This window comes from Polynucleobacter sp. JS-Mosq-20-D10 (genome assembly GCF_018687755.1).
Taxonomy (GTDB): domain Bacteria; phylum Pseudomonadota; class Gammaproteobacteria; order Burkholderiales; family Burkholderiaceae; genus Polynucleobacter.
This window is the reverse complement of record NZ_CP061305.1, coordinates 1638311-2089501: the sequence shown is the minus strand read 5'-3', so window position 1 is coordinate 2089501 and position 451191 is coordinate 1638311. Positions and strand designations below refer to the sequence as shown.

The 451191-nt window shown below is 45.5% G+C and carries 453 protein-coding genes, 4 tRNA genes, 1 other RNA gene, 3 pseudogenes and 2 riboswitches (1 of these 463 running past the window's edge); of the genes and pseudogenes, 269 read left to right on the top strand and 192 right to left on the bottom strand.

The window, feature by feature from the left end; genetic code table 11:
* Window positions 1–222 precede the first annotated feature (222 nt).
* The 7 genes and pseudogenes from rpmH to mnmC form a co-directional block, all read left to right on the top strand.
* Window positions 223–357 (top strand): 50S ribosomal protein L34, encoded by a 135-nt coding sequence (gene rpmH, locus FD967_RS10750; protein WP_011903922.1) that lies wholly within the window; start codon window positions 223–225, stop codon window positions 355–357.
* An 8-nt stretch (window positions 358–365) separates the two neighbouring features.
* Entirely contained in the window at window positions 366–683 is a 318-nt protein-coding gene (locus tag FD967_RS10745) for a ribonuclease P protein component (RefSeq protein WP_215326079.1), read from the top strand.
* Between the two features lies 1 nt (window position 684).
* Window positions 685–921: a membrane protein insertion efficiency factor YidD gene (gene yidD / locus FD967_RS10740; protein WP_215326078.1), complete on the top strand. Its 237-nt coding sequence runs from the start codon at window positions 685–687 to the stop codon at window positions 919–921.
* A 10-nt stretch (window positions 922–931) separates the two neighbouring features.
* Window positions 932–2638, top strand: coding sequence for a membrane protein insertase YidC (yidC, locus tag FD967_RS10735; protein WP_215326077.1), 1707 nt, complete (start codon window positions 932–934; stop codon window positions 2636–2638).
* 40 nt (window positions 2639–2678) lie between these two features.
* Window positions 2679–4058, top strand: coding sequence for a tRNA uridine-5-carboxymethylaminomethyl(34) synthesis GTPase MnmE (gene mnmE / locus FD967_RS10730; RefSeq protein WP_215327274.1), 1380 nt, complete (start codon window positions 2679–2681; stop codon window positions 4056–4058).
* 90 nt (window positions 4059–4148) lie between these two features.
* Window positions 4149–5996 (top strand): phosphoenolpyruvate carboxykinase (GTP), encoded by a 1848-nt coding sequence (locus FD967_RS10725; RefSeq protein ID WP_215326076.1) that lies wholly within the window; start codon window positions 4149–4151, stop codon window positions 5994–5996.
* Between the two features lie 47 nt (window positions 5997–6043).
* A pseudogene (gene mnmC / locus FD967_RS10795) lies at window positions 6044–7135 on the top strand (FAD-dependent 5-carboxymethylaminomethyl-2-thiouridine(34) oxidoreductase MnmC); the annotation flags it as partial.
* Here the strand turns inward: mnmC and FD967_RS10720 are convergent.
* Both FD967_RS10720 and dprA read right to left on the bottom strand, forming a co-directional pair.
* On the bottom strand, window positions 7105–9783 hold the full coding sequence (locus tag FD967_RS10720; RefSeq protein WP_371819299.1) for a DNA topoisomerase III: 2679 nt from the start codon (window positions 9781–9783) through the stop codon (window positions 7105–7107). The pseudogene mnmC and the gene FD967_RS10720 sit on opposite strands and share 31 nt — an antisense overlap.
* A gap of 198 nt (window positions 9784–9981) precedes the next feature.
* The gene (gene dprA / locus FD967_RS10715; RefSeq protein ID WP_215326075.1) at window positions 9982–10680 is read right to left on the bottom strand and encodes a DNA-processing protein DprA; all 699 of its coding nucleotides are present in this window, start codon (window positions 10678–10680) and stop codon (window positions 9982–9984) included.
* A 71-nt stretch (window positions 10681–10751) separates the two neighbouring features.
* On the opposite strand from dprA, the gene def reads away from it, so the two are divergent.
* From def to FD967_RS10675, 8 genes are all read left to right on the top strand, one after another.
* Window positions 10752–11267 (top strand): peptide deformylase, encoded by a 516-nt coding sequence (gene def / locus FD967_RS10710; RefSeq protein ID WP_215326074.1) that lies wholly within the window; start codon window positions 10752–10754, stop codon window positions 11265–11267.
* A 7-nt stretch (window positions 11268–11274) separates the two neighbouring features.
* Entirely contained in the window at window positions 11275–12270 is a 996-nt protein-coding gene (gene fmt / locus FD967_RS10705) for a methionyl-tRNA formyltransferase (RefSeq protein ID WP_215326073.1), read from the top strand.
* Window position 12271: 1 nt separating this feature from the next.
* Window positions 12272–13585, top strand: coding sequence for a 16S rRNA (cytosine(967)-C(5))-methyltransferase RsmB (rsmB, locus tag FD967_RS10700; RefSeq protein ID WP_215326072.1), 1314 nt, complete (start codon window positions 12272–12274; stop codon window positions 13583–13585).
* Entirely contained in the window at window positions 13582–14163 is a 582-nt protein-coding gene (locus FD967_RS10695) for a DUF4390 domain-containing protein (RefSeq protein WP_215326071.1), read from the top strand. Before rsmB ends, FD967_RS10695 begins: the two co-directional genes overlap by 4 nt.
* Entirely contained in the window at window positions 14160–16454 is a 2295-nt protein-coding gene (locus tag FD967_RS10690; protein ID WP_215326069.1) for an ATP-binding protein, read from the top strand. The genes FD967_RS10695 and FD967_RS10690 overlap by 4 nt, the downstream gene beginning before the upstream one ends.
* A 2-nt stretch (window positions 16455–16456) precedes the next feature.
* Complete coding sequence (locus tag FD967_RS10685) at window positions 16457–17137, top strand: response regulator (protein ID WP_215326067.1); 681 nt, start codon at window positions 16457–16459, stop codon at window positions 17135–17137.
* Window positions 17138–17244: 107 nt separating this feature from the next.
* On the top strand, window positions 17245–19449 hold the full coding sequence (locus tag FD967_RS10680; protein WP_215326065.1) for an OsmC domain/YcaO domain-containing protein: 2205 nt from the start codon (window positions 17245–17247) through the stop codon (window positions 19447–19449).
* Between the two features lie 111 nt (window positions 19450–19560).
* Window positions 19561–19636 (top strand) — tRNA-Phe (locus tag FD967_RS10675).
* Window positions 19637–19839: 203 nt separating this feature from the next.
* Here FD967_RS10675 and FD967_RS10670 read toward each other — a convergent pair.
* Window positions 19840–20412, bottom strand: a complete 573-nt coding sequence (locus FD967_RS10670; protein WP_251369043.1) for a hypothetical protein — start codon at window positions 20410–20412, stop codon at window positions 19840–19842.
* 69 nt (window positions 20413–20481) lie between these two features.
* Here FD967_RS10670 and FD967_RS10665 point away from each other — a divergent pair, with 69 nt between their 5' ends.
* Complete coding sequence (locus FD967_RS10665; RefSeq protein WP_215326063.1) at window positions 20482–20835, top strand: helix-turn-helix domain-containing protein; 354 nt, start codon at window positions 20482–20484, stop codon at window positions 20833–20835.
* Between the two features lie 236 nt (window positions 20836–21071).
* On the opposite strand, the gene FD967_RS10660 is transcribed toward FD967_RS10665, so the two are convergent.
* Window positions 21072–21845, bottom strand: coding sequence for a TonB C-terminal domain-containing protein (locus FD967_RS10660; protein ID WP_215326061.1), 774 nt, complete (start codon window positions 21843–21845; stop codon window positions 21072–21074).
* Window positions 21846–22114: 269 nt separating this feature from the next.
* Between FD967_RS10660 and FD967_RS10655 the strand changes: the two are divergent.
* From FD967_RS10655 to FD967_RS10635, 5 genes and pseudogenes are all read left to right on the top strand, one after another.
* Window positions 22115–22603: pseudogene (locus tag FD967_RS10655) on the top strand (class I SAM-dependent methyltransferase); the annotation flags it as partial.
* A gap of 599 nt (window positions 22604–23202) precedes the next feature.
* Window positions 23203–24378: an efflux RND transporter periplasmic adaptor subunit gene (locus FD967_RS10650; protein ID WP_251369042.1), complete on the top strand. Its 1176-nt coding sequence runs from the start codon at window positions 23203–23205 to the stop codon at window positions 24376–24378.
* Entirely contained in the window at window positions 24375–25565 is a 1191-nt protein-coding gene (locus tag FD967_RS10645; RefSeq protein WP_215326060.1) for an ABC transporter permease, read from the top strand. Before FD967_RS10650 ends, FD967_RS10645 begins: the two co-directional genes overlap by 4 nt.
* A 1-nt stretch (window position 25566) precedes the next feature.
* Window positions 25567–26259 carry an ABC transporter ATP-binding protein gene (locus tag FD967_RS10640; protein WP_215326059.1) on the top strand — a complete coding sequence of 231 codons (693 nt, stop codon included), beginning with the start codon at window positions 25567–25569 and terminating at the stop codon, window positions 26257–26259.
* A gap of 485 nt (window positions 26260–26744) precedes the next feature.
* Complete coding sequence (locus FD967_RS10635) at window positions 26745–28049, top strand: phage integrase SAM-like domain-containing protein (protein WP_215326058.1); 1305 nt, start codon at window positions 26745–26747, stop codon at window positions 28047–28049.
* Between the two features lie 165 nt (window positions 28050–28214).
* On the opposite strand, the gene FD967_RS10630 is transcribed toward FD967_RS10635, so the two are convergent.
* Window positions 28215–28571 carry a hypothetical protein gene (locus FD967_RS10630; RefSeq protein WP_215326057.1) on the bottom strand — a complete coding sequence of 119 codons (357 nt, stop codon included), beginning with the start codon at window positions 28569–28571 and terminating at the stop codon, window positions 28215–28217.
* 389 nt (window positions 28572–28960) lie between these two features.
* A complete protein-coding gene (locus tag FD967_RS10625) occupies window positions 28961–29404 on the bottom strand; it encodes a DUF6641 family protein (protein ID WP_215326056.1) in 444 nt (147 codons plus the stop codon).
* A gap of 151 nt (window positions 29405–29555) precedes the next feature.
* Here FD967_RS10625 and FD967_RS10620 point away from each other — a divergent pair, with 151 nt between their 5' ends.
* The 5 genes from FD967_RS10620 to FD967_RS10600 all read left to right on the top strand — a co-directional run bounded on the left by FD967_RS10620 (window position 29556) and on the right by FD967_RS10600 (window position 33050).
* The gene (locus tag FD967_RS10620) at window positions 29556–30077 is read left to right on the top strand and encodes a hypothetical protein (protein WP_215326055.1); all 522 of its coding nucleotides are present in this window, start codon (window positions 29556–29558) and stop codon (window positions 30075–30077) included.
* Window positions 30078–30240: 163 nt separating this feature from the next.
* Entirely contained in the window at window positions 30241–30624 is a 384-nt protein-coding gene (locus FD967_RS10615) for a hypothetical protein (RefSeq protein WP_215326054.1), read from the top strand.
* A 13-nt stretch (window positions 30625–30637) separates the two neighbouring features.
* Window positions 30638–31324, top strand: a complete 687-nt coding sequence (locus FD967_RS10610; protein WP_215326052.1) for a rhomboid family intramembrane serine protease — start codon at window positions 30638–30640, stop codon at window positions 31322–31324.
* Window positions 31321–32169 (top strand): hypothetical protein, encoded by an 849-nt coding sequence (locus tag FD967_RS10605; protein WP_215326050.1) that lies wholly within the window; start codon window positions 31321–31323, stop codon window positions 32167–32169. Before FD967_RS10610 ends, FD967_RS10605 begins: the two co-directional genes overlap by 4 nt.
* A gap of 305 nt (window positions 32170–32474) precedes the next feature.
* Entirely contained in the window at window positions 32475–33050 is a 576-nt protein-coding gene (locus tag FD967_RS10600) for a site-specific integrase (protein ID WP_215326048.1), read from the top strand.
* Here the strand turns inward: FD967_RS10600 and FD967_RS10595 are convergent, their stop codons facing one another.
* Window positions 33051–33656, bottom strand: a complete 606-nt coding sequence (locus FD967_RS10595) for a hypothetical protein (RefSeq protein WP_215326046.1) — start codon at window positions 33654–33656, stop codon at window positions 33051–33053. It lies immediately after the preceding gene.
* Between the two features lie 137 nt (window positions 33657–33793).
* Here FD967_RS10595 and FD967_RS10590 point away from each other — a divergent pair, with 137 nt between their 5' ends.
* The 3 genes from FD967_RS10590 to FD967_RS10580 all read left to right on the top strand — a co-directional run bounded on the left by FD967_RS10590 (window position 33794) and on the right by FD967_RS10580 (window position 35475).
* Window positions 33794–34543: a hypothetical protein gene (locus tag FD967_RS10590; RefSeq protein ID WP_215326044.1), complete on the top strand. Its 750-nt coding sequence runs from the start codon at window positions 33794–33796 to the stop codon at window positions 34541–34543.
* Window positions 34544–34555: 12 nt separating this feature from the next.
* Window positions 34556–34891, top strand: coding sequence for a hypothetical protein (locus FD967_RS10585; protein WP_215326042.1), 336 nt, complete (start codon window positions 34556–34558; stop codon window positions 34889–34891).
* Window positions 34892–35298: 407 nt separating this feature from the next.
* Window positions 35299–35475, top strand: coding sequence for a hypothetical protein (locus FD967_RS10580; protein ID WP_215326040.1), 177 nt, complete (start codon window positions 35299–35301; stop codon window positions 35473–35475).
* Here FD967_RS10580 and FD967_RS10575 read toward each other — a convergent pair.
* Window positions 35472–35873, bottom strand: coding sequence for a hypothetical protein (locus FD967_RS10575; protein WP_215326037.1), 402 nt, complete (start codon window positions 35871–35873; stop codon window positions 35472–35474). The genes FD967_RS10580 and FD967_RS10575 overlap by 4 nt on opposite strands.
* Window positions 35874–36603: 730 nt before the next feature.
* Between FD967_RS10575 and FD967_RS10570 the strand changes: the two genes are divergently transcribed.
* Window positions 36604–37518: a formylglycine-generating enzyme family protein gene (locus tag FD967_RS10570; protein ID WP_251369041.1), complete on the top strand. Its 915-nt coding sequence runs from the start codon at window positions 36604–36606 to the stop codon at window positions 37516–37518.
* A 90-nt stretch (window positions 37519–37608) separates the two neighbouring features.
* The gene (locus tag FD967_RS10565; protein WP_215326035.1) at window positions 37609–37884 is read left to right on the top strand and encodes a hypothetical protein; all 276 of its coding nucleotides are present in this window, start codon (window positions 37609–37611) and stop codon (window positions 37882–37884) included.
* Between the two features lie 210 nt (window positions 37885–38094).
* Here FD967_RS10565 and FD967_RS10560 read toward each other — a convergent pair whose 3' ends face one another.
* Window positions 38095–38421: a hypothetical protein gene (locus tag FD967_RS10560; protein ID WP_215313000.1), complete on the bottom strand. Its 327-nt coding sequence runs from the start codon at window positions 38419–38421 to the stop codon at window positions 38095–38097.
* Window positions 38422–39003: 582 nt separating this feature from the next.
* Here FD967_RS10560 and FD967_RS10555 point away from each other — a divergent pair.
* Window positions 39004–40131: a hypothetical protein gene (locus FD967_RS10555; RefSeq protein WP_215326034.1), complete on the top strand. Its 1128-nt coding sequence runs from the start codon at window positions 39004–39006 to the stop codon at window positions 40129–40131.
* Window positions 40132–40990: 859 nt separating this feature from the next.
* Here FD967_RS10555 and FD967_RS10550 read toward each other — a convergent pair.
* From FD967_RS10550 to FD967_RS10515, 8 genes are all read right to left on the bottom strand, one after another.
* Complete coding sequence (locus FD967_RS10550) at window positions 40991–41668, bottom strand: hypothetical protein (RefSeq protein ID WP_215326033.1); 678 nt, start codon at window positions 41666–41668, stop codon at window positions 40991–40993.
* Complete coding sequence (locus tag FD967_RS10545) at window positions 41665–42024, bottom strand: helix-turn-helix transcriptional regulator (protein ID WP_215326032.1); 360 nt, start codon at window positions 42022–42024, stop codon at window positions 41665–41667. The genes FD967_RS10550 and FD967_RS10545 overlap by 4 nt, the downstream gene beginning before the upstream one ends.
* A gap of 84 nt (window positions 42025–42108) precedes the next feature.
* Window positions 42109–42206: riboswitch (SAM-I-IV-variant riboswitch) on the bottom strand.
* A 61-nt stretch (window positions 42207–42267) separates the two neighbouring features.
* A complete protein-coding gene (locus FD967_RS10540; RefSeq protein WP_215326031.1) occupies window positions 42268–43236 on the bottom strand; it encodes a YafY family protein in 969 nt (322 codons plus the stop codon).
* A gap of 65 nt (window positions 43237–43301) precedes the next feature.
* The gene (locus FD967_RS10535) at window positions 43302–43832 is read right to left on the bottom strand and encodes a surface-adhesin E family protein (RefSeq protein ID WP_215326030.1); all 531 of its coding nucleotides are present in this window, start codon (window positions 43830–43832) and stop codon (window positions 43302–43304) included.
* A 2-nt stretch (window positions 43833–43834) separates the two neighbouring features.
* Complete coding sequence (locus tag FD967_RS10530; protein WP_215326029.1) at window positions 43835–44080, bottom strand: hypothetical protein; 246 nt, start codon at window positions 44078–44080, stop codon at window positions 43835–43837.
* Window positions 44081–44093: 13 nt separating this feature from the next.
* Entirely contained in the window at window positions 44094–44666 is a 573-nt protein-coding gene (locus FD967_RS10525; protein WP_215326027.1) for a hypothetical protein, read from the bottom strand.
* Window positions 44667–44669: 3 nt separating this feature from the next.
* Window positions 44670–45014 (bottom strand): hypothetical protein, encoded by a 345-nt coding sequence (locus FD967_RS10520; RefSeq protein WP_215326025.1) that lies wholly within the window; start codon window positions 45012–45014, stop codon window positions 44670–44672.
* A 29-nt stretch (window positions 45015–45043) separates the two neighbouring features.
* The gene (locus FD967_RS10515; RefSeq protein ID WP_215326023.1) at window positions 45044–45346 is read right to left on the bottom strand and encodes a hypothetical protein; all 303 of its coding nucleotides are present in this window, start codon (window positions 45344–45346) and stop codon (window positions 45044–45046) included.
* Window positions 45347–45522: 176 nt separating this feature from the next.
* On the opposite strand from FD967_RS10515, the gene FD967_RS10510 reads away from it, so the two are divergent.
* From FD967_RS10510 to FD967_RS10485, 6 genes are all read left to right on the top strand, one after another.
* Window positions 45523–46797: a tyrosine-type recombinase/integrase gene (locus tag FD967_RS10510; RefSeq protein WP_215326021.1), complete on the top strand. Its 1275-nt coding sequence runs from the start codon at window positions 45523–45525 to the stop codon at window positions 46795–46797.
* A gap of 73 nt (window positions 46798–46870) precedes the next feature.
* Window positions 46871–47905 carry a DNA methyltransferase gene (locus tag FD967_RS10505; protein ID WP_215326020.1) on the top strand — a complete coding sequence of 345 codons (1035 nt, stop codon included), beginning with the start codon at window positions 46871–46873 and terminating at the stop codon, window positions 47903–47905.
* Window positions 47893–48741: a site-specific DNA-methyltransferase gene (locus tag FD967_RS10500; RefSeq protein WP_215326019.1), complete on the top strand. Its 849-nt coding sequence runs from the start codon at window positions 47893–47895 to the stop codon at window positions 48739–48741. Before FD967_RS10505 ends, FD967_RS10500 begins: the two co-directional genes overlap by 13 nt.
* Window positions 48722–49222 (top strand): hypothetical protein, encoded by a 501-nt coding sequence (locus tag FD967_RS10495; RefSeq protein ID WP_215326018.1) that lies wholly within the window; start codon window positions 48722–48724, stop codon window positions 49220–49222. The genes FD967_RS10500 and FD967_RS10495 overlap by 20 nt, the downstream gene beginning before the upstream one ends.
* Entirely contained in the window at window positions 49188–50360 is a 1173-nt protein-coding gene (locus FD967_RS10490) for a hypothetical protein (protein WP_215326017.1), read from the top strand. Before FD967_RS10495 ends, FD967_RS10490 begins: the two co-directional genes overlap by 35 nt.
* A 50-nt stretch (window positions 50361–50410) precedes the next feature.
* Window positions 50411–51352, top strand: a complete 942-nt coding sequence (locus FD967_RS10485; protein ID WP_215326016.1) for a hypothetical protein — start codon at window positions 50411–50413, stop codon at window positions 51350–51352.
* 263 nt (window positions 51353–51615) lie between these two features.
* Here the strand turns inward: FD967_RS10485 and FD967_RS10480 are convergent, their stop codons facing one another.
* Together FD967_RS10480 and FD967_RS10475 are read right to left on the bottom strand one after the other, a co-directional pair.
* Window positions 51616–52284: an AAA family ATPase gene (locus tag FD967_RS10480; RefSeq protein WP_215326015.1), complete on the bottom strand. Its 669-nt coding sequence runs from the start codon at window positions 52282–52284 to the stop codon at window positions 51616–51618.
* A 60-nt stretch (window positions 52285–52344) separates the two neighbouring features.
* Window positions 52345–53136 (bottom strand): hypothetical protein, encoded by a 792-nt coding sequence (locus tag FD967_RS10475; protein ID WP_215326014.1) that lies wholly within the window; start codon window positions 53134–53136, stop codon window positions 52345–52347.
* 126 nt (window positions 53137–53262) lie between these two features.
* On the opposite strand from FD967_RS10475, the gene FD967_RS10470 reads away from it, so the two are divergent.
* Window positions 53263–54012, top strand: a complete 750-nt coding sequence (locus FD967_RS10470) for a hypothetical protein (protein WP_215326012.1) — start codon at window positions 53263–53265, stop codon at window positions 54010–54012.
* 51 nt (window positions 54013–54063) lie between these two features.
* Window positions 54064–54402 (top strand): hypothetical protein, encoded by a 339-nt coding sequence (locus tag FD967_RS10465; RefSeq protein ID WP_215326011.1) that lies wholly within the window; start codon window positions 54064–54066, stop codon window positions 54400–54402.
* Here FD967_RS10465 and FD967_RS10460 read toward each other — a convergent pair whose 3' ends face one another.
* Window positions 54403–54969 (bottom strand): site-specific integrase, encoded by a 567-nt coding sequence (locus FD967_RS10460; RefSeq protein ID WP_215326010.1) that lies wholly within the window; start codon window positions 54967–54969, stop codon window positions 54403–54405.
* A 364-nt stretch (window positions 54970–55333) separates the two neighbouring features.
* On the opposite strand from FD967_RS10460, the gene FD967_RS10455 reads away from it, so the two are divergent.
* The 7 genes from FD967_RS10455 (at window position 55334) to FD967_RS10425 (ending at window position 60813) form a co-directional block, all read left to right on the top strand.
* Window positions 55334–55753 carry a hypothetical protein gene (locus FD967_RS10455; protein ID WP_215326009.1) on the top strand — a complete coding sequence of 140 codons (420 nt, stop codon included), beginning with the start codon at window positions 55334–55336 and terminating at the stop codon, window positions 55751–55753.
* Window positions 55754–56372: 619 nt separating this feature from the next.
* Window positions 56373–56810, top strand: coding sequence for a DUF6641 family protein (locus FD967_RS10450; RefSeq protein WP_215326008.1), 438 nt, complete (start codon window positions 56373–56375; stop codon window positions 56808–56810).
* 269 nt (window positions 56811–57079) lie between these two features.
* Window positions 57080–57544: a hypothetical protein gene (locus FD967_RS10445; protein ID WP_215326007.1), complete on the top strand. Its 465-nt coding sequence runs from the start codon at window positions 57080–57082 to the stop codon at window positions 57542–57544.
* Window positions 57545–57907: 363 nt separating this feature from the next.
* Complete coding sequence (locus tag FD967_RS10440) at window positions 57908–58591, top strand: glutathione S-transferase family protein (protein ID WP_215326006.1); 684 nt, start codon at window positions 57908–57910, stop codon at window positions 58589–58591.
* A gap of 19 nt (window positions 58592–58610) precedes the next feature.
* Window positions 58611–59000 carry a tautomerase family protein gene (locus FD967_RS10435; protein WP_215326005.1) on the top strand — a complete coding sequence of 130 codons (390 nt, stop codon included), beginning with the start codon at window positions 58611–58613 and terminating at the stop codon, window positions 58998–59000.
* A 146-nt stretch (window positions 59001–59146) separates the two neighbouring features.
* Window positions 59147–59545: a BLUF domain-containing protein gene (locus FD967_RS10430; protein WP_215326004.1), complete on the top strand. Its 399-nt coding sequence runs from the start codon at window positions 59147–59149 to the stop codon at window positions 59543–59545.
* Window positions 59546–59706: 161 nt separating this feature from the next.
* The gene (locus FD967_RS10425; RefSeq protein ID WP_215326002.1) at window positions 59707–60813 is read left to right on the top strand and encodes a patatin-like phospholipase family protein; all 1107 of its coding nucleotides are present in this window, start codon (window positions 59707–59709) and stop codon (window positions 60811–60813) included.
* Window positions 60814–60883: 70 nt separating this feature from the next.
* Here the strand turns inward: FD967_RS10425 and FD967_RS10420 are convergent, their stop codons facing one another.
* Window positions 60884–61366: a hypothetical protein gene (locus tag FD967_RS10420; protein WP_215326000.1), complete on the bottom strand. Its 483-nt coding sequence runs from the start codon at window positions 61364–61366 to the stop codon at window positions 60884–60886.
* A 284-nt stretch (window positions 61367–61650) separates the two neighbouring features.
* Between FD967_RS10420 and FD967_RS10415 the strand changes: the two genes are divergently transcribed.
* The 16 genes from FD967_RS10415 to FD967_RS10340 all read left to right on the top strand — a co-directional run bounded on the left by FD967_RS10415 (window position 61651) and on the right by FD967_RS10340 (window position 74575).
* Window positions 61651–63072, top strand: a complete 1422-nt coding sequence (locus FD967_RS10415; protein WP_215325998.1) for a sensor histidine kinase — start codon at window positions 61651–61653, stop codon at window positions 63070–63072.
* 107 nt (window positions 63073–63179) lie between these two features.
* Complete coding sequence (locus FD967_RS10410; RefSeq protein ID WP_215325996.1) at window positions 63180–63497, top strand: helix-turn-helix transcriptional regulator; 318 nt, start codon at window positions 63180–63182, stop codon at window positions 63495–63497.
* A gap of 441 nt (window positions 63498–63938) precedes the next feature.
* Complete coding sequence (locus FD967_RS10405) at window positions 63939–65810, top strand: acyltransferase family protein (RefSeq protein WP_215325995.1); 1872 nt, start codon at window positions 63939–63941, stop codon at window positions 65808–65810.
* 151 nt (window positions 65811–65961) lie between these two features.
* Window positions 65962–66114, top strand: a complete 153-nt coding sequence (locus FD967_RS10400; protein ID WP_215325994.1) for a hypothetical protein — start codon at window positions 65962–65964, stop codon at window positions 66112–66114.
* A gap of 96 nt (window positions 66115–66210) precedes the next feature.
* Window positions 66211–66801, top strand: coding sequence for a hypothetical protein (locus FD967_RS10395; RefSeq protein ID WP_215325993.1), 591 nt, complete (start codon window positions 66211–66213; stop codon window positions 66799–66801).
* Between the two features lie 182 nt (window positions 66802–66983).
* The gene (locus FD967_RS10390; RefSeq protein ID WP_215325992.1) at window positions 66984–68009 is read left to right on the top strand and encodes a fumarylacetoacetate hydrolase family protein; all 1026 of its coding nucleotides are present in this window, start codon (window positions 66984–66986) and stop codon (window positions 68007–68009) included.
* A 221-nt stretch (window positions 68010–68230) separates the two neighbouring features.
* Complete coding sequence (locus FD967_RS10385; protein ID WP_215325991.1) at window positions 68231–68668, top strand: CBS domain-containing protein; 438 nt, start codon at window positions 68231–68233, stop codon at window positions 68666–68668.
* A 169-nt stretch (window positions 68669–68837) separates the two neighbouring features.
* On the top strand, window positions 68838–69233 hold the full coding sequence (locus tag FD967_RS10380) for a hypothetical protein (protein WP_215325990.1): 396 nt from the start codon (window positions 68838–68840) through the stop codon (window positions 69231–69233).
* 209 nt (window positions 69234–69442) lie between these two features.
* Window positions 69443–69967 carry a superoxide dismutase family protein gene (locus FD967_RS10375; RefSeq protein ID WP_215325989.1) on the top strand — a complete coding sequence of 175 codons (525 nt, stop codon included), beginning with the start codon at window positions 69443–69445 and terminating at the stop codon, window positions 69965–69967.
* A 160-nt stretch (window positions 69968–70127) separates the two neighbouring features.
* Window positions 70128–70811: a haloacid dehalogenase type II gene (locus FD967_RS10370; RefSeq protein WP_215325988.1), complete on the top strand. Its 684-nt coding sequence runs from the start codon at window positions 70128–70130 to the stop codon at window positions 70809–70811.
* A gap of 104 nt (window positions 70812–70915) precedes the next feature.
* Entirely contained in the window at window positions 70916–71431 is a 516-nt protein-coding gene (locus FD967_RS10365) for a DUF1003 domain-containing protein (protein WP_215325987.1), read from the top strand.
* Window positions 71432–71459: 28 nt separating this feature from the next.
* Window positions 71460–72026 (top strand): SRPBCC family protein, encoded by a 567-nt coding sequence (locus FD967_RS10360; RefSeq protein ID WP_215325986.1) that lies wholly within the window; start codon window positions 71460–71462, stop codon window positions 72024–72026.
* A 30-nt stretch (window positions 72027–72056) separates the two neighbouring features.
* Window positions 72057–72617 carry a peroxiredoxin gene (locus tag FD967_RS10355; RefSeq protein WP_215325985.1) on the top strand — a complete coding sequence of 187 codons (561 nt, stop codon included), beginning with the start codon at window positions 72057–72059 and terminating at the stop codon, window positions 72615–72617.
* A gap of 167 nt (window positions 72618–72784) precedes the next feature.
* A complete protein-coding gene (locus FD967_RS10350) occupies window positions 72785–73342 on the top strand; it encodes a phasin family protein (RefSeq protein ID WP_215325984.1) in 558 nt (185 codons plus the stop codon).
* Between the two features lie 167 nt (window positions 73343–73509).
* Complete coding sequence (locus tag FD967_RS10345) at window positions 73510–74262, top strand: transporter substrate-binding domain-containing protein (RefSeq protein ID WP_215325982.1); 753 nt, start codon at window positions 73510–73512, stop codon at window positions 74260–74262.
* A 73-nt stretch (window positions 74263–74335) separates the two neighbouring features.
* Window positions 74336–74575, top strand: coding sequence for a hypothetical protein (locus tag FD967_RS10340; RefSeq protein ID WP_215325980.1), 240 nt, complete (start codon window positions 74336–74338; stop codon window positions 74573–74575).
* A gap of 45 nt (window positions 74576–74620) precedes the next feature.
* Here the strand turns inward: FD967_RS10340 and FD967_RS10335 are convergent, their stop codons facing one another.
* The 4 genes from FD967_RS10335 to FD967_RS10320 are packed head-to-tail and all read right to left on the bottom strand — an operon-like array spanning window position 74621 to window position 76445.
* Complete coding sequence (locus tag FD967_RS10335; RefSeq protein WP_215325979.1) at window positions 74621–75268, bottom strand: histidine phosphatase family protein; 648 nt, start codon at window positions 75266–75268, stop codon at window positions 74621–74623.
* 19 nt (window positions 75269–75287) lie between these two features.
* Window positions 75288–75683 (bottom strand): GNAT family N-acetyltransferase, encoded by a 396-nt coding sequence (locus FD967_RS10330; RefSeq protein WP_215325978.1) that lies wholly within the window; start codon window positions 75681–75683, stop codon window positions 75288–75290.
* Complete coding sequence (locus FD967_RS10325; protein ID WP_251369040.1) at window positions 75680–76186, bottom strand: MOSC domain-containing protein; 507 nt, start codon at window positions 76184–76186, stop codon at window positions 75680–75682. The genes FD967_RS10330 and FD967_RS10325 overlap by 4 nt, the downstream gene beginning before the upstream one ends.
* Window positions 76187–76238: 52 nt before the next feature.
* Window positions 76239–76445, bottom strand: a complete 207-nt coding sequence (locus FD967_RS10320) for a hypothetical protein (RefSeq protein ID WP_215325977.1) — start codon at window positions 76443–76445, stop codon at window positions 76239–76241.
* 177 nt (window positions 76446–76622) lie between these two features.
* Here FD967_RS10320 and FD967_RS10315 point away from each other — a divergent pair, with 177 nt between their 5' ends.
* Entirely contained in the window at window positions 76623–76850 is a 228-nt protein-coding gene (locus tag FD967_RS10315; protein ID WP_215325976.1) for a DUF2798 domain-containing protein, read from the top strand.
* Window positions 76851–76885: 35 nt separating this feature from the next.
* On the top strand, window positions 76886–77134 hold the full coding sequence (locus FD967_RS10310; protein ID WP_215325975.1) for a hypothetical protein: 249 nt from the start codon (window positions 76886–76888) through the stop codon (window positions 77132–77134).
* Window positions 77135–77136: 2 nt separating this feature from the next.
* On the opposite strand, the gene FD967_RS10305 is transcribed toward FD967_RS10310, so the two are convergent.
* The 4 genes from FD967_RS10305 to can form a co-directional block, all read right to left on the bottom strand.
* On the bottom strand, window positions 77137–78765 hold the full coding sequence (locus FD967_RS10305; protein WP_215327269.1) for a peptide chain release factor 3: 1629 nt from the start codon (window positions 78763–78765) through the stop codon (window positions 77137–77139).
* A gap of 51 nt (window positions 78766–78816) precedes the next feature.
* Window positions 78817–79554 (bottom strand): pseudouridine synthase, encoded by a 738-nt coding sequence (locus tag FD967_RS10300; protein ID WP_215325974.1) that lies wholly within the window; start codon window positions 79552–79554, stop codon window positions 78817–78819.
* Window positions 79555–79634: 80 nt separating this feature from the next.
* Window positions 79635–80522 (bottom strand): lipid A biosynthesis acyltransferase, encoded by an 888-nt coding sequence (locus FD967_RS10295; RefSeq protein ID WP_215325973.1) that lies wholly within the window; start codon window positions 80520–80522, stop codon window positions 79635–79637.
* 8 nt (window positions 80523–80530) lie between these two features.
* Window positions 80531–81196, bottom strand: a complete 666-nt coding sequence (gene can, locus FD967_RS10290) for a carbonate dehydratase (RefSeq protein ID WP_215325972.1) — start codon at window positions 81194–81196, stop codon at window positions 80531–80533.
* 25 nt (window positions 81197–81221) lie between these two features.
* On the opposite strand from can, the gene FD967_RS10285 reads away from it, so the two are divergent.
* Window positions 81222–81515, top strand: coding sequence for a DUF167 domain-containing protein (locus FD967_RS10285; protein ID WP_215325971.1), 294 nt, complete (start codon window positions 81222–81224; stop codon window positions 81513–81515).
* Window positions 81516–81518: 3 nt separating this feature from the next.
* On the opposite strand, the gene FD967_RS10280 is transcribed toward FD967_RS10285, so the two are convergent.
* Window positions 81519–82421, bottom strand: coding sequence for an aspartyl/asparaginyl beta-hydroxylase domain-containing protein (locus FD967_RS10280; protein WP_215325970.1), 903 nt, complete (start codon window positions 82419–82421; stop codon window positions 81519–81521).
* 161 nt (window positions 82422–82582) lie between these two features.
* Between FD967_RS10280 and FD967_RS10275 the strand changes: the two genes are divergently transcribed.
* Complete coding sequence (locus tag FD967_RS10275; protein ID WP_215325969.1) at window positions 82583–82948, top strand: hypothetical protein; 366 nt, start codon at window positions 82583–82585, stop codon at window positions 82946–82948.
* A gap of 95 nt (window positions 82949–83043) precedes the next feature.
* A complete protein-coding gene (locus tag FD967_RS10270) occupies window positions 83044–83346 on the top strand; it encodes an HU family DNA-binding protein (protein ID WP_256442663.1) in 303 nt (100 codons plus the stop codon).
* Between the two features lie 92 nt (window positions 83347–83438).
* Here the strand turns inward: FD967_RS10270 and rodA are convergent, their stop codons facing one another.
* From rodA to FD967_RS10245, 5 genes are read right to left on the bottom strand one after another with little or no spacing between them, the layout of a single operon-like run.
* On the bottom strand, window positions 83439–84590 hold the full coding sequence (rodA, locus tag FD967_RS10265; RefSeq protein ID WP_215325968.1) for a rod shape-determining protein RodA: 1152 nt from the start codon (window positions 84588–84590) through the stop codon (window positions 83439–83441).
* The gene (mrdA, locus tag FD967_RS10260; protein WP_215325967.1) at window positions 84572–86479 is read right to left on the bottom strand and encodes a penicillin-binding protein 2; all 1908 of its coding nucleotides are present in this window, start codon (window positions 86477–86479) and stop codon (window positions 84572–84574) included. Before mrdA ends, rodA begins: the two co-directional genes overlap by 19 nt.
* An 8-nt stretch (window positions 86480–86487) precedes the next feature.
* A complete protein-coding gene (gene mreD, locus FD967_RS10255; protein ID WP_215325966.1) occupies window positions 86488–87012 on the bottom strand; it encodes a rod shape-determining protein MreD in 525 nt (174 codons plus the stop codon).
* Window positions 87009–87938: a rod shape-determining protein MreC gene (gene mreC, locus FD967_RS10250; RefSeq protein ID WP_215325965.1), complete on the bottom strand. Its 930-nt coding sequence runs from the start codon at window positions 87936–87938 to the stop codon at window positions 87009–87011. Before mreC ends, mreD begins: the two co-directional genes overlap by 4 nt.
* Before the next feature lie 24 nt (window positions 87939–87962).
* Window positions 87963–89006, bottom strand: a complete 1044-nt coding sequence (locus tag FD967_RS10245; RefSeq protein WP_046330974.1) for a rod shape-determining protein — start codon at window positions 89004–89006, stop codon at window positions 87963–87965.
* Window positions 89007–89068: 62 nt separating this feature from the next.
* Between FD967_RS10245 and gatC the strand changes: the two genes are divergently transcribed.
* The 12 genes from gatC to FD967_RS10185 all read left to right on the top strand — a co-directional run bounded on the left by gatC (window position 89069) and on the right by FD967_RS10185 (window position 100398).
* Complete coding sequence (gatC, locus tag FD967_RS10240) at window positions 89069–89362, top strand: Asp-tRNA(Asn)/Glu-tRNA(Gln) amidotransferase subunit GatC (RefSeq protein WP_215325963.1); 294 nt, start codon at window positions 89069–89071, stop codon at window positions 89360–89362.
* The gene (gene gatA / locus FD967_RS10235) at window positions 89359–90876 is read left to right on the top strand and encodes an Asp-tRNA(Asn)/Glu-tRNA(Gln) amidotransferase subunit GatA (RefSeq protein WP_215325961.1); all 1518 of its coding nucleotides are present in this window, start codon (window positions 89359–89361) and stop codon (window positions 90874–90876) included. Before gatC ends, gatA begins: the two co-directional genes overlap by 4 nt.
* A complete protein-coding gene (gatB, locus tag FD967_RS10230) occupies window positions 90873–92345 on the top strand; it encodes an Asp-tRNA(Asn)/Glu-tRNA(Gln) amidotransferase subunit GatB (RefSeq protein WP_215325960.1) in 1473 nt (490 codons plus the stop codon). The genes gatA and gatB overlap by 4 nt, the downstream gene beginning before the upstream one ends.
* Before the next feature lie 36 nt (window positions 92346–92381).
* Window positions 92382–93056 (top strand): DUF484 family protein, encoded by a 675-nt coding sequence (locus FD967_RS10225; RefSeq protein ID WP_215325959.1) that lies wholly within the window; start codon window positions 92382–92384, stop codon window positions 93054–93056.
* Entirely contained in the window at window positions 93037–94038 is a 1002-nt protein-coding gene (locus FD967_RS10220) for a tyrosine recombinase XerC (RefSeq protein ID WP_215325958.1), read from the top strand. The genes FD967_RS10225 and FD967_RS10220 overlap by 20 nt, the downstream gene beginning before the upstream one ends.
* Before the next feature lie 66 nt (window positions 94039–94104).
* On the top strand, window positions 94105–95145 hold the full coding sequence (locus tag FD967_RS10215) for a GTP-binding protein (protein WP_215325957.1): 1041 nt from the start codon (window positions 94105–94107) through the stop codon (window positions 95143–95145).
* A 225-nt stretch (window positions 95146–95370) separates the two neighbouring features.
* Window positions 95371–95748, top strand: a complete 378-nt coding sequence (dksA, locus tag FD967_RS10210; protein ID WP_046331310.1) for an RNA polymerase-binding protein DksA — start codon at window positions 95371–95373, stop codon at window positions 95746–95748.
* Between the two features lie 27 nt (window positions 95749–95775).
* Entirely contained in the window at window positions 95776–96678 is a 903-nt protein-coding gene (gene argB, locus FD967_RS10205; RefSeq protein WP_215325956.1) for an acetylglutamate kinase, read from the top strand.
* A gap of 22 nt (window positions 96679–96700) precedes the next feature.
* A complete protein-coding gene (slmA, locus tag FD967_RS10200; protein ID WP_215325955.1) occupies window positions 96701–97357 on the top strand; it encodes a nucleoid occlusion factor SlmA in 657 nt (218 codons plus the stop codon).
* On the top strand, window positions 97354–98493 hold the full coding sequence (locus tag FD967_RS10195) for a homoserine O-acetyltransferase (RefSeq protein WP_215325954.1): 1140 nt from the start codon (window positions 97354–97356) through the stop codon (window positions 98491–98493). The genes slmA and FD967_RS10195 overlap by 4 nt, the downstream gene beginning before the upstream one ends.
* Window positions 98490–99071 (top strand): methionine biosynthesis protein MetW, encoded by a 582-nt coding sequence (metW, locus tag FD967_RS10190; protein ID WP_215325953.1) that lies wholly within the window; start codon window positions 98490–98492, stop codon window positions 99069–99071. The genes FD967_RS10195 and metW overlap by 4 nt, the downstream gene beginning before the upstream one ends.
* Window positions 99064–100398, top strand: a complete 1335-nt coding sequence (locus FD967_RS10185) for an MFS transporter (RefSeq protein ID WP_305848863.1) — start codon at window positions 99064–99066, stop codon at window positions 100396–100398. The genes metW and FD967_RS10185 overlap by 8 nt, the downstream gene beginning before the upstream one ends.
* Here the strand turns inward: FD967_RS10185 and FD967_RS10180 are convergent.
* Window positions 100391–101173, bottom strand: coding sequence for an exodeoxyribonuclease III (locus FD967_RS10180; RefSeq protein ID WP_215325950.1), 783 nt, complete (start codon window positions 101171–101173; stop codon window positions 100391–100393). The genes FD967_RS10185 and FD967_RS10180 overlap by 8 nt on opposite strands.
* Window positions 101174–101181: 8 nt before the next feature.
* On the opposite strand from FD967_RS10180, the gene pyrE reads away from it, so the two are divergent.
* The gene (gene pyrE, locus FD967_RS10175) at window positions 101182–101850 is read left to right on the top strand and encodes an orotate phosphoribosyltransferase (RefSeq protein WP_215325949.1); all 669 of its coding nucleotides are present in this window, start codon (window positions 101182–101184) and stop codon (window positions 101848–101850) included.
* Window positions 101851–101886: 36 nt separating this feature from the next.
* Here the strand turns inward: pyrE and dapF are convergent, their stop codons facing one another.
* Genes dapF through FD967_RS10160 form a run of 3 tightly spaced genes read right to left on the bottom strand, consistent with a single transcriptional unit; the run spans window position 101887 to window position 104585 of the window.
* Window positions 101887–102741 (bottom strand): diaminopimelate epimerase, encoded by an 855-nt coding sequence (dapF, locus tag FD967_RS10170; RefSeq protein ID WP_215327268.1) that lies wholly within the window; start codon window positions 102739–102741, stop codon window positions 101887–101889.
* 59 nt (window positions 102742–102800) lie between these two features.
* Window positions 102801–103700 carry a lipid A biosynthesis acyltransferase gene (locus tag FD967_RS10165; protein WP_215325948.1) on the bottom strand — a complete coding sequence of 300 codons (900 nt, stop codon included), beginning with the start codon at window positions 103698–103700 and terminating at the stop codon, window positions 102801–102803.
* A gap of 24 nt (window positions 103701–103724) precedes the next feature.
* Window positions 103725–104585 (bottom strand): lysophospholipid acyltransferase family protein, encoded by an 861-nt coding sequence (locus FD967_RS10160; RefSeq protein ID WP_215325947.1) that lies wholly within the window; start codon window positions 104583–104585, stop codon window positions 103725–103727.
* A 203-nt stretch (window positions 104586–104788) separates the two neighbouring features.
* Between FD967_RS10160 and metK the strand changes: the two genes are divergently transcribed.
* The 3 genes from metK (at window position 104789) to metF (ending at window position 108539) form a co-directional block, all read left to right on the top strand.
* Entirely contained in the window at window positions 104789–105955 is a 1167-nt protein-coding gene (metK, locus tag FD967_RS10155; RefSeq protein ID WP_046330959.1) for a methionine adenosyltransferase, read from the top strand.
* A 79-nt stretch (window positions 105956–106034) separates the two neighbouring features.
* A riboswitch (S-adenosyl-L-homocysteine riboswitch) is annotated at window positions 106035–106146 on the top strand.
* A gap of 61 nt (window positions 106147–106207) precedes the next feature.
* On the top strand, window positions 106208–107653 hold the full coding sequence (ahcY, locus tag FD967_RS10150) for an adenosylhomocysteinase (RefSeq protein WP_215325946.1): 1446 nt from the start codon (window positions 106208–106210) through the stop codon (window positions 107651–107653).
* Between the two features lie 55 nt (window positions 107654–107708).
* Window positions 107709–108539 (top strand): methylenetetrahydrofolate reductase [NAD(P)H], encoded by an 831-nt coding sequence (metF, locus tag FD967_RS10145; protein ID WP_215325945.1) that lies wholly within the window; start codon window positions 107709–107711, stop codon window positions 108537–108539.
* On the opposite strand, the gene FD967_RS10140 is transcribed toward metF, so the two are convergent.
* Window positions 108529–109152 carry a 5-formyltetrahydrofolate cyclo-ligase gene (locus FD967_RS10140; RefSeq protein WP_251369039.1) on the bottom strand — a complete coding sequence of 208 codons (624 nt, stop codon included), beginning with the start codon at window positions 109150–109152 and terminating at the stop codon, window positions 108529–108531. The two genes, metF and FD967_RS10140, sit on opposite strands and share 11 nt — an antisense overlap.
* A gap of 97 nt (window positions 109153–109249) precedes the next feature.
* Between FD967_RS10140 and FD967_RS10135 the strand changes: the two genes are divergently transcribed.
* The 3 genes from FD967_RS10135 to FD967_RS10125 are packed head-to-tail and all read left to right on the top strand — an operon-like array spanning window position 109250 to window position 113233.
* On the top strand, window positions 109250–111166 hold the full coding sequence (locus FD967_RS10135; protein WP_215327266.1) for a lytic transglycosylase domain-containing protein: 1917 nt from the start codon (window positions 109250–109252) through the stop codon (window positions 111164–111166).
* A 23-nt stretch (window positions 111167–111189) separates the two neighbouring features.
* Window positions 111190–112098: a complex I NDUFA9 subunit family protein gene (locus tag FD967_RS10130; RefSeq protein WP_215325943.1), complete on the top strand. Its 909-nt coding sequence runs from the start codon at window positions 111190–111192 to the stop codon at window positions 112096–112098.
* A gap of 4 nt (window positions 112099–112102) precedes the next feature.
* Window positions 112103–113233 carry a polynucleotide adenylyltransferase gene (locus FD967_RS10125; RefSeq protein ID WP_215325942.1) on the top strand — a complete coding sequence of 377 codons (1131 nt, stop codon included), beginning with the start codon at window positions 112103–112105 and terminating at the stop codon, window positions 113231–113233.
* Between the two features lie 5 nt (window positions 113234–113238).
* On the opposite strand, the gene FD967_RS10120 is transcribed toward FD967_RS10125, so the two are convergent.
* Window positions 113239–114366 carry a class I SAM-dependent methyltransferase gene (locus FD967_RS10120; protein WP_251369037.1) on the bottom strand — a complete coding sequence of 376 codons (1128 nt, stop codon included), beginning with the start codon at window positions 114364–114366 and terminating at the stop codon, window positions 113239–113241.
* A gap of 90 nt (window positions 114367–114456) precedes the next feature.
* Here FD967_RS10120 and FD967_RS10115 point away from each other — a divergent pair, with 90 nt between their 5' ends.
* The 12 genes from FD967_RS10115 (at window position 114457) to FD967_RS10060 (ending at window position 129144) form a co-directional block, all read left to right on the top strand.
* The gene (locus tag FD967_RS10115; protein ID WP_215325939.1) at window positions 114457–115272 is read left to right on the top strand and encodes an SDR family oxidoreductase; all 816 of its coding nucleotides are present in this window, start codon (window positions 114457–114459) and stop codon (window positions 115270–115272) included.
* Between the two features lie 55 nt (window positions 115273–115327).
* Window positions 115328–115723 carry a dihydroneopterin aldolase gene (locus tag FD967_RS10110; protein ID WP_215325938.1) on the top strand — a complete coding sequence of 132 codons (396 nt, stop codon included), beginning with the start codon at window positions 115328–115330 and terminating at the stop codon, window positions 115721–115723.
* A 28-nt stretch (window positions 115724–115751) separates the two neighbouring features.
* Entirely contained in the window at window positions 115752–116660 is a 909-nt protein-coding gene (gene ttcA / locus FD967_RS10105) for a tRNA 2-thiocytidine(32) synthetase TtcA (RefSeq protein ID WP_215325936.1), read from the top strand.
* On the top strand, window positions 116657–118117 hold the full coding sequence (gene glmU, locus FD967_RS10100) for a bifunctional UDP-N-acetylglucosamine diphosphorylase/glucosamine-1-phosphate N-acetyltransferase GlmU (protein WP_215325934.1): 1461 nt from the start codon (window positions 116657–116659) through the stop codon (window positions 118115–118117). Before ttcA ends, glmU begins: the two co-directional genes overlap by 4 nt.
* Window positions 118117–119949, top strand: coding sequence for a glutamine--fructose-6-phosphate transaminase (isomerizing) (gene glmS / locus FD967_RS10095; protein WP_215325932.1), 1833 nt, complete (start codon window positions 118117–118119; stop codon window positions 119947–119949). The genes glmU and glmS overlap by 1 nt, the downstream gene beginning before the upstream one ends.
* A gap of 173 nt (window positions 119950–120122) precedes the next feature.
* Window positions 120123–121106 (top strand): HD-GYP domain-containing protein, encoded by a 984-nt coding sequence (locus FD967_RS10090; RefSeq protein ID WP_215325931.1) that lies wholly within the window; start codon window positions 120123–120125, stop codon window positions 121104–121106.
* 82 nt (window positions 121107–121188) lie between these two features.
* Window positions 121189–121605 (top strand): MarR family winged helix-turn-helix transcriptional regulator, encoded by a 417-nt coding sequence (locus FD967_RS10085; RefSeq protein ID WP_215325930.1) that lies wholly within the window; start codon window positions 121189–121191, stop codon window positions 121603–121605.
* Window positions 121606–121659: 54 nt separating this feature from the next.
* Window positions 121660–122217 carry a flavodoxin family protein gene (locus FD967_RS10080; RefSeq protein ID WP_215325929.1) on the top strand — a complete coding sequence of 186 codons (558 nt, stop codon included), beginning with the start codon at window positions 121660–121662 and terminating at the stop codon, window positions 122215–122217.
* Window positions 122218–122247: 30 nt separating this feature from the next.
* On the top strand, window positions 122248–123111 hold the full coding sequence (locus FD967_RS10075; protein ID WP_215325928.1) for a pirin family protein: 864 nt from the start codon (window positions 122248–122250) through the stop codon (window positions 123109–123111).
* A 145-nt stretch (window positions 123112–123256) separates the two neighbouring features.
* Window positions 123257–124792 carry an efflux transporter outer membrane subunit gene (locus tag FD967_RS10070; protein WP_215325927.1) on the top strand — a complete coding sequence of 512 codons (1536 nt, stop codon included), beginning with the start codon at window positions 123257–123259 and terminating at the stop codon, window positions 124790–124792.
* 169 nt (window positions 124793–124961) lie between these two features.
* Window positions 124962–126101, top strand: coding sequence for an efflux RND transporter periplasmic adaptor subunit (locus FD967_RS10065; protein WP_215327265.1), 1140 nt, complete (start codon window positions 124962–124964; stop codon window positions 126099–126101).
* Between the two features lie 7 nt (window positions 126102–126108).
* Window positions 126109–129144 (top strand): efflux RND transporter permease subunit, encoded by a 3036-nt coding sequence (locus FD967_RS10060; protein WP_215325926.1) that lies wholly within the window; start codon window positions 126109–126111, stop codon window positions 129142–129144.
* A 94-nt stretch (window positions 129145–129238) separates the two neighbouring features.
* On the opposite strand, the gene FD967_RS10055 is transcribed toward FD967_RS10060, so the two are convergent.
* Genes FD967_RS10055 through FD967_RS10045 form a run of 3 tightly spaced genes read right to left on the bottom strand, consistent with a single transcriptional unit; the run spans window position 129239 to window position 130718 of the window.
* Window positions 129239–129901, bottom strand: a complete 663-nt coding sequence (locus FD967_RS10055; RefSeq protein ID WP_215325924.1) for a glutathione S-transferase family protein — start codon at window positions 129899–129901, stop codon at window positions 129239–129241.
* Window positions 129902–129923: 22 nt separating this feature from the next.
* Window positions 129924–130412, bottom strand: coding sequence for a flavin reductase family protein (locus FD967_RS10050; RefSeq protein ID WP_215325922.1), 489 nt, complete (start codon window positions 130410–130412; stop codon window positions 129924–129926).
* 21 nt (window positions 130413–130433) lie between these two features.
* The gene (locus FD967_RS10045; RefSeq protein WP_215325920.1) at window positions 130434–130718 is read right to left on the bottom strand and encodes a hypothetical protein; all 285 of its coding nucleotides are present in this window, start codon (window positions 130716–130718) and stop codon (window positions 130434–130436) included.
* 87 nt (window positions 130719–130805) lie between these two features.
* On the opposite strand from FD967_RS10045, the gene FD967_RS10040 reads away from it, so the two are divergent.
* On the top strand, window positions 130806–131789 hold the full coding sequence (locus tag FD967_RS10040) for an MDR family oxidoreductase (RefSeq protein ID WP_215308566.1): 984 nt from the start codon (window positions 130806–130808) through the stop codon (window positions 131787–131789).
* A gap of 21 nt (window positions 131790–131810) precedes the next feature.
* Here FD967_RS10040 and FD967_RS10035 read toward each other — a convergent pair whose 3' ends face one another.
* Complete coding sequence (locus tag FD967_RS10035) at window positions 131811–131987, bottom strand: DUF1289 domain-containing protein (protein ID WP_215325918.1); 177 nt, start codon at window positions 131985–131987, stop codon at window positions 131811–131813.
* Between the two features lie 22 nt (window positions 131988–132009).
* Here FD967_RS10035 and FD967_RS10030 point away from each other — a divergent pair, with 22 nt between their 5' ends.
* A complete protein-coding gene (locus tag FD967_RS10030; protein ID WP_215325916.1) occupies window positions 132010–133095 on the top strand; it encodes an MBL fold metallo-hydrolase in 1086 nt (361 codons plus the stop codon).
* On the opposite strand, the gene FD967_RS10025 is transcribed toward FD967_RS10030, so the two are convergent.
* A complete protein-coding gene (locus FD967_RS10025; protein ID WP_215325914.1) occupies window positions 133007–133459 on the bottom strand; it encodes a PhaM family polyhydroxyalkanoate granule multifunctional regulatory protein in 453 nt (150 codons plus the stop codon). The two genes, FD967_RS10030 and FD967_RS10025, sit on opposite strands and share 89 nt — an antisense overlap.
* A gap of 78 nt (window positions 133460–133537) precedes the next feature.
* Between FD967_RS10025 and FD967_RS10020 the strand changes: the two genes are divergently transcribed.
* Together FD967_RS10020 and metH are read left to right on the top strand one after the other, a co-directional pair.
* Window positions 133538–134602 carry a homocysteine S-methyltransferase family protein gene (locus FD967_RS10020; protein WP_215325913.1) on the top strand — a complete coding sequence of 355 codons (1065 nt, stop codon included), beginning with the start codon at window positions 133538–133540 and terminating at the stop codon, window positions 134600–134602.
* Complete coding sequence (metH, locus tag FD967_RS10015; RefSeq protein WP_215325911.1) at window positions 134599–137346, top strand: methionine synthase; 2748 nt, start codon at window positions 134599–134601, stop codon at window positions 137344–137346. Before FD967_RS10020 ends, metH begins: the two co-directional genes overlap by 4 nt.
* Before the next feature lie 31 nt (window positions 137347–137377).
* Here the strand turns inward: metH and FD967_RS10010 are convergent, their stop codons facing one another.
* Complete coding sequence (locus tag FD967_RS10010; protein ID WP_215325910.1) at window positions 137378–137695, bottom strand: DUF1840 domain-containing protein; 318 nt, start codon at window positions 137693–137695, stop codon at window positions 137378–137380.
* Window positions 137696–137730: 35 nt separating this feature from the next.
* Between FD967_RS10010 and argS the strand changes: the two genes are divergently transcribed.
* From argS to FD967_RS09995, 3 genes are read left to right on the top strand one after another with little or no spacing between them, the layout of a single operon-like run.
* Window positions 137731–139458: an arginine--tRNA ligase gene (gene argS / locus FD967_RS10005; protein WP_215325909.1), complete on the top strand. Its 1728-nt coding sequence runs from the start codon at window positions 137731–137733 to the stop codon at window positions 139456–139458.
* Between the two features lie 51 nt (window positions 139459–139509).
* Window positions 139510–140124, top strand: coding sequence for an SPOR domain-containing protein (locus tag FD967_RS10000; RefSeq protein WP_215325908.1), 615 nt, complete (start codon window positions 139510–139512; stop codon window positions 140122–140124).
* Window positions 140121–140783 (top strand): thiol:disulfide interchange protein DsbA/DsbL, encoded by a 663-nt coding sequence (locus FD967_RS09995; RefSeq protein WP_215325907.1) that lies wholly within the window; start codon window positions 140121–140123, stop codon window positions 140781–140783. The genes FD967_RS10000 and FD967_RS09995 overlap by 4 nt, the downstream gene beginning before the upstream one ends.
* A 9-nt stretch (window positions 140784–140792) precedes the next feature.
* Here the strand turns inward: FD967_RS09995 and FD967_RS09990 are convergent, their stop codons facing one another.
* From FD967_RS09990 to FD967_RS09970, 5 genes are read right to left on the bottom strand one after another with little or no spacing between them, the layout of a single operon-like run.
* Window positions 140793–141569, bottom strand: coding sequence for an SDR family oxidoreductase (locus tag FD967_RS09990; protein ID WP_215325906.1), 777 nt, complete (start codon window positions 141567–141569; stop codon window positions 140793–140795).
* A complete protein-coding gene (locus tag FD967_RS09985; protein ID WP_215325905.1) occupies window positions 141566–142861 on the bottom strand; it encodes a cyclopropane-fatty-acyl-phospholipid synthase family protein in 1296 nt (431 codons plus the stop codon). Before FD967_RS09985 ends, FD967_RS09990 begins: the two co-directional genes overlap by 4 nt.
* A complete protein-coding gene (locus FD967_RS09980) occupies window positions 142858–143643 on the bottom strand; it encodes a DUF1365 domain-containing protein (RefSeq protein ID WP_215325904.1) in 786 nt (261 codons plus the stop codon). Before FD967_RS09980 ends, FD967_RS09985 begins: the two co-directional genes overlap by 4 nt.
* Window positions 143644–145032: an NAD(P)/FAD-dependent oxidoreductase gene (locus FD967_RS09975; protein WP_215325902.1), complete on the bottom strand. Its 1389-nt coding sequence runs from the start codon at window positions 145030–145032 to the stop codon at window positions 143644–143646.
* On the bottom strand, window positions 145032–145550 hold the full coding sequence (locus FD967_RS09970) for a glutathione peroxidase (protein ID WP_251369036.1): 519 nt from the start codon (window positions 145548–145550) through the stop codon (window positions 145032–145034). The genes FD967_RS09975 and FD967_RS09970 overlap by 1 nt, the downstream gene beginning before the upstream one ends.
* Window positions 145551–145694: 144 nt before the next feature.
* Between FD967_RS09970 and rfaE2 the strand changes: the two genes are divergently transcribed.
* On the top strand, window positions 145695–146186 hold the full coding sequence (gene rfaE2, locus FD967_RS09965; protein WP_215325900.1) for a D-glycero-beta-D-manno-heptose 1-phosphate adenylyltransferase: 492 nt from the start codon (window positions 145695–145697) through the stop codon (window positions 146184–146186).
* Between the two features lies 1 nt (window position 146187).
* Here the strand turns inward: rfaE2 and FD967_RS09960 are convergent, their stop codons facing one another.
* Together FD967_RS09960 and FD967_RS09955 are read right to left on the bottom strand one after the other, a co-directional pair.
* Window positions 146188–147021 carry a type III pantothenate kinase gene (locus tag FD967_RS09960; protein ID WP_215325899.1) on the bottom strand — a complete coding sequence of 278 codons (834 nt, stop codon included), beginning with the start codon at window positions 147019–147021 and terminating at the stop codon, window positions 146188–146190.
* Complete coding sequence (locus FD967_RS09955; RefSeq protein ID WP_215325898.1) at window positions 147018–147818, bottom strand: biotin--[acetyl-CoA-carboxylase] ligase; 801 nt, start codon at window positions 147816–147818, stop codon at window positions 147018–147020. The genes FD967_RS09960 and FD967_RS09955 overlap by 4 nt, the downstream gene beginning before the upstream one ends.
* Window positions 147819–147864: 46 nt before the next feature.
* Here FD967_RS09955 and FD967_RS09950 point away from each other — a divergent pair, with 46 nt between their 5' ends.
* From FD967_RS09950 to FD967_RS09920, 7 genes are read left to right on the top strand one after another with little or no spacing between them, the layout of a single operon-like run.
* Window positions 147865–148959, top strand: coding sequence for a VanZ family protein (locus tag FD967_RS09950; protein ID WP_215325897.1), 1095 nt, complete (start codon window positions 147865–147867; stop codon window positions 148957–148959).
* 12 nt (window positions 148960–148971) lie between these two features.
* On the top strand, window positions 148972–149280 hold the full coding sequence (locus tag FD967_RS09945; RefSeq protein WP_215325896.1) for a ferredoxin: 309 nt from the start codon (window positions 148972–148974) through the stop codon (window positions 149278–149280).
* Window positions 149281–149302: 22 nt separating this feature from the next.
* A complete protein-coding gene (locus FD967_RS09940) occupies window positions 149303–150016 on the top strand; it encodes an alpha/beta hydrolase (protein WP_215325895.1) in 714 nt (237 codons plus the stop codon).
* 35 nt (window positions 150017–150051) lie between these two features.
* Window positions 150052–150321 (top strand): YbeD family protein, encoded by a 270-nt coding sequence (locus FD967_RS09935; protein WP_215305480.1) that lies wholly within the window; start codon window positions 150052–150054, stop codon window positions 150319–150321.
* A gap of 9 nt (window positions 150322–150330) precedes the next feature.
* On the top strand, window positions 150331–150975 hold the full coding sequence (gene lipB, locus FD967_RS09930; RefSeq protein WP_215325893.1) for a lipoyl(octanoyl) transferase LipB: 645 nt from the start codon (window positions 150331–150333) through the stop codon (window positions 150973–150975).
* The gene (gene lipA, locus FD967_RS09925; RefSeq protein ID WP_251369035.1) at window positions 150972–151988 is read left to right on the top strand and encodes a lipoyl synthase; all 1017 of its coding nucleotides are present in this window, start codon (window positions 150972–150974) and stop codon (window positions 151986–151988) included. Before lipB ends, lipA begins: the two co-directional genes overlap by 4 nt.
* Before the next feature lie 4 nt (window positions 151989–151992).
* Window positions 151993–152568, top strand: a complete 576-nt coding sequence (locus FD967_RS09920; protein WP_215325891.1) for a hypothetical protein — start codon at window positions 151993–151995, stop codon at window positions 152566–152568.
* Window positions 152569–152593: 25 nt separating this feature from the next.
* Here the strand turns inward: FD967_RS09920 and FD967_RS09915 are convergent, their stop codons facing one another.
* Window positions 152594–152848, bottom strand: coding sequence for an accessory factor UbiK family protein (locus FD967_RS09915; protein WP_215325890.1), 255 nt, complete (start codon window positions 152846–152848; stop codon window positions 152594–152596).
* Window positions 152849–153107: 259 nt separating this feature from the next.
* Between FD967_RS09915 and FD967_RS09910 the strand changes: the two genes are divergently transcribed.
* The 8 genes from FD967_RS09910 (at window position 153108) to ptsP (ending at window position 160663) form a co-directional block, all read left to right on the top strand.
* Entirely contained in the window at window positions 153108–153989 is an 882-nt protein-coding gene (locus FD967_RS09910) for a TorF family putative porin (protein WP_215325889.1), read from the top strand.
* A 25-nt stretch (window positions 153990–154014) separates the two neighbouring features.
* Window positions 154015–154353: a P-II family nitrogen regulator gene (locus FD967_RS09905; protein WP_011903792.1), complete on the top strand. Its 339-nt coding sequence runs from the start codon at window positions 154015–154017 to the stop codon at window positions 154351–154353.
* A 13-nt stretch (window positions 154354–154366) separates the two neighbouring features.
* Window positions 154367–155830, top strand: a complete 1464-nt coding sequence (locus tag FD967_RS09900) for an ammonium transporter (protein WP_215325888.1) — start codon at window positions 154367–154369, stop codon at window positions 155828–155830.
* 106 nt (window positions 155831–155936) lie between these two features.
* Window positions 155937–157235, top strand: coding sequence for a glutamate--cysteine ligase (gshA, locus tag FD967_RS09895; RefSeq protein ID WP_215325887.1), 1299 nt, complete (start codon window positions 155937–155939; stop codon window positions 157233–157235).
* A 17-nt stretch (window positions 157236–157252) separates the two neighbouring features.
* Window positions 157253–158194: a glutathione synthase gene (gene gshB, locus FD967_RS09890; protein WP_215325886.1), complete on the top strand. Its 942-nt coding sequence runs from the start codon at window positions 157253–157255 to the stop codon at window positions 158192–158194.
* A gap of 2 nt (window positions 158195–158196) precedes the next feature.
* On the top strand, window positions 158197–158631 hold the full coding sequence (locus FD967_RS09885) for a PTS sugar transporter subunit IIA (RefSeq protein ID WP_215325885.1): 435 nt from the start codon (window positions 158197–158199) through the stop codon (window positions 158629–158631).
* 8 nt (window positions 158632–158639) lie between these two features.
* Entirely contained in the window at window positions 158640–158909 is a 270-nt protein-coding gene (locus tag FD967_RS09880) for an HPr family phosphocarrier protein (protein WP_215325884.1), read from the top strand.
* Window positions 158910–158911: 2 nt separating this feature from the next.
* Window positions 158912–160663 carry a phosphoenolpyruvate--protein phosphotransferase gene (gene ptsP, locus FD967_RS09875; protein WP_215325883.1) on the top strand — a complete coding sequence of 584 codons (1752 nt, stop codon included), beginning with the start codon at window positions 158912–158914 and terminating at the stop codon, window positions 160661–160663.
* 4 nt (window positions 160664–160667) lie between these two features.
* Here ptsP and FD967_RS09870 read toward each other — a convergent pair whose 3' ends face one another.
* The 3 genes from FD967_RS09870 to gpmA are packed head-to-tail and all read right to left on the bottom strand — an operon-like array spanning window position 160668 to window position 163577.
* Window positions 160668–161420 (bottom strand): molybdopterin-synthase adenylyltransferase MoeB, encoded by a 753-nt coding sequence (locus FD967_RS09870; protein WP_215325882.1) that lies wholly within the window; start codon window positions 161418–161420, stop codon window positions 160668–160670.
* A 19-nt stretch (window positions 161421–161439) separates the two neighbouring features.
* Window positions 161440–162873 (bottom strand): S41 family peptidase, encoded by a 1434-nt coding sequence (locus tag FD967_RS09865; protein ID WP_215325881.1) that lies wholly within the window; start codon window positions 162871–162873, stop codon window positions 161440–161442.
* 14 nt (window positions 162874–162887) lie between these two features.
* Window positions 162888–163577, bottom strand: a complete 690-nt coding sequence (gene gpmA / locus FD967_RS09860; RefSeq protein WP_215325880.1) for a 2,3-diphosphoglycerate-dependent phosphoglycerate mutase — start codon at window positions 163575–163577, stop codon at window positions 162888–162890.
* Between the two features lie 22 nt (window positions 163578–163599).
* Here gpmA and FD967_RS09855 point away from each other — a divergent pair, with 22 nt between their 5' ends.
* From FD967_RS09855 to FD967_RS09840, 4 genes are read left to right on the top strand one after another with little or no spacing between them, the layout of a single operon-like run.
* A complete protein-coding gene (locus FD967_RS09855; protein WP_215325879.1) occupies window positions 163600–164013 on the top strand; it encodes a rhodanese-like domain-containing protein in 414 nt (137 codons plus the stop codon).
* A gap of 17 nt (window positions 164014–164030) precedes the next feature.
* A complete protein-coding gene (gene grxC / locus FD967_RS09850; RefSeq protein WP_215308532.1) occupies window positions 164031–164285 on the top strand; it encodes a glutaredoxin 3 in 255 nt (84 codons plus the stop codon).
* Between the two features lie 21 nt (window positions 164286–164306).
* A complete protein-coding gene (secB, locus tag FD967_RS09845) occupies window positions 164307–164828 on the top strand; it encodes a protein-export chaperone SecB (RefSeq protein ID WP_215325878.1) in 522 nt (173 codons plus the stop codon).
* 24 nt (window positions 164829–164852) lie between these two features.
* Window positions 164853–165875 (top strand): NAD(P)H-dependent glycerol-3-phosphate dehydrogenase, encoded by a 1023-nt coding sequence (locus FD967_RS09840; RefSeq protein WP_215325877.1) that lies wholly within the window; start codon window positions 164853–164855, stop codon window positions 165873–165875.
* Window positions 165876–165880: 5 nt separating this feature from the next.
* Here FD967_RS09840 and trmL read toward each other — a convergent pair whose 3' ends face one another.
* Together trmL and FD967_RS09830 are read right to left on the bottom strand one after the other, a co-directional pair.
* Window positions 165881–166351, bottom strand: a complete 471-nt coding sequence (trmL, locus tag FD967_RS09835) for a tRNA (uridine(34)/cytosine(34)/5-carboxymethylaminomethyluridine(34)-2'-O)-methyltransferase TrmL (protein ID WP_215325875.1) — start codon at window positions 166349–166351, stop codon at window positions 165881–165883.
* A 15-nt stretch (window positions 166352–166366) separates the two neighbouring features.
* The gene (locus FD967_RS09830) at window positions 166367–167014 is read right to left on the bottom strand and encodes a ComF family protein (protein ID WP_251369034.1); all 648 of its coding nucleotides are present in this window, start codon (window positions 167012–167014) and stop codon (window positions 166367–166369) included.
* Window positions 167015–167142: 128 nt separating this feature from the next.
* On the opposite strand from FD967_RS09830, the gene FD967_RS09825 reads away from it, so the two are divergent.
* From FD967_RS09825 to FD967_RS09795, 7 genes are all read left to right on the top strand, one after another.
* Window positions 167143–167946, top strand: a complete 804-nt coding sequence (locus FD967_RS09825; protein WP_251369033.1) for a class I SAM-dependent methyltransferase — start codon at window positions 167143–167145, stop codon at window positions 167944–167946.
* Between the two features lie 179 nt (window positions 167947–168125).
* The gene (gene coxB, locus FD967_RS09820) at window positions 168126–169283 is read left to right on the top strand and encodes a cytochrome c oxidase subunit II (RefSeq protein ID WP_215325872.1); all 1158 of its coding nucleotides are present in this window, start codon (window positions 168126–168128) and stop codon (window positions 169281–169283) included.
* A 44-nt stretch (window positions 169284–169327) separates the two neighbouring features.
* A complete protein-coding gene (gene ctaD / locus FD967_RS09815) occupies window positions 169328–170947 on the top strand; it encodes a cytochrome c oxidase subunit I (protein WP_215325871.1) in 1620 nt (539 codons plus the stop codon).
* Window positions 170931–171062: a cytochrome oxidase small assembly protein gene (locus FD967_RS09810; protein WP_215325870.1), complete on the top strand. Its 132-nt coding sequence runs from the start codon at window positions 170931–170933 to the stop codon at window positions 171060–171062. The genes ctaD and FD967_RS09810 overlap by 17 nt, the downstream gene beginning before the upstream one ends.
* Window positions 171063–171078: 16 nt before the next feature.
* Window positions 171079–171672: a cytochrome c oxidase assembly protein gene (locus FD967_RS09805; protein ID WP_215325869.1), complete on the top strand. Its 594-nt coding sequence runs from the start codon at window positions 171079–171081 to the stop codon at window positions 171670–171672.
* Window positions 171669–171863 (top strand): DUF2970 domain-containing protein, encoded by a 195-nt coding sequence (locus FD967_RS09800; protein WP_215325868.1) that lies wholly within the window; start codon window positions 171669–171671, stop codon window positions 171861–171863. The genes FD967_RS09805 and FD967_RS09800 overlap by 4 nt, the downstream gene beginning before the upstream one ends.
* 29 nt (window positions 171864–171892) lie before the next feature.
* Window positions 171893–172747 carry a cytochrome c oxidase subunit 3 gene (locus tag FD967_RS09795; RefSeq protein WP_215325867.1) on the top strand — a complete coding sequence of 285 codons (855 nt, stop codon included), beginning with the start codon at window positions 171893–171895 and terminating at the stop codon, window positions 172745–172747.
* Between the two features lie 64 nt (window positions 172748–172811).
* On the opposite strand, the gene FD967_RS09790 is transcribed toward FD967_RS09795, so the two are convergent.
* Entirely contained in the window at window positions 172812–173024 is a 213-nt protein-coding gene (locus tag FD967_RS09790) for a twin transmembrane helix small protein (RefSeq protein ID WP_215308522.1), read from the bottom strand.
* Between the two features lie 14 nt (window positions 173025–173038).
* Between FD967_RS09790 and FD967_RS09785 the strand changes: the two genes are divergently transcribed.
* The 5 genes from FD967_RS09785 to FD967_RS09765 are packed head-to-tail and all read left to right on the top strand — an operon-like array spanning window position 173039 to window position 177107.
* Entirely contained in the window at window positions 173039–173821 is a 783-nt protein-coding gene (locus FD967_RS09785; RefSeq protein WP_251369032.1) for an SURF1 family protein, read from the top strand.
* Complete coding sequence (locus FD967_RS09780; protein WP_215325866.1) at window positions 173818–174477, top strand: hypothetical protein; 660 nt, start codon at window positions 173818–173820, stop codon at window positions 174475–174477. The genes FD967_RS09785 and FD967_RS09780 overlap by 4 nt, the downstream gene beginning before the upstream one ends.
* Window positions 174474–175604: a heme A synthase gene (locus tag FD967_RS09775; protein WP_215325865.1), complete on the top strand. Its 1131-nt coding sequence runs from the start codon at window positions 174474–174476 to the stop codon at window positions 175602–175604. Before FD967_RS09780 ends, FD967_RS09775 begins: the two co-directional genes overlap by 4 nt.
* The gene (cyoE, locus tag FD967_RS09770; RefSeq protein WP_215325864.1) at window positions 175601–176494 is read left to right on the top strand and encodes a heme o synthase; all 894 of its coding nucleotides are present in this window, start codon (window positions 175601–175603) and stop codon (window positions 176492–176494) included. The genes FD967_RS09775 and cyoE overlap by 4 nt, the downstream gene beginning before the upstream one ends.
* Before the next feature lie 49 nt (window positions 176495–176543).
* A complete protein-coding gene (locus FD967_RS09765) occupies window positions 176544–177107 on the top strand; it encodes an SCO family protein (RefSeq protein WP_371819323.1) in 564 nt (187 codons plus the stop codon).
* 21 nt (window positions 177108–177128) lie between these two features.
* Here FD967_RS09765 and rpoH read toward each other — a convergent pair whose 3' ends face one another.
* Both rpoH and ftsY read right to left on the bottom strand, forming a co-directional pair.
* Window positions 177129–178070, bottom strand: a complete 942-nt coding sequence (gene rpoH, locus FD967_RS09760) for an RNA polymerase sigma factor RpoH (RefSeq protein ID WP_215325862.1) — start codon at window positions 178068–178070, stop codon at window positions 177129–177131.
* Window positions 178071–178160: 90 nt separating this feature from the next.
* Window positions 178161–179051: a signal recognition particle-docking protein FtsY gene (gene ftsY / locus FD967_RS09755; RefSeq protein ID WP_215325861.1), complete on the bottom strand. Its 891-nt coding sequence runs from the start codon at window positions 179049–179051 to the stop codon at window positions 178161–178163.
* A 62-nt stretch (window positions 179052–179113) separates the two neighbouring features.
* Here ftsY and FD967_RS09750 point away from each other — a divergent pair, with 62 nt between their 5' ends.
* Genes FD967_RS09750 through FD967_RS09730 form a run of 5 tightly spaced genes read left to right on the top strand, consistent with a single transcriptional unit; the run spans window position 179114 to window position 183269 of the window.
* Window positions 179114–180499 carry a pitrilysin family protein gene (locus FD967_RS09750; RefSeq protein WP_215325859.1) on the top strand — a complete coding sequence of 462 codons (1386 nt, stop codon included), beginning with the start codon at window positions 179114–179116 and terminating at the stop codon, window positions 180497–180499.
* Window positions 180489–181832 carry a pitrilysin family protein gene (locus FD967_RS09745; protein WP_215327261.1) on the top strand — a complete coding sequence of 448 codons (1344 nt, stop codon included), beginning with the start codon at window positions 180489–180491 and terminating at the stop codon, window positions 181830–181832. The genes FD967_RS09750 and FD967_RS09745 overlap by 11 nt, the downstream gene beginning before the upstream one ends.
* A 19-nt stretch (window positions 181833–181851) precedes the next feature.
* Window positions 181852–182454, top strand: coding sequence for a 16S rRNA (guanine(966)-N(2))-methyltransferase RsmD (gene rsmD / locus FD967_RS09740; protein WP_215325857.1), 603 nt, complete (start codon window positions 181852–181854; stop codon window positions 182452–182454).
* Window positions 182455–182490: 36 nt separating this feature from the next.
* On the top strand, window positions 182491–182985 hold the full coding sequence (gene coaD / locus FD967_RS09735) for a pantetheine-phosphate adenylyltransferase (RefSeq protein ID WP_215325856.1): 495 nt from the start codon (window positions 182491–182493) through the stop codon (window positions 182983–182985).
* A 17-nt stretch (window positions 182986–183002) separates the two neighbouring features.
* Window positions 183003–183269: a YfhL family 4Fe-4S dicluster ferredoxin gene (locus tag FD967_RS09730; protein ID WP_215325855.1), complete on the top strand. Its 267-nt coding sequence runs from the start codon at window positions 183003–183005 to the stop codon at window positions 183267–183269.
* Between the two features lie 14 nt (window positions 183270–183283).
* Here FD967_RS09730 and pth read toward each other — a convergent pair whose 3' ends face one another.
* The 6 genes from pth to FD967_RS09700 all read right to left on the bottom strand — a co-directional run bounded on the left by pth (window position 183284) and on the right by FD967_RS09700 (window position 188229).
* Window positions 183284–183880 (bottom strand): aminoacyl-tRNA hydrolase, encoded by a 597-nt coding sequence (gene pth / locus FD967_RS09725; protein ID WP_215325854.1) that lies wholly within the window; start codon window positions 183878–183880, stop codon window positions 183284–183286.
* Between the two features lie 90 nt (window positions 183881–183970).
* Entirely contained in the window at window positions 183971–184609 is a 639-nt protein-coding gene (locus FD967_RS09720; protein WP_215325853.1) for a 50S ribosomal protein L25/general stress protein Ctc, read from the bottom strand.
* Window positions 184610–184746: 137 nt separating this feature from the next.
* Window positions 184747–185703 carry a ribose-phosphate pyrophosphokinase gene (locus tag FD967_RS09715; RefSeq protein WP_215327260.1) on the bottom strand — a complete coding sequence of 319 codons (957 nt, stop codon included), beginning with the start codon at window positions 185701–185703 and terminating at the stop codon, window positions 184747–184749.
* 73 nt (window positions 185704–185776) lie between these two features.
* Window positions 185777–185853 (bottom strand) — tRNA-Gln (locus FD967_RS09710).
* Window positions 185854–185858: 5 nt separating this feature from the next.
* On the bottom strand, window positions 185859–186731 hold the full coding sequence (gene ispE, locus FD967_RS09705; RefSeq protein ID WP_215325852.1) for a 4-(cytidine 5'-diphospho)-2-C-methyl-D-erythritol kinase: 873 nt from the start codon (window positions 186729–186731) through the stop codon (window positions 185859–185861).
* 10 nt (window positions 186732–186741) lie between these two features.
* Window positions 186742–188229 (bottom strand): lipoprotein insertase outer membrane protein LolB, encoded by a 1488-nt coding sequence (locus tag FD967_RS09700; RefSeq protein WP_215325851.1) that lies wholly within the window; start codon window positions 188227–188229, stop codon window positions 186742–186744.
* A gap of 35 nt (window positions 188230–188264) precedes the next feature.
* On the opposite strand from FD967_RS09700, the gene mutM reads away from it, so the two are divergent.
* Both mutM and mutY read left to right on the top strand, forming a co-directional pair.
* Complete coding sequence (gene mutM / locus FD967_RS09695) at window positions 188265–189101, top strand: bifunctional DNA-formamidopyrimidine glycosylase/DNA-(apurinic or apyrimidinic site) lyase (protein ID WP_215325850.1); 837 nt, start codon at window positions 188265–188267, stop codon at window positions 189099–189101.
* Window positions 189086–190243 carry an A/G-specific adenine glycosylase gene (gene mutY, locus FD967_RS09690; protein ID WP_215325849.1) on the top strand — a complete coding sequence of 386 codons (1158 nt, stop codon included), beginning with the start codon at window positions 189086–189088 and terminating at the stop codon, window positions 190241–190243. The genes mutM and mutY overlap by 16 nt, the downstream gene beginning before the upstream one ends.
* Here mutY and rapZ read toward each other — a convergent pair.
* The 9 genes from rapZ to FD967_RS09645 all read right to left on the bottom strand — a co-directional run bounded on the left by rapZ (window position 190188) and on the right by FD967_RS09645 (window position 196644).
* On the bottom strand, window positions 190188–191078 hold the full coding sequence (gene rapZ / locus FD967_RS09685; RefSeq protein WP_215325848.1) for an RNase adapter RapZ: 891 nt from the start codon (window positions 191076–191078) through the stop codon (window positions 190188–190190). The genes mutY and rapZ overlap by 56 nt on opposite strands.
* A gap of 1 nt (window position 191079) precedes the next feature.
* The gene (hprK, locus tag FD967_RS09680) at window positions 191080–192069 is read right to left on the bottom strand and encodes an HPr(Ser) kinase/phosphatase (protein WP_215325847.1); all 990 of its coding nucleotides are present in this window, start codon (window positions 192067–192069) and stop codon (window positions 191080–191082) included.
* The gene (locus tag FD967_RS09675) at window positions 192066–192524 is read right to left on the bottom strand and encodes a PTS sugar transporter subunit IIA (RefSeq protein ID WP_215325846.1); all 459 of its coding nucleotides are present in this window, start codon (window positions 192522–192524) and stop codon (window positions 192066–192068) included. The genes hprK and FD967_RS09675 overlap by 4 nt, the downstream gene beginning before the upstream one ends.
* Before the next feature lie 33 nt (window positions 192525–192557).
* Entirely contained in the window at window positions 192558–192881 is a 324-nt protein-coding gene (gene hpf / locus FD967_RS09670) for a ribosome hibernation-promoting factor, HPF/YfiA family (RefSeq protein WP_215325845.1), read from the bottom strand.
* Between the two features lie 192 nt (window positions 192882–193073).
* Complete coding sequence (gene lptB / locus FD967_RS09665) at window positions 193074–193841, bottom strand: LPS export ABC transporter ATP-binding protein (protein ID WP_215325844.1); 768 nt, start codon at window positions 193839–193841, stop codon at window positions 193074–193076.
* A complete protein-coding gene (gene lptA, locus FD967_RS09660; protein WP_215325843.1) occupies window positions 193838–194389 on the bottom strand; it encodes a lipopolysaccharide transport periplasmic protein LptA in 552 nt (183 codons plus the stop codon). Before lptA ends, lptB begins: the two co-directional genes overlap by 4 nt.
* Window positions 194386–195030: an LPS export ABC transporter periplasmic protein LptC gene (lptC, locus tag FD967_RS09655; RefSeq protein ID WP_215325842.1), complete on the bottom strand. Its 645-nt coding sequence runs from the start codon at window positions 195028–195030 to the stop codon at window positions 194386–194388. The genes lptA and lptC overlap by 4 nt, the downstream gene beginning before the upstream one ends.
* A 12-nt stretch (window positions 195031–195042) precedes the next feature.
* Window positions 195043–195615 (bottom strand): HAD family hydrolase, encoded by a 573-nt coding sequence (locus FD967_RS09650; protein ID WP_215325841.1) that lies wholly within the window; start codon window positions 195613–195615, stop codon window positions 195043–195045.
* A 36-nt stretch (window positions 195616–195651) separates the two neighbouring features.
* Window positions 195652–196644 (bottom strand): SIS domain-containing protein, encoded by a 993-nt coding sequence (locus FD967_RS09645; protein WP_215325839.1) that lies wholly within the window; start codon window positions 196642–196644, stop codon window positions 195652–195654.
* 11 nt (window positions 196645–196655) lie between these two features.
* Between FD967_RS09645 and FD967_RS09640 the strand changes: the two genes are divergently transcribed.
* Window positions 196656–198638 (top strand): monovalent cation:proton antiporter family protein, encoded by a 1983-nt coding sequence (locus FD967_RS09640; protein ID WP_215325837.1) that lies wholly within the window; start codon window positions 196656–196658, stop codon window positions 198636–198638.
* 24 nt (window positions 198639–198662) lie between these two features.
* On the opposite strand, the gene uvrA is transcribed toward FD967_RS09640, so the two are convergent.
* On the bottom strand, window positions 198663–201551 hold the full coding sequence (gene uvrA / locus FD967_RS09635) for an excinuclease ABC subunit UvrA (RefSeq protein ID WP_215325835.1): 2889 nt from the start codon (window positions 201549–201551) through the stop codon (window positions 198663–198665).
* A gap of 37 nt (window positions 201552–201588) precedes the next feature.
* On the opposite strand from uvrA, the gene FD967_RS09630 reads away from it, so the two are divergent.
* Both FD967_RS09630 and ssb read left to right on the top strand, forming a co-directional pair.
* Window positions 201589–202773, top strand: a complete 1185-nt coding sequence (locus tag FD967_RS09630) for an MFS transporter (RefSeq protein ID WP_215325834.1) — start codon at window positions 201589–201591, stop codon at window positions 202771–202773.
* A gap of 82 nt (window positions 202774–202855) precedes the next feature.
* Window positions 202856–203311 (top strand): single-stranded DNA-binding protein, encoded by a 456-nt coding sequence (gene ssb / locus FD967_RS09625; RefSeq protein WP_046330869.1) that lies wholly within the window; start codon window positions 202856–202858, stop codon window positions 203309–203311.
* Window positions 203312–203384: 73 nt separating this feature from the next.
* Here ssb and queF read toward each other — a convergent pair whose 3' ends face one another.
* Genes queF through ilvA form a run of 3 tightly spaced genes read right to left on the bottom strand, consistent with a single transcriptional unit; the run spans window position 203385 to window position 206654 of the window.
* Window positions 203385–204212 (bottom strand): NADPH-dependent 7-cyano-7-deazaguanine reductase QueF, encoded by an 828-nt coding sequence (queF, locus tag FD967_RS09620; RefSeq protein ID WP_215325833.1) that lies wholly within the window; start codon window positions 204210–204212, stop codon window positions 203385–203387.
* The gene (locus FD967_RS09615; protein ID WP_215325832.1) at window positions 204212–205120 is read right to left on the bottom strand and encodes a 5'-nucleotidase; all 909 of its coding nucleotides are present in this window, start codon (window positions 205118–205120) and stop codon (window positions 204212–204214) included. The genes queF and FD967_RS09615 overlap by 1 nt, the downstream gene beginning before the upstream one ends.
* A 13-nt stretch (window positions 205121–205133) precedes the next feature.
* Window positions 205134–206654: a threonine ammonia-lyase, biosynthetic gene (gene ilvA, locus FD967_RS09610; protein ID WP_215325831.1), complete on the bottom strand. Its 1521-nt coding sequence runs from the start codon at window positions 206652–206654 to the stop codon at window positions 205134–205136.
* 135 nt (window positions 206655–206789) lie between these two features.
* On the opposite strand from ilvA, the gene FD967_RS09605 reads away from it, so the two are divergent.
* From FD967_RS09605 to rnpB, 13 genes are all read left to right on the top strand, one after another.
* Entirely contained in the window at window positions 206790–210629 is a 3840-nt protein-coding gene (locus FD967_RS09605; RefSeq protein WP_215325830.1) for an FAD/FMN-binding oxidoreductase, read from the top strand.
* Window positions 210629–211018, top strand: coding sequence for a gamma-butyrobetaine hydroxylase-like domain-containing protein (locus FD967_RS09600; protein WP_215325829.1), 390 nt, complete (start codon window positions 210629–210631; stop codon window positions 211016–211018). Before FD967_RS09605 ends, FD967_RS09600 begins: the two co-directional genes overlap by 1 nt.
* A 28-nt stretch (window positions 211019–211046) precedes the next feature.
* Entirely contained in the window at window positions 211047–211790 is a 744-nt protein-coding gene (ubiE, locus tag FD967_RS09595; RefSeq protein ID WP_215325828.1) for a bifunctional demethylmenaquinone methyltransferase/2-methoxy-6-polyprenyl-1,4-benzoquinol methylase UbiE, read from the top strand.
* Window positions 211791–211846: 56 nt separating this feature from the next.
* Window positions 211847–212758, top strand: coding sequence for a Tim44 domain-containing protein (locus FD967_RS09590; protein ID WP_215325826.1), 912 nt, complete (start codon window positions 211847–211849; stop codon window positions 212756–212758).
* Between the two features lie 52 nt (window positions 212759–212810).
* A complete protein-coding gene (locus FD967_RS09585; protein ID WP_215325824.1) occupies window positions 212811–213428 on the top strand; it encodes an SCP2 domain-containing protein in 618 nt (205 codons plus the stop codon).
* Between the two features lie 6 nt (window positions 213429–213434).
* On the top strand, window positions 213435–215021 hold the full coding sequence (gene ubiB / locus FD967_RS09580; protein WP_215325822.1) for a ubiquinone biosynthesis regulatory protein kinase UbiB: 1587 nt from the start codon (window positions 213435–213437) through the stop codon (window positions 215019–215021).
* A 64-nt stretch (window positions 215022–215085) separates the two neighbouring features.
* Complete coding sequence (locus FD967_RS09575; RefSeq protein WP_215325821.1) at window positions 215086–215739, top strand: DUF502 domain-containing protein; 654 nt, start codon at window positions 215086–215088, stop codon at window positions 215737–215739.
* 16 nt (window positions 215740–215755) lie between these two features.
* A complete protein-coding gene (aspS, locus tag FD967_RS09570; protein WP_215325820.1) occupies window positions 215756–217555 on the top strand; it encodes an aspartate--tRNA ligase in 1800 nt (599 codons plus the stop codon).
* Window positions 217556–217577: 22 nt separating this feature from the next.
* Window positions 217578–218036: a dihydroneopterin triphosphate diphosphatase gene (gene nudB / locus FD967_RS09565; protein WP_371819292.1), complete on the top strand. Its 459-nt coding sequence runs from the start codon at window positions 217578–217580 to the stop codon at window positions 218034–218036.
* 9 nt (window positions 218037–218045) lie between these two features.
* On the top strand, window positions 218046–219869 hold the full coding sequence (locus tag FD967_RS09560; RefSeq protein ID WP_215325819.1) for an ABC transporter ATP-binding protein/permease: 1824 nt from the start codon (window positions 218046–218048) through the stop codon (window positions 219867–219869).
* A gap of 9 nt (window positions 219870–219878) precedes the next feature.
* Window positions 219879–221195 (top strand): glycerate kinase, encoded by a 1317-nt coding sequence (locus tag FD967_RS09555; RefSeq protein ID WP_215325818.1) that lies wholly within the window; start codon window positions 219879–219881, stop codon window positions 221193–221195.
* Between the two features lie 2 nt (window positions 221196–221197).
* A complete protein-coding gene (gene pyrC, locus FD967_RS09550; RefSeq protein WP_215325817.1) occupies window positions 221198–222256 on the top strand; it encodes a dihydroorotase in 1059 nt (352 codons plus the stop codon).
* 66 nt (window positions 222257–222322) lie between these two features.
* Window positions 222323–222629: RNase P RNA component class A (gene rnpB / locus FD967_RS09545), an RNA gene on the top strand.
* 11 nt (window positions 222630–222640) lie between these two features.
* Here rnpB and FD967_RS09540 read toward each other — a convergent pair.
* The gene (locus FD967_RS09540) at window positions 222641–223066 is read right to left on the bottom strand and encodes an OsmC family protein (protein ID WP_215325816.1); all 426 of its coding nucleotides are present in this window, start codon (window positions 223064–223066) and stop codon (window positions 222641–222643) included.
* A gap of 415 nt (window positions 223067–223481) precedes the next feature.
* Between FD967_RS09540 and rplM the strand changes: the two genes are divergently transcribed.
* The 4 genes from rplM (at window position 223482) to erpA (ending at window position 225962) form a co-directional block, all read left to right on the top strand.
* Complete coding sequence (gene rplM, locus FD967_RS09535; protein ID WP_015422034.1) at window positions 223482–223910, top strand: 50S ribosomal protein L13; 429 nt, start codon at window positions 223482–223484, stop codon at window positions 223908–223910.
* 9 nt (window positions 223911–223919) lie between these two features.
* Window positions 223920–224321, top strand: coding sequence for a 30S ribosomal protein S9 (gene rpsI / locus FD967_RS09530; RefSeq protein WP_215325815.1), 402 nt, complete (start codon window positions 223920–223922; stop codon window positions 224319–224321).
* Window positions 224322–224433: 112 nt separating this feature from the next.
* Window positions 224434–225492, top strand: a complete 1059-nt coding sequence (argC, locus tag FD967_RS09525; protein ID WP_215325814.1) for an N-acetyl-gamma-glutamyl-phosphate reductase — start codon at window positions 224434–224436, stop codon at window positions 225490–225492.
* 83 nt (window positions 225493–225575) lie between these two features.
* Window positions 225576–225962 carry an iron-sulfur cluster insertion protein ErpA gene (gene erpA, locus FD967_RS09520; protein ID WP_012358423.1) on the top strand — a complete coding sequence of 129 codons (387 nt, stop codon included), beginning with the start codon at window positions 225576–225578 and terminating at the stop codon, window positions 225960–225962.
* A 16-nt stretch (window positions 225963–225978) separates the two neighbouring features.
* Here the strand turns inward: erpA and FD967_RS09515 are convergent, their stop codons facing one another.
* Window positions 225979–227109 (bottom strand): anhydro-N-acetylmuramic acid kinase, encoded by a 1131-nt coding sequence (locus FD967_RS09515; protein WP_215325812.1) that lies wholly within the window; start codon window positions 227107–227109, stop codon window positions 225979–225981.
* 89 nt (window positions 227110–227198) lie between these two features.
* Here FD967_RS09515 and tyrS point away from each other — a divergent pair, with 89 nt between their 5' ends.
* Entirely contained in the window at window positions 227199–228431 is a 1233-nt protein-coding gene (tyrS, locus tag FD967_RS09510; RefSeq protein WP_215325810.1) for a tyrosine--tRNA ligase, read from the top strand.
* A gap of 14 nt (window positions 228432–228445) precedes the next feature.
* Here the strand turns inward: tyrS and ruvB are convergent, their stop codons facing one another.
* The 10 genes from ruvB to FD967_RS09460 form a co-directional block, all read right to left on the bottom strand.
* Entirely contained in the window at window positions 228446–229513 is a 1068-nt protein-coding gene (gene ruvB, locus FD967_RS09505) for a Holliday junction branch migration DNA helicase RuvB (protein ID WP_215325808.1), read from the bottom strand.
* A 31-nt stretch (window positions 229514–229544) separates the two neighbouring features.
* The gene (gene ruvA, locus FD967_RS09500; RefSeq protein ID WP_215325806.1) at window positions 229545–230129 is read right to left on the bottom strand and encodes a Holliday junction branch migration protein RuvA; all 585 of its coding nucleotides are present in this window, start codon (window positions 230127–230129) and stop codon (window positions 229545–229547) included.
* 26 nt (window positions 230130–230155) lie between these two features.
* Entirely contained in the window at window positions 230156–230677 is a 522-nt protein-coding gene (ruvC, locus tag FD967_RS09495) for a crossover junction endodeoxyribonuclease RuvC (RefSeq protein WP_215325804.1), read from the bottom strand.
* 35 nt (window positions 230678–230712) lie between these two features.
* The gene (purH, locus tag FD967_RS09490; protein WP_215325803.1) at window positions 230713–232293 is read right to left on the bottom strand and encodes a bifunctional phosphoribosylaminoimidazolecarboxamide formyltransferase/IMP cyclohydrolase; all 1581 of its coding nucleotides are present in this window, start codon (window positions 232291–232293) and stop codon (window positions 230713–230715) included.
* A gap of 47 nt (window positions 232294–232340) precedes the next feature.
* Window positions 232341–232580, bottom strand: a complete 240-nt coding sequence (locus tag FD967_RS09485; protein WP_215325802.1) for a helix-turn-helix domain-containing protein — start codon at window positions 232578–232580, stop codon at window positions 232341–232343.
* 26 nt (window positions 232581–232606) lie between these two features.
* Entirely contained in the window at window positions 232607–233623 is a 1017-nt protein-coding gene (dusB, locus tag FD967_RS09480; RefSeq protein WP_215325801.1) for a tRNA dihydrouridine synthase DusB, read from the bottom strand.
* Between the two features lie 150 nt (window positions 233624–233773).
* Window positions 233774–234931 (bottom strand): FAD-dependent monooxygenase, encoded by a 1158-nt coding sequence (locus FD967_RS09475; protein WP_215325800.1) that lies wholly within the window; start codon window positions 234929–234931, stop codon window positions 233774–233776.
* Between the two features lie 31 nt (window positions 234932–234962).
* Window positions 234963–236333, bottom strand: coding sequence for an aminopeptidase P N-terminal domain-containing protein (locus FD967_RS09470; protein WP_371819291.1), 1371 nt, complete (start codon window positions 236331–236333; stop codon window positions 234963–234965).
* Window positions 236326–237042, bottom strand: a complete 717-nt coding sequence (murU, locus tag FD967_RS09465) for an N-acetylmuramate alpha-1-phosphate uridylyltransferase MurU (protein WP_215325798.1) — start codon at window positions 237040–237042, stop codon at window positions 236326–236328. The genes FD967_RS09470 and murU overlap by 8 nt, the downstream gene beginning before the upstream one ends.
* 12 nt (window positions 237043–237054) lie before the next feature.
* Window positions 237055–238056, bottom strand: a complete 1002-nt coding sequence (locus tag FD967_RS09460) for an aminoglycoside phosphotransferase family protein (RefSeq protein WP_215325796.1) — start codon at window positions 238054–238056, stop codon at window positions 237055–237057.
* 33 nt (window positions 238057–238089) lie between these two features.
* Between FD967_RS09460 and FD967_RS09455 the strand changes: the two genes are divergently transcribed.
* The 4 genes from FD967_RS09455 to rsmA are packed head-to-tail and all read left to right on the top strand — an operon-like array spanning window position 238090 to window position 243848.
* A complete protein-coding gene (locus FD967_RS09455) occupies window positions 238090–240624 on the top strand; it encodes an LPS-assembly protein LptD (RefSeq protein ID WP_215325794.1) in 2535 nt (844 codons plus the stop codon).
* Window positions 240624–242069, top strand: a complete 1446-nt coding sequence (locus FD967_RS09450) for a peptidylprolyl isomerase (RefSeq protein WP_251369031.1) — start codon at window positions 240624–240626, stop codon at window positions 242067–242069. The genes FD967_RS09455 and FD967_RS09450 overlap by 1 nt, the downstream gene beginning before the upstream one ends.
* On the top strand, window positions 242044–243072 hold the full coding sequence (gene pdxA / locus FD967_RS09445) for a 4-hydroxythreonine-4-phosphate dehydrogenase PdxA (RefSeq protein ID WP_215325789.1): 1029 nt from the start codon (window positions 242044–242046) through the stop codon (window positions 243070–243072). The genes FD967_RS09450 and pdxA overlap by 26 nt, the downstream gene beginning before the upstream one ends.
* Window positions 243069–243848 (top strand): 16S rRNA (adenine(1518)-N(6)/adenine(1519)-N(6))-dimethyltransferase RsmA, encoded by a 780-nt coding sequence (rsmA, locus tag FD967_RS09440; RefSeq protein ID WP_215325787.1) that lies wholly within the window; start codon window positions 243069–243071, stop codon window positions 243846–243848. Before pdxA ends, rsmA begins: the two co-directional genes overlap by 4 nt.
* Window positions 243849–243858: 10 nt before the next feature.
* Here rsmA and FD967_RS09435 read toward each other — a convergent pair whose 3' ends face one another.
* From FD967_RS09435 to FD967_RS09395, 9 genes are read right to left on the bottom strand one after another with little or no spacing between them, the layout of a single operon-like run.
* Window positions 243859–244593, bottom strand: a complete 735-nt coding sequence (locus FD967_RS09435; protein WP_215325786.1) for a 1-acyl-sn-glycerol-3-phosphate acyltransferase — start codon at window positions 244591–244593, stop codon at window positions 243859–243861.
* A gap of 7 nt (window positions 244594–244600) precedes the next feature.
* Entirely contained in the window at window positions 244601–245173 is a 573-nt protein-coding gene (gene gmhB, locus FD967_RS09430) for a D-glycero-beta-D-manno-heptose 1,7-bisphosphate 7-phosphatase (RefSeq protein WP_215325785.1), read from the bottom strand.
* The gene (gene glyS, locus FD967_RS09425) at window positions 245170–247308 is read right to left on the bottom strand and encodes a glycine--tRNA ligase subunit beta (RefSeq protein WP_215325784.1); all 2139 of its coding nucleotides are present in this window, start codon (window positions 247306–247308) and stop codon (window positions 245170–245172) included. The genes gmhB and glyS overlap by 4 nt, the downstream gene beginning before the upstream one ends.
* Window positions 247309–247324: 16 nt before the next feature.
* Window positions 247325–248209, bottom strand: a complete 885-nt coding sequence (glyQ, locus tag FD967_RS09420) for a glycine--tRNA ligase subunit alpha (protein ID WP_215325783.1) — start codon at window positions 248207–248209, stop codon at window positions 247325–247327.
* A gap of 60 nt (window positions 248210–248269) precedes the next feature.
* Entirely contained in the window at window positions 248270–249793 is a 1524-nt protein-coding gene (gene lnt, locus FD967_RS09415; protein WP_251369030.1) for an apolipoprotein N-acyltransferase, read from the bottom strand.
* Window positions 249794–249801: 8 nt separating this feature from the next.
* Complete coding sequence (locus FD967_RS09410; RefSeq protein ID WP_215325782.1) at window positions 249802–250641, bottom strand: HlyC/CorC family transporter; 840 nt, start codon at window positions 250639–250641, stop codon at window positions 249802–249804.
* Between the two features lie 56 nt (window positions 250642–250697).
* Entirely contained in the window at window positions 250698–251204 is a 507-nt protein-coding gene (gene ybeY, locus FD967_RS09405; RefSeq protein ID WP_251369029.1) for an rRNA maturation RNase YbeY, read from the bottom strand.
* Window positions 251176–252534, bottom strand: a complete 1359-nt coding sequence (gene miaB, locus FD967_RS09400) for a tRNA (N6-isopentenyl adenosine(37)-C2)-methylthiotransferase MiaB (protein ID WP_215325780.1) — start codon at window positions 252532–252534, stop codon at window positions 251176–251178. Before miaB ends, ybeY begins: the two co-directional genes overlap by 29 nt.
* 57 nt (window positions 252535–252591) lie before the next feature.
* Window positions 252592–253854 carry a putative Na+/H+ antiporter gene (locus tag FD967_RS09395; RefSeq protein ID WP_215325778.1) on the bottom strand — a complete coding sequence of 421 codons (1263 nt, stop codon included), beginning with the start codon at window positions 253852–253854 and terminating at the stop codon, window positions 252592–252594.
* Window positions 253855–253935: 81 nt separating this feature from the next.
* Between FD967_RS09395 and FD967_RS09390 the strand changes: the two genes are divergently transcribed.
* Both FD967_RS09390 and htpG read left to right on the top strand, forming a co-directional pair.
* Window positions 253936–254346: a rhodanese-like domain-containing protein gene (locus FD967_RS09390; RefSeq protein ID WP_215325777.1), complete on the top strand. Its 411-nt coding sequence runs from the start codon at window positions 253936–253938 to the stop codon at window positions 254344–254346.
* Between the two features lie 90 nt (window positions 254347–254436).
* Window positions 254437–256338 carry a molecular chaperone HtpG gene (gene htpG, locus FD967_RS09385; RefSeq protein ID WP_215325776.1) on the top strand — a complete coding sequence of 634 codons (1902 nt, stop codon included), beginning with the start codon at window positions 254437–254439 and terminating at the stop codon, window positions 256336–256338.
* 101 nt (window positions 256339–256439) lie between these two features.
* On the opposite strand, the gene FD967_RS09380 is transcribed toward htpG, so the two are convergent.
* Window positions 256440–256727 carry a glycine zipper domain-containing protein gene (locus FD967_RS09380; protein ID WP_015422003.1) on the bottom strand — a complete coding sequence of 96 codons (288 nt, stop codon included), beginning with the start codon at window positions 256725–256727 and terminating at the stop codon, window positions 256440–256442.
* A gap of 55 nt (window positions 256728–256782) precedes the next feature.
* Window positions 256783–257145, bottom strand: a complete 363-nt coding sequence (locus FD967_RS09375) for a Rap1a/Tai family immunity protein (protein ID WP_215325775.1) — start codon at window positions 257143–257145, stop codon at window positions 256783–256785.
* Between the two features lie 139 nt (window positions 257146–257284).
* On the opposite strand from FD967_RS09375, the gene FD967_RS09370 reads away from it, so the two are divergent.
* Both FD967_RS09370 and FD967_RS09365 read left to right on the top strand, forming a co-directional pair.
* Window positions 257285–258487, top strand: a complete 1203-nt coding sequence (locus FD967_RS09370) for an ammonium transporter (protein WP_215325774.1) — start codon at window positions 257285–257287, stop codon at window positions 258485–258487.
* 35 nt (window positions 258488–258522) lie between these two features.
* Window positions 258523–259050 carry a gamma carbonic anhydrase family protein gene (locus FD967_RS09365; RefSeq protein ID WP_215325773.1) on the top strand — a complete coding sequence of 176 codons (528 nt, stop codon included), beginning with the start codon at window positions 258523–258525 and terminating at the stop codon, window positions 259048–259050.
* Window positions 259051–259104: 54 nt separating this feature from the next.
* On the opposite strand, the gene FD967_RS09360 is transcribed toward FD967_RS09365, so the two are convergent.
* Window positions 259105–259866 (bottom strand): SDR family oxidoreductase, encoded by a 762-nt coding sequence (locus tag FD967_RS09360; protein ID WP_215325772.1) that lies wholly within the window; start codon window positions 259864–259866, stop codon window positions 259105–259107.
* A 49-nt stretch (window positions 259867–259915) separates the two neighbouring features.
* A complete protein-coding gene (locus FD967_RS09355) occupies window positions 259916–260380 on the bottom strand; it encodes an Lrp/AsnC family transcriptional regulator (protein WP_215325771.1) in 465 nt (154 codons plus the stop codon).
* A gap of 207 nt (window positions 260381–260587) precedes the next feature.
* Here FD967_RS09355 and FD967_RS09350 point away from each other — a divergent pair.
* The 3 genes and pseudogenes from FD967_RS09350 to FD967_RS09340 all read left to right on the top strand — a co-directional run.
* A pseudogene (locus tag FD967_RS09350) lies at window positions 260588–261490 on the top strand (2-oxo acid dehydrogenase subunit E2); the annotation flags it as partial.
* 34 nt (window positions 261491–261524) lie between these two features.
* Entirely contained in the window at window positions 261525–264164 is a 2640-nt protein-coding gene (mdeB, locus tag FD967_RS09345; RefSeq protein WP_215325770.1) for an alpha-ketoglutarate dehydrogenase, read from the top strand.
* Between the two features lie 66 nt (window positions 264165–264230).
* Window positions 264231–265568, top strand: coding sequence for an NAD(P)H-dependent oxidoreductase (locus tag FD967_RS09340; RefSeq protein ID WP_215325768.1), 1338 nt, complete (start codon window positions 264231–264233; stop codon window positions 265566–265568).
* Window positions 265569–265571: 3 nt separating this feature from the next.
* Here FD967_RS09340 and FD967_RS09335 read toward each other — a convergent pair whose 3' ends face one another.
* Together FD967_RS09335 and FD967_RS09330 are read right to left on the bottom strand one after the other, a co-directional pair.
* On the bottom strand, window positions 265572–266423 hold the full coding sequence (locus FD967_RS09335) for a DMT family transporter (protein WP_215325767.1): 852 nt from the start codon (window positions 266421–266423) through the stop codon (window positions 265572–265574).
* Window positions 266420–267316: a LysR substrate-binding domain-containing protein gene (locus FD967_RS09330; RefSeq protein ID WP_251369027.1), complete on the bottom strand. Its 897-nt coding sequence runs from the start codon at window positions 267314–267316 to the stop codon at window positions 266420–266422. The genes FD967_RS09335 and FD967_RS09330 overlap by 4 nt, the downstream gene beginning before the upstream one ends.
* Window positions 267317–267463: 147 nt before the next feature.
* Here FD967_RS09330 and FD967_RS09325 point away from each other — a divergent pair, with 147 nt between their 5' ends.
* The 4 genes from FD967_RS09325 to FD967_RS09310 all read left to right on the top strand — a co-directional run bounded on the left by FD967_RS09325 (window position 267464) and on the right by FD967_RS09310 (window position 271192).
* Window positions 267464–268303: a class II aldolase/adducin family protein gene (locus FD967_RS09325; RefSeq protein ID WP_215325765.1), complete on the top strand. Its 840-nt coding sequence runs from the start codon at window positions 267464–267466 to the stop codon at window positions 268301–268303.
* 46 nt (window positions 268304–268349) lie between these two features.
* Window positions 268350–269906 carry a Rieske 2Fe-2S domain-containing protein gene (locus tag FD967_RS09320; protein ID WP_215325764.1) on the top strand — a complete coding sequence of 519 codons (1557 nt, stop codon included), beginning with the start codon at window positions 268350–268352 and terminating at the stop codon, window positions 269904–269906.
* A 64-nt stretch (window positions 269907–269970) separates the two neighbouring features.
* The gene (locus FD967_RS09315; protein ID WP_251369026.1) at window positions 269971–270258 is read left to right on the top strand and encodes a 2Fe-2S iron-sulfur cluster-binding protein; all 288 of its coding nucleotides are present in this window, start codon (window positions 269971–269973) and stop codon (window positions 270256–270258) included.
* A complete protein-coding gene (locus FD967_RS09310) occupies window positions 270248–271192 on the top strand; it encodes a ketopantoate reductase family protein (protein ID WP_215325763.1) in 945 nt (314 codons plus the stop codon). Before FD967_RS09315 ends, FD967_RS09310 begins: the two co-directional genes overlap by 11 nt.
* Here FD967_RS09310 and maiA read toward each other — a convergent pair.
* A complete protein-coding gene (gene maiA, locus FD967_RS09305; protein WP_215325762.1) occupies window positions 271185–271853 on the bottom strand; it encodes a maleylacetoacetate isomerase in 669 nt (222 codons plus the stop codon). The two genes, FD967_RS09310 and maiA, sit on opposite strands and share 8 nt — an antisense overlap.
* 81 nt (window positions 271854–271934) lie before the next feature.
* On the opposite strand from maiA, the gene FD967_RS09300 reads away from it, so the two are divergent.
* Window positions 271935–272564 carry a trimeric intracellular cation channel family protein gene (locus FD967_RS09300; RefSeq protein WP_215325760.1) on the top strand — a complete coding sequence of 210 codons (630 nt, stop codon included), beginning with the start codon at window positions 271935–271937 and terminating at the stop codon, window positions 272562–272564.
* On the opposite strand, the gene FD967_RS09295 is transcribed toward FD967_RS09300, so the two are convergent.
* Genes FD967_RS09295 through FD967_RS09280 form a run of 4 tightly spaced genes read right to left on the bottom strand, consistent with a single transcriptional unit; the run spans window position 272551 to window position 277277 of the window.
* Window positions 272551–274149, bottom strand: a complete 1599-nt coding sequence (locus FD967_RS09295; protein WP_215325758.1) for a gamma-glutamyltransferase family protein — start codon at window positions 274147–274149, stop codon at window positions 272551–272553. The two genes, FD967_RS09300 and FD967_RS09295, sit on opposite strands and share 14 nt — an antisense overlap.
* Before the next feature lie 37 nt (window positions 274150–274186).
* Window positions 274187–275632 carry a TRAP transporter large permease subunit gene (locus tag FD967_RS09290; RefSeq protein WP_215325757.1) on the bottom strand — a complete coding sequence of 482 codons (1446 nt, stop codon included), beginning with the start codon at window positions 275630–275632 and terminating at the stop codon, window positions 274187–274189.
* The gene (locus tag FD967_RS09285) at window positions 275629–276171 is read right to left on the bottom strand and encodes a TRAP transporter small permease subunit (RefSeq protein ID WP_215308440.1); all 543 of its coding nucleotides are present in this window, start codon (window positions 276169–276171) and stop codon (window positions 275629–275631) included. Before FD967_RS09285 ends, FD967_RS09290 begins: the two co-directional genes overlap by 4 nt.
* A 20-nt stretch (window positions 276172–276191) precedes the next feature.
* Window positions 276192–277277, bottom strand: a complete 1086-nt coding sequence (locus tag FD967_RS09280) for a TRAP transporter substrate-binding protein (RefSeq protein WP_215325756.1) — start codon at window positions 277275–277277, stop codon at window positions 276192–276194.
* 304 nt (window positions 277278–277581) lie between these two features.
* Here FD967_RS09280 and FD967_RS09275 point away from each other — a divergent pair, with 304 nt between their 5' ends.
* A complete protein-coding gene (locus tag FD967_RS09275) occupies window positions 277582–279252 on the top strand; it encodes an MFS transporter (protein ID WP_215325755.1) in 1671 nt (556 codons plus the stop codon).
* 79 nt (window positions 279253–279331) lie between these two features.
* On the opposite strand, the gene FD967_RS09270 is transcribed toward FD967_RS09275, so the two are convergent.
* On the bottom strand, window positions 279332–279943 hold the full coding sequence (locus tag FD967_RS09270; RefSeq protein ID WP_215325754.1) for an MOSC domain-containing protein: 612 nt from the start codon (window positions 279941–279943) through the stop codon (window positions 279332–279334).
* A 42-nt stretch (window positions 279944–279985) separates the two neighbouring features.
* On the opposite strand from FD967_RS09270, the gene FD967_RS09265 reads away from it, so the two are divergent.
* From FD967_RS09265 to FD967_RS09215, 11 genes are all read left to right on the top strand, one after another.
* Window positions 279986–280396, top strand: coding sequence for a hypothetical protein (locus FD967_RS09265; protein ID WP_215325753.1), 411 nt, complete (start codon window positions 279986–279988; stop codon window positions 280394–280396).
* Between the two features lie 177 nt (window positions 280397–280573).
* Window positions 280574–281308 carry a fumarylacetoacetate hydrolase family protein gene (locus FD967_RS09260; protein ID WP_251369134.1) on the top strand — a complete coding sequence of 245 codons (735 nt, stop codon included), beginning with the start codon at window positions 280574–280576 and terminating at the stop codon, window positions 281306–281308.
* Window positions 281309–281378: 70 nt separating this feature from the next.
* A tRNA-Met gene (locus FD967_RS09255) sits at window positions 281379–281455 on the top strand.
* A 65-nt stretch (window positions 281456–281520) separates the two neighbouring features.
* The gene (locus tag FD967_RS09250; RefSeq protein WP_215325751.1) at window positions 281521–282054 is read left to right on the top strand and encodes a DUF2878 domain-containing protein; all 534 of its coding nucleotides are present in this window, start codon (window positions 281521–281523) and stop codon (window positions 282052–282054) included.
* Window positions 282055–282171: 117 nt separating this feature from the next.
* A complete protein-coding gene (gene recA / locus FD967_RS09245) occupies window positions 282172–283260 on the top strand; it encodes a recombinase RecA (RefSeq protein ID WP_215325750.1) in 1089 nt (362 codons plus the stop codon).
* A gap of 7 nt (window positions 283261–283267) precedes the next feature.
* The gene (locus FD967_RS09240; protein ID WP_215325748.1) at window positions 283268–283804 is read left to right on the top strand and encodes a regulatory protein RecX; all 537 of its coding nucleotides are present in this window, start codon (window positions 283268–283270) and stop codon (window positions 283802–283804) included.
* Between the two features lie 189 nt (window positions 283805–283993).
* On the top strand, window positions 283994–285163 hold the full coding sequence (gene sucC / locus FD967_RS09235) for an ADP-forming succinate--CoA ligase subunit beta (protein WP_215325747.1): 1170 nt from the start codon (window positions 283994–283996) through the stop codon (window positions 285161–285163).
* A gap of 14 nt (window positions 285164–285177) precedes the next feature.
* Window positions 285178–286071, top strand: a complete 894-nt coding sequence (sucD, locus tag FD967_RS09230) for a succinate--CoA ligase subunit alpha (RefSeq protein ID WP_215325746.1) — start codon at window positions 285178–285180, stop codon at window positions 286069–286071.
* An 82-nt stretch (window positions 286072–286153) separates the two neighbouring features.
* A complete protein-coding gene (locus FD967_RS09225) occupies window positions 286154–286861 on the top strand; it encodes a TerC family protein (RefSeq protein ID WP_215325745.1) in 708 nt (235 codons plus the stop codon).
* Between the two features lie 122 nt (window positions 286862–286983).
* Entirely contained in the window at window positions 286984–287481 is a 498-nt protein-coding gene (locus FD967_RS09220; protein WP_215325744.1) for a pilin, read from the top strand.
* A gap of 341 nt (window positions 287482–287822) precedes the next feature.
* On the top strand, window positions 287823–290135 hold the full coding sequence (locus FD967_RS09215) for a tetratricopeptide repeat protein (protein WP_215325743.1): 2313 nt from the start codon (window positions 287823–287825) through the stop codon (window positions 290133–290135).
* A gap of 153 nt (window positions 290136–290288) precedes the next feature.
* Here FD967_RS09215 and moaC read toward each other — a convergent pair whose 3' ends face one another.
* The gene (moaC, locus tag FD967_RS09210; protein ID WP_215325742.1) at window positions 290289–290765 is read right to left on the bottom strand and encodes a cyclic pyranopterin monophosphate synthase MoaC; all 477 of its coding nucleotides are present in this window, start codon (window positions 290763–290765) and stop codon (window positions 290289–290291) included.
* 71 nt (window positions 290766–290836) lie between these two features.
* Between moaC and FD967_RS09205 the strand changes: the two genes are divergently transcribed.
* On the top strand, window positions 290837–292507 hold the full coding sequence (locus tag FD967_RS09205) for a M48 family metalloprotease (RefSeq protein WP_251369025.1): 1671 nt from the start codon (window positions 290837–290839) through the stop codon (window positions 292505–292507).
* Here FD967_RS09205 and FD967_RS09200 read toward each other — a convergent pair whose 3' ends face one another.
* From FD967_RS09200 to FD967_RS09180, 5 genes are read right to left on the bottom strand one after another with little or no spacing between them, the layout of a single operon-like run.
* Complete coding sequence (locus tag FD967_RS09200) at window positions 292508–293122, bottom strand: DUF2946 family protein (protein ID WP_215325739.1); 615 nt, start codon at window positions 293120–293122, stop codon at window positions 292508–292510.
* A 28-nt stretch (window positions 293123–293150) separates the two neighbouring features.
* On the bottom strand, window positions 293151–293585 hold the full coding sequence (locus FD967_RS09195) for a nuclear transport factor 2 family protein (RefSeq protein ID WP_215325737.1): 435 nt from the start codon (window positions 293583–293585) through the stop codon (window positions 293151–293153).
* 35 nt (window positions 293586–293620) lie between these two features.
* Entirely contained in the window at window positions 293621–294658 is a 1038-nt protein-coding gene (gene waaF / locus FD967_RS09190) for a lipopolysaccharide heptosyltransferase II (protein WP_215325735.1), read from the bottom strand.
* 45 nt (window positions 294659–294703) lie between these two features.
* Window positions 294704–294895 carry a zinc-finger domain-containing protein gene (locus tag FD967_RS09185; RefSeq protein WP_215325733.1) on the bottom strand — a complete coding sequence of 64 codons (192 nt, stop codon included), beginning with the start codon at window positions 294893–294895 and terminating at the stop codon, window positions 294704–294706.
* A gap of 14 nt (window positions 294896–294909) precedes the next feature.
* Window positions 294910–295833 (bottom strand): branched-chain amino acid transaminase, encoded by a 924-nt coding sequence (locus tag FD967_RS09180; protein ID WP_215325731.1) that lies wholly within the window; start codon window positions 295831–295833, stop codon window positions 294910–294912.
* Window positions 295834–296044: 211 nt separating this feature from the next.
* Here FD967_RS09180 and FD967_RS09175 point away from each other — a divergent pair, with 211 nt between their 5' ends.
* From FD967_RS09175 to FD967_RS09145, 7 genes are all read left to right on the top strand, one after another.
* A complete protein-coding gene (locus tag FD967_RS09175) occupies window positions 296045–297256 on the top strand; it encodes a phosphoglycerate kinase (protein WP_215325729.1) in 1212 nt (403 codons plus the stop codon).
* Between the two features lie 2 nt (window positions 297257–297258).
* A complete protein-coding gene (gene pyk, locus FD967_RS09170) occupies window positions 297259–298695 on the top strand; it encodes a pyruvate kinase (RefSeq protein ID WP_215325728.1) in 1437 nt (478 codons plus the stop codon).
* Between the two features lie 62 nt (window positions 298696–298757).
* Entirely contained in the window at window positions 298758–299822 is a 1065-nt protein-coding gene (gene fba / locus FD967_RS09165; protein ID WP_215325727.1) for a class II fructose-bisphosphate aldolase, read from the top strand.
* 7 nt (window positions 299823–299829) lie between these two features.
* The gene (locus FD967_RS09160) at window positions 299830–300726 is read left to right on the top strand and encodes a phosphoribosylaminoimidazolesuccinocarboxamide synthase (RefSeq protein WP_215325726.1); all 897 of its coding nucleotides are present in this window, start codon (window positions 299830–299832) and stop codon (window positions 300724–300726) included.
* 81 nt (window positions 300727–300807) lie between these two features.
* On the top strand, window positions 300808–301302 hold the full coding sequence (purE, locus tag FD967_RS09155; RefSeq protein ID WP_215325725.1) for a 5-(carboxyamino)imidazole ribonucleotide mutase: 495 nt from the start codon (window positions 300808–300810) through the stop codon (window positions 301300–301302).
* 4 nt (window positions 301303–301306) lie between these two features.
* A complete protein-coding gene (locus tag FD967_RS09150; protein WP_215325724.1) occupies window positions 301307–302491 on the top strand; it encodes a 5-(carboxyamino)imidazole ribonucleotide synthase in 1185 nt (394 codons plus the stop codon).
* A 2-nt stretch (window positions 302492–302493) separates the two neighbouring features.
* Entirely contained in the window at window positions 302494–303588 is a 1095-nt protein-coding gene (locus tag FD967_RS09145; RefSeq protein WP_215325723.1) for an L-threonylcarbamoyladenylate synthase, read from the top strand.
* On the opposite strand, the gene dacB is transcribed toward FD967_RS09145, so the two are convergent.
* Genes dacB through FD967_RS09125 form a run of 4 tightly spaced genes read right to left on the bottom strand, consistent with a single transcriptional unit; the run spans window position 303534 to window position 309013 of the window.
* Window positions 303534–305090 (bottom strand): D-alanyl-D-alanine carboxypeptidase/D-alanyl-D-alanine-endopeptidase, encoded by a 1557-nt coding sequence (gene dacB / locus FD967_RS09140; protein WP_215325722.1) that lies wholly within the window; start codon window positions 305088–305090, stop codon window positions 303534–303536. The two genes, FD967_RS09145 and dacB, sit on opposite strands and share 55 nt — an antisense overlap.
* 38 nt (window positions 305091–305128) lie before the next feature.
* On the bottom strand, window positions 305129–307555 hold the full coding sequence (locus FD967_RS09135) for a response regulator (RefSeq protein ID WP_215325721.1): 2427 nt from the start codon (window positions 307553–307555) through the stop codon (window positions 305129–305131).
* A gap of 7 nt (window positions 307556–307562) precedes the next feature.
* Complete coding sequence (locus FD967_RS09130) at window positions 307563–308186, bottom strand: response regulator transcription factor (RefSeq protein ID WP_215325720.1); 624 nt, start codon at window positions 308184–308186, stop codon at window positions 307563–307565.
* The gene (locus tag FD967_RS09125) at window positions 308186–309013 is read right to left on the bottom strand and encodes a diguanylate phosphodiesterase (RefSeq protein WP_215325719.1); all 828 of its coding nucleotides are present in this window, start codon (window positions 309011–309013) and stop codon (window positions 308186–308188) included. The genes FD967_RS09130 and FD967_RS09125 overlap by 1 nt, the downstream gene beginning before the upstream one ends.
* Before the next feature lie 318 nt (window positions 309014–309331).
* Between FD967_RS09125 and FD967_RS09120 the strand changes: the two genes are divergently transcribed.
* Complete coding sequence (locus FD967_RS09120) at window positions 309332–309622, top strand: co-chaperone GroES (RefSeq protein ID WP_015421939.1); 291 nt, start codon at window positions 309332–309334, stop codon at window positions 309620–309622.
* A 26-nt stretch (window positions 309623–309648) separates the two neighbouring features.
* Window positions 309649–311301, top strand: a complete 1653-nt coding sequence (gene groL, locus FD967_RS09115) for a chaperonin GroEL (RefSeq protein WP_215325718.1) — start codon at window positions 309649–309651, stop codon at window positions 311299–311301.
* Between the two features lie 154 nt (window positions 311302–311455).
* Here the strand turns inward: groL and FD967_RS09110 are convergent, their stop codons facing one another.
* The 3 genes from FD967_RS09110 to FD967_RS09100 are packed head-to-tail and all read right to left on the bottom strand — an operon-like array spanning window position 311456 to window position 314351.
* Window positions 311456–312823, bottom strand: coding sequence for an NAD(P)(+) transhydrogenase (Re/Si-specific) subunit beta (locus FD967_RS09110; protein ID WP_215325717.1), 1368 nt, complete (start codon window positions 312821–312823; stop codon window positions 311456–311458).
* A gap of 34 nt (window positions 312824–312857) precedes the next feature.
* Window positions 312858–313196 (bottom strand): proton-translocating transhydrogenase family protein, encoded by a 339-nt coding sequence (locus tag FD967_RS09105; RefSeq protein WP_215325715.1) that lies wholly within the window; start codon window positions 313194–313196, stop codon window positions 312858–312860.
* A 24-nt stretch (window positions 313197–313220) separates the two neighbouring features.
* On the bottom strand, window positions 313221–314351 hold the full coding sequence (locus tag FD967_RS09100; RefSeq protein WP_215325713.1) for a Re/Si-specific NAD(P)(+) transhydrogenase subunit alpha: 1131 nt from the start codon (window positions 314349–314351) through the stop codon (window positions 313221–313223).
* 174 nt (window positions 314352–314525) lie between these two features.
* Between FD967_RS09100 and mnmA the strand changes: the two genes are divergently transcribed.
* Window positions 314526–315641 carry a tRNA 2-thiouridine(34) synthase MnmA gene (mnmA, locus tag FD967_RS09095; RefSeq protein WP_215327252.1) on the top strand — a complete coding sequence of 372 codons (1116 nt, stop codon included), beginning with the start codon at window positions 314526–314528 and terminating at the stop codon, window positions 315639–315641.
* 26 nt (window positions 315642–315667) lie between these two features.
* On the opposite strand, the gene FD967_RS09090 is transcribed toward mnmA, so the two are convergent.
* Window positions 315668–316282 (bottom strand): glutathione S-transferase N-terminal domain-containing protein, encoded by a 615-nt coding sequence (locus FD967_RS09090; RefSeq protein ID WP_215325711.1) that lies wholly within the window; start codon window positions 316280–316282, stop codon window positions 315668–315670.
* Window positions 316283–316375: 93 nt separating this feature from the next.
* On the opposite strand from FD967_RS09090, the gene purB reads away from it, so the two are divergent.
* Together purB and FD967_RS09080 are read left to right on the top strand one after the other, a co-directional pair.
* Window positions 316376–317755 carry an adenylosuccinate lyase gene (gene purB, locus FD967_RS09085; protein WP_215325709.1) on the top strand — a complete coding sequence of 460 codons (1380 nt, stop codon included), beginning with the start codon at window positions 316376–316378 and terminating at the stop codon, window positions 317753–317755.
* 35 nt (window positions 317756–317790) lie between these two features.
* Window positions 317791–319122 (top strand): 3-deoxy-D-manno-octulosonic acid transferase, encoded by a 1332-nt coding sequence (locus FD967_RS09080; protein ID WP_371819322.1) that lies wholly within the window; start codon window positions 317791–317793, stop codon window positions 319120–319122.
* Window positions 319123–319136: 14 nt separating this feature from the next.
* On the opposite strand, the gene secF is transcribed toward FD967_RS09080, so the two are convergent.
* From secF to queA, 5 genes are all read right to left on the bottom strand, one after another.
* Window positions 319137–320111 (bottom strand): protein translocase subunit SecF, encoded by a 975-nt coding sequence (secF, locus tag FD967_RS09075; protein ID WP_215325708.1) that lies wholly within the window; start codon window positions 320109–320111, stop codon window positions 319137–319139.
* Window positions 320112–320114: 3 nt separating this feature from the next.
* Window positions 320115–321974, bottom strand: coding sequence for a protein translocase subunit SecD (secD, locus tag FD967_RS09070; protein ID WP_215325707.1), 1860 nt, complete (start codon window positions 321972–321974; stop codon window positions 320115–320117).
* Between the two features lie 25 nt (window positions 321975–321999).
* On the bottom strand, window positions 322000–322326 hold the full coding sequence (gene yajC / locus FD967_RS09065; protein ID WP_215325706.1) for a preprotein translocase subunit YajC: 327 nt from the start codon (window positions 322324–322326) through the stop codon (window positions 322000–322002).
* A 134-nt stretch (window positions 322327–322460) separates the two neighbouring features.
* Window positions 322461–323618: a tRNA guanosine(34) transglycosylase Tgt gene (tgt, locus tag FD967_RS09060; protein ID WP_215325705.1), complete on the bottom strand. Its 1158-nt coding sequence runs from the start codon at window positions 323616–323618 to the stop codon at window positions 322461–322463.
* 8 nt (window positions 323619–323626) lie between these two features.
* The gene (gene queA, locus FD967_RS09055) at window positions 323627–324661 is read right to left on the bottom strand and encodes a tRNA preQ1(34) S-adenosylmethionine ribosyltransferase-isomerase QueA (protein ID WP_215325704.1); all 1035 of its coding nucleotides are present in this window, start codon (window positions 324659–324661) and stop codon (window positions 323627–323629) included.
* 30 nt (window positions 324662–324691) lie between these two features.
* Here queA and recG point away from each other — a divergent pair, with 30 nt between their 5' ends.
* Together recG and ubiA are read left to right on the top strand one after the other, a co-directional pair.
* On the top strand, window positions 324692–326779 hold the full coding sequence (gene recG, locus FD967_RS09050; protein WP_215325703.1) for an ATP-dependent DNA helicase RecG: 2088 nt from the start codon (window positions 324692–324694) through the stop codon (window positions 326777–326779).
* Between the two features lie 48 nt (window positions 326780–326827).
* A complete protein-coding gene (gene ubiA, locus FD967_RS09045) occupies window positions 326828–327679 on the top strand; it encodes a 4-hydroxybenzoate octaprenyltransferase (protein ID WP_215325702.1) in 852 nt (283 codons plus the stop codon).
* Here ubiA and proC read toward each other — a convergent pair.
* Genes proC through FD967_RS09020 form a run of 5 tightly spaced genes read right to left on the bottom strand, consistent with a single transcriptional unit; the run spans window position 327662 to window position 333198 of the window.
* Complete coding sequence (proC, locus tag FD967_RS09040) at window positions 327662–328525, bottom strand: pyrroline-5-carboxylate reductase (RefSeq protein ID WP_215325700.1); 864 nt, start codon at window positions 328523–328525, stop codon at window positions 327662–327664. The genes ubiA and proC overlap by 18 nt on opposite strands.
* Complete coding sequence (locus tag FD967_RS09035) at window positions 328522–329247, bottom strand: YggS family pyridoxal phosphate-dependent enzyme (RefSeq protein ID WP_215325698.1); 726 nt, start codon at window positions 329245–329247, stop codon at window positions 328522–328524. The genes proC and FD967_RS09035 overlap by 4 nt, the downstream gene beginning before the upstream one ends.
* Window positions 329244–330524, bottom strand: a complete 1281-nt coding sequence (gene glcF, locus FD967_RS09030) for a glycolate oxidase subunit GlcF (protein ID WP_215325696.1) — start codon at window positions 330522–330524, stop codon at window positions 329244–329246. Before glcF ends, FD967_RS09035 begins: the two co-directional genes overlap by 4 nt.
* 20 nt (window positions 330525–330544) lie before the next feature.
* Window positions 330545–331693, bottom strand: coding sequence for a glycolate oxidase subunit GlcE (gene glcE, locus FD967_RS09025; protein ID WP_215325694.1), 1149 nt, complete (start codon window positions 331691–331693; stop codon window positions 330545–330547).
* Window positions 331693–333198, bottom strand: coding sequence for an FAD-linked oxidase C-terminal domain-containing protein (locus FD967_RS09020; RefSeq protein WP_215327250.1), 1506 nt, complete (start codon window positions 333196–333198; stop codon window positions 331693–331695). Before FD967_RS09020 ends, glcE begins: the two co-directional genes overlap by 1 nt.
* Window positions 333199–333225: 27 nt before the next feature.
* Here FD967_RS09020 and FD967_RS09015 point away from each other — a divergent pair, with 27 nt between their 5' ends.
* The gene (locus FD967_RS09015; RefSeq protein WP_215325692.1) at window positions 333226–333795 is read left to right on the top strand and encodes a cob(I)yrinic acid a,c-diamide adenosyltransferase; all 570 of its coding nucleotides are present in this window, start codon (window positions 333226–333228) and stop codon (window positions 333793–333795) included.
* Window positions 333796–333847: 52 nt separating this feature from the next.
* On the opposite strand, the gene FD967_RS09010 is transcribed toward FD967_RS09015, so the two are convergent.
* Genes FD967_RS09010 through FD967_RS08995 form a run of 4 tightly spaced genes read right to left on the bottom strand, consistent with a single transcriptional unit; the run spans window position 333848 to window position 341513 of the window.
* Window positions 333848–334972, bottom strand: a complete 1125-nt coding sequence (locus FD967_RS09010; protein ID WP_215325691.1) for a 3-deoxy-7-phosphoheptulonate synthase — start codon at window positions 334970–334972, stop codon at window positions 333848–333850.
* Between the two features lie 19 nt (window positions 334973–334991).
* Window positions 334992–336482 carry a metalloprotease TldD gene (gene tldD / locus FD967_RS09005; RefSeq protein WP_251369024.1) on the bottom strand — a complete coding sequence of 497 codons (1491 nt, stop codon included), beginning with the start codon at window positions 336480–336482 and terminating at the stop codon, window positions 334992–334994.
* Window positions 336483–336505: 23 nt separating this feature from the next.
* The gene (locus FD967_RS09000; RefSeq protein ID WP_215325690.1) at window positions 336506–337339 is read right to left on the bottom strand and encodes a carbon-nitrogen hydrolase family protein; all 834 of its coding nucleotides are present in this window, start codon (window positions 337337–337339) and stop codon (window positions 336506–336508) included.
* A gap of 4 nt (window positions 337340–337343) precedes the next feature.
* Complete coding sequence (locus tag FD967_RS08995) at window positions 337344–341513, bottom strand: YhdP family protein (RefSeq protein ID WP_251369023.1); 4170 nt, start codon at window positions 341511–341513, stop codon at window positions 337344–337346.
* 79 nt (window positions 341514–341592) lie between these two features.
* Here FD967_RS08995 and glnE point away from each other — a divergent pair, with 79 nt between their 5' ends.
* A complete protein-coding gene (gene glnE / locus FD967_RS08990; RefSeq protein WP_215325689.1) occupies window positions 341593–344412 on the top strand; it encodes a bifunctional [glutamate--ammonia ligase]-adenylyl-L-tyrosine phosphorylase/[glutamate--ammonia-ligase] adenylyltransferase in 2820 nt (939 codons plus the stop codon).
* Window positions 344413–344414: 2 nt separating this feature from the next.
* On the opposite strand, the gene recN is transcribed toward glnE, so the two are convergent.
* Window positions 344415–346085: a DNA repair protein RecN gene (gene recN, locus FD967_RS08985; protein ID WP_215325688.1), complete on the bottom strand. Its 1671-nt coding sequence runs from the start codon at window positions 346083–346085 to the stop codon at window positions 344415–344417.
* Between the two features lie 26 nt (window positions 346086–346111).
* A complete protein-coding gene (locus tag FD967_RS08980; protein WP_215325687.1) occupies window positions 346112–347017 on the bottom strand; it encodes an NAD kinase in 906 nt (301 codons plus the stop codon).
* A 37-nt stretch (window positions 347018–347054) separates the two neighbouring features.
* Between FD967_RS08980 and hrcA the strand changes: the two genes are divergently transcribed.
* The 5 genes from hrcA to dnaJ all read left to right on the top strand — a co-directional run bounded on the left by hrcA (window position 347055) and on the right by dnaJ (window position 353194).
* Window positions 347055–348077, top strand: coding sequence for a heat-inducible transcriptional repressor HrcA (gene hrcA, locus FD967_RS08975; RefSeq protein WP_215325686.1), 1023 nt, complete (start codon window positions 347055–347057; stop codon window positions 348075–348077).
* 45 nt (window positions 348078–348122) lie between these two features.
* Complete coding sequence (hemH, locus tag FD967_RS08970) at window positions 348123–349217, top strand: ferrochelatase (RefSeq protein WP_215325685.1); 1095 nt, start codon at window positions 348123–348125, stop codon at window positions 349215–349217.
* Between the two features lie 82 nt (window positions 349218–349299).
* Entirely contained in the window at window positions 349300–349860 is a 561-nt protein-coding gene (gene grpE, locus FD967_RS08965) for a nucleotide exchange factor GrpE (RefSeq protein ID WP_215325684.1), read from the top strand.
* A gap of 172 nt (window positions 349861–350032) precedes the next feature.
* Window positions 350033–351964, top strand: a complete 1932-nt coding sequence (gene dnaK, locus FD967_RS08960; RefSeq protein ID WP_215325683.1) for a molecular chaperone DnaK — start codon at window positions 350033–350035, stop codon at window positions 351962–351964.
* 99 nt (window positions 351965–352063) lie between these two features.
* Complete coding sequence (dnaJ, locus tag FD967_RS08955) at window positions 352064–353194, top strand: molecular chaperone DnaJ (RefSeq protein ID WP_215325682.1); 1131 nt, start codon at window positions 352064–352066, stop codon at window positions 353192–353194.
* 14 nt (window positions 353195–353208) lie between these two features.
* Here the strand turns inward: dnaJ and panB are convergent, their stop codons facing one another.
* The 6 genes from panB to FD967_RS08925 all read right to left on the bottom strand — a co-directional run bounded on the left by panB (window position 353209) and on the right by FD967_RS08925 (window position 358485).
* Window positions 353209–354024 (bottom strand): 3-methyl-2-oxobutanoate hydroxymethyltransferase, encoded by an 816-nt coding sequence (gene panB, locus FD967_RS08950; protein ID WP_215325681.1) that lies wholly within the window; start codon window positions 354022–354024, stop codon window positions 353209–353211.
* A gap of 17 nt (window positions 354025–354041) precedes the next feature.
* The gene (gene folK, locus FD967_RS08945) at window positions 354042–354569 is read right to left on the bottom strand and encodes a 2-amino-4-hydroxy-6-hydroxymethyldihydropteridine diphosphokinase (protein WP_215325680.1); all 528 of its coding nucleotides are present in this window, start codon (window positions 354567–354569) and stop codon (window positions 354042–354044) included.
* Between the two features lie 71 nt (window positions 354570–354640).
* Window positions 354641–356041, bottom strand: a complete 1401-nt coding sequence (pcnB, locus tag FD967_RS08940) for a polynucleotide adenylyltransferase PcnB (RefSeq protein WP_215325679.1) — start codon at window positions 356039–356041, stop codon at window positions 354641–354643.
* The gene (locus tag FD967_RS08935; protein ID WP_215325678.1) at window positions 356038–356718 is read right to left on the bottom strand and encodes an HAD family phosphatase; all 681 of its coding nucleotides are present in this window, start codon (window positions 356716–356718) and stop codon (window positions 356038–356040) included. Before FD967_RS08935 ends, pcnB begins: the two co-directional genes overlap by 4 nt.
* Before the next feature lie 6 nt (window positions 356719–356724).
* Window positions 356725–357483, bottom strand: a complete 759-nt coding sequence (hda, locus tag FD967_RS08930) for a DnaA regulatory inactivator Hda (protein WP_215325677.1) — start codon at window positions 357481–357483, stop codon at window positions 356725–356727.
* A 12-nt stretch (window positions 357484–357495) separates the two neighbouring features.
* On the bottom strand, window positions 357496–358485 hold the full coding sequence (locus tag FD967_RS08925; protein ID WP_215325676.1) for an AI-2E family transporter: 990 nt from the start codon (window positions 358483–358485) through the stop codon (window positions 357496–357498).
* Between the two features lie 73 nt (window positions 358486–358558).
* Between FD967_RS08925 and purM the strand changes: the two genes are divergently transcribed.
* Window positions 358559–359611 carry a phosphoribosylformylglycinamidine cyclo-ligase gene (gene purM / locus FD967_RS08920; protein WP_215325675.1) on the top strand — a complete coding sequence of 351 codons (1053 nt, stop codon included), beginning with the start codon at window positions 358559–358561 and terminating at the stop codon, window positions 359609–359611.
* A gap of 14 nt (window positions 359612–359625) precedes the next feature.
* Here purM and miaA read toward each other — a convergent pair whose 3' ends face one another.
* Window positions 359626–360630: a tRNA (adenosine(37)-N6)-dimethylallyltransferase MiaA gene (gene miaA, locus FD967_RS08915; protein WP_215325674.1), complete on the bottom strand. Its 1005-nt coding sequence runs from the start codon at window positions 360628–360630 to the stop codon at window positions 359626–359628.
* Between the two features lie 82 nt (window positions 360631–360712).
* Between miaA and FD967_RS08910 the strand changes: the two genes are divergently transcribed.
* On the top strand, window positions 360713–361357 hold the full coding sequence (locus tag FD967_RS08910; RefSeq protein ID WP_215327247.1) for a DedA family protein: 645 nt from the start codon (window positions 360713–360715) through the stop codon (window positions 361355–361357).
* A 19-nt stretch (window positions 361358–361376) separates the two neighbouring features.
* Here the strand turns inward: FD967_RS08910 and FD967_RS08905 are convergent, their stop codons facing one another.
* Both FD967_RS08905 and murJ read right to left on the bottom strand, forming a co-directional pair.
* On the bottom strand, window positions 361377–362219 hold the full coding sequence (locus tag FD967_RS08905; RefSeq protein ID WP_215325673.1) for a SirB1 family protein: 843 nt from the start codon (window positions 362217–362219) through the stop codon (window positions 361377–361379).
* 5 nt (window positions 362220–362224) lie between these two features.
* The gene (gene murJ / locus FD967_RS08900; RefSeq protein WP_215325672.1) at window positions 362225–363778 is read right to left on the bottom strand and encodes a murein biosynthesis integral membrane protein MurJ; all 1554 of its coding nucleotides are present in this window, start codon (window positions 363776–363778) and stop codon (window positions 362225–362227) included.
* Between the two features lie 153 nt (window positions 363779–363931).
* On the opposite strand from murJ, the gene rpsT reads away from it, so the two are divergent.
* On the top strand, window positions 363932–364198 hold the full coding sequence (gene rpsT, locus FD967_RS08895) for a 30S ribosomal protein S20 (RefSeq protein WP_046330744.1): 267 nt from the start codon (window positions 363932–363934) through the stop codon (window positions 364196–364198).
* A 75-nt stretch (window positions 364199–364273) separates the two neighbouring features.
* On the opposite strand, the gene FD967_RS08890 is transcribed toward rpsT, so the two are convergent.
* Complete coding sequence (locus FD967_RS08890; protein ID WP_215325671.1) at window positions 364274–364588, bottom strand: DUF3579 domain-containing protein; 315 nt, start codon at window positions 364586–364588, stop codon at window positions 364274–364276.
* 152 nt (window positions 364589–364740) lie between these two features.
* Between FD967_RS08890 and argF the strand changes: the two genes are divergently transcribed.
* Genes argF through FD967_RS08875 form a run of 3 tightly spaced genes read left to right on the top strand, consistent with a single transcriptional unit; the run spans window position 364741 to window position 367327 of the window.
* The gene (argF, locus tag FD967_RS08885) at window positions 364741–365688 is read left to right on the top strand and encodes an ornithine carbamoyltransferase (RefSeq protein WP_215325670.1); all 948 of its coding nucleotides are present in this window, start codon (window positions 364741–364743) and stop codon (window positions 365686–365688) included.
* 58 nt (window positions 365689–365746) lie between these two features.
* Window positions 365747–366976, top strand: coding sequence for an argininosuccinate synthase (locus FD967_RS08880; RefSeq protein ID WP_215308361.1), 1230 nt, complete (start codon window positions 365747–365749; stop codon window positions 366974–366976).
* Between the two features lie 45 nt (window positions 366977–367021).
* A complete protein-coding gene (locus FD967_RS08875) occupies window positions 367022–367327 on the top strand; it encodes a pyrimidine/purine nucleoside phosphorylase (protein WP_215325668.1) in 306 nt (101 codons plus the stop codon).
* 94 nt (window positions 367328–367421) lie between these two features.
* Here the strand turns inward: FD967_RS08875 and FD967_RS08870 are convergent, their stop codons facing one another.
* Both FD967_RS08870 and FD967_RS08865 read right to left on the bottom strand, forming a co-directional pair.
* A complete protein-coding gene (locus FD967_RS08870) occupies window positions 367422–367877 on the bottom strand; it encodes a DUF192 domain-containing protein (RefSeq protein ID WP_251369022.1) in 456 nt (151 codons plus the stop codon).
* 121 nt (window positions 367878–367998) lie between these two features.
* The gene (locus FD967_RS08865; RefSeq protein ID WP_011903586.1) at window positions 367999–368202 is read right to left on the bottom strand and encodes a cold-shock protein; all 204 of its coding nucleotides are present in this window, start codon (window positions 368200–368202) and stop codon (window positions 367999–368001) included.
* Window positions 368203–368478: 276 nt separating this feature from the next.
* On the opposite strand from FD967_RS08865, the gene clpS reads away from it, so the two are divergent.
* Both clpS and clpA read left to right on the top strand, forming a co-directional pair.
* Entirely contained in the window at window positions 368479–368835 is a 357-nt protein-coding gene (gene clpS, locus FD967_RS08860; protein ID WP_046331280.1) for an ATP-dependent Clp protease adapter ClpS, read from the top strand.
* A complete protein-coding gene (clpA, locus tag FD967_RS08855; protein ID WP_215325667.1) occupies window positions 368832–371138 on the top strand; it encodes an ATP-dependent Clp protease ATP-binding subunit ClpA in 2307 nt (768 codons plus the stop codon). Before clpS ends, clpA begins: the two co-directional genes overlap by 4 nt.
* A gap of 87 nt (window positions 371139–371225) precedes the next feature.
* Here the strand turns inward: clpA and FD967_RS08850 are convergent, their stop codons facing one another.
* The 7 genes from FD967_RS08850 to FD967_RS08820 form a co-directional block, all read right to left on the bottom strand.
* Complete coding sequence (locus tag FD967_RS08850) at window positions 371226–371528, bottom strand: HigA family addiction module antitoxin (RefSeq protein ID WP_371819289.1); 303 nt, start codon at window positions 371526–371528, stop codon at window positions 371226–371228.
* A 9-nt stretch (window positions 371529–371537) separates the two neighbouring features.
* Complete coding sequence (locus FD967_RS08845; protein WP_215325665.1) at window positions 371538–371819, bottom strand: type II toxin-antitoxin system RelE/ParE family toxin; 282 nt, start codon at window positions 371817–371819, stop codon at window positions 371538–371540.
* A gap of 141 nt (window positions 371820–371960) precedes the next feature.
* Window positions 371961–372410, bottom strand: a complete 450-nt coding sequence (gene dut / locus FD967_RS08840) for a dUTP diphosphatase (RefSeq protein ID WP_215325664.1) — start codon at window positions 372408–372410, stop codon at window positions 371961–371963.
* A 51-nt stretch (window positions 372411–372461) separates the two neighbouring features.
* On the bottom strand, window positions 372462–373673 hold the full coding sequence (gene coaBC, locus FD967_RS08835) for a bifunctional phosphopantothenoylcysteine decarboxylase/phosphopantothenate--cysteine ligase CoaBC (RefSeq protein WP_215325663.1): 1212 nt from the start codon (window positions 373671–373673) through the stop codon (window positions 372462–372464).
* 9 nt (window positions 373674–373682) lie between these two features.
* Window positions 373683–374177, bottom strand: a complete 495-nt coding sequence (gene lspA / locus FD967_RS08830; RefSeq protein ID WP_215325662.1) for a signal peptidase II — start codon at window positions 374175–374177, stop codon at window positions 373683–373685.
* Window positions 374178–374207: 30 nt separating this feature from the next.
* Window positions 374208–377069, bottom strand: coding sequence for an isoleucine--tRNA ligase (gene ileS / locus FD967_RS08825; RefSeq protein ID WP_215325661.1), 2862 nt, complete (start codon window positions 377067–377069; stop codon window positions 374208–374210).
* On the bottom strand, window positions 377062–378012 hold the full coding sequence (locus FD967_RS08820) for a bifunctional riboflavin kinase/FAD synthetase (RefSeq protein WP_215325660.1): 951 nt from the start codon (window positions 378010–378012) through the stop codon (window positions 377062–377064). The genes ileS and FD967_RS08820 overlap by 8 nt, the downstream gene beginning before the upstream one ends.
* 51 nt (window positions 378013–378063) lie before the next feature.
* Between FD967_RS08820 and purN the strand changes: the two genes are divergently transcribed.
* From purN to FD967_RS08805, 3 genes are read left to right on the top strand one after another with little or no spacing between them, the layout of a single operon-like run.
* Complete coding sequence (purN, locus tag FD967_RS08815) at window positions 378064–378693, top strand: phosphoribosylglycinamide formyltransferase (protein WP_215325659.1); 630 nt, start codon at window positions 378064–378066, stop codon at window positions 378691–378693.
* A complete protein-coding gene (locus FD967_RS08810; protein ID WP_215325658.1) occupies window positions 378690–380279 on the top strand; it encodes an RsmB/NOP family class I SAM-dependent RNA methyltransferase in 1590 nt (529 codons plus the stop codon). The genes purN and FD967_RS08810 overlap by 4 nt, the downstream gene beginning before the upstream one ends.
* Window positions 380280–380306: 27 nt before the next feature.
* On the top strand, window positions 380307–381500 hold the full coding sequence (locus FD967_RS08805) for an acyl-CoA desaturase (RefSeq protein ID WP_215325657.1): 1194 nt from the start codon (window positions 380307–380309) through the stop codon (window positions 381498–381500).
* A gap of 77 nt (window positions 381501–381577) precedes the next feature.
* Here the strand turns inward: FD967_RS08805 and rpmG are convergent, their stop codons facing one another.
* From rpmG to radC, 3 genes are all read right to left on the bottom strand, one after another.
* Entirely contained in the window at window positions 381578–381745 is a 168-nt protein-coding gene (gene rpmG / locus FD967_RS08800) for a 50S ribosomal protein L33 (protein WP_015421876.1), read from the bottom strand.
* A gap of 11 nt (window positions 381746–381756) precedes the next feature.
* Window positions 381757–381990 carry a 50S ribosomal protein L28 gene (gene rpmB / locus FD967_RS08795; RefSeq protein ID WP_011903570.1) on the bottom strand — a complete coding sequence of 78 codons (234 nt, stop codon included), beginning with the start codon at window positions 381988–381990 and terminating at the stop codon, window positions 381757–381759.
* A 144-nt stretch (window positions 381991–382134) separates the two neighbouring features.
* Window positions 382135–382800: a DNA repair protein RadC gene (gene radC, locus FD967_RS08790; protein ID WP_251369021.1), complete on the bottom strand. Its 666-nt coding sequence runs from the start codon at window positions 382798–382800 to the stop codon at window positions 382135–382137.
* A 60-nt stretch (window positions 382801–382860) separates the two neighbouring features.
* On the opposite strand from radC, the gene FD967_RS08785 reads away from it, so the two are divergent.
* The gene (locus FD967_RS08785; protein WP_215325656.1) at window positions 382861–383307 is read left to right on the top strand and encodes a peptidylprolyl isomerase; all 447 of its coding nucleotides are present in this window, start codon (window positions 382861–382863) and stop codon (window positions 383305–383307) included.
* 3 nt (window positions 383308–383310) lie between these two features.
* A complete protein-coding gene (gene ispH, locus FD967_RS08780) occupies window positions 383311–384276 on the top strand; it encodes a 4-hydroxy-3-methylbut-2-enyl diphosphate reductase (protein WP_215325655.1) in 966 nt (321 codons plus the stop codon).
* Between the two features lie 85 nt (window positions 384277–384361).
* Here the strand turns inward: ispH and FD967_RS08775 are convergent, their stop codons facing one another.
* Both FD967_RS08775 and FD967_RS08770 read right to left on the bottom strand, forming a co-directional pair.
* Window positions 384362–385555: an acetylornithine transaminase gene (locus FD967_RS08775; RefSeq protein ID WP_215325654.1), complete on the bottom strand. Its 1194-nt coding sequence runs from the start codon at window positions 385553–385555 to the stop codon at window positions 384362–384364.
* Between the two features lie 51 nt (window positions 385556–385606).
* Complete coding sequence (locus FD967_RS08770; protein ID WP_215325652.1) at window positions 385607–386647, bottom strand: CDP-6-deoxy-delta-3,4-glucoseen reductase; 1041 nt, start codon at window positions 386645–386647, stop codon at window positions 385607–385609.
* Window positions 386648–386683: 36 nt separating this feature from the next.
* On the opposite strand from FD967_RS08770, the gene FD967_RS08765 reads away from it, so the two are divergent.
* Window positions 386684–387571 carry an SDR family oxidoreductase gene (locus tag FD967_RS08765; protein ID WP_215325650.1) on the top strand — a complete coding sequence of 296 codons (888 nt, stop codon included), beginning with the start codon at window positions 386684–386686 and terminating at the stop codon, window positions 387569–387571.
* Here FD967_RS08765 and FD967_RS08760 read toward each other — a convergent pair.
* The 3 genes from FD967_RS08760 to FD967_RS08750 all read right to left on the bottom strand — a co-directional run bounded on the left by FD967_RS08760 (window position 387552) and on the right by FD967_RS08750 (window position 391391).
* Window positions 387552–389324, bottom strand: a complete 1773-nt coding sequence (locus tag FD967_RS08760) for a glutamine--tRNA ligase/YqeY domain fusion protein (protein WP_215325648.1) — start codon at window positions 389322–389324, stop codon at window positions 387552–387554. The genes FD967_RS08765 and FD967_RS08760 overlap by 20 nt on opposite strands.
* An 84-nt stretch (window positions 389325–389408) precedes the next feature.
* The gene (locus FD967_RS08755; protein WP_215325647.1) at window positions 389409–390911 is read right to left on the bottom strand and encodes a tripartite tricarboxylate transporter permease; all 1503 of its coding nucleotides are present in this window, start codon (window positions 390909–390911) and stop codon (window positions 389409–389411) included.
* An 18-nt stretch (window positions 390912–390929) separates the two neighbouring features.
* Window positions 390930–391391, bottom strand: coding sequence for a tripartite tricarboxylate transporter TctB family protein (locus tag FD967_RS08750; RefSeq protein ID WP_215325646.1), 462 nt, complete (start codon window positions 391389–391391; stop codon window positions 390930–390932).
* A 123-nt stretch (window positions 391392–391514) separates the two neighbouring features.
* Here FD967_RS08750 and alaS point away from each other — a divergent pair, with 123 nt between their 5' ends.
* Both alaS and FD967_RS08740 read left to right on the top strand, forming a co-directional pair.
* Window positions 391515–394139 (top strand): alanine--tRNA ligase, encoded by a 2625-nt coding sequence (gene alaS, locus FD967_RS08745; protein WP_215325645.1) that lies wholly within the window; start codon window positions 391515–391517, stop codon window positions 394137–394139.
* A gap of 8 nt (window positions 394140–394147) precedes the next feature.
* Window positions 394148–394375: a sulfurtransferase TusA family protein gene (locus FD967_RS08740; RefSeq protein WP_215310385.1), complete on the top strand. Its 228-nt coding sequence runs from the start codon at window positions 394148–394150 to the stop codon at window positions 394373–394375.
* An 83-nt stretch (window positions 394376–394458) separates the two neighbouring features.
* Here the strand turns inward: FD967_RS08740 and galU are convergent, their stop codons facing one another.
* Together galU and FD967_RS08730 are read right to left on the bottom strand one after the other, a co-directional pair.
* Entirely contained in the window at window positions 394459–395349 is an 891-nt protein-coding gene (gene galU / locus FD967_RS08735) for a UTP--glucose-1-phosphate uridylyltransferase GalU (protein ID WP_215325644.1), read from the bottom strand.
* 13 nt (window positions 395350–395362) lie between these two features.
* A complete protein-coding gene (locus FD967_RS08730) occupies window positions 395363–398263 on the bottom strand; it encodes a valine--tRNA ligase (protein WP_215325643.1) in 2901 nt (966 codons plus the stop codon).
* 24 nt (window positions 398264–398287) lie between these two features.
* Between FD967_RS08730 and FD967_RS08725 the strand changes: the two genes are divergently transcribed.
* Complete coding sequence (locus FD967_RS08725; protein WP_215325642.1) at window positions 398288–400675, top strand: UvrD-helicase domain-containing protein; 2388 nt, start codon at window positions 398288–398290, stop codon at window positions 400673–400675.
* Here the strand turns inward: FD967_RS08725 and FD967_RS08720 are convergent.
* From FD967_RS08720 to FD967_RS08710, 3 genes are read right to left on the bottom strand one after another with little or no spacing between them, the layout of a single operon-like run.
* Window positions 400672–401454: a BPSS1780 family membrane protein gene (locus FD967_RS08720; protein WP_215325640.1), complete on the bottom strand. Its 783-nt coding sequence runs from the start codon at window positions 401452–401454 to the stop codon at window positions 400672–400674. The two genes, FD967_RS08725 and FD967_RS08720, sit on opposite strands and share 4 nt — an antisense overlap.
* Window positions 401451–402428, bottom strand: a complete 978-nt coding sequence (locus tag FD967_RS08715; protein ID WP_215325638.1) for a homoserine kinase — start codon at window positions 402426–402428, stop codon at window positions 401451–401453. The genes FD967_RS08720 and FD967_RS08715 overlap by 4 nt, the downstream gene beginning before the upstream one ends.
* Window positions 402429–402437: 9 nt before the next feature.
* A complete protein-coding gene (locus tag FD967_RS08710) occupies window positions 402438–402809 on the bottom strand; it encodes a hypothetical protein (protein WP_251369020.1) in 372 nt (123 codons plus the stop codon).
* 117 nt (window positions 402810–402926) lie between these two features.
* On the opposite strand from FD967_RS08710, the gene polA reads away from it, so the two are divergent.
* Genes polA through FD967_RS08695 form a run of 3 tightly spaced genes read left to right on the top strand, consistent with a single transcriptional unit; the run spans window position 402927 to window position 407444 of the window.
* Entirely contained in the window at window positions 402927–405752 is a 2826-nt protein-coding gene (gene polA / locus FD967_RS08705; protein ID WP_215325636.1) for a DNA polymerase I, read from the top strand.
* Window positions 405753–405768: 16 nt separating this feature from the next.
* The gene (locus FD967_RS08700; RefSeq protein WP_215325634.1) at window positions 405769–406665 is read left to right on the top strand and encodes a dienelactone hydrolase family protein; all 897 of its coding nucleotides are present in this window, start codon (window positions 405769–405771) and stop codon (window positions 406663–406665) included.
* Between the two features lie 5 nt (window positions 406666–406670).
* Complete coding sequence (locus tag FD967_RS08695; protein ID WP_215325633.1) at window positions 406671–407444, top strand: ZIP family metal transporter; 774 nt, start codon at window positions 406671–406673, stop codon at window positions 407442–407444.
* On the opposite strand, the gene FD967_RS08690 is transcribed toward FD967_RS08695, so the two are convergent.
* A complete protein-coding gene (locus FD967_RS08690; protein WP_215325631.1) occupies window positions 407441–408271 on the bottom strand; it encodes a sulfurtransferase in 831 nt (276 codons plus the stop codon). The genes FD967_RS08695 and FD967_RS08690 overlap by 4 nt on opposite strands.
* 38 nt (window positions 408272–408309) lie before the next feature.
* Entirely contained in the window at window positions 408310–409416 is a 1107-nt protein-coding gene (locus FD967_RS08685; protein WP_215325630.1) for an aromatic ring-hydroxylating dioxygenase subunit alpha, read from the bottom strand.
* Window positions 409417–409578: 162 nt separating this feature from the next.
* On the opposite strand from FD967_RS08685, the gene xseB reads away from it, so the two are divergent.
* From xseB to folE2, 4 genes are read left to right on the top strand one after another with little or no spacing between them, the layout of a single operon-like run.
* Window positions 409579–409812: an exodeoxyribonuclease VII small subunit gene (gene xseB, locus FD967_RS08680; RefSeq protein ID WP_046330712.1), complete on the top strand. Its 234-nt coding sequence runs from the start codon at window positions 409579–409581 to the stop codon at window positions 409810–409812.
* 22 nt (window positions 409813–409834) lie between these two features.
* On the top strand, window positions 409835–410737 hold the full coding sequence (locus FD967_RS08675) for a polyprenyl synthetase family protein (protein ID WP_215325629.1): 903 nt from the start codon (window positions 409835–409837) through the stop codon (window positions 410735–410737).
* Between the two features lie 16 nt (window positions 410738–410753).
* Window positions 410754–412658: a 1-deoxy-D-xylulose-5-phosphate synthase gene (gene dxs / locus FD967_RS08670; protein ID WP_215325628.1), complete on the top strand. Its 1905-nt coding sequence runs from the start codon at window positions 410754–410756 to the stop codon at window positions 412656–412658.
* A 25-nt stretch (window positions 412659–412683) separates the two neighbouring features.
* Window positions 412684–413511: a GTP cyclohydrolase FolE2 gene (folE2, locus tag FD967_RS08665; RefSeq protein ID WP_215325627.1), complete on the top strand. Its 828-nt coding sequence runs from the start codon at window positions 412684–412686 to the stop codon at window positions 413509–413511.
* Window positions 413512–413527: 16 nt separating this feature from the next.
* On the opposite strand, the gene tsaD is transcribed toward folE2, so the two are convergent.
* Complete coding sequence (gene tsaD, locus FD967_RS08660; RefSeq protein ID WP_215325626.1) at window positions 413528–414601, bottom strand: tRNA (adenosine(37)-N6)-threonylcarbamoyltransferase complex transferase subunit TsaD; 1074 nt, start codon at window positions 414599–414601, stop codon at window positions 413528–413530.
* Between the two features lie 78 nt (window positions 414602–414679).
* Between tsaD and rpsU the strand changes: the two genes are divergently transcribed.
* The 5 genes from rpsU (at window position 414680) to FD967_RS08635 (ending at window position 420556) form a co-directional block, all read left to right on the top strand.
* Window positions 414680–414892, top strand: a complete 213-nt coding sequence (rpsU, locus tag FD967_RS08655) for a 30S ribosomal protein S21 (protein ID WP_011903537.1) — start codon at window positions 414680–414682, stop codon at window positions 414890–414892.
* 119 nt (window positions 414893–415011) lie between these two features.
* Window positions 415012–415458 (top strand): GatB/YqeY domain-containing protein, encoded by a 447-nt coding sequence (locus tag FD967_RS08650; protein WP_215325625.1) that lies wholly within the window; start codon window positions 415012–415014, stop codon window positions 415456–415458.
* A 29-nt stretch (window positions 415459–415487) separates the two neighbouring features.
* Window positions 415488–417437, top strand: a complete 1950-nt coding sequence (gene dnaG, locus FD967_RS08645) for a DNA primase (RefSeq protein ID WP_215325623.1) — start codon at window positions 415488–415490, stop codon at window positions 417435–417437.
* A gap of 224 nt (window positions 417438–417661) precedes the next feature.
* Window positions 417662–420241, top strand: a complete 2580-nt coding sequence (gene rpoD, locus FD967_RS08640; RefSeq protein WP_215325622.1) for an RNA polymerase sigma factor RpoD — start codon at window positions 417662–417664, stop codon at window positions 420239–420241.
* A 238-nt stretch (window positions 420242–420479) separates the two neighbouring features.
* Window positions 420480–420556 (top strand) — tRNA-Ile (locus FD967_RS08635).
* A 152-nt stretch (window positions 420557–420708) separates the two neighbouring features.
* Here FD967_RS08635 and FD967_RS08630 read toward each other — a convergent pair.
* On the bottom strand, window positions 420709–421992 hold the full coding sequence (locus FD967_RS08630) for an integrase (RefSeq protein WP_215325621.1): 1284 nt from the start codon (window positions 421990–421992) through the stop codon (window positions 420709–420711).
* A gap of 187 nt (window positions 421993–422179) precedes the next feature.
* Between FD967_RS08630 and FD967_RS08625 the strand changes: the two genes are divergently transcribed.
* On the top strand, window positions 422180–423184 hold the full coding sequence (locus FD967_RS08625; protein ID WP_251369019.1) for a Fic family protein: 1005 nt from the start codon (window positions 422180–422182) through the stop codon (window positions 423182–423184).
* Between the two features lie 460 nt (window positions 423185–423644).
* On the opposite strand, the gene FD967_RS08620 is transcribed toward FD967_RS08625, so the two are convergent.
* The 4 genes from FD967_RS08620 to FD967_RS08605 form a co-directional block, all read right to left on the bottom strand.
* Window positions 423645–423989: a hypothetical protein gene (locus FD967_RS08620; RefSeq protein WP_215325620.1), complete on the bottom strand. Its 345-nt coding sequence runs from the start codon at window positions 423987–423989 to the stop codon at window positions 423645–423647.
* A 202-nt stretch (window positions 423990–424191) separates the two neighbouring features.
* The gene (locus FD967_RS08615) at window positions 424192–424896 is read right to left on the bottom strand and encodes an outer membrane protein (protein ID WP_215325619.1); all 705 of its coding nucleotides are present in this window, start codon (window positions 424894–424896) and stop codon (window positions 424192–424194) included.
* 21 nt (window positions 424897–424917) lie between these two features.
* Window positions 424918–426642 carry a hybrid sensor histidine kinase/response regulator gene (locus FD967_RS08610; RefSeq protein WP_215325618.1) on the bottom strand — a complete coding sequence of 575 codons (1725 nt, stop codon included), beginning with the start codon at window positions 426640–426642 and terminating at the stop codon, window positions 424918–424920.
* A 36-nt stretch (window positions 426643–426678) separates the two neighbouring features.
* Window positions 426679–427269 carry a response regulator transcription factor gene (locus tag FD967_RS08605; protein ID WP_215325617.1) on the bottom strand — a complete coding sequence of 197 codons (591 nt, stop codon included), beginning with the start codon at window positions 427267–427269 and terminating at the stop codon, window positions 426679–426681.
* Between the two features lie 386 nt (window positions 427270–427655).
* Here FD967_RS08605 and FD967_RS10830 point away from each other — a divergent pair, with 386 nt between their 5' ends.
* From FD967_RS10830 to FD967_RS08590, 3 genes are all read left to right on the top strand, one after another.
* Window positions 427656–427970, top strand: a complete 315-nt coding sequence (locus FD967_RS10830) for an ArsR/SmtB family transcription factor (protein ID WP_371819288.1) — start codon at window positions 427656–427658, stop codon at window positions 427968–427970.
* 388 nt (window positions 427971–428358) lie between these two features.
* The gene (gene oxlT, locus FD967_RS08595; RefSeq protein WP_215325614.1) at window positions 428359–429618 is read left to right on the top strand and encodes an oxalate/formate MFS antiporter; all 1260 of its coding nucleotides are present in this window, start codon (window positions 428359–428361) and stop codon (window positions 429616–429618) included.
* Window positions 429619–429784: 166 nt separating this feature from the next.
* The gene (locus FD967_RS08590) at window positions 429785–430828 is read left to right on the top strand and encodes an alpha/beta hydrolase (RefSeq protein ID WP_215325612.1); all 1044 of its coding nucleotides are present in this window, start codon (window positions 429785–429787) and stop codon (window positions 430826–430828) included.
* A 133-nt stretch (window positions 430829–430961) separates the two neighbouring features.
* On the opposite strand, the gene FD967_RS08585 is transcribed toward FD967_RS08590, so the two are convergent.
* From FD967_RS08585 to FD967_RS08575, 3 genes are all read right to left on the bottom strand, one after another.
* Window positions 430962–431594, bottom strand: a complete 633-nt coding sequence (locus tag FD967_RS08585; protein ID WP_215325610.1) for a bifunctional 2-polyprenyl-6-hydroxyphenol methylase/3-demethylubiquinol 3-O-methyltransferase UbiG — start codon at window positions 431592–431594, stop codon at window positions 430962–430964.
* 94 nt (window positions 431595–431688) lie between these two features.
* Entirely contained in the window at window positions 431689–432255 is a 567-nt protein-coding gene (locus FD967_RS08580) for a YceI family protein (protein WP_215325609.1), read from the bottom strand.
* 207 nt (window positions 432256–432462) lie between these two features.
* On the bottom strand, window positions 432463–433119 hold the full coding sequence (locus tag FD967_RS08575; RefSeq protein ID WP_215325608.1) for a DsbA family oxidoreductase: 657 nt from the start codon (window positions 433117–433119) through the stop codon (window positions 432463–432465).
* A gap of 242 nt (window positions 433120–433361) precedes the next feature.
* Between FD967_RS08575 and FD967_RS08570 the strand changes: the two genes are divergently transcribed.
* The 13 genes from FD967_RS08570 (at window position 433362) to FD967_RS08510 (ending at window position 444685) form a co-directional block, all read left to right on the top strand.
* Window positions 433362–434339, top strand: coding sequence for a DUF6282 family protein (locus FD967_RS08570; RefSeq protein WP_215325607.1), 978 nt, complete (start codon window positions 433362–433364; stop codon window positions 434337–434339).
* Window positions 434340–434495: 156 nt separating this feature from the next.
* Window positions 434496–435395 carry an alpha/beta fold hydrolase gene (locus FD967_RS08565; RefSeq protein WP_215325606.1) on the top strand — a complete coding sequence of 300 codons (900 nt, stop codon included), beginning with the start codon at window positions 434496–434498 and terminating at the stop codon, window positions 435393–435395.
* Window positions 435395–436816 (top strand): 3-isopropylmalate dehydratase large subunit, encoded by a 1422-nt coding sequence (gene leuC / locus FD967_RS08560; RefSeq protein ID WP_215325605.1) that lies wholly within the window; start codon window positions 435395–435397, stop codon window positions 436814–436816. Before FD967_RS08565 ends, leuC begins: the two co-directional genes overlap by 1 nt.
* Entirely contained in the window at window positions 436809–437450 is a 642-nt protein-coding gene (gene leuD, locus FD967_RS08555) for a 3-isopropylmalate dehydratase small subunit (RefSeq protein WP_215325604.1), read from the top strand. The genes leuC and leuD overlap by 8 nt, the downstream gene beginning before the upstream one ends.
* A 68-nt stretch (window positions 437451–437518) precedes the next feature.
* A complete protein-coding gene (locus tag FD967_RS08550) occupies window positions 437519–438172 on the top strand; it encodes a cupin domain-containing protein (RefSeq protein WP_215325603.1) in 654 nt (217 codons plus the stop codon).
* A gap of 183 nt (window positions 438173–438355) precedes the next feature.
* Window positions 438356–439567, top strand: a complete 1212-nt coding sequence (locus tag FD967_RS08545; protein ID WP_251369018.1) for an alpha/beta fold hydrolase — start codon at window positions 438356–438358, stop codon at window positions 439565–439567.
* A 59-nt stretch (window positions 439568–439626) separates the two neighbouring features.
* Window positions 439627–440820: a CaiB/BaiF CoA-transferase family protein gene (locus FD967_RS08540; RefSeq protein ID WP_215325600.1), complete on the top strand. Its 1194-nt coding sequence runs from the start codon at window positions 439627–439629 to the stop codon at window positions 440818–440820.
* Between the two features lie 29 nt (window positions 440821–440849).
* Window positions 440850–441776 carry a hydroxymethylglutaryl-CoA lyase gene (locus FD967_RS08535; RefSeq protein WP_215325598.1) on the top strand — a complete coding sequence of 309 codons (927 nt, stop codon included), beginning with the start codon at window positions 440850–440852 and terminating at the stop codon, window positions 441774–441776.
* A 30-nt stretch (window positions 441777–441806) separates the two neighbouring features.
* Window positions 441807–442793: a tripartite tricarboxylate transporter substrate binding protein gene (locus FD967_RS08530; RefSeq protein WP_215325596.1), complete on the top strand. Its 987-nt coding sequence runs from the start codon at window positions 441807–441809 to the stop codon at window positions 442791–442793.
* 14 nt (window positions 442794–442807) lie between these two features.
* On the top strand, window positions 442808–443092 hold the full coding sequence (locus tag FD967_RS08525; RefSeq protein ID WP_215325594.1) for a cupin: 285 nt from the start codon (window positions 442808–442810) through the stop codon (window positions 443090–443092).
* Window positions 443093–443470: 378 nt separating this feature from the next.
* The gene (locus tag FD967_RS08520; RefSeq protein ID WP_215325592.1) at window positions 443471–443737 is read left to right on the top strand and encodes a DUF1488 family protein; all 267 of its coding nucleotides are present in this window, start codon (window positions 443471–443473) and stop codon (window positions 443735–443737) included.
* Between the two features lie 49 nt (window positions 443738–443786).
* A complete protein-coding gene (locus FD967_RS08515) occupies window positions 443787–444191 on the top strand; it encodes a translational machinery protein (RefSeq protein ID WP_215325591.1) in 405 nt (134 codons plus the stop codon).
* 83 nt (window positions 444192–444274) lie between these two features.
* Window positions 444275–444685, top strand: coding sequence for a potassium channel family protein (locus tag FD967_RS08510; RefSeq protein ID WP_215325590.1), 411 nt, complete (start codon window positions 444275–444277; stop codon window positions 444683–444685).
* A gap of 20 nt (window positions 444686–444705) precedes the next feature.
* Here FD967_RS08510 and FD967_RS08505 read toward each other — a convergent pair whose 3' ends face one another.
* Window positions 444706–445608: a histone deacetylase gene (locus FD967_RS08505; RefSeq protein ID WP_251369016.1), complete on the bottom strand. Its 903-nt coding sequence runs from the start codon at window positions 445606–445608 to the stop codon at window positions 444706–444708.
* 55 nt (window positions 445609–445663) lie between these two features.
* Here FD967_RS08505 and FD967_RS08500 point away from each other — a divergent pair, with 55 nt between their 5' ends.
* Window positions 445664–445849 carry a DUF2256 domain-containing protein gene (locus FD967_RS08500; protein ID WP_215325589.1) on the top strand — a complete coding sequence of 62 codons (186 nt, stop codon included), beginning with the start codon at window positions 445664–445666 and terminating at the stop codon, window positions 445847–445849.
* Window positions 445850–447100 carry a DASH family cryptochrome gene (locus FD967_RS08495; RefSeq protein WP_215325588.1) on the top strand — a complete coding sequence of 417 codons (1251 nt, stop codon included), beginning with the start codon at window positions 445850–445852 and terminating at the stop codon, window positions 447098–447100.
* Here FD967_RS08495 and FD967_RS08490 read toward each other — a convergent pair.
* From FD967_RS08490 to FD967_RS08480, 3 genes are read right to left on the bottom strand one after another with little or no spacing between them, the layout of a single operon-like run.
* On the bottom strand, window positions 447082–447462 hold the full coding sequence (locus tag FD967_RS08490; RefSeq protein WP_215325587.1) for a DUF2237 family protein: 381 nt from the start codon (window positions 447460–447462) through the stop codon (window positions 447082–447084). The two genes, FD967_RS08495 and FD967_RS08490, sit on opposite strands and share 19 nt — an antisense overlap.
* Before the next feature lie 34 nt (window positions 447463–447496).
* A complete protein-coding gene (locus tag FD967_RS08485) occupies window positions 447497–448075 on the bottom strand; it encodes a histidine phosphatase family protein (RefSeq protein ID WP_215325586.1) in 579 nt (192 codons plus the stop codon).
* A gap of 13 nt (window positions 448076–448088) precedes the next feature.
* Window positions 448089–448784: an SDR family NAD(P)-dependent oxidoreductase gene (locus tag FD967_RS08480; protein ID WP_215325585.1), complete on the bottom strand. Its 696-nt coding sequence runs from the start codon at window positions 448782–448784 to the stop codon at window positions 448089–448091.
* Between the two features lie 59 nt (window positions 448785–448843).
* On the opposite strand from FD967_RS08480, the gene FD967_RS08475 reads away from it, so the two are divergent.
* The 5 genes in view from FD967_RS08475 to FD967_RS08455 are tightly spaced (at most 50 nt apart) and all read left to right on the top strand, a layout consistent with a single transcriptional unit that may run on beyond the window.
* Window positions 448844–449113 carry a TIGR03643 family protein gene (locus FD967_RS08475; protein ID WP_215325583.1) on the top strand — a complete coding sequence of 90 codons (270 nt, stop codon included), beginning with the start codon at window positions 448844–448846 and terminating at the stop codon, window positions 449111–449113.
* Window positions 449114–449118: 5 nt separating this feature from the next.
* A complete protein-coding gene (locus tag FD967_RS08470) occupies window positions 449119–449505 on the top strand; it encodes a thiol-disulfide oxidoreductase DCC family protein (protein WP_215325582.1) in 387 nt (128 codons plus the stop codon).
* 4 nt (window positions 449506–449509) lie between these two features.
* Window positions 449510–450058, top strand: a complete 549-nt coding sequence (locus FD967_RS08465) for a chalcone isomerase family protein (protein ID WP_215325581.1) — start codon at window positions 449510–449512, stop codon at window positions 450056–450058.
* Window positions 450059–450613 carry a DUF3833 domain-containing protein gene (locus FD967_RS08460; RefSeq protein WP_215325580.1) on the top strand — a complete coding sequence of 185 codons (555 nt, stop codon included), beginning with the start codon at window positions 450059–450061 and terminating at the stop codon, window positions 450611–450613. It abuts the gene before it with no gap.
* Window positions 450614–450663: 50 nt separating this feature from the next.
* Window positions 450664–451191 carry the beginning of a cryptochrome/photolyase family protein gene (locus tag FD967_RS08455; protein ID WP_215325579.1) on the top strand. The gene runs 999 nt beyond the window's last position, so 528 of the gene's 1527 nt are visible here — the first part of the coding sequence; its start codon is at window positions 450664–450666; the stop codon falls past the right edge of the window.

Genomic DNA, 451191 nt, shown 5'->3' with positions numbered 1-451191 from the left:
ATTTTTGGAGGATTCATTGTAGCGATCCCATAAAGTTATCCACAAGCTGAAAAAACGTGGAAAACCTGTGGATAACTTGTGAATAACACAAAAACCCCCATATAAATTAATGGTTTACTAAAATAACACCAAATAAATAGAGAAAAATACCTATATATTCTTCTTCAGCGGTTGACCTTTTGCCGAGCAACAAGGAAAATACTGGGTTTTGCAGGATGAATCATGAAAAGAACATACCAACCCTCAGTAACACGTCGTAAACGCACTCACGGATTCCGTATTCGTATGAAAACCAAGAGTGGACGCGCGGTATTAAATGCCCGCCGTGCTAAAGGTCGCAAACGCCTCGCCGTTTAATTTAGCAGTTGAATAGCGCCAGGATTTCTGAGTTACTAAAAACACGCCCCAAGACAAGCTTGTGTTGGGGTTTGTATTTGGCATCTCTGAATCAGGGCGCAAAACCAGATTTAGGTATTGCCGTAGCCAAAAAACTAGCTAAGCGTGCGGTAGATCGCAACCAATTGAAACGCATGATCCGTGAGTTGGTTAGAAGCGCTCAAGCAACAGGCCTAAACAGCGACGTTGTAGTGAAGCTAAAAAAACCAATTGGTCGCGAAACGCGCGGCAGACTCCGATGTAAAGAAAAAGAGGGTCTGCGAGCCCAAATAGTAGGGCTAATTTAAAGTGCGTCTAGTTAACAGGCTAGGAATTAAGGTTGTGAGACTTTATCAAATAGCTCTCAGCCCCTTTGTTGGCATGCACTGTAAATTTATTCCCTCATGCTCACAATATGCCTGCGACTGCTTTACAAGTTACGGATTTTTAAAAAGCTTTAGGCTGATAGTGTGGCGTATTTTGCGTTGCAATCCATGGTCACAAGGCGGACACGACCCTGCGGTAAAACCAACATCTCATCATTAAGTGAATCCAAATGGACTTTAAAAAAACAATTCTTTGGGCTGTCTTCTCCATGTCTGGCCTGTTGTTGTACAACAACTGGCAGGTTCATGAGGGCAAGCCATCGATGTTTGGTGGGCCTATAGCAACCACTCCAGCGCCTGCTGATAAGCCTGCAACCTCAAGTAGGGCTGATGTTCCAACCCAATTGTCGAGCGCACCAGCTATTGCAATACCACCGGTTATTAATGGTGACGCAATGGCGGGCGCGGAAAAGTTCACACTACAGAATGATGTTCTTGTGTTGAAAATTAGCTCAAGTGGCGCAAATGTCGTAGATGCAAGGTTACTAAAATCTTTCACGCCAGAAAACAAACCTGTTGAGTTGTTCCAGTACACACCTACACACAAATACTTTGCGCGCTCCGGTTTGATTTCTTTAAATAGTGACCTTCCAAATCACACCAGCACCTTTAAGTTGGTTCAGTCTGGAAAAGATGAATTAGGTCGCCCATTTATTGTTTTGGTTAGTGAGCGCAATGGCGTTAAGCTTGAAAAAACCTTCATCCTTAACCCAGGAAGCTATGTTGTGGATGTTGGGCATCGCATTACCCAGGCTGGCAACAGCCCCAACCCGCTTGTTCTTTATACCGAGATTGTTCGCGATGCTTCACAAGAGCAAAAAATTGGCCCCTTTGATGGCGCCTTTTCAGCAAGCACATTTACTGGGCCAGCAGCATACACAGACAAAGAAAAGTTTAATAAGCTCGAGTTCACAGCAATAGATAAAAATAAAATCACTATCCCCACCCAGGTAGCTGCCGGTGAGCCAGCATGGATCGCAATGGTTCAGCACTATTTTGCAAGCGCATGGATTCCGGGTGATAAGGCAGTACGCGACATTTACGCTAACAAAATTGACAACAATCTGTACCGAATTGGTATGCAAACCCCGCTAGGGGTGGTCCCTGCGGGCTCTACCGTTGTAGAAAAAGCCAAACTATTTGTCGGTCCGCAAGAAGAGCGGGTGCTAGAAACAATTGCCCCCGGGTTCGAGTTGCTGAAAGACTATGGCTACTTAACTATTTTGGCGAAACCCATTTTCTGGCTTTTGGACAACATTCACTCTTATGTTGGTAACTGGGGATGGTCAATTATCCTATTGACCATCTTAATCAAGTTGGTGTTCTTCCCACTTTCAGCCGCAAGCTATAAATCGATGGCACGCATGAAAGAGGTGCAGCCCCGCCTGATTGCAATGAAAGAGCAGTTCAAGGGCGAGCCACAAAAAATGAATCAAGCCATGATGGAGATGTATCGCAAAGAAAAGATCAATCCCTTGGGCGGCTGTTTGCCAGTGGTGATTCAGATCCCAGTATTTATCGCCTTGTACTGGGTGTTATTGTCATCTGTTGAGTTGCGTGGCGCCCCTTGGATTTTGTGGGTTCATGATCTCTCGTTGCCAGACACATCCATTAGTGATTTGATTGGTTTGAGTTCAATTCCAATTGGAATTTTGCCAATCATCATGGCAGCCTCTATGTTTGTGCAAACCAAACTTAACCCAACACCACCAGATCCGATTCAGGCGAAGGTGATGATGTATATGCCTTTAGTATTCTCAGTCATGTTCTTCTTCTTCCCTGCGGGCTTGGTTTTGTATTGGGTGGTGAACAACCTGCTGTCGATTGCTCAGCAATGGCAGATCAATCAAATGTTCGGAAAGAAGCTGGTTAAATAAATTTTTAGCTACTGAAAATAGATAAGGAGTGCCCGCAATGATGACGAGAAAGCTGCCCATCATTGCGCTTGCCACCGCGCCGGGCAAAGCTGGTGTTGGCGTCATTCGTATTAGCGGGTCCCAGCTCTTGCCTATGGCTACAGCTTTATTTAATAGGGCGCTTACACCCCGACAAGCTAACTTACTCACTCTTCGAGACGCTCAAGGTGAATCGATCGACCAACTCCTTGCTATTTACTTTGCAGCACCCGCCTCTTTTACGGGTGAAGATGTTTTGGAGCTGCAATGCCATGGTGGACCGCAGCTTTTAGAGTTGGTCATGAAGCGATGTCTTGAGCTGGGAAAAGATCAAGGCTTAGTAATTGCTGAGCCTGGCGAATTTTCTTTACGAGCCTACCTGAACAACAAAATCGATTTAGCTCAAGCCGAGGCGATTGCAGATTTAATTGATGCTCAAAGTGCAGCAGCGGTACGCGGCGCAGCGCGCTCCCTGCAAGGAGCCTTCTCAAATGATATCAACAGCCTGATTGAAGAGATCACCCAGCTGCGCATTTTGGTGGAGTCCACCCTGGACTTTCCCGAGGAAGAGATTGAGTTCTTAGAGAACGCCCAAGCCCGGGAACGCCTAAGCGCCGTAATGCAAAAGCTATACGCGCTAAGGGAGGGGGCCAAACAAGGCAAGATTTTGCGCGACGGCATCCAGCTAGTTTTAGCTGGTGCGCCCAACGTTGGAAAAAGCTCCCTACTAAATCGCCTCGCTGGTGAGGAGGTCGCTATTGTTACGCCTATCGCCGGAACTACAAGAGATCGTGTCAAGGAGAGCATTACCATCGGCGGCGTCCCTATGCACATCATTGATACCGCAGGCTTACGCGAGACTAGCGATCTAGTTGAGGCAAAGGGCATCGAAAGATCATGGGAGGCAATCGGTGCAGCGGACCTAGTTATTTTTTTGCAAGACACAAGCTCTTCAGAAACAACTACTACCAACGAAATTTTGGAGCTAAAAGCCCAAATATTGAAAGCACTCCCTCCAAGGTGCCCCGTGTTGGAGGTCAACAATAAATCGGATTTGTTGGTCAACCCCACTCCTGATCAAGATGAAAGGCAACCCTTGTTTATTTCAGCCAAGACCGGCCAAGGCATTGAGGCCTTAAAACAGAAAATCCTAGAGCTGGCAGGCTGGGGCGGCTCTCAAGAGGGTTTGATTGTGGCGCGTAGGCGGCACTTAGACTGTTTAGATAGGGCCGCTACCCACCTAGATCAATCTCAACAATTTGCCGCTAATGGCAATATATCGCTGGAGTTATTTGCAGAAGAGCTCCGTTTGGCCCAAGACCAGCTCGGACAAATTACCGGGAAACTGCTCCCAGACGATCTTTTGGGCAAGATATTTGGCCAATTTTGTATTGGTAAATAAATGATTCGCACTTGGTGGGCTCACCCATAAAAAAGATGCCCAAAATGTTAAAATAATGCGATCAAAAATATTACATTTCATAGGATTCACATGACCACCAACACCAGTACCCCTGAGTACGTAAAAAACCATAAACTGATTCAATGGGTTGCAGACGTAGCTGCTTTAACCAAGCCAGACAAGATTCGCTGGTGTGATGGCTCCCAGACTGAATATGATGAATTTTGTGAATTGTTAGTAAGCGCAGGCGTGTTCAAGCGCCTCAACCCTGCTAAGCGCAAAAATGCTTTCTTAGCCCTGTCAGACCCTGATGACGTAGCTCGCGTGGAAGACCGCACTTTTATCTGCTCAGCAAATAAAGAGGATGCAGGCCCAACCAATAACTGGGTGGAGCCAAGTGAAATGCGCGCCACGCTTCAGCCGTTGTTTGATGGTTGCATGCGCGGCAGAACAATGTATGTAGTGCCATTTTCTATGGGCCCAATTGGCTCTCCAATTGCGCATATCGGTGTTGAGCTTTCTGATAGCCCATATGTTGCTATCAATATGCGCTTAATGACCCGTATGGGTAAGGCGGTCATTGATCAGCTTGGCGCCACTGGTGAATTTGTTCCTTGTATTCACACTGTTGGCAAGCCATTGGCCGCCGGCGAAAAAGACGCTGCTTGGCCTAACAATAAAACCAAGTACATCGTGCACTATCCCGAAACTCGCGAAATTTGGTCATTCGGATCTGGTTATGGTGGTAACGCTTTGTTGGGTAAAAAATGTTTCGCATTACGTATCGCATCTAACATGGGTCGTGACCAAGGCTGGTTGGCTGAGCACATGTTGATTTTGGGTGTGACATCCCCCGAGGGCAAGAAATATCACATTGCTGCAGCATTCCCATCGGCCTGTGGAAAAACCAATTTCTCCATGATGATTCCTCCAAAGGGATTTGAGGGGTGGAAGGTCACTACGGTCGGTGACGACATTGCTTGGATTAAGCCACGCAAAGACGCCGTTACAGGCAAGACACGTTTGTTTGCGATCAACCCAGAGTCTGGCTACTTCGGCGTTGCCCCAGGAACAAATCGTCAAACCAATCCAAATTGTCTCGATTCATTAAACCAAGACGTGATCTTCACTAACGTCGGCTTAACTGATGATGGTGATGTTTGGTGGGAAGGCTTGACTGATACACCTCCAGCACACTTAATTGATTGGCAAGGTAAAGACTGGACTCCTGCGGATGGTGCGGCTGGCCGTAAAGCTGCGCATCCAAACTCACGCTTTACTGTAGCCGCCACAAATAACCCAGCGGTTGATCCCAACTGGGATAACCCAGAAGGTGTAGCAATTGATGCGTTCTTGTTTGGCGGTCGTCGCTCAAACACAGTGCCATTAGTGAGCGAAGCGCGTGACTGGGTCGAGGGTGTTTATATGGCCGCCACAATGGGCTCTGAAACTACTGCTGCGATTACTGGCCAAGTAGGTGTTGTCCGTCGCGATCCATTTGCAATGATTGCATTTGCTGGTTACAACATGAGCGACTACTTTCAACATTGGTTAAATATCGGCAGCAAGCTTGCTGCTGAAGGCGCTGTATTGCCAAAGATCTATTGCGTAAACTGGTTTCGTAAAGATGAAAATGGCAAATTTATCTGGCCTGGTTTTGGCGAAAACATGCGCGTACTTTCTTGGATCTTGGGCCGTGCTGAAGGTACAGCCAAAGGTAAAGAAACCGTATTTGGTATTTGCCCAGAGCATGCTGACCTACATTGGAATGGCCTCGATTACTCGGTAGACAAGTTTGAAAAAGCCATTACTGTTGCTGTAGACGACTGGAAAAATGAGCTCGAACTTCATTCAGAGTTATTTGCGCATTTAGGCGAGCGCTTGCCAAAAGAGTTAATCGAAGCGCGCAGCAAAATCGAGAAGCGCTTAAACGCCTAGGTCGCCCCTAGAAATTTAAGAAGTCCTTTTAGCAATATCATTATTTAATGACCTTATCCCAACACCATGACATCGTGGTGATTGGGGCGGGCATAGCAGGTGCGAGCATTGCCAGTGAGTTACTTGAGCGCGGCCAAGCAGTTTGCATTCTTGACTCTGCCTCCCGTCCTGCATCAGCATGTTCAAGTCACGCATACGCCATTGCACATCCCCATGTTGGACGAGGCGCCTCCCGCTTACTACGCTTAACTCGCATTGCATTTTTGATGGCCGAGATTCGCTGGGGCCAGACTTGGAATCAGCATGGCATTTTTCAGCCAAACAAGAGAGATAAAGCTTTCAGTCGTGATGATGTCGCCACCTACCTGAAATCACTTGATCTCGATGAGGACATGGCTCAAGCACTTGATGCGGCTGAGGCATTGCAAATCTGCGGGATTAATCAAGATGGCATTTGGCTTCCACGGGGTGCGTCACTAAACTTATCTAAGGCAACACAGGATGCGCTAAAGACCCATCCAAAACTGACGTGCTGCTGGAATACTTCTGTAGCTCGATTAGAGAAAGTCAATGTGGGCTGGAAATTATTGGATCACCAGGACGAGCTAATCATGACCGCCGGCAAAGTCATTATTGCAGCAGCACTAGAAACCAAAAGCTTGGTTGCAAGCATCGATGTTCGACTCCCCTTGAGGCCAGTGCGCGGACAGCTGAGCATATTTTCTGTTGATATGACAAGCTCTTGGGCACCACAACTGCCGAGCACTGCCATAACGGGCGACGGCTATTGTTTGCCAGCCAAGAAATTACCCGATGGAAAATATCAATGGATAGTGGGATCTAGTTTTGATGAGGGCGAATCTGACCCTCAAGAATGGGACTCAAGCGATCACTTTAATCGCGAGCAGGCAAAAGGGTTATTGAATTACCCAGAGGGCGATACTGAGCAACTTCAAAAGGCGGGAAGCTTTGTGGGCATTCGTTGTGTTGCGGGCGATCGCTTACCGATCATTGGTGCACTGAGTCAGCGCCCAGGGATATTTTTAGCAACAGCCCTGGGGTCTAGAGGCGCCCTTTGGTCGGCTTTAGCGGCTAAGCTGATTACAGCTCAAGTGCTCGAAGACGACTTCGCTTTGCTGGCCCGCTTAGGTTTTGCTACAGACTTGGTGGCAGCGCTTGCACCTGCTCGCTTCTTTGCCGGAGCTTTAGCCGCAGCCCCCGCTTTGGGCGTTTTAGCTTCAAACTCAAAACCAATTTTGCCATCCGGACCCAAGGCAAGATAAGCTTTAAAGCCACGACCAGTCCGGTTAGATTTGAAGTTAGTTAGCAAATCGGTTTTGCCTTCAGTAAGCAATTTTTGAACTTGCTCAGCAGAAATTTCTTGTTGCAAAACGACCTTACCGGTTTTGAAATCACATGACTTATCTGGACCGGTGTTCCTTTCACATAAGTAGCGCATGCCATCTTCGTATACAGCACCAGAACACTTTGGACATACGCCTAAAGCTTGTCTACCGGTAAAGTCGATGGCTTCAGATTCATCCTCTTGAGTATTACCAAAATCAAACTCAAGCTTAAAGCCTGCGTTTGGATAATCAGCATCATCTTCAGGGATTTCACTTAACTTAATAATTGCTGCAAATGGCCTGCCCATCTTGCTACGGAACCCTTGCAGTGGACCAATCGTTTTTTCACGAAGCAGCTCTTCTACCTCGGGATACTCAAATGCACGCCCACCCGGAGTTTTGCTAATCGTAAATCCACACTTCTCGCATGCAAAGCGGCGATAGTTTTCTTTAACGGCGCCTTTGCAGTGAGGACACGGCGTAGACATAGTCGCATAATCGCCGGGAATAGTATCGCTGTCATACTCTTTAGCGCGCTTGACGATGCGCTGCGTCATCTGCGCAATTTCTTGCATGAAGGTATCGCGATTCATCTCACCACGCTCAATCAGGGAGAGTTTATTTTCCCAGCTACCTGTGAGATCGGGCCTTGTTAACTCTTCAACATCTAAGCCGCGCAAAAGTGTCATTAATTGGAATGCTTTGGCGGTAGGTATTAGCTCTCGTGCTTCGCGCACCATATATTTCTCTGCTAGCAGACCTTCAATAATAGCGGCACGGGTTGCGGGTGTGCCCAAGCCTTTTTCAGCCATCGCCTCACGCATATCATCATCATCTACCCACTTACCAGCACTTTCCATTGCTGATAACAAAGTTGCTTCGGTATAGCGCGCGGGCGGTTTTGTTTTTAATGGGATCGCTGCAATAGATTCATTTTGGACGGTTTCGCCTTCTTGCACCGCTACCAACTCATCATCCGCTTGATTGGATCTGCCGTATACCGTTAGCCAACCCGGTGTGACTAGTACGCGACCCTCGGTTTTAAAGTGATGTCCCGATACTTCGGTGATGCGAGTAGTGACGCGGAATTCGGCTGCTGGATAAAATACCGCCAAGAAGCGACGGACAACCAAGTCATACAGTTTTTGTTCCGGCTCACTGAGACTCTTTGGAGACTCTAGGGTCGGAATGATCGCAAAGTGATCGGATATTTTCGAGTTATCAAAAATACGTTTGTTCGGTTTAATCCAACCATATCCTGCCTTGGCTTTTGGATCTTTGGGATCACCTTGTAAGATTTGCTTGGCGAAGGAGCGATATTCCTGTGAGTTCTCAGCCAGATTTTCCATCGTCTGCTTAACAGTATCCAGATAATCTTCTGGCAGGGCCTTAGCATCAGTACGTGGATAGGTCAGCACTTTATGGCGCTCGTAAAGTGCTTGGGCCAGGCCCAAAGTATTTTTAGCAGAAAAGCCAAAGCGTGCATTTGCTTCACGTTGTAGGCTCGTTAAATCAAACAGCTGAGGCGCTAATTGAGTTGCTGGTTTAGCCTCTTCTTTGACACTCGCTTTTTTATTGCGACACGCAGCCACAATGCTTTGTGCGGCAGCTTCACTCCAAAGGCGATTCTCACGAGCATCTGGAGCTACAGCATCTTTCTTAAACTTAGGATCAAACCAGCGCCCTTCATATACGCCCGCTGCAGCAATAAATTCCGCCTTTACTTCCCAATAGTCTTTGGAGATAAACTTCCGAATAAGTTCTTCACGCTCAACCACGATTGATAGTGTTGGCGTCTGTACCCGACCAACTGTCGTCAGAAAGAATCCACCACTCTTGCTGTTAAACGCGGTCATCGCCCGCGTTCCGTTGATGCCAACTAGCCAATCCGCTTCAGAGCGGCAGCGTGCCGCATCTGCGAGAGGTTGCATATCGGTATCGCTGCGCAGGGAGGCAAAGCCATCGCGAATTGCTGCCGGCGTCATGGATTGCAGCCAGAGTCGTTTTATGGCTTGCGGCGCTTTTGCATGCTGTGCGATTAAGCGGAAGATCAACTCACCTTCTCGACCCGCGTCACATGCATTAATCAGTTCATTAATGTCTTTGCGCTTGATAAGTTTTTGCAAGACCTTTAGCCGCGATTCAGTTTTAGCAATCGGGCGTAAGTCAAAATAGGGCGGCACAACTGGTAGATTTGCAAATGACCATTTACCGCGTTTGACATCAAATTCTTCAGGTGCGGCAATTTCCAATAGATGGCCAACTGCAGAGGAGATAACAAAGTCATCGTTCTCGAAATAGTCCTCATATTTAGTGAAGCCACCCAAGGCCTTGGCAATGTCATTCGCAACGGAAGGCTTCTCCGCAATGATCAGGGTCTTAGGGTGATCAACGGCTGAAGTCTTAGGGCTATTTTTTTTGGTAGATGCTTTAGTTGCCACGCGTTTTGCCTAAATTTGAGCTTGAAATGATGGTTTTAATGGGTGAAAACGGGTGACCAATTTAAACCAGATCCTGGCCATACCATTTCCATGCCCCTTTTTTATTATTAACCGATAAATTGACAAAAGTCCAAAAACCTCATTTTTAGGGGTTTGCTAAGATCTCATTAAAGACCTTATTTTTCTAAAAATAGCGCTTTAAATGCCTTTAAATAAGGTTTTTGACCATTTTGGCAATTCCTCGAGAATGTCTTGTGGGGATTGAACTAGCTTGGCGCCTTGCTGAAGTAATTGATGGCAGCCCTTAGAGAGTGGGTTGTGTATTGACCCGGGAATCGCAAAAATCTCACGACCGAGTTCACAGCCCAGCCTAGCCGTAATGAGCGAGCCAGAACGCTCGGCCGCCTCAATCACGAGTATTCCAAGGGATAAGGCCGCAATGATGCGGTTCCTGCGTGGGAAGTGCCAAGCCTTTGGCCCCAGCCCTGGAGCTAGCTCAGACACCAAGAGCCCACTATTAGCGATGGCTTGCGCTAAGTCGAGATGCTCTTGCGGATACACGATATCTAGTCCGCTACCGCATACCGCTATGGTTCGATACCCCTGATTTGACCTAAGCGTGCCTCGGTGAGCAGCCCCGTCAACACCCCGAGCCAGCCCGGAAATAATGAGATAACCCTCCGCAGATAGGGCTTGCGCGAAACTGTAAGCATTTCTGATTCCTTCTGGACTAGCGGCACGTGACCCCACGATAGCAATCATAGGTACATTTAATAGGCGAATATCCCCATATATATAGAGTGCATTGGGCGGGTCGGATAAATCTAAGAGGCGAACCGGGTAGTCGGGGGTATTTCGATGAATTTGGATGATGTTTGGATTTTTGGGTGTGCGCATATGGCAATTTTGAGCATAGGGCTGCAAAGAACTATCGGGACAGCCTGATTACTCTGTTGGATAATTCCGATATGGCTTTATTAACCGTCCTTTGTTATCCAGACCCACGCCTACATAAGGTTGCCAAACCCGTAGCGCTGGTGGATGCACGCATCAAAAAAATTGTGGCCGATATGGCCGAGACAATGTACGAGGCTCCCGGAGTTGGCTTAGCTGCAACCCAGGTGGACATTCATGAGCGCATTGTGGTGATTGATATTTCTGACAATCAAGATCAATTGATGGTTTTCATTAATCCAGAATTGGTTTGGACAAGCCCAGAAAAAAAATCTTGGCGCGAAGGTTGCCTCTCAGTACCCGAATATTTTGATGAAGTAGATCGCCCAGCAGTCATCCGAGTCAAGGCGCTCGACATCAACGGCAAAGAATTTGAAGTAGAGGCAGATGGCTTGCTATCAGTTTGTCTGCAGCATGAGATGGATCACTTGCAAGGTAAGGTATTTGTTGAGTACCTCTCTATGTTGAAGCGCAATCGTATTTCTCTCAAAATGAAAAAGCGCGCAAAAGAATTAGTAGGCGAGCGCTAAGCGCCCAATGAAAATTGTTTTTGCTGGCACCCCGGAGTTTGCTGCACAAGCAATGCGTGCAATAGAAAATTCTGGCCATCAAATTGTGCTGGTGCTAACCCAGCCAGATCGTCGTTCAGGTCGCGGCATGCATCTTCAAGCAAGTCCTGTAAAAGTATTTGCACAAGAGAAAAATATTCCGGTGCTGCAACCTGAAACGCTCAAGCAGAACCATTCAGACTTGCATAAAAAAATAGCAGCGCAAGAGGCCTTTCAATATTTATCTAGCATTGATTTTGATGCAATGGTAGTCGTTGCATACGGATTAATGCTTCCGCAAGCCATTCTTGATCTCGCTGCTCAGGATGGGAGGCATGGTTGCTTTAATATTCACGCCTCCCTGCTACCAAGGTGGCGCGGTGCAGCGCCGATACAGCGTGCCATAGAAAACGGTGACACCGATACAGGTGTGAGCATTATGCAAATGGATGCTGGCCTCGATACTGGCGACACTGTTCTAGTAGGCGATCTAAAAATTACACCTCAAGAAACTAGCGCATCACTGCATGACCGTTTAGCGGCCTTAGGTGCCGAGTTGATGGTCAAGACTCTCAATGATTTAAATGAAGGCATCGCCATCACAAGAACTCCACAAGCTATAGGGGGAGTTACTTATGCAGAAAAAATATTAAAGAGTGAGGCAGAAGTTGATTGGCATTTAAGTGCTGCAGTGATCGATCGACGTATTCGAGCATTCAATCCATTTCCTGGATCCACCAGTAGTTTGGATGGTGAGCAAATGAAGTTTTGGAATTCTTGTTTGCCTAGTAAGGCGCAAATATACCAAGATACTGTCCCGGGACAGGTCTTAGATTTTAGTGGAGATGGTGTGTATGTTCAATGTGGAGATGGTGTGATTGAAATCTTAGAAATGCAAAAGCCTGGCGGAAAAAAGATTGGTGCCAGCGCTTGTTTACAGAGCTATCGTAGGCAGGAAAAAATAATGCAGTTCAAGAAAGATTAATTTGACCGATCAAAAAACACCTCGCAGTCTTCCACTATCGGAGGCAATCACCATTTCTGCGCAAGCAATTGGTGAGGTGATGGTTGGTCGATCGCTCACCGAAGTGTTAGATCAACTAGACGCCCATGAGCGACCTATTGTTCAAAGCTTCACTTTTGATGCCTTGCGTAAGTGGGTGAGATCACATCAATTCATTCAACAATTTATTCCAAAGACGCCCCCTCCAGAGGTAGAGTACTTGTTAAGTGTTGCGATTGCTTTATTTTTGCAGGGCGGATCTGCTGGCAAGGGTTATGCAGCGCATACAATCGTTGACCAAGCTGTAAAAGCTTGCAGTGAATATGAGCCCACGATGTATGCCAAGGGCCTGGTAAATGCAGTGCTTCGTAAGGTGAGCCTTGCGGTGCAGGCTGAGAACGAAAAGCCTTATCCGCCAGATCCCATTCCCATGTTTTTCCCGCCCTGGTGGCGAGCTAGCCTGAAGCGAAACTATTCAAAGGCTTGGCAAGCCATGCTGATTCAGCAGGCTCAACGAGCGCCCTTGATTTTGCGGGTGAATGTTCAACAACATACGCGCAAAGAATATCAAGAACTATTGCATCAAGCTGGTATCGCAGCTGAACCAATTGAAAGTGTTGCCGGAGTCACATTGGATTCTGCTTTGTTATTACATGAGGCGGTGCCAGTTTCAGACTTACCAGACTTTTATAGTGGCGCAGTTTCTGTTCAAGATGCGGGGGCACAAATTGCGGCTGTATTGCTGGATCCAAAACCGGGTGAGCGCATATTGGATGCCTGTGCTGCGCCTGGCGGAAAAACTGCTCACTTACTAGAGTTGGCGCAGTGCGAGATGACTGCCTTGGAGCTGGATGGTGAGCGCCTTGGAAAAATTGGTGGTAATTTAGACCGTTTACGCCTGCAGTCTGATGTCGTTCGCGTGGTGCGCGGTGATGCCTCAAAGGCAGCATGGTGGGATGGCAAGTTATTTGACAAAATTCTTTTGGATGCGCCTTGCTCAGCATCGGGCATCGTTGCAAGGCATCCTGACATTCCGTTTTTGCGGCGTGAGGCTGATATTAAGGCCTTGCAACTTAGGCAGCGTGCTATTTTGGAGCAAGCCTGGAAGATCCTGAAGATCGGCGGCACACTTTTGTATGTGACTTGCTCCGTGTTCCCAGAGGAGGGCGAAGAGCAGGCGACATGGTTTACTGCAGAACATACTGATGCATTACGATTGAGCGCACCTGGGCAAATTTTGCCTGCTGAGTTAAATGATGGTTTTTACTATGCTTTGTTTAAGAAAAATGGGCCATGAGCCAAGGCATTAAAAAATTCACCCTTGGTGTTTTCATAGCCCTGAGTCTATTTTCAGGCGCTGCAAGTGCTGAGGGAATCAAGCTCAAAACTGCTGATTTGGAGCAGGTGGATAACGATTGGCTTCTGAATGCCACATTTAAGATTGAGTTAACGCCAAGCTTAGAAGATGCTGTTCAAAAAGGTATTGTTTTATATTTTCAAGCTGAGTTTGATTTAACGCGTTCGCGTTGGTACTGGTTTGATGAAAAGCCTGCGCTTGCTCAACGATCAACCCGGCTTTCTTATCAGCCAATGACTCAGCAATACCGCATTGCTTCTGAAGGCTTTACCTTTTCTGCAAACACGATGTTTGAGGCTTTGCAGGCCGTGGGAAGCATTGGGGGCTGGAGGGTAATTGATCGCGGCCAGATTGATTCAAGCAAGTCTTACACTGCAGCGTTAAGAATGAGCTTAGATTTAGGTAAGTTACCTAAGCCATTCCAGGTAAATGCACTCAACAATCGCGATTGGAATGTCACAAGTGATTGGGTGCGCTTTCCGTTTTCACCAAATGGCCCTAACTTTATTAAGCGATGAAGATATCTTTGGACTTCATTGGGTCAAATGCGTTTGAGAAAGACGCCTGGAAAAGGCGTGCGTTGCCCACCGCAATGATGTTGATTGGCGCCTTTGCGCTTTTATTGCTAGCACTCTTATCAACCGCAACATCCAATACTGAGTTTTTTGATAACTACTTTATTTGGCTTTATGCAGCCAATGTGGTGATTGGAATTTCTCTGACCTTAGTCATTTTGACCTTGGTGATTGTGATTGCGGTCCGTTGGCGTAAAGGGCGTTTTGGAACACGCCTAGTGGCAAAGTTGGCAATGATTTTTGCCTTAGTTGGTGTTGTTCCAGGATTAATTTTGTACGGAGTTTCTCTACAGTTCGTATCCCGCAGTATTGAAACCTGGTTCGATGTTCAAGTAGAGTCCGCACTGGATGCGGGCCTTGAATTAGGGCGCGTTACTTTGCGGGTTGCTCAAGAAGAAATTCTGGCCGAGGGAAATTTTATTGCTGAGCAAATAGTCGCAGTGCCCTCGGGTACCAGTTCAGAGCAGGTTGCCGCCATAGTGCTGAAAGCCCGCAACCAATTTGGCATTCAAGAGGTTAGCCTATTTAATATTGGGCGTAGCCTGATATTGACGAGCGAGTCACGACCTAACAAATATTTTCCTGCACCTGGCCCTGACGTAATTGCAGACGCTTTTAGAAAGAAGGGCGCCACCTTTATAGATCAAATTGAAGTGGATGGTGGTCAACGCGGTTATCGAGTAAGGGCGATTGTGCCGATTGTTCGTAAAAAGCAGGCGCCCGGTAAAGATGTAGACGATAAATACTTTTTACAGTTAGTGCGATTCATTCCTGGACCATTAGCCAAGAATATTGTTGCGGTTGAGTCTGCCTATGGTGACTATCAAGAGAAGTCATTGGGCCGGACTGGTTTACGAAAAATGTTTGTGGGTACGCTGACCTTAACCTTGTTCTTTGCCTTATTTGTTGCTGTTACTTTGGCTTTAATTCTGGGTCGTCAGCTGGCCCGGCCCCTACTGATGCTTTTAAAGGGAACGCAGGCTGTTGCCCAAGGCGATTTATCACCTAAGCCCGAGTTAGATACGGGTGACGAGTTAGGAATGTTGACGCGTCAATTTAATGTGATGACCCGTCAGCTTGCTGACACTAGAACCTCCCTACAAGAATCTAAATCATTTTTGGAAACAGTATTGGGCAATTTAACTGCCGGAGTTTGTATCTTCGATAAAAACTTCAATATGGTTTCTAGTAATGCCGGCGCTGATCGCATCTTTGGGCAAGATTTAACGCAAATGGATGGGCGCCCTTTGAGTGATAGCCCTAGTCTTATCGAGTTTGATCAAGCCATTAAAGAGGGTTTTGCCACTATGAAGCTGGCTGTTGGCGTAGAGAGCGGTCAAACAGCAAAAGATAAAAATACGTCAGCGCCAGTATGGCAAAAACAGATTCAGCTGCATAGTACAAACGAGTTTGAAAATGAGCCTGGCGTTACTTTGTTTATTCGTGGAACTGAATTGACGGCAGATTTGCGCATGGTGGTGTTTGATGACATCACTGACGTAGTGAGTGCGCAGCGCTCCATTGCTTGGAGTGAGGTGGCTAGACGTCTAGCCCATGAGATTAAGAACCCACTCACCCCTATACAGCTCTCAGCAGAGAGGCTACAGCATAAGTTGGCTGGCAAGTTGAGTCCTGAGCAAGAAGAGATGATGAATCGCAGTACGGAAACCATCATTGGTCAGGTACAGGCCATGAAGCAAATGGTGAATGACTTCAGAGACTTTGCTAAGACGCCAAGTCCGCAACTGAGGCCTGTTTCGATCAATACTTTGACTCAAGAGATCCTGGGTTTGTATGAGGGCAGCCCCATAAAGACCCAGCTTGATCCATGCTGTCCAAATATTATGGGCGACCCTACGCAACTCAGGCAGATTATTCATAATCTTTTGCAAAATGCGCAAGATGCTACTCTTGAGGGTGTTCATCAATCTGATCCGGTTGAAGTAAAAACAGAGTTAGTACCTTACGGCGAACTGAATGGTGTGCCACAAAATGCGGTGCGTTTAACAATAAGTGATAGTGGTTCAGGTTTTCCAGCTAAGATATTGGCAAGAGCCTTTGAGCCCTATGTAACAACGAAGAGTAAGGGCACCGGATTGGGATTGGCAGTGGTGAAGAAAATCGTAGATGATCACGGCGCCAAAATCGAAGTCCGGAACCGCATGCAGGCGGATCAGGTGATCGGTGCGCAAGTATCAATTTTGTTTATGAATCTGGCAAAAGAGGCAGCATAAGAATGGCAAGTATTTTGGTGGTCGACGATGAGATGGGAATTCGTGAGCTTCTCAATGAGATTCTGACGGATGAGGGCCATACTGTGTATGCCGCTGAGAGTGCTATGCAGGCTCGTACAATTCGCGAACAAATGCGTCCAGATCTTGTCTTGCTTGACATTTGGATGCCAGATGTTGACGGCATTAGTTTATTAAAAGAGTGGTCTAAGACTGGCCAGCTCACAATGCCTGTGGTGATGATGTCAGGACATGCCACGATAGATACAGCCGTTGAAGCTACGCGTATAGGCGCACTTAATTTCTTAGAAAAGCCCATTGCACTCCAAAAGTTACTCAAGACGGTTAGTAAGGCCCTAGAAAGTTCACCTAAGCATGTTGAGCTCGCCGAAGAAAAAATGTCAGTGGCGACCTCATCAAGCCCAAGCCCAAAAGCGGTGGCTATTGAACAGGCTTCTCAAGTTCAGAGCGGTGAGTACATCAGCGGGATTGCAAAAACCTATTTTGATTTGCCGCTTCGTGAAGCTAGAGACTTATTCGAAAAAGCGTACTTCGAGCATCAAATGATCATCATGGGTGGCAGCATGACCAAAATTTCTGAATACACTGGCCTCGAGCGAACCCACCTATACCGCAAGCTAAAAGCTTTAGGAATCGATACTTCGCGCAATAAGACTGAACAATAGGGCGTCTTCCCATCGCTCGCCGTGAATGATTTAGAGGTTGTTGATAGAGCACACAGCATCACCGTTGCGACGGATAATAGCGCTCATATCATTTCGGAATCACTCCCATGGAAATAAAGGTTAATTTTCTCGATAAGCTGCGCCTTGAAGCCAAGTTCGATGACTTCACGGTGATTGCTGATCAGCCTATCCGCTACAAGGGCGACGGCTCAGCTCCGGGACCTTTTGATTATTTCTTGGCTTCGTCAGCCTTATGTGCTGCCTATTTTGTGAAGTTGTATTGTGATACGCGCAATATCTCAACTGAAAATATTCGCCTTTCTCAAAATAATATCGTCGACCCAGAAAACCGCTACCAGCAGATTTTCAAAATTCAGGTTGAATTACCGGAAGATATTTCTGCCAACGATCGCCAGGGTATTTTGCGCTCCATCGAGCGCTGCACAGTGAAGAAAGTGGTGCAAGCAGGCCCAGAGTTTGTTATTGAAGAAGTGAAAAACTTAGATGCAGATGCTCAAACTTTATTGACTTTAAAGCCAGATTCCAATTTGAGCACTTACATTGCTGGAAAAGATTTGCCGCTAGAGCAAACTATTGCCAATATGTCTGGCGTTTTGGCCAATCTAGGAATTAAGATTGAAATCGCTTCGTGGCGCAATTTAATTCCGAATGTCTGGTCTTTGCATATTCGCGATGCACACTCACCAATGTGCTTTACCAATGGCAAAGGCTCTACGAAAGAAAGCGCTCTTGCTTCAGCCTTGGGTGAGTATATCGAGCGACTGAGTAACAACCATTTTTACGCGGGCGCTTACTGGGGTGAAGAGATTGCCAATGGCGCTTTTGTTCACTACCCGAATGAGCGCTGGTTTAAGCCGGGCCCTAAAGATGCCCTGCCCAAAGAAATACTTGATGCGTATTGCCTCAATATTTTTAACGCTGATGGCGAGTTACGTGGGTCACATTTAATTGACACCAATTCTGGTAATAGCGAGCGGGGGATTTGTTCCTTGCCGTATGCGCGCCAGTCCGATGGCAAGACGGTGTATTTTCCTTCGAACCTGATTGAAAACCTTTATGTCAGTAATGGTATGAGCGCTGGTAATACGCTGGCTGAAGCTCAGGTGCAATGCTTATCTGAAATATTTGAGCGAGCAGTTAAACGTGAAATTCTTGAGGGTGAAATTGCTTTGCCGGATGTTCCGCAGGAGGTGCTCGTAAAGTATCCCAGCATTTTGGCCGGAATACAGAGTCTTGAAGAGCAGGGCTTTCCGGTGCTGGTAAAGGACGCTTCACTGGGCGGTGTATATCCAGTCATGTGCGTTACCTTGATGAACCCAAGAACGGGTGGAGTATTTGCTTCATTCGGTGCGCATCCAAGTTTAGAGGTGGCGTTGGAGCGGAGTTTGACTGAGCTGCTTCAGGGGCGCAGCCTAGAGGGTCTCAATGATTTACCCCCACCCACTTTTTCAAGTGAAGCAGTTACTGAGCCAAATAATTTTGTTGAGCACTTTATTGATTCGAGTGGCATCGTCTCTTGGCGTTTCTTTGGGGCAAGATCGGATTACGATTTTGTTGAGTGGGACTTTTCTGGCAAAGGTGAAAACTCGAATGATGAAGAGCTTGCCACCTTGTTCGGCATTCTTAAATCCATTGGCAAAGAAGCTTACGTTGCGGTGTATGACCAGTTAGGGGCAATGGCATGTCGAATCTTGGTGCCGGGCTATTCTGAGGTTTATCCAATTGAAGATTTAGTTTGGGACAATACCAATAAAGCATTGCTATTTCGCGCCGATATTTTGAATGTATCCAATTTAGATGATGCAAGCTTGGGCACACTGCTTGAGCGCTTAGAAAATAATGAACTAGACGAGTACGGCGATATCGCCACGCTGATCGGTATCGAGTTTGACGAAAATACGCCTTGGGGTCAGCTAACAGTGTTGGAGTTGAAGCTACTCATTCATCTTGCTTTGAAGCAATTTGATGAGGCCCATGAGCTTGTTGGTGCTTTCCTTCAATACAACGACAATACAATCGAGCGTAAATTGTTTTATCAGGCCTTAAATGCAGTGTTAGAGACGGTACTAGATGACGACTTAGAGCTTGATAACTACATAATTAACTTTCGCCGGATGTTTGGTAACGAGAGAATGGATGCTGTAGTGGGGTCCGTAGATGGAACTGTCCGCTTCTATGGTTTGACCCCTACAAGCATGAAGCTCGAGGGCCTCGATAGACATCACCGCTTGATTAATAGCTATAGAAAATTGCATGCTGCCAGAGCTAAATTGACGGGCACGACCAGTTAGGCCTTGAGACAAGAGCCTCTAGCTACGGAATATCGGTATTTATCCAAGGCCTAAGAAGAATTGACCCGATTTTCAGACGGGAACGCACTTTCATTTATAATTCCCACTCTTGGCCTGGTAGCTCAGTCGGTAGAGCAGAGGATTGAAAATCCTTGTGTCGGTGGTTCGATTCCGCCCCGGGCCACCAAGATTCAAAAAGAGAGCTTCTAGCTCTCTTTTTTCATTTCTACCCTAGCTATTTGCGTCTAAGTTAAGTAATGGTGTGCTCACCTTAGCTCCAGCATCCTTTGTCAGTGTTTAGAGCTTTTAATCTAGTGGTGGGGATTGAGAATCCTGTTTGACCGTTCTTGCTATAGATCCTCATGTCATCAAATGTCCTTTAAAAAGACATTACTCAATTAAGTTATCTCTTCCCAGCCTACCTTTAACAAGATCAATCCCGTATTTAATGACCGCCACAAATAGTATTGATCCTGCCAAGTCCCCACAGAACATGGCAATAAAATGATTCCAGCCTCCAGAATCTAAGCCTCTACTTACAAACCAAAGTTGATGTAGACCTGAACTTAGCAATGAATAAGCAATGATGATTATTAATAGATGCTTCATTGAAATATTGCTCAGGTCAGCTTGAACTTTTAAATTGTGAATAACAAAATGCCTACCTAGTAGTGGGGCTACCCCACAGATGATGGCTATTCCTAGTGTTGATGTGAGATCTAGCTCATAAAAACCAATGTAATTAATTAAGAGCGAGGCAATTGCTAATCCAATAGCGCCAGAGTAATCCAATATCAGCGTGAGAAAGATTCGCAAGCCCGCAGGTAGAAAAATCCAATTTACCCCTTTGGCCGCTTCAAGGGGTGCCGTGATAGCTTGATTGAAATAAAAGAACGCCATATATAAAGTGGCGCTCAGAATGATTTCAAAGAAAAATTGGCTAGAAGCCCTATAGCTAAGCATTTAACAATTATAAATTCATTAATGCTCGGAATACTGGTGTTTACCCTGCGGGGGGGTAAAATGATAATGATGAAACTTATAAAAACTTCCAGTTACATTCGATTTTTACAGTTCTTAGATAGCCTAGATCGGATAAATCCAGGTAAGAAGCTAGATAGCACTGAAGAGCAGATTCTGAACTATGTCAGCCTTGGATATGCTCAAGGACAGGAATTATTGGTGGGTGATTTAATTCATCTAGACCATCTTGGCTCTCAAGCTACATTACATGGTCGCCTAAAGAATCTCGTTGCGATGGGCTATGTTCAGTTGATTGAAGATAAAAATGACGCTCGAAAGAAAGCGGTGATGCCAACTGTTAAGGCTAGAAAATACTACGATACGCTCTCTACTTGTTTAGAAAAAGCATTCAAGAATAGTTAGCCTGGATAGGCATCCTCTGCCCTGGTCGATTCCGCCCCGGGCCACCAAGAATCTCAATAGCCCACTTGTTGGGCTATTTTCTTTTGGGGCTTGGCGGGGTTAGCCACCATTAGTCTCGGATATCTCCATCATGAGCCATCCTTTAAAAGGACAAATCAATTAGACATCCCTGTGTCAGTAGATGTCGTTTAAAACGACATTACACATATATACGCATATGCGTATATATAGAAATCTTACTTTCTTTGATTAAGTTTTCCCGAGCTCCATATGTCAAATTGCCGTTGCGCTTCAGCAGTGATGCCATCAATAGAGTCTTGGGGTAATTGCTTAAGGCATTCAGCTAACGCTTCGGGGCTGGGTTTTTCAGCAGGCTTGCTCTTCTTAATTTCTTGCGGCGATTTGCCATCCCAAGCAAATGGATTGCCAAACGCTGGTGTATCGGGCAGGCAATCATCTCTATAGACTGGCGCATCATTGGAGGCAAATGGCGTAAATGAAATCGTTCTTTCAAAGATGAGTGACTTACCTGTTGGTGTGGGTGGCAGAGCTGGCATAGAAGTGATGGCTTTTCTAGCAAGTTGCTCTGCCTTATCGGATGTTTTCCAAAGTGTTTCCACTTTAGCGACAGTTCCATTTGGGGCAATTTCAATTCTAAATCTCACATGGCCTTGATCAGGACCCTCCACAGCAGTCCCCATCATGCTTCGCACTTGCTGACCAAAAGTGTGACGATAGCCTTTACTATTTTTAAGTGTGTACTTTGCGGCAAACGCCCACTCCTCTGCTGTTGGGGCTGATGGCGCCACCAATGATGCTGGTTGTTTATCGCTATTTTGACTGGTGCTTAAGTCACTATTGGTTTTAGCAATAGGTTCCTCAAGCTGAACCTCAATGATCTCTGGATTTTTATCTTTGGGTTTTAAGTAGGTGAAGCCTTCATAGCTTGCCCACAGCAGAAATAGCCCTAGGTGGAGGGAAATGGAGAGCCAAATAGCCGCGGAGCGCATAGGCTGATATTTTTTTGTCAATTCGGAGAGGCTCTATTGCTGATGCGTTGTGATGACTTGGAATGCTTAGATAATGTCATGAATAGTATTTCTACTGCTTAAAAGGGCATAGAATAAAAGAAATAACGATGTAAGAGGTAATGATGGACAACAAACAGCACTGGGATACGGTATACGGCAGCAAAGCGCCAGACGCAGTTAGTTGGTATGCGCCACACCTAGAAACCTCTTTAAATCTAATTCATTAAGCCAGTACAAATAAGGGCGCTGCCGTTATTGATATTGGTGGCGGCGAATCTACGCTGGTGGATGACCTTTTGTCTGAGGGTTATGAGGACATCAGTGTTTTGGATATTTCTCAAAAAGCAATTGATGTAGCTAGGGATCGTATTGGCAAGCAGGCTGATAAGGTTCACTGGTATTGCGCTGACATTACACAGGCAACATTACCTCAAGGCTATTTTGATATTTGGCACGATAGAGCAGTCTTTCATTTTCTAACTGAAGAAGCACAACGAGCAAGATATGTAGAACAAGTGATGCGCTCAGTTAGGCATGGTGGCTATGTGGTTATGTCCACCTTTGGACCCGAGGGTCCAAAAAAGTGTAGCGGCTTAGATGTGGTTCGCTATGACTCAGAAAATCTTCATGGACAGTTCGGTAAGACATTCAATCTCATTGATAGCTCAACAGAACTTCACCACACCCCAATGGGCACTACACAGCAGTTCCTATATTGCTTTTGTAGGATGGAATAGAGTCAGACATCCTCGGGTGGTTTTTTCATTTGGACTGGAAGGGTAGACGCCATTAGTCTCAGATATCTCCATCATGAACTGTCCTTTAAAAGGACAAATCAATCCACATATTTGGGTCGGTTGATGTCGTTTTAAACGACATTACTAGTTATCTTTTGATCTATATCAACTTACAGCGTCATAGTTATTTAAATACTATTGCTTGGCAATTTAATGAGTCCATACTGAAAGGATTGCTTTAGATCATCTTCGACGGCATGATTAAAAACTATTTGGATGTTTGTCACGATGGAGCCATCTTTCATGTTTCAACTGAAGAAGCAAAGCGAGTGAAATATTTAGAGCAAGCGGTTCGTTAGGAAACAGAAAAGTTTCATGGGCAGTTCGGCAAGAGTTTCAAGCTAATTGATAGCTCGACAGTAATTCATAAAACCCCCATGGGAACAATTCAGAAGTCCATCTATTGTTTTTTTTGGATGGAATTAGGCTTCCTAACTTAGGCTTTGCTCCTTTCGACCCCTATTGCTCGAAATCTCACCCTTCTAATCTTTGTAGGAGCATTATCAAAAAGATGTACCAATTACCTAATAGCGTCATTAATGGGCCGCCAATTAAATATGACCCAGATCATTAAATTGAAGGCAATCCTAAATTCTTTTCTAGAAAAATTTCATCACCTAGATATCAGTCGCCGTCAATTAATTATTGGCTCGGCTCTTGCACTTTTATTTGGCTTATTTGTTTATGTTGTTTTAACTTCAGGCCCCTTATCTCCTACCAAAGTAACTACTATCAAAATTAGCAGCCAAGCGCTCACACCCACATTATTTGGAGTGGGTACTGTCGAGGCAAGACGATCTTATTTAATGGGGCCAGTCATTGCTGGCCGAGTTTTTAAAGTGCATGTAGATGTTGGTCACTCTGTTAAAGAGGGGCAATTACTTGCGGAGATGGATTCGATCGATTTGAATGAGCGTATGGTTGCAGTGCAGGCGCAGGTGAACGATGCAAAAGCACGCATGGTACTGGCCTCAGAAACTGCAAGACGCTACGTAGAGTTAGGAAAAAAGAATTTCATTAGCCCAATTGTTGTTGAGGGAAAAATTCAAGAGCTCGACTCAGCCAAAGCAGTTGTTCAAAAGACTAATGCAGATTTGGCAGGACTAAAGCAACAAGAGTTGAATCTGAAATTAAAAGCTCCAATAGATGGCATGATTACATCAAGGGATGCGGAGCCAGGCTCTACAGTCATTGCTGGGCAGGCTGTTTTAAAAATGATTGATCCAACCAGCTTGTGGATTAAGACGCGATTTGATCAAGGTAAATCAATGGGGCTGTCTTTAGGATTAAATGCAAATATCATTTTACGATCGAATCCACATCATCCAATCTCAGGGAAGGTAGTACGTGTTGAGATGCTCAGTGATAGTGTTGCGGAAGAGCGTATTGCCCAAATCGAAATGACTAATACTCCAAAATCTATTTCTATTGGAGAGATGGCAGAGGTAACCTTGCAATTGGCCCCAAGTGAGTCAACTCTAAGTTTGCCCAATGTCAGTATCAAGCAAAAAGGGAGCGCTACTGGCGTATGGTTATTGCAGAATGGCAAACCTCACTTTGCACCCGTGCAGATTGGGCAGATAGGTTTAAATGGAAATATAGCCATTCTGAGTGGCTTAAAGAGTGGTGACGAAGTCATTCTATATAGCGATACTGAAATCAAAGAAGGTGTCCGCATCAAGGTAGTCGATTCTTTAGTTAAAAAATTGCCATGATTAGTTTGGCAGGGCGTGACATTGCTAACTCTTGGAGTAAATTTGCGCTTACGGGTTTAGGCCTTGGACTACTCATTGGCGTTACCCTAACAATGGCGGGAGTCTATCGAGGCATGGTAGATGATGCCATGGCCCTACTTAACAATAGCGGAGCAGATCTTTGGGTTGTCCAAAAAGATACGCAAGGCCCCTATGCTGAGTCATCAAGCATTCGTGATGACTATGTAAGGGGGGTCTTGGGAATGCCCGGAGTAGCTCGAGCCGCTAACATCACTTATCTCACGATGCAGGTACGCAAAGGAGAAGGCGAGATAAGGGCGATGGTGGTTGGCATTGAAGCCCAACAAATCGGAGAGCCTACTTATTTACTTGCTGGTCGGCAAATTACCCAATCACACTATGAGGCTTTGGCTGATATTAAGACAGGCTTTCAGATAAATGATTTGATTCAAATTAAACGTCATCAGTATCGCGTGGTTGGAATAACTCGGCGTATGGTCTCTTCAGGCGGCGACCCAATGGTGTTTATACCCATTAAAGATGCTCAAGAAGCACAGTTCTTAAAAGATAACGACGCGATTCTTAATGATCGAGCAAGAAATGTTGCCAATCCCAGTCTCAATCGCCCGATCCCTGGATTATTGGATGCCATAACAGCGGCCCAGTCCACCAATCACAATGTCAACGCTATCCTGGTTCGGATCGAAGAGGGATTAAATCCAGAAGAGGTAGCTAAACCGATACGTCGCTGGAAGCATCTTGAGGTGTATACAAGGGCGCAGATGGAGGAAATATTGGTAGCTAAATTGATCGCAAATTCAGCCAAACAAATCGGAATGTTCCTAGTCATCTTAGCGGTGGTCAGCGCCGCAATTGTTGCCTTCATTATTTACACTATGACCTTGGGAAAAATAAGAGAGATTGCTGTATTGAAATTAATTGGCACGCAAAACAGCACAATTGCCAGCATGATTTTGCAACAAGCACTTGGATTGGGGCTAATTGGTTTTATTGTAGGAAAAACCTCAGCTACTTTCTGGGCCCCCTTATTCCCCAAATACGTTTTACTAGTGCCGGGAGACGCAATCATTGGATTCATTTTAGTGATGGTCATTTGTGCATTGGCTAGTACTTTAGCGATTAGAGCTGCTTTACTGGTAGATCCCGCCGAAGCGATTGGCGGTTGAGATGAGCTCTTTTAGTATTCAGTTAGAGGGGCTACGCAAAACGTATGGGCAAGGTGAAACGGCGGTTGATGCTCTTAAGAATGTCAATATGCAAATAGCGCCCGGTGAAGTAGTAGGTCTCATAGGCCCCTCTGGATCTGGAAAAAGTACCCTGCTGAAATGCTTGGGGGCTGTCATAGAGCCTACGGCAGGTCGCATGACTTTGGGCGGCGAAGTGATCTATGAGAATGGCTGGAAGATTAAAGATCTTAGAGCTCTTAGAAGAGACAAAATTGGCTTTATTTTTCAAGCCCCTTATTTAATTCCATTTTTAAACGTTACTGACAACGTCGCGCTATTACCCATGCTTGCAGGCGTGCCGAATACTCAGGCTAGAGCGCGAGCTAAAGAGTTGCTAGAGGCTCTAGGTGTTGTGCATCGGGCTAATGCTAGCCCATCTGAATTATCTGGTGGTGAGCAACAGCGTGTTTCAATTGCAAGAGCATTGGCAAATAGACCCCCAGTGATTTTGGCTGACGAACCTACTGCGCCTTTAGATAGCGAGAGAGCTCTAGGAGTGATGGGGATCTTAAATCAAATGGCCAGTCAATATCAGACTGCGATTATTGTGGTTACCCATGATGAAAAAATCATCCCTTTGTTTAAACGCATTTATGCTATTCGTGATGGACAAACCATTGAAGAGTCTAGATAGGGATGGAATATCAATCTGATTATTGGGCAAGCGGCTGGCTATAAAAGTGAAAAGGTACATAAAGTGATGGGTATACATTTCCATCGATAATTAAAGACTTCACCTGAAATGTCGTTTTAAACGACATTACGAGTAACTATGGTGGTTGACTGGAAGGGTATGGATTCACAAGTTCTGCGCACTAAGAAATTGCCCCTCGTAAGATTCTGATTTCATTGCTAAATTTGACCGGCACAAGGACGCACAATTTTTAGATAAGTCGAGACTGGTGACTTAAGCCCTTGAAATCAAAGCGAAAGCGGTCTATCGGAGGATATTTGAAAATCCTTGTGTCGGTGGTTCGATTCCGCCCCGGGCCACCAAGAATACAGGGCAGCAGCCCGAAAATGTGTTACAAAAGTCTATAACACATTCTTTACACAGTTTTGAAATGGGTATACGCTGATAAACATTACATTCAATGTTTATCAGCTTTGCAGAGCAATATGCCCAAAAAACTAACAATTCCGCGTACATACAATGCAGTTAAATTTGTTGAAGTTAACGAAAACTTAATACATCTGCGTGATGGCGAAGTTGTCTTGTATAGACGCGAAAATAGCGGCAAGTGGCAAGCTCGTTTTAAGTTAGGTGACAACAGATGGCACCGAATAAGCACTAAAGAAAAAAATACAGACTATGCAAGTAAAGTAGCCACAGAAGCTTATGACAGAGCTAGATTTTTAGCTGATGAAGACGTAGTGATTACAAGCAAGAAATTTGGTGCAGTAGCTAAAGCTGTGGCGGAAAAATTTCAAACCGAATTAGACGGCGGCGGTGGGAAAAGTGTTTATCACACGTACGTCACTGTAATAAACAAGTACTTAATTCCATTTTTCAAGAACTACAACGTTAATAGCATTACATATGAAGCTTTGGCTGAATTTGATAAATGGCGTGAGACGGAGATGGGTAAAAAGCCACGTGCAAGCACCATAACTAATCACAATACAACTTTAAACAGAGTTTTAGACTATGCAGTGGATATGGGCTATATGAGTAAAGTCCACTTGCCTAAACTCCAAAACGATGGCGCTAAGAGCGAAGCACGCCCAGCGTTTACCAAAACAGAATACAAAAGTCTTACTAGTTTTATGACTAGGTGGTGTAAAAACGGACATACACAGCGCACAAGAGATATGAGAGAGTTATTGCGGGACTATGTATTAATACTTGCAAATACGGGAATGCGACACGGCACAGAAGCATTGGGTTTGAAATGGAAGAACATACAGTGGATAACAACTGATGGCGAAAGATACTTGCAATTTACAGTTGATGGTAAAACTGGAAAAAGAAACTTAATAGCAAGACACAACACACAAGACTATTTAGAGCGAATACAGCTAAGAGATAAAGATTTGGCTAAGTTAAGTTTTGATGGCTTACTAAAGAAGCGTGTTGATGAATATGTATTTAGGCTAAGAGACGGAAGCACTACAGAGCATTTGAATGGAACATTTAGGCATCTAATGCGAGATAGTGGAATTAATAAAAATAGTGCAGATGGAAAGAATAAGACTTTATATAGTTTGCGACATACATATGCCCATTTAGCAATACTTGAAGAAAATATTGACGTTTACAAACTGTCCAAGCAAATGGGAACAAGCGTAGGAATGATTGAGAAATACTACGGACATGTAACGCCCGCGCATGTAGCGAATAGATTAGCGGGAAGACGTATGGGCAAAAGAAAAACTAATACAAACACAGAGACTGCAACTGATAAGAAGCAAAAAGCAAAGTAACCATTACAGCTATGTCTGTCAGTCATATCGTCAATTAGATATTTGTAGCTATAGAAAAGTAATCAAACCGCGCTAGCGACTCGTAACCGCACTTTTGACGATGGGGGGGTGAGTAAAAATCACCACCAATAAAGTTTAAGTAGTGCATGCTAATTTTTTACGCGACTAAAATTTTGGAGTTGCAGAACCCATTTCTGTATCACGTTTTGGATTAATGCTATTTGGTGATTGTGATTTTGTAATAGCAGTATGTAATTGATTGACAAGTTGGTTCTGTTGCAGTTGTTGGTGTTTAGCTTGTTGTTGGGGTGTAAGTGTTGGCTTTGGTAATGGTTTGGGTTTTGGTGGAGTGGGTATGCGTATAGCTTGCTTAGGTGCTTTAGGTTTAGTGGTGCGTGGTTTAGTAGCTAGCTGACGAGACTGTATGTCTGCTTGCTGTTTGACGGCACTCCATGTGTTATCTATTATTAAACGCAGTAATTCAAGCTGTTCTTGTGCATTGGCAATTTCATTAATTCTCATATAAGTCTCCTATTCTTATATTTATTAAAATTACTGTTAATCTGTTAACACTATAACTTTTACTAATAAACAGCTATGACAATCAAATCAATATTTGAATCAATCATTAATTTTGATTTATCCAAATTATTCTATTTAATAATTGGGTTGGTGTTGGTGGGTGTGGCGATACACTACTACCGCATTTTGTTTACAAAATACATCACAACTTTTACAAAAGTCAGTACATCCGAAAAGATTAAATATTTAATTCAAGCTGCAGCACTGATATGTCTTATTCCAACATTACTTATTTTTTTCATACAAATATATGAACAAGTATTCAATAGTCATTAGCGCGGCATTTTATTCAAAATAGTGCTAGCACTATAAGCACTAGCACTGCTGTTTCATTTTGCAAAACGACTACGGATTGCAGTACTCATCTCTGCAATAGCTTCATCTAGTTCACCATCAAGTACGGCAGCTTTTAGTGCAATTAGGGTTTTAATTAACTCATCATTGTTTGCACATTCAATAGCATTTGCACCACGCTTATTAAGTGGAAGTGTTTTTGCGCCATACTTAACTGCAAGATTGATTTTTCCACTCTCACCAATCCAAAACCATTCTTTTACTCTTTTCACAGTTTCAATAGTTTTGCGTTCACCACTCAACTTATCTGTAAAAGTACGCATTTTTTTAGGTGCATAAGTTTGGTTGTTTTTACGTGCTTCAACTAGTGCTAATTGCTGATGCAATCCATTTACTAGCTTATGACGACGCTGCACTATTGGGTTAAGCGTTAAATTACGTTTGCTAGCTACAAGTTTCAAATTGGTTAAAACAGTCATTTTTCACTCCATTTCAGTTAAACAGAGTTACAAGTTATTTTCAGTTTGCTAATTGGACAAGCAAAATAGACTATTTTGTTGTTTGTAAGTACCTGATTTATAAGGAAAAATAAAAAAATAATTGGTTTTATTTGGTTTGCTAAATACTAGTATGAAATTAGCACAAATAAGACAACGTACTGCTTACAACCCACACGCTATTGCTACGCAAAAAGCAGCAACACGTACGTGGTTAGCTAGCAAAGCTACTGAATATCCAATAGCACTGACTTTGACGCTAAAGCAGACAATTACGCAACATACGCAAAACGGCACTTATAAACGTGCAATTACACGTGCTGACTGTGACGTAATAGCTAAGCACTTTATTAACAAGCTAAATGTACAAGTTTATGGAAATGCAGCAAAACGCAGTAATAAGTCACTCAAATACATAGTGGTTGTAGAAGATGGGTTTGGCACTAAAAATCTGCATTTGCACTTAGCTATTGGTGCAATACCAAAACACGTCAAATTTAATCAAATAGATGCATTGGTAAAAGAAGCTAAAACACGGGTTGAAGAAATTGATGTACAGCACAAAGTAGATGTAGCTAACAGTGGGTGGTTTGAATACATTACAAAAGAAGTAAGCAAGCACAATACAGACAATGTGTTGTGGCAGTTAGCTTAAACAGCATTACTGACTTAATTTGTCTCTTGCTGCTAGCAATTAAAGCTGAATGAAGCTTTAATTAGCGAAGCTTTAACTAAAACAATCAAACTTAAATCATGTAGTACTAGAATATAGAAGATTAGAAGTAATTAGCACTGTATTTAGGAAGTAATTAGAACAGTTGATTCTGACAAAAAAAGATTGGATGCTAATGCTCGATTTTATTAAATTCTTATTTGAAGATATTGGTGAGAACTGGCGCAAATACTTAAGACAAATAAGAAATTATTTAATTGCGTTTGTAATTAATTATTTAATTGTTTATTTTGTTGCAACAGAACAGCCAGGCTTTTGTTTCTTACTTGCAATGGTGATGACACAAGCATGGGGAAGTGTGTCATTAAGCGTACAAGAAGTATTGAAAACATTGCTACCTATACACCAGAGTTTGGATGACAGTATTAATGGGTTGCACTCAAGTATGACGACACATGAAGAGCAAATAGAAGAATTAGAAAAAAGAATACGTGAGCTAGAAGATAAAATTGATGATATGCAGCGATAGAAAGTGCTGAGAAATGTTTTTCATCTACTCGGACAACTTAAAGCATGGAAAGATTATGCTTGGTGTGTTGACGCTAATCATTCTTCAAGCGTTCTTCTACTTATATGGCATAGCTGTAGATAGAACAAACATAAGTGAAGATGTTGTGTTTGAATTTGTACCCATGCTGTTTAGCTTAAAACCATTTGTTTATTCATATACGCTTGTTACTGCAACATTCTTGCATTTAAATTTAATGCATTTATTTGGGAATTTAATGTTCTTCTTAGCGTTTGCAAGAACATTAGAGAGATTATTTGGTACGTTGATTTTTATGTCTGCATATATTTTTATAGGCGCATTGGCATTTATAGGTTCATGGTTATTAAATCCCGATTCAGTCATACCAATTGTTGGCAGCTCGGGTGCCATCTCGTTTCTGATGGGGGTGTACTTTGTCATATTTCCACACTCTAAGTTAAGACTAATTTTTACGATTCCACCATTTTTTAAGCGATTTTGGGTTCCAGCGTATGTATATCTTGTGTTTTGGATACTTTTGCAACTGTATGATATTTTTACTAGTACGGAAGCGTCTAGTGGTGTTGCATATGCTACTCACGCATTAGGGTTCTTGATTGGCATGACTTGTGGAATGACATGGAAAGAACTTGGAAGCGATACTGAAAGTAAAATAGAAAAATTGAGAGAGAGCACATGAGCACAACAAAAAGTAGCTTGCATATAGCAGTAATTGGATTTGCATTAGTAACATCGTTCCTAACTGCTCTTGCTAACTTGGTTGTTGAAAACATGTTTGGCATAAACATTTTCTCTATCGGCTTCTGGGTAATTCTTCCAGCGGGCGCACTAATCATCGGAGCGGCTGGTGCTAGTGGTGGATTACTAGCTTGTAGATATTTTCATGTAAAGCCAAATAAATTGGATGCATTGGCACTAATTGCTATAGCTGCTTTAACAATGTGGCTTATTTATTACTTGGGTTTTATAACAATGGTTTTAGATGACGGAAGAAAAGTAGCCGACTATGTAAGTTTTTCAGATTATGTAGATGTAGTCACAACAAAATCGCACATGCGTGTTGGACGCGGCGCTGGTACTGATACTGGCGAAATGGGTAACTTTGGTTACTTTAAGCTAGCAATTGAATTTGTCGGAGTCTTGCTAGGCGGCTTTGTAGTATTTGCAACATTAAAGAGTATGGCAATGTGTAATGTATGCAATGTTTACTATAAAAAAATTGCATCAAAAGAATCCGCACTAATGAATGCAATACAAGCTGATAGTGTTTTGGGCGATTTAAAGTCTGGTGATATTGACAGATATAAAACAGCTTTAGCAGCAACTTACTCTGATTTTTCAAAAGACGAGAATAAAATTAAGTTCAAATTCACTTTAATGCGCTGCCCAAAATGTAAAGACGAGTTTATTAAAGAAGAGTGTTATGCAGTTGGTAGCAATGGAAATGCTAAAGAATTAAGCGATTTTGGGGGGCGCACTAACTTGCCAAAAGATTCGGCTTTTGAACTTGAATTTAAAAAGTAACCCACCAAATCAAAGCTGTAAGCACTTAAAACGCCCCACGTAGTATCAACATAGCTTAAAACGCTAAAGCAGCTTGTAGAAGCTGTATGCAAGTCCGAGCAAAAACTACACGTGTAGCATGAACTGAAGCTAAATATAAATGTAAGAAAAATAAGAAAACATTACATTTATTGGCGGAGATGACGTAACCACTTGTTTTTTGGGTGGTTTTTTATATGAGTACACAGCAACCAAAAACGGTAGGAATTACAGACAAAAGAAATTACGCTTGTATTACACAAAACATTACTTTTACGGAGAATGCAATGAGTAAACAAGCAAAAACACTAAACACAGCAGAGTTACGCAGAGTTTTAGATTATGTAGCTACACGCAAACACAGCTTACGCAATAGGGCTATGTTGTTAACTACGCACTACGCGGGACTTAGAGTTGGTGAAGTAGCAGCTTTACGCTACAGCGACGTAGTAGAAGCAAATGGTGATATACGCACAGAAGTACATTTAGCTGCACATCAAACAAAAAACAAACATGCACGTACTGTTTTTCTAAATGAGAAATTGCGTAAAGAATTACAACAATACGTGAACGTAGTTAAACCTATCAACACAAATGTAAAGCTGTTTTACAGTCAAAAACAAGCTAGTGATGGGTTTACTGCAAATACTCTTACCCAATTCTTTCACTATTTGTATAAGCGTGTGGGTTTAGATGGTGCTAGTAGTCATAGTGGTAGACGTACGTTTATTACTAACTTAGCTGCACGTGGAGTTGGTGTGCGTGTACTAATGAGTCTAGCTGGACATAGAAACATTAGTACAACGCAAGCCTATATAGATGTTAATGACGATATGAAGCGTAAAGCCGTTGAGTTAATTTAATTAAGCTGCAATTGGCAATGGTTCAAAAATTGGAATATCAAATTCGATACACTTTTGATAGCTAACTTCTTTTAGCTTTTCAATTACATCTCTTTCTTTACTGCTTAAATTAGATAGAGATGTGTTGGAGAGAATTGTTTTCCAACCACCATCCACATGTTCTTCTAAACTAAAGTTTTCCAATAAAACATCTGCTTCTGCAATCCAAAAAGCACGTACATCGTCACCAACTTTATTTGCAACACTTTCCATACATATCCAATCAGCTTGTTCACGTATTACTACACGTTCATCGCTGTACCACCATTTTTTAAACCTAGTCTCAGTGCTGTCAAAACCAAATCTATAAAAGCTACCAAAAATGGCACCAATCTTGTCTAAATCAACATGTACGTGCTTCTGCAGTACGTGAAGCATTAATTGTGTTTCAGTAAACATTGATAAAAGTGGTAACGCAGTTTTGGGGTATTGCAGCTTTTCTGTAAACCATACGTTGTCTGTGAACTTAGGTGCTCTATTCAATGTGCGTTTCATTTCAGTAGCTATAAAGCCGTCATTAAAAATACTGTCTAATCTATTGCATTTTGTGTAGTGATAAATTTTCATTGTGCCATCTCCAATTTAGTTAAAAAATTAAAATTAGTTAAGTAAATCAATCACTTAACATGTATCCATTTTAAATTGTTTACCCTAAAAACAACACATTCACTGTTATAACGTTATTAAAGTGTTAGTATTTTTATATGACAAATACAGATAAAAATAATGGTTTGGTGGGTTTTTCAACACGCAGCTATCCACGTTTTGGAAGAAGCAAATATGACAATGAAAATCCACCAACAACAGTTGTCAAATCTCCATACTTTTGGTGGTACAAGTTTTTGCAGCTAAACAGTGATTATCAGCAAACTATTAAAGCAAATGGAAGTGGGAAGCTAGCAGACATATATGCAGACTTAGGCGACTTAAGTGCGGTTGACTTTAAGAGTTGGTGGAATGAAAAGAAGTATTACTTTGCAGAGCCACAAGCAAAGTACAGAATGCTTATAGCTAATAGTGCAGCTGATTTAGCACCATTTAATAGTAATGAAGTAATTAATCTAGTAGTACCGTTAATGTGGACACAACGTAGCTTAAAAAAGAAGTTTTCATCATTAGTGCTTAAACAAGTAGAGAAAAGTAAGCGTGGAGTAAGCGTAGAAGCTAGTAAAGCAAAATACAGAATTAGTGGCAAGTGGAATATAGATGCATTGCAGAATGCTTACAAAGTCTATGTCATACGTAATACGCTTGTAGATGGAAAAAAACTAGCATTTGCAGACGTAGCAATAAAAGCTAGTTTGGACATTGCAAAAGACTTAGAATTAGGCAAGAAAACGAACTTTACTAGTGACGCTAGAAAAGTGGCAACAATCGTTGCTATGAGACATTACAAACGTGCAGAAGAGTTTATTAAAAATGCGCCTACTCGAAGTTTTCCGTATGCACTTTAAATTGGGGGATGTATGAACTTAGAAATATATAAAACAAAAGAAGCTATACGTTATCTGCGTAATTGGAGTATTTTTGGTTTTCTAATTTCTTTTTTGGGTGTCACGTCGCCATATACTGGGGAAGCTGATATTAATTGGAGTTACTTTCCACAATCATTAGTAACTAGTTTGCTTTACAGCACAGCATGTTTTGTAGTTTTTATGTATTTGGTAGAGAGAGCCAAAGCAAAACAAGAAGAAGAAAGTAAAGTTGTAAATGAAGTACTTATAAAAGCATTTATTAGTACATTGATTGTGAAAGTTGCTATGTTTGCACTGACTTTTTTAGTGGGTATGGTGAGTAGTTGAGAAATAAAATACCACCAAAGCCATATAGAATATAGGTTTACAACATAACACAGTCTGTCGCACATAACACAAAAAAGACATTTGAAACATATAGAATATACGTCTTACGCTACCAAATGTCTTGAAAATCCTTGTGTCGGTGGTTCGATTCCGCCCCGGGCCACCAAGAATTCTCCCAACATTAGAGTTGGTCCATAGAATCTCTAGTGTTAGCCGCGGTCTGGCACCATTTCCCAAGGTCTTCCAGCGTTCACCTTGACTCGGAATGTCGTTTAAAACGACAAACCAATTTGACATCCTTGCGGTGGTCATGGGTCGATTTAAGTGACGCTTATTGATGTAGGTCAAGAACATGGCCAAAGACATAAACTAACCTTAACTATGTATTTTTTAGAAGAAACATCAATATGAGCGCATTAAAAGACGCTATCGAGAAATTAAGAGAGACTGGGTCTATTGGACTGGAAGACTTTAGAAATCTCAAGATGAAAGATGTTGAACACCTCACTGAAGAAATCAAACAGTGGTGTCTTTATGGAAATGGCAAACCCGAGAAGTTGGGTAAGAAACATAAAGAGCATTAATAGAGCAATATAAAAATAAATCCAATCAATAGTGCTAGAAGTATTCCAATGGCAACGATGCGAGTGAACTCACCAATTTTGATCCATGCAGTTACTGGTTGTCTTGCGTTATAGACATTACTGGCGAGCTCCCTTTGTTTGGTCCGATCTTGATAATCCTGTAACCAAGCATCATCTGCTCCAGCTAAAAATACGAGGCAATCATCTGTCTGGTAGTTAACAGATTCTTTGTATTTTATTAAGGTTAACTGTGGAAGGCCGCGTAAGAGTAATAACTTATTTTCCTTTACCCAGCCTTCGCACAATTTATTAGCGGCATCAGCCCTTTCACTATGGGTTTGATTTTCTGACTCTAGCTCTGTCAGAAGTTTTTTATTTGATGCTTGGCTTTCTTTCATAGTAAGCCCTTAAGACTCATTGTCTTAACTAGACTAATGATCTTTTAAGCATTGGGTACATATTTAAGACCCTACTGACTAAAGTGCCACTATCTTAATGTCGTTTAAAACGACATTTTTTATTAGAGTCGAGGGTAAAACCTAGCTATGTTTGATATTAGTAAGGCCTAAATTGGCTTGTCATAGCAAAAGCCAATTCAAGATAGCTATCCTTTGGAGGAGACACTAATTACCTTCGGGTGGTTTTTATTTAATCTGGCGAGTAAAGCACCGTAAATTAAAAGGTTACTTAATAAGACTCAAAGCGAAAATACTTTCTAGATACATAAGCCTCGCGATACCCGCAGTAAGCTTCTAATAAGATTTGAAAAATATTTGGTGTTGATTTCATCATTGCCCCAGTTATGTGATTTGCCACTCGACGATTCTGATGAATGAATATGTCACCCAGAAGAAGTTTTTATGACAATAAGGTAGTAAGCGAATACTTTCTTTTTGGGGTTTGGCAGGATTGAGCGTCATTAGTCTCGGATATCCCCATATTGAATCGTCCTTTTAAAGGACAGTTATGAACGAGGGGATTTGTCATCCCCGTGCCAGTCAAGTGTCGATTTAAGCGATATTCATTATGATTGAGACTTACACCTAGATGCATTTAAACTTAGTTATAGCTAAATTGATTTGTCATATAAAAAGCCGATTCAAGATAGTTATCGGTTGGAGAAGAAGTGTGAAACAAAATCATATTGGAATGAGCTTTGCTTATATTCCTGCCGGAAGTTTCTTAATGGGCAGTAATGAAACAGAAAATTCATTAAGAGAAGATTTTCCTCAATATGAGTTAGCCCGGCTCTCTGAATTTCATGATGAAAGCCCACCGCACAAGGTGATTATTACTAAGCCATTTTGGATGGGACAGCATCCCGTCACCATTAAGCAGTTTGAATTATTTTTAACTCACTCTGGATACATACCTGAATCAATCCGAGATGGGACTGGTGGATATGGATTTAAACCACTGGATACTCACTTAAAGACTACGGATGATGAAGTTTTTGAAGGTCGAAATACCCAGTATGCGTGGGATAAAACAGGTTTTACTCAAGCAGACGATTTTCCAGTGGTGAACATTACTTGGCATGATGCTAATGCTATGGCTAAGTGGTTAAGTGAGAAAGAGGGAAAAAAGTATCGATTACCTACCGAGGCCGAGTGGGAATATGCCTGCCGAGGTGGTACGAATAGTAGGTACTTTACCGGTGACGATCCAACTACGTTGATTTCACATGCCAAGCTATTCGACTTAGATACCGTAAAGATTTGGCCGCAGTGGCAAAAATACGCTCTTGAATATCATAGTCACTACGAATTTTCGGCTCCCGTTGGCAGTTTTCTTCCTAACCCATTTGCTCTATATGACATGATCGGGAACGTATGGGAGTGGTGTTCTGATTGGTATGCTGAAAATTACTATCAGTATTCACCTACGATTGATCCACAGGGGCCTAACGAAGGTGAAGCAAAAGTCAGGCGTGGCGGTTCATGGCATACATGGCCCTTGTACTGTCGGTCTTCTTTTAGAAATGTGAATACGCCCGAGTCTCGTTATATCTTGGCAGGCATGAGGTTGGTATTAGAAGATTAAGAATGAGAAAGGCGATTTAGGTCTTTTTATGACAGAATTGCCAAATAGTAGTATTCCTAAAATAAAGTCAACGCTCTAGTCTAGGACTATATGAAACTTTTTATTCTTGCCATGATCATGATAGGTTCATCGTTAGCTATAGCTGATGACAAAATTTCTGATGATGAGATTAAAACAGTTTTAATTCAACAGTCGATTCAAGCCTATGGCGGCGAGTGTCCTTGTCCGTACAGTAAGTCACCCAAAGGTGGGCAATGTGGGCTTAATAGCGCCTATTCCAAAATAGATCGATTTGCTACTCTTTGCTACCCATCAAATGTTACTCAAAAGATGATAAAAGAGTATCGAGATAAAAATGGACTATAAAAGTCAGTCCTTACAGTGGAATAAGGGGCCATAAGTAAGTGTCGATTTAATCGACGCTGACTAGAGTCAGATATCCTGATGCCCTGGTCGATTCCGCCCCGGGCCACCAAACTCAAATAATGCCCTGCTCCGTGCGGGGCATTTTCTTTTGGTCGGGCGGATGAGGTTCCGTTGATTAGTATGACGTTGCTATGTGGTATTGCTTAAGGGCTATTTCTGAAAAATAGCTACTAAAGTCTTTAAACGTTGTAGAGCTAGAGGGGTTGGCAGAACATTTTTCATTCTGTTATCAACCGGATCGATCCTAACTTGAATCAGACCTAGTTTAGCCAGAACTTTTGTAACAGCATGAAGCGTTGCCTGAGATCCAACTGTTTTTAATAAAATAATCTCTTGGATGTGGCAGACCTTATGGGAAAGATGTTTTTCACATATATAGTCCAGGATGAATGCTTGCCTATCGTTTATGCGATAGTTTTTATTGGTTGACCTTGCTTTATCGATGTTAGATAAATATTTGAGCATGATTGTTACCATAGCCTCTTTTTTCTAGAATAGATATCTTTATTATCACCAATGATTAAGGGCACTAAAAATCAACTTTTGTGGGCTCAATTCTTTGAATCAGGCATCCTCGGCCCTGGTTCGACTCCGCCCCGGGCCACCAAGAAACACTGGTACGTACCGGACACATGGTTTACATCCGGTACCGACCACATGGTTTACAGTTGCCGTTCACATCCCCCCATCATGAACTGTCCTTTAAAAGGACGCTTTATTTATTGGGGATTTGTCATCCCTGTGTCGGTCCTGCGTCTATTTAAGCGACTGTCATCTAGGGCCGGTGCTTGCGATGTCGTTTTAAACGACAAATATTTCAAGTGTTTACCCTTTCTCTACTCCATCACCAACTGTAATCAGTTAGTATGATTCCAACAGACCTCTGAGCTGACTTGGCATTCTGCCAAACCTACCGCCCTAGATTTCGAACATAGTTCAATTCTTGGGGTGTCAGTGAATTCCACCATCATTAATGGCATCAAAGCAATTTGTAGCTCAATTTCAATAACAATATTGATTGGGGGTTGCACTACTCCCGTCACTCCAGACTTTACAGAGATGTCGGCACGCTACGCCGTCATTTTGGAGCAGTACCAATTAAATAGCATCCTGATTAATATCATCCGCGCATCCAATGAGCGCCCGTTAAGTTTTCTAGATATTCCCAGCATCAATGGATCTGGAAATGTAAGTTTTAATACAGGATTAGGTCCATCAATGAATGGATTCATTGGAGGGCTTGCAGGCGGCCCTCTTGGCATAAGCTCATTTAGCCCGAGTCTCAACCCATCTTTTGGTAATAGTTTTAACTTTTCCCAGTCCTCACTTGATAATGCCACTTTTCTGCAAGGATTTTTATCTCAAATCCCTATTGGAACTGCCAAGTTTTTTATTTCCGATAATATCCCGAGAGAGGTAATGTTTAGTCTAGTAGTTGCTTCAATTGAAATTAAGCAAGCTGATGGTAAATCTACTCGGTATATAAACAATCCGCTTTTACCAGAATATCCCGCCTTCCAAGCCGAGCTTTATAAGTTGCTAAGTTACGGCTTGACTGTTGATCAGGTCAAAGAGGGGCCAAAGAAAAATAGTTCTCCTGCATTAGGTAGAACAGCAAACTATTCACAACCTAACATGCCATCGCCTTATCAAAGTCCAGGTGGGTATGGTGGATCATCCGGTGCTTATGGTGCAATGTACGGCCAAATGCAACTGCAACCTCAATTTAAGATTTGCGTTGATGAGAACAAATTTGCCAACTTTGTTAAAGAAGAATTTAGCTCTGACATTTTTTGCAAAGCAAGTCTAAACGCCCCTAAAAATAAGAGCTCTAAATCTGAACTAATCTTAACCATTCGATCACCCAATACAGTCTTCGAATATCTTGGACAGGTAGTATCCGCCCAGAATCAAGAAAACCCCTTCATTGTTACATTGCCTCCATCAGCAACTACTCAAGCTCGAAAAATCGGCCAAGAAAATCAATATGCCTTATTGATTGTCAGAAAAAATGACTCAAGTAATAAAAATTTTGCAAGAGTAAAAAATATTGATGACGATGTTCATAGTATTCCAGCAAACGATAACGGCTATTCGCCAATGGTCTTGAAGATTATTTCGCAATTATTAAGCCTTAATAAAGTCCCTGGCAGTATCCCAGCATCACCAGGAATTCTCTTGCGTTAATGTCCAGCATGCTTTTTGCCAGACAGTATGACTTCACTCTGAAGTACAGCCTCCAAAGAGAGGGAGATTAAGTTTGTTCTTATCACCAACGGATATTTAAATAATTAAAAGGAACTGCCATGTTATTTCTTAGAGTATCGGTTTTTACTTTCTTCACACTTCTTGCATTTCAGACAAATGCTCAGCCATATCGAATGATTCCTGGCAATTGGTCTAATTCATGTCAAGCATCAGCTATGGAGGGGACAACTATGGTAGCGTCTTGTCAGAATGGGCGAGGCCAATGGGTAGCGGCAAGACTTACAAATGCCACCCAATGTACGAATATCTCTGCACAAAACGGTCAATTGGTTTGCTCCGGGGGGCCGCCTCCTTCAGTAGGAACGTCAGGAGCGGGCGTATACAACACAGGCTTAACTGGGCGTGCTTTAGAAAGATTTAACTATTGCATGAATTCTGGAATGGAAAATGGGCGGGGCTATGGAAACCCAACTGTACTTTGTGAGCAATGGGCTCAGTAACATTCCAAGGTAAATCCAAAAGCTCGATTTGAGTACAACGAAATTAAAAAGAGCTTGGATCAGGCATCCTCGGCCCTGGTTCGATTCCGCCCCGGGCCACCAAGATTCAAAAAGAGAGCTTCTAGCTCTCTTTTTTCATTTCTACCCTAGCTATTTGCGTCTAAGTTAAGCAATGGTGCCACCACCTTAGTTCCAGCGCCTTATGTCATTGCCCAGAGCTTCTAATCTAGTGGTGGGGATTGAGAATCCTGTTTGACCGTTTCAACTATAGGGGTGGCATTGCTCGGGGTACCCTTTTCATGTAATGTCCTTTTAAAGGACACTTCATTACCAGCACTTCATTTATCTAAAAAAACTATTAGGTGAGCCAACCCCCATAAAGCAATAAGTCCAAGTAGAGTTTTTATTAAAACCCGATTAGCCTTATCTATCCAATATGCTCTAGTACGCTCTTTCTTTTTCGAGATTTGCTCCTCAAGTTCTTTTGGCGTTGTTCTAGACTTATATTTCCCATAATGCTGAGCTGTATAGAATCTATCCCAAAAATCAACCTCTTCCTGAAGTTCACGATTATTTAGAGTGGTAAGGTGATTGAAATACTCGGGAGTAATTACGGGTGATATGTCATGAGCATTTATCCAATTCCACATCTCCTTTTCTGTCTTAATTACTCCTTTATCTAGATCATCATCGTATGGACTGAAATCAATCAATACCTTTTTACATCCTAAAATATTGAATGGAATCCAATGCTTACCAACGGGCAGTTTCCCAGTTTTAAATTGGTATTGAACTTTATATTCATCAATCGCCTTAATCTTAGGCCTTGATAGGTCTGTACTTCCTGGAAACCTGGCTAATAGAGAACCAAAAGCCTCTCTAACCTGCTGAGAAGGCTCTCGTTTGTTATCCTCAATTTCGATATAGATATCTAGAGGGATATTGAGAACTTCAGCGATCTTCTCTTGGGTTTGACGGATTCGTTTTCGGTAAAACGCAAATTCATTTGTTTTCATGATCTCTTGCCCTCACAGTGGATGAGGGACTTAGGCGCGAGAAGTATTGATAACTCTCTTTCAATGGGATTCCTTCCATTGATGATGCCCTCTCTAATTTTTTTCCTTCCAGAATGTGCTACAAAGTTTTTAATCCCGTTGTTGACTGATGGATAAGGGTGAGCCTTTACATATTGGTCTGCGGCAATATAGGCAAGTTCACAAGCTAATGTTGCTAGGCGGGTCTGCTTTGTAATTGGATGCTTACCAAGCTCCCAGCCCAATACGGCATCTTTTGAAACCCCTAAGAGCTCAGCGGAAGCCTCTGTAGTTAGTCCTAGTCTAAAGCGCCATTCTCTAAATTCATAGATAGTCATACTTCCTCCTTTTAGCTAATTTGACGAATGTCTGGCTTAGCAAGTTGAGTTAAATCGCCAATAAAAAAACCCACCAATGGGTGGGTTAGTCGCTTTGATTGCTCACTGGGAGCCTCATCTTTTTAGCACCTTACTGCGTTAGCAGGTTGCTGTGGCGACTAAGCCATCTCTTGATGTATTAATAGGTTAAATCATAAAGTAAAAATAATCAACCTTTGAATAAAGCATCTAGTTACCAGACGTTTAATAGTTACTTAATGCTTTTAAAAGTTCGTCTTGAACCCGCTTACGTAAACTTGCTGGCGCCAAAACCTCAACCCCTGCCCCATGTTTCAATATATCCATTACCAATTCTGGATCTTGGTTGTAATCAAACTCTAGAAGGTAGTTGCCTTCTTTGTCGAAAGTGCCAACCTGTTGGCCATGCCAAGTCTCGGCACTTACCCATCTAGCCTTTTCAGGCGAGAACTTTAACTTGCAACGTTGAATAGCTTTGCCTGAGAAAATTCCATAGCTTTCTGCAAAGTGTTCGTGTAATTGTTTTTCTGAAATTTCATCTGCCTTTATATTAGTAATGATTACCTTGCCAATACAGTCCACGGCAAAGCTACGCAAATCATTCCGTAGGTGACAGTAGGCATCTAGATACCAGTTATCTCTATAAAAGATTAATCGTTGTGGAGATATTTCACGCTCAGTGGTTTCATCTTTGCCGCGTGCATAGTAGGTAATGTGAAGCCTTTTGCGAGTTAGGAGAGCATTACCAACTTCTTCAAAACTTTCGATAGAACTTTTACGTGACGACATTCCAAATACTTTTAGTCTCTTACGCAGTTCTTTTGCTGGAGTGTTACTTTGCCCAAGAATGCCATCAATGATTGAGGTAAGTGGAGCAATGTGTGGTTCAATCAACCCCCCTTTATCTAAGCCTGATAGAAGATGTTGCATTAGTACAAGGGCGGTTACTTCTTTTTCCGAGAACCATAATCCTGGTAGTTCAATCTTTTCTCCCGAATTAGGTTTATCAAAGCGATAACCACCTTCGGAACGATCAAAGATGATTGAGGCATTCATCCTGTCTCTTAGATACTCTAAATCACGCTTAAAGGTGGCCTTAGAGATTTCAAGCTCTTCTAGGAAGTCTTGAATGGGCACGCATTTGCGGGCCTGAATCATATATTTGATGCGATGGAGGCGCTCTAGGTCACTCATTGCTCATTTCCTGAAATAAACACAGTTTCTATAACTATAGGTGATTACTAGCTCGTTATGTATTTTTAAATGCTATTCATAAAGCTACTTTTAATATACTGAGGATCGGTAGATAAATTAGATAATTCGCAGACTTTACGAATTTTGCTAAAACCAATTGATCGAGCATTAACGCGGATGGGGGTAGAGACTGGTTCAATAGGCTCGTCAATTAAAGATCCTTTAGTAAACTGCTCGCTCAATCGATACATCTTAGTGACGGTAACTGTTTGATTGAAGCAGTCGATAGTTTCATAAGAGACTTGGGATTTATAACTGATACTTTTGTCGCTATCGTCGTCTAACTGAGGCTTAAAGTAATTTCTCATCGTTACTATATCTACTGTCGAATCTAAATTCCTCGCCATTTTTTTAGGCTCAATATATTCAGAAAAGTTATCGGAGTAGGCTACTTTTTGCCACGCACCAGAAAACAGACTGGGCTTTTTAACATAGACCAAATCAGGATCTGACGGATCGATACATTGGATCACCAAATATGCTGTGAAAGGTGTTGCTAGGATTATGGCTAAGGTGATGTAAAGACTTTTCTTCATAGTTAGCCTCTATTGATCACTTCGCCGAGCAACCTGCGTGACTGACCGCGCTCTTCTCGTATCAATGCGATACAGCGATTGTTCACTACGTTGCTAATTAGCTCTTCATCGTTTTCACATAAAAAAACTTCTTTTTGGCAGTCCAAACAAAAGCGAACTTTACCCTCCGTATCTGTTTGCGTCATGGCATCCCAGTTCGCTTTACAGCGAAAGGCAAAGGTACAGTTTCTAATAGTTATGTTCTTCATAATTTCTCGTCATTTATGAGATTTCTAACCAGCCATGCTTGCAGGATTTACATTGGCGATTAGGTAGGATCTTCGGTAACTTTGGAGAGTCGAGCTCCAGTTGCATGTGTGGCTTATGACTTAAGACAATAATTTGTCTTTTTCCACACTTGGGACAGTACATAAGATCTTCTTTTATCTTGGCCTTCTCGCTTAGAAAAAGAGCTTCGGTGCTCATTTCCCCAATCCAGTCAGGGACTGGCGCCCATTGACAGGCAATAGTTAAGGATTCGATTTTTAATTTGTTACCAAGAAAAGAAATGGTGACCGTTTTGCCTGAGGGCTTACCTTTAAGAAAGGTAAGCACCATACCAAAGTCAGTGCTGACATAGCCCCGCCAGTTTGCCTTTTCAACTACGCACCTTGTTTGTACACCATGACTACTAAAGACAGCTTCCCCAAATAAAAAGGAAATATAAAAATCATCCTCAATAACTTTTTTAGCAATACCAATACGAGTTGTTTTCCTGCGTCTAGGGGCAACAGGTTTTAGTCTGATTAATGCCGCCAAGAATTCGCTTGTATCAATTACTAAAGATCCAGACATGGTTTAGTGAACAGCCTCTTCAGCAGGTTTTTCACCTTCAAATAACTTATGAACTAAATATTCTTTCTTACTTGTCGCCAGCGTTAAATAGCTATCAAAATGATCAGGCTTGTTATCTCTATTCTCGCCATTTAGAAAACACATGCTGTAAGCTAAGTTATCAGCCTCATCACCATGCACTATGTAAGTTTCAGATTCGTTGTGATCAACTATTCTTAATCCCCGAATAAATTCAGGCTTATCTTTATCTGCCCAGTTGATATCTAGCCTATCAACATCAAACCTCTTACTACGGTAGACATTCCAAATGCTGAAACGATAGCCTTCTATGTAGGTGTAGTCACGCATGAGATTCCTTTCTTAGACAGTCAAAAAATTTACTTTTTTGATGGGGTATAGCCAATTCGGTTACCACTGTTATCAAAGTAGTTTGTTACGCCACTTGGCGCCTTAACTTCATACCCAATCCGATTGCCTGTATTGTCATAAACGCCATTAGTTGAGCTGGCGTTGTAAGGGCTGTTATCCATGTTGTAAGGGCTATTACGCATGTTGTAAGGCGAGTTATCCATGTTGTATGGACTGTTTTGCATGTTGTATGGGCTATTGTCAAAATTGGTCACCTGAGCCCAAATGGGGTGTGAAATGACTATCAACAGCGAAAGAACAATGGATTTCATGACTACCCCTCAAATTTGTTGGGAATAGTAAGCTTAATGACTGCAAAGCTCATTAAATGAGCCTGTTATATAAATCTGCAAAATGTTTTTTGAAGCGACATTACAAGGCTAGGTTGTCCAAATAAAACTCAGAATTTAATATAGCTATATGAAAAAAGAATTTCAGCCTTAGGATCGTGACTAAGGTAATCAAAGTAACCGAAAGTCACCTAGAAGTAATCTCCTCACCACTCCAAGAATCCCAGCTCACAGCCCTAAGCCATCTCAAATACGTAGAGCCTACAGAGCTTTATTTACGTGACGGCGACGTAGTTCTCTTTCGTAGGCCTAGTAGCCCTCTCTGGCAATGTCGTTTTAAACGACATGACAACACATGGGATAGAGTCTCAACCAAGCAAGCTTCAATTGAGCATGCTGTCCGAGTTGCCTGTGATTTATATGATGAGGCCAGATTTCGCCAAAGACTGGGGCTTGCACAAAAGTCACCCACGTTTGCAGAAATAGCGCACACCACGCTTTATGAAATGCGGCGTGATTTGGGTGAGGGTATAGGCAAGAGTGTTTATCTAAGCTACATCACCTGTATTGAGAAATACTTCTTGCCTTATTTCATGGATAAGCGACTTGAGGAAATTACTTATACAGATGTTCACGAGTTTGAGATTTGGCGTAATAGGCAGATGCGGCTAGTACCCAAATCCAGTACTTTAATGAACTTTGCCAGTGCATGGGCAAAGCTACAGCAGACGGCAGTTAATAAAGGTTGGATTAGTGAGCGTGTGGCAATACCTAAATTAACTACTCGAGGGCATAAAGGCAAAACCCGCCCTGCCTTTAGTCGCGAAGAGATTACTAAGTTATTTGACTATATGGAGAGATGGGCTAAAGAAGGTCGCCTTGAGATAGAGCGTGAGATTCGCCCATTAGTGCGTGATTACGTAGAGATGCTGTTACTAACCGGTATGCGGCATGGCACTGAAGCGCTCAATATCTGCTGGAACAATATTGAATGGCATACCAATGATGGCAAGAAGTATTTGCGCATATGGGTAGATGGCAAAACTGGAGGGCGTTGGCTCATAGCCAAGCATAGGGCTGTTGATGTCCTCAAGAGATTACATAGTCGCCAAAAGGCGGTATATGACATTCCATTCGATAGGCTGTTTGAAACACGTACGCCACAGAGGATATTTGTGATGGCAGATGGGCATCAACCTTTACGCATAGATGGCACATTCAAGAAGCTCATGAGAGATAGTGGACTAGCGATGAGTCAAGATGGGCAGATGCGTACCTTGTATTCACTACGTCATACCTATGCTACTTTAGAGTTATTAGAAAATAAGACTGATATTCATACGCTGGCAAAACAAATGGGCAATAGTGCGGCCATGATTGAGCGGCACTATTCAAAGCTAACTCCTACTATGGCGGCTGAGCAATTGGCCTAAAACTCACAATGTCGTTTTAAACGACATGAAGATCGAGGCCATATAATGAAACAGTAAAAAAATAGAAATAAAAATGTTCAAATTTGAGACCTTAACTTCAGTTAATAACCCTAAGTCAGTCCATGGGATGTATCCGTATAGAGGAAAAATTTCCTCTATAGATGCTCAAAAGATTGTGGGGCAATTTGATAAGAATTCAATCTTATTGGACCCTTTCTGTGGATCTGGCACCATACTCTACGAAGGCGCAAAACTTGGAATGGATGTTGTTGGGTTCGATATGAATCCAGTTGCTGTAACAATTGCAGAGGGTAAGCTTAATATTCCCCACCAAAAAGAAGAGATGCTCTCAGTTGCAAATACATTTATTGATAAAGCAAAGAAAATTGAGGGTAAGAAAAAGCTCTCCACTCAAGCCCAATTTTATTTTCATGAAAAGAGTGGGGACCAAATCGCAGCCATAGCAAGCTTTTATGGTGATATGCCCGCGTATTTAAAGTCTTGCTTTATGGGGGCTGTTTGCTTGACGGCTAGGGGTTGCAATCACTACATGTGGACATCAAGCTCTGTTGGAAAAAATATTGAACCTAAGAAATTTATTGATTTTTATGAATGCTTTCTTAACAAGCTGAAGAAGCATTTTTATCCTCTAGAGAAGAATAATTCAAAGATCTACTATTCAGATGCTAGACAAGTTTCAAAGATATTGCCAAAGAATTCGGTAGACTATATTTTTACCAGCCCACCATATTTTGATTGCCTAGATTACACGGCTTACTATGCAAAAATTATTTACGATATTTTTGATGTAAAACGAGATTCCATTCGGGACTCTTTGATACAAAAATTTAATACTTATGAAAAAAGCATGAAAGAAGTATTAGACGATTTGTATCTGGTGTGCAAGCCAGGCGCAAAAATAATTTTTGTGGTGGGGGATAAAAAAATTCACGGAAAAGTTATAAATGGAGGGGAATTTTTTAATAAGCTAACTCCCTTTAAGTTGCTTGAGGTTGTAGAAAGAACCTATACAAATTCAACATCTCAAGTATTTGATGAAATTAATAAAACAGCCAGAAAAGAGCAGATCATCGTATGGCAAAAGTAAAAACAAAAGATACTAGCTTTCAGATTGGTGACGCACAAATTTATATTAAGTCGTCACAAGATATGTCTGATATTAAAGACGGCTCAGTCAATCTTGTAATAACTAGCCCGCCATATTGGACACTGAAAGACTATGACAATGATGCCCAAATTGGAACTGGTAGCACTTCATACGAAGCCTATATTGAAGAATTAAATAAGGTTTGGAAAGAGTGCATAAGAGTATTGGCTCCAGATGGAAAGCTCTGCATAAACATCATGCCATTCTTGTTGACGGGTAAGGCCGCAAGATTTGATCGTCGAGAGACAAGATTGGTATTGGATGACATCAGCAGGTTTATGTTTGAAACAAACGAGATGTATCAGTTTGGCTTGTTCATATGGGATAAGAGAAAAATCGTAAGATTTAGTTCATTTGGCAGTTATCCATATCCACCAAATATCTTTACTACGTACCCTTATGAGTGGATTACAGTTTTTTCTAAAAAAGGGAAAAGAGAGCCAGTCCCAAAAGAGATTAAGGAAAAATCAAAGCTGACTACAAAAGAGTGGCAAGACTGGGCAATCAATTCTATCTGGGAAATGCAGCCAGCTAAGGCAAAGTCTGAGGAGCATCCAGCCCCTTTCCCAGATGAGTTACCAAAACGCTTGATTAAGTTATATAGTTTTTGGGGGGATACGGTCCTTGATCCATTTATGGGCACTGGTACTACGGCGAAAATGGCCCTAGCCCTAGGTCGTAAGGCGATCGGTTACGAGTTAAATGCTGACTATGCGCCGCTTATTAAAAGAAAGCTGAACGCAGTAGGTCAGCAATATGAAATTGATATCAAATAAATTTAACTTCAACTCCACATTGGCATCAATAGTTATTGGGGAGCCAGACGGGGTTGTACGCGAATGCTTAATTGATTATGCAGACCTAGATAAAGATCAACAGTTAATAAATCATGCTTTCGATGTTGAGGGGGTAATTAAAACGAAAGTCTTTTTGTCCGTGAAGTTTCCTTATGGCAGCAGGCCAAAGCGTATAGAAATGGTCTTTAAGATTGATGAATTTGTTGTTCTTTGTAAATTCACTAGCTCAAAACGAGTAGATGAGGCCGCTCTCGAGCTTCAAACAATCATTTCAAGTGCTGAGGGCAATGTAAATAAGAAGCTCTATAAAGGATTGGTTATTTACCCTGATATCACTCAAAAGGCCATAACTGATAAATTTGCTAGGGATCAGCTTCCTGATATAAGATTTGAGGATATAAAAAATCTCAAGTCAGGCAAATTTAGTGGCATTTTTAATCAATCGAAATCCAGCGGCTAGATTTCAGTGTTTGCACAGTATGTGCAAGCTAATAAACAATAAATTTAATACGACTAGTTCATTTAGGTTTAATGAGATTAAATTCAATGTAAACGCAGTAAATATTCACTCCTTCTGTGACTACTTAACAAAAAAAGCAAATTTGGGGATACAGCACTGTCGCTATAAGGCGGCGCTTGATAAGTCTGGCTGTGCTCTAACTAATAGCATTGATATTGACGCTACAAAGTCAAAAGAAGTAAGCAATACTGGAAATAGCCTCCATGGCTTAGGGTTGGTCACTAGAGACAATAAGGGCGCTGTGACCCTAACCCCACTAGGAAAGAAGTTTGCAGAGACAGATTTCAATTCCGCGGACATGCACCCAATTATTGTGAAGGCAGTATTAAGTTATGGACCAATGGTTGGTTTATTAGGGCAGATATTACAAAAAAATACAGATGAATTTGACACATCTGAGCTAGTTGTAGGCTACCCAATTACAGAAGAAAAAGTAACTTATAACGGAAGTCGAATCACCATTTCAAGCGGATCCGAGCAAGATAGCAATACTAGAACGAGGTCCTGCTTAATTGCATGGGGAATTTCCGCCGGCTTTTTCAAGCCAGTGGATTTTCCGGCATATAGCGCAAAAAATGCACATATAGATTCTGCACCATACATTCTTGCTAAAAAGAGGGGAAAAAGAATGTTTAAGGTTCTAGATATTCCAAAAATTACACAGAATAATTTTTGCGTTAAGAGAACGCTCGACTATAACAATTTGACAAAAAACTCTAAGGCATTACGCGAAAATAATCAGGCTGAGGTGAGAGAGGCAACAATGCAATCTACAGCCGTGATACAAAACAGGCGTTTTGCAATTTTATATTTACTAAACAATGCTTTCAAAAAAAGCCAAACAGTATCGATAGATGCGCTAGTAGATTTTTTAAAAGGCAATCCCGACTTATATGTTTTGAATTTAGCAGAGCTAAAGAAGGTAGTGCTGATTGAAATCCAAATTGCTAATTCTGCGGGAATTATTGTAGAAAGATCGGGGCAAGTATTACGACCAATGAACGAAATAGACTTGAATGAATTGAGTTTAGGCGCTCCCGCCGCACTACTTGCAGATATAAATGCTAGGCTAAAGTGACATGTAGTTATAAACTGACTCCCGTTGGCGGCGATGGCCTCCCGCCATGCTTGGTCTTTACGCATAAGATCTATAAAAACCTGCCCATTTTTCTTGGTGACGAAGGTGTGGTTAATAGCAAAGATGAGTTATTAACAACCGAGATCAACTGCATTTCTTACGATAGAGCATTAAACGCAATTAGTATTGATCAAGATCAGTGCCTCTCATGTGGCTCATGTGCGTTTAGCTGTCCCGGTGGAAAAATTAACTTCTCAGATGGCCTTAAGGCAGTTCCATCTTGCTCGAGCTTTAGTGGGCATACCAAGGTCGAATTAGCAGAAATTAAAGCCCATCTTATTAGCTTCTCCGAAAATTCTTTGGATAGCCTTAACGTCAAATACAAAAGTTTCGAAAAATATACTGGTATACATGAAACAACAAATATATCGATATGGGGCGGTAATACTGCTAGATACCTATTTGGCATTAATGAAAAGATTGGTTTAGAAATTCCCCTCACGATTGGAGGTAGAGATCGTAACGGGCGTCTAGATATATGTGTGCTAGCGAAAGACACTTTAATTGTCATGGAAGCAAAAATTGGGCTAAAAAAGCTTATGGCCGAAGGAAGATATGAGTCACAAATATTGGCATATGACGAGGAGCTATCTGGGCTAAAGCTCGAAAGCAAATACAAAGTTTCCTCAATTAAATTGCTCCTAATTGGTGATGATGAGAAGGATCTGCTTCCGCAAGATCATGAGTTGTGTTCTAGCAAGGTGGGGAATTTATCCCAGAATTTCTATAAAAGTATTTTGAAGCACAACATCCAATTTATATCTGCAAGAGGACTTTTATCGCTTGCGATGGCTAAGTTTACAAATTCTAATAACTCAGCAGATGAGATCTTTTTAAACGTATTTAAGGATGCAAATACGGTCGGACTTTTATCAAATACTTTAATTAAGAGGCGGGGAGATGAAGTCTACTTGGAATCTCTCAATTTGTAGGAATAGAAAAAATGTCGTTTAAAACGACAAATAAAATAGCCCGCTAATAAGCGGGCTTTAAGATGGTGTGTGCATGTTGCCTAATTGTTAATCGTCGTCATCTCCCCAATCGTCTGGATTTATAAATTCTGATTCGACATTAACCGAATAGCATTTAACAATCCAGCCTCTATAAAAATCAGCACAATCCCTTGCTGCCGCCTCATTGTCATAAGCATTTACAAGACACCTATCGTCTTTCGGTTGAACGATCCATATTTGCTTCATAAGACCCCCTTATTACGTCGAGCAAGTCTTTCCACGTTACGTATGAGATTTCGTAAAGATCCATTGGCCGCAGAAATAGTAGGCAATAAGTCAATGTCACTCATAACAATACCCATATCACTTATTAAACTCTTAGCCAGTGGTAGATAAGAGCTAACTGGCGCGGCATTCATTTCAACTAACACGCACCTGTCCTTCAAGCCCTTATCGAGCTCGGAGATATTGTTTGTTGTGAGAATGAATATGCCCCTGTCAGTATTGAGTGCTGATTTCAAACTTTGCTGAGCCAGACTAGATAAGTTATCCACCTCGTCTAGTATGAAGTAATGAAGTCCGCTGGCATTGAACGATGTTTTACTTAGTATTCTTTCAATAAGCGTCATTACCTGTGGGCCATTGAATCCTTGCTGGCATCCAATAAATTCAGCTTCAAAGCCTAAGCTTTCGCCACTTCTACCTTTTTCAATTGCGTTAGGTAGCATCTTTGCGAGTGTGGTTTTGCCGGTACCAAAGACTCCGTAAAGAAGAATGGCTGATTTGCCGCAGTAAGGTAATGCTTCGGCACCACTGACAATATCTTCGATTCGCAAACGACTCTCAGCATTGCCCCAGATGATGTCACCAATTTGGTTGGGCTCATATTTAAAATCCTTTCTAATAAACATTTTGATTCCTTTCGGTTATTTGTTTATATGGGGGTGCTCATAACACCCCCATGTTTTTAATTACGCTTGTTTAGCAATAGCGCCATCAGCATCATTAGCCGCATCCACTTCTTTCTTGGCGGCAACCTCTTGCGATTTGATATCGCCATACAATGCTGTGAAAGCCGCATTGACTGCACCTTCTTTGCGTACCAATGCACGAATGGCAAAGCTACCATCAGCCAGTTGCTGTGCAATAAGCACACAATCCTCACCAACGAATCCAGCATCAGCAAGCTGACTAAGTTGCTCAGACTTAGCAATTGCTAGTACTGGCAGGTTTTCAAAGTCTGCTTTAGCGATAGATGCTTTTACTGTAGGGCTGATAAAAGTGGCACTACGCGCAAGCTTGATTTCTTGAATGCCATGGTTATCTTCAATCCACTGTGCTAATTGCGTTGCTTCAACTTTGGACTTTTGAGCTTGGCGTAGTACCAAGACGTACGTGCTGATACGGCGACGGTCAATATTGCCAAATACAGCGCGAACTACACGAGCAATGATGTGTGAGTCCTTCTTGTACTTATACCCACGCTCCTTGAAGAATGCTTCTAATGCGGCACTACGCTGTTTAGACTCGCTAACAGATAGTTCGCCTGCAAATAGTAGGCATTCAGCTAAAACGTTATAGAGCTCTAAATTACTAGTTCTATATGCACCTTGTTCCCATGAAATGCGCTTTGCTTCCATGCCGGCAAGCAATTTAGTCGCATTAACTACTACATTGGAATTTCCAGCAGTTTGTGCTGGTTTGTCGTTTAAAACGACATTGCTAGTTACTGTTACTTCTGCTGCGTTCATAAGTGTATTCATGATTTATTACCTTTCAATTTATGGGTGCTTGTTAAGAAATTTAACCGCTTAGCCATGTATGTATTATCAGGATTTAGCCTATTTTTTCGATGTACAATCAAATAGTGTTAATTAGAATGTTAAGAAATGTTAAGAAGATTTCTCGCTCCTCACCCCACTTTTGGCACTAAGAACAAACCGCGTACTTTGTCTTATCAACAACAAAGTCCTTATTACTGGTGGTGGGTGTATCTACGCCGAAATAAAGACTATTTGGCTTGTTGTGAAAAGGGCGGCAAAGGTAAGTTAGCCAAGCTATACAAAGACTTTGGCGATGTGCGTGAAGATAACTTTAAGAAGTGGTGGACTGAGGACAAGCGTGGCGCTAATTTATTTGCTGAAACTATTCCTGAATTAACACTTAGGGAGATTGAAGATAAATCTCAATGGGATGAGGCATGGACAAACGATAAGGTACTTGTAGTTGCTATCCCGTTAACATCTAGCAGGAGGTATATTCAAAGTCGCCTAATAAGGTTGCTAGATAAGCGCCATCATGCAGATAAGCCTGGGCGCAAGAAAGGTAACTTAGATAAAAGTACAGCTAACTATCCACTTGAGCGTAACTACACGATTGAGAACTTACAAAAGACATTACAGGTTTATGACGAATATCTAAAAGTTAAAGACGAAAAGCCCAAGATACCCTTGTGGAAGATTGGCGAGCAAATGCGATTAGTGCCCTCTGCTATGACTACCGATAATATGAGTATGAATGAGCGACAAGTGTTTAGAAATGTCATGGCTGCGAGTGTGAAGCGTTACATAGCTAACGCAGAAAAATTGATAAGCAATACAGGATTAGGTAGATTCCCGTTAACAAAGAATGACGTTTAAAACGACAATTTGATATCCTATTAACTACTTGTAATCAACTATGAGGGTTATATGGATTTCTATCTAAAAGCACCAGCATGGAATCATGCCAAATGCCCAAAATTATCTTCCACAGCAATAGAAAAGAGTTTTAAGACTGTAAAAGCGGAGAGGGTAATAAAGGTTGTCAATGCGATGTATAGAAATGCAGAAGTAAACGGCACCTTTGTACTTGCCCCTTCTGTTAAGTTGCCGTTAGGTAAGATTGGAAAGAAGCGAGTTGAAGTTTATTGTTGCTGGTTTGGACATAAGCTACCTTCTGAGAGGGGTATCAAATTATTGGTACAGCTAGCTTCGGCACAAGTTAAGCAAGACTATGTTGGTGATGTCGTAACTAACATAGCCAAGTAATTACACAAGTTCAACTGCGGCCTTAAGTTGTGTTGGACTGCTATAGAGATAGCTTGCGGTAGTGCTAATGTTTCTATGTCCTGCTAGGCTCTTCAAAATATGGATCGCCGTACCCTTATTAGCAAGCCCAGTTAGAAAGCTACGTCTGCCACTATGGCTGCTTGCACCATCTAGTAAGCAGGCTCGATAGAGATAAAAGAAGTACTGGGCTAATGAGTTAGCAGAGAAACCAGCTTGTTTTTGTGTGTAGAACAAAGGCTTGCTGGCATCTTTAATACGAAGTACACGCAAGTACTGGCTAATCTCCTTACGCATACGTTCATTTAGGTAAACAGTACGAGCATGCTTTCCTTTGGTTTGCTCGGGCATTAAGCGCACTTCATCCTTAATCGTGTTGTCGCTATTTAAAACGTCGTTTATGCGTAGGGCGGCAACTTCACCTACTCGCATACCCGCGTAGTGCGTAAGTAGCAACATAGCGCGATTACGAGCGCTGTGCCTACGTGTAGCAACATGGTCTAAAACTCGGCGTAGTTCTTGTGGATTTAAAACTCTTGCTTGTGACATACGTTCTCCCTGAAATGTAATAAATACAGAGCTACAGTATGTTTTCTTATGTTTGGTTAGAGCAACCGAAATTGGCTAAGAAAGAACCTTCCAAAATTCAAAGACTTAGCTGATTTCATAATCTTTTATGTATTAGATTATCTTTTCGTGGCATTTTCGCCACGATCATTCATGATGTATTTATAAGCCCTATAAGCTGTTTGATTTTGGGTTCAGCTACCCAAGTAAGCGATAGCTTCAGTTCACCGCTTATACGACGGATTTACATTGAATGAGTCTAAAGCTATTAAATTTTCGACTTATGAAAAATTACAGAGGAGATTTTGTCTTGATACTCTTATAGAATTAGTCTAAAGAATATTTAATGAGTGAGGATCAAATGCCGACAGACTATGAAATAGTAGAGCAGTTCATGATTGATGCTAGAGAAATTGTTGATGAATTAGAGTACAACGAAGACTTATCCCGCGCTCAAGAGATCAAAATAATGTTTAACGCATATGGCGATGATGATGAGCTTGGTGAAAGTATGGATAAGAATATCGAAACGTACTATATGTTTGTCCATAAAGACTCACTAAACGATGGCTTTGTATTTCCAGAGCATGAAACTTTTAGAGGAACTATTATTCATCACTTAGAAGAAGTGAGAATACCTGTAATCTATAACGTCGAGGAAGATTACTGGGATATCAATATTCTGGATGATTTTGAAGAATCTGGATTAGACGAGGAACAGTTATCGAATATTCTTCAGGAGCTATACAAAAGATATTATGAATAAGTAAGGCGAACTACATTCGCCTGTGTTTCGCTCTCGCTCACACATTCCTTTTTTCTTTGATTGATTTTCGCTAGATTCAACCTACACTGAGCCTTAAGCAACAGGCTCAGTTATAGGAAAGGACTTTCGCCGAGTTCTTTACTACACCACTTAGGGCACAACCCGATTGGGTAAGGGCGGTTTCGCTATCTCCTTTTATGTGCGGCCGTAAAACGCAACAATGACATAAGCATTAAGTGGCTACCTATGTCGTGTTTGCAAGTTGCTGTGTAAGCAGGGCTTGCTCGTGATCTTTTAATCTTTGTGCTGAAATATTCTTATATCAATTAGTAAGCAACTCTAATGGCGTCCTGTAAAGGATAGTGATACTAAGTCTCTGCTACTGCCCAGAATTTCCATGACTGCGACTCTAAGTCCAGCTTTAGGGTGACATAACAACTGAGTGTCACTGCTCTTGTTTCAGTAGTAATTTATAAAGTTATTTAGCAAAACCTAATAAAAGAAGAATAGATCTGGTTGAAATTTATTAGATCTCTGTGGCTTTTGGCAAAAAGTGGTTGTCCAACCAAAACTTATGACAATAAATTAAGTGTGCCCATTTAACTTAAAGGAGAAAACGATGAGCACATTAAACAGTTTGAAAATGGTTAATTCAAGAAAACCGACAAGTATTCCACCAGTTCTGCATCGCCGTAATAAATTAGCAAACAAGGTATGGGAGCAGCTCCAGCTAGCCAAAGCTAGTAAAGATGGCGGAACTTTTACTGTTAAGAAATTTAAGACAGTTAAAGACAGTGATGGCGCACGTAAAAATATTGAGCATGAAAAGCGTATTCGACAGTGGTGGTTTGTAGCTGCCGATGGCAAGGTTTGCTTAAACGTTCGCTATGGTGCCAAGATCATTGAATTTGCTAAAGGCAAGACTGCTGTGGAAGTAAATTCTGCAGACGAGCTAATTAAAGCATTAGAGATTATTAAGGTTGCTGTAGAGGCTGGGGAATTAGATACCCAGATTGAAGCGGCGAGTGGCGCAGTACGTGCAGGCTTTAGACGATAAAACTAGGGGTGCCGTGCTTGGCACCCCATAGTCGGGATTAGCTAATCCCGACGAACTAGCGAAGCACAAGACGTCTACACCAGCCCTAGCTAGGGCGTTTTTGGGGTAACGGCGTCAATGAAATTTCTCGCCTGCTGGCGGGATTAGAAATGAATTGGGTGCTGAAGCCCACTTCGCAGAGGCGAGCCACATGGCCGAGAGCCGAATGCGACATGATTAATCTTGTGGGTTTGAATATCTCTCGCTAAATATATGAAAAGGAGATAACGATGAAACTTGATGAAATCATCACTGCAGATGAAAAGATGAAACTAGCCAGACTGATCTTTAACAATACATTTAATCAGCTGGCTAATGAAGTACCGCAAATGCCAAGGCCTGTAGCTAAGCCTGTAGCAAAACCAATCGCTACCAAAGCAAAGCCTCGAGTACCAAAACGAGCGCCAGTGGCAGCCCCACCTAAACCATTGCCTAAAGCTAAGCCAATACCAAAAACGCCAACACAAATAAAACATCAACAGCACAAGCATCAACATGACTTTGCTCAGACCGTCAAAAAGACTTTCGATAAGGATAATGTGAAGATGCCTAAGTCTCTTCAGCCATTACCAAGGAATATTATTAGCCCTATTGGTGGGGTTGATGCTGAGTTCAATAAGAATCTGGATCTGGCTAGAAAAGACTATGAACTTCAAAACCGCGATAACGAATCAAAACCTTGGTTTCCTGAGTGATATATACGATTCAAATTAAAGATCTGATTCATTAAGCAGGCATAGTAAAAATAGTTTGTCGTTTTAAACGACATTGCGAGTAACCATGGTGGGTGACCGACACATATTGGCTTTACTGTTTGCGCACAGTTTTTACACGCTATCGTAACTTTTTGATTACGCTCAGGATTTTTGCGCACGAAATGTCTCAGGTGGGGTTAACCACTTGAAATCAAAGCGAAAGCGGTCTATCGGAGGATATTTGAAAATCCTTGTGTCGGTGGTTCGATTCCGCCCCGGGCCACCAAGAAACACTAAAACCACCTTCGGGTGGCTTTTTCATTTGTGGGTATCATTAAAGACGTCCATCTCTAGGAATAAAAAATGCTTAAGCTCTACTATCACCCATCACCTAATCCAGCAAAAGTAGCTTTGTATTTAGAAGAGACCAATACGCCTTACGAAATTATTGTTACCGATACCCGTAAGGGCGATCAACACAAACCAGAATTTAGAGCAATCAATCCTAATGGAAAGACGCCTGCTTTAGTTGATGGCGACATTAAGGTGTTCGATAGCAATGCCATCATGCTTTACTTGGGCGAGAAGATTGGTAAGTTTATGCCGGCAAATACGCCACAGGCACATGCTGAGCTTTATTCATGGCTCATGTTTGTTGCGACTGGCATTGGTCCGTATTGCGGACAGGCTGTTCACTTCAAGCACTTTGCCCCAGAGCCAAAAGAATATGCCGTTAATCGTTATGACTTTGAAGCATGGCGTCACTGGCTATTAATTGAAGAGCGTCTATCTAAACAGCCCTATATGCTTAGTGAATACAGCATTGTTGATATGTCTGTTTGGGGCTGGGCCAGGGTGATACCGTTTGTATTGGGCGAAGGTGCCTGGGAAAAACTACCTAGTGTGAAACGCCTTTTAGACGAGATTAATGCCAAGCCAAGTGCCCAGGCTGTTGAGGCGATTAAGGCTAAGTACACATTCAAGACAGAGGTAGATGAAGAGTCCAAAAAAAATCTTTTTCCCAGCAATGAACGACTCAAAAAATAAAATGTAAGGAGATATTTAGATGCCATTTGTCAGAATTGATTTAAGTAAAAAACATTCAGAAAGCTTTGCCCAGCAAGTGGGCGAGATTGTTTATGAAGTGATGATGGGGCACATTAATGTGCCTAAAGATGATAAGTTTCAAGTTATTACTAGGCACGAAAGCCAGGAGCTGGTTATACCCAAAAGTTATCTAGGCATTGAGTATTCTGAAGATATTGTTTTCATCCAGGTGACTCTAAATGAGGGCAGAACTACGGAGATAAAGAAGAAGTTCTACAAAGCCATATGTGAAGGTTTGGTTGAAAAGCTCAAGGTCAGACCCCAGGATATCGTTATTAATTTAGTTGAGGTGAGTAAGGAAAACTGGTCATTTGGCAATGGAGAAATGCAATACGCACCAAAGGATTAGACATCCTCTGCTCTGGTCGATTCCGCCCTACGCCACCAAGAATCACTGAAACCACCTTTGGGTGGTTTTTTATTTGTCACTACTTATTGTGAGGAATTATTAGCATTGTCTGTAATAATTGAGATATTTCTTTATATTAGAACGATATGACCCATTTGATCGAATTAACTTATGTGAGCGAGCCGGCTCAAGAAATGTCTTTTCTCGGTTTGATGCGTTTGCTTTATCACTCCTATTTGAGAAATACGAGCATGGAGATTACAGGCGCCCTGATTTTTGAAAATAATCGCTTTGGTCAAGTCATTGAAGGGCCAAGGACTCAGATCGAAGGTTTATGGGAAAAAATTCAAAAAGATACTAGGCATAAAAATATTCACCTCGTAGAGTCAAAGCCAATTGAACATAGAAGCTTTAGTAAGTGGACTATGGTTTTTCAGGGTAGTGAAGAAGTAGCTAAAAAATTACCTGAAATAGCTATGGCCGTTGAGAATGTAAATTTTCCTGCTGGACACCCACTCTTGATCGCTCTGAGAGATCTGAAATAATCCGCCGCTTTCATTAGGTTGCTTATTGAGAGGGCGGGATTGAGCATCCTTGGCCCTGGTTCGATTCCGCCTCGGGCCACCAAGAGGCATCAAAACCCCCTTCGGGTGGTTTTTTTATTTGGGGATCTGCTATAAATTAATAAAAGATCTATGGAGCAAAGATGACCCAATCCTCCCGACGTAATTTCTTAAAAACTTCTGCCGTTAGTGCTGTAGCTATTACTAGCACCTCTGGAGTTATGGCTGATGCTGCTAGAGCCCAGTCAATGTCCCTAAAGTCAAATATTCAAGCTAGGGCCAATGAAATATCTAATAATTTATTTTCTGACGATGGCCTGTCATTGCCAATTGCCACCAAGCCTATGTTTTCAAAATTAGCAAAAGGTCTCGATCGAACAATGGTCCTCGGCGGCGGCGGAGAATATTACATCGCTTGGTATTGCGGATTCTTTCATGGTCTTATTGAGTCCGGGTTAGACATGGCTCAACTTCCTGAAATGGTAGTTGGTACTTCTGCTGGTTCTTATATGGGTTCATCATTGCTCTCGGGAGAGTTTTCCCGTTTGCGAAAAGAGTTTGATTTTTTTGGTAAGTTCCCCGAGATTTTTGCCAAGATTGCGCCTTTAACTAAGCCCAATATTAGTCAGGTGAGGGCCGATCAAATTAATATGAGTGCAAAGGACGGCAGTATTGAGACACTTAAAATAATCGGCCATGCTGCTTTAGCAGCGAACAATAAGCTGAACAGCGAACGCATTGAAAGTCTAGTCGCATTGTTAACGGGTGATAGCAAAAAAGATTGGCCGGCTAGTCGTATGTTCACAACGGGAATAGATTGCTATACGGGTGAGCGTATTGTTGTTGGTCAACTAACCGCTAGAAAGAATGGTATTCCCTTATCTCATGGTGCGGCGGCAAGCAGCTCCTTACCAGGGGTTGCTGGACCAACATTATTAGGTCAACGTTATGTCATGGACGGGGGTATTTGCTCTAATCCAGCCCATGTAGATTTAGTGGCTGGCTCAAAAAGAGCTTTGATCATTACTTTGACTGATGGGGTGACGGGCGCAATTCTCACCACCATTCCGCATCCCGTTGCTCAAAATATTGAAGATATCAAGGCGACTGGTACAAAGGTGAAGTGGATAGTTGCCGGCACACCTAAGGGGGTTGACTTGCTTGACCCAAAGCAAATTGCTGGAGCATTGCGTACAGGCTATGATCGATCAAAAATTGAGGCACCAAAAATCAAAGAATTCTGGGCATAGGATTAGCGTCTTTGGTTTTGGTCCTTGCCACCTCGGACCATGGATATCCTTACCTAGAGGTGCCCTAAATTCAGCTAACTAAGTATTTTTTTAAATACTCCTTATAGCCGTTAAATACTGAGATACTTTTTAATACCAAATTATTTAAAATTAAGGCTATTTCTGTTGAGGGGCTTTTTGAGCATCTATTAACTTTGAAATAGCAATTTATTAAGCTTGAACTTAATATTATTTGTTCTTGGCATGAATCAACAATCTTATTGTGATTCTTGAAGAGTGCAGATAGGGCTGCGTTTGTATGGTCAGTTGACTCTTTTATTTGATTCTTCAAATCAGCAATAAGAGCCTGATGAGCCGCTATAAATTGTTCCGCCTCAAGTGTTTTTTCGGCGCTTGCCGTCAGCAGTTTGCCTTTGGCGTAAATGGAAGACGGCTTTAAGTTCAAACTTTGTACTGGACTGCGAAGATTAAAATCTGAAATATCTATAGTTTTCATACCAACACCATGCCCTGTAGTTTTTGCCCCTATTTTTATTGCCTTTATCTGGTTCAACCATGAATTACGAATATCTCCATAGGAATAAAAATTTGATTAGGTAAATTTAACCGGTACTGACACGCAGATATTATTCCCTCAAGGGAGCATTCACCGTTCGGTAGCGCTCTTAATGGCCTATTTTCTTTTGAGGCTTGACAGGGTTGGACGCCATCAATCTTGGATATGCCTATCAAGCACTGTCTTTTAAAAGGTCAAATCCATTAGATATCCCTGCGTTGGTTATATTATTTAAAACGATATACCATCGCATTTAGTTCTAAGTAGTAATATTCAAATTAATGAAATACGCAAACGAAATATTCTTCCTTGTTTTTGCTCTGATCCTATGGGGATTACTTTACGGCTCAAGGTTCATATTAATGTCGGGCAAAACTAACCAGTCCAAAAAACTCTGGCTAACCGCCCTCACGCTTACTGCTACTTCCTTTACGCTCTTCGCATTAGCGTCAACAATATCTTTATTCTTGCTTACATTAGCAAACACATGTTTTATTGCAAGCTTTATTTACTTTGGATTATTTTGTCGCTCTCTTAGTATTTTGATCCCAAAAAATGTGAACATGCTTGTTCTTGCGGGCTTGTTGTTTTTCGCTGTTTTATTTGAGTACTTAAGACAAAGGGGATTATTTATACAAAGGGTTGGTTTGGTCAGCATAATAGGAGCCCTCTGTTTTGTTTGGGAGCTAAAGGAGTTAATGCGTCTCAAAGGAATTGGCTCGACTCAACTCCGGTTTTTGGTTTACACCATCGCTATCGAGATAGCCCTTACCGTTGCTAGGTTTGTAGCTTTGTATATTGATGGTGGGTTCTCTACTCCTAACTTATATCAAGAAGGTGTAGTTAGTGCGTCAATTAGATGGGCGTGGCTTGGCATCTCCATCCTATCTTATGTAGCAGTTCTTGGTTATTGGCTAGAAAAGCTCAGCATTGAAAATATTCAAGTCGCTGGCGAACATGAAAAAATTACTGAGCTCTTAAAAGAAAAAGAGCGACTCATCTACGGCCTGATGAAAGCGAATAAAACCGCGGCAACTGGCGCCTTATCTGCATCGATTGCCCACGAACTCAACCAGCCTCTTGGCGCATCTAATCTCAACATTCAGTTTCTGAAAATGAAGCTAGAAAAGGGGGTTCTTAATCCGGAGCTGGGTAAAGAAATCTTAGACTCCCTAGAGCAAGATAACAAGAGAGCCGCTACGATTGTTAAGTCACTGAGGTCAATATTTACAGAAGGTGAATCGAATACTCAAAAAGTTCTGTTGGGTGATTTGATAGAAAAAGTTCTAGATATTGTTAAGCCGGAACTCAAGTCTAAAAATATCCAAATTCAGCTTCAAGTTGATAATGGTTTACTTATTCAGGTTAATTCGGCAGAAATTGAACAAGTGATATTAAATTTGCTCAATAACGCGATTCAAGCATTGGCAAATTCCGGCACGCTCCAGCGTCGTATAGTTATAGATGCCATTAGGGATGGTAAGTCGGTTCAATTAAGTGTTTCTGACAATGGCCCAGGTGTAATTGCGGACTTCAAATCTCAACTATTTGAGTTATTGAGCACTACCAAGCAGACTGGTATGGGTCTGGGACTATGGCTTTGTAAGCATATCGTCACTAGGTATGGAGGCTTTATCCAATATGAGGATGCTGTTGCGGGTGGAGCTAGATTTGTCATTAAGTTGCCACAAGCATATCAATAAGGGTCAATTGATCTCTGCAGACGCTACCTATAATCTTCATTTGTTCACCTAATGGCTAATATCTAAAAACTTTTTTAATAATTAAGATCGTGCCATTGGAGGGGACAATGGCAGGCGTAGAACAAATAAAAGCCGCCAAGTTGCTAGGTAAGCGCTTGCGTAAGGTTCGTGAAGAGCGGGGGTTCAATTTAGCAATTCTTGCCTCAAAACTGAAATTCACCGTAGTTGAAATTGTTGCTATTGAAGATGGCAACCTGTATGCATTTGATAACTCATTAGAAGCATTTGCTGAATCAGCCGACCGTTACGCACAAGAGGTTGGTGCTGATATATCTAGTAAATCAGACCCCATAAAAGAAGTAGAGTCCATTACCGCTAAAGATTGTGATGAATCAATCCCACATTTTTTAAGAAAGCAAGACTAGAGATGTATTGGAAGATTCGATTTAGGATTGATTAATCAGCCAACAGCCCAATTTCTACGAGTCAAATCGATGCTGATAATTTGTGAGATGCTTGCTCAGAGGTTTTAGGCCTCTATCAAATATGAAGCACAAGATCAAGACTCAAATTACCAACGTATATGAATGTCGTTTTAAACGATAGTCTTGAGCTAGAGTCAAACATCCTCAGTCCCAGTCGATTCTGCCCCGGGCCACCAAGAATCTCAATGGCCCACTTGTTGGGCTATACGCTATTAATCTCAGATACCCCCATCAAGAACTATCCTTTAAAAGGATGAATCAATTAGACATCCTTGTGCCTGTCAATATTGTTTAAAGCAATATGGATTTGGTTAAATGCTGTTAAATTGGAACGATTCAATTTTAGGCTCATGAGCTACATCGATTATTAATAACAGTTTTATGTATTTAAAATACCACTCTATAAATTATCGCAAGGATATTGACGGGCTTAGAGCATTAGCCGTGCTCTCAACCATTGCCTACCACGCATTTCCTAACTTGGTTAGTGGTGGTTTTGTAGGCGTTGATATTTTTTTTGTGATCTCTGGGTTTTTAATCACAAAAATTATTTTAGAAAATTTAGAGTCAAATAGTTTTAGCTTTGCAGAGTTTTATTTCCGACGGATCAGACGAATATTTCCAGCATTATTTTTGATACTCGTAACATGCTATGCATTTGGCTGGTTCGCACTTTATGCCTCAGAATTCAAGGGGGTGGGAGAGCATATAGCCGCCAGCGCCGGCTTTTTTCAAAATTTCATTCTTTTAAATGAAATCGCCTACTTTGAAAGAAGCGTAGATACAAAACCATTAATTCATTTATGGTCATTATCTATCGAAGAGCAATTTTATTTACTTTGGCCAGCAATTATTTGGATCTTGTACAAGGCTCGAATTAATTTATTGGGTGCAGTTTTAATCTTAATATTAATTTCATTTTCTATAAATATTTATAACATTAAATTTGATCCAATCACCACTTTCTACTCACCCCTTAGTCGCTTTTGGGAGTTATTAGTTGGCGCACTTTGGGCATGTATTTCACTTAGAAATAGCCAAGAAGCAAGACAATTCAGTCAGGCCGCCTTAAATGTGTTTTCTTGGGTCGGGCTAATACTGATTAACATCGCCATTTTTTGGATTAGTGGTAAAAATTCATTTCCGGGTTGGTGGGCATTATTGCCGACTGTAGGGGCGGTTCTACTAATATCGGCGAACAGCGAAGCAAGTATAAATAGAGTATTTCTTTCTAATAATGTGATGGTTTGGCTGGGAGTCATTAGCTACCCATTGTATTTGTGGCATTGGATTTTGCTAAGCTTTGGACAAATTATCTCGGCCGGAAAATTATCTGATTTTCATAAAATTGCGCTCATCCTAGTCGCGATCGGACTAGCTTATCTTACGCATAGATATTGGGAGAGACTGTTTCGTTATCAGGGCAAAAAAGTTGCTGTTTTATTGATCGCCCTCATGACGTCGATTGGCTATCAAGGGTGGAGTGTTTATGTTCGAGATGGCTTAGATTTTAGACATAAATATGTTTTAGATCTTCATGGAGGAAGGCCGCCACATTCAGATAAAGCCTGCTTACAAGAGTTCGTAGGTTACCAACCAACTTTTTGTAGATTATCTTACGTAGGCAAAAATATAGAGACGGTATTAATTGGAGATAGCATCGCTCATAATCACTTTTCAGGGCTTGAGCGATATTATTCAAATATTGGTAAGAGTTTTGCCATGGTGGGGTGGCCAGGGACTCAGCCATTTCTTAAAAAGACTGAGGCAGAAAATTATTCGCTCGAGACCGGGCATAAAATGAATCAACTCATTATTGGATTGGCACACGATCAGAGCGTAAAAACGGTAATTCTGGGATTTCGTGAAACGGCTATTAATAGCCTAGAAAAAGTCCAGTTAGAGAGAACTATTAAATTCCTCAGAGATAATGGCAAGCAAGCAATACTCATTAGCCCTCCGCCGCACCTATCTTTTGAGCCCATTGAGTGCACTGGTATGCCACCATTTAGGCCGACTCTTAATAAAGAATGTATACAGCTTGCAAAAGATATAAACGCCCAATACTTCATTGCAAGGACTGAGTTAATTAAGATAGCTGAAAATTCCAACGTTAAATTATTCGATACATATCAGCAAATTTGTATTCAGGACAAGTGCCAATTAAGAATTGAGGGTGGTCTGCTTTATCGAAACAAGGGCTACTTATCAATTGCCGGCTCTGAGAAAATTTTTGAAAAATTTACTGAATAGAAATTTGGGTGTAAATCCATGAAACGTCGTTTTAAACAACGCCTCATGTGGTGGTGTCCAGCACCACAAGGATGCTCCATCCGCACCCCCTTTGTCGATTTTAGATTTTGGTGTAAAAATTTACACCTACGGTTTAAATAAGGGATTTCAAATGAAACGATTGGTAAAGCTGACCACTGTAATGTTGTTAGTTGTGTTCTTGGGCGGTTGTCTTGCTAGCTCTAGTTCGCCGGTTGGGGTTAGTTGTAACTATGGAACAGGAAAGCCTTTTTGGGATCTTCCAATTGAATGTCAAGGTCGATAATTCTTGTGTTGGTGGTTCGATTTCACCTTACGCCAAAAAAGAAACACTAAAACCATTCTCGTACGGTTTTTTAGCTAGGTTTGTTAGTATTCGATTATGAAAAAACTAATCATTTCTTTGGCCCTGGCTTTGCTCTCAATTAACTCATTCGGATTTGAGATATTTGCCTTGGGCACAAGTAACACAAATTGTAAAAATTCTGGTCAAGCCTACACGATAAAACTAAATGAGTTATTGGCTCAGGATAAAGTTAATGCCACTGTAATTAATGCTGGGGTAGATGGTGATAGACCCGCCTTTATGATGACTAGATTGCAGCAGGGCTTAAAGGCCAATCCCAATACTAAGATAGTGATTTTTGAGCCTGGGCCAAACGAAAAGAATCCTAGATTTAACCTTGGCCCTACAGAGGAGATTTTGGCTTATCTTCAAAAACAGAATATGCCAACGATTTATGTATCCCATATTTTGATTCAAAGCAACGAAGAGGCTCAGGAATTGGCAACCAAGTATGGCGCTCATTACTACGGACATTGGAATAAAAATATTCCAACTGATAGTGAGCACAGGTTGTTTGATATTCCTGGTGGCGGTGGGGGGCATATGACAGTTCTAGGCTGTCAAAAATGGTCTCAATATATGCTTCCAATGATTAAGCAAGTAATTAAAGAAAAAAACATCCAATAGACTCAGATATCTTGAAGCCTTGGTCGATTTGGCCCCGGGCCACCATGAAATATAAAACTACCTTTGTGTTGTTTTATATTTGACCAGAGACGGGTAATCCCTAGTGTAGTGATGTTAACCGCATGATAGATTACTAGTCGGAGTAAAAAACTTTAATTACAAGAATCTAATATGGAGAGACTATGAGCAACCAAAGACGTGAATTCCTAAAGGCATCTGCCATAGCCGGTGGCGCTGCGCTAACCACGCCCTTTATTGCAAATCAGGCTGAGGCAGCTGGACCTGGTGCAGGCGCTATCAGAATTGCCAATCCTGACATGGCAAAGAACATGACTGTTCTAAATTACAAAGTGGACAATAAATATGTTCTAGGCGTAAAGACAGATAAAGGAATTTTAGATGTTGCTAAAGCGGCAAAACAGTTTAAGGTTAAGGCGCCAATTAATACTGATGATTTGATTCAGAATGGTGATCAAGGTCTAGGTAAGCTGGTGGGCCTGGCGTTGAGCAAGGGCGGCCAAAATTTGTTTTTGGACGAATCTAAAATCGAATATGCGCCCGCTATTACCAATCCCGAGAAAATCATCTGCGTGGGATTGAACTACGCAAAGCATGCTAAAGAAACTAATAATCCCATTCCAACGTTACCAATTTTATTCAATAAATTCAATAACACACTTAATAGCCATAACGGCGTTGTAAAGGCATCATTAGTCAACGCAGAAAAGTTTGATTACGAAGCAGAGTTGGTTATTGTGATGGGTAAGCGTGCATATAACGTTAGTGAGGCTGATGCTTTGTTATATGTATTTGGCTATGCTACAGGACAAGACTTTACAGCGCGTGATTTACAGCAACGTAGTAGTCAGTGGATGATTGGTAAAACCAATGATGGATTCGCCCCAATAGGGCCATATATTTTGACATCAGATTTAGTTGGAAATCCAAATCAACTGAAGATAGAGCAATACGTTAATGGTGAGGTTCGTCAGTCGTCTAATACTAACGACATGGTTTTTAATTGTGCCCAGATTGTGAGCTATGCCTCCAAAATTTTTACCTTAGAGCCGGGCGATATTATTTTTACCGGCACGCCTGAGGGTGTTATTACAGGGTACCCTAAAGAAAAACAGGTATGGCTTAAACCAGGCGATAAACTTGAAACGCGTATTGAGAAGTTGGGCAATCTTAAATTTATCGTGGCTTGAGATTGGTGGCATAAAAAGATTCGACACACTTATTCTTGGTCGATTCCACCCTAAGCCAACAAGAATCAAAATAGCCCACTTGTTGGGCTATTTTATTTTGCCCAACTTGATAATCCTATTTTAGATGGAATGGCTTCTCAGAATATAATTATTTTACTTAAATAAAAAATGATTAAGCAACAGCAGCTACACTCAAATTTCAATTTAATAGGTAGATTTTTATGACAACAGTAAAGCAAGTTATTGAGCAAAAAGCGAAAGCCATTTTTTCTGTACGATCATCTGATACCGTAGAAGATGTCTTGATGCTGATGCGCGAGCATCGAGTAAGAGCCATTTTAGTTATCGATGACGGTGTTTTGGCGGGGATCGTGTCACAGGGGGATTGCGCTATAAAAGTGTTATTGCCGAACAATAATCCAAAACAAGTGGCCGTTTCAAAAATAATGACAGCAAAACCACTTACCGTAACGCTATCTAACTCATTAGATGAGTGTATGGCAATAATGGTTCATAAGCACATCAGACACTTACCCGTTCTAGAGGAAGCTCAAGTGGTTGGAGTGATTTCTGTTGGAGATTTAGTAAAAAGCATTATTGAACATCAAGGTAGTCAGATTAAGTTTCTAGAAACTTACATTCATGGTCACGGAGCTTAGTCTTTGTTGTAAATAAATTTAAAGCCCAGGTCGATCTAGGCTCGGGCTACTAAGAAATACAAAAGTCTTTTTCTCGCAGTTTTTATTGATGCAATTGGTGGCCAATGCTTAGTAAGGCGATAGATCTCAATAAGGGTTAAAGTATTAAATCAATCAAAAAGGGGTGAATATGAATCGCATAAAAAGTATATTAATGGCTTTGGTGGCTGCGGCTATTTTGGCTGCCTGTGCATCAATGACCGGAGTGGCATTAGCACCATTTACTAAAGCTAACGATGGCGTATTGGCTGGAAACAATGGTATGACCTTGTACACCTATAGTAAGGATGTCGTTGGTTCAGGTAAGTCAGTTTGTAATGGTATGTGCGCAAGCAATTGGCCGCCACTATTGGCAGAAGGTGGTCCGGCTGTGTCTGGTGATTATTCAGTAATTACCCGCGATGATGGCAAAAAGCAGTTAACGTTTAACGGCATGCCTTTGTATTTCTATGTCAAAGATGTCAAGCCGGGCGATAAGACTGGTGATGGTCGCTCAGAAGGTGCTTGGCGCATTATCAAGATGTAACAATATTTTATAGGCTCAGGCATCGTGGGCGCTAGCCTACTTTGCTCTTGACCGCCAAGAATAACCATCCGCGGGTGGTTTTTTCATGTGAATTCATGTCTTCTGGTTGGGTAAGTCAATAAGACTACTTGTAGTAAGGTTTTTGTTTTGGTTGAAGAGTATCAGCACAAGCTCTATTCTGATTTGACATAAACAAAAAGAGGCAAAAAATGATTAAAAAGATTTCCCTATCAGTCGGCGCTGCATCGGTTTTGTTGCTGGTAGCCTGCCAGTCAATGGAGCAGGGCGCCGGTCAAAAAGCGTCCGCCAGCCTAGAGTCGCGCTCAGGCTCAAATGCAAAAGGTACAGTAAATTTTGTATGGCAAGGGCATGATGTTTTGGTCACCGGAAATTTTTCTGGATTAAAGCCAAATGCTGAACAAGGGTTTCATGTTCATGAAAAAGGAGATTGCTCCGCCCCTGATGCTACTAGTGCAGGCGGCCACTTTAATCCAGACACAAAATCGCATGGAATGCCTGGAAGCGGCGCAAATCATGCTGGAGACATGCCAAACATTAAATCGGATGCCAACGGAAATGCCATTTACTCTGCAAAGCTAAGTGGCTTTACTGTGAATAATGGGCCAACTGGTATTTTGGGAAAATCTGTTGTTGTGCATCGTGACCCCGATGATTACAAATCACAACCAGCAGGCAACTCAGGTCCAAGAATTGCATGCGGCTTAATTAAGTAAGGTTGGGCATACTATGTCTTAATTGCTAATAGTTCAAGTTAGCGAGAGAAATGAAAACCACCTCCGGGTGGTTTTCTCATTCATAGGTCTCATGCTGTACATCAGAGATCTCCTTTTAAACGACAATAGAAATTCATAATAAAAAAATATAGGAAAAATTATGTACAAGCTAATTGCCTTTGATGCCTATGGAACATTGTTTGATGTGTACTCCATCAGTCAGTTGGCAGAAGAATTATTTCCGGGGCATGGCCAGGCGCTTGCTTTGATGTGGCGCGATCGTCAAATTGAGTACACCCGCTTAGTGACGATGAGCGATCCCAACCCAAATGGCAGTAAGTACTATCTCCCGTTTTGGGAATTAACTATTCGTGCATTGCGTTATGTCTGTAAGCGGATGAATTTGAGTCTCACACCAGAATACGAAAAGCGGCTGATGGATCAATATGCCAAGCTAACTAGTTTTGAAGATAGCTTGGCCGTTCTAAAAACCATTAAAGAAAAAACTATTTTTACGGCCATATTGTCTAATGGCAACAAAGACATGCTCGCCACCGTAGTCGACAGCAACGGCCTGAACTTCTATTTAGATAAAGTGATAACAGTGGAAGATATACATTTATTTAAAACTGCTCCGCAAGCCTATGATCTTCTTTTAAAAACATTCCCAATTAAAAAAGAAGAAGTTCTCTTTGTATCGAGCAACGCTTGGGACGCGCTAGCAGCCAAATGGTTTGGTTTTGATGTGTTTTGGGTTAATCGTCTTGGGCATCCGTTTGAAGAAATTGGTGAGAGGCCAAATTATGAGGGTAGCTCCTTAAGCAAAGTATTGGAAGTAATTTAATACTTAGTTTTTAATTGAGATGGGTGGTGGAGATGCAGCATTCCGATATGCCGAACCTAACGCTCTTACAATGAGCGTAAAGTAGCTATATAAAGCGAGGGACTATGACTGCTATTACACCCACTATTGAAGAACTACAAATTCTAGAGTCCCTTCGGGACCACAGGCGAAAGCATCGCAAAGACTTCCCTCGCAATATCTCAAGTCATGTTGAGGGTAACGCTCCAGGGTTAACGACTGGCCAGAAAATTTCTGATGTTGTCGCAAAAACGGTAGGCTCATGGAAGTTTATCCTAGTTCAAAGTGCTTGTATTTTTGCTTGGATTAGTTATAACTCAATGAATAACACGAACACATGGGATCCCTACCCATTTATTTTGCTTAATTTGATGCTTTCTTTTCAGGCGGCATATACCGCCCCAGCAATCATGATGAGTCAGAATCGACTTTCAGAAATAGATCGGCAGCAGGCTAGCAATGATTTTGAGGTCAATGTGAAAGCGGAGCTAGAGATTGAACTCCTGCACCAAAAAATTGATTTGTTGAAAGAAAAAGAGCTATTCGCTCTAACGAAGGCTGTTGAGGCTTTGAGTGAAAAACTAGATGGCATGCGTAAGTAGGGTACTTTCATATCACCAAACTATTTGCATGAAGCAGCTCCTTTACTTTTTTCTGATTGCATCGTGCAGTATTGCCTTGGCACAAGAATCATCCACTGCATATGACTTAAAAGTAGCCGTCACGAGAGTTGGCGATCGCTTTCAGGTGAGCGCAAGCTATGAAGTGCCAATCACTATATGTGAAGCCTTTGCATTTATTACTGACTATGAGGGCGCTAAAAATCTGCCCGGGATAGTCGACTCAAAAGTGCTTTCTAGATCAGGGAATAAAGTGAAGGTCGCTCGCTTGCTTGAGGAAAGAATTCTATTCATCCCATTTGAGATGCGTTCTGAGTTGGAGTATGTAGAGATTCCCAACAAAGCATTGCTTTTTGAGCAATTAAGCGGAGACACAAAGTATTACAAGGGGAGTTGGCGGTTATTGTCTGAAAAGGATTTCACTACCTTTAAGTACGATGCCCAGATTGAGCCGAACTCTTTAGTGCCATCAGCAGTGATCGAATTCTTTATTAAAAGTATTTTGCGTCGACAGTTTGAGTCAATGGCTGAGCTCGCGTCAGTGAGGAAGTCAATACCGCTAAAGACTTGTAGATAGATCATGGTTTAGTGGGTTAAGATTACACTGATGACCAATCTCAATCAATTACCTGGCGACTTACCTATTCCTAAGGATGATGGAGCTGCTGATCATTTGGTGGGTATGAGCTTGCCAGCCATTTCCCTAAAAACAACGGCTCATGCCCAATTTAATCTCGGCGAGATTAAGGGGTGTTTGGTGATTTACTGCTATCCAATGACTGGCCAGCCCAATGTTCCATTGCCGGATGGATGGGACCAAATCCCGGGAGCAAGGGGATGTACCCCACAAAGCTGCTCATTCAGAGATCACTATCAAGAGCTTCGGTCGCTTGGTGCGGATGTTGTAGGGCTGAGTGTGCAATCTACTGAATATCAACAAGAGATGGCGGATCGTTTGCATTTGCCATTTCCAGTACTAAGCGATGAAGATTATCGATTTCAACAAGCTTTGCGTTTGCCCACCTTCGTTGCTGCCGGAATGACGCTATTAAAGCGCATCACCCTGATCGCAAATGAAGGTGTGATCGAAGCTGTTCACTACCCCATCTTTCCAAGCGACAGTGATCCGGCTTGGGTAATTGATTATTTAAAAAATAGATCCCCTTAATTTTTATTGGCGCAGATTGTATTTTGCCCAGATCTTTCTGACTAATGTAGGCCATGGGAAGCGCTCCAAGAAAAGAAATGTTGCTTTGCAGCAAAATTTCCTTGCTAAGCCTAAAATAAGCTATTAATATGGTGCAGTGCAACAAATAACCAATTAAAGGAAAGATCATGTTCAAAAATCAATTTACAGAAAACCAAACTAAATCCGTAGAAAACGCACGTGCGTTGGGTCAAACCGCTCTTGAGAATGCCCAAGAGTTAGCAGAAATCAATTACCAAGCTGCACAACAAGCAGTGGCTAATGCACAAGCCAAAGCAGCTGAGTTAATGAAGGGTAAAGATGCAAAAGCAGCCTTAGAGCTCCTGCAAAGCCCAGAAGTACAAGAAGCAGTTGCTGAAGTTGCCGAGTATCAGAAAAAAGTGACTGCAGTACTGCGCCGTGGTAACCAAGATCTGGTTGAGGCTGTAGAAGCTGCTATCAATCAATCACAGGACGATCTGAAGAGTTTTGTGGCTGCTGCTACATCAAAAGCGCCTGCTGGGTCAGAGGCATATGTCAGCTCCTTTACCTCCGCATTTAATACGGCAATGCAAAACTTTGACCAAGTACGTTCAAGCACTCAAGATGCTTTTGCAAACTTTGAGAAAAGTGTAGAAACTGCAATGAAGAGTGTGCAGGGTCAATTTAGCCAAGCTCCGAAGACAGCAAAAAGTCGCACTAAGTAATTAGCAGATCGCAGTCAGATAAAAGACCCCGTGTATGCGGGGTTTTTTATTGGGGTTGTCGCTAAAGAGGGATGCAAAAAGATGCAGAGGTAAAAGTAATACCCTGATGGTATTGTTAGATTTAATTCTTGATAAGATCATTCAATTCAATAAATCTTGAGAACGCTATGAGATTAGAACGCATCATAACTACGTTGTTGCTTAGCTTACTTCTGCTTGGTGGGTGCTCTAAAGAAGATCCGTCCAACCTAATTAAGGTTGCCATATCGCCCGCAATCCCGCCAATGCTGTTTGAAAAAGATGGGAAATACTCAGGTATAGACCTGGAGATATTTGAGGGTTACTGCAAGTCACGAGGCTGTACATTTAAAGTAACTGCCTACGATTGGCTTGGAATGCTGGGAGCGGTAAGCAGTGGCCAGGCTGATGTTGCATTCTCTGGAATCTCAATTACAGACAAGCGCAAAGAGGTAATGGATTTTTCCAATCCATACTTCACTAGCACCTGGCAGTTAATTGGTTTAAAAAACCGCAATATCAAAATAACTGATTTAGGACAGCTGCGCAAATACACGATTGCCTATCCAACAGGAAGTGTCTTTGATGATTATGTAAAAAATGAATTGCAGCCAAAAGGCTATTACTCAGTTGAGCAAGTAAAGTTATACCCATCACCAACGGAAGCCTTGATTGCATTGCAAAACGGCAATGTAGATTTGGTATTTGTTGACAACGTGATGCTGATTAATTACCAAAAAACTTTAAATCTCCCAGTTAGTAGTAGCTACCAAGTTGTTGGGTTTGATAATCTTGGGTTTGCCTTCAAAAAAGACTCTAAGCTGCGCGATGACTTCAACCTCTACCTTGCTGAGCTCGGACCGGAAAAGATAAAAGCTATTATTGATCGCTGGACACAATAAATTGAAGTGATTCACGCAGATTGGGTTAAAGTGTTTCTTAAGTCGATTATTTCAATAATTTATAAGGAAAAATATGTCCCATCATGACAAGCTAATAGCTGCATTTGAGGCGTACCAATCAGAGAATGAAAAGTTCCACGGAAAAGGAGTTAAAGCTTCTGCAGCGAGAGCTCGTAAAGCTTTACAAGAGATTGCTGGTTCTTGCAAAGAGCGCCGTAAAGAAATTACCGCTGAAAAAGAAGCGCTTGAAGGTAAGTCAAAGGGTGAGGGCATGTCACAAGATGCCGCTCGTCACGCCCACATCAGAAAGTAGGCCTTTTCTAAAAAAGCAAAAAGTCACCTAAGGGTGATTTTTTGCTTAGAGGTCGACGCCTTCTAAGGCGGAACCTTCAAGATGACGAGTATCAGCCCATTTCTCAACTGACCAGCCAACACCTTGCTGATGGGTAATCCAATTTAATGAAGCATTTGGCACTGATGCAACCCGTTCAGCCCTTAAAGCTTGCTTACTAGCAATTCGATACATCATGTCGAGCGTACCACCATGACTAACAAGTAAAATTGTTTTACCTGAATGCTGTTCTTGTATTTTGTCTAAAACATTTTGAACACGCAATGCGAATTGCTCAATACTTTCACCACCTTCGAGCTCATGCTCTAAGTCGCGAGTAATATGAGCTTGCCAAATTTCAGGTTGTAGTAATGACGCCTCTTGAATCGTAAGCCCCTGAAGTGCGCCAAAGTGGCGCTCTCGTAAGGCACTATCCACCCTTGCCTCTACGCCAAATAATTCAACAATAGCATTTGCAGTATCGGCCGCTCTTTGAAGGTCGCTGGTATATAAAACATCAAATAAGAGCTTTGCAGTTTTAAGGGCTTGCGCCATTTGGCGAGCCTGCTGGAGGCCTTTGGTATTGAGGGGGATATCGGTATGCCCTTGAAGGCGTCTTTCAGCATTCCAGTTAGTTTCACCATGGCGAATTAGGCAGAGTTTTGTGATCGACATATTGCAATATTAAGTTGAATTATTTTTTTAAGGTCCAAGCGCGTGGGTTGTGCTCAAAGCCCAGATGCTCATAGTAGGTATTTGCTTTCGGAGCTGCAAGCAACACAATCATGCAGCTTGGCTTCAAGCGCTGCTTAGTTTCTTCAATGAGCCGCCTTCCTATGCCCTGTCGCTGGTAATGTTCATCTACAGCAAGGTCGGCTAAATACGCCACATAGGCAAAGTCTGTCAGACTACGACTGATCCCAACTAGTTTTTCACCATCCCATGCCGAAATGGTGAGATTTGCATTGGCAAGCATCGCTGCAAAGATTTCAACACTATCAATTGGGCGACGCTCACCGAGAGTGGATCGGGTATAGAGGTCGATCGCCTGTTCTGGACTAATGCTTGCATGCTCGGTATAGACAATCATTTTTCTTGGTTTGATAAGTATGTGAGCGAATCGCCATTGCTAATAGTCCCAGAGTCTAGCGCTTCTGCTCTGAGGCCGCCCCTATTCTCAAAAGCATGAATGAAGTCAGGTTTTTTCAGTAAGTTGGCTGGTCGCTGGCAAGGTTCGCATAATTCAGTGCCCTTGAATGCGATGCCTCCTAAATAGAAAATCTTACCAACTAAGCCATTTAACTCCCCCTCAGAGATACCGCTAATGACAAGATTTCTTCGAGTATCACCCTCGCCAAAAGGAGTTTGCTGCTTGGCGCGCAATTGGCCATTAGCACTTTCTATGCCTGAGAGAGTAATGAGGGAAATGTGACGTATTTTTAGCTTGGTCTTAGAGAATGCGCCCAGACCTAGTGCGTAGCGATCCCCTGCAATTCCTTCGCCGGCAATAATCTTGGCTCGTGTAAGCGGCACCATCAACTCGCCCGCTCGAGCAGCAATATAAATGGAGTGAATTTGAGGGAATGCTTTCATGGTGACAGCATATTACATAAGAAAAAGCCCCGGTAATTTCGGGGCTTAGTACTTAGGCTACGACTGCGGTTGTAATGGGTGCCGCAACCGGAGGGCGCTTATTGAGAGCCCTCTGAATCTTTGCTTTCTCTTTAGGCTTGGTGCTCGATTCGAGCAATTTACTGAGTTGAGTCACGGTAAGTGGTCCCAATTTGGCTTTGCCAGTTTTGCTCACCATGGGGTCGTTTTTTCTATTTCTTTGATTTTGGCCAACAGCCATATATTTTCCTAGAGTCTTGGAATGATGAACCTCTGAGCTTGCTCAGCAGACTCCCCTATGTAGGGCGCGAAATAGTGATCACAGATCAGAATAACAGTTAAGTGACCTAGGCGCTATGATTGAAAGATCTCTATCGGCTTTATCTTTAAAAGGCGTGGTTTACTACATGCTTAGCTCATGATGAATATTTCTAATCTTATTTTTGCCGCCATTATGGGTGGGCTCATGTCATTAAGCATTACCTTAGCCACCACTTTGGTGCGCGTAGGTTTTGTGCAGAATTTCTTTTGGTTATGGCTTGAGCTTTGGGCGGTGGCTTACCCGGTTGCGATTATTTGTATTTTGATCTATCGCCCATTGGCTAGTAAGCTCACTGCCAGTTTAGTAAGGAAGCTGGAGCGATGAGCAGGCGAATGCCTTGATTGAATAAGAGGATTTTTATGGCGCATATAAAATATGTTTTATTGCTAGGTATGATTGGCTTGAGTGCTTGCTCCGCTGTTTATACCGATGCATCAGATTCGAATCATGTGACTTTTCTGAATAGTGATGGCGAATCTATTGCCTCACTTACATCAAAGGCCAATGCTTATTGCGCACAATATGGCAAGACTGCATCGTTTAGAAAAAATGATACTCAGTTACTTGCGGTATTTGATTGCAATTGGCCGCAATCAAGCCCACGCTAGCGTTAACCAGCGAGGTCTGATTGATAGATCAGGCCTGCATGCTCTCTTAGGGCATGGAACTGAATGGATTCCCAGCGCTGTTGAGCAACATCCAGTTCAGATTTGTGGCTAGCTAAAAATACAGAAGCGCCCACAACATCCTCTGCCATACGGTGAATATTCTCTTGTATAAATTTTTTGAGTGCTACTGGATCTTCGGAGCTTACCCAGCGAGCCAAGTTATAACGTGCCGGTAGTAAGCGGACTTCCGCCCCATATTCCGTCTGTAGTCGATGGCTCACCACTTCAAACTGTAGCTGTCCAAATGCTCCAAGCAACATGGTGCCGCCAGTCATGGGGCGAAATACTTGAATCGCACCCTCTTCGCCAAGCTGCATTAGACCAGTGCGCAACTGCTTGGAGCGCAATGGGTCTGCAGATTCAACCATGCGGAAAATTTCTGGAGCGAAAAATGGTAGGCCTGTGAATTGCAATTGCTCGCCTTCGGTGAGCGTGTCTCCCAACCGAAGTAAGCCATGGTTTGGCAATCCAATAATATCTCCAGGGAAAGCTTCATCCAAGATGTCGCGTCGTTGCGATAAGAAAGATAGTGCATTATTAGTACGCACTTCTTTGCCGTTGCGACAAATCTTCAGTTTCATGCCGCGCTGAAAATGCCCTGAGCAAATGCGCAAGAAGGCAACGCGATCTCGATGGGCTGGATCCATGTTTGCTTGAATCTTAAAGACCACTGCAGAGAATTTATTCTCTGCTGGACTAACTTCACGTTGTAAGGCTTTGCGCGATCCCGGTGATGGTGCAAGTTCAACTAAGGTATTGAGAATTTCACGAACACCAAAGTTATTAATGGCCGAGCCAAAGAATACCGGTGACTGACGACCTGCTAAAAAGGCTGCTCTGTCAAAGGCGGGCATAGCATTTTTAATTAAATCCACCTCAGCAAGCGCATTTTCAAGATCAGTGCCCAGGCGCTCTTTTAGGGCGGGATCATTAATATCAACAATTGCATGAGAATCTTCAGTCACGCGATCTTCACCTGCTTTGAACATGCGCATTTGAGAGTTGGCAATATCAATCACACCGGCGAAGGATTTACCCATCCCTACTGGCCATGTAAAAGGAACTACTTCAATGCCCAGTGCAGTTTCAATTTCATCCATCAACTCCATGGGCGGCTTTACTTCGCGATCCATCTTGTTGATGAAGGTCACAATTGGTGTGTTGCGTGCGCGACAGACTTCAAGCAAACGCAAGGTCTGTGACTCAACGCCATTAGCAGCATCAATCACCATCAATGCAGAATCAACCGCTGTCAATACGCGATAAGTATCTTCGGAGAAGTCTTGGTGACCTGGGGTATCAAGAAGATTAATAATACAATCGCGATATTCCATTTGCATTACTGAGCTGGCTACAGAAATACCACGCTGTTTCTCAATTTCCATCCAGTCAGAGGTCGCATGTCGACTAGCTTTACGGGCTTTTACACTGCCCGCAATCTGAATCGCTCCCGCATACAGCAAGAGTTTTTCAGTAAGCGTTGTCTTGCCTGCATCTGGGTGAGAGATAATGGCAAAGCTACGGCGTCTTAAAACTTCTGCGCCGGGAGTGCTGGAGGTGGTGGTATCGATGGTAATTCTGCGTTTAATCTAATTGACAGAATTATAGACGGGCGGAGCTTCTTAGAATTGCTCTTGGGGGCTCACAAAGCGCCATTTCCCAGGTGGTAGGGCACCCAGCGAAATTCTACCCATACGCACGCGCTTGAGACCTAAAACCCGGAGGCCAACCATTTCACACATACGACGAATTTGACGCTTACGGCCCTCGCGTAGAACAAAGCGAAGTTGATCTTCGTTCTGCCAACTGACTTGAGCTGGCTTTAAAACGACACCATCTAATTCCAGGCCATGTTTAAGGCGATCTAAATCTTCAAAAGAGAGAGCGCCTTCAACTCGGACCAGGTACTCTTTCTCGATGGGGCTATTTTCACCAATGAGGAGTTTTGCGATACGACCATCTTGAGTTAAGACCAGCATGCCAGTGGAGTCAATATCAAGGCGACCGGCGGGCGCTAAGCCGCGGGTATTAAAGCGTGGATTACGACCCTTGTCTAAGGGGCTCGCAAAGTAATTCTCGGGAGTGATAAGCGAGGCTGCTGGTTGATACTCTTGCTCGTCATCATAGTGAGAGATGAAGCCGACTGGCTTATTAAGAATGACTGTAATGCGCGATGCCTGCTGTGCTTTGGCGCCAGACTGGAGCTCAATTTTCTGATGACGAAAAGCCCGAGAGCCTAGCTCATTGACTACTTCACCATCGACGGTGACCAAGCCTTGCTCAATATAAGAGTCCGCCTCACGTCGGGAGCAAAGACCTAGCTCAGAGAGTAACTTGGATACACGTATTTTTTCTTCCATGGCGATATTATCGGGCAATTGCCTCAGTAAAGACTAGGTTCTGACAATATGAACACTGCACAGGGGCTACAGCAGAAGCGCTAATAGGGACTCGCCTCATTAGGTGGCCTGTTTTTGAAGCGCTTATGAACCCAGTAGTATTCGGCTGGCCTGAGTCTAATTTCTTTTTCAAAAATTGTGTTGAGCCGCGCAGTATCAGCTTCAGGATTTTCGGTTGGGAAATTTTCAAGGGGCTTGCTAATAGTGCAAACATAGCCAGCCCCATCCTTTTTGAGAGTAGTGATCATCATGCAGACCTGCGCCCCTGTGATTTTGGCGAGACGCGATACAGCTGTAATCGTATTGGTTTGAATATTAAAGAAGGGAACGAAGGCGGAGTCTTTAAGTCCTAAATCAATATCGGGCGCAATGATAATGAAGCTTCCCTTGCGGATCTCTCGAATGAGCTCAAGTGAGTTCCCTTGGCGATCAATCGAATTTCCACCGAAGCGATTACGCCACTCAATAATCTTCTTATTGAAGAAAGGACTTTTCATTCTTTGAAAAAAGCCGGAGGTACGAGGCCAACCTTTTTCCTTGGCAAGTGCACTCAGAATAATGCTGCCCTCAATGCCAATAAAATGCATGTTCACTAAAATGCGTGGCTGTCTATCATTTAGATCAACCTCTGAGCGAACCTCAATCATATCGGCAAGCTGTTTTTTACTGCCTAGCCAAATAATGCTTTTTTCAAGTAAGCTGCGGCCCAGTAGTCGCCAATGTTGCTTTCTAAGTTGATCAATTTCTGTTGCGCTTAGCTCAGGGAAACAGAGTTCCAAGTTTTTCTGGACCACGCGATTGCGATCATTGGGAATGTGGGCTGCCAGATAGCCTAGGCCATAGCCAATAGAGACTAAAGTCTTGTAGGGCAGCGATACCAGAAATCTAAGGAGTGCTACCCCAGAATAGTTTGAAAAATTTTTAAACAAAACTCAGTTTATTCGGTGTCGTAGCGAGATAAAGATTTGGCGTAGCGCACATTCATTTCTTCGGCAGAGCTAGTGGACATACCTAAATCGTTGACTAAGCCGGTCTCGAGACGGTAAGTCCATCCATGCACGGTGAGATCTTGTCCTCTAGCCCATGCATCTTGAACAATGGTGGTCTCACATACGTTGACTACTTGCTCAATCACATTCAGTTCACATAAGCGATCTTGACGTTTTGGAGATGGGATCACTTCGCCAAGATAGCGCTCATGTTTTTGATGCACATCCTTCACATGACGTAACCAATTGTCAGCAAGGCCAACCCGTTTATCGGTTAGGGCGGCATGTACGCCTGAGCAACCGTAATGCCCTACCACTAAAATATGCTTAACCTTTAATAGGTCGATAGCAAACTGAATCACAGATAAGCAATTCAGATCAGTATGAACCACTACGTTGGCAACATTACGATGCACAAAAAGTTCGCCAGGCAGCAGGTTCACAATATCGTTTGCAGGTACGCGACTGTCTGAGCAGCCAATCCATAAATATTCTGGCGCCTGCTGTGAAACTAGGCGCTTAAAAAAATTAGCATCCTTGGCGATCATGGCTTCCGCCCATTCGCGATTATTGGCAAATAGCTGGTCTAAGGCGTTGGAGTTCTTCATAATCATGGTTTGAGTTTAAAGTACTTTAATGATGCCTATTTGGTTAAAGCAAACCCCCACTGGCATTGTTCTGCATCTGCATTGCCAGCCGGGCGCAAAGCTAACCAAGGTGGTTGGCCTGCATGATGGCTGTCTCAAGATATCTCTGCAGGCTCCCGCCCTCGAAAACAGGGCAAATGAAATGCTGTTGTCTTGGCTTTCTAAGCAATTAAGGGTTCCGCAAAAACAAATTCAACTCTTATCGGGACAAAGCAGCCGTGTAAAGCGAGTAGAAATCTGGGGTTCAATCACTCCAGAGCAGATTACTGAAGCCTTAAGCCCCTAGCCCTTACCAAAAAAGTGCGTACAGAATTCCTAAAATTAAAACCCATTTTCCGACGTAATACACGCTGCGATGTTTTGCTTTGAGCTTTTTGGCCTGCGCCCTGAGATGGTAAAAATACTTAAAAAGAACGTTTACAAATCCTACCTTCTCCCCTTCAACATTCTGGGAAGAGGCTGCGCTCATGATGTAACGCCCAAACCAGCGATTGAATAGTTGCATCAATTTAGTGTGAACCGGCCGCTCTACATCGCAAAATAAGACAATTCGTTGGTGATCTGTTTCGTTGGCTGCATAGTGGATGTAGGTTTCATCAAACATAACGGGTTCGCCATCCTTCCAAAAGTAGCGCTCATTATCGACATCAATAAAGCACTTAGGATCATTTGGGGTAACAAGGCCAATGTGATAGCGTAGCGAGCCTGCATAAGGGTCTCGGTGCCTTACCAGCGTTGCCCCGGGTGGTAGCGAGGCAAACATCGCCGCCTTGATTGAGGGGATCGATTTGAGGAGGGCAACAGTTTTAGGACATTGGAGTTGCGCCGACGGCATTTCTTTGCCATACCAATAGAGGTGAAAGCGTTTCCAGCCTGTCCGAAAAAAAGAGTTAAATCCAATATCGTTATATCCCGTAGCCGCTGCTATGGCGCCATCTGCGTTCAAAGCCAGCGCTTCATCACGGATAATCTGCCAATGATCTTGCAGGGGCTTCATTTCGGGAAAGTCCGCAACTGGAATAAATGCCCCAGCCTTGGTTTTTGAAAATAAGTAGAGCAGGCTGTTAATTGGTGCTAAAAGTACTTGGTAGTCTGTTAGAGAGCGAACTAAGCCAAATCGCACCTTTCCCCTAAAGTAAACGTAGACAGCCGATACAATAAAGGTTAGAAAAATGACGTGACGTAGTTCCATGAAATGTACCAATTAGCGTTAACGCTATGATTTTAATTTGTATAGAGCACCATTTCATCCCTATTTTTGCAATGAATATGCTCCAATGTTCATTGGGGCCAGATAAGCCACAAAAACGCACCTAATCAGTGCTGCAAAGATGATTTGTTAAGGAAATTCACATGAATAGATTCGTAAAATGGGTTTTAAGCCTGATATTGATTGGCTTGGTTGGCTTAGTAGCGTATACCTGGATTATGCTTAATTGGAGCTACGGGAGTGGTGAGCGTGCTGGCTATGTGCAAAAGTTTTCCAACCGAGGCTATGTCTGTAAAACCTGGGAAGGTGAGCTAGCCATGGTTTCAATGCCTGGAACCATGTCAGAAAAATTCCTCTTTACGGTCCATGAAGATGCCGTGGCACAAAAAATTAACGCTAATTTGGGTAAAAAAGTTGCCCTCAAATATGAACAGCATATCGGATTGCCTACAAGCTGTTTTGGCGATACTGAGTATTTTGTATCTGATGTGACAGTTATAGAAGAGTAAAAAATAGGTAATAACGAAATTTGCTGTGGCACGGCTTTATTTTTGTAATTTTTTGTGGTTAAAATCATGTAAGCGCAAGGTGCGCTGATATTAATATCTATAAGGAGCTTCACTTGAACAAAGCAGAACTAATCGCAGCGATTGCTGACGATGCTGAGATCTCAAAAGCCAAAGCTGAATTTGCATTGAATTCTGCTATTGAGCAAATCATTAAAGCTGTTACTAAAGGCGACTCAGTACAACTGATCGGTTTTGGTACCTTTTCTTCTGGTAAGCGCGCTGCACGTATGGGTCGTAACCCAAAAACTGGTGAGCCACTCAAAATTGCTGCTGCTAAAACTGTTAAGTTTTCTGCTGGTAAAGCATTTAAAGATTCAGTTAACAAGCGTAAGAAGTAATTCTTGCTTTGTTGAAGAAAAAGCCCGGCATGCCGGGCTTTTTTGTTTTCATGGAGAATGCAATTTTTTTTACACACACCCAAGCTGAAATCTTAGCTTTGTACCAAACGTCGATGGCGATGAATACTCATCAAAATACCGGCACCAAACCCCAGGGTCACTAAAGCAGTTCCTCCATAGCTGATGAAGGGTAGTGGAACCCCAACTACGGGTAATAATCCGCTTACCATGCCGATGTTGACAAAAGCGTATGTAAAGAAAATCAGCGTGACAGATGCGCCTAGTAGGCGGGTAAACAGATTAGGTGCGCTAGCAGAGATGGCGAGGCCTCGTTTAATCAAAGCGAAGAAAAGTGCCAGCATAATTAGGTTGCCCAATAAGCCAAATTCTTCCGAGAACACGGCAAAGACAAAGTCAGTATGTTTTTCTGGAATAAATTCAAGATGGGCTTGGGTACCCTGAAACCAACCTTTACCAAAAAATCCACCTGAGCCAATTGCAATCATCGACTGAATTGTATGAAAACCTTTTCCAAGGGGGTCGCTACTCGGGTCGAGCAAAGTACATACTCGATGTTTTTGGTAGTTATGAACTAGTGGCCACACAACATCATGCGCACAAATGGCGCTACCAAAAATAATGATGAGGATGATTCCAAATGCACCAATACCTATGAATGGTAGGATCCATTTCCATGGCAATCCAGCAAGAATGATCACATACATCCCTGCGGCAAACACTAAGAGCGCAGTACCCAAGTCAGGTTGACGCGCAATGAGCAGAACGGGGATCCCAAGGATAATGGCTGCTACTCCGTAGTCCCAAGACTTTTGAATGCCTTCCCGTTTTTGAAAATACCATGCCAACATGAGTGGCATAGCAATTTTCATGAGCTCAGACGGTTGAATCACGAGGCCAATATTGAGCCAACGTCTTGCGCCTTTTTTAATCAATCCAAATATAGCAACTGCAATCAGTAGCGCAACTCCAATTCCATAAATCCATACTGCAGCCATCTCTAGCCACTTTGGTGGAATGCGAGAAACAATCCACATGACTGTGAAAGAAAGCGCCAAATTGCGTAATTCATCCTCAAAACGAACGGGTGTATTTTGACTTGCAGATAAGAAGGTGATAAATCCAATACCTGCCAACCCAAGCAGAATATAGCCTAGCTGGCGATCGAGTCCGCTGAAAATGCTGAGGAATATTTTCTTTGCTTTATTTATGGCGCTCTTTTCCATTCAGGAACCTCCTTTGGCCATTTACCTTCAAGATAAAAATCTAGCGCCTTACGCGCAATCGGCGCAGCATACTGCGCACCAAATCCCGCATTCTCTACAACCATCGCAATGACAATTGTCGGTTTTTCTGCAGGGGCAAAAGCAACATATAAAGCATGATCACGTAAAAATTCTGCTGTAGATCCGTGGTTATATTCTTTCGAATTCAAGCTAAATACTTGCGCCGTTCCAGTCTTGCCACCAACTTGATAGCCTGCACCCTTAAAAACAGAGGCAGACGTTCCAGAATTATTTACCTCGACCATCGCTTTCTTAATCACCTCAATATTCTCGGGTACGAGATCGATTCGATAACTTTCTTTGGGCGTAGTCAGGGTGCGATTTCTTGTAAAGGGATCTTCAATCGCTTTTACTAAGTGCGGCTTCATGACGATACCGTTGTTTGCCATGTTTGCCATCGCATGGGCTAACTGTAAAATGGTAAATGCGTTATAGCCCTGACCAATTCCCAGGGAAATTGTTTCGCCTTCATACCATTTTTGTTGCTCTGGTTTTTTGAAAGTGTCTTTCTTCCACTCGGTGGAAGGCAACACACCTTTTGATTCACCTTGTAGGTCGATGCCAGTAATTTGACCAAAGCCAAATGGTTTCATGAAGTCATGCATCATGTTGACACCCATATCACGCGCTAAAAGGTAGTAATAGGTGTCACAAGACTCAACAATCGATTTTTGCATATCAACAATGCCGTGCCCACCTTTTTTATCATCACGGAAGGTGTGGTTACCAAAATCAAAATAACCCGGGTCGGATATGGTTTGTGACGGTGTGCGCTTTTTAGTTTCTAAAGCTGCCAGTGCCATAAATGGTTTGTAGGTTGACCCCGGTGGATAGATTCCTTTAAGAGGGCGGTTATAGAGTGGCTTCTGTGGCGAGTCATTCAGCTCTTTCCAGGTTACTGAGTCGATGCCCTCAACGAAGTCATTGGGATTAAAGTTAGGCTTTGAAACAAATGCCAAGATATCACCAGTCTCGGGCTCAATCGCAACAAATGCACCTCGGAAATTTCCATATAGTTGCTCAACTAAGTATTGCAGTTTGATATCAACCGAAAGGACCACATTTTTCCCTGGTACCGATGGTGAGCTAGAAAGTGTGCGAACGGGTTTGCCGCCTGCAGTAATCTCCACTTCATCATATCCTGGCCTACCTCGCAATACCGTTTCGTAACTTTGCTCTATACCAATTTTCCCCACATACTGAATACCCGGCAGGAATGAAGTTTGTAACGCCTCAGGATCACCCGCTTTAGAGTTATCAATTTCAATTTGCATGCGCTCGATATCTCGCTTAGAAGCTCGCCCAATATAACCAATCAGATGCGAGGCGAGCTCATTGTAGGGATACTCTCGAAAGCTTCGGGCGCGTATCTCGACACCCGGAAAGCGATAGCGATTAACCATAAAGCGAGCTGTTTCTACTTCGGTGAGCATCGATCGAAGGGGAAAGGTACCCATCTTGCGAGAATCTTCAAGTGAGCGCTTGAAATTTCTTCGATCTCTGGGGGAAATCAACACAATCTGAGAGAGCTCATCGATCAGCTCATCAACGTTGCCTTTAACTTCTTCAGCATTTACATCTAAGGTCAGTGCTGAATAGTTTCTGCCAATCACGATTCCATTGCGGTCTATTAAGAGACCCCGATTGGCTGGTGCGGGAACTAAAGCGATTCTATTGCTTTCTGCCAGCAAAGTGTATTTGCCATGACTCACTAGTTGCAGCCACACTAATCTCGTAACTAATATTAAGAAACAGATGGTGACAAACAAGGTCGCAATATGAATGCGCTCTTGGAACGAGTCGAGATCTGGTTTTTTAAAAGAAACCATGTAGCGCTTTAAAGCGGACGATTGTGATCAACATCAATAGGGCGACGTTGAGGCGATAGCAAGATGCGTGTTGCTAAGGGCCACAGCATTCCCTCAATCAGCGCTTGAATGGCGCCGGTGAGCGCCCACCAATAGACTTCACCACTTAAGAACCAATGGGCGAGTACCGGGAATAATGAAACCAACAAGAAGATTGGCAGTAAATGCATCGCTTGGGTGAAAACATTTAAAGCGACGATCCGTCGATGCCAGGAGATGGCTAGATAAGCCACCAATGAGTAGCTAAAAGCGTTAAGGCCCAGCAAGTCAGAGTTATGCACATCCATCAACAAGCCGAGAATAAATGCAATGATTACGCCAACATAGCGATGCTGGTGGATGTTCCAAAATATGATGCAAATAATTAGCCAGTCTGGCACCCAGCCGTAATTACCAATCGGCAAAAGATTGAGCAGTAGTGCGCAAAATAGGCTGAAATAAATAAAGACCGCACTTACCGGGCGAAGAATATAGCCGCTTTGAAAGTCGATCATTGCATGCCTCGCGCACGGGTTTGGCGACGCCCTGGAGTGTTGGTCAGCGGCGCATCAGGCTTGCTGTTTGCGGTAGATGCTTTGGCATCCCATTGCGGATCGTATAGTAATGCTAGAGCCTGTCGGTAGCGGTTTGCCGGTGCAACTGGCACACAGAAGACGTTAGAAGAATTTTTATCGGCATTTCTTTCAATGCGACTAATCACAGCTACTGCAAAGCCAGGCGGGTAAACGCCATCAATACCTGAGGTAATCAACACATCGCCTACCTCTAAGTCGCTGGCCACAGGAAGGTAGCGCAGCTCAAGCGGGTTACCGCGCCCGACGCCAAAAACAGCCGCTCTTAAGCCGTTACGTGCAACTTGTACGGGTACCGCAAAGTCACGATCCTCTAATAGCGATACTTCTGCAGAGTGATCGTAGACACGCACTACTTGACCTAAGATACCCGAATCACTTGCAATGGGATTACCCAGCTTAAGACCGTCTTTGCTTCCACGATTAATCACAATGCGCTGAGAGATTGGATTGGGTGGATTAAATAGAATTTCGACTGGTAATGTTTCGAATAGAGCCTGCTTTTGCAAATCCATCAGCTGACGTAGATTTTGGTTCTCTATCAGCAGAAACTCTGATTGATTGGCAAGCAAAGAGAGCTCTGCTTGTCGCACTTTCATTTCTTGATTTTCTTTTTCTAAAGTTCCGCGACTAGTGAAATATTCTGATGTGGCCTCCAATACATTGCGCGGCATCATCATCACATACTCTAGTGGGCGCAATAACCAATTGACGTTATTGCGAATGGGGTCAAGTGCTTTATAACGAAAATCGATCAACATCAATGCGATGCTAATCGAAAGACAGACAATCAGTTTAACTAAAGCCGGAACGCCTTGTCTAAAAAGAGGTGGAGCGCTATGTTGCAATTCCCTAATCGACGCTTAAGTCAATTACTCTTGTGAGAACACGCCGCCCAACTTGTCCATGCGCTCTAATGCAATACCGCAACCACGAGCGACGCAAGTGAGTGGATCTTCAGCAACATGAATTGGCAGACCAGTTTCTTCTAGCAATAGGCGATCGAGGTCGCGCAAAAGTGCGCCACCACCAGTTAGCATCATGCCTCGCTCAGCGATATCTGATGCGAGCTCGGGTGGAATCTGTTCGAGAGCTGCTTTTACAGCAGTGACGATTTGATTCAATGGATCAGTTAAGGCTTCCAAAATCTCATTACTGGTAACAGTGAAGCTTCGTGGAATACCTTCAGAAAGGTTGCGACCTTTCACTTCCATCTCGCGTACTTCAGCCCCAGGGAAAGCAGAGCCAATCGTTTTTTTAATCAACTCAGCGGTTTGTTCCCCGATCAACATGCCGTAGTTACGACGAATGTAGTTGGTTATGGCTTCATCAAACTTATCACCGCCAACACGAACGGAGCCTTTGTAAACCATGCCACCTAGTGACATCACGCCAACTTCAGTTGTACCGCCGCCAATATCAACGACCATGGAACCAGCCGCCTCGGAGACTGGCAGACCTGCACCAATCGCGGCAGCCATGGGCTCTTCGATTAAAAATACTTGTGATGCGCCTGCACCTAATGCGGATTCGCGAATAGCGCGACGCTCAACTTGGGTGGAGCCGCAAGGAACGCAAATAATGATGCGTGGGCTTGGCTTGAGCAACTTACTTTCATGCACCATTTTGATAAATTGCTTGAGCATCTGCTCAGTAATGGTGAAGTCGGCAATAACACCGTCTTTCATTGGGCGAATGGCCTCAATATTTCCAGGAACCCGTCCCAGCATGGCTTTTGCTTCTTTTCCAACCGCCAAAATGGTTTTTTTGCCATTTGGGCCGCCTTCAGTACGAATTGCCACAACTGAAGGTTCATCAAGCACAATACCTCTTTCACGCATGTAAATTAAGGTGTTAGCGGTACCTAGGTCGATGGCCAGGTCATTAGAAAAGTAGCTGCGAAAAAAACCAAACATGATGTAGTGGGAAAATAAGTGAGTGTTAAAAAATATATCTATGAATGATACCCTAGCGCCCCATGAAACTGAATGATGTCCAGCGCATTGCGCACCTTTCCAGCCTTGAGTTAAGTCAGGCAGAAGCCGAGGCGGTATTGCCTCAATTACAGGCCGTGTTTGCTTTAGTCGAGGAGATGCAGGCTGTCGATACGAGCGGTCTCGCCCCCTTGGCGCACCCTATCCTCTTTTTGCGCGATTTGGCGCAACCCTTGCGAAATGACATGGTGACCGAAGTAGATCATCGCGCCGAAAACATGCAATCTGCCCCTGCTGAACAGGATGGCTACTTCTTAGTTCCACGGGTGATCGAATGAGCTGGCATCAAACTCCCATTGCGTTGATGGCTAAAGCATTGGCCGCTAAAGAGGTCTCCAGCGTTGAGTTAACGCAGTACTTTCTGAGCCGCATTGAGGTGGGAAAGCACTGGAATGCATACCTTGATGTAAGTGCTCACTTAAGTTTAGAGCAAGCCTCTAAAGCAGATAAAATGATTGCCTCCGGTAAAGCTGGAAAGTTAACGGGCATCCCAGTTGCCCATAAGGATGTCTTTGTGACTCGTGGGTGGAAGTCGACAGCCGCCTCCAAAATGCTCGAGGGCTACCTCAGCCCATTTGATGCGACAGTAGTCTCTAATCTCGGAATTCCGGACGAGTTGAACCCAAATGGTGCCGGTATGGTTTGCCTTGGCAAGACCAATATGGATGAGTTCGCAATGGGCTCCTCTAATGAAAATTCAGCTTATGGACCAGTTTTAAATCCCTGGAATTCAGAATATGTTGCTGGCGGCTCCTCTGGAGGATCTGCAGCGGCAGTGGCGGCGGGATTGGCTCCTATTGCAACAGGTACAGATACTGGAGGTTCAATACGTCAGCCAGCAGCTTTTTGTGGGCTGACTGGCATCAAGCCCAGTTATGGGCGTGTATCTCGATACGGGATGATTGCTTATGCCTCCTCTCTCGATCAGGCGGGACCAATGGGAAAAACAGCTGAAGATTGCGCTTTATTGCTTTCAGCGATGTCCTCACATGATCCCCGCGACTCAACCTCCCTGGCTGACTCCGGAGAAGACTATGGGCGGTATCTCGCCCAGCCTTGGAAAAAAGACAGCGCAAACTTAGCAAAGCCTTTAGAAGGATTAAGAGTGGGTTTGCCAAAAGAATTCTTTGCGGAAGGCCTGGCGCCGGAAGTGGCCAATGCAGTCAACGCTGCAGCAAAAGCTTTGCAAGAATTAGGTGCAGAGTTGCTTGAGGTGAGTTTGCCAAAAACCAAGCTATCGATACCGGTGTATTACGTTTTAGCTCCAGCTGAAGCCTCAAGTAATTTAAGTCGCTTTGATGGTGTCCGTTACGGACACCGCGCCAATGAATACCGTGATTTATCTGATATGTATAAGAAATCACGCACCGAGGGATTTGGCGCAGAAGTAAAGCGTCGCATCTTAGTGGGCACTTATGTACTGTGTCATGGCTATTACGATGCTTATTATTTGCAGGCTCAAAAAATTCGTCGCATTATTGCAGCCGACTTCCAAGCAGCATTTGAGAAATGCGATGTCATCCTAGGGCCAGTTGCTCCAGATGTTGCATGGCGCTTAGGTGAAAAATCAAAAGACCCAGTGCAAATGTACTTAGAAGACATTTACACACTCTCCACCAACTTAGCTGGGTTGCCTGCGATGAGTGTTCCTTGCGGTTTCAATACAAACAATTTGCCGATTGGCATGCAGTTAATTGGTAATTATTTTTCTGAGGCTCGTTTACTTCAAGTAGCGCACCAATACCAGAAAAATAGTGACTGGCATTTGCGTCAAGCAAGCGAGGTGGCGTGATGCAATGGGAAATCGTTATCGGTCTAGAGACCCACGCACAGTTACAAACACAATCCAAAATTTTCAGTGGGGCGAGTACGAGTTTTGGTGCTAGCCCAAATACCCAAGCATGCGCAGTTGACTTGGCTTTACCTGGGGTATTACCAGTATTAAATCGTCAAGCGGTTGAGCATGCTATTCGTTTTGGTTTGGCAGTCAATGCCAAGATTTCGCCAGCAAGTATTTTTGCGCGCAAGAATTATTTCTATCCTGACTTGCCAAAGGGTTATCAAATTAGCCAGATGGACCTTCCCATAGTCGTTGGTGGTCATCTCGAAATATTAGTTGGTGATCAAGTCAAAGTGGTTGAGCTCACGCGCGCCCATATGGAAGAGGATGCTGGTAAGTCAGTTCATGAAGAGGGATTCTTGGGCCCACATGGCGAAGCATCCAGTGGCATCGACTTAAACCGTGCCGGCACACCATTGCTGGAAATTGTGACCGAGCCAGTGATGCGCAGTGCAGCTGAAGCAGTGGCATATGCAAAAGCATTACATACATTAGTAATGTGGTTGGGTGTGTGCGATGGCAATATGCAGGAAGGCTCTTTCCGTTGTGATGCCAACGTATCTGTTCGACCTGTAGGCCAAAAAGAATTTGGTACCCGTTGCGAAATTAAGAACTTAAATTCCTTCCGCTTTTTGGAAGAGGCAATTCAATACGAAGTGCGTAGACAAATTGAATTGATTGAGGATGGTGGCAAAGTTGTCCAAGAAACCCGCCTATACGATCCCGATCGTCAAGAAACCCGCAGTATGCGTAGTAAAGAAGACGCTAATGACTATCGCTATTTTCCGGATCCGGATTTGTTGCCGGTAGTGATTGATGATGCCTGGATTGCCGATGTGCGTAGCCAAATGCCGGCTTTACCAGCGCAGCTTCGTGAACAGTGGCAAAGTGAATTTGGCTTAAGCGCCTACGATACGCAACTACTCACGCAAGATCGCGACACTGCCAAGGTATTTGAAGAGCTACTAGCGATTGTTGGTAAGTCTTTGGCTAAAGCTGCGGCTAACCTAATTGCGGGTGAGTTTGCTTCATCTCTGAATCGTGCGGGAGTTGCTACTGCAGATGCGCCATTAAAAGCTAAACATTTAGCGCCGCTATTAACTCGTGTAGCAGACGGCACGATTTCCAACAAGATTGCAAAAGATATCTTCGCAATTTTGTGGGAAGAGGCTGTTGCAGGGAAAGCTATCAGCACAGTTGATCAAGTGATTGATGTTAAAGGTTTGAAGCAGATTAGTGATAGTGGTGAGCTTGAAGCCATGATTGACAAGGTGTTGGCAGCTAACGAGAAGTCTGTTGAAGAGTTCCGCTCTGGCAAAGAAAAGGCATTCAATGCTTTGGTGGGTCAGATCATGAAGGCTTCTCAAGGCAAGGCTAATCCAGGGCAAGTGAATGAGCTTCTGCGTAAAAAGCTGAGCTAAAAAAGTTAAATCAGAAAATAAGCGAGAAAGAGATAGATGAGCGCAATCGATCCTAAGCAAGCCGAGCAAGAAGAATTGGTAGCAGAGTGGTTGCGTGCTACCCCAGGTTTTTTTGAGCGTTATGCCAATCTCTTAAATGAAATTCGTTTAAAGCATCCCCACGAGGATCGTGCGATCTCTTTGCAAGAGCGCCAAATGACTTTGTTGCGTACACAGAATCAAGAGCTCAATCGTCGCTTAAGTGAGATGCTTCACTTTGGTAGTCGTAATGACAAAACCCAGCAAAGCTTGGTTGCTTGGTTATTATGTTTAATGCGCGCTAACACCAAGGCGGATGTGGAGTCTGCAGTAACCACAGGTTTAGCGGAGGTGTTTGAAGTCGAGTCCGCACAGCTCTTGTCACCCAATACCGCATTTGGCCCATGGATTGATACGCCGCTATGCGGCTCTGCCAAAGAGCTAGCTGCAGCGAGTGTGGATTTATTGGCAACCCAAGTGACTATCGATCCTGAGTGGCAAAGCATGGTGGCTATTGGCCTGCCACTAGGTAAAAGTATTGGCCTAGCGCAATCGCCAGCAGTACTTTTGTTAGCAAGCAAAGACGAGTCCCGTTTTACTGCAGATATGGGCGCGTTCTATTTGCGTCAGATTGCTGAACTCACCGCTGCAGCTTTGGATCGCACCCAAGCTTATGAGCCAAGCACTAGCTGATCTGCATCCCCTGGTGCAGGAGTACTTGCACGAGCTGCATGTATTAAGGCAGCTCTCACCACATACGCTTAAAGCCTACCGTATGGATCTGAGCGAATTGCAGGTGCTGGCAGCAGATGATGCGATTGAGTTATTAAAGGTAAGTAATGCTCATGTGCGTCGCTGGGCGGGTCGCTTACATTCAAAGGGAAAGTCATCTCGCACGATTGCAAGAGCGCTTTCTGCTTGGCGTGGCTGGTATGACTGGTTGACCGAGAAAGATGAACGCCGTGATGCGCAGGCAGGCAGGATTACTGCAAATTTAGTTGCCAATCCTGTTGACGATGTAAAAGCTCCTAAGCGTTTGAAGTCTTTGCCAAAAGCGCTTTCAGTTGAGCAGGCGCTCTCCTTGGTCAATCAGGCCGTCAAAGAAGCTGAAGAAAAAAAGGATCTAGAGACCATACGTGACGCCGCAATCATCGATTTGCTGTATTCCTCAGGCCTGCGTTTATCAGAACTGCTGGGAATTGATGTGATGCAAAGCAAGGACCGTCAACATGAGTCTGCTGGCTGGCTGGATTGGCAAGCTGCAGAGGTGACAGTTTTGGGGAAGGGCGGCAAGCGTCGCTCAGTTCCTATTGGCGGACCTGCCATGCAATCTCTCAAAGTCTGGCGTGCTGCTCGAGACCTGCTTGAGCAGGCAGATGTATCGATGGCTTTATTTATTTCCGCAACAGGCACTCGCTTATCTCCCCGGACGGTTCAGGCGCGCTTGCGGACTTTGGCAATGAGGGCGGGCCTGCCAACCCATGTTCATCCCCATATGATGCGTCATAGCTTCGCTAGCCATGTATTACAGTCTTCTCAGGATTTGAGGGCGGTGCAGGAGATGTTGGGGCACGCCAGTATCGCGAGCACCCAGATTTACACCTCCTTAGATTTCCAGCACTTAGCGCAGGCATACGATCAGGCTCATCCTCGTGCAAAAGTCGGCAAAGCTTGAGGAACTCGGTAAGATAGAAGGTTTCCCGTTTAGGGAATGTATTTATAGATTTTAATAGGATCAAAAATGGCGTTAATTCCGGTAACAATTCTCACAGGCTTTTTAGGTAGTGGCAAAACCACCTTGCTTAAACATATTCTGACTGAGCAGCATGGCAAAAAAATTGCCGTGATTGAGAACGAGTTCGGCGAAGAAAATATCGATAACGACATCTTGGTTCAAGACAATCAAGAGAATATTGTACAAATGAGCAATGGCTGCATTTGCTGCACCATTCGTGGAGACCTAGTTGAAGCCCTGAATGAGCTTTGGGAGCAACGTAGGGATAAAAAAATTAGCTTTGAGCGCGTGGTCATTGAAACCACCGGAGTGGCTAATCCAGGCCCAGTTGCTCAAACCTTCTTTATGGATGATGACGTAGCGGACCACTATGTTCTTGATGCCGTAGTCACTTTGGTGGATGCCAAGCATGGCCCGCAACAACTGAATGAGCATGAAGAGGCACAGCGCCAAGTAGGCTTTGCGGATCAAATTTTCATTACCAAGACGGATTTAGTGACGCCTGCCGTAGTGGACGCCTTGCGTAATCGCCTAATGCATATGAACCCCCGTGCACCGATTCAGGGGATCTCTAAAGGAGTTGTTCCTTTAGATGCCGTTTTGGATCTTAAGGGCTTTAATTTAAACGCGAAGCTCGATATTGATCCTCATTTCCTAGGGCAAGACGATCATGACCACGCTACTTGTGGCCATGATCACAGTCATGACCATCACGATCACAGCCATGATCACCATGATCATGCAGGCCATACAGACCGCATTCAATCCTTCGTTTTTCGTAGTGATAAACCCTTTGACCATAAAAAATTAGAGGACTTCCTAGGCGGTATTTTGGAGGTCTTCGGAGAGAAGATGTTGCGCTACAAAGGCGTCCTCTATGTGAAGGGTAGTAACCGAAAAGTCGTGTTCCAGGGCGTTCATCAGATGATGGGCAGCGATATGGCTGGTTTATGGGGTGCAGAGCCCAAGCAAACCCGTATGGTCTTTATCGGGATAGATTTGCCCAAAGACACACTGCTGGCTGGGCTTGAAGGCTGTTTGGTCTAGGAAATTTAAAGTACAATCCCGCGCCACGGCCCATATTAATAAATATTGGCTAAAAGGGTAGTAAAACTTTGGCAGAATGAAGCAATAATGATTTAGATCCATGGAAAGAATGAAATGACGGTAAAAACACCAACGAAATCTACGGCTGCAGCAAAAGCCCCTAGTAAAGCAGCAAGCGCAAAAGTTGCCAAAGGTGCCCCTTTAACAGAAGCTGAATTACTCAAGATGTCCGAAAAGGACTATATGAATGCCGGCCAGTTAGATTTTTTCCGTCAGAAGCTATTGACCTTAAAGGGCGACATTCTGAAGAATGCTTCGGAAACAACAGAGCATTTACGCGAAAACATTTTGGTTCCAGATCCGGCAGATCGCGCAACGATTGAAGAAGAGCATGCTCTCGAGCTACGCACACGTGATCGCGAGCGCAAGCTATTAAAAAAAGTAGAGCAGGCTTTAGCCCGTATTGAGTCCGGTGATTATGGTTGGTGTGAAGAGACTGGTGAGCCGATTGGCTTGAACCGTCTCATTGCACGCCCAACAGCCAATCTCTCTCTAGAGGCGCAAGAGCGGCGTGAACTGCGTCAAAAGTTGTTTGGCGATTAATTTACTAGACCGAATATAAAAGCAGCAATGACCAAGCAATCCCCATCTATTAGTGACATCCCCCCTTTACTCAAGGCGGAGATTTTGGCCGAGGCATTGCCTTACATTCGTGCTTATCACGGTAAGACTATTGTGATTAAGTACGGTGGAAACGCAATGGTTGAGGAGCGCCTGAAGGAAAGCTTTGCACGCGATGTCATTTTGCTTAAGCTAGTTGGTATGAACCCAGTAGTGGTGCATGGCGGCGGACCACAAATTGATGAAGCTCTGAAGAAGATTGGTAAGACTGGTACCTTTATTCAAGGCATGCGCGTGACCGATGAAGAGACTATGGAAGTGGTGGAGTGGGTTCTCGGCGGCGAAGTACAGCAAGATATTGTGATGTTGATTAATCACTTTGGTGGTCAGGCAGTTGGCTTGACTGGCAAAGACGGCGGCTTGATTCGTGCAAAAAAGATGCTGGTTGCAGATGAAAAGAAGCCTGGCGGAACTATTGATTTAGGTTTTGTTGGTGAGATTGATGCGATTAACCCTGCAGTTGTAAAAGCATTGCAGGATGATGCCTTTATTCCAGTGATCTCTCCAATTGGATTTAGCGAAGAGGGTCAGGCCTACAACATTAATGCTGACTTGGTAGCCGGCAAGATGGCAGAAATTTTGCACGCAGAGAAATTAGTCATGATGACTAATATTCCTGGTGTGATGGATAAAAGTGGTACGCTTTTAACTGACCTAACTGCACGTGAAATTGATGGCTTATTTGCTGACGGTACTATTTCTGGTGGCATGTTGCCAAAGATTTCTTCTGCACTAGACGCCGCAAAGAGCGGCGTAAATTCAGTGCATATCATTGATGGACGAATCGAGCACTCCTTACTGTTGGAGATTCTGACAGAGCAAGCATTTGGAACAATGATTCGTTCCCGTTAAGAGTTGAACAAGAGATATAAATATGCGTGATTCTTTTGACCCTAGCGCCTCAGAGATTGAGACGACAACTGCCGAAGAGGGCAAGACACGCAAGCGCCCACGTCCAGGGGAGCGCCGCCTCCAGATTTTGCAAGTGTTGGCAGAGATGTTGCAAAACCCCAAGGGAGAGCGTGTAACGACTGCGGCATTAGCTGCAAAAATTCAAGTCTCAGAAGCGGCGCTCTATCGGCATTTCGCCAGTAAGGCGCAGATGTTCGAGGGCTTGATTTCATTTATTGAGCAAACGGTTTTTGGTCTGATTAATCAGATCAATCAAAAAGAAGAGTCTGGGCTTGCACAGGCACGTGGCATTTTGCAGATGCTCTTATTCTTTGCAGAAAAGAATCCCGGCATGACTCGCGTGCTTTTGGGTGATGCTCTGCTGCAAGAAGACGATCGCTTGCAAGAGCGCATTACACAAGTGCTTGATCGTGTTGAGGCATCTTTAAAACAGGCACTGCGCATTGCTCAAACCCAGGGTGGTTCGTGGGCAAATGTATCTCAAGATGAAGTCAGCATTCGTGCGACGATGTTGATGAGTTATGTTTTGGGCCGTTGGCATCGCTTTGCTCGTAGCGGCTTTAAGAAGTTTCCAACCGAAGCCTCTGATATCAGCCTTCGCATTCTTCTGTCCGAATGAGCGAGCTACATCTCTCTAGAAATACCATTCATTTTGCCGAGCCCTTGCCTTTGCAAAGTGGCGCCATTTTATCGAGCTACGATTTAGTTATTGAAACTTACGGCAAGCTCAATGCCGATAAAAGTAATGCCGTTCTGGTTTGTCATGCACTCAATGCATCACACCATGTGGCTGGCCCCAATCCAGACGATGCAAAAGATATCGGCTGGTGGGATAACATGATTGGACCGGGCAAGCCGGTAGATACAAATCGCTTCTTTGTGATTGGCGTTAATAATTTAGGCTCTTGCTTTGGATCCACTGGGCCCATGAGCATCAATCCTGCCACCAGCAAGCCTTATGGTGCAGACTTCCCGGTCATTACGGTTGAAGATTGGGTAAATACCCAGGCGCGCTTGGCAGATAAATTAGGCATTCGTCGTTTTGCTGCGGTAATGGGTGGAAGCTTGGGCGGCATGCAGGCATTGGCTTGGTCCATTCAGTTCCCAAAACGCCTTGCCCATTGCTTGGTGATTGCCTCGACACCAAAACTGAGCGCACAGAACATTGCATTTAATGAAGTAGCACGCAATGCGATTTTGTCAGATCCAGATTTTCATGGTGGTAATTACTACGAGCATGGCGTAGTGCCAAAGCGCGGCCTAAAAATCGCTCGCATGGTCGGGCATATCACCTATTTATCTGACGATGACATGGCAGAAAAGTTTGGGCGCGAGCTGCAAAGACCCCATGGAGAATCCCAAGACTATCGCTTTAGCTTTGATGTTGAGTTTGAGGTTGAAAGTTATTTACGCCATCAAGGTGATAAGTTTTCTACTTACTTTGATGCCAACACGTATTTGCTGATTACTAGAGCGCTGGATTATTTTGATCCTTCTCGTCGTTATGAAGGTAGCTTGAATCGCTCCTTGGCTGAAGTACAAGCTAAGTTTTTGGTTGTGAGTTTTTCTACTGATTGGCGCTTCCCGCCCAATCGCAGTCGTGAGATTGTGGAGTCTTTACTGAGCAATAAGAGTGAAGTTAGTTATGCAGAAATTGATGCCCCGCATGGGCACGATGCTTTCTTGTTAGATGATCCTCGCTATCACAATCTAATTCGTGCTTATTTCGAACAAATGCTAGAGGCTAAATCATGAAGCGCGCAGACTTTGCCGCAATAGCGAACTGGATTTCGCCTAATAGTGAAGTGCTTGATCTCGGTTGCGGTGATGGCAGCTTCTTAGAGTATCTGCAAAAGCAAAAACCCGTTCATGCTTACGGAGTTGAAATTGACGATGCGCGTGTACTTTCTTGCGTACAAAAAAGTTTGAATGTGATTCAGCAAAACTTAGAGGGTGGCCTAGCATTGTTTGAAAACAATAGCTTTGACACGGTTGTGCTATCTCAGACCTTGCAAACCATTCACGAAACTGAAAAGATTTTGCGTGAAGTGGTTCGGGTTGGCAAGGAATCGATTGTTTCTTTCCCGAACTTTGGCCATTGGTCACACCGTCTAGCCGTTGGCTTTGGCCGTATGCCAGTTTCTAAAAGCCTGCCTTACCAGTGGTACAACACACCCAATGTGCGCGTTCTTACTGTTGCTGATTTTGAAAAGCTGGCCTCGAGCTTAGGTCTGCAGATTCTGGATCAATGCATCTTGCATGAGGGGCGGCAAGTTACCTTGATGCCCAATCTTTTTGGAAGCCTAGCGTTGTTTCGCGTTCGACGTGCTTAGTAGCGCTCAGTCCTGGCTAAAAGATTTTCGGGTTTATCTCGAATGGCCTTGTCTTCGAATGCTCTTCTTAGGCTTCTCCGCCGGTCTACCCCTACTGCTTATTTTGGGAACTCTGAGCTTTTGGCTAAGAGAAGCTGGCATTGATCGCAGTACGATTGGTTACCTCACTTGGGTTGGCTTGATTTACGCGTTTAAGTGGATGTGGGCTCCCTTAGTAGATCGACTTGCCATTCCCTTGTTCTCAAGATTATTTGGTAGAAGGCGTAGCTGGCTAATTTTTGCGCAACTACTCATTATTATTGGCCTAGTCGGCATGGCCAGCATAGATCCCAAAGTACAGCTTACGCCGATTGTATGGTGCGCACTCTTAGTTGCCTTTGGTTCTGCCACGCAAGATATTGCTTTGGATGCCTTCCGGATTGAGTCTGCAGATAGTGATCATCAAGCAGCTTTAGCGGCTACTTATCAAACAGGCTATCGACTGGCTTTAATTTGGTCAGGTGCAGGCGTTCTCTGGTTAGCTGCTCGCGCTGAATCTGGTGTCGCTGGCTATGATCCGGCCGCCTGGCAATTTGCTTATCTTTGTATGGCGCTCTCGATTGGTGTAGGCGTGGCCACTACCTTGTTTAGTAAAGAGCCCGTTCGCATTGAGCTTACTAAAGCACGTAATGCAAAAGCATGGCTAAATCAAACTTTGATTGAGCCATTTGCAGACTTTATTAAGCGTTATGGTTGGCACGCTATTTTAATTTTGTCTTTAATTGCTATCTATCGCATTAGTGATGTGGTGATGGGAATTATGGCCAACCCGTTTTATGTGGACATGGGTTACACCAAAGATGAGGTGGCAGCAGTGAGCAAGGTCTTTGGTGTAGTGATGACACTAGTCGGCGCCTTCGTTGGTGGAGTGCTGACATTGCGTTTTGGGGTGATGCGGATTTTATTTCTAGGTGCGATTTTATCGGCTGTCAGCAACGTGTTATTTGCTTGGCTTGCCACTCAGGGCCATGACTTGCATGGCTTGATCTGGGTCATCTCTGCTGACAATCTGAGTTCTGGAATTGCCACAGCCGCTTTCATTGCCTTCTTGTCAGCACTAACGAATATTCAGTACTCCGCAACGCAGTACGCCTTGTTTAGTTCGATGATGCTCTTATTGCCAAAGTGGTTGGCTGGATTCTCCGGCGTCTTTGTAAATCACTTTGGCTACCCAAGCTTTTTTATCAGCACTGCGATTATTGGTGCGCCAGTCTTAATTCTGATTTGGCTCACTATTCATTTCAAAGTCGTTGAATTTAAAAAGCACGATTCACAGATCGCTAAATAGACCAGTCGTAATCTACTGTCAGTGGTGCGTGATCTGAAAAGCGCTCATCTTTATACACGGCAGTATTTTTAGCGCTTGCCGCTATTCCTGGGGTGGTGATGTGATAGTCGATACGCCAGCCTACATTCTTTGCATAGGCTTGACCACGATTACTCCACCAGGTGTAGCAGGTATCAGTAGTCTCGGGCTCTAGTTTTCTATAGACATCTACATAACCAACTTTGCTAAACAGGTTTGTTAGCCAAGCGCGCTCTTCAGGCAAAAATCCAGAGTTCTTGAGATTGCCTTTCCAGTTCTTGAGATCAATCTCATTGTGGGCAATATTGACATCCCCGCACAGCACAATCTCACGCCCCGATTTCTTGAGTTCTACTAGATGCGGCAAGAAAGAATCCAGATAGCGATACTTAGCCTCCTGCCTTTCTGGCGAGCTTGAGCCTGAGGGCATGTATACCGAGATTACTGAAAGCTTTTTGAACCGAGCTTCGACATAGCGACCCTCAGCATCAAACTCTACATTGCCATAGCCATAGAGCACCTTATCGGGCTTATGTGGGGTATAGATGCCACAACCGCTATAGCCCTTTTTCTCGGCATGATGAAAGAATCCGTGTAGTCCATCTGGATTGAGGATGGAATCTTCCAGATCATCCTGCTGAGCTTTTAACTCCTGCATGCAGACAAAGTCCGCCTTTTGTCTTACAGCCCAGGGTATAAAGCCTTTTTTGACCGCCGAGCGGATGCCGTTGAGGTTGGCAGAAATGATGCGTAACATATAGGCCTATGAGCTCAAAAAATTCTAATCAAGATAACTTTATTCAATTTGCCCTGGAGGCAAATGTTTTGTCATTTGGGGAGTTTAAAACTAAAGCTGGTCGCCTTTCCCCTTATTTCTTTAATGCGGGCGGATTTAATGATGGCGCCCGTCTAAGTGCGCTGGGCCGCTATTACGCCAAGGCTTTGCAAGAGTCTGGCCTCGAGTACGACATGCTCTATGGACCTGCCTACAAAGGCATTACATTGGCCGCTGCTACTGTGATCGCCTTAGCTGATACGGGTCGCAATGTGCCTTATGCCTATAACCGCAAAGAGGCAAAAGACCATGGCGAGGGCGGTTCATTAGTGGGCGCCCCAGTAAAGGGTAAGGTAGTCATCATTGATGATGTGATTTCTGCCGGTACGTCTGTTCGAGAGTCTGTGAAACTCATTCGTGAAGCAGGTGCAGAGCCGACAGCAGTGTTAATTGCCTTGGATCGCATGGAAAAGTCAGGGACTGCCACTGACATTGGAGGCATGTCAGCAGTCCAGGCGGTGGAGCAAGAATTTGGCTTGCCGGTGGTAGCAATTGCCAACTTGGCAGACTTGATGGCTTTCTTAACCGCCTCTAGCAACGCGGAGTTAACAAGTTACCTGCCAGCGGTGAAAGCTTATCGCGAGAAGTACGGTGTTTAATTAAATAGGTGTTTCAGGGGCTGCATAGTTCCGCTATTAGATTTTTACTTCGCCTTCGAACACGGTCATTGCTGGACCCGTCATGATGACGGGCTGCGCTACTTCATTGATCATGCCACCCCAGGCAATTTGTAAATCGCCACCACGGGTACGCACCTTCACCGGGGAGGCGAGCAAGCCACGACGAATGCCTGAGACTACGGCAGCACATGCACCTGTTCCACAAGCTAAAGTCTCGCCAGCGCCACGCTCAAATACACGCAACTTGATTTCATTTCGATTCAGAATTTGCATGTAACCCGCATTGACTCTTTTTGGGAATACCGCATCTTTTTCGATTGATGGGCCTTCTTCAAGAACGGGTGCACTATCGACATCGCCCACCACTTGCACTGCATGAGGATTGCCCATCGAGACTACGCCGATCCAACTATCGTGTGCAGCAGGGGTTTTAATAGGTAGCGCATAGAGCATTTCATGAAACTCTTGCTTGCTAGCTAAGCCACTCGCATCAAATGGAATTTTTTCATGCTCAAAAATTGGCGCACCCATATCTACTTCTACCCGACCATCATCATGAGAACTGAGTGTGAGTACGGTATGCGCTACTTCAACGCGCAAGGGATTCTTCGTGGATAGGCCTTGGTCGAGTACATAGCGTACAAAGCAACGTGAGCCATTACCGCATTGCTCAACCTCGCCGCCATCTGCATTAAAGATGCGATAACGAAAATCAGCATCAGGGCGCGTGGCTTTTTCAACGAGCAATATTTGATCAGCGCCAATACCAAGCTGACGATGGGCTAATTTTTGCCATTGCACGCGCGTGACACTGCTGAGATCTTGATCGATGCCATTGAGCACAATGAAATCATTGCCAGCACCATGCATTTTAGTGAAACGTAGTGTGCGTTCGGACTTGTTTAAATTCGTGCTCAAAAGAATTCCAATTAGTTATAGATGCTAGGCTCACCAGGCGGCCGATGCTTGAAGCGTTTATGTACCCAATAGTACTCTGCCGGCCTTTCTCGAACAAGGTCTTCGATGTATTTGTTCAGGCGTGCAGTATCTGCCTCCACATCATCCGTTGGGAAGTTGGGAAGGGGTGCGCTAATATTGCAGGTATAAGCTTTGCGATCCGGATTCAAAGTGGTGGTCATAAGGCAGACTTCCGCACCGCTGAGCCTGGCTAAACGCGAGACTGAGGTGATCGTATTCGTTTGGATTCCAAAAAAAGGTACAAAAACAGAGTCGCGTGGATCGAGATCAATATCAGGTGCAATAAAAATAAAGTTACCCGTTTGAATTTCACGAATCAAATCACGTAAGCGACTTTGCCTCTCAATGGATTTCCCTCCGAAACGATTTCTCCATCCAATCATTTTTTGATTAAAGAAGGGGTTCTTCATATTTTGATAGAGGCCGGCTCCGCGAGGCCAGTCATGCGCACTTGCCAAAACAGAGAGGGCCATAAAGCCACCTTCAAGTCCAATAAAGTGCGGATTAATTAAGAGCCGTGGCTTACGATCGCCCAGCGTAATCTCGGAGTTGATGGTGACGATGTCGGTAATCTGCTTTTCACTACCAAGCCAGATACGACTTCTTTCAATTACGCTACGCCCAAATAATTTCCAGTGCTCTAGCGCTAGTGAATCAATTTCATCTTCGCTTAGATTGGGAAAGCACAGGTGTAAATTAGTTTTAACAACCTTGGCACGCTCATTAGGTATGTGAGCTGCTAACCAGCCGAGACCGTAGCCAGTCTGAATGGTGAGGCTATAGGGTAAAAATGCAAATAGGCGCAGTAAGCTCAGTGCTAGAAAATTGAAAACATTTTGTAACCAGATCATGATAATTAATTATAAATTTATTAACTAATTACTTGGTGGTAAATCTGCTCCGCTTGGATGTTTGTAGCGGTTATAGGCCCAGATGAATTGATTGGGTGCAACAAGGATTGCATTCTCAATAGCAAGGTTGAGTTCTGCCGCTGCTAGGGTGGAATCCTCAGAAAGCGGCTCTAATCTCTTGGCTTGCATCAGCCAGCCTTTACCCAGCCCTTTGCGTTTAGCGGTAAACATGACAACCGGTGTGTTGTTACGGTTCGCTAAGCGTGCTGGCAGCGGAGTTGTATAAGCTAAGCGCCCAAAGAAGGGTACCCATACACCTTCACCGCCACTCGGAACTTGATCTGGAAGAATGCCAATGGCTTCCCCACGTGTCAGTGCCCGTGTCATTTGACGAACGCCGTTCAGATTGGTTGGCACGAAATGCATATTGGGATAGGCGCGACCCTCTTCAACCACTTCGTTGAGCCATTCTTGGCGCGATGGACGATAGAGAATGGTCGCTGGAAAGTGTTGGGCCAATACTCTGGGAATGATTTCAAAGCCACCCAGATGCGGTGTGAGAATGACTAGGCCATGACCTTCATTGATGGCTGCCTCAACTAGATCCCAGTTTTGTATTTCAACCAGGGACAGCGCCTTTTTGGAATTTCGCCAAATCCATAGGCTGTCTGAGAAGAGTTGCCCTGAGGCTGCTGCTGCACACCAGATTTGCTGTGGTAAATGATGGCTTTTAATAACAGCTTCATATTGGGAACGAAAAAGTGATCGATATTGCTTGGATCCTACATAAGCCAATATCCCCAAGGCAGCCCCGATCACTTGAACTAGGAATAAGGGCAATACCGCTATTGCAGCGAGGGTTAGCTTGAGAAGGAGTTTGCGCACCCTCTAATGATATTCAATGCCGACGCTAGGGCCAAATTTCTGGTGATGCTTGATGAATAAGGCGTTTTTCGGATAGAATGTATTCATCGCTGAGTTAAGGCAACTTGCAGGGCGATTCATAAATACTGCTAAAGCGTCGCCGTTGTAGTTCCTGGCACGTCGAGTTGTCCCACAGATCGTGTTAATTTTTAAAGGAATATGCAATGGCGAATGATTACTTCTTTACCTCAGAATCCGTTTCTGAAGGTCATCCCGATAAAGTAGCAGACCAAATCTCTGATGCCATCTTGGATTCGATCCTGGCTCAGGACCCGACTGCGCGTGTTGCTGCGGAAACTCTGTGTAACACCGGACTAGTAGTTTTGGCTGGTGAAATCACCACAAACGCCAATGTGGATTACATCCAAGTTGCTCGTAATACTTTGCGTGAAATTGGTTACGACAACACTGACTACGGCATCGATTACAAAGGTTGTGCCGTATTGGTTGCTTATGACAAACAAAGCCCTGACATCGCTCAGGGCGTAGATAAGGCGCATGACGATGGTCTAGACCAAGGCGCTGGTGACCAAGGCTTGATGTTCGGTTATGCCTGCGATGAAACTACAGAGCTCATGCCTTTACCGATTCATTTGTCGCACCGTTTGGTAGAGCGCCAATCTCAATTACGCCGTGATGGCCGTTTGAACTGGTTGCGTCCAGATGCAAAGTCTCAAGTGACCTTGCGTTATGTGGATGGCAAGCCTGACTCAATCGATACCGTGGTTCTCTCTACACAACATGATGAAGATATTTCTCTCGAGAAATTACGCGAAGCAGTGATCGAAGAAATCATCAAGCCCGTATTGCCAAAGCATTTGATCAAAGGCGCCATCAATTTCTTGGTGAATCCAACAGGTCGATTTGTTATCGGTGGTCCGCAAGGCGATTGTGGCCTGACTGGTCGTAAGATCATTGTGGATACCTACGGTGGTGCGGCTCCTCACGGTGGCGGCGCATTCTCTGGTAAAGATCCTTCCAAGGTTGACCGTTCTGCTGCCTATGCTGGTCGTTATGTGGCAAAGAATGTGGTTGCCGCAGGTTTAGCAAGCAAGTGCTTGATTCAGATCTCTTACGCGATTGGTGTGGCGAAGCCAACTTCCGTGATGGTCAGCACCTTTGGCACTGGCAAGATCTCTGACGAGAAGATTGCGCAACTGGTATCGGAGCATTTTGACCTACGTCCAAAAGGCATCGTCAAGATGTTGAACCTCTTGCGTCCGATTTATCGCAAGACTGCTGCTTATGGTCACTTTGGTCGTGAAGAGCCAGAATTTACTTGGGAACAGTGCGATAAGGCGCCTGCATTACGTGCGGCTGCTGGCTTGTAATCTGCTTTCCAAGTAGTAAATTTGCAGTATGTACTTGTATTGAGGCGAAATATGGCGAAATTGATTACAATTTCGCCATACCTTCAAGGAGCGTTGCAAGGAATACTGAGAACCAGTATTTCCCCAGGCTTGAAGGGAGTGAACTCCTAGGTAATCCCAGAGTTTGCTAATTGCAACTGCGCTCGCTAACCCATGATTCAATGGCTAGCGAGTTTCTACTCCAGCATTGGATCGTATTTAGCTGGAGCATTCATGAGTACCGTTTCCGATTTAAATAACTTTGTAGCAACCCGTTGCGCTATTGCTGATATTTCTTTGGCTGACTTTGGCCGTAAAGAAATTGCTATTGCTGAAACTGAAATGCCAGGCTTGATTGCAATTCGCGATGAGTTCGCAGCCCAGCAGCCATTACGTGGTGCGCGCATCACCGGCTCATTGCATATGACTATTCAAACCGCAGTCTTGATCGAGACGCTTGAAGCGCTTGGCGCTGAAGTACAGTGGGCATCTTGCAATATTTTCTCTACACAAGATCACGCTGCTGCAGCGATTGCTGCTAACGGCACACCGGTATTTGCGATCAAGGGCGAGACGCTTGAGCAATACTGGGATTACACCCATCGTATTTTTGAGTGGGCTGATGGTGGCTTCACTAATATGATTTTGGATGACGGCGGCGATGCGACTTTGTTATTGCACTTGGGCGCACGCGCTGAAAAAGATCAAGCTTGCTTGAATCATCCAACGAGCGAGGAAGAAACTATTTTGTTTGCGGCTATTAAAAAGAAATTAGCGCAAGATCCAACTTGGTATTCCACCCGTTTAGAAAAAGTTAAAGGCGTTACAGAAGAAACTACTACTGGTGTACATCGTCTTTATCAGATGTTTGCTAAGGGTGAATTAAAGTTTCCAGCCATTAACGTCAATGACTCTGTTACCAAGAGTAAGTTTGATAACCTCTACGGTTGTCGTGAGTCTTTAGTGGATGCGATCAAGCGTGCTACTGATGTGATGGTTGCCGGTAAGGTTGCAGTGGTTTGCGGTTACGGCGATGTGGGTAAAGGCTCAGCTCAAGCCCTGCGCGCTTTGTCTGCTCAAGTTTGGGTTACTGAGGTAGATCCAATTTGCGCATTGCAAGCTGCGATGGAAGGCTACCGCGTTGTCACAATGGATTACGCTGCAGATAAAGCGGATATCTTTGTTTCAGCAACTGGTAACTACCATGTGATTACACATGACCATATGGTCAAGATGAAGAACCAAGCTATCGTTTGTAACATTGGCCACTTTGATAACGAGATTGATGTTGCTGGTATCGAGAAATACAAGTGGGAAGAAATCAAGCCGCAAGTAGATCACGTGATTTTCCCGGCCGCTAATGGCAATCCTGAGAAGCGCATCATTATCTTGGCCAAGGGCCGTTTAGTTAACTTGGGTTGCGGTACAGGTCACCCATCTTATGTCATGAGCTCTTCATTTGCGAACCAAGTGATTGCGCAGATCGAATTGTGGAATGCAGTTGGCACAGATAAATACCCGGTTGGTGTTTATACCTTGCCTAAGCATTTGGATGAGAAGGTTGCGCGTTTGCAGCTCAAGACATTAAATGCTCAGTTAACCGTATTGTCTGATCAGCAAGCTTCTTACATTGGCGTGACGAAGGAAGGTCCTTATAAGACCGATCACTACCGTTATTAATCTGCTCCTTGCTAGATATTGTTCAATAGAGAAATAGAGATACAGGCCCAAGATCATGGAATTAAGCGTTGAATTCTTTCCTCCAAAAACAACTGAAGGTGAGAATAAGTTATATCTCGTGCGCGAGCGTTTTAGTGAAATGCTCAAGCCCGCTTTTTATTCTGTGACTTTTGGTGCCGGTGGCTCTACTCAATCTGGCACATTAAAAGTGGTGAGCGACATTCATGCTGCAGGTGCAGCGGTTGCTCCCCACTTATCTTGTGTTGGAAGCTCACGTGAGAGCGTGCGCGAGATGTTGAAGCAATACCAAGCTTTAGGTATTAAGCGTATCGTAGCTTTACGTGGCGACTTACCATCTGGCATGGGTCAGTATGGTGAGTTCCATCATGCTAATGAATTAGTTGAATTCATTCGTACAGAAACCGGTGACTGGTTTCATATTGATGTAGCAGCATATCCGGAATGCCATCCTCAAGCCAAGTCACCGGCAACTGATGTCGATTTCTTTGTGCAGAAGATGAAGGCTGGAGCTAATTCAGCAGTGACTCAGTATTTCTATAACAGTGATGCATACTTCCGTTTTGTAGATGAGGCATATGAATTGGGTGTAACTCAGCCGATTATTGCGGGAATCATGCCGATTACCAATAGCACCCAGTTGCTTCGCTTCTCAGATGCCTGCGGCGCAGAAATCCCGCGTTGGATTCGCTTGCGCTTACAGTCCTATGGCGATGACACTGCTTCTATTCGTGCGTTTGGTGAAGAGGTAGTTACCGACCTTTGCGACCAGCTTTTAGTGGCAGGTGCACCTGGACTGCATTTCTATTCACTGAATCAGGCTGATGCCGTTTTAGCCATTGCAGATAATTTAAGTCTCAACAAGTAATTACCAAGCCTGACTCTGTCAGCATCGCATCTAAAGGCTCATCATGCATTTGAGCTTGCCACTGCGCATCATCTAACTTTTGCCAATCAAAGCCAATTCCTATGCACAGCAGCTCAGGTTTGGCTTTACGCAATTGCGCTAAAGTGCGATCAAAGTAGCCGCCCCCATAACCCAGTCGCCAATAATGGGTTTTATCGCCTACCTTAGACTCTGACCAGCCAACGCACGGAATCAAAATGCAGTCAGGAGTGATTTGAGGTCTGCGGGGGTTATTGGGGTCTGGTTCTGGTACGCCGTGGCGACTTGGAATCAGTAGGTCACCCTCTTGCCAGACATAAAAATCCAAATGCTTATCGGGGCGCGCAAAAGGGAGGGCAAGCGTTTTACCTGCTTTACTCTCAGCCCAGGCTAATAATGCAGGTCGTAAATCAAGCTCATCTTGTATAGGGCAATACAAGGCAATGGATTGAACTTGAGTGTCATGGTCAGCCAGAAAACTCGCTAGGCCAGCCAAAATGGCTTCTTGAGCGATGGAATAGCTTGCGCGGCCCGCAAACTGTTTTCTTTGGGCTAGCAAGTCCTGCCGTAACGATTTTGGAGAATTGCCGTGCATATCGACCATTATCAGGCGAAAATTAAGGGATATAGTAAATCGATAAGGTATGACGGTGAAAAAGAGGCTTGATCTTTCTGGTGGTTGGCAAAAAATCGTGGGCGGGATTCTATTTCTAGTCCTTGCAGTTTCTGCGCCCAGCATTTTTGCTGAAAAAGCCAAGAAAACTATTCCCGCTAAAGAAAGTAGGGTTTCAGCATTTGAAATCACCGAAGGCGATCGCACTTTTATTGAGTTACGTGAGGCAGCCAAAAGAAATGATGTTGCTCGAGCACAGACATTAGCAGCCAGCCTCTCGAATTATCCCTATGACGACTATGTAGCTTATTTCCGCATAAAACCTCAGCTATTTGATAGTGCTGGTGTCGCACGCGCCGATAGTAATGCTGACTCTCAGGTGATGGCTTTTCTAAATCAATATCAAGGTACGGCTCTAGCCGATCGGATGCGTAATGATTGGCTGCTCGTTTTGGGTAAGCGAAAAGACTGGTCGCGCTTTGAGGTCGAATATCCCAAGTTTGTTTTGGATGATGACACTCAGGTGAAATGCTATTCACTGCAGTCGAAATTGGCTCAAGGTGAGAATCCAGTAAAAGTTGCAATCGACGCACGCGCAATATTATTGGACCCACGTTATTACGGCCAGGCTTGCCAAGAATTGGTGCCCGCCTTGGCTGGTGCCGGAGGCATGACGCCGAGCGAAGCAAAAGCGATTGGCCGCGCTGCCAGTGAAATGGGTTTTGACACGATGTCACGTCGCTTGGGCGGCGAAGATCCTATTACCGAGATTGTGAAAGCTGCCAAAGCCGATCCTGCAAAAGCATTTAAAGATTTTTCACAAAATGCATCACGTTATAGCAAGGAGAACCAAGCTGTAGCTTGGGGTGTTATTGGTCAGTTTCTCGCAAAGAAATTAGACCCCAATGCTGATGATGCCTATCGGCTTCAGCAGGAGCTAGGTTATAACGAACTGCTCTCTTCTGAAAGCCAAGAGTGGAAGGTCCGTGCAGGCTTACGTGCCAAGGATTGGGCGCTGGTAAAAAATGCGATTGAAGGGATGAATCCTGCCTTGCGGAGTAAAGATCCTGCCTGGACTTATTGGTATGCGCGTGCATTGAAGGTGGATGGACAAAATGAAAAGGCACGCGAGAACCTTGAGCTCGTTGCCGATCAATACAATTTTTATGGGCAGCTTGCACGAGAGGATCTAGGTAAATCAAATCATGTACCTGCACGCACTAAGGTTGGTGATGCGGAAATCGAAGCGATGTCTCAGCGCAAAGGCTTTATCAGGGGCGAGCGTTTCTATGCTATGAATTTACGTTTTGAAGGCAATCGAGAGTGGAACTGGGAGTTGCGTAATATGACTGATAAGCAGCTATTGGCATCTGCTGAGTACGCCAAGCGTATTGGTCTGTATGACCGTGTTGTCAATACTGCAGACCGTACCAAGCAAGAGCATGACTTCAGTTTGCGCTACCCTACACCCTATCGTGATGAGCTATCGCCGATTGCAAAGCAAATTGATTTGAACTTGGCTTGGACTTATGGGTTGATTCGCCAAGAGTCACGCTTCATCATGAATGCTTCCTCTTCAGTGGGCGCTTCAGGATTGATGCAGGTGATGCCGAACACAGCAAAGTATGTGGCCAAGAAGATTGGCATGAGCTCTTATACCAATGACAAGCTTGCCGATACCAATACCAACCTCACCTTAGGTAGCAATTACTTAAACATGGTCTTAGTAGATTTGGATGGCTCTTGGGTTTTGGCTTCTGCTGCCTATAACGCTGGTCCATCACGCTCGAAAACTTGGCGGGAAAAGCTCACTAGCCCAACAGAGGGTGCAATTTTTGCTGAAACCATTCCGTTCAATGAGACTCGCACTTACGTAAAAAATGTTTTAGCGAACGCCACGTATTATTCATCGGTAATGCACGGACAGACACAATCTTTAAAGCAGCGTTTAGGGGTGATCACTCCTAAGGCAGCAAACGCCTCTGAGCTTCCTTAGTAATTTAACTAGATGGGATTTTTATGAAATACGACATTCTGCTAATTGGCGGTAACGGTTTTGTAGGCAGAGTCTTGGCTGCCCAATTGCAAGCAGAAGGCTATTCAGTATTGCTACCCACCAGGCACTTGGCATCCGCACGTGAATTACGCATGTTGCCAAAGATACATTTAGAAGATGCTGATGTGCATGAGTTTGATTCTTTGCAAGAGCTTTGTTCACGTATGAAACCTGGCGGTGCAGTGATTAATTTAGTTGGTGTGCTGCATGACAAGCCAGCTCAGCCTTATGGAAAAGTATTTGAAGCGGCTCATGTAGAGCTCCCTAAAAATATTATGACCGCTATGCAGTTACATGGCCTCAGGCGTTACTTGCATATGAGTGCATTGGGCGCAGATTCAAATGGCCCATCGATGTATCAGCGTAGCAAGGGTGATGGAGAGGCTGCAGTAAAAGCTAGCAATCTCGACTGGACTATTTTTAGACCTTCAGTCATTTTTGGTGCACAAGATCAGTTTATTAATTTGTTTGCCAAATTAACGAAATTATTTCCGGTGATGCCTTTGGCAAATTCTGGGGCGCAGTTTCAGCCGGTGAGCGTGGATGATGTGGCTACTGCATTTACAAGATCTTTAAAAATGCCATCGACGATTCGTCAGTCTTATGATTTAGTAGGGCCTACGGTCTACACCATGAAAGAGATTGTGGAATTTGCTGCGCGCAAAGTTGATACAAAATGCATGATCATTCCCGTGCCCGATTTTGTTGGTTATCTTCAGGCTTTGGCATTTGAGTTCTTGCCGGTTCCGACCTTAATGTCACGCGACAATATTGCCTCAATGCAGTTGCCCAACATCCTGCCGCTCAATAGAGTGGATGCCCTGAGTAAAGTCTTTGGCATGAGTCGTCGCACACTAGAAGGCATGAAATAAGTCGATGAAGGTCTATGCAGTCGGTGGCACTATTCGAGATACCCTCATGGGTTTGCCGGTGCATGACATTGATTACGTCGTAGTAGGTTCTAGCGTAGAAGAGATGATTGCTCAGGGATATCGTCCTGTGGGCAAAGATTTTCCCGTCTTTCTGCATCCAGAGACTCAAGCTGAATATGCCTTGGCTCGTACGGAGCGTAAGACGGGTAAGGGCTACAAGGGCTTTCTGTTTTATGCCGATCCGACTGTCACCCTAGAGCAAGACTTAGAGCGTCGTGATCTGACGATTAATGCAATGGCCCAGGAGGTGGGGGCTGATGGCAAATTGGTGGGACCTATTTTGGATCCCTATAACGGTCAGGACGATTTGGCGTCAAAAATTTTCCGCCATGTATCTGATGCGTTTGCAGAGGATCCTTTGCGTCTATTGCGTATTGCTCGTTTTGCAGCCCGCTTTCCTGAGTTCATGGTTGCGCCAGAAACAATGGATGCCTTACGGGCGATTGTTCGATCTAATGAATTATCAGCACTATCGGCTGAAAGAATTTGGCAGGAGTTAGCTAGAGGCCTTGCTGCCAGTAAGCCAATGCGAATGTTCCAAGTTCTGCTCGATGCTGATGCAGCCAAGGTATTGCTACCGTCAACACTGACATCCTCTTTGGCTAAAGAAGAATTCCGCGAGCAGCTGATTGCACATTTGCATGCAGCAGATACCCGTCTAGAAGATCGCTGCGCTGTCACTCTCATGAATTTGTCTGCTAATGAAATTCGGTCATGGGCAGCGTGCGTCAAAATGCCAAATGAGGTGCGTGACTTCAGTGAAATATTTAGCGAGCTCAATTTATTAACTGAGCAGACGGCAGAAGATGCACATCAACCTTCCGATGTACTGGCATGGTTTAATCGTGCAGATGTTTGGCGCAAGCCTGAGCGTGGCCAGGCTTTACTGGATTTAGCTAAACGCATCGGCCTAAATGTCGACACTTTAATTTTGGCAATGCAAAATGCTCAGGCACTCAACACTGCGGAAATTATTGAAAGTATTGCCGCAGAAGAGCGATCCAATGGTGAAAGTATTCGCTGTGCAGTTGATGCCGCAAGACTCTCGGCCATTGCTGCAGCATTAACTATCTGATCAACTTACAGCCGGTTCCTGCCTCGAAGGCCAGGCAAGTCTTCTAATGTGTGTTCTGGCAATATGTTAGATAGTTTCTTTGAGAATGCGAAGACCTTAAAAAGCTCACCCATCTCCGCTTCGGATAATAGTTTTTGCAGAGAGTTTGAAATGGGTAAAAAAGTTTCTGGATTGCTAGGGTCGCCAATCTCTAATGCGATATCGCCAATACCCGCATCTAGTAAGTAAGCTGCTTGATTGCTGAGATAGACATCATCAATTTCTGTCTCTAGTGCACTACGTGCAATCTGTGACCACTCCACGTGGGTAGTCAAATCACATAACCCTGGAAGATAAAACGGATCTTGAATGGCATGATGGCGATGATGTGCCATGAGTGTGCCGTCTAAGCGCTGTGCGTGGTAGTACTCGTTCTCTGGAAAGCCATAGTCAAAGGTGAGAAAAAGGCCAGTATCTAGATGATTAGCTACTTGGAGCATCCAGGCGTTTGCTGGTGCATGCAGTTCGGTAACATAGCCTTCAGAGAAACTTCCATTCACTAAAACTGCTGGAAGTAGGGCTTGTTCAACGGGCTTTCCTGTTGACCAAGTAAGTCTGCCATCAATAATTGAAACCCCCCGCCAATACCAGAAGCTATTCTGAAAAATGATGGCATCACAAGGAATGGCATCAATGACTTCGTTAGCCAAAATAATACCTTTGAAGTTGCTGGGTAAGGAGCTGAGCCAACGGCAGTGAGTGGATAGATTAAGTTCCTTGGAGAGATGTTGAAGCCGCTTTTCTTGTCTTTGTGCAAGGTCTGGAGAGATCTCGATAATGTCGTAGTGATCCAAAGAGAAATCTAGATCGTGCAGTCGGCTCAGAATGGATTCAGCCAACTTACCAGTCCCGGCACCAAACTCTAGAATCTGGGTAGGGAGTCCTTGAGCCTGCAGGCCCTCCAGAATAGGTAGAAGCGTCTCCACAATGGCAGCACCAAATAGGGGGGAGAGCTCAGGCGCGGTCGTGAAATCACCACCAGTGCCTAATTTATGGGCCCCAGCACTGTAATAACCCATTCCTGGCTCATAGAGAGCCATTTCCATATATTTAGAAAAGGGTATCCAGCCGCCGTTTGAGGCGATTTCTGCCATTATTTTTTGGTTAAGAAGCTCGGTATGAGCCGTTTCAAGGCTGGTCAAGGTAATATCCATAGCTCCCTAGTCTAAGAGAATTTAGGTAACTTGAGTTCAAACCCACAACCTCAGCAAAATAAAGCAGTTTTAGTGACCGGCGCTGCCAAGCGCCTTGGTCGAGAAATTGCCTTGGAGTTTGCTCGCCAGGGCTGGGATGTAGCTGTCCACTATGGCCGGTCTGTGTCTGAGGCTCAAGCTACCGTAACTGAAATCCAAAAGTTAGGGCGTAAGGCCTCAGCATTTAAGGCTGACCTTGCCAATGAAGCGGAAATCAATTCTCTATTTACCGCAGTGCTTGCTGAGTTCGATAACTTGCAATGCCTAGTGAATAGTGCTTCCATATTTGAGTACGATCGTGCTAATTCGGATACTCCACTCAGTAGCAAGACTTTACAAGACCACATGCAGGTCAATTTAACCGCGCCCATATTGTTATCGCGGTTGATGTTTGACTATCAAAAGAGTCAGTCAAAGAAAGTAAGCGAGGGTGATTTATCAATCCCCTCGGTAATTCAGTTACTCGATCAAAAATTAATTAATCTCAATCCAGACTATTTGTCATACACATTATCTAAGGCTGCACTTCTTACTTCAGTTGAGGTGCTGGCGGTAGATTTTGCCCCGCACTTGCGAGTGATTGGTTTAGCTCCCGGTATTACGCTGACTTCTGGTGATCAAACCGAAGCAGGTTTTGTGAAAGCGCACCAGATGACACCATTAGGCAAGTCATCAACACCCGGTGATATTGCAAAAGCAGCCGTATTTCTGGCTAGCTCAAATGCGATCACGGGTACTACCTTATATGTGGATGGCGGACAACATCTGTTGCCATCATCACGCGATGTGATGTTTAAAACAAACTAAAAATTTAATACAGAATAAAAAAATAGTAAATAAAGAAAGAGTTAATACACAATTTATGAACGCCATTCTTTCTCATCCAGCACTTACCGATTGCCGCCGCTTATTTCTGCGTGACTATGAAATCTATATCAATATTGGCGTCCATGATTTTGAGAAAAAGGCTGAACAACGCGTTATTCTCAATGTAGATCTCTACATTCCACTGAATATGAATACTCCTTCTAAAGATTTATTGGAAGAAGTGGTTGACTATGACTTTATGCGTGAAACCATTAAGGCACGGTCTTCCCAAGGCCATATCCATTTACAAGAAACCTTTTGCGATGACATCGTCAATTCAATGCTATTGCATCCCAAGGTCATTGCTGCTCGCGTCAGCACGGCTAAGCCCGATGTCTATCCTGATTGCCACTCCGTTGGTGTTGAGGTGTTTCGGATGAAGCAGGTTTAAAGAAACTCCAGAAAATAATTTAGTAGCTATGAGTGATATTCGTAAAGTTGTCTTAGAAGAAAACAAGCTCGAGAAAAAGCTATGTCGTTTAGTTGGCCAAGCGATTGGCGACTTTGGCATGATCGAAGATGGCGATAAAGTGATGGTGTGTTTATCAGGCGGCAAGGATAGTTATGCCATGCTCGATATTTTGTTGAAACTACGTGAGCGCGCCCCAATTGATTTTGAAATTGTTGCTGTCAACTTAGATCAAAAGCAGCCAGGCTTTCCGGCGGAGATTTTGCCGAACTATTTAAAAGCTTTAGGTGTTGAGTATCACATTGAAAATCAAGATACCTATAGCATCGTCAAACGTGTTATCCCAGAAGGAAAAACTACGTGTGGACTTTGCTCTCGATTACGTCGTGGTATTTTGTATCGTGTAGCAGATGAGTTGGGCGCTACTAAGATTGCCTTGGGCCACCATCGTGATGACATCCTAGAGACATTAATGCTCAATATGTTCTTTGCTGGCAAGCTCAAAGGCATGCCACCAAAGTTGCGATCTGATGATGGCAAGCACATCGTCATTCGCCCCCTAGCTTACGTTCCTGAAAAGTTACTTGAGCGTTATGCGGTAGATATGAACTTCCCGATTATTCCGTGCAATCTGTGCGGTAGTCAGCCCAATCTCCAGCGTGGCGCTATGAAAGAAATGTTGCGCGAGTGGGAGAAAAAGCACCCAGGGCGCGTCGAGAATCTCTTTCGCTCAATGCACCACATCGTGCCATCCCATCTAATGGATGGCGAGGCCTTTGATTTTAAGAATCTGGGGATCTCTACAGAACTATCGGGCATTGCCGCAAGATCTGCTGGCGATAAGGCAATTGACGAGACAGAAATTGATGAAATAGCCTGTGGAACACTCATTCAGGGGTCTTATAATCCTTCTCTATGAACATCGTTATTTTGGCTGCTGGGCAGGGAAAGCGGATGAAGTCCGCGTTACCCAAGGTTCTTCAAACCTTGGCCGGAAAACCCCTTCTCCAGCATGTTTTGAATACAGCTATAGACCTACAAGGTAAAAGCGCTAAAACTGGCCCTATCGTGGTTATTGGGCATGGTGCTGCTGATGTTGAGGAATTTCTTCAGATCTCCAGTGAGCAAGATTCTCGCTTTGGCAAAGTGGGTACAGTATTGCAGGCGGAGCAAAAAGGAACGGGCCACGCCTTATTACAGGCTTTACCTAAGCTGGATGTGAATGAACCTACTTTGGTTCTGTATGGCGATGTCCCCCTAACAAGTAAGAAGACGCTGTCTAAATTAGTTAAATTGGCTGATGGTGTGCGTGGTGAAGATTCTGCATTAGCGCTTCTGACTCAAAGCCTCAATAATCCAAAGGGCTATGGCCGTATCGTGCGCGATATTGATGGATCAGTAAAAGAGATCGTTGAAGAAAAAGATGCATCGTCTGAGCAAAAGCGTATTCAAGAAATTAATACTGGCATTATGGTGCTGCCAACAAACTCACTCAAGAAATGGTTGAAGTCTTTGCGTGCAAGTAATGCCCAAGGCGAATACTATTTAACTGATGTCATTACGATGGCAGTTCAAGATGGCGTACCTATTCGTACTACAAAGCCCGATGCTGAATATGAGATTGTTGGTGTTAATAGTCGTGATCAGTTGGCCGCATTAGAGCGGGTACACCAACTCAATCAAGCAAATGCATTAATGGATTCCGGAGTTTCTTTGGCTGATCCAGCGCGGATTGATGTTCGTGGAACCTTAGAGTGCGGTACAGATGTCTTTATTGATGTCGGTTGTGTATTCGAGGGTTGTGTCACTTTGGCTGCAGGTACAAAAGTGGGTCCGTACTGCATTGTGCGTAATAGCGTGATTGGCAAGAATGTCACAATTCATCCCTACAGCCATATCGATGGAGCACAGGTTGGGGCAAGTTCACTAATTGGGCCATACGCACGTTTACGACCTGGTGCAGATTTGTCTAATGATGTACATATCGGCAACTTTGTTGAAGTGAAGAACAGCAAGATCGCCGCAAATAGTAAGGCCAATCACTTGGCTTATGTGGGCGATTCCATCGTGGGCTCTAGAGTTAATATCGGCGCAGGTACGATTACTTGCAACTATGATGGTGTGAATAAACACCAAACCATTATTGAGGACGATGTCTTCATTGGCTCCGATACCCAGCTAGTTGCTCCAGTGCGTGTTGGCCGCGGTGCTACTCTAGGAGCGGGCACGACTCTGACTAAAGATGCGCCACCCAATCAGCTAACCGTCTCTAGAGCCAAGCAAATTTCTTTGCAGTGGCAGCGCCCGGTAAAGCAAGAGAAAAAGCTAGCAAATAAAAAAGTGCTTGCTAAAAAACCCGCTAAGGCTAAAAAATAATGTGCGGAATTGTTGGCGCAGCATCGCGTAAGAACATTGTGGAAGTTTTAATTGAAGGCTTACGTCGTCTTGAGTACCGCGGCTATGATTCTTGTGGTTTTGCTGTAATGAATGGCGATGATGCCAAGCATCCGATTGAGCGTGCACGCACTACTGCCCGTGTCTCTGAGTTAGCGGAGCAGGGTAAAGAATTTCATGGCACTCTAGGTATTGCGCATACTCGCTGGGCAACGCACGGTAAGCCAGATACACAAAATGCACATCCCCATATTTCTGGTGAATTGATTGCCGTGGTCCATAACGGCATTATTGAAAACTACGAATCACTACGCGCTGAGCTGAAATCAGCAGGTTATGTATTTACCTCAGAAACGGATACCGAGGTGATTGCGCATTTAATTCATCAAGCCTATGTATCTGGTAAGCAAGTGGATTTAGTCGCATCAGTCCGTTCCGTATTGCCAAGACTTCATGGCGCTTATGCGATTGGCGTGATTGCACAAGATCGCCCAAATGTTTTGGTGGGCGCGCGTGTTGGCTCACCATTGGTGGTTGCTCTTGGTGAAAATGAAAACTTTCTGGCTTCTGATGCTTTAGCGCTTGCTGGTCGAGCACACTCCATGATCTATTTGGAAGAGGGCGATGTTGCTGTTCTAAAGCCGGAGAGTGTTGAGATCATTGATCTGGCAGGAAAGACGGCGCAGCGAGAGCAAAAGCCGATGCCTGCTCAGGCTGATTCAGTAGATCTAGGGCCTTATCAGCACTACATGCAAAAAGAGATTTTTGAGCAACCAAGAGCAATTGGCGACACACTTGCCAATATTGCTAGCTTTGGTCCGGAACTCTTTAACGCCGATCCCGAGCAGTGGAAAAAGTTTGATCAAATTTTGATCTTAGCTTGCGGTACTAGTTACTATTCTGCCTGTGTTGCTAAATATTGGTTAGAGGATTTGGCCGGTATTCCGACTCAAGTTGAGATTGCTAGTGAATATCGTTATCGCACAACCGTACCTAATCCCAATACATTAATTGTGGTGGTCTCCCAGTCTGGTGAGACTGCTGATACTTTGGCAGCTTTGCGCCATGCACAGTCTTTGGGGCATCATTACACCTTGGCGATTTGTAATGTAGCGAGTAGTGCTATGGTTCGCGAAACCAATTGGAATTTCTTAACTAAGGCTGGTACTGAGATTGGTGTAGCTTCTACTAAAGCATTTACAACTCAGTTGCTTGCCCTTTATCTGTTGGCTGTGTCATTAGCCAAGCGCGCAGGAAAAGTAAGTCCCGAACGAGAGAAGGAGCTCTTGCGTGACTTGCGCCATTTACCCAAAGCTTTGCATGCAGTATTAGCGCTTGAGCCTCAGATTATTGCTTGGAGTACAGCATTTGCTAAGTGCGAAAACGCTTTATTCCTAGGGCGCGGCATGCACTACCCGATTGCTCTCGAAGGTGCTCTCAAACTAAAGGAAATTTCGTATATTCATGCTGAAGCCTACCCAGCGGGTGAGTTAAAGCATGGACCGCTCGCCTTGGTTACTGACAAGATGCCAGTAGTCACCGTGGCACCTAAGGATGACCTATTAGAAAAGCTCAAATCCAATATGCAAGAAGTTAAAGCCCGCGGTGGAAAGCTGTACGTCTTTGCTGACCAAGATACCGAGATCACGGGTGGTGAAGGTATCAATGTGATTCGTTTGCCTGAACACTACGGCAATCTTTCACCAATCTTGCATGTAGTTCCCCTTCAGCTCTTGGCGTATCACACCGCGTGCACCTTGGGTACTGATGTCGATAAGCCTCGCAATCTTGCAAAGAGCGTCACGGTGGAGTAGTTTTCAACGGGGGTGGATTGATTGCTGATATGCAAATACAGCTCACTCCCTATGTCTTTTAGAGCACAGACGCGGTCATCAACTTTTTTTAGACTAGTTGGACAAAATCACTCGGGTTTGTCGTCAAAAATTCCTTTTGGGACCCGTTTGTACAAGATCCTTTCAAGGCAAAAATGACTAAGCCAGATGACGAGAAAGTCGACGCTTCTGTACCGACTAGCGAGGAATTGATTGCCTCGAACAAAGAGGTGGCTGAAAAGGCTGCTCAATCTATAAACATTACCAATGAGCTGGCAGATGAATTAATCGTTGCCAATGTCGAGGTAGTGCATCAAAAGAAAGAAAAGGGTAAGCGAGTCGCTGAGCTAGCCATAGCAAACTCAGAGAAGGCAAAGCGTATAGCCGAACTGGTGATTGGCAATAAAGAGCTTCTCTTTCAGAATGAGGAGAAAACAAAGCGTGCAGCTGAATTAGTTGCCCTCATTATTAAATTAGGACTAGCCAATAAAAAGGCTGCTCAATCTGAGAAGCAATTGCTTTCGACTCTGAATGCCCTGGCCATGGCTAGAGATAATGAAACGGGTAATCACATTATCCGGACGCAAAACTATGCTAAAAATCTTGCCTTGAGGCTGAGGAAGATGGGGTGCTTCAAAAATGAACTTAATAGCCGTACTATCGAACTTATTTTCAAAGCTGTACCCCTTCACGATATAGGTAAGGTGGGCATTCCAGATCAAATTCTTCATAAGCCTGGCCCGCTAACTGATGCTGAGTGGGAGATTATGAAAACCCATCCAGTGATTGGCATGGATGTTCTGCGCTCTTCTGATAATGAGGCTAGTCGAGTGATGGATGTAATGGAGGTGGCCATTCAAATTGCTGGAGGGCATCACGAATATTGGGATGGTAACGGCTATCCCGATGGATTGAAGGGTGATGCCATTCCCTTGGCTGCAAGAATAATGTCCGTAGCTGATATGTATGATGCCTTGGTAAGTGTGCGGGTATATAAAAAAGCATGGACCCATGAAGAAGCAACCCAAGAAATTATCCGCAACAAAGGGGTGCGTTTTGACCCTTTGGTTGTAGATGCATTTATTGCAGAGCAAGAAAGCTTCCAAGCTATTGCTCATCAGCACCGAGATGGCTCATGACAACCTAAAAGAATCAAAACCTTGCATTTAGTACGAACTAGTACTAAACTAGTACGTATACAGACTAAATTGAGGTAAACCCATGAATCACCTATCACTTGTTAAGGCATTGGTTCAGGCGTATCAGGCATTTGAGGCACATTCGGCTGAACACATCAAGGAGATGGGTTTAACAATGACTCAGTTTGACATTGTTGCGACCCTAGGTAATCAGCCGCCGATGACTTGTAAGGAGTTGGGGGAGAAAACGCTGATTTCTAAAGGCACCATGACGGGTGTCTTGGAAAGACTTGAGACTAAAGGGCTTATAGAAAAATTGATGAATGACGAGGATGGCCGTAGCTACAAGATTGGTCTCTCAAAAGCCGGTGATAAATTATTCAAGAAGGTATTCCCGGAGCATGTCGAGTATCTCGGTAAAGCCTTCGGAAAGCTCGGCAAGAAAGAATTAGAACAAGCAGTAACAGTTTTAAAAGAGGTTAAAGCAATATTTAACTAAATAGAGATTGCACCTACCAGCATCAAAAAATTCAATTTTTAAAAGGAAAAGATCATGACTAAAGTAGCCGTTGTATTTCATAGTGGTTATGGCCACACTGTTAAACAGGCTGAAGCCCTAGCTAAAGGTGCCAATGGCACATTAGTGGTTATTGATGCCGAAGGCAATATTACTGACGCGCAGTGGGAAACATTAAATACTGCTGATGCCATCGTATTCGGATCGCCAACCTATATGGGTACAGTAAGCTGGCAGTTCAAGAAGTTCGCTGATGCAAGTTCTAAGCAATGGTTTTCACAGCAGTGGAAAGATAAAATATTTGGTGGCTTTACTAACTCTGCCACGATGAATGGTGACAAGCACTCCACCTTGCATTATTTCTTTACTCTTGCCATGCAGCATTCAGGCATTTGGGTGGGTACTGGTTTGATGCCTTCGAATTCTAAAGCTGCAAAGCGTGATGATGTGAACTATGTAGGTTCATCCGCTGGCGCGATGATGCAAACACCTTCAGATGCAAGTGCTGATGAAGTGAATGTGGGCGACTTAGAAACCGCACGTCTCTATGGCGAGCGTATTGCGAAGATTGCCGGTCAACTACAAGCAAAGTAAGAATCAGTAATAGAGAAAATTGGGGGAATGATGAAAAAACTCATTGGTTTACAAGGTAATGATCAAGGCCACTGGGTTGGCGATGGCTTTCCTGTGCGCACCTTGTTTTTCTATCAAGATTTGGGAATGCAAATGAGCCCATTCTTAATGCTGGACTATGCAGGTCCAGCGGAGTTTCCCTCAACAACTGAACGTAAGGGCGTAGGCTCACACCCCCATCGCGGTTTTGAAACTGTCACGATCGTTTATGAGGGCGAAGTAGCGCACAAGGATTCCACAGGTCAGGGCGGCATCATTGGTCCTGGCGATGTGCAGTGGATGACTGCCGGCTCTGGCATCTTGCATGAAGAGTTTCATTCTGAAGGATTTGCCAAAAATGGTGGAACTCTGAATATGGTGCAGTTGTGGGTGAATTTGCCAGCAAAACTGAAAATGACTAAGCCGGGCTATCAAGCCATTCTGGATAAGCAGATCCCTGCAATTAATCTGATGAATGGGTCAGGACGGGCTCGTATCATCGCCGGGGACTTTAATGGCCATCAAGGTCCTGCTCATACATTTACCCCTATGAATGTGATTGATCTGAAGCTAAAAAAAGGTTCAATGAATATCCCCGTATCTGAGGGTTGGAATGTATCTCTAGTCGTGCTTAAGGGTGCTATTGAGGCGGGTCAGGGAGTGGTAGCCAAGGATGCCCAGATGTTGATGTTTAGCAATCAAGGTCAGGATATTCAAGTTAATGTGCTGGAAGACTCTATTGCCCTGTTACTGAGTGGCGAGCCTATTGATGAACCCATTGTTGGTTACGGCCCCTTTGTCATGAATACCAAAGAAGAGATTGCTCAGGCAATGCAGGATTTCAATAGTGGAAGCTTTGGAAGAATTGCGCACTAAGAAGATTCTTGGTGTGTAAAAAATCCGTTTGACTTCTATGTTTAGCTGTGTACAAAATTCATTATTTAAATCAAGGTGTTACACAGACTGGTTTAGAAAAGTGTGTTCAAATAACTCTTGTAGAAAAGGATATTTGTTCCACTTCATGTTTGATTCAAAAGATTTCTTTATTTTGCGTTGGCTCCCGCTAATTTCTGCGGGACTCCTCTCTGCCTGTGCGGTAGGTCCAGACTTTAAACAGCCGGATGCCCCTAATACATCTAGATACACCGAAACTTCCCTGACTCAGAAATTAGCCACTGCACCTGGAGTGCCTGGTGGAACGGACCAAGAGTTTATTGAGGGTGCGGATATCGAGGCTCAGTGGTGGGAATTGTTTAAGTCACCCGAGCTGGATGTATTGATTAAAAAAGCTTTGCAGCAGAACCCCAATTTAGGCGCTGCTGATGCTGCGCTACGTGCGAGCCAAGAAAATGTCAATGCACAAATTGGTGGACAGTATTTCCCAGCCGTTGGTTTAAATGGCGGTGCCACACGGCAGTTACAGCCTTCCGCTATTTATGGCTTGCCTTTCGGATCCGATACGTACAACCTCTATAACGCTTCTGTAAATGTCACTTATAAGCTCGATGTCTTTGGTGGCGCACGCCGGGCAGTTGAAAGCGCTAGAGCAAAAGAGGAAATTGCGCAGTTTCAGCTAGAAGGCGCCTATCTTTCTTTGACGGCCAATATCGTTACCGGCGCGGTACGAGAAGCTGCTTTGCGAGCACAGATGCAGGCTACTGAAGAAATTTTGAAGGCGCAAACGAATTTAGCTGAGGTAACAGAAAAGCAATTAGCAATTGGCACAGTCTCTCGAGTGGATGTGACCTCACAAAGAACTTTGGTCTCTAACTCGCAAGTCGATTTATTTACTTATGAACGCAATCTTTCGTTTGCGCGTAATCAGTTGGCAGTATTGGTGGGTGAGTTACCAAGTAATGCCAACATCACCAAGTTTGACTTAAAGTCTTTGCATTTGCCAGAGAAGCTGCCACTCTCCGTGCCATCGAGCTTGGTACGTCAGCGACCAGACGTGCGCGCAGCAGAAGCGCAACTCAAGGCTACAAACGCTTTGGTAGGAGTTGCTACTGCCAATTTATTGCCACAATTTAATATCACGGGCGCTATTGGCTCCGCAGCATTAACAAGCTCAGCCTTATTTGGGCCGAATGCCACTCTATGGTCTATTGCTGGCGGTATCTTTCAGCCGCTCTTTCAGGGTGGACAGTTATTGGCGCAACGCCGTGGCGCGATGGCCAATTACGAACAAGCAGTTTTTCAATATCAAGCTACTGTGCTCAAGGCTTTTCAAGAAGTGGCTGACTCTTTACGTGCTTTAGAAACTGGCGCTCAAGCATTAAAGTCTGCATCGGATGCTGAACGCTATGCTTATGAAACTTTAGATTTGGTACAGCAGCAATACAAGTTAGGTACTGCCAGCTACTTGGCTGTCCTCTATTACCAAAATCAATATCAAATCGCTAAAGTCAAATCGGTTTCTGCGCAAGCGACCCGATTCTCTGACACAGCGGCGTTATTTGCAGCATTGGGCGGCGGTTGGTGGAATCGTGCCGGCCCAGCCTTTCAACCAAAAGCCATGACGAACAAAGATCAAAATGAAACTTCTGGAAACAATTAAAACCAAAGTAACTGCTATTGCAGTTGCCTTGTGGGCTTGGATGCTTGTGAAGGCGATGGAGTGGAAACTTCGCGAGAGGCTCATTGATCTTTGGGAAAAGACAAAGGGATTTTGGGTGCGCTTACGCGAACGATTCATGCGCAGCAAGATTAATGCAAAACTGCAGTCTATGACCCCCTTGGGTCGACGCATGACCATTATGTTGTGCGGTGTATTTTTGTTGTTAGGTTTGATTTTTGGATTTAACCAACTCAAGACATTCATGATTAAGTACTTTATTGCTGGCATGGGTTTGCCGCCAGCAACGGTTTCTACGATGGTTGTGGAAACGACAGCCTGGCAACCTAAATTATCTAGCGTTGGTAATGTGCGTGCATTCAGAGGTGTAGAGCTCAGCACTGAAATTGGTGGCTTAGTTCAAAACGTACCTATTAAATCCGGCATGGATGTTAAAGAGGGTGAATTGCTCATTAAATTGAATGATGCTTCTGATGTTGCCCAACTTAATTCTTTAAAAGCAATGGCAGATTTGGCTCAAGTAATTAATGAGCGCGATAGACAGCAGCTAGAGATTCAGGCGATTAGTAAGAACGTATTCGATACTAGTAAAGCGGATGCAAAGTCTAAGCAGGCTCAGGTGGAGCAGCAAACTGCTTTAGTTGCTAAGAAAAATTTAAAGGCCCCTTTCAGTGGACGCGTTGGTATTGTGATGATCAACCCTGGTCAGTTTGTGAACCCGGGTGATAAGTTGCTGACTCTACAAACCTTGGATCCGATTTTTGTGGACTTCAATCTCCCGCAAAGTAACGCCGAACAGATACAGGTTGGACAAGAAATTGTGGTGACGACTGATGCATTCAAGGGTGCAAGCTTTAGTGGCAAGATTACTGCCGTCAGCCCGAAGGTCGATACGAATACACGTAATATTCAGATTGAGGCTCAGCTAGCCAATCCAGATAAAAAGATCTTACCGGGCATGTTTGCTAATGTGAATATCAAGTTAGGCGATCAGATGAAGATGCTGACCTTGCCACAAACCGCTGTGACCTATAACCCATATGGGTCAACGGTCTTTATTGCTAAGCCAACTGGTAAAAAAGATAAGCAGGGCAAGCCAGCACTTGAGGCTCAACAAGTCTTTGTGACTACTGGGCCAACACGTGGGGATCAGGTGGCGATTCTCAAAGGGGTTGATGAAGGTTCCACGGTTGTTACTAGCGGTCAGCTCAAGTTGAAGAATGGAACCCCGCTGATTGTGAATAACAAGGTGCTACCGGCTAATTCACCAAACCCACAGCCACAGGAATAAGTCCTAGATGAATTGGACTGACATATTTATTCGTAGGCCAGTGCTCTCGCTGGTAGTGAGCGCACTCGTCCTGGTGTTTGGTTTGAAGGCAGTGGGATCCTTGCCGGTTAATCAATATCCGCAAACCCAAAATGCCATTGTTACGATTACGACGGCCTACTACGGCGCTGATCCAGAGACGATTGCAGGATTTATTACACAGCCTTTAGAGACAGCGATTGCCCAGTCTCAGGGCATTGATTATTTGTCATCCATGAGCGTGAGTGGCCTCTCAACTATTACCGCTACCCTCAAGCTGAACTACGATTCCAATGCGGCATTGACGCAGATCCAGACCCAAATTAGCTCGGTCAAGAATCAACTACCACCGCAAGCCCAACAACCTGTACTCACTGTACAAATTGGTCAATCGACTGCAGCCATGTACATGGGTTTTTATAGTGACGATATTCCAAACAACGCGATTACCGATTACTTGTTGCGGGTAGTGAAACCAAAGCTAGATTCTATAGACGGTGTCCAAAACGCTGAAATTACTGGTGGCAGAAAGTTTGCTCTGCGCGCTTGGCTCGATCGCGAGAAGATGGCTGGGCTTGGTGTGGGCGCGGATGATGTCTATAGCGCCATGGCAGCTAATAACTATTTATCTGCAGTTGGCAGTACAAAAGGCGACATGGTTGCAGTGGACTTGGTCGCGGGCACAGATCTGCATACGCTTGATGAGTTCCGCAAGTTAGTTATCAAAAAAGATGGCATCAATATTGTGTATTTGGATCAAGTCGCTAGCGTGACTATGGGCTCCGAGGATTACAACACCAACGTCGCATTTAGCGGTAAGAGGTCAGTATTTATCGCGATCAAGGTGGCACCACAGGCGAACTTGCTCGATGTAGCTGCACGAGTTCGTGCCGCCGTGCCAGATATTCAGAAGCAATTGCCAACTGGTATGTCTGGTAAGGTGGTGTACGACTCTACTAAGTTCATTACCACCTCGATTGATGAAGTAGTGGCCACATTATTAGAAGCGCTGTTAATTGTGACAGTGGTGATCTATCTATTCTTGGGAAGTGCACGCGCAGTTGCAGTACCAGTGATTGCGATGCCACTTTCTCTTATTGGCACATTCTTCTTAATGCAAGTCTTGGGTTACTCCATTAATTTACTGACACTGCTTGCTCTGGTCTTAGCAATTGGTTTGGTAGTCGACGATGCCATTATTGTGGTCGAGAACGTGGACCGCCATATGAAGGAAGGCAAGTCTCCGCTAGAGGCATCTTTAATTGCTGCGCGTGAATTGGGCGGCCCTATTTTGGCAATGACGATTGTGCTGATCGCGGTGTATATTCCGATTGGCTTTCAGGGTGGGTTGACGGGCGCGCTCTTTACTGAGTTTGCCTTTACCTTAGCGAGTGCAGTGGCAGTATCTGGATTGATTGCCTTGACGCTTTCCCCGATGATGTGTTCACGTATCTTTACTGAAGAACAAGAGGCTTCTCCGTTTGTTCAAAAGATTGATCGTATTTTTGAAAAAGTACATCACAGTTATCAAGCTACTTTGCGGGAACTCTTGAGTACTTGGCAGGTCATTATTGTGATGGGTGTAATTTTGCTGGGTGGGGTGGCTTATCTTTACTCCACTGCACGTTCTGAATTAGCGCCAACAGAAGACCAGGGTATTGTGTTGATGCAGGCTTCGGGGCCGCCTAACAGTACAGTCAATCAGATGCAGACTTATGCTGATCAGATTTATCAAATATCAGCAGCGGAGCCTGAGTATGAGCAGATGTTCCAGATCACCAGTCCAACAAGCAGCTTTGGTGGTGTCTTACTAAAAGATTGGGATCAACGCAGTCGCAATGCTACTAAGTTCCAAGAAGATATGCAGAGTAAGTGGAATTCGATCGCAGGTGCTCGCGTAGCAGCCTTCCAGTTCCCGGCATTGCCTGGCGCACAGGGCTTGCCTGTTCAAGTAGTGATTAATACCACCGAGTCTTACGAATTGTTAAACGAGGTATCCCAAGCAGTGTTGGATAAGGCGCGTCGTAGCGGCAACTTCTTTTTCGTAGACTCTGATTTGAAGATTGATAAACCACAAGATGTTTTGGAAATTGATCGTGAAAAAGTAGCGGCACTGGGCATGACCCAGCAGCAAGTTGGAAGTGCACTATCTGCTGCCCTGGGCGGCGGCTATGTTAATTACTTCTCTGTTGCTGGCCGCTCTTATCGCGTCATTCCGCAAGTCAAGCAAGTAGACCGCTTAAACCCAGATCAAATCCTGGACTATTACATACGTACCCCTAGTGGACAGATGATTCAGGCCCGTACGATCGCAACAATTAAGCAAAGAGTAGTACCGCAGTCTATTAATCACTTTCAGCAGCTCAACTCAGCGACAATATTTGGTGTGAGCACTCCATTTATTTCTCAAGCAGATTTACTGGAGTTTATGCGTCAAACTTTGAAAGAGGTTGCGCCGAACGGTTACACCATGGATTACGCTGGCCCGTCCCGTCAGTTCATGGCAGAGTCCGGCGGTTTCTTAGTGACTATGTTCTTTGCGATTTTAATTGTGTTCTTAGTCTTGGCCGCGCAGTTTGAAAGCTTCCGCGACCCAATCGTCATTTTGGTTTCAGTACCACTCGCTTTGTTTGGGGCGCTGATCTTTATTAATTTGGGATTCACAACCTTAAATGTGTATACCCAGGTTGGACTGGTTACGTTGATGGGGCTGATTAGTAAGCACGGCATTTTGATTGTGGAATTTGCTAATGAGTTACAAGAGGCTGGTCGCAGTAAGTTGGATGCGATCATAGAAGCTAGTAGTGTGCGTTTGCGCCCGATCTTGATGACGACTGCTGCGATGGTATTGGGCGTAGTGCCTCTAGTGATTGCATCTGGTGCAGGCGCTGCGGGCCGTCAATCCATGGGGATCGTGATCTTTACTGGCCTATCAATTGGAACGCTGTTTACACTTTTTGTAGTACCAGCCATGTACTTATTTATTGGCGCAGACCACCATCAGAAAAAATTCAAGCAACAATAACTTATTAGTAAAAGAGAAAAAGAGAAAAAGGGTGAACTTAGTTCACCCTTTTCTAATTGAGACCCTCAATTCTTATGCTTAAGAGGGCTTTGCCTTACTTCACAATATTCAGTTCTTTTTCTGCAACCACACTGTACTTTGTTTCCGCTTCTATGCGCTGCATCCATGCATCTATATTGTGTAAAGAAGGGCGAGGACCAGTTTGGTTTGGGAAGGTTTGATTCAACAGAATCCAACGGCTTACGCAAAGTGCTAGCGGAATATCCCCAACACTGAATGTGTTTCCAGAGCAATAGTGCTGGCTTGCCAGTTGCTGATCCAGCAAGGTGAATAGTGCATTGCTATCTTGATAAGACTTGCGAATTGCTTCGTTGTTTCGCTCGTTTTCTGGCGTACGAGTTAGCCCTAAAAAGGCGGTGCGTAAGGCTGGCCACATAGTTCCGAGTTGCCAGTCCATCCACTTCTCAGACTGATATTGAGAGGCAATATCGCTGGTTAAGCGCTTCGATAGATCGTACTGACGAACAAGGTATCGCAAGATCGTATTGGATTCCCAAAGTACAAGATCGGCATCTTCTAAGGTTGGCACCAAACCATTAGGATTGAGCGCTAGAAATTCAGGCGTACGATTTTTCCCAAAATGAAGGCCAGCATCAATGCGTTCAAAATCTTTACCTTCTTCCAACCCTAACTCTGCAAGGCACCACAATACTTTTTGTACATTGATCGAACTTTTTCTTCCCCATAAACGCATCATTTCAATTCCTATTGGAGTATTTTTATAGTGATGAATCTAAACCCATAAATTTGCTATGTGCAAATATGAGTGGATCACTTGATTGAGTGTGCTTTAGGTTGAGGACTTTGGCAACAATGATGTTATGGTCACCGCCGGTATGCACTGATACGGTCTCGCATTCAAAGTAAGCGCAGCACCCTTCAATTTGGGTAAGCCCACTTGCTGAAATTTTATGGGGGATGCTGGTGAACTGATTTTCTTTCACGGTGGCAAAGTGCATCGCCATGGCCTCTTGCGAGCGCTTTAGTACATGAATTAATTGTTTGTGACCCACTTCAAAATTGGGCATCAAGTGCGAATGCTTCTTGAGGCTCCATAAAATCAGTGGCGGCTCCAAGGAAACCGTATTGAAAGAACTGATGGTGATGCCATGAGCATGCTGGTTCGCATCTAGGCAGGTAATCACTGTGACCCCGGTTGCAAAGGAGGAGAAGCCCTTGCGGAGCTCTTGGGAGGTAAATGGGGTCATCTTGCTTATTTGTTTGGTGGCTTACTTCGTTGCGGCCGGAATGGTAGTGCCTGGAATCGGGATGAGAATTTCGTTCTCTTCAGCTTTGACGCATTTAAAGCGATATTCCTTGCCGGCCTTAGAAAGAAAGCTTGCACCTTGGTAAAAGTCGTTTTTACAAGTTGTGCTGGCAAAATCCATTACCTCTTGCGGTGCGGCGCTGGAGGTGATCAAGCGCATATTGCCCATAGACATATTAATTTGGCTCGATGAGCACCCAATGAGTGCTAGACCACAAGTTGTAGTTAATAGTAGAATTTTTTTCATGGAAACCTCCATAATCAGCAATGCTCGTTAGGATAAACCTATTATGTATTTGCTGTGGAGAATGCAGCGCTTTTAAAAGGAAGAGACATGTTTAAGGCTATTTTGGTAAATAAAGATGATCAAGGTTATCGGGCTGAGCTTGCTCAAGTCGATGAGCTTAGCTTGCCTGAGGGCGATGTCAAGGTTAAGGTGCTCTACTCCACGCTGAACTACAAAGATGGCTTGGCAATTACTGGTAAAGGCCCGGTAGTGCGCAGCTTTCCGATGGTGCCCGGGATTGATTTTGCGGGAGAGGTCTTAGAGAGCGCTAGCCCAGAATTTAAAGTTGGCGACATGGTGCTGCTTAATGGCTGGGGCGTTGGCGAGGGTCATTGGGGTGGTTTAGCGCAGCAAGCACGTGTGAAGTCAGAGTGGCTTATTCCCTTACCTAAGGGCTTTACTGCTAAGCAAGCTTTGGCTATTGGTACCGCTGGCTATACAGCAATGCTGTGCGTGATGGCTTTACAAAAGCATGGCTTGAAGCCCAGTGATGGCGAGGTATTGGTGACTGGCGCTGCAGGTGGGGTAGGTAGTTTTGCCATTACTCTTTTGAGTAAGTTGGGCTTTACCGTGGTTGCCAGTACCGGACGTATCTCTGAGGCTGATTATTTGAAGAAATTGGGCGCTAGTGAAGTGATTGATCGTGCTGCACTGTCGGCTCCTGGCAAGCCTTTAGCAAAAGAGCGTTGGGCGGCAGTGGTGGATAGCGTTGGTAGTCATACATTGGCTAACGCCTGCGCTCAAACCAAGAGCGATGGCGCAGTTGCCGCTTGCGGTCTTGCTCAAGGCATGGATTTTCCATCGACTGTTGCGCCATTCATTTTGCGTGGCGTAACTTTGTATGGCATTAATAGTGTGACAGTAGCAAAAGCAAAGCGTATTGCGGCTTATGAGCAGTTAAGTAAGTTGGTAGATCTCAAAACTTTAGAAGAGATCTCTCACGAAATTCATTTAGAAGATTCTATAAAGTACGCTGCAGAGCTGATGGCTGGCAATGTGCGCGGCCGTTTAATTGTGGATGTAAATAAATAAGCATTTGGGAATGAACAGTGCTTACTGTGGAGCTTGAGGTTTTCGTGCTTTCAGTTTTTCTAAAACCTCAAGCTTATCTGAGTTGGAAAGTTCAGACCAATTTGCAATCTCAGGGAGTGAGCGATAGCAACCACGGCAAAAACCATTGTCGGGGTTGATGTCACACCAGTTGATGCAAGGTGATGGAGCTGTTATCAAAGCAAACCTAAAATAGAAATAGATGAATATTAAAAACCAATCCAGCGATTTGAGCGCTATTCATTATCCCCTAGCGGATACTTTACCGGAAGCGGGCAGTTCAATAGAGGTCGCACCAGGTGTACGCTGGCTGCGGATGCGCTTACCGTTTGCTTTGGATCACATTAACCTATGGCTGCTTCGGGATGAGTTTGAAGGTGTTCAAGGCTGGACCATCGTAGATTGTGGCATTGCTAATGATGAGACAAGAGCAGCCTGGGATCAGATCTTTGCTACGCAACTAGAAGGCTTACCAGTGTTGAGGGTGATTGTGACCCATATGCATCCAGACCATGTGGGACTATCTCAATGGCTCTGTGAGAAGTGGCAAGCACCACTCTGGATTTCTATGACAGATTATTTAACTGCGCAATGGCTTAGCCATAAAGAGGGTGGAGCTGCGGTTGGTGCACGTGCTGGTGGCGGTGGATCTGCTGACCACTTTCAAAAACATGGACTCATTGCACCAGAAGATTTAGAAAAAATTCGTGCTCGCTCGAATTACTACAGCAATATGGTTCCGGGTGTGCCACGGCAATATCGCCGCATCATTGATGGCGAAATGATTTTGATTGCCGGACATGAGTGGCAGGTGATTATGGGATTTGGTCATGCACCTGAGCATGCTTCATTATTTTGTAAAGATTTAGGAGTGTTGATTTCTGGAGACATGCTGTTGCCGCGCATTTCTACCAATGTCAGTGTTTACGATGCAGATCCAGATGCAGATCCCTTGGGCCTGTATTTGAGTTCCTTGGATCGATACCTGCCCTTACCCGATGACACTCTGGTGCTGCCATCACATGGCAAGCCTTTCACCGGAATGAAGCCGCGGATTGGTCAGTTAAAGGCGCATCATGATGAGCGCTTGGCGGAAACACTGGGGGCATGTGAAAAACCGGCAACTGCTCGTGAGATAGTGCCGGTTTTATTTAGGCGTGAACTAGATATTCACCAAATGACATTTGCTATGGGCGAGGCTATTGCCCATCTGAATTACCTACTTCGTCGAGGAAAGTTGAGTCGCCAGCTTTGCGACGACGGCGTGTTGCGGTTTTGCGTGGTTTAGAAGCTTTCTTCGTTCCAGAGTCTTTAGAGGTTTCACCAGTGGCAGCAGTGGCGCTTGCTGAAACGGCATCCCCAAAGGATTTGAGCGCCATCATGGTGGCATGCTGCACTTCTAGCCCCTGAATGGTGGACTTCAAAATATTGAGGTTCAGGTTAAGCCAGTTTTCAACGCTTTTCAGATCTTTGATGCGCTTTTCAAGTTCGTCGGTATCAAGCCCTGGAAATGCTGAGCCAAAGCCCCCGGCAGCCTTGGCGGCGTCCGTGGTGAAGGGGAATTGACCTGGCGTTTGCCCGCCCGCTCCCTGACCCCACATGGTTTTCATCATTTCAAGGCTTTGATTGAATTCTGGGATAGTTCCAAACATAGGGGCGGCTCCGGGTCAGATAAAAGTGGCTTATTGCCAATACAATAGAGGATTCTAGAGATTAATCCCGGTTACGCAATGCAATCTAATGGTTTATCCCAGCCTTACACCCGCGGTCAGGCACTTCCCGAGCTACTAAAGCAGCGCATTCTGATTTTGGATGGCGCCATGGGCACCATGATTCAGCAATACAGGCTGAGTGAGGCGGATTACCGTGGATTACCTGCTAGTAAACGCTTTGAGAGTCATCCAGGCGACATTAAGGGTAATAACGAACTCTTGGTACTGACCCAGCCCCAGATTATCAGCAAGATTCATGAGCAGTATTTAGATGCGGGTGCCGACATTATTGAGACCAATACCTTTGGCGCTACTTCAGTTGCGCAAGAGGATTACAAGATGGCTGATTTGGCTCGTGAGATGAATGTGATCTCCGCTCAATTGGCTCGCGCTGCCTGTGAAAAATACTCTACGCCAGATAAGCCACGTTTTGCAGCAGGTGCAATTGGGCCTACACCAAAGACCGCAAGTATTTCTCCGGATGTAAATGATCCCGGTGCGCGTAATGTGACGTTTGATGTACTGCGAGCCTCCTATCGGGAGCAGATTGATGGTCTCTTTGAGGGTGGTGTTGATTTATTTTTAGTTGAAACTATTTTCGACACACTCAATGCCAAGGCTGCATTGTTTGCTTTAGATGAGTTCTTTGAAGAAACTGGTGAGCGTTTGCCAGTGATGATTTCAGGTACGGTCACGGATGCTTCTGGTCGAATTCTATCTGGCCAAACAGTCGAAGCATTTTGGAATAGCCTGCGCCACATTAAACCACTCACCTTTGGCCTGAACTGCGCCCTAGGTGCAGCACTAATGCGCCCTTATATTGCTGAGCTATCTCGCATCTGCGATGTTGCAGTATCTTGTTATCCCAATGCCGGTTTGCCCAATCCCATGAGTGACACAGGCTTTGATGAGACTCCGGATATTACTTCTAGTTTGGTTGATGGTTTTGCAAAAGATGGTTTGGTCAATCTAGTGGGTGGCTGCTGTGGAACTACGCCAGATCATATTCGTGCAATCGCTAATGCAGTTGCGCAGCGTAAGCCGCGACCCTTCTATCGTGAGAGTGCGGAGCTGTCAGTATGAGTAAGACTGTAAAAGTAACGCCACCGATGAAGCTTTCAGGCTTAGAGCCTTTCAATGTTACAGCCGATATCCGCTTTGTAAACATTGGCGAGCGTACCAACGTAACAGGCTCCAAAGCCTTTGCGCGCATGATTTTGAATAATCAATTTGATGAAGCTTTGGTAGTTGCAAGGCAACAGGTTGAAAATGGTGCTCAAGTGATTGACATCAATATGGATGAGGCAATGTTGGATTCTGAAGCGGCAATGACGCGCTTCTTAAATTTGATTGCCTCAGAGCCCGATATTGCTCGTGTGCCGATCATGATTGACTCCTCTAAATGGAGCGTAATTGAGGCGGGTCTCAAGTGCATTCAGGGTAAGCCGATTGTGAACTCGATTTCACTCAAAGAGGGTGAAGAGCCGTTCAGAAAACAAGCACGTTTGATTCGTCGTTACGGTGCAGCATCTGTAGTGATGGCATTTGACGAAGTAGGTCAAGCCGATACCTTTAAGCGCAAAACAGAAATTTGCCAGCGCTGCTATCAAATTCTTGTTAATGAGATTGACTTTCCAGCAGAAGATATTATTTTTGATCCCAATATCTTTGCAATTGCTACCGGCATTGAAGAGCACGATAACTATGCAGTCGATTTTATTAATGCCACTCGCTGGATTAAAGAAAATCTACCGGGCGCAAAAGTCAGTGGTGGCGTATCCAATGTCAGCTTTTCATTCCGCGGCAACGATCGCGTACGTGAAGCCATTCATACGGTGTTCCTGTATCACGCCATTCAGGCTGGTATGGATATGGGTATTGTTAATGCGGGGCAGCTCGGGGTCTATGCAGACCTAGATCCTGAATTACGTGAGCGTGTTGAGGATGTGGTCCTCAACCGCTTTAAAGAAAAAGAAGGTAAGACTCCAACTGAGCGCTTACTGGATATTGCCGATCAATTTAAAGGTGGTGGCGCAAAGCAAGTAGAAAACTTGGTGTGGCGTGAAGCCCCAGTGCGTGAGCGTTTAACCCATGCTTTAGTACATGGAATCACTACCTTTATTGAAGGTGACACTGAAGAGCTGCGCGCTCAAATTATGGGTGCGGGTGGTCGTCCGATTGAGGTTATTGAAGGTCCTCTGATGGATGGTATGAATGTCGTTGGTGACTTATTTGGTGCCGGTAAGATGTTTCTGCCTCAAGTAGTCAAGAGCGCACGCGTGATGAAGCAAGCAGTAGCCATTTTGATTCCTTATATTGAGGAAGAGAAGCGCTTGCACATTGCCTCTGGTGGCGAAGCAAAAGCCAAAGGCAAGATTGTGATGGCGACTGTAAAAGGTGACGTGCACGATATTGGTAAAAACATTGTGACGGTGGTGCTGCAATGTAATAACTTTGAAGTTGCCAATATGGGTGTGATGGTGCCTTGCTCAGAAATTCTGAAGCGTGCCAAAGAAGAAAAAGCAGATATTGTTGGTTTGTCTGGTTTGATCACACCATCTTTAGAGGAGATGACCTACGTTGCGCAAGAGATGCAGCGAGATGATTATTTCCGTGAGCGTCAAATTCCACTCATGATTGGTGGTGCCACAACTTCTCGTGTACATACCGCAGTCAAGATTGCACCACATTACGATGGCCCAGTAGTTTACGTGCCCGATGCATCCCGCTCTGTGTCAGTAGCATCAAGCCTTCTATCAGATGAAAGCGCCAAGAAATTTATTCAGGATCTGCGCGATGACTACGTTCGTATTCGTGAGCAGCATGCCAATAAGAAGGCGTCCCCAACTATCTCATTAGAAGCCGCGCGTAAGAATCGTGAGCTGATTGATTGGGCTCACTACGTGCCTGAGAAGCCTAAGTTTATTGGACGTCGTGTTTTCAAGAATTTCGCTTTAAGTGACATCGCTAAATACATTGACTGGACACCATTTTTTCAGACTTGGGATTTGGCTGGTAAGTTTCCAGCAATCTTGGATGATGAAGTTGTTGGTGTAGAGGCACGTAAAGTATTTGAAGATGGCCGGGCGCTATTGGATAAGTTGATTAAGGGTCAGTGGTTGCAAGCCGATGCTGTAGTAGCCTTCTACCCAGCAAATACGATAGGTGATGATATTGTTTTGTACAGCGATGAATCTCGCGAGCATCCATTATTTGTTTGGCATAACTTGCGTCAGCAGGCCGAGCGTCCAGTTGTCGATGGGGTCCGTCGGCCAAATCGCTGCTTAGCAGATTATGTGGCACCGAAAGATTCACATGTGGCCGATTATCTTGGCTGCTTTGCTGTGACAACTGGCCATGGGGTTGAGAAAAAAGTGGCTGAGTTCCATGCGAAGCATGATGACTACAGTGCGATCATGTTGCAATCTTTAGCTGATCGTTTGGCAGAAGCATTTGCAGAGTTGATGCATCATCGTGTTCGTACCGATCTTTGGGCTTATGCGACTGATGAGATTTTGACGAATGATCAAATGATTAATGAAGAGTATCGCGGTATTCGTCCAGCGCCAGGATATCCAGCTTGCCCTGCGCATGAGGTGAAAAAAGATTTATTACGCGTTATTGGTTCGGAAGATATTGGTATGACCTTGACCGAATCGATGGCCATGAACCCAGCTTCTAGTGTCAGCGGTTTTTATCTGGCACATCCAGACGCACGTTATTTCAATGTGGGTAAGTTGTCAGCAGACCAGATTGAAGATCTTGCGAAGCGCCGTAATGAGTCCATTGAAGACATTCGTCGCCAGTTGGCAAGCTCGATAGAATAAATTTGATTTTGGGTGGAGTGGGAGGCAGTATTTAAACGCCCCACATCACCGGTTCATCTTTGGCTTTAGCTTGTTTCATCAGCTCTAGGAAAGGGTAGGCACGCTGCCCTAGCCTATCGGTAAGTTTCCGTTTTTCAGTATTTTCTTGATCCGCTACATTACTTTTAGCCCGCTCTTCCAAATCTTTCAGAATGGCAGTCTCTAGGTCGATGATGAGGCTTGGTAGTTGCTCCACCGTCAAAATTCCTCTAGGCTCTAATGGACGGCCCAAAATTTCAAAGATTCTCTGGGAGAGGTCAGCCAGCATGATGACGTCAGGACCCGCTTTGGAGCGAAATTGATAGATCATTTCAATAGCTTACCACCTGATAAACTCACTTATCTATGTTGTTAACTAATAAAAATCGTTTAATTGAAATGCTGAGCGCAGCTCTTCAGGGTCTTGCCCAGGAGCGTGGTTTGGGTGATGCCCCTGCTCCGCGCCTAGAGCGCCCTAAGGCGGTAGATCATGGGGATGTCGCTTGTAATATTGCGCTTCAGCTTTCTAAGGCTTGGAAACTGAACCCTCGAGAATTAGCGCAAGCGCTGGTTGAGCGCTTAGAGCAGCAGTCTGGCTATAGCGACCTCATTGCCTCCTGCGAAATTGCAGGGCCTGGCTTTATTAATTTTCGTCTTAGCAATCTAGCTAAAACTGCTGTGGTGCAAGAAGTCCTCACGGCAGGATCTCAGTTTGGTCAGCTAGCGCCAGAGGCATCCCCAGTTGCTAGTGCCATGATTGAGTTTGTATCCGCCAATCCTACTGGCCCGCTGCACGTAGGTCATGGTCGACAAGCTGCACTAGGCGACGCCTTAGCAAACTTATTAGCAACGCAGGGCATCAAGGTACATCGTGAGTTTTACTATAACGATGCTGGAGTCCAGATCGCGAACTTGGCGCTCTCGGTGCAAGCTCGATTGAATGGACTTAAACCGGGTGATGCTGCTTGGCCAGAGAGCGCCTATAACGGTGAATACATTGCGGAGATTGCGACTGCTTTTAAGGATTCATCTGAATATAAAGATGATCTGGAAGCGATTCGTCAATTTGCCGTCGCGTATTTACGCAATGAACAAGATATTGACTTAAAAACATTTGGCGTGAAGTTTGATTGCTATTACTTAGAGTCTTCCTTGTATACCGATGGCAGTGTTGCAAAAATTGTTGAGGAGCTGCAAAGTATTGGTAAGACCTATGAGTCTGAGGGCGCACTTTGGCTCAAGACAACAGATGATGGCGATGATAAAGATCGCGTCATGCGTAAGTCTGATGGTAGCTTTACCTACTTTGTGCCTGATGTCGCCTATCACACCAGCAAATGGAATCGTGGCTTTGAAAAAGTAATTAACGTCCAAGGGAGCGATCACCACGGTACCATCGCCCGTGTTCGCTCGGGCTTGCAGGGTGTGGCACAGAAGCGTGGTTGGGATATTCCGAAAACCTACCCTGACTATGTATTGCACAAGATGGTGACGGTGATGCGCCATGGTGAAGAAGTCAAAATTTCTAAACGCGCTGGCTCCTATGTGACTGTGCGCGACTTAGTTGAGTGGTCCGGCGGTGTTACACCAGAGATGGCTGCTGATGAGCGTGAGCTGGCACTACAGCGTGGAAGAGATGCTGTGCGTTTCTTCCTTATCTCTCGTAAGGCTGATACTGAATTTGTGTTTGATATTGATTTGGCATTACAGCAGAATGATGAGAATCCCGTGTTTTATGTGCAATATGCCCATGCACGTATTTGTTCAATTCTGACCCAATGGGGTGGAAAAGTATCCGAACTAAAAGGTGCTGACCTCTCCTTACTACAAAGCAAAGCTTCGGATCATTTATTGCGTCGCTTGGCTGAATATCCAGAAATGCTTACTGATGCGGCTGCAGACTTGGCGCCACATGCCTTAGCTTTTTATTTACGTGATTTAGCGGGAGACTTCCATGCCTTCTATAATGCGGATCGCGTTTTAGTGGATGATCCCGCATTGAAATTGGCACGACTTGCATTACTCCTAGCGACGCGCCAAGTGCTTGAAAATGGATTAAAAGTATTAGGTGTATCAGCACCAGCTAAGATGTAAGCTGTAGTGCTTGCTAGCGCTTAAGAGGTAAAAAAGAAGGATGGGGATACGATGAAAAAAAATAATCAACAGACCAGCTTTACGCCAAGGACCCAGTCTTCGAGCTCGGAGTATGGCGGTACTATTCTTGGCTTCATCTTAGGACTTGGTGTTGGCCTCGGTGTTGCTTTTGTGATTGCCTTTTACCTTTCTAAAAACACACCACAGGAGCGCCCTGGAGTCAGGGCTCCCAATCTTCCTTTAACAATTATGCCGGGAGCAGCGCCGGCGGAGGGCGAAGTGACTGCCCCAGCAGAGGCTCTAGATTTGAATAAGCCACTCCAAGGCAAGTCAGCCGCACCCGCAGCGAGTACGCCAGATCTAATTGCTGATGTAGCTAATGGTAAAAAGCCGGTAGAGCTAGCCCCAACACCTACAGCAAAATCGGATGCAATTTATTTCTTACAAGTAGGTGCCTTTAATAAGCGTGCTGATGCAGATGCTCAAAAAGCAAGTTTAGCGATTCAAGGTATTCAATCTCAATTAAGTGAGATTAATAGTGAGGGCAATACGCTTTGGCGTGTGCGTGTTGGCCCATACAACAGTGTTGAAGAAAGCAATCCCGTGCGTGATAAGCTTAATGGCATGGGTATTAAACCGAGTGTCATTAAATCTAGCAAATCATGATTACATTATCTAAATCTAAAAGAGCCTTTTTATCTGCCACTATTCTTGGCTTAGCATTTTCTTTTTCAGGCCTTGCTACTGCGCAAAGCCCTAAGATTGAGGAGGGGTTTGATTATCGTATTCTGCCTACCCCTCAGCCAGTTGAGGCCAAAGGCAAGGTCGAGGTTATCGAGTTCTTTTGGTATGGTTGCCCGCATTGTTATGACTTTGAGCCAGAACTCAATGCATGGCTTAAGCGCCAAGCAAAGGATGTGACATTCCGTAAAGTACCCGTTGCTTTCCGAGATGATTTCATGCCGCATAGCCAGCTGTTCTATGCCTTAGAGTCCATGGGTAAGGGCGAGGCGATGAATGACAAAGTCATGTATGCCATGCACAAAGAAAACAAGCGCCTCATGACAGAAAATGAGATCGCCGATTGGGTAGCCTCACAAGGTATCGATCGCAATACTTTCTTAGCTACCTATCGCTCATTTGCTGTTGTATCAAAAGCTCGTGCTGCAAGACAGATGGCTGATGCTTATCGCATTGATGGTGTGCCAACGATTGTGATGCAGGGTCGCTACGTCACATCTCCATCCATTGCTGGAACCAAGGCAAAAGCAATTGCTGTAATGGATCACTTAGAGCAAAAAATCCGCAAGGATAAGTACAAGTAATTCAGGATCTTATATTTTGACGAAGCGTCGGATAATCCAAAAGTAAAGCGGGTAAGGCAGGATTCTGAGGAACTTTAAGAATCCTGAAAACCGCTTAGGGAAGTGAATATCAAATTCTCCAGCCTGAAGTCCGGCGAGGATTTCTTGTGCGGCCTCATCGGCAGTGATGAGCGCTGGCATTTCAAAATCATTCTGTGCGGTAGCCTCTGTTGCAACAAATCCCGGTGAGATCATATGCACGCTCACCCCCTGCGGCAGTAAGTCGTAATACAGGGTTTCACAGAAATTAATAATCCCTGCTTTACTAGGACCATACGCTAAAGCTTTAGGTAATCCGCTATATCCCGCCACGCTACCAACGATGGCAATATGACCAGCATGCGCTTTGAGCATATCAGGCATCACAATGCTGACGGCCCGCATGGGACCAAGCAGATTGGCATCAATTGTTTTCTGCGCAATATCAAATTCGAAATTATCAGCGCGTAAGGGGGTATACACGCCCGAAACAAATAGTAGTAAATCTAATCCGCCCCACGCTTCTAGGATGTTCTGGTATGCGGAGTCGAGTTGGTCTTGACTGGTGACATCTGAAGGGAGCACTAAGGTCTGTCCTGGCTTCGCAGATTGTGCGAGAGTATCTAGCCGCTCGGTACGACGGCTAGAGAGTGCGACTTTTGCTCCCGCCTTGATAAAAGTTTTAGTGCAGGCCTCGCCAATACCGCTGGAAGCCCCAATGACCCAAATCCGTTGATTTATAAAAGAATCGATTCCTTTTTGTTTCATGGGCGTAGTACATCACTTGAGTGAATGACATCTTGATGTTTTAGGGTGTACTGCACTACATCAATATTCTTTTCGGAGAATCCGGCGGCGCAATACATGAGATAAAAATTCCAGAGCCGAATAAATGCCTCGTCGAAACCAAGGTGATAAATTTCTTCAATCTTCTGATTAAAGCTATCGCGCCATAGGCATAAGGTTTTGGCATAGTCAGCACCAAAGGCAAATTCTTCCTCAAGCTCTAAACCAGCACTAGCTGCAGCAGCCTTAAATTTAGCTGGAGAGGGGAGCATGCCTCCTGGAAAAACATACTGCTGAATAAAGTCGGTACTCTGGCGGTAGCGATCAAATAAATCATCTGCGATCACGATGGTTTGGATACAAGCCCGTCCACCCGCTTTGAGTCGTTTTGCAACTGTTTGGAAATATTCTGTCCAATGGTTCTCGCCAACTGCTTCAAACATTTCAATAGAGGCGATGCCATCAAATTGCTCTTTACAGTCCCGATAGTCTTGCAGTCGCACCTCAAATTGCTTTGCATTAGAGGTTTCTGAAGAGATTTTTTGAAGTCTAGAGTCTGCAAACACTTTTTGTTCAGTCGACAATGTCAGGCCAGTGACTTGATTGCCATTGCGTAAGGCTTCTTCCATAAAGCCGCCCCAACCACAACCTATCTCTAAAAGTTGATCTCCCTCCTTAGCGTGGATGGAGTCTAAGATACGTTTGATTTTTGCACGCTGAGCATCCATGAGTGATTGCTTGTTGCCCTCAGAGAACCATGCGCTCGAGTAACTCATCGTGGGGTCAAGCCAAAGCGTATAAAAGGCATTACCTAAGTCATAGTGCGCATGAATATTTTTACGACTTCCAGATTTAGAGTTGTCTCTAAACCAATGTCTCAGGCGATAGGCTATGGATCCAAGCCAGCTGCCATAAATTGCTTTCTCTAGGATAGTGCGATTCCGAATGGCTAGCTCTAGAACCGCTTTGAGATCAGGTGTATTCCATTCACCTCGGATATAGCTTTCGGCAAAGCCGATATCACCATGAGATAAAACTTGTTTAAATACAGACCAATCTAAAACTTGAATTTCTGCATGTAGTTGGTCTGAGCTGTTGCCAAACTCCCTTACTTCATTATTAGGAAGAGTGAGAACTAGGTGCCCGCTGCGCAATTTAGCCAAAAGACCTAATAGAGCCACTGTGCTTGCATTACCTTGCTGCAGTTTAGATTTACGCCTTTCAGGGCGAGAAAAGGTGAGGCGTGATAGCAGAGTTTGACCGGGGCGATTCATCGAGTAACTTCAAGTTCTGGTGGTTTAGGTTTTGAGTGAAAGGGTACACCTTTTAGCCATAATTTCAATGCCTGCCAGTGAATTCGACCAATAACACCCAGACTCATGAGGGGGTAGCGCAGAAAGGCAAGATGGAGAGCACTTTTAGTTAATGGTTGAGCTAGACCGCTGATACTAGTATTGATTAATGGAGCGCCGTCCTCGTGCAGCTCAATCCGACAAACAATATTCCGCTTTGAATTGCTATCTTGGGGAAATAAGAAGCGGAAGTGGTACTCCCCTCGCACGTCACAAAAGGGCGAGACATGGAATACCTTATTGCTAATAAGCGTCTCTCCGGATTGCAAGGCTTTACCGGAGTCATGATGTAGTAGATAGCAGTGTCGTTCTCCAAAGGTGTTATTTACCTCAGCTAGTACCGCTTGAACTTGACCATTGGTTTGGGTGCAGATCCAAAAGCTGACCGGATTAAAGACATAGCCGAGAACTCGCGGAAAAGTGTGCAGCCAAATCTCACCATCATCATGATGAACGTGGTTTTCTTTGAGGATCGATTCGATCCAGGACAGGCTGTTCTCACCACCTAATCCATGGTCTTGGTCAAAAAAGGAAAAAAGTCCGAATTGTTTATCTTTCAGACCATGCCGACTGAGTAATTTTGGATCATTCCTGCGCGCACGCATCGGAATAGATAAAGTAAATACACCGTAGCCAAACGCATTGATAGCGGGACGAAAGCGTCGATGCTTTACCGCTCCAAAATTAATCGTTGGCAAATTCATTTACTGAGAATCTTTAATGGAGCTTGATTTAACACGATGAGAAATACTCTCCATAAGATCCATTGCTACCAATTCGCCTGAGCGCAAACCATCTTCATGAAAACCAAACCCAGTCCATGCTCCGCAATACCAGATTGAAGAATTACCCTGAATTAAGGGTAGCTCCTTTTGTGCCTGCACGGCCCGCATATCAAAGACAGGATGCGAGTAATGAATTTCTTCGTGCACCAATTTTGGATTGGGAACTGTCAGTGGATTCAGACTCACAATAATTTGCGTGTTCTCGAATGCTTTGGGTAGGGGTTGTAGGCGGTTGATTAAATAGTTCACACTCACGTGTTGTTGTGCAGTCGGTGTTGCGCCAGATTTTGCGGTGTAGTTCCAAGCTGCCCAGCAGCGTTCAGTAGTTGGCAAGAAATTGACATCTGTATGCAATATTGCACGATTTTTTTGGTAAGGCACCGAGGCCAAAATATTGCGCGCATCTTGCCCAATACCATGGACCAACTCTAAGGCTTGATCACTATGGCATGCCATTACCACTTCATCAAACTGGTGTAGCCCAGAGGGTGTAATCACCTCAACTGGAGAGTCATCCGATTTGCTCGCATTGACTCGAGAAACGGATTCACGTACGAATTGGACTTGATGTTTCTCCAAGGCCGCTATTAAAAGTTTTACGTATTCTCGGGAGCCGCCTTTAACAGTAAGCCATTGCGGGCGATTTTGGATTTGCAAGAGACCATGGTTATGACAGAAGCGGACCATGGTCTGAATCGGAAACTCTAGCATCTGATCAACAGAGCATGACCAAATAGCGCCAATCATTGGCAAGAAATAATTTTCTCTAAAGCTGGCGCTAAAACGATTGCGATCTAAAAAATCTTTAATACGTTCATCTGGCTCTGAGTATTCAAGTTTGGTAGTGATCTGTTCTTCTGCCAGTCGAGTAGCGAGACGATTGAAGCGCAAGATGTCGTAAGCCATTCTCCAGAATGACAACGAGAACAGATTAGACCTTTGACCAAAAAAGGAATTGAGATCGTTACCAGCCCATTCAATTTTTTTATTGCGCCCTGTTTTTCCTCCCGCATCAATAGATACTGAAAAGGACATTTCTGATGGCGCAATCGGAACCTGAATTTCTTCAAATAGACGAACTAAGCGAGGATAGGTTTTGCGATTAAATACTAAAAATCCAGTATCAACCCCATGGGTCACTTGACCGTGAGGAGTCTCTAGTGTGAGATCAACAGTATTACTATGGCCGCCAATATGGTTGCCACCTTCGAATATGGTGATCTCTAAATCTGGGTGCTGCCTTAATGTGTATGCACATCCTAAGCCAGATATACCGGCGCCAATGACGGCAACTTTTTTCTTACCCACTAAATTTTTTCTCCAAGAAGTTTCTCAATTTCACCAGTAATACTGCTACTTGCCGGCTTTGTCATGCTGCCAAACGAATCGACTACATTACCGTTCCGATCAATCAGGTACTTATAAAAATTCCATTTCGGTGTTGTCCCAGTTTTAGCAATGAGCATTTTAAATAGTGGGTTTGGATTGCTTCCACTAACTGAGCTCTTGGCGAACATAGGGAATTTCACGTCATAGGTATTTTTACAGAAGTCAGCGATATCTTTATTGCTACCCGGCTCTTGTTGGCCAAAATCGTTTGATGGAAATCCTAATACAACCAAGCCACGGTCTTTGTATTTGGCATACAACTTCTCCAGACCCTCGTATTGGCTTGTGAAGCCACAAAAACTCGCTGTATTAACAACGAGAATGACTTTGCCCTGATATTGACAGAGGCTTTGAGGTGCCTCATCCTGCAATCTTGGAAAAGTATGGGATAAAAGGGGGCTACAGCTGGAGGCGGGAGCTGCCTTTGCGAACGGCATTGCTGTCAGCAAGCAAATTAGTGCCAGTAAGTACCGCGGCATACAGCGAATCATTTTGAGCCTTTGGGTGGGACGGGAATGCCCAAGTCTAAGACATTCTGGCAAATATCGTTGAATGTAGCCTAATGCCATTAATATGGCGTTATGAGCCTCCTATCCCCACCTTCTTTCGAGTCTAAAGTCTGCGTTCCGATGGAGCTGGAGGCTCGTATTGCGGCGCTCCCGAGACCCTTGGTATTTACAAATGGCGTCTTCGATATCCTGCATCGAGGGCATGCCAGCTACCTAGCCCAAGCCAGGGCGATGGGCGCTAGCCTTGTAGTGGGGGTGAATTCAGATGCCTCAGTCAAGATGCTGGGTAAGGGTGATGACAGGCCTATTAATACCGAGGCAGATCGCCAGGCTTTATTAGCAGCGCTTGAGAGTGTCGACTTGGCGGTGTTATTTACGGAGCAGACCCCGGTGAATCTGATTGCCAGGATTCATCCCGATATTTACGTTAAGGGCGGAGATTATGAAATCGATTCCCTAGAGGAGACCCGTCTCGTGAAAACTTGGGGTGGTGTAGCAGTTGCTATCCCATTTTTATACGAGCGCTCCACAACAACCCTATTGGGCAAGATCCGGACAAGTTGACTTATTTGGCGGCCTGCAGGTTTTGTAGTAACCACGCCCAAAGTCCGCGTAGTACTAAACCCTCAATAGGCTCTACTGGCAGTACTGCGAGCTCTGGAAACTGTTTAATTGCATTTGCCAAAATTTTGGCATTGCCCCCATCAAGCCAAATTCGCTCAACTGGATGATTCATAGCTTTAGCTAAGTAGGCTGCGCGCAGGATTGCCCCCATTTGTGCAGCATCACAACCACCCGTAATCGCCTCATCTGTAGTGCTGCCAAAGCTCGCTTGAGCTTCAGGCTTGTTGGCGCGAACCACAGATGGTAGTTGGGCTGTATTTTGTTGCAGGCTTTCTTGCATTAGGCTCAAGCCTGGCAAGATCCAGCCACCGTAATGGACGCCATTGCCACCTAGTAAGTCAATAGTAGTGGCCGTCCCAGCGTTGATCACCAGCGTGTTGGTGCTGGAAAGGGCTCTTGCGCCAATCAGTGCAGCCCATCGATCTGCACCCAATTTGCTGGGATCTTGATAGAGTGTTCGTAAGCCTTGATAAGGACTGCTGCCTGTGATTTGTTTCCACTCAAGATCTTGCCATTGTGGAAAGAGGCTGCGTAGATTTTCAATAGCAGCGTCGCCTGCTACGCAGCAAAAGCCAATAGCATCTGGTTTAGGTAAGGTTTTAGAAATATAGTCAGACAGCTCAGCTCGTAGTTCGGCTGACTGGAAGGATTTGGTGCCGATCGACCCGGAGTATGCCCACAGTTTTTTATTGCGATCGGCAATGTTTTGTGTAGATTCAACTGCGGCCCACTTGAGCCGAGTGTTGCCAAGATCAAATACTAAATACAGACTCATGATTGCACTCGCAAAGAAACATCGCCTGCATGAATGACAATGGATTTGTCATGCTGATGAAGAATAAGGGCGCCAGAGTGATCCACTCCGGAAGAGACTCCAATGATAGGTTCTTTGCCCGCGCCAGATATGTAAACAGACTGACCGTTAAAGGCATCCCAGTTCAACCAAGAATTTATAAAATAGCTAAACCCATGCTGTTCAAATTGGGTTAAATGCTTTTCGAATGACTCAATCAGCTTTAGCCAAAGGAACTCAGTATCGGGAATCGGCGCGTGATGAGGTATGAGTTGATCCAAAGCGGCAGCACCTAAAGCAGTTTGATTTTCTGAGCTCTGTGTAATCAATTCTGCATTACGTAAGTTCAGGCCCAGGCCGATCACCATCCAAGTAGGTGAACTTGGACTACTTTGGCCACCTTCGATCAGGATACCGCCAAGTTTGGCATTGTTCAGAAGTAAATCGTTGGGCCACTTCAGCCTAAGACCTTGTTGATGAAGGGTGGTTTCATTGATACCTAAAGCTCCAGCAATGCCTGCAATGACCGCTAGTCCAATGACTAGACTAAGTCCGCTCAGTTCATGGGGGCGTTTATCGAATGGGTAGGCTAAGGAGAAGCACAGCGTATCTCCAGGACTGGAAAGCCAAACTCTTCCAGCTCTGCCCTTGCCGGCGGTCTGATCGTGAGCAATACGAGCTACGGGATCAATTAATTCACCGGCACGCCAACGGGCTAATAAATCATCATTAGTTGATTTAGTAGTGGCAACGCGTTCGAGAATGCAATTCGGGCTCATTTTTCTATTGTAGAAAGATCTAGGCTCGCTGACCTAGAATAAGGGAATGCAACACGAAGATCAGCGTCCTCGCAAGTTTGTTTGGCCTCTCCAGGCAATGCCTTTGGCTCGAGCCATTAGCTTGAGCTATGCGCTTTTAATCATTTATGTCAGCCTGAACCCCTTTGATTTCAGTTTTGATAATGGGATCGCCCCATGGGCATGGTTAGATGCCCCTTTACCCCGCTTTATTACGCTCTTTGATGTGTCAGTCAATGTCTTGGCCTATATTCCTTTAGGGTTTCTGCTCGTTTTTGCCTGCTACCCACGTTGGCGTAATTTTGTTGCCTTAGGCATCGCCTTGAGCTTTAGTGCGGCATTGGCTTTCAATATTGAGTCGCTACAAACTTGGTTACCCACCCGCATTCCGAGCCAAATGGATTGGTGGGCCAATGTGTTGGGAGGTTTGATGGGCGGTTTATTGGCTATCCCCTTGGGTCCTCAGTGGCTATCGGGGAGTGCAATACGTCGTCGCTTTGATCAATGGTTTGGCTTGAACTGGGCTGCTTGCGCTTTATTTTTACTTTTCCCTTGGGCTCAGATCTATCCCCAAAGCTCTTGGTTGGGTACGGGGGTGTGGGGACATACCATTTTTTCCTCCGTTGACTGGGGCACCATGGTGGTCAATCATGTCATTCAAGAATCTATCATTACAGCGGTCTGTTGGCTCGGTACCGGACTCTTACTATCCTTAGGAATGCGCTCAAAAGCGCCCCAGTGGAAAATCTTAAATAGTCTGCTTTGCTTCACTGTTTTAGTGAAGATTGCCTTTACTGCATTGCAGTTTGGGATGGAATTTGGTTTGTTGTGGCTCACAGCGGGGGCTATTTGGGGTATGGTGCTGGGCAGTCTATTGCTCAGATGGACCCTCCAGTTTTCCTTGGTCAGCAAAGCTTGGCTTGCAATTACCTGTTTAGTTACTGCCACCTTGGTAATTAATCTCCTGCCGGACAACCCGTATTTCATTCTGACATTACGACATTGGTATCAAGGTCGGCTATTACACTTTAATGAATTAATGCAATGGGTTTCAGTAGTATGGTTGCCACTAGCATTATTTTGGGTGCTTCGAAATAGAGCCACCTTTAATTTAAAACCTTGATTGAGATGACATATGAGTTTTAAACACCATGTTTTTTTCTGCCTAAACCAGCGCAGTAACGGCGAAGATTGTTGCGATCGTCATAACGCCTTTGCTCTTTTTGATTACGCAAAAAAGCGTGTCAAAGAGTTAGGCTTATCTGGTCCGGGAAAAATCCGTATTAACAAAGCGGGGTGTTTAGATCGTTGTGCTGATGGCCCGGTGGCGGTGATTTATCCAGAGGGTATTTGGTACACATTTATTGACGCTGAAGATGTTGAAGAAATCATCCAGTCACACTTAATACAAGGACGCCCAGTAGAGCGTCTGCAGTTAGCTTGAAAAGATTTCAGAAAGTTTTCTCATGAATAGCCGTACAAAAGTAATTCATATTGATGGTGTTGTAGGTCAAATCGAAATGTCGATTGATCTACCAGATGAATTAAAAAATAATCCTGATTTTTTGGTGAGAGGTTTAGCTTTAGTTGCGCATCCACACCCACTGATGGGTGGAACGATGGATAATAAAGTGGCACAAACTATAGCACGCGCTTTTAATCAATTGGGTTACGTTAGTGTGCGCCCTAATTTTCGCGGAGTGGGTGCTACAGCTGGCGTACATGATGATGGCGTTGGTGAGATGGAAGACTTGCTTCACGTCACTGATTGGATGCGCACCCCTTCTAGTTGGAATCAATTTGAGGCGACTGCACAACAGGTATGGATAAAGACTGTCAATACTTTGCCCTTAGTAGTTTCTGGATTTTCATTTGGCAGTTTTGTTGGTACCCATTTGGTACAGCGCTTAGCTGAGCTAGGGCGCCCAGCTGAACGACTCGTCATGGTGGGTAGTGCAGCTGGTAAATGGGTCTTAGCACCTGTACCTGCCGATACAATTTTGATTCATGGTGAGGTGGATGAAACTATTCCCTTGATCGATGTCTTAGATTGGGCGCGACCCCAAGAGTTAACGGTACAAGTGGTGCCAGGTGCCGATCACTTTTTCCATCGACGTTTACATTGCATACGCAACATCATTACAGGTGCTTGGTTGGGTATGCCCGATCACCGCAATTAATAAAGTAAACAGAAAAGTTAGAAAGATAAAAGTATATGACTGAAGATAAAAAATCTCTGATTGAATATCCATCAGAGTTTCCAATTAAAGTAATGGGTAAGGCTAATCCAGAATACCTGCCTGCAATCTTGCACATTGCCCGTCAATTTGATCCTACGTTCGATGAGAGCAAGGTCGAGCAACGACCTTCTAAAGATGGAAATTATTTAGGCATTACATTACCAATCACGGCCACTAGTCGAGAGCAGTTAGATGAGCTATATCGCACTTTATCTACTCATCCCTTAGTTAGCGTTGTTCTCTAAATTATCTGCATGCGTTTTTTAGTAAAAAATTTAGGGATAGCTGATTACGATTCAACCTATCAAGCGATGCGGGATTTTACGCAGCAACGAGATAGTGACACCCTGGATGAAATCTGGATTCTTGAGCATCCCCCAGTCTTTACTTTGGGCTTAGCGGGAGATGCGAGTAACTTACATTCTCCTAGCAATCAAATTCCATTGGTGCAGGTTGATCGTGGTGGTGAGATCACGTATCACGGACCTGGACAAATCGTGGTGTATTTATTGCTCGATTTGAGGCGTTTGGGTATTTTTGTAAAAGAGCTGGTCTCCCGAATCGAGCAGGCTTTGATTGATACATTGGCAGATTTTGGTATTCAGGCAGAAAGACATCCTGGTGCGCCTGGGATTTATATTGCGCAGGGGAGTTTAATAGAGGCAGGGTATCGAGGTGCTAAGATTGCCGCCCTGGGTCTCAAGGTCTCCAAGGGATGCTCCTATCATGGACTTGCCCTAAATGTATCTACCGATTTAACCGCTTTTGCCCGTATTCACCCATGTGGGTATGAGGGCTTAAGGACAGTGGATATGCAAACTCTTGGGATCAAGGACAATATAGACATTATTAGCCAAACCCTTTTAGGGCATTTGCAAAAGCAACTGATTTCATCATGACCACCAATAAGCCGGATCTCGATACCGCCGCTACTAGTAATAGTCGCCAAGACATTCATTACGATGCTTCACGTAAGCAGAAGTCGAGTGAAAAAACTGCACGTATTCCGATCAAGATCATTCCCTTGGATCAGGTGCTCAAAAAGCCCGATTGGATTCGAGTAAAAGCCGCCTCTGGAAATTCACGCTTTTCTGAGATTAAAAAGATTCTTCGTGAAAATGAGTTGGTCACAGTTTGCGAGGAGGCGAGTTGCCCTAATATTGGTGAGTGCTTTGGTAAAGGTACGGCTACCTTCATGATCATGGGCGATAAATGTACGCGTCGTTGCCCATTTTGTGATGTGGGCCATGGCAGGCCAGATCCCTTGGATACAAAAGAGCCAGGTAATTTAGCGCGCACGATTGCTGCCCTGAAATTAAATTATGTGGTGATTACTAGCGTAGATCGCGATGATTTACGTGACGGTGGCGCGATGCATTATGTGGATTGTATTTCTCAGTCACGCGATCTCTCCCCGAATACACGTATTGAAGTTTTGGTACCAGATTTTCGTGGCCGCTTAGATAAGGCTTTAGATATTTTTTCTGAGCATGCGCCACAAGGCTTGCCTGATGTCATGAATCACAATTTAGAAACCGTGCCGCGTTTGTATAAGCAGGCGCGTCCTGGCGCAGACTATGCACACTCCTTGAAATTGCTTAAAGATTTTAAAGAGCGCTTCCCACATATTCCAACTAAAAGTGGTTTGATGGTGGGATTGGGCGAGACGGATGAAGAGATCTTGGCGGTGATGCGTGATATGCGTGAGCACAATATCGACATGCTGACAATTGGTCAGTACCTAGCGCCTTCAGGTCACCACCTCCCAGTGCAACGCTATGTCCATCCAGATGTATTTAAGCAATTTGAGGAAGAGGCTTATGCGATGGGCTTCTCCCACGCTGCCGTGGGTGCGATGGTGCGCTCCAGCTACCATGCTGACGAGCAAGCACACAGTGCAGGTGTTATCTAAACCTATGCTTCAAAAGTTTGGCGTAGTTCTAGCACTTGTATTTCTACTTTCTGCTTGTAGTCCTAAATTAGATTGGCGGACTGTGCAGTCTCCTCAAGAGGGTTACAGCGCGCTCTTTCCTGGTAAGCCTGAAAAGATTGAGCGACGCCTTCCATATCAAAATCAAGAGATTCCACAAACCTTGGAAGCAGTGAAAATTGAGGATGATATTTATTCGGTGAGTGCGATTCGTTTGAGTCAAGAGCAAGCTAGCCTAGCGCCTAATTTATTAGAGCAGGTGCAAGGTAACTTATTTAGCCGCGCAAATGTCAACCAAGAAAGTGCTATCAGTGTTGATGCTCTTTATCGGACTGCAAATAAACAGCGCGCAGCTACTAAAGATTATTTTTTAGAATTTAAATCTTCTGGCAGGGTAGAGCAGTCAATGCGCGTTCGTTGGATTACCAGAATGACACCAGATAACGGAGCTTGGATTTATCAGGTTTCGGTTTTGCATACTGCACCAGCACGAGTGGATGCCAAAATGTTTTTCTCTGAAGAGGCGTACTCAAATTTCTTTGATGAGTTTCATCCGGAATAGTTTCCAGATGAAACAAAAATTCTGATTAAGACTTTTCTAGGGCAGCCACTTTAGCTTCGAGAGCCTCTAACTTTTCTCTAGTCTTGGCCAATACTTTAGATTGCAACTCAAACTCTTCGCGAGTCACCAAGTCCATTTTCTGAAAACCTTGATTCATCATGGCACGCACATTCTTTTCAATCTCTTGCGCTGGTGAATTACGAATAGCATCCCCAACCTTGTTTTGCATATCGCTAGCAATACGCTGGATTTGTTCTAGGATTTCGCCTGGTTTTTGCATATTGCTGCCCATCGTTCTGTTGAAAGTTGCTTAAAAGATACAGAAGATATTTTAAGTTGTGATGCCAAAAACAGGTAAAAAGGCTTTAAAACCCGAAAATGCACCAAAATACCCCTAAATGGTGCATAGATAGGCACTAAAAATGGGAATTTGCCTTATTTAGGGGAATTGTGACAAGTCTGTGGGTTTCCCAACATTCATGATCTCCCCATGCAATAAAGCATCTTTCCCTTTTTTCATGATCACTAAGGAGTTTTAAATGAAGACGATTCAAAAGACAGCAGTAACACTCGCAGTGTCCAGCTTGTTTTCTGCTGGAGCATTCGCCCAGGCAGCACCTGCAGCTCCAGAGGTGAGCCCAGTTACTGCAAACGTAACAGTAGTTAATAACTATGTTTATCGTGGATTGACGCAATCAAATTTTAAGCCTGCAATTCAAGGTGGTTTTGACTACGCTCATGAAAGCGGTTTCTATGTTGGTAACTGGAACTCATCCATTAGTTGGCTGGCAGATGGCTATGCAACATCTAAGGTTTCTGCCCCAGTTGAAATGGATTTTTACGCAGGATTTAAGAAGGAGTTAATTGCTGAAGGATTTGCAAGTGACATAGGTGTTTTGCAATACTATTACCCTGCTCAAGGCCTCCCTTCAATGACAATTGGTGGCTCAGCCGCCGCCAAGAATACGCTGATTGCTTCTGGCCGCCAGGCACTTGGTGTTAGTCCCAATACGACAGAGTTGTACGCAGCACAAAATTTCACATTTGGTCCTTTAACTGGCTTTGTGAAAGTTTCATATGCTGTTACACCATTGTTTGGCATCTATAACAGCGTTGGCTCTTATTACCCAGATTTGACAGCAAACTACGATACCGGTTTCTATGGCATCACAGCTAATGCACATTTGGGCTATCAAGCAATTCCGAATAGCTACAAAAATGCTGCTGGTAAATCGATGGACTTCTCTTATATGGACTGGAAGTTGGGAGTTACTAAGGACTTCGGCGGCGGCTTATCTGGTGCCCTTGCCTATGTTGCAACAACTGCGGCAACCGTTGGCGGCTCTTATATTTATGCTACTCCCCAATCAAAAAATCAAGGTGCTACACAGTACCTAGTTTCTCTCACTAAAACTTTCTAATTCTTTCCTCTGAACGGAGAAACATATGAAATTAATTACCGCAATCATCAAGCCCTTCAAGCTTGACGAAGTGCGCGAAGCTCTCTCGGAAGTGGGAGTTTCGGGCATTACCGTCACTGAAGTTAAAGGCTTTGGTCGTCAAAAGGGTCACACTGAGTTGTATCGCGGTGCTGAGTATGTAGTCGACTTTTTACCTAAAGTAAAAATTGAAGCTGCTGTTGAAGATGGCATCTTGGAGCGAGCGATTGAAGCAATTGAAAAATCTGCTCGTACTGGAAAAATTGGTGACGGTAAGATTTTTGTCTCCCCAGTTGAACACGTCATTCGCATTCGTACCGGTGAAACCGGCGCGTCAGCACTTTAAAGAGAGGTTCAAAATGTTAACTTGGATGAAACGACTCCTAGCTGGAAGCGCAATGGCCTTGGCTATTGGCGCGACTAGTGTGATGGTAGCTTCACCGGCTTTTGCTGATGAGGCTAAGCCAGTTGCTGCTGCGGCTGCAGCTGCAGTTGCTGCTGCTCCTGCATTGGTCCCAAATAAAGGTGATACAGCTTGGATACTAGTGTGTACAGCATTAGTAATCTTGATGACATTGCCTGGTTTGGCTTTGTTTTACGGTGGTTTAACACGTAGCAAAAATATTCTTTCTGTACTTGTACAGTGCATGTTTGTTTTTGCGTTGATCACAGTGTTGTGGTCCCTCTATGGATACAGCTTTGCATTTACCGAGGGTGGTGCATTCATTGGTGGATTCGATCGCTTGTTCTTAGCTGGTATTACTCCAGACTCAGTTGCCGCAACATTTAGTAAAGGCATTGTGATCCCTGAGTATGTATTTATGGCCTTCCAAGCTGCATTTGCAACCATTACTTGCTGCTTGATCGTTGGTTCATTTGCTGAGCGTGCTAAGTTTTCTGCAATCGTGTTGTTTATGGTTCTTTGGTTCACTTTCAGTTACTTACCAATCGCTCACATGGTTTGGTTCTGGCCTGGTCCTGATGACATCAAAGATGCTGCATCACTTGAGGCAATCACAGCTCGTGCTGGTTGGTTGTGGCAGAAGGGTGTTCTCGACTTTGCTGGTGGTACCGTTGTTCACATCAATGCTGCGATCGCAGGTTTGATGGGTTCATTCGTAATCGGTAAACGTTTGGGTTACGGCAAAGAAGCAATGAAGCCGCACAACTTAGTATTCGTGATGATTGGTGCTTCACTCTTGTGGTTCGGTTGGTTTGGCTTCAATGCTGGTTCTGCTCTCGAAGCAAACGGCAGTGCAGCCTTGGCATTCGTAAACACATTATTGGCAACCGCTGCAGCAGTCTTGAGCTGGTCAGTTGCTGAGTGGGCCCTTAAAGGTAAACCTTCCATGTTGGGTGGTGCATCTGGTTGCGTAGCAGGTTTAGTTGCGATTACTCCTGCTGCTGGTTTCGTTGGCCCAATGGGTGCCTTAGTTATCGGTGCAGCTGCTGGCGTTATCTGCTTGTGGGGTGTTTCTGGTCTCAAGAAGCTTTTGGGTTCAGATGACAGCCTAGACGTATTTGGTGTGCACGGCGTTGGTGGTATTTTGGGCGCTTTGTTAACTGGTGTGTTTGCAGATCCAGCATTAGGCGGAACAGGTATTTGGGATTATGTAGCGAATGCTGCAGCCCCTGATTACTCTATCGCTAGCCAGTTGTGGATTCAGAGCCAAGGTGTCATCGTTACTCTAATTTGGTCTGGCGTGGTTTCTTATATCGCCTTCAAATTGGTTGATATGGTGGTTGGCCTGCGCGTTAAGGAAGATGAAGAGCGCGAAGGTTTGGATATTAGCTCCCACGGTGAGTCCGCTTACGAGTCTTAATCAGCTGTTTTACCCCTCACTGGGCGGCTTTAGTTAGCTGCCCGGTTTTTAAGCGCGGAATCCTCGGATTCCGCGTCTTTCTTTTAAAAAATCTTACAATGGTGAGATGGTTCCACATCTCATCACCGCCCTTAGCGGCCCTCTTCTCGATCTCGAGTCGAAAGTATTAGAAGCAACTCCAACGATTGAGCGCTGGTTCAGGCTCGAGTGGCAAGAGCATACTCCGCCGTTTTACTGCTCAGTTGACTTGCGTAACGCAGGCTTTAAGCTTGCACCAGTTGATACCAACCTCTTCCCAGGCGGTTTTAACAATCTCTCGCCCCAAATGTTGCCTTTAGCAGTTCAGGCGGCAATGGCAGCAATCGAGAAGATTTGTCCTGAGGCCAAAAATTTACTATTGATACCTGAGAGACACACTCGTAACACTTTCTATTTACAGAATATTGCGCGTTTATCTTCGATCTTGCGTCAAGCGGGTCTTAATGTCCGCCTAGGCACTTTGTCTGATGAAATTAAAAAGCCGACTTGGATTGATTTGCCTGATGGCAATCGTCTCTTGATGGAGCCTTTGTCTCGTTTGGGGCTGAAGAAGCAACGTCTTGGGTTAAAAGATTTCGATCCCTGCTCAATTTTACTGAACAATGATTTATCAGCAGGTATTCCTCCGATCTTAGAAAATCTACACGAGCAGTATCTCTTGCCGGGACTACATGCTGGCTGGCACGTCCGCCGAAAGTCGAAACATTTCGCCGCTTACGATGAAGTCGCTAAGAAGTTTGCCAAGGTAGTCGATATTGATCCCTGGATGATCAATCCTTATTTTGCAAGCTGCTCTAATGTGAACTTCCATGAGCGTATAGGTGAAGAAGAATTACAAGCTGCTGTCGAGAAAGTTTTAAAGAAGACTGCCAAGAAATACCGTGAGTATGGCATTAAAGAAAAGCCATACGTTGTTGTCAAAGCGGATGCTGGTACATACGGCATGGGCGTGATGGTAGTGAATGACCCCGCGCAACTCAAAGACCTGAACCGCAAAGACCGCAATAAGATGAGTGTTGTAAAAGAAGGTCTTGAGGTCAGTGATGTATTGATTCAAGAAGGTGTCTATACCTTTGAGAAGGTCAATGAGGCTGTTGCTGAGCCAGTGGTGTACATGATTGATCGCTATGTGATTGGCGGCTTTTATCGAGTGCATACTGACCGCGGCCCTAATGAGAATTTGAACGCTCCAGGTATGCATTTTGTGCCTTTGGCATTTGAGCAAAACTCTATCCCAGATTTAGGCGCAAAGCCTGGTAGCGCACCGCCAAATCGTTTTTACCTGTATGGCGTTGTCGCTCGTCTAGCCTTGCTGGCAGCCTCTCTAGAGCTAGAGCGCTCTGATCCTAATGCCGAAGCTGCTTAATTGATTCGGATGCTGACATGAACCTGCTTTTCATTGCGGATCCTTTAGAGTCTTTCAAGATTAGTAAAGATTCCACCTTAGCAATGATGCGAGTTGCGCAAGAAGCTGGGCATCAACTTTGGTTTTGCGAAAGTCGCAATATCCTCTGGAGGAATGATTTTGTAGTGGCAGATTGCCAGCCTCTCGATATCAAACCAAGCGGTACCGCATGGTTTGAATTGGGCGTTGTAGAAGATCTCCCACTTAATACCTTTAACGCAGTCATGATGCGCACTGATCCGCCATTTGATATTGAATATCTCAATACCACCTGGCTACTGTCTGCTGCGGTTCGTCAGGGTGCGAAAGTATTTAATAATCCAACTGCTATTCGGGATCATTCCGAAAAGATATCCATCACCGAGTTTCCGGAACTCATTCCACCAACTTTAGTAACGCGCGAACTCAGTGCGATTGAAGTGTTTCATCAAGAGCATCAAGATATTGTGATTAAACCTTTGGATGGCATGGGTGGTATGGGTGTATTCCGCGTTGGGCCAGATGCTTTAAATCTTGCCAGTATTGTTGAGACGCTAGGTGAGAATGGCGCACGTACTTTGATGGTGCAAAGATTCTTGCCGGAGATTATGCAAGGTGATAAACGGGTGTTGCTGATCGGTGGTGAGGTGGTACCATTTTCATTGGCTCGCATTCCGCAGGGCAGTGAAATCCGAGGCAATTTGGCCGCTGGGGGTAAGGGAGTGGCAATGCCACTGACGGATGCCGAGAGAAAAGTTGCGGAGCGTTTGGCCCCTATTTTGAATGCCCGCGGCTTATTCTTGGTAGGATTGGATTTAATTGGTGCCTATGTCACAGAAATTAATGTGACTAGCCCAACTTGTTTTGTAGAAATTACTGAGCAAAGTGGATTTGATGTCCCAAAATTTTGGTTAACCGCGCTTGAAAAGGCATTGGCATAAACATGGTTGGAATCGTCATAGTTGCCCACACCCCAGTAGCAAGTGCGATGCTTGGATTTGCTGAGCATGCCTTCGGTGTGGTGCCGGAGAGAGTGAGGGCTGTCGACGTTCCGCCCTACGAAGATATCAAAGTTAGTTTTGATCGGGTCTTAAAAGCAGCCTACGGAGTCAATACAGGTCAGGGCGTTTTAATTTTGACTGATGTGATGGGTGCTACACCGGCCAATGTAGCCTCTAAGCTTGAGGCCTTGGGCCCGCTATCAGGCTTGAATGCCCCCGTGATTGTTTTAGCGGGACTCAATTTGCCCATGCTAATGCGATGTATTTCTCATCGCGGCGAGGGCTTAGAAGAATTAGCTCATAAAGCGCTTCAAGGTGGCCAAAATGGCATTCTGCGTTTAGGCTCTAAAACTCCGCAACCCACTACAGAGAAATAGGATTCGCGATGCCTGTTGCTGAAATCGAAATTATTAATAAGTTGGGCTTACATGCTCGAGCATCAGCCAAGCTATCCCAGCTTGCTGCTGAGTTTCCTTGCGAAATCCTCTTGTCTCGTAACGGTCGTCAAATCAACGCCAAGAGCATTATGGGCGTCATGATGCTGGCCGCTGGGATTGGAAGTACGGTCACTCTAGAAACTGCTGGGGAAAAAGAAGATGAGGCAATGCAGGCTTTAACGGCATTGATCAATGATCGATTTGGTGAGGGCGAATAAGGATGACTTTTGCTTTGCACGGAATAGCAGTCTCTAAGGGCATTGCCATTGGGAAGGCCGTACTGATATCGCGTGCTGCATTAGAGGTTAGTCATTACTTAGTTGAAGTAGGCAAAGAAGAGGGCGAGGCTCAAAAATTATTAGATGCTTTTGAGCAGGTGCGCCAGGAGTTGGAGCAATTGCGTCAAGACTTACCTAAAGACGCGCCACAAGAAATGGCTGCGTTCTTAGATGTCCACAGCATGATTCTGGCAGATCCAGCTTTAGCTGAGAAGCCTATCAAATTAATTCGCACTCAGAGGTTAAATGCTGCTTGGGCCTTAACAACTGAACTCAATGATCTTTTAGAGCAATTTGCAGGTATCGAGGATACCTATTTAAAAGAGCGTGCCAACGATATTCGTCAGGTGGCAGAGCGCGTTGTTAAGGCATTGAATGCTCAGCAAAAAGATCCTTTAAATGATGCTGAATTTTTGCCTGCAAGTGATATTGGTATTGAGTCGATTATTGTTGCCCACGACATCGCTCCTCATGACATGCTGCGCTTCAAAGAACATGCCTTTACGGGATTTGTAACGGATCTTGGTGGTAAGACCTCTCATACCGCTATTGTTGCGCGTAGCATGGAAATTCCTGCAGTAGTCGGTGTACGACATGCCAGTGAAATGATTCGTCATGGTGATTGGCTGATATTGGATGGAGAGCATGGGGTTGTTGTTGTTGCGCCCGATGAACAACTTCTTGCCGAGTATCGAAAACTTCAAGCTCAAGCCTTAAAAGAGGCTCGCAAGCTAAACCAGTTAAAGCATTCCAAGACAGAAACAGCTGATCGTGTCGAGATTGAGTTATCTGCCAATATTGAATTGCCCGAAGATGCTATTCAGGCGGTCAAGTTGGGTGCTGTGGGCGTTGGTTTGTTTCGCTCCGAATTTTTATTTATGGATCGCAAGCAGGCCTTGCCTGATGAAGAGCATCAGTATCAAGAATATCGTCGCGTAGTCGATTTAATGCATGGCCTGCCCGTCAATATTAGAACCATTGATGTTGGTGCCGATAAGGCTCTGGGTGGTGGTGGCGATGTTTCTCAAACTGGCACATCACCTCTTGGATTACGTGCTATTCGCTGGTCTTTGACGGAGCCTGAAATCTTTTTAACGCAACTTAGGGCGATTTTGCGAGCATCGGCTCATGGTGAGGCGCGCATCATGATTCCGATGCTCGCCCATGTCAAAGAAATCGATGAAACATTTAGATTGATTGAAAAAGCTAAGCAGCAATTACATCAGCGTAGCCAGGCATTTAATCCGGATATTCAAGTTGGCGCAATGATTGAAATCCCTGCGGCTGCCTTGATGCTACCGTTATTTATCAATCGATTCGATTTTCTTTCTATTGGCACTAACGACTTGATTCAGTACACCTTGGCAATTGATCGTGCAGATCATGCGGTGGCACATTTATACGATCCATTGCATCCAGCCATTTTGAATTTGCTGTCTAGCATCATCGATCAAGCCAAGCGCGCTGAAGTGCCGGTTGCTGTTTGCGGCGAGATGGCTGGCGACCCTGCATTAACAAAACTATTGCTTGCCCTTGGGCTGACTGATTTCTCTATGCACTTCAGTCAACTGTTATTAGTCAAGCGTGAGATATTAAAAGCAAATGTAGGACTATTGAAGGCGCGTGCCCCTAGGGTTCTTCGTGCTTATGAGCCTGAAGAGCAGGCGAAAGCATTGGAGCATTTGCTTTCTTAATTTCCTAGTGTGGGGAGCCACACACCTTACATGCGGGATTTCGAGTAAGACGAATCTCATCAATTTGAGTATTGACGGCATTCCACAATAACATTCTTCCAACTAAAGGCTGACCAAAGCCAATCAATACCTGAAGAGCTTGGGCCGCTTGCATTGCGCCGATAATGCCAACGAGAGGGGAAAAGATACCCATGCTGGCACAACTGACCTCTTCAAACTGTTCTTCCGGAGAAAAAAGGCAGGCATAGCAGGGTGATATTTCATTACGAAAATCAAAGACGCTGAGTTGACCATCAAATTTGAGGGCAGATCCAGAGACGAGCGGAATCTTGTGGATAAAGCAGGCTTGATTGATAAGCTGGCGGGTAGCAAAGTTATCCGTGCAATCTAAAACGAGATGCACTGTCGGCAAGAGTGTATCGAGTAGATCTTCTGAAGCCTTTTCTGCGATTGCGTTAATCGTGAGGGCGGGATTCAGGTTGTGTAAAAATTGCTTTCCAGACTCCACTTTGGTCTTACCAATCGAGTTCTGGCTATGCATGATTTGTCGCTGCAAATTAGTGAGCTCGACTTGGTCATGATCAACTAGCGTTATTTTTCCCGCGCCAGCTGCAGCTAAGTAAGGTGCAGCAGCACTTCCTAGTCCGCCAGCACCAATGATGAGTATGTGGGAGCCAAGAAGCTTTTCTTGGCCAGCAACATCAATTTCCTCGAGTAGTAAATGCCGCGAGTAGCGAAGTAACTGCTCATCATTCATATATACCTAATGCTAGAACTTACTCTAGCTTAGAGGTTGAGCGTTTTACAGGCTCACCATTGATAAACGCAACTGCCTGAGTAAGCATGAAGTCATCTGCACTACCAAGCTCGACAGGTTTTTTAGACTTGTCTTTTTCTTTCTCTTCTGGAGTCTTCTTGGCATTTTTTTCTTCAATGCGTTGTAACTCTTCTAGCCGGCGTTTTTCTCGTTCAGCGGCAAGTTTTTCTTCTGAAGATTGCTTATTACGCAAATGCTTTTCGCTGTCGATTTCGCGAGTGATCAAAACATCATCAGGATCACCATCTTTATTTTGATCCACTGCGATATCGGGTTTGATGCCATACGCTTGAATTGATTTACCACTTGGTGTGTAGTAATACGCCGTAGTGATTTTCAATGCTGAGTCATTGCTTAGAGGGCGGACCGTTTGGACAGAACCTTTACCGAAAGTCGTTTTGCCAATAATGGTTGCACGTTTGTAATCTTGTAATGCGCCAGCCACAATTTCAGAGGCTGATGCTGAATAGGCATTGACCAAAACTACCATTGGTAATTTTTTATAGATGGAAGGAACGCCAGCCAAAGGATCACCAGGCTCACTGAGGCGATACATCGCCGGTGTTGCATTAAACACTTGCTTAGAGTCTGATGTCTGACCTTTAGTGGAAACGATGACAGCATCTGCTGGCAAGAAAGCAGCAGCAACACCGACTGCACCTTGCAATAAGCCACCGCCATTATTTCTGAGATCAAGAATGATGCCCTTCATTTTGGGATCTTGATTTGCAAGCTCAGTTAACTTCTTGGCAAGATCAGGAATGGTACGTTCTTGAAAGCTCGTCACTCTGACCCAAGCGATATTGTTATCTAAAATTTTGGCTTTAACTGATTGCACTTTAATTTCAGCGCGGGTAATTGTTACCGGAAAGCTGCGTTCTTCGCTTTTGCGGAAAACGGTCAGGGTAATTTTTGTACCTGGTGTACCGCGCATGGTGCGCACTGCTTTATCTAAGGACATGCCGCGAACCGGTTTGTCGTCTAAGCGAGTAATGAGGTCACCAGCTTGGAGTCCAGCACGTGCTGCAGGGCTATCTTCAATCGGATTGAGTACTTTGACAACGCCATCTTCTGAGGTGATTTCAATACCAAGACCAGCAAACTTGCCACTGGTCTGTTCTTGCATTTCAGAGAAATCTTTTTTATCAAGATAGGTGGAGTGAGGATCAAGACTACTAACCATACCCTTGACTGCATCAGTTAGCAATTGTTTATCTTCAATTGGCTCAACATACTCCCGCTTGATTTGCGCAAAGACATTCGACAGTGTGCGCAACTCATCTAAAGGGAGTGTGGTGCCCTGTTGAGCTGTAGCTGAAAGCTGGATAGTGGCTGCAACCCCGGCGATGAGGCCGACAGAGACTAGGGCAAAGTTCTTGAAAAATACGCGCATATTTCTGTTTTACCTTAATCCAAATAAAAATGCTGAATCGGTTTGAGATTGTCATCGAGCTCGTAAACAAGCGGGATGCCGTTGGGGACATTGATTTCCATGATGTCTTTATCAGAAACCTGGTCGAGATACTTAATTAAAGATCGGATGCTATTGCCGTGTGCGACGATTAATACACGCTTACCTGCTTTAAGGGCGGGGGCGATTGATTCATTCCAAAGGGGTAGCACACGCTCGATATTGTCTTTAAGGCACTCCCCCAGGGGAATATCAGAATTGCTGAGTTTTGCGTAACGTGGATCATTTTGCGGATTACGCTCATCATCTTTTTCTAGGAGCGGTGGGCGTATATCGAAGGAGCGACGCCAAATATGAACTTGGGCATCCCCGTATTTTTGGGCAGTTTCTGCTTTATTTAGACCTGTGAGGGCGCCATAGTGACGCTCGTTCAGTCTCCAGCTGTGCACCACTGGCAACCACATGAGGTCCATAGTGTCTTGAACATGCCATAGGGTACGAATGGCTCTTCTGAGTACTGAGGTGTAGGCCACATCAAATTCATAGCCAGCTTTACGCAGGTTTTCACCTGCAGTAAGGGCCTGTTCAGTGCCCTTGGGGGTTAAGTCAACGTCCGCCCAGCCAGTAAATCGGTTTTCAAGGTTCCAAGCGGATTCGCCATGACGAATAAGGACAAGTTGTTTCATAGAGCCATTCTATAATCCGATGATGAACTTTCTCACACAAATTGATAATTTAGCGCTTATTGCCCTCCTGCTGGTTACGGGCGCAGCGCTTTTCCTTCCTGCATTATCTACGCTTATTAGCGGAAAAGGCTTATCACCTACAGAGGCGACTATTTGGATTAATCGTCGTAAAGCAGCCGTTTTGGACTTACGTCCAGCATCCGATTTTAAGATTGGCCATTTACCAGGATCTAAGCATATTTTGGCTGATCAAATTCCATCTGGAATTGATAAGCTCAAGCTAGATCGTAACAATCCCATTATTTTGGTCTGTCAGTCTGGTGCAAACGCTCGCAAGCTTGTCCCAGAGCTTAATAAGCTGGGGTTCCCAGAGGTTGCAGTCCTAGATGGCGGCGTTCAAGGTTGGCAAGCCGCAGCCTTGCCATTGGTTAAATAATTTAGCGAGCTTTAGATATGCCACCAGTCACGATGTATAGCACTCAGGTTTGCCCATATTGCGTTATGGCAGAGAAGCTTCTGCACAAGAAGGGTGTTGCCAATTTAGAGAAGATTCTGATTGACCGGGATCCTGCGCAGCGCGAGATCATGATGACCCGCACTGGTCGTCGTACAGTGCCACAAATTTACATTGGTGAGACTCATGTTGGTGGTTATGACGACCTAGTTGCCTTAGATCGCGCCGGCCAACTTGATCCACTGCTAGCTTAAAAATTTACTCAGAAAGTTTCCATGACTGAACAAACTACTTCCGCTCCAGATGCAGCTGATAATTCAAAAGAGCCTGGTTTTCGTATTCAAAGAATCTATCTCAAGGATTTATCCCTAGAGCAACCGCATGCACCACAAATTTTATTAGTTGCAGCTGAGCCTCAAGTTGAGGTTGAGATTGATGTTGCGGTTACCCGCCTAGGTGATGAAATTTTTGAGGTTGCCTTGCTTGCAACAGTAACTTCCAAAGTAGAGGCTAAAGTGCTCTTCTTGGTTGAGGCAAAGCAAGCAGGTATTTTTGAATTTAGTAATATTCCTGCAGAGCAAATTGATCCAATGCTAGGTATTACTTGCCCAACAATTTTGTATCCTTATCTGCGCTCGAATATTGCTGACACTATTAGTCGTGCTGGTTTCCAGCCGATTCATTTGAATGAAATTAATTTCCACGGTATGTACGAGCATCGCCTGATGCAGGCAGCGCAAGCAACTGCAACGGAAAGTAGCGCAGCCGATGAAAGCAAAATCATCCTTCCTCACTAAGCTGACTTTTAAAGCCCACAGATCATGAAAGTGACGCTGCTTGGAGCTGGTTCATGGGGCACAGCTATGGCAGCGCAAGCTGCACGCTATCTTCAGCCGGGCGACGTTAGTCTTTGGTCTCGAAGCGTTGAGCAAATTGAGGATATGCAAAAGTCAGGTGTAAATACAGGCTATTTACCCGGTGCTGCCTTGCCTCAGGGCCTGCAATTAGAAGTGAGTTTTGAGAGAGCCATCGAGCGCCTTTCTAAAAATGATCTTTTGGTGATTGCTACCCCGATGTCTGGTTTATCAGAAACAGTGGCGCAGGTATTGCGCCTCGCAAAACATCCGCTCAATATTGTTTGGTTGTGCAAGGGCTTAGAGCCCAACTCTGCCTTATTGCCGCACCAAATAGTGGAACGCGAAGATCAGCTATATAGCCATGGCATACGTCATTCTTACGGCGCTCTATCAGGACCTAGTTTTGCACAAGAAGTTGGTAATGGTATGCCTTGTGCATTAACCATTGCTAGCAAATCCAATGCCTTGTGTGACATTGTTCAGGGCGCTTTCCATCACGGCAATATGCGCATCTATGCCAGCGATGATTTGGTTGGTGTCGAACTAGGTGGCGCTATTAAAAACGTTTTAGCGATTGCAGCTGGCATTGGTGATGGTTTAGATCTTGGTTTAAATGCACGCGCTGCAGTATTAACTCGTGGCCTCGCAGAAATGATGCGTTTAGTAAAGGCGGCTGGTGGTAGACCAGAGACCTGTATGGGTTTAACTGGTGTAGGCGATTTGATCTTGACGGCTACTGGAGATCTCTCTCGTAATCGTCGCGTTGGTTTGGCGCTTGCAGCAGGAAAACCCCTGCCTGAAATTTTGGATAACTTAGGGCATGTTGCTGAGGGTGTCTTATGTGCCTCTGCTGTCGGCGATCTCGCTACGCGTTTGGGTGTTGAGATGCCAATTACTGCAATGATGGGCGAGGTCTTATCTGGAAAACTATCGCCACAGGAAGCGGTTAAAAAACTAATGGGGCGCGATCCCAAGCTTGAAGTGTAAGTTTCTTAACTTCCACCAAGTAATTCGTTTTGACGCCAAGCCTCATAAACTACAATCGCAACCGTATTCGAGAGATTCAAGCTACGACTGCTATCTTGCATTGCTAAGCGCATTTGGTTCGGGCGTGGAATTGAGCTTCTGACTTCTTCGGTGATACCTTTGGTTTCTGAACCAAAAACAAAATAATCCCCAGGCAAATACGTGCCATCATGAAATTTGCCGGATCCCTTGGTGGTCAAGGCAAAAATACGCTCAGGCTCAGGCTGTTCATCAACCAGAAATTGCGCCCAGTTTTGATGAACTTTTACTTTAGCGAACTCGTGATAATCCAGGCCAGCCCTGCGAAGTTTGGCATCTTCCATCGGAAAGCCGAGTGGCTCGATGAGATGCAGCTTTGCTCCCGTGTTTGCGCACAGGCGAATAATGTTGCCCGTGTTGGGTGGAATTTCTGGTTCGAATAAAACGATATTAAACATGTGCTGAGCTTTATATTAATTTCTTGAGGTTGGGTACAGCGTTCGTAGAAGAACCCAATTAGTAACATGAGATGCCCCATTGTCCTTTAATACGCGGGCGATTTCATTTAAGGTTGCACCACTAGTCATGACATCGTCAAACACAATTACTGTAGCGGATTCTAGTTGCCCTTGAAATTGAGGGTTGATGTAAAACATATCTTGAATAGCAATTTGACGATTAGCACGATTCTCTTTGGCCTGATGCTGGGTATGGTGATAGCGTTTTAAGATGTGTGGGTTTTTATGGATACGTTTGTCACAATCAATCCGCCTGGCTAACTCCCAGCTTTGATTAAAGCCGCGAGAACACAATTTTTCTGGACTTAGTGGCACTGGTAGCAAATAGTCTGCCCGTAAATTATTTAAGCTCGGACTCATCAGTTGATTCCATGCTGATGTCAGTCCATGTGCATAAGCAAGACGTCGCTGATATTTGAAGAGATGCAAGGCAGCCTGCAATCTACCCTCGTAGCGATCAAGACAGTGAGTTTCATCAAAGTAGGGTGGGTTAGTGATGCACTCTCGGCAGCATTTTTTTGTCAGCTCACTAACTTCAAGAGCAAGACCACATTGCTGACAGCATTCGTAATTAGATAGCTGATCTGATTCTAATTGGACCAAGCAATCATGGCAGAGAGTGAGTCGCTGAAATACTCCGCAAACAATGCACGCGCTTGGTAGCAGGTGAGAACAAATTGCTTGGAAAATATTCTCTATTGGGCGCATGGGTCGCTGAGTATACTGAGCCAATGACCCAATCAATCAGATGGCTTCAGGACGAAATTGCAACGCGCATGTTGCAAAAATTAGATATCGTGAAATTAGAGCCACAAGACATCTTGTTGATTCCAGATTTCCCTGGGGTACATAGTTCTTTTCTGACAAAACGCTTTCCAGGAATTCGTTTTCACAGTGCCCCAGAATGCGAGCTATCGGGTTTTAATTTACTTAAATTGAGAGTGGCTCGTTTTTGGAATTCAAGAATGAAGTTGGTATCCCTGATTTCTCTGGACGACTACAAGAAAACAGGCCGCATTAATCTTCCTAGTAATTCTGTAGATTTAGTAGTGAGTGTTCTCTTGATTCAGGATTTAGTTGACCCAAAGCATTTTTTGCAGGAGTGCTGGCGAGTACTGAAAGAAGGTGGATTACTAACATTTAGCTATCTGGGTCCAGATACTGCCAAAGAGCTCAGATCCGAACTCTTGGCGCAACAATTACCCATTCAAAACTTGGCTAGCCCTTGGGATATGCACGATATGGGAGATGCCCTGTTGGGTGAGCGTTTTTCTGACCCAGTGATGGATATGGAGTTCTTGGGTTTGGAATATGACTCTGACAGCGTCCTTCTATCAGACGCAAGGGCATTCAATTTGCTTGGTTCTAACTATCAAGATAGCGCCATAGCTACTCAGTTACCTCAAAAACTGACTTTAGAGGTGGTTTATGGGCATGCTTGGGCTTTGGGTAAGAACCTCGCCAAGGCGCAAGATGATGTCGCTTATATTGGTTTAAATCAAATCGGGCGCAAGACTAGGAATGATTCTGCTTAAGTGTAAGTGTTCACTATCTTTTAAACCATTGCCAAGATTGAGGGCGGCATAGTTAGTCCGGTTTGTTCTTGAGTCTAATTAACCCTATAATTAGCGCTACTTGAATTGCTTGATACCGTTTTTTGGGCTTCCTGAGGGTGTATTTCTGCAGAAGCTCACGACAATAAACAGAGAATAAGATGAATTTATTTGGAAAAGTCACTAGGGCTTCGCTCTATTTAGTAGCAGCCTTTGGCACAGCATTTGCACGTGCTGCTGAAGATATGCGAGGTGGTCCAGCAGTAAATCAGCTGAATTTCACTGCCCCAGCCACAAAAATCATGGCAGAGATTCATTGGTTGCATTGGATGATGTTGGTCATTTGCGCTTTGATATTTATTGGCGTTTTTGGTGTCATGTTTTATTCAATCCTGAAGCACCGTAAATCTTTGGGCGCCAAATCCGCGTCATTTCACGAGAGCACCACTGTTGAGATTATTTGGACAGTGATCCCATTGCTGATTGTTATTGGTATGGCTTTGCCAGCAACCAAAACGGTTGTAGCAATGAAAGACACCACCAATTCTGATATCACCATTAAGACTACTGGCTATCAGTGGAAGTGGGGTTACGACTACATCAAAGGCGAAGGCGAAGGAATTAGTTTCTTATCCACCTTGGCTACTTCCCGTGAATCTATTAACAATCTTGCCCCAAAATCGAATACCTATTTGATGGAAGTGGACAACGAGATGGTGGTTCCAGTTGGTAAAAAGATTCGCATTATTACAACAGCAAATGATGTGATTCATGCCTGGGCAGTGCCAGCATTTGGTGTGAAGCAGGATGCAATTCCTGGTTTTGTTCGTGACACCTGGTTCCGTGCAGAAAAAATCGGCACTTATCGTGGTCAATGTTCAGAGCTGTGCGGCGCACAACATGCTTTTATGCCGATTGTTGTTAGAGTCGTCTCCCAAGAGGACTACACCAAATGGGTAGACGAGAAGAAAAAAGAAATGGGCTCCGCTTCGGATGATCCATCTAAGGTTTACACCTTGGATGAACAGAAAGAGCGTGGCGCCAAGGTTTATGCAGCTAACTGCGCAGCATGCCACCAGCCAAACGGCAAAGGTGCTGGCGCCTTCCCGGCCTTGGATGGTAGCAAGATGGTGCTGGGACCAAAAGCTGGCCAATACAACATTCTTATCAATGGTAAGGGTGCAATGCCTAAGTGGGCTGGCGTGATTTCTGATGGCGATATTGCTGCAGTGATGACTTATACCCGTAATGCATGGGGTAACAAAACGGGCGAAGTGATTCAGACCCAAGATATTGTCTCTGCGCGTGCTGGCAAGTAATTATTTTAAGAATTTATACAGATCAAACTAAACCGGAGTAATCCATGAGCACGATTTCAACTACCCACGATCACGCACACGACCATGCGCATGATGACCATACGCCACATGGCTGGCGCCGTTGGTTGTTTGCAACTAACCATAAAGATATTGGTACGATGTACCTGATCTTCTCGTTTATCAGCTTACTAGCTGGTGGTGTGATGGCTCTAGGTATTCGTTTGGAGTTGTTTCAGCCAGGCCTGCAGTTTTTACGCCCAGAGTTTTTCAACCAGTTAACCACCATGCACGGTCTGGTAATGGTGTTCGGCGCGATCATGCCGGCCTTCGTTGGATTTGCAAACTGGATGATTCCTTTACAAATCGGTGCATCCGATATGGCTTTTGCTCGCATGAACAACTTTAGCTTCTGGATTTTGCCGGTGGCTGCTTGTTTGTTGTTTGGTTCATTCTTGGCTCCTGGTGGTGCTCCTGCTGGTGGTTGGACTTTATATGCTCCACTCACATCGCAAATGGGCCCAGGTTTGGATATGGCCATCTTTGCACTTCACTTGTTGGGTGCTTCTTCAATCATGGGCTCGATTAACATCATCGTGACCATCTTGAATATGCGCGCGCCTGGCTTGACTTTGATGAAGATGCCAATGTTCTGTTGGACATGGTTGATCACTGCTTACTTGTTGATTGCTGTTATGCCGGTATTGGCAGGAGCGATCACCATGGTTTTGACAGATCGTCACTTCGGCACTTCTTTCTTCTCCGCAGTTGGCGGTGGTGATCCAATTATGTTCCAGCATATCTTCTGGTTCTTTGGTCATCCAGAGGTTTACATCATGATTCTTCCAGCATTCGGAATCGTGAGCGAAATCATTCCTGCTTTCTCAAGAAAAACTTTGTTTGGTTATAGCTCAATGGTTTATGCAACTGCATCCATTGCAATCTTGTCATTCATCGTTTGGGCTCATCATATGTTTGCAACTGGTATGCCGGTAACTGGTCAGCTGTTCTTTATGTATGCCACGATGTTGATTGCAGTTCCAACAGGCGTAAAGATTTTCAACTGGGTTGCAACCATGTGGAAGGGTTCCATGACCTTTGAAACCCCGATGTTGTGGTCAGTTGGGTTTATATTTGTATTTACCATGGGTGGTTTTACCGGTTTGATCTTGGCGTTGGCGCCAATTGATATTGGTTTGCAAGACACGTATTACGTGGTTGCCCACTTCCATTATGTTTTGGTAGCTGGCTCCTTATTTGCGATGTTTGCTGGTTTTTACTACTGGTGTCCAAAGTGGACTGGCTTCATGGCTAATGAAACTCGTGGCAAGATCCACTTCTGGACTTCCATGATTTTCTTCAATATCACTTTCTTCCCAATGCACTTCCTGGGCTTAGCAGGTATGCCACGTCGTTATGCTGACTACCCGACGCAGTTTGCTGACTTTAATACGATCGCATCGATTGGCGCACTCGGATTTGGTTTATCCCAAGTTTTCTTCTTGCTGTTTGTTGTTCTGCCAGCCTATAGTGGCAAGGGTGAAAAAGCATCTATGAAGCCATGGGATGGTGCTAAAGGTTTGGAATGGACAATACCTTCACCAGCGCCACACCACACATTTGAAGCACCTCCAACTACTGCAGAGCTAAATGCTGCAGGAATCTAAAGTAGCCGCACACAAATCCCAATCTGCCAGTAATCGCAGATTGGGCTTTATTCTTTTCAGTGCCGCTCTTGTGTTCTTTCTAGGCATCCTGATTAAACGGGGCTTATTAGGTTAAAGCCCGCCGAATACTTATGTCTGCTATTGCCTCCGTTAACCGCCAAATCTTGCTGAAGCTCTTGATAGCTTCTGTCATGATGTTTGGTTTTGGTTACGCACTAGTACCAATGTATAAAGCCTTGTGTGAGGTGACCGGTATTAATGTGGTCACCAGCAAGAACGATTATGGTATTCGTGCCTACAGTGCAAATAAGGTTGGCAATACTCAGGTCGACTATTCTCGTAAGGTGACTATTGAGTTTGACTCCAATAGCCGTGGGCCTTTTACGTTCCGCCCGGTGAAGAACTACTTGGAAGTACATCCAGGCGAGATGACGGAGATCGTTTACGAGGTCACGAATAATTTAAACCGCTCTGTTGAGGCCCAAGCAATTCCAAGTTATGCGCCGAAAAGTGCCATGGAGTTTTTTACCAAATTAGAGTGTTTTTGTTTTCAGCAGCAAACCTTGGTAGCTCATGAAATGAAGAAGATGCCGGTGGTATTTGTTATTGACGCAGGCTTACCGGCTGATGTGAAAACGATTACTTTGTCCTATACCTTTTTTGAGTTGGGTATTGGTCAGCAGCCAGCTGGCTCAACAACACCTAAATCAAAGTCAGCATCATGAGTAAGAAAAGTTCATTTACGCAATCGATGATCGCGGTCTTGTGGGCCTTTTTAGGTGTGCGTAAAAAATCAGGTTTGCAGGAAGATGTTGCTTCATTAAGTTTTGTCCACATTGTTATTGCGGGAGTTTTAGGCGCCTTGATTTTTATGGGCATACTCCTTTTGATAGTTAAAGCAGTTGTGTCCCATTGATTATTTTTTGATTGAATAGAGAGAATAAGATGTCATCCAATTCAACCCCTTACTATTTTGTTCCCGGACTATCCGGTCATCCGGCTGCAGCTGCCCTGGGATTACTCGCCTTTACTGCTGGTATGTCTGGCTGGGTAAATCACGCAGCTTGGGGTGGCCCAGTAACTGCAGTCGGTGTGCTTTGGGTGTTATTTGTTCTTTACAACTGGTTTGGAGACACTATTGCCGAATCCAACTCCGGCAAGAATGGCGTGAACGTCGATATTTCTTATCGTTGGTCGATGGCGTGGTTCATCTTCTCTGAGATTATGTTCTTCGGCGCATTCTTTGCTGCATTGTTCTATGCGCGCAATATTGCGATGCCTTGGATGGGTGATGTGGAAAGCAAATTACTTTGGCCTAATTTTCAAGCTGTTTGGCCTAATGATGGTCCTGCTGGTTTGGTAGAGAAATTCACCACTATGGGTCCATGGCCCATTCCAACTATTAATACTTTATTGCTTTTGTCTTCTGGTGTGACAGTAACTTACGCTCACCACGCGATTCGTGAAAACCACATGAAGAAAGCGATCAACGGCTTAGCTGCTACCGTTGGCCTTGGCATGATCTTTTTGGGTTTTCAGATGTATGAGTATTACCATGCATATCATGCTTTGAACTTGAAGTTAACTTCAGGCGTTTATGGTTCAACCTTCTTTATGCTGACCGGTTTCCATGGGTTCCACGTATTCCTTGGCGGCTTGATGCTAGCGATTGTTTTGCGTCGTATGATGCGCGGTGACTTTACTGCTGAAAATCATTTTGCTTTTGAAGGTGCTGCTTGGTATTGGCACTTCGTTGACGTAGTTTGGCTTGGTCTGTACATCGCTGTTTACTGGATGTAAAGAAATAAAAATCGGGGCGTTGAGCCCCGATTTGTTTTGAGTCTGTATTCGCAGTGGTGGATGCTTAGTTTGTTCCCACTCGCACACCAGTAGCTTCGATATAACCAAAGTAGTGGGCAATGAGAATTCCCAAGAAGAGTACGATTGACAGTCCAATACGTAACATAAGTGACTGAACCATTCTTGAGCTGCGACCCTTATCTTTCATCATGAAGTAGAGTGCTGAGCCTAAGCTTCCAACAATGATTAGCAGTGCAATCGGAATAACCCATTTCATCTCAAAGTACCCTTGTGAATATTTTTTCTAGCTTAATTACTAGTCGTATAGTTGCTACATTATCAGCTCTTGTGGTGATTGTAGTTGGCTGCGGCGCTGGTGTTTGGCAGTTAAAGCGAGCAGAGCAAAAGATTCGCTTGGGTGAATCTTTAAGTGCAAAACTACAAATGCCCGTTCTGAATGCTAATGCCGATAGCTTGACCCTAGAGCAGGCTTCAGAGCGCCGAATTTTAGCTCGTGGACGGTTCATTCAAGATCAGGCGATTTGGCTGGATAACCGTCCTCGCCCCATTCCTGAGGGTGGTACTGGCGCTGCAGGACAATCCGGTTTTTATGTGATGATGCCTTTGAAATTGGATGGCCAAGACCTTGTACTTTGGGTTAACCGAGGTTGGGCTCCTCGTAATAACGAAAATCGTATTGAGTTACCCCCAGTTAAAACGGTAAGTGAAGTGGTGACTGTTGAAGGGGTTGCATTCCCTCACCCCGGAAGGGTTTATGAGTTGGGAAAAAAGGACGCTACGCAAGCAAGTCCTCGGATTGAGCAAAATTTTGATTTGGGTCTTGAGGCTCAAAGCCATGAATGGAAGCAACTTCCATTCATCGTTCGAGAGTCCAGTTCTTCGAAAGAGGATGGTTTGCTAAGAAATTGGCCCTCTCCAACAAATGGAGTCGATCGCCATTATGCTTATGCATTCCAGTGGTTTGCTTTGGCATTGACTGGATTTTTATTTTGGCTCATTAATGGGCTCATGAAATATCGGCGAGAGCTTGCTGTGAATGGAGATAGAGGGTGAGTGATAAAGAGTTATTGATTCCAGCATCACAAACAGATGCGTCTGTGATTAATGCGCAAACTCGACGTGGGCGTATTCAGATGCTGCTATTGTTGCTTGCTTGCGCGGCACCAGTGATCGCTTCCTATTTGGCGTATTACGTTTTTAAACCAGAGGGTGGAAAGACTAACTTTGGAACCCTGGTTCAGCCTGTGCAAGATATGAATCCAGCTTGGTTTGATATTCCTTTTAATGGAAAGTGGACTTTGCTAGTGGCAAGGCCAGCTGGGGAATGCACGATTAAAAATGAATCCTGTCTTGAGGCTCTATTTTTAATGCGCCAACTACGCATTGCTGTTGGTCGTGAAAGTAGTCGAGTTCAGTTAGTTTGGGTCAATACCGATGGCAAAGCAGTAGATCCAGAAGTATTGCTGGCGTACGATCAAAAGACGGCAGGATTTCAGATTGTAGATTTACCAGTAGACCCTAAATTAAACGCGGAATTTGATGCGTGGCTTAATCGTAGCGGAGCAGGTCAGAAGATTCAGTTGATTGATCCGAGCCCAGCTAAGATGATGATTTTTCCAGTGACCAATTCGCCTAAAGAATTTGGCAGTATTAAAAAGGATCTTGAGAAACTGTTACGCCTCAATCGTAAGGGTGAAACATTGCAATGAGTAGCATGCTATTGCTTGCGGAGTTAGCTGCAATCGCAATTGTCTTTGCAGGCCTACCTTTGGCCTATCTCTGGACTAGGCCGTCTTATAACTTTTTCCAAAAGCTTAATTGGGTCTTGGTTTTTATGACTTTTGACTTGATTGTCTTTGGCGCTTTTACTCGCTTAACGGATTCTGGTCTGGGATGCCCTGATTGGCCTGGTTGTTATGGAACATCAAATCCATGGCACGCCATTAGTGAGATCCAGCAAGCTGAAGCTAACATGCCTACGGGTCCTGTGACTGTCATCAAGGCTTGGATTGAAATGATTCATCGCTACTTAGCAATGACAGTCGGAGCGCTGATTTTGATTCAGGTGGCAGTTGCCTGGAGCAAGTTCCGTAGCTTGGGCAAGAAACCTGTATTGGGCAGCCTTGGCTTACTGATTTTGGTATGTATCCAAGGGGCATTTGGTGCCTGGACAGTCACACTAAAATTGCAGCCTATTATTGTGACGATTCACTTAATGTTGGCTTTAGTTTTGTTGGCGTGTTTAACGACTTATGCCCAACAAGAGTGGATGGGTCAACCTTCTTCAGCTATTCGCTTACAGAGCAAACCCCTTTCTGCGAAGTTACTTTTACTTGCAGCAGTCATCTTGTGTACACAAATCTTTTTAGGTGCATGGGTGAGTACTAATTACGCTGTATTGGCTTGCCCTGATTTTCCAACTTGCATGGATCGTCTTTGGCCGGAAACAGCTTGGCAAGAGGGCTTCACCCTATGGCGTGGCTTGGGCCTGAATGCTCAAGGCGAATCCATTACACCTGTCGCTTTGCAAACAATCCATTGGGCGCATCGTGTGTTTGCTATGGTTGCTGTAGTAGTCCTTGGCACCTTAGGAATAAGCGCTCTTGGCTTAAGTAATTCCAAATCATCGGGAATGGGTAGGATTGCCAAGTTATTATTGGGCTTGCCCATTCTTCAAGCTCTGACTGGTATTTCTAATGTGGTTTTTCAGTGGCCTCTCCTTGCTGCCTTAATGCATACCGCAGGTTCTGCTGCATTGGTGTTCTGTTTGGTTCGTTTAGTCCAATGGTCCTCTTGGACTGCCCCCATTCACATTAAGATGTCTAAATCATTATGAGTAGTCCAACTTCCTCCAATCCTGTAGCGATGCCACGTTGGCGTCAATATTGGGTTCTTACCAAGCCCCGCGTCACGCAGTTGGCAGTGTTCTGTGCAGTAATAGGCATGTTCTTGGCTACACCCGGTATGGTGCCTTACCCAGTTCTGATTGGCGGCATTGTTGGGATTTGGTTATTGGCAGGAGCAGCTTTTGCAATGAATTGTTTAATCGAGCAAGCCGTCGATGCCAAGATGAAGCGAACCGCTTGGAGACCGTCCGCAACTGGCGAAGTGACGCCTTTTCACATTACTGTTTTCTCGATTATTCTCGGTGGTTCGGGAATGGTCATTCTATGGAACTTCTGTAACCCATTAACCATGTGGCTCACCTTAGCAACTTTTGTCGGTTACGCAGTAATCTATACCTGGTTACTTAAGCCTGCTACGCCTCAGAATATTGTCATTGGCGGCCTCTCGGGTGCTATGCCGCCTGCCTTGGGTTGGGCGGCAGTTACTAATACTGTGTCAGCAGAAGCCTGGCTCTTGGTGCTGATCATTTTTGTTTGGACTCCCCCACACTTTTGGGCTCTCGCTTTATACCGTCGCGATGATTATGTGCAAAGTGGTCTACCAATGCTGCCAGTGACACATGGAGAGCGTTTTACGCTGCTCAATATTTTGTTATATACATTGATTTTGATTGCAGCTACTTTATTGCCATATATTTATGGCATGAGTGGCGTGATCTATTTGATCTCAGCAATCATTCTGGGTTTGATATTCCTCGCATATGTCATTGCTTTGTTTGTTTCTTACAGCGATGCGCTAGCGAAGAAGACTTTTCGTTTTTCAATTACGTATTTGTCTCTACTTTTTGTAGTGCTATTAATTGACCACTATTTCGTTTGAGATAAATATGGATTTCCAAAAATCTTACTTTTGTATTGCACGCCTATTGATGTTGTCGCTGATCGGCGCAGCTCTGCTAGCTTGCAGTCCTCAGCAGAGCTTTAAGAATGTGGATATTACTGGGAGTAAGGCGTTTGGTACTGACTTCAGTTTGCTCGATCCTGATGGAAAGGTGAAAACACTTGCTGACTTTAAAGGTAAGGCTGTTTTGATGTTCTTTGGTTATACACAGTGTCCTGATGTTTGCCCTACAACGCTCACTGAGATGCAGCAGGTCATGACTTTATTGGGTCCTCAGGCAGATAAGGTGCAAGTGCTGTTTGTAACTGTGGATCCGGAAAGAGACACCGCAGCCATCTTAAAACAGTATGTGCCGGCATTTGATTCACGCTTCTTGGGCTTGCGCCCAGCTGATGAAGTGGCTTTAGAAAAGGTGACTAAGGACTTTAAGGTTTACTACCAGAAGGTGCCCGGCACGAGTTCCGGGTCATACACCATCGATCACATGGCAGGAAGTTATGTCTTTGATCCAGAAGGGCGTTTACGTCTCTATATCAAGCATGCGCAAGGTGCTGAGACCTTGGCGCAAGACTTAAAGGAACTTCTGAAGTAAAAGCTTGGAAGGGAAGGTTGCTTAGGCAGCTTCGGTTTGCAAGAGACTGCGCATTTTTTTGAGCGCAGCAGTTTCAATCTGACGAACGCGCTCAGCTGAAATGCCATATTCACTGGCGAGATCATGTAATGTTTTTGTACCATTGCCGTCTGCATCCATGGCCAACCAACGTGATTGCACAATATTGCGGCTTCGCTCATCTAATGCCATGAGTGCTTGATCTAGCTGAGGACCATGTAATGCATCAGTTGCAGCAGCGGCCATCATTTCAGTAGGCTCTTGACTGTTATCAGCCAACCATTGAATTGGTGCATAGGCTGATTCATCATCAGCGTCATCACCCTCCAAGGCAATATCGCCACCAGCAAGACGCATCTCCATTTCTTTCACGTCAGAGCCTTTGACATCCAGTGCTTTTGCTAGAGCCTCAACTTCATTTGGTGTCAGGGCAGCTAAAGTAGGCTTATTACTACGCAGATTGAAGAACAATTTACGTTGCGCTTTTGTTGTTGCAACTTTGACTAAGCGCCAATTTTTGAGAATGTACTCATGAATCTCTGCCTTAATCCAATGGATGGCGTAAGAGACCAAGCGTGCACCTTGGTTAGGGTCATAGCGTTTGACAGCCTTCATCAAACCAATATTGCCTTCTTGAATTAAATCAGCATGAGGAATTCCATAGCCTAAGTACTGACGAGCAACGGACACCACCAGACGGAGGTGCGAGAGAACTAAGGTCTTCGCAGCATCGACATTTTCAGTGCGACGAAATTCTTGCGCAAGGTGCAGTTCCTCTGCAGCGCTGAGCATTGGTACGCGATTCACATAGGAGATGTAAGAGTCGAGCGTGCCAACCCCCAAGGAGGGTAGCATCGGAAAGGCAAGTGAAGCCGCAGCAGTCTGCGCTGCTGGCAGTGTTTGCCTTGCTTGCAATTGCGGTTTGTATGCTTTCTTTGGAACCATTTTTTTTATATTTTAGGTGTTTATAGGATTCTATTTTAGCACTCTTGTCAAGAGAGTGCTAATGGTTTTTTAATTCTATAAGTCTATGATTTAATTGAATAATTCAGAAGAATATTGTGCGGCCGTGAAGGGGGCTAAATCATCAATTCCCTCACCTTTGCCTAAGGCTAAAACTGCTGGATTTGGCCCATTGCTGAGGGTGTGGGCAAGTGCGCAGATTACCCCGCCCTTAGCGGTACCATCCAACTTAGTCACGATTAAGGCAGAAAGTCCTAAAGCGGCATGAAAGGCCCTTACTTGGCTTAAACCGTTTTGACCAGTATTGCCATCAAGAACGAGCAAAGTCTGGTGAGGTGCCCCAGGAAGGGCCTTACCAATCACTCTTTTAACCTTCTTTAATTCCTCCATCAGGTGGTCTTGAGTGGCTAGTCTGCCAGCAGTATCAATAATCAGAATATCGTTTTTGCGAGAAATCGCCGCATGAATGGCATCGTGAGCCACTGCCGCCGCATCACCACTTTCTTGCATGATGACATCAACTTGATTACGCCCGCCCCATTCAAGGAGCTGGTTGCGTGCCGCAGCTCGGAAAGTGTCACCAGCTGCAAGTAAGACAGACTTGCCTTGAGACTGAAAAAGTTTGCAGAGTTTACCGATCGTGGTGGTCTTACCAGCGCCATTGACACCTATCACTAGCCACACCTCTGGTGTGGTCTTTTGCTCATGGACATACAAGGGATTGGGATTGGGCTCCAAAGATTTCAGCAGCATCGCCACTTCTTCGATCAGTAGTTGCTTGAGTTCTTCCGGGCTAGCGATTTTTTCTGATTTGGCAGCTTTACGGAGCTTGCTGATCAGTTGTTCAGTCGTGGGCAGGCCAACATCGCTCAGAATGAGAGATTCTTCTAGGGCATCAAACCAGGCTTCATCAGTCTGACTGGATTTGAATAGGGATCCGAGGGTTTTACGTAGGCCGAACATAATCGATACAATTTAATCCTTGCATCTTATCAATTAAATTCTTGGGATAGGTGATCTTGCAGATGCGTTCAACTTTATTCAGTTTTTCTCTCTTTTTAGTAGTCGGCTGTTCTAGTGCTTTGGCAGCCCCTGAGGTGGGACAAGCAAATACCCACGAATTTCAACTCTCCAATGGCCTCAAATTAATTGTGCGTGAAGATCATCGCGCACCTACAGTTGCACACATGGTTTGGTATCGCGCTGGCTCCATGGATGAAGTGAATGGTAAGACTGGGGTAGCTCATGTGTTGGAACACATGATGTTTAAGGGCACTCACAAAGTAAAGTCAGGCGAGTTCTCACGCTTAGTTGCGGCAGTTGGCGGTCGAGAAAATGCTTTTACCTCTCGTGATTACACAGCTTACTTTCAGCAAGTTGAAAAGTCTAAGCTTGATGAGGTGATGAGATTGGAGGCTGATCGTATGTCCAACCTCAATTTTGATGATGCAGAATTTCTGAAAGAAATTCAGGTGGTAATGGAAGAGCGTCGCCTGCGCACGGAAGATAATCCCAGTAGTTTGCTCAATGAATCACTCACTGCCACCGCATATATGAGCTCCCCTTATCGTCATCCGGTGGTTGGGTGGATGAATGATCTAATCAATATGAAAGCCATAGATGCACGCGATTGGTATCGTAGTTGGTACAAACCGAATAATGCAACGGTAGTCATTGCAGGCGATGTTGACCCTAAAGTGATTCTACGAGCGGTGGAAAAATACTACGGAGTTGCTTCCGCAAGAGAGTTACCAGAACGTAAGCCCCAGATTGAACCCGTGCAAAAAGGCACTAAGCGTGTGCAAGTAAAAGCGCCAGCTGATAGCGCGCAGCTTGCGATGGCATGGAAAGTCCCCAAGTTAGAAGTAGGGAGGCTGGATGATGATGAGCCTTATGCACTAGAGCTTTTGTCTGCTGTACTTGATGGTTATGACAACGCACGCTTAAATCGCACGCTAGTGAAGCAAGAACGTGTAGTAAATGATGTAGGCGTTGGTTATGACATGATCTCCAGAGGGCCTGAACTATTTTTAATCAGTAGCAGTATGGCTAAAGGCAAGACAGTTGAGCAGGCAGAGAAAAGTATTCGCAAAGCCTTGAAAGAAGTTGTTGATAAGGGAATCTTAGAGTCAGAGCTCAAGCGGGTAAAGGTACGTATTCTGTCAGATCAAATCTATAAGCGTGATTCAATTTTTGGTCAGGCCATGGAAATCGGTGGTACAAAGATGGCTGGATTCTCATGGAAAGATATTGATGTGATGCTAGAGAAGATGCAAACCATTACTCCCGCACAAGTCCAAGCTGTTGCAAAAAAATATTTAGTAGATGAAGGGCTCACCATAGCAGTGCTAGACCCACAAGCACGCCAGTCTGGCGAGAGCAAGCAAGGAGGCAATCGTGATGCTAAATAAATTGATCTCGCAAGGCAGTCTTGCAATCGCGCTGATAGTTGGAGTAAGTACATCTGCACACGCGATATTGCCTATAGAAAAACTAGACTCCTTCAAGGGTGCGCAAGCCTATTTAGTGCAAACCAAAGCGCTGCCCATGGTAGATATTGAGATCAGTATTGATGCAGGCGATCGTTATGACCCAGGAGTTAAGAGTGGCTTAGCTACTATGGCTGGGCGGCTAATGAACTATGGCGCCAAGTCTGATAAGGGTCTACTCAATGAGGCACAGATTGCTGATGAGATTGCAGACCTTGGTGCAAACCTCGGTATTTCTGTGAGTGGTGAGCGCGCTGTCATGCGTATTCGGACTTTGAGTCGCAAAGATTTACGTGATCGCGCCGTTCAATTGGCTTCAGCGATGTTGAGTGCACCCACTTATGATGCCAAGATCTTGGCGCGTGAGAAGCAAAGGATGACTACGGTATTGCTAGAGTCGGAGACGAAGCCAGAGTCAGTTTTGGATCGTCGCTTCAGAAAATCCGTTTATGGAAACTATCCGTTGGCCAATTCACCAACGGTGAAAAGTATTGCTAATATCGGCGCAGCCGACCTGCAGCAGTTTCATAAACAGTTTTACCGCGGTGATCGAATGATTGTCAGCATTGTGGGTGATGTGAGTAAAGCGGAGGCTACTGAAATTGTTCAAGGTGTATTGCAAAGAGTGCCTCCGTCTGGATCTCCAGTAGCTAAGTTACCAGAGTTTGAGCGCTCACCAGTAGAGCCTTTAAGTCAACGCGAAGTTGCTATTCCATTTGATTCGCAGCAAGCACATATCGCCATGGGAATGACTTCGGTCACCCGTAACAACCCCGATTTTTTCCCATTACTTGTGGGTAACTATATTTTGGGTGGCGGTGGCTTTGTATCCCGCCTCATGTCGGAGGTGCGCGAGAAGCGTGGCCTTGCGTATAGCGTGTTTAGTTACTTTGCCCCTGGTAAGGATGCGGGGATATTTCAGGCGGGCGTACAAACGAAGAATGATCAAGCTACTTTAGCGCTAGAGGTGATGAGTTCTACCATTGCGCAATTTATTGCTGATGGCCCGACGCAAGCGGAGCTTGATGCAGCCAAAGCAAATTTAATCAATGGCTATCCTTTAAGAATTGATAACAACCGCAAGTTACTCGATAACGTGTCCTCCATTGCTTGGAATAATTTGCCTCTCGATACGATGGAGATTTGGACTAAGCAAGTGGAGGCGGTTAACCTTGAGCAAGTCAAGGCAGCGTTCCAGAAATACTTAGCCATGGATCGCATGAAAATTGTGGTCTTAGGAGCGAAAAATAAATAAACCAGTCAAGTCAGCTTCATTGGGCAGACGCTCTGAGTCTCCACAGAAAATTCGCATTATTGGTGGGGTTTGGCGCAGTCGTTTGCTCAACGTGTTGGATTTACCCGGTCTTCGTCCTACTACCGATCGTGTTCGTGAGACTGTATTTAATTGGCTCGGGCAGGATTTGGTCGGCTTGCGTTGTTTAGATTTATTTGCTGGTACTGGCGCATTAGGTTTTGAGGCTGCATCACGACATGCCAATTCAGTAACCCTATTAGAAAAAGACAAACAGGCCTATGCCAAACTTCTGGCAAATTTTGCTTTGCTAGGGTCATCTCCTGCTCCTGGAGAAGTGCAGATTCTTCACAGAGATAGTTTGGAGTTCTTAAAACAACAGGCCGATTGCTCCAGCAATTTGATCTTTATAGATCCACCCTTTCAGGAAGAGAACCTATTAAATCAAGTGCTTATAGAGGCTGCCCGTGTTTGTGATGACAGTACTGGCGGGGGAATTTACGTAGAGTTTCCCGCTAGTCGCCCCCGTGAGCAGATTGAGGCCTTAGCGCCTGATTGGCATTGTGGAAAATACTTAGAGGCTGGACAAGTAAAAGCTTGTCTATTTCGCTCCAAGAGGGACTAAACTCTTGCCTGTAGCTGAAAAAGCCTTAGGAGCGTTATGACTGTTGCTGTATACCCTGGAACATTTGATCCTTTTACTCGTGGTCACGAGGACCTAGTGCGTCGTGCCTCAAGCATTTTTGGCGAGCTCATTGTGGGTGTTGCTGATAGTCGTAGCAAACGCCCTTTCTTTACACTGGATGAGCGCATTGAGATTGCCAAAGAAGTTCTTGGTCATTACTCCAATGTAAAGATTGTTGGGTTTACGGGCCTGTTAAAAGATTTTGCTCGCGAACATAACGCGCGCGTGATTGTGCGTGGCTTACGCGCAGTATCTGATTTTGAATACGAGTTCCAGATGGCTGGTATGAACCGCTATTTATTACCCGATGTTGAAACACTATTTCTGACGCCATCAGACCAATACCAATTTATTTCTGGCACCTTTGTGCGCGAGATTGCCTCTATGGGTGGTGATGTGAGTAAGTTTGTATTTCCCTCGGTAGAAAAGTGGTTGATCAAAAAGATTGAAGCTAATAAGAGTAAAGAGTAAGGCTTCGAGGCACAAATATGGCTTTAATGATTACGGACGAATGCATCAATTGCGATGTATGTGAGCCCGAATGTCCAAACGATGCAATCTATATGGGTCTAGAGATCTACGAGATTGATCCCAATCAATGTACTGAATGTGTAGGTCATTACGATGCGCCTCAGTGTCAGCAAGTCTGTCCAGTAGATTGCATACCAATGAATCCTGCGTTTTCTGAAAATCAAACGCAGTTAATGGCAAAGTATCAGGCCTTAACTGCTGTCAAAAAAGCACTCGCTAAATAAGTAATTTGTACTGTTTAATTAGTTTTAGAGTGCAATTCGAGCATGGCTGCCTGAGTATCACCACTCAAGAATAAAGGCAGAATTTGTAAGCCATTTTCAATGCTTGCATCAATCTGTTTTTGTTCTGCTTGTAGTGGCCTTCTCAACACGAAGTCAGCCACGTCCATCACTCGCGCACCTTCTGCAGCAAGGTCGCGTGGGTGGCCAATACCTAGGCGCAAGCGCCAGTAATCAGGAGTTCCTAAGTGAGCTTGGATATCTTTTAAGCCGTTGTGTCCGCCAGTGCCGCCACCAAGCTTGATGCGTGCAGTGCCGGGCTTGAGATCTAGCTCGTCCTGGACCACTAACACATCTTTGGGTGTGATTTTATGAAAGCGGCATAGAGCTCCGACAGCCTGACCGCTCAGGTTCATGTAAGTGCTTGGCTTGAGTAAAAAGAGGTCTTTATCTTCCCATTTAGCCTTAGCGACTTTTCCAAGAAAGCGCTTTTCAGTTTCAAAGCGGACGTTTAATTGTTTAGCGAGCGCGTCCACAAACCAAAAGCCAGCATTGTGCCGATCTTCAATATGTTCTTCACCTGGATTGCCTAGGCCAATAATTAATTTAGTCATGATGAGTGCTTAAGGATAAAAGCTTTTCTGCAAAAAAGAAAACCCGCTTGTAAGCGGGCTTCCTCTGTCGCAAAGATAGGGCTTAAATGATTAAGCTTTATCCTTTGGGGCTTCAGCAGCAGGAGCAGCCACCGCTGCGGGGGCAGCTTCAGTATCGGCAGATTTCACAGCTGGGATACGGGCGTTAGCTAGTACTGGGTTTTCTTGCTCAATATGCAATACCAAGGTAACGCCTTTTGGTAGCGCGATATCTTTAGCATGGATACCATGGCCAACTTCAATCTTACTTAAGTCCACTTCAATGAACTCTGGCAAGTCGGCTGGCAAGCAAGATATTTCCAATTCAGTGGAGATGTGGCTGATGACAGCGCCTTGCAACTTCACTGCAGCTGAAGTGTCAGCATTAATGAAATGCAATGGAACGCGCATGTGGACTTTCTCAGTCGCAGAGACGCGCTGGAAGTCGATATGCAGAACCAAAGGCTTAAATGGATGCATCTGGTAATCACGCAACAACACTTTTTGTGCTTTGCCGCCGATTTCGAGATCAAGGATAGATGAGTGGAATGCTTCCTTGCGGAGAGCATGGAACAGTGCGTTGTGATCCAACTCAATTACAGTTGCGGTGTCTTTACCACCGTAAATGATGCCCGGAGTTTTACCGGAGTTGCGCAGACGGCGGCTCGCACCCGTTCCCTGTACGCTTCTTTCAAAGGCTACTACTTTCATAATCAATTCCTAAATTAAGGTTAATTTCCGTTCGCGACCAAACAGAAAAGCCTTTGATTATATCGTGGGAATCGCAATTTTTGCCTAGAAAAGGCTCAAAATTGCCAAAAAATGGGGCTGTAAACGCTATTTTTGGTTTATTCAGCGAACATCGACATTACTGAATCACCCTTACTAATGCGAGAAAGGGTTTCAGCCAGGATGGGAGCAACGCTCAATTGACGAATTTTGCCCACTTTCAAGGCTTCAGCAGTCAATGGAATGGTGTCAGTAACAACCAATTCATCTAACTCAGAGGCAGCAATACGGGCGACAGCGCCACCAGAAAGCACTGCATGAGTACAGTAAGCAGTAACGCCCTTGGCACCACGCTCTTTCAGGGCTTCAGCAGCCTTACAGAGAGTCCCACCAGTATCAATAATGTCGTCCATGATGACGCAGTGGCGACCTTCTACTTCACCGATTAAGTGCATCACTTCTGATACGTTAGCCTTAGGGCGGCGTTTATCAATAATTGCCAAATCTGTACCTAATTGCTTGGCCATTGCACGGGCGCGAACAACGCCGCCAATATCCGGCGAAACAATGATGAGATCTTTTTTAGTTTTTTGAGCCTCTAAATCTGCCAAGAGAACCGGAGAGGCGTAAATGTTATCTACTGGGATATCAAAAAAGCCTTGAATTTGGTCGGCATGAAGATCCATGGTCAAAACACGCTCAATGCCAGCAACGGATTGAAGCATGTTTGCTACGATTCTAGCGGAGATGGCAACCCGTGCAGAGCGTGGACGACGATCTTGTCTGGCGTAGCCAAAGTAAGGGATCACTGCAGTTATGCGACTTGCTGATGCTCGTTTAAGGGCATCAATCATGATCATGAGCTCCATTAAACTGTCATTCGTTGGTGCGCAAGTCGATTGGATAACGACCACGTTCTTGCCACGGACGTTTTCTTGAATTTCTACTTGGATTTCACCATCAGAGAATCGACCAACAAATGCCTTCCCCATGGGGAGGTTGAGCTCTTTGGCTACCGCATGGGCCAACACCGGATTTGCGTTGCCTGTGAAAAGAGTCAGTAAATCAGCGTTCATTGGGGCGGACATGGGTGATTTTAGAGTTTGGGTAGGGGTCGAATGGATGTCTTTTGGTCTTATCTACAGAGCTTGGCAGGGGAAGAAGGATTCGAACCTTCGCATGCTGGAATCAAAATCCAGTGCCTTAACCAGCTTGGCGATTCCCCTACAGGTCAATCTGAAGAAATCAAATTGTAAGCGGGATTTTTATTTAGCCCCCGAACAATTCGACCTATCCATCCTTTTGGAAGATTTTGCAGAAGATTTTCCAGATTTGCGATGTCCGTCTTAGGGTCTAAGGCGGCAAAAACGCTACTTCCAGAGCCGGACATACAAGGCGCCGATTTAGGCACTGCCTTGTAAATCCAATCTAAAGCTTGCTTCACTTCAGGACACTTATGCACCGCTACTGCCTGACAATCATTCGACTGATATGAGCTTGGCGATGCAAGAAAGCCGTTTATTGTAATCGGAGCACGATCGCGGGTCAATTGAGGGTCTTGAAAAATCTGAGCAGTGGCAATCCCTTGGTTAGGAAAGATCACCACAAAATCTTGGGTTTCCAAGGAAATTGCCTGTAATTTCTCCCCAATTCCCTCAACAAATGCATTTTGGCCAAAGATGAAAAATGGCACATCTGCCCCCAGTTTTAGGCCGAGCTGACAAAGCGTAGCAATATCAAGATGGAGATCCCAGAGGGTGTTGAGGCCGATGAGTGTAGATGCAGCATCAGATGATCCGCCACCTAGGCCAGCCCCCATGGGGATCATTTTTTTCAAGCCAATTTCAACGCCCTGATTGATCTTGCAAAAATCTTTTAAGACTTGGGCAGCGCGGACTACTAAATCCTGTTCTCGGGGGACGCCTGGGATGGGATCAATACGACGAATCTCATTTTCAGAAATAGGGGTTAAGGTGAGGACATCACACCAATCAATCAACTGGAAAACAGATTGGAGTTGGTGATAGCCATCTTCGCGGCGCCCAATAATATGTAGAAATAGATTGAGCTTTGCGGGACAGTGGATTTCTAAGGCCTTACTCATCATTCACACTTCACTCATTCGGATTATCGAACACCAAGCGGATATCTATCGAGCCAATGTTAGAGCTACGGGTCATCATGAGTTTTTCTAAACGCTGCGCATTATTCCAGTGGTAATTTAAGGTCCACCCATCTTGCGTGATTTTGCTCACTTGCCCTTTTGAATTTCGCTCAACACTGGCATTACCGCCGGGACGAGTTTTCCCACGCAACCAGTCTGATAAACCGCGGGCAGGTAGCGGAAGTCCTAATGTATTTTGTATTAGAGTGTCAGCATCGATAGCCGTGGTGAATTGACCATCGCGCTCTAGAATCGCCTCACCAGGTTTAATCGTAATTTTTGCAATGGATCCACCTACCGGATTGCGAATTTCTAATACGTCGATCAACGCATCTTGAGTTAATGTAAATCCACCTGAGCCACCCTGATTTTTACTTTCGGTGAGTCCAGTAATCTTCACCGCAAAACGACCGTCCCATGAGCCTTTGAGGGCGGTATCTGCTAGTGACCAATCGGGTTTCAAGCGCTTCAAAGTTTCTTTGAGAGTCGGGTTATTGGCATCTAATTGCTGCCCTTTGCGCCACATATCTTCTGCTTCGGCTGGGCGATTCATTACCCATAGGACTTCGCCAATATGTGCGGCAATATCTGCTTCAGGTTTCATACTAAATGCTTGTTGCAATTGCTCTAGGGCGAGATCATTTTTACCCATGCGAAAGTTTACCCAGCCAAGACTGTCTAATATAAATCCATCTTTAGGTGAGAGTTGATGTGCTTTGCTAATGAGCTTGAATGCTTCTGGTAACTTCTGATTACGATCAGCTAATGAGTAGCCAAGCGCATTAAGACTATTCACATCGTTCGGATTCTTGCGCAAGATTTCGCGAAGAGTTTTCTCCATCACATTGATGTGTCCCGATTTTTCAGCAGACATGGCATAGGTGTATAGCAGCCCCGGATCTTTTGGCTCTGACTTCAATGTTGAAACGATCTCATAGAAAGCTCTTAGGGCCTCTGATTCATCAGTTGCTTTAGCCAGTAGCGCCTGAATCTGTAGCAAAGTATTTTCACGTTGTGCCGGTGTTTGCTGATTCAAGAGTGAGATGGCGGGTTTGACTGCATCTGACCAGCGTTGATTCAGAATTAAGAGAGTGACGAGCACTTCTTTGGGTTTAGTTTGTTTCGATCCAGCCAAGCCATCCCAAGTTTGAGCTGCTTGTAGTGCAAGATCGGGCGCGCCCGCTGTAATTGCGATCTCCATAGCTCTTTGTGCCAAACGGGGGTCATCTAGCTGGCGAGCAAGCTCTAGATAAGTTGTATATGCCAAGCCGGCTTCACCGCGCTGAAGTGCGATTTCAGAGGCCAGGACCTCAAATACAGCTTGACCGCTATCCAAGCTGCTAGATTTAGCGATGGCATTGCTGGAAGACAGGCTTAAGCCAAGTCCAACTGCAAACAGTAGGGCTCTTAAAGAGGGCTTTAATAAAAATTTGGTCATAAGCACATTCTAATCCGCGAATCTACAATCCATTTATGCCAGAACTCCCAGAAGTCGAAGTTACCCGATTGGGTATCCAACCCCATTTAGTGGGGTTAAGGGTTAACGCAGTCAAAATTATCGATGGTCGCTTGCGTTGGCCGGTACCGAGTAATTTGAATACCTTGCTTTCTGGTCAGAAAGTCTTGGGAATAGAGCGCCGCGGTAAGTATCTTTTAATAGGGTTTGATACGGGTTACCTATTGCTGCACCTAGGTATGACTGGAACCTTGCGGGTTCTGCCTAGTAGCGACCCCCTCAAGTTACATGATCGGGTGACTTTCGAGTTTGGCAAGTTGAGTTTGCGTTTGCATGATCCCCGAAAGTTTGGCGCTGTTTTATGGCACCCAAAATCCAAGGGGCCGATTGAGGGCAATGCACTTTTACAAAAATTGGGAGTTGAGCCTTTTTCACCGGAGTTTGCGGGTGAGCTTGGGGCTGAGGTTCTTTATCAGTGCTCACGCAAACGTAGCGTTGCTGTGAAGCAATTTTTACTGGCAGGGCAAGCAGTCGTGGGTGTCGGCAATATCTATTGTTCTGAAAGTTTATTTGAGGCAGGCATTCATCCGGCAAAAGCTGCTGGAAAACTCACGCGTCCACAATGCTCTAGGCTGGCGACTGCGGTGAGATTAATTTTGAAAAAAGCGATTGCTGCGGGTGGTAGTTCTTTAAAAGACTTTGTGAACAGCGAAGGTGACCCAGGGCATTTCATGGTGCAAACCAAAGTCTACGATCGTAAAGATCAGCCTTGCAAGGTATGCAAAATGCCGATTAAACAAATAGTGCAAGGTCAGCGCTCTACTTACTTTTGCCCCCAATGTCAGAAGCGCTGATCAAGCACTTTGCCACTAAGCTGATAGCTTGGCATGGCAAGGACGGACGCCAAGGTTTGCCATGGCAGAGTATTCGTGACCCCTATGCGGTTTGGGTTTCTGAAATTATGTTGCAACAAACTCAGGTAGCTACTGTTCTAGAGCGTTATCCCCGCTTTATGAAACGTTTTCCGACGGTTAAGAAATTGGCTACTGCACCACTAGATGATGTCTTGGCTGAATGGGCGGGGCTCGGCTATTACACTCGCGCTCGCAATCTCCACGCTTGTGCCAAGCAAGTGATGGAAGAGTTTGGGGGTCAGTTTCCCAATGACACAGTATTGCTCGAACAGCTCAAGGGTATTGGTAGATCGACTGCTGGTGCCATTGCAGCATTTGCATTTCATGAGCGGGCCCCGATTCTGGATGCAAACGTCAAACGAATACTGGCACGATTGTTTGGTGTAGAGGGCGCCATCCAAGAAAAAGCAGTAAACGACAAGTTATGGCTGCTATCTAAAACACTACTCCCTAAAAAAGCTTTAGATATGCCGGTATATACACAGGCTTTGATGGATTTTGGGGCAACCTGGTGCACCTCTCGTAAACCGATATGTTTGAGTGGGGCAAGGAAATGCCCATTTGAAAAAGAATGTCAGGCCAATCTCAGTGATCAGGTCTTACTACTGCCTCGCAAAGTCGCGAAAGTAAAATCCCCTGAATTGAATTGTGACATGTTGTTACTCCGGCAGGGTGATTCAGTATTACTACAACGGCGTTCTGAAAAAGCCATCTGGGGCGGGCTTTGGTCTTTGCCTGAATCTACTTGGAGAGCCAAAGAAAAAAACTCTAAATCTTCAGGCAATGCAGTGAATTTAACTGCGAATGAATTATTCAAGCTTGTGCTGCCAGATGAAAGGATCTCTAGTGTCTTAAAGGGCTGTCACTCAATTGAGCGGGGACTTGAAATTAAACATATCTTCACGCATCGTCGTTTATGGATGCAGATCTGGCATGTGACCTCACGGTCTGCCGTGAAATTCGCCAGCGATGACTTGAAGTGGGTTCCTTTGCGTCAGCTAGGAAAGTACGGCTTGCCACAACCGATCAAATTACTATTGCAGGGATTGAGTCTAGCTCGCGGTGACGACTTAAGAAATTAATTTGGAGCACAGCCAAATCTTTTTGCGGCAGAAAATGCGCAATGATCCGGCTCACAAGATAAACCGAGCGATGCTGTCCACCAGTACAGCCGATGGCGACAGTAAGATAACTACGACCATCTGCAATATAGTGAGGCAACCATTTCTCAATAAATTGAATAATGTCATTTTCCATGCTGACTACTTCAGGAATTTTTTCTAAGAACTCGCGAACTGGCTGATCTTTGCCTGACATAGGGCGTAACACTTTGTCGTAGTGCGGATTAGGCAGGCAGCGAACATCAAACACGAGATCCGCTTCACTAGGTAAGCCTTTTTTAAATCCAAAAGATTCAAAAATGACGGTGAGTCCTTGAGGTTTATCTTTTAAAAGATCTTGAATCCAAGAGCGCAAGGCATGAGCAGGTAAATTGCTGGTATCGATACTGTGTGCTTGAGTGCGTAGCGGCTCCAAGAGATTTCGTTCTTTATCAATTGCCTCGATCAGGGTGGCAGCTTGGGTTTGTTGAGTTTTTCCAGAGAGTGGATGGCGCCTGCGGGTTTCGGAGAAGCGCTGGATCAGCGTATTGGTATCAGCATTGAGGAAAACAATTCGTACCTGATGGTGACGTCGTAGGTTTTCTAAAATCTGAGGAAGCTCTGCAATCGACTGACCGCGACGTGCATCAATAGCGACTGCAACACGTTCACTTTTTTCACCTTCTAGTGTAGTAATAAGGTTTTCTAGAAGGGTGACTGGAAGGTTATCAACGCAGTCATAACCTGCATCCTCAAAGGCTCTCAGCGCAACTGATTTACCTGAGCCAGAGATGCCGGTAATCAGATTAATTTGCATATTAAATGAGGCGGCCTTGTGACTTCAAAGACTCTGCTTCAGCATTCATTTGTGAACGCTGACGTTCCATAAACTCTTTTAAGGTATCGATACCTCGTAGCTGCAAAATGGTATTGCGCACAGCAGCCTCTACGAGAACTGCCAAGTTGCGACCTGCAGCCACCTGAATTTTGACAGTTCTAATGGCGACACCCAATACATCAATATGTTGGGTTTCTAAAGGTAGGCGCTCAAACTCACCATCGTTACGGCGAACCAGCTGGACTATGAGGCGCAATTTTAATTTCCGACGTACGGCTGTTTCACCAAAAATAGTGCGGATATCCAATAAGCCAAGCCCACGAACTTCCAAGAGGTTGCGCAGAATCACAGGGCAGCGACCCTCGATATAGTCTGGTCCGAGTCGAGCAAAGTCTACCGCATCATCAGCCACTAAACCGTGGCCGCGAGAAATCAGTTCTAAACCTAATTCGCTTTTGCCTAGGCCAGACTCACCCATGATCAAAACCCCTAAGCCTAGAATATCCATAAATACGCCGTGCATCGTAATCTGGGGCGCACCAATCTTAGTGAGGTAGATACGAAGGTGGTCAATCACCTCAGCAGCTGAAATGGCTGTTGTAAAGAGTGGAGTAGAGGATCGTTGGCAGAAGAGTTGTAGGGCTGCATCAGCTGCTTTACCGTCGGCCACAATAACGCAAGGCGGCATTTTAGAAATGAGGTCGAAGATCTGTTCTTCTCGCTGCTGGGTTTCAAGTTGAGCATGATAGTTAATCTCCTGCTCACCAAAAATCTGAATACGGCTTGGGTGAATGAGATTTAAGTGGCCTACTAAGTCTGAGCTGGCTGCTGCAGCTTTAACGGCCTCTGCCGGAAATCGTCTGTCCGCGCCTTCTAGGCCGCCAATCCAAGATAGTTTTAAGTCAGAGACATTGTCATCAAAGATTTGCTGGGCGGTAACTCCCTCTAGGAGTAGGGGTTGTGTAGTCAAGTTGAGCCCCACGTTTGTAGGATTTCACACACCTTCTCTGGACTGCCCTCCGACGCAAGTAACTTACGGGTATCCTGGTCAGACAGGAGTTGTGCAATCGAGGACAGAATTTCTAAATGTTGCTGAGTTGCTTTTTCAGGAACAAGTAAAAAAATAAGCGTAGATACAGCCTCACCATCTGGCGCAGCAAATTCAATCGGCTCTTGTAGCTTGACGAATGCAGCAATCGGCTGCTTTAGCCCCTTGACGCGCCCGTGAGGAATGGCAACGCCAGCGCCTAATGCGGTAGAGCCTAAGTCCTCGCGCGCATTTAAAAAGCCAACAATTGCTTCGGCTTCAAGACCTGCATGTTTTGCAAATAGTTGCCCTACGGCCGCAAATACCTCAGCCCTATTCTTAGAGAGACTATTTAAGGTAATACGGTCTAAAGCGAAAAGATCGGTCAGGGCATTCATATCACTAGATTATAGGTGTCCTGATGCTAGAGACTACTCAAAATGTTTGTCATGGTGATGATCTTGAATTTTTTCTTTGTGCTTTACAACTTGACGCTCAAGTTTATCTACTACTGCATCCATGGCGTGGTAGAGGTCTGCGTTATGCGCTTCGGCAAAGAGTTCCTTACCTTTGAGGTGAATGGTGATCTCGGCTGCTTGACGAAGATTTTTTTCTTTGGCGTTATCGACAATCAAAAAAGCGGTAGCGTCTAAAACATGGTCAAAGTGTTTACGAATTTTTTCTAACCCAGCTTCGAGGTGTGAACGCATGGCTGGAGTAACTTCAACATGACGGCTATTAATTTTCAGATTCATCAGCAGCTCCTATTCATAGAAAAACAAAATGCGTGCGCAAATAATTACTTGGGGTGCGCAGCAGGCCCCTGTAATGATGTACTTGTTTATGCGGAAATGAACTTCATGAACCTCCAGCGTATCAGCGATTTTGCTGAAAACCAAGGGGGCAGATCATGTTTATTTAATAAATACCCGAAAAGCCCTGAATATTTACATGCGGAAGTTTTCGCCTAGGTAGACTCGTCTGACAGCATCATTCTCGATAATTTGGTCTGGCTTGCCTTCCGCCAGAACGCTACCTTCGCTAATGATGTAGGCGTGATCACAAATCCCCAACGTTTCTCGAACATTATGGTCGGTGATGAGTACGCCAATTTGGCGGTCTCTTAAGAAGCGCACAATCCGCTGGATCTCTCCAACCGCAATTGGGTCAACGCCAGCAAATGGCTCATCTAACAAAATGAACTTAGGCTGGGAGGCTAATGCTCTAGCAATCTCAACACGGCGACGCTCGCCACCAGACAGGGAAAGTGCGGGGTTATCGCGTAAATGGCTGATTTGGAGCTCACCTAATAGTTCATCTAAGCGATATGCTATATCGGCCTTGCTTAGTGGTTTTCCACCTTGCACTTGCAGCTCTAATACAGCTTGAATATTTTCAGCCACATTGAGCTTTCTGAACACAGAAGCCTCCTGTGGCAGATAGGATAAGCCCATGCGAGCTCGCTCATGAATAGGAAGTCGAGTAATATCTGTGCCGTCTAGCACGATGTTGCCGCCGTCTAAGGGGACCAAGCCAACAATCATGTAAAAGGAAGTTGTTTTGCCGGCGCCATTTGGCCCCAGGAGCCCCACTACTTCTCCGCATTTCACTTCGACCGATACATCTCTCACAACCGTACGAGATCCATAGCGCTTTTGAAGGTGCCGAGCACTTAAGGTTGCTGGTTTTTGAGTGCTACTGGAATTCGTGGTCATTTCTCTAGTGTAGCTTTTCTTCTTGGTGAAAGGATGGCTCTAGCTAGTGGCAGGTCTTCTGCTTTAGCATCAGCAGGCGGTGAGACTTGATAGCGCTGCCCAACATCATCGTAGTCAATTTTCCAGCCGTGTAATTGATCTAGTATTTGCATATTATGAAGACGCTTCAAGTTGGCATCACCAGTCAATGTGAGAAGCTCAGTTTTTGCATTGTAGGTAACCGTTTTGCCCCGACCTTGCATAAATTCATTAGCCGGTCCTTCACGTCTTTGTCTAAAGCTGGCAGTAGATTCTGAATTACCCTGAACATCAACGTATTCATAACCCTCGGGGTCGACTTTGATATCGCCCTTAGCGCCAGTAATCAAAATACTGCCTTTAATTAAGCGCACCTCACCATTAAGCTCATAAATCTGTTGTACGTCGTTCACAGAAACTTTTTCCGCTTCCAAGACAATGGGTTTGTCTTGATCTGCTTTTTCAGCATGAGTAGTAAGACAAGTCCCTAGTAGCGCAAACGCTATTACCAATTTTCGCAATCGCTTCATTGCTGCGCTCCAGGTTGAATGCGCTCGATACGACCCTTTACTTGTCCAGATAAAACCATGCTTTGTTCGATATTGTTAAATACACCGCCATCAGTTGAGCGCATCACAGAAACCCCTTGCTCCAGCGTAATAGGTTTATCCGTTTTGATAATGTCATCATTAATGAGTACTTTGAAATAAGAAGAGCGTGCAAGCATGCGCGGTCTTGCTGGTTCTGTTGCTGAAGCAGCTTGTTGCGGCCGAAATATTTCGGCGTTATCAATTAAATCCAAAATCGTCAGGTCGCCATCTAAGTGCCCTTTGTCCGCTTTAACAGTCACCGGTGACTTTTCAGGTGGGAATAAGCGTATGCGAGGTGTCTCAATATCGATTGAAGCATCATCATCATAGTGAATAACTTTCTTACCTAGTACACGATATTTAGTATCACCAGATTCATTGAGTGCAGATAAGGCACCATTGCTAATGGTGTAGTCAGGCTCATGTAAACGAACGCGCTCTGTAGCAGACTTTTCTGCTGGGGTATTTTTCTTGACTAGCCAAAATGTGACCAGAGTGAGCGTGCCCATCAGAATCAAAGGCATCAGACGTAATGATGTACGCCAGATACTCAGTTTGATTTTTTGGGTATTCAGTTCCATTACAAATTAACCTTAAGCACGCGCCTGAGCGAGTAACTCCTCATAGCGGCTTTGCGCTTTCAAGATCAGATCGCAGACTTCTCGTACCGCGCCATTACCGCCAGATCGAGTGGTGACAAAATGAGCTATTTCTTTCACGGCATCATGCCCTTGTGCTGGGCATATCTTCAAGCCTGCAGACTTCATCATTTGAAAATCAGGCCAATCATCACCCATCACTGCACAATCGCTAGACTGTAGCCCGAGAGACTGCAATATGTTTTTCAGAGCTGCTGCCTTATCTTCAACACCCATATGTGCGTGCTTGATGCCGAGCTCATCGCAACGAGCCAAAACCATTTTGGAGCTGCGCCCTGTAATGACGGCTGTTGGAATGCCTATTTTTTCCAATAACTTGATTCCCAGGCCGTCCTGAATATCAAAACCCTTCAGGGATTCTTTACCATTTTCACCAATAAAAACTTGGCCATTTGTTAGGACGCCATCAACATCTAGAACGAGAAGCTTGACCATCCCAGCACGATCCCAGGCCTGCGGATATTGGCTCAGAGGGTTGGTGTTGTGGGCGTGAAAGGCGGTCGGCATGTGAGTGGTTCAATAATGAAGTAGAAAGTAGGGAGTTTAAATAACCTTAGCGGCAAATAAATCATGGAGATTGAGTGCCCCAAGTAATGCGCCTGCAGGATCGGTTACTACCAAATGATTGATGCGATGTTTTTCCATCATCTCAATAGCCTCTTCTGCTAATAGCTCAGGAGGAATTGTGCGTGGTGCTGAAGTAATCGCTTTTTCTAAAGTGAGACCATCCAAATTGGTGCTTTTCTCAAGCAAGCGACGTAAGTCACCATCTGTAAAGATACCGGCAACTTTGTTTGCATTGTCTAAAGTAACCACCATGCCCATGCGCTTAGCAGTCATCTCGAGTAAAGCATCTTGCAGGGAAGCGGAGATTGCAATCTTAGGAGTCTCATCAAAGCTACGCATCACTTCACTGACATGCATGAGTTGTTTGCGACCTAAGCGGCCACCTGGATGTGAGCGCTGGAAATCTTCCGCCTGAAAGCCACGAGCATCGAGAAGGGCAACCGCTAGGGCATCACCCATAGCGAGAGCTGCGGTTGTGCTGGTGGTTGGGGCCAGATTAAGTGGGCAAGCTTCTTTCTCAACGCTGGTATCTAAATGTGCATCCGCTAACTTTGCCAAAGAGGAATTTGGTGCGCCAGTCAGTGCAATGAGTTTTGCTCCGGTACGCTTCACGATCGGCACAATGGTGAGAAGCTCATCAGTTTCACCAGAATTGGAGAGTGCAACAAAAACGTCGTCACGAGTCACCATCCCTAGATCGCCATGACTAGCTTCTGCGGGATGAACAAAAAAAGCGGGGGAGCCTGTAGAGGCAAATGTGGCGGCAATCTTGCGAGCAATATGCCCTGATTTACCAATTCCAGAGACGACGATGCGGCCTTTGCAGGAATGGAGTAGATCAACTGCTAGTACGAGGGCATCAGCGTCTGCACCTACAAGGCGATCGCGCATGGTGTGCAGTGCAGCAGCCTCAATCGTGAGGGTGTCGCGTGCAAGCTTTAGGGTTCGGTCACGAGTCTTAGCTATCATGGGGTGAGTATATGCCGTCAGTCCTTCAGTTAACTCTCATCTTGCTGGCCTCAGGAGTGGCCGGGGTAGTTATTTTCCGCTATTTTGGGCTACCCCCTATTTTGGGCTATCTAGCCATCGGCGTCCTAATTGGGCCGCATGCCCTTGGTTTGGCCAATGATTCCGCCACAGTCAAGTATTTGGCTGAATTTGGCGTGGTTTTCTTGATGTTCTCAATTGGTCTGGAATTCAACCTCCATAAGCTACGGGCCATGCGGACCATTGTATTTGGCTTAGGCGGTAGTCAGGTCATTTTGACCATGCTACTCGCAGTTCCAGCCAGCCTCTTGATGAACTGGATTTACCCTATTTCCTGGCAGGCTGCTATTGCGCTGGGGGGTGCTTTAGCGATGTCCTCTACGGCTATCGTTACCAAACTGATTGCTGACCGCTCCGAAATTGAAACCGAGCATGGCCGCAACATCATCGGTATTTTGCTCTTTCAGGACTTAGCGGTAGTTTTTCTGTTGATTTTGCTGCCTTCGCTCGGCAAGAATCCTGGAGATCTGTTTTTAGCGCTGACTGCAGCATCTATCAAGATCACGGTAGCCCTGGTACTTATTTTTGTTATTGGCCAAACCTTGATGAGTCGTTGGTTCGGTTTGGTTGCCAAATTGCGGTCTCAAGAATTGTTCATGCTCAACCTCTTGTTGATTGTTTTGGGGATGGCAGGACTGACTGAACACTTTGGCTTATCGCTAGCGTTAGGGGCTTTCTTGGCTGGGATGTTAATTGCCGAAACGCCCTATCGCCATCAAGTTGAAGAAGATGTTAAGCCCTTCAAAGATGTACTCTTGGGCCTCTTCTTTATTACCATTGGCATGCTGTTGGATTTTGAGGTGATTCATCAACAGTGGATGCTAGTTCTACTCTTATTAATTGGCCCGTTGATTTTTAAATTCGGCTTGATTGCTTTATTGTCACGTGCCTTTGGTTCAAGTCCGGGCATCTCTATTCGGACAGGCTTGTGTTTAGCGCAGGCTGGTGAATTCGGTTTCGTACTCTTAAATCAAATTGATGGCTTGGATTTAATCGATCCTGCTTTAAGTCAAGCTATATTGGCAGCAATGCTGCTGTCGATGTTTGGTGCACCTTTCTTAATTCAATATAGCGATCGTATTGCGATGCGTTTTTCTAGCAATGAATGGTTATTGCAATCGCTGGCGCTGACACGTGTTGCGGCAAAAAGTGTCCGCACAGAAAATCATGTGGTCATTTGCGGATTTGGTCGCTCAGGCCAAAGCTTAGCTCGGATGCTCGATCAAGAAAAAATTCCTTACATTGCATTAGACATGGATCCTGATCGCGTAAAGGAAGCTGCCGCTGCTGGAGATAACGTGGTCTATGGTGACGCTAGTCGAGAAAATTATTTGGTTGCTGCGGGCTTGGCGAGAGCAAAGGCAGTAGTGATTACTTATGCGGATACACCAGCTAGTTTCAAAGTGTTACATCAAGTCGAGCACCTGCGCCCTGGTATGACAGTATTGGTGCGCACAAAAGACGATGCAGACTTAACTAAGTTACAAGCAGCTGGTGCGACTGAGGTGGTGCCGGAGCTGATTGAAGGTAGCTTGATGATGGCTTCCCATGTGTTACTGATCATGGGAGTGCCTATGCGTAAGGTGGTGCGTCGCATTACCGGCGCACGTGAAGCTCGTTATAGCCTGTTGCGCGGCTACTTCCGTGGCGTTAATGATGAGGTGGATACCAAGGAATCGTGGCGCTTGCACTCAGTGACTTTGCTGCCTGAGTCAGCCAGTATTGGACAGACTCTTGAAGAGTTGCATCTTGAAAATGAAGGCGTGAGCGTGCAGGCAGTTAGGCGAAAAGTAGGTGGCTCTGACTACGTCAAATTGGCGCTCACCCCAGACTTGCGTTTGCAAGCCAACGATATCTTGGTGCTGTCGGGCAATTCAGAAGCGACTGATTTAGCCGAATCTAAATTGCTCGGATGACGTCATTTAACTGACTCAGTAGAATTACTTTTTCTTTTTAGTAGGCGCTGGTTTGCGAACTAGCAGTGGTGCCAAGTAGTGACCGGTAAAGCTAGCCTCATTCTTCGCAACCTCTTCGGGTGTGCCAGTAGCAATAATCTGCCCACCACCTGCACCGCCCTTAGGGCCTAAGTCAATAATCCAATCTGCCGTCTTGATCACGTCTAAGTTGTGCTCAATGATGACAATCGTGTTGCCTTGTTTCTTGAGGGTCTGAAGAACTGTCAGCAACAACTGAATGTCATGAAAATGTAAGCCCGTAGTTGGCTCATCCAAGATGTAGAGAGTCCTGCCGGTATCGCGTTTAGAAAGCTCTAAAGAAAGTTTGACGCGTTGCGCCTCGCCACCAGACAGAGTCGTGGCGCTTTGACCTAACTTTACATAACCTAAGCCTACATCGAGCAAGGTTTTGAGTTTTCGTTTGACGATTGGAACGGCCTCAAAGAATTCATGGGCTTGTTCAATGGTCATCGACAGCACTTCATGAATATTTTTGCCTTTGTAACGAATGTCTAGAGTTTCGCGGTTATAGCGTTTGCCGTGACAGACATCACAAGGAACATATACATCTGGTAAGAAATGCATTTCTACTTTAATAACGCCATCACCTTCACAGGCATCACAACGACCGCCTTTGACGTTGAAAGAAAAACGTCCTGCTTCATAGCCGCGCTCGCGTGCAGCTGGTACGCCACAAAAGAGTTCTCTGATGGGCGTGAATAATCCAGTGTAAGTGGCTGGGTTTGAGCGTGGGGTTCTACCAATCGGGGATTGATCTACACTAATGACCTTGTCAAAGTTCTCCAAGCCTTTAATCGCATCATGCGCCGCTGGCTCGGCATTTGAACCATAGATGTGTTGCGCAACCGCATGGTGCAATGTGTCGTTGATCAGGGTGGATTTACCTGAGCCAGATACACCAGTGACACAGGTTAATAAGCCGACAGGAATCTTGGCGTGAACGGATTGTAAGTTGTTGCCACGTGCGCCAATAATTTCTAAGAACTTATCATTTACGGGTATGCGTTTTTCAGGAACGGCGATCCACTCCCGACCAGATAAGTAGGCGCCTGTGAGAGATTTAGGATTGGCCTCTACTTCTGCAGGAGTACCTTCGGCTACGACTTCGCCACCATGTACGCCCGCACCAGGGCCAATATCAATCACGTAGTCAGAGGCGCGAATCATGTCTTCATCATGCTCAACTACCAGCACGCTATTGCCTAGGTCACGCAAATGCTTCAGGGTGCCGATGAGTCTATCGTTATCGCGCTGATGTAATCCAATGGAGGGTTCATCCAATACGTACATGACGCCGGTCAGGCCGGAGCCAATCTGAGAGGCCAAGCGAATGCGCTGCGCTTCACCGCCGGAGAGGGTGTCGGCACTGCGTTCAAGTGAGAGATAGTCCAAACCCACGTCATTTAGGAAGCGAAGACGTGAACCAATTTCTTTCACAATTTTGTCAGCGATTTCTCGCTTAGCGCCTTTGAGTTCTAAAGATTCAAAATATTCTTTAGCTTCTTTTAAGGGCAGGGCACTGATTTCATAAATTGCGCGTGATTGCTTGCCATCACCCACTTTGACAAAACGCGCTTCTTTGCGCAAACGACTGCCACTACATGCTGGGCAGGTCTGTACATTTTGATAACGTGATAATTCTTCTCGAACGGTTGCCGAGTCGGTCTCGCGATAGCGGCGCTCAAAATTAGCAACAATGCCTTCAAAGGCATGCTGACGAACACTATTTTTGCCACGTTCGTTGATATATTCAAATGGAATGGTGATATCACCAGAGCCCAACAAAATCAGATCTTGTTGTTTCTTACTGAGTGTCTCAAAAGGTTTCTCGACATCAAACCCGCCATGCTTAGCAAGTGTTTGTAGGAGCTTGAAGTAAAACTGATTGCGACGATCCCAGCCTTTAATTGCACCAGAGGCCAGCGATAGGTCTGGGTGAGCAACAATGCGCTTGGGATCAAAGAAGGATTGATGGCCCAAGCCATCACAAGAAGGACATGCGCCCATCGGATTATTAAAAGAGAAGAGTCGTGGCTCAAGCTCTTGTAATGAATAGGAGCAAATTGGGCAGGCAAACTTGCTGGAGAAAATCATCTCCTTGCCAGTGTCCATATTGACGATCATGGCTTTGCCGTCAGCAAGGCGCAGGGCAGTTTCAAAAGATTCTGCTACACGCTGCTGAATATCAGGACGCACTTTAATGCGATCAACAACCACTTCAATAGAGTGTTTATCGTTCTTCTTCAGAGTCGGCAGTTGATCAACTTCAAAGATCTCTGCTTTAGCAGTATTAGTTGTGCCACCACCAGAGCGCACGCGAAAGCGGACAAAGCCTTGCGCCTGAAGATCTTGGAATAAGTCTACAAATTCACCTTTGCGCTCACTCACTACTGGAGCCAAGATCATGAGCTTAGTGTCTTCTGGCATAGCTAAAACGGTATCGACCATTTGAGAAACGCTTTGCGCCTCTAATGGAAGATCATGGTCTGGACAATGTGGGGTTCCAGCGCGTGCAAATAACAAGCGTAGGTAATCATGAATTTCTGTAACCGTACCTACGGTCGAACGAGGATTATGGCTAGTCGCTTTTTGCTCAATCGAGATCGCAGGGGATAGTCCTTCAATCGTATCGACATCAGGCTTTTCCATCAGTTGTAAGAATTGGCGGGCATAAGCAGATAAGGACTCTACATAGCGACGCTGACCTTCGGCATATAGGGTATCAAAAGCCAATGAGCTTTTGCCTGAGCCAGATAGGCCAGTCAAAACGACTAATTTCTCTCTAGGGATATCTAGATTGATGTTTTTGAGGTTATGGGTGCGGGCACCGCGGATCTTGATTTCGTTGTTCATGATTTTTTAGCGTAACTTGTTAATATAGCTCTTTCCCATGAATCCTTCTGAACTTCGCTCCACTTTGGCTTTAGCCGGCATCTTTGGCCTTCGTATGTTGGGTCTATTCCTGCTTTTGCCGGTTTTTAGCATCCATGCCAAAGACTTGCCTGGAGGCGACCAAGCACTCCTGATAGGGCTAGCACTGGGCATTTTCAATATTGTTCAGGCCTGCTTCCATATTCCCTTGGGCAGGCTTTCTGATCGAATCGGTCGAAAATCAGTCGTTTTATGGGGTCTCTCCTTGTTTGTTGCTGGTGCATTGATTTGCGCAGCAAAGGACGATTTGCTTTGGATCGCTATTGGGAGGGGCGTCATGGGCGCTGGAGCAATTTCTGCAGCGGTCTCTGCTTGGGTTGCTGACCTCACTCGGGAGCAAGTGCGCAGTCAAGCCATGGCCTTGGTCGGCGCTAGTATTTCATTATCGTTTGCCGTTTCGCTGGTTGTTGCTGCCCCGCTTTATCGCATGATTAGCTTAAGCGGGATGTTTTTAGTGTTGGCAATCTTAGGTGCTGCAGCGATGGTAGTGGCCTATTTTGTATTGCCAAATAACAAGCCTGAAGTTTATGCACAGCAAGATTCATTGAAGCTTGTATTTTTGCGTCCAGAGCTCATGCGCCTCAATGTGGGTGTGTTTGCTTTGAACGCCACCCAAGTGGCTATGTTTTTAGTGGTACCACGCCTATTGGAGCAAGCGGGATTTCCGCTGAGTGCACACTGGCAAGTTTATCTCTCAGTTGTCTTACTCTCTTTTGTGTTTATGGTTCCGCTCTTGATATACGGTGAGAAAAAAAAGCGTATACGACTGGTTTTATTAATAGCGATCGTTCTTCTAATAACTGCTGAAATCATCTTCACTCAAGCCTCATCCGTGATGCTGATTGCAGTGGCATTGCTGGTTTACTTTGTGGGCTTTAACCTACTGGAAGCGCTGCAACCCTCATTAGTAACTCGTTATGCAAAAGAATCCAAGGGAACTGCTTTGGGTGTTTACAACACTACTCAGTCGATTGGACTCTTTACAGGTGCCGCTATTGGGGGTTGGTTAATGGATGCCCATGGTAATTTATCGGTCTTTGTCATGGGCGCAGCATTGCTTTTGTGCTGGCTTATAATTGCTTGGTCGATGCGCGAATTACCTGCAAAAGTAGTGGATTCAAAGGATTCAACTGCAAAGGCATAGCTGTAGCTTTACTGATTCCATTTATTTTTTTTAGCTACATTTCAGATTTAATTAATCGTATTATTTTTCTTCGGGAGACAACATGGCTTCGGTAAATAAGGTCATCATCGTAGGTAACGTAGGACGTGATCCAGAAACGCGTTATATGCCAAGCGGCGACGCAGTAACTAATATTTCAGTAGCGACATCGGATCGTTACAAAGATAAGCAGTCTGGCGAAATGAAAGAAACCACAGAATGGCACCGTGTTGCATTCTTTGGAAAACTTGCAGAGATCGCTGGCCAATATCTCAAAAAAGGTTCACAGGTTTATGTAGAAGGTCGCTTACGCACACGTAAATGGACTGATGCTAGCGGCCAAGAAAAATACTCTACTGAGATCGTTGCAGAAACAATGCAAATGCTGGGTGGCAAGCCAGTAGGTGGCAGTGGTGATGGTGGTGAAAGTTATAGCCGCTCAAAGCCGGTTGAGAACTCTGCGCCAGCATCTTCCAATGCGGCATCCCTTGGTGCAATGGATGACGATATTCCGTTTTAAGGATTGCGTTAATTCGTTTTGCCTAAGATAAAAAGCCCTTCAAGAAGGGCTTTTTATTTAATTGCTGATTGTCTTACTGCCTCGCATGGCGAGTATTTTCTGGCCAAGGCGCATTGTGATCAGTGCGGAAGGGATTTATATCCAGCCCACCACGCCTGGTGTAGCGCGCGTAGACAGAGAGTTTCTCTGGTTTGCACTGGCGCTTGATGTCGGTGAAGATAGTTTCAACACAATGCTCATGAAACTCACCCAATTGTCTAAAGCCGATGAGATAGCGAAGTAAGCCTTCTTCCAAAATCGGGCGGCCTTGGTAACGAATTTGTATGCTTGCCCAATCTGGTTGGCCAGTCACTGGGCAATTTGATTTGAGTAAATGGGAAACCAGGCATTGCTCGATTGGTCCAAAAGATTCATTAACCTCCAGCAGGGCAGGATCTGCAGATAAGTTTGGATCGATCTCGATATCAAGGCGGTCCATTAGAACGCCGCTCATCTCCTGCATTCCTTTTTTTGCAACCACTTCAGTTGGATTAATGCGAGTAGCAATCTTGCTGCCAGCCACCGCTGATAAATCAGTGATCAATCGTTCACGAACTTCTGCTTCATCGTCAAAGCGGGCGCTATTGAAACTATTGAGGTAGAGCTTGAATGATTTGGACTCAATCATGTTCGGCGAATCGGCTGGAACCTGAAATTCTGCTAAGGCAATCTGAGGCTTGCCTTTTTTGTTCAACCAGCTAAGTTCAAAGGCATTCCAAATATCGACCCCTACAAAAGGTAGAGCTTGATTTGGTTTGATGTCGAGCTTGAGGCGATTCTCGGAGCGGGGAATAGGGTATAGCAAGCTTGGATCATATTGATCGGGATATGGCGTTGCTTGACCAAGTGAAAGTGAGGACATTAGTTTTTAGGCTTATTGGATACGCCAGATACCACATGACCAGTCGGCGCTACTGAAGCAGCGGATTGGCAGTGACCTGTTTGGTCATCAAAGAAAAAGTCTGGCTCAAACTCGCGGAGGAATTCGCTTTTGGAAAGTCCACCAAGGAACATGGCTTCATCAACATCAACACCCCAGGCCATCAGCGTGCGAATAGCGCGCTCATGTGCAGGTGCAGAGCGAGCCGTTACCAAGGCAGTCCGAATGCGCATCCCTTTCTCGCTAGTGGTGCGTTGCAAACGATGGAGTGCTTCTAGCAAAGGTTTGAATGGGCCCGGCGGTAAGGGGATCGCCGCTTTTTTGCTTTCATGATCGACAAAGGCTACCAAGCCTTCACTCTGAAAGACTTGTTCGGCTTCATCGGAAAAGAGAACGGCATCTCCGTCAAATGCGATGCGGATTTCATTAGGGTGAGACTCTGCAGTCTTGCTAGATTCTGGATAGACGCGAGCTGCAGGAAAGCCTGCATCAATCGTGGCACGCACATCATCTTCGTTTGCCGAGAGAAACAAATTAGCATGTAAAGAGCGCAAGTAGTGATAGGGTGGGCGCCCCCTGGTGAAAACACCGCGCTCTAAATGAAGGCCATGATGTTCAGCTGAGCGGAATACGCGTAAGCCACTAACCGGGTCATTGCGAGAGAGAATCACCACCTCGACACGCTGCTCGCCTTCTTCATTGAAGGCTAACAACTTCTTTACCAATGGAAAAGCAACGCCTGTTTGAGCAGCCTTAGATAGGCGCTCTAATTGCAGCTTCATATAGGCGCTGTCATCAGTAGATTCGAAGATGCGATTCTCTTCCTCGAAATCAAATAATGCGCGCGATGAAATCGCCACAACGAGTTTTCCGGTGAGTGTGAATGACATTACGAATTACATCTTATTTGAGAAACAGGCGGTAAGCCGGGTTATCGGTTTCATTCCAATGCGGATAGCCGAGTGATGCTAAGAAGCTTTGGAATTTCTTTTGCTCATTTTTGGGCACTTGTAAACCAACGAGAATACGGCCGTAGTCGGCGCCGTGGTTGCGGTAATGAAAGAGACTGATATTCCAGTTGGGAGCCATGCTAGTGAGGAATTTCATCAGTGCCCCTGGGCGCTCTGGAAATTCAAAGCGGTAAAGTAATTCATCTTGGGCGAGGGCAGAGCGGCCGCCCACCATGTGGCGTAAGTGAGACTTCGCTAGCTCATCACGAGTCAGATCGATCGTTGCAAAATTTGCTTTACGGAAATGCTTTGCAATCGTGTTGCTATCACTTGCCTTTTGTGTTCCGATGCCTACAAAAATATGGGCTTCACTTTGATCAGCAATACGATAGTTAAATTCAGTGACATTGCGATTACCGAGTAACTCACAGAAGCGTCTAAAAGAGCCCCGCTCCTCCGGAATAGTCACAGCAAAAACGGCTTCGCGGAATTCGCCAACATCGGCACGTTCTGCGACAAAGCGTAGGCGACTGAAATTCATATTGGCGCCACAAGCAATCGCTACCAATGTTTTCTTTTTCAGACGATGTTTATCAACATACTTTTTCATGCCGGCAATAGCTAAAGCTCCAGCAGGCTCCAGAATGCTGCGGGTATCTGTGAAGACATCATTAATCGCAGCGCAGATTTCATCGGTATCCACTGTGATGATGTCATCGACTACGCGCTTACAAATACGGAAAGTTTCTTTGCCAACCAACTTCACTGCCGTACCGTCTGAGAAAAGACCTACATCTTTCATCTCGATACGCTTGTTGGCTTCAAGTGATCTTCTCATCGCATCCGAGTCAACCGATTGAACGCCAATCACTTTAGTCTTGGGACTGACCGCTTTGACATATTCTCCAATGCCAGCGATTAAACCGCCGCCACCAATGGCTACAAAAATGGCATCAATCGGCTCTTGGTGTTGCTGAAAGATTTCCAGGGCAATCGTACCTTGCCCTGCAATGACATCGGGGTCATCAAAAGGGTGAACAAAGGTAAGCCCCCGTTTTTTCTCTAAAAGCTCAGAGTATTTAAAGGCATCGCTGTAGGATTCACCATGCAAAATCACTTCTACCCAAGAGCCACCGCGTGCCTTCACGGCATCGATTTTGAGGCTGGGAGTGGTGAGGGGCATCACAATGACTGCTTTGCATTTCATTTTTGCTGCCGCTAGAGCGACGCCTTGGGCATGATTGCCTGCTGAAGCTGCAATTACCCCCCTTTTTAAAGCTTCTGGGGGTAAATGGGCCATTTTGTTATAGGCACCACGTAATTTGAATGAGAAAACCGGCTGGTTATCCTCTCTTTTGAGTAATACTTGATTGCCTAAGCGCTTTGTGAGTTCGGGGGCTACTTGGAGCTCTGTTTCCCTGGCTACATCGTAGACTCGGGCCGATAAAATTTTCTTTAAATAGTTCGTTGCCATGCGATGAGCGTACCATGAACAGGCTCTAAGCCCTTAGATTTGAAGGGGTTTATCACCCCAAGCCAACATCTTTATTGGTTTCCTGCCAATATCAATGTCCCTCAATTAAAATGCATATTTACCAAATATGACGCTATGAACGCCCCATTAGCTTTGAATCAGTTGTTGGATGCCGAAGCAGGTTCACCCCGCCTCCGCGAAATCCCCTATAACTACACCTCCTTTTCCGATCGTGAAATCGTTATCCGCTTGCTGGGCGAGGAGTCATGGCGTGTTCTAAATGATTTGCGTGGGATTCGCCGTACTGGTCGCTCAGCTCGGATGTTGTTCGAGGTGTTGGGCGACATTTGGGTAGTCCAACGCAACCCTTTCTTGCAAGACGACCTATTAGAGAGTGCCAATCGCCGTCAGTTATTAATTGACGCTTTATGGCATCGCCTTGGTGAGGTAAAGAAAAGATCTAGCGGTGAATCGGTTGAGCAAGTTCAGATTTTGTTGAAAGCGGCACATCTCGCGGTAGAGCGTTTTGAGCAGGGCTTTAAAGATGTGACGGAGATTCGTAAGCGTGCTCGAAAAGAGCTTGGTCGCATCACGGCTGCAGATAATATTTGTTTTGATGGTGTCTCACGTGCAGCGCATGTGACCGATGCGACTGATTGGCGCGTTGAGTTTCCATTAGTCGTTCTTAAGCCTGATTACGAGTCTGAGATCCCTGGCCTTGTGAAAGCGTGTATTGCCTTGGGTTTAACCATTATTCCGCGTGGAGGCGGCACTGGTTATACCGGTGGCGCTATTCCTCTCTACGCTATGTCGGCAGTGATTAATACTGAAAAGCTTGAGCAGATTGATAGCGTCAAGGCAAAGCGTTTGCCAGGCGTGGACCATGAAGTTTCAACCATCTTTACTGGTGCGGGTGTAGTTACACGTAGAGTTGCAGATGCGGCAGAGCGTTCTGGGCTGGTGTTTGCAGTCGACCCTACTTCAGCTGATGCCAGTTGTATTGGCGGCAACATTGCCATGAATGCCGGCGGTAAGAAGGCGGTCTTATGGGGTACTGCACTAGATAACTTGGCTAGCTGGCGCATGGTGGATCCAGAAGGTAATTGGCTTGATGTCGAACGCCTTGATCACAACTTAGGAAAAATTCACGTAGCAGAAAAAGTACGCTTTCAGCTAACTTGGTCTGATGGTGCGAGTGAGCCAGGCGAAAACATTCTCAAAACAGAAACCTTAGAAGTAGAAGGTAAGCGCTTTCGAAAAGAGGGCTTAGGTAAGGATGTCACTGATAAGTTTTTATCAGGCCTGCCTGGTGTTCAAAAAGAAGGTTGCGATGGATTAATTACGAGCGCTACTTGGATTTTGCATCGCATGCCTAAATTCATGCGGACTGTTTGCTTGGAGTTCTTTGGTCAAGCGCAAGAAGCTATTCCAAGCATTGTAGAAATCAAGGCATATCTCGATGGCTTGAGCAAGAATGGTGGACCAATCTTGGCTGGCCTAGAGCACCTGGATGATCGCTATTTGAGAGCAGTTGGTTATTCCACTAAATCCAAACGCAATTCAATGCCTAAGATGGTATTGATTGGTGATATTGCTGGTGATGATGAAGAGGCTGTAGCAGCTGCGACTAGCGAAGTGGTTCGCATGGCTAACAATCGTGTGGGTGAAGGTTTTGTGGCGGTTAGCGCTGAGTCGCGTAAAAAGTTTTGGTTAGATCGTGCGCGTACTGCAGCTATTGCTCGCCACACCAATGCTTTTAAGATTAATGAAGATGTTGTGATTCCATTGCCACGCATGGGGGAGTACACCAATGGTATCGAGCGTATCAACATTGAACTCTCCCTCAAAAATAAGTTACAAGTTCTAGATGGCCTTAAAGCTTTCCTGGAAAAGAGTGCCCTGCCACTTGGTAAGAGCGATGAGGGCTATGAAATCCCCAGCGCTGAAATCTTAGGTGACCGCGTACAGCAAGCCCTTGAACTGATCGCTAAGGTACGGGCGCGTTGGTCAGATTGGCTGATGCAGATGGATACGTATTTTCCGGATCTGCAGAATTACAGTTTGCGTGCCTCCTGGAAGGTGGAAGTGCGCGCTGAACTCAGAATTATTTTTGGTGGCCTAGCATTTGAGCCCATCCTCAATGAGCTGGAGTCTATTCATAAAAATATTTTACGTAAGCGTGTATTTATAGCGCTACATATGCACGCTGGTGATGGTAATGTGCACACCAACATACCGGTAAACTCGGATGACTACGAGATGCTGCAAGATGCTCATCGCGCTGTCGATCGGATTATGAAATTGGCTCGCTCATTAGATGGTGTAATTTCTGGTGAGCATGGTATTGGTATTACTAAGCTTGAGTATCTGACTGAGGCTGAGCTTAAGGATTTCCGCGCTTACAAAATGCGTGTGGATCCTGAGGGTCGCTTTAACAAGGGCAAGTTAATGCCGCATGCAGATCTCAGTATTGCCTATACCCCAAGCTTTGGTTTGATGGGACATGAATCCATCATCATGCAGCAAAGTGATATTGGTGCGATTGCTGATAGTGTGAAAGATTGTTTGCGTTGCGGTAAGTGCAAGCCAGTCTGTTCTACACATGTACCACGCGCCAATTTACTGTACAGCCCACGCGACAAAATTTTGGCAACCTCCTCGTTAATCGAAGCCTTCTTATATGAAGAACAAACGCGTCGTGGCGTATCGATTCGTCATTGGGAAATGTTTGATGACGTTGCAGCACATTGCACTGTTTGCCATAAGTGTTTAACACCTTGCCCTGTCAATATTGATTTTGGTGAGGTCTCAATGAACATGCGTAACTTATTGCGCAAGATGGGGCAGCAACGCTTTAATCCGGGAACAGCGGCATCGATGCTGTTCTTAAATGCTACCGATCCAGATACTATCAACTTGGTTCGTAAGACCATGATTGGTTGGGGTTATAAGCTCCAGCGTTTGGGCAATGATGTGTTCCGTAAGTTCGCGCGCAAACAAACTGCGCACCCACCCGCCACGGTAACAAAGCCGAATATTAAAGAGCAGGTCATTTTCTTTGTAAATAAGAAGATGCCTGGCAATCTGCCGAAGAAAACTGCTCGTGCACTCTTAGATATCGAGGATGCGAATTACGTACCGATTATTCGAGATCCAAAAACAACATCCGCAGATACTGAAGCAGTGTTCTATTTCCCGGGTTGCGGTTCTGAACGCTTATTCTCGCAGGTGGGTTTAGCTACGCAAGCGATGCTGTGGAATGTGGGTGTGCAAACAGTATTGCCTCCGGGCTACCTCTGCTGCGGCTATCCACAGCGTGGCAATGGTGATTTCGATAAAGCGGAAAAGATGATTACGGATAATCGCGTTCTCTTTCATCGCGTAGCTAATACCCTCAATTACTTGGATATCAAGACCGTAGTGGTTTCATGTGGCACTTGTTATGACCAGTTAGCAGGTTACCAGTTTGAACAGATCTTCCCTGGTTGCCGCATTATTGATATTCATGAGTACTTGCTGGAGAAGGGTGTCAAGCTTTCCAATGTCACCGGTGTGAGGTATATGTATCACGATCCATGCCACTCACCAATGAAGTTGCAAGACCCTCTCAAGACGGTGAATGAGCTTATTCAGTCGGAAGATGGCAAAGCGATTCAGAAGAATGATCGATGCTGTGGTGAGTCTGGAACTCTTGCGGTGACACGTCCCGATATTTCAACTCAGGTGCGTTTCCGCAAGCAAATTGAGATGGAGAAGGCGGCCAACGAATTGCGTAAAGATGATTTCACTGGAGATGTCAAAGTGCTCACTAGCTGCCCATCTTGCTTACAAGGTCTCACTCGCTTTGATGCGGATAGTGATACCACTGCCGATTACATCGTGGTTGAAATGGCACAAAAATTATTAGGTCCTGATTGGATGCAAGATTACGTTGCTAAGGCAAATCAAGGTGGTATTGAGAGGGTATTGGTTTAATGATTCCAACTAATGTTGTAGTGCATCAGCAGTCAAAAGTGCTTGAGCTCTCTTATGAGAATGGCAATACCTTTCGCCTACCTTTTGAATTTTTAAGGGTGGTGTCTCCTTCGGCTGAAGTCCAAGGTCATGGTCCTGGGCAAGAGACTTTGCAAACTGGTAAGCGTGAAGTTCTCATAGCGAATATTGAGCCTGTAGGTCACTACGCTCTGAAGCCTTCGTTTTCTGATGGACATGATTCTGGTTTGTATTCTTGGGACTACCTGCAATTTTTATGCGAGAACCAAGAAGCATTATGGAAAGAGCACTTGGATAAACTAGCTGCTGCTGGTCTAGATCGTGATGCTCCGATGAGTGTTGCTGGTGGTAAATCTTGTGGCAGCCATTAATCGTCATTTCAGTTAAGTAAAGAAGAATATGAGTAAGACCCATTTTGGATACCAAAGCGTCGATGAGGCTGAAAAGGCGGGTAAGGTCGCCGAGGTATTTCATTCTGTAGCGAGTAAATATGATGTCATGAATGACTTGATGTCATTTGGATTACATCGCTTGTGGAAAAAAGTCACGATTGCTCGTGCTCAAGTACGCCCTGGTCAAAAAGTATTGGATATTGCGGGCGGCACGGGTGACTTAGCCGCTGCCTTTGCGCGTGCAGCAGGCTGGGGCCATAACCCTGAAGCTCAAGTATGGTTAAGTGATATCAATGCCTCCATGTTGGGAGTTGGCCGTGATCGCCTTCTCGATCAGGGATTGGCTTTACCCTGCGTTCAGTTCGATGCTGAAAAAATTCCTTTCCCTGCGAATCACTTTGATGTGGTGACAGTGGCGTTTGGCTTGCGAAACATGACCCATAAAGACCTTGCTTTGGCAGAGATGCTCAGAGTCATTAAGCCCGGTGGTCGAGTGTTGGTGCTGGAGTTCTCGAAACCGGATGCCTTTTTAAGTCCGATTTATGACACCTACTCATTTAAGGTGTTGCCTTGGTTGGGTGAAAAGATTGCCCAAGATTCTGAGAGCTACCGCTACCTAGCAGAATCCATTCGGATGCACCCAGATGCTCAGGCCCTTAAAGACATCATGCTAGGAGTGGGTTTTGACGAGGTAGATACCCACAGAATGACTGGGGGTATCGTTGCGCTCCATATTGGTATTAAATACTAGTGATTTTGTAGTTTTTGCTAGTCAAGAATTAAAGTAGTTCTATAGGGGATCAAAATATGAATAAGCATTTTTTCAAAGCAGTTCTGTTAAGCCTTAGCTTAATATTTGCTACCGTTGGTCACGCCAATGCTGCCCGTTTAGGTGGCGGTAAAAGTGTTGGCAAGGCACCAAGTGCACCAATACAAAAACAAGCCACTCCCGCACAAAAGCCGGCTCAACAAGCGCAACCAGCTGCACCAGCTGCAGCTCCTCAGGCGCCAGCACCAAGTCGCTTTGGGGGTATGGGTGGCATCTTGGGTGGCTTAGCTGCAGGTCTTGGTATTGGCTTCCTCTTATCCCATTTTGGTTTAGGTGAGGGGGCATCTTCATTGATCACTGGATTACTGATTGCAGCTCTAGCAGGATTTGCCATCATATTTATCATGAGAAAAATGATCCCCGCTTTATCTGGTGCCAATAAAAGTCCTCAAGTGACCTCGCAAGGTATGCAGCGTACTAATTTAGACCAGACGCCAAGACAAGAGCCTGCGTTTACGCCAGCTGCTAGTGCATTTGGTGGCGTTGCTGCTGAGCCTGCACCATTTCCATCAACCCTGCCGCCAGGGTTTGATGAGTATGCATTTTTGGATAATGCTAAACAGTTTTTCTCAGGCTTACAAAAGGCGTGGGATCAGGGTGACTTAGTTGCATTACGCGAGTACGCTACACCAGAGATGTTCGCCACGATTGAGCAAGACCTGGCTGGACGTGCTGATAGCGCAAATCAAACCGATGTAGTGACACTCAATGCGCAGCTGCTCGGAATTGAGACAGCTGACAATACTTACTACTGTAGCGTGCAGTTCACTGGCATGATTCGTGAACAAGTAGGTGCACAGGCGAATAATTTCTCTGAAGTATGGAACCTCAGCAAGCCGGTAAGCGGTCCTGGAGGCTGGGTACTAGCAGGTATCTCTCAGTTAGTTTAAGCTTGTAGTACTTTCCACTGAAAGCCCGCACTTGTGCGGGTTTTTTACACTGATGAACACCGTATCTCCCACCAGCCACCATATTGCAGCGTCTGCCGCTTGCCGAGGCATAAATCACGTCCTCAAGTCTGAGCCATGGGCTATGGCGGAGTTGTCACGCCATGCTGGTAAAGTCATTTTGCTCAGTTTGCCGATTGGGCAGCTCTTTTTTGAGATAGCACCCGAGGGCTCCCTGCTTGCCTTGACTCATGCGGATACCCCGTCATTAGAGCTGGAAGTTTCCCCTGAAGCATTGAGCGCTTTAGGTGGTGGCCCTGCCAACTTGCGGGAGCAAGCAATGAAGTCGGTGAAGATTACTGGCGATGCTGACTTGGCGCAGCTATTGGGCCGCTTAGCAGGTCAAATTCGGTGGGAGTATGAGGAAGACCTAGCGCGCTTCATTGGCGATGCACCTGCAAACTTTGCTGTACGCCAAGGTAAGAAATTCATTTCTGCCGGGAAAGCTGCAGCGACCGATCTATTAGAAAATGTCATTGAGTATGTCAGTGAAGAAAGAAAAGTTCTTTTGAATAAACGTGATTTTTTAATTCGTAAGAATGAATTCAGTGTGTTACGTGATGCAGTTGATCGTCTAGAAAAGCGCATCCAAATTTTAGAGCGAAAAGGTTAATTCATTGTGCGTCGATTAGCCCGGCTCTATTTCATTTTCTTTACCGCATGGCGTTATGGCTTATTGCCACTGCTGCGCGATATTCTAAGGCCTGGTATTTCGCGTGGCCTATTAACTATTTTTTGCTGGATATCACCAGGACAATCTCTACCTAGAGGTGAGCGCATCCGTTTGACCTTAGAAGCGCTCGGTCCGATTTTCGTAAAATTTGGACAAGTGCTTTCTACTCGACGTGATTTATTGTCAGAAGACATTGCCAATGAATTGGCAAAGTTGCAGGATCAAGTGCCACCATTTTCCAACGCAGAATCACGACTCTTAATTGAGAAGGCGCTTGGTTTACCGATTGAAGAAATATTTATTAGTTTTGATGCAACACCGGTAGCTAGTGCTTCTGTAGCTCAAGTACATTTTGGAACTTTACGTGCCACTGAGAGGCATCCAGAATGGAATGGGCGAAAAGTTGCGATCAAGGTCTTACGTCCAGGCATCCTCCCGGTGATTGAGAGCGATATTGCCTTAATGTATGACTTGGCAAAAATTATTGAAAAATTATCTTCTGATGGTCGTCGTTTAAAGCCAACTGAAAACGTTGCGGAGTTTGATAGACACCTTCATGATGAGCTCGATCTCATGCGTGAGGCTGCTAATGCCAGTCAGTTAAGAAGGTATTTTGTTGATTCAGACAAGCTCATGATTCCAGAAATGTATTGGGATTTATGTCACACCAATGTGATTGTCATGGAAAAAATGAACGGTATATCGATCGGTCGTTTTGATGAATTACGTGCTGCTGGAGTAGATTTCAAAAAATTAGCGGCAGAGGGTGTGGAGATATTTTTTACCCAAGTATTCGAACATGGTTTTTTCCATGCAGATATGCACCCTGGAAATATCATGATCAGCTTGGAGCCAGATAGTTTTGGGCGATTTATTTCTCTGGATTTCGGAATTGTTGGCGCATTAAGTGAGACTGATAAAAACTACTTGGCGCTCAACTTTTTAGCCTTCTTTAACCGTGACTACCGGCGTGTTGCAGAATTGCACGTGGAATCTGGTTGGGTGCCTGCAGATACCCGTGTGGAAGAATTGGAAGGTGCGGTACGCTCCGTTTGCGAACCTTACTTTGATCGACCTCTAAAAGATATTTCTTTGGGCATTGTCTTGGTGCGCTTGTTCCAAACATCTCGTCGTTTTAAGGTCGAAGTACAGCCACAACTATCCCTGCTATCCAAGACATTGCTAAATGTGGAAGGTTTAGCGCGTGAATTAGACCCCGATCTCGATCTTTGGCAGACTGCAAAGCCGATTCTGGAAAAATGGATCAGTAGGCAGTTGGGTTGGCGCGGATTGGTTGAGGGGCTTAAAAGTGAAGCGCCTTCTTGGGCAAAAATACTGCCAACCTTGCCCCGCCTGATTGCGGAGAGTCTGGCGCAAGGGCGCGGTCCGCAAAGAGAGCAAAATGCTGAATTAGAGGTTTTAAAAGGCCTTTTAATGCAGGAAAGACGGACTCATCGCCTTTTGGTGGGCGCCTTGCTGTTTGCGGGTGGCTTTTTGGCTGGAATTCTGATAATTGGCCTTGGTCTTTACTAGACTGTCGCCGGCTGGCGCTTAAACCGCTAAAATGCTAGGTTAGGCAAAGCGTAAGCGTGGGCAAATGAAAAAATACTTTATCGCAGGCATTCTGGTGTGGGCACCGATGTCAATCACCATTTGGGTGATTGCAGGGGGATTGGGCCTGCTCGACGGTGTTTTTGGTTCTGTAATGCATGCCATTATTGCTATATTCCCCAATCAGTTTGCCGGTGATTTACAACATTTCCGTGAATTACCAGGTGTGGGCATTCTGATTGTTGTTTCAGTCATTGTGATTACTGGGTTCCTTGCGATCAGTTTTGCGGGGCAGTGGTGGATGAAGGTATGGAACCGTTTGATGAATCGCATTCCGATTGTGCGATCGATTTACTCTAGTGTTCAGCAAGTATCTTCCACGTTATTTTCTGGCAGTGGCCAAGCGTTTAGCAAGGCATTATTAATTCGCTACCCCCATGCAGATTCTTGGGCGATTGCATTTCAGACTGGTATGCCAGCAAAGGAAGTGGCTGCTAAGTTGGGTGAGGATTACGTGAATGTTTTCCTACCAACCACTCCAAATCCAACCTCTGGATTTTTTATGATAGTCCCACGTGCGCACACCATTGAATTAGAGATGAGCGTAGAAGAGGCGCTCAAACATATTGTTTCAATGGGATCAGTTCCCCCCACCAGTCCAACTGGTTTGGCTGCTACTCAGTCAAACCGTCATCTTTGATTTATAGGAAATTGTTATGTCGATGCGAAGCCATACCTGCGGTCAGGTAACTGAATCACTCATTGGTCAAGAGATTACCCTCTCTGGTTGGGTTAATCGTCGTCGTGACCATGGCGGCGTGATCTTTATTGACTTGCGTGATCATCAAGGTTTTGTTCAAGTTGTTTGCGATCCAGATCGTCCTGAGATGTTTGCATTGGCTGAGCAGGTTCGTAATGAATTTTGTATTCAGATCAAAGGATTGGTGCGCGCACGTCCTGCTGGTACTGAGAATAATGATTTAGTCAGCGGCAAAATTGAAGTGCTTTGCCAGGGCCTAGTAATTTTGAATGCGTCTATTACTCCTCCATTCCAATTGGAAGATGAGAACTTATCTGAGACTACTCGCTTAACTCACCGTGTTTTGGATTTGCGTCGTCCGCAAATGCAAAAGAATTTACGTTTGCGTTACAACGTAGCCATGGAATGCCGTCGTTACTTGGATGCTGCAGGCTTTATTGATATCGAAACACCAATGTTAACGAAGAGCACTCCTGAGGGTGCTCGCGATTACTTGGTGCCTTCACGTGTGCATGATGGTCAGTTCTTTGCTTTGCCACAGTCTCCCCAGCTATTTAAGCAGCTGTTGATGGTGGCCGGTTTTGATCGTTACTATCAAATTACCAAGTGCTTCCGAGACGAAGATTTGCGTGCTGATCGTCAGCCCGAATTTACTCAGATTGACTGTGAAACAGCTTTCTTGGATGAGCTAGAAATCCGTGATTTATTTGAAAACATGATTCGTCATATTTTCAAAACCACGATGAATGTGGAGTTGCCTAATCCATTTCCAACCATGCCTTATTCAGAGGGTATGGCGCGCTTTGGTTCAGACAAGCCGGATCTGCGTGTGAATTTTGAATTTACTGAATTGACTGATTTAATGAAAGATGTCGATTTCAAGGTATTTTCTGGTGCAGCAAACCAAGAGGGTGGACGCGTAGTTGGTTTGTGCGTATCTGGCGGTGCTGAAATTAGTCGTAGTGAAATTGATGACTACACTCAATTTGTAGCTATCTATGGCGCTAAAGGTTTGGCATGGATCAAGGTGAACTCAGTTGCAGAGGGCCGCAATGGCTTGCAATCACCAATCGTCAAGAACTTGCATGATGCTGCTATCGAAGGCATCTTGAAACGCACTGGCGCTAAAGATGGCGATATTATTTTCTTCGGTGCTGATAAAGAAAAAGTAGTGAATGATGCTATTGGCGGTTTGCGTCTCAAGATTGGTCACTCTGCTTGGGGTAAAGAGCATGGTCTATCTACCGAAGGTTGGAAGCCATTGTGGGTAGTTGATTTCCCAATGTTTGAATACGATGAAGACAATGCCCGTTGGGTTGCATGCCACCATCCATTCACTAGTCCCAAAGATGAGCATATGCAGTATCTCGAATTGAGCCCTGGAAAGTGTTTAGCTAAAGCTTATGACATGGTTCTGAACGGCAGTGAGATTGGTGGTGGATCAGTCCGCATTCATCAAGAAGCAGTGCAAAGCCAGGTATTCCGCGCTTTGAAGATTGGTGCTGAAGAGGCTCAGGCGAAGTTTGGATTCCTATTGGATGCTTTGCAGTACGGCGCACCTCCACATGGTGGTATTGCATTTGGTTTGGACCGTATCGTCACGATGATGACCGGTGCTGAATCTATCCGTGATGTAATCGCCTTCCCTAAAACACAGCGTGCGCAGTGCTTACTTACTCAGGCTCCTAGCCCAGTAGACGAGCGTCAGTTAAAAGAGTTGCATATTCGTTTGCGCCAAGCTGCCCCCGCTGCTTAAGTAAGACAGTCTTTAGATCATTTTGAAAATCCCCATTTCGGTTTTAGTTGTTATTTACAAATCGAATGGGGAGGTCTTGCTAATTGAGCGGGCTGATAAAGCTAATTTTTGGCAATCTGTTACTGGTAGTATTGATTTCCTCGACGAGGATCTTAGTGTTGCTGCCGCACGCGAAGTCCTTGAAGAGACCGGAATTGATGTTCAATCTCTTACAGCGAGCTCCTTACTGGATATGCATCATCAGATTGAGTATGAGATTTACCCACAATGGCGTCACCGCTACGCCCCTGGAGTGACCAGAAATACCGAGCATTGGTTCTCTTTGCTTGTTCCAAATGAGGTCTCAGTTAGATTGGCGCCAAGAGAGCACGTTGCCTATCAATGGCTGCCTCACACTGAAGCAGCGAATAAATGTTTCTCTCCTAGCAATGGCGCAGCAATTCTCAAGTTATTTTCTGCACGTCAGAGCGTAACTGACTAAGATAGAGTGATGAGACATTCATCAGGGCATCATCATTCAGTAGCCGATTCAAAGCCATCACAGGGTAGCGACTGGAAGGTTATTCGTGACCTACTTCCCTATCTATTGGAATACAAGTTTAGGGTTGCGATTGCCCTGACATGCTTGGTTGCTGCCAAGGTTACTAACCTTGGTATTCCAATTCTGATGAAGCAATTGATTGATGCTCTCAATATCAAGGCGCATTCGCCCCAGGCATTATTAGTAGTTCCGGCTGGATTGATACTAGCCTATGGCCTATTAAGGATATCTGCCTCCTTATTTACCGAGTTACGTGAATCTCTTTTTGCACGCGTTACTCAAAATGCCGTTCGTAAAGTCGCGCTACAAGTTTTTGAGCACCTGCACTCCCTAGCACTGAGCTTTCATTTAGCACGTCAGACCGGTGGAGTTAGTCGAGATATTGAGCGTGGTACACGTGGCATTCAGTCACTGATCTCATATTCGCTTTACAGCATCCTGCCTACTTTAATTGAGTTTTGTTTGGTGCTCGGTTATTTTGCTTATGCATACGATATTTGGTTTGCTGCCATTACGCTGGTAGCTTTGGTGCTCTATATCAGTTTCACAGTGGTGGTGACTGAATGGCGCACCCACTTTCGCCGAACCATGAATGACATGGATTCCAAGGCTAATCAGAAAGCAATTGATTCGCTTTTAAATTTTGAGACAGTAAAGTATTTTGGTAATGAAGCCTTTGAGGCTAGTCGTTACGATCAAAATTTGGTGCGCTATCAAGCTGCTGCCGTGAAATCTCAAAAATCCTTAGCGCTTCTCAATTTTGGTCAGCAGGCCATTATTGCTGTCGGACTAGTCATGATTCTGTGGCGCGCTACATTGGGTGTGATTGATGGATCTATGACTTTGGGTGATTTGGTCTTAGTTAACACCTTGATGATTCAGTTGTATATCCCGCTGAATTTCTTAGGCGTGATCTATCGTGAGATTAAGCAGGCGCTGACAGACATGGATCGTATGTTTTCACTTCTCAATACAGAGAAGGAGATTGCGGATGCCCCCAATGCTCAGCCTTTGCACGTAAGTAATCAAAGCCGTGGTCCGGATGTTCGTTTTGAGAATGTCTCTTTTTATTACGATGCTAAACGTGAGATTCTGAAGGATGTTAACTTTAATATTCCGGCGGGAACCATTACTGCAGTCGTAGGCCAAAGCGGTGCTGGCAAGAGTACCTTAGCCCGCCTACTATTTCGTTTTTATGATGTTCAGTCCGGCAAAATCCTAATCGATGATCAAAATATTGTGAATGTCACTCAATCAAGTTTACGCAAAGCGATTGGTATCGTTCCTCAAGACACTGTTTTGTTTAATGACACCATTGGCTACAACATTGCTTATGGTAATCCCAGCGCTTCGATTGAAGAGGTTCATGAGGCCGCTAGGGCGGCGCAGATCGATCGTTTCATCAAGCATCTCCCAGATGGCTACGATACCCAAGTAGGTGAGCGTGGACTGAAATTATCTGGCGGCGAAAAGCAACGTGTTGCGATTGCACGCACCCTACTCAAAAAGCCAGCAATGTTAATTTTTGATGAGGCAACGTCGGCGCTGGACTCTAAAACGGAGCGGGCGTTTCAGGAAGAGCTACTTGGCTTGGCTAAAAACCGTACGACTTTGATTATTGCCCATAGGCTTTCCACTATTATTCACGCCGATCAAATTTTGGTAATGGAGCATGGCCAAATAGTGGAGCGTGGAACGCATATAGAGCTATTGGCTGCTGGTGGCCGATATGCTGAAATGTGGCAAATGCAAGAGCGCATCGTTCTTGATTAGAATATCTACATGAGCAAGCAAGAAACTATTCTCAAAAATGCCTTTGTCGCAGCTTTGGCGGTTGCTGACCCAAAAAAAATCGTTCCTGAATACCTCAGTAAGATCTTTCCTCAAGGCTTGGAGCCGAAGGGAAGATGTTTGGTGGTGGGTGCAGGCAAAGCCAGTGCATCAATGGCAACGGCCTTAGAGTTGCATGCTAAGAGTTGTTGGCCTAATGCAACTATCGAGGGAGTGGTATTGACCCGCTATGGGCACGCCTCACCTACTAGTCATATTCAAATTATTGAAGCAGGTCATCCTGTACCAGATCAAGCGGGTATGGACGGTGCTAAAGAAATCTATCGCTTGGTTGCTGAATTACAAGCTGGTGACATTTTGATTGCCTTAATTTCCGGCGGCGGTTCAAGTTTGCTCACTTTGCCCCAAGCTGGCATCAGTATTGAAGATATGCGCAAGACTACCGAAGCGCTATTACGCTCCGGTGCACCAATTGAAGAGATGAATGTTGTACGTAAACATTTGTCAGCGATTCAGGGTGGCAATTTGGCAAGGCTGGCTATTGCACGTGGCGCTCGAGTTGAAGCCTTGCTGATTTCGGACGTCACTGGAGATGCGCCAGCAGATATTGCGAGTGGACCTTGCGCGCCAGATTATTCGACCTACCAGGATGCTCTGGATATTTTGGCTAAATATCACTTAGGTTCTAACTCTATTCCAGAATCTGTTTCATCCCATTTGCAGCGTGGTCTTGCTGGCGAGGTTCCGGAGACATTAAAAGAGGTTGACCTGAAAAACACTTCAGTAAGTAATCATGTGATTGCCACTGCCTATAAGAGTCTTGAGGCTGCGGCAGACTACGTCCGCACACAAGGTTATGAGCCAGTAATTTTGGGTGACACTATTACGGGTGAGGCCCAAGCTGTAGGGATAGAACAAGCCACTCTAGCACGTCAGCACTTGAAGATGGGTAAGTCAATCGCCCTCATCTCGGGTGGTGAGTGTACGGTAACCATTCCCGATGGAATTAAAGGCCGTGGTGGTCGCTGCAGTGAGTACCTGCTTTCATTCTTTACAGCAACAACTGATCTTCCTCATGTTTCCGCTTTGGCTGCAGATACTGATGGTATCGATGGTAGTGAAAAGAATGCCGGTGCATGGTTTACCTCTGAGATTCGCCAGGCTGCCAATAAGCAAGGCTTGATCCCTTTGCAGTACCTAGATCAGCACGATTGCTATGGTTTTTTTGCGCAATTAGATGCTTTGGTGGAAACTGGTCCCACACTGACAAACGTGAACGATTTCCGCATCATCTTGCTTGATCAATAATTATGTCGAATAGCCCAATACAAATTCAACTGATTCAGCCAGATGACTGGCATTTGCATATTCGTGATGGTGAAGTGATGCGAGATGTCTTAGCGGATACTGCGCGCCAATTTGCGCGTGCCATCATCATGCCAAATTTGAAGCCTCCAGTGACTACAGTTGATTTGGCAAATGCGTATCGTGGTCGTATTGAAGCTAACCTTCAATCTTTGGGTGTAACTAGTTTTACACCTTTAATGACCTTGTATCTCACGGATAACACTGCTGCGGATGAAGTGCGTAAAGCAAAGGACGCTGGCATTGCTGGATTTAAGCTGTACCCTGCAGGAGCGACAACCAACAGTGATGCAGGTGTGAGTGATATCAAGCGTTGTAATGCTGTGCTTGAAGCAATGCAGACCGTCGGTATGCCCTTGTTAGTACATGGTGAAGTGACTAGTACTCATATTGATATCTTTGATCGTGAGGCGGTATTTATTGATCAAGTGCTCGAACCTTTACGTAAAGACTTTCCTGAGCTCAAGATTGTGTTTGAACACATTACTACCAAACAAGCTGCGCACTATGTTCGTGATGCGCAAACTGCTGGAAAAAACAATATAGCTGCTACCATTACTCCGCAACATTTATTAATGAATCGCAATGCGATTTTTTCTGGTGGTATCCGTCCGCATAACTACTGCTTACCAGTACTCAAGCGTGAAGAGCATCGTGTTGCGTTACTAGAGGCTGCAACGAGTGGCAGCCCCAGATTTTTCTTGGGCACCGATAGTGCGCCACACGCCAAGGGCGCTAAAGAAGCTGCTTGCGGTTGTGCTGGTTGTTATAGTGCTTTCAATGCCCTAGGTTTATATGCTGAGGCATTTGAGAGTGTTGGCAGGTTGGATAAACTTGAGGGCTTTGCTAGTTTCTTTGGCCCAGATTTTTATTTATTACCACGCAATACTCAGAAAGTAACTTTGGTGAAGCAGGCGCAAAATATTCCTGCAGAACTTCCTTTGGGTGATGACACGATTGTGCCGCTTCGTGCAGGTGAAACTATCGCTTGGACCTTGGCTTAAGCCAGTTAAGACTTTCTCTATTCATTTTTAGGCTAAATTTCTGCGACTGCGTTAGACTGCAGGCGCAGAGTCAATTGGGCAATCGCCGCCTCTTTATTGAGGGGGAGGAAAGTCCGGACTCCATAGGGAAGGGTGATGGCTAACGGCCATCCACGGTGACGTGAGGAATAGGGCCACAGAGACGAGCGTATTTGGTTACGGTGAAACGCGGTAACCTCCACCTGGAGCAATCCCAAGTAAGCAGGCGATGAGGCGTCCCGCTGAGTCTGCGGGTAGGGAGCTTGAGCCGTCAGGTAACTGCCGGCCTAGAGGAATGATTGCCCCTAGATGCAAATCTGGGCGACAGAATCCGGCTTATCGATTGACTCTGCACTTTCTCAATGCTTATTCGTCATTCAGGACGTTGATGGAATAAGTAATTTCTGCTGTTTTGGCGAGCATGGTTGTGGCTGAGCAGTATTTTTCGTGGGACAACTTCACTGCACGCTCAACCTTGGATAAATCGAGGTTTTTGCCTTTAACCGTGAAATGCAGGTTAATTTTTGTAAATACTTTAGGTTCAGTCTCTGCGCGCTCGGCAGTTAGCGTGACATCGCAGGCGCTAATCTCTTGGCGGGCCTTTTGTAGGATCAAAACGACATCAAATGCGGAGCAACCACCGGTTCCCGCCAAAATCAGCTCCATAGGCCTTGGAGCACTATTTTTGCCTCCAGCTTCGGGCGGCCCATCCATTGTGACTTGGTGGCCACTACCAGTTTTTGCCGAAAATGCCATGCCGCCATTACCCAACCAACTTACTTGACATTCCATGTTAGCGACCCCTAATTTAAAAAATTAACCAATATTATCAATAGTTTACCAATAATTACGGGTTTTATTTGCAAGCTGTTTTTTGCTAAAAAGTATCGAAAGATTGATTTTGGTCAATTTTCTTGCGTTGCACCATATTTCTCGATACAATAACCATATTGGTAGTCAGTCTTATATAAGAGATAGTTACCTCCCAGTGTCTCCTCCACTTAAACATAGGTGGATTCCAGCCCAGGACTCGTTCCTGGGTTTTTTTTGGGATATAATTCAAGGCTTTACTGAATTACCGAACCAGTCAGCGGTAATTGTTTTACCAAGTGAATTACTGAATCTGCGAGCTTGCAAATATAAGCAGGGCCAAAGTGGACGTGATTTAGTTGGAGTAATTTTTTTGACTATAACAATTTGAGAAATCATGAAAACTTTTTCTGCAAAATCCCATGAGGTGGTGCATGAATGGTTCGTGATTGACGCTACGGACAAAGTCCTCGGTCGTGTCGCCAGTGAAGTGGCACTCCGTCTACGCGGCAAGCATAAACCTGAATACACCCCACACGTTGATACCGGCGACTTCATTGTTGTCATCAACTCTTCTAAGTTGCGTGTTACAGGCACAAAAGGCTTGAACAAAATTTATTACCGTCACAGCGGATACCCAGGTGGTATCAGCTCCACTAACTTCGACAAGATGCAAGACCGTTTCCCAGGTCGTGCTTTGGAGAAGGCTGTGAAGGGTATGTTGCCAAAAGGCCCACTAGGTTATGCCATGATTAAGAAATTAAAAGTCTACGGCGACGCCAGTCATCCGCATGCGGCTCAACAGCCAAAAGCGTTAGAGATTTAAGGAAACCAAATGGCTATTAATTACGGAAATTGGAATTACGGTACAGGTCGTCGCAAGAGCTCTGTAGCACGTGTATTCATTAAATCTGGCAAAGGTGAGATTACTGTTAACGGTAAACCTATCGATGCTTACTTTGCTCGCGAAACATCACGCATGATCGCTCGTCAGCCTTTGGCTCTCACAGCCCACCTAACAACCTTTGATATCAAAGTAAATGTTAGCGGTGGCGGTGAAACTGGCCAAGCTGGTGCAGTTCGTCACGGTGTTACTCGTGCATTGATCGACTACGACAACACTTTGAAGCCAACTCTGTCTAAAGCAGGTTTGGTGACTCGCGATGCTCGTGAAGTTGAGCGTAAAAAAGTTGGTCTGCATGGCGCGCGTCGTCGTAAGCAGTTCAGCAAGCGCTAATTCTTTCAGTCGCTTCAGTTTTATCGAAAGGGTCGCGCAAGCGGCCCTTTTTGTTTCTACAATCTAGGTATTAGAAGGATAAAATTCATCTGTCGGTATTTTGGAGAATGGCATGATTAAAGTTGGCATTGTAGGTGGCACTGGATATACCGGGGTGGAGCTACTGCGCTTGTTGGCGCAGCATCCCGAAGTCAAGATTCAGGCAATTACCTCTCGCACAGAAGCTGGCATGCCAGTGGCCGAGATGTTTCCCTCTTTGCGTGGTCGCATTGATCTCAAGTTCACCACACCGGATGAAGCCAAATTAAATGAATGCGATGTTGTGTTCTTTGCAACGCCACATGGCGTAGCAATGGCACAAGCGAAAGAATTACTTGCTAACAATGTGAAGATTTTGGATCTGGCTGCCGACTTCCGTTTAAAAGATGTCAAAGAATTTGCTAAGTGGTATGGCATGGAACATGGCTGCCCAGAAATTTTGGCTGAAGCAGTTTATGGTTTGGCAGAAATCAATCGTGAAGCAATTAAAAAAGCCCGCGTCGTGGGTTTAGCTGGCTGCTATCCCACTTCTGTTCAACTGGGACTGGCTCCATTGCTTTCACCAAAGTCTACTGGTGGTAAACAGCTGATTGATGGCACGCATATTATTTCTGACTCTAAGTCGGGCACTTCAGGTGCTGGACGTAAGGCAGAAATTGGGACTTTATTATCAGAATCTGGTGATAACTTTAAAGCTTACGCTGTTAAAGGCCATCGCCATCTTCCAGAAATTGTCCAGGGCTTGAAGGCTATCGCCGGTCACGATCAGATTGGTCTGACATTTGTGCCGCATCTGACGCCAATGATTAGGGGTATTCATTCAACCTTGTATGTGCGTTTGACTGAGGCTGGAATGAAAATAGATTTCCAAAAGCTCTATGAGGATTTCTATAAAGGCGAGCCTTTTGTGGATGTCATGCCGGCTGGTAGCCATCCAGAAACACGCTCTGTGCGAGGTAGTAATGGCTTGCGGATCGCCATCCATCGTCCCGGTGACGGTGATACTTTAGTGATTTTGGTGGTTGAGGATAACCTAGTGAAGGGTGCTTCTGGCCAAGGCATTCAGTGCATGAACCTGATGTTTGGGCTGCCTGAGACCACTGGATTGACACAGATTGCTGTTTCACCATAATGGAAGCAGTTACAAAGACCCTTCAGCAAGCTTGGAATTAAAAGCCTAAAATAAACGATCGCCTTTTGAATTAGGAGTAAATCATGACCCAATTAGCTACGCAAGAAACTGCACAACCAGCACAAGACTTAGCCGAGCCACCAACCCCACTGGTATTTACGGACAGCGCTGCTGCAAAAGTGGCTGACTTGATTGCTGAAGAAGGGAATCCAGAATTGAAGCTACGCGTGTTCGTTCAGGGCGGCGGTTGTTCAGGATTTCAATACGGCTTTACATTTGATGATGCTGTGAATGAAGATGACACCCTATTTGAAAAAAATGGCGTGACTTTGTTGGTGGATTCAATGAGCTTCCAATATTTAGTTGGTGCTGAGATTGATTACAAGGAAGATATCAACGGCTCACAGTTTGTGATCAAGAATCCTAACGCGCAAACAACTTGTGGTTGTGGCTCTTCTTTCTCCGCATAAGAACAAGCTTAATCACTTAAGCAGGATAGCAAGCGCCTAGGATTCTAGGGCCTTTCGCTCCCGTAACGGCTGGCAGATTTGCTGGCCGTTTTTCTTTATGAGCCCATGCTAACCATGCGAACGCAAGACCTTCTACTAGTTGGGGATCAATTCCAAGTGCATCACTGGTCATAATATCGAGCGAGTTTTTAAATACTGCTTTAGCTCTGATTTTAAATGCATCTAGTAATGCAGTATTGCGGGTACCACCACCACAGATAATGAGAGTCTGGGTTTGCGGTGCATAACGAAGCACTGCTTGGAGTGACGAGTCCACAGTCAGTTGCAATAGCGTCGCTTGTACATCTTCCGAGTTGATGTTTTCTGAACCAATGTGCTTTTGCAGCCACTCCAAATGAAAGTCGTCACGGCCTGTACTTTTTGGCGGTACTTTTGCAAAAAATGAATCAGTCATCATTCTTATAAGTAGTGCTTGATTGACTTTTCCTTGTGATGCCCAGGTACCATTCTCATCAAAGGTATGCCCTTGTTGATCTGCAATCCAGGCATCCATTAACATATTGCCCGGACCACAATCAAATCCCCTTACTTCACCCTTGCTGGGCAGGAGGGTGAGATTGGCAATGCCGCCGAGGTTTAATACGGCAATATTGTTATCTGTAGCAAACTGTTGTGCATGAAAGGCTGGCACTAAGGGGGCGCCATGACCACCAGCAGCGAGGTCCCGACTTCTAAAGTCTGCGACGACATCAATTCCGGTTAGCTCTGCAAGAAGCGCTGGGTTGAGAGTCTGGTGCGTATAAGCCAGATGATGAGCAAGATCAGCTTGATGGCGAATGGTCTGGCCATGGGCACCAATTGCACTGATATCTGCAGGAGCAAGATTATTCTGGGCGAGCAAATGCTTGACTGCATCTGCATAGGCTAGTGCGAGGGCATTGGCGGCCTGATTTTCCCGGTGAATCTCGTTTAGACCAGGACTCTGTAAGTCCAAAAGGGCTTTACGTAACTCAGGAGTAAATACAGTGCTCATGGACCCTAAAAGGCTGGTATCACCAGCCGCCCCAATCTTTGCCAGTACAGCATCTATCCCATCTAGGCTGGTGCCAGACATCAGGCCAATGTAGAGGGTGTGGGGCTTATTCATGCGGTATCAGGGCTTTATTCTCAGGAATGCGACAATTATGCTTTAGCAATCTAAATACTAATTTAACCCAATCAGTCCACCAATACAGCATGACGGCTAAACCAGAACAAAAATACCCACTGACCCCCGAAGTTTTTGCAGCCCTTGAAATAACAAAAAGGGGTTGTGATGAGTTATTGGTTGAGACCGATTGGATTCAAAAGCTAGCTAAGAGTCAGGCAACAGGCGCCCCTTTGCGTATTAAGTTGGGTTTAGATCCTACTGCGCCTGATATTCATTTGGGTCATACGGTTGTTTTGAACAAGTTACGTCAGCTCCAAGATTTAGGTCATACCGTGATTTTCTTGATTGGTGATTTCACGAGCATGATTGGTGATCCTTCTGGACGGAATGCAACACGCCCTCCACTGACTGCTGAAGAAATTGCTGTCAATGCTCAGACTTACTATCGTCAAGCGAGCATGGTGCTCGACCCCGCTAAAACTGAAGTCCGCTATAACAGTGAGTGGTGTGATCCACTGGGTGCACGCGGCATGATTCAGCTGGCGGCTCGATATACTGTTGCGCAAATGTTGGAGCGCGATGACTTTACCAAGCGCTACCGTAGTGGCGTACCCATTTCCGTGCATGAGTTCTTATATCCGTTGATGCAAGGCTACGACTCTGTTGCTTTGAAGAGTGACTTAGAGCTTGGCGGTACTGATCAGAAATTCAATCTCTTAGTTGGGCGCGAGCTCCAACGTGAGTATGGCCAAGAGCCACAATGTATTTTGACAATGCCACTCCTCGTTGGTTTGGATGGCGTGGATAAGATGAGTAAGTCCAAAGGTAATTACATTGGTATCAGCGAGCCTGCTGGTGAGATGTTTGGCAAGCTCTTGAGTATCTCCGATGAATTGATGTGGGATTACTTCACATTACTGTCATTCCGCCCTATGGCTGAAATTGATTTAATGAAGCAAGAAGTTGCTGCCGGCAGAAACCCTAAAGATTGTAAAGTGCTACTCGCACAAGAAATCGTCGCCCGTTTCCATTCGCAAGCTGCTGCTCAAAAAGCTTTGGAAGACTTTAATCATCGAGCCAAAGGCGGTGTGCCAGATGACATTCTTGAAGTCAATATTTCGGGTGCACCGATAGGTATTGCTAACCTACTCAAAGCTGCAGGCCTTGCCCCATCTACATCAGAAGCCATGCGGAACATCGAGCAGAACGGCGTAAAGATTAATGGCGTAACAGTTGCTGATAAGCAATTTAAGGTTCAGGCCGGTACCTATGTTGTGCAGGTAGGCAAACGTAAGTTTGCTAAGGTTAGCCTGACTTAAGTTTGAATTAAGTCTTAGGACTCTATTGCGGAGTTACTTGGTGGTGTGAGCCCAAAGTGCTCATAAGCCTGACGCGTTGCCACTCTGCCTCTAGAGGTTCTTTGTAGGTAGCCTTGTTGAATTAAGTAAGGCTCTAAGACATCCTCAATGGTGTCACGTTCTTCGCCAATCGCAGCTGCTAAGTTATCAATACCTACAGGGCCACCATCAAACTTATGCAAGATGGCTTCCAGTAATTTGCGATCCATCACATCAAAGCCACTAGGATCAACATCTAGCATTTTCAACGCTGCATCAGCCATTGCTTTAGTGATGGTGCCGGTCCCTTTTACTTCGGCGTAGTCACGCACCCGACGCAATAGGCGATTAGCGATACGAGGAGTGCCTCTAGCACGCTTCGCAATCTCAATTGATCCTTCGGGGTCAATATCAGCTTTGAGTAAGCTAGCGGAGCGCGTAATAATTTTGGTGAGTTCTTCAGTGGTGTAGAACTCGAGTCTTGCCACGATACCAAAACGATCGCGCAGTGGATTAGTTAGCATGCCAGCGCGAGTGGTTGCACCAATTAAAGTAAACGGTTTGAGATCAATCTTCACGCTACGCGCTGCAGGGCCTTCACCAATCATGATATCTAAGCTGTAGTCCTCAAGAGCGGGATAGAGAATTTCTTCAACTACCGGAGAGAGGCGATGAATCTCGTCAATAAAGAGGACATCGTTTGCTTCTAAATTGGTTAGCAATGCCGCAAGGTCACCAGGCCTATCTAGAACTGGTCCACTAGTTTGGCGTAAGTTCACACCAAGCTCTCTGGCGATGATATGGGCTAGGGTAGTTTTACCAAGCCCTGGAGGGCCAAAGAGTAGAACATGATCAAGCGCTTCTTGTCTTGCTCTAGTCGCGGTAATAAAAATCTCTAATTGGGTGCGAGCCTTGGTTTGGCCAACATACTCATCAAGTTGTTTTGGGCGCAAGGCTCTTTCAAAAACGGCTTCAGAATTACCTACTGCACCGCTAACGATGCGGTCATTGCCTTCTGGTAAATCTTCGGGGATTGAGCTGAGGTCTTCTGTGTGGATTGCCATACTGCAAGTGTAGTGGTGTTTGGGTGACTAGTTATGAAGACTTCGAGAGGTATTTCAGGCCCATGCGGATGCCATCTGATACGGTGGTATCTGACGGAATTTGTTTGAGAGCGAGATGAGCCTCTTTTTCAGAATAACCCAGCGCCAAGAGGGCTTGTAATACCTCGCTGCTTGCTTCAACTACCTGGGGCTTACCGCCAACAATTCCTAAATCCGGAGCTAATTTTCCTTTAAGTTCAAGGCATAGACGCTCAGCAGTCTTTTTGCCAATACCAGGTACTTGAGTTAGGCGCCCTGCCTCTTGCATGGCAATCGCTTGCGCCAATTCATTGACGCTCATGCCAGAAAGTACCGCAAGTGCCGTGCGTGAACCAACGCCGCTGATCTTGATCAGTTGTCTAAATGCTTCACGCTCAGTTTCAGTAGCAAAGCCAAAGAGCTGCTGCGCATCTTCTCGGACTTGGAAGTGGGTCAGTAGTGTAATTGTTTGATTGGTCTCTGGCAGTTGGTACAGGGTGCTCATGGGCACATCGATCTCATAGCCAACACCTTGGCAATCTACCAAGAGGCGGGGTGGATGAACTGAAACGAGAATGCCTTGTATGCGACCAATCATGTAAAGATCTTAACCTGTTTGGATTGTTATTTCTTGCTACTCTTTTTGGGCGCAAGCGCAGTAGCAATTACTTTTGGTATTTGGGCATGGTGAGCAGCGCAAATAGCTACCCCTAAAGCATCTGCTGCGTCTGTTCCAGGCGCACGGCTTAGGCGCAGTAAACGTTTCACCATTTCTTGAACTTGTGGCTTAGTAGCTCTACCAGTTCCCACGATGGACTGCTTTACTCTCAGTGCGCTGTATTCAGCAACGGGAAGCTTATCTGAGACTAAAGCTGCAATCACCGCACCACGAGCTTGTCCCAGCATGAGGGTGGAACGAGGATTGACGTTCAGAAATACTTCTTCGATAGCAGCTTGCTCTGGGTGGTAGGTCCCTAAAACCTCTTTAATGCCTGCGTACAAGATTCCCAATCTTTCAGGAAGTCCTTGTGCTGGATCACCACTTTCAATCGTTCCAGAGGCTACATAGTTCAGCTTTTGGCCATCAACATCAATGACGCCAAAACCGGTTGTTCTTAGACCTGGGTCGATTCCTATCCAGCGCATGAGTGTTTTGAATATTCTCTTGTTTACTGTATTGCTTAGTGACGGAAGTGACGAGTACCAGTAAAGATCATAGCGATGCCATGTTCATTGGCTGCCGCAATGATTTCATCATCACGCATACTGCCACCAGGCTGAATGGCACAACTTGCACCACCATTCACCACCACATCTAAGCCATCGCGAAATGGGAAGAAAGCATCACTTGCCACTGCAGAGCCTTTAAGACTTAAGCCTGCATTCTCAGCCTTAATGCTTGCCATACGAGCAGAGTCGACACGGCTCATTTGGCCGGCGCCAATACCAAGCGTCATGCCGTTAGCGCAATACACAATCGCGTTAGACTTCACAAACTTCGCAACACGCCATGCAAACATCATGTCGTGCATTTCACTTGGGGTTGGAAGACGCTTGCTGACAACACGCATTTCATTTTCAAGAACATTCTTCGCATCGGGGGATTGCACTAGTAAGCCACCGCCCACGCGTTTGAAGTCAAAAGCATTAAATGCAGTGCCAAAAGGAATCTCTAGGAGGCGCACATTTTGTTTCGTAGCAAAGAGGGTTTTAGCTTCAGCACTAAAGCTAGGTGCAATTAACACCTCTACAAACTGCTTAGAGATTGCTTCAGCTGTAGCGCCATCGCATGGTACGTTGAAGGCAATAATTCCACCGAAGGCTGAGCTTGGATCAGTCTTGAATGCCTTTTGATATGCCTCAAGGGTATTGGCAGCAACAGCTACGCCACAAGGGTTGGCATGTTTGATGATGACGCAGGCTGCGGCACCACTAGCGTTACCAGTAAAGCTCTTGACGCATTCCCAAGCAGAGTCAGCATCAGCAATATTGTTATAGGACAACTCCTTGCCTTGCAGTTGTTTGTAATTAGCAAGTGCACCATCAACTGGATAGATATCTTTGTAGAAAGCTGCGGATTGGTGTGGATTCTCACCGTAACGCATCTCTTGTACTTTTTCAAAGGCAAGATGGAGCGTTTCTGGATAGGCAGAACGTGTCTTGTGTTCTAAGTCATCACCTAGTGATGAGAGATAGTTAGCAATAGCACCATCATATTGAGCAGTATGAGAAAATACTTTCTTAGCTAGACCCAAGTTGGTCTGATAAGACACTCTGTTCTTATTGGCTCTCATCTCTTTGAGAACAGGAGCGTAATCTTCTGGAGAAATCAACACAGTCACATCTTGATGGTTCTTGGCAGCAGCACGCAACATCGCTGGACCACCAATATCAATGTTCTCAACTGCATCTTCAAATGAACAATCTGCTTTAGCAACTGTTTCATTAAATGGATAGAGGTTAATGACGAGCATGTCGATCGTATCGATGCCATGTGCTTTCAATGCAGCCATATGCTCAGGAAAATCTCGGCGGGCTAATAAGCCACCATGCACCATTGGATGCAAGGTCTTCACGCGACCATCGAGCATCTCTGGAAACTTAGTAAGAGAAGATACTTCCACTACAGGTAAATTATTTTCAGCCAGTAGTTTTGCAGTGCCACCAGTAGAGATTAGCTTGATGCCTTGCTCATGGAGGGCTTTGGCGAAGGGCACAATGCCATTTTTATCAGAAACAGAGAGTAAGGCTGTGCGGATCATATTTTTAGAGGGTTTGATTAATCAAGATTTTGCAAATAGGGTCTGACTTATTTCAGGAGCTGGTGCTCAACTAACTTCTTGTGAAGCGTATTGCGGTTGATGCCAAGGTATTGTGCCGCCAAAGATTGATTCTGCTTTGCGTGCTGCATTACTAATTCGAGCATCGGCTTTTCAACCACTGCGAGAACCATTTGGTATAAGTCGGATGGAGGTGTTCCTTTGAGATCATCCAAGTAAGCTTGGAGTTGGGTCTCAATACATTCGGTGATGGGGTGCTTATTGGTCATGGATAAATTAAATAAAAAACCTAAATTTAGGCTGCTTCTAAAAATAACAAATGATCTGAATGGGATTTCATTTCATTGAAAAAATCATTCACCATTTGTAATTGAGTTTTGCAATCATCGGCAGTATTCATTCTTTGGCGGAAGGCATGGGAGTCACGCAATCCCTTACAGTACCAGCCGATGTGCTTACGCGCTGTGCGCAAGCCGACATATTCACCATAAAACTCATAATGATCAATGAGATGAGCATTCATGATCTCTTGAATTTCATTAATCTGCGGTGTTGGTAATTTTCCGCCCGTTTCCAGAAAATGATTAATCTCACGAAAAATCCAAGGACGTCCCTGAGCAGCACGACCAATCATAATGGCATCGGCACCAGTTTCTTTTAAAACAAACTGTGCTTTTTCTGGAGTGGTGATGTCGCCATTGGCAACTACTGGAATGGCAACACTATTCTTCACCGCAGTAATGGTCTCGTATTCAGCTTCACCGTGATATAAATCAGCTCGTGTGCGACCGTGAACGGTCAGCATGGAGATGCCGGATTGCTCAGCCAGACGCGCAATATAAATCGCATTTTTATGCTCACGATCCCAACCTGTTCGAATTTTCAAGGTCACAGGTACAGCATCAGGACCTACTCCTACAGCCTGAACTACGGCTTCTAAAATTTGCTGCACCAAAGGCTCATCTCTTAGTAGTGCGGAACCAGCCGCAACATTACATACCTTTTTGGCTGGGCAACCCATATTGATATCAATAATTTGGGCGCCATGATCGACGTTCAGTTTGGCGGCTGCAGCCATCATCTTCGGATCAGCGCCAGCAATTTGGACTGCGATAGGCTTAAATTCACCTTGGTGGTTAGCGCGACGCTGGGTTTTCTCGCTCTTCCAAAGCAATGCATTCGAGGCGATCATTTCAGATACGGCATAACCAGCACCGAGTTTTTTGCAAAGCTGACGAAATGGACGATCCGTTACCCCGGCCATTGGGGCAACAAACAATTTATTTGCGAGAAGGTGTGGGCCAATCTTCATGTGTTTTGGGCTGGGTTCCGGAGGTTTTTTAGTGCTGGGGAAAGGGTGACACTTTAGCACAAATCAGTCTGCATTTGCCTAAAAAATAGGCACACTCTATGACAAAAGTCACACAGGGAGTATTTGTATCGTGGAGGCTATTCCAGCCTCTTAGCGCCTGCCAAACATCATCTGCCGAGCTAGAGCTGTTTTGAGGGGAGGGAGCCATTGGAGAGCTGTTAAGGCCAATCCACGGCCAACCACAATAGGCAGTAGGTTGGAGGTAAAGATTCTGGCCATGAAGTCAGTTAGACCTATGGTGGCAGACCGATCGAGCTTACGACTTTGAGCATACTCCTGCAAGGTAGTTTCGATGGCTAGAGGGGTTTTTTGATCCTCAGGCTTGGAGAAGAGGATGCTGAGTTTTTCCGCCAAGAGATAAGCATCCCGTAATCCAAGGTTAAGACCTTGTCCCGCAACGGGATGCAAGGTCTGGGCAGCATTACCAATCCAAACCTCCTTGCCTTGAGTAATTTCTTTGCGGTAATTGAGTCCTAGATCGTAAAGTCGGCGATCTTGGATTTTGAGAAATTGTCCAATGCGTGAGCCAAACTCGACTTGCAAGCTTTTCAGAAAATCAGCGTCACTTAAAGCCAGCCGTGCTTGTGATGAGCTTGGGGTTCCGCACCAAATCAGATTCAGAATATTAGGGCCGTAGTGACTGGGTAGAACAGCCAAAGGCCCTTCAGAAGTGAAGCGCTCCCACGCTTGGAAGGGTGACCCATTCTCAACCTCGACTAAGCCGACTAAGGCAGATTGTTCATAGTCTCTGCCAGATTCCACCCAGTCTTGGGTTTTAAATAAACCACCTTCAGCATGAACTACACATTTGGCTTGAATATTTTCAACATCGGTATTGGTATCAATATGTCTCCAAACAAAATGGGGGCTATTGGCTTGAATAGCTCTTAAGGCTTTGCGCAGCGTGAGATGAATATCACGATAACGAATGATGTGGCCTAAGGCTTTTTGACCAAGTTCTTCACGAGTCATCAAAGCGCGACCAAAGCGGCCCGCTTGCGATACATGTACCCGATGAATATCAGCGCATTCAGTAGGCCATGCATTGATGGTGTCTAACAACAGCTTGCTGCCGTGCGATAGGGCCACCCCCCTGCTATCAGCAGTAGCTAAATCTTCATCATCCACAGGATTACGATCCAGTAGAGCGATATTGGCTTCAGGAAATTTTTGCAAGCACCATGCTGCACAGGCTAAGCCTACTGGCCCACCGCCCTGAATCACAATATCGAAATTCTCCGTTGACATGCTTGGTAATCTGCTTTGTATTGTTAGCGTTTTAATTATTTTTCATGAGTGCTTCGATTTCATCAGCTTTAACCGGCACGCCACGAGAAATCAATTCACATCCTGAATCGTTCACTACGGCATCATCCTCAATGCGGATACCGATATTCCAAAAGCGCTCATCTACATCATCAGAAGGACGAATATATAAACCTGGCTCGATAGTGAGCGCCATGCCTGGCCTCAAAACGCGCCATGGCTTTTCTGGGGAACTTGATGCTGTGTCAAGTGGTTCGCGATATGAGCCAACGTCATGAACATCCATGCCCAGCCAATGTGAGGTACGGTGCATATAAAAGCGACGATAGGCTCCAGTCTCAAGTGCATTATCCAGAGAGCCTAATTCCGCAAGCTTTAGCAGCTTCTCATCAAGTAAGCCTTGAGTGAGTACTTTAAGAGCTGCCTCATGTGGTTGCATAAATGTATTACCAGGCTTAGTCATGGCGATAGCGGCTTCCTGCGATGCAAGCGTAATGTCATACAGTGCGCGTTGTTGACCTGTGAATGTCCCATTCACTGGGAATGTGCGAGTGATATCTGAAGCATAACTATCAAGCTCGCAACCTGCGTCAATGAGGCACAGATCTCCGCCACGTAGTTCAGTATCACCAGCACGGTAATGCAGGATGCAGGAGTTAGCGCCGCCCGCAACAATACTGTTGTAGGCCACGCTTTGTGCCCCGCTGTGGCGGAACTCGTGAAGTAGCTCTGCTTCGAGATGATATTCACGCATTCCGGGTTTGCAGACTTGCATGGCACGAATGTGAGCGCGCGCAGAAATCGCGGCGGCACGACGCATGATGTCAATCTCATGGACATCTTTAAAAAGACGCATCTCATGAATCAAACTTTCTACATCATGAAATTCTGAAGGAGGATTGACACCAGCACGAGCCTGAGCTCGTACTTGTTTCATCCAATGGCGTAAGCGACGATCTATTTCAGCGCTTTCTGAAAGGCGAATATAGACAGCATCTTGATCGGCCAATAAATCACTGAGCTTGCTATCTAAATCATGATTGCTGTGAGCGTATTCCACACCTAAAACTGCAGGAGCCGCGTCTGGCCCTAAGCGAATGCCATCCCAAATTTCACGTTCTGCATCTTTAGGTCTGCAAAAAAGATGTGATTCCAATTGAGGTTGTGATGTTGATCCAGCAATCTTGAGTACGAGGCTAGCACCTGGCTCTTCAAAGCCAGTGAGGTAGAAAAAATCACTGTCGTGACGATAGGGAAACTCACTATCTCGATTACGCGCAGTCTCAGGTGCTGTAGTGATGATGGCAACGCCACCATCAGTTTTAGCGCAGATCAGTTTTGCGAGTTCAACTCGACGTTGTTGGTAAATGACGGATTTATTCATTCGCTGCATTAAGTTCTTGTAATCGTTGGGGTGTACCTACATCGTGCCACGGTCCGTGATATTTTTCACCGGACACTCTATTTTTAGCCATGGCCTCCCTCAAAATTGGAGCTAGCTTATTAGGCGCATCTAATTCCAAGTCCTTGAAAAGGTCTCGGTGGTAGAGTCCGATACCAGAAAAGGTGAGTTTTTCAGCGCCATCCAGTGGTTCATTGGTTACCTGGGAGTCCTTGATATAAAAGTCACCCTCAGAATGCTGTACTGGGTTGGGAACCATCAAAAGGTGTGCCAGAGGTTTGCTTGGCATACTTCGTAAGTCAGAAGCTCGGTCTAAGAGCTTCTGAATTGGCAGATTTGGGCTAAAAACATCCCCATTGATGACCAGGAAATAATCGCTTGGGTTCAGTAAGGGCAGTGCTCTTCGAATACCGCCCGCCGTTTCAAGGGCGTTGGCTTCTGGGGAGTAAGTGATATTGAGGTTAAATCGATTGCCATCCCCTAAGGCCTCTTCAATCTTATTGCCAAGCCAAGCATGATTAATCACTACATCCTGAATACCTGCTGCACTCAGTGCCTCCAAATGCCAGGCAAGTAAGGATTTATTTTTGATGCTGAGTAGCGGTTTGGGTAGCTCATCTGTCAAGGGACGCATGCGTTCACCTCGACCTGCTGCTAGTAAAAAGCATGGAATGAGATTGGGCTTATTCATAATGAATGACTTTTAATCTTGAGCAGGGCGCGTCGATTCTAAAATACGTGCCAAGGGCTTTAATTCAATATAGCGATTGGCAGTGGCAATCGCATATTCGAGTACCAAGGGAATATCTTTGAGATAGCCATCTTTGCCATCGCGATGAAATAGCCTTGCAAAAATACCCAAGATCTTCAGATGCCGTTGTAAACCCATCCATTCAAAGTCACGATAGAACTGACCAAAATCGTTTGGCATTGGCAAGCCTACTTGACGACCTTCTTCCCAAAATTTAATGACCCAATCAATCACACGTTCTTCAGGCCATAAAATATAAGCATCACGCCAGAGTGAAGATGCATCGTAAGTGATCGGACCATAGACTGCATCTTGAAAATCAATTACGCCAGGATTATTTTTTTCAGTCACCATCAGATTACGTGAATGGTAGTCGCGGTGGACATAAACTTTTGCCTGTGCAAGATTATTTTGAATAATCAGTTCAAATGCTTGCTGAATCTGCAAGCTCTGAAGTTTGCTTAATTCGATGTGCAGATGTTTTCCTAAATACCACTCAGGAAATAAATCTAGCTCACGTTTCAGCAATATCTCATCGTAGTTTGGCAACACATCTGGTTTGCTTGCTAATTGCATTTGCACTAAAGCGTGTGTTGCATCTTTATAGAGAGAGTCAGCACTTTCCAAATTGAGTTCTGCAAGATAAGTTTTAGCGCCCAGATCGTTGAGTAAAAGAAAGCCCTCAGCGACATTCTTTTCTAGGATTTTCGGAACATTTAAACCAGCATTTTCGAGTAATAAATCAACCTGAATAAAGTTATCTAAAGGCTCATGTTGGGGCGGGGCATCCATCACGATCAAAGTTGGAAAATCCGGGTTTTTGGACGCAATCCGAAAATACCGTCTAAAGCTGGCATCTGCCGAGGCAGGGGTCAAAGTGGGGAGATCTAATTGCCAGCTAGGTTCAAGGCCTTTTAGCCAGTTGCGGAGGGTGTCTAAGCGAGAGTCAGTCATGGTCGATTCGTATAATAAGGCGGGTCTGGAACTATGAGTCATTATCGCCGTCGCGCCGGCCTTTGCGCCCCTCTTTTTGAAACTGTTACCCTGCGCTTAGTGATGGGGGTTGTACTGTCGCAATTTGCACTCGCAATTCAGGCTCAGGCACCTGCACCTTTACCCCCTTCTGCGCAATCTTTAGCTGGCTCTGCTAATTCCGTTTTAATCCCCGATCGTGGCGATGTTACTGTCTTGAAGCTGGACGATCAATTACGAGTTGGTAAACCGATTAATGATGGACAAGCTTTAACTTTTACCTCCAGTGACTCGATTGACGGAATCGTTGATCGCGAAATGAGCTTAAAAGGGCGCGCACAAATTCGTCGTAATGGCGCAGTTATTAAAGCAGATGAAATTAAATATGATCCCGATTCTGACGTAGCTAATTTATCTGGCAATACGGAGTTTTCAAAAGGCAATGCATCATTCAAAGGACCGAAGGCGCGCTTTAGAGTTGATGCTCGTGAAGGGGAAATGGAAACCCCTAACTACGAGCTGCGTGATAACCGTGCGAGCGGTAATGCAAAAAAACTGACGATCGAAACTACTGATGTATTCGTGTTTGATACAGCCACCTACACAACCTGTACTCCAGAAAATTTAGATTGGTATTTCACAGCGAGTACGCTGGAGATTGATAACGAGCAAAAAGAAATGGTTGGTACGCATGGGGTCATGCGATTCTTTGATGTGCCCATTATCTACACGCCTTACTTCACTGCACCAACCTCTAATCAACGTCGCTCCGGAATTTTGGCGCCAGTAGCTGGATACAACTCTAATAATGGCTTTGATACAACATTACCCTATTACGTTAGCATCGCACCAAATCGAGATCTGCTGTTGTTGCCACGTTATATGAGTCAACGCGGCACACAATTAGGCGCATTGCATAGATTCATGGATACGAACTATGCTGGAACATTTGCTGGCGATTACTTGCCTTACGATAAAAAGACTGGCACTGATCGTTGGCGCTATGACTGGCAGCAGAGGCAAAACTTTAGTGGCGACTTGTTGGGTGTGGGTGGCATCCCCAATGCTGGTGCTTGGACTGGTTATGCCAATATCGCGCGGGTTTCGGATAACTTATATCCAACTGACTTTTCGCAAAGTATGGCCGGCGCAATTACCAGCCAGTTTCGACAAGAAGTTGGTACTTCCAAAAACTTGACTGGCAGCTTAAGTAATTGGACTGTTGGGGCAAGAGCGATGACATTCCAGACTTTACAGCCTGACCCTACCGTGACTGTGCAGTCTCCATACAATATTTTGCCGAATGTCACGGCTGCCTATAACAATCGTTTAACACCAGCAGTTGCAGATACTAATGGAAAGTACATTACCTTACCCACGGGCCCTGCAACCACTTTTTCAACAGATTTCACACGCTTTGCCTATAACATTGGTGGTAACTTGGCGGCAACTGCTCCGGGCGCTTATAGCCAAGCTGATCGAACGGTGATCAAGGGTGCTATTGCTCTTCCCCAGATTACGCCTGGTTACTACATCACTCCGAAAGTAAGTTTTCAGTCAAACACCTATAACGTAACGCCATACAACCCTGTGGGTGCTCCAGCCGCTCAAGGCTTCACCATTCCCACATTCAGCTTAGATTCAGGGTTGGCATTGGAAAGAGATGCAGCCGAATTAAAAGGTTTCTTTGGGCGCGATATGTTGCTCACAATGGAGCCAAGAGCTTTTTATGTCTACACACCATTTGAGAGTCAGGCTCAAACTCCTTTGTTTGATACGGCGGATGCCGGTTTTGGCGTAAGTCAAATTTTTAGTGAAAATACTTTCGTTGGTAATGACCGTATTGCGGACAACAATAAACTGACTGGTGGCATTACCAGTCGCATGATTGAGGCCAATACAGGCGCAGAACGAGCCAACGTAACTCTCGCACAACGTCAAGCCTTTACGGGGCAGAAAGTAGGTCTCAACGGCACCATTGCAAATCCTACAACCTATTCGGACACATTGGGCTCTGCTTCAGTTCGTCTGCTTGGCAACTTTAGTACAGATGTATTTGGGCAGTACAACACTCAGCTGAATCGCTTAGTCCAAACAACGGTAGGTGGTAGTTGGCGACCTACGCCTGGAAGAAGCTTGAATTTTGGCTATCGGAATGTTTGGACTCCACCAACACAAGCATCTCTTCAGAATAACCAGGCTTTTGTCCCCGCAGCAACCACCACTGATCAATATAATATTTCAGGGCAATGGCCTATTACGCGTGAAGTATCTGTGTTGGGTCGCTGGGGTTACGATGCTTTAACGACCAAAACGCTCAATACGCTGGTGGCTTTAGAGTGGACGCGTGACTGCTGGACCTTACGCGGCGCTTACTCTCAGATGCTCAACACCTCACAAATCACAACTACACAGGTTTTATTCCAAATAGAATTTAGGGGTTTTGGTAGCGCTGGTAGTAATCCAGTTGATATCATGAAGCTAAATGTTCCCGGATATATGCCTACTTCCAAGCCTATACCACCTTCAATTTATGAGAACTATCAATGATGCGTAGGAATCGATTTAACCAGGCACTTGCAGCCATAATTTTGGCTGGCCTTGCTTTACTGCCTCAGTTCGCGTTTGCGCAAGAAAGCTCAAAGATTTCAGCTGATAGCAAAATTCGGAACATTGATGGTGTTGCGGCAGTTGTGAATACAGGCTATGTGACACGTAAAGAAATTGATGATCGGATCATTGCTCTGCAAAAGCAGGGAGGTAAGCTCCCTGATGCTACCGCGTTGCGCAAGACAGTGTTGGAGCGCCTCATCCTTGAAAAAATTCAATTACAAAATGCTGAGCAAGAAGGTGTCACACTAAGCAATAAAGAGCTGGATAAGATTATTGGTGATATTGCTGCCAAGAATAAATTCACACTTGCTGAGTTAAAGGTACAGATTACCGCTACTGGAAGTACTTATGACCGCTATCGCCAAATGTTGCGTGATGATGTGATTATTAGTCGTTATCGAGAGCGGGAGGTCGAGGGCAAGATCAAGATTTCTGATGCGGAGGTAGATAACTTTATTTCTGATCGCAATCGTGCGGTAGTTGGTGGAGGAAAGCCCGTACGCTCGACCCCTGCTGTAAAAGGTGAGCCAGAAGAGATCGACGTTGCGCAGATTTTTATTCCTGCAGATGCCAATGCTGGGGCTGGTGCTCAGGCTGAGGCAAAGAAGAATGCAGAAGTCCTTTTACGTGAAGCGCGTGGTGATGTAGATTTCTTGCAGTTAGGTGCAATGGCTGCGAAAGATAATCCAAAAATTAAGTTTCAAGATTTGGGTTACCGTACCCCAGATCGCCTACCGCAATTGTTTTATGAGGCCGTCAGAAATACAGGCAGTGGACAAGTTGCTAATACTGTAGTGAAGAGCCCCGCTGGCTATCATGTTTTGAAAGTCTTAGACCGTCGCGCACTAGTTGCTGGCGCTCCTGAGCCGCAGCAAACCGCCCCCCAAGAAAGTCCTGCCACCCCGCAAAATATTATGGTGACGCAGACTTTGTCTCGCCATATTTTGTTGCGTAGTCGTGCGGGCTTGACAGACCAGGATGCTGAAAGACGCCTTGCGGGTTACCGTGATCAGGTTCGTGCAAAAACTGCAGATTTCGGCGATTTAGCTAAAAAATATTCTGAAGATGGATCTGCTGCCAATGGAGGTAATTTAGGTTGGATGGGTCCTGGTGATTTAGTCCCAGAATTTGATCAAGCAATGAATCGCTTGCAAATAGGTGAAGTCAGTAATCCAGTGAAGACTGAATTTGGTTGGCATTTAATTCAGGTACTCGAGCGCCGTGAAGCGCAGTTGACTGTAGAGAAGCAGCGCCAATTCGCCCGAGCAGCCATTCGTGAACGTAAATTTGAGCAGGCTTATCAAGATTGGTTACGTGAATTACGCGACACTGCTACGGTGAAGATCATTAACGCAGATGATCCAGCAGCCAGCCCCCGTTAATCTCGTTATTAGCTCTGGAGAGCCTGCAGGGATTGGTCCAGAGGTCTCTATTGCAGCTGCATTAGCCTTCTTGCAAGAGCAGCCTGCAAGCACGATTACTTTGCTTGGCGATTGCAGCTTATTTTCAGCCACTGATATCCCTAAAAAACTTTCTAATCGCTTGAAGCTTGAATCTATTGTGCTAGCTTCTCCAGTCACTGCGGGTCAATTAAATCCTACCAACGCAAAATATGTCCTGAGTATTCTGGATACTGCGGTTAAGGGCTGTCTTGGTGGTCGTTTTGATGCCATGGTGACTGCACCAATACAAAAGAGCGTGATCAACCAAGGCAATACTTCAAATGAGGATTTATTTACCGGACATACGGAATACCTAGCAAAGCTTTGTCATCAAGATCATGTTGTCATGATGTTGTGCGCGGCATTACCATCTGGCTTCTTAGACTTGCATAAAAGCCGTGACCTTCGTGTAGCCTTGGTCACAACCCATCTGCCTTTAAGGGAGGTTTCTGGTGCTCTCAACCAAGAGTATGTTCTGGAAACCATTCAGATTGTCGATCGGGATCTGCGGACAAAATTTGGCATTGCTAAACCTGTCATTCGGGTAGCGGGACTCAATCCACATGCAGGTGAATCAGGCTATCTTGGGCGCGAAGAAATTGATGTCATTATTCCCGCTATTGAGGCTGCTAAAGATTTAGGTATTCAAGTAAGTGGACCTTATCCAGGGGATACGATGTTTGATGCTAAGGCTTTGGATAGCGTGGATGCGTTTATTGCGATGTATCACGATCAAGGTCTGGCGCCATTCAAGTTTGTCAGTTTTGGTGGTGGCGTGAATGTCACCCTAGGCCTACCGATTATTCGCACTTCAGTGGATCATGGCACTGCGCTAGACATTGCTGGAAAAGGTCTTGCAGATCCAGGCAGCATGTTAGAGGCTTTGCGACTCGCCTATCAACTAGCGGAAAATGTAAAGAACGCAAAGAATCTATCAACATGACGCATCAAGCCCGTAAACGATTTGGTCAGAACTTTTTGCAGGACTCAGGAGTCATCTACTCCATAGTTGCAGCAATTAATCCCAGTGAAAATATGCACGTGATTGAGATTGGCCCTGGCCTTGGCGCATTAACAAGGCCTTTATTAAGTAACCTAGAGCACCTAGATCTTTTAGAAATTGATCGAGATTTGGTGGCTTACTGGAATCAAGAAAATCTCAAGGGTCTGAATGTCATTGAGGGAGATGCCCTCAAGTTTGATTTTCTGGAATGGGCAAATGCACGCTCAGCTAATAGTGGTCTTTGTAAGGTAGTTGGAAATCTGCCGTACAACATCTCCTCTCCATTACTCTTTCATCTTGTTTCTGCTGCCCATGCAATTGATGAGCAGGTATTCATGCTGCAAGCTGAAGTGGTTGAGCGCATGGTCTCTAAGGCTGGCGGATCTGAATTCAGTCGGCTTTCCGTTATGTTGCAAGCGCGCTACGATATGGAGCAAGTCTTAGAGGTTCCCCCTGAAGCATTTGATCCTCAGCCTAAGGTCAATTCGGCTGTCGTGCGAATGATTCCGCGTAGAGATTTTAATTTGAGTGGTGCGCAGTGGCATGCTTTGGAAAAAGTAGTAGCTGCAGCATTCTCTCAAAGAAGAAAAATGCTGCGTACGAACTTATCAGTCTTTGCTGATCGACTGTCTTTATCTGCATCTGAATTAAAAGCGCGTGCTCAAGATATTCCGGTGGAGCGCTATATAGAATGGGCTAAAACTTTAGCCCATTAAACTTCTGGTTTTACTGGTAAGCAGCAGGATCAATCACCCGCATTTCAGCTTCAATCCACTTCTCTACCTCTTGATGAAGTTGACCACCTGTTTTTCCAGTAGAGGTAATGGCAGGACCGATTGAGAAGATCACTGTGCCTGCTTGCTTTAGAAAACTATTCTTAGGCCAGCAACGACCGGCATTGTGGGCAATCGGAATAACCAAAGCTTCAGTAGCGCTCGCCAGCCTTGCGCCACCTTTGCTATAGGGCTTGTGAGATCCGGTAGGCGTTCTAGTTCCCTCTGGAAACAATAAGATCCATTTACCTTCACTTAAGCGTTTTTTCCCTTGACCTACAACGGAGATGGCGGCAGTTTCTTTACTATTGCGATTGATATGAATCATCTTGAGTAAAGCTAAAGCCCAGCCAAAAAAGGGAATCCAAAGCAATTCTCTTTTAAAAACAAAGCATACTTGCTTAGGTAGCAAGGCAATGTAGAAAATAGTTTCGTAAGCAGATTGGTGTTTGCTAAGAACAACAACGGGCTTATCTAAAACCGCCATCATGTTTTCCATCCCGCGAATTTCGTAACGAATTCCACAAAGAGGCTGCAAAATCCAGATGACAACCTTATTCCAAAGTCCAATAAAGCGATAGCGATTCTCGGGATTGAGGAATGGGAAAACTAGGATACAAAGTACCGACCAGATCGGCGTGAATATCAGCAAAAAAAGGGTAAATAGGGCTGAGCGAATAAAAGTCATATTGGCATTAAACCTGATCTTGTAAAAGTGCAGTAGCAAATGCCATCAAATCCGCATGAATCTGCGTCCCCTCGGGAAGCTTGCCTTTTTCTAAGGTTTTACTACCTTTGCCAGTCAGCACTAAATGCGGGCTGGCACCCAACGCAACTCCCGCCTGCAGGTCACGCAAGGAGTCGCCCACAATCGGCACCCCTGATAAAGGTGAAGCATTTTGATTTTTCTTATAGCGAAGGGCTATCTCCTTCATCATCCCCGGTAGAGGCTTACGGCAATCGCATGCATTGGCGTCAGTATGGGGGCAAAAGAAAATACTATCGATATGACCACCTAAGGGTTTGAGGAGTTTATCCATCTTGCTATGCATTGCATGCAGATCATTGATATTGAAATAGCCTCGTGCCAAACCAGATTGATTAGTTGCTACAGCGATTTGATAGCCCGCTTGGTTCAGTAGTGCAATAGCCTCAAGACTACCTGGTAGTGGAACCCACTCATCGCTCGACTTTACATAATCATCTCGATCTTCATTGATCACGCCATCGCGATCAAGAATGATTAGTTTAGAGGAGCTGATGATCATACTAATTTGCCGAGGTCGGCAATAAGATTCATTTTCTGGTGAAGTTGTTGCAGGAGGGCTAAGCGGTTATCGCGTAACTCTGGATTGGGATCCATCACCATGACATCGGCAAAGAATTGATCGATTGGAGTACTTAAGGCTACGAGTGCTTTCAAGAGATCGACAAACTGACGTTGCTCATAAGCAGTGGTCAGTGTTGGGGTGAGCTTCTCAAGCACTTCGTATAGGGCGATTTCAGCGGGAACTTGTAAAAGCTTGCTTGAGCAAGTCGCTGGAATAGCAGTGGTATTCTTTTTCAGAATATTGCTGATACGCTTGTTGGCAGCAGCTAACTGAGCAGCTTCTGCCAAGGCGTTAAATTCACGCAATGCAGTTAAGCGATCAATTAAGTCATTTAATTGGGCAGGTGATTGACTTAATACCGCATCAATCTCTTCGGTAGTGAATGGCTTGCCAGCAACAGCCTGATCGCGCAAGTAAGCACGTAGACGATCAATAATGAAAGCGTAAATATCTTCAGCCTTCGCTTTTTCTTGAACGTCTTTCTGGGGAAATTGTTTCCGTGCCAGCTCAATGAGCTTAGGCAGACTGAGGCTGAGATTCTTCTCTAGTAAGAGCCGGCAGATTCCAAGAGCATGACGACGCAGGGCGTAGGGGTCTTTATCACCAGTTGGTGCAAGGCCAACACCCCAAATGCCAACAAGAGTTTCTAGCTTATCGGCAATCGCTAAGATGGTGCCGGTTTGAGTTTGGGGCAATACATCACCAGCAAAGCGAGGCATGTAATGCTCGCTACAAGCAGAGGCTACTTCGGAATTTTCACCATCATGCGTGGCGTAGTAACGGCCCATGATGCCTTGGAGCTCTGGGAACTCACCAACCATATCGGTTAATAAATCCGTTTTAGCAAGCTCAGCAGCACGGCTAGCAAGTGTCTCATCAGCCGATAAAGTTTTTGCAATACCAACAGCAATACCTTGAACACGCTTGGTGCGATCTAATTGATTGCCGAGCTGATTGTGATAAACCACTTTTCCTAGATCAGCTACGCGAGATGCCAGTGGGCGCTTTTGATCTTGTTGGAAGAAGAAGCGTGCATCGGAAAGTCGTGGACGTACTACACGCTCATTGCCGGAAATAATTGCTGCTGGTTTATCGGTCTCAATATTAGAAACGATTAAGAAGCGATTGCGTAACTTACCTTGTTGATCAGTTAGAGCAAAGTATTTTTGATTGGTCTGCATTGTCAGAATCAAGCATTCTTGTGGAACTTCTAGGAACTCTTGATCAAAGTGACACTCATAAATTGCTGGCCACTCTACTAAGGCAGTTACTTCGTCTAACAGGCTATCTGGCATCAGTACTAAATCAGTACCAGCAGCCTTTAATAATGCGGATTCGATCAATTCACGGCGCTTGTTAAAGCTTGGTAACACTTTTGCTTTAGTGGTGAGGTCAGATTCATACTGATCTGCAGAGGCAATAGTAATGGCGCCTGGAGCCAGAAAGCGGTGACCTTCTGTTTGGTTTTCTGCGTCAATGCCTAATGCGCTGATATGCAATGTTTGTTTGCCGTGTAGAGCGATAATGCGGTGCGCTGGACGTGCAAACTCAACGTCTGCTAGTTCACCATTTTTCTGCAGCACTTGGTAATGCATCATTTTGGCGATAGGCAATTTGCTCAGAGTTTGCTCGAGTGCTTCCTGAGCGGTTTGCTCTAATGCCGCACCTTTTGCAATGACATTGAGATACAACGCTTCATTCTTGCCTTCGCCCGCTTTTTCTAAAGTGGAGAGATCGATATCTGCATAGCCCAAAGAGGCCAATTTCTTTTGCAGTGGTGCAGTCGGTTTTCCATCGGCATCAAAAGCAATGCTGGTCGGTAGTAATTTTTCACGTACTGGATAGTCTGGAGCTTGGCTCAAGACATTGGTAATTTGAACCGCAAGGCGACGCGGTGTAGCGTAGCCAGTAGCAAGAGAGTGATCACTCAAGAGGCCTGCGACCTTCAGAGTCGCATAAATACCCTCACTAAAAGCATCGCCTAAGCGGCGTAATGATTTTGGTGGAAGCTCTTCAGTAAATAACTCAATTAGAAGGTTGTCTGCTTTAGAGAGGGAATTCGGTGTACTCATAATTAGATCGAGCTGATTAGGCTTTGGATTGACGTTGGCACATCGGGAATCCTAATTTCTCACGAGACTCAAAGTAAGCCTGCGCTACTGCGCGCGAGAGATTGCGGATGCGTCCGATATAGGCTGCACGCTCGGTAACCGAAATGGCGCCACGGGCATCCAGTAAGTTAAAAGTATGTCCAGCCTTGAGTACCATTTCATAAGCGGGCAAGGCTAATGGCACCTCCATCAAACGTTTAGCTTCACTTTCATAGTTAGTGAAGTTGGCAAACAAGAGATCGGCGTTGGAGTGTTCAAAGTTATAGCAAGACTGTTCCACTTCATTCTGGTGGTACACATCACCATAAGAGATGCCATCTGCCCAAACGAGGTCGTAAACGTTGGAGCAATTTTGGATATACATTGCCAAGCGCTCAATGCCGTAAGTGATTTCGCCCAAAACAGGTTTGCAGTCGATGCCACCCACTTGTTGAAAATAGGTGAACTGCGTCACCTCCATACCATTGAGCCAGACTTCCCAGCCTAAGCCCCAAGCGCCTAAGGTTGGATTTTCCCAATCATCCTCAACAAAACGCACATCATTCTTTTGAAGATCAAGACCCAAGGCGGCAAGCGAACCTAAGTAGAGCTCAAGAATATTTTCTGGTGCAGGTTTCAGTACTACCTGGTACTGGTAGTAGTGCTGCAGGCGATTCGGATTTTCTCCGTAGCGACCATCTTTGGGTCTACGTGAAGGTTGGACGTATGCTGCTTTCCATGGCTCAGGGCCAATGGCTCTCAAGAAAGTAGCTGTATGGGATGTACCGGCACCGACCTCAAGGTCAATAGGTTGCAATAGGGCGCAACCTTGTTGGTCCCAGTAATCTTGGAGTTTTAAAATGATTTGCTGAAAAGTAAGCATGATGTACCTGGCTAAGCCTTTGATTTTACATGGCTAAGCTAGTGAACTAGGAAATTGCGATTAGATTCGTTTTTGGCGAATCAGGCCCAAGAGGAGCAAGAGGCAAGATAGACTCAGAATAGGTATATTTCCCCAAAGTACGTAAGGTGTCGTGCCCGAGTAGGCCTGGATCTTAAGGCTGAGTACCCCTTGGGTAAATTCATCTAGTTGTGAAAGTACTTTGCCATCCGGCCCAAGGGCTGCCGTGATGCCTGTATTAGTGGCACGTAAGGCTGGAAGTCCAGTCTCCAATGACCGTAACTGGGATAGCCTCAACTGCTGAGCTGGCGCTTGTGAATCCCCAAACCAGGCCAGATTGGTCATGTTGATCAATAGGTTGACGGGATGACTGGTGTGATGAATACGGGAGGCTAATTCCCCGCCAAAGACATCCTCATAGCAAATCGTAATGGCTGCATGAATCGCATCTTTGCCAGAGCGAATAATGCTGTAAGGGGCTTGATCTAGTTTGCCCCGTGCGAAGTCGCTCATGGGTACGTTGAAGGCATTTACAAACCAATGAAAGCCGGGAGGAATAAATTCTCCAAAAGGTACCAAGTGTGATTTGTCATATTGATAGCTTGGTGCGTTGGGAGAGAGTCCAAGCGTTCGGTTGGTGTACTGCACCCCAGCAGGATTACCCGTCTCTCCAATCACGCCAAGCAAGACATTGCTAGAGGTATTGTTAGAAAACTGTTGGAGTGATCCCAATAGACCTGTAGGAAGATTGCTTTGGGGCCAAGGGTAAGCAGTCTCTGGAGTGATGATGAGATCTGCTGATTGACTCTCGATTGCATTGGTATAAAAACTCAATTGCTCTTCAATAGCTTTAGGATTGAACTTGAGGCTCTGCTCAAAATTACCCTGAATTAAACGAACGCTGAGTGGCTCGCCAATCGGTTTTGTGAAAGTCCAGAAGCTAGCAAGTTGTGCAAGGGCGATGGTGGAAATAATGCAGGCACAACTAAAAAAGATATTTTTCTTTAGTTGACTGATTTCCCAAGAGACCCATACAACTAAAAATGTGCATGCCAGACCGCCGAAGAATGGCGCTACTGGTGCGAAGGGACCATTGAATTGCGTCTCAGCAAATCCCATCCAAGGAAAGCCAGTGAACACTACGCTACGCAGATATTCACTCATTACCCAAGAGGCCGCTAGTACCAGGCCCGTCAGGCGTTTATGTCTTGCTAGACAGAGGTAGAGGGAGGCGCCGGAGAAATATACAGCCATTCCAGCGGCTAATAAAAATACCGCTAAGCAAGACAGTGCCGCATGCATTCCACCTATGTCATGCAGGCTAATGTAGATCCACCAAAGACCTAGAACAAAGTAGCCTAGACCAAATGACATTCCTAAGATAAATTGATTTTTAATTGAGGGGCTTGACTGCTGATCCATTAGCCACCAAATCAAACTCAAGACGGGAATCTGTATCCAGCCGCCATAGGGTAGCTCTGCTACAGCGGCTAGTACGACTCCAAGAGAAAATAGCAGCAATACATTGGCGCTATTACGAAGCCTTGTTGATTGCGGATCAATCAAGGTAATTCTCAGGAGGATTTTTTCGGGAGTTGTCGTGCAAGCAGAATATGAATCTGTCTTGGATCAGCACGCTGCACCTCAAATTCAACTCCATCGATTTCGATCAGTTCACCCATCTTTGGTACTCGACCAAGATGCTGAATGACTAAACCAGCAACTGTTTCAATACCTTCAACATCAAATTGGGTGCCCAGGGTCTCATTAAATTGCTCGAGCTCGGTAATTCCTTTCACACGAATATCACCATTATCTAAAGAGATCAGGTTATCTGCCTCTTCATCAATATCGTGCTCATCTTCAATGTCACCCACAATTTGCTCAAGAACATCTTCAATCGTAATGACGCCCGCAACACTGCTGTATTCATCCACGACAATAGCTAAGTGATTGCGGTTATCTTTGAAGTCACGTAACAACACGCTCAAGCGCTTCGATTCAGGAATAAATACGGCAGGGCGAAGCCAGTCGCGTACCTGAAAATCTTTTTCATTAGAGTGGCGCAATAAATCTTTTGCCAGTAGGGTGCCGATCACATTGTCACGAGTGCCTTCAAATACGGGGAAGCGTGAGTGCGCTGCAGTAATCACGCTCTTGATAATTTCTGATAAAGGCTGGCTAATATCAATCCAGTCAATCTGCGCTCTGGGAATCAAAATATCGCGAGCACACAATTGCCCTACTTGGAATACCCCCTCAATCATGGAGAGGGCATCTGCATCAATTAAGCCCTCTGTTTGGGCTTCTCTGAGGGTATCAATCAGCTCTTGACGACGTTCGGCTGGACTAGTTGGCTGTGGCGTTAAAAAATCAGCCAAGCGCTCTAAAAGGGATTTATTGGGGTCGGGCATATAGCAAGAATATCGCAGAAATAAGTAAATTCAATGAAGGAGGCAGCAAGGATGCCTTAAATGGGTGCGTAGGGATTAGCAAAGCCCAAAGATGTCAGGAGGGCAATTTCCCTACCTTCCATTTTTTTGGCTTCTTTATCACTCTCATGGTCAAGACCTTGGGCATGTAAGCAGCCATGAATAATTAGATGGGCTAGGTGGGTCTGCATAGATTTACTTTGCTCTGATGCCTCTTTTTGAATCACGGGGAGGCAAAAAATAATGTCGGCAGTCAAAGTCTTTTTGCTGAGCTCGTATGGAAAAGTGAGGACATTAGTCGCATAGTCTTTACTACGAAAGGCAAAATTCAGTTTTTTCCCTTCAGCTGCATTAACAAAGCGTAAAGTGATTAAACCATTTAAATGAACCGCTGCCTTTACCCATTTTTTGATTGCTGCTAGAGAGACAATCGCAAAAACTTTTTCTTCAATTGCAGCGCTGGCAAACTGAATATCTATCTCCAATTTAGAAGGGGGTAATTGCTTGGCAGTCATCTTAATGGGCTTGCGTAGAAGTGAGCTCACTGATGAGGTCGCCTCGGAGCGTGTAATTGAGTACTTCAGTGATGCGGATGTCTACCATTTGACCGATGAGTGATTCGATATCTGCATCTGGTGCAGTAAAGTGAATTACCCGATTATTGGCAGCGCGACCTTGTAGGTTCACACCATCCTTGGCTAAGCCTTCAACAAGTACCCGTTCAGCAGCACCCAACATGTTTTTACTAATCTGATTTGCTTGTGATTCAACTAGTGCAAGTAAGGTTTGCAGTCGCTTGAGTTTGACTTCATAAGGGGTGTCATCGCTTAAATTGGCAGCGGGCGTCCCGGGACGTGCGCTGAAGATAAAGCAAAAGCTATTATCAAAATTGAGTTCTTCAACCATTTTGAGCAGTTTTGCAAAGTCTTCATCCGTCTCGCCAGGAAAGCCCACAATGAAGTCGCTAGAGAGCGTCAGGTCTGGCCTCACAGAGCGCATCTTGCGAATAATGCTTTTGTATTCTAGGGCGGTGTAGCCACGTTTCATTGCAGACAAAACGGAGTCGGATGCGTGTTGCACTGGAAGATGCAAGTGGCTCACCAGCTTAGGAACTTTTGCATAGACATCAATCAAGCGTTGGGTAAATTCTTTTGGGTGGCTAGTGGTAAAACGAATTCTTTCAACGCCCGGTATTTCTGCGATGTATTCAATCAGTAGTGCAAAGTCTGCAATCTCTTCCGTGCCACCCATTTTGCCAAGATAAGCATTAACGTTTTGACCAAGCAAGACAATTTCTTTCACGCCTTGCGCTGCAAGGCCGGCCACTTCCGTCAATACGTCATCAAAGGGGCGCGAAACCTCTTCGCCACGAGTGTAAGGAACCACGCAGTAGCTGCAGTACTTTGAGCAGCCTTCCATAATAGAGACGTAGGCTGAGCCGCGCGTTTGACGAGAGGCGGGCAGATGATCAAACTTTTCTATTTCTGGAAAAGAGATGTCAACTTGAGGTCTGCCAGTTTCGCGACGTTGTGTAATGAGATCAGACAAGCGATGCAGCGTTTGCGGGCCGAAGACCACATCTACATAAGGAGCTCTGCTAATAATTTGTTGACCCTCTTGGCTGGCAACGCAACCCCCAACACCAATCAATAAATCAGGTTTGGTTTTCTTGAGTTCACGCAGACGCCCTAAGTCAGAAAATACCTTATCTTCTGCTTTTTCACGAATCGAGCAAGTGTTTAATAGAACCACATCTGCATCTTCAGGGGTATCAGTCATGACCATGCCTTCATTGGCATGTAGGAGGTCGGCCATCTTGCCCGAGTCGTACTCGTTCATTTGACAGCCAAAGGTTTTGATATAGAGCTTTTTCATATGCCGTTCTCAGGTTTATAGCTGGGGGCGAAGCTGAGATTTTACGGGATAAGTCGCCTAGAGCAGGCGTAGAGCCAGAATCGCAACAATGGTTGGTGGAATGGCAGCTACAAATAGTAAGCCTGCCGAAACAGCCGCATTAGGGAAGTAACTACGCAAAATAGCCAGTCCAGCAGGGTTGGGAGCATTGGCAATGACGGTTAGTCCGCCGCCTGCTACTGCGCCGCCAACCAAAGCTAACTTGAATTCTGGGGAAGTACTCTGTACTAGCGAGCCTAAATAGGTGAGCGCTGCATTATCGGTAATCGCGGTTAATGCCAGGCTGCCATAGAAAACGGCCGTTGGGCTCATGGTTTCCAGAATCGGTTGTAGCCACCAACCTTGCAGTCCGCCGAGCACTACGAGTCCGGCCAAGAAGAACCCAACCAATAAAGCCTCGCGCAAAATCAGTGGGTTTTGATGTTTTGGATAAGCCGTGGTGTAGCCAATGAAAAAGAGTAGTAGCCACATGAAGATTACTGGGTCATGTGCAAAAGCCACGATACCTAGCAAAAAGAGTAGATGAATGGCTGTAATAGTAAGCGGCATCCGAACATCATTAGCTTTGCTTGTAGGCTCAATTAATTGCTTATGAAAGAGCAGCGTTACGATTGTTGCATTAATAAAAATAGCGACCATCGCTTCAAGGCCAAAGTTGGCAAACATGAAAGTACTGCTCCAGCCCCAAGTAGATGCAACCATCAGTACCGGTGGTGCTGCGAAATTAGTGAGCGTGCCACCAATCGAAATATTGACGAATAGCACACCCAAGGTACCAAATAGCAGTGAGGTTGAGCATTTGTGACGATAGACTAGGTCACGCAATAAGAATGCTGCCAGCGTCATTGCTGCGGGTTCAGTAATCAGTGAGCCCAACAAAGGTGTGATACTGAGGGTCAAGAAATACAGCGTGGGAGCTTGCTTGGTACGCAAGACGAGTTGAATTACCTTGCCGAGTTTATGTAGCAGCTGCGTTGCAAAATGCAAAATCGGTTTGCTACCAGCGACCACCATAATGGCAAAAACAAATAGCGGCTCGGTAAAGTTACGTTTGTTGGCGTACTCTTTTGCTGTGGCTAGATCATTAGCAAGCCACATAAAAATAATCAGGATGGCCGCCCAAAAACCAAAGACAATTTCTACTTCGCCAAGCAGATGCCATAAGCCAGAGTGCCTTGGAGATTTTTTAGCAAGTGCTTCAAAATGCGAAGTACAAAACGTATGTAGCACTGCGAGCGCAAAAATAATGCTTGCACCAAGCTCGGTAGGGGTAAAGTTCATAGGCACATATTATCAGGACAAGCCTGTCAGAATAGGCGCAAAACTAACTCAGCAAAACTAGTAGCAATTTAGGGGATTTTGATGAAATTGAAATTGGGTTATCAAGAATTAATTGCTAATGCAATGGCTCAAATTGAGACTGTGCCCTTAGAGCAAGCGCAACAATTTCTAGATGATCAAAAAACTGTATTTGTCGATATTCGGGATGTGAGAGAGTTGGAGCGTGATGGGATGATTCCGGGTGCAATTCATGCACCGCGTGGCATGCTGGAATTTTGGGTTGACCCAGAAAGTCCTTATTACAAGCCGGTTTTTGGAGAAGGCAAGCGTTTAGTGCTCTATTGTGCATCCGCATGGCGCTCTGCCCTGGCAACAGAAACCCTTCAAAAAATGGGAGTACCAGGTGTTTGTCATCTAGAAGGCGGTTTTAGTGCCTGGAAAAAGGCTGAATTGCCTGTAACGGAGAAGCGTTCAAAGCCACAACAGAGTTAAATTTCTAGTGGTATAGATCTTGAAATACATTAAATGAGCCCCATTTACTCGGGGTGATGTTCATTGATTAAGAGCGAAGAGGGAATACGCATGACTGTAGCTAGCAAAGAAACTTTAGGCTTTCAGGCCGAGGTAAAGCAACTTTTACAACTGATGATCCATTCCTTGTATTCCAATAAGGAAATTTTTCTCCGGGAGTTGATCTCGAATGCATCTGATGCTTCAGATAAGCTCCGCTTTGAGGGGATCGAGCATCCCGAGTGGTATGGTGATGACCCTGATTTGAAGATCAAAGTCAGTTTTGATCAGGCTGCCAGAACCGTGACTATTTCTGATAATGGCATTGGCATGAGCCGCGATGAAGCCATTGCTAACTTGGGCACCATTGCTCGCTCTGGTACGAAAGAATTTTTCTCCAAGCTATCTGGCGATCAGCAAAAAGATGCCGCTTTGATTGGTCAGTTTGGCGTAGGTTTTTATTCAGCATTTATTGTGGCCGACCATATTACTGTAGAGACGCGTCGCGCTGGTCTACCGGCGACCGATGGGGTTCGTTGGGAGTCTGATGGTTCAGGCGAATTTACAGTAGAAAGTATTCATCGCCCACAACGTGGAACATCGATCACGATGCATTTACGTGAAGGTGAGGATGATTTCCTTTCTACCCATAAGCTCAAATCGATTATTCGTAAATACTCCGATCACATCTCCTTGCCGATTCAGATGAATAAAGAAGAGTGGGATGCAGATAAAAAAGAACAAGTGATTAAAGATGAGCTTGAAAGTATTAATCAGTCAAGCGCTCTATGGGCGCGCTCTAAATCGGAGATCACTCAGGAGCAGTATGACGAGTTTTATAAGCACTTGTCTCACGACTATGAAAATCCCTTGTGCTATTCCCTGAATAGGGTTGAAGGCCGCAGTGAATTTACGCAACTACTCTATGTGCCTGCACGTGCGCCATTTGATTTGTGGGATCGTAACAAGCGGGGTGGTATCAAGTTATATGTGAAGCGGGTATTCATCATGGATGATGCCGAGCAGTTGATGCCGATGTATCTGCGTTTTGTAACTGGTGTGATTGATTCAACAGATCTGCCCTTAAACGTCTCCCGTGAGATTCTTCAGGAATCGCGCGATGTCAAAATCATTCGTGAAAGCTCCACCAAGCGTGTGCTGAGCATGCTGGAGGATCTGGCCAATAGCGATGATGAGGCTAAGAAAGAAAAGTACCGCACCTTTTGGACTCAGTTTGGACAAGTGCTTAAAGAAGGCATTGGTGAAGATCAGCCAAATCAAGAGCGCATCCTAAAGCTCTTGCGTTTTGCAAGCACACATATGGATTCTGCAGACCAAACTGCCTCCTTAGCTGAATACATTTCACGCATGAAGGAGGGTCAAGACAAGATTTATTACGTCACGGGCGATACCTTTAATGCTGCTAAAAACAGCCCGCATTTAGAAATCTTCCGCAAGAAGGGTGTCGAAGTATTGCTACTCACCGATCGAGTGGACGAATGGATGCTTTCTTTCTTCACGGAGTTTGATGGAAAGCAGATGACCTCGGTAGCAAAAGGTGGACTTGATCTTGGGAGTCTCAGTGATGAAAAGGAAAAGAAGGAGCATGAAGAAACTGAGAAAAATTTCAAGGGCTTACTTGATCGCATGAAAGCGGCCCTAGAAGATAAGGTGAAGGATGTGCGCGTGACCTTCCGCTTGACTGATTCTCCAGCATGTTTAGTCTCTGATGAGAACGAGCTTTCTGGCAATTTATTGCGCATGCTCAAAGCGGCGGGTCAGCAAGCGCCTGACACTAAGCCTATTTTGGAAATCAACCCAGAGCATCCTTTGCTACTGAAGCTTAAGTCAGATGATCAGCACTTTGATGAATGGACTCAGGTTTTGTTTGATCAAGCTCTCTTGGCAGAGGGTGGCCAATTGAATGATCCGGCCGCTTATGTAAAGCGTATTAATCAGCTGCTACTTTCTTAAATTGCTGAAGTCTTAAAGAAAAACCCGACCTGCGTCATGCAAGTCGGGTTTTTTGTTTTTCTGCGACTAGAACTTAGCTAGCTTATAAAGCTAGCTAAGTGTTACTGAGGAGCTTTAGCAGGTTGATTATTTTTTCCTGCGTTGTATCCAGAGTTGTACTCAGAAGCCTGCTCTTTTTTGTATGCATCGTATACGTAACCAGAAGCCGCACCAACTGCAGCTCCACCGACTGCGCCCCAGATTGGGTTACCGTGGAAAATTGCTGTACCGACTGCACCAGCAGCTGCACCGATACTAGCGCCAGATAATGTACGTTGTTCTGTATTACTCATATTCGAGCAACCTGCGATTGCTAGAGTTGCGGCAGTAATAGCGATAATTTTTTTCATATCAACTGTTCCTTAGTCTATAGATTGAATTGGCTAAATAGCTTGGTGGCTTGGATTATTTTTTGGCACAAGGGAAGCGCGATGCCAAGAAGCCCAAGAAAACACCTGCTGCTGGTTTGTCAGCAGTCTGTTGATTGGACTGGCCAAATTTTACAAATTCACCAATTACTTCATCACGTGACGGCGCTGGTTGTTTTACGCAAATATATGGCTTTGCGCGCTGCGGGTGGCGTGTAGCCAAATAAGTGTCGTAAATAGCTGTTGTATAGCCTACGCAAAAGCTGCGGGATTCAGGGCTCGCTGGCACTTTACAAACGTTTACAAGCTCTTGTGTACTTAGGACTTGAATTTTTTCTTGAGCCTGAGCTAAGCCAGAAAATACACCTAAGGCGGTTAATAGAACTAAAGCTTTTTTCATGGGTTTTCCCCTTGGATTTATCTAAATTCCATAATAAACCATGTTGAGGGCATTAAATTGCACTAAATAAGTGCATTAATGACCAAATTCGGTCTCGATATTCCCCATAATGATGCAAAAAACATGGGGAGTAATTTCGGTGGAAACTTTGAAATCAGGCAGTGATGTCTTATTTATTTTGCTCGGCGCAATCATGGTTCTGGCCATGCATGCGGGATTTGCATTTCTTGAGCTTGGCACTGTACGCAAAAAAAACCAAGTAAATGCTTTGGTCAAAATCTTGGTGGACTTTGCAGTGTCAACTATTGCCTATTTCTTCATTGGTTATAGCATTGCTTACGGCGTTGACTTTTTCTCTGGTGCCGAAATCTTGGCCGAGAAAAATGGCTATGAACTAGTTAAATTCTTTTTCTTGCTGACCTTCGCTGCAGCTATTCCAGCCATTATTTCTGGTGGTATGGCAGAACGTGCGAAGTTCAATCCTCAACTAATTGCTACTTTTATTCTGGTGGGTTTCATCTATCCATTCTTCGAGGGTATTGCCTGGAATCAGCATTATGGTATTCAGGCATGGATTAAGACACTGACCGGTGAAGAGTTCCATGACTTTGCAGGATCTGTTGTAGTGCACGCCGTGGGTGGTTGGCTCGCTTTACCAGCTGTCATTCTCTTGGGGGCTCGTCGCGGTCGCTACACCAAGGATGGCAACGTTGCGGCACATCCACCATCTAGCATTCCATTCTTAGCATTGGGTGCTTGGATTTTGGCGGTAGGTTGGTTTGGATTTAACGTCATGAGTGCACAGACGATTGATAAGGTCAGCGGTTTAGTGGCCATGAATTCTCTTATGGCAATGGTTGGTGGTACTTTGGCTGCATGGGTGATTGGTCGTAATGATCCAGGCTTTACTTATAACGGGCCGTTAGCTGGCTTGGTAGCGGTTTGTGCTGGCTCAGATTTAATGCACCCGATGGGTGCTTTGGTCGTTGGCTTAATTGCTGGCGCTCTCTTTGTATATATGTTTACCTTGGTGCAAAACCGCTGGAAGATTGACGATGTGTTGGGCGTCTGGCCACTTCATGGTTTATGCGGTTTATGGGGTGGCTTGGCTGCGGGTATTTTTGGGGCAAAAGCACTAGGCGGTCTTGGCGGAGTGACTTTCTTGGGGCAGTTAATTGGGACTGGTTTAGGGGTTGCAATTGCCCTCATCAGTGGTTTTGTGGTCTATGGATTACTTAAAGCTGTTTTAGGCATCCGGATGTCACAAGAGGAAGAGTACGAAGGTGCCGATTTAAGTATTCACCGGATTTCTTCCACTCCTGATCGTGAGCCTAACTGGTAGGCTTTCTTAAATATAGTCATTACCTATAATGAGTCATGGCTATATTTGAACTAGATGGAAATGCTCCTCAGTTATCTGAGGGCGCTTGGGTTGCCGAAAGCGCAGAAGTAATCGGTAGAGTTGAGCTTCATGAAAGCGTGAGTGTGTGGCCCAAGGTGATTATCCGTGGCGATAACGATCTCATTCAAATTGGTGAAGGTAGCAATGTACAGGATGCATCGGTTCTGCATACTGACCCTGGCTACCCCCTCATCATTGGTAAGCAAGTTACTGTTGGGCATCAGGTGATGCTCCATGGCTGTCAAATTGGCGATGGTAGTTTGATTGGCATTGGCGCAGTAATCTTGAATGGCGCCAAGATTGGTAAAAACTGTTTGGTTGGTGCTGGAGCCCTAGTGACCGAGGGTAAAGAGTTTCCAGAGGGCTCAATGATTATTGGCTCACCCGCTAAGGCAGTAAAAACATTAAGCCCTGAGCAAATTGCTGGTATTGAGGATATTGCTGGTCGCTATATAAAGAATGCGCAGCGTTATATCAAGACGCTTAAAAAGATTGCTGAATAATTTATTGGATGCTCACAGGTTTAGAGTGAGCATCCATACCCGAATCAGTTAAAACTAGCCTCTGCCAACAAAAGGCATATTGGTCGCCATGATAGTCATCGAGAGAATATTACTCTCTAGAGGTAGTTGTGCCATATGCAGGACAGCCTCTCCAACATGATCTACATCCATGCGTGGCTCAACTTTGATTGATTGATCGGCCTGCATAATTCCAGCAGCCATACGTTCAGTCATTTCTGTTGCAGCGTTGCCAATATCGATTTGCCCGCAAGCAATATTGAATGGACGACCATCTAGAGCAATCGTTTTTGTAAGACCACTAATCGCATGTTTAGTTGCTGTGTATGGAGCCGACATTGGCCTTGGTGCATGGGCGGAAATAGAACCGTTATTAATAATTCGGCCACCTTGTGGAGATTGTGCTTTCATCATCCGAATTGCTTCTTGGGAGCATAAGAAGGCACCGCAGAGGTTTGAATTCACAACATTCATCCATTGTTCGTAAGTGAGATCTTCCATTGGAATTGCTGGTGCTCCGATGCCTGCATTATTGAAGAGCACATCAATACGCCCAAAACGTTCTTTTAGGGTCGCAAATAATTTCTTCACTTGATCGGGCTGACCAACATCGCAAGTGACCGCAAGGCAATTTTCGCCTGTTCCACCAATATCAATAATTGCTTTTTCTAGCTTTTCTAGATTGCGTCCAGTCAGTACAACTTGGTAGCCACCTTTGAGAAGGGCTTTAGCTGCCGCCCTTCCGATACCTACACCAGCTCCGGTGACAAGTGCAACTTTATTATTTGTTTGTGGCATTACTTTCTTTCTAATAAATGTCTCAGATAAATTCTAATTTGCCTAATATTTACTTAGGTAATGGTAAAGCAGTTTTATAACGCACTTGTTTTAAGGCAAAGCTAGAGCGAATTTTTTCAATCCCAGGAATTGGCGTTAGTTGCTCTAAGATGAATTTTTCAAGCGCATCCATATCAGCCACTGCCACACGTATCAGATAATCGCTATCTCCAGTCATGAGATAGCACTCCATCACCTCATCGTGTTCTGAGATTCGTTGTTCAAATTGCGCTAAGGCTTCTTTAGACTGCTCTTTAAGGCTAATCGAAATGAAGACGTTTAAGCCAAGCCCCAAAATCTTAGGGTCTGCTAATGCAACATAGTTGCGGATAACACCTTTATCTTTCAGTGCCTTCACCCTCATCAAACAGGGTGATGGTGATAGGTGAACCCGCTTAGCTAGCTCCACATTGCTATGGGAGCTGTCATTTTGTAGTTCGTTCAATATTCTGATATCTATGGTGTCTAGCTTCATAAAATTCCTTAAAAATTACTTATTTCAGCATATTATGCTTAAAATTATCATTTATGACCAATAATTAGCGACCTATTTTGGCTGTAATCCAACAAAATAAAGCCTTAGATAAAGCTGTAAATCTTCGGAGGGGTTGTGGGTATTGAAATTGCATTTCCATTGCCAGAAGTCAAAAAAGATCAAGCCATAATTGAGCTCGAATTTTGGGCTGGCCCTTCAGCAAGAAAATTTGCCCGTGAATTTGGTGTCGATATTCAGCAGGTTCGAGGCAGTGGCCAACGAGGTCGAATCACCAAAGAGGACATTCAGCAATTTATTAAGCGCTCAATGTCGGCAAGAGAGAGTTCATCCGTACAGGCAGCTCAGGGCATTGCGGGATTTGATCTTTTACCTTGGCCTAAAGTCGACTTTACTAAGTTCGGAGAAATAGAGTGCCAAGCTCGTAGCCGGATTCAGAAAATATCGGCCGCTAATCTGGCGCGCAATTGGGTCATGATCCCGGCGGTAACTTATCACGATGATGCTGACATTACTGATCTTGAAGAGTTTCGTGCAGCATTAAATCAAGAGAATCAGAAAGATGGGGTCAAGATTACTTTATTAGCATTCCTGATCAAGGCTGTAGTAGTTGCCCTTAAGAAATATCCAGCATTTAATTCTTCACTTGATGGTGAGGACCTCATCCTGAAAAAATATTTTCATATTGGATTTGCAGTGGATACCGAAGGCGGTTTGGTTGTTCCAGTGATTCGCAATGCGGATCAAAAGGGTATTCATGAGATTGCGAAAGAGACGGCTAGCCTAGCTATGCTGGCCAGAGAAGGAAGGCTCAAGCCAGATCAGATGCAGGGCGCCACCTTTACGATCTCTTCATTGGGTGGAATCGGCGGCACTTATTGCGCACCGATTGTGAATGCACCCGAAGTAGCCATTCTGGCAGCGAATAAGTCTGTCATGAAACCTGTATGGAATGGTGCGCAATTTGTTCCACGTTTGATTTGCCCGCTCTCTATGACTGCTGATCATCGAGTTATTGATGGCGCCTTAGCAACACACTTCACTACATATCTCACTCAGCTATTGGGCGATTTTCGTAGGGTGATGTTATGAATTTTAAAGATCAAAAGTTACAGAGGAATTTTTTATGAATGCCCCCGATATTAAAAAATACTTAAATCTCGAGCACATCGATACCGATCCTGCAGAAACTGCAGAGTGGAACGAGGCGTTTATGGATTTGCTGGCCTCAGGCGATAGTGCGCGCGCCAAGTTTATTTTGGATAACTTGGTAAAGCTGGCTAACAAAAATCAAATTAATTGGGTGCCTAATTTAGTTACGCCCTATATCAATTCAATACCAGTAGATGAGCAACCTCCATTCCCTGGTGATTTGGCAATCGAAGAAAAGCTAGCCTCACTGATGAGGTGGAATGCTCTAGCTATGGTGGCAAAAGCAAATGAAGCCTATGGGGAGCTAGGTGGGCACATTGCTAGCTATGCCAGTGCTGCAGATTTATTTGAAGTTGGGTTTAATCATTTTTTCCGTGCAAGAACTGAGGGTGGGAATCCTAAAGAGCGCGGAGACCTGGTTTTCTTTCAGCCTCATAGCGCTCCTGGGGTCTACGCCCGCGCTTATCTAGAAGGAAGGCTTACGGAGAATGACCTCCTGCATTACAGGCGCGAAATTACTGCACCTGAATCTGGAGCAAGAGGCTTATCAAGTTACCCACATCCTTGGCTAATGCCTGATTTTTGGCAGTTCCCAACCGGCTCAATGGGGATTGGCCCAATCAGTTCGATTTACCATGCACGCTTTATGCGCTATCTGAGTGATCGCAAATTATTGGATTGCTCTACCAGAAAGGTTTGGGGTGTATTTGGTGATGGTGAGATGGATGAGCCAGAAAGTATGAGCGCCCTGACATTAGCGTCTAGAGAAAAGCTGGATAACTTGGTTTGGGTGGTCAACTGCAACTTGCAACGCCTAGATGGCCCGGTGCGTGGCAATGGAAGAATCATTGACGAGTTAGAAAAACTCTTTAGAGGTTCTGGTTGGAATGTAATTAAGCTGGTATGGGGTAGTGATTGGGACGGGCTCTTTGCTAGAGATACTTCTGGGGCACTGGTAAAAGCATTTGCTCAAACTGTTGACGGACAAATGCAAACCTTTGCCGCGAAGGATGGTAGTTTTAATCGTAAAAATTTCTTTGGTCAGAATGAAGAATTAGCTCGCCTTGCTCAGGGCATGACAGATGAGCAAATTGATCGTCTCAAAAGAGGTGGTCATGATTTAGTCAAAATTTATGCGGCCTATCAAGCGGCCGCTAATCATGTAGGTCAGCCAACGGTGATCTTGGCACATACCAAAAAAGGCTATGGCATGGGTAATGCTGGCCAAGGAAAAATGACCACCCATAGTCAGAAAAAGTTAGATGACGAAGCATTGATTGCGTATCGCAATCGTTTTAATTTGCCATTAACGGATGAGCAGGCTACTAATCTTACTTTCTTTAGGCCTGAAGAAAATAGTGAAGAGCTGAAGTATTTAAAAGAACAACGCACTAAGCTCGGCGGTCAGCTACCTAAGCGTTATTCAGAATGTGACAAATTAAATGTCCCAGATATTGCTTCTTATGCAGCATTTGCAATTAAGGCTGAATCAAAAGAGATGTCGACGACGATGGCTTTTGTCCGCATGCTTGGAAATTTACTGAAAGATAAAGAGCTGGGGCCTAGAGTCGTACCTATTGTGGCCGATGAAGCAAGGACATTTGGTATGGCCAATTTATTTAAACAGGTTGGTATTTATTCTAGTGTTGGCCAACGCTATGAGCCAGAAGATATTGGTTCGGTACTCAGCTACCGCGAGGCACTAGATGGACAAATCCTGGAGGAGGGTATTAGTGAGGCGGGCGCGATTGCCAGTTGGACTGCTGCAGCAACAAGCTATAGCGTTCACGGAATTGCAATGCTGCCTTTTTATATATATTACTCCATGTTTGGCTTTCAGAGAATTGGAGATGCCATTTGGGCGGCGGCCGATCAACGGGCCAGAGGATTTTTATTGGGCGCAACCTCTGGCAGAACAACATTGGGTGGTGAGGGACTGCAACATCAAGATGGCAGTAGTCAGCTCGTGGCCGCAACTATTCCTAATTGCAAAGCATATGATCCAGCCTTTGCTGGTGAGTTATCGGTGATAGTGGATCAAGGAATGCGCGACATGTTAGTTGATCAAAAAGATTTGTTCTATTACATCACCCTCATGAATGAAAATTATGCTCAGCCTGATTTGCCTGAGAATGCAGCCGAGGGCGTGATTCGTGGTTGCTATAAATTGAAGACTATCAAGGCTGTCAACGGTGATGGTAAGTCTTGTGTAAGTCTGCTGGGGTCTGGTGCCATCATGACTGAGGTTCTGAAGGCTGCTGACATGCTTGCTAATGCTGGTATCAATATCGATATCTTTAGCGTCACTAGTTGGAGCGAATTGTCTCGAGATGGCAAATTAAGGGAGCAGGCAAGACTCTCTGGGGATGCTGATAATACACAAGCATATATTTCAGAGGTGCTGGCTCAAGGTCGCGGTCCGATTGTGGCTGCTACTGACTATGTACATGCGCTTCCAGAAAGCATACGTGCCTATATTCCCGAGGGTAGAGGATATATCACGCTCGGCACCGATGGTTTCGGTAGAAGTGATACGAGGGCAGCATTGCGAGAGTATTTCGGCGTGAATGCGAGCAGTATTTATAAGGTAGCGCAAGCCTCATTGAAAGAATAATCTTTCACTTGATACCTTATGATCACTTTATTATTTGTTATTACCAAATTTTCTGGAGATGTTTAGATGTCCCTTATTCAAAAGCTCAAAGCACGCGCAGCTAACAACAATCCCGTGCGTGTTGGGATTATTGGCGCTGGTAAGTTCGGATCCATGTATCTTTCGCAGGCGCCGCGCACCCCAGGCATTCATTTGGTTGCGGTCGCCGATTTATCTCCTGATCGTGCAAAAGAATCGCTTGCTCGGGTAGGTTGGGATGCCCCTCGTTATAGCGCTTCCTCATTACAGGACGCCGCTAGGTCAGGCGCCACCTTTGTGACTGACGACGCAGAAAAAATGATAGCTAGTGAGCACATTGATATCGTGATCGATTCCACAGGTAGTCCAGCAGCCGGTATTCGTCATGCTCTGCTTTGTTTTGATCATCGCAAGCACATCATCATGGTTAACGTAGAGGCAGATGTATTGGCAGGCCCTTTACTAGCACGTAAGGCGGCAGAGGCTGGTGTGATTTACTCTATGGCTTCTGGAGATCAGCCAGCACTCATCGCAGAATTAGTGGATTGGGCAAGGACGATTGGCTTAGAAGTGGTGTGTGCAGGTAAGGGAACTAAATATTTACCTATCTATCACCAGGCCACGCCCGATACTGTCTGGGGACATTATGGATTTTCTGAGGAACAAGTTGCTGGTGGTGACTTCAATGCACAAATGTTTAATTCATTTTTGGATGGAACTAAGTCAGCCCTCGAAATGGCCGCAGTATCAAATGCTTGCGACTTAATTCCTCCGAGCAACGGTTTAGAGTTCCCGCCTTGTGGAGTAGATGACTTGCCACACATTTTCCGACCAGTAGCTGAGGGCGGTATTTTGAGGCAAAAGGGAACTGTTGAAGTAGTGTCTTCAGTTGAGCGAGATGGACGTCCAGTATTCAGAGATTTACGTTGGGGTGTTTTTGCTGTGTTTGAAGCGCCTAGCCAATATGTGGTTGATTGCTTTGCACAATACGGCCTAAAAACAGATAGTACTGGTAAATATGCGGCGATGTATAAGCCTTATCACTTGATCGGTTTGGAGCTAGGTATCTCGGTTGCAAGTATTGCAGTCCGAGGAGAGGCTACTGGTGCAACTGGTGATTGGAAGGGCGATGTTGTTGCTACTGCTAAGCGCACGCTGAAGGCTGGTGAGAAATTAGATGGAGAGGGTGGCTTCACAGTTTACGGAAAACTGATGACTGCTACAGATTCACTCAAGCTTGGTGCCTTACCAATTGGTTTGGCACACAATATGGTTTTAAACAAAGAGATTCCATCTGGGAAGCCGGTATGTTGGAGTGATGTGGATTACGACGCTACTAAGCAAGCCATTCAATTTCGACGCGAAATGGAAAAAGTATTCGCTTAGGTCTTAGGTCGATATTGTGCGATGGTTCCAGATCAGCCAGATCCCTGAAGAGGCAATCAGAATCATGCCAACGACGCTTAAGCCATCGGGTAGTTCACCAAAAATCAGGTAGCCATAGCCAACCGCCCAGATCAGCTGTAAGAAAACTAAAGGGGTTAGTTTGTAGGGTCGCATTTTATAGAACGCTAGTACAACCAATAGATGGGCAATTCCGCCAAATAAGCCTATCAAACCAAATAATGCATATTCATATGCAGGTAATGTGGGAAGTGGAGCCGCAATCGGTAGTAATACAGTAGAGATCACAAGCCCAACGATGCCGCTATAAAAGAAAGTGGTGTATTCCGAGTCTTCAACTAGTTTTCTAGTCGATAGCTGAAAGATGGCATTGAGAAATGCCATGAGAACAAGTAGTAGCGCAGCTAAGTGAAAAATTGCCGAGCCTGGTCTGGCGATGAAGAGGATGCCCAAGAATCCTATTGCAGCGACCAACCAATCTTTTGGTCCAACGCGCTCACCTAATATAGGTCCCGATAGGATTGCCACCCAAATTGGAGCGGTGAATGTAATTGATGACGCCTCAGCTAAAGGCAGCCAATTGAGCCCTGCAAAAAATAAGGCTGCAGTTGCGACAAGCAAGCAAGAGCGAAAGAGTTGCAGGCCTAAATTTTGAGTACGCCAGAAATTTTTACCTAGGAAGTACCAGGCGATCGGAGCCGCAAGTAATAATTGACCAAAAAATCGAGACCACACTACAGCGATAAGATTAGTGTCTTGGACCAGAATCTTGGCCATTACATCTACTGTAGAAAAGCAAATTCCACTGAGAATAAAAAGGAAGACTGGCGATTTCACTCCGTAAGGACTCCAGCCTTAATGCATATCCATTCTTTAAAGAGCTTAATTTTTTGACTGTTTTTAGTATTCGAGCGATAGGACAAAAAATGAGTCCTATCGGTAGTGGGTAAAAAGATCCCCTTGCCGAGTTCAACCAACTCACCTCGTGAGAGCTCTCTTTCAGCAAACCGAACACTCTCAAGTACAGCCCCTATACCGTCCACGGCGGCTGATACTGAGAGGGCTGCACGATCGAATGACATCTTTCGGCTTGATGAATTTTTAAGTTGATTAATCTCAAACCACCGCTCCCAAGTATGGTGATTCAGTGAAGACTCGATGAGGGTTAACTTACTCATCAACTCTTCTACTGAAACTTTGGGATCAATTAAGTCTGGCGAACAGAGCGGCATAATTTTTTCTTCGCCTAGAGATAGGGATGTAATTCCGGGGCCTTCATGAGTTGATTGATAGGAGATGGAAATATCAATTTCTTGATTACGCAAAAGATCAATGGGCTCGGCGCCAGAAGTAAGTCGAATAGTAATATCGGGATTGTTTTTAATGAACTCCGGTAGCCTTGGGCTAAGCCACTTGGCAGCAAAACTAGGTGAACAGTGCAAAGCAAGAACTTGTGAACTTGGAGCGAGCGTCACCTCATTGCATGCCGCTTCAATGACATCAAACACTCTGGAAAGTGACTCTAAAAAACGTCGCCCTTCGGCCGTTGGTTCTACTTTGCGGTTCTTTCTTAGAAATAGTGGCTTACCAAAATAGTCTTCGAGCTCTCTAATTTGGTGGCTAATGGCTGATTGAGTGAGGTGCAGCTCCTTAGCAGCCAAGGTGAAGCTTTCAAGGCGTGCAGCCGCCTCAAAAGCCCGCAAAAGAACATAATTTGGTATTTTTCTCATGTAAATAGAATATACATGATTTATATTCATCTATTCATGAATACTTATCGTTTGTCAAAACCTTTAGGAAGGCTGATGATTACGGCTTAGTTATATTTTGAGTTTTCTCAAAATATCAAATTGACTTCATTTTAAAAAGGAATTCACATGGCTGCGGTGATGGAGAAAGAACGTAAATTGAACTTGGGCGATAGAGAGTCCATTTATCAACCTGAAGACAAATCCCAGATTTTTCCTTACCAGCCAAAATTCAAAAGCTTCGCTGAGGAGCGTCAGCATCTCAAGGAGCGATTAGTTGCTGCATGCAGAGCATTTGCCCTAGAAAAGTTCGATTATGGATTTGCGGGACATTTAACGGTTCGTGATCCAGAGCATCCAAATTTGTATTGGACCAATCCAATGGCTGTGCATTTTGATCAAGTAAAAGTTTCTAACTTAATTCTGGCAGATCATGAAGGCAATATTTTGGAAGGCAAACATGCACTCAATCGTGCTGGATTTGTGTTGCACGCAGCGGTTCATGAAAAGCATCCTGATATCGTGGCTATGTGTCATGCACATACAGTCTATGGAACAGCATTTGCAGCGCTAGGTAAACCACTAGATCCAATCTCTCAAGATGCTGCAGCATTCTTTGAGGACCATATGGTTTTAGCGGAGCAAGCTGGTCAAGTAGCAGTTGAGGATAATTCAGGCTATAACGTAGCGGGTTCATTAAAAAAAGTGAAAGCGATTATTCACCGCAATCATGGCTTGTTAACAGTAAGTCGTCATAGTATTGAGGCTGCAGCATTCTGGTTCATAGCCTTAGAGCGTTGCTGCAAACAGCAGATGATAGTTGAGGCAACGGGCATTAAGCCTGTGTTGTTATCTCCAGAAACCGCGCGTTACAGTCGTGAACATGTGGGTAGCGAGTATATTGGTTGGTTACATTTCCAGCCAATCTGGGGTTATCTAAAAGAAAACCAGCCAGATATGTTTGAGTAATTGAGTAGTTTTAGATATAGCTAGTTAATCAATTGGAGCACCATTAATGACAAGTAAACAGGAACAAGCGGAGAAAAAGGTCGGCGCATCCGCAGGGTCTGTAACACCCAAGAAATTAGTCCCTTATGGTGGCTATTACACCAATAAAGTTCCAGGACATGATCCTGAGCTAACAGAGGTGGGTCCTGGCACACCAACAGGCGAGTACATGCGTGGCTTTTGGCATCCAGTTTGCATGTCAATTGAATTAACTGACACACCAAAATTTTTAACTATCTTGTGTGAAGAGTTGGTAGCGTTTCGTGATGGTAGTGGCCGCATTGGGGTTTTACATGCTCACTGCGTTCATCGCGGCGCTTCACTAGAGTATGGGCAGATTCAAGATCGGGGCATTAAGTGTTGTTATCACGGCATGGTATTTGATGTAGACGGTACTTGTTTGAATGCGCCGTTCCCTAAGGGTGAAGAAGCGGAAGCAAAAAAATATGCATGCTCAATTCAACAGGGTGCCTATAAAGCTTTCGAAAGAAACGGCTTAGTGTTTGCATACATGGGCGCTCCTGATAAAGAGCCGCCATTTCCAGAGTGGGAGTCTGATTTCACGGTAGCTCCTGGCGATGAGCTTGTGCCATATAGTAATTTCCAACACTGCAATTGGTTACAAGTTCAAGACAATGCTGCGGATAACTTTCATACAGCTGAATTACATGCTGCCAAAAACGTAGTAGGTGGTCACTTTCAAGGTACAACCTTTGATGAGGTAGGCTCTCCAACAATGGAAGTGCATCCGGATATGCAGTTTGTGCCAATCCATGGTGGGCGAGGCTTGGCTTGTTCTGGTGCACGTCGTGTCAACAACGATAAATTGTTTATACGTGTTCAACATCAAGTGTTACCAAACCTCAGCTTGCACGCCTACACTTCTGAGGATGGCTCCAATAAGAAGCTATTTAGCCGCTTTCACATTATTCGCTGGACAGTTCCAGTCGATGACTTCAATAGCAAGATGATTGGCTGGCGTGTGATGGGCCCCGGCATTGATACCCGTGGAATCGGACAAAAAGAGCTGGTCGGATATGAATCAATCGACTTTTTGGATGGCCAAGTTGCCTTGAGAAGGGCTGAGCGTTTTGGTAAGCATACAATTAACGATATTGTGGACATTCCTGCTGATCACAGGGCACGCTCCAATTACAAGATGGCTCAATATGCGCCTGGTGATTACGAGGCCATCATTAGTCAAAGACCGATAGCAATCCATGCTCTAGAGAATCCTACTAAATTTGATGCGGGCCCTTATTTATTTAGAAAGATGCTGCGGGATGCCATTCGAGGCTCTAATCCAGCAGCAAGCGCAGAAGCCTTTGCTGAGTGGTTAAAGGAATTGAATGGTGCACCCAATAGTTATTGCTCTGGTAATGTATTTGAATTACCAATTGGTGCCACTACTGAAGATGAGGTAGCGCAAAGACGATTTGTTGCTAAAGGTGTGATTGCGATTCTCACGGAGAGTGAGCAGCACAAAGGCAAAGAGCGCACAGACTTTGTAAAGAAAAAAATGGAAGAGCTTGAGCAAACTGCAAAAGCACAATTTAAGCATTAATCTATAGATCTGAAGAGATGGGCTGCGATTGCAGCCCATTCTTTGTGTGGAGCGAGATAAAAAAGTGAATACAATTTCCAGTGTGGACTCTGAAGGACTAGTGATCGAGGTTCAGAGTACTGGCCAAAAAATAAGTGTCACGAGGGCCGAGTCAATCATCGATGCTTTGGCAAGATCAGGCATTGAGATCCCTACTTCTTGCCAATCAGGTTTGTGTGGTACCTGCAAGACAAGATATATCAGTGGTGATGTAGAGCACGGAGATTGTATTTTGAGTGATGTCGAGCATCAGGAGTATTTAACACCCTGTATCTCTCATATCAAAAGCGGAACACTGGTCCTTGATTTATAAAAAACGAAGTAATCAAAAAATATATGTCTTAGGTGCGGGTGCAGTAGGGTGTTACTTTGGTGGTATGTTAGCTCGAGCCCATCATGATGTTACTTTTATTGCAAGGCCTGAGCGTGCGGCGGCCTTGAATGCATCTGGTTTAGAATTGGATTGCAAAGCATTTCATGAGACAGTGAAAGTTAGAGCAAGTTCCGATCTTTCCATTTTGAGTGATGCGGATTTAGTTTTACTAAGCGTCAAGTCACTCGATACAGAGCGGACTATGGCAGATGTTAAGTCTATTTTGCCAAGTAAGGCAGTAATCCTCAGCGTGCAAAATGGTATAGCCAATATCGATATTGCCTCGAAAATAGTGGCCAACCCAGTTTATGCAGCAGTGGTCTATGTCGCAGCCGGTATGATCGGTCACAGAACTATGAAACACCATGGTAGAGGTGAGCTGCTGATTGGTAATATGAAAGAAAGTGCCTTAGGAGATGAGCAAAATCTGAAAGAGATATGCAAACTGTTTGAAGCCGCAGATGTTCCGTGTAGGATTAGCCCGCAGATTAAAAGAGACATGTGGCTGAAGTTTTTGGTGAACTGTTCTTTTAATGCTATTTCAGGAATTGGCCAGATTTCTTATGGGGAGATGGTTAAGTCTCCCGGCATTATCAAGCTGATTGAAGAAATTACTAGGGAGTTTTTGGCTATTGCCGCGTTTGAGAATGTCAACATCACTCTAGCAGAGGCGCTTGCCGCAAACGAGTCAATAGCGACCACTATGGTTACGCAGATTTCTTCTACAGCTCAAGATTTATCTAAGGGAAAAATGACAGAGATTGATTTCTTAAATGGCTATATTGTGGAGTTAGGTAAGCGCTATGGAGTCGCGACACCGTACAACGAATCTGTTCATGCCTTAGTTAAAATGCTCGAATCCCAAATTAAATAGAAGGGTTTGGTCCTTCAGCATCAATTTGTTTTTCCCAAGAGGCATTCATAAATGCTGGTAGCTTCATGCATTCATTAAATATCTTCATCAGTGTGGGGTAGGCCCTCATATCCATCTTGATGCTTAATGCATTGAAAATTTGAGGAATTAAGCAAATGTCGATCAAGCCGGGCTGATCTCCGCAAGCAAAGTGACCTACTCTTGCATCAGCGCTTAATTGTTTCTCAAGGCTATTTAATCCTAATACCATCCAGTGTTGATACCACGCCTCTTTCGATTCTATGCTGATACCTAACTTTTGAATTAGATATCGCAATACCCGTAAATTACTAATCGGGTGAATATCAATCGCGATATCCATCGCCAATGAGCGTACCCACGCTCTATCAATTGCATTCTTTGGCAAAAGTGATGGGCTTGGATGAGTCTCCTCAAGGTACTCAATGATGGCAAGAGATTGGTGGATGCTGTGAGTTCCGTCGCTATAAAGAGGTATCAAGCAATTGGGATTCTTGCGACTGTATTCAGGCGAAGATTGTTTCCCACCATTTTTTACGAGATGGACAGGAATCACCTCGTAATCAAGATTTTTTAAATTGAGGGCAATACGCACCCGAAAGGCTGCAGAGCTACGCCAAAAGCTATAAAGCTGAGTTTTCATAAAAGATTCCTTGGTGGCATTACCCTCAGTATATTAAGGAATTCATTGAGTGACTGGAGTTGGTGATTTAGACTAGTCACTATGGAGCAAATTAATTTCTGGATTGGCATCATTGGTACGGTGGCTTTTGCAGTCACAGGTGTTCTAGCTATTGCTGATCGGGGTGTTGATCTTTTTGGCGTCATGGTATTGGGTGTGATTACTGCCATTGGTGGCGGAACACTGCGTGACATCATGCTGGAAGTCCCTGCATTTTGGTCGATTGCGCAAATTTATATCTGGGTAGCCTTGGGTGCGTGCATCGTGACTTTTGTAGCGGAATCTTTTTTTACACAGCCGCAAATTTATCGCTGGATGCTCTATATCGATGGACTTGGCGCTGCTTTGTTTGGCATTCAGGGGGTCGATAAGGCTTGGAACTTAGGCTTTGGGTTGCCAGTTGCCCCCGTGATCCTGGGCGTAGTTACTGCGATTGGTGGAGGCTTGCTGCGCGACATTCTGGCAGGCAGAAAAACTTTATTGATGTCACATGAGTTGTATGCAATCCCCGTCACTTTGGGTTGCTGCATCTACGTTCTGATTTTGAATTTCCTCCCCGCATACATACTAGAGGGATCGGTGATGTGCATGCTTGCAATTTTTGGATTACGCGCAGCTGCCATTTACTGGAACCTGCGCGTACCCAAATTATTTATTACTAAAACGCGCTAACAGCACCATCACTACGTGGATCCCAACCGCCATGCAGTGTGCCTGATGGATCGCGAACAATACAACCGGCATGGCCAACGGTTTCATCAAAGGCATCGAGCATTTCAATCTCGTGTCCTAGAGCATGTAGCTCTTTAGCAACCCATGGACTAAAGCGTGACTCTAATTTCAAGCTGTCACTAGTTTGTCCCCAGGTTCTTCCGAGCAACCAGCGTGGACGACTGATGGCGTCCTGTGGATCAAGGCCATAGGTTGCCGTGCGGGTAAAGACTGCGCACTGCGTTTGGGGTTGACCATCACCACCCATCGTGCCGTAGACCATCGACCGACCATCTTTAAATAAAGCCATTGCTGGGTTCAGTGTATGGAATGGTTTGCGATAGGGCTCAAGGTGATTGAGTGTCTTTGGATCCAGCGAGAAACTGCATCCGCGGTTCTGCCAGTTCACACCAGATTTGGGTAATACGATGCCAGCACCAAACTCGTGATAAATACTTTGAATAAAGGAAACACAATTTCCATTGCCATCGATTACACCCATCCAAATCGTATCGGCTGGTCCTTTGCCTTGACCCCAAGGTAATGCCTTTTCAGGATCAATATTTTTTGCTAATTTCTTTAGGAATGCAGGAGCCAAGAAAGACTGCGCATTTCTTGTCATGTACGCTGGATCGGTCACAAATTGATCACGCACCTTGAATGCTTGTTTGGTAGCTTCAACGCAGTGATGAACATATTCAGCACTATCGACTTTGAATCGCTTGAGATTGAGTTGATCCAAGATGCCAATGATCATTAAAGACACAACGCCTTGGGTTGGTGGGGTCATGTTGTATACATTGCCCATGCTGTGCTTGAGCTCAAGCGGGTCAATCAGCTTCGCTTGATGGCGATGCAGGTCGGATAGTCTGAGGGGGCTACCGATCTCTGTCAGTTCTTTTGCAAGTAGTTCGGCTAAATCACCGCGATAGTAATCCTCTGTGCCCTTGCGAGAGATTTGGCGCAAGGTTTTTGCAAGACGCTCTTGTTTAAAGATGCTACCTACTTCAGGAGCCTTGCCATTAATTAAAAATGTCTCTGCAAATCCGGGAATGGGGCTTAACTCCACTCTCTTTTTTTCAGTCAAACTTGATTGACTGTGAGTTACCGGGACCCCAGCTTCAGCATAGTGAATGGCATCCGCCAATAAGCGGGAGAGTGGGAGCCTTCCGCCCAAGCCTTGTTTCGAAAGCTTTTGCGCTGCACCCCAGCCAGAAATAGTGCCCGCAACAGTATTGGCTGCAATGGCACCCCGAAACGGAATAGCTTTGGTGATTCCGCGCTCCGCGTACCACTGTTTTGTTGCTAAACCGGCTGCTGCACCGCAGGCATCAATTCCGCCCATAGCTTTACCAGGGGAGTGAACCACCCAGAAAGAGTCACCGCCAATGGAGTTCATGTGGGGATAAACAACGGCAATGGTCGCTGCTGCTGCAATCATTGCCTCTAATGCATTACCACCTTCACGCAGTACCGCTAATGCAGATTCAGATGCTAGTGAGTGTGGCGCTACCGCCATCCCTCGAATACCCCATTTTTGTTGCATTACTAAATCCCTTTGACTGCTGTCTCAATATGTATTGTTATTTATTCTCTCGTAGCTGACGTTCAATGTCAGAGCTCGAGTCTACTGTAATCTCATTTTGCTCTACACCGGCCAATGGATCAACCGATGGACCGCTAGCATCAAAGACGGCAGCAGGTTTATCAACAAAATACGTCACAGTTTCTGGGATAAAGATAATGATGGCGACTAAGATGAGTTGTAAGCCAACCCAAGGAAGCGCTCCATAGTAAATATCCGAACTTTTGAGAGACTTTGGTGCAACACCACGCAAGTAGAACAAGGCAAATCCGAATGGCGGATGCATGAATGAGGTTTGCATGTTTGCACCCAGTAGAACACCGAACCAAATGAGATCAATGCCAAGCTTTTCAGCAACTGGGGCTAACAAAGGGATGATGATGAAGGCGATCTCAAAGTAATCCAAGAAGAAAGCCAAGAAGAATACAAATAGGTTCACCGCAATTAAGAAGCCAACTTGACCGCCTGGTAGGCCAGATAGCAGGTTCTCAATCCACAGGTCACCATCCACCCCCCTAAATGCAAGACCAAATACGGTTGAGCCAATCAAGATAAAGATCACCATGGCATTGATGCGCATAGTGGAAGTCATTGCTTCCCAGACCAGTGGTTTATGCAGGCGCTTATTCATTGCCGCCAGAATGAGGGCGCCAACTGAGCCCATTGCACCACCTTCAGTAGGTGTAGCTAGACCCATCAAAATAGTTCCCAGTACTAAGAAAATTAGGGCAATCGACGGGACAATTCCCCAAAGAATTTTCTTAAACAACTTCCAATCAATTTTAGGGCGAGACTCTGGTGGTAGCGCCGGTACATCCTGCGGTCTAAAGATCGATAAAAAGAAAATGAACAAGCAAAAAAGTGTCACTTGAATAATGGATGGCCCAATAGCGCCTGCATACATATCGCCAACAGATTTACCTAACTGATCTGCCAGCACGATCAATACCAATGATGGAGGAATCAATTGGGTGATCGTGCCAGAGGCTGCGATCACACCAGTTGCTACTCGTGGGTTATAGCCGTAACGCAACATTACTGGTAATGAGATTAATCCCATGGCAATGACGGACGCTGCCACTGTGCCAGTAATAGCACCCAAAATTGCGCCAACAATAATCACTGCATATGCAAGACCGCCACGGATCGGACCAAATAATTGCCCCAAGCCCTCAAGCATGTCTTCTGCTAAACCACACTTTTCAAGAATGGCTCCCATAAAGGTGAAGAAGGGGATCGAGAGCAATAGATCATTTGAAAGAATTCCAAAGACCCTGTCTGGCAGTGCTTGCAAAAAGGTGGGCTGGAACATGCCCATCTCAATGCCGATAAAAGAAAAGAATAAGCCAACTGCGCCAAGTGAAAAGGCTGCTGGATACCCAATCAATAAAAATATAATTAAGCCCCCAAACATAATGGGGGCCATCAGATCATGACTAATCATTGCAAAGGTCTTTCGTACTTAGGATCGATTTTGATCACGCCAATAATGGCTGCGTATCGTTTGATAATTTCAGAGAGACCCTGAAGGGTCAGCAAGAAGAAGCCTAGAGTAATGGCACCTCGGACTGGCCAGCGAATCAGGCCGCCAGGATTGCTTGAGGTTTCATTCTGAATAATGGATGTGATGAAAAATTCCCAGGAGTAGTAGCCAATGATAATGGTCACTGGTAGGAAGAAAATAATGCCACCCCAAAAATCTAACCAAAGACGAACTCTGTTGGGATAGAGTGCATAGAGCACATCTACCCGAACATGTTCATTTAATCGAAACGTAGTAGCGGCACCAAACATCACCATTCCAGCAAACAAATACCACTGCGCTTCTAACCAGCCATTCGAACTGACATTAAAGCCGTACCGGATCAGCGCATTTGCGGTGCTGACCAGTACGGCAATTAATACCAACCAACTCGCAAAGACACCAAAACGGTCATTTAGGCGATCAACGAAACTTGAAAAAACTAATAATTGTTTTGGCATATCAACTTATCGGAAGGTTCTTATTTGACTGGGTTGCTTAGCATGAAGCTCATGAGGGTTTGCTCTGCAACCTTATTCCACAGCATTTGGTCGTTACGGAACTTCTTCCATGGCTCATAAATTTTCTTGAACGATGGATTTTTGGCAGCCTCTTCTTCATACATCTCGAACGCAGCAGTAGAGGCTGCTTTCATGATCTCAGTTGAGTAAGACTGGAGCTTGACTCCATTCTTGATGAGGCTTTGTAGGGCGATCGGATTTTTGTAATCGTATTCAGCCATCATGTCGATATTGCATTCTGCGCATGCGGAGGTAAATGCCTCTTGATATTGCTTAGGCAATTTTTCCCATTCCTTGATGTTGACGTACATGGAATACATCGAGCAAGCTTCCCACCATCCTGGGTAGTAGTAGTAAGGCGCAATTTTGTAAAAGCCTAATTTCTCATCATCATACGGACCAACCCACTCAGCCGCATCGATAACACCTTTTTCTAGGGCGGGGTAAATATCGCCGCCAGCGATTTGCTGAGGGATTGCGCCTAGGCGTGACATGACTTCACCACCCAAGCCTGCAATACGCATTTTTAGGCCTTTGAGGTCAGCAACTGTTTTGACGGGTTTCTTGAACCAGCCACCCATTTGTGTCCCGGTATTTCCTGCAGGGAAGGAGACGATGTTGTAGTCACGCAAGAATTCACGTTGGAGCTTTAATCCTCCACCCCAATACATCCAGGCGTTTTGCTGGCGTTGGTTCATGCCGAAAGGCACGGTGGTATCAAACGCAAAGGTTTTATTTTTTCCAACGAAGTAATAGCCAGCCGTATGAGTGCACTCAACAGTACCTTGTTGAACCGCATCTACCGTACCAAATGCGGGAACAATCTCGCCGGCACCAAAAATACGGATTTGAAACTTACCATCAGTCAGTGCGGCAACGCGCTTGGAAATATATTCGCCACCACCGTAAATCGTATCTAAGCTTTTTGGAAAGCTAGAGGCGCAGCGCCACTTCACTTCAGGCATGGACTGCGCAATTGCAGGAGCTGCTAGTACACCAGCAGCTGCGCCCAATGCAGTTTTGCTTAAAAAGTCACGTCTTTTCATTTGTATAGCTCCTTAATTAGTTATCTTTTTAGTGCGCTGCCAGATACTGACCGCTCTTGCCATTAAATCGGGATACCGTTGGATGCTCATTTACATTTGCACCTAAATTGGGCGGCTTGCAATATCTTGGTGCAAACGCCTGCTTAGAGAATGCATCGAATGCGTTGCAACAAATCCACATTTATGGGGAAAACCCCGATCTAATTTGATGGGGAATTACCCTAAGTAGTGGATTTCTTTGATTTTTTTCAAAGCATAATCGCCTAGTTGTTTTTTATTTAATAAAAATAGTTAGGAGCTACTGATGTCAACATCAACTAAAGCAGCCCCAATGACCGCTGAAGAACGCAAAGTTATTTTTGCTTCCTCTTTAGGTACGGTTTTTGAGTGGTACGACTTTTATCTTTACGGTTCATTGGCCGCGATTATGGCCAAGCAGTTTTTCTCTGGCTTAGATGCAGGTTCTGCCTTCATTTTTGCATTGCTTGCGTTTGCTGCCGGCTTTATCGTTCGCCCATTCGGCGCATTGGTATTCGGTCGCCTAGGTGATTTGATCGGTCGTAAGTACACCTTCTTGGTAACGATCATGCTCATGGGTGGCGCAACCTTCATCGTAGGCCTATTACCTAACTATGCAACTATCGGTGTTGCTGCCCCAGTGATCTTGATCGCATTGCGTATGCTTCAAGGTTTAGCTTTGGGTGGTGAGTACGGTGGTGCTGCTACTTACGTGGCGGAGCATGCTCCTCACGGTAAGCGTGGCGCATACACAGCTTGGATTCAAACTACAGCAACATTAGGTTTGTTCTTGTCCCTACTCGTGATTTTGTTCACACGTGAATTTACAGGTCCAGACTTCGACGTTTGGGGCTGGCGTGTTCCATTCCTTTTATCCATCTTGTTGTTGGCCGTTTCTGTTTACATCCGTTTATCGATGAACGAATCTCCAGCTTTCAAGAAGATGAAAGATGAAGGCAAGTTGTCTAAAGCGCCTTTGACAGAGTCATTCGGTCAATGGAAGAACTTGAAGATTGTGATCTTGGCATTGTTTGGTCTGGTTGCAGGTCAAGCAGTGGTTTGGTACACAGGTCAGTTCTATGCTTTGTTCTACCTCACTCAAGTATTGAAGGTAGATCCTAAGACTGCGAACTTGTTGATTGCTGCTTCATTGGTAATCGGTACACCATTCTTTGTGATCTTCGGTTCTTTGTCAGACAAGATTGGCCGTAAGGTCATCATCATGGGTGGCTTGTTGCTCGCCATCATTCTGTACATCCCGAACACACCAGTTTCCTTGTTTAATGGCTTAACCCACTTTGCTAACCCAGCGTTAGAAAAGGCAATGGCGACTGCACCAGCAAGTATTACTGCTGATGTGAACGAATGTACTTTCCAGTTCAACCCAACAGGTACTGCGAAGTTCACTAGCTCTTGCGACATTGCAAAGCAGGTGATGGCTTCTAACTCTGCAAGCTACACAACTATTGCTGGCCCAGCCGGTGGTACTGCTGTTGTGAAGATTGGCGACACAGAGATTCAGGGCTACTCCGCTAAGGGTATGGCTCCAGCTGATGCGAAAGCAAAAGATGCTGAGTTCAAGAAAGCGATTCGTGATGCATTGAATGCTGCTGGTTATCCTGCAAAGGCTGACCCTGCTGGCATCAACCATGCAGCAATTCTTGGTATCTTGGTAATTTTGGTGATCTTGGTAACCATGGTTTATGGCCCAATTGCAGCGATGTTGGTTGAGTTGTTCCCAACCCGTATTCGTTACACCTCTATGTCCTTGCCATACCATATTGGTAACGGTTGGTTTGGTGGCTTGATGCCAACAATCGCCTTTGCCTTGGTTGCGCAAAACGGTAATATTTACTACGGTCTCTGGTATCCAATCATCATCGCTACGGTGACATTGGTAATCGGTACACTGTTTATTAAAGAAACTAAAGACGTAGATATTTACGCTAAAGACTAAGTTTCATTAGTCTGTTTCAAAAACTAAACCCGACCACTCTGTGGTCGGGTTTTTTATTGCCAAAAATCAATCACAACAATTAATCCCAAAGATCTTTTTGATTGCCCCGATTAAAGAGGGCTTGATTTTGATCCGCAATGGATGTCAGTCTTTGACCTGGCAGTACTGTAATTTCAGCACCAGCTGCGAGTGCACCAGTTTGATTGACGCGTAGATACCATCCACTAAAGCCTGATTGCAACATCGCCTTGGCTGCACCCTTGTATTTCATTTTGGCGTTGAACTTAAAGCAGGGTTCGCGTAGCTTGACTACAGTAAATTCAAGGGTGCCAATACGCATTTGATCCCCAACAAATATCTCATTTTCTAGCAAGCCTTCAATCGTGAAGTTTTCACCCAAAGAACCTAGGGGGAGATTGACTGATTTTTTGGTTTCGCGGGAAAGTAGTTTATTCCAAAAAGCATAGTGCTCTATTGGATAGACGTAAATCGCTTTTTCAATGCCGCCATGCACTGATAGGTCGGCTTGCTCATCGCCCGCAACACCAAGGCGAGTGATTTCAATTGGAGTGGCGGAGCTCAGGTTGCTAATAGATTGTTTATTGATAGCTGAGGCTACAGTTGAATAGTTTGGGTGATGGGACCCAAAGAGCGGCATCACTTTGCCGGTGGATATGGAGAGTAGTCGCATAAGTGTAGTTGGCTGATAAGATGAAATGAACTCAGAAAGTAAATGATGCCTTTGTATAGATTATTCATAGTAGCAATTCTTTGGGCACTTACCAGCCAGATAGCATTTGCTAAGTGGGATGAGGAGCGGGATGTCACCACTAATGGCAAAGATGAATTGGTCTACTATTTCAAGACAAATGATCTGGGGCAAAAGCTGGTCTTAGATAAGTACGTCAAGCGCCTGATTTTTATTCAGTCTGACCGCCTGTATAAGCGCACTATTCGGCTGATTAAAGTAGATGGGCAATCCATTGAGGTGATGAGCGACCCTTTTTCGCGCTTCCCAGAGCAAACCGCCATCACTTTTGAAAACAAAGATGAGGTCTTGAAGAAACTCTTTTTATCCACAAAGATTGAAGTTTTCGTACGCTATAACCGGGATGAGGCGGTGAGTACCTTTCAGATTAAGTAAGACTGCGCCTCCTTATTGGTGGTGATTGTGCAGGGGTTTTGCTGATGTACATATTTTGTAATGGGATTAAGATGACTTATCTTTTTAAAGGGGTTTGGTATGTCATATCCAGAAAACGATCTTCTTAGTCGACGTAATGCGATTAAGCTCGGTGTTGCATCACTCTCCTCGGTGGGGATGGTTTCTGGTGTTCAGGCCCACAAGTTGGGCGACTCAATTCAGACTCCTTTTGTGGTTGCGCAAACGCTCATACCCATTGCGGGAAGTGATGCTGAATTTCCTGTGCGTCGTGTTTACTGTATCGGTAGAAACTATGCAGCCCATGCACGTGAGATGGGATCTGACCCTGCTCGGGAGCCACCATTCTTTTTTCAGAAGCCAACAGATGCCATTCAGTTCGTAGCGCCAAATAGGCTAGTAGATCATCCTTATCCATCGCTTACTAAAAACTATCACTATGAGGTTGAGTTGGTTGCAGCTCTCAATAAGGGCGGAAAAAATATTCCTGTAGAGAGGGCGCTGGAACATGTGTTTGGGTACGCCTTGGGTTTAGATATGACGCGCCGTGATTTACAGCGCTTTATGGGTGACCAAAAAAAGCCCTGGGAAATCGGTAAATCTTTTGACAATTCAGCTCCTATTGGACCGATTTTTCGAGTGGGTCAGGTGGGTCACTTTACTAAAGGCACGATTTCACTTTCTGTAAACAGTGTTGTCAAACAGAGGGCCACTTTAGATCAAATGATTTGGTCGGTAGCAGAGCAAATTGCTAAGCTATCCGAGGCAAATGAATTGTTTCCCGGCGATATCATTTATTCTGGCACCCCTGAGAATGTTGGGCCAGTAATTCGTGGCGATGTTATTCGATGCACTATCGATAATTTGCCGGAATTAAGTATTAAGATTGTCTAATGGGCTGGGTGTATGGGGTCAAAGTGGATAAATTGAGCATTTTGATCAAATAAGCTAAAATCTGTCCTTCGGCGATTTAGCTCAGTTGGTTAGAGCGATGGAATCATAATCCACAGGTCCGGGGTTCGAATCCCTGAATCGCCACCAAATCAAGAGGCCATTGCCCACCGGCAGTGGCCTTTTTCTTAGGTAATTTTGCTTGGAGCTGATCGATGGCTAAATTTTGGAATTTCGTGCTTTTCCAAGTCGGTTGGTTTGCTTGCATTATTGGCGCGGCTAATGAGCAGGTTTTATGGCCCGTCATCGGCACTCTCTTGTATCTTGGAATACATATTTGGCGTTCGGAGCACTCAAAGCTAGAGCTCAAGCTAATATTCAAGGCTCTTATATTTGGAGTGAGCGCTGACACACTTATAGCTAATTTAGGCTTTCTAAACTTTAAAGATGCTTGGCCTAGTGTCTACCTATCCCCATTTTGGATGTGGACCCTATGGGCATTGGTAGCCAGCACTGTTAACGGATCCTTATCTTGGTTACGTGGCAGGCCATGGTTGGGAGCAGTTCTAGGAGCAATAGCGGGTCCAATGTCTTATGAAGCAGGCATTCGGATGGGGGCAGGTTCTTGGGGGCCCAATGGGCAACTAGGAGGCCTAATCCTTTTGGCAATCGTATGGGGTGTTGCTATGCCACTATTTTTCCATTGGCATAACCGTCATGTCAGTGCAAATCTACGACAGAATCAGTAAATTCTTTTTAAAAGCCACTTGCAAATAGTACTGTTTTTATATACAGTAAGTTATATGTTGACAAAAAACTCAAAAAACTCAAAAAACAGCCTAACAAATAGTGAAAAGGGATTAAAAATGGCCTTGGACGATAAGAGAAAATCAGCCTCATCCGAATTTGACGGTATGAGCGGAGATAAGCAAAAAGCATTGACTGCAGCCTTAGCGCAAATTGAGAAGCAATTTGGTAAGGGCTCAATCATGAGATTGGGCGATGCAGAGATTCATCAGGACATACAGGTGGTTTCCAGCGGTTCATTGGGTTTAGATATTGCACTTGGAGTGGGCGGTTTAGCCCGTGGGCGCGTCATTGAGATTTACGGCCCAGAGTCTTCAGGCAAGACCACCCTGACTTTGCATGCGATTGCAGAGATGCAAAAGATAGGCGGAACTTGTGCCTTCATCGATGCGGAGCATGCTTTAGATGTTCAATACGCCTCACGCTTAGGTGTAGATGTTAATAATCTGTTGATCTCCCAACCGGATACTGGCGAGCAAGCATTGGAAATTGCAGATGCCTTGGTGCGCTCAGGCTCTATCGATTTAATCGTGATTGACTCGGTAGCAGCCTTGGTTCCGAGGGCTGAGATCGAGGGCGATATGGGCGATTCATTACCTGGCCTCCAAGCCCGTCTGATGAGCCAAGCCTTACGTAAATTGACTGGTGCGATTAAGCGCACCAATACGACCGTCATCTTCATTAACCAGATCCGTATGAAAATTGGCGTGATGTTTGGTTCACCAGAAACTACAACTGGTGGTAATGCGCTGAAGTTCTACGCCTCTATGCGTCTAGACATTCGTCGTATTGGTAGTATCAAAAAAGGCGATGAAGTTGTTGGTAATGAGACGCGCGTGAAGGTAGTTAAGAACAAGGTATCTCCGCCATTCCGCGAAGCAATATTTGACATCATGTACGGCGCTGGAATTTCTCGAGAAGGTGAAATTATTGATATGGGTGTTGAGGCTGATATCGTTGAAAAATCAGGGTCTTGGTACGCCTATAACGGTGATCGCATTGGTCAAGGAAAAGACAATGTGCGTGAGTTCTTGAAAGAGAATCCTGCCATTGCTCAAGATATCGAAGCCAAGATTCGTGCGAAATTGGGTGTAAAGACAGGCACAGCAATAGTCAGTGATGTTGTGAGCGAAGAAGAGGAAGCGTAATTCTTCGATGTCAGAATTAGGTAGTGCTGTTCAAAAAAAGAAGAAACAAAGCCCGAGTCTCAAAGCTCGGGCTTTGCGCCTTTTATCCATGCGCGAGTACAGCCGTAAGGGATTGGCCACTAAGCTTGCGGAGTCTACAGCAAGGTCATTGAAGTTCAACCCAACTTTAGAGGATGGAGATATACCAGTCACAGGTATACCTCTTGCGACTCAGATAGAAGCTGTTTTAGATGATTTTGAGGCTCGCGGCTGGCTTTCTGATGAGCGTTTTGCAGAGGCCCTTGTTAGACGACGTAGTGAGCGGTATGGCACCCGAAAAATACAGGACGAACTCACCCAAGCTGGCGTGGATAGCGCAAAGACGGTAAATCTCCTTAGGAAGCTCAAAGAGACTGAATACCAACGCGCTCACGAATTATGGTTGCGTAAATTTGGAGCTTTAGCGACAGAGCAAAAAGAGCGGGCTCGGCAGTATCGTTTCCTGGCGTCTAAGGGCTTCAGTTCGGATGTGGTCTCTAGGGTGGTGGCGGGGCGGTCAAACTAGGGCAATTACGGAGCAGATAGAGCATGTTGCCGCATTGCAGCATGATAGACTTACGCAGTCGGTCAAGTCGCTCCCATTTATTCAGATGAACTACTTAGGGTTGTTTATTGGGTAGGTAGGTGATCAAGGCAAAAACCGGTTTTACTAATCCTCATCGCTTGCAAAAAAGATACCGTTTCGGGAGTAATAATGAAAATTCACGAGTACCAAGGCAAAGAGCTACTGCGCCAATTTAATGTGCCTGTTCCAAACGGCATCTCTGCATTTAGTGTTGATGAGGCAATTAAAGCTGCCGAAAAGCTTGGCGGTCCGGTATGGGTTGTTAAAGCACAAATTCATGCAGGTGGTCGCGGTAAAGGCGGTGGTGTGAAATTGGCACGCAGTATGGACGAAGTGAAAAAATACGCTTCTGAAATTTTGGGTATGCAGTTGAAAACTCATCAAACAGGCCCAGAAGGTCAAAAGGTAAATCGTCTTTTAATTGAAGACGGCGCAGACATTAAAAAAGAGTACTACTTTAGTATCGTTACCGATCGTGGCACACAGAAAAATGTGATCATGGCGTCCAGCGAAGGTGGTATGGATATTGAAGAGGTTGCAGAATCTCACCCAGAAAAAATTATTAAAGTGTTTGTTGACCCCTTGATTGGGTTGACAGATGCTGATTGTCAGATCATTGCAAAAGGCATTGGCGTTCCAGATGCATCTATTCCAATGGCAAGCGACGTATTTAAAAACTTGTACAAAACCTATTGGGAAACCGATGCTTCATTAGTGGAGATCAATCCATTGATTCTTGAAGGCAACGGGAAGATCAAGGCACTTGATGCCAAATTCAATTTTGATCCAAATGCTTTATATCGTCATCCAGAAATCGTAGCTTATCGCGATATCGATGAAGAAGATGCGGCTGAGATCGAGGCTTCTAAGTTTGACTTAGCCTACATTTCACTAGACGGCAACATCGGATGCTTAGTAAATGGTGCGGGCTTGGCAATGGCTACGATGGATACTATTAAGTTATTTGGCGGCGAGCCAGCAAACTTCTTGGACGTTGGTGGTGGTGCAACTGCAGAGAAAGTAACAGAAGCTTTCAAGATCATGCTCAAGAACAAGAGCGTTGAAGCAATTTTGGTAAATATTTTCGGCGGCATTATGCGTTGCGATGTGATTGCTGACGGTGTAGTTAAAGCATGTAAAGCAGTGAACTTAACTGTACCTTTGGTTGTGCGTATGAAGGGTACTAATGAGGAGTTGGGGAAGAAGATTCTTGCAGACTCTGGTTTACCAATCATTAGTGCCGATTCAATGGCAGAAGCTGCCACTAAGGTAGTTGCTGCTGTTGCGAAAAACAAATAATCAAGGAAATCAATATGTCTATTTTGGTAAATAAAAATACTCAAGTAATTACCCAAGGTATTACTGGTAAGACTGGGCAATTTCATACAGAAAAGTGCCAGGAATACGCAAATGGTAAAAACTGTTTTGTTGCTGGCGTTAATCCTAAAAAAGCAGGCGAGTCTATTTTTAATATTCCAATTTATGGAACAGTAAAAGAGGCCGCAAAGCAAACTGGTGCCACCACTTCAGTAATTTATGTTCCGCCTCCTGGTGCGGCTGCTGCTATTTGGGAAGCTGTTGAGGCTGACCTCGATTTTGTGATTTGTATCACTGAAGGCATTCCAGTTAAGGACATGTTGGAAGTGCGTAACAAGATGCATGCAAAAGAAGCTGCTGGTGGAAAGAAGACTTTATTGCTTGGCCCAAATTGCCCTGGAATCATTACGCCAGATGAAATCAAAATCGGCATCATGCCTGGCCATATTCATAAAAAGGGTCGTATTGGTGTAGTGAGCCGTTCAGGTACCTTAACGTATGAAGCAGTCGGTCAATTGACAGCGATTGGTCTAGGCCAGTCCACAGCGGTAGGTATTGGTGGTGACCCAATCAATGGCCTGAAGCATATTGATGTGATGCGCATGTTTAACGAAGATCCAGATACGGATGCGGTTATCATGATCGGCGAAATTGGTGGTCCAGATGAAGCTGAAGCAGCGCGCTGGTGTAAGGCCAACATGAAAAAGCCTATTGTTGGCTTTATCGCTGGTGTAACAGCGCCTCCCGGGAAGCGGATGGGCCATGCGGGCGCTTTGATTTCAGGTGGTGCGGATACAGCGGATGCAAAGCTTGCCGTGATGGAAGAATGTGGCTTTAAGGTAACTAGAAACCCATCAGAAATGGCTGCTTTACTCAAAGCTATGTTGTAATCAGAAGATTCATGCCGATTCATTGGCATGAATTTTGTAGCTTCTTGTAGTTAAAACTAAAATATAAAAGTACGGAGACATCATGGATTTTTCAGCATTTTCAGATGCAGCCTTTTGGGCGGCATTACTTTCAATCATCGTGGCGAATATTTTGCTGTCTGGGGATAACGCAGTGGTGATCGCGCTGGCATCACGCAATCTACCACCTGCCCAGCAAAAAAAGGCTATCTTTTGGGGTAGTGCCGCAGCCATCATCTTGCGCGTTGTTTTAACGATTACTGCAGTTGCTCTATTAACGCTGCCATATTTAAAAATCGTAGGTGGCCTGCTATTGCTCTATATCGGTATTCAGTTGTTGTCTGATAGTGGCGGTGAAGAACACATGGAAGCCAAGACCAGTATTTGGGCAGCCATTCGTACGATTTTGATCGCTGACTTAGTGATGAGCTTAGATAACGTTTTAGCCGTTGCAGCAGCAGCTCAAAAAGGCCCTGAAGAAACTCGTCTCTTACTCTTGATTATTGGTTTGGCAATGTCTATTCCATTGATTATTTTTGGCAGCGCTATGTTGCTAAAGGTAATGGAGCGTTTCCCAATCATCATCACTATTGGTGCAGGGCTTTTAGGTTTCTTGGCTGGTGGCATGTTGGTCGACGATCCTGCGATCAAAGATAGCATTCAGGCTGCGCTAGGTGATGCGAAGCTAGGCTTTGAAGTGGTTGGTATAGCGATTGTGATTTTGGTTGGTACCTATTTCAAGAAAAAGAACGCAGCTAAAGAAGCGCATTAATTTTTCTTTCGCATTAATCAGAAAAGCCGGCCTTCCAAGCCGGCTTTTCTTACATTTGGACACCTTGAGTTTGTTGGGTATAGACTGGATGATGAGGTATTTAACCTCAGGAGCTAATCACCATGCTTACGCAAGATCAACAGCAAGAATCGGGTTTTACCTTAATCGAGGTGATGGTCGTTGTGGCCATCATTGGTATTTTGGTTGCCGTTGCAGTTCCACAATATCAAGATTACATCGCCCGTAGTCGTATCGTAGAGGGTATGAATCTTTCCTCTAGCGCAAAACTGGCTGTGACAGAAGCTTTTGCCAGTAGAGGTACGGTGCCGATGGATGAGGCAACTAGCGGCTCATTTACCTTTGTGCCAACCCGCAGCGTGAAGTTAATTGAGATTACACCTTCGGGCGCCATTGCCATCGATTATCAAAACAATGTCGCTCCAAATAATAAAAATACATTACATCTCATCCCAACGAATGATCCAGATGCGAATGTTCCTAAGGCAATCGATTTATCCAAGTCAGAGGGATCGACTTGGGCTGGTGGATGGTCTTGCCGCTCTTTTGAAACGAATCTGCTGCCTCAACTATTGCCTTCTGAGTGCCGCATCACGAAGTAGCCAAATTATCAGTGCTTCATAAGAAATTAAGTCGCCCTAGGGCGACTTAATTATTTGTATGGTGAGCTTTTCTATTAAGACTTCCACTCTTCTCCAGAAAGTGGATGTCACCCATCACCATGTCTATCTCTCTATCCGCATACTAGCTAAAAGTAGGGGCGTCCCATTACACTTTTCTATAATCTGATCCACACTATATCGCCACCGCTATTTATTAAAAAGGGTTCTATCTGGCTAACCACCCCCACCTAATTTTGCTCAAACGAATAGCTATTTAGTAAAGGAATGTTAAGTTATAACCTTATCTTAATCATAAGTGTGATGGCCATAAAATACCTGTCATGAATCCCCAACTTCAAACAGTACTTCAGCAAGCCATCCAAGCCTTTCAGGGTGGAAATTTTGATGGGGCTGATTTAATCCTGCAGGAAGTTCTGCAAAACGATATCAACAATGCCGATTCTGTTTTTGAATTAGGTATTGCTTATGCAAAAGCCAATAGATTTATGGAGGCATCAGCCGTCTTTTCCTGCCTACAGGCCTATAAAAATGATGATGTGAGGATTCCGTATAACTTAGGCCTTATTCATTCATTACAGGGTAAGCATCAATTTGCGCTAGCTGCTTATGATTTAGCGCTAAAAATTAAGCCCGACGATGTCGATGTGCTTGTTAATAAAGGCTCAACTTGTAACGATATTAAAAATTATGTTTTAGCGTTAGATGTCCTAAAAAAGGCAATCCAGTTAAGGCCCGATATTCCTGAAGCTTGGTCCAATAAAGGAATTGCATTAAATAATTTAAATTTATATCTGGAGTCCATCAATGCCTATAACGAGGCTATTAAGCTTGCTCCGAGCTATCATGAAGCATGGTCAAATAAAAGTGTGCCCCTCAACAAGTTAAAACGATTCTTAGAGGCTTCTGAGGCATGCGATAAAGCGCTAACCCTAAAACCTGACTACGCTGAAGCTTGGATGAATAAAGGGGTGACCCTACAAGAACTAAAGCGTTATGACGAGGCTATTGCTCACTACGATAAAGCGCTAACCCTAAAACCTGATTACGCTGAAGCTTGGATGAATAAAGGGGTGACCCTACAAGAACTAAAGCGTTATGACGAGGCTATTGCTCACTACGATAAAGCGCTAACTCTAAAACCTGATTACGCTGAAGCTTGGACGAATAAAGGGGCGTCTTTGCATGAACTAAAGCGTTATGACGAAGCTATTGCTCACGATGAAAAGGCTCTTAGCCTGAAGCCCGATATTGATTGGGTGTCTGGATACTTACTACATACTAAGATGAAAATATGTAGCTGGTTAGGTTTGGCGGAATCTTTGGAGGATATTTCCAAAAAAATAGTTGCGAATGAGAAAGTTACTAATCCCTTTCCGCTACTTGCATTGACAGATAATGCTTCACTTCATAAACAATCTGCTGAAATTTATATCCAATCAAGATATCCATTTAATCCTGTTTTAGGATCTATTCTTAAGCGGCCTCAGAGTCAAAAAATCCGAGTGGGTTACTTTTCAGCAGATTTTCATAATCATGCTACTGGGTATTTAATGGCCGAGCTTTTTGAGTTGCACGACAAAAGTCAGTTTGAATTAGTCGGCTTTTCATTTGGCCCAATAGCAAATGACGAAATGCGCCAGCGGCTAGAAAAGTCGTTTGATCAGTTCATTGAGGTAGGTAGGAAGTCTGATGTTGAGGTTGCCAAGCTAAGTAGGGATTTAAATATCGACATTGCAGTTGACTTAAAAGGGTTTACCCAAGACGCAAGGACAGGCATATTTTCTTATCGTGCAGCACCAATTCAAGTAAATTATCTTGGTTATCCCGGCACTATGGGTGCTGATTACATCGATTACATCATTGCTGATAAAACTCTGATTCCACTAGATTCTCAACCATGCTATTCAGAGAAGGTCATCTATTTGCCCAACAGCTATCAGGTTAATGATAGGAAGCGTTTTATTTCAGACGGACTCCTGACAAGGCAAGAGTTGGGTTTACCTGAACATGGGTTTGTATTTTGTTGTTTTAATAATAACTACAAGATACTGCCTGAAACTTTTGATGGGTGGATGCGTATATTAAAGGCAGTGGAAGGGAGTGTTTTATGGCTCTTTCAAGATAATTCTTGGGCGTCTGAGAATCTTAAAAAAGAAGCTGACAAACAAGGTATTGCGGCCGATAGGCTAGTGTTTGCTGAACGTTTGCCTTTATCTGAGCATTTGGCTCGCCATCGTCAGGCGGATTTGTTTCTTGATACGCTACCTTACAATGCCCATACCACTACTAGCGATGCCTTATGGTGTGGATTGCCAGTTCTCACTTTAATGGGGGAATCTTTTGCTAGTCGCGTATCAGCAAGCTTATTAAATGCAATTGCTCTACCTGAGCTCATTACAACCAATCAAGAAGAGTATGAATCTTTGGCGATTGACCTTGCAATGAATCCCAATAAGCTTGCAGATATTAAAAATAAGTTAGCCAACAATCGTTTGACTACCCCTCTGTTTGATACGTCACTCTTTACTAAAAATATTGAGGCTGCTTACATTAAGATGATGGAGCGGTATCAGGCGGATTTGAAACTAGACCATATATCTATTGCTCAGGCGGGATTTTCAGTATTGCAATAGCCAGTTACTCTTCATCGCTCAGATTTAACTGCCTATACTCGGGAGTCGGTCTTTAATATGAACTCGTGCTTGCCATTTACCTCTTTTTGTTAGGGCAGGATTAGGCCAAGAGTGTTTCGATTCTCTCGTTATTGTTTTACAGGTTAGTGACCACTAGGTCGCTTTCCATTCCCCAGACTTACCACCACTCTTCTCTAGTAGGTGGACATCACCCATCACCATCCCTCTATCGACGGCTTTCGCCATATCGTAGATTGTGAGAAGGGCAACTTGGACTGCAGTAAGCGCTTCCATTTCAACGCCTGTGGGGCCGGTCGTTTCGGCTCTCACTTGGCAAGTAATGCTGCTGGTATCTTTGTTTAGATCAAAATCCAGGCTGACGTGGGTCAGTGCCAAGGGGTGACAAAGAGGGATCAAGTCAGAAGTCTTTTTAGAGGCCTGAATGCCGGCTATTCGGGCGATACCCAAAACATCCCCTTTTTTATGGGTACCTGCCTCAATCATACAAAAGGTTTCTGGGAGCATGGTGATCTTGCCAGAAGCAACCGCAATTCGGTGGGTATTAGGCTTATCGCCAACGTTGACCATATAGGCTTGGCCGCTAGCATCAAAATGAGTTAGTTTGTTCATGGGATAAGTTTTACCATATAGGGATGCAAGTCATAAAGACATCAAGGGGTATATCGTTTTTTAGACGAATTTTGGCTACTCAGCTCATTCTGAGCTTGGCCTGGCCAAGTGCTGGTTTCGTGTATGCGGCTGGACCTGCACCTTCTTCGGTAACGGGAGATGTATTGGTGCAAGGAGAGTCAGCTGCCTTGCAAAACTTGGGTAGAGCGGTCCAGTCGCCTGACGCCCGCTCCTCAAACCTGCCATCACGCAATGCGCCTCTAAGCCAACCCAGTTTCGTACTCCCGGATATGGGTGACCCTGGTGGCGATAGCTTGAGCCGCATGGATGAGAAAAAGTATGGCGAAATGATCATGCGTCAGATTCGTCCGGATGCGGATTATTCAAATGATTTACCGATCTATGACTATTTAAATCAAATGGAGCGGCGCTTATTGCAGGCGGCAAAACGTCTGCAATTGGGTGGTGCTAATGAGCAGGGTAGTGGCGCCTATAACTTTGAGGTATTTGCCGTTAAAGACAGCAGTATTAACGCATTTGCATTGCCTGGTGGATTTATTGGTTTTCATACGGGATTGTTGGTAAGCGCTGAAACAGATTCAGAAGTAGCTTCAGTTATGGGTCATGAGACCGGTCATGTTTTACAACGTCACTTAGCTCGCCAGATGGATAGGCAGACTACCAATACGATGATTGCCCTCGCTGGCATATTGTTGGGCGCCTTAGCTGTATCACGTAACCCGGGCGCTGCTTCTGGTTTGATGCAGGGTGGTCAAGCGATAGCAGTGAATAATCAACTCTCCTATTCAAGAGATGCTGAGCGCGAGGCTGATCGTATTGGCTTTCAGATTTTGGCGGCTAGTGGCTATGACGTTAATGGCGCACCAGGTTTTTTCCAGCGCCTACAAAAGGCGACGGGCATTATGGATAGCGGTGTGCCGTCTTATGTGCGCACCCACCCATTAACCACTGATCGTATTGCGGATATGCAAGATCGTACTCGTAATATCGCCAACAGAAATGTACCTACGGCAGTAGAGTTTTATTTCATCAAAGCACGCGCTCGTATGGAGCAATCTGGAAGTTCTAGCCAGATGTACGACTTAAAAAATACCTTTGAGGGTTTGAGTAAACAGTCAGCCCCTGGCAAGCAAATGGAAGGTTTTTATGGGCTTGCGCTCGTTGCTCTAAAGCAGGGTAAGTTCGATCAAGTTTCAAGCCATTTGCAACAAGCACGTAACCTAGCCAATAGCGTTAGCGCGCCAGGATCAACCATCCTACGCCAAAGCCTCTCCTTAGACATCACGGCTTCCGAGTTGGCATTAGCCAGAGGAAAAGGTGATGAGGCTTTGCAAATTGCCCAAGTCACTTTAAGAGCTTTCCCGCAATCCTATGCTGCGGGAGCAGCGATGATGAATGCGTATCTGAAACTAGGTCGTACCAATGACGCCATCACCTGGTTAAAGGCGCGTACTAGAGCGCAACCCAATGAGGTGGTGTGGTGGACCATGTTATCTAATGCCTATGATCAGGCAAAGAATATACCGATGCGCCATTACGCTCTTGGAGAAAAGTATGCGCTTGAGGGTGCATGGCCATCAGCGATTGAGCAACTCAAGATTGCTAGATCTTCTGGTGGGGCAGATTTCTATCAGGCCTCTAGCATTGATGCACGTCTTCGTGAAATGCAAAAGCAATATCAAGAGGAATTGAAGGAGCAGGGAAAAAATATGCCCGGCTAATTAATTGTTTGGTACTTTGATGAAATTAAAGCGATTGGCCAATTCATTAGAGTGAATGGGTTCAATGGGTAGTTGATTACCTTTCCATTGCCATGAGCCTCTGAAGCTACAGGCATCTTCTTGAACCTGAGATTGCTCTGAAAAGAAATCTAAATCATGATCGTGCAGGAGTGCAGCAGATAGAGATTCTGTTTTAGTAAATACCGCGCCGTTGATTTGATCAGAGAATGATTGTTGAAATAATCCAGTGATATAGATATTTCCTTTTTCATCACTCAGGGCACCCTGCGGTTTTATTTCCGTGCCGCACTGGGTTAATAGTTGAGGACCACTTTCGCTCGGAAAGATTCTAGCAATGAATGGCGTGGTATCTAGCGTAACAAAAACTCGTTGTGGCCCATTTTGGAAAAAATATCTACCCAAAGAGTCGTGCGCGTAATTTCTGGAGATAAATTCATTCAGTGCCGTGTGCTGAATCAGGTTCCCGGCTAGTTGATTGGCTTGGGCAAATTCATTACGCATGCGCCATTGACCGCGACGATCAAGAGCTAACCAGCCAAAGCAGTGCGGGACATTTGGCCACTTAATCAGTGACCGAAGAACTTGCTCATCCATGAGACGGTAATCGGTAGGGCATTGCTAGTTAATGCAGTCCATGTGGAGTTGAGGGCGCATCAAACGTATCCTCCGTGGAGTGACTGGCGTGAAGATGCGCAATCCGCCAGCCTTGACTGTCTTGCAGAAGAACTAGAGTGATGTTGAGGAAGAATGCTGCTTCAATTTGATCGGGTCTGATGTGGACAGCCTCAGTGGTGTCGTAGACCGCAGCCCCTAAAACGGAATGACTAATGCAGGCAATCGGCTCCAAAAAAAGTGCTTGCTTGGCTAATAGACGCTCTAGACCTTCCCGAATTTCTGCATGACCACTGAGGCGTTGGCCTTCTGGGAGTACACAAGTAATCGAGTCATCATCTAACCAGATTGCCAAAGCCCCTGTGACGTCACGATTTTTTAAGGCATCACGCCAAGCGTCTACCACATCATCGGCGTTATGAAAAAGTCTAGCTAGTTTTGACATGGCTTACCTTCTGGTGATGTGTAGCGCTACAAAAATTAATGCAGTGTTTGAATGGCGTCTAATATAGTGGTGGGCAAAATATCTTTTAAACATTTGAGGTGACCCAGTGGGCACTCTCTCTTATGGCATGGGCTACAAGGTAGATTAAGCCAAAGTACTCTAGCCTTATCAGACAATGGTGGGGTGTGATGTGGATCACTTGAGCCAAAAATGGCGATCTGCGGAACTTTTAATGCAGCACCAATATGCATTAAGCCCGAGTCATTACTGACTAGCACCTTGCTCGCCCCAATGAGTGCAATTGCCTCGTCTAGTGAGATCTTGCCGCACCAGTTGTGTGTTTGTAAGTCATTCTTTACTTTAGTCCTAATGCTCTCACCCAAAGCGTGATCACCCTTACTGCCAAGAAGAATCACATGAGCATCTGGCTCATTGGCGATTAACTGCTGTGCGAGAGAGGCAAAGTGATCGGCAGGCCAGCGTTTTGTTGCGCCGTACTCAGCGCCTGGGCAAAGTACATAAATTAAATTTTCGTTGATTGCTGCAGATCCTAACTTGGCGCCGATTGATTCTTTGGCTGCAGGTGAAATATTGAGTTTAGGATCTGCAAGCTTATTGGTATCAATCTCATGTGATTGCTCCAGCGCATTAGCAAGGGCAAGGTAATGATTTGCCATCGGTGGACGATTCACTTTGCTCGGATTATCTAGAGCAAAATTAATAAGTCCAAAGCGCATCTCGCCTCGGTAGCCAATTCGAAAGGGAATATTCGCAAGCCAAGGAATGAGGGCAGACTTCAAGCTATTGGGCAGAACAAAGCAGGCGTTGTATTGATTTAACTCAAGTTGCTTTGCTAGTTGCTTGCGTAAGCTCCATTGCAATTGCTTGTGTTCTAACTTAGCTTCAATGACTTGGTTTACTTCTGCACAGGCCCAATAAATAGGTGCAACCCAAGGGCTTGCTAAAACATCAATCTGACAATGGGGGTAAATAGTTTTTAGATTAGCTAGTAGTGGCTGGGACATAACAGCATCACCAATCCAACTGGGTGCGATGATCAGAATACGATTCATATAAGGTATCCCGTCACAGCACCCCGCTCTGAGGTGCTGCTAGGTTTAGTGCCCGTGGGGCTCGGTACCGGGAGTGAGTTTGTACTCAGTGCCGCAGTAAGGACACTTAGCGTCACCCGTTTTAGCTACATCGAGAAATACACGTGGATGCGAATTCCAGCTAGGGGTTTTATTGGTTGGGCAATGTAAAGGCAAGTCTTTATTGCCATCAACCATTACAACTTGAGCTTGACTCATTATCTGATTTCCAATTACTTAACGTAAGTTAGCCAAGACTTATATTGATCGCTTCTGCCGTAGACCGCATCAAAGTAAGTCTTTTGGATTTGCTCGGTAATCGGACCGCGCTTACCGTCACCAATGGTGCGGTCATCTAACTCACGAATAGGTGTTACTTCAGCGGCAGTACCAGTAAAGAAGGCCTCATCTGCTGAGTACACTTCATCACGAGTAATACGCTTCTCACGCAATTCATAGCCAAGATCTTTGGCGATTTGCATGATGGAGTTACGAGTAATGCCATCTAAACAAGAGGCCAGATCTGGGGTGTAAATAATGCCGTTATTCACGATAAAGATATTTTCGCCAGAACCTTCAGATACGTAACCCTCTGTATCTAGTAGGAGGGCTTCATCGTAGCCATTAGCCGTTACTTCTTGGTTGGCCAAAATGGAGTTGATGTAGTAACCGGAGGCCTTAGCGCGAACTAGTGAGGAGTTCACAAAGTGGCGGGTAAATGAGGAGGTTTTAACGCGTATACCCTTATTAAGACCGTCTTCACCTAAATAGGCACCCCATTCCCAGGCAGCGATCGCGGTGTGGATGCTATTACCCTTTGGAGAGATCCCGAGTTTTTGGGAGCCGATAAAGATAATTGGTCGGATATAGCAAGATTCCAGCTTATTGCTATTCACGACCTCAATAATGCCGCTAGAGATCTGTTCAGGAGTCCAAGGCATATTCATCTGAAAAATCTTAGTTCCGTTGAATAAGCGCTTAACGTGCTCTGGAAGGCGGAAAATAGCGGTTCCTTGGGGGGTATTGTAGGCACGAATACCCTCAAATACGCCCATTCCGTAGTGAAGACTGTGGGTTAGCACATGAACATTGGCCTCACGCCAAGGAACCAGCTTCCCATCGGACCAAATAAAGCCATCGCGGTCGGACATCGACATTTTCTCTACCTTTTAGATATTTAATAAATTGGGTGATTCAGTTCGGTAAAACAGGGTGCCAAGCAACTAGAGAGCCCCAAGGCCTGTAATACGTCCCAGCCATTATTGTAGAGCAGGGAGCGTGGTGGGGTAGTCCAATTCCTTTGGGGTCTAAAGCCCGGACGATTTAGAATGGAGCATTCCCCATAAACCACTCCATTTGCCTATTCTCATGCCGGAAACCCTCTTTAAAGTAAAGCGCCTTAGTGAACTAGCTGCAGCAGGTCTTCTCAAGGGAAAGCGAGTTTTGATCCGTGCCGACCTCAATGTCCCTCAGGATGAGGTAGGTAACATTACGGAAGATACCCGCATTAGAGCATCCATGCCGGCAGTACAGATGTGTTTGGATGCGGGTGCAGCAGTTATGGTGACCTCTCACTTAGGGCGTCCAACTGAAGGTAAATTCACACCCGAAGATAGTTTGGCTCCAGTAGCTGTTCGAATTGCCACTCTCTTAAATCGTAAAGTGCCTTTAATTAGTGATTGGGTTGACGGTAATTTTGAAGTTAATCCAGGGGAGTTGGTATTACTAGAGAACTGTCGCCTGAATGTGGGCGAGAAAAAGAATAGTGATGAGTTGGCTAAGAAGATTGCCGCTTTGTGTGATGTGTATGTCAACGATGCCTTTGGTACTGCTCACCGTGCTGAAGCAACTACGAATGGCGTAGCCAAATATGCACCGATTGCTTGCGCGGGCCCATTGATGGCAGCAGAGTTAGATGCCTTGAGTCGTGCTCTAGCAAGCCCGAAGCGCCCATTGGTAGCGATTGTGGCAGGATCTAAAGTATCTTCGAAGCTCACCATTCTCAAGGCCCTAGCTGATAAGGTGGATGAATTGATTGTGGGTGGCGGCATTGCAAATACTTTTATGTTGGCTAAAGGTTTGCCAATTGGTAAGTCATTAGCAGAGCCAGATTTAGTGAATGAAGCTCGTGAAATTATGGAGATTATGGAAAAGCGCGGCGCACACGTTCCTATTCCTGAAGATGTCGTTGTTGCAAACGAACTCTCTCCGTTAGCGCGTGCAAATCGTGTTGCTGCTGATCAAGTAGCTGATGACGATATGATTTTGGATATTGGCCCCAAGACTGCTGCACGTTTATCCATCATGCTAGCGCATGCTGGCACGATTGTATGGAATGGCCCATTGGGCGTATTTGAGATTGATCAGTTTGGCGGTGGCACTAAGATGTTGGCAGCAGCGATTGCCCATTCACCCGCATTTTCTATTGCTGGTGGTGGTGATACCTTGGCGGCGATTGCGAAGTACGGTATTGAAAATCAAGTGGATTACATCTCTACTGGTGGTGGTGCTTTCTTGGAATTCTTAGAAGGTAAAACCTTGCCAGCCTTTGCAGTATTAGCCGAAAGAGCGAAAGACTAAATATGTTGAGAGCAACTAAAATCATAGCCACATTAGGACCTGCATCAGAAAAGCCTGAAGTATTGCGCGAGATGATTCGTGCGGGCGTGGATGTTGTGAGAATGAACTTTTCTCATGGCACTGTTGCTGATCATAAAGCGCGTCACGATTTGGTGCGTAGTATTTCCGCAGAGGTTGGCAAAGAGGTTGGCATCATGGCCGATCTACAGGGTCCCAAAATTCGTGTGGGTAAATTTGTCGATAGCAAAATTCTACTTAAAGAAGGTGCGCACTTTATTCTGGATGTTGCTTGTGAGCTTGGTAATCAAGACCGCGTAGGTTTGGATTATAAAGAGTTGCCACAAGATGTTAGGCCGGGTGATCGACTGTTATTGAATGATGGCTTAGTTGTTCTTCGAGTCGAGAGTGTAAAAGGCGGAGAAATCTTTACCTTGGTAGAGCAAGGTGGCCCACTCTCGAATAACAAAGGTATTAACCGTGCTGGAGGTGGTTTGACTGCACCAGCACTAACGGAAAAAGACATTGCCGATTTGGATGCCGCGATTGCGATGGGCGTAGATTTTTTGGCGATCAGTTTTCCAAAAGACGGTGCAGATATGGCCTATGCCCGCAAGCTGGCTGATGCCGCTAGTGCAAAGCATGGCGTTGGTAAGGTTCGCACGATTGCTAAGGTGGAGCGCGCTGAAGCTATTGAAATTGAAGCTCTAAAGAGCATTATTGCGGAGAGTGACGGCATCATGGTTGCACGCGGCGACCTAGCAATTGAGGTTGGTAACGCAGCCGTTCCTGCTTTGCAAAAGTGCATGATCAAGCTCGCACTTGAGGCTGATAAATTTACTATCACTGCCACTCAAATGATGGAATCCATGATTAATGCTCCAGTGCCTACCCGAGCTGAGGTGAGTGACGTAGCCAATGCAGTGTTAGATGGTACAGACGCAGTGATGCTGTCTGCAGAATCTGCAGCTGGTAACTACCCGGTACAAACTATCAAGGCAATGGCCGAGATTTGTGTTGAAGCTGAAAAGTCAGACCGTGTAAAACTGGATACAGATTTCTTGGATCAAACCTTCTCACGCATTGATCAAACGATTGCCTTGGGTGCCCTGTTTACAGCGCACCACCTGAATGCCAATGCGATTGCCGCCTTGACAGACTCTGGGTCTACTGCAGTTTGGATGAGTCGTCACAATATCCATTTGCCTATTTTTGCTTTGACTTCAAAGATTACTACTCAGCGCGCCTTAAGTACTTACCGCAATGTATTTCCGATTGGTTTGGATTACACCAAGCATCGTGATACCGCGTTGCAGGAAGTAGAGGATTGCTTGAAAAAGATGGGCGCAGTGAAGAAGGGTGATGTGGTTGTCCTGACCTCTGGTGAGCCAATGGGCGAGCCAGGTGGTACGAATTCACTCAAAATTATTCAAGTGAAGTAATTCATTTTTTAAGATTTGTATTCAAACTATTTATCACCAACATTTTTAATTAAGAAACCATCATGGCTTTAGTATCTTTACGACAACTCTTGGATCACGCTGCTGAAAACGGCTACGGTTTGCCAGCGTTTAACGTCAATAATTTAGAGCAGGTAACGGCGATCATGGAGGCTGCTCATGAGGCAGATTCTCCAGTCATCATGCAAGCTTCTGCTGGCGCTCGTAAATATGCTGGCGAATCATTCTTGCGTCATTTGATCTCAGCTGCAGTTGAGGCTTACCCCCATATTCCAGTTGTAATGCATCAAGATCATGGCCAAAGTCCAGCAGTATGTATGGCTGCTATCAAGAGTGGCTTTACTAGCGTAATGATGGATGGCTCTTTAGAGGCTGATGGCAAGACTGTTGCCAGCTACGAATACAACGTTGATATATCAAGAGAAGTGGTGAAGTTCTCCCACTCTATTGGGGTTACTGTTGAAGCGGAATTGGGTGTACTTGGTTCGCTAGAGACTATGCAAGGCGATAAAGAAGATGGTCATGGCGCTGACGGTAAGATGACGCGTGAGCAACTATTAACTGACGTTGAGCAGGCGGCTGACTTTGTAAAGGCTACCCAGTGCGATGCCCTGGCGATCGCTATTGGCACAAGTCATGGCGCCTATAAATTTACTAAGAAGCCGACCGGCGACATCTTGGCAATCGAGCGCATTAAAGAAATTCATACACGTATTCCAAATACGCACCTAGTCATGCATGGTTCATCCAGTGTCCCACAAGAGTTGCTCGCTGAGATTCGTGAGTTTGGTGGTGACATGAAGGAAACTTATGGTGTGCCTGTTGAAGAAATTCAGGAGGGTATTAAGAATGGTGTTCGTAAAATCAATATCGATACCGATATTCGTTTGGCGATGACCGGCGCTATTCGCCGTTATCTGTTCGAGAATCCCAGCAAGTTTGATCCACGTGATTACCTCAAGCCAGCACGTGAAGCGGCTAAGAAGGTTTGTATTGCGCGCTTCAATGCTTTTGGTTGTTCAGGTCAAGCATCCAAAATTAAACCAATCCCTCTAGAAAAAATGGCTGAGCTATACAAGAGTGGCAAATTAGCCCAGATCGTAAAGTGAGATAAATATGCCCGCTTTGTACGCCACTTCTATTAAGTCACTACCTTTACTCTCTAAAGGAAAAGTGCGTGATGTATACGCACTGGGTGATGACAAGCTGCTGATGGTCACCACAGATCGCCTGTCTGCCTTTGACGTAGTGATGGGTCAACCGATTCCCGAGAAGGGGGTTGTGCTCAATCAAATGGCTAATTTTTGGTTTGAGAAGTTGTCCAAGGTGATTCCGAATCACTTGACGGGTATTGATCCTGAAAGCGTAGTGTCTACCGATGAGCTTGATCAGGTTAAAGGCCGTGCTGTAGTGGCTAAACGTCTCAAGCCAATTTTGGTCGAAGCGGTAGTGCGAGGTTACCTGGCTGGTAGTGGTTGGAAGGATTACAAAGAAACTGGCAAGGTCTGTGGTATTGCATTACCAGATGGCCTTGAAAATGCGCAGAAGTTACCAGAGCCTATTTTTACTCCTGCTGCAAAAGCAGAAATGGGTGAGCATGATGAAAATATCTCTTTTGATAAAGTGATCGAGATGATTGGTGAGAAGTTAGCTAATCAAATTCGTGAGGTCAGTATTCGTTTGTACAAAGAAGCTTCTGACTACGCTGTGACTCGCGGCATCATCATTGCTGATACCAAGTTTGAATTTGGCTTAGATGACGCTGGTCAGTTGGTATTAATGGATGAAATCCTCACTGCTGATTCTTCTCGCTTTTGGCCCGCAGAAACCTACTATGTGGGCGCAAACCCTCCTTCCTATGACAAGCAATTTGTGCGGGACTGGCTCGAAACAGCGATGGTTGATGGCAAGCCTTGGCCAAAAACAGCCCCAGCGCCTGCTTTGCCGAAAGATGTGATTAATAAAACAGCGGAAAAGTACCGTGAAGCTCTTACTCGCTTAACTAAGGCTTAATTTCTATAAAGCCCTAAAAAGGCTGGGATAATAAGGCCTCAGATTGATTAACGGTGCAGATCAGGGCATTTGGAGAGGTAAATGAGCAAAAAGCCAGTAGTCGGAATAGTAATGGGATCCAATTCAGATTGGGACACCATGCAGCACGCCGCTCAAATGCTAGAACAATTCGGCATCGCTCACGAGGCTAAAGTGCTTTCCGCTCATCGCATGCCAGACGATATGTTTTCCTATGCAGAAAATGCATCTAAAAATGGCCTCAAGGCGATTATTGCTGGTGCTGGTGGTGCCGCGCATTTGCCAGGCATGTTGGCATCAAAAACAATGATTCCGATTTATGGCGTTCCAGTCGCTAGCAAATACTTACGTGGCGAAGATTCTCTCTATTCCATCGTACAAATGCCTAAAGGTATTCCAGTAGCGACGTTTGCAATTGGTGAGGCTGGGGCTGCAAATGCAGCCTTGCATGTCATTGCCAATTTGGCAGTCAATGACTCTGCTTTAGCAAAACAGCTGGAGGAGTTTCGTGCAAAGCAGTCCGATACTGCACGCTCCATGAATTTGCCGGGATATTAATCAGATGGTTGATCGTTTGGAGCCCATCTTGCCGGGCTCGTATTTAGGAATACTGGGTGGTGGTCAATTAGGGCGGATGTTTACACAAGCCGCTCAAGCAATGGGCTACAAGGTCTGCGTTCTAGATCCCGGATTCGATAGTCCGGCTGGCTCCATTGCAGAAAAATTCATTCAAGCTGATTACACAGACTCTGTCGCCCTAAAAGAAATGGCAGCATTATGCAAATCCGTAAGTACGGAATTTGAGAATGTTCCTGCACAAGCTTTAGACGAACTCGAATCTTTAGGCGTCTTTGTGGCGCCCCGCAGTAGTTGCGTATCTTTGGCACAAAACCGCGTTGCTGAGAAAAAATTCTTGGCCACCTGGAAGGCGGAAACCAATATTGGTCCTGCGCCTTACTTTGTAATTGAGCATGATGTAGATGTTGAGCACGTGCCTGTAGATCTATTCCCTGGCATTCTGAAGACCGCTCGCATGGGTTACGACGGCAAAGGCCAAATTACTGTTTATGACTCTGCCAATCTAGTTACTGCTTGGGCTGAATTGGGTAAGGTGCCTTGTGTTCTTGAAAAGCGCATGGATTTAGATTTTGAAGTATCTGCTTTGGTAGTGCGCGGGTACGATGATGCGGTGGTGGCATACCCTGTTTCTCAGAATATTCATCGTGACGGTATCCTGCATACCTCAACTGTGCCAGCCCCATCACTTAAGCCTGCTCAAGAGAAAAAAATTATTGAAGCTGCTAAAGCTCTGATTCGTAAGATTGATTACGTGGGTGTGTTGTGTGTGGAGTTCTTTGTACTGAAGAGTGGCGACATCATTGCTAATGAAATCGCTCCACGTCCGCATAACTCAGGCCACTACACTATGGATGCCTGTGTTAGCAGTCAGTTTGAACAGCAGGTCAGAAGTATGGCGCGCTTACCTTTGGGCGACACCCGCTTGCTAGCGCCAGTCTCTATGCTCAATCTCTTGGGAGATCTCTGGTACGAAGGCAGCGAAGATAAGGCACGAGAGCCTGCTTGGGATAAGGTGCTTTCTCATCCGGATGCCAAGTTACATCTATACGGTAAATCTGACCCACGCATGGGTCGTAAGATGGGCCATATCAATTGTTTAGGTGAGTCACTTAATCAAGCTCGCCAAAATTGCGCAGCTGTCGCAGTTGAATTAGGGATCGAGCCCTAGTAATGTCCGGTGACAGTAGCGCACTGCATTCATCTGCAGTCATTAACGAAGCAGTACAAACTTTGCGTGCTGGTGGCTTAGTCGCCTTTCCGACTGAGACGGTTTATGGCTTGGGGGCAGATGCAAAAAACCCTAAGGCAATCAAACAAATTTTTACAGCCAAGGGTAGACCTTCTAATCACCCCCTCATTGTTCACTTAGCACCCCCTGACAAGTTCGATCAGACTCAAGTAGACTGGGTATCAGTGCTAGCGCCGTGGGTAAGGGATTTATCGGAGGATGCGTTAAAGCTGATTAATGCTTTTTGGCCGGGTCCACTGACCCTAGTCTTTAAAAAAGATAAAAGCGTTTTAAATGAACTTACGGGTGGTCAGGATACGGTAGCAATTCGGGTGCCGGCTCACCCGATTGCACAAGAGTTACTCCGTAAATTTAAGGGCGGGGTGGTTGCGCCTTCAGCGAACCGTTTTGGGAAAGTCTCTCCAACCAGTGCTGCTGATGTCCGTAGTGAGTTTGAAGGCATTTTGGATCTCATGATTTTGGATGGTGGTGATTGCGAAGTCGGCATTGAATCAACCATCATTGATTTATCTTCAGGCAATCATCCAGTCTTATTGCGCCCCGGCCTCATCACTCCCAGAGAAATTCTTCTCAAGACGGGCATCAAAGTCTATTTACCTAGTGAGCTCAAGCTAGCTAAGCAAGATGATGGCCTACCAAGAGTTTCTGGCAGTCTGCGTGCCCATTACGCCCCTAAAACTCCATTAAGAATGTATGCGCCAGGTAGAGTCTTAGATGCTCTGAGTGAGTTTCCGGATATCAAGTCGCGGGTAGCGGTTGCGGTTTGGGATTCAGATTCTTCATTAGGTGAAGATGGGCATCCATCGGCGCATTTTGAAGAGCTTATTGTGCCCAGTGATAGCGTTGCATTTGCAAGCCGTCTGTACCGATCCCTGCGAGATTTAGATCAACAGGATTGGGATTTGATTTTGTTTCCTGAGCCCCCACCAGGCGAGGAGTGGGATGGGGTTCGGGATCGACTTCAGCGTGCCTGTTTTGGGTCTGGCCCATCATTTAGTAGCCACGCCAATAATTGATCATGCGCCTCTAAGCCTTTCAAAGCATTGGGATGGTTTATGAAGGAGGTCACCGCATACATTCTTCCAGACTTACTCATTACATAGCCTGATATTGCCCTGACATCTACAAGCGCCCCTGTTTTGATTCGAGCCTCAGGCTTTTTCTTCAAATGTAAAAATTTCCGTAAATGTGCCATGAGGCGATTTTTCATCGTGCCATCTGTTCCTGCAATCGGAAGGCTGTTATAAAACGTATCTGTAACGGATAAGTTACGAGCCGAAACTAATAATTGCGTCATATGTTCAGCAGAGATCGCTTCATTACGGGATAGGCCAGAGCCATTCTCAATGACGAGTTCTGGAAACTGAAGTCCTAAACCCTTTAGCCAACTCTGAATTACGAGCTCACCATTTTTAGTAGTTGCAGGCTTACCCATCTTCTCTAAGGCTAATGTCAGCATCAATTGTCTAGCCATGACATTATTAGAAAGCTTATTAATGTCCTGCACGTCATCAGCCAGAGGGATGCCCTCAAACTGAAGTAGTAATCGGGCTGCTAGAGGGACGGTGCCAGACTGTCCGGTGGGTGCTTGAGTCCAAGTCCCACCAGCTAACTCCCAAGCTGCGGCGAAGCCTTGCGTGAAAAAGGTATTCGCATCCAAAGCAACGACGTTATAGTTCACTCCCTTGCAGCCTTTTGGAAAGCTACCAGAAAATTGGGCAGTCAGAAGTTGGTTAGTGCTTGCTCCATCACCCTCCGGATCTAAGTTAAAGCGAATATTACTTTTCCAGTTATCGCAGGATTGATCGACCAATTGCATTTGATTGATCACTTTAAGTTGGGACAATGGAGGTGTGTAGCTTATGTCAATAAAGTCTGCAGTACGCGACTTGCCCAATTGAAATGAGAGAGTTCTAAAGGCATATAGCAGAGGATCTGGCGGCACGTTGTAGGCGCGCAAGGATTCCCCATCGATCGTGCTGTGCTCCATGACATTAGGGGCATAGGCACTTCTATCAAAAAATAAATTACCATCAATTTTTTGAATCCCTAAATTTTGCAAGGTATTCATCATTTTGGCCATTTCTTCAGGGACTAGCTTCGGATCACCGGTGCCTTGCAAATACAGATTTCCTTTGAGAGTGCCCTGACGAATAAACCCATCGGTATAGACATTTGTACGCCAACGATATTGCGGTCCGAGTACATCTAGACCAGTTAGCGTGGTGAGTAGTTTCATGGTTGATGCAGGATTCATTGCCTGCTTAGAACGCCAGTCCACCTTTGTTTTTGCTGTTATTTTCCCTGGCTGTCCTGGCTCTATTTCCACTACTGAAATGCTGATTGCATCTTTTGGGATCTGGCTCTTTTCAAGGCTAGTAGCTACGGCCTTGGGGATGAATTGAAGGGGGGCACCTTGAGCAACTATGTTAACGGAGTGAGCTTGACAAGTAACTAGGCTAGCCCATAGAAAGGCTAACAGATTGATGAGGGAGGGCAAAGATGATTTGGTACGCATTTCCCATAGGATAAACCTTGGCGCTCACAAGCCTATTACTATCGATATTTTTTCTTATAAGTCTTGATAGTTTGATTTTGTTCTTCGAGAAGGGTGATGAATCTCTCAATGCGCTCTGTAAGTGCTCCATCAACTTCAAGTGATTCGCAGGCATGAGTAAATTCAGTAGCTTGCAGCAGTTGTGCCCCACCTTTAACTTTATGAATTAGACTTTGAAAAAGGACTTCATCCATTAGGATTTGATTGCCGTCTGATTGCAATTGATTCAGAGTGTCTAGGTGAACCTTCTCAATTTCCTCCAAGATCACCGTGATTTGTTGGGAATCATTTTTGATAAGATTGGAGAATGCATCAAACGAATAGGGCTCACTAGTTGAGATCGAGTTTTGGCTGGAATCAAAATAGCGCATGAGTTCATTCTCAAGCGCGCCCAAACTTAAAGGCTTGATGAGTACGCCATTCATGCCAGATGATAAAAATTGATGACGAGAGTCTAGTGCATAAATATCTGCAGTGACGCCAATAATGATTAAGTCACGATTACCGAGAGATCGGATTTGTTTGGCTAGCTCAGAGCCTTGCATTCCGGGCATCGATTGATCTGTTAGCATCAGATCAAAATGATGCTCCTTCATTAACTCTAGCGCCGCAGCTGCATTCTCACAAACGCAAGTACTGATACCAAGCGCTTCTAATTGCAAGGACAAAATTTGTCGACTAGCTGGATGGTCTTCAACTACTAAAGCATGAATGTGAGAGTTTTTTCGATCCGACCTTTTCGATATGAAGTTCTTGGACGATGGTCCGAGTGAATCAAAGCCTGAAGCCTGCGCCGCAGCAACACTGGTTCTAGGAAAGGCCACCGAAAAGTGGACATTGCTTCCAAAGCCTGGGGCACTCTCAAAATAAAGATGGCTGTTCATGGAATTCACCAAATGATTGGTGATGGTAAGCCCAAGGCCCGTCCCTCTCTTTTGCTCTGATAGGTAAGACTCTTGCGTGGCTGGCAATTGCTCGAAAGCTTGCAGAGCCAATTTGATTTGATCGACCTCCATTCCTACTCCAGTATCAATCACCCTGAACTCGAGCAATTGGCCCGCATGATCATCGGCGAGGACGCTAATAGAAAAGTACACCTCACCTTCAGCGGTGAACTTAATCGCATTGCTAAGTAAATTCTGCAGAACTTGTCGCAGACGTAAAGAATCAATCATGAGTACTTCAGCGATTCTGGGATCAATCATGGTGTGTAGTAGCAGATTCTGTTTCTGAGCTACCGTAGAAAATGCCGCATGAATATCCATAATCAATTGATGTGGATTGCAAGGCTCTAGGTTGAGAGTGAGTTTGCCAGCCTCAATCTTAGAAATATCTAACACTTGATTGAGCATACCCAAAAGAGACTCGGCAGAAGCTTGCGCACTCTTTAATAGAGGTTTATCTTTCTTGGGAAATTGTGCGCTACCAAGCAGTAGTTCTTGAACGCCCAAAATAGCATTCATCGGCGTACGAATTTCATGGCTCATAGTTGCTAGAAAGGCAGACTTAGCAGCATTTGCTTTTTCAGCCAACTCTTTTGAGTGCAGTAATTCTAGGGCAGCTCGCTTCTGATGAAAATACTTTCTTTGGAGCTGATAAAACATTGCCCCACCCACAATAAAGACAAAGATAGCGCTCAGCCACGGCAGTATGGGTGATCTTGGTTTGGACTCATCCCCTAACGCAAACAGTTGGCGTGATGCAATGGGATCTAAGTCCCTCAGAAAGTGCCTCAGTACATCGTGTAGAGGGGCGTCTTGGTCTGAGATTAGCCAGCGATAGCCAAAAGGATCACGACTGTATAAACCATCTATTTTTAGATCTGAATTTTGGGTTTCGCGAATCAGTAGCTGCGCTAGACGAATGGGCATGACTAGTGCCTCGATATCATTTTTAACGAGGGATTGAATTAAGCGAGTAGGAGATTGCGCTTGCGTGCTTTCACTGTGGCTATTAATGCTAGAGGGCGAATTTTCAAGACCTCGATCAAAGAAGCTTATCTTGGTATTGGGCGAATCCAGCTTATTTGACACCTTGGTAAGGACAGCATCATGCCCCCAGAAGATAGCGTCAGATAGAGAGCCAAATTTCAATACGTGGTCATTAATATTTGGTGGGTCGATGATGAAATCGACTTCGCCTTTACTGAGTTGCCTTAAACCCTCTTGATCCGTTTTTCTCCATACCGGCACATATTGCTGTCGTGTGCACTCTTCCATTTTTGACAGAAGTGCCATAAAGGGCGCTGCGCCCTGTTGTTCACTGGATGGGTTGAGATAGGACGCATATTTTTCGTGAATACTAAATCGCACCACTGGATGGGCATCGATCCATAATTGCTCTGAAGCACTAAAGGGTCCGGCATGCGCCAAACCTATATAGATGCAGCCGAGTATGAATACTTTTTTCAATATGAATCGATGCATGCGCTGCTTAGCTTTCGATGATGTTGTTCATGCGGCAGAACAGGATCAAATCAGCAATATTGTTAATACCTAGTTTGTCAAAGACTCTAGTCTTATAGGTTGCTACGGTCTTATTGCTAATGTGCAGTAGGTCTGATATCTGCTGGTTAGTATTGCCTTTACCGAGATACTTCATGACTTGTAGCTCACGATCGGATATCAATGCCAATTTATCGTTATCGCTCAGAGAGGTGTTGCCATTCTTCCCATGTGTGAAGAAGGTATATCCCTGTGAGATGGCAACGCATGCAGCTAAGATGACATCAGCCCCAGCAGTCTTATTCACAAAACCATGCGCACCCAAAGACCGCACTCTGCCGCCATAGACTGCCTCATCTAGGCTAGATAGCACCAGAATACGAACTTCTGGATGCATCAAGCTAATCCGGCGGATGACATCAAAGCCATCCGTCTTAGGCATGTCCAAATCTAAGATCACCATATTGGGATTGACTTCTTTAATTGAGCGTAAGCACTCTTCACCATGCTGCGCCTGTCCTGCGATCTCAAAAAGCAATTGATCTTGCAACATACTTTTTAATGCCATCAGCATAGCTGGATGGTCATCTACCAACATCACGCGTTTTCTCATTACTTGTCTCCGTTTTGGGTTTTATGAGGGTGCAGCGAAAAAATGGCCTTGGCGATGCGGCTATCGCTCATGTGTAGCATTTGATGTCGGCTTACTGGTGGCATCATGAGTCCGCCATAGCTATGGTGCGCCCCCATTGCCATGACATTTTCCAAATCCTTCACTAGGGTGATGTTGCTGGCATAGATTTGGGTGTGGAATTTATCGCCAAGGGAAATCATTTCGTTTGGTAGGCCATCAGCTCGAAATTGCCCAATCTCAATATGAATGCCCTCGGGTTCGATCTCCTCTACCCAGCGGATTTGCGCACTAGCCCCAGAAAAATCAAGAAGATGGATCAGAACGCCCAGACGACGCATTCGTAATAAGCCTTCCATGCACGGTTCCATGGAATCGACATCGTTGAGTTTGTACATTCCCAAGCTCACTAGGCCAACAGGGAGTCGTGAGTTCAGAATCAGGTCACTGAAAGCATCTATAAAACCGCTGGATGCTAGATGTTGTGCTGGTACAGGCAAGATGCCCGGAATGAAGCGACCACTTCGGTACCAATATGTAATGGTGTCTAAGCCCTCCATGAATAATCTGAGGAGCTGCGTGTCGGTAGCGGTCAGTAATGGTCTAAATAAAGAGCTCGTCAGCTTAGTTCCTTGGCTATTAAAGATGGGTTCGTTACTTATCGCTTGTCGCTGGGACCAGGCTTGGTGTTCTTCTAGCGCTTTGCCGCTAAGACCAAGCCAAGGCTGGCCGCAGGCATCGCGCACTTCTTGGAAGGGTTTGTTCTTCCAAGCCTTTACAAGCGTGTACAGCCGGGATTTCGGGCTCATCAGCATTCTCCAATCATTGAACAGTCAGTCTAGGCAGGACAGATTGGAGGGGTAAGGGCTTAAGGCTTATTTGTGTGTAGGAATTCACCTACTTGCCTGCCTCCATTATATAAAGGGCGGGAGGTCTATTTGAAATTTAAGATGAATTTGCCCTTGAAATCCCTAGAATTAGACCTATATAATCAGCACTCCCTACACGCGAGTGCTAAAACAGGCTTATTCAGCTGAAAAGCTTGTTTTCTTCGTGTTAAGAGATCGTAATACATTGATTTATATTGGTTTTTTAATTAGTTAACACTTACTAACATAGGAGAAGGAATGAATCTGCGTCCTTTACATGATCGCGTAATCATTAAGCGTTTAGATCAAGAATCAAAAACTGCCTCTGGAATCATCATTCCGGATGCTGCTGCTGAAAAGCCGGATCAAGGCGAAGTATTGGCAGTTGGCCCAGGCAAGCGTGACGACAGCGGTAAGTTAAATGCACCAGACGTCAAGGTTGGCGATCGCGTGTTATTTGGCAAATATGCAGGTCAAACAGTTAAGGTCGGCAGCGATGAGCTTCTCGTTATGCGCGAAGAAGACATTATGGCTGTTGTACAGAAGTAATTAGTACCTAAGAAAGGAATTCAATCATGGCAGCAAAAGACGTTGTATTTGGAGATAGCGCCCGTACCAAGATGGTAGAAGGCGTCAATATTCTCGCAAACGCAGTAAAAGTTACTTTAGGACCAAAAGGTCGTAATGTGGTCATCGAGCGTTCATTTGGCGGCCCAATCATCACTAAAGATGGTGTATCCGTAGCAAAAGAAATCGAACTGAAAGACAAGCTCCAGAACATGGGTGCTCAGATGGTGAAGGAAGTTGCTTCTAAAACCAATGACATCGCTGGTGACGGTACCACTACCGCTACTGTATTGGCTCAGTCTATCGTTCGCGAAGGCATGAAATACGTAGTATCAGGCCACAATCCAATGGACTTGAAGCGTGGTATCGACAAAGCAGTTACAGCGGCACTCGAAGAGCTCAAGAAAATTAGTAAGCCTTGTACAACTACTAAAGAAATCGCTCAAGTCGGCTCTATCTCGGCTAATAGCGACCAAAGCATTGGTCAGCGTATTGCTGAAGCAATGGAAAAAGTAGGTAAAGAAGGTGTTATCACTGTTGAAGATGGCAAGTCTTTGGAAGACGAGCTTGAAGTAGTTGAGGGTATGCAGTTTGACCGTGGTTACCTCTCCCCATACTTCATTAACCAACCTGAAAAGCAAGTTGCCGTATTGGAAACTCCATACGTTCTCTTGTTTGACAAGAAAGTTAGCAATATCCGTGATTTGCTCCCAGTGCTCGAGCAAGTAGCGAAGTCAGGTCGTCCATTATTGATCATTGCAGAAGATGTTGAAGGCGAAGCCTTGGCAACTTTAGTTGTGAATAACATTCGCGGCATCATTAAGACTTGTGCTGTTAAGGCTCCAGGCTTTGGCGATCGTCGTAAAGCCATGTTGGAAGACATCGCAATTTTGACAGGCGGCACTGTTATTGCTGAAGAAATTGGCCTTACCCTCGAGAAAACAACTCTTGAGCACTTAGGTCAAGCTAAGCGTATCGAAATTGGTAAAGAAAACACCATCATCATTGACGGTGCTGGCGATGCTAAAGCAATTGAAGCACGCGTGAAGAATATTCGTGTTCAGATCGACGAAGCTACTAGCGACTACGATAAAGAGAAATTGCAAGAGCGTGTTGCCAAGTTGGCAGGCGGTGTTGCAGTGATTCGCGTTGGTGCTGCTACTGAAGTTGAAATGAAAGAAAAGAAAGACCGCGTTGATGATGCATTGCACGCAACTCGTGCAGCGGTTGAAGAAGGCATTGTTCCTGGCGGCGGCGTTGCTTTGTTACGCGCGATGCAGGGTATCAAAGGTCTTAAGGGTGATAATCCTGATCAAGACGCTGGTATCAGCATCGTATTGCGTGCAATGGAAGAGCCAATCCGTATCATCGTTTCTAACGCAGGCGATGAAGCCAGTGTAGTTGTTAATGCAGTATTGGCTAGTAAGGGCAATAACGGTTACAACGCAGCAACTGGTGAATACGGTGACCTCGTGGCTCAAGGTGTGATCGATCCAACCAAGGTAACAAAAACTGCATTAGTTAATGCAGCATCTGTTGCAGCCTTATTGTTGACTACGGATTGTGCAATCTGCGAAGCTCCAAAGGATGATTCTGCTGGCGGTGGTATGCCTGATATGGGCGGCATGGGTGGCATGGGTGGAATGGGCGGCATGATGTAATTGCCGCACACTTCCTCAGCTATCTAGCTGTAGAAACTAAAACGCCTGGTTCAAAAGACCAGGCGTTTTTATTTGCAATAGGAATATCAAATTTTGATGTAATAAAAAACCGCCCGAAGGCGGTCATTTATTTTGGATGCGGCTGGTTCAATCTTTAAGAAACTGATTTCACCATGTCTTCCACAACCTTCTTCGCATCACCAAAGACCATCATGGTTTTGTCCATGTAAAAGAGTTCGTTATCTAGACCAGCATAACCTGCAGCCATGGAGCGTTTGTTGACAATAATTGTTTTAGCTTTATAGGCTTCCAAAATTGGCATACCAAAGATTGGGCTGCCTGGCGTACGAGCAGCAGGATTTACCACGTCGTTTGCACCAAGTACGAGGACCACGTCAGCTTGACCAAAGTCGCTGTTGATATCTTCCATCTCAAACACTTGATCATATGGAACTTCAGCTTCAGCCAGGAGCACGTTCATGTGGCCAGGCATACGACCGGCTACTGGGTGGATTGCATACTTTACAGTCACACCATGATGAGTCAGTTTTTCTGTTAATTCTTTAAGTGCATGCTGAGCTCGGGCAACTGCGAGACCGTATCCAGGGACGATCACTACTGTGTCGGCATTCTCCATAAGGAAGGCGGCATCTTCTGGCGAACCGGTTTTATAGTTCTTTGGACCACCATCATCGGCGCCACCAGCAGAGGCCTCTGCACCGAAGCCACCAAGCAAGACTGCCAAGATGGAGCGGTTCATTGCTTTACACATGATGTAAGACAGAATTGCGCCAGATGAACCTACGCAAGCGCCTGCAATAATTAATACTGGGTTGTTGAGCGTGAAACCAATACCTGCAGCTGCCCAACCAGAGTAACTGTTCAGCATCGATACAACTACAGGCATATCTGCGCCACCGATTGGGATAATTAAAGTTACGCCCAACACCAAGGCAATCGCACACATGACTAAGAATGCTTCGTGACTACCTGTCATGAAGTACATGACACCACCAGAAACCATGGCAATTGCGAGGAGGAGGTTGAGCAAGTGCTGACCAGCAAAGGTCACTGATTTACCACTGACCTTGCCGGACAATTTTCCAAAAGCGATAATGGAAGCAGTAAAGGTGATAGCGCCAATAAATGCACCGATAAAGAGCTCAATCTTTTGAGCGCCAGTATGGTCTTGGGCTGGATTAAACACTGCTGCAATCGCAATCAATACAGCTGATAAGCCAACAAAAGAGTGCATCAGCGCTACGAGCTCTGGCATCTTGGTCATTTGCACACGTTTAGCGGCAAGTATTCCAATGATTGCGCCCGCAACAATCGCACCAATAATCAATGAGAAGACAGGTTTAAAGTCAGGAATCATGAAGGTGGTGATCACGGCAAGCAGCATGCCGATCATGCCAAAGGTATTGCCTTGACGTGATGTGGTTGGCGAAGACAATCCACGCAAGGCGAGGATGAAGAGCACCGATGAAATGAGGTAGGAAATCGCGGTTATGTTTGACATGATTGTGGTCTCTATATAGATCTTGTTCTAGTTTTTATTTGCTTCCAGTCGCATCAGCTTTAGGGGCTTTTTTCTTGAACATTTCAAGCATGCGACGGGTGACCATAAAGCCACCAAAAATATTAATTGATGCCAAGAAGACGGCAACAGCACCAATGATGCTGGTGAGAGTGATCTCATCGCCACCAATCACTTCAGTTTGAAGTAGGGCACCAACAATAATAATTCCAGAGATTGCGTTTGTAACCGCCATCAGTGGAGTGTGAAGTGCAGGGGTAACGTTCCAAACGACTTGATAGCCAACAAAAATGGCCAAAACAAACACGGTGATGTTTTGGACTGTGAGAATGCTTTGAAAAGCAGCGAGATCCATGATATTTCCTTTGAATATTCTGTATTAGTTTTTGCGGATAGCTTGGCCATCACGACACATGAGGCAGGCAGTAACGATGTCGTCATCGGTTGGAATAACCAACTTCGCTTCTGGGTCAACGATGAGCCTCATAAAATCGAGCAAGTTGCGTGCATACAAAGCAGAAGCATCCGCTGCCACCATGCTGGCGAGATTACTGTAACCAATAATCTTCACACCATTTTTCTCAACAATCTTGTCTTCTTGGGTCAAAGGACAATTACCTGATCCATTGTCACCACGACCAGCTGCTAAGTCGATCACGATCGAACCGGGTTTCATATTGGCAACGGTGTCGCTGTGCAATAAGACTGGCGGCTTACGACCAGGAATTAAGGCGGTTGTGATGACGATGTCAGCTTGTTGAGCACGTTCCGCAACTAGTGCTGCTTGACGTTTCATCCAAGCTTCTGGCATTGGGCGCGCATAGCCACCAACGCCTTTAGCGATTTCGCGCTCTTCATCTGTTTCGTAAGGAACGTCAACAAACTTAGCGCCGAGAGATTCAATTTGCTCTTTAGCGGCAGGGCGCACGTCAGATGCTTCGATGACAGCACCTAAACGCTTTGCAGTTGCAATGGCTTGGAGGCCAGCAACACCAGCGCCCAAGATCAGTACGCGAGCGGCTTTAACGGTTCCGGCTGCAGTCATGAGCATAGGCATAAAGCGCTGATACTCATTGGCGGCAACCATCACTGCTTTATAACCTGCGATGTTGGCTTGCGAAGATAAGACGTCCATGCTTTGTGCACGAGTAGTGCGTGGCGCAGCCTCTAATGAGAATGCAGTCACGCCTTGAGCAGCCATCGCAGCGATATTATCGTTATCAAATGGATCGAGCATGCCAATGAGCACACTGCCAGATTGAATTTGCTTGAGTTCTGCCGCTTCAGGCGCGCGCACCTTTAGAACGATCTCTGCGCTAAACGCATCTGCTGCGCTACCAATCGTCGCGCCAACAGCTTCATAGGCGGAATCAGGTTGGCTGGCTGTAACGCCCGCATCTTTTTGAATAACAACTGTATGGCCTTGACCAATCAGTTTCTTAACGGTTTCTGGTGTGGCGGCAACTCGAGTTTCCCCGAGTCTGATTTCCAGCGGTACTCCTATGCGCATGGCATGTCTCCAAAAGCAAATTTTTCAAAAAATCTATTTTAGTTAGTTAGGTGAAAAGCCACCTATCTATTTACCCTTAATGCCATTTATTTGGTTTTGCCACAAATCTCGTAAATTTGGAGCAAGACTTCTACAATGGATTTTTTAGCTGATAACGAATTCTCGCATTTTTTGATGATCCCACTCAATTCTGTCGCAATACCTGCTTCAAAACCCTCCAAAGTCGTGGTTGGGATGTCTGGAGGGGTAGATTCGTCTGTTGCTGCCTGGATGCTCAAGCAGCAAGGCTATGAAGTAATTGGTCTTTTCATGAAAAACTGGGAAGACGAGGACAGTGACGAATATTGCTCTGCACGTCAGGATTGGCTAGATGTGGTGTCTGTGGCCGATCTCATTGGGATTGACGTCGAGGCCGTCAACTTTGCTGCTGAGTACCGTGAGCGTGTTTTTGCGGAGTTTTTGCGCGAATATGCTGCCGGCAGGACACCTAACCCAGATGTTTTGTGCAATGCAGAAATTAAATTTAAAGCCTTTTTAGATCACGCCATCAGTTTGGGCGCGGATGCCATTGCAACAGGTCACTATGCGCGGGTTCGACATGAAGGTGGTCGCGTACAGCTATTAAAAGCCTTGGACGCCAGTAAAGACCAAAGCTATTTTTTGCATCGCTTAACCCAGAATCAATTGGCCAATGTACTTTTTCCTTTGGGGGAGATTCCAAAGACGGAGGTGCGCAAGATTGCCGAAAAAATCGGCCTGCACAATGCCGCTAAAAAAGACTCTACAGGAATTTGCTTTATTGGTGAACGCCCTTTCCGCGAATTCTTAAACCGTTACCTACCGCGCACACCCGGGCCCATTAAAACTCCAGAAGGTAAAACAGTGGGTGAGCATATGGGTCTTGCCTTTTTCACCCTGGGACAGCGAAAGGGCATAGGCCTAGGCGGCAGTCAGGACGGCAATGGAGATGCTTGGTATGTCGCACGCAAGGATGTAGCCAATAACACCCTCTACGTTGCCCAAGGCCATGAGCATCCGTGGTTACTGGCCAATCAGCTTTCCACAATTGACGCTAGTTGGGTTGCTGGAGTTGCACCCACACCAGGCCAGTACTCTGCAAAAACCCGCTATCGTCAGGCAGACTCAGTATGTACGCTTGCTGCTGGAGCTGACGGGCCTTTGAGTTTTGAATTGGCCTTTCCGGAAGCGCAATGGGCGGTAACTCCGGGTCAGTCTGCCGTTTTGTACGACGGAGATATTTGCTTAGGCGGCGGGATTATTTCCGCCTAAGTCTTTCCAGCTGATAGCGCCCTGATTTAGGCGGCTGGAGGCGCTGTTTCTGCGAAGGAAGGTCTTTGCATCAACTTTTGATACAAGGCATCTAAATTGGGATATTGCGCTTGCCAAGCGATATTGGGGAAGCGGAACAGCAGGTAACCCAAGGCGCAGCCAACCGCAATGTCAGCCAAAGTCATCTGGTTGCTGTGGCACCAAGCGTTTTCACCTAATTTACGGGACATTTGGGCAAGAGAGGTATTCATTTTGCCCATTTGGCGCTCAATCCAAGCGGGGCTCTGTTGCTCAGGTGGGCGTAAGGTCACCTCTAAACGAGCCAAAATGCCGGCATCTTCTATCCCGTCAGCCAGGGTTTCCCAAGTTTTGACGGTAGCGCGTTCACGACTATCGGTCGGGATAAGTTTGCCCAACGGGCTCAATGTATCAGCGTACTCAGCAATCACGCGTGAATCGTAGATGACTTCCCCGTCATCTAAAAGAAGACAAGGCACTTTGCCTAAGGGGTTGTTGAGGGCTATTTTGGTGTCTGCGGCCCAGACATTCTCGAGTTCTAGGTCTAAATCTACCTTTTTTTCCAAGAAAACAATGCGCACTTTGCGCACGTAGGGGCTAGTGAGGGATCCGATGAGTTTCATGTACCTAGTATAGCGATGCCAATCAAACTGAATTGCTCCTAAGAGCGATTAAAATCAGGTTTTATTGAAACAATCAATGTAAAGGCAATATTCGTGAGTCAGCCGATTTCTACTCTTAATGCACTATCCCCTTTAGATGGTCGCTATGCCGGCAAGCTGGATGCCTTGAGGCCCTGGTTATCCGAAGCCGCATTTATGCGGCAGCGTGTGTTTGTAGAGATTCATTGGTTATTGGCTTTGGCTTCCGGAGGCCTGCCAGATGTTCCAAAAATTAGTACAGCAGATGAAGCCTTCCTATTGTCTTTGCCAGAAAACTTCTCGGATGCCGATGCGCAACGCATTAAGGATATCGAGGCAGTCACCAATCACGATGTCAAAGCGGTGGAGTATTTTTTAAAAGAAAAAGTAGCCGGTCGCCCAGATCTCTTAAAGGCCAGTGAATTTATTCACTTTGCGTGCACCTCTGAAGATATCAACAACACGTCACATGGCTTGATGTTGCGCGGGGCGCGTGATGAAGTGCTGTTGCCACAACTCAGAAAAGTACTTTCTGTACTGACGGATTTGGCAATTGAGAACGCTAAAGTGCCTTTGCTGTCACGCACTCATGGCCAACCTGCCTCTCCAAGTACATTAGGTAAGGAGTTAGCTAATATTGCTAAACGTCTAGAGCGTGCAATTGCCACGATTGCAGCAGTGCCTTTGTTAGGAAAAATGAACGGTGCAGTCGGTAATTACAACGCGCATTTATCTGCTTACCCCAATTTTGATTGGGAAAACTTTTCTAAGAATGTCGTTGAGAAACGCTTAGGTCTTACCTTCAACCCTTACACGATTCAAATTGAGCCACATGATGGTATGGCTGAATTGTTTGATGCAATTGCTCGCGCCAACACCATCTTGTTGGATATGGATCGTGATTTCTGGGCGTACATTTCAATTGGTTACTTTAAGCAACGCACTAAAGCGGGTGAGATTGGTTCTTCAACTATGCCGCATAAGGTGAACCCAATTGACTTTGAAAACTCTGAAGGTAACTTGGGCGTAGCCAATGCCTTGTTGCGTCATCTTGCTGAGAAGTTACCAATTTCTCGCTGGCAGCGCGACCTCACTGATTCAACCGTATTGCGTAACCTAGGCCCAGCCTTTGGCCACAGCGTCTTAGCTTATGACAGCGCCTTACGTGGCTTAGGTAAGTTAGAAGTGAATCATGCAGCGATTGCTGCTGACTTAGATGCGTGCTGGGAAGTATTGGCAGAGCCAGTGCAGACTGTGATGCGTCGTTATGGCATTGAGAATCCGTATGAGCAACTCAAAGAGCTCACTCGTGGCAAAGGTATCAACCAGGCCGATTTACAAACCTTTATTCGTGGTTTAAAGATTCCAGATGATGCAAAAACCCTGTTACTTGAGATGACCCCATCTTCTTATTTAGGCAAGGCGGTCGAATTGACCGAACGTCTCAAAAAGTGAGCTTGACTCCAAGCCTTGGGCCTGCACCGCAGGATTTGCAATATGGTGCTCGCCCTAAGATCTGGTTTGCTGTTTATCAACTGCTTTGGCATCTGCTTCTGCCTTTTGCATTTATTCGCCTGGCTTGGCGCACACGCCATTCCTCTGAATATTTAAATTACTTCTCTGAGCGTTTGGGTTTTGCTTATGGCAAAACGACTACTCAGGGATCTGTATGGATTCATGCGGTATCCGTTGGCGAGACTAGAGCGGCTCAACCTTTGGTGGAAGCTTATCTATCTCGTGGCGAGACGATTCTGTTGACGCATATGACGCTCAATGGTCGCCGCACTGGCGCTACTCTATTCGAAAAGGCAATTGCCGCAGGTCAGTTACGTCAAGTCTATCTACCCTATGATCTCTGCTGGGCTGTTGCTAATTTCATTCGTGTATTTAAACCGAAGTTCGGTTTGTTTATGGAAACCGAAGCTTGGCCAACCATCGTGTTTTATTGCGCAGAAATCGGCCTGCCATTATTTTTAGTAAACGCACGCTTATCTGAACGAAGTGCTCGCCGCGTCAATCGATTTGGAAATGCTGGCAGATCCTTATTTCAGGCATTTAAAGGGATCTTGGCTCAAACGCACTTAGATGCCGACCGCTATCGTAGTCTTGGCGTTAAGCAGGTTGAGATTGTTGGCAACCTGAAGTTCGATGTACCACTTGACCTCAACCTAGTACAGCAAGGTAAATCCTGGAAGCAAGAGCTTCATAGCAAACAACGATTGATGGTCTGCGCTGCTAGCACTCGTGATGGTGAAGAGGCAATCATCCTGAAGGCTTGGAAGAATCTCTTACTTGGCAACACTTTTGAAATTGCACCATTGCTTTGTTTAGTACCACGTCATCCTGAGCGCTTCTCTGAAGTGGCCAATCAAATTGAAGATGCTGGTCTGACATTTCGACGCCGTACAGAATGGATTGAGACGCCAAAGGGTGATGCTGGCGTGGATGTCATTCTAGGGGACTCAATGGGTGAGATGCCAATGTATTACAGCGCTGCTGACGTGGTAGTCATGGGTGGCAGCCTACTTCCGTTTGGTGGTCAAAATCTGATTGAAGCTTGTGCTGCCGGTTGTCCAGTTTTGCTCGGTGAGCATACCTATAACTTTCAACAAGCCGCCCTAGATGCTATTGAGATGGGTGCTGCCAAGCGTATCCAGGGTGAGCTCAACTTGAGTGAGCCCATTGCCCTCATGGACGCTTTAAAAGGGTTGCTTTTAAATACTGCCGAACTGGCAAAGATGTCGAGCGCTGCAAATTCTTATGCACTCGAGCATCAAGGTGCGACCCAAAAGATTATGGCCGCCCTTGAGAATTTAAATTAACTGAGATTGAATTATTAAACCTGAGCCCCAAAGTTAGGGTCATCGTTGCGCGTAACATCGTCCGGCTTTTTATCGCCTTTCACTAAATCTTCTCGCGTCACACCAAGCCACATGGCCAAAGCCGCTGCCACGAACACTGACGAGTAGATGCCAAACAAAATACCAATGGTGAGGGCTAAGGCAAAGTAGAAGAGGGTGGGCCCACCAAAAATCAACATCGCCAAAACCATCATTTCAGTACTACCGTGAGTAATTACGGTACGACTGATTGTGCTGGTGATGGCGTTATCAATAATTTCACGAGTAGTCATCTTGCGATATTTGCGGAAGTTTTCGCGAATACGGTCAAAGATCACCACAGACTCGTTTACTGAGTAGCCCAATACAGCCAATACCGCAGCCAATACGGAGAGTGAGAACTCCCACTGAAAGAATGCGAAGAAACCTAGAATAATCACAATGTCATGTAAGTTGGCAATAATGCCGGCGACAGCAAATTTCCACTCAAAGCGGAAAGAGAGGTAAATCACGATGCCGATGATCACAAATAGTAGTGCCAGTAATCCATCTATTGCCAGCTCACGTCCAACTTGTGGCCCAACAAATTCAACGCGCTGTAGCTTAACGCCTGAAGTGCTTGGCTCAAGCGCTTGCATGACTGCTGCACTTTGATCTGCAGAGGAAATCATTTTTCCCTCGGCATCTTTTTGGAGAGGCAGACGAATCATCACATCGCGCGAGCTGCCAAAGTTCTGAATCTGGGTATCGGCATAACCCAGTTTTTCTACCTTGGATCTAATTGAATCTAGGGGAGCTGTTTGTGGATAAGAAACTTCCATCACTGTACCGCCGGTGAACTCAATTGATAAGTGAAGACCGTTTTGCCAGAGGAAGAAAACAGCTGCGAAGAAGGTGATTAGAGAAACTGCATTCAGCGCCAGTGCATGGCGCATAAAGGGAATGTCTTTTTTAATTCGGAAAAATTCCATGACTTATTTCTCCTGTGGACGCCAAACTTGGCCGATAGCGAGTTTCTGAACTTTTTTACCTCTGCCGTACCAGAGGTTAACCAGGCCACGTGAGAAAAAGACGGCTGAAAACATGGAAGTCAAAATACCAAGGCAATGCACTACTGCGAAGCCTTTAATTGGACCGGAGCCAAATGCTAGCAATGCAAGGCCGGCAATTAAGGTGGTGACGTTTGAATCCAAAATAGTTGCCCAGGCTTTATCAAAGCCAACAGCAATCGCCGTTTGTGGGGCAGCACCGTTACGCAGCTCCTCACGAATACGTTCATTAATCAAGACGTTGGAGTCAATCGCCATACCCAACGCTAAGGCCATTGCAGCAATGCCTGGCAATGTTAGGGTGGCTTGCAGCATTGACAATATCGAGATCAAAAGTAACAAGTTAACCGCTAGAGCTACTACTGAGAAAGTACCAAATAAGAGGTAGTAAGCAACCATGAAAATGGAGATTGCTCCAAAGCCAATGATCAGGGATTTGAAACCCTTCTCAATATTCTCCGCACCTAGGCTTGGTCCAATCGTGCGCTCTTCAATGATTTCCATGGGAGCGGCTAGTGAGCCTGCACGTAGTAAGAGTGCTAAGTCATTAGCGCTCTCGGTAGTTGGCTGGCCAGTAATTTGGAACTTGGATCCAAACTCACCTTGAATCGTAGCAATAGTGAGAACCTCACCTTTGCCTTTTTCAAACAAGATCATGCCCATCGGTTTGCCGATGTTTTCACGGGTTACTTCTTGCATCACGCGACCGCCAGCAGCATCTAAGGAGATATTGACTGCAGGGCGTTGGTTTTGATCAAAGCCAGCGCTTGCATCGGTAATACGATCCCCGCTAAAGATGACTGATTTTTTGAATACACCTTGGCGAGTTTCGCCAAAACGGAATACATCCATGCCCGGAGGTGGAGTCTCGCCAATGGCGATAGTTGAAACGATTGGGTCGGCTAATCTGGACTCTAGAGTTGCGGTGCGGCCAATGATGTCCTTCGCGCGCGCAGTATCTTGTACGCCTGGAAGCTGCACAACAATTCGCTCTGCACCTTGTTGTTGAATCACTGGCTCTTTAACGGCCAGCTCATTGACGCGCTTATTGAGTGTGACGATATTTTGTTTTACTGCGTTATCTTGAATTTCTTTCAAGGCAGTCGGTTTAAATTCGCCAACCAGTTTTGGAGACAGGCCTGTAGGCTTAATTTGCCAGGTCAGATCAGGCTGACTAGTCATCAAGACAGAGCGCGCTTTTTCAGCATCTTCAGTGCTGCCGAATGTTAGGGTGATGGAGTCTTGGCCACGCTCAATACCCTGCTGGCGAATCGATTTATCACGTAGCTGACTACGAATATCCGTTGCCAAAGAAGTAACCTTCTTTTGAACGGCACCTTTCATATCCACTTGTAGCAAGAAGTAAACGCCGCCACGCAAGTCAAGGCCAAGAGGCATCGGTAAGGCATTGAGTGCGTTTAACCAGCTTGGTGTGTTCGAGAGTAGGTTTAATGCAACTGTGAAATTGGGTTCGTTTTGATCGATGTTCAATTTCTGTTGCAGCAAGTCGCGTGCACGAAGTTGGATGTCAGTATTGTTAAAACGAATTTTAATTGAACCTACACTACCGGTAGATTCAAAGAAGATGCCAGTATTGCTGATGTTGTCATCAGTCAAAATCTTTTCTACTCGAGATTGTGTCGCCAAATCAACCTTGATGGTTGGCTTGGCAGACGAGACTTGAACCGCTGGCGCCTCTCCGTAGAAATTGGGTAATGAATACAGTCCTCCAATCAATAAAGCAAAGAGGATGACTATATATTTCCAGAGAGGATAGCGATTCATATTGGGATACTTTTAATCAAGCGTATTAAGCAGACTTCAGTGAGCCTTTTGGCAATACTGTTGTGATGGCGCCTTTTTGCATTTGCACTTCAGTACCAGCAGCAATTTCAACAGTCACTACTTGGTCTTTTAATGCAGTTACTTTGCCGATGATGCCGCCAACAGTCACTACTTCGTCGCCAACAGAAAGAGACTCCAGCATTGCTTTAGTTTCTTTTTGACGCTTCATTTGTGGGCGAATCATGATGAAGTACAACACTGCAAACATCAAAAGCAAGGGAAGAAAGCTCATCAAGCCACCAGAATCTGCACCCGCGGCTGGAGCCTGGGCAAAAGCGTTACTAATCCACATACAAAACCTCCATTAATTACCAGTTAAAAACTGCTTTGGGAACTGCTTCAGTTTTAGGCTTTTAAAGCGAAGCCGTAAACCCGCAATTCTAAACTGTATGGGGCTTTGAGGGCTTATTTACGCTTCTAGGGCTATTAATCCTGTCCGGGCTCTACGCCGCGCTGGCGATTCCGATGAAATTCTTCGCGATAGGCGCTAAAACGGTCTTTAGCCAAAGATTCTCGGACCTCTTCCATCAGCTGTAGGTAGTAAGAGAGATTGTGGATGGTATTAAGCTGCGACCCCAGAATCTCATTCGCCTTTTGCAGGTGATTTAAGTAGGATCTGGTGAAGTTTTTACAGGTATAGCAAGAGCAAGTAGGGTCGACTGGGCGATCGTCGTCCTTGTAGCCTGAATTACGCAGCTTGAGGTCACCAAAGCGGGTAAAGAGCCAGCCATTGCGAGCATTGCGGGTCGGCATGACGCAGTCAAACATATCAATGCCCAAGCTAACACCTAGCATCAAGTCTTCAGGTGTTCCAACCCCCATCAAGTAATGGGGCATGTGCTCTGGCAGTTTAGGGGCTGTGAAATTGAGGATGCGCTCAAACTCGGGTTTGGGTTCGCCAACCGAGAGGCCGCCAATGGCAATACCGTCAAAGCCCTGCTGACTAACGGCATCCAGGGAGAATTCACGGAGGTTTTCAAACATGCCGCCTTGGACGATGCCAAAAAGGCCGTTGCCAGTCTCCAGTTCGCGAAAGCGTTTTAAGGAGCGATCACCCCAGCGCAGCGACATTTCCAATGAGGCGCGCGCAGTTTTTTCTGAGGTTGCCTGCCCCTTGATTTCGTAAGGGGTGCATTCATCAAACTGCATCGCAATATCGCTATTCAGTACCGCCTGAATTTCCATTGACACTTCTGGCGACATAAATAACTTATCGCCATTGATCGGGGATGCAAAGGTAACGCCTTCCTCAGAAATTTTTCTGAGTGCTCCTAAGCTAAAGACCTGAAAGCCACCTGAGTCCGTGAGGATGGGCTTATCCCAGCCCATAAAGCGGTGCAAGCCACCATGCTTCTTTACAACATCTAAACCAGGCCGTAGCCACAAATGAAAGGTATTGCCTAAGATAATTTGGGCTTTAGCCTCATGCAGATCCCGTGGGGTCATCGCCTTCACGGTGCCATAAGTGCCCACAGGCATAAAGATTGGCGTTTGAACACTGCCGTGAGGAAGGTCAAGCTGACCAAGACGTGCAGGACTGGCAGAGTCGCGCGCGAGGATATTAAAGTGAATAGGTTTTGTCATGAGCTGGTTTAGTTAAGGCGGCTTAAGAACATCGCATCGCCGTAGCTAAAAAAGCGATATTTATTCTGAATAGCATGTTGATAGGCATTGCGGATATTGTCTACACCAGCAAAGGCGCTCACCAACATCAGCAGGGTCGATTTTGGCAGATGAAAGTTGGTCAGAAGACAATTTACCGTTTTGAATGTGTAACCAGGCGTAATAAATAAATTCGTTTCGCCACTAGCCTGCTGGGTTTGAGCCTGACTCTCTAGTGCGCGTAAGCTGGTCGTTCCGACTGCAATGACTCTGCCGCCTGCCTGCTGGGTGGCTTTAATCGCTGCAAGAGTTTGCGCAGGAATTGAAAACCACTCGTAATGCATCTTGTGTTTAGTGAGATCTTCTTCGCGAACTGGTGTGAAAGTACCTGCACCCACATGCAGAGTGACTGTGGCCTGTTTAACACCGAGCTCACTCAGCTGCTGAAGAATGGCTTCATCAAAGTGCAAGCCTGCCGTAGGAGCTGCTACAGCACCAGGATTCTTGGCGACGACAGTTTGATAACGATTAGCATCCTCTTGATCTGGCTGATGCTCGATATAGGGTGGCAGAGGTAATTCACCAAAGCGCTCCAGCAAATCAAACACATTCTCAGGGAAGCGCACTTCATAAAATCGGTCATCATGACCAATCATTTCGACCGGGAAGGTTTCGCCAGCCTGATTGTGTACATGAATAATGCTGCCGGCCTTAGGAACCTTGGAGGCTCTGATTTGTACCCAGGCTTGTTTATCTCCGCTGATACGTTCAATCAGTAGCTCTACATTGCCGCCCGTCTCCTTTTTGCCATGTAGGCGTGCAGGAATCACTTTGGTGTCATTAAAGACTAGTAAATCTCCTGGTTTCATCAGATTCAGGATGTCTGGGAACTGCCTATCAATGAATTGTGCGACATTACCCCCCTCTATATTCAGCTCTAAGAGGCGGCTATCCGTTCTATTTGCTAGCGGGTGCTGAGCAATCAGTTCGGGAGGAAGGTCGTAATTGAAGTCGGAAAGTTGCATAGCATTACCATCAGGTATTGGATTTTAACGATGACGACTAAGCGACCGCCAACTGCACTCGAAAAAATGGGTTTAAACAGCCCTATGGCACTTGCTTTGCACCTGCCGTCCCGTTACGAGGATGAGACTGAGCTCTTCACTATTGAGGAGGCCTTAGGCCTTGGAAGATTTCATTCGATTCAGACTCAGGGCATCGTGATTCGTAATCAGGTGATGTTTCGCCCCAGAAGGCAGCTGTTGGTCACAATTGAAGACGATACTGCTTCGCTGCAACTACGCTTTCTTAATTTTTATCCCAGCCAGCAAAAGCAAATGGCAGTCGGCAGTCATATCCGGGTGCGGGGTGAAATTCGGGAAGGTTATCAAGGCGCAGAGATAGTTCACCCTACTGTTCGTGCAGTTATTCCAGAGGCACCATTGCCAGCGAGCTTGACTCCTGTGTATCCAGCCAGCGCCGGTATCTCGCAAACCATGATTCGTAAGGCGGTGCTCAAGGCCCTTCAGGATGCTAGCCTCAAAGAAAGTTTGGCAGAATTTTTACCCTCCAAACTCGTGGCAGAAATTCTGCCGAAAAATGATTGGCCACCACTGCAAGATGCGATTACTTATTTGCACCAGCCACCTGCCGATGCCAATACCCAATCGCTTTTAGAGCGTACTCATCCCGCTTGGCGGCGTGTGCAGTTTGAAGAATTACTGGCCCAGCAGATTTCTTTAAAGCGTGCGCATGCTATCCGGAGAGAAAGGCGTGCCCCTAGTTTTACGAAGGATCAGAAAGCAAGGAATGCAAGCAAAAAAAATGCCAGCATTGAGGAGGGCTTACTCACAGTTTTGCCCTTTAAATTGACTGGTGCTCAAGCGCGCGTCTGGTCTGAAATCGGGCTTGACCTCTCGAATACCTACCCAATGAATCGCCTGCTGCAAGGTGATGTGGGTAGTGGGAAAACGGTGATTGCAGCATTGGCTGCTGCGCGCGCAATGGATCATGGGTATCAAGCTGCCATCATGGCGCCGACAGAAATTCTGGCAGAGCAACACTATCTCAAAATGCAGGAGTGGTTTGGGTCTGTAGGCGTGAAGATTGCATGGCTCTCTGGCAGCTTGAGAGCCAAGGAAAAACGACTCGCACAAGAAATGATTGAGAGCGGAGAAGCTCAACTCATTATTGGCACGCATGCACTCATTCAGGATAAGGTGAGCTTTGCGAAGTTAGGTTTAGCGGTTATTGATGAACAACATCGATTTGGCGTAAGACAGCGCTTAGAGATTCAGCAACGTGTTGGCTCGGAACTGTTTTATTGTCATCAATTGATGATGTCGGCCACTCCGATTCCACGGACTCTGGCAATGACCTATTACGCCGACTTGGATGTTTCTGTCATTGATGAATTACCTCCTGGTCGTAAACCGATTGCTACTAAGGTAGTGAAGGCAGCACGTAGAGATGAGGTGATTAGCGGTTTACATGATTGGCTAGCAAAGGGACTGCAAGCCTATTGGGTGTGTCCTTTGATTGAGGAGTCTGAAGTCTTGCAATTGCAAACAGCAGTTGAAAGCTTCGAGCAGCTAACAGAAGCACTTCCGAGTTTTAAGGTTGGCCTAGTGCATGGACGCCTAAAAAGTGAGGAAAAGGCTGCAGTGATGGCGGCTTTCAAGGCCAATGAAATCCAGCTATTAGTGGCGACAACTGTGATTGAAGTGGGTGTGGATGTGCCCAATGCGGCACTAATGGTAATTGAGCATGCCGAACGTTTTGGCTATGCACAGATTCATCAGTTACGTGGACGTGTAGGGCGCGGTTCCGCTGATTCAGTGTGTATCTTAATGTACGCTGAGCCACTATCCATGGCCGCTAAAGAGCGCCTACAAACTTTACGAGAAACATCAGACGGATTCGTAATTGCAGAGCGCGACTTATCGCTTCGTGGGCCAGGTGAATTATTGGGAGCCAAACAATCTGGGGATGCGATGTTACGATTTGTCGACCTTCAGCGTGATGCATGGCTGATTGAGTTGGCTCAGACAGCGGCAGAGCGTCTGCTAGCAGAGCATGGCGATTTAGTGGAAAGACATCTTGAGCGTTGGCTGGGCTCTCGCACTGAGTTTCTAAAAGCTTGATAATTGCACCATGACTATGATTGCTATGAAAGAAAGACTAATTATCTGATGCGCGATCGTATTATTGCTTACGCTTACCTGATCCGTCTGGATAAACCAATCGGAACGCTACTTCTATTGTGGCCAACTTTGTGGGCACTTTGGCTAGCAAGTGGCGGTATTCCTAAATGGCATCTTCTTATTATCTTTATCTTGGGAACATTTTTAATGCGTAGTGCTGGGTGCGCTATGAATGACTATGCGGATCAAGATTTTGATCGTCATGTATTGAGAACCAAAAATCGTCCCATTACGAGTGGAAAAATTTCTGGGAAAGAAGCATTAGCCGTAGCAGCCACTTTGGCGTTGATAGCCTATTTACTCATTCAACCTCTGAATGCTTTAACTCAAGAGCTCTCTTTCTTTGCCTTGGCGCTTGCGATTATTTATCCCTTCACCAAACGTTTTTTTGCTATTCCGCAAGCAGTCCTAGGTATTGCCTTTGGCTTTGGAATTCCGATGGCCTATGCCGCTGTATTGGATTTCATTCCAATGGAAGCTTGGATTTTGTTTGTGGGCAATATCTTCTGGGCGATTGCTTACGATACAGCTTATGCCATGGTTGATCGTGATGATGATTTACGTTTGGGTTTGCGCACCTCGGCCATTACCTTTGGTCGATTTGATGTTTTAGCGATTGCCCTGAGTTATAGCCTGCTCTTTCTGAGCCAGATTTGGGTCGCTCAACTAGCCAATCTGAATAATTACTTTTGGGTAGGTTGGTTCTTCGCTGTAGCCTGCGCCGCGTATCACCTGAAGCTAGTGGCTAGTCGCAAGCGAGAAGATTGCTTCAAGGCATTTCGCCACAATAACTGGTTGGGCGGATTCTTATTTTTGGGAATCCTATTGGGTCTTACCTAATTCATCACCCATGGCTTTGCCGCGTTGACTAGCTGCGTCAATCGCTTTTTCAAGTGCACCATGCCAATCGAGTTGCTTGAGCATATCCAGTGCAGCAGCAGTAGTGCCACCCTTGGAAGTGACTCGTTCACGCAGTACACCTGCATGCTCATCTGAGTTGTGGGCTAATTGTGTAGCACCTTCTAAAGTGGCGTAGGCAAGTTTGCGAGCGGTAGCCGAGTCCAGCCCCAGTTTCTCGCCACTCGATTGCATAGCCTCTAAGAAAGCAAAAACATAGGCAGGACCGCTTCCAGAAACAGCGGTAACCGCATCCATGAGTTTTTCCTCATTCACCCAAACGGCTTGACCTACTGCATTGCAAATAGTTTCCGCTAAGGCGCGGTCGGCAGGATTGACGGCAGTATCAGCGAACAGCCCAGTAATGCCTTTACCAATTAATGCTGGAGTATTAGGCATCGCACGTACACAACGCTCATGATCAAGCCAACGACTCATGTCTTTGAGACGAATGCCGGCAGCAATACTGAGAATGAGTGGGCCTGGTGCAGTGGCATGTTTGAGTTTTGCACTTAAAGACTTGGCTACTACATTGAAGTCCTGGGGTTTAATCGCCATGACTACGACATTGTTTTTAGAGAAGTCAAAAGCAATTTGATCCAAGGAGCCAATGATCTGTACACCAAAATCTTGGTGCAATTGCAAGCCAGTACTCGCATTGGCCTCGACTACAGAAAGTTGATTAGCCTCAAAACTATTGGCTAGTAAGCCGCTAATTAAAGCGCGACCCATATTGCCGCCACCAATGAAGGTGATATGTGCGCTTTGGTTTGTTTGTTGTGTGCTCATGTTTTGATCTTATCGCGCTTCCCAAAAATGGCGCTACCTATACGCACCATGGTACTGCCCTCAGTGACTGCAGCCTCCAGATCATCAGACATTCCCATGGAGAGCGTATCAAAGAAATCATACCCAATATCATTACTGTGCTTTGCCTTAATCCCAACAAAGCACTCTCGAACAGCTGAAAAAGATTGACGTTGTTGGTTGATATCATCACTGGGCGCAGGGATGGCCATGAGTCCGCGAAGAACTAAATGAGGTAATTTGGAAATCGCATCACAAAGAGCGTCGACCTCTTCAAGAGCAATACCGCTTTTACTATCTTCTTCACTGACGTTAATTTGAACGCAAACTTGCAATGGGCCTACGTTAGAAAATTCACCGCGTTGACTGGAAAGACGTTCTGCAATTTTGAGGCGATCAATGCTATGTATCCAGTCAAAATGTTCTGCAACATCACGTGTCTTATTACTTTGAAGTGGGCCAATAAAATGCCACTCTAGCCAAGGGCGCAATTTAGATAGTTGCTGAATTTTTTCAATACCTTCTTGGACATAATTTTCACCAAAGGCAGTTTGCCCGGCATGCATGGCCTCCTCAACTGCTAAAGCAGGAAAGGTTTTGCTGACAGCAAGTAGTTGTATGTCCTCGGGCTCACGTTTAGCTGCCAAAGCTGCCAACTCCAGTCGCTGCCTTACCATCATCAGGTTAGTGGTGACTTGACTCATTCTTGGGTTCGGGTTTGTTGGCTAATGAGTTGGTCAACAATCTCGATCCAATGCAGGACTGGAATCTCGTCTTGTTGAAGGTGGGTGATGCAGCCAATATTTCCGGAAACAATGACTTGTGCACCAGACTCTTCGCAAGCGGCATTGAGGTGGGTCAACTTGTTATGACGTAATTGTTCTGAGAGTTCTGGCTGGGTTACTGAATAGGTTCCCGCAGAGCCGCAGCAGAGATGGCTATCAGCACATAAGCGCACTCCAATGCCAATACCAGCTAAAAGACCCTCTACCTTACCGCGAATTTGTTGGCCATGTTGTAGAGTGCAAGGCGGGTGATAAACAACACCAGATTTTGGATCAGCACCTACTAGGGCAACAAGCTCTTCCTGAAGCGCCGGCAAGATTTCTGAGATATCTTTAGTGAGATCGGAGATGATCTTGGCTTTAGCGGCATATTGCGGATCATTCGAAAATAGATGACCATAATCTTTGACCATCACGCCACAACCAGAAGCGGTCATCACAATAGCTTCAACGCCTTGCTCAACTTGTGGCCACCAGGCATCGATATTTTGTTTGGCATTTTCTAGGCCGCCGGCTTGATCGTTTAGGTGGTAACGCAATGCACCACAGCAAGTGGCGTTGGGCGCAGCAATTAACTGTATCTTGAGTGCATCTAAAACACGTGCTGTTGCTGAGTTGATGTTTGGCAGCATGCCAGGTTGAACACAACCCTCGAGCAATAGCATCTTACGTGAGTGGCTAGTCTGTGGTCTTGCATAGGGGTCTGTATTTGTATTGAGTGCTTTATTTTTAGCTTCCGGAATCTTGCGCTGGATACCAGTCGGCATGAGTGGGCGAACTAAGCGGCCAATAGCCATCGCGGAATTAAATAATTTAGGGCTAGTTAAACCCTCTTTCAGAGCCCAGCGAGTGAGGCGCTGACCAAGAGGGCGCTCGGGAGTATTTTCTTCTGCCCACTTGCGACCAATATCGACTAAGTTGCCGTATTGCACGCCGCTTGGACAAGTGCTTTCACAATTACGGCAAGTCAGGCAGCGATCCAAATGCAGACGTGTTTTTTCAGTAGGGGCTTGACCTTCCGCCATTTGCTTGATGAGGTAGATGCGACCTCGAGGACCGTCGAGTTCATCACCAAGTAATTGATAAGTAGGGCATGTAGCCGTGCAGAAGCCGCAGTGCACACATTTTCCAAGAATTCTGGCAGCTTCAATACCCTCAGGAGTATTGGCGAATTGGGGAGCGAGTTGAGTTTGCATAAGGGTGCGAAAAGAGATACTTAAGGAAGGCGTGAAGTAGCAAATATGCCTGCTGGATCAAAGGCGGTTCTGAGGCGTGCTTGCACTGCCTCTAAAGCAGTTGAGTGCACTTGCTCACTCAAAAGGGTAAAGCGTTGCTTGCCTGGATCAACATTGCTTCCTTGCTTAAAGCGGGTTGCATGCCCGCCATGAGCGCTAGCTAAGGCCTTGATGGATGCATAAGTGGCATCATCGCCCAGCGCCTTTAGCCAACGTTGCTGGCCATTCCATTCCAAAGCAATATCACCGCTGATATTTTCATGAGTGAGTGGTCCGCAGGCGGCTGGAAGCGCGAGACGATACAAAGTCTCATCACTGTTGAGGATTGAAAAAACAGCTAATTGTTGTTCTCGCAAAGAAGCCCAAAATTCCTCAGCAACTTGAGGGTCTAATTCGCTTGCCTTGACGGCTGCTCCCATCATCGGAATCGCCGCTTTAACTGCAGCAGTAGCACCGGCTAAGCGAATAGTGAGTTCACCATCACCACCGATTGAATTGCCAATCCAACAGCTTGCAGAGAGTGGTAAAGGCTGACCTGCCCATTCATTGACGAGTTTTAGTGCGCGTGCTTGCGTAATGTTGCAACGCAGAGATGTTGTGGCAGCTGGTCGCGGCAATACTTTTACAGAAGCCTCTAGCAACAGTGACAAGGTTCCCATTGATCCGGGTAGTAAGCGTGAGACATCATATCCCGCAACGTTCTTCATCACCTTGCCGCCAAAGGATAGGTCTTGGCCTTTACCATCGAGGATGCGAACGCCTAGAACAAAATCACGTAAATTGCCCGCGCTAATGCGTCTTGGGCCCGCTAAGCCCGCAGCAATCACTCCACCAAAAGTTGCGCCCTCACCAAAGTGGGGAGGCTCAAATGCCAGCATTTGATTCTTATCAGCTAGAGCAGCTTCAATTTCTTTTAGCGGTGTACCAGCGCGCACAGTAATCACCAACTCTTCAGGCTGGTATTCCAAAATCCCTGAGTAAGTGCGGGTATTTAACTTGGTATAAGAGTTGGCGTTCCCATACCAAGACTTTGTGCCACCACCTTCAATGGATAAAGGAGTTTTGTTTTTAACTGCCGCCAGAATTTGCTCTTGAAATAAGTCAATATTTGCATTGCTAGTTGTTGACATTAAAAGCGCTCCAACTCAGGATGCGGTAAGTTGCCACCACTAATCCGCATGCGACCGTACTCAGCGCAGCGATTCAAAGTAGGAATAGCTTTATCGGGATTTAATAAGCGCTCTGGATCAAATGCGGATTTAACACCCCAAAATGATTCACGTTCACCTTCACCAAATTGAACGCACATGGAGTTAATTTTTTCAATACCAACGCCGTGTTCACCAGTGATCGTGCCATCAAGCTCAACACAGGCCTCTAAAATTTCAGTACCAAATGCTTCAGCACGATGCCACTCCTCTTGATCGGCGCCGTTAAATAAAATGAGGGGATGCATGTTGCCGTCACCCGCATGAAATACATTTAAGCAGGCAAGACCATATTTCTTTTCCATGCCCTGTATGCGTCTGAGTAGGGTGCCAATATTTCTGCGCGGGATAGTGCCATCCATGCAATAGTAGTCGGCAGCCAAGCGACCGGCTGCAGGAAAGGCATTTTTACGACCGCTCCAAAACTTCAGGCGCTCCGCTTCATTTTGAGAAATTTGAATACCGCTAGCGCCGGCTTGCTCCAGAACTTTTGTCATGCGCTCAATTTCTTCTGCAACCTCTTCAGGCGTACCGTCGGATTCGCAAAGCAGGATGGTTTCGGCTTCGAGGTCATATCCTGCATGAACAAATTCTTCTACTGCGCGAGTAGTGGCTTTGTCCATCATCTCCAGGCCGGCTGGAATGATCCCAGCAGCAATGATGGCTGCTACTGCATCGGCACCCTTTTCAATATCGTCAAAGCTAGCCATGATGACGCGCGCCAACTTGGGTTTGGCAACTAGCTTTACTGTGACTTCAGTCACTACAGCAAGCATGCCTTCACTGCCCATCACAATTGCTAATAAATCGAGTCCCGGGGAGTCTGGTGCAAGGCTACCGAACTCTACGATCTCACCGTTCATTAAGATGCCGCGCACTTTTAAAACGTTGTGAAGCGTCAGGCCGTATTTGAGGCAGTGCACACCACCAGAGTTTTCATTGACATTCCCGCCAATAGAGCAGGCAATCTGTGAGGATGGGTCTGGGGCGTAATACAGTCCGAGATGGGCCACCGCTTCGGAGATCGCTAAATTACGTACTCCCGGTTGTACAACTGCAGTTCTAGTAAACGGATCAATGTTGATGATCTTTTTGAGTTTGGCTAGTGAGAGTACTAAGCCCTGGGATATAGGCATGGCGCCACCAGATAGACCGGTGCCAGATCCGCGGGGGACAATGGGCACCTGCATCGCAAAGCAAATCTTCAAAATCTGGGCAACCTGCTCTTCAGTCTCAGGCAGAGCAACTGCCAAGGGCATGCGTCGATAGGCTGCCAGGCCATCGCATTCATAAGGAATCGTGTCTTCAGGCTCCCATAGCAAGGCATGTTCAGGGAGGATAGGGCGCAGCGCCGATACCAGTTTGGATTGCAGGGCGGCAATAGCCGCGAGTTCGGGGGGTGGGGTCACCATATTCATAGGAATCATTTTAGCCATTTACCTATAATTAGTTTTATGGGAAATCGACTTTCAAAAATAGCCACTAGAACTGGCGATGCGGGCATGACCGGGCTTGGCGATGGCAGCCGGGTAGAGAAGGATCATTTGCGCATTTGCGCCATGGGTGATGTAGATGAATTGAACTCCGAAATCGGGGTTTTGATGACCGAATCGATCCCCGAGAGTCTTGCAGAGGAGTTCAAAAACCTATTTTTGCAAGTGCAGCATGATTTATTTGACCTAGGTGGGGAGCTTTGCATTCCTAATTACACCCTACTCAAACCAGAGCAGGTGGCTCAGTTGGATATTTGGCTGGAAAAATACAATGCGACTTTACCTCCTCTGACTGAATTTATTCTTCCAGGCGGTACTCGCGCAGCTTCTCAGGCCCACGTCTGTCGCACAGTCTGTAGACGGGCAGAGAGATCGATTGTGCGTTTGGGTTGGGAAGAGCCCTTATACGATGCTCCGCGTCAATACGTCAATCGCTTATCAGACCTATTGTTTGTGTTGGCGCGGGTACTCAACCGTGCGGCGGGTGGTCAAGACGTTCTATGGAAGCACGAAAAAAAAGAGACTAAATAAACTAGTCTCTTTTAAAGTTAATAAAGCAGTTTCACTTTATTTTCTGATCTCATTATTTCTTTGTTTTTCTGCGGTTCTTCACAGCTAAAGCCAAGCGTTGTAATACGTTGACTGAGTCTTCCCAGTTAATGCAAGCGTCCGTAATACTCTTGCCATATTCCAATTTGTTTGGATCATCTTTTCCAGGTGAGAATTTTTGTGCGCCATCATTGAGGTGACTTTCAATCATGACTCCAAAAATTTGATGTGAGCCAGATTCAATTTGCTCAGCAATATTTTCTGCCACCACAATTTGACGCTCATGTTTTTTGCTGGAGTTCGCATGAGACAAATCCACCATCAAGCTGGCTGGAAGCTTTGCTGCATCTAGTTCAGAGCAGGCTACTTGCACATACTGCGCCTCGTAGTTTGGCTCTTTACCGCCGCGCAAAATAACGTGACAGTCTTTGTTACCCTTAGTTTCTACAATAGATACTTGACCGTTCTTATGAACAGATAAGAAATGATGCGGACGACTAGCTGCCTGAATGGCATCAGTAGCAATCTTGATGTTGCCATCAGTACCATTCTTAAACCCGATTGGTGCTGAGAGGCCCGAAGCTAGTTCGCGATGCACTTGACTCTCGGTTGTGCGTGCGCCAATAGCGCCCCAAGAAATCAGATCTGCAATGTATTGCGGAGAAATCACATCCAAAAATTCGCTACCTGCAGGCATGCCTAGGCGATTAATTTCCATCAGCACTTGGCGAGCCATTCGCAAACCTTCTTCAATGCGATAGCTCTCATCTAAGTACGGGTCATTAATTAAACCCTTCCAACCAACAGTGGTGCGTGGTTTTTCAAAATAGACTCGCATCACAATTTCGAGTTCACCCGAAAAACGATCACGCTCTGCGAGCAGTCTTTGGCAGTACTCTAATGCTGCACGGGGATCATGAATCGAGCAAGGTCCGATGATCACGAGCAGGCGATCATCTTTTCCATGAATGATGTCGCGAATCTTTTTACGTGTCTTGCTGATGAGCGCTTCTGTGGGTGTTCCAGCGATCGGAAAGAAGCGAATCAAATGCTCTGGTGGTGGCAGAACAGTAATATTGTGAATGCGTTGATCATCCGTGTCTGACGTTTTATCAACGGCAGCGTACCAGTTTGCGGGATTCGTATTTTGTTGGCTCATCCTTTTATTTTAAGCCGTATTAAGCCGTTCCTCCGACAGTCAGGCTGTCGATGCGTAAAGTTGGCTGCCCGACGCCCACAGGGACGCTCTGACCTTCCTTGCCGCAAACCCCGATACCGCCGTCTAATTTCAGGTCATTTCCGATCATAGAGACCTGTTTTAAGGACTCAGGACCACTACCAATGATGGTAGCGCCTTTGACGGGATATTGAATTTTGCCGTTTTCTACCCAATAGGCCTCTGAGGCTGAAAATACGAATTTACCGCTAGTAATGTCGACTTGACCGCCACCAAAGTTAACCGCATACAGGCCGCGTTTAATACTGGCCACGATTTCTTGGGGATCATCCTTGCCAGCCAACATATAGGTATTGGTCATGCGTGGCATCGGTAGGGAGGCAAAACTCTCGCGCCGTCCATTGCCTGTCAGGGGCATATTCATGAGCCTGGCATTCAGACTGTCCTGAATGTAACCCTTCAAAATACCATCTTCGATCAAGGTGGTGCATTGGGTGGGTGTGCCTTCATCATCGATATTGAGTGAGCCACGACGACCAGAAAGTGTTCCGTCATCAACTACGGTGACACCTTTAGCAGCAACTCGCTGCCCAATACAGCCAGCAAAAGCAGACGAGCCCTTGCGGTTAAAGTCGCCCTCAAGGCCGTGACCTACCGCTTCATGTAGTAACACCCCAGGCCATCCTGGCCCCATCACTACTGTCATTGGACCTGCTGGGGCAGGGCGAGAATCCAGATTAATTAGTGCGCCATCAACAGCCTCATCAACATATTGATTAATCAGTTCTGTATTGAAGTAGTGGTAATCATGACGAGCTCCACCTCCTGAAGACCCAGATTCGCGACGACCATTTTGTTCGGCAATCACATGGACTGATACCCGCACCAGTGGACGTACGTCAGCTGCTAATAGGCCATCAGCTCGAACGACGAGCACCACATCAAACTCACCAGCTAAGCTAGCCATAACCTGAATGATGCGCGGGTCACGCGCTTTTGCACGACGCTCAATACCTTCGAGTAAGGCAATCTTTTCTTGGGGTGCTAGTGAATCTAAAGGATTTAAGTCTGAGTAGAGTTCATTGGAAACGGGTGTAAAGATTTTGCTTGCAACAGCACGTGTACCACCTTGGGGTCCAATCACCCGAGTAGATTTAGCTGCTTTATTCAGGGCCTCTAAATTAATTTCATCAGAGTAAGCAAAGGCAGTCTTATCTCCATAGATCGCACGCACTCCAACACCCTGATCAATGCTAAAGCTGCCGGATTTCACAATTCCCTCTTCTAGGCTCCAGCTCTCGCTACGAGTATGTTGGAAATAAAGGTCAGCATCGTCGAGCTGATGCGTAAACATATTGCCAAAGGTGTGATGCAAATCTTGCTCAGAGAGGCCAGTTGGCTCAAGCAAAATGGATTTAGCCAGCTTGAGAAGGTCAGTCTGTTTCTTGGGCTTTGTCCAATCACTTGGAAATAATGCTTCTGGTGCTCTCATCTTGATTTGCTGTACTTTCTGTATTAAAGCTTGCGGTGTTTTAGTGCGGGTAGCTTAGAGCGTACCTCTTTTAATTTATCTTTGCTGAGCGTGCCCTGAATAAAACCCTCGCCTTCAGGAAGATTGCTCAATATCTCTCCCCATGGATCAATCAGCATGCTCTCACCCCAAGTGCGTCGTTGATTTAAGTGAAGACCTCCTTGGGCTGAAGCTAGGGCATAGCATTGGTTTTCAATTGCGCGAGCGCGCAGAAGAATTTCCCAATGATCTTTACCGGTGGTGTAGGTAAACGCTGCTGGAATAATGTGGCAATCCACTTGGCCAAGGGCGCGGTATAGCTCTGGAAAACGCAAGTCATAACAAATACTTAAGCCAAAACGCCATTCAACTTCATTAAGCTGGATTGCAAATTGGCCTGGTTGACTGCCCGCTGAAATGGTTTCAGATTCTTCGTAACGCTCCGTTGGAGTTTGAAAGCCAAATAAATGAATTTTGTCGTAACGAGCGATTTGTACGCCTCGAGGATCAAACACTAAGGAGGTATTGAGAACCTTATTGGATTCTTTAGCTTCTAAAGGAATAGTCCCTGCAACTAAATAGATATTATTTTCTTGTGCAATCGCGGCAAGACGCTCTTGAATTGGGCCAGACCCTGCCGCTTCCCGTGCATTTACCTTATCGGTATCCCTCAATCCCATTAAGCAAAAATATTCCGGCAACACGGCAATCTGTACTCCGCAATCTGTAGCGGCTTTAATTAAGCGAGCTGCAGTCTCGAGATTTTCATTGAGGCTAGGAGTCGACACCATTTGTATTGATGCTATGTTGAGTTCAGAAGCATTTATTGGTGCGTTCATCTATTTAACCTGGCATTTGGGTGGGGGTGTTTTGGTTTGTAGGTGGGCTTGCAGGAACAGAATTAGGGGAGCTTGGTTTTGTTTGTTCTTTCAAGAGATTCTTAGTGCGAATCGTCTCTAAAGTTTTCGCATCGAGTGGTTGACCCTTTTGATCTAGCGGAATTACTTCCGGATTTTCCCATGACCCCTGAATCAAATAATCTGTCTGCATGTTACGGTTAATTTGATTCGTGATGAGGTACTGCCCCAAGACTGCTCCTAGGCCAATAATGGGGTTGATTGCAAATGCTGCTAGTGAACCTGCAGTAGCGTCAATTGTAGGAAAGATAGTGATTCGGAGATCTTGGGTTTCTTTGGCGACATTGATTTGCCCTGTCATGGCAACCCGAGCTTGATCCAGAATCATGTTGAATTGTTTGGTTTGTGCAACTCCTTGTGCAATCTCGAAGTTGCTAGTAATAGAGTTAAAGGGTGTACCTTTAGTAGCTAAGTTTCCTAGGCTACCTTTTAGGTCAAAGGTTGCAAATCTAAAGAGACTTTGCAAACTGAGGACATCGAGCAACTTAGCTCCATCAGTATTGACTTCTAGTAAGCGGCCTTTGGCGAGGTCTAGGCTAACGTTACCAGCAAGAGAATCGTAGACTGGAGAAAAAGGTGACCCTGACCATGAGATTGAGGCATTGAGCTTTCCTTCACCACCCTCTACCGACTTAGAGTTACTCCAATGAGCAATAATCCGTCCCGCATCTTTAATATTCATGTCCGCAGTGAATGAGCTCAGTTCAGGGTTATTTGGGGTACGAGCCTGCCACTGACCTTTGATAATGGAATTGCCTTGAGGGTTGTTAATTTGCATTGACTCAAGCTTCATGAGATCACGAGTAGTTTTGGATTTGATCTTTACGGCACCTAGTTGAGCCTTTGTCCAACTCAAATCATCGATCGTTAAATCTAGGCTGGGGATAGCATTTGGGTCGATTGGGGTCTTGAGGGGGGTCGCTTTTTGTAGAGTACTTTCCTTGGATGTTAATTCTTGAGATGCGCGTTGATCTGGAACTTTTAGGCGTGCAAGTCTTCCAGAAACAAATCCACTGGGGTGATCACTACTGCCGGGTTGCCATTGCATTTGACCAGCAATCTGGGGTGAATTTAAACGCAGTTGCCAAGCGATATTTTTTTTCTGAGACTGCATGCTGACATCAATCCACTCGCGGTCTAGGGCGATTAATTTCTTCACTTGAGCAGAGATTTGTACATCCTCATCGGGTGTATTTGACGGATTGACTTCATTCGCCTTACCCCTTGATTTGCCTGCCCCTAAAAACTCTACCCACTGATCAAGATTTAGTTCATTGCTTGCCAAGTGGAGAGAAGTGCCTTGCTGTGGCAATGGTGCCGGCGACCCAACTCCTACTGCATTTTTTACTTCATTAGCCGAATTGAGATTTCCCTGAAGAAAGTATTGCCCCCCTAATTTTCCAGACCAATCTGCACGCACTACATTACTCTTGCTGGCTGGGTAAATTTTTAGACTGAGCTCCCCCAACATAGGGGTGCCTGCTAATTTCTTGGCAGGTGAGGGGGCGGAGCTTGCCCAATTGCGTAAATCAAAATTGAGCTTGGTTTGGCTACCTGCTTTGTTAAAGTTGATCAGGCCTTCGTATTTCGCTGACCCACTCATCGCACTAAGCAGTGCTGGGTGAGCTCGAGATTTTAAATTTCCTGAAATGTAATCTTTGATGAAGCTAGCATTAATATCGCCTCCGACGCTAAAGCTAGTATTGCCTGCCGAAGAGGGTGCGCTAGCAATCTTGAGGGCGCCGCCTAAAAAGTTTGCGGTGACATTATCAAACTCGGGATTGACTTCGGTAATGCGTATCTTGCCTTTCAGATTTTCTAAGGGGGGAACCTGCCCCCATTGCACTTGATTTCCGGGAAGATTAATTTTTGCATCGAAGCGAACATCGTCGTCTCCAGCTAGCGGAATTTTTAAGTCAAGACCCACATTCACGAGGCCTTTAAGGGAGAAATTCCTGGCTAAGTTGGCTTGCGCAATTCCTACAGGGGATGCAAATAGGTATTCGAGGACTTCAGAGCCATCACCCTCAATAGAGCCATTGATGAGCAATGCCAGATTTTTAGCGCTGAGATCCGGAATTTGAGCTTTGACCTTGGTGATAGCTACTTTTTTGTAGTTTGCGGTATCAAGATCAATATCTAAAGCTGCTTGTTTCATATTGATATTACCGCTGACATTATTGAGCGCTGACCAAACCCCTTGGCTTTTTGGTAGCAAGGGTACTGGCTTGATGCTTGCTTTGGAGAAAGGCAGGCGCAAGCTGAGCTCTCCCACGGTGCCTGCTGGGTAAGGCGCTTGATTGGGGTCGCCTTTAATGTGCAAAGTACCATTTTGAATCTCACCAGATTCAAAGGCTTTGCTTAAATATAGGCGGCTATCTTTATCCATACCAACCGGTAAATAGCGATATGCTGTTGCTAACTTAGCCTTAACAAACTCCATATCGAGTGTTATCTGATCGGCTTGTTTGGGGGCGCCGATCAGATAGCTGAGATCAAAATTGGTGGTGATTTCAGAGTTACTGAGCTGCAATTTCTTAGCATTAATCAGCCAGCCCCCTTTTTGTTTGGACCAGCTAATCTCACCTTTTGCGCGGTCCAATTGAATTTCAGAGGCGGATAAAAAGTCACTCATCTCTAACTCAAGATTGCTTGAATCTAGTGTGAAGTTACCTTGTTTCTGATTGCTTACTAAGTTTCCAGACAAATGTGAAACTGAGGGCATCGATTTATTAACTCCAGTGAAGCTAATATCATTGAGCTTTGCGCTAATAGTGAAGTCGAGTTTGCTAGAGGAAAACCAATTCCCGGGAATGGGTAAAGCCGAAAGGGCGGATTGGCTTTCAGACCAGTTCATATCTACATTCTGTAACTCACCATCTGCTTCAGAAATCTTGATCCATTGATGAATCTTTTTGGGCAGCGGAAGATTTAGTGCGAAGAGTGCAATATCTTCCAATTGGATTTTCGGCGACGAGAAGCCGAACTCTTTAATCTCGCCATCATCTTTTGGCTGACGCCAACGAAAAGTAATGGGGCTTAATTTTTCAAGTGGTGCAGTATGTGGACTATCGATAGTGCGCCATGCCAAGGTTTTTGTTGTGAGGGAATTTAAGCCGTCATCTGTATCTTGGATTAGCTCTGTCTCTAGCCTGCCAAACTCAAGGGGATCCTCATCTTTGTTTAGTTGCACTATGAGCTGATCAGCTGTTAAGGACATTTGCCCGCCATTGGCGTTGCCGCCATCCAGCTTCAGGCTGCCCTTAGAGTTAATTTTGCCAGCCAAGTCATATACCGGAAGACTCAGATCTTTAGAAATGTGACTGAGCTTGAGTTCAGCAAAATCCCATGAAATAGTTCCGACCCAGTCGCGCCAATTACCCGCCTGGCCACCAAGGTGATGGATAAAGTCAGCTTGAAGTTTGATTGGACTTGGACTCCAAGGGGTTTGGGTGATGAGCTGACCTTCATGACTGCGAATGCCGTTGATTAATTGGAAGCTTTGAATATCAATGACGGTTTTTAGCCTACGACTTTGTTGGTCTTCCCAATAAATTTTGGCATTGTTAACTCGAATATCGTTTTGAGCGAGCAACCAGTTTCCGGTTGAAAAATTATCGGCATTAGCTTGAATCGGAATGCCAGCAATCGAAACTATACCTTTTGCATCTCTCTGTGCGTAAAGCTGCGCCTGATCAATGGTGATCTCGTGAAAATAGGGCGCCAAATAATAGAAGGAAAGCCAGCTGAGTTGCCCACTAACATTTTCAATGAGCAAGGGCGGGGTGGAAGTGCTTGCGCTATTGAATCGCAATCCTTGAATCGCAAAGCTTGGTCGAATTCCAGTCCAAGATACCTGGACATCATCCATTGTGACATTGGTACCCAAGCGAGCACTCATTAAGTGCTCTATGGTGGGCTTTGATTTCTCAATCTGAGGCCAAATAACAAAGCGCACCCCGAGATGGCCTAATACGAAAAAAGCCACAGTGACACCGGCAAGAATGAGGACGCGCTTACGCCAGCGACCACCAGAACCCGGAGGACGTTTTTGAAGCACGCTCTGCAGGCGAGTCCGGATGATATTTACAAACATGAACTCTATTATCCGTCAGCTATTAGGGGATCGCCAAGCTACTGCAAGTTTGAGCCTAGAGTCGGATTAAGATGGAGAAATGACCGATTTTGCCGCCCAACTTGAATTTCTAAAGCAGCACTCCAGCTACGCACAACGCTGGCTCAATTCTCGACCTGAGTGGGCTGATTGGCTTCGCTCCCAGGGCGCCCAAAAAGTGGATGTGATTGGAATCGGGGATTTGTTGGGTCCTTGCCAAGTTGCCTTAGCCGCTCCCGAGCAAGATGAGGTTCAATTTATGGCGGATCTGAGGCTGGCAAGGCAGCGCCTCATGCTCTGGATTGCCTTCCGAGACCTCAATGGCATGGCCGATCTCAGTGAGGTAACACATGCACTGAGTCATTTTGCTGAGGAGGTAATAGCCCTTGTGATTGCCTATATCCGAGAAGATCAGCAGCGTCGTTTTGGCTTGCCTTGGAGCCGGGTTACAGATTCAGAGATGCCTTTAATGGTGGTGGGTATGGGTAAGTTGGGTGGGCTAGAGCTCAACCTTTCTTCTGATATCGACCTGATCTTTCTGTATGAGCACGAAGGTGATACTCAGGGTGGACCTAGGAGTCTCTCGTATCACGAGTGGTTTACCCGAATGGGTAAGCGTCTGATTAAATTATTGGCAGAGCATGATGCTAATGGTTTTGTATTTCGGGTGGATATGCGCCTGAGACCCAATGGGGATTCTGGTCCCCTAGTCTGTAGTCTCGATATGCTCGAAGAATATCTATTGGTACAGGGAAGAGAGTGGGAGCGCTATGCTTGGATTAAGGGCAGGTTGATCTCGCCTTTACCTGATGCATCTTCCTTTGCTTATTGCGAGCGTGAGCTCGATCAACTGATTCGTCCTTTTGTTTATCGCCGTCATTTAGATTACGGTGTGATTGCTTCCATCCGTGAATTGCATAGGCAGATACAGCGTGAGGCTGAGAAGCGCTCCTCCAACCATCATGGTCGATCTAGAGATATTAAGTTGGGTCGCGGCGGCATCCGTGAGATTGAGTTCTTGGCGCAAATGTTTCAATTGATGCGCGGTGGCACAGATCCGCGCTTTCGCATTCGGCCTACTCTAGAGGTATTAGAGTTGGTAAGGCAGCAAGGAATTTTGCCTAGCAAAGAGGTTGATGATTTAAAGGCGGCTTACGTTTACTTGCGTCGCTTAGAGCATCGGATCCAGGTTTGGGAGGATCAGCAAACGCACTATTTGCCCGAGGATGAGGGCCCGCGTACTCGTTTGGCAGCGAGTATGGTCGGGCCTGATCAGAGTCAAGATCAAGCTCGTTTTATATCTGAGCTCGACAAACATCAAACGGCAGTAGCCCAGTATTTTGAAAAAGCTTTTGTACTCGATGATGCTGCACGCTTAGACAATGCCTCCTTGCTAGCAGGCTGGGAGCCTGATACCAAGCTGTTCCCGGAGTCTGCGGCCCGTTGGTTGGCTTGGGCTGATAGCTCCAAGCAAAGACAATTATCAGAAAAAAGCAGGATTATTTTCAATAACCTCATTCGTAAGGCTGCGGAGAACTTGCAAGTGGATCGGCCCATTACGATTAGCGCAGACCAAACTTTACTACGTTTTTTTGATTTATTAGAGGCGGTTGCCCGGCGAAGTGCTTACTTATCCATCTTGTCGGAATACCCTCAGGCACTATTGAATGTGTTGGCTTTACTCAAGACCTCTCAATGGGGTGCGCAATATTTAACTCGGCATCCCCATCTCTTGGATTACTTGCTCAACTCACGCACTGAGAAAGCCCTGATTGAACATCCAGAGCAGTATTGGCAGGAAGTAAAAGCGACCTTGGATATGCGTCTTGATGACGTGATGGCTGATGGTGATGGCTCAGAGCAGGCGATGGATATTTTGCGTATTACGCATCACACTGAAACCTTTATTACTTTGCTCGCAGATTTGGGAATTGGCGTAGATCACGAGCTTTCAGTAGAGAAGGTGAGTGATCACCTATCTGCTTTGGCGGACTTAATATTGCAGACCACTTTTGAGCGGGTATGGCCTGGCGTTGCCCAGAAATTTGCATTACCGCTTGATACGACTGCGCCATTCGCAGTAATTTCTTATGGCAAGTTGGGTGGTAAAGAGTTGGGATATGCCTCTGACTTAGATTTGGTTTTCTTGTATCAAGCCGAAGAAACGGATTTTGCTGCCCAAGAAATATATGCGCTGCTCGCTAAACGGTTGATTAATTGGTTAACCGCCTATACATCAGCCGGTAGCTTATTTGAAATCGATACACGTCTTCGTCCAAATGGCTCTGCCGGTTTTTTGGTGACGAATGCCGATGCATTTAAGAAATACCAGTTACGTCAGGGTGACAACACCGCATGGGTTTGGGAGCATCAAGCTCTGACACGAGCTCGATTCTCGGCGGGATCAACAGTAGTTGGAGAATTTTTTGATAGTGTGCGATTTGACGTTTTAAGTCAAAAGCGTGATGTTGTGCAACTACGTCATGAGATTTTAGAAATGCGTCGCAAGGTTCATGCGGGACATCCCAATCCTAGCCCCAATTTTGATTTAAAGCATGATGCTGGCGGCATGGTGGATATTGAATTTATCGTGCAATTTCTAGTTTTGGCATTCTCAAGTGCCTATCCACAGCTGATTGGTAATCTGGGCAACATTGCTTTACTTCGGATTGCTGGAGAGGTGGGCTTAATTCAAGCTGCAATAGCTCAAGAGGTGGGTGATGCCTATCGCTTGCTTCGGGCGCGTCAACATCGCCTGCGTTTAGATGGTGCAGAAAAGACGCGGGTAGATCTAGAGCTTGAGCCACAACTGGTTCAAGCAAGAGAGGTGGTGCTGACTTTATGGCAAGAAATATTTCTGGCCCCTTCGGACGCTGAATAAACTTAATTTTGCTCTAGTAGCTCGCGAGCATGTCGGCGTGTAGTATCGGTAATCGTTGCTCCGCCCAGCATGCGCGCAACTTCCTCTACTCGCTCAGACCTTCCAAGTGGCATGACCTGAGAGAGGGTTATATCACCTGCCTGAGATTTACTGACTTTGAGGTGGTGATTACCTTGCGCAGCCACTTGTGGCAAGTGGGTCACACACAGAATTTGATGTGACTCGCCAAGTTGACGTAATAACTTTCCAACGGTCTCTGCAACAGCGCCGCCAATACCGGCATCGACTTCATCAAATATCAGTGTGGGTGTAAATGACGCCTTGCTAGTGATGACACTAATAGCTAAGCTAATACGAGCTAATTCACCGCCGGAAGCTACTTTTGCCAATGATCGTGGAGTACTTCCAGCGTGACCTGCAACCAGAAACTCAATTTGCTCAAGACCATAAGCGCCACCTTCGGCCAAAGGTAGTAGGGCAATCTCCAGCTGTCCACCTGCCATCGATAGGTCCTGCATTGCTGTGGTAACTTGCTTGCCTAAATCTAGCGCAGCCTTGTTGCGTTTTTGTGAGAGTTGCTTTGCTTGCTTGAGATAGGCAAGCTCTTCTTGTTTCACCCTCTCACGTAAAGCTTCTATATTTTGCGAGGCCGTTAATGCCTCTAAGCGTTCGACAGTGTCTAAAAGTAGCTTTGGTAAGTCATCTGCTTCGGTGCGGTATTTTCTAGCTGCACCATGAAGCGCTTGCATGCGCTCCTCCACCTCGCTGAGGCGTGCAGGATCTAAATCGAGTTTTTGCAAATAACGATTGAGGCCATGCACCGCTTCATCTATCTGAATTTGGGCTGACTCTAAGGCTTGGCTGATATCACTGAGTGCGGAGTCATGTTCGGCTAGAGCGCTGATATTGGCGCTAGCTTTAGAAAGAGTGGACTCTACGGAATTGTCTGCGTCGCTTAGAGCATCGATTGCTTCTTGGCAGCCGCTCATAATTTTTGCGCCATTCGCTAGGCGTGCATGCTCACCTTGAATGGTTGTCCATTCGCCTTCCTGTGGAGAGAGCTCAGTGAGCTCCTCTATTTGCCATTCCAAACGCTCACGCTCACGTTCAATATCTTGCCCAGCATTTTCAGCTTGCTCGAGTCTGCGACGCGATTCATTCAGAGTTTTAAATAATTGAGAGACCTCAGTAATCAGATCTAGGTGATTGGCGTGGCGATCCAAAAGTTCGCGTTGTGCGCCACCTTTGAGCAGCAGTTGATGTGCATGTTGACCATGAATATCTACTAATTGATCGCCTGCTTCTCGCAGTTGCACCAAGGTTGCTACGCTGCCATTAATGAAGGCGCGGCTACGGCCATTGGCCTCCACGGTTCTTTTGAGTAGAAGACTTTGCCCATCGTCTTCAAGTGGAAAACCTTGCTCATCAAGCCATTGACTGAAATGTTCAATTTGCTGTGCATCAATCCGAAAGAGGGCGCTAATTTCTGCGCGGTTGCAGCCTTCACGAATTTGGCTGCTATCTGCGCGTTCGCCCAATACCAGGCTGAGAGCATCCAAGAGGATAGATTTACCAGCACCGGTTTCACCAGTCAAGACTGTAAACCCGGAGGAAAAGTCTAGCTCTAGCTGGTCAACAATGACAAAGTCGCGAAGCGATAGTGTTTGAAGCATGCTTTAGCGTACCAAAAAATTCGACATCAGAATGTCGATGGGTATTCATTCCAATGTAACTTCTCGCGCAAGGTTTTGTAGTCACTATGGCTGCGAGGATGAAGTAGGGTAATCGTTTTTTCGGATTGACGGACTTCTATGATGTCACCTGATTGCAAATGAGTTTGTGATTGCATATCAAAGTTCACAATCACTTCTCTGCCATCAATCACTTCGATACTCACCACAATATCTTGCGGTAAGACGATAGGGCGATTGGATAAGGAGTGCGGTGCAATTGGTGCCAATAAAATTCCGGCAACCCGAGGATGCAGAATCGGTCCGCCAGCGGAAAGGGCGTAAGCTGTTGAGCCGGTAGGGGTAGACACAATTAAGCCATCTGATCGCTGGTTATACATAAATGAACCGTTGACGCGCACTGCAAGCTCCACCATGCCTGATATTCCGGAGCGATTGACCACTACATCATTGAGAGCGAGGGCTTGATTGATTTTTTTGCCATCACGCATTACCACTGCATCTAGAAGTGTTCTGGTGTCGGCTTCGTAGTCGCCAGCAATGATTTGCGGCAAAACCGTTTGAACGTTCTGGATGGGAATGTCGGTCATATAGCCTAAGCGGCCCATATTGATGCCAACGAGGGGGACGTTACTGCCGGCCAGTTGGCGCCCAATTCCCAGCATTGTCCCGTCACCACCTAAAACTACCGCTAAATCAATGGCTCCTGCAAACCCCTCTACTTTTTTGATCGGGTAGGCGGTTAGGCTCAAGTGGCTGGCGGTGGCACTTTCAATGTAGACCTCACAGCCTTGCTGGCCAAGTAGCGCTGCAAGGTCCTTAAGACGCTCTTGCATGCCGTCAGCTTGATATTTACCGACAAGCGCAACCCGGCCAAAGGCCTTTTTGCTGGAATTTGGGGATGGGCTTAACATATAACGATTAAACCATACGCATAAAATCCCTACCACCATGGATGATCGTTCCCGCGCCTTACTGAAAACCCTCATCGAGCGCTATATCGAAGAGGGTCAGCCTATTGGCTCACGCACTCTATCTCGATTCTCGGGATTGGATCTTTCTGCGGCCACGATTCGCAATGTTATGGCAGATTTAGAGGAAATGGGTCTAGTAACCAGCCCCCATACCTCAGCCGGTCGTATCCCAACCCCAAGAGGCTATCGCCTCTTTGTGGATACGATGGTGACGGTTCGCCCCCTAGAGGAAATTGCCGCCCGTGAGATGGAAAAAGGGCTTTTGCCAGATTCACCCCAGCGGGTACTGAACTCCGCTGCGCAAATTTTGTCGAATTTGACTCATTTTGCTGGGGTAGTGATGACACCCAAGCGGGCCCAAGTCTTTAAGCATATTGAATTCTTAAGGCTTGGTGAGGGCAAAATCCTGCTCATCATGGTTACACCTGAAGGCGATGTTCAAAACCGCATCCTCCCTACCTCGCAGGACTACACCCCAAGTCAGCTAGTTGAGGCTGGAAATTACATCAATACTCAGTTTGCCGGCAAGAGTTTTGCAGAGGTGCGTGCACACCTTGTCTCTGATTTGGATAATTTGCGAAGCGATATCTCGGGGCTGATGGCTCTGGCATTGCACAGTGGGGTTAGTGATTACGGTATGGGTCAAGGAGATATGCTGCTATCAGGTGAGCGGCGCTTACTGAATGTTGGCGATCTCAGTACGAATTTGGATAAGCTGCGCAAGATGTTCGATATGCTCGAGCAAAAGTCGGTCCTAATGCAGTTGCTAGACGTATCTAGTCATGCCGATGGTATTCAAATTTTTATTGGCGGCGAAAGTGATTTGCTGCCTTATGAAGATTTAGCCGTCATCAGTGCGCCGTACAGTGTGGATGGTCAGATCGTTGGAACCCTCGGCGTGATTGGCCCTACTCGTATGGCATACGATCGGGTGATTCCGATTGTCGACATCACCTCTAAGTTGTTATCGGGCGCATTAAGCGCACCAATAAGTTCTTAGTGACATTTATATCTTTGAGCACTATTTAATAAAGACGGATCTTCCTTGAATCAAAATCCCCACCTACGCCCCTCTAAGACAGCAGTGTTATTGCTCAACTTGGGCACTCCCTCCGCACCAACTGCTAAAGCAGTAAGGGCTTATCTCAAGGAATTTTTATCTGACCCACGCGTTGTAGAAATCCCCCGCATTATTTGGTGGTGTATTTTGAATGGCATTATTTTGCCGATTCGTAGTGGTGCGTCTGCAAAAAAATATGCCTCAATTTGGTTGCCAAAATTAGGCTCACCTTTGATGCATTACTCCCGCCTGCAAGCAAAAGAGCTGGCGGAGAAATTCGCTAATCACGGTCAAGTAGTGTTAGTAGATTTAGCCATGCGTTATGGTGAGCCTTCAACTCAGCAAGCCCTGGAAGCCTTGCAGGCGCAGGGTATGGAGCGTTTATTGTTGTTGCCACTATATCCACAGTATTCTGCGACAACCACTGCTTCTAGTTTTGATGAAGTGTTTCGCGTACTGGGGACTTGGCGTAATCAACCCGAGTTGCGTTTGGTTAAGTACTATCACGACAACCCTGCCTATATTTCAGCATTACGCGACCAAGTACTTGGTGCATGGGATAAAGATGGTCGCCCAGATTTCGCTGCTGGTGATCGCTTTGTAATGTCTTTCCACGGCCTACCCAAGCGCAATTTAATGAAGGGCGACCCCTACCATTGCGAGTGCTTGAAAACCGGTCGCTTACTTGGTGAGTCATTAGGTCTAGAGCCTGGACAATACTTGGTCACCTTCCAATCTCGCTTTGGTAAGGCAGAGTGGCTCAAGCCTTATACGGCTCCGATGATTGAAGAGCTTGGTAAAGCAGGTTGCAAACGTGTCGATATTTTTTGTCCAGGATTTCCGGCAGATTGCTTAGAAACCTTAGAAGAGATTGCGATGGAAGCGCGTGAAATCTTTTTGGAGCATGGCGGCAAAGACTACCGCTACATCCCTTGCTTAAATAGCAATCCAAAGTGGATCGATGCAATGTACGACATTGCCCAGCAGCATCTATCTGGTTGGAGTTTAGGTGTTGAGTCCGATGCGGTATTGCAGGAGCGCGAGCGCTTGGCTGAACTAGCTAAAGCGAAGATTACTTAAAGCTAGGCGCACTTGAAATTACCTAAATCGGCCCCATATTGTTGAGAAGTAGTCATCCTGATAGAAAAGTGAATTTGCACCTATGACCCAAGAAAATCAAACTCCATCTCCTGAGCAAGAAAATACTGCTGCCGATCCCCAGGCGCAAGCTAGTGCACAAGCCGCTCCTGCGGATGCCGAAGCAAAGACTCCAGAGCAAGAAATTGCCGAGTTAAATCAAAAGTTAACCGAGATGCAGGATAACTACCTCCGCGCTAAAGCCGAGGGTGAAAACATTCGCCGCCGTGCCGCCGAGGATGTCTCAAAGGCGCATAAGTTTGCGATTGAGAGTTTTGCCGAGCACCTCGTGCCGGTTACAGATAGCCTGTATGCAGCTCTGAACGCAGAGACTGTGGATGCCAAAGCCTTTAAAGAGGGCCTAGAGATCACCCTAAAACAACTGCTATCCGCCTTTGAAAAAGGTCGTTTGACTGAGATTAATCCTGCTGTAGGCGACAAATTCGATCCTCACCATCACCAAGCTATAGCTTCTGTGCCTTCAGATCAAGAGGCTAATACTGTGGTTTCAGTACTCCAGAGGGGTTATTCCATTGCTGATCGTATTCTGCGACCATCCTTGGTAACCGTAAGCGCACCCAAATAAGGTATTAAAAGCCCCTAAATGGGGTTTTTTGGGTCAAAAAAGATAAAAAGGGCAGAAATCTGCCTTTTTTGCTTTTTAACTCTTGAATTTCTCTTCTTCGACCCCATTTATTCCTTATTGAATTATTCGCAGTTTGACGAAATTACACATAACTTAATTTTTTGGAGCCATTATGGGAAAGATTATCGGAATTGACTTAGGAACCACGAACTCGTGCGTTTCTGTTGTGGAAAACAATGCACCTAAAGTTGTCGAGAACGCAGAAGGCGGTCGCACAACTCCCTCCATCATCGCTTATGTTGAAGACGGCGAAGTATTGGTTGGCGCACCTGCAAAACGCCAATCAGTAACTAACCCTAAAAACACCATCTACGCAGTAAAGCGTTTGATGGGTCGTAAATTTACTGATGCGGAAGTGCAAAAAGACATCGGCTTGATGCCTTACAAAATTGTTCAAGCGGACAATGGTGATGCTTGGGTGGAAGCGCGCGACAAAAAAATGGCACCACAACAAGTATCAGCAGAAATTCTGCGCAAAATGAAAAAGACTGCCGAAGATTACCTCGGCGAAGAAGTGACTGAGGCAGTGATCACTGTTCCTGCTTACTTCAATGATAGCCAGCGTCAAGCTACTAAAGATGCGGGTCGTATCGCTGGTTTAGATGTAAAGCGCATCATCAATGAGCCAACTGCTGCGGCATTAGCCTTCGGTTTGGACAAGCAGGACAAGGTTGATCGCAAGATTGCAGTGTATGACTTGGGCGGTGGCACATTCGACGTATCCATTATTGAGATTGCTAACGTGGATGGCGAGAAGCAGTTCGAAGTACTCTCTACTAACGGCGACACTTTCCTAGGTGGTGAGGACTTTGACCAACGCATCATTGATTGGATCATTGCTGAGTTCAAGAAAGAGCAAGGCGTGGATTTGAGCAAAGATGTATTGGCCTTGCAGCGCTTAAAAGATGCCGCTGAAAAAGCGAAGATCGAATTGTCATCTGCACAACAAACTGAGATCAATTTGCCATACGTGACCGCTGATGCTGGCGGCCCTAAGCATTTGAACTTGAAGCTGACTCGCGCTAAGTTAGAGTCATTGGTAGAGGAGTTGATCAATCGTACGGCTGGTCCTTGCTTGACTGCAATTAAAGATGCTGGCGTAAATCCTGCTGATATCGATGACGTGATTTTGGTCGGCGGTCAAACCCGCATGCCTGCTGTGCAGGACAAGGTAAAAGAAATTTTCGGTAAAGAGCCACGCAAAGATGTGAACCCAGATGAAGCGGTTGCAGTTGGTGCCGCGATTCAGGGCTCTGTATTGTCTGGCGATCGTAAAGACGTATTGCTTCTGGACGTAACCCCATTGTCTTTGGGTATCGAAACCTTGGGCGGCGTGATGACCAAGATGATTCCGAAGAACACGACTATTCCGACTAAGCATTCACAGGTTTACTCCACAGCGGAAGATAACCAGCCTGCGGTAACTATTAAGTGCTTCCAAGGTGAGCGCGAGATGGCTGCTGCCAATAAATTGCTCGGTGAATTTAATTTGGAAGGTATTGCTCCAGCACAACGCGGTATGCCACAAATTGAAGTGACTTTTGATATTGATGCCAACGGTATTTTGCATGTAACTGCAAAAGACAAAACGACTGGCAAAGAGAACAAGATCACCATTAAGGCAAACTCTGGCTTGACTGAAGAAGAAATTTTACGCATGGTGAAAGATGCTGAAGCGAATGCCGATGAAGATAAAAAAGCATTGGAATTAGTAACGGCGCGCAACACTGCGGATGCTTTGGCCCACTCAACCAAGAAAGCTTTGGAAGAGCATGGTTCTGCTTTAGAGGCTTCTGAGAAAGAGGCAATCGAAGCTGCCTTGAAAGAATTGGACGAGGCCATCAAGGGTAGCGACAAAGCTGCTATTGAGACTAAGACTGAGGCTTTGGGTAAAGCAAGTCAGAAGCTGGGCGAAAAGGCCATGGCTGCAGAACAAGCTAAGGCTGGCGGCACTCCTGGCACAGCTCCTGGCGGCGCACCAGGTGCAGCTCCCGATGCTGACGTAGTGGATGCGGATTTCAAGGAAGTGAAAGACAAGAAGTAATCCCGGAGATTGAAATCCATTTAACGTAGTTTAGAGGTGCTTAAATAACAAGTCGGCCACGTGCCGACTTGTGTCATTCAGGTTGTTGAGAGGAATTTTGTGTCTACAAGTAAACGTGATTATTACGAGGTCCTTGGAGTTGCCAAAGGCGCTAGCGATGAGGAGCTAAAAAAAGCTTATCGAAAAATGGCGATGAAGTATCACCCTGATCGCAATCCCGATAGCAAAACAGCAGAAGCGCAATTTAAAGAAGTTAAAGAAGCTTACGAAACTTTAACGGACCCGAATAAGCGTGCCACATATGATCAGTATGGTCACGCTGGCCTCGATCAATCAGGTGGTTTTGGTGGCGGCGGCTTTGGCGGCGGTGGCTTTGCTGACGCTTTCGGTGACATCTTTGGCGATATTTTTGGGCAAGGTGGCGGCCGTCAGTCAGGACCACAGGTATATAAAGGCGCTGATTTACGTTACAACATGGAGATCACTCTTGAGCAAGCTGCCGAGGGTTACACGACTCAAATTCGGGTGCCAAGTTGGAGTAATTGCAAGCCATGTCATGGCACTGGCGCTGAACCTGGTAGCAAAGCCGAGAGATGTACTACTTGCGGCGGTCATGGCCAAGTCCGTGTCCAGCAAGGCTTCTTCTCCATGCAGCAAACTTGCCCTAAGTGTCGTGGCACTGGTGAGTACATTCCGAAGCCATGTAAGACTTGCCATGGCAGCGGTAAACATAAAGAACAAAAGACACTGGAAATCAAAATCCCTGCGGGTATTGATGATGGTATGCGTGTGCGCTCCGTTGGAAATGGCGAGCCCGGCGTCAATGGTGGACCATCCGGCGATCTTTATGTAGAGGTGAGAGTCAAGCCCCATAAGGTATTTGAGCGCGATGGCAGTGATTTGCATGTCCAAATGCCAATCTCGTTCGCAACTGCAACGATTGGTGGGGATATTGAAGTCCCAACGCTTTCAGGGCGCGTCGAGTTCCCGATTCCTGAGGGTACGCAAACTGGAAAAACATTCCGTTTGCGCAACAAAGGTATTAAAGGTTTGCGCTCGACCATGGTGGGCGATCTCTTCGTCCACGTTGCTGTTGAGACTCCAGTGAAGTTAACTGATGAACAGAAAAAATTACTGCAGAGCTTTGACGATAGCCTGAAATCAGGTGGCGACAAACATAACCCCCATCAAAAGGGTTGGTTTGATGGAGTAAAGAGCTTTTTTAGTTAACTAGTAGCTAGAATTTATCCAGCAAAGCCGTGTTCGGGTCCGGGGAACTTTCCGGATTTTACTTCTCGAACATAGGCTTTGACTGCCGCCTCAATTGAGGCGTGGCCATCCATAAAGTTTTTAACAAACTTTGGCGGCTTCCCAGGGCTGATGCCCAACATATCTTGCAGTACCAATACTTGACCTGAGCAATTTACGCCTGCACCGATTCCAATGGTGGGAATGGCGAGCGATTCGGTAATGGACTTGCCTAATGAAGATGGAATGGCTTCAAGCACAATCATTTGTGCACCAGCTTGCTCGCAAGCAATTGCCTGCTCAAGCATGAGGCTTGCAGCATCTTTTGACTTACCTTGAACTTTATAACCACCCAGGATGTGAACAGACTGGGGTAATAGTCCTAGATGGGCGCAAACAGGAACACTACGTTCTACTAAATACTGAATGATGTCGATTTGCCAATCACCGCCCTCAAGTTTGACCATATCGGCACCAGCGCGCATGAGTTCTGCTGATGAATCTAAGGCTTGAACGGGGTCGCCATAGCTGGCAAAAGGTAGGTCGGCAATGATGAATGCATGGGTGTTAGCCCGAGCGACACATTCAGTGTGATATGCCACTTGCTCTACGGTTACTGGTGTGGTGCTGGAGTGACCTTGAATTACATTCCCTAAGGAGTCCCCAATCAGGATAGTTTCTACTCCGCTACGATTTAACAGGGCTGACATCGTTGAATCGTATGCAGTCAGCATCGTAATTTTTTCCCCCTCAGCATGCATGGCGAGGAGTTTAGAGATCGTAATTGGCTTTTCGCCTTGTAAGTAACCCATGGCGTGAGTTTAATGAATTAATGCGCTGATCGGCTATAAACCTGTTTTTCACCGCAATTACAGTTGCGGCAAGAGAGTTTTTCAATGCGCTGATCGGCTACATTAGGTAGATAAGCCTTGAGTTCGCCCCAGTTGGGTAAAAAGAAATCTGGGGCAATTTCTAGCAAGGGAAGCAGAACAAACGAGCGCTCAATGATTCTGGGGTGGGGGATGGTGAGTTCCGTATCTGTTTGAGATACACCCTCAAAGGACAGGATATCCAGATCAATCGTCCGGGGTGCATTAGCGTAGGGACGCTCGCGCCCAAATTCTTGTTCGACTGCTTGGCAGACGTGCAAAAGGCCATAAGGGCTTAATTGCGTTTCAATTTCAATGACCGCATTGATATAGTCTCCGCCGGTGGCTTCGAAGGGCGCGCTTTGATAAAAGCAGCTTTTAGCCAGTATTTGGAGTTCGCAACGCTGCGCGAGGCACACAATCGCATCCGTAATAAGCTGACGCGTGTCACCGATATTGCCACCAAATCCAATAAAAGCTCGAGCCATGCTCATTCCAAACAAGAGAAGGGTACAGAAAAACTACTGAAACTACTTTACTGAATTTTTCTCAAGTCTGCTTAGTCTGCTGCACTTTCAGTGGGTACGGCCACTTTGGTTTTTCTACGGCGACGTCGTTTTGTGGGGGAGGCGCTAGTACCAGCCTCGCTTTTAACACTCGCCATCAGAGCTTCTTGCCCGGTTGGGTCAGTTGTAATAAAGCTGGTCCACCACTCGCCTAAGGCAGGATTTTTCTCGCCCGTGGCACAGCGCAGCAGCATAAAGTCATAACCTGCTCTAAAACGTGGGGATTCAATGAGGCGATAAGGGTAGCGTCCAACTCGCTTTTCAAAGCGGGGCTGCATTGACCAGATTTCCCGCATATCGCTCTCGAAGCGGCGCTGAATTACCATGCCGTTACTTTGACTAGCAATAGTCTCATCCATCGCATCATGTAGTGCGGGAATATTGGAAATTCCTTTGGCAATATTCTTTTTCCAATTGCTCAGGAGATCTGGCCAGAGCAAAGTAGCGAACAAGAATCCAGCCGAAACACTTTTGCCAGATTGAATGCGTTGATCGGTATTAGCAAGGGCAATGCGAACAAAATCATTGGCTTCCTTAGATCCTGCACTCTGATCCAGGATGTGATCCAGCAAGGGCAGGAGGCCATGATGAAGTCCTGCATCCTTGAGGCCTTGAATCGCAGCCCATGAATAACCGGACATGAGTAGCTTGAGGATTTCATCAAAGAGACGAGCGGATGGAACATCATGAATCAATTTGCCTAATTTAGCGATGGGCGCGCGCGTTGCTGCGTCTAAGGTAAAGCCTGTCTTGGCTGCAAAGCGAATAGCGCGCAGCATACGAATTGGATCTTCACGATAGCGCTTAGCCGGGTCACCAATCATGCGCAAGGTCTTCTTCTGCATGTCTGCCATGCCGCCGTGATAGTCGAGTACGGTTTCAGTTGCAGGGTCGTAGTACATCGCATTGATGCTGAAATCTCTGCGTGCAGCATCTTCATGCTGACTGCCCCAGACGTTATCGCGCAAGATGCGGCCATTTTCTGCTACATGCTCGCCAGCGTTCTCCAGTAAAGCTCTAAAGGTGGATACCTCAATAATTTCAGGTTGGCCTTTGCCAAAAAAAGTGACATGCACAATCTGAAAGCGACGACCAATGAGGCGTGCTTTGCGAAATAGTTTTTGTACTTGCTCAGGCGTGGCATTGGTTGCTACATCGAAGTCCTTAGGACCAATGCCTAAAGCTAAATCTCGTACGGCTCCGCCCACAATAAAAGCATCATAGCCAGCCTGCTGCAAAGTTTGAGTTACCTTCACAGCATTTTTAGAGAGTAAATCTGGGTCAATACGGTGAGTTTTTTTGGGGACTCGCTTCGGCGCACCAGAGGTATGGGCTGCAGTATGTCGGATCATTGGATCACGACGCAAAATACGTTTAATAAATTTGGTAATCATGCAAACAGTTCAAGTATGGGCCAGTGACGTTTTAAGGCTTCATCACGTAGGCGAGCATCCGGATTGGTAGCAACAGGATTGCTCACTTTTTCCAGGAGAGGTAAATCGTTCATCGAGTCTGAATAAAAATAACTTTGTGGCAATTCATCCAATGCGAGCTTTTGAGTAGCAAGCCAATCATGAACTCGTTGAATTTTGCCTTCCCGAAAACTCGGGATCCCCTTGACTGCGCCTGTGAAATCAGCGAAAGGCTGATCTCCCACAGTGGCAGGTTCAGTAGCCACCAGATGTTCGATGCCAAAACTTTCTACGATGGGGCGAGTAACAAAGCTATTGGTTGCAGTCACAACACAGCAAAGATCACCAGCATCTTGGTGGCGCTTCACGAGATCAAGCGCCTGTTGACGGAGTTGACCGGTAATGACCTCTTGCATGAAGGCGTCATGCCATTCTTTGAGCTGTGCGCGGGAATGTTCGGAGAGTGGCTTTAACGCAAAGCGTAAGAACTCTTGAATGTTAAGTTTTCCATCTTTGTAATCTTGATAAAAGCGTTCATTTTGCTGTGCATAGTATTTGCTATCGACTACACCAATGCGCGCCAAGAACTGACCCCATTCGTAATCGCTATCGCAGGGGAGAAGAGTGTGATCTAAATCGAACAGTGCTAATTGAGTCATTAATATTTATTTAGGCTGCAAGAGCTCTCTGACGAGGGGCAAGGTGACAGCGCGTTTTGTTTCTAGTGAGTAAGCATCCAAAGCATCAATTAAGGCCATCAGGCTGGGCATATCGCGATAAAAGCGATTTAGCAGCCAAGGCAATACATCTGACGATAAAACCAAGCCACGCGCTTGCGCTGCTTGTTGTAAGGCTTCTATTTTCTCATCATCGCCCAAAAGATGAGTTTGAAAGATCAAACCCCATCCCAGGCGGGTGCGTAGGTCTTCTCTGAGCCTTAATACGCCAGGGGCGGCATTGCCTGCCATGAAAATATGCATTGCTGCACTACCCTGTATGGCATTCAGAATTCGAAATAAGGAGGCTACTAGGCGCTCATCCAGTCGATCCACGTCATCAACAGTAATGACTGAGGGTGTGGCACTGGAGCAAAGGGTGGGTAGGCTTTCCTCCAAGCTCACCCAAGAAATGGGTTCATTGGGCGTCAGGGGGAAGCACTTTAAGTCTAATTGCTGAGCGGCATTGCCGATTGCGCCGAGTAAATGGGTTCGACCAGAGCCTTCTGGGCCCCACCAATAGATCCAGCGTTGATTGAGGGGATTCTCACTGGCTAATCTTGGGGCATTCATTTCCCAAGATTTGGCTAAAGCCAGCAAGGTAGAGTGCAGGGCTAGATTTTCTCCGGCTAAAAAATTACTTAAGCTGGGTTTGGGTGTGTGACCGATGTCGAGTGCAAACTGTCTTGGTAGTGAGGGGCTATTCATTGCTGCAGTAATTTACTTTTGGTACCACGGACTTTGGGTGTAGCGTGCCCAACCATATTGCAAAAGCACTAAACCCACAGCGCTGATGGGTAATGCGAGTAAGACGCCGAAGAAACCAAATAACTTTCCAAATAACAATAAGGCAAAGAGCACGGCAACGGGATGTAAGCCAATTCGCTCACCCACGAGGCGTGGCGTGAGAAAGAAGCCTTCAATGAATTGACCCAATCCGTACAGCACGAGGACGCTAATAATTGCGCCACCAGGCCCAAACTGCAAAAGGGCCGCAAGGACGGCTAGAGTAAAGCCAAGGGTAATGCCGATATAGGGAATCACAATCATGAGCGCAGTAAAGACGCCTAAGGCCGCCGCACCTTGAACCCCGATGACACTTAACCCTAGGCTGTAGAAAACTGACATGATCGAAATCACAATCAGCATACCCCGGAGGTATTGCGAGAGTAAACCATCGGCATGCATTGCGAGGTGGTGAATCGTCTCTTGTGCGCGGACTGGAACAATCGTTCTAACGAGTTTGAAGAAATGGTTCCAGTCGATTAATAAATAAAACATCACAAACAAGATCAAAACTGCATTAACGAATCCTGCAATAACCGAGCTGCCTGACATCAGCACTGTCTCCAAGGTGGAGGACATGAGCGCATCAGAGTTGTCGTTGAGGTGCGTGGTAATTTTTTGAGTCGCACTTGACTTGAGAGTGCCCCAATCTACATTAATGTGCAATTCACTTAACTTGGGGCCAAGCCAGGCTTGCGTATTTTGGAGCCAAGTCGGAAATTGAGCCTTAATCAGGGGGATTTCGGTTTTAAGGAGGGTAATAAAGAGGGTCAGTATTAAAAATACGACGACCAGGCCAATAATCATGGCAATCCCGGCGGCCGCTGCGCGGGGTAGGCGATGCCTCTCAAGCCACAAGCAAACTGGGCGCAGGGCATAAGCCAGAATAAATGCAGTCAGAAAAGGGGTAAAAATTTCAGCCATCGTCCTCGAATCCTCTAGAATTCAATGATTCTACCGACCAAGTAGCGTTTCTTACTAATCTTCTATCTCTGCCATGAACTCACCTACCAATTCTTCCTCAAAAGGCCTTTCCTACCGTGACGCTGGTGTCGATATTGATGCTGGGGATGACCTGGTGGATCGCATTAAGCCTTTGGCCAAGAAAACGATGCGTGAAGGCGTGCTAGCTGGGATTGGCGGATTTGGTGCCCTGTTTGAGGTTCCAAAACGCTACAAAGAGCCAGTTTTGGTATCGGGTACTGACGGTGTTGGCACTAAGCTGAGATTGGCCTTTGAGTGGAATCGTCACGATACGATCGGCCAGGATTTGGTGGCGATGAGCGTGAACGACATTTTGGTTCAGGGTGCTGAACCCCTCTTTTTCTTAGATTACTTCGCTTGCGGCAAGCTCACTGTGGATATTGCAGCCACGGTTGTTGGCGGAATTGCCCAAGGTTGTGAGTTATCTGGTTGCGCACTCATCGGTGGCGAAACTGCTGAGATGCCCGGTATGTATCCTCCAGGTGAATACGACCTAGCAGGCTTTGCTGTTGGTGCAGTTGAAAAATCCAAAATTATTACTGGTGCAACGATTGCCCCGGGCGATATCGTTTTGGCGATTGCTTCGAGCGGTGCGCATTCCAATGGCTATTCACTAGTTCGTAAAATTATTGAGCGTGCTGGGGCTAAGCCGACTGATGATTTGGGTGGCCGACCTTTGGGTGATGTAGTAATGGCTCCTACACAAATTTATGTGAAGCCTTTGCTGAAGTTGATTGGAGAGATCAATGTAAAGGGCATGGCTCACATCACTGGCGGCGGCCTAGTGGATAACGTACCCCGCGTACTCCCAGAAAATCTTCAAGCAGTATTGCATCGCGATAGCTGGCAAATGCCAGAACTGTTCCGCTGGTTGCAGATGAAGGGTGGCGTAGCCGATGCAGAAATGGTGCGTGTATTTAATTGCGGTATTGGTATGGTGGTAATTGTGTCTACCGATCAAGCTGACGCTGCAATCCAATCTCTCAAGGCTGAAGGTCTTCATGCTTGGACGGTTGGCGAGGTTGTAGAGCGCCCTGCTGGCGCGCCACAAACTATCGTTATTTAATACTCAGTAAAAACCTATTTAGCTAGGCTTTGCTTGCAGTATTCTAGGGCCGCGTTTAACTCAGCTGGGTTGAACGGGTCAAATGTTTTTCTTCCAGCGATTGCGCGCAACCAAGTTAATTGTCGTTTACCAAGCTGCCGTGTAGCGGCTAGGGCCTTGTAGCGCATTTCGGTTTGATCTATTTCACCAGATAAATATTCCCAGACTTGTCGATAACCCACTGAGCGAATGGCAGGCAGATCGCCATGCAAGTCTGGATTTTTTTTCAGCAGCTCAACCTCTTCTAATAATCCTCCGATCAGCATTTCATCAAATCGCTTTTCTAAGTTCTGATGTAAGCGGGAGCGATCGCTTGGCTCTAATGAAATGAGATTAATCCATTCTGGAATAGTCGACCCTTCTCTACCATCTTCGCTTGGTGAATCTGCTAGCAGTGCCGACATCGGCTTGCCTGTAATTTCATAAACTTCTAAAGCACGTTGCACTCGTTGAGAATCATTGGGCTGTAAACGCGCGGCAGTCATAGGATCAACTTTAGCTAATTCAACGTGCATTGCAGGCCAGCCAATCACCTTGCCTTGCTCATCGAGACGGGCGCGGATTTCTGGATCTGCTGGCGGTAGGGATGAGAGGCCATATGCCCAGGCCCGCCAGTACAACATCGTGCCGCCAACTACAACGGGAATGTTTCCGCGATCACGAATTTCTTCGCTTAGCCGCTTGGCATCATTCGCAAAGCGCGCAGCTGAATAGGATTCGGTGGGCTCCAAGATATCAATTAGGTGATGCTGAACGGCAGCTTGCTCAGCCTGAGTGGGTTTAGCACTGCCAATGTCTAATCCGCGATAGACCAACGCAGAATCCATGCTGATTAATTCAAGGGTTTGACCTATGGATTTAGCATGCTCAGCCAATGCCATCGCGAGATGGGTTTTGCCTGCGCCTGTGGGGCCAACAATACAGAGTATGGGTGGCTGATGAGGTAAATGCGTAGGCTGAATGTGAGGTTCAGTTTGCATACCGCATTATAAGAATGAAATGCCGTACTCTGTATTGTTAGCCTGTTAATATCCTTCCAACAAATACACGGAGCACGATTTGATCGATACCTTATTGCAGTTGGGTGACTTGCTATTACACATTGATCGTCATTTAGACGTGGTGATTCAGCAATACGGCTATTGGGCTTATGGTTTGCTCTTTGCCATCGTATTTGCCGAGACTGGTTTAGTGGTGGCCCCCTTCTTGCCTGGGGATTCATTATTGTTTATTGCTGGAGCCTATTGCGCTACTGAGCACTTTAATCTATGGACACTCTGTATTGGATTATTGATTGCCGCAATCGCTGGAAATACAGTGAACTACTTTATTGGTCGCTGGATTGGCGAACGAATTTTTAGTAGCGAATCACGTTGGATTGATCAAGCAGCTTTGCGCAAAACCCATGCTTTTTATGAGAAGCATGGTGGCAAAACAATTATTGTGGCGCGCTTTTTGCCGATCATTCGTACCTTTGCACCATTTGTTGCCGGTGTCTCAGCAATGAACTTCTCTCGCTTCCAGCTTTTCAATGTGACTGGCGCGCTCTTATGGGTCTTTGGTTTAGTTATTGCTGGTTACTTCTTCGGTAATATTCCCATCATTCGCCAAAACCTGAATGTCATCGTACTGATTGGTATTGGTGCCGCAGCGATTCCGATTGTGTTGGCTGCTATCTATAAATTATTTCAACGTAAAAAGAAATAAGACCGCTCAATAGGGCTGCTTAGTGCAGTTTAGTTTGACTCTCTAGCGTGGCGATATGCTCACGAATATCTGCCGCATCTTCTGCGCCAGGCATTTCGCTTAAGTAGTGATGCAGATCGGCTATCGCAGGTCGCACATACTCTAGTTGTGCAAAGATCAAGCCGCGATCACGAACCTCTTCAGCTGAGTCTGATAACAAAATCACTAGACGCTCTTGAATGCCCAGTAACCGCTCCCAGCGCTCCTCTTCCGAATAAATCATTTTGAGATTTCTCATAAAGCGCGAAAGTATTTCTCGAGAGCTAGAGGCGCGCAAGAAAATATTGAGTGGCAGGCTGAGCTCACCGCGATAGCCTTTGGCATCGAGATAGGGGTCGAGCATTTCTTGCAATTGATTTTTGGAGAGTGATTCTCCATTCAATGGATCCATGATGATTTCGCCTTGTTGCAAAGAAATGCGCATCATGAAGTGATTTGGAAAAGATACGCCGCGAATATTCAAACCAATTTGCTGTCCTAGCTCCATCATTAAGATGGCTAACGAGATTGGAATACCGCGACGATTCTCAGTGATCTGGTGGAGATAAGAATTCTCAGGCGCGTAGAAGTCATTCTGGTTTGGGCCAAAGCCTAGCTCGTTATAAAAGAAATGTTTGAGCAACTGCAGGCGCTGAATCGGTGGCGTATCTGGAGTAATGCGTTGCTTGATTTTGTTGCCCCACTGATCGATCTGATCAAGTACGCCCTGAACATCGAGATCTGGGTAGGCGTGTTGTGCAACTGCCACCGCCGCCTCAGTTAAGGGGAAGTGCTCGTCTTCAGCTACGAGGGATGTGAAATAGTCGAGTTGTTGTGTAGGCATAAAAGCTATTTTGCATGACGTAGGAATTTTTGCCAGCGGATGCCGACAAGCCATAAGGCTGCGAAATACACTACCGCGGCAGCGACTAGCCAGGCAGCCAGTAATCCAATTCGAATCCAGGGGCTAGATTGCAGTGCAATCCAATCATGTGCAGTTGCGGCGTAATACAAGAGGAGCGCAAAAGGAATTAAGGCAAGCAATAACTGCCCCAAATACTTTAACCACGCAAAGCTAGGTAGGGCGCCACGTCGATGCAGGCCCACCCACAGTAGTGCGGCATTTAAGCAGGCGCCAGCGCCAACCGATAGCGCAAGGCCGGCATGCCCTAACCAGGGAACAAAAAGCAAATTAGCTAATTGGGTGGCAACTAGGACCAGCAAGCCAATCTTTACAGGTGTGCGGATATCTTGGCGGGAATAAAAGCCCGGAGCTAAGATCTTCACCAAAATGAGGCCAATTAATCCAACACCATAAGCTGCCAGAGCACGCTGCGTCATTAAGACATCCAAGGCGTTGAACTTGCCATAGTGGTACAAAACTGCTGCTAGCGGTTCTCCAAAAATAAATAGGGCAATCGCGCAAGGCGCTGCCAGTAAAAAGGTGAGCTGCAATCCCCAAATCAACAGTTCACCCGCATGTACCAAATCATTTTTTGCGTTTGCTTTACTCAGGCTTGGAAGCAAGACTGTTCCTAGCGCTACCCCCAAAAGGGCTGTTGGAAATTCCATGAGGCGATCAGCATAGGAGAGCCAAGATACGCTACCTGTTTGTAAACGAGAGGCAATGTTGGTATTAATGATGAGAGAAATCTGGGCGACTGAAACTGCAAACACGGCAGGCCCCATTAATTTCATGACACGACGGGCATCCGGATTTTGAACTGCTGCTTTAATTGCTCCGGGTAGAAGCCCTACTCTGGGAAGTAAGCCTAAATGAGTAAGGGCTGGAACTTGAATGGCTAGCTGTAATAAGCCGCCCAAGAGCACACCGATACTCAGAGCGTAAATTGGTTGATCTAAGTGGGGTGCCAAAAAAATGGCGCTACCAATGAGGGCTAAATTGAGTAAAACCGGGGTAAATGCTGGAATGGCAAAGCGGCCAAAGGTATTGAGGATTCCCGCAGAGAGGGAGACCATTGAAATGAGGCCAATGTAGGGGAACATGATGCGGGTCATGACTACGCTTGCCTCATAGGCTGGACCACCCTCAAAGCCCGTAGCAATCGCCAGAATCAGCAGGGGGGCGCCAATGACCCCTAGGAGTACAGTGAGCAGCAAAGCCCAAAATAAGAGCGTAGCGACTGCATTCACGAGGATTTGGGACTGTTTTGTATCTCCTTGACTTGAGATTTCTCCCAAAATCGGTACAAATGCCTGAGAAAAGGCCCCCTCGGCGAAGAGCCTACGGAGCAAATTGGGTAGTCTGAAGGCCACATTAAAGGCGTCAGTCCACTCTGAAGCCCCAAAACTACGGGCAATTAGGGTCTCCCGGAGTAGTCCGGTAATCCTAGAGAGCATGGTGAGGGAGCTGACCTTAGCGGCGGCTGAAAGCAGATTCATGGGCTAATTTTCCCCTATTTATCAAGTGGCTGGGCTTTTTTAGTCCTTTAATGTAAAATCTTGGGTTTTGGTGAGTCAGCTTACAAATTTGGCGAACCCACACAGAATTTTAGTTAACCGTATTTTGTAATTTTTATATAGCAAGGTTTAAAGATGGCCAATACCGCACAAGCGCGTAAACGCGCACGGCAGGCAGTAAAACAGAATGAGCACAACTCTAGCTTGCGTTCAAAGCTACGTACTTCCATCAAGGCAGTTCGCAAAGCAATTGAAACTGGCGATAAGGACGCTGCTGCTAAAGTATTCGCAGCAACTCAGTCCACAATCGACAAGATTGCTGACAAAAAGATTGCCCACAAAAATACTGCATCACGTCAGAAGTCACGATTGTCTGCAGCTATTAAGGCGATGGCAGCGTAAGACTTTAATAGATTTAGGCAGACCCTAGAGTAATCTGGGTCTAAGCCCGCTCCTTATCAGAGCGGGTTTTTGTTTTTAGGGTTGGGATTGCGAATTCGGTTCAAATTCGCAGGCTTCTTCGATTGGTAGGCAATTGTCTTTGGCAAAGTTGATGACAAAGTCGAGCGCTCTCGGATCGAGGTCTCTTAGCCTAGTGTCAATAACAACGCAGGTTACATTTGCAATAACCACTGGTCTGGCATAAGGCGAGTAAGTGAAGCGGGGATCGCCAGCATCGCCTGGCGGGCGAAAAGTGGCCATCACTCCGCAAAGACGTTCGGCCCAGTCGCTAGGTCGAAAAGGTTTGCCAGAGGTTGTAATGCCTTGAATGAAAAGCTTTTTGTGGTTCAAGTTGGCGTAGAAATCGTAGTAAGGAATCGGTGTTGCTTAGGCCTTAGCTTAACAGTCTGCGAAGGCCCTAAGATGACTTTAGGAACTATTTTCGTGCAGTTCGATGCCCCAAACAAAAAATGCAAGCTAAAACTCTAGTAGAAAGCTCAACAATGACATCTTTGGCAAAGCCCCAAGTGCCTGGCCAGGTTAAGCATTACTTGCAGTTTGCTGACCTGACACGCGAAGAATATGACTATCTCCTCAAGCGCTCCGCTTGGCTCAAAACGAAGTTCAAAAGTTATGAGACTTGGCACCCCTTACACGACCGCACTCTAGCGATGATCTTTGAAAAGCATTCGACTCGTACTCGCCTTTCGTTTGAGGCGGGTATACACCAGCTTGGTGGCCATGCTGTATACCTCAACACCCGTGACACCCAGTTGGGTCGTGGCGAGCCAGTAGAGGACGCTGCGCAGGTGATTTCTAGGATGACGGACATCATCATGATCCGTACTTTCGGCCAAGAGATTATTGAGCGCTTTGCCGCCAATTCTCGAGTGCCTGTGATTAATGGCCTTACCAATGAGTACCATCCTTGTCAGGTATTGGCTGATATCTTCACTTTTGTCGAAGCACGCGGTTCGATTCAGGGAAAAACGGTTGCTTGGGTAGGTGATGCCAACAATATGGCCTACACCTGGATACAGGCAGCAGAATGTTTGGATTTTCAAATTCGTTTTTCTGCGCCCGTCGGCTATCAATTGGATGGTGCCATGCTGACCGAAAAAGCGTTGAAGCATTTAACCATTTGCGCTGATCCAAGGGATGCTTGCAAAGGTGCCGACTTGGTTACTACCGATGTATGGACTAGCATGGGCTACGAAGATGAAAATACTTCTCGTATGACTGCTTTTAAAGACTGGATGGTCGATGAAGAGCTCATGGCATTGGCAAAACCAGAGGCTTTGTTTATGCATTGCTTGCCAGCGCACCGTGGTGAAGAGGTTTCCGCAGAAGTAATCGATGGTCCTCAAAGCATCGTTTGGGAAGAGGCTGAAAATCGTTTGCATGTTCAAAAGGCCTTGATGGAGTATTTACTCTGCGGCCGCTTGGACTAAGTGTATAAGTAATTTACCTTTGTTATTGATTAGTTAATTTTTTGATTGAATAGAAATCATGTCTGATATTAAAAAAGTAGTTTTAGCGTATTCCGGCGGTCTTGATACCAGTGTGATTCTTAAATGGCTTCAAGATACTTATCAGTGTGAGATCGTTACTTTCACAGCTGATTTAGGTCAGGGTGAAGAGTTGGAGCCGGCCCGTGCCAAAGCGCTGCAGTTTGGCATCAAGCCAGAGAATATCTTTATCGATGATTTGCGTGAAGAGTTTGTGCGTGACTTTGTGTTCCCCATGTTCCGCGCCAATACGATTTACGAGGGCGAGTACCTTTTAGGCACCTCCATTGCACGCCCATTAATCGCGAAGCGCCAAATTGAAATTGCCCGTGCTACTGGTGCTGACTCTGTATCGCATGGCGCCACTGGTAAAGGGAATGACCAAGTACGTTTTGAGTTAGGCTACTACGCACTTGAGCCAGGAATTAAGGTAATCGCACCATGGCGCGAGTGGGATTTGCTCTCCCGTGAAAAATTGATGGCCTATGCAGAAAAACATGGCATCCCAGTAGAGATGAAGCATAAGCAGGGCGGCTCACCTTATTCAATGGATGCCAACTTATTGCACATCAGCTATGAAGGTCGTCATCTCGAGAACCCGAATGCTGAAGCAGAAGAATCTATGTGGCGTTGGACAGTGTCTCCTGAGAAGGCTCCAGACGCCCCAGAAATTATTGAAATTGAATTCCGTGCCGGTGATCCGGTGGCAATTAATGGCAAGGCTTACAAGCCACATGAGTTGTTGGCTGAACTCAATCGTATTGGTGGCATGCATGGTATTGGTCGTCTTGACTTGGTTGAGAACCGTTTTGTAGGCATGAAGAGCCGTGGCTGCTATGAAACCCCTGGCGGCACTATCTTGTTAAAAGCACACCGCGGCATTGAGAGTATTACTCTGGACCGTGAAGTAGCTCACCTCAAGGATGACCTGATGCCGCGTTACGCAAGCCTGATCTACAACGGTCTGTGGTGGGCGCCAGAGCGTCTGGCCCTTCAGACCTTGATCGATCATACGCAGCAGATGGTTAATGGTGTTGTGCGTCTGAAGCTCTACAAAGGATCTGTCTCTGTGATCTCGCGTGATTCAGCGAATACTTTGTTTGATCAGACTATCGCTACTTTTGATGATGATGGCGGTGCGTATAACCAAGCCGATGCGGGTGGATTTATTAAGCTCAATGCCTTACGTATGCGAATTGCTGAAACTGCAAGACGTAAGCGTGCTAAATAATGAAGATAAACAACAAACCAGTAATTCAGATTAGAAAGAATAAAGATGCAATTTGATCAAGTTTCTGTAGGCAAAAAAGCCAATGTATTTTTCGATGGTAAGTGCGTATCCCATACTGTGACTTTGCCAAACGGCATTCGTAAATCTGTGGGCGTCGTGTTGCCAAGTACTTTACGTTTTGACCTGAGCACTAAAGAAATCATGGAAGTAGTTGATGGTAATGCGTTTGTCAGCATTAACGGTGCCCCAGAGGTCGAGTTCAAAGCGGGTCAAAGCTGGGAAGTAGAAAAAGGCGGTTATTTCATCATTCGCGCTGAGTCTCCAGTGCACTACGTATGCCATTTTGAATAAGTGAGTCGGCGAGCAAGGCGAACATTTCTTTTTCGCCTAAAAGAAAACGCAGACCTCGCTCTGCGTTTTTTGTTTTATAGCTACGATCACCCTCTTATTTTTTAGGTAGTCCTTGAATGACTGTGCCAGGAACAATCACTCTTTCTGAGAACCACTGTTTATTCATCTCAAGTGCATAACGTACTATTGCCTTAGGGCAGTGGTTATTGGTGGTCTCCGCCTGCATCTCTTCAATATTGACAATCTTGCCGTCATCAGCAATGAAGGCAATCGACAGTGGAATCTTTGTGTTGTTCATCCAGAAGCAATGCCCTGCTTTTTGCTCAAAGATAAAAAGCATGCCAGAGTTCGTGGGCATGCTGGTGCGATTCATGAGTCCGACCTCGCGAGCTTTAGGTGTATCAGCTAACTCTGCTTGAATACGATAGATTCCAGTTTTGAGTTCAACTGTAGGCAGGCCGACATTCTGTTGTGCAAACGTAGTGCCTGGAAAGATCCCAGCAATCGCCGTAAGCGAAAAAATGAATTGTTTAATGTGGGGTAAATGCATGGTGTTCTGAATGTTCTTAGTGGGTGAGGGTAATTCTAAGGCAGGGCTAGCAAGACAAGAAAATACAGGCGAAAAAAAACCCAGGAACAAGTCCTGGGTTTTAGTAATGATCTAAAGCAGATTAAGCTGCTTGGATATTAGTAGCTTGCTTGCCCTTAGGACCTTGGGTAATATCAAACGTTACCTTTTGGTTTTCCTTGAGTGTTTTAAACCCAGGCATTGTGATTGCGCTGAAATGCGCAAACAACTCTTCTTCACCATCATCAGGTTTGATAAAGCCAAAACCTTTTGCATCATTGAACCACTTAACAATTCCGGTCGCCATGCGAACTCCATTACATAAACTTAAAACAACCGTGATGAGGGTGAATACTTTTTAATCAGTCTCGCTCTACAACACGCCTAAATAGGACTTCAATTGAAGCCTACCCCCTGATTGTTTGCCCTTTATGGTGGGGTGTCAAGGGGGTGGGTAAATATAGTTACTATTTAACCCCCCTTTTTTTATCGAAAAATGCCCCAATATAGTGTTTAAGGCACTTTCTTGATGGTTTTTTTGCAACAAAGCGCCTAAATCCTAATTTTTACATCTGTGTTTAGAATGTTTCATATGAGTCGTACAACGAAAAATCCAACGGTTGGCAATCCAAACAACCCCCACATTGAGGACACCATTCTTCTCGAAAAGCAGGCCGAGAAACTAAAGTCGCCTTCGATGTATAAAGTTTTACTATTAAATGACGATTACACGCCAATGGAATTTGTGGTGATGGTCATTCAGGAGTATTTTAATAAGGATCATGAAACGGCTACAAGGATCATGTTGCAGGTTCATTTAGTTGGCAAAGGCATTTGCGGTTTATTTACACGTGATGTTGCGGCAACAAAAGTGCATCAAGTTATCGAGCTCTCCCGCGAAGCGGGTCACCCACTACAGTGCACTATGGAGGAAGCATGATTGCCCAGGAATTAGAAGTGAGTTTGCACATGGCGTTTGTTGATGCGCGAGCTTCAAGACATGAATTTATTACGGTGGAGCATTTGCTTGCCGCCTTACTAGACAACGCGACCGCAGTGGAGGTTTTAAAAGCCTGTGCTGTCAATATTGCCGAGCTTCGTGCCCAGCTCAAAAATTTTATTAACGACAATACGCCTGTGGTCCCGGGTAGCGATGAAGTTGATACCCAGCCAACTCTGGGTTTTCAGCGCGTGATCCAACGCGCCATCATGCACGTGCAATCCACTTCAAATGGGAAGAAAGAGGTTACCGGGGCAAATGTACTCGTAGCTATCTTTGGTGAAAAAGATTCTCATGCGGTGTATTTCTTGCAGCAGCAAGGCGTCACTCGTTTGGATGTAGTGAACTTTATTAGCCACGGTGTACGTAAAGATCAAGCTGAGAGTGTGAAGCCTGCTGAGGCCACCCAAGAGACCGAGGATGCATCGTCTGGTGGCAAGGAGAGCCCTTTAGAGCAATACACCCAGAATCTCAATGTGCTGGCTAAGCAGGGCAAGATTGATCCGCTAATTGGCCGCGATAGTGAAGTTGAGCGTGTGATTCAGGTACTGTGCCGTCGTCGTAAAAATAATCCGCTATTAGTTGGTGAGGCGGGCGTGGGTAAGACTGCAATTGCTGAAGGCTTGGCTTGGAGAATTGTGAAAGGCGATGTTCCTGAGATCTTGGCTGACGCCACAGTCTATTCATTAGATATGGGCGCGCTATTGGCGGGTACTAAGTACCGCGGAGATTTTGAGCAACGCTTGAAGAGTGTTCTTAAATCTTTAAAAGATAGCGCCCATGGTGTTTTATTTATCGATGAGATTCACACCTTAATTGGTGCGGGTGCTGCATCAGGCGGCACATTGGATGCGAGCAATTTACTAAAGCCTGCACTATCAAATGGCCAGCTCAAATGTATCGGTGCAACTACCTTTACTGAGTACCGCGGCATCTTCGAAAAGGATGCAGCGCTGTCACGTCGTTTCCAGAAGGTTGATGTGGTTGAACCAACTGTCGATCAGACCGTACAAATCTTGCGTGGCTTGAAGTCACGCTTCGAAGAACACCACGGCGTTAAGTACGCTTCCGCAGCCTTAGTAGCTGCAGCTGAATTGTCTTCACGCTATATTAACGATCGCCATTTGCCAGACAAAGCAATTGATGTAATTGATGAGGCGGGAGCAGCACAACGTATTCTGCCTAAGTCCAAGCAAAAGAAAACCATTGGTCGCCCGGAGATTGAAGAGATCGTCGCGAAAATCGCCCGTATACCGCCACAATCTGTAACGGTGGATGATCGTAGCAAGCTGCAAACATTAGATCGGGATATTAAGAGTGTGGTGTTTGGTCAAGATCCTGCCATTGAGGCCTTGGCGAGCGCCATCAAGATGACGCGTGCCGGTCTTGGCAAAATCGATAGGCCAATTGGATCATTCTTATTCTCCGGCCCAACCGGGGTTGGTAAGACTGAAGTTGCGAAACAGCTCGCTTACATCTTAGGCATTGAGCTCCTACGCTTCGATATGTCGGAGTACATGGAGCGCCATGCGGTCAGCCGTTTAATTGGTGCGCCTCCAGGATATGTAGGCTTTGACCAAGGCGGCTTACTCACTGAGGCCGTTAACAAGAAGCCGCATTGCGTTCTCTTGCTCGATGAGGTTGAGAAAGCCCATCCGGATATTTTCAATATTCTCTTGCAGGTGATGGATCACGGGACCCTCACGGATAACAACGGTCGCAAGACCGATTTCCGTAATGTCATCATCATCATGACAACCAATGCCGGTGCTGAAGCAATGCAGAAGTCCACCATCGGCTTTACTAATGCCCGTGAGTCCGGTGATGAGATGGCGGATATTAAGAAGTTCTTCACGCCAGAGTTCCGCAATCGTTTAGATGCGATTGTTTCCTTCAAGGCGCTTGATGAGACCATCATCATGCGCGTGGTGGATAAGTTCTTAATGCAGTTAGAAGAGCAACTCCATGAGAAGAAGGTGGATGCTACATTTAGCCCAGCCTTGCGTGCTCATTTAGCTAAGCATGGCTTTGACCCGCTCATGGGCGCAAGACCAATGCAGCGAATCATTCAAGATACGGTACGCAAAGCACTTGCCGATGAATTACTTTTTGGTAAATTGGCGCAGGGTGGTCATGTGGATGTTGACATTGATGCTGATGGCAAAGTTCAACTTGAGTTTGACGCTCCAGCAATTCCGGGTAAGCGGCCAAAAGCTGATGTGGCTCCGGCCGAAGAAATCTAATCAACGAATCAATCGTTTCAGCCTGAGATTAGTTGAAAATACCAACCCTCTCGGGTTGGTATTTTTTTACTAAATCCAGCGGCAAATTTACGCTGCCATCAGCTGACAGGGCTCTATTCCCTTTAATATCTTACTTAAGCTCTCTTTGGCAATTGCAGTATCGTAGTTTGCTTGGCCTCTCAACCACCATCCGTCACTTAGTCCGAAATACTTGCAAAGTCGTAAGTCAGTGTCGGCGGTAATAGAGCGCTTTCCGGCAACAATATCGCCGATACGTTGAGGTGGTACCCCAATATCTTTGGCTAGACGATATTTTGTTAGGCCCAAGGGTTTTAGAAATTCCTCTTCTAACATCTCGCCGGGCGAGACGGGAGCAATCGTTCTCATCATCTTCTCCTTTTAGTGATAATCGACAATTTCAACATTTTTTGGGCCATCCCCAACCCAAGTAAAGCAAACGTGCCACTGATTATTAATGCGAATACTGTGCTGACCTTTTCGAGATCCCTTTAAGGATTCCAATCGATTGCCTGGTGGCACTCGCAAATCTTCAAGAACTAAAGACCAGTCAAGTTGTTCCAGTTTTCGCAATGCAGGTCGCTCTATGGCAATCCATCGCCGTACTCGATGCCCTTGAAATAGTTTTTTAGTATCAGGGCACTTGAAGCTTTTGATTGACATAGTAAATATTAACGTATCTCGTTAATGATTGTCAAGCGTTAATAGTTTGACTTGATGTAGGTGGTGTATGAAAGTTGCGTAGGACTGATCCTCGTGGACAGTGAGGGGTCGCCAAATTCAAACCATGGCTGATATATTTAATTAAGCCCTACCAGTACTTCCAAACCCACCAGCCCCACGACTGCTCTCGGTAAATTCCTCAACAACTTTGAGCTCTACTTGTTGTACCGGCATCACTACCAGTTGAGCTAAGCGCTCCATGGGCTCTAATTTGAATGCTGTTGAGCCGCGATTCCAAGTGCTCACCATGAGTTGGCCTTGGTAATCCGAATCGATCAATCCCACTAAATTACCGAGAACGATTCCATGCTTATGGCCAAGACCAGAGCGTGGCAAGATCAATGCGGCATAGCGTGGATCTTCTACATAAATCGCTAAACCCGTTGGGACGAGGACTGTTTGTCCAGGAGCAATTTCAATGACTTCATCAATACAGGCGCGCAGATCTAATCCAGCGCTACCGGGGGTTCCATATGCAGGTAATTGATCGCGCATACGTTCATCGAGAATTTTGACTTGAAGTTGTTGCATAGAATTTCCTAAAGCTGAGTAAAGATAATGGAGATTAAATTTTGGGTTCGGTTAGATTTTTTTAGCGACTAACTGAATCAGTTGACGTGCAAGCTGTAGTTTTTCAGCCTTGGCCATTTTCTTACTACCGTTTTCATCGACGATGAGTAGTTGGTTGAGATCGCTGCCAAAGGTATCTGGACCAATGTTGCCAACGATCATCGGAATGCCTTTGCGTTTACGCTTTTCTTCTGCATGCTTTTGGAGCTCAGTAGATTCAGCCGCAAAGCCAACGCAATAGGGGTGCAATTTCCCGCCTTTAGTTTTGACCGTTTTTGCTACATCGGCAAGAATATCTAAGTTGGCTACAAATTCTAAATTTGGAGCTTGTTTACTTTGGCGTTTCATTTTTTCTTTAGCCGGTTTGGCAATACTCCAATCGGCGACTGCAGCTACCGCAAAGAAAATATCGCAGTCAGTAGATTGCAATGTGGCTGTATGCATTTCTTTGGCGCTGACCACATTAGTACGGGTAATTTTTCCAGTTGCAGCTAATGGGGTCTCTAAATCGCAAGGGCCTACTATGAGGTGAACGTCTGCACCAGCTTCAATTGCTGCGCGTGCAATTGCAAAACCCATCTTGCCAGAGCTGCGATTGGTAATCCCTCGAACAGGATCAATAGCTTCAAAGGTGGGCCCAGCTGTAATCAGTACGCGTTTGCCGAGGAGTGGCTTCTTCTGAAAGAAGGCTATGAGTTGCTCGGTAATTTCTGCAGGCTCAAGCATACGCCCAAAGCCGATTTCACCACACGCTTGGAATCCGCTTGCAGGGCCAAGTAATGTGACTTTGTCAGCAATGAGTCTTTCTGCGCTTCTTTGTGTGGCCGCATGCTCCCACATTTGCTTGTTCATGGCAGGAGCCAAGAGGAGTGGGCAATCTCTTGCTAAACACAAGGTGCTGAGCAAATCATCAGCCAATCCGAGCGAGAGCTTAGCCATCAGATCCGCACTTGTGGGCGCAATTAAAATCGCATCGGCAGCTCTAGAGAGTTCAATATGCGCCATGTTGTTAGCAATGCTGCTATCCCATTGGCTGGTGTAAACGGGATTGCCTGTGAGTGCTTGCATGGTGACAGGCGTCACAAATTGCTGCGCGGCTTCCGTCATCACCACTTGGACGCTAGCACCTTCTTGCATCAACTGACGTGCTAGCTCTGCAGACTTATAGGCCGCAATGCCACCAGAAATGCCGAGAACGATTTTCTTATTTAAAAGTGATTGCATGACGCCAGCTTAAAGGGATTGGGAGGTTTTGCCAAATGACTTGCGCAACTCACCCCAAATGATGAGGGCTGCCCCAATGCAAATAGCACTATCAGCAATATTGAAGGCTGGCCAATGCCAATTAGCGTAATGCAGATCAATAAAGTCCACTACCGCGCCATACATGATGCGGTCTAGGACATTGCCTAATGCGCCACCCAGTATGAGGCTGAGGGCCCAGCAAAGCATTTTGTCGCCTAAGCTCTTTCGCAGTAGCCAAAGAATGTAAGTAGAAGCTGCCAAGCCTAGGACTGTAAAGAACCAACGCTGCCATCCAGAGCTTTGCGCTAAAAATGAGAACGCTGCTCCTGGGTTAAACAGTAACAACCAGTTCATGAATGGCAAAACGGGTTCAGGTACACCTAACTGTAAGTTACTCAAGGCAGACCATTTGCTCAATTGGTCTAGCAATATCGTAACGATTGCAATCGCTAGATAACGAAGAAAAGAGAGGTTTGTGCTCATGATGTGGCGGCGATCTTTTTACTATATTGTTTATGCAAAAAGGCGGGATTCACCGCTTCCGAAAAGATTGCTGATGCAGCGACCACATAACTCTGAATGTTCATTGTTGACACCAACATCTTGAGTGTGATGCCAGCAACGGCCACATTTTTTATATTGACTACCGCGTACGAGCACCTCAAGGCCTGCGTTGCTCAGCTCTAGCTTGGCACTAGAAGTGATGGTCACAAAGCGCAGGTCGTCTTCAAGAGAATGCAAAATTGCAAAATCGATATCACCTACTTTGATGGTGAGCTCGGCTTGCAGGGATGAGCCTACATTGCCAGCTTCACGCTCAATCTCAATTGCCTTGGTTACCTCAGAGCGGATTTCTCGAACACGATTCCATTTGGCAAGGAGCTCAGTAGCTTGGTTAATTTCTGGGAAAGTACCAAACTCTTCCATGAAGATAGATTCACTTGGCTTGTCATCCTTACCATGTGGTAATGACAGCCAAGCCTCTTCGGCAGTAAATGAGAGGAAAGGGGCAAGCCACTTGAGTAGGTTGCGAGTGATATGAAAGAGTGCATTCTGTGCTGCGCGACGCTCTTTCGAATCCGGCGCACTCGTATAGAGGCGATCTTTCAGAATATCTAAGTAGAAGCCACCTAAATCTTCCGAGCAGAAAGTGAGCATACGCGCCACCGCTGGTTGAAACTCATAAGCCTTGTAGTGCGCCTGCACATCTTGCTGCAACTGATTGGCGAGTGCAACAGCGTAGCGATCAATCTCTAGCCATTCGCTTGCAGGCATCGCATGCTTGCTTGGATCAAAGTCAGATAGGTTAGCTAACAAGAAGCGTAATGTATTGCGAATACGGCGATAGCTTTCCACTACACGTTTCAGAATTTCATCGGAGATGGTCATCTCGCCAGAGTAGTCAGTAGAAGCTACCCACAAACGAATAATCTCCGCACCTAACTTATCAGCAACTTGTTGCGGGGCGATCACGTTGCCTACCGACTTACTCATCTTGCGGCCTTGGCCATCAACCGTGAAGCCGTGCGTAAGTAGTGCTTTGTATGGCGGCTTGCCATCGAGCATGGCACCAGTGAGTAAAGAGGAGTGGAACCAGCCGCGATGTTGGTCTGAGCCTTCTAGATATAGGTCAGCTAAACGACCATCTGCATTTTCAGCTTCAGGGCGATAGAGTTCCGCACGATGTGAGCCACGAATGACGTGCCAATGCGTAGTACCAGAATCAAACCATACATCTAAAGTGTCGCGATTCTTTTCGTATTGAGCAGATTCTTCACCAAGCAGTTCGGCTACTTCCAGTTTTTGCCAAGCTTCAATACCTTCTTTTTCAACGCGCTTAGCAATTGCTTCAAGCAACTCAGCTGTGCGCGGATGTGGTTCACCACTTTCCTTGTGCACAAAGAAAGCCATGGGAACACCCCATTGGCGTTGACGTGACAAGGTCCAGTCGGGACGGTTCGCAATCATGCTGTTTAATCGTTGCTTACCCCACGCCGGGAAGAACTCGGTGTTTTCAATGCCGGCTAATGCTGCTTCGCGCAGACTTGCTTTGCCATCGGATGGCTTTTTATCCATGCTTGCAAACCACTGCGAGGTCGCACGATAAATAATTGGTGACTTGTGACGCCAGCAATGCATGTAAGAGTGGGTATAGGTCTTATCTCGCAAAAGGCTACCTGCTTCACGCATGGCCTCCACAATCTTCGGGTTGGCTTTCCAAATATATTCATTAGCAAAAAGTGGGAGCCAAGAAGCATAGACACCATTACCCATGACTGGGTTCAAGATATCTTTATCAGCCAAGTGATTTGCTTTGCAAGACTTAAAGTCTTCCTCGCCATAGGCTGGTGCAGAGTGCACTACACCAGTTCCAGTGTCTAAGGTGACGTATTGGGCAGGATAGATTGGTGAAAGACGCTGATAACCTTCATGCAGTGGGGCTAGCGGATGCCAGAAAGAAATGTTTGCTAGCTGACTACCCAAACAAGTGGCAATGACTTTTCCCTCAAGTCCAAAATCTTCCAAGCAAGTTTCTACACGGTCTTCTGCCAAGATGAGCAGCTTGTCCCCTGTATCCACTAGGGCGTAACTCAGTTCAGGATGAACATTCAGTGCTTGATTGGATGGAATAGTCCAAGGTGTGGTTGTCCAAATCACAATCATTCCAGGCTTAGCTGGGATCTCAGATAGCCCAAATGCTTTTGCAAGTTGTGGGCGCTGCGCATCATCAAAAGCAAATCCCACATCTACGGTTGGATCAGTTTTGTCTTGGTATTCCACTTCAGCTTCAGCTAGTGCGGAGCCGCAATCGAAACACCAGTTCACTGGCTTAAGGCCGCGGAAGACGTAACCCTTTTCCCAGATCTTCCCGAGCGCACGAATTTCATCGGCCTCATTGCGGTAGTTCATGGTGAGATAAGGGTTATTCCAATCACCCAAAACACCTAAACGCTCAAAGTCGACCTTTTGCTTGTCTACCTGCACTTTTGCATACGCGCGTGCTTTAGCTTGCACTTCAGCCGTCGGCAGATTTTTGCCAAATTGTTTTTCAATCTGGATCTCAATTGGCATACCGTGGCAATCCCAGCCTGGAACATATGCAGAGTCAAAGCCCATTAACCAGCGGGACTTCACGATCATATCCTTAAGGATCTTATTTACCGCATGACCAATATGAATGTCACCGTTTGCATAGGGAGGGCCATCATGCAAAATAAATTTTGGTTGGTGAGAATGCGCTGCACGAATCTTCTCGTAGAGTTTATTTTTCTGCCACTGTGCGACCCATTGCGGTTCACGTTTCGGTAAATCTCCCCGCATCGGAAACGATGTTTCTAGAAGATTAACGGGGTAAGAGTTTTCTTTTTCAGACATAAGATTTTTTCTGGAAATAATTTCTGGCATGCGCTGCATCAGATGCAATCGCTTTGGTAAGTGTATCGAGGTCAGAATACTTCGCCTCATCACGAATTTTTTCTAAGAGTTCCACGGTAATGATTTTTCCGTAGACATCGGCGTTGTAATCAAAGATATGAGTCTCAAGCAATACGCGACCTGCATCTTCTACCGTTGGTCTCACGCCGAGACTAGCTACAGCAGGAAGAGGTTTATCTCCAAGCCCCAAGACTTGTGCAGTAAAGATGCCAGAGCAGGCAGGTTTACGGTGATGCAAGTGATTCGCAACAGCGAGATTCAATGTCGGGAAACCTAAAGTACGACCCAGCTTTTGCCCATGAATAACATGACCGGAGATGCCGTAAGGGCGACCTAATAATGTATTAGCTTGATCCATATCTCCATGAGCCAAGGCATTGCGTAGCGCAGAGCTAGAAATTCTTTCGCCATCTTCTTGCACGGTGTGAATGCTAGAAACTTCAAAACCAAATTGTTCGCCAGCTGCTTTGAGACTTGCAAAGTTGCCAGCGCGTTTTGCACCGTAGCAAAAATCATCGCCAATTAAAATCCACTTGGCATTGAGCTGCTTGACAATAATCTCAGAAACAAATTCTGTGGGAGTAAGGCGGGCGAATGCAGCATTAAAGTGCTCTACTACTACGCGATCGATGCCAATATCAGCAAAGGCGGCAAGCTTGTCGCGCAAATTCAGAATTCGTGGCGGCGCTTGTTCTGGAGAAAAGAATTCCTTAGGATGCGGTTCGAAAGTCATAACGCAGCTAACTAAACCGCGTTCTTGTGCGCCATCCTTCAGCTCTTTGAGTAGGGCGTGATGACCCCTGTGCACGCCATCGAAATTACCGATGGTTAAGGCACAAGCCGGTCCTGCAGAAAACTGGGTGGGGCCGCGGAATACGTTCACTAAATCGCTTTCAGGGTCGCTTTCGGGGTAACCATCAATTATATTGTGGGCATGCCATCTATCGTCACCTTAATCTCTGGCCGCGGATCTAATTTCGAGGCTATCGTCAAAACAGCTCAAAAAGAGCAGTGGCCGGTTACTTTTACCGGGGTAATTGCTAACCACTCTGCTGCCAAAGGCCTTGATTTTGCTCGCTCTCAGGGCATTCCGGCCTTTGCCATTGAACATCGCGAGCACGCTACTCGCGAGTCATTTGATGCCGCTCTCATGGCGAAAATAGATGAATTAGGGGCTGATTTAGTGGTTCTAGCGGGTTTTATGAGAATTCTGACTCCAGGCTTTATTCGCCATTTTGAGGGTCGCCTGGTGAATATTCACCCAGCATTGCTGCCAGCTTTCCCAGGTTTACATACCCATGAACGCGCTTTGGAGGCTGGGGTGGCTGAACATGGCGCCAGCGTGCATTTTGTTACTGAGGGCGTGGATGAGGGCCCCATCATCTGTCAAGCCTCTGTTCCAGTGCTTCCCGGTGATGACGCGGATAGTTTGGCAGCGCGAGTTTTGACTGCTGAGCATCAGATTTACCCGCGGGCCGTAAAATGGTTCCTAGATGGACGATTGCGAATAGAAGGTAATCAAGTTCAGGTTAAACCACCGGAGTCGCAATTAATAAAATTATGAGTAAAGAACGTTCATCCCGCGCAGCTAGCGCTGGTAGTAAATCTGGATCAAGATCTGGGTCACGCTTAGGCCCACAAAAAAGTTATGCCGCTAAATCTAAAGATCCATTGCGTCGCCCCGAGCGTCGTAATGCGAGTGGCAACATCATTGCACCAGAAGGTCAAAAAAACTTTTCTAATGCCAAGGCTTTACCTCAGCATGCAATTCATTTAGAGCGTCTGCTTCCAGAGCTCCTCAATTTCGAGCAGCCAGCTGATCGTGTAGTGAGTCGCTATTTTCGCTCTGAGCCACAGTTAGGTAATCGTGATCGCGCCTTGATTGCTGAGAGTGCTTTTGCTATTCTGCGTCGGAAGAATGAGTTCTCACAATTTGCTTCCAGCGGCGAGGGTTCACAGGCTAGACGCTTAGCCTTATTGGGCTTGCTGTCCGCTCTCTCTGAGGGTGGTTTGGGTTCAGCTAATCGTGCAGAGAGCGCCATTGCCGACTTAGCTCATGTGTTGAAAACAGGTGAGTACGAATGGTTGCAGCGTTTTGCAACAGTTGATCCATCAGCGCTCAACCCCTTGGTGCGTAATAATTTGCCTGAATGGCTTTGGGATGCGTTTGGAAAATATCCCGGTGAAGAATCACGTGAAGCATTAGCTAAATCACTCATGCATCCAGCTCTTTTGGATTTGCGTGCTAACACCATGAAGACGACTCGCGAGCAATTGCTTGCCGAGATGAATGCCTTAGGTGGTCGCTATCAAGCTATTCCAACTCCGTATGCGCCAGATGGTGTTCGCATCATGGGTAAGCCCGCCTTGCAAAATACCGTTAGCTTTAAGACGGGGATGTTTGAGGTTCAAGATGAAGGTAGTCAATTATTGGCCTACTTACTTGCGCCTAAGCGTGGCGAGATGGTGGTAGATTTTTGTGCAGGCGCTGGCGGCAAGACTTTGGCGATTGGGGCAATCATGCGCTCCACAGGCCGTTTATATGCTTTGGATACATCAGAACGTCGCTTAGCTAATTTAAAGCCTAGACAAGCCCGTAGCGGCCTCTCTAACGTACATCCTGTCTGGATTGACAGTGAGAATGACTCCAAGATCAAGCGCTTAGCTGGGAAGATTGATCGCGTCCTGGTGGATGCTCCTTGCAGTGGGATGGGTACATTGCGACGCAACCCGGATCTCAAATGGCGCCAGACCCCAGAAGGTGTTTTGGAGCTGAATCAAAAGCAGATGAATATTTTGGCCTCTGCAAGCCGTTTGCTTAAACCAGGTGGCCGCTTGGTTTATGCCACCTGCAGCCTGTTGCCACAAGAAAACCAGCAAATTGCAGAGGATTTCCTGGTAAAGCATCCGAATTTTGAGGTGGTTCCTGCAGCTGAAGTTCTTAAGGCGTTGTTTCCAAAGGATAAAATGCCTTTGGGCTGCAGCCCTGACAATCCTTGGTGGCAGTTATGGCCCCATATTCATGGGACTGACGGCTTCTTCGGGGCGGTTTTTCAGAAGAAAGTCGCTATTTCAGCGCTAACTGTCGATAAAGATGGCGAAAAGTCGGTAAAAGTCAAAAGCAAGAAAGCTGATAAAGAACTAAAATAGGGTTTTAGATCTCTTTGGGATACCCTCTTGAACACAGTTTCTGGTTTTGATTTATTCCTTAATTGGCTTTCTAATGGCTATTTAAATTGGGCTTGGTGGCAAATCCTTGTTTTTACATTGGTTGCCACCCACATCACCATTGCTGCGGTGACTATCTTCCTGCATCGCTGCCAAGCACACCGCGCTCTGGAATTGCATCCCATCGTGTCCCATTTTTTCCGGTTTTGGCTCTGGCTAACAACTGGTATGGTGACCAAAGAATGGGCGGCGATTCATCGTAAGCACCACGCCAAGTGTGAAACCGTGGATGATCCGCATAGCCCACAAGTTTTGGGTATTCATACTGTGCTTTCTCGTGGTGCTGAGTTATATAAAAATGAGTCACGTAATCAAGAGACCTTAGATAAGTTTGGTCACGGTACGCCAGATGATTGGCTTGAGCGCAACATCTATGCGAAGTATTCATGGCAAGGCGTAGCCTTGATGTTGATCATCGACGTGCTCTTGTTCGGTGCAATTGGCTTGACTGTATGGGCAGTGCAGATGTTGTGGATTCCTATTACTGCCGCTGGAATTATTAATGGCATTGGCCACTTCTGGGGTTACCGTAATTACGATTGCGAAGATGCATCAAGAAACATTTTGCCTTGGGGTATTTTGATTGGTGGCGAAGAGTTGCATAACAACCACCACACCTTCGCTACCAGCGCTAAGCTCTCTAGTAAGTGGTATGAGTTTGATATTGGTTGGATGTACATTCAAATCATGAGTGCTGTTGGCTTGGCGAAAGTAAAAAAGACTTCTCCAAAGCCCGTGCTGAGCGACTTACGTCCTGCTGATCAAAGCACACTCGAAGCCATCATTGCTAACCGTTATGAAATCATGGCTCGCTATAGCAAGACCTTAAGCACCTTCTTTAGTAACGAAGTTCAGCACATGCAGGTATTGGCGGCTCACTTAAAAGATGCCCGTGCCTGGTTGGGTAAAGATGAATCTCGTTTAACTGCAGAAGAAAAAATGAAACTTGAGGAGTTGATGGCAACAAATGCGCAGTTACGAAAGATGATTGAGATGCGTCGTGACTTGCATGCCATCTGGGGTCGATCTAACGCCACGGGCGATCAACTGCTAACTCAGTTGCACGTGTGGTGTCAGCGCGCTGAAGAGAGTGGTTTATCGAGTCTGCGCGACTTCTCTTTGAGATTGCGTCGCTACGCTTAAAGGAAAATGAAACACAATAAAAAACCCGCCGGTGTAGCGGGTTTTTTATTTGCTGAAATAAATATCGAATCGATGAATTACTTGAGCTTAGTTTCTTTGTAAGCAACGTGCTTGCGAATGGTTGGATCGAATTTCATGATCTCCATTTTTTCAGGCTTTGTACGCTTGTTTTTTGATGTCGTATAGAAGTGACCAGTACCAGCTGATGACTCTAATTTGATTTTTTCTCTGCCGCCTTTAGCCATTTTTGCGCTCCTTAAATTTCGCCACGTGCACGAAGATCAGACAACACAGCATCAATGCCGTTTTTGTCGATAACGCGCAAACCAGCATTGGTTAAGCGCAAGCTAATCCAGCGGTTTTCAGATTCAACCCAGAAACGACGATTTTGCAAATTCGGCAAAAAGCGACGCTTCGTTTTATTGTTTGCATGGGATACATTGTTGCCAACCATCGGCTTCTTCCCAGTGACTTGGCAAACTTTTGCCATGACATAACTCCATTAATTGCGAAAAAAGAAGATTGTATCAGTCTCCGAGTGCTTTGATCTACCCCTAATTGGCTTTAGTTTTGAGGATGAGGAAAAATGATCGCCAATATTAGTGAAAACATGCCTTTAAGTTAGTGGTCACTTCTATTTATGGTCATTTTTCATAAGACCCTCATCAGAAAATGAGAAAAAACCACCATTGCTGACGATGCAGTGATCAAGTAGGGGGATATCGATCAACTGCAACGCTTTGGCTAGCGTCTTAGTTAATTCTTGATCAGCAGTGCTCGGTTGTGGGTTTCCGCTGGGGTGATTATGTGCCACGATTAGGGCGCTTGCATTCCTAGCCAGGGCCTCCTTCAGGATTTCTCGCGGGTAAACGGCGGTGTGGCTTAGGGAGCCCCTAAAGAGCTCCTGGCATTCGATCAGGCGCAAGCGGGAGTCCAGGTATAGGCACAGGAAGACTTCATGTGGCAAGCACCCAAATCTAGCCTGTAGGAACTCCCGGACATAGCCTGGTGAGGTAAGGACAGACTCCTGAGAGAGGGTTTCCTCAAGGCTGCGCTTTACAAGCTCATAGGCTGCCTGGATTTGTGACCACTTAGAAATGCCCATGCCATGAATCTGGGTTAACTCTTCTGGGGTACAGGACATGAGGCGCGGCAAATTGCCGAAATGGTGGAGAAGGTCCTCGGCTAAAGCCACCGCAGTTTTACCTTTGACGCCTACACGCAGAAAGATCGCAAGTAACTCGGGATCGCTGAGGGCTGCCGCACCAAGAGCGCGTAGTTTTTCTCGAGGTTGCTCCATTTTTGGCCAATCCGTAATCGGCAAGTGCACGCTAGGGTCTGGCCTAGATACAATGACCTTATGACTAAGCTTACGGTTTTGCCCAATTCCTTTCTGACCCTCAACTATCGGCTGACTTTGCCGAGTGGGGATGACTACATCAATACTTTTATCGATCGCCCTGCGACGGTGTTGATGGGTTCTGGACAATTTGCGCCTTGTTTTGAAAAGGTATTAATCGGATTGGGTGTAGGTGATAAGAAAAGTGCCTTATTGCCACCAGAAGACAGTTTTGGGGAGCGTAAAGAAGAATTAATTCAGTGGGTTTCTCTGAATGCACTTAAAGAGGGTCGCGATGAAAATGTGGAATTTAATCCTGGTGATGTCATTGAATTTAATGCGCCTGGTGGCGCTCAATACGCAGGTGTATTGCAATCGATTAACGAAGAGGGTGCCTGGTTTGATTTCAATCACCCGCTTGCTGGAAGGCCTGTTACCTTCGAAGCTCAAATTGTTGCAATTCTGTAGCCGATGAATAAACAAACTAATGCACAAACAGGCGGAGAAAGCACCGCTGAAATTTTGATGGCGCAGCCCCGTGGCTTTTGTGCGGGCGTTGATCGTGCAATCAATATTGTGAATGAAGCGCTGACACGCTTTGGTGCTCCAATTTATGTACGTCATGAGATTGTTCACAATGCTTATGTCGTGAACGAGCTGCGTGAAAAGGGCGCTGTATTTGTTGAAGAATTGCATGATGTTCCCAAAGGCGGCATTGTGGTGTTTAGTGCCCACGGTGTTTCTCAAGAAGTTCGTCAAGATGCTGAGGCGCGTGGCTTGCAGGTATATGACGCAACTTGCCCCTTGGTTACAAAGGTACATGTTGAGGTCATCAAGATGTGCAAGGATGGTTTTACAGTGTTGATGATTGGCCATGCGGGGCACCCGGAGGTCGAAGGTACGATGGGGCAGGTTAAGGAAGGTGTTCATCTGATTGAGAAAGTGGCCGATATTGCTGAGCTGCCTTTTACTGAGAATGAAAAAATCGCCTTTGTCACGCAAACGACACTCTCCGTCGATGAGACGAAAGAAATTGTCGATGCCTTAATTCAAAAATTCCCGGATATCGTGCAACCCCGTAAGCAAGATATTTGTTATGCCACTCAAAATCGCCAAGATGCTGTGAAATTTATGGCTCCTCAAGTTGAGGTAGTTATTGTGGTCGGAAGCAAGGCAAGCTCGAACTCGAATCGCTTGCGTGAATTAGCTGAAAAGCTAGGCGTACCGGCCTACATGGTCGATGCACCAGAGCAGCTTCAGGCCGAATGGTTTGTTGGCAAGAGGCGCGTAGGCCTAACTGCAGGCGCATCAGCCCCTGAAAGCCTAGCCCTTTCGATTGTGGCAAAGATTCAAGAATTTGGGCCACGCAGCATTCGTAATCTAGAAGGCGTGGTGGAGGATGTCATATTCTCACTGCCAAAGAATTTAGTGGGCTAGCTAGTAACGCCATTGTTAGGATGATTGTTGCAATAAAAGATAAAGGGGCTTAGAGCCCCTTTATTGCATTCAATCTGCGTATTTTTTAGCTTACTTGCTTGAGCAATTCTCTCAAAATATTGCACATCTGACGGATTTCATCATCAGAAACATTAAGTGCTGGCATAAAGCGAAGCAGATTAGGTCTTGGTGAATTAATTAATAAGCCCTCTGGAGTTCTATCGCGAGCTAGTTCAACCAGCTTCCCGCCGATATCACTACTCAACATTAGGGCGCGCAATAGCCCTTCACCGCGCTCGCCATCCAGATTAAATTCTGCGGAAATGGCAAGGAGCTCTTTACTGAGCAGTTCACCCTTGGCGCGCACAGAATCTAGGAATCCTGGCGCCAATAATTGCTCGATCACACTAATGCCTACTGCGACCATCAGTGGATTGCCGTTATAGGTACCACCCTGATCACCAGGTACAAAACAAGCAACCGCATCGGTTGCCATCAGTGCGGCTAATGGCACGCCACCACCAATGCCTTTGCCCAAGGTCATGATGTCTGGTTCGATGCCGTAGTGCTGATAAGCAAAGAGAGTGCCAGTGCGACCACAGCCGGCTTGGACTTCATCGACGATCAACAGAATATTATTTTCTTTAGTGAATTTACGCAGGCTTTGCATAAATTCTTTGGTAGTGGGAATGACGCCACCTTCACCTTGTACTGGCTCAAGCATGACTGCAACGGTTTTATCGGTCACCAGTTTTTTGACGGAATCTAAATCATTTAATTCGGCTTTAAGAAAACCAGGAACTTGTGGGGCAAACATGGTGTCCCAGCCTGGCTTACCAGATGCGCTCATCGTTGCTAAGGTGCGACCATGAAAGCTGTGATCAAAAGTAATGATTTCAAAGGCGCCTGACTTATTGAGTTGCCCCCATTTACGCGCCAGCTTGATGGCGCCTTCATTCGCTTCAGCCCCGCTATTAGCAAAAAATACTTTGTTAAAGCAGCTGTTTTCGGTCAAAAGATTCGATAGGCGAATCATTGGCTCGTTATAAAACGCTGGACTTGGATTGATGAGTTTTTTTGCTTGTGCGTTAAGTGCGTCAATCATGCCGGGGTTGCTATGACCGAGACAGTTCACTGCCCAGCCTTGCAAGAAATCTAAATAATGCTTGCCGTTGTTATCAGTCAGCCATGAGCCTTTACCCTCAACCATAGTCAACTCTGGTCGCGGGGTAATAAACATCACTGAGTGGGCATCTACGGATTGGGCTGGCTTATTCATATCGTATGCAAAGTGAATTCAAATGAGGTTTCTATTATCGCGCTTAGCAGGCTAGTTTGTCGCGAGATCAGCAGCGCTAGTAAAGGAGTCTGCAAAGAACTCCTGTTCGGGCAGACTGCACTGGGATGAAAAGTCCTGGCGGGCCGCATTGACCATCACAGGGGCGCCGCAGGCATAGACCTGGTAAGGGCTCATATTGAGATGGTCGGCCATCACAGCTTGGTGCACAAAGCCTGTGCGCCCAGTCCATTGATCCTCCGGTAGGGAATCTGAAATGACTGGGATGTATTTGAAGTTCGGAATATCTTTTGCCCATGACTGGCAGAGCTTATTGAGGTAGAGGTCGCTTGGACGCCGTCCACCCCAATACAGATGCATCGGGCGCTGGATCTTTTTGAGCTGCATTTGCTCGACGATGGATTTGATGGGCGCAAAACCAGTACCTGCGGCAACAAAGATAATGGGCTTTTTAGAATCTTCTCTTAAAAAGAAGCTACCCAGTGGACCTTCAAAACGCAGAATATCTTTTTCTTTTAAAGCGGGGTCTTTTGCACCAAAGACTTGGTCGGTAAAGAGTCCGCCTGGTAAGTGGCGAATATGCAACTCAAGGGGGCCCTCTTGATCGGGTGCATTGGCAATCGAGTAGGCGCGGCGCTGCCCATCCTTGAGAAGAAATTCTAAATACTGTCCGGCTAAAAATTGAAAGCGCTCGGCAGCTGGTAATTGCAGTTGAAGAATGGCTACATCTACGCTCGGTTTAACGATGGTGTTCACGCGACAAGGTACTTTCCGAATGGCGATATCGCTAGCGCCCTGAACTTCACGCGCTTCAATGAGCAGGTCTGATTTGGGATGAGCGCAGCAAAACAAGGTACCACCGGTGGCTTCATCAGCTGGGCTTAGGGCAGCAGCACTATGTTGTCCATGCTCTACCTGACCCTCCAGAATCTTGCCCTTACAGGATCCGCAGGCACCATTTTTACAGCCATAGGGAAGGGTGATGCCCTGCTGTAAGGCTGCCTCCAGGAGGGTCTCATCCTTCTGCACGGTAAATTGTTTGCCGCTCGCCTTGAGCGTGACTTGATAAGACACTCTCATTCCTTTCAATAAATCGTTACGATGTGATGTATGCAATCTTTTAGTAAATCTCGAATCCTGATCGTCGGCTGTGGTGACATTGGTCTGCGTGTTGCCAAGCAGCTCGCACGAAGTCATCGCATATACGCCTTAACTTCCCAGAAAACCCGTTTTCAGGAGTTGAGAGCGGTTGGCGCGATTCCGATTTTGGGGGATCTGGATAAGCCCGATAGCTTGTGGCGTTTAAGTGGATTAGCCCAAACCGTGATCCACTTGGCACCACCCCAAAATACAGGTCATCGTGATTGCCGAACTCGCAACCTCCTCCGAATTTTAGCCCAAGGTTCTGATACTGTTGGGCGCGTGATTTATGTAAGCACAACAGGCGTTTATGGTGATCACGCAGGCGCTAAGGTAAGCGAAGTGACGCCGGTTAAACCTCAAAGCGAGCGAGCTAAGAGAAGGGTGGATGCAGAAAACTGCCTACGTCTTTGGGCGCCAGCTCATGGAGTCGCCCTCACCATTCTGCGTGTGCCAGGTATTTATGCTGCTGACCGCTTGCCGGTTGAGCGCATTCAGGCCGGCACCCCCGCCTTAAACCCAGCTGAGGATGCTTACTCAAACCACATACAGAGTGATGACTTGGCAAGATTAGTTTGCGCTGCCGTTTATCACGGCAAGCCACAACGCGTCATTAATGTATGTGACGGTGGTGAAACCAAGATGGGTGACTACTTTGATGAAGTAGCTGATGCCTTTGGCTTAGAGCGACCACCCAGATTGCCAGCTGAGCAGTTGGAGAAAATCGTATCCCCCATGCTGTGGTCTTTTATGCGGGAGTCACGGCGCGTAACGAATACACGGCTAGCCGAATTGAAAACCCCGCTACGCTATCCTAGCGTGGCAGAGTTTCTGAAAACTATTTCCAAGAATCCTTAAGGCCGACCGTACGATTAAATACCGGTTGACCTGGTTTTGATTCGCTTTGATCCGCAACAAAATAGCCATGGCGCTCAAACTGAAAACGGTCTTCCGCTTTGACGTCCTTCATGCACGGCTCTAAGTACGCAGTAATCGTTTGCTTCGAGTGAGGATTGATTGCGTCAAGGAAATTTTTATCCCCACCGTCTGGATGTGGGTCATTAAATAGGTGGTCATAGAGGCGAACTTGTGCAGGCACAGCTTGTGCAACGCTGATCCAATGAATGTTGCCCTTGACCTTGTAATTATTTGACCCGGGTGTACCACTCTTGCTGTCTGGGAAGTGTGTTGCATTGACTTGAGTCACCTTGCCATTAGCATCCACTTCAAAGCCGGTGCACTCGATCACAAAGCCATGACGTAAACGCACACGTCCACCAGCTTGATCGCCAATTGGTGGATAGAGTCTGAAGAACCCCTTGACGGGCTCTTGCATAAAGTCATCTTCTTCAATCCACAATTCTTTGGTGAAATGAAACTCACGATTACCCCACTCAGGATGTTGTGGATGGCGCGGTGCTGAGCAAGGCTCGCTCGCGGATGCATCGAAGTTTTCAATCACAAGCTTGAGTGGCTTGAGGACCGCTGTGGCCCTTGGAGCCTTGGCTTCAAGATCATCGCGCAAGGCCTGATCCAGAGTACTCATATCGATCCAGCTATCTGCTTTAGAAACGCCAATACGCTCACAGAACAGACGAATACTTTCTGGCGTATAACCTCTGCGACGAATACCTACAATCGTTGGCATCCGTGGGTCATCCCAGCCATCAACATGCTTTTCTTCTACCAATTGCAAGAGCTTACGCTTGCTAGTGATGGTGTAAGTTAAATTGAGGCGGGCGAATTCGTATTGATGCGGAACGGGATTTTTGAAGATGCCCAGCTCAGCTAAAGAGGCAACAATCCAATCGTAGAGCGGACGATTGTTTTCAAACTCCAAAGTGCAAATAGAGTGCGAAACATTTTCTAGAGCATCAGAAATGCAGTGTGTGAAATCATATAAAGGATAGATGCACCACTTGCTACCAGTGCGGTGGTGATCCGTATGACGAATACGATAGACCACAGGATCACGCATGACGATATTGGGATGGGCCATGTCGATCTTCAAGCGCAGTACATGTTCACCATCTTTATATTTGCCAGCACGCATCTCTTGGAATAAAGCTAGGTTCTCATCGGGCGAGCGATCGCGGTAAGGACTATTTTTTCCAGCTTGGCCAAAGTTGCCACGATTGGTGTGGATGTCATCTGCACTCTGACTATCAACATAGGCTTTGCCATTTTGAATCAGAATTTCGGCAAACTCATAGAGTCGATCAAAGTAATCACTCGCGTGATACAAATGCGTGCCCCAATCAAAGCCAAGCCATCTAACCGCATCTAAAATGCTATCAGCGTACTCAACATCTTCTTTGACTGGATTGGTGTCATCCAAGCGCATATTGCAACGCGCACCACCCGCTTGATTGTTGTAATCAGCAGCTAAGCCAAAGTTCAGGCAAATACTTTTAGCATGACCAATATGAAGATAGCCATTGGGTTCTGGTGGAAAGCGCGTAATGATGGAGGGGATAGCTTGACCATCTCGATTAGTGCGATTTTGGTAGGCGCCACTTGCTAGGTCATGATCGATGATCTGGCGCAAAAAGTTAGAGGGCTCAGCAAGAATGCCGGCCGGCGATTTAGATGGTTTGCTATCTTCGGACATGCGCCCATTGTAGAGAAAACCCCTGCCTGTAAAGAAAAAAGCCCGCAAACTGCTGCGGGCTCGTTTCTGGGAAGCGCTTGAGAATTACTCTTCTACGAAAGCCTCTTCACGGGTTTTCTTAACCGCAGGCAAGGCCACGATCACCACCAAGAGGGCTGCTGCAATGAGTAAGCCTAAGGAGAGTGGTCGGGTTACGAAGGTTGAGAAGTCGCCGCGTGATAACAAGAGAGCGCGACGGAAGTTCTCCTCCATCATCGGTCCAAGCACGAAGCCTAAGAGTAATGGAGGGGGTTCGCAACCCAGTTTGAAGAAGAGGTAACCAATTAAACCGAAGGCTGCGGTTACATAAACGTCAAATACGGTGTTGTTGACGGTATACACGCCAATACAGCAGAACACCAAAATTGCTGGGTAGAGAAAGCGATAAGGAATCTTCAAGAGCTTTACCCAAATACCAATGAGTGGCAAGTTCAAGAGAATCAACATCACGTTACCGATCCACATCGAGGCAATCAGACCCCAGAACAAAGCTGGGTTACTGGTCATGACTTGTGGACCAGGCTGGATGTTATGAATCGTCATCGCGCCAACCATCAAAGCCATTACAGCATTCGGTGGGATACCCAAGGTAAGCAATGGGATGAAGGAGGTTTGAGCGGCGGCATTGTTGGCTGCTTCAGGACCTGCTACACCCTCAATGGCACCCTTACCAAACTCATGGCTGTACTTAGAGGATTTCTTTTCTACTGAGTAGGCGCCAAAGGCTGCCAAAGCAGCACCGCCGCCTGGCAGAATGCCCAAGATGGAGCCAATGGTTGTGCCGCGCAAGATGGAGGGAATCATGCGCTTGATATCAGTCTTGGTCGGCATCATGGTGGTAAGTTTGTTGAGGAAGCCCTCGTCATCACCAGTTTTTTCCAGGTTACCCATAATTTCCGCAAAACCAAAGACACCCATTGCAACGGCTACGAATCCAATGCCGTCACTCAATTCGGGGATGTCAAAAGCATAGCGGGATACGCCAGAGTTCACGTCAGTACCGATCAAGCCCATCAAGAGGCCCAGGATGATCATGCCGATCGCCTTGATCAAAGAGCCTGAGGCTAGTACGACGGCGCCAATTAAGCCTAAGATCATCAGGGAGAAATATTCGGCAGGACCGAACTTAAATGCTAATTGGGAGAGTGGTGCAGCAAATGCAGCCAAAACCAGTGTTGCTACGCAACCAGCAAAAAATGAACCCATGCCGGCAGTAAAGAGGGCTACACCTGCTCGACCATTTCTAGCCATTTGATAGCCGTCAATCGCCGTCACCACCGAGGACGTTTCCCCTGGGATGTTGAGCAAAATCGCAGTAGTAGAGCCGCCGTACTGTGAGCCGTAGTAAATACCGGCTAACATAATCAAAGCGGCAATTGGAGGCAATGCATAGGTGGCTGGCAGGAGCATCGCAATGGTTGCGATTGGGCCTAGGCCTGGCAAAACACCGATTAATGTACCCAAAATACAGCCAATCAGGCAGTACATCAGATTTTGTAAGGTAAACGCTGTGTCGAAACCGAGCGCTAAATTAGCAAATAAATCCATTTTGAGAGTCCCGGTTCGTTATTGTTGTAGGAATACTGGTAGGAGTGGGAACTGAAGCTTGAGACCCAAAACAAAGACTGAGTAAGTGAAGGTCACTAGGAAGGCTGCATTGATCAAGGAGCCTTTCCAAGTGAACTCTTTGCTGGCGCTAGCTGACACTAGTACCAAGGCCACTACAGCGACTAAAAAGCCCATGCGTGGCAGTAATAAGCCATAGAGCACTACCGATCCTGTAATTTGCGCAATGATCTTCCAATTGAACTTAGGAATGGATTCGATTGCAGCTTTAGCACCCATAGATTTAACTAGTACTAAGAGCCCTAAAAGCGTCATCAGTATGCCAAGCCAAAATGGAAAGTAGCCTGGCCCCATCTTGGCTGCAGTGCCCATGGGGTACTGGGTAGCTACGATGGTGAAGAATAGGCCAATAACCATATACATGATTCCTGCGCCAAAATCCCGTTGATTGCGAATTTTCAAGTTGAGCTCCTTATATCGACTTAAGGGTCGATCTATTTATTGATGTTACGGGATTGTAAGGCAGGATTGAGGTGCTTTACCCAAGGTTTGCCCCCGACAAGTGCCAATGCGATAATTATTCGCATGAAAGTCTCTCAAATTCGCCAGGCGTACCTGGACTACTTCGCCCAAAAAGGCCATCAAATTGTCCCATCCAGCCCAGTGGTGCCTGGAGACGACCCAACCCTGCTATTTACCAATGCGGGGATGAATCAGTTTAAGGACGTGTTTTTAGGCTTTGATAAGCGCCCTTACAACCGAGCTACAACCGCCCAGAAATGTATTCGTGCCGGTGGCAAACACAATGACTTGGATAACGTTGGCTATACAGCGCGTCACCACACCTTTTTTGAAATGCTGGGTAATTTCTCTTTTGGGGATTACTTCAAGAAGGATGCGATTCAGTTTGCGTGGGGATTGCTGACTGAAGTCTTTAAGCTGCCAGAAGAAAAGCTGCTCGTCACCGTCTACGCGGAAGATGACGAGGCTTATGAGATTTGGAATAAGCAAATCGGCGTTCCAGCTGAGCGCATTATTCGCATTGGCGATAACAAAGGCGCTCGTTATGCTTCAGATAACTTCTGGATGATGGGCGATACAGGTCCATGCGGCCCCTGTACTGAAATCTTCTATGACCACGGCCCACATATTGCTGGTGGTCCTCCTGGTAGTCCTGATGAAGATGGCGATCGCTATATTGAGATCTGGAATAACGTATTCATGCAGTTCAATCGCGATGAAGCGGGCAATATGCATCCATTGCCCAAGCCGAGTGTCGATACTGGTATGGGCCTTGAGCGTATTGCGGCAGTGTTGCAGCACGTGCACTCGAACTATGAGATTGACCTCTTTGTGAATTTGCTCAAAGCAGCTAAAGAGGCTGTTGATGCAGCTGGTGGTGAGAATTGCGATTCTACTAGCCCATCTCTCAAAGTCATTGCCGATCACATTCGCGCCTGTAGTTTTATTGTGGCGGATGGTGTGATTCCAGGTAACGCAGGCCGCGGCTATGTCCTTCGTCGTATTACACGCCGCGCAATTCGTCATGGCTACAAATTAGGCGCACGCAAACCTTTCTTTTACCAACTGGTTCCCGCCCTCGTAAAAGAGATGGGTCAGGCTTATCCAGAGTTGCAGGCAGCGAAAGATAAAGTAAGTGAAGTGATTAAGCAGGAGGAAGAGCGTTTCTTCCAGACAATCGCTAACGGTATGGAGATTTTGGAGAGCGCACTTACTGGTGGCGCTAAGACGGTTGATGGTGAAACCGCTTTCCGCTTACACGATACCTTTGGGTTCCCATTGGATCTCACTGCTGACGTATGCCGTGAGCGCGATGTCACAGTCGATGCCGAAGGTTTCGACTTGGCAATGCAAAAGCAGCGCGATCAAGCAAGAGCAGCAGGTAAGTTCAAAGTGGCTCAAGGCTTAGGTTATTCCGGTAAGCCAACCCAGTTCCACGGCTACGACACCTTGAAGTATGAAGGCGCCAAAGTAACCGCGCTCTATGTTGATGGTTCTGCAGTGCAGTCTATTAAGGCTGGTGATGTAGCAGTGATCGTGTTGGATAACACGCCTTTTTATGCTGAGTCTGGTGGACAAGTTGGAGACAAGGGTGAGTTGCGCAATGATGTGGTTCGCTTCGCAGTTGAAGATACTTTCAAGATTCAGGCGGATGTTTTTGGACATCAGGGCGAAGTGCAAGAGGGGGAGCTCAAGGTGGGCGATACGTTGAACGCCTTGGTAGATGCTCAGCAAAGAACAGAAATAATGCGTAACCACAGTGCCACACATATTTTGCATAAAGCCTTGCGTGAAGTATTGGGTGATCATGTGCAGCAAAAAGGTTCTTTAGTTGATGCTAGTAAAACCCGTTTTGATTTCACTCACAACGCACCCATTACCGTACAAGAAATTCGTCGGGTAGAAGATATTGTGAATGCCGAAATTTTGGCAAATACTGCGACCTCCGGAAAAGTGATGCTTCTTGACGATGCTCAGAAAACCGGTGCCACGATGCTCTTCGGTGAAAAGTATGCTGACGAAGTTCGCGTACTGGAAATCGGCAGCTCTAAGGAGTTGTGCGGTGGAACTCACGTTGGACGTACTGGTGATATCGGTAGCTTGAAGATTATTTCTGAAGGTGGTGTAGCGGCTGGTATCCGTCGTGTTGAGGCGGTAACTGGCAAAAATGCCCTGAACTTCTTGCAAGGTTTAGAAGACAAAATTAATGAAGCGGCTGCAGTTCTCAAAACCCACCCCGGTGATTTGGTGAGTCGTGTTGCTCAACTTCAAGATAGTTTGCGTCAGGCTGAAAGAGAGTTAGATAAGGTCAATTCCAAGCTCGCTGCAAGCCAAGGTGATGAGTTGGCAATGCAAGCGATTGATGTAAACGGTATCAAGGTCTTAGCGGCTCGCTTGGATGGCGCAGATGCTCAAGTCTTGCGCGAGACTATGGATGCCCTGAAAGCAAAGTTAAAGACTGCGGCGATTGTTTTGGCTTCAGTGCAGGGTGACAAGGTGAGTCTGATTGCAGGTGTGACTGCGGATTCGATTGCTAAGGTAAAAGCAGGTGACTTAGTGAACTTCGTTGCCCAGCAGGTTGGCGGTAAGGGCGGAGGTAAGCCGGAGATGGCGATGGCCGGTGGTACCGATCCAAGCAAGTTGGGGGTGGCTTTAGCTGGTGTAAAAGATTGGGTGGCATCTAAATGAGCGATGTCATCGAATTTAATCTCGAGGTCGACGCGATCGGCATGAATTGCCCGCTCCCAATCCTGCGCACCAAGAAAGCCCTAGCTACCATGCAATCAGGTGAAGTACTGAAAGTGAAGGCCACAGATGCTGGTGCTGCCCATGACTTTCCTGCGTTTGCTAAGCAGACCGGTAATGAACTGCTCTCTAGTACTGCAGAGGGTGATGTTCTAGTTTTCTTTTTAAAGAGAAGATAGATCTGATGTAGTGTCGCAAACCTTTAACCCCAAAGAAAAGGCAGAAAGTAATTTCTGCCTTTTTTGCTTTTTATTGCATGGGATTACCTTAAAGACCGGCTTTTTAGGTATTTAGCAAATTCCTCGCCAACTTCTGGGTGGCGCAAAGCAAAGTCAACTGAAGCTTTTAGGTAGCCCAACTTACTGCCACAGTCATAGCGGACCCCATCATATTCATAGGCAAATACAGGTTCTTCTTTCAGCAAGGATGCAATGGCATCAGTCAGCTGAATTTCTCCACCTGCGCCAGGCTTTACATTGCGAATGTGATCAAAAATCTTTGATGAGAGTACGTAGCGCCCTACTACTGCGAGATCGGATGGCGCATCAGCTGGCTTCGGTTTTTCAACGATGCCATTGAGTAGATGGATACCTTTTTTTATTTCATTGCCAGAGATGATTCCGTAGGAGCCACTTCTTGAGGGGTCAATTTTCTCAACGGCTAATACTGAACCCTCTTGCTCTTCATGAACCTTCAGCATTTGCGAAAGTACTGGAGGGTGTCCATCTAAAAGGTCATCCGCCAAGATGATTGCAAAAGGTTCGTCACCTACTAGCTTCTCAGCGCATAAAACAGCATGACCTAAACCCAATGGCTCCGATTGTCTGATGTAAACACAATTCACATTATCTGGTTTCACGCTGCGAACTAGATGAAGAAGATCTTGCTTATTCTTAGCTTCAAGAGCTGCTTCTAATTCGTAAGCTTTATCAAAGTGATCTTCAATTGCGCGTTTGCTACGGCCTGTAACAAAAATTAACTCAGTAATTCCAGCGGCAATCGCTTCATCAACCGCATATTGAATCAGCGGCTTATCAACGACATTGAGCATTTCTTTCGGACTTGCTTTAGTGGCTGGTAAAAATCGCGTACCGAATCCCGCAACCGGAAATACAGCCTTCGTTACTTTTTTAGAGTTGAAATGTAATGGCATGGACGATCCGTTCTTATTTGAGGCGTTCTAATTGTGCAACAAGCTTCTCATAGTTTTGCTCAAAGCCTGCAAGGCGTTGTTTTTCTTGAGCAACTACCTCTTCTGGGGCACGAGCTACAAAGCTTTCGTTACCAAGCTTGCTGCGTGCTTTCGTGATTTCATTGGCTAGGCGCTCAATTTCCTTACCTAGACGAATTCTTTCAGCAGCTACATCTACTTCAATTTTGAGTAACAACTTCAGATTACCAACCAAGGCCATTGGCGCGCCTGGGGCATCACTCTCTAGGGCGGACTCGTCATCGTAGATTTTGACTTCAGATAGTTTGGCTAAAGCAGTCAAGTACGGACTGGCCTTTTTCAAGAAATCTTGCGGGCCACTAATCCAAAGAGGCACCTTGAGTGCAGGAGAAACTTGCATCTCGCCACGTAGATTACGGCAAGCATCCACAATCGATTTAATCTGAGCTACCCAAGCTTCGCTTTGCTCATCAATCTTATCGAGTTGAGCAACCGGGTATGGCTGCAGCGCAACGGTTTGCTTATCTTGTTTGGCAAGCTCTTTACCAACCTTCGGTCCAACGGTTTGCCAAAGGGTTTCGGTAATGAATGGAATGAGTGGATGCGCCATACGCAAGATGGTTTCCAAAACGCGTAGAAGGGTACGACGAGTAGCGCGTTGCTGAGCAGGGGTACCAGTTTGTAATTGAACCTTGGCTAGCTCTAAGTACCAATCGCAATACTCATCCCAAACAAACTGGTAGATGCTAGTAGCAATATTGTCAAAGCGATAGTTTTGGAAGCCTTTCGCAACATCAGCTTCGGTTCTTTGCAACAAAGAAACAATCCAACGATCTGCTGCTGAAAATTCGAGGTAGCCTTCTGGACCGCATTGGTTGTCGCACGGTGCAAAGCCATTTTCTTCATCGTTGCCGGGGCAGTTCATCAGCACAAAGCGAGTAGCGTTCCATAGCTTGTTGCAGAAGTTACGATAGCCTTCACAACGTTTTTGGTCAAAGTTAATATTTCGACCCAGTGATGCAAGTGAAGCGAAGGTAAAGCGCAGAGCATCTGTACCAAATGCAGGAATGCCTTCTGGAAACTCCCTCTTTGTTTTTTTACTAATGCTTTCAGCTTGCTTTGGATTCATCAAACCGGTAGTGCGCTTTGCAACCAAGTTTTCAATCTTGATGCCGTCAATTAAATCGATAGGATCCAAAGTATTCCCTTTGGACTTACTCATCTTCTGGCCTTCAGCATCACGAACTAGGCCGTGCACATACACGGTATTGAAAGGCACCTTGCCAGTGAAATGGCAGGTCATCATGACCATTCTGGCTACCCAGAAGAAGATGATGTCAAAGCCCGTGACCAAGACCGATGACGGTAAGAAATGATTCAGGGCAGGCGTTTCCTCTGGCCAGCCTAATGAACTAAATGGCACCAGTGCAGAGCTAAACCAAGTGTCCAAAACATCGGGGTCACGATTGAGTTGACCGCTATAGCCGGCAGCAGTAGCTTTGACTTTCGCCTCTTCTTCAGAGCGTGCTACAAAAATTTGACCATCCTCGCCATACCAGGCGGGGATTTGATGACCCCACCAGAGTTGTCGAGAGATGCACCAGTCCTGAATATTTTCTAACCACTGAGAGTAGGTGCTAATCCAGTTTTCTGGAACGAGTTTAATGTCACCATTTTTTACTGCATCAAGCGCAGCGCCTGCAATAGAGGAGCCTGGTTGATATTGGTTATCTGGACTGGGTTTGGATACTGCGACAAACCACTGGTCAGTGAGCATCGGTTCAATAATGGTTTGGGTGCGATCACCGCGTGGCACCATTAATTTATGTGGCTGTACTTTTTCTAATAAGCCGGCTGCATCTAAGTCGGCAACGATTTGTTTGCGGGCAGCAAAGCGCTCAAGGCCTTGATAAACCGCAGGCGCATTCTCATTAATCTTGGCATCGAGGGTCAAGATATTGATGAGTGGTAATTGATGGCGTTGTCCAACGGCATAGTCGTTGAAGTCATGCGCAGGTGTTACTTTAACTACACCAGTACCAAAGGCTAAATCAACATAGTCATCGGCAATGATTGGAATTTCACGATTGCATAGCGGCAATTGCACTGACTTGCCAATGAGGTTTTTGTAGCGCTCATCTTCTGGGTTGACCATCACGGCGACGTCGCCCAATAAAGTCTCTGGGCGCGTGGTAGCAACGGTCAGGTGTCCGGAGCCATCTGCTAATGGATAGCGGATGTGCCACATGGAGCCATCTTCTTCCTCGCTCACTACTTCTAGATCTGAAACAGCCGTGCCGAGTACCGGGTCCCAGTTCACCAAACGTTTACCGCGGTAAATTAATCCTTGTTCATGCAGGCGAACGAATACCTCAACAACTGCTTTGGACATCTTGCTGTCCATCGTGAAATATTCTTTACTCCAATCAATTGAGGCGCCTAAGCGACGAATCTGACGGGTAATCGTATTGCCAGAAGTTTCTTTCCACTCCCATACTTTTTCTAAAAATTTCTCGCGACCTAAATCGTGGCGAGAGATCTTCTGTGCATCAAGCTGGCGCTCAACCACGATTTGTGTGGCGATACCAGCATGGTCTGTACCCGGAACCCACAAGGTATTTTTGCCAGACATACGGGCATGACGCACCAAGCCATCCATGATGGTTTGGTTAAAAGCGTGACCCATGTGTAGTGTGCCGGTCACATTCGGTGGCGGTAGCTGAATCGAGAAATCTCCCTTGCCCTCAACTAGGGTGGCGTCGGCAATGCCTCGGCGTTCCCATTCCGGACCCCAATAAGCTTCAATTGGGGCGGGTTCGTAGGATTTGGCCAGTTCGTCTAAAGAACTAGTTAATGGGGAGTCGGGTGAATTAGGGGTATTCGAAGCATTTGGCATAAGAGGCAAATTATAATTGGGGCGATGTACTCAGACCTACTCGCAAACCTTAATCCAGAACAACGCGAGGCAGTGACCCTCCCGCCGGTAAATGAAAATGGCCAGGGCCAGTCAGCCCTGATTTTGGCTGGCGCTGGGAGTGGAAAAACCCGCGTTCTGACGACCCGTATAGCTTGGTTGATCCAAACGGGCCAGGTTTCACCTATTGGCGTCCTAGCGGTGACCTTTACTAATAAAGCTGCCAAAGAGATGATGTTGCGTCTCAGTGCCATGTTGCCCATCAACACCCGGGGCATGTGGATCGGTACTTTTCATGGACTTTGCAACCGTTTATTGCGTGCGCATCACAAAGAAGCCGGTTTGCCGTCCACTTTTCAGATTTTGGATACCCAAGATCAGCTTTCTGCCATTAAGCGGCTTTTGAAGGGCTTAAAGGTCGATGATGAGAAATACCCCCCTAAGCAGTTGCAATACTTCATTGCGCACGCCAAAGAGCGTGGTCAGCGTGCCAAAGAGTTATCCGTAGGCGATGACTTCCAGGCCAAGATGGCTCAGCTGTACGAAGCTTACGATGAGCAGTGCCAGCGTGAAGGTGTTGTCGACTTTGCTGAACTCTTGTTACGCAGTTATGAATTGCTCAAACATAACGAGGCTATTCGTACGCACTATCAAGAACGCTTCCGTCATATTTTGATTGATGAGTTTCAAGACACCAATGCCTTGCAATACGCTTGGCTCAAATTACTCTCTGGTCACGACGCTAGTCGTGTCAATGTCAGCGGCATGGGAAGTAGTGCAGTTTTTGCGGTAGGTGATGATGATCAAAGTATTTACGCTTTCCGCGGTGCAGATGTAGAGAACATGCGTCTGTATGAAAAGCAATATCACCCGTTGATGGTCAAGCTTGAGCAAAATTACCGCTCACATGGCCACATCTTAGATACAGCTAATTACCTTATTTCCAACAATACGGATCGTCTAGGCAAGAACTTGCGTACCGATGCAGGTCATGGTGAGCCAGTGCGTATCTATGATGCCCCGAGTGATCACGCTGAAGCTGCATGGCTTGTAGATGAAATTAAAGCCCTAGTTAATAGTGGCATCAAGCGTACTGAAATTGCTTTGCTCTACAGAAGTAATGCTCAGTCACGCATTATTGAGCACGCCTTATTTTCTGCGGCGATTCCCTATCGTGTGTATGGTGGACTGCGCTTCTTCGAGCGCGCAGAGATTAAACATGCCTTAGCGTATTTACGTCTGCTAGAAAATCCCAATGACGACACTTCTTTCTCCCGCGTAGTGAATTTTCCGACACGCGGTATTGGGGCGAGATCGATTGAGGCTGTGCAAGATGCGGCTCGTGCACAAAACAGTTCTTTGTATTTGGCTGCATCGACATTGGACGGCAAAGCTGGTGCATCCTTAGGTGGCTTTGTACGCCTGGTAGATCATATGCGTGAAGCTACTCGTCACAACACCTTGCCTGAGACAGTGGAATTCGTGATTCAAAATAGTGGCTTGATTCAGCACTATCTCTCAGAGCGCGAAGGCCAGGACCGTGTAGAAAACTTACAAGAATTAATTAATGCTGCAACTGCATTTATTGCGGAAGAAGGTTATGGTCAGGATGCCACTGCTGCTACGCTACCGGGTGAGAATGCGCCTGGCGTAGTAGAGGTCTCACCATTAGCAGCATTCCTCTCGCACGCTTCACTTGAGGCTGGTGATAACCAAGCTCAGGCAGGCCAAGATGCTGTGCAGCTGATGACGGTGCACTCTGCTAAAGGGTTGGAGTTCACTTCGGTATTTATTACTGGCTTAGAAGAGGGACTATTCCCACATGAGAACAGTATTAATGAGCAGCATGGTTTGGAAGAAGAGCGACGCTTAATGTATGTTGCGATTACTCGCGCAAAGGAGCGTCTTTACTTGTCCCATACACAGTCACGCATGCTGCACGGCCAAGTTCGTTACAACATGCCATCTCGCTTCTTGGAAGAGTTGCCATCTGATTCGTTGAAATGGCTCACTCCAAAAGTGAAGGATGCCCGTTGGGGTGGTACTAGTAATGGAAATGGCGGACGCTCAGGGTCGACTTGGCAAGATGGCTACACACGTCAGCGCGAGTTTGGATCGAATGATTTCTTTGACAGTGGTAACGAGCGTGAGCGACCTGCAAGGCAAATTGGACGAGTAGGCTCTGCCTCAACCGCTGTAACTAGAATGGCCTCACCACCACGAGGAAATTACCCATTTACGATTGGGCAAAATGTGTTCCATACTAAGTTTGGCGAAGGGCGCGTTACCGGCCTAGAGGGTAATGATGCCGATGCGCGCGCACAGGTGAATTTCAAGCGCCATGGTGTGAAATGGCTGCAGCTCAGTATTGCTAAGCTTGCTGCCATAGATTAAGCAATTAATGTAGCCGATTCTTTTTCAGCAAAGCACGCTTTCCAGGTGGCGAAGAAAGAGCAGTGCATCACAGTCAGCCCTGCCATGGAAATAGGAGCGATGATGAATGATGCGGCTTGACCGAAGTCGAGAGCATCAAAGATGGATCCAATTGTTAATGGAATGGCGATTAAGATCGCACCCCAAATCGCGAGATAGATAAAGAATGCGCCTCGATTAGTCCAGCAAGCAACAGCACTGGAAAAGAGCGCTTGCGCTATGGGCATATCGGCCCAAGCAACGAGTACGGGAGAAAACCACATTAACATCGCAACGGGCACATAAAGAAGACCGCCAAAAAAGAGAATCAGATAAATCTGATTGATGGCTTCTGAAGTAATGGGCTTGTCGTTAGTCATCAGTGGAATGAGCAACTCAAAATCTACCAACATGCTTAAGATAAAGCTGAGGGCTAGGATGAGCGCGGCATAGACCAAACCCAATTGGAGAATACGTTTACGAATCAAGGGGGTGGATTGCAGGGCAATCACGTATACCGAGGGTCGAATACGCTCGTTTTGAATTGCTAGGCGACAGGCGCTCATAAAGCCCACAGACAAAGTAGGCGTGAGTAATAAGATGGCAAAAATACCAATCACGGGTACGAGCACCGCAAGTTGCGCTACAAATACGTACATGAATACCAGCATCAAAAAACCCAAAGGATTTTTTTTAAAAAGCCAAATGCCTTGACGTATCCAGGTGTAACCCTCTTTTGGGGTGACGGAATTGAGTTTCATATTGCCTTGCGACTTAAGAGAATATTTTCGAAATGACGAGGATCATGTGGGGTGAGCATTTGCGCATCACGTGGCAAATAAAAATCCCACAGGCGGGAGATCCAGAATCGTAGCGCTGCAGCGCGAATCATCAGTGGCCAACTTGCTTGTTCTTCAGTAGTGAGTGGTCGAACAGATTGATAGGCATCCATCAGCGCCTTGAAGCGAGCAGGATCTAAATCTTGTTTGTTGTCTGCAAGACACCAGTCATTTGTAGTAACTGCTAAATCAAATAACCACTTATCTGTTCCAGCGAAATAAAAGTCGAAGAAACCACCCAGCTGATCGTGAGAGCTATCGCTTGTGCCTTGAGGATCAAATAGCACGTTATCTCTAAAGAGATCGCAATGACTTGCCCCTTGTGGCAGTGATTTATAGGCCTCAGAGCTAAAGAATTGCTCTTGGGTTGAGAGCTCGCTAGTCAGCAATTCTTTTTGCGTAGCATTTAAGTGTGGCAACACTTGCGGAACTGTTTTTTGCCACCAAGTAAGGCTGCGAAGATTCTCTTGATTATGTTTAAAGTCGCTGCTGGCCAAATGCATTTTGGCTAAATATTCGCCAACCAAGGCGCAATGCTTGGCTTCGGGTGCAAGCCTAGAAATACCGGGAAGCTTGCTCACAATTGCTGCGGGCTTACCTTTGAGGGTAAATAAAATTTGCCCCTGCTGATTTTCAAGCGGCTTAGGAACTGGAATACCTTTATTGGCCAAATGGCGCATCAGCTCAAGGTAGTACGGGAGTTGCTCTGCAGACAGTCTTTCGAAAATAGTCAGAACGTATTCTTGTTTCTTGCCATCTTTCTCAGTGTCGAGAAAGAAATTGGAATTTTCAATGCCACCATGAATTCCACGAATATCAATGGCCCGCCCAATATCAAAGTCGCTTGAGATCCAAGCAGAGATATCACTTAGTTCAATGGGGGTGAAAACGGCCATGAATAAAGATTAAAAAGGAACTCGGATACTCGGTACGCTGATCAGGTCAGTTTCTTTGGGTACTCCGGGCATGACTGTTGTAGGGGGCGCCATTTCGTAACTGGTATAGCGTGTCTTCACATCCACCTGAGTGGGCGCATTGGTATCTTTGTATTCGGTAATTTCAGTACCCGTAGCTTCTTTGTGTTGAAAGCTCGGTTTACGACCTTCAGGTGCGCTGGTTGCTTGAGAAGCGCTCACTGCGGGTGCTAAGGGCTGATTATTAATGCGCTGCAACTCGGAGGGGCTCAGCGCTTGAGAATTGTTTTGGGCATGTGCACAATTCAGGCCAAAAGAGGCAAAAGCCACTAAAAAGCTTGTCAGAACAAGGGTTTGGCTCAAAGAAGAGTGGAGTAAGTTAGTTAGAGCGTGCATCATTTTTCACCTTTTTAGGCCTCTTTTCAGGAGGATTTGAAACTGATCTGTAGGCAGTTAGCAACTAGATTGTACGATTGCGGTATGACTAAACATAGACTCTTGTTGGTAGACGGCTCTAGCTACCTTTATCGCGCCTTTCATGCCATGCCAGACCTCAGAAATGGGGTAGGCGACCCAACGGGGGCTATTTATGGGATGGTGAATATGATGCGCCGAGCTCGCTCAGAACTCAAGGCTGACCACATTGCTTGCGTTTTCGACGCTAAAGGCAAGACTTTCCGGGATGAAATGTATCCAGAGTACAAGGCGCACCGCTCCCCCATGCCTGAAGATTTGGTGAAGCAGATTGAGCCGATCCATGCCATGGTGAAGGCTTTGGGCTGGCCGGTATTGATGGTTTCTGGGGTTGAGGCTGATGATGTAATTGCTACCTTGGCTAGCCAAGCAACCCAAGCTGGCTGGGAAACGATTATTTCTACTGGCGACAAAGATTTGGCCCAGTTAGTGAACGCTTCTGTCACCCTAATTAATACGATGACCAATGAGCAGTTGGATATCAATGGCGTTATTGAAAAATTCGGCGTACCTCCAGAGCGCATCGTAGATTACCTTTCCATCATTGGCGATGCGGTTGATAACGTGCCGGGCGTTCCTAAGGCCGGTCCTAAAACGGCAAACAAATGGTTGGCTGAGTTTGGTGACTTGGATAACTTGATGGCAAATGCTGATCAAGTGAAGGGAGTTGTAGGCGAGAACTTACGAAATAGTTTGGAGTGGCTGCCACAGGCACGTCAGCTCATTACCGTTAAAACCGATTGCGATTTATCGCCACATCTCCCAGGCTTAGATGACCTGCATGCGAAACCAGAAGATGCACCGCTCTTGCGCGAGTTGTTTGAGCGCTACGCATTTAAGACTTGGTTGCGTGACGTCGAGAAGCAATTAGGTGGGACGGCTCCTGAAGCCAATAGCGAATTTGATTTGGCCGGTAGTCTCATTAAAAATAACTCAGAGAAAAATATAAAGGCTGCTACCAACAGATTTGGTCCCACTGCTACAGAAGCGACAACTGCCTTATCGCAAGAAACAACGGATCTGCAAGGTGCGATTGCAAAACACTATGAGTGTGTAGTTGATGAAGTAGCGCTAGATCGTTGGATTAAAAAAGTTGAAGGCGCTGATCTTACTGCGGTTGATACTGAGACCACTAGCTTGGATGCGCTGGCTGCAGAGCTTGTCGGTATCTCGCTGTGCATCACTCCTGGAGAGGCTTGTTACATACCGGTAGCGCATCGCAATGGAGAAGCTCAGCTCAGCCGGGAACTAGTTTTGGCGCGCATGAAGCCCTGGTTAGAGAGCACTACTAACTTAAAGGTGGGGCAAAACCTCAAGTACGACAGCCACATCTTTGCCAACTATGGCATTGCTCTGCAAGGAATTACTTTTGACACCATGCTGGAATCTTATGTGCTCGAATCCCATATGCCGCACAACATGGATAACCTGGCTGAGCGACATCTTGGTATGAAGACCATTAAGTATGAAGAGGTTTGCGGTAAAGGGGTCCATCAGATTGGCTTTGATCAAGTGGATCTGAAGATCGCCACCGACTACGCGGCAGAAGATGCTGACATTACCTTACGGTTGCATCACGTGTTATGGCCACAAATTCAGGGTAGTCCTGGTCTTCGATACATTTATGAAAATATCGAGATGCCAGCAATGCGGGTCTTGGGCATTATGGAACGTAATGGAATTCGGATTGACTCTGCCTTGCTTTCTCAGCAAGGTCAAGAAGTTGGCAAACGTCTGCTGGCTTTAGAGGGGGAGATTCATCAGTTGGCTGGACAACCATTTAATATTCAGTCTCCTAAGCAGATCGCAGAGATTTTATTTGGGCAGTTAGAGCTCCCCGTAATTAAGAAGACGCCATCCGGTGCGCCATCGACTGATGAGGAAGTGTTGCAGAAGTTGGCAGAAGACTATCCCTTACCTGCGCGTATCTTGGATTACCGCAGTCTCGCTAAATTGATGTCGACCTACATCGAGAAGCTCCCGCGTATGGCAGACCCTAAAACAGGACGAGTACATACGAGTTTTTCTCAAGCGACTGCGGTGACGGGGCGTTTGGCTTCAAGTGATCCGAACTTGCAAAATATTCCTGTGCGCACGGAAGAGGGTCGTCGAATTCGGGAGGCGTTCATTCCGGCCCAGGGCTGTAAGTTGCTTTCCGCTGACTATTCGCAAATTGAATTACGCATCATGGCGCACATTGCCGAGGATGAAAACTTATTAGCTGCATTCGCTGCTGGTAAAGACGTGCACCAGGCTACCGCTGCTGAGATCTTTGGGGTGCCGTTAGAAAGTGTTGCATCTGAGCAGCGTCGTTATGCCAAGGTAATTAACTTTGGCTTAATCTATGGCATGAGTGCCTTTGGCCTAGCCGGTAATCTCGGTATTGAGCGCTCAGCGGCCCAAAACTACATTGCCAAGTACTTTGATCGTTATCCGGGTGTCGCTCAGTATATGGAGCGCACTCGCTTGGAGGCTAGAGAGAATGGTTATGTTGAAACGGTCTTTGGCAGGCGCTTATGGCTCCCAGAAATTAAGGGGAGCGGTCCTCGCCGCCAAGGAGCAGAGCGGGCCGCAATTAATGCGCCAATGCAGGGAACGGCAGCTGATCTAATCAAATTGGCCATGATTGCAGTCGAAAACTGGTTGGAAAAAGAGCAGCTCAAGACTCGCATGCTGCTCCAGGTCCACGATGAGCTGGTATTTGACGTACCACTGGATGAGCTGGAGCTGTTGCAAGCCAAGCTACCTGATTTAATGTGTAAGGTAGCTGAGCTGAAGGTTCCGCTGGTAGTGGGTATTGGGATTGGCGATAATTGGGAAGAAGCGCACTAAATCAGGAGACTAAGAGATGACAACTAAAAAAGATCAGGGTTCAATAATGGCGTCCAGCGATAGAAGAGGTTTTATGAAGGCCTCCGCTATTACAGCAACAACTATGGGAATTGGTTTTGTAGCCGCTTCTGAGCCAGTCATGGCCGCAGCGATCGAAACGGATTTCAATGGCATTAAAGCGGGTGAGCAAATGATTCCAGTGGGTAGTTTTCAGATGCCCGCTTATGTTTCACGTCCAGAAAAAGCCCAAGGTAATTTGCCGATTGTGATTGTTGCCAGCGAAATCTTTGGTGTGCACGAATACATTGCAGACGTTACGAGACGTTTTGCTAAATTAGGTTACCTGGCGATTGCTCCAGAATTCTTTACGCGCGCTGGCGATCCAAACACTTACGGCACTATTGCCGAGATTCAAAAAAATATCGTTGCCCCAACTGGGGACACCCAAGTTCTCAACGACTTACAAGCAGCCTTAGTATGGGCCGGCAAGAACGGTGGCAACTTGAAAAAAGTTGGCGTTACTGGATTTTGCTGGGGTGGTCGCATTACTTGGCTATCGGCCACACTGCCCCAGGTTCAGGCTGGTGTAGCTTGGTATGGTCGTGTCATTGGTGAGAAAACGGAAGGCAACCCGCGCCACCCAGTGGATATTGCTGCTGATCTCAAGGCGCCAGTGCTTGGCTTGTACGGCGGCGCTGATACTGGCATCTCCCTAGAGAGTGTTGAGCAAATGCGTGAAGCGCTTGCAAAAGCGGCCCCCAAAAATCCAGCGGCCAAAGCCTCTCGTTTTGAAATCTATCCTGATGCACCGCATGCCTTCCATGCGGACTACCGCGCTACCTATCGCGAAGGTCCTGCAAAAGATGGTTGGGAAAAATGTATTGCCTGGTTTAAACAAAACGGGGTTGCCTAATTTCCATGACAGTACTGCAAAGCATCTTGTTGGTAACAGCGCTAGCCGGAACCACTAGCGTTCTCGTTGCCGCAAGCTTTTCTTTATCTTTGCTATCAAAGATGGTTCATAGCATGGTGAGTGTGTCAGTTGGTATTTTGCTGGCCACCGCCTTCCTACATTCATTACCCGAAGCATTCACGATGCCGGGCGTGAACCCTCAGCTGCTGTTTGCTACCTTACTTGCAGGGCTTTTAGGCTTTTTCTTGCTCGAGAAAATTTCTTTATTGCGTCATAGCCATCACCACGAAGGGGATGGCCATGATCATCACCATGGTCATGATGCAGAAGTCGCGGGTCGCAGTGGTTGGATGATTCTGGTCGGCGATGGCATACACAATTTTGTTGATGGTGTGTTGATTGCTGCTGCCTTTATGGCTGATTACCAGGTGGGTATCTTTACAGCGATTGCCATCATTGCTCACGAGATTCCGCAAGAGATTGGTGATTTCATCGTATTACTGAATGCTGGATTTACCCGCACCCGTGCTTTGATGTACAACTTGATTTGCGGCTTAGCTGCGGTACTAGGTGGCGTATTGGCTTACTTCTTTTTGGAGAGGGCTCATGCGGCAATGCCTTATTTATTGGTCATTGCCTCAAGTAGTTTTATTTATATTGCGGTGAGCGACCTGATTCCACAAATGCACCGACGCCCACATTGGGCTGAGTCTTTACGTCAAACGATTTTGATTGCTTGTGGCGTTGGCTTAGTAATTCTGCTGTCGCTCTTGCATTAAAGGGCTACTGGTCGGCTTGGGTCGGCACACCATTCGCTCCAGCTACCTGCGTATATCCGTGAGCCCTTGAGGCCAGCGACTTCCATAGCTAGTAGGTTATGACAGGCCGTGACTCCAGAGCCGCACTGATGAATCACTTCAGAAGCTTTGGTTGAGCCCAAGAGATCTACAAAGTTTTTGAAGAGTTGTTCTGGGGCCTTAAAACTCTTTCTGGAAAGATTTTCTCTGAAGCAGTAATTAATTGCGTTGGGGATATGTCCGCCAATAGGATCTAAGGTTTCATTTTGACCATGGAAGCGATCATTTGTACGAGCATCAAGAATGACATTCATTTTGGTCTGGAGATTGTGAGCAACCTCTTCTACTGTCACTAAGCCAATAAAAGGCATTGTGGGCACTGGCGTTGTTGTTGGATTTGCTTCGCGTGGCATCGTCCCGATGGGGCCATTCCAAGCATCTAGGCCGCCATCTAAGACTTGTACATTGGCATGGCCAGTGGCTTTGAGCATCCACCAGAGGCGACTGGCATATATCGAGCCCTGATTGTCGTAGGCAATCACTAAAGTGTTGGAGTCAATACCTAAACGAGATTTGGTTTGCGCCCAGGCTTCTGGGGTAGGAAGTGGGTGACGACCATTCTTGCCGGTCTTTTCACCAGATAACTCCTGATCCAGATCGACATACAGTGCGCCAGGAATATGGCCTTCTAAATAAGATTTGCGACCGGCTAGTGGATCGACTAGATCAAAGCGGCAATCACAAAGCAATACATTCTCACCACTGTTAATAATTTCTTCTAATTGATTTGCAGTAATGAGAGGCGTCATGATGGCTTCCTAAAGATAGCGTGATGGGTGTTACTGAATTATGCGCCTTGATAGTTCATGGCACGACGGTACCATTCATGAAAATGTTGCATACCGTCTTCCATGGGGCTTTGGTATGGGCCCACTTCATTTTGACCGCGGGCTAGTAGGGCAGCACGACCAGCATCCATGCGCTCCGCAATTTCGTCATCCTCAATGCAGGTTTCCATGTAGGCCGCACGTTCTGCTTCTACGAATTCGCGCTCAAAAAGAGCGATTTCTTCAGGGTAATAAAACTCCACCACATTACGTGTTTTATTGGGACCCATCGGATGTAAGGTGGAAACACATAAAACGCCTGGATACCACTCGACCATCACATTGGGGTAGTAGGTAAGCCAGATGGCGCCATGGCGTGGAGTCTTACCCTCATGGTGGCGCAATACTACCTCATGCCACTTTTGATAGACGGGGGACCCAGGCTTCTCTAAGTTCTTGTGAATGCCAACCGTCTGCACACTATGCCAGTCACCGAATTCCCAGCGCAAGTCTTCGCAAGAAACAAACTTACCTAAACCTGGGTGAAAGGGCACTACGTGATAGTCCTCAAGATAGACCTCAATAAAAGTCTTCCAGTTGTAATTGCACTCATGGACCTCAACATGATCTAGGACGTAGCCTTCAAAGTTGAGATCGTCAGCAACACCGAGTTTGGCCAGATCGGTGCGCACATCACGCGGACCTTCAAATAGGAGTCCCTGCCAATTCTGCAAAGGTGATTTACCGAGATTAAGGCAAGGCTTATCTTCAAAATGGGGTGCTCCCATCAGTTGACCGTTTAAATCGTAGGTCCAGCGATGCAAGGGGCAAACAATGTTGTCTGCCTTACCTTTGCCATTGAGCATGAGTGCTTGACGATGACGGCAGACATTGGAGAGGAGTTCAACGCCTGCTTGGTTTCGAACCAATAAACGGCCTTCATTCTCGGATGTCAAAGTTTGGAAGGAGCCAATCTCGGGAACCATGAGTTCGTGACCAACATAGCCTGGGCCCTGCTTAAAAAGCAGTTCCATTTCACGCTGATAGAGATCAACGTCAAAATAGGCCGAAACCGGCAGTTGTAAATTGGACGGCGCAAGCTGCTGCGCGGTAGCCAGATTAGTCATTCTCCCCACCCCCGAAAACGTCAGCCGAAGCTAAGCGGAATAACCAATCCAACCATCGACGAATCGATATTGGAAAGGAAGGAAGCGATTATACCCATCTGACCCCCATCTCGCTTTAATATATGGGACTACATCTCTAAGAAATTTGAAGGAAATAAGCCAATGCCAGCGAAGAAATCTGAAGATCAGAAGCCCGGTCTTGAGCTGCAAATCGACCCTAATTTGCGTTATGAGCAGGCTGTCAAGGAACTGGAAAAGCTGATTTCTGATATGGAATCAGGCAAATTCTCTTTGGAAGAGACACTTTTGGCTTATCAACGTGGTGCAGCACTCTTAAAACATTGCCAGGCCATGCTTGCTCAAGTTGAGCAGCAAGTTCGGGTATTCGAGGCGTAAGCTGCTCTCAGACTTGATCTTTATGAACAACGCACTTTCATTTGAAGATTGGGTTCGTGCTCACGGGCAGCGAACTGAATTGTCTCTCGATAGATTGCTCGATGCTGCGGATGCTAATCCCGCACGTTTGCATGAAGCCATGCGGTATGCCGCTCAAGGTGGCGGCAAGCGCATTCGTCCTTTATTGGTTTATGCCGCTGGTGAACTGGGCGATGATTTCAGTGAAGAGAAAAACCAGGCTTTAGATTCTGCTGCCTTTGCAATTGAATGTATTCATGCGTATTCCTTGGTACATGATGATTTACCTTGCATGGATGACGATGATTTGCGCCGTGGACGACCTACTGTGCACAAAGCTTATGACGAGGCGACTGCTTTATTGGTAGGCGATGCATTACAGACTCGCGCGTTTGAGGTATTGGCAAATACACAGTGCGCTGCTGATATGCGTTTGGCGATGATCAGTGTATTGGCTAGTGCATCAGGTTCGCGCGGCATGGCTGGTGGTCAGGCGATTGATCTGGAGAGCGTAGGAAAAAAATTAGACCTTACTGGCTTAAAGCAAATGCATGCGATGAAAACAGGTGCTCTACTTTATTGTTCGGTGCAGATGGGCGGCATTGCTGCCAAGCTGAATCCCACTCAAATGCAGCATCTCAAAAACTACTCTGAAGCTTTGGGCTTGGCCTTTCAAATTGTGGATGATGTTTTGGATGCCACTGCAGATAGTCAAACTTTGGGTAAAACCGCAGGAAAAGACGCGGCCAATGACAAGCCAACCTATGTGACCTTGATGGGTTTAGACTATGCCAAGAAAGCAGCAGCAGATTTACAAGAAACGGCGATTGCTAGCTTAGAGAGTTTTGGCGCTAAAGCCGGGGCTCTGAAAGATTTGGCTCTACTAGTGGTTAATAGAGGTAAATAAGATTACTAAAGATTTGATGACCTTAAATTCCATTCACTCACCTGCAGACCTAAAAAAACTATCTCGCGAGCAGCTGCCTGCGCTTGCAGATGAGTTGCGTCAGTTTGTATTGGATTCAGTATCTAAGACGGGCGGACATCTTTCTTCTAACTTAGGTACGGTCGAGTTATCCATTGCCTTGCACTATGTATTTGATACACCGCAGGATCGGATTGTGTGGGATGTGGGTCACCAAAGTTATCCGCACAAAATTTTGACTGGTCGTCGTGAGCGAATGATGAGCTTGCGCCAGTTGGATGGTTTATCAGGCTTTCCGCGTCGCGCTGAAAGTGAGTACGATGCCTTTGGTACCGGCCACTCTTCAACGAGTATTTCTGCGGCGATGGGCATGGCTCGCGCTTTCCAAACCAAAGGTGAGAGGCAAGTCGCCGTTGCGGTGATTGGCGATAGCGCTATGACCGGTGGCATGGCATTTGAAGCCATGAACAATGCAGGCGTGTATGAGGACCTACCATTAGTAGTCATTCTGAATGACAACGATATGTCGATCTCGCCAGCAGTGGGCGCACTCAATCGACACCTTGCTAGATTATTGAGTGGCAATATTTACTCTGCAACGAAGAAGGGCATCGATAGCGTTTTATCCATTGCACCGCCTTTGCGTGAGTTTGCTAAACGCTTAGAAGATCATGCTAAGGGCATGGTTTCCCCGTCTACTATTTTTGAAGAGTTTGGTTTTAACTACTTTGGTCCAATCGATGGCCATGATTTAGACGCCCTCATTCCGATGTTGCAAAATGTTCGCCGCTTGGCGCTTGAGGGGCGCGGCCCCCAGTTCTTGCATGTAGTCACCCGCAAAGGTCAGGGCTATGAGTTGGCTGAAGCAGACCCAGTGTTGTATCACGGCCCAAGTAAGTTCAATCCAGAGGAAGGTGTTAAGAAGTCCGCTACCCCTTCTCCAAAAACCTTCACTCAAGTATTTGGTGAATGGCTGTGCGATATGGCGCATGCTGATCCATTACTTGTTGGTATTACACCAGCAATGCGTGAAGGTTCTGGTCTCGTGGAGTTTGAAAAGAATTTTCCTAAGCGTTATTACGATGTCGGTATTGCTGAGCAGCATGCAGTGACTTTTGCTGCTGGTATGGCATGTGAAGGCATGAAGCCAGTGGTAGCGATTTATTCCACCTTCTTGCAACGCGCCTACGATCAACTCATTCATGATGTCGCGATTCAGGATCTGCCGGTCTTGTTTGCTTTGGATCGTGCTGGCTTAGTAGGTGCAGATGGTGCAACCCATGCTGGCGCGTATGACATTCCATTCTTACGTTGCATTCCGAATATGTTGGTCTTGACACCGGCTGATGAAGCGGAGTGTCGTGATTTATTGACGACCGCATTTCATCAACCCCACCCTAGTGCAGTACGCTATCCGCGTGGCGCTGGTATTGGCACTATTCCTTCAGCAGAATTACGTACTGTGCCATTGGGTAAAGGTGAAGTGCGTCGTAAGTCGAGCGCGCCTGCTGGTCAGCGCTTAGCGATCTTGGCTTTCGGAACTTTGCTTTATCCAGCACTTGAAGTGGCTGAACAAATAGATGCCTCGGTTGCCAATATGCGTTTTGTTAAACCATTGGATCTTGAGCTTCTCAAATCCTTAGCGCAAGACCATGATTATTTTGTGACGATTGAAGATGGTGCGATTCAGGGCGGTGCAGGCAGTGCGTGCTTAGAGGCGCTTTCTGCCATGGGGATTAACAAACCCCTTTTGCAATTAGGCCTTCCTGATGTATTCGTGGAGCATGGCGATTACAAACTCTTGATGGGTCAGTGTGGTTTGGACGTCGCAGGGATTACAAAGGCTATTTCCCTACGTTTTCCAGCTAAAACAGCTATAAATCCTGTGGCTGTAGGCAAATAAGTCATTTTTGCCTGAAAATAGAATCATGAACGACATCAACGCCGCCTTTCTCAAACCGCAATCCATGCCAGACATACAGTCCTCGCATGATGAGCGCGCTTTACCAATTGAGCAGGTGGGGATTCGGGGATTACGTCATCCATTGAGCATTCGTACTCAAACGGGTGTGATGCCAGCGGTTGGTAATTTTGAAATGGATGTGGCTTTGCCTGCGCACGTGAAGGGCACACACATGTCCCGCTTCATTGCACTCTTGCAACAACACAATGAACCTATTGATAGTGCATCGGTAGTTGCCATGGTGCGTGAGATGTTGCCACTGCTCAATGCCAATGAAGGTCGTATTCAATTTACGTATACACACTTTGTCAAAAAAGCCGCACCTGTATCCGGTGTTGAAAGCTTGATGGATTACGAAGTGACTTGGACCGCAAAGGCAAAGCAAAATTCGTCCGGTGCAATGGATGTTGAGCTAAACCTGCGCGCACTAGTTCCGGTGATGAGTCTGTGTCCTTGCTCTAAAGAGATTTCGGAGTATGGCGCGCACAACCAACGCTCACACGTGACCATGTCAGTGGAATTGGATTCACAGACCAAGATGACGGTAGAGGATTTAGTCACAGCCGCTGAAAGCCAGGCCTCCAGCGAGTTGTGGGGCTTACTCAAGCGCCCTGATGAGAAGTGGGTTACCGAGCGTGCTTATGACAATCCGAAGTTTGTGGAAGACTTAGTGCGTGATGTAGCAGGCCAACTCAAAGGCGATCAGCGTATTTTGTCTTTAGTGGTTGAGGCTGAGAACTTTGAGTCGATTCACAATCACAGCGCTTACGCCAAAATTAGTCTGACTAAGTAATAAACCCAGCAATAATCTAAGTAAGATTATTGCTCGCCAAATCCCAGCGGGGTTTGATATCAAAAGCGCCTGAAGTAGTTGAGCCATTATTTTCTACCAACATGCGCAGCGCCCCAGCAAATGCAATCATCACGCCGTTATCGGTACAGAGGTCGACTGGTGGGTAGTGCACTTCAAACCGATTTTTCTTGGCGCTCGCATTCAGAGCTGCACGCAATTGCAAATTGGCGCCCACGCCACCAGCCAGCACTACATGCTTACAGCCAGTTTGCTTGAGTGCTTTCTCTGATTTGCTGACGAGTACTGCGACCAAGGAGTCGACAAAACTGCGTGCGAGATCCGCATGAAAAGTGGCTATCTCATCCGAATCAGTAATACCCAGCGCATCAAATTTTTTCACCTGGTTCAGAACCGCTGTTTTGAGACCGGAGAAAGAAAAGTCCAAATCGCCTGAGTGCAGCATTGGCTTGGGCAAATCAAATCTTCCGGATTGCCCTTTTTCTGCCAATTTGGAGATAGCAGCTCCGCCCGGGTAGTCCAAGCCCAGTAATTTGGCTGTCTTATCAAAGGCTTCGCCAGCAGCGTCGTCCAAGGTTTCGCCTAGAAGTTGGTACTTACCAACTCCACTCACCAGCATCAGTTGGGTATGCCCGCCCGAGACTAAGAGGGCAATAAAAGGGAACTCCGGTACAGAAACCCCTAAAAGCGGTGAAAGCAGGTGCCCTTCGAGGTGATGCACCCCAATTGAGGGTAAATTGAGGCCTTGGGCTAAGGATTTGGCAAAAGCACTGCCCACGAGCAGGGCGCCAGCCAATCCAGGCCCCTGGGTGTAGGCGACCGCATCAATATCCTTTAATTTGAGTCCAGCCTCATGCAAAGTATCGTCCAAAAGGGGTAAAACCCGCCTGATATGGTCTCTAGAGGCCAATTCCGGGACAACACCCCCGTAGTCTCGGTGCATGGCAATTTGGGAGTGCAGTGCCTGTCCCAAGATGCCCTGATGGGCTGGGGCGTGGTTTTCCCAAGGGGCAGTGTCGTATATGGCTACCCCGGTCTCGTCACAAGAAGTTTCTATGCCTAAAACAATCATTTTTTTACTTGGTCGTGCTAGAATCGCATTTCAGTTAATTTATCGATATTTTTTCGAGCATATACGAGTTAAACAAGTATGACTACAGTCCGCCTCCGTGAGAACGAACCTTTTGAAGTGGCATTGCGCCGTTTCAAGCGCACCATTGAAAAGAATGGCCTTTTGACAGACTTGCGTGCCCGCGAGTTCTACGAGAAGCCAACGGCTGAACGTAAGCGTAAGAAGGCTGCTGCTGCTAAACGCCATTACAAGCGTATTCGCAGCCAGATGTTGCCTAAAAAGCTTTACTAATCGAATTTAAAAGCTCTCCTCACCGAGAGGCTTTGAAACCCGCTGACGGTGAAACGCAGCGGGTTTTTGCTTTTGAATCGCCAGCAATTTATGAGATATTAAATACCGGGGAAAATGTCATGAGTCTGAAAGATCAAATTACTGAAGATATGAAAAACGCGATGCGTGCAAAAGCAGTGGCACGCCTTGGAACTATTCGTCTTTTATTAGCAGCCATCAAGCAGCGTGAAGTGGATGATCGTATTGTGATGGATGATGCCAGTGTCATCGCCACCATTGAGAAGATGATTAAGCAGCGCAAAGACTCGATCTCTCAATTTGAAAAAGCCAATCGTGATGACTTAGTGGCAATCGAAGCTGCTGAAATGGTCATTCTCCAAGATTACTTGCCTGCACAGTTGTCTGATGCTGAGGTAGAGTCAGCTGTAGCAGCAGCAGTGGCATCGACTGGTGCTGCTGGGCCACAGGATATGGGTAAAGTGATTGGTGTTCTGAAAGGTCAATTGGCTGGTAAAGCCGATATGGGCAAAGTGTCAGGTTTAGTAAAAGCGGCGCTGGCTAAGTAAGTTCACAAGCTCAGCCTCATCCCATACTGATGGCTCTCATACCCCAATCCTTCATTGCCGATTTACTCAATCGGGTTGACATCGTGGATGTGGTTGGGCAGCACGTGAAGTTAAAAAAAGCGGGCGCGAACTTTCAAGGTTTGTGCCCCTTTCATTCTGAGAAATCTCCTTCATTTTCAGTATCACCTACCAAGCAGTTCTATCACTGCTTTGGTTGTGGGGCACACGGCTCTGCTATTAGTTTTCTCATGGAATATTCTGGTCTTGGCTATGTAGATGCCATCGAAGACTTAGCGCGTTCCGCAGGATTAGATGTACCGCGTGAAGAGCGCACTGCGAATGATGTAGCTCGCCAACAGCAGACCATGGCATTAAGTGAAGTGATGAGTGCAGCTGCCGATTGGTATCGCCAACAACTGAAAGTAGCGCCGCGTGCAGTGGAATATCTGAAGGGTCGCGGCCTTACCGGTGAGATCGCTAAGCGTTATGCCTTGGGTTATGCACCCGATGGTTGGCAAGGCCTTGAAGCAGTCTTTGGTACTTACGCCAATGATGAAGTAGCGAAGACTTTGCTGGAGGGTGGCTTACTCATTCAGAGTGAGCAGAGCGAAAATAACCAAACTGCAAGACGCTATGACCGCTTTCGTGATCGCATCATGTTTCCGATTCGCAATCCTAAGGGTCAGACCATTGGCTTTGGTGGGCGCATCTTGGATCAAGGTGAACCCAAGTATTTAAATTCACCAGAGACGCCACTGTTCTCTAAAGGCAATACGCTGTACGGATTATTCGAAGCAAGACAAGCCATTCGCTCTCAAGAATATGTTCTTGTATGCGAGGGTTATATGGATGTTGTGGCACTCGCACAATTGGGCTTTCCTAATGCTGTAGCCACATTAGGTACAGCCTGTACCGCAAATCACGTGCGCATGTTGTTGCGCCAAACCGATCGCATTGTCTTTTCCTTTGATGGTGATGCTGCTGGACAGCGCGCGGCACAACGTGCGCTGGAAGCCTGCCTCCCATTAATGTCTGATGACAAAGAAATTCGTTTCTTATTTTTACCGACGGAGCACGACCCCGATAGTTATGTTCGAGCCTATGGAGCACCTGCCTTTGAAAAAGTCATCAAAGAAGCCATGTCGATCTCCAGCTTCTTCTTTAAGATTGCCAGTCAAGATCATGAGCTGACAACACCTGAAGGAAGAGCGCAAACGCATCATGCGGCAAAGCCGATGTTGCTATCCATGCCACCAATTGCTCTGCGTACGCAAATCTTGCGTGAGCTCGCTATTCGAACGAATTCAACACCTGCAGAGTTAGAGTCTTTCTGTGGATTGACGATAGCGCCTGTACCCGTACAGCAGGGTTCTTATGCAACAACGAATCAACGCGCACCCAACTTTGTGCAATCTAATAGCGGCAATCGGAACCAGGGCGCGCCTTGGCAGGCTTCTAAGGGTTCAGCGAAAAGAGTCCCCGTACTCAATATTCCACCTCCGCAAGCTCCTACCGATTTGGCGGAGCAGATGTTGCGAGTCTTGATTCAGTTTCCACATTTAGGAAAAGCTTTGGATGCTAACAAGAGGGCGCTTGCTTTACAGGCTTCCGAGTTGCGTTCAGAAAAAGCATTAGAGCTTATGAAGGATTTACTGACTCAGTGTGATCTGGTTGAATGGATTCCTGGTGAGAACGGTAAGCCACCAGCAGTAGGCGCTGGCGCATTTGCTTTATTTCAAGAACAGCTATCTCGCAGCGAGTTAGCCCCACTCTATGAGGTGTTAAGAAAGCGGGTCATGGGCTCCGATTTAGAGATTGAAGGAGCGATTGCCGATTTAGATGGCGCTTTCAAAAAGCTGGAGCTTACCCACCTGAAAACAGAAATGACAGAAATTGCCCAAAAGATCGCTGGCAGCACCGCTACAGAGCAAGATCGAGCTCGATATCGCGAACTGGGCGAAAGATTGAAGTTCTCCTAAGAATTTTCTGATTTAAGCCTAGAAAAACCCGAAACTTACCCCATATATTGGGTAGGGATGGGGGTAAAAAAGTCACAATCGACTATAATCCTCTATTCCCAGAAAAAAACCGATTTAATTCAGCCACTTGCGCTTTATTTTGAAGAAATTTGGGGCAAGTGGACTAAGTAGCTGCGCCTAAGCAGTTGAGAACAATCATCAGTAACGTGAGTAAGTGCTAATAAATGCCTAATACCAAGAAAAAACCAGCAGCTAAACCAGCCAAGCCAGTAGCGAAAGCTAAAGCACCAGCCAAGCCAGCGGCTAAAGCCAAGGCGCCTGCTAAACCAGCGGCTAAAGCTAAAGCACCGGCAAAAGCAGCCAAGCCAGTAGCGAAAGCTAAAGCACCAGCCAAGCCAGCGGCTAAAGCTAAAGCACCAGCCAAGCCAGCGGCTAAAGCCAAGGCGCCTGCTAAACCAGCGGCTAAAGCTAAAGTACCGGCAAAAGCAGCCAAGCCAGTGGCAAAAGCCAAGGCGCCAGCTAAACCAGTTAAGACGGTAGCCAAAGCCAAGGCACCAGCTAAGCCAGTGAAGGCCCCTGCTAAAGCAGTAAAAGCTCCAACAAAGACTGCAGCAAAGCCAGCGGCAAAAGTGGCGGTACCTAAAAAAGGTAAGGTTGCCGCTCCTAAGGCTGAGGTAGCAAAGACAGCTAAGACTGCTAAAGCGGCTAAGGAAGTTGTAGAAGCTAAAGAAACTAAGGGCAAAAAAACAAAAGCAGTTGAGGTAGGCACTGAAGTTGCAGTGGCCGAAGAAGTAAAAAAAGGTCGCAAACCAAAAGCGGATGCGCCTGCGGAAGGTGCTGAGCCGGTTCTGACAGATCGTCAAAAAGCGCGTGAGCGTAAGGCAAAAGAAAAGGCGCTTTTAAAAGAATTTGCAGCACAACAGTTAGGCTCTGAAGAGCAACAAGAATTACGCCGTACTCGTCTGAAGACATTGATCAAGATGGGTAAGTCCAAGGGTTACTTAACTCATGGCGAAATGAATGACGTAATGTCGGATGAGTTGTCAGATGCCGATGCATTAGAAACCTTGATCAGCCTCTTAAATGACATCAACATTACTGTGTATGAGCAGGCTCCAGATGCTGAGACGCTCCTCCTCAATGAAAATGCTTCAGCAACCACTTCTGAAGAAGAGGCTGAAGAAGAAGCTGAAGCTGCTTTAGCTACTGTTGACTCAGAGTTCGGCCGTACAACCGATCCAGTCCGAATGTATATGCGCGAGATGGGCACCGTAGATTTGCTAACTCGCGAAGGCGAGATTGTGATTGCGAAGAAGATTGAGGCGGGCCTGAAAGACATGGTGATGGCCTTGGCTGCTTGCCCCGTCACCATTGGTGAGATCTTGGCTAACGTAGACAAGATTGCTAGCGGCGAGATGGAGATTGATCAGTTTGTGGATGGATTGGTCGATCCTAATGCCGAAGATATTAAGCTTGGACCTGAAGAGCCAGAGATTGACCCAGATGCTGAAGAGGGTGAAGACGAAGGTGGTGAAGACGAAGGTGGCGGCGGTGGCGGTGGTGCAGCTACAGCCAACGCTAAGCAACTCGAGGAGTTAAAGCAGATCTCTCTAGAGAAGTTTGCAATTGTGCGTACCCAGTCTGACAAGATGCGTCGTGCTTTTGATAAAGAGGGCTATAACTGTCCAGCGTATATCAAGGCGCAAGAAGCTATTCGTGGTGAATTGCTTGGTTTCCGCTTGACTGCAAAGAGTGTTGAAAAATTATGTGACACCATGCGTTCACAAGTGGATCAAGTTTGGAAACTCGAGCGCGGCATTGTGAGCTTGTTAGTAGACAAGGTTGGCGTTAATCGTGGGGAGGTATTAAAAGACTTCCCGAAAATGTCGATGAATCTAGAGTGGGTCAATAAGCTCCTCAAAGAAAACAAGCCGTACACCGCATTGCTGCAACGTAACGTTCCAGCGATTCAGGAATTACAGCAGAAGTTGATCGATATTCAGACGCGTGTTGTATTGCCACTTCCAGAATTAAAAGAAGTCAACAAGCAGATGATCGCTGGCGAGAAGCGTGCGCGCGAAGCTAAACGTGAAATGACTGTTGCCAACTTACGTTTGGTAATTTCGATTGCTAAGAAATACACCAACCGCGGTTTGCAGTTCTTGGATTTGATTCAGGAAGGTAATATCGGTTTGATGAAGGCGGTAGATAAGTTTGAATACCGTCGTGGTTATAAGTTCTCCACTTATGCAACTTGGTGGATTCGTCAGGCGATTACCCGTTCTATTGCTGACCAGGCACGTACGATCCGTATCCCAGTTCATATGATTGAGACGATCAATAAGATGAACCGTATTAGCCGTCAAATCTTGCAAGAGACTGGCCATGAGCCAGATGCTGCAACCTTAGCTCTCAAAATGGAAATTCCTGAGGACAAGATTCGCAAGATCATGAAGATTGCTAAAGAGCCAATCTCCATGGAGACACCAATTGGTGACGATGCGGACTCAAACTTGGGTGACTTCATTGAGGATAGCAATACCTTGGCTCCAGCTGAAGCAGCTTTGCATGACTCGATGCGCGATGTAGTGAAGGACGTTCTGGATTCATTGACACCACGCGAAGCAAAAGTATTGCGTATGCGCTTTGGTGTCGAGATGAGCACAGACCACACCCTCGAAGAAGTGGGTAAGCAATTTGATGTGACTCGTGAGCGTATTCGTCAGATTGAAGCCAAGGCCTTGAGAAAGATGCGCCATCCAAGCCGCAGCGACAAACTCAAGACATTCCTCGAAGAGGATTGATCCAAAGACTAACGGGCCCATAGCTCAGTTGGTTAGAGCAGAGGACTCATAAGAAAGAAGCCCTAGGGGTCTTGTAACAAAGACCTCAATGATTTCAAGAGGTTAGTGGTGAATTAGGCGGTATAAATTCACTACACACCGCTTACACACCAGGGCATTTTTCATGGTGTGTAGTAAATGCGGTTTTAGTGTGGTTTTGAAGCGGTTAAGAAGTGCAAAATTGCATGTAAAGATTAACGGGCCTATAGCTCAGTTGGTTAGAGCAGAGGACTCATAATCCTTTGGTCGCTGGTTCGAGTCCAGCTGGGCCCACCAACAAAATCAATGACTTAGCGTGAGAGCGCTAAGTCATTTTTTTATTAATGTGTAGTCGGTGTGTAGCAAATATCACCACTAAACCCCAATAGATATAAGGCCCTAGCTTGGAGCAATAAACTATTTGTTCGTTGCGCTTCACCTTTCTACTATCAATAAGCCAGTTTCTCGGCCGCCAAGGTGGCTGTGAGCTTGCTATAGTGTTTTTCCAGCATGCCGACACTGGTCCCCATCTGCCTAGCCAGTGTATGAATATCGACTGCGCCATCTGTTAAAGCTATGGTGGCATAGGTATGTCGTAGGCTATAAAGCGTCCTGTTCTGATTGGTCGACTTATCTTTCAAAAGTCCGCTAGCTAACATAAGCCATTTGAAGGTAGTGTGAAAACTCTTGGGTTGCTTGCCACTCGGCAATCTAAAGATGGGTAGGTTGTGGCGTTCATTTAAAACCTGCTCAAGCGGTTTGCCCTTTAGCGCAGCATCTCTTTGGCAAAGTCGCTCTAATGCTGCTTGTGAATGATTTTTAGCTATTAAGAATCGTGCTCCTGTTTTGCCGTTTACCCAGATGCGAATGTACCGTTTACCTGTCTTGGCATCAACGTACCATTGAACATCTTGCCATTTGAGATTCATACACTCTTTACCAGAACGTATGCCGGTATAGATTAATAACTCGACATAGTCTCTAGCCAATAAGCGCATTTGCTTAGCTAGTGCACTATGACCTCCTTGGCTATAGTCTTTTAAAAAATCCAAAAGGTAGTCAATTTCTTCTCTAGTAAAACCCGGCCTTGCTTTGCCTTTAGCTCCATGTCTCCCTAAGTGCGCTAGGAGGGTGGAAGGATTGAGCCAGCCTTTGAGAACTGCATGTTGGATGACTTTGTTATACGCACTGGCATGAGTCATCAAGGTGCTACTCATGGGAATACGTTTCATCTTGAGATTGCGCCAAGCTTCGTATTGCGCTACTACTGTGGCTGTAATATTTTCAAGTTGGTAATTGCCAAAGAAGGGGACGAGGTAAAGCGTGATTGCTCTGATGTAGTCATGATTGGTCATAGGGCATATGCCGGCAGCAATTTTTTGTTCTAACTCTGCAATACAGTCCTTGGCTACATGAGAAAATTTACGACTAGAGTGACTAATGCCCAGCTTTTCTTTAAAGCGAATTTCATCATATAGGGCGCTAGCACTCTCTTTGGCATATTCCAAATTGAGATGCTTAGTTGAGTAGCGGTGCCAGCGATGGTCAGAGAGCTTAAAGCAGGTTTGCCAGATTCTGCTGTCCTTGCGTTTATAGAGAACGACCTCTCCATCCCGCAGGTAAATGGTATTTGATGCGCTTACTTTTCCTGAGTGTCTTGGTGTTGGAGTGATATTAAGAAAAAGGGCGAACTGATGGACTGGTTTGCTTGGGTGTGTGTAGTGGCTTTTCATGATCAAAAAGCTGTATTTTTATACAGTAAAAGGATAGTTAATACGTTAAAATATGGGATTTATATACAGATCACTGCTAACATGTATAAAAATATCGTTTTTCTATACATATCAAAAAAACGTGCATATGAGCAAAATACAATCACTTGAAGGTTTGAGTAGTTCAAGATTCGATACGCCAGCAATCTTGAAAAAATTAGCTGAGAGTAGCAGAATGCTTGCCGAGTTAAAGGGGGTGGCAGCATCCATCCCAAATCAAGGGATTTTAATTAATACCCTTGGCTTACAAGAGGCTAAAGATAGTTCTGAAATAGAAAATATCGTCACCACTCATGATGAACTCTTTAAGGATGATTTGCTGCCAGAGTCAGTAGATGATTCGGTTGCCAAGGAGGTCTTGCGTTATAGGCAGGCACTTCGAATTGGCTTTGAGCAAGTGCGAGAGACAGGCCTTTTAACTAGTAATCATATTTTGCTGATTCAGGCGGAGCTTGAGCGTAATAATGCAGGTTATAGAAAGCTACCCGGAACTAGCTTAAAAAGCTCTCAAGGGGAGGTTGTGTATACACCCCCGCAAGACCCCAAAGAAATTATTAGGCTAATGGTTGAGCTTGAGAATTTCATCAATGATTCCGGATCATACCTAGTCGATCCATTAATAAAAATGGCCTTGATACATCATCAATTTGAAAGCATTCATCCCTTCTATGATGGCAATGGACGTACCGGCCGGATTATTAATGTCTTGTACCTAGTAAAAGAGCAGCTACTCAACATACCGGTTCTTTATTTGAGCAACTATATAGTTCGCAACAAATCAGAATACTATCGCCTTCTTCAGGCAGTGCGCGATGATGATGCTTGGGAGGATTGGGTTCTATATATGCTGGAGGCGGTCCGCGCAACTTCAGAGCAGACAATTAAGAAGATCAATGAGATAAAAGTAGCCCTATTTGACTACAAACATAGAATCAGGGAAAAGCACAAATTCTATAGCCAAGATTTAATTAATAATTTATTTACTCATCCATATACAAAGATTGAATTTGTAATGCGTGACTTGAATATTTCTAGGCTCACTGCCACCAAATATCTCGATGTTCTAGCGGAAGAGGCGTTTTTAGAGAAGAGAAGAGTCGGACGCATCAATTACTACATCAATATTGCTTTGAATGAAATTCTTATAAATTAATTGCATTTCATAATTAGCCAAAGCGTTACTTAAAGTAACGCTTATAAATTATTCAAAGAAGTACTTTGGAGCAACGAAGTGTTAGATGGTTGCTCCAAAAATCCTGTGGTTTCGAAAACCAAAGAGTGAGCCAGCACTTCTTTTAAATCAATGAATTTACTTACACATTTGCTTACACACCGATGCTGACCACCCGCTAAGCAACTGTTTATATGGGTCTACTAAGGGCTTCTGCTCTCATAATCCTTTGGTCCCAGGTTCAAGTCCTGGTGGGCCCACCAATGAAATGAACGACTTAGGGAGAAATTCCTAGGTCGTTTTTCTTTATGCGCCACTGAGTGTGTAAGCAACCTCAACGCATCTTTCGCAGCCAGCCTAACAGATATATTAGTTTGCTATTAGGGCATCGAGTTATAAATTATTGGGATGACTAAAAAAGATAGAGTCAATTGAATTGTATTTATGATTTACAACCACTAGGCTTAGAATTTGTTGAGAATATTTCTAAGTATGCTGGTTCAATATTAGGGTTTGCCAATGCTTTAATCGATTGTTTACGTAAGAGAAAATTTTTCCATTCGCTCCCAGTATTTGTATTTTTAATAGCAATGCAGCGGTTTTCATTCAATTGGCTTTTTATCTCAATATAGTTCATTCCAAAAAGATTACATGTACGCACCATTACATCTGGTGAATTTTGTTGATCCGTTTTCCAGGTAGAGAGTCCATCACATTCACTTGCCTCATAGGCGTAAGCATTGAATGCCAATGTAAAAAAAGTGGTGAGTATCAGGATTTTTTTCATCAATCTATTCTCATAGTTATATTGGATAGCTATGAGAATAGATTTGGTCACTTATAATTGAAATACAACTTTGGTTCTACTACATCCCATTTGAGTTAATACTTTAGTGCTAATCTTTACAGGGGGCGATCAGGTCATTGACTCTTTGATCCATATACCCATCAAAGAGCTGGCAAGCTAAGTTGACCCTGATAAGAGGATATTAAAAGCGATAGCCGACACCAAGTATGAAGTCGTAGCCTGTTGCATTAGCCGTAGACTTTACGGTAGCGCCGCTATCCGTTACAACACTTACCGCTTTTTCTCTGTTGACAGCAAAATTACCCTCTCCAAAAAAGTAGATGGATTCGGTAATCAATTGCTTATATCCGAGTCCGTAAACAGTTCCATTGACATGGGTGGTTTGTTGGGGGTAGTTACCAGGAGAGTTTGCATTGAGTGTGGATCCGGTATACCCAATCTTTGCATAGACTAAATGTGTTTTATCAATTACATAGCCTGGGAGCAGTGAAAAGCTAAATATATTAGAAACATTGTATGTCCCATGGCTGACAACCGCACCGCTAGGTAAATTTGTAACTGATGTTGAGCTTACTGTCTTTGAGTGACCTGGATACAAAGCCGCCCCTATTCCTAAAATATAGTTTTCGCTAACTCCGAAGTTATAACCCCCGCCGATATTGGCAACTAGACCATTTGCATGGTTGGCAGTTGCTGTATTAGAAAATGTGAAGTTACCAACAGATGTTGTTCCACTTGCGCTTTTCGGAATGTAGCTTGCGTAGCCAATGATGCCTACTTGCCCATATACTCCTGCCCATGGATTCAGCAAAGAGTCAGCATAAGCATTCAATGAAAATAATGAAGTCAGTAGAGCTGCAATAGGACGAAATTGAATACTTGGCATTGCTTTTTCCTTAATTTGAAGTTATTTTTTTATAAGTAGTTTGATAGCATCAACAATTTCGCTATAGCCAATTGGCTTATAGAGCATGTCAATGTTTAATTCTCTAAACAATTGAATGTGTTGAGGTGAGGTATCGGCAGTAATAATGATGGCAGGAATTTCTATGCCAAAACTATCGCGGAGTTGCTGAATAATGAGATCCCCGGTGGTTGTTTCAAGACGGTAATCGCTCAAAATACAATCAATGCTATTGATGTTAGCCAGCTGACTCATTAGTGTCTGACTATTCTCAGAAAGGGAAAGAACTTTGAATCCATTTTGAGTCAAGGCTTGTTTATAAGCTTCAAAAATGGTGTGATCATCTTCAAAAATAGCAATAGTTTTAACTTCCAACAGATTATCGTGTGATCTAAAGCTCTGTTGCGTTGAATCATTATTAAATCCTTCAACGTGTTCAGGCAGGGTAGCAGTCGAGAAGGATGTCTGGAGGCTAAAAGTTGAGCCAGATCCAAGTGTAGATTTCACGGAAAGATCCGTATTGGATATTTTGCAGAGTCTTTTGACTATTGAGAGTCCCAGCCCAAGTCCATCGTGCATGTTCCGCGTACTATCTACCCTAAAAAATTCTTCAAAAATTTTATCCAATAGGGTTGCATCTATTCCACAGCCCTCATCTTCAATAGTGATGTGCAAGTAATTATTTTTTGAAGCGAAGTGAACCCGAATGTCACCAGATGTAGTGTATTGAATGGCATTAGATATTAAGTTACCAATCAGTTGCTGCAACAAAAACCTATCCCCATTTATACGCATATTCATAAAATCAAACTCGAGCATTAAGCCCTTACCGCCTGCAATTGGAGTAAAGGTATTGGATAAGAAGCTAACTAGCTCGATAAGCTCAAATGGCTTATCGAGCTGATTTGAGGTGCCTGCATCAAGTTTGCTTAAATCCAACAGAGAATTAAACATCGAGTTTAGGGTCTGTATGCTTTTTTTAATCTGAAGAAAATTAATTTTTTCTTGCTCTTTGAGTTTGTTTGGCTCCAATAAGTCTAAGTAAATATTGACAGCATGAAGAGGCTGTCTTAAGTCGTGGCTAGCAGTGGCAATAAACTTCGATTTGGCAATATTTGCTTCAATTGCGGTATTGCGCTCGTATTCAAGCTCCTTATTCAGAGACTGGTTCTGAATTTGTAGACTGACAGTTTGTATCCAAGACTTCGAAAAATATGAAGCCATCTTAATGGTGTAAAGAAAGAATGCGAAGTTACCCAGTTGAATAGGCCATGGGAACATCACTGGAGGGACAATGGATGCGATAAATTGGCAGCTGAAGATCGGCAAAGCAAAGCACATAACCGTTGAGCGATGAATAGAGTAACCATATAAACCAACGAACACCGCTGTTGAGCTCATCAATAAATAGATGCATTGCAAGCTAAACGGTAAAGTGGTGGCAATAATTAGCCACCCGACTCCCCAGCATGATGTGACTGATAAGACACCAAGATTTAAGTTGAATATCTTTTTCTGAATTGAAAGTTTAGGGCCTTTATTTCTAATAAAGATCATGTAGGCTCTAAACATTACACACATGATCATGGCTATTAGCCACACAGCAAGATTGAGCGGAGGTGTGTCCTGAAAAATCAGAATCCCCGTAAATAATGGTCCTATAACGGTACCCGCCGTATTGGTCCGCGAGGCTATTTCAAGAAACTTATACTTTTCTTCTAATAACAATTCATTATTGTCGTGCGCAGAGAAGATGCCCATGCGCTATACCCAGCCGTTTTCTTTTGCTTTGATAACAGCCTGCGTCCTATTAAATACTTTTATCCTTTTAAAGATCTCGCCTAAATGAACCTTTACTGTCTGTTCGCTGATATTCAGGGAATAGGCGATCATCTTATTTGAATCTCCTCTGGAAATATGGGTGAGGATTTCTTTCTGCCTTCCTGTAAGTTTGGTTTCTTCTCTCTCATTCGGCCTTAAGCCCATCAAATTGCATAGACTTTGATAAATATGCGAGGTGTCACTACTTTTGGGTATGAAGATATTGCAACCAGCGTCTATGCATTCGTTTTCAAGGTTCTCTTTTTCAAGGCCAGAAATTACGGCAATAGCCACTACCTCTTCAAGATTTCTAAATTCTTTTATTCCGCCAAATTGGGTTACAGAGTCTGGTACTAGAAGATCTAAAAGTACCACCCATTTTGACTTTGTTGAGCGAGCTATTTTTAGCCCCTCTTTAATTGAATCCGCGGAATATACCTGGTTACCCGATGAAAAAAATTTGCGAGTTAGGTACTGGTGAAGTGCATCCCTATATACCGGATGGTCATCTACGATCAGTATTGATACAGACATCATTGACACTTCATCTTAAGTCTATTTGGTAGTTATGTTTGTACTAAGAATTATTGCATTCATAAACTTTATATCTGTAATACTTTAGTACTAGATAATTAGTTGACCAAGATCAATAAACTATTTAATAACCATTTATTTGCCGTCTAAGTTAGGGCTTTCACTAAGCATGAGCTGATAGAAAATAGCTGCGGGGATGGTCTAGAGCTAAAGTTGTATATCAAATGCTTATCCCTCCTTCTAGCATGACATCAAATAGGAGGCGGGCTTATGAAAAGAATTATGAATTTCTTAAATATCATATTTCAGACCTATAGTGAGGCATATATGGTGGCCCGCTCTAAGAAGTATTTTCGCTTCGAATCTTACTGACTAGAGACAAGACAATGCAAAAAAATAATCGTACATCCATAGGGGATGTACAGCTCTTAAATTATGCGAGGATTTTTAGGGTCCTAGGCCAAAAGAGTCGGCTTGAGGCTCTCAACATGATTTATCTATCCGGAGAAAATGGCGTTAGGCCTAGGGAAATTATTGAGAAATTGGGCGTAGATGGTGGGACATTACACTTTCATCTTGATAGGCTAAGGGCGTTCAATTTGATCGTTACAAAACAAGACGGTCCAAGAGGTATTTATTATCCAAATAGCAGTGCCCTAAAGGAGCTGTCGGGATTTTTTGCTCCTATTCAAGCTGAGTAGAAAAAAGATGTTGCGGTAACAAACTAAAGTCGATATGTCGGATACCGCCACCACTTGGAGGTGGCTGTGGTTTTTTATGGCGACACCATTCGCCGAGAACTGGTGACCATTAGAAGAATTTTATATTCCCGTATCCCGGCCATACTGTAGTGAAAATCTTCCAAGACCTGTGTAAGTTAAACCATTCGGTAAAAATCTCTGGGTATTGATGACATTGTTTTGATAGGTGTTGTTAATGGCAGTAGCTCCACAAGCTAAATAAAAATACAGCCCATCCATAGGAAAAACATAGGCAAATACTTTAAATAATCTTGATATGTGTCAATGTAAAAATTATTTAAGTAAGAATAATGACAAGTTATTTTTCTCAAATAAAAATGGAGACACTATGAATGATCAGATTGCAGAAGGGCCTTTTGGGGGTCGATGGTTCCAATTACTAATTGGAATTATTTGTATGTCCATGATTGCAAACTTGCAATACGGTTGGACATTGTTTGTTAACCCCATAGACGAGAAGTTTGGTTGGGGCCGCTCTGCGATCCAAATAGCTTTTACGATTTTTGTCTTAACTGAAACCTGGTTAGTTCCAATTGAAGGGTATTTAGTTGATAAATTCGGTCCACGCCCAGTGGTATTTTTCGGCGGTATTTTGTGTGGCTTAGGGTGGATGATGAATGCCCACGCCGAAACTTTGACTATGCTCTATATCGCTGCAGCAGTCAGCGGCGTTGGTGCTGGAGCTGTATATGGTACTTGCGTTGGCAATGCTCTCAAATGGTTTCCAGATCGCCGGGGTTTGGCTGCTGGTATGACTGCTGCTGGCTTTGGAGCTGGTTCTGCATTAACTGTAATTCCAATTGCCAAGATGATTGCCGCCGATGGATATCAAAATGCTTTTTGGTATTTCGGTATTGGGCAGGGTGCAATTGTCGTGTTGTTAAGTCTAATGCTATCTAAGCCGATCAAGTCTGCCATTACTACAGCTAAGTCGGCTATTGCGCAGTCTCGTAAAGACTATACGACTATGGAAATGGTTAAGCAGCCAGTGTTCTGGATCATGTACGCGATGTTTGTGATGGTCGCCGCTGGTGGCTTGATGGCTACCGCTCAATTAGGGCCTATTGCTAAGGATTTCAATATTGCCGGTGTAACAGTAAGCATTCTTGGTTTAGCCCTTCCGGCTTTGACATTTGCCCTGACTGTTGACCGAGTATTAAACGGTCTTACACGTCCTTTCTTTGGCTGGGTATCAGACAAAATTGGCCGCGAACAAACTATGACCTTATGTTTTTCATTTGAGTGCTTGGGAATCTTGGGTCTGTACTATTTTGGTCAAGATCCAGTTATGTTTGTTCTGTTGACTGGACTCGTATTTTTTGCGTGGGGTGAGATTTATAGTTTATTTCCGTCTACTAACGCAGACACATTCGGCTCAAAATATGCAGCAGGTAATGCAGGCCTTCTCTACACCGCAAAGGGTACTGCTTCATTGTTAGTGCCCCTATCAAGTGTATTAGCTGCAGCTACTGGTGGTTGGGAATCTGTTTTTTGGGTAGCGAGCATCCTAAACGGCGCTGCTGCAATCTTGGCTTGGTTTGTATTACGCCCGATGCGTCGCAAATTAATTGAGAGTTCCTCTAACTAATTGTTATCTCCTTGACGGCCCTTTGGTCCCAGGTTCAAGTTCTAGCGGGCTCACCAGTAAGGTAAAACCCCAGTTAGAGATAGCTGGGGTTTTTGTCTTTTTGAGAGCGCTTGATAGTAATATGATGTAGGGATTCTGATCTAATACAAAAATTCTAGGAGACAAAATGAAAATCAGTAAAAAGCTCTTTATTGGCTTGCTTGCTTGCTTGGGATTTTCCCAAGCCTTTGCTGCGGGGAAAATCGAGATGAATGAATATATGATTCAGAGTGATACTCCTGGCATCTCTCTGTATGTTCGCAATAAACATTTAGCAGGAATGAAAAAGTTCTCTCCTGAGAAAACATTACTGTATGTGCATGGCTCAACCTATCCAGCTGAAACTGCTTTTGACTTGTCATTAGGCGGCACATCTTGGATGGAATACATTGCCGCTAGAGGGTATGACGTGTGGCTGGTCGATTTACGCGGCTACGGAAAATCATCTCGACCACCAGAAATGGATCAACCTGCGGATCAAAATCCACCCATAGTGCGCACCAATGTTGCGGTAAGCGATGTCTCTAGTGCGGTAGATTACATTCTTAAAAAACGTAATATCAATAAGATAAACTTGCTTGGATGGTCATGGGGTACCACCATCATGGGTAAGTACACTGCCGAAAATAATCAAAAAGTAAATAAGCTTGTTTTATATGCGCCACAATGGTTACGTCAAGGCGGTGCACCATTAACAGATAAAGGTGGACCATTAGGCGCTTATCGAGTGGCTTCAGTTGCTGATGCCAAAGGGCGTTGGTTGACTGGAGTGCCTGAGAGTGCAAAGGCTACTTTAATTCCGGAAGGCTGGTTTGAGAAATGGGCTGCGGCGACATTTGATACTGATCCATGGGGAAGGACTCAAACCCCTAAAAAACTTCGTGCACCAAATGGCACCGTTCAGGATGCCCGTGAATTTTGGACTGCAGGCATTCCGGTTTATGAGCCTAAAGATATTCGTGTTCCAGTGATGCTGGTTCATGCCGAGTGGGATGCCGACTTGCCTAGCTACATGATGTATGAATATTTTACAAAGCTAGAGAATGCGCCTTATAAAATCATGCTGCAAATTAGTGAAGGCACCCATACGATCATCATGGAAAAAAATCGTATGCTGATGTTCTCTGGGGTGCAGGAGTTCTTAGATAGCGCATTTAAACCAGAGAAATAAGAATTAACCTAAAAACTCACAAAGAGTGTGTAGGCAATCCCTACACACTTTTTAATTCAATTCTGATAAAACTATAGGCTGGCCATCCTATGCCCTGTAGATTCCGCTCGGGCCATCAAGAATAATTAAAAGATTATTTTTTCCAAACACTTGCTAACCATGGCTGCTGTTCAATGGGTAGTCCACTTGGCCTATAGTAATGTTCAATTTCAGTGAACTGTGCATGAGTCATAAAAGATCTCCAGCCTTCTAGATTGTGATAAGAGCCAAAGCGATCTCCGTACCAACTTTCTTCGTTATTACCACGGGGATTCGAGCTAAAAAGAATGCCATTGGGTTTTAAGCTTGCCCATAAATTACGCAGTACTTTAGGCAATAGCTTATTAGGAATATGAAATAGTGAAGCATTGGCAAAAATACCGTCAAAGGTATTATCTGGTAAAGATAAGTTAAAAAAATCCTGAACGAATACTTCGCAACCGCTCTTCGTTTTAGCTAGTTGAGCAGCCTGTTTGCTACCTTCAAGCCCAATAGCGACATGACCAAGCTTAGTAAAAGCTTGCAGGTCTCTACCCGGACCACATCCAAAATCAAGAATATGAAACGGTGGCTTAGTCTTGATTGCTCGTAATAGGGCATCGATATTTTGACTGACATCATGATCTTTTGTGCCCTCATCATAGGAAATAGCGTTTTGATCATAATGGGCAATATTTCTTTTGGAAATCAGCTCAGATTTATCTGCGAGATTTTTTAAAATAGACATAGGGAATTACTAGAAATATAGCGCTGTTAGGATTGATGCTCGAATTCAACTGTATTACTTAAGGACTTTATTGGTGATAAGTTTGTAATTAAGACTATTCTTTTGACGCCTCAATTACTATATTTAAGCTTATTTCATCGCCAACAAATGGTACATATTTTCCTAGATCAAATTCTGAGCGATTTAACTTTGCGCTTGCATTTGCGCCACACATATATTTCAAAGTAATAAAGTTACGACTACAAGCAAAGTTGCTTACTTCAATATTGATGGGCTTGGTAATACCCTTGATGGTCAGCTCGCCTGAGATCGATGTAATGGCCTGATTAATAAAGATAACCTTATCAGAAGTGAATTTGGCTATAGGAAACTTTTCAGAATGAAAGTAACCGTCGGTTCTCAATAGTTTATTAAAGGTATCGGAGCCTGTGCTGACTGAGCCAGTCTCAATTGCAACATCGATAGTACCGCCATCCATTTGATCATTGAGTGTAATAGTCCCATTCACCTTATCAAAACGACTAGTTTGAATTGAATAACCTAAATGTTTGTAGCTAAAGCTAACAAAGGTGTGCTCAGGATCGGTAATATAAATTTCTGCTGCTTGGGCCGAGGAAGTCACCAAAGCCAAGAGAAGGGCATTTATATAAAAAAAGTTCATTAGATATTTTAGATGTTGATTTGAGTATGTGTTGAATAAATGACTTTATTCTCAAGTGCAGGCTTTATCCCAAAGTCAGAAATGTTGATTGAGAATCATTTTTGAATTAAGGCGCGCTATGGATTGAGTGGCCAGATCTAGGCTTATGTCCTGGTAGACCCACCAAAAAAGTAAACCCTCATCAGCAATGGTGGGGGTTTTTTCCTTTTAGTCCTTTTGAAGGATTTGCTCAAATGCATTGATAAATGACTCAGAAGGCTGAGCTCCTTGCAAGAGGTATTCTCCATTGAGAATGATCGAAGGAACAGAGTTGATGCCAGCGCCTGTATAGGTAGATTCTTCTTCACGCACTTCGTCAGCAAACTCTTTGCCTTTGAGTATCTCTAGAGCTCGATCTTTGTCTAGTCCGGCACGCATTACTGCATCCACTAGGTTATCTTGATCATCTAAATTCACTGCAAGGCAAAAGTAAGTATTGAGCAATTCTTTTTTGAGCTTAGCCTGTTTTTGTAGGCCATGTTCTTTGCTAGCCCAATACAAAAGACGGTGACAATCAAAGGTGTTGTAAACCCTTTTCCGTCCTTCTGGATGAAACTCAAATCCTGCTTCTGAAGCCTTGGTTCGTATATTTGCTTGGTTAGCTTGGACCTGTTCTACGGTTAAGCCATATTTTTCTGTGAGATGTTCAATGGCGTCTTGACCACCTAAGGGCATCTTAGGGTTAAGCTCAAAGGGTCGAAAATGAACTTCAAAATTTGCTTTATCACTTAACTGGGCAATTGCCTGATTGAGATTTCCTAAGCCTACGGCACACCAAGGGCAAGCAACATCGGATACAAAGTCAATTGTGATTGTTGGTTTCATGGGATTCATTCTACAGAAGCCAATATATTGTGAAACGATTTAGAAGGTTAAATACATTGAGTGTCTCTACAAATGGAAAGCAGGAGCCCTTAAAATACTAGCGGCTTCTTTTGTTCTCAGATTCAAGCCCTCATCAGAAATGGTAGGGTTTTGTCTTTTTAGTATCTCCTAGGGGCAACTACTTAAATACGCCCCAATTTATCTGAAGTACAGTAGATGAAAATAATAAAAGGAGACAGTAAATGATTCGTTATACATTCAATACAATTTTGCTCATCTGTACTGCGGGCTTACTGGGGGCTACTACTCCTCTATTGGCGCAAGTTGGATTCCCGCCACCACCTCCGAAAGTGAGCCCGGCTGCTGGAGTGATTGATATGCATGTGCACCCAGATCCCGATGTTTTTGGTAGATCACTGACGGACATTGAGCTTGCAATGATCGCTAAACGTAAGGGCATGCTTGGCTTTGTAATTAAAAATCACGTTGTTACTACTGCAGATAGAGCTGCACTCGTGATGCAGCAAGTTCCGGGCATTGAAGTCTGGGGTGGCATTGTCCTCAACAAATCTGTCGGGGGCGTAAATCCATCTGCAGTTGAGTGGATGCACCGTATGTCAGGCGGTCGCGGCAAAGTGGTATGGCTGCCTACCTTTGACTCCGATAAGCATGTTAAGACGCTTGTTGATAAAAATAAATCGGGTCTTGTAGTAACTGCTAATGGCAATGTCACGCCAGAGATGGAGGACGTATTAAAGATCATTGCTAGAGAAAATTTGATCTTAGCAACAGGCCACGTTTCAGCTGAGGAAATTCTGGTGGTAGTGAAGCGTGCAAAAGAGTTGGGAGTAAAGAATATTTTAATTACCCATGGCTTAACAAATATTCCAGGTCTTACCATGGAGCAAGCCAAGCAAGTTACTGCGATGGGTGCAAAGATTGAGATTTGCTATTTGCAGTTTATGACTGGCCCAGATGCTCAATATAAGTGGATGACGCATTGGGAAAAGGTGGATGCCAATGCTGTCGCAAAGGCAGTTAGGGAGATTGGTGCAGAGCACTTGGTATTGTCGACTGACCTAGGTCAACAAGGGATGATGACGCCACCGGATGGAGTTGAGAATGAGATTGCAGCCGTTAAAGCTGCGGGTGTTTCTCAGTCAGATATTGACACTATGATGAAAAAGAATCCTGCTAAGTTATTAGGGTTGAAATATTAACTTTTGACTGTGGTTTTAGGGCTAAGGCCCTAGTGGCCTCACTAGTAACATTAATGCCAACTCTAGGGTTGGCATTTTTTTATTACATTGAGTTTAAAGAGTTACATGAATCAGCTTAGTATTACTGCAGGTTAGATCAATATACGAATGGTACTTATGTCATCTGATGCATTATTTCCTGGATTTCAGGCACGTGTTTTTGAGGTAAATGGGGTTCAAATTACCGGCCATGTGGGTGGGTCTGGCTCACCACTATTGCTGTTGCACGGACACCCCCAAACCCATGCCATTTGGCATAAGGTTGCGCCAGAGCTCATGAAGAAGCACACATTAGTAATGACGGATCTGCGGGGTTATGGAGACTCTTCTAAGCCCCGGGGTACGAGTGACCATAGCAATTATTCAAAGAGAGTGATGGCGCAGGATCAAGTGGAGGTGATGCAGCAACTTGGATTTAATCGTTTTGATGTACTGGCGCACGATCGTGGTGCGCGAGTCGCCCATCGTTTAGCGATGGATCATGCTGCCTCAGTAAGCAGCTTGATCATGCTCGACATTGCTCCCACCCTCTCTATGTATGAAAAAACCAATGATGTCTTTGCCAAAGCCTACTGGCACTGGTTCTTTTTAATACAGCCTTCCCCTTTACCAGAGCGACTTATTGAAGCGGATCCTGCGGCTTATATTCGGGATTTAATGGGAAGGCGCCATGCCGGACTAAAGCCCTTTGATCCTAGAGCTTTAGCTGAATACATGCGTTGCATTGCCTTGCCTGGAGCGGCACATAGCATGTGCGAGGATTACCGCGCTGCAGCTGGGATTGATTTGATTCATGATCGCGAAGATATTGCAGCTGGTAGGAAGTTAGAGATGCCGACAATGGTGCTGTGGGGCGCAGACGGAGTTGTTCATCAATGCTTTAAGCCCCTAGAGGAGTGGCAGGCGGTTAGTCGAAATGTGATTGGTGGGACCTTACCTTGCGGGCACTATCTTCCAGAGGAGGTTCCAGAGATTCTGCTGGAAAAAGTGATGACATTTTTAAATCGGGACAGTTGATGAGCGCTCAAACTCTGTATCAAAAATTAGTAGATTCTCATACGGTAGTGCAGTTGGATGAGGAGAACGTGCTGCTCTTTTGCGATTTACATTTGATGAATGAATACACTAGTCCACAAGCGTTTTCAGGTCTAGATGAAAAAGGTCGTGGAGTACTCATTCCGGGGCAGAATATCTCTGTTGTTAGTCATATCATCCCTACTCATAATGAAATGCCCAGAAAGATTGCTGATCCAGCCTCTTCGTTACAAGCCCTCAATCTGAAGAAGAATTGTGTAAAGCACAATATCCCTTTGTTTGATACCAATCATCCATTGCAAGGTATTGAGCATGTCGTATCGCCCGAGCATGGCATGGTACGTCCGGGTATGGTGATCATTTGTGGCGATAGCCACACTACTACCTACGGAGCCTTGGGGGCCTTAGGTTTTGGTATTGGCACATCCGAAGTTGAGCATGTTTTGGCTACACAAACTTTGGTATACCGCTTAGCTAAAAATATGCACATCAAGATCAATGGCACATTGCCGGTTGGTACTACCTCCAAAGACATGATATTGAACATCATTAGTCAGATTGGTGCTAAGGGTGCAATTGGCTACGTAGTCGAGTTCAGCGGATCCGCGCTAATAGATTTGAGTACTGAGGCGCGCTTTACTTTATGCAATATGGCAGTGGAGGCGGGCGCTCGAGGAGCCTTAATTGCACCAGATAAAACAGCCATTGATTACGTATTAGCAAGATGCCCTGATATTACAGGTGAGATGAAAGACCGTGCATTAGCCTATTGGGCAAGCTTATATTCAGATAAAGACGCTCACTTTGAAAAAGAATATGCATTTGATGCAAGTGATATGGCGCCCTTTGTAACTTGGGGAACTAGTCCAGACCAGGCCATTGCCATTAACGCCGCTATTCCCAGAAAGGATTCTATTGAGGATCCTATTAATAGGTTGAGTCTTGAACAAGCGTTGAGATATACCCGGTTATCTGATGGCCAAACATTAGAGGGCACACCAATTGACCACGTGTTTATCGGCTCTTGCACTAATGGCCGTATTGAAGACTTGCGGAACGTACTTGCCGCAATCGGTGACCGCAAAGTAGCGCCTGGTGTTCGAGCGATGGTTGTACCTGGCTCTGGCGCCGTTAAAGCCCAGGCCGAAAAAGAGGGGATTGCAGACAAGCTGATTGCTGCCGGTTTTGAATGGCGTAAGCCAGGTTGTTCCATGTGTCTTGCCATGAACGATGATGTTTTAACTTCTGGCACACGCTGTGCCTCTACAACCAATCGGAACTTTGAAGGTCGTCAAGGTAGAGGTGCTATTACCCATTTGATGAGTCCTGCTATGGCTGCTGCTGCTGCAGTGATGGGCAAGATTACAGATGTGCGTAAATTACAAGGAGCTATTAATGCATAAGCTATCCAAAATTCATGGACACGCCGCGGCATTGCGTATTGCCAATTTTGATACTGACCAAGTCATGCCAAAGCAGTTTTTGCGCGGTATCGATAAGTCTGGCTTAGCGCAGGGCTTATTTTATGATCTGCGCTTTGATGAGAATGGAGAGCTAAAACAAAACTTCTTTTTGAACCAGCCTGCTTATGCAAAAACGGATGTTTTAATTGCAGGCCCAAACTACGGATGTGGCTCTAGTCGTGAACACGCTGTTTGGGGGATGCAACAGTTTGGATTTAAGGCGGTCATTGCTTCTAGCTTTGCTGAGATTTTCTATTCCAATGCAATGGGCAACGGCCTGTTATTGGTTGTTCTGCCTGAAGATCAAGTGCAAGCTTTAATGAAAGAGGCTGATGATCAAGGCGCGCCAATGAGTCTGAATATTGATATTGAGAGCCTAACGGTTCGCACTATCAATCATGAGTTCCCATTTTTGATGTCAGCAAGACATCGCCGAATGTTCTTGGAAGGCTTAGATGTGATTGGTCTTACCTTGAAATACAAGACGGAAATTGATGCTTTTGCCCAAAAGCACTGGAATCAGCAACCTTGGGTAAAGGATGTTGCAAGAAAAACGATTGATAGGCTAGATTAAGTTTGCTAAGCGCTCGTTTAAATTGCTTGCTATGCTTAGTCATCTTTTTAAATCTCTAAATGTAAAAAATGAATATCAACTCTGACTACAGTAAGAGAGTCGTGATTAATCATCATGATTTACCTTGGGTTCCAAGCCCTGAAGCAGGTATTGAGAGACGTATGCTTGATCGTATTGGTGATGAAGTTGCAAAGGCAACCTCGATTGTTCGTTATTTACCGAATTCTCATTTTCAAACGCACACCCATGAGTTTGGTGAAGAGATATTGGTGCTTGATGGAGTATTTAGTGATGAAACCGGCGATTATCCGGCTGGCACCTATATCATGAATCCTCCTGGATCTTCTCATGCACCTCATAGTAAAACGGGCTGCACTCTTTTTGTGAAACTACGACATCTCGGAGTTAAGCATGTGGAGCGAGAGCTCATTGATACAAAATCAGCCCCTTGGCATCAAGGTATGGTGCCAGGCCTGAATGTGATGCCGCTCATGCGGCAGGGCAATGGCTCAACTTTGGTTCGATGGGCTCCCCAAACCTATTTCAATCCACATAAGCACTATGGTGGTGAAGAAATCTTTGTAGTTGATGGTGTGTTTGAAGATGAACATGGGCGCTATCCCGCTGGCTCATGGATCAGAAGCCCTCATCTGAGTTTGCATCAGCCTTTCAGTAAAGAGGGATGCACTATATTTGTTAAGACTGGGCATCTCATAGGCTAATTTGGGTTAAAAATATGAGCTGAGTTAATATATTTTTTAGCACCTTTAATTTCATCCCTATTTTATTTGCCGCGATCTATGAAAACAATAATTAATATATTTCTTACAACTTTAATCATTGGGACTTTGAGCCCTTTGGTGGCTCAGGCAGATCCACCTGTTGCGCCGTTTTACGAGGCTGTTATGAAAATGAGCCCAAATGGCATGCTTGGGCAGGTGATTAAGAAGGAGAAAATTAAAACATCAGTGAAGGGTGCTCAAGCCTGGAGGATTGCTTATATTTCTTCTGATTTAAATGGGCAAAAAACGATTGTTACGGGGCTGGTGGTCGCGCCAATCGGTGTAGCACCCAAGGAAGGTAGACCTATTATGTCTTGGGCCCATGGCACAACTGGCGCTGCCCAGAATTGTGGGCCATCACAAGTTTTGAATCCCGTAGTTCCCTTGAATGAATACTTTTTAGTTGGTGGCAACTCTTGGACTGATTACGGTATCCCCGCTATTGAAGAGTTTATTCAAGAGGGGTATGTCGTAGTGGCAACGGACTATCAAGGCCAAGGTGGTGGTGGTAAGCATCAATATGCTCTTGCCACTACAAACGCTATGGATACGATTGATGCTGCAAGAGCAGCAAGTTCCATGAAAGAAGCTGGTGCTGGTAAGAAAACGATTATCTATGGATGGTCACAAGGTGGTGGTGTTGCTGTAGCGGCGGCTAGTATGCCGGACTACTTTTCTAAAAAAGGAACGGCAGCTGACAATCTTGAATTAATTGGTTCAATTGCTTTAGCTCCGGATGATATTGCAGTCATGCTGCCTGGTGCCACCGTCGATCAAGCTAGCGCACAACAATCTCTGAATGGATTAATTCAGATGTTTACTGGCAATATCTTTGATTTTTCACATATGGCGATGAGTATGTGGGGGGTGCAGGCTGCCAATCCGAATTTAAAGTTGACCGATCTCTTTACCGATAATGGCGCCACAGTGCTTGATGAGGTAATCAGCAATAAGTGTATGCATGCTGTAGCCGATACACTCAATTTTAACTTCGGTACTCAATATAAAACTTTTTTAAAGGATCAAATCAGCAATCCTTTGGAGTGGACCAAGACAATGGTGAGGGGTAGCGTCAATCCAGTAAAACCAATTTCTCCGGTAGTCATCTACTGGGGGAACAAGGATGTTACCAATCCACCGATTATGGGAAAGCTCTACCAAGAGCAAATGTGTAAATTAGGTGGTAATGTGAATCGTATTCAGCTTCCTGGAGACCAGTCGCATTTCACAACGCCAGGCGCCTCCAAGCAGTTTTATCTTCCCTGGATCAAAGATCGCCTAGCTGGTAAGCCAGCTTCAAACAACTGCGCCCAAGCTTCACAGCTGCCTACTTAGTTGCAGAGTGTTACCGAAGAGAGGCGCAGTTAATAAAATTAGCAAATTTAAGGATGTAGATGGAGCCGTTAGCCAAATTAAAAGTTATTGAGATGGGCCAGTTAATCGCTGGTCCATTTGCCGCCAAAACACTGGGAGATTTTGGTGCCGATGTCATCAAGATTGAGCCGCCAAAAGTGGGGGATGCTCTACGTAAATGGCGTTTGCTAAAAGATGGTACCTCGGTATGGTGGCAAGTTCAGTCGCGCAACAAGCGCTCTCTGTCATTGGATTTAAAGCAGGCTGAGGCTCAAGAAATTGTTCGCACCTTAATCACAGAAGCAGATGTCCTGATCGAGAATTTTCGTCCGGGCACTTTAGAGGGTTGGGGGCTAGACCCAGAGAAATTACTTGAACTCAATCCCAAGCTGATTGTGTTAAGAATTAGTGGCTACGGTCAAACTGGTCCTTATCGAGATAAGCCTGGATTTGGTGTGGTTGCTGAGGCCATGGGTGGTTTGCGACATTTAACTGCTGAGCCAGGCAGGGTGCCTGTTCGTGTCGGCATTAGCATCGGCGATACCTTGGCATCTTTGCATGGTGTGATTGGAATTTTGTTAGCGCTTCAAGAACGTCACCAGAGTGGCAAAGGCCAGGTGATTGATATCGCTTTGTATGAGGCAGTCTTTAATTGCATGGAAAGCTTGGTGCCCGAATACAGTGCCTTTGGTGAAGTGCGGCAGGCAGGCGGTAGCGCCTTACCCGGCATTGCCCCTAGTAATGCCTACCTTTGCGCTGATGGCGGTTATGTATTAGTTGCTGGGAACGGCGATAGTATCTTTAAGCGCCTGATGAATTTAATTGGCCGAGCAGATTTAGCGAATGACCCAGCCCTTGAAAATAATGATGGCAGGGTGGCTCGTGTTGCGGAGTTGGATCAAGCGATTGGTGTTTGGGCTCAAACAATGACGACTGATCAAGCTCTACAGTTGCTCGATACAGCGGCTGTTCCTGCGGGAAAAATTTATACCGTCGCCGATATTGCTAATGATCCCCATTACAAAGCCCGTGGCAATATTGAACATATTCAGATGCGCGATGGAACTAGATTGGATGTACCAGGCGTGATTCCTAAGCTCTCTCGTACACCCGGCTCAATCAAAACTTTAGCTCCCGAAATTGGAGAGAATACCGATGAAATTCTGCACAGCATTGGTTTAACCGAGTCTCAGGTAGCATCCTTAAAAGAGCGCGGTATTGCCTTCACTAAATAATTTATAACTTCAGCAAGCGATTCAATCTGATGACTAGAATTTATTTCAATGATGTTGTGACTCGGGACGGATTTCAGATCGAGCCCAATTTCATTCCTACGGAGGACAAAGTTAAGCTGGTAGATGAGCTCAGCCAGTGTGGATTCGCCAAGATTGAGGTGACCTCATTTACATCGCCTAAAGCTATTCCTATGCTGCGTGATGCAGAAGAGGTCATGGGTAGAATTTCACGCATGCCTGGTGTTGAATATACGGTCCTAGTGCCGAATCTACGTGGTGCTGAGCGCGCTTTTGAATCTCGCGCAGATGAATTCAATCTCGTCATGTCAACTTCTGAAACCCATAACTTGGCTAATTTGCGAATGGGTCGAGAAAAAAGTTTTTCTGGATTGGCTGAGGTGATCCAGTATGTAAACGGCAGAACCCCAATCAATGTATCTCTATCTACTGCATTTGGTTGCCCTATGGAGGGCGATGTGCCGCAAAGCGTAGTAGTAGATTTTGTTCAACGATTTGCAGACCTGGGTGTACGTGGCGTCACTATTTGCGATACCACCGGAATGGCACACCCTGCTCAGGTTGCAAACATGGCAGAGGATTTACAAAAGCAGTTTGGAAACTTGCAATTGACCTTTCATTTTCACAATACACGCGGAATGGGCTTAGCAAACGTGCTTGCAGCAGTGCAGTCAGGTATTACTCGGTTTGATGGTTCCCTTGGAGGCTTGGGTGGATGCCCCTACGCGCCGGGCGCTAGTGGCAATATCTCTAGCGAGGATGCGATTCATATGCTCGATGCCATGGGGTACGATACAGGGATCAACATCCCTAAATTGCTAGGCCTGGCTCGTGAACTGCCCTTGATTGTGGGGCATCCTGTGCCAGGACAAGTTGCTAAGGCTGGAAGTACCTGTGATTTACATCCTGCCCCTGCCTATGTAGAAGATTTACGTTAATTTGATTTACCTAAATTGAAAGTTAGCCTCATGCGCACCTATTTTTCTCGGATCAACTTTTTGGTTTTGATTCTGTTGAGTCAAGTATCTATTGCTAGTTACGGCCAGGATTCGGGGAAGTATCCGAATCGACCGATTGCATTTATCGCTTCTTCTGCTCCGGGTGGTACGACAGATTTTACGGCTAGAGTATTAGCTCTGCCTCTTGGGGTCGCTTTGGGTCAAACGATTGTGGTTGAAAATAAAGCGGGAGCATCTGGTGCGATTGCTGCTGCTGCTGTGAAAAAAGCTGATCCTGACGGCTACACTTTGTTGGTTCAGTATTCTGGCTATCACGTTATTACGCCATTGGTTAGCAAAAACCCATTGCCATGGGAGCTTAAAGATTTCAAGCCTGTAGCAAATGTGATCTCAGCACCACAAATTGTGGTGGTACGTGCAGACTTACCATTTAAGACGATGAATGAGCTGATTGCTTATGCAAAAGCTAATCCTGGAAAATTAAATTACGCATCATCAGGTAATGGCTCCTTACAGCATGTTACTGGCGCAATGTTAGAGCAGCAGGCCGGTATCAAAATGACCCATATTCCTTACAAGGGTACCGGACCGGCATTGGCTGATTTATTAGGTGGTCAGGTTGATTTAACATTTGGAACGCCTCCACCATTTATTCCTCATATCCAGACTGGCAAACTGCGTGCATTAGCAACAACAGGCAAGAAGCGTTTACAGAGCTTGCCTGATGTTCCTACGGCTGCCGAAGCAGGTTTACCAAAACTAGATGCGACATCATGGTTTGCAGTTTTTGCCCCAATCAATACGCCTGCGCTTATTGTGAATCAACTGACAACTGAAATCGCTAAGGTAATGGCCGAACCGACATTCAAGCAAAAAGCAGTAGAGATGGGTGCTGAGGCTGTCTATATGAATCCCAAGCAGTTAGATGAGTTTATTAAGACTGAAAATACCAGATGGACTGCGGTGGTAAAGGCGGCCAGGATTGAAGCTGATTGAGAGAGTTAAATTAGATGACTAAAGAGCAATTTCTGAGCATGCTGGTTTTGGAGGGATTTCCGGAGCCGATCCTAGTGGAGCGAGAGGCGGATGGATTTCTGGATGATCATACACATCCCTTCGAGGTCAAGGCCTTAGTGGTGTCTGGGCAAATTGACTTAGTGGTTGATGGTGTGAGTACATCTTATATTTCTGGCGAGCTGTTTCACCTGTTGGAAAATCAAGTTCATACTGAACGTTATGGAAATAATGGCGTTCAATACTTGGCAAGTAGGAAAAATCAATCTGAGAGTAATTGATCGACATCGAGCGTTGATTGTCTAGGTCAGAAAACAGCCCTATATCGTCGAAAGTATTGCCGCCATTACTTGCCAGAAGCACCTATATTAGTGCTGGTGCATCGGTGTTGGTGATGGAGGATGACTGCATGAATCAAATTCTATTTGTGAGCAATAGTTCGGTTCTCAATATCCCTGCCGATGACCTCCTGAGAAGATGTGCTGCATTCAGTAAGACTCACGATATTGATTAAGCAAGAACTGCTCAAAACTTTTTGGCGCAGCGAAAGCTAGATTCCCGCTAGTTAGAGCTAGATTGTTTGATTTATATCAAGTTCATTTTCCTCTTTGGGTTCAGACTGTTATGGTCATTTGACTATTTTTAATAAAGTGAACCCCATGAAGCTTGAATTTGTTGGTCCCGCATCCCTTTTAGAAACTGGTGATGTCTCTTACCCAGCTATGTTGGATGGCAAAGCTCTCAAATGCAGTTTTAGTTACGAAGCCTTGCAGGACTTAGACCTTGATGGTGTTCAGACAAATGCTTTGCAATTATTTAAAACGCATCAATTAAAACTACTCTCAATAGCCGAGCAAAAGATTTTGAATGGATATGCTGTAGGTGGAGCTGTGCACCTATTTAGCCATGATCTCATTTTGGATTAATTGCTTTTTATTACTTTTGCCCCCGTTTTACTAATAAGAAAGAGAATATATGTCATTTAATCACTCAGTAATTTGGATTGACCATCAAGAAGCGCATGTTATTTATTTCAATCCCACTGCAAGTGAGAGCGAAGTAATCAAAACAAGATCTACCCATAAAAACCTTCATCACAAAAGTGGAAGTATCAGTGGTAGCCATGCCGGACCAGATGAGCACTACTTGCATGAAGTGATTCAGGCTGTAAAAGAATCCAAGGAGATTTTGATTGTTGGGCCAGGCTCGGCCAAATTAGAGCTGATGAAACATGCCACGAAACATGATCATTTGACGGCTGAAAAAGTGGTGGGCATTGAAACTGTAGATCATCCTACTGATGGACAGTTGCTGGCTTACGCTAAAAGATACTTTGCCAAAGTAGATGGCCTAAAAGGCGATACCGTTATCAATGGCTAATGAGGAATTCTCCTGAAGATGGGAGGATAATTTCTTCTATGCTACTTCTTACCGCGTTTGTCATTAATGGATCATTAGCCCTTGTGGCCATATTGATACACTACGAGGCACTCTTTCAGTTAGATAAAATCTTGCCTATGGTGGCGCATATTTCCCCGCGTTTTAGGGTTCTGATTGGGGTTGGCGCTATTTTTATGGCACATGTTCTAGAGATTTGGCTTTTTGCTTTGGGCTACTTTTTTACCTTGCCGTTCCCTGTAATGGGAGGTCTTGTCGGCAATATTTCAGGGCATGGTGTTTTGCTTGACTGCGCATATCTGTCTTTTGTTACATTCACTACTTTGGGTTATGGTGAGGTTGTGGCTCAGGGCTATTTGAGATACTTGACTGGGGTGGAAGCGCTTACTGGCTTTATTCTCATTACTTGGTCTGCTTCATTCTTATTTATTGAAATGCAGAAATACTGGACGTCTTCTAAATCCAATAAGAGGTAACAATAGCATTTGGTTGTAAATCAACCGCATTGCTGTTGAAAATGAAGTGCAGTTTGGATGGTCTGAAAATGAATATTCACAGTTGACTGAATTTCTTTGCCATATCCACCAGCCATGCTAAAGGCAATTGGAATTTGGCGATCTAAGCCATACTGAAAAATAGCTTCATCTCGCAGCCGCATTCCCTCTTGAGTCAGGCTGAGCTTACCTAAGCGATCCCCCTCATGGGGATCTGCTCCAGCTAAGTAAATAATACAGTTAGGCTTAAAGCGCGTATCTAATATTTCTAGGCTTTGATGCAGTGTTGCTAAATAGGCTGCATCTCCCGTCTCATCTGGTAAGCCAACATCAAGATCGCTACGCTCTTTTGTAAAGGGAAAGTTGTTCTCCCCATGTATCGATAAGGTAAATATAGAAGAGTCATTTTCTAAAATAGAAGCAGTGCCATTACCTTGGTGAACATCCAAGTCTATGACGGCGACCTTCAGGTTTGGATTAATTTCTCTCTGGAGTGCTCTAGCGGCAATGGCAGAGTCATTAAAGACGCAGAAACCGCTCCCTTTATTGCGGTAAGCGTGGTGCGTTCCCCCGGCTAAATTGGCGGCTATTCCTTCTGTCAATGCAGATTGGGCTGCGGCTAAAGTTGCCCCTGCAGATCTTCGAGAGCGCTCCACCATCTGGGCGCTCCAAGGGAAGCCGATTTCTTGTTGTTCTTGTGGACTGAGCTTGCCTTGCAAGACCTTGATCAGGTAGCTTGGATCGTGAGCGTAGAGTATTTGAGTGTCGGTAATTGCGGGGGCATTCTCAAGCTCAATGCCATCGAGTTGCGATACTAGATCACGCAATTGTGCATACTTCTCCATCGGAAAGCGGTGCCCGGGTGGAAGTGGTAAAACATAGTGATCTGCGTAAAAAGCTTTCAATACATTCTCTTTTTTGAGTTTAGTAATCAGTCTATTCGTTTTTAATTAGGTAGGTATGAGCAAGTTAGAAAAATCGGGATTCAAGGGAAATAAATCCTACTTGCCGAGCAAGTTATGTGTCACTTGTGGCAAAGAAATGACTTGGCGCAAATCCTGGGCTAAAAATTGGGAGTCTGTTAAGTATTGTTCTGATGCCTGCCGAGCCAATAAATCTTCATCAGCTACGCTTGGGGCGAAGTAAATGACGACCCTGATTTATTGGTTCAGAAATGATTTAAGGCTGATAGATAATCCTGCCTTGCTAGAGGCATGTCATCGTGCTGACCGCTTGTTGCCTGTATATATTCATCTGCCGCAAGCGCAAGCTGCTTCTGTTTTTGGTTTCCCGAGAGAGGGATCTCATCGCAAGGGTTTCTTAAGGGAGTCCTTGGATGATTTAAGGGCGCAGTTACGTGCTTTAGGATCCGATCTGCTGGAATATGCCGGCGAGCCAGCGGATGTCTTCGTGCAATTAGCCCAAGTCACGCGTGCCGATGCAATTTATTGTGAGCGCATCGAAGCTCCAGAAGAAATCCGACAGAGCCATCAGATTCTAGCTCGGGGAATTTCACTTCAGGAGTTTTGGCAGTCAAGTATGCTGTCGCCAGAGAGCTTACCCTTTGCCGCTCAAGATATGCCAGATATGTTTACTCAGTTTCGTAAAAAAGTAGAGTACGCCGGCTTGAAGTTTTCGCCACCAGTGATGGCGCCTTCTCAAATTCCTGCATTGCCAGAGTTTGCGGAGATCCCCCCGATACGGGGTTCTGATGAAGTAAAAAACTCGACCCTAAAGTTCTTGGGTGGCGAGCGCAGTGCCCTTGAGCACTTAAAGCAATATCTTGCAAGACGCTTGCCGGATACTTATAAAGAAACTCGCAATCAACTCATTGGGCAAGACTACTCAAGTAAGTTTTCTCCATGGTTGGCTTTGGGTTGCGTTTCTGCGAGGACGATTGTTGCTCAATTAGATGCATATGAGCAAGCTCACGGTGCAAATGACGGCACCTACTGGCTTTGGTTTGAGTTGCTGTGGCGGGATTATTTCCGTTTTCTACACTTTAAATACGGTACACAACTGTATCGAGTAGCAGGCTTGAGTGAGACCCCCGTATCAAAAGGTAGCGCCCAACACTTTGAGTCCTGGCGCACTGGAAGCACCGGTAAATCCCTAGTGGATGCCGGAATGCGAGAGCTACTCAAAACGGGTTACTTATCCAACCGGATGCGTCAGATAGTTGCCAGTTACTGGATCTACGATTTACAGGGGGATTGGCGTTTGGGCGCCGCTTGGTTCGAGTCTCAGTTGATTGACTACGACGTCTATAGCAATCAAGGTAACTGGTTATATTTAGCTGGACTGGGAACTGATCCTCGGGGTGGCAGACGTTTTAATATCGCCAAGCAAGAACAAGATCACGATCCCCTGGGAGAGTATCAAAGGCTCTGGCTCTGAGAGTATTGCAGCAAGACCTCCAGTGACACTTTCTCCAATACTTTAGCGTGAGTGCTTTCTAACTGAATTGTGGGCGCACAGTTCGCTTCTAAGGCTTCTGTCCAACGGTTAAGGCAAAGACACCACTGATCGCCTGCTATGAGACCCGGAAACTGATATTCAGGGCGCGGCGTGATGAGGTCATTCCCTCTTTTAAGGCTGAACTGTAAAAAGTCATTTGTAACAATAGCGCATACCAAGTGACTGCCCAAATCTTGCTCATTGGTTTTGCAGCAACCATCTCTAAAAAATCCTGTCAATGGATCAAAGGAGCAGGGCACCAAAGGTTGACCCAATACATTTAAGGTGATGGCATCTTGCATAAAGACTCTTTACTTTTATAAAAATTGACTGGTTTTAAGGGCTTGGATATAACTTAAAAGATATGGGCTTTCCGGCAGGATCGACTTTCACTAAAACCATATCGCCTGAGTTCACAACCACGCCAACATAAGATTGAATATTGACGTGATGTGTCACCATGATGATTGGTGTACTTGGAAATTGCTTTCGTTCAACTGCAATGCGTTTTGTGAGTTCGTCGGTCTGTTTGGTTGCCAAACTCATATCATCAAAAAATGAACCTAAGGCGGCCTCTTTTTTTACTTCGCCCTTGTTTAGTAGAGTAGCGGTATCAACACAACGACACCAGGGGCTGCTGTAAACCTTTGCCTGCCCAATTCCTTGGCTAGATAGCCAATCACCGGTGTTCTTAGCCTGTTTTCGTCCCAAATCCCCAAGATTGCGTTGAGTAGAGCATTGCCCGATTTGATAGTTCTTTGGGTCTCCATAGCCAGGCGCATCGGCATGTCTCATTAAGAGAACATGCGTACCATCATTTAGTTTGTTGGCTAACTCACTCTGTGCTGTAGCCAATTTGCTCTGAGTAAAAACTAGAGTGCAGGTGATGAGGAAAAAGAATAAATATCGTTTCATAACAATAGATGACTTACCAAGGTAAGCGTTCTCCTGAGTAACTAATAAAGGTTCCTGAATCTTCTCTGCCTAGTGAGAGTAAAACATTGAGCATATCTTGCGCGGCATCGAGGGGAGGTCGACCAATTTGCTGGCCTTTAAAGGGTTTTGATAGGCGAGAGTTTACTGTTCCGGGATGCAGTGCTATGAGTGCGATATTAGGTTTGGTGCGTGCTAGTTCAATAGCAGTCGTCTTAATCAACATATTGAGCGCCGCCTTAGAGGCTCGGTAGCTGTACCAGCCTCCGAGACGATTGTCCTCAATGCTGCCCACCTTGGCCGAGAGGGTTGCCATGACAGCTCCTGCTGGGTCTAGCAGCTTGGAAAAGTACCGCATAGTCAGGCCTGGGCCAATCGCATTGACCTGTAGTAGTGTTTGTAACTGTTGGGCATTGAGGTCATCCAGTTTTTTCTCTGGCATCCAATCGGCAGAATGCAATATCCCAATAGTATTAATAATCAGCTGAAAAGGTGGCTCTCCAGTGAGAGTCTTAGATGCCTCTTCAATCGTACTGAGATCTTGATAATCAATCGGGCTGGTAGATGAGCGATGTATGCCGACCACCTCAGTACATGCGGGATGATTCTCCAGTAACTCCACAAAGGCGGCACCGATGGTTCCGGAGGAACCAATCACGAGTGCACGGAAGGATGTGGAGATAAGCGGCATAAAAACTTGCAATGAGTAGGGTCTCAGCCAGTTTATTGAATAAGTCTTAAACTTGCTTGATGACAACTCGCTTACCCCAAGCGCTTTCAGAGGCAGACCTTTCCAGGTTAATTGAAATGGCCTGGGAGGATCGCACTCCTTTTGAAGCCATTGAAGCTACTTTTGGATATTCTGAGCCCCAAGTGATTGCTTTAATGAGAAAAAATCTTAAACGCAGTTCTTTTGAATTGTGGCGCAAGCGAGTTACTGGCAGATCAACTAAGCATATCGCTCTGCGTAGTAAGTTGGTTAACCGCGCCTACTGTGCAACTCAATACAAGCAAAAATAAACGTCATGAAAAATCTTACTATGTTCTACGACGGTCTTTGTCCTTTATGTCAGGCAGAAATCCAATTTCTTTCGGGACGCAATCAAGCGGGACTGCTGAGCTTTGTTGATATCAATTCTGATCAGTACTCACCTGAACGCGTAGGAGTCTCTTGTAAGCAAGCTTTGGCCTCTATGTGTGCTCAATATGATGATGGTGAGCTGCTTGAGGGTGTGGAGGTATTTTCGGAGGCCTATCGACGTGCTGATCTACCTAAGCTCGCATGGCTTTTTTCTAGACCCTTACTCAAGCCATTTTGGAATGTCGCTTACCGATTCTTTGCAAAGCATCGCCATACGATTTCAGCGATATTAGGACCTCTTGCTTTACGACTTGTCAATAGAAAGGGTTAAGGGTATGAAACTGGTTGATAAATTAGTGATTACTTTAGCTCTTAGCACGCTAACTCCAATGAGCCTTGCTAAGGAGCCGCCACATATTAAAAGCATGATGGGTCAAGTCCAACTGCAAGGTTTGGGTAGGCTGAACTTTTGGGGGTTTCATGTTTACGATGCCAATTTATATCGAGGTGTGACTCAGGATTCTCAGGAGTTTGCTCTTGAGCTGAAGTATCAAAGATCGTTCTCCGGTGAAGCAATTGCTAGCCGCACTGCTGATGAGATGAAAAACTTAGGTGTAGCCGATGCTCAAGCAGTGTCTTGGGGTAAAGAGCTGGCAGCTATTCTTCCTAATGTAGAGCCTGGCCAGACTATTTCCGCGGTCTATACCCCGAAGCAGGGAACCAGTTTCTTTTATGAAGGCAAAAAAATATCCCAAATTCAAGGCGCTGATTTTGCAAAGGCTTTTTTTGGAATATGGCTTGATTCAAAAACTAGTGCGCCCAAACTCAGGGCGGATTTATTAGGGCAAGGTTGTCCACCACAACTCATTTCAGGAGTATGTTAAATGCATAAAACTTATATCGCCGCAAGATGGATGTTTTTGGGTTTAGTGATTACAGGTCTATTTGCCTGCTCATCACCTTCGGTAACGCAGTACGCTAATGAGAAGCCGAATCTCGATTTAAGCGAGTACTTCAACGGCACGATAGATGCTTATGGGATCTTCACTGATCGCAGTGGCGAGGTCAAAAAACGATTTACCGTACTGTTGGTAGCGCAGTGGAAAGTGATTGATGGTAAGAGGGTGGGCACCCTTGATGAAAGCTTTGAATATTCCGATGGTACAAAGCAAAAGCGTATCTGGACGTTGACTGAAACTGCGCCTGGAAAATATATTGGTAGGGCAGATGATGTGGTGGGGGATGCGCTGGGCGAATCGGCTGGTAATGCTCTCAATTGGGCTTACACCTTGGCCTTGCCAGTAGACGGCACAATCTATCACGTGCAATTTAATGATTGGATGTACTTGGTAACGCCTAAGGTCATGCTCAATAAAGCCAAGATGAGCAAATTTGGAATTGACTTGGGTGAAGTAACTCTAAGTTTTTACAAGCGCTAATCGATGATCCATCAAATCCTCTTGTCTATGTCACGGCAAGGAATGCCGGCTTGAAAAAACTCATACTGATCTTAGGTGATCAACTGGATGTCGATAGTGCTGCCTTAAAAGATATCAACCCCAAGGCTGATGAAGTGCTGATGGTTGAGTCTGCCAATGAGGCGCAACATGTTTGGTCTCACAAGGCGCGTATTGCTTTATTTTTATCGGCAATGCGCCACTTTGCTGAGCATCTAAAAGATTTGGGTTTGACTCTCACCTATATTCAGCATTCACCCAAGACCATTGTTGAAGAGGTCAGCAAAAAGATTAGTAGCGGGCAATTTACGCATCTAGTTTGCGTGGAGCCTGGGGAATGGCGTCTAAAGCAATCGATTGAGGCTTTGGCCTTAGAGCTCAACATTGTTTTAGAGATGCGGCAAGACAATCATTTTTATTGCACTCATGCAGAATTCAAAGAATGGGTTGCCAATAAAAAAGAGTTGCGACTGGAGTACTTTTATAGACTCATGCGTAAAACTCATGGGATTTTGATTGATCATGAGGGTAACCCTGAGGGCGGGCAGTGGAACTTCGAT

Coding starts and splice junctions, on each gene's coding strand:
- FD967_RS09020 (WP_215327250.1), bottom strand. CDS start 333,198: ATGATTCCTATGAATATGGTGACCCCACCCCCCGAACTCGCGGCTATT.
- FD967_RS10335 (WP_215325979.1), bottom strand. CDS start 75,268: ATGTCGATCACAAAACTCTGCCTAATTCGCCATGGTGAAACTAACTGG.
- FD967_RS09600 (WP_215325829.1), top strand. CDS start 210,629: ATGATTCCAACTAATGTTGTAGTGCATCAGCAGTCAAAAGTGCTTGAG.
- FD967_RS09220 (WP_215325744.1), top strand. CDS start 286,984: ATGCTTACGCAAGATCAACAGCAAGAATCGGGTTTTACCTTAATCGAG.
- tldD (WP_251369024.1), bottom strand. CDS start 336,482: ATGAGAGCACCAGAAGCATTATTTCCAAGTGATTGGACAAAGCCCAAG.
- mutM (WP_215325850.1), top strand. CDS start 188,265: ATGCCAGAACTCCCAGAAGTCGAAGTTACCCGATTGGGTATCCAACCC.
- mnmA (WP_215327252.1), top strand. CDS start 314,526: ATGATCCCACTCAATTCTGTCGCAATACCTGCTTCAAAACCCTCCAAA.
- metH (WP_215325911.1), top strand. CDS start 134,599: ATGAGTAAGACTGTAAAAGTAACGCCACCGATGAAGCTTTCAGGCTTA.
- argF (WP_215325670.1), top strand. CDS start 364,741: ATGACATCTTTGGCAAAGCCCCAAGTGCCTGGCCAGGTTAAGCATTAC.
- ubiE (WP_215325828.1), top strand. CDS start 211,047: ATGAGTAAGACCCATTTTGGATACCAAAGCGTCGATGAGGCTGAAAAG.
- gshB (WP_215325886.1), top strand. CDS start 157,253: ATGAACCTGCTTTTCATTGCGGATCCTTTAGAGTCTTTCAAGATTAGT.
- FD967_RS08980 (WP_215325687.1), bottom strand. CDS start 347,017: ATGTTAAGCCCATCCCCAAATTCCAGCAAAAAGGCCTTTGGCCGGGTT.
- FD967_RS10350 (WP_215325984.1), top strand. CDS start 72,785: ATGTTCAAAAATCAATTTACAGAAAACCAAACTAAATCCGTAGAAAAC.
- FD967_RS09355 (WP_215325771.1), bottom strand. CDS start 260,380: ATGAAGCTAGACACCATAGATATCAGAATATTGAACGAACTACAAAAT.
- fba (WP_215325727.1), top strand. CDS start 298,758: ATGGCTTTAGTATCTTTACGACAACTCTTGGATCACGCTGCTGAAAAC.
- FD967_RS10085 (WP_215325930.1), top strand. CDS start 121,189: ATGAATCACCTATCACTTGTTAAGGCATTGGTTCAGGCGTATCAGGCA.
- waaF (WP_215325735.1), bottom strand. CDS start 294,658: ATGAATCGTATTCTGATCATCGCACCCAGTTGGATTGGTGATGCTGTT.
- FD967_RS10090 (WP_215325931.1), top strand. CDS start 120,123: ATGACTAAGCCAGATGACGAGAAAGTCGACGCTTCTGTACCGACTAGC.
- FD967_RS10520 (WP_215326025.1), bottom strand. CDS start 45,014: ATGCGTGACTACACCTACATAGAAGGCTATCGTTTCAGCATTTGGAAT.
- dacB (WP_215325722.1), bottom strand. CDS start 305,090: ATGCGTACCAAATCATCTTTGCCCTCCCTCATCAATCTGTTAGCCTTT.
- FD967_RS09910 (WP_215325889.1), top strand. CDS start 153,108: ATGAAGACGATTCAAAAGACAGCAGTAACACTCGCAGTGTCCAGCTTG.
- FD967_RS09250 (WP_215325751.1), top strand. CDS start 281,521: ATGGCTAAATTTTGGAATTTCGTGCTTTTCCAAGTCGGTTGGTTTGCT.
- FD967_RS09515 (WP_215325812.1), bottom strand. CDS start 227,109: ATGAATAAGCCCCACACCCTCTACATTGGCCTGATGTCTGGCACCAGC.
- FD967_RS10020 (WP_215325913.1), top strand. CDS start 133,538: ATGCAATCTAATGGTTTATCCCAGCCTTACACCCGCGGTCAGGCACTT.
- ilvA (WP_215325831.1), bottom strand. CDS start 206,654: ATGGCAACGAACTATTTAAAGAAAATTTTATCGGCCCGAGTCTACGAT.
- FD967_RS09090 (WP_215325711.1), bottom strand. CDS start 316,282: ATGAAACTCATCGGATCCCTCACTAGCCCCTACGTGCGCAAAGTGCGC.
- FD967_RS09265 (WP_215325753.1), top strand. CDS start 279,986: ATGATGCCTTTGTATAGATTATTCATAGTAGCAATTCTTTGGGCACTT.
- FD967_RS09485 (WP_215325802.1), bottom strand. CDS start 232,580: ATGACCAATAAGCACCCCATCACCGAATGTATTGAGACCCAACTCCAA.
- FD967_RS08545 (WP_251369018.1), top strand. CDS start 438,356: ATGAAAATGAGCCCAAATGGCATGCTTGGGCAGGTGATTAAGAAGGAG.
- FD967_RS09885 (WP_215325885.1), top strand. CDS start 158,197: ATGGTTGGAATCGTCATAGTTGCCCACACCCCAGTAGCAAGTGCGATG.
- FD967_RS10380 (WP_215325990.1), top strand. CDS start 68,838: ATGAATCGCATAAAAAGTATATTAATGGCTTTGGTGGCTGCGGCTATT.
- sucD (WP_215325746.1), top strand. CDS start 285,178: ATGTCTATTTTGGTAAATAAAAATACTCAAGTAATTACCCAAGGTATT.
- glmS (WP_215325932.1), top strand. CDS start 118,117: ATGTGCGGAATTGTTGGCGCAGCATCGCGTAAGAACATTGTGGAAGTT.
- FD967_RS08720 (WP_215325640.1), bottom strand. CDS start 401,454: ATGAAACTCAATTCCGTCACCCCAAAAGAGGGTTACACCTGGATACGT.
- trmL (WP_215325875.1), bottom strand. CDS start 166,351: ATGTTTAATATCGTTTTATTCGAACCAGAAATTCCACCCAACACGGGC.
- mreD (WP_215325966.1), bottom strand. CDS start 87,012: ATGATCGACTTTCAAAGCGGCTATATTCTTCGCCCGGTAAGTGCGGTC.
- FD967_RS08580 (WP_215325609.1), bottom strand. CDS start 432,255: ATGAACTTTTTTTATATAAATGCCCTTCTCTTGGCTTTGGTGACTTCC.
- lipA (WP_251369035.1), top strand. CDS start 150,972: ATGACCACCAATAAGCCGGATCTCGATACCGCCGCTACTAGTAATAGT.
- recA (WP_215325750.1), top strand. CDS start 282,172: ATGGCCTTGGACGATAAGAGAAAATCAGCCTCATCCGAATTTGACGGT.
- miaB (WP_215325780.1), bottom strand. CDS start 252,534: ATGAAAAAGCTCTATATCAAAACCTTTGGCTGTCAAATGAACGAGTAC.
- FD967_RS08870 (WP_251369022.1), bottom strand. CDS start 367,877: ATGCATTTACCCCACATTAAACAATTCATTTTTTCGCTTACGGCGATT.
- FD967_RS08675 (WP_215325629.1), top strand. CDS start 409,835: ATGAACAACGCACTTTCATTTGAAGATTGGGTTCGTGCTCACGGGCAG.
- FD967_RS09380 (WP_015422003.1), bottom strand. CDS start 256,727: ATGAAAAAAATTATCGCTATTACTGCCGCAACTCTAGCAATCGCAGGT.
- FD967_RS10055 (WP_215325924.1), bottom strand. CDS start 129,901: ATGATGCGTTTATGGGGAAGAAAAAGTTCGATCAATGTACAAAAAGTA.
- FD967_RS09475 (WP_215325800.1), bottom strand. CDS start 234,931: ATGTCAACGGAGAATTTCGATATTGTGATTCAGGGCGGTGGGCCAGTA.
- FD967_RS09135 (WP_215325721.1), bottom strand. CDS start 307,555: ATGCATCGATTCATATTGAAAAAAGTATTCATACTCGGCTGCATCTAT.
- argS (WP_215325909.1), top strand. CDS start 137,731: ATGTTGTTAACTAATAAAAATCGTTTAATTGAAATGCTGAGCGCAGCT.
- FD967_RS09000 (WP_215325690.1), bottom strand. CDS start 337,339: ATGAACGCACCAATAAATGCTTCTGAACTCAACATAGCATCAATACAA.
- FD967_RS10545 (WP_215326032.1), bottom strand. CDS start 42,024: ATGACTATCTATGAATTTAGAGAATGGCGCTTTAGACTAGGACTAACT.
- metW (WP_215325953.1), top strand. CDS start 98,490: ATGAAGCGCGCAGACTTTGCCGCAATAGCGAACTGGATTTCGCCTAAT.
- FD967_RS10140 (WP_251369039.1), bottom strand. CDS start 109,152: ATGCACGGCAATTCTCCAAAATCGTTACGGCAGGACTTGCTAGCCCAA.
- rplM (WP_015422034.1), top strand. CDS start 223,482: ATGAAAACTTTTTCTGCAAAATCCCATGAGGTGGTGCATGAATGGTTC.
- htpG (WP_215325776.1), top strand. CDS start 254,437: ATGACTGTAGCTAGCAAAGAAACTTTAGGCTTTCAGGCCGAGGTAAAG.
- FD967_RS09200 (WP_215325739.1), bottom strand. CDS start 293,122: ATGGATGAGCAAGTTCTTCGGTCACTGATTAAGTGGCCAAATGTCCCG.
- grpE (WP_215325684.1), top strand. CDS start 349,300: ATGACCCAAGAAAATCAAACTCCATCTCCTGAGCAAGAAAATACTGCT.
- FD967_RS09905 (WP_011903792.1), top strand. CDS start 154,015: ATGAAATTAATTACCGCAATCATCAAGCCCTTCAAGCTTGACGAAGTG.
- FD967_RS08620 (WP_215325620.1), bottom strand. CDS start 423,989: ATGAAAAAAATCCTGATACTCACCACTTTTTTTACATTGGCATTCAAT.
- FD967_RS09035 (WP_215325698.1), bottom strand. CDS start 329,247: ATGAGTCAAGTCACCACTAACCTGATGATGGTAAGGCAGCGACTGGAG.
- FD967_RS10600 (WP_215326048.1), top strand. CDS start 32,475: ATGAGTAAACAAGCAAAAACACTAAACACAGCAGAGTTACGCAGAGTT.
- FD967_RS10535 (WP_215326030.1), bottom strand. CDS start 43,832: ATGAAGAAAAGTCTTTACATCACCTTAGCCATAATCCTAGCAACACCT.
- argB (WP_215325956.1), top strand. CDS start 95,776: ATGACCAAGCAATCCCCATCTATTAGTGACATCCCCCCTTTACTCAAG.
- FD967_RS10215 (WP_215325957.1), top strand. CDS start 94,105: ATGGCGTTAATTCCGGTAACAATTCTCACAGGCTTTTTAGGTAGTGGC.
- ruvB (WP_215325808.1), bottom strand. CDS start 229,513: ATGGCAATCCACACAGAAGACCTCAGCTCAATCCCCGAAGATTTACCA.
- FD967_RS08775 (WP_215325654.1), bottom strand. CDS start 385,555: ATGAATAAGCCAGCCCAATCCGTAGATGCCCACTCAGTGATGTTTATT.
- recG (WP_215325703.1), top strand. CDS start 324,692: ATGACGACTAAGCGACCGCCAACTGCACTCGAAAAAATGGGTTTAAAC.
- FD967_RS09130 (WP_215325720.1), bottom strand. CDS start 308,186: ATGAGAAAACGCGTGATGTTGGTAGATGACCATCCAGCTATGCTGATG.
- FD967_RS09795 (WP_215325867.1), top strand. CDS start 171,893: ATGTCATCCAATTCAACCCCTTACTATTTTGTTCCCGGACTATCCGGT.
- rpoH (WP_215325862.1), bottom strand. CDS start 178,070: ATGGTTCCAAAGAAAGCATACAAACCGCAATTGCAAGCAAGGCAAACA.
- dxs (WP_215325628.1), top strand. CDS start 410,754: ATGACCTTAAATTCCATTCACTCACCTGCAGACCTAAAAAAACTATCT.
- ubiA (WP_215325702.1), top strand. CDS start 326,828: ATGCGCGATCGTATTATTGCTTACGCTTACCTGATCCGTCTGGATAAA.
- FD967_RS09325 (WP_215325765.1), top strand. CDS start 267,464: ATGGCTGCGGTGATGGAGAAAGAACGTAAATTGAACTTGGGCGATAGA.
- FD967_RS10075 (WP_215325928.1), top strand. CDS start 122,248: ATGAAAAAACTCATTGGTTTACAAGGTAATGATCAAGGCCACTGGGTT.
- FD967_RS08695 (WP_215325633.1), top strand. CDS start 406,671: ATGACAGTACTGCAAAGCATCTTGTTGGTAACAGCGCTAGCCGGAACC.
- FD967_RS09145 (WP_215325723.1), top strand. CDS start 302,494: ATGTCCGGTGACAGTAGCGCACTGCATTCATCTGCAGTCATTAACGAA.
- FD967_RS10180 (WP_215325950.1), bottom strand. CDS start 101,173: ATGTTACGCATCATTTCTGCCAACCTCAACGGCATCCGCTCGGCGGTC.
- FD967_RS08520 (WP_215325592.1), top strand. CDS start 443,471: ATGAAGCTTGAATTTGTTGGTCCCGCATCCCTTTTAGAAACTGGTGAT.
- FD967_RS09715 (WP_215327260.1), bottom strand. CDS start 185,703: ATGAACGCTGATTTACTGACTCTTTTCACAGGCAACGCAAATCCGGTG.
- FD967_RS09285 (WP_215308440.1), bottom strand. CDS start 276,171: ATGCCAAAACAATTATTAGTTTTTTCAAGTTTCGTTGATCGCCTAAAT.
- FD967_RS10275 (WP_215325969.1), top strand. CDS start 82,583: ATGAATAGATTCGTAAAATGGGTTTTAAGCCTGATATTGATTGGCTTG.
- FD967_RS10325 (WP_251369040.1), bottom strand. CDS start 76,186: ATGAAAGCATTCCCTCAAATTCACTCCATTTATATTGCTGCTCGAGCG.
- galU (WP_215325644.1), bottom strand. CDS start 395,349: ATGCCATTACATTTCAACTCTAAAAAAGTAACGAAGGCTGTATTTCCG.
- gatC (WP_215325963.1), top strand. CDS start 89,069: ATGAAACTGAATGATGTCCAGCGCATTGCGCACCTTTCCAGCCTTGAG.
- FD967_RS10505 (WP_215326020.1), top strand. CDS start 46,871: ATGTTCAAATTTGAGACCTTAACTTCAGTTAATAACCCTAAGTCAGTC.
- FD967_RS09360 (WP_215325772.1), bottom strand. CDS start 259,866: ATGCCACAAACAAATAATAAAGTTGCACTTGTCACCGGAGCTGGTGTA.
- FD967_RS09175 (WP_215325729.1), top strand. CDS start 296,045: ATGCCGGAAACCCTCTTTAAAGTAAAGCGCCTTAGTGAACTAGCTGCA.
- dprA (WP_215326075.1), bottom strand. CDS start 10,680: ATGCGCACACCCAAAAATCCAAACATCATCCAAATTCATCGAAATACC.
- FD967_RS09105 (WP_215325715.1), bottom strand. CDS start 313,196: ATGGATCTCGCTGCTTTTCAAAGCATTCTCACAGTCCAAAACATCACC.
- purH (WP_215325803.1), bottom strand. CDS start 232,293: ATGATCCGCACAGCCTTACTCTCTGTTTCTGATAAAAATGGCATTGTG.
- FD967_RS09590 (WP_215325826.1), top strand. CDS start 211,847: ATGAATAAGCATTTTTTCAAAGCAGTTCTGTTAAGCCTTAGCTTAATA.
- rpmG (WP_015421876.1), bottom strand. CDS start 381,745: ATGGCTAAAGGCGGCAGAGAAAAAATCAAATTAGAGTCATCAGCTGGT.
- tgt (WP_215325705.1), bottom strand. CDS start 323,618: ATGACAAAACCTATTCACTTTAATATCCTCGCGCGCGACTCTGCCAGT.
- yajC (WP_215325706.1), bottom strand. CDS start 322,326: ATGTGGATTAGTAACGCTTTTGCCCAGGCTCCAGCCGCGGGTGCAGAT.
- FD967_RS10195 (WP_215325954.1), top strand. CDS start 97,354: ATGAGCGAGCTACATCTCTCTAGAAATACCATTCATTTTGCCGAGCCC.
- FD967_RS10045 (WP_215325920.1), bottom strand. CDS start 130,718: ATGAAAAAAATTCTACTATTAACTACAACTTGTGGTCTAGCACTCATT.
- FD967_RS09320 (WP_215325764.1), top strand. CDS start 268,350: ATGACAAGTAAACAGGAACAAGCGGAGAAAAAGGTCGGCGCATCCGCA.
- FD967_RS10680 (WP_215326065.1), top strand. CDS start 17,245: ATGGAAATAAAGGTTAATTTTCTCGATAAGCTGCGCCTTGAAGCCAAG.
- FD967_RS10575 (WP_215326037.1), bottom strand. CDS start 35,873: ATGAAAGAAAGCCAAGCATCAAATAAAAAACTTCTGACAGAGCTAGAG.
- FD967_RS09435 (WP_215325786.1), bottom strand. CDS start 244,593: ATGACTTTTATTCGCTCAGCCCTATTTACCCTTTTTTTGCTGATATTC.
- clpS (WP_046331280.1), top strand. CDS start 368,479: ATGTTTCATATGAGTCGTACAACGAAAAATCCAACGGTTGGCAATCCA.
- FD967_RS09555 (WP_215325818.1), top strand. CDS start 219,879: ATGAGCAAGCAAGAAACTATTCTCAAAAATGCCTTTGTCGCAGCTTTG.
- FD967_RS10665 (WP_215326063.1), top strand. CDS start 20,482: ATGAAACTTATAAAAACTTCCAGTTACATTCGATTTTTACAGTTCTTA.
- clpA (WP_215325667.1), top strand. CDS start 368,832: ATGATTGCCCAGGAATTAGAAGTGAGTTTGCACATGGCGTTTGTTGAT.
- FD967_RS10340 (WP_215325980.1), top strand. CDS start 74,336: ATGTCCCATCATGACAAGCTAATAGCTGCATTTGAGGCGTACCAATCA.
- FD967_RS10550 (WP_215326033.1), bottom strand. CDS start 41,668: ATGAAAACAAATGAATTTGCGTTTTACCGAAAACGAATCCGTCAAACC.
- FD967_RS08575 (WP_215325608.1), bottom strand. CDS start 433,119: ATGAAACCAACAATCACAATTGACTTTGTATCCGATGTTGCTTGCCCT.
- tsaD (WP_215325626.1), bottom strand. CDS start 414,601: ATGATTGTTTTAGGCATAGAAACTTCTTGTGACGAGACCGGGGTAGCC.
- FD967_RS10395 (WP_215325993.1), top strand. CDS start 66,211: ATGAAAAAACTAATCATTTCTTTGGCCCTGGCTTTGCTCTCAATTAAC.
- FD967_RS08525 (WP_215325594.1), top strand. CDS start 442,808: ATGACTAAAGAGCAATTTCTGAGCATGCTGGTTTTGGAGGGATTTCCG.
- FD967_RS10645 (WP_215326060.1), top strand. CDS start 24,375: ATGATTAGTTTGGCAGGGCGTGACATTGCTAACTCTTGGAGTAAATTT.
- hpf (WP_215325845.1), bottom strand. CDS start 192,881: ATGAATCTGAAAATTAATAGCCGTCATGTTGAAGTTACTCCAGCCATG.
- FD967_RS10030 (WP_215325916.1), top strand. CDS start 132,010: ATGAATATTAAAAACCAATCCAGCGATTTGAGCGCTATTCATTATCCC.
- FD967_RS09010 (WP_215325691.1), bottom strand. CDS start 334,972: ATGAGCCAACAAAATACGAATCCCGCAAACTGGTACGCTGCCGTTGAT.
- rpoD (WP_215325622.1), top strand. CDS start 417,662: ATGCCTAATACCAAGAAAAAACCAGCAGCTAAACCAGCCAAGCCAGTA.
- FD967_RS10725 (WP_215326076.1), top strand. CDS start 4,149: ATGACCACCAACACCAGTACCCCTGAGTACGTAAAAAACCATAAACTG.
- FD967_RS09290 (WP_215325757.1), bottom strand. CDS start 275,632: ATGATTAGTCATGATCTGATGGCCCCCATTATGTTTGGGGGCTTAATT.
- FD967_RS08585 (WP_215325610.1), bottom strand. CDS start 431,594: ATGTCTATTTTAAAAAATCTCGCAGATAAATCTGAGCTGATTTCCAAA.
- FD967_RS10165 (WP_215325948.1), bottom strand. CDS start 103,700: ATGATCTGGTTACAAAATGTTTTCAATTTTCTAGCACTGAGCTTACTG.
- FD967_RS10425 (WP_215326002.1), top strand. CDS start 59,707: ATGACCCAATCCTCCCGACGTAATTTCTTAAAAACTTCTGCCGTTAGT.
- lspA (WP_215325662.1), bottom strand. CDS start 374,177: ATGAGCACAAACCTCTCTTTTCTTCGTTATCTAGCGATTGCAATCGTT.
- FD967_RS09270 (WP_215325754.1), bottom strand. CDS start 279,943: ATGCGACTACTCTCCATATCCACCGGCAAAGTGATGCCGCTCTTTGGG.
- FD967_RS08875 (WP_215325668.1), top strand. CDS start 367,022: ATGCAATTTGATCAAGTTTCTGTAGGCAAAAAAGCCAATGTATTTTTC.
- FD967_RS08605 (WP_215325617.1), bottom strand. CDS start 427,269: ATGTCTGTATCAATACTGATCGTAGATGACCATCCGGTATATAGGGAT.
- FD967_RS09945 (WP_215325896.1), top strand. CDS start 148,972: ATGAGTTTTAAACACCATGTTTTTTTCTGCCTAAACCAGCGCAGTAAC.
- FD967_RS09300 (WP_215325760.1), top strand. CDS start 271,935: ATGGAGCAAATTAATTTCTGGATTGGCATCATTGGTACGGTGGCTTTT.
- queA (WP_215325704.1), bottom strand. CDS start 324,661: ATGCAACTTTCCGACTTCAATTACGACCTTCCTCCCGAACTGATTGCT.
- FD967_RS09180 (WP_215325731.1), bottom strand. CDS start 295,833: ATGTCGATGTCCGACCGCGATGGCTTTATTTGGTCCGATGGGAAGCTG.
- FD967_RS08935 (WP_215325678.1), bottom strand. CDS start 356,718: ATGACTCAATTAGCACTGTTCGATTTAGATCACACTCTTCTCCCCTGC.
- FD967_RS10110 (WP_215325938.1), top strand. CDS start 115,328: ATGAACGCCATTCTTTCTCATCCAGCACTTACCGATTGCCGCCGCTTA.
- dusB (WP_215325801.1), bottom strand. CDS start 233,623: ATGAAGATTGGCCCACACCTTCTCGCAAATAAATTGTTTGTTGCCCCA.
- FD967_RS09455 (WP_215325794.1), top strand. CDS start 238,090: ATGAGTCATTATCGCCGTCGCGCCGGCCTTTGCGCCCCTCTTTTTGAA.
- FD967_RS10040 (WP_215308566.1), top strand. CDS start 130,806: ATGTTTAAGGCTATTTTGGTAAATAAAGATGATCAAGGTTATCGGGCT.
- purM (WP_215325675.1), top strand. CDS start 358,559: ATGAACTCACCTACCAATTCTTCCTCAAAAGGCCTTTCCTACCGTGAC.
- FD967_RS10685 (WP_215326067.1), top strand. CDS start 16,457: ATGGCAAGTATTTTGGTGGTCGACGATGAGATGGGAATTCGTGAGCTT.
- FD967_RS09015 (WP_215325692.1), top strand. CDS start 333,226: ATGGGAAATCGACTTTCAAAAATAGCCACTAGAACTGGCGATGCGGGC.
- uvrA (WP_215325835.1), bottom strand. CDS start 201,551: ATGAACAACGAAATCAAGATCCGCGGTGCCCGCACCCATAACCTCAAA.
- FD967_RS10310 (WP_215325975.1), top strand. CDS start 76,886: ATGGCGCATATAAAATATGTTTTATTGCTAGGTATGATTGGCTTGAGT.
- FD967_RS09865 (WP_215325881.1), bottom strand. CDS start 162,873: ATGCGCGTATTTTTCAAGAACTTTGCCCTAGTCTCTGTCGGCCTCATC.
- FD967_RS09410 (WP_215325782.1), bottom strand. CDS start 250,641: ATGCCCGACCCCAATAAATCCCTTTTAGAGCGCTTGGCTGATTTTTTA.
- pth (WP_215325854.1), bottom strand. CDS start 183,880: ATGACTAAATTAATTATTGGCCTAGGCAATCCAGGTGAAGAACATATT.
- dapF (WP_215327268.1), bottom strand. CDS start 102,741: ATGCATGGTGCTGGCAATGATTTCATTGTGCTCAATGGCATCGATCAA.
- lptC (WP_215325842.1), bottom strand. CDS start 195,030: ATGGAACTGAATACCCAAAAAATCAAACTGAGTATCTGGCGTACATCA.
- ctaD (WP_215325871.1), top strand. CDS start 169,328: ATGAGCACGATTTCAACTACCCACGATCACGCACACGACCATGCGCAT.
- FD967_RS08730 (WP_215325643.1), bottom strand. CDS start 398,263: ATGCCAAATGCTTCGAATACCCCTAATTCACCCGACTCCCCATTAACT.
- FD967_RS09390 (WP_215325777.1), top strand. CDS start 253,936: ATGAAATTGAAATTGGGTTATCAAGAATTAATTGCTAATGCAATGGCT.
- radC (WP_251369021.1), bottom strand. CDS start 382,800: ATGGAGCAACCTCGAGAAAAACTACGCGCTCTTGGTGCGGCAGCCCTC.
- FD967_RS08630 (WP_215325621.1), bottom strand. CDS start 421,992: ATGAAAAGCCACTACACACACCCAAGCAAACCAGTCCATCAGTTCGCC.
- tyrS (WP_215325810.1), top strand. CDS start 227,199: ATGACGGCTAAACCAGAACAAAAATACCCACTGACCCCCGAAGTTTTT.
- FD967_RS09730 (WP_215325855.1), top strand. CDS start 183,003: ATGGCTTTAATGATTACGGACGAATGCATCAATTGCGATGTATGTGAG.
- FD967_RS09825 (WP_251369033.1), top strand. CDS start 167,143: ATGACCCAATCAATCAGATGGCTTCAGGACGAAATTGCAACGCGCATG.
- FD967_RS08725 (WP_215325642.1), top strand. CDS start 398,288: ATGTACTCAGACCTACTCGCAAACCTTAATCCAGAACAACGCGAGGCA.
- FD967_RS09900 (WP_215325888.1), top strand. CDS start 154,367: ATGTTAACTTGGATGAAACGACTCCTAGCTGGAAGCGCAATGGCCTTG.
- mrdA (WP_215325967.1), bottom strand. CDS start 86,479: ATGGTTTCTTTTAAAAAACCAGATCTCGACTCGTTCCAAGAGCGCATT.
- FD967_RS10050 (WP_215325922.1), bottom strand. CDS start 130,412: ATGACCCCATTTACCTCCCAAGAGCTCCGCAAGGGCTTCTCCTCCTTT.
- FD967_RS09990 (WP_215325906.1), bottom strand. CDS start 141,569: ATGAAACAAAAAGGAATCGATTCTTTTATAAATCAACGGATTTGGGTC.
- FD967_RS09375 (WP_215325775.1), bottom strand. CDS start 257,145: ATGAAAAAAGCTTTAGTTCTATTAACCGCCTTAGGTGTATTTTCTGGC.
- FD967_RS10465 (WP_215326011.1), top strand. CDS start 54,064: ATGGATTTCTATCTAAAAGCACCAGCATGGAATCATGCCAAATGCCCA.
- coxB (WP_215325872.1), top strand. CDS start 168,126: ATGAATTTATTTGGAAAAGTCACTAGGGCTTCGCTCTATTTAGTAGCA.
- murJ (WP_215325672.1), bottom strand. CDS start 363,778: ATGAATCTGCTTTCAGCCGCCGCTAAGGTCAGCTCCCTCACCATGCTC.
- lipB (WP_215325893.1), top strand. CDS start 150,331: ATGCGTTTTTTAGTAAAAAATTTAGGGATAGCTGATTACGATTCAACC.
- FD967_RS09330 (WP_251369027.1), bottom strand. CDS start 267,316: ATGAGAAAAATACCAAATTATGTTCTTTTGCGGGCTTTTGAGGCGGCT.
- pcnB (WP_215325679.1), bottom strand. CDS start 356,041: ATGATTACCAAATTTATTAAACGTATTTTGCGTCGTGATCCAATGATC.
- xseB (WP_046330712.1), top strand. CDS start 409,579: ATGCCAGCGAAGAAATCTGAAGATCAGAAGCCCGGTCTTGAGCTGCAA.
- FD967_RS09985 (WP_215325905.1), bottom strand. CDS start 142,861: ATGAATCGCCCCGGTCAAACTCTGCTATCACGCCTCACCTTTTCTCGC.
- FD967_RS08475 (WP_215325583.1), top strand. CDS start 448,844: ATGACAACTCGCTTACCCCAAGCGCTTTCAGAGGCAGACCTTTCCAGG.
- FD967_RS10830 (WP_371819288.1), top strand. CDS start 427,656: ATGCAAAAAAATAATCGTACATCCATAGGGGATGTACAGCTCTTAAAT.
- FD967_RS10025 (WP_215325914.1), bottom strand. CDS start 133,459: ATGTTTGGAACTATCCCAGAATTCAATCAAAGCCTTGAAATGATGAAA.
- secB (WP_215325878.1), top strand. CDS start 164,307: ATGACTGAACAAACTACTTCCGCTCCAGATGCAGCTGATAATTCAAAA.
- purE (WP_215325725.1), top strand. CDS start 300,808: ATGAGCAAAAAGCCAGTAGTCGGAATAGTAATGGGATCCAATTCAGAT.
- ruvC (WP_215325804.1), bottom strand. CDS start 230,677: ATGCGCTGGATAGGAATCGACCCAGGTCTAAGAACAACCGGTTTTGGC.
- lptA (WP_215325843.1), bottom strand. CDS start 194,389: ATGAAGCGATTGCGAAAATTGGTAATAGCGTTTGCGCTACTAGGGACT.
- FD967_RS08925 (WP_215325676.1), bottom strand. CDS start 358,485: ATGGCTGAAATTTTTACCCCTTTTCTGACTGCATTTATTCTGGCTTAT.
- FD967_RS08490 (WP_215325587.1), bottom strand. CDS start 447,462: ATGCAAGATGCCATCACCTTAAATGTATTGGGTCAACCTTTGGTGCCC.
- FD967_RS09585 (WP_215325824.1), top strand. CDS start 212,811: ATGAACACCGTATCTCCCACCAGCCACCATATTGCAGCGTCTGCCGCT.
- FD967_RS08515 (WP_215325591.1), top strand. CDS start 443,787: ATGTCATTTAATCACTCAGTAATTTGGATTGACCATCAAGAAGCGCAT.
- FD967_RS09645 (WP_215325839.1), bottom strand. CDS start 196,644: ATGATAGCTAAGACTCGTGACCGAACCCTAAAGCTTGCACGCGACACC.
- FD967_RS10320 (WP_215325977.1), bottom strand. CDS start 76,445: ATGGCTGTTGGCCAAAATCAAAGAAATAGAAAAAACGACCCCATGGTG.
- FD967_RS08460 (WP_215325580.1), top strand. CDS start 450,059: ATGCATAAAACTTATATCGCCGCAAGATGGATGTTTTTGGGTTTAGTG.
- FD967_RS09775 (WP_215325865.1), top strand. CDS start 174,474: ATGAGTAGCATGCTATTGCTTGCGGAGTTAGCTGCAATCGCAATTGTC.
- FD967_RS09560 (WP_215325819.1), top strand. CDS start 218,046: ATGAGACATTCATCAGGGCATCATCATTCAGTAGCCGATTCAAAGCCA.
- FD967_RS08495 (WP_215325588.1), top strand. CDS start 445,850: ATGACGACCCTGATTTATTGGTTCAGAAATGATTTAAGGCTGATAGAT.
- FD967_RS10445 (WP_215326007.1), top strand. CDS start 57,080: ATGAAACTTGATGAAATCATCACTGCAGATGAAAAGATGAAACTAGCC.
- leuC (WP_215325605.1), top strand. CDS start 435,395: ATGAGCGCTCAAACTCTGTATCAAAAATTAGTAGATTCTCATACGGTA.
- rfaE2 (WP_215325900.1), top strand. CDS start 145,695: ATGAGCCTCCTATCCCCACCTTCTTTCGAGTCTAAAGTCTGCGTTCCG.
- FD967_RS10435 (WP_215326005.1), top strand. CDS start 58,611: ATGCCATTTGTCAGAATTGATTTAAGTAAAAAACATTCAGAAAGCTTT.
- ahcY (WP_215325946.1), top strand. CDS start 106,208: ATGAGTACCGTTTCCGATTTAAATAACTTTGTAGCAACCCGTTGCGCT.
- FD967_RS08755 (WP_215325647.1), bottom strand. CDS start 390,911: ATGGATTTATTTGCTAATTTAGCGCTCGGTTTCGACACAGCGTTTACC.
- FD967_RS10670 (WP_251369043.1), bottom strand. CDS start 20,412: ATGCTTAGCTATAGGGCTTCTAGCCAATTTTTCTTTGAAATCATTCTG.
- FD967_RS09470 (WP_371819291.1), bottom strand. CDS start 236,333: ATGAATAAATCCGTCATTTACCAACAACGTCGAGTTGAACTCGCAAAA.
- FD967_RS09460 (WP_215325796.1), bottom strand. CDS start 238,056: ATGACTGACTCTCGCTTAGACACCCTCCGCAACTGGCTAAAAGGCCTT.
- FD967_RS09240 (WP_215325748.1), top strand. CDS start 283,268: ATGTCAGAATTAGGTAGTGCTGTTCAAAAAAAGAAGAAACAAAGCCCG.
- slmA (WP_215325955.1), top strand. CDS start 96,701: ATGCGTGATTCTTTTGACCCTAGCGCCTCAGAGATTGAGACGACAACT.
- dnaK (WP_215325683.1), top strand. CDS start 350,033: ATGGGAAAGATTATCGGAATTGACTTAGGAACCACGAACTCGTGCGTT.
- hrcA (WP_215325686.1), top strand. CDS start 347,055: ATGGATGATCGTTCCCGCGCCTTACTGAAAACCCTCATCGAGCGCTAT.
- FD967_RS08650 (WP_215325625.1), top strand. CDS start 415,012: ATGAGTCTGAAAGATCAAATTACTGAAGATATGAAAAACGCGATGCGT.
- FD967_RS09100 (WP_215325713.1), bottom strand. CDS start 314,351: ATGCGCATAGGAGTACCGCTGGAAATCAGACTCGGGGAAACTCGAGTT.
- FD967_RS10300 (WP_215325974.1), bottom strand. CDS start 79,554: ATGGAAGAAAAAATACGTGTATCCAAGTTACTCTCTGAGCTAGGTCTT.
- FD967_RS10225 (WP_215325959.1), top strand. CDS start 92,382: ATGAGCGCAATCGATCCTAAGCAAGCCGAGCAAGAAGAATTGGTAGCA.
- ssb (WP_046330869.1), top strand. CDS start 202,856: ATGGCTTCGGTAAATAAGGTCATCATCGTAGGTAACGTAGGACGTGAT.
- FD967_RS08810 (WP_215325658.1), top strand. CDS start 378,690: ATGAGTAAAGAACGTTCATCCCGCGCAGCTAGCGCTGGTAGTAAATCT.
- rpmB (WP_011903570.1), bottom strand. CDS start 381,990: ATGGCAAAAGTTTGCCAAGTCACTGGGAAGAAGCCGATGGTTGGCAAC.
- FD967_RS10345 (WP_215325982.1), top strand. CDS start 73,510: ATGAGATTAGAACGCATCATAACTACGTTGTTGCTTAGCTTACTTCTG.
- FD967_RS09995 (WP_215325907.1), top strand. CDS start 140,121: ATGATTACATTATCTAAATCTAAAAGAGCCTTTTTATCTGCCACTATT.
- FD967_RS10410 (WP_215325996.1), top strand. CDS start 63,180: ATGGCAGGCGTAGAACAAATAAAAGCCGCCAAGTTGCTAGGTAAGCGC.
- FD967_RS08700 (WP_215325634.1), top strand. CDS start 405,769: ATGACAACTAAAAAAGATCAGGGTTCAATAATGGCGTCCAGCGATAGA.
- FD967_RS10590 (WP_215326044.1), top strand. CDS start 33,794: ATGACAAATACAGATAAAAATAATGGTTTGGTGGGTTTTTCAACACGC.
- rpmH (WP_011903922.1), top strand. CDS start 223: ATGAAAAGAACATACCAACCCTCAGTAACACGTCGTAAACGCACTCAC.
- FD967_RS09120 (WP_015421939.1), top strand. CDS start 309,332: ATGAATCTGCGTCCTTTACATGATCGCGTAATCATTAAGCGTTTAGAT.
- FD967_RS09215 (WP_215325743.1), top strand. CDS start 287,823: ATGAATCCCCAACTTCAAACAGTACTTCAGCAAGCCATCCAAGCCTTT.
- can (WP_215325972.1), bottom strand. CDS start 81,196: ATGATTATGAAGAACTCCAACGCCTTAGACCAGCTATTTGCCAATAAT.
- FD967_RS09950 (WP_215325897.1), top strand. CDS start 147,865: ATGCAACACGAAGATCAGCGTCCTCGCAAGTTTGTTTGGCCTCTCCAG.
- FD967_RS10625 (WP_215326056.1), bottom strand. CDS start 29,404: ATGACTGTTTTAACCAATTTGAAACTTGTAGCTAGCAAACGTAATTTA.
- glmU (WP_215325934.1), top strand. CDS start 116,657: ATGAACATCGTTATTTTGGCTGCTGGGCAGGGAAAGCGGATGAAGTCC.
- rodA (WP_215325968.1), bottom strand. CDS start 84,590: ATGGAAAAGAGCGCCATAAATAAAGCAAAGAAAATATTCCTCAGCATT.
- gshA (WP_215325887.1), top strand. CDS start 155,937: ATGGTTCCACATCTCATCACCGCCCTTAGCGGCCCTCTTCTCGATCTC.
- FD967_RS10430 (WP_215326004.1), top strand. CDS start 59,147: ATGACCCATTTGATCGAATTAACTTATGTGAGCGAGCCGGCTCAAGAA.
- ispE (WP_215325852.1), bottom strand. CDS start 186,731: ATGAGTAAGGCCTTAGAAATCCACTGTCCCGCAAAGCTCAATCTATTT.
- FD967_RS08540 (WP_215325600.1), top strand. CDS start 439,627: ATGGAGCCGTTAGCCAAATTAAAAGTTATTGAGATGGGCCAGTTAATC.
- FD967_RS09340 (WP_215325768.1), top strand. CDS start 264,231: ATGTCCCTTATTCAAAAGCTCAAAGCACGCGCAGCTAACAACAATCCC.
- FD967_RS08615 (WP_215325619.1), bottom strand. CDS start 424,896: ATGCCAAGTATTCAATTTCGTCCTATTGCAGCTCTACTGACTTCATTA.
- dut (WP_215325664.1), bottom strand. CDS start 372,410: ATGCAACAACTTCAAGTCAAAATTCTCGATGAACGTATGCGCGATCAA.
- FD967_RS09185 (WP_215325733.1), bottom strand. CDS start 294,895: ATGAGTCAAGCTCAAGTTGTAATGGTTGATGGCAATAAAGACTTGCCT.
- FD967_RS09150 (WP_215325724.1), top strand. CDS start 301,307: ATGGTTGATCGTTTGGAGCCCATCTTGCCGGGCTCGTATTTAGGAATA.
- FD967_RS09870 (WP_215325882.1), bottom strand. CDS start 161,420: ATGAATGATGAGCAGTTACTTCGCTACTCGCGGCATTTACTACTCGAG.
- FD967_RS10530 (WP_215326029.1), bottom strand. CDS start 44,080: ATGAAGAACATAACTATTAGAAACTGTACCTTTGCCTTTCGCTGTAAA.
- FD967_RS09855 (WP_215325879.1), top strand. CDS start 163,600: ATGAACTTTCTCACACAAATTGATAATTTAGCGCTTATTGCCCTCCTG.
- FD967_RS09700 (WP_215325851.1), bottom strand. CDS start 188,229: ATGACCAAATTTTTATTAAAGCCCTCTTTAAGAGCCCTACTGTTTGCA.
- FD967_RS10065 (WP_215327265.1), top strand. CDS start 124,962: ATGACCCCCTTGGGTCGACGCATGACCATTATGTTGTGCGGTGTATTT.
- FD967_RS10540 (WP_215326031.1), bottom strand. CDS start 43,236: ATGAGTGACCTAGAGCGCCTCCATCGCATCAAATATATGATTCAGGCC.
- proC (WP_215325700.1), bottom strand. CDS start 328,525: ATGAGCACACAACAAACAAACCAAAGCGCACATATCACCTTCATTGGT.
- FD967_RS09800 (WP_215325868.1), top strand. CDS start 171,669: ATGAGTAAGAAAAGTTCATTTACGCAATCGATGATCGCGGTCTTGTGG.
- FD967_RS10585 (WP_215326042.1), top strand. CDS start 34,556: ATGAACTTAGAAATATATAAAACAAAAGAAGCTATACGTTATCTGCGT.
- FD967_RS08480 (WP_215325585.1), bottom strand. CDS start 448,784: ATGCCGCTTATCTCCACATCCTTCCGTGCACTCGTGATTGGTTCCTCC.
- panB (WP_215325681.1), bottom strand. CDS start 354,024: ATGGGTTACTTACAAGGCGAAAAGCCAATTACGATCTCTAAACTCCTC.
- cyoE (WP_215325864.1), top strand. CDS start 175,601: ATGAGTAGTCCAACTTCCTCCAATCCTGTAGCGATGCCACGTTGGCGT.
- FD967_RS10060 (WP_215325926.1), top strand. CDS start 126,109: ATGAATTGGACTGACATATTTATTCGTAGGCCAGTGCTCTCGCTGGTA.
- dksA (WP_046331310.1), top strand. CDS start 95,371: ATGTCCGAAAAGGACTATATGAATGCCGGCCAGTTAGATTTTTTCCGT.
- FD967_RS09110 (WP_215325717.1), bottom strand. CDS start 312,823: ATGTCAAACATAACCGCGATTTCCTACCTCATTTCATCGGTGCTCTTC.
- FD967_RS09955 (WP_215325898.1), bottom strand. CDS start 147,818: ATGAGCCCGAATTGCATTCTCGAACGCGTTGCCACTACTAAATCAACT.
- FD967_RS09605 (WP_215325830.1), top strand. CDS start 206,790: ATGAACGCCCCATTAGCTTTGAATCAGTTGTTGGATGCCGAAGCAGGT.
- FD967_RS10370 (WP_215325988.1), top strand. CDS start 70,128: ATGTACAAGCTAATTGCCTTTGATGCCTATGGAACATTGTTTGATGTG.
- leuD (WP_215325604.1), top strand. CDS start 436,809: ATGCATAAGCTATCCAAAATTCATGGACACGCCGCGGCATTGCGTATT.
- FD967_RS10385 (WP_215325991.1), top strand. CDS start 68,231: ATGACAACAGTAAAGCAAGTTATTGAGCAAAAAGCGAAAGCCATTTTT.
- FD967_RS10315 (WP_215325976.1), top strand. CDS start 76,623: ATGATGAATATTTCTAATCTTATTTTTGCCGCCATTATGGGTGGGCTC.
- polA (WP_215325636.1), top strand. CDS start 402,927: ATGACTAAACATAGACTCTTGTTGGTAGACGGCTCTAGCTACCTTTAT.
- FD967_RS10500 (WP_215326019.1), top strand. CDS start 47,893: ATGGCAAAAGTAAAAACAAAAGATACTAGCTTTCAGATTGGTGACGCA.
- FD967_RS08535 (WP_215325598.1), top strand. CDS start 440,850: ATGACTAGAATTTATTTCAATGATGTTGTGACTCGGGACGGATTTCAG.
- FD967_RS09810 (WP_215325870.1), top strand. CDS start 170,931: ATGCTGCAGGAATCTAAAGTAGCCGCACACAAATCCCAATCTGCCAGT.
- FD967_RS09935 (WP_215305480.1), top strand. CDS start 150,052: ATGACTGAAGATAAAAAATCTCTGATTGAATATCCATCAGAGTTTCCA.
- metF (WP_215325945.1), top strand. CDS start 107,709: ATGGAATTAAGCGTTGAATTCTTTCCTCCAAAAACAACTGAAGGTGAG.
- FD967_RS09365 (WP_215325773.1), top strand. CDS start 258,523: ATGGCTATATTTGAACTAGATGGAAATGCTCCTCAGTTATCTGAGGGC.
- dnaG (WP_215325623.1), top strand. CDS start 415,488: ATGGCTCTCATACCCCAATCCTTCATTGCCGATTTACTCAATCGGGTT.
- mdeB (WP_215325770.1), top strand. CDS start 261,525: ATGAATGCCCCCGATATTAAAAAATACTTAAATCTCGAGCACATCGAT.
- FD967_RS10470 (WP_215326012.1), top strand. CDS start 53,263: ATGTTAAGAAGATTTCTCGCTCCTCACCCCACTTTTGGCACTAAGAAC.
- FD967_RS10365 (WP_215325987.1), top strand. CDS start 70,916: ATGACTGCTATTACACCCACTATTGAAGAACTACAAATTCTAGAGTCC.
- FD967_RS10415 (WP_215325998.1), top strand. CDS start 61,651: ATGAAATACGCAAACGAAATATTCTTCCTTGTTTTTGCTCTGATCCTA.
- FD967_RS08485 (WP_215325586.1), bottom strand. CDS start 448,075: ATGAAACGATATTTATTCTTTTTCCTCATCACCTGCACTCTAGTTTTT.
- FD967_RS08905 (WP_215325673.1), bottom strand. CDS start 362,219: ATGCCTACACAACAACTCGACTATTTCACATCCCTCGTAGCTGAAGAC.
- metK (WP_046330959.1), top strand. CDS start 104,789: ATGGCGAATGATTACTTCTTTACCTCAGAATCCGTTTCTGAAGGTCAT.
- FD967_RS10125 (WP_215325942.1), top strand. CDS start 112,103: ATGAAGGTCTATGCAGTCGGTGGCACTATTCGAGATACCCTCATGGGT.
- glcF (WP_215325696.1), bottom strand. CDS start 330,524: ATGCAAACTCAACTCGCTCCCCAATTCGCCAATACTCCTGAGGGTATT.
- FD967_RS10280 (WP_215325970.1), bottom strand. CDS start 82,421: ATGGAACTACGTCACGTCATTTTTCTAACCTTTATTGTATCGGCTGTC.
- FD967_RS10455 (WP_215326009.1), top strand. CDS start 55,334: ATGAGTGAGGATCAAATGCCGACAGACTATGAAATAGTAGAGCAGTTC.
- FD967_RS09275 (WP_215325755.1), top strand. CDS start 277,582: ATGTCAACATCAACTAAAGCAGCCCCAATGACCGCTGAAGAACGCAAA.
- FD967_RS10375 (WP_215325989.1), top strand. CDS start 69,443: ATGATTAAAAAGATTTCCCTATCAGTCGGCGCTGCATCGGTTTTGTTG.
- fmt (WP_215326073.1), top strand. CDS start 11,275: ATGAAAATTGTTTTTGCTGGCACCCCGGAGTTTGCTGCACAAGCAATG.
- moaC (WP_215325742.1), bottom strand. CDS start 290,765: ATGAACAAACTAACTCATTTTGATGCTAGCGGCCAAGCCTATATGGTC.
- FD967_RS10660 (WP_215326061.1), bottom strand. CDS start 21,845: ATGCGCTCCGCGGCTATTTGGCTCTCCATTTCCCTCCACCTAGGGCTA.
- FD967_RS10565 (WP_215326035.1), top strand. CDS start 37,609: ATGAAACTTTTTATTCTTGCCATGATCATGATAGGTTCATCGTTAGCT.
- FD967_RS08590 (WP_215325612.1), top strand. CDS start 429,785: ATGAAAATCAGTAAAAAGCTCTTTATTGGCTTGCTTGCTTGCTTGGGA.
- FD967_RS08880 (WP_215308361.1), top strand. CDS start 365,747: ATGTCTGATATTAAAAAAGTAGTTTTAGCGTATTCCGGCGGTCTTGAT.
- rpsU (WP_011903537.1), top strand. CDS start 414,680: ATGACTACAGTCCGCCTCCGTGAGAACGAACCTTTTGAAGTGGCATTG.
- FD967_RS09915 (WP_215325890.1), bottom strand. CDS start 152,848: ATGCAAAAACCAGGCGAAATCCTAGAACAAATCCAGCGTATTGCTAGC.
- FD967_RS09960 (WP_215325899.1), bottom strand. CDS start 147,021: ATGAGTCTGTATTTAGTATTTGATCTTGGCAACACTCGGCTCAAGTGG.
- FD967_RS10580 (WP_215326040.1), top strand. CDS start 35,299: ATGAGCGCATTAAAAGACGCTATCGAGAAATTAAGAGAGACTGGGTCT.
- recN (WP_215325688.1), bottom strand. CDS start 346,085: ATGCTTCAAACACTATCGCTTCGCGACTTTGTCATTGTTGACCAGCTA.
- FD967_RS10355 (WP_215325985.1), top strand. CDS start 72,057: ATGACCAATCTCAATCAATTACCTGGCGACTTACCTATTCCTAAGGAT.
- FD967_RS10620 (WP_215326055.1), top strand. CDS start 29,556: ATGAAATTAGCACAAATAAGACAACGTACTGCTTACAACCCACACGCT.
- ileS (WP_215325661.1), bottom strand. CDS start 377,069: ATGTCTGAAAAAGAAAACTCTTACCCCGTTAATCTTCTAGAAACATCG.
- FD967_RS09745 (WP_215327261.1), top strand. CDS start 180,489: ATGCTAAATAAATTGATCTCGCAAGGCAGTCTTGCAATCGCGCTGATA.
- coaD (WP_215325856.1), top strand. CDS start 182,491: ATGACTGTTGCTGTATACCCTGGAACATTTGATCCTTTTACTCGTGGT.
- rpsI (WP_215325815.1), top strand. CDS start 223,920: ATGGCTATTAATTACGGAAATTGGAATTACGGTACAGGTCGTCGCAAG.
- glyS (WP_215325784.1), bottom strand. CDS start 247,308: ATGAGTACACCGAATTCCCTCTCTAAAGCAGACAACCTTCTAATTGAG.
- aspS (WP_215325820.1), top strand. CDS start 215,756: ATGTCGATGCGAAGCCATACCTGCGGTCAGGTAACTGAATCACTCATT.
- gmhB (WP_215325785.1), bottom strand. CDS start 245,173: ATGATCATCAGCTCCTCTAAACTAATCATTCTTGATCGCGATGGCGTG.
- glcE (WP_215325694.1), bottom strand. CDS start 331,693: ATGTCAACAACTAGCAATGCAAATATTGACTTATTTCAAGAGCAAATT.
- maiA (WP_215325762.1), bottom strand. CDS start 271,853: ATGAAAACTCAGCTTTATAGCTTTTGGCGTAGCTCTGCAGCCTTTCGG.
- FD967_RS10475 (WP_215326014.1), bottom strand. CDS start 53,136: ATGAATACACTTATGAACGCAGCAGAAGTAACAGTAACTAGCAATGTC.
- FD967_RS09295 (WP_215325758.1), bottom strand. CDS start 274,149: ATGCAACAAAAATGGGGTATTCGAGGGATGGCGGTAGCGCCACACTCA.
- glyQ (WP_215325783.1), bottom strand. CDS start 248,209: ATGCTTACTTTTCAGCAAATCATTTTAAAACTCCAAGATTACTGGGAC.
- gpmA (WP_215325880.1), bottom strand. CDS start 163,577: ATGAAACAACTTGTCCTTATTCGTCATGGCGAATCCGCTTGGAACCTT.
- FD967_RS09615 (WP_215325832.1), bottom strand. CDS start 205,120: ATGTCATTCACACTCACCGGAAAACTCGTTGTGGCGATTTCATCGCGC.
- FD967_RS10330 (WP_215325978.1), bottom strand. CDS start 75,683: ATGATTGTCTATACCGAGCATGCAAGCATTAGTCCAGAACAGGCGATC.
- FD967_RS10515 (WP_215326023.1), bottom strand. CDS start 45,346: ATGAAATCCATTGTTCTTTCGCTGTTGATAGTCATTTCACACCCCATT.
- FD967_RS08865 (WP_011903586.1), bottom strand. CDS start 368,202: ATGGCGACCGGAATTGTTAAGTGGTTCAATGATGCAAAAGGTTTTGGC.
- FD967_RS09675 (WP_215325846.1), bottom strand. CDS start 192,524: ATGAATGCCCTGACCGATCTTTTCGCTTTAGACCGTATTACCTTAAAT.
- FD967_RS10555 (WP_215326034.1), top strand. CDS start 39,004: ATGTCGGCACGCTACGCCGTCATTTTGGAGCAGTACCAATTAAATAGC.
- rapZ (WP_215325848.1), bottom strand. CDS start 191,078: ATGCAAATTAATCTGATTACCGGCATCTCTGGCTCAGGTAAATCAGTT.
- grxC (WP_215308532.1), top strand. CDS start 164,031: ATGCCACCAGTCACGATGTATAGCACTCAGGTTTGCCCATATTGCGTT.
- hda (WP_215325677.1), bottom strand. CDS start 357,483: ATGAATAGCCCCTCACTACCAAGACAGTTTGCACTCGACATCGGTCAC.
- FD967_RS09980 (WP_215325904.1), bottom strand. CDS start 143,643: ATGAATTTGCCAACGATTAATTTTGGAGCGGTAAAGCATCGACGCTTT.
- ftsY (WP_215325861.1), bottom strand. CDS start 179,051: ATGTTCGGCCTACGTAAAACCCTCGGATCCCTATTCAAATCCAGTCAG.
- FD967_RS09920 (WP_215325891.1), top strand. CDS start 151,993: ATGCTTCAAAAGTTTGGCGTAGTTCTAGCACTTGTATTTCTACTTTCT.
- FD967_RS08765 (WP_215325650.1), top strand. CDS start 386,684: ATGCAATCTTTTAGTAAATCTCGAATCCTGATCGTCGGCTGTGGTGAC.
- FD967_RS09575 (WP_215325821.1), top strand. CDS start 215,086: ATGAAAAAATACTTTATCGCAGGCATTCTGGTGTGGGCACCGATGTCA.
- groL (WP_215325718.1), top strand. CDS start 309,649: ATGGCAGCAAAAGACGTTGTATTTGGAGATAGCGCCCGTACCAAGATG.
- FD967_RS08785 (WP_215325656.1), top strand. CDS start 382,861: ATGACTAAGCTTACGGTTTTGCCCAATTCCTTTCTGACCCTCAACTAT.
- secF (WP_215325708.1), bottom strand. CDS start 320,111: ATGGAATTTTTCCGAATTAAAAAAGACATTCCCTTTATGCGCCATGCA.
- FD967_RS09805 (WP_215325869.1), top strand. CDS start 171,079: ATGTCTGCTATTGCCTCCGTTAACCGCCAAATCTTGCTGAAGCTCTTG.
- FD967_RS09260 (WP_251369134.1), top strand. CDS start 280,574: ATGGTTTCTGGTGTTCAGGCCCACAAGTTGGGCGACTCAATTCAGACT.
- def (WP_215326074.1), top strand. CDS start 10,752: ATGGCTTTATTAACCGTCCTTTGTTATCCAGACCCACGCCTACATAAG.
- FD967_RS10595 (WP_215326046.1), bottom strand. CDS start 33,656: ATGAAAATTTATCACTACACAAAATGCAATAGATTAGACAGTATTTTT.
- secD (WP_215325707.1), bottom strand. CDS start 321,974: ATGAATCGCTATCCTCTCTGGAAATATATAGTCATCCTCTTTGCTTTA.
- FD967_RS09450 (WP_251369031.1), top strand. CDS start 240,624: ATGCGTAGGAATCGATTTAACCAGGCACTTGCAGCCATAATTTTGGCT.
- mnmE (WP_215327274.1), top strand. CDS start 2,679: ATGACGAGAAAGCTGCCCATCATTGCGCTTGCCACCGCGCCGGGCAAA.
- mutY (WP_215325849.1), top strand. CDS start 189,086: ATGTCAGAAGCGCTGATCAAGCACTTTGCCACTAAGCTGATAGCTTGG.
- FD967_RS10650 (WP_251369042.1), top strand. CDS start 23,203: ATGGGCCGCCAATTAAATATGACCCAGATCATTAAATTGAAGGCAATC.
- lptB (WP_215325844.1), bottom strand. CDS start 193,841: ATGACCACGAATTCCAGTAGCACTCAAAAACCAGCAACCTTAAGTGCT.
- FD967_RS08500 (WP_215325589.1), top strand. CDS start 445,664: ATGAGCAAGTTAGAAAAATCGGGATTCAAGGGAAATAAATCCTACTTG.
- FD967_RS08465 (WP_215325581.1), top strand. CDS start 449,510: ATGAAACTGGTTGATAAATTAGTGATTACTTTAGCTCTTAGCACGCTA.
- FD967_RS10130 (WP_215325943.1), top strand. CDS start 111,190: ATGAAATACGACATTCTGCTAATTGGCGGTAACGGTTTTGTAGGCAGA.
- FD967_RS10285 (WP_215325971.1), top strand. CDS start 81,222: ATGCCTATTTGGTTAAAGCAAACCCCCACTGGCATTGTTCTGCATCTG.
- yidC (WP_215326077.1), top strand. CDS start 932: ATGGACTTTAAAAAAACAATTCTTTGGGCTGTCTTCTCCATGTCTGGC.
- FD967_RS10405 (WP_215325995.1), top strand. CDS start 63,939: ATGTATTTAAAATACCACTCTATAAATTATCGCAAGGATATTGACGGG.
- ispH (WP_215325655.1), top strand. CDS start 383,311: ATGAATAAACAAACTAATGCACAAACAGGCGGAGAAAGCACCGCTGAA.
- FD967_RS10120 (WP_251369037.1), bottom strand. CDS start 114,366: ATGGCAGAAATCGCCTCAAACGGCGGCTGGATACCCTTTTCTAAATAT.
- FD967_RS09880 (WP_215325884.1), top strand. CDS start 158,640: ATGCCTGTTGCTGAAATCGAAATTATTAATAAGTTGGGCTTACATGCT.
- FD967_RS08845 (WP_215325665.1), bottom strand. CDS start 371,819: ATGTCAATCAAAAGCTTCAAGTGCCCTGATACTAAAAAACTATTTCAA.
- FD967_RS09720 (WP_215325853.1), bottom strand. CDS start 184,609: ATGAAAGTAGTAGCCTTTGAAAGAAGCGTACAGGGAACGGGTGCGAGC.
- FD967_RS09395 (WP_215325778.1), bottom strand. CDS start 253,854: ATGAACTTTACCCCTACCGAGCTTGGTGCAAGCATTATTTTTGCGCTC.
- ruvA (WP_215325806.1), bottom strand. CDS start 230,129: ATGATTGGTCGCATACAAGGCATTCTCGTTTCAGTTCATCCACCCCGC.
- pyrE (WP_215325949.1), top strand. CDS start 101,182: ATGAGCTCAAAAAATTCTAATCAAGATAACTTTATTCAATTTGCCCTG.
- pyrC (WP_215325817.1), top strand. CDS start 221,198: ATGTCGAATAGCCCAATACAAATTCAACTGATTCAGCCAGATGACTGG.
- FD967_RS10525 (WP_215326027.1), bottom strand. CDS start 44,666: ATGTCTGGATCTTTAGTAATTGATACAAGCGAATTCTTGGCGGCATTA.
- FD967_RS08760 (WP_215325648.1), bottom strand. CDS start 389,324: ATGTCCGAAGATAGCAAACCATCTAAATCGCCGGCCGGCATTCTTGCT.
- FD967_RS10560 (WP_215313000.1), bottom strand. CDS start 38,421: ATGGTAACAATCATGCTCAAATATTTATCTAACATCGATAAAGCAAGG.
- FD967_RS10440 (WP_215326006.1), top strand. CDS start 57,908: ATGCTTAAGCTCTACTATCACCCATCACCTAATCCAGCAAAAGTAGCT.
- sucC (WP_215325747.1), top strand. CDS start 283,994: ATGAAAATTCACGAGTACCAAGGCAAAGAGCTACTGCGCCAATTTAAT.
- pyk (WP_215325728.1), top strand. CDS start 297,259: ATGTTGAGAGCAACTAAAATCATAGCCACATTAGGACCTGCATCAGAA.
- FD967_RS10245 (WP_046330974.1), bottom strand. CDS start 89,006: ATGTTTGGTTTTTTTCGCAGCTACTTTTCTAATGACCTGGCCATCGAC.
- FD967_RS09225 (WP_215325745.1), top strand. CDS start 286,154: ATGGATTTTTCAGCATTTTCAGATGCAGCCTTTTGGGCGGCATTACTT.
- FD967_RS08850 (WP_371819289.1), bottom strand. CDS start 371,528: ATGATGAGAACGATTGCTCCCGTCTCGCCCGGCGAGATGTTAGAAGAG.
- FD967_RS08685 (WP_215325630.1), bottom strand. CDS start 409,416: ATGACTAATCTGGCTACCGCGCAGCAGCTTGCGCCGTCCAATTTACAA.
- FD967_RS09630 (WP_215325834.1), top strand. CDS start 201,589: ATGAATCCTTCTGAACTTCGCTCCACTTTGGCTTTAGCCGGCATCTTT.
- FD967_RS10480 (WP_215326015.1), bottom strand. CDS start 52,284: ATGTTTATTAGAAAGGATTTTAAATATGAGCCCAACCAAATTGGTGAC.
- folK (WP_215325680.1), bottom strand. CDS start 354,569: ATGGCTCGAGCTTTTATTGGATTTGGTGGCAATATCGGTGACACGCGT.
- FD967_RS10630 (WP_215326057.1), bottom strand. CDS start 28,571: ATGAGAATTAATGAAATTGCCAATGCACAAGAACAGCTTGAATTACTG.
- FD967_RS08565 (WP_215325606.1), top strand. CDS start 434,496: ATGTCATCTGATGCATTATTTCCTGGATTTCAGGCACGTGTTTTTGAG.
- FD967_RS09790 (WP_215308522.1), bottom strand. CDS start 173,024: ATGAAATGGGTTATTCCGATTGCACTGCTAATCATTGTTGGAAGCTTA.
- FD967_RS09765 (WP_371819323.1), top strand. CDS start 176,544: ATGTTGTCGCTGATCGGCGCAGCTCTGCTAGCTTGCAGTCCTCAGCAG.
- erpA (WP_012358423.1), top strand. CDS start 225,576: ATGACCCAATTAGCTACGCAAGAAACTGCACAACCAGCACAAGACTTA.
- FD967_RS08470 (WP_215325582.1), top strand. CDS start 449,119: ATGAAAAATCTTACTATGTTCTACGACGGTCTTTGTCCTTTATGTCAG.
- FD967_RS08715 (WP_215325638.1), bottom strand. CDS start 402,428: ATGGCCGTTTTCACCCCCATTGAACTAAGTGATATCTCTGCTTGGATC.
- FD967_RS10640 (WP_215326059.1), top strand. CDS start 25,567: ATGAGCTCTTTTAGTATTCAGTTAGAGGGGCTACGCAAAACGTATGGG.
- FD967_RS08550 (WP_215325603.1), top strand. CDS start 437,519: ATGAATATCAACTCTGACTACAGTAAGAGAGTCGTGATTAATCATCAT.
- FD967_RS09970 (WP_251369036.1), bottom strand. CDS start 145,550: ATGCCGTTCGCAAAGGCAGCTCCCGCCTCCAGCTGTAGCCCCCTTTTA.
- FD967_RS09650 (WP_215325841.1), bottom strand. CDS start 195,615: ATGCCGACCGCCTTTCACGCCCACAACACCAACCCTCTGAGCCAATAT.
- FD967_RS09540 (WP_215325816.1), bottom strand. CDS start 223,066: ATGGAATGTCAAGTAAGTTGGTTGGGTAATGGCGGCATGGCATTTTCG.
- FD967_RS10495 (WP_215326018.1), top strand. CDS start 48,722: ATGAAATTGATATCAAATAAATTTAACTTCAACTCCACATTGGCATCA.
- FD967_RS10690 (WP_215326069.1), top strand. CDS start 14,160: ATGAAGATATCTTTGGACTTCATTGGGTCAAATGCGTTTGAGAAAGAC.
- FD967_RS08570 (WP_215325607.1), top strand. CDS start 433,362: ATGATTCGTTATACATTCAATACAATTTTGCTCATCTGTACTGCGGGC.
- FD967_RS10220 (WP_215325958.1), top strand. CDS start 93,037: ATGAGCCAAGCACTAGCTGATCTGCATCCCCTGGTGCAGGAGTACTTG.
- argC (WP_215325814.1), top strand. CDS start 224,434: ATGATTAAAGTTGGCATTGTAGGTGGCACTGGATATACCGGGGTGGAG.
- murU (WP_215325798.1), bottom strand. CDS start 237,042: ATGAATAAGCCCAATCTCATTCCATGCTTTTTACTAGCAGCAGGTCGA.
- FD967_RS09640 (WP_215325837.1), top strand. CDS start 196,656: ATGCCGTCAGTCCTTCAGTTAACTCTCATCTTGCTGGCCTCAGGAGTG.
- purN (WP_215325659.1), top strand. CDS start 378,064: ATGCCATCTATCGTCACCTTAATCTCTGGCCGCGGATCTAATTTCGAG.
- FD967_RS10390 (WP_215325992.1), top strand. CDS start 66,984: ATGAGCAACCAAAGACGTGAATTCCTAAAGGCATCTGCCATAGCCGGT.
- ttcA (WP_215325936.1), top strand. CDS start 115,752: ATGAGTGATATTCGTAAAGTTGTCTTAGAAGAAAACAAGCTCGAGAAA.
- rpsT (WP_046330744.1), top strand. CDS start 363,932: ATGGCCAATACCGCACAAGCGCGTAAACGCGCACGGCAGGCAGTAAAA.
- FD967_RS10610 (WP_215326052.1), top strand. CDS start 30,638: ATGTTTTTCATCTACTCGGACAACTTAAAGCATGGAAAGATTATGCTT.
- miaA (WP_215325674.1), bottom strand. CDS start 360,630: ATGCAAACTGAACCTCACATTCAGCCTACGCATTTACCTCATCAGCCA.
- FD967_RS10450 (WP_215326008.1), top strand. CDS start 56,373: ATGAGCACATTAAACAGTTTGAAAATGGTTAATTCAAGAAAACCGACA.
- FD967_RS10010 (WP_215325910.1), bottom strand. CDS start 137,695: ATGATCTATCAATTTCGCTCCAAAGCGGGTCCTGACGTCATCATGCTG.
- coaBC (WP_215325663.1), bottom strand. CDS start 373,673: ATGCAATCACTTTTAAATAAGAAAATCGTTCTCGGCATTTCTGGTGGC.
- FD967_RS10605 (WP_215326050.1), top strand. CDS start 31,321: ATGAGCACAACAAAAAGTAGCTTGCATATAGCAGTAATTGGATTTGCA.
- FD967_RS09750 (WP_215325859.1), top strand. CDS start 179,114: ATGCGTTCAACTTTATTCAGTTTTTCTCTCTTTTTAGTAGTCGGCTGT.
- FD967_RS08530 (WP_215325596.1), top strand. CDS start 441,807: ATGCGCACCTATTTTTCTCGGATCAACTTTTTGGTTTTGATTCTGTTG.
- FD967_RS10635 (WP_215326058.1), top strand. CDS start 26,745: ATGCCCAAAAAACTAACAATTCCGCGTACATACAATGCAGTTAAATTT.
- FD967_RS10070 (WP_215325927.1), top strand. CDS start 123,257: ATGTTTGATTCAAAAGATTTCTTTATTTTGCGTTGGCTCCCGCTAATT.
- FD967_RS08690 (WP_215325631.1), bottom strand. CDS start 408,271: ATGACGCCTCTCATTACTGCAAATCAATTAGAAGAAATTATTAACAGT.
- FD967_RS08995 (WP_251369023.1), bottom strand. CDS start 341,513: ATGTTTGTAAATATCATCCGGACTCGCCTGCAGAGCGTGCTTCAAAAA.
- FD967_RS10360 (WP_215325986.1), top strand. CDS start 71,460: ATGAAGCAGCTCCTTTACTTTTTTCTGATTGCATCGTGCAGTATTGCC.
- FD967_RS09195 (WP_215325737.1), bottom strand. CDS start 293,585: ATGTCAAAACTAGCTAGACTTTTTCATAACGCCGATGATGTGGTAGAC.
- FD967_RS10080 (WP_215325929.1), top strand. CDS start 121,660: ATGACTAAAGTAGCCGTTGTATTTCATAGTGGTTATGGCCACACTGTT.
- FD967_RS09940 (WP_215325895.1), top strand. CDS start 149,303: ATGAATAGCCGTACAAAAGTAATTCATATTGATGGTGTTGTAGGTCAA.
- oxlT (WP_215325614.1), top strand. CDS start 428,359: ATGAATGATCAGATTGCAGAAGGGCCTTTTGGGGGTCGATGGTTCCAA.
- FD967_RS09160 (WP_215325726.1), top strand. CDS start 299,830: ATGCCCGCTTTGTACGCCACTTCTATTAAGTCACTACCTTTACTCTCT.
- FD967_RS10000 (WP_215325908.1), top strand. CDS start 139,510: ATGAAAAAAAATAATCAACAGACCAGCTTTACGCCAAGGACCCAGTCT.
- pdxA (WP_215325789.1), top strand. CDS start 242,044: ATGATCCAGCAGCCAGCCCCCGTTAATCTCGTTATTAGCTCTGGAGAG.
- FD967_RS10460 (WP_215326010.1), bottom strand. CDS start 54,969: ATGTCACAAGCAAGAGTTTTAAATCCACAAGAACTACGCCGAGTTTTA.
- FD967_RS09840 (WP_215325877.1), top strand. CDS start 164,853: ATGAAAGTGACGCTGCTTGGAGCTGGTTCATGGGGCACAGCTATGGCA.
- FD967_RS10695 (WP_215326071.1), top strand. CDS start 13,582: ATGAGCCAAGGCATTAAAAAATTCACCCTTGGTGTTTTCATAGCCCTG.
- rsmA (WP_215325787.1), top strand. CDS start 243,069: ATGACGCATCAAGCCCGTAAACGATTTGGTCAGAACTTTTTGCAGGAC.
- alaS (WP_215325645.1), top strand. CDS start 391,515: ATGAAAGTCTCTCAAATTCGCCAGGCGTACCTGGACTACTTCGCCCAA.
- FD967_RS10400 (WP_215325994.1), top strand. CDS start 65,962: ATGAAACGATTGGTAAAGCTGACCACTGTAATGTTGTTAGTTGTGTTC.
- folE2 (WP_215325627.1), top strand. CDS start 412,684: ATGAACGACATCAACGCCGCCTTTCTCAAACCGCAATCCATGCCAGAC.
- glnE (WP_215325689.1), top strand. CDS start 341,593: ATGACCGATTTTGCCGCCCAACTTGAATTTCTAAAGCAGCACTCCAGC.
- ptsP (WP_215325883.1), top strand. CDS start 158,912: ATGACTTTTGCTTTGCACGGAATAGCAGTCTCTAAGGGCATTGCCATT.
- gatA (WP_215325961.1), top strand. CDS start 89,359: ATGAGCTGGCATCAAACTCCCATTGCGTTGATGGCTAAAGCATTGGCC.
- FD967_RS09280 (WP_215325756.1), bottom strand. CDS start 277,277: ATGAAAAGACGTGACTTTTTAAGCAAAACTGCATTGGGCGCAGCTGCT.
- FD967_RS09125 (WP_215325719.1), bottom strand. CDS start 309,013: ATGAGCCCGAAATCCCGGCTGTACACGCTTGTAAAGGCTTGGAAGAAC.
- queF (WP_215325833.1), bottom strand. CDS start 204,212: ATGTCCTCACTTTCACTTGGTCAAGCAACGCCATATCCCGATCAATAT.